This window comes from Rhodanobacter sp. Soil_C_14 (genome assembly GCF_057657335.1).
The window spans coordinates 339,443-789,922 of the sequence record NZ_JBDGIQ010000001.1 but is presented as its reverse complement, the minus strand read 5'-3'; the positions used below and the strand labels follow the sequence as shown (position 1 = coordinate 789,922).

Below are 450,480 nucleotides of genomic sequence, written 5' to 3'. Positions count from 1 at the left end.
AGCGGCGCACAGACCAGCAGAAACGGTATCGAGACCCGGTGCAGCAGCCGCAGCCCCTGCGGCTGCTTCGCCAGGCGCAGGGCGATCAGGTTGGCCAGCGAACCGATCGCCACGCCAAAGCCGCCCACGTTCACCGCGACCGCCAGCGCGATCGGGTCCGCCGTACGCTCCAGCAGCAGCACCGTCGCTGGCACGTTGCTGATCAGCTGGGCGGCGACGATGCCGCTGGCGTACAGGGTCAGCGGATGATCGAGGTCGAGCCGGTCCAGCGCCTGCTGCACCAGCGGCAGGCTGGAAAAATGGCCGAGCCCGACGAAGATCGCGGCGAAGGTGGCCAGCAGCAGCCAGTCGATCCGCGCCAGGCTCGGCCGCGCCAGCAGCGCATACGACAGCAGCAACAGCCCGGCCCCCAGCGGCGCCTGGCCGTATTCCATGGCGATCACCATGCCGACCAGGGCGGCCATCGACCATGCGCCCAGCCGCGCCGACATCACGGCGCCGTCGATCCGGTGCGGGTTCAACGCCACGCGGTCGCGCGGCAGCCACAGCCAGGCGAATCCGGCGACCAGCACCAGCATCACCATCGCCGCCGGCAGCATCGCCGCGGCGAAGTGCAGGAACGGCAGCTTCGAGTGCTGCCACAACAGCAGGTTCTGCGGGTTGCCGATCGGGCTCAGGGTGGAGCCTGCATTCACCGCCAGGGCTTCCAGCACCACCATGCGCAGCACCGGCAAATTCGAAACGCTGCCGATCGCCAGGGTCAGCGGCACGATCAGGAACAGGCTCACGTCATTGGTCAGCACCATCGACAGCAGCGCCGTCGCCACCACCAGCAACAGGCCCAGGCTGCGCAGCGAATGCGCGCGCGCCACCACGGCCACGGCGGCATGCTGCACCAGGCCGCTGTCGCGGATGCCCTGGATCGCGATCAGCAGGCCGGTGAGGCCCGCCAGCGTGGGCAGCTGCAGCCAATGCCGATAGCTGCCCGGTGGCTGCGGATCGAAGATCGCCAGCGCGATGGCCAGCACCGCGAACAGGCACAGCAGCCACTCGTCCGCGAGGCGCTGGCGCAGGGTTGCAGTCGTCGGCGGCGTCGGGCGGGAGGGCATCGGCGCAACTCTATCAGTCGCGCCGGGCGTTCCGTTCAGAGCCTGCGAGGAAAACCGCTTCCTGTGGTTTTCCTCCAGCGCACGTCCGGTCCATGTCCGGCCTGAGAGGTTGAAAGACTCACAACCGCTCACCCCTCGCGCAGCAGGCGCATCGGCGGCGTGCGGCTGACCTTGCGGGTGCCGGCCAGCCCCAGCAGCATCACCACGAAGGCCGCGAGCAGCGCCGCCAGTACCAGTGGTGCGAACGGCGGCACGAAGCCGTCGATATGGAACACGGCCTGGCCCAGCCACAGGCCGGCTCCCGCTGCGCCGAACGCGGCGGTCAGCCCGGCCACCAGGCCGAGCAGGGCGAATTCGCAGGCGGCCGCCACGCGCAATTGCCCCCGGCGGGCGCCCAGCGTGCGCAGCAGCGCGGCTTCGTGGCGTCTTTCCGCCGCGCTGGAGGCGAGCGCCGCGATCAGCACCAGCGCGCCGGCGAGCAGGCTGAAGCCGAGAATCCAGCGCACCGCATTGCCGACCCGCTCGATGATCTCGCGCACCCGATCGAGCAGCGCATCGACGTCGACCAGACTGAGGTTCGGATAGTCGCGCGACAGCTGCGCCAACTGCGTGGCATGGCCGCGGGCAAGGTGGAAGCTGGCCAGCCAGCTGTGCGGCAGGTCGCCCGCGTGGGCCGGATCGAGCAGCAGGAAGAAGTTGACCCGGAACGAGCTCCAGTCCACCTTGCGCACGCTGCTGACGGTGGCGTCGATGCGGCCTTCGCCCACGTCGAAACTCATCGTGTCGCCCGGCTTCAGGGCGAACATGTCGCGCCACATGGTGTCGACCGAGACCTCGGCCCGCGCCGGATGCGCGCCCTGCCAATGGCCGGCGACCACCTCGTTCGCGGGCGGCAGCTCGGCCGACCAGGACAGGCGCAGCTGGCGGTCGACCCATTCCTTCGCGCGCGGGTCCTCGAAGTGCAACTGGTCAATCGGCCGTCCGTTGATCGCGGTGAGCTTGCCCACGGCCAGCGGCAGCATGTTCAGCTGGTCGCCGCCCGTCGCGGCCAGCGATTGCGCGAAACCCGGGCGCTGGTCGTCCTGCAGGTTCAGCGCGAACCAGTTCGGTGCGTCCGCCGGCAGCTCCTGACGCCAGCCCTGCAGCAGCGAGGGTGCCACCACGGCCAGCAACAGCAGCGCGCACAGCCCCAGGCTGAGCGCGGTGGCCTGGATCACGCTCAACGCGGGGCGTCGCGCCAGCGCGGCCAGACCCAGGCGCAAAGCCGGATGCGCGCCAGGCGCAATGCGGCGGGCCAGCCACAGCAGCGAGCCGGAAAGCAGCGCTGCGATCAGCGCCACGCCGAGCAGGCTGGCGGCGAGGATGCCGGCCAGCTGCAGCGAGCTGCTCTGGGTCCAGATCAGGCCCAGCGCCACCAGCAGCGGAATCAGGTACAGCGCATCGAAGCGGCGCACCCGTCGCTGCAGGCTCTGGCGGAACACCGCCACCGGCGGCACCTCGGCCAGCCGCGCCAGCGGTGGCAGGGCGAAGCCGACCAGCACGGCGATCCCCATCGCCGCGGCGGCGAATGCCGGCAGCAGCGGCAGCAGGGTCGGCACGTTGCCGAACAGCTGGCTGGCCAGCAGCCAGGCCAGCTGCGACAGCCCCAGCGCCAGCACGATGCCCAGCGAGGTTGCCGGCACGGCCAGGGCGGCGAGCGTGCCCAGCAGCAGTGCCAGCACGCGCCGCCGCGGCGTGCCCAGGGCGCGCAGCAGGGCGACTTCGGCGGTCTTGCGACGAGCGTAGCGCTGCGCCGACAGCGCGATCGCGATGCCCGCCAGCAGCGCCGAGAGCAGGGCGGTCAGGCGCAGGAAGGCACCGGCACGGTCGAAGGCGCTGCGCATGCGTTCCTGGGTCTGCTCGGGCGTGATCAGTTGCGCGCCCTGCGGCAGGCCGGTCGACTGCGTCCAGTCACGCCAGCGTTGCACGGCCGCGGGCGTGCCGGCCAGCAACAGGCGATGACGGGCGCGACTGCCGACGCCGAGCAGGCCGGCCTGTTCGGCATCGGCCAGGTTCATCAGGGCGCGCGGCGCCAGCGCCAGCAGCTCGCCGCCATCGGGCTGGCGGATCAGTTCGGCGGCGATGATCAGTTCACGGCCGCCCAGCTGCAGCGGCTGGCCGACCTTCAGATTCAGTGCGACCAGCGCACGATGGTCGAGATAGACCTCGCCACTGGCCGGTCCGCCGCTGCGGCGCTCCGCGGTGCCGCCCAGTTCCAGCGTGCCTCGCAGCGGATAGGTCGCATCGACCGCCTGCACGTCGAGCAGCTGGGCCTGTTCGTGGGCGAACGCCACGCTGGGAAAACTGGCGGTGCGGGACAGCGACAGGCCGTCTGCACGCGCCTGCTCGGCGTAGGTTGCCGGCAAGGCCTGTGGCGAAGAGATGCCCAGGTCGCCGCCGATCAGTTCGGCCGCGCTGGCCAGCATGCCGCGTTCGATCCGCGTGGCAAGGGTGGCGACCACGCCGAGCGCGACCACGGCCAGCACCAGCGACGCGGCCAGCGTGCGCAGTTCCGGCAGATGCCATTCGCGGCGCAGGCTGCGCAGGGACAGGCGCCACAGGTTCACGCGTGCTCCCCATGCGCCGGCAGCACGCGCCCTTCCTCCAGCTCGATGCGCCGATCGCAGCGTGCGGCCAGGGTGGCGTCATGGGTGACCAGCACCAGGGTGGTGTGGTGGTCGCGGTTCAGGGCGAACAGCAGGTCGCAGATGTGGTGGCCGGTGCGCTGGTCGAGGTTGCCGGTGGGTTCGTCGGCGAACAGCACGCGGGGGCGGTGGACGAAGGCGCGGGCGATCGCCACGCGCTGCTGCTCGCCGCCGGAGAGCTGGGCCGGGTAGTGCCGGCGGCGCGAGCCCAGTCCCACCGCTTCCAGCGCGTCGCGGGCGCGGGCGCGGGCGTCGCTGCTGCCCTCCAGCTCCAGCGGCAGCATCACGTTTTCCTCGGCGGTCAGCGCCGGCAGCAGATGAAACGACTGGAACACGAAGCCGACCAGCCGCCGGCGCAGGTCGGCGCGGGCCTCCTCGTCCAGCGTCTGCAGCGCATGGCCGTCCAGCACGATGCCGCCGCTGTTCGGCGTATCCAGGCCGGCCAGCAGGCCGAGCAGGGTGGTCTTGCCGGAACCGGAGGCGCCCACGATGGCGAAACTTTCGCCGGGGCGGATCTGCAGGCTGACCTTGTCGAGGATGTCCAGCCTTCCCTCGGGGCCATCGACCGACTTGCTAACATCGCGGGCTTCAAGCAGCGGTCGGGAAGAATCACTCATGCGTCGAAGCCTTTGTTGGTGGTTGTGCGGCGGGTTGTTGTTCGGTTGGCTGGGCACGGCGCAGGCCGCCACGCCGAACACCGTGCTGGTCCTGGGTGATTCGCTGTCGGCCGCGCACAACATCCCGGTCGAGTCCGGCTGGGTGCATCTGCTGGATGCGCGTCTGTCCACCATGGTGCCGAAATGGACCGCGGTCAATGCCAGCATCAGCGGCGAGACGTCGTTGAGCGGACGCAACCGCCTGCCGACCCTGCTGAAGAAGTACCACCCCGCCGTGCTGGTGCTGGAGTTGGGCGCCAATGACGGCCTGCGTGGCCTGCCGTTGCCCGCGCTGCGCGCCAATCTCGACGCGATGATCGTGGCGGCACAACAGGCGAAAGTGCCCGTGCTGCTGGTCGGCATCGAGCTGCCGGTGAACTACGGCCCGCAGTATCGCGATGGCCTGCGGGCGATCTATGCCGACCTCGCCCGCAGCCGCGGCACGGCGCTGGTGCCCTTCCTGCTGCAAGGCATCGCGCTCGACCCGGCGAAGATGCAGGCCGACGGCATGCATCCGGTCGCGGCGGCCCAGCCGCAGGTACTCGACACCGTGTGGCAGCAGTTGCAACCCCTGTTGGGCCGGGGAGCCAAACCCAACGGTCTCTGAATCGTCGCTGGTCGTTTCACATTCCCCTCACCTTGGCGCCGCTTTCATCTTCACTTATGTGAAATCACGGATGGGATTGACGACATGACCGTACACGACGAGCAAGCAGGCCTGATTCTGTTGGTGGAAGACAACCGCCAGATCGCCGAGATGGTGGGCGAATTTCTCGAACGCCGTGGCTATTCCGTCGATTACGCGGCCGATGGGGTCAGCGGCCTGCACCTGGCGGTGTCCAACAGCTATGACGTGCTGGTGCTGGACCTGATGCTGCCGGGACTGGACGGACTGGAGGTCTGCCGCAAGCTGCGCAAGGAGGCCAAGAAATCCACCCCGGTGCTGATGCTGACCGCGCGCGACACGCTGGAAGACAAGCTTGCCGGGCTGGAAGCCGGTGCGGACGATTACCTGGTCAAGCCGTTCGAGGTGCGCGAGCTGGAAGCCAGGGTGCGCGCCCTGATCCGCCGCGACCGTCGCCAGGTCTCCACCGAGGTGCTCACGGTGGGCGACATGACGCTGGATACCGCCACCCTGCAACTGACCCGCGAGGGCCAGGAGCTGACCGTCTCGCCGATCGGCCTGAAACTGCTGGCGATCCTGATGCGCGAGTCGCCCCGCGTGGTCAGCCGACGCGACATCGAGCGCGAGATCTGGGGCGACACGCTGCCCGACTCCGACACCTTGCGCTCGCATCTGTACAACCTGCGTCGGGTCATCGACAAACCCTTCGCACGCCCCCTGCTACACACCATCCATTCGGCAGGTTATCGACTCGCGGATCTGGAATCCGAAGTCGCTTCCTCGCCCGAGACGGCGTGACCCGAAGTGACCGTGACAGAGATGGCCATGACCGAGATGACAAGTACAGGAAATGGATAGCCGGGTCACCATAGCCGCATCACCGACGGGTGCGTTCCGTCGACGCATTGCCATGGTTTTCGCGTTGCAGTTCGTGACGGTGGTCTTCGTCTGCGTGCTGGGCATGTATAACGTGATTCCCACGCCCCTGGTGATTGCGGTGATCGTGGTGATCACGGCGCTGGCATGGTTCATCACCCGGCGGGAATGGCGCCCGGTACGGGCGCTGGCACGCGTGGTCAACCGCTGGGACGGCCAGTCGCCGGACCCCGGACTGCTGCGGGTCGAACAGTTGTCGGCGCATACCGATGCGGACGTGGCCTCGCTCACCCGCGGATTGCACGGCTTCGCCGTGCGCCTGGCCAACTACAACCAGCGTGAGCGCAACTTCACCCGTGACGCCAGCCACGAATTGCGCAGCCCGCTCACCGTGATCAAGATGTCGGTCGACATGCTGGCCGAGGAAGACGGGCTCAGCGACTTCGGCAACCGTTCGGTGCGCCGCATCAAGCGCGCCACGCGCGAGATGGAAGTCCTGGTGGAGGCCCTGCTGGTACTGGCGCGCGAAGCGGACAGCCCGATGGACGATCGCCATTTCATCGTCAACGATGTGCTGCAGGAAGAACTGGAGGCCGCCCGCGAGATGCTGTCGGGTCGGCCCATCGAGTTGCTGCTGGAAGAGCCTGCGCGGTTTGCCCTGCAGGGCTCTCCGCAGGCATTGTCGGTGCTGTGCTGGCAGCTGATCCGCAACGCGTCCCAGCAGACCGAGCAGGGACGGGTGGTGATCAGCGTGCTGCCGGGGATGATCAGCGTACGCAATCATGCCGAGGTGCTGGAAACGGGGTCCGCCCATTCCCCGCCGGTGGGAAACGTGGACCGGCACGGTTTCGAGCTGGCGATCGCCCAACGGATCAGCGACCGTTTCGCCTGGTCGCTGGAACTGCAGACCCTGCCCGGCAGGGAGAACGTGGCAAGCATCCACTTTCCGCATCCGCTGCCCGCCGAGGTGGTGGAAGCCGGCTTGTAAAGCGGACATCGTCTGCCGGCACGTCCGCTTCAGAAGCGAGGCGGGCCGTGCCCGCCGCGCTTGAGCGTCACGGGGTCGGCAGTGCCACGTCGAACGCGCAGCCGGTCTTCGCCTTCACGTCGTCCAGGCTCACGCCTTCGTTGAGTTCGAGCAGGGTCAACCCCTTGCCTTTCTCGACCGCGAACACGCACAGGTCGGTGATGATCAGGTCGACCACCTGCTTGCCGGTCAGCGGCAGGTCGCACTGCTCCTTGATCTTCGGCGAACCGTCCTTCGCGCAATGCTCCATCAGCACCACCACGCGCTTGACGCCGCTGACCAGATCCATCGCCCCGCCCGGGCCCTTGACCATCTTGCCTGGCACCATCCAGTTGGCCAGGTCGCCGTGCGCGGAGACTTCCAGGCCGCCCAGGATCGACAGGTCGATGTGGCCGCCGCGGATCATCGCGAACGAATCGGCGCTGGAGAAGAAGCTGGAGCCGGGCAGGGTGGTGATGGTCTGCTTGCCGGCATTGATCAGGTCGGGATCGAGCTGGTCCTCGGTCGGGAACGGGCCGATGCCGAGCAGGCCGTTCTCCGATTGCAGGGTGACGCTGACGCCCTCGGGGATGTAGTTCGCCACCATGGTGGGGATGCCGATGCCCAGGTTCACGTAGAAGCCATCCCGCAGTTCCTGCGCGGCGCGCTTGGCCATCGCCACGCGGATCGGGCTTTCCTTCGCGCCGACCACGCCGGCGAGGGTGCGGAACTCGATGCGCTTCTCGTACTTCGCGCCCTGCACGATGCGGTCGACGTAGATGCCCGGCACGTGGATGTTGTTCGGGTCCAGTTCGCCCACCGGCACCAGGTGCTCGACCTCGGCCACGCAGGCCTTGCCGCAGGTGGCGATCATCGGGTTGAAGTTGCGCGCGGTCTCGCGGAACACCAGGTTGCCGTGCGCGTCGCCCTTCCACGCCTTGACGATCGACAGGTCGGCGGTGATCGATTCCTCCAGCACGTATTCCTTGCCGCCGAAGACTTTGGTCTCCTTGCCCTCGGCCAATTTGGTGCCGAAGCCGGTGCGCGTGTAGAAACCGGGGATGCCGGCGCCGCCGGCGCGCAGCTTCTCGGCCAGCGTACCCTGCGGGGTCAGGTGCAGTTCGAGTTCGCCGGCCAGCGTCTGCCGTTCGAATTCCTTGTTCTCGCCGACGTACGATGCGTAGACCCGCTTCACCTGATGCGTCTTCAGCAGCGGACCCATGCCGAAATCGTCCACGCCAGCGTTGTTGCCGACGATGGTCAGATCCTTCGTGCCGGCTTCGAGCAACGCGCCGATCAGGTTCTCGGGGATGCCACACAAGCCGAAACCGCCAGCCGCGATCGTCATGCCATCGACCAACAGACCATCAAGGGCCTTCGCGGCGCTGGGATAAACCTTGTCCATTGCTGTGCCTTCCTGCAGGGAGAGTCAGCTGACAAGGATACGACGGATTGCACCGGATCGACCTTGTACCAAGGTCCGAGGCCTGCGTGTCCACTTAGGAGTCACGTCGTTCCGACGACCCCTGCATCGGGTTCCGGCGCTGCGGCGAAACGGTTCCTGCCCACGCGAAAGAGGCTTGACGCAGTCAATTACACGTGTAAACATCATTCCACTTACACATGTAAACGGTGCCCCATGGCAATCAGTGAAGCCGAAGCCGTCGTGATGGACGTGTTGTGGCGCGAAGCGCCGCGTACCGCCGAAGAAATCCTCGCCGAGGTCGGCCCGGCGCAAAACTGGCAGGAAGGCACGGTCAAGTCCCTGCTCAACCGCCTGCTGCGCAAGAAGGCCGTGCACGCCGAGCGCGACGGCCGCCGCTACCTCTACACGCCGCTGCTGACCCGCGAGCAGTACGTGCAGCAGGAGAGCAAGGGCCTGCTCGACCGCCTGTTCGGCGGTCGCGTGGCGCCGCTGGTGGCGCACTTCTCCGAGCAGCGCAAACTGTCGAAGAAGGACATCGCCGAGCTGCGCAAGCTGCTGAAGGAGCTCGACGATGAGCAGTGAGGCCGCGATCGACTGGCTCGGGCGCGGCTGGTTGCTGGTGCTGGCCTTCACCGCTGCCGTGCTGGTGGTGGCCCTGCTGCGCCGGCCATGCCGCCGGCTGTTCGGCGCCGAGCGGGCATTCCAGCTGTGGCTGTTGCCGCCATTGGCGATGCTGGCCAGCCAGCTGCCGCATGTGGCTGAAGCGCCGGTCGTGGTGCTGTCGCCGGTGGTGATCGCGATCACCTCGGCCGCCGCTGCATTGCCGGTGCATGCGGCGGCATCAGGTGCCATCGACTGGCGCGTCCTTGCGATGCTGGCCTGGGTCGCCGGCAGCGTGTGCAGTCTGGTGCTGGCCGCGCTGGTGCAGCAGCGCTACCGGCGCTGCCTGCGCGGAGCCACCGCCATGCCCTTCTCTTCGTCGCGCTGGCCGGTGTTGCGCGCCGTCGGCACGGATGTCGGCCCGGCTTTGGTCGGCGCCTGGCGTATGCGCATCGTGCTGCCGGCGGATTTCGAGCAGCGCTACGACGCCAGCGAACGCATGCTGATCCTCGCGCACGAGACCGCGCATGCGCGCCGCCACGACGGCTGGTGGTGCCTGTTCGCCCAGCTGACGGTCGCGCTGTTCTGGTTCCACCCGCTGGCCTGGTGGGCGCTTGCCGCACTTCGCCACGACCAGGAACTGGCCTGCGACGCCGCCGTGCTGCGCGAACACGGCGAGCAGCGGCGCAGCTATGCGAACGCGATGTTGAAGACCCAGTCGGCCGCATTCGCGCTGCCGGTGGGTTGCGCCTGGTCTCCTCGTCATCCACTCACGGAGCGCATTGCCATGTTGAAGCTGCCTCGGCCAGGTCGTGTTCGTCGCAGTATCGGAATGATGACGGGGCTCTCCCTCGCGGCGGTCACGATGGGCTCGGTCTACGCCGCGAGCACGCCTCCCGACTCGCACATGACGACAAAGGCCAGTGCTGCAACGAGCGGCCGGCTGCAATTGGTTCGTCTGGTGGCCAGGAATCAGCCTGTGCGGGCCGCCGCCGTGTCGCTCGCCGCGAGGTCGGGGATGACGCTGGTCAATCCGGAGGCGCTCACCAACACCCTTATCACCTCGATGGATTTCGATGAAATCCCCGTCGAACTGGCCATGAAGATGTTTGCCGACATCAGCGACAAGGAGGCCGTGTTCGAAGGCAACCAGGTGCGCTTCGAGAAGAAGTAATCCATGACGCGAGCCGTTCGTGCATTGCGACCGATCAAGCTGTTGAAGGAACCCGACGATGAGCAATGAACTCGCAGCGATTGACTGGTTGGCACGCGGTTGGTTGCTGGTCCTCGCCTTCACCGTCGCCGTGCTGGTGGCGGCCCTGCTGCGCCGGCCATGCCGCCGGCTATTCGGCGCCGAGCGCGCATTCCAGCTGTGGCTGCTGCCGCCATTGGGGATGCTTGCCAGCCAGCTGCCGCATGTGGCTGAAGCGCCGGTCGTGGTGCTGTCGCCGGTGGTGATCGCGATCACCTCGGCTGCCGCTGCATTGCCGGTGCATGCGGCGGCATCAGGTGCCATCGACTGGCGCGTCCTTGCGATGCTGGCCTGGGTCGCCGGCAGCGTGTGCAGTCTGGTGCTGGCCGCGCTGGTGCAGCAGCGCTACCGGCGCTGCCTGCGCGGAGCCACCGCCATGCCCTTCTCTTCGTCGCGCTGGCCGGTGTTGCGCGCCGTCGGCACGGATGTCGGCCCGGCTTTGGTCGGCGCCTGGCGTATGCGCATCGTGCTGCCGGCGGATTTCGAGCAGCGCTACGACGCCAGCGAACGCATGCTGATCCTCGCGCACGAGATCGCGCATGCGCGCCGCCACGACGGCTGGTGGTGCCTGTTCGCCCAGCTGACGGTCGCGCTGTTCTGGTTCCACCCGCTGGCCTGGTGGGCGCTTGCCGCACTTCGCCACGACCAGGAACTGGCCTGCGACGCCGCCGTGCTGCGCGAACACGGCGAGCAGCGGCGTAGCTATGCGAACGCGATGTTGAAGACCCAGTCGGCCGCATTCGCGCTGCCGGTGGGTTGCGCCTGGTCTCCTCGTCATCCACTCACGGAGCGCATTGCCATGTTGAAACAGCCTTCACCGAATCGCCGACGCCAGGGTGCCGGAGCCGTCGCCGGTTTCGCTCTCGCCATCATCGTGGGCGGTTCGGTCTATGCCGCCAGCGCGCCGCAGGCGACGCACACGAGTCCCCCAGTCGCGGGAGCGCAGTACCAGCTCGACATGCAGGTTGAATTGTCGACCGATGACGGGCACAGGCGTCATGCGGAAACAGCGGCGATGGCGCTGTGCACGCTGTCGGGCAAGACGGCGACGGCAAGCGTGGGTGAAGTGATGGTGGAAGCAACCGCCGTGCCTGTCGATGGCCAGCTGCGCATCGATCTGGCGGTGGGCAGCAACGGCACCGCGTCGCTTGCGCATAGCCGGTTGCGCGGCGCGTTGGGCCAGACCTTGCACGCCAATGGCAAGGGCGTGGATGGCAAGCAGGCTTATGTCATCGACATCACGCCCCAGGCAGGCTGCCCGGCCCAGGTGCTCGCCGAGGCATCGCCGATCAAGGTGACCGAGCACATCACGAACGGCACCACGCGCGCTGCGGCGGAGTCGATCGCAAAGAAGGCGGGCTGGACTCTGGTCAATCCGGACGCGCTGGGGCAGGGTGCCGTGACGCTGTCGTTCAACGACATGCCGGCCGGCACCGCATTGCAGCGGGTGGCCGACCTTGCCGGCGTGAAGGTTGAGCTGGAGGGCAAAAAACGGGTGCACTTCGCGCCGAAGTGACGCGGAAGGATGGCTATACTCGCCCGGTCACCGTCCGGGAGAGTGTCGTGAAATCGCGTCATCTGTTTGCCGCCCTTGCAGCCATCGGAATCACCGCCATGAGCCATGCCGCCGTGTCACCCGTCCTGGTGATCCACGGCGGTGCTGGCGTGATCAAGCGCGACATGACGCCGGCCAGGGAGCAGGCGGTACGCGCGGCGATGACGCAGGCTTTGCAAAACGGCTACGCCGAGCTCAAGGCGGGCAAGTCGGCGCTGGACGCGGTCGCCGCCGCACTCGCCGTGCTGGAGGACGATCCGAATTTCAACGCCGGCAAGGGCGCGGTGTTCACCCATGACGGCAGGAACGAGCTGGATGCGGCGATCATGGACGGCTATACGCTGCGTGCCGGCGCGGTGGCCGGCGTGCAGCGGGTGAAGAATCCGATCCTGCTGGCCCGCGCGGTGATGGAGCATTCGCCCCACGTGATGCTTTCCGGTGACGGTGCCGAGGCGTTTGCGAAGGAGCAGGGCATCACCCTGGTCGATCCCGCTTATTTCCGCACCGAGGAGCGCTGGCAGCAGTTGCAAAAGGCATTGAAGGAGGACGCAGCGAAGCAGCCCCATGCGGACGTCGAGACGGCCAGACATTTCGGCACCGTGGGCGCGGTGGCACTGGATGCGCAGGGCCACCTGGCTGCCGGCACGTCCACCGGCGGCATGACCGACAAGCGCTGGGGCCGCATCGGCGATTCGCCGATCATCGGCGCCGGCACTTATGCCAACTCGGGCTGCGCGGTGTCGGGTACGGGCTGGGGCGAGTTCTACATCCGCACCGTGGCCGCGCACGAGATCTGCATGAAGGTGACCCAGATGCGCGTGCCGCTGAAGCGCGCCGCGGCCGAGGTGATCAACCAGGAAATCCCGTCGATGGGTGGCAACGGCGGCGCGATCGCGCTGGATGCGGAAGGCCACATCTCGATCCCGTTCAACACCGATGGCATGTACCGCGGCTGGATCGGCGCCGACGGCGTACCACACGTGGCGCTGTACGGTGACGAGGACGATGGCACCACCGAGATCCCCGAGCCGGCGCCGGCCGAGAGCGTCGCCCAGCCGTAAGCGCGCGGTGCCCTACAGGAGCTTGCGCAGCTGCGCGGGCGTCAGCGCGCCGCTGATGCCGAGCCGGCTGCCGTCGGCGCGGATCATCAGCACGCGCGGTGTCTCGCCGCCCCAGTGCGGGTCGAGCAGGAAGTTGATGCGTTCGGGCGACGCTTCGGCGTAGGCGCGGTTCGGATAGCCGTCCATCTTCATACCGCGCAGGCGCGCCTCGATCGTCGCGGCCTGCTCGATGCCGTCGGTGGTCACGAGCACCAGCTCGATCTCGTCGGGATGCTGGCCTTGCAGTCTGGCCAGCGCCTGCAGGTTCGGTTCGCAGTAGGCGCAATCGAGCGCCCACAGCGCGATGATGCGCTCGCCGTGCGCCGGTGGCTTGAGCAGGGCGGCCACGTCATCGGCGGCCAGCGGTTGCAGCGAACCGGCGCAGGCCAGTGCTGGCAGCAGCAGGAACAGCAGCGGCAGCAGGCGCTTCATGGCGCTGTCCCGATCAGGCGAAATCCCTGCGCCGTATTCCAGGCCACGAAGGCCTGGCCCGACTTCGTCAGCAACTGCGGTGAGCCGACCGCGCCGCCGCTGTGCGCGATGGCGCGTTCCGCGTCGAAGTGCGCGCCGTTGTCGGTCGAGCGGCGCAGCATCAGCGTGTAGCCATCCGCGCCGACCTGGTTCCACACCACCCACACGGTGTGGCCGTGCACGGCCACGTCGGCGTGGCTGGCGCCGGCGGCGGCGATCGTCGTCGCGTGCTGCGGCGGGTGACCGGGATCGAGCTGGCCGTAGTGGATCGTGGGCGCGCTCTTCGCCTCGTACCACACCGCGTGGCGGACACCGTCAGCGCCGATCGCCAGGCCGGGACCGTGGTGCGGACAGCCGGCGATATGCCATTCGCTGAAAGTGGCGCGCCGGACCGTGCTGTCCCGGCCGTCCGTGCGCAACACGGCATAGGCGTGGTCGCGGATGTTGTCGCCGTAGATGCTGCGGAAGAACGCCGCGACGTGCCCGTCGGGCGTGTGCGCCAGCGCGATGCGGCAGCATTCGCAACTCTGGTCGACCAGCTTGCGCTCGGGCACGAAGCTGGCGCCGCCGTCCTCCGACCAGCTGTAGTAGACCGCAGCGCCGAGGTAGGGCTTGTTCGCGGCGTCGGCAGCGACCAGGTCGCGCTTGTCGATCCAGGCGATCACGATGCGGCCCTTGCCGTCCACCGCCAGCGCGTCGAAGCGATGGGTGATCTCGGCATGGTCATGATGCACGGTGAGCGGTTCGCTGAAATGCTCGCCGCGATCCGTCGAACGGGCGAAGCGCACGAAACCGGTCCACGGTGCGGTGCGCGGCTGCGACCAGCTGACGTAGATCGCGTCATGCGGCCCGAACGCGAGCTTCGGCCGGTTCTCGCCTTCGGCGTAGATGCGTTCCGCCACGGCGTTCACCTCGACCGGCGCGCTCAGCGTGCGGCCGTCATCATCGGAGTGGCGCAGCCGCACGTGACCGTCCGCCGCGTCCACCACGTACAGCCGGCCGTGACTGTCGAACGCGGCGCTGGCGCCAAGCTCGGGGCCCTTGGGCATGTCCATGTGCATGCCGTCGTGGGCGAACACGGCGGGCGAGAGCAGGCAGAGCAGGATGATCAGCAGGTGGCGCATGAATGCTCCTCGGGTTTTGCTCCTCCCCCTGCTTTCCCCAAAGGGACTTCCTTCGGTCGCAGGGGGAGGTTGGGAGGGGGTGCTTTTGACTTTGGCGATCAAGAGCGACCCCACCCCAACCCTCCCCTGCGAGCAGGAGAGGGAGTATCGCGCGCGGGGTCCGGCAGCTCTTCACAACTCCCAGCGCAGCTCGCCGAACCAGGTGCGGCCAGCGTAGGGATGGTAGACCCAGTAACGTTCGTTGGTCAGGTTGTCGACGCCGAGCGCGGCGGTCCAGCCGGGCGCGAAGGACCAGCGCAGCCGGGCGTCGGCTACGGTGAAGCGGCTTACCGCGCCGTAGCTGTCGACGTGGTCGCTGTTGTCCAGCGTGCCGTACTGGCGGCCGGAATGGCGGATGCCCAGCGAGGCGTCCCATTGCGGCGCGAAGCGGTAATCGGCGAACACGCTGGCGCGGATTTTCGGGATGCGCGGGAACAGCTTGCCGTTGGCCAGCGGATACTGGCTGTCGTCCAGGGTGCGGGCGTTGTTGAAGGCCACGCTGGCCTGCACGTCGAGTCCGTCCAGCCACAGGTTGGTGAGGGTGATCTCGCCCTCGAGCCCGCGGCTGCGCATGCGGTCGATGTTCTGCACGCTGGTGACCGTGGGGGTGACGGTGATGTCGGTCTGCGAATACAGCGAATCGGCGATGCGGTCCTGGTACAGCGAAATGCGCCAGTGACCGTTTTCCAGGTGGCGGTTCAGCGTGAGGTCGGTGGATTCGTCGATCTCGGGCCGGAGGTCCGGGTTGTTGTTGACGATCGCATTGGCCGACAGGCTGCCCTGGAACAGTTCGTTCACGGTCGGGTAGCGCACTGCTTTGCCATGAGCCAGGCGCAGTTCCCAGTCTTCGGCGAAGTCCCAGCTCAGCGCGGCCTTGGGCGAGAAGTCGGTGCGTTGCCGGTCGGCGTAGCGCAACGTGGTGTTGCCGTTGCTGCGCAGGCCGTCGTAGGCCCGCCATTGTTCCAGCCGGCCGCCCAGGGTCAGCGCCCATGCGTCGGCGAAACTCCATACATCCTGCAGGTACAGCGCGCGGGTCTGGCTGCGGCCACCGAACGCGCTGACCAGCGCGCCGTCGGCATCGCCCAGCCAGTGGCTGGCGTTGCGCAGCTGGCTGTCCAGCACGTAGCGATCGGCATGGATGCCGGCGTACAGCATGTGACGATCACCGATGGGACCGGAACTGCGCAGGTCGAGAGTGTCCCAGCCCGAGCCGGCCTTGTCGGCGACTGTGCCCGGGCCGTTGACGGGCCGGCCCGGTTCGGCGTTGTTCGCGCTGCCGGCCAGCGAGCGCAGGAAGTCGTAGTGGCTGGCCACCGCGGTCCAGCGCCAGCCGTTGTCGAGATGGCCGTTCAACTCGATGCCGTACAGCATGTGCGTGTCGCTGGCCGAGGAAGGCGCCAGGCCGCTGGCCGGCAGCGTCCAGGTCTGCCCGCCTGCGCTGATGACGCCGCCATTGACCGGGTTGCCGTCGCCGTCGCGGATCAGGCTGCGGGTGAAGTCCTCGGCGCGGTTGTGCCACCAGCCCACGGTGAACAGCGCGGCGACGTGCTCGCCCAGGTCGACGCCCACTTTCAGCTTGGCCTGGTCCTGCACGGTGTGTTCGATGCTGTTGGCGCCGTAGACCAGCCGCGCGCTGCCGTTCGGGTTGCGGTCGGCGGTGGCGCCGGTCACCGGCACGGCCAGGGCGGGGTCGCCACCGGCCCGGGCCGTGGCGTACTGCATCGGCTGGCCGCGGTTGTCGAGTCGGCTGTATTCGAGCAGCCAGCTCCAGCGGCCCTGCTTGTTGCCCAGCGTGGCGGCGGCCTGGTGACCGTTGTAGTGGCCGCCGGCGCCGTACGCGTCGTGGTAGTCCTGGCTGAAGAACTGGGTGCTCACGCTGGCGGTCAGCCGCTGCGGCAGCACGGTGTGGATCAGCACGGTGCTGCCCAGCGAATTGCCCGGATACAGCGCGGAATAGGGGCCGTACAGGATGTCGACGGCGCCGATTTCCTGCGGCGCCACCATGCCCCAGCGCGGCGCGCCGTCCCAGCCGTTGGTCATCAGGTTGGACAGCAGCAGGCCGTCGGCATAGACCAGGCTGCGTGCGCTTTGCAGGGTGCCGGCGTTGCGACCGCTGATCACCGCGTTCGGATCGCCGATGTAGCGCTTGCGTACCATCATGTTCGGCGCGTACTTCAGCGCATCGGCGCTCTCGGTGACGTTCTGCTGCTGCAGTTGCGCCCGCTTTACCCGCACCTGCACGCTGGGTGTCTCCATCACCATGGTGTCGCTGGCGTGCACCGAGACCGGTGTGAGGGTGGTGGTCTGCAGGGCGGTATCGGCGGCCGGCAGCGGGTTGGAAGACACCGCGAGTGCGACAGCGCAAAGGCCGAGCGGGAGGGCGTTCAAGCGATACTCTGGATGGGGGTCTAGGGTTGCAAGGATAGTCCGCTGCCATGCGCACGACAGATGGCGTGTTGTCGCAGCGGGGGACGGCCATGGGATGCACGGGCGCGGCGAAAGGTGCCGACGGCACGTAGGGCGGGCAATGCCCGCCGGCTCTTGCGGTTCCGGGAGAAGCGGCGGGCAGTGCCCGCCCTACGCGAATCAGTCTTCGCGTTCGGGCCGTTCGCGCACCGGGTGCTTGCTCAGCTTGCGCTGCAGGGTGCGGCGGTGCATGCCGAGGCGGCGGGCGGTTTCGGAGATGTTGCCGTCGCATTCGGTCAGCACGCGCTGGATGTGTTCCCACTCCAGTCGGCGCAGGGCAAGCGGCTGTTCCGGTGTGTCGGGCAGGTCGGCGTCGTCGGTTTCGCTGTCGCCATCGAGCAGGGCGCGCACCACGGCATCGGCGTCGACCGGCTTGGCCAGGTAGTCGTGTGCACCGCGCTTGATCGCCTCCACCGCAGTGGCGATCGAGGCGTAGCCGGTCAGCAGCAGCACGCGCAGGTCGGGCACCAGGGTGTGCAGTTCGGGGATCAGACGCAGGCCGTTTTCTTCGCCCAGCTTGAGGTCGAGCACGCAGTAGCGCGGATGGTGCCGGCGCGTCAGTGCGCGGGCCTCGTCGAAATTGCTGGCGGTGATCACCTCGAAGCCGCGCGAGCCCAGCGCACGCGCCAGTACGCGCAGGAAGGTGGCATCGTCGTCGACCAGCAGCAGCGGGCGCGCCGTGGCAGCTTGGGGCAACTCGGTCATCGCGGGGGTCCTGATGGTGATCCAGCGTCCATTCTTGCCGGAAGCGGCGCGACTTGCACGCGCGCCGGGCTATTTTTCGGCGATCACCGCCAGCGGCAGGCGCAGGCAGACCCTGGCGCCGCGTCCGGTATTGCCGGCAACCAGCTCGCCATTGAGTCGCTCCGCCGTGGCTTCGGCCAACGCCAGGCCGATGCCCAGGCCGGCCTGTTTCTGCGAATGACCCAGCGCGGTGATCTCCGGGTCATCGTCGAAGCCCGGCCCGTGATCGCGCACGCACAACTGCAGCCACGGCCCGTCGCGCGAAACCTCCAGGGCGATGGCGTCGGATTGATTGGCGGCCGAGGCGTCGACCGCATTGTTGAGCAGGTTGATCAGCGCATGGCGAAGCCCCGGCGGCGTGCGCAGAACGGTGCCTGCCAGCTCCGGATCGAGCGTCACCGTCAGCTCGGCTTCCGGTCGCAGCAACTGGAAGCGCTCCAGGCAGCCGTGGATGAACTGGTCGAGCCGCAGTCGCTCCGGTTCCTGCGACAGCTGCGCCTTGCCGAACGCGACCATCTCGCGAAGTATCGTGCGGCAGCGATCGACCTGGCTTTCGAGCAGCTCCAGGTCTTCGGACAGTGTGGCTTCGCCGGCGTGTTCGCGGCGCAGCTCCGGCAGCAGGGTGCGCATCGTCGACAGCGGCGTGTTGAGTTCATGCGCCGCACCGGCGGCCTGGGTGGCGATGGCCAGGATGCCTTCGTCGCGCAATGCGCGTTCGCGTATCCGCTGCACCTCGAGTTGCTGCAGGCGCAGGACGCGGGCCAGCCGGCTGATGAAAAACCCCAGCAGCACCGCGCTGATCACGAAGTTCACGCCCATCCCCGCGACGTGCAACGAGAAGCGGTTCGGTGAATCCCCGTGCATCGACATCGGCAGAGGTACATGCTGGTAAAGCAGGAGCACGTAGGCGATGCCCGCCAGTGCTGCCACGGCCAGGACCGCCCGCGCCGACAGCGCCGCGGCGCTCAAGGCGATCGGCACCAGCAGCAGGGTGATGAACGGGTTGCTGGCGCCGCCGCTGAAATACAGCAAGTAGCCGAGTACCAGGGTATCGAAGGCGATGTGTCCCACCGCCTCCCACTCGCCGAGCGGCCACGGCTGGGTCAGCCGCCAGGCGGCGAATACCGAAAACACCGCCAGCACGCCGATGCCGATCAGCAGGGGCAGCAACGGCACGTTCAGTCGCATCCACCAGGCGCAGACCAGTACCGCAGTGCTCTGTCCGGCGATGGCGCAGATCCGCAGCCAGGCCAGCGTCCGCGTCAGTGCAAACGGACCGATACGTTGGGCGGATCGGTGAGGCATGGTGATCTTCCTGGCTTGCTGGACGGTCGAAGCCCGCCGCGACATGCACGGCGGGCTTCGATGGACCACTTACGGCGTGTTGAATTCCTCGCTGCGCACCGGCGGCAGGGGCTTGTTGTTGGTCGCCGCATCGGAGTGGCTGGCCGACAGCTTGCTCATCAGCGGCAGCATCGCAATGGCGATCACCGTGCAACCCACGCCGGCGAGGCCGAGCTTGTTGAACAGCGCGGTATAGATCGGCAGCGACACCAGGGGGTCCTTGATGTCGGTGGGGATGCTGGCGAAGTTCGCCACCACGCTGCCCAGGTATTGCGAGATGCCCGAGGCCACGTAGTAGGCGCCCATCATGAATCCGCCCATGCGCGCCGGCACGTAGCGGGCGATCATCGCCAGGCCCAGGCCGCTGACCAGCAGCTCGCCCAGCGAGTACAGGCCGTAGCCCCACACCATGATCCACGACGACACCTGGCCGTTCACCGCGAAGCGGGCGCCCACGCCGTAGATGAAGAAGCCGATCGCCACCGCGGCGAAACCCCAGGCGAACTTCGCGGCCACCGAAGGATTCTTGCCGACCTTGCCCATGCTGTTGTAGATGAAGACCAGCACCGGGCTCAGCAGCACGATCCAGATCGCGTTGAGCGACTGGAACTGCTCGGGAATCCAGTTGAACAGGTGCCAGCCGAACAGGTCGAACGAGAGGTCGACGTTGCGCTGCGCGAACAGGTTCAGCGAGGTCGACATCTGCTGGTAGAAGATGAAGAAGAAGATCGTCTGCGCGACCAGTACCAGGGCGGCGACCAGGCCGGCCCGCTCATGCTGTTCGCTGCTGCGGATCAGGTGGATGAAGATGCCCAGGATCACCACGCCGGCGGCATACACGCAGATCCGCGCCACCATTTCATTCTGCAGGATGAAGGCCGACACGAAGACCATGCCGATGGCCGCCAGCGCCAGCAGCCCCAGCTTCCTCAAGTCGACCCGCTCGTCGTCGGCCGGCGAGCCGATGTGCTGCAGCGTGCGGTACATCAGCGAGTAGTTGATCAGGCCCAGCACCAGGCCGATCGCGCAGACGCCGAAGGCGGTGTGCCAGCCCCAGGCGTCGCCGTACTTCGCGCCAACGTAATCGCGGATCCACGGCGTCAGCAGCATCGAGATGGTCGAGCCGATGTTCACCGCCATGTAGTAGATGGTGAAGGCGCTGTCGATCTTGGTGTCGTCACCCTCGTAGATCTTGCGCACGAGGTTGCCGGCGTTCGGCTTGAAGAAGCCGTTGCCGACGATGATCACGCCCAGCGCCACGTACAGGAAGTAGGCGTTGTTGGTCGGGATCCACAACATCGCGTAGCCCAGCGCAAGCACCACGGCACCGATCAGCATCGTGCGGCGCGTGCCGATCAGCTTGTCGCCCACCCAGCCACCGATGGCCGGCGTCGCATAGATCAGCGCCGCGGCGGCGCCCCAGATCAGGTTGGCCTTGCTGTCGACGAAGCCGAGCTTCTTCACCATGTAGGTGACCATCAACACCTGCATGCCGTAGAAGCCGAAGCGCTCCCACATTTCGATCAGGAAGACGGTACTGAAGGACTTCGTCTGCGAGACGGGCGGGTTCTGGGTTGCCATAGATTTTCCGTGCGGGTTTCAGACCATGGCGGCGTGCTGGCACGCGCCTTCGGCATGTGATCCTGAACGGACCACAACCGACGAAGCCTAACCCATCCGCCGGCAGGGTGTAGCTGCACTGCGACATGACAGGTATGCACCGCAGGTGCTTGGGAAGGTGGCGCGGGCCGTGTGCGGACGGCTGCTTGTGGCATCATCAGGCGCCTGCCATCACCGCTTCCCGGAGCCCGGCCCACCATGCCCCAACCCGATTCCACCCTATCACCACAGCGACCACCGGCCGGACGGCGGGTCCGCTGATGGCCGCCGAAGGTTTTCGTGGTCCGAAGCAGGTCTGGAACGCATTCCGCTGGTCGATGAAGGGCTTGCGCGCTGGCTGGAAGCACGAGGCATCCTTTCGCCTGGAAGCCTGCCTGGCCATCGTGATGGTGCCGCTGGGCCTGTGGCTGGGCCATGGCGGGCTGGAAAAGTTCGCGCTGATCCTGGCCCCGTTGTTGGTGCTGTCGGCCGAGCTGCTGAACTCGGCGATCGAGGCGGTGGTCGACAAGGTCAGCCCCGAATTCAACGAACTGGCCGGGCGCGCCAAGGACATGGGCTCGGCCGCGGTGTTCGTGCTGCTGATGCTGGTGGTGCTGAGCTGGGCGCTGATCCTGCTGCCGCGCTGGCTCTGAACCAGCGCGACAGACGCGATTACTGGATATCTTTCCGTCTGTCAGCGTGCTTCACCGGCAGCCCCGAAGGGTTGACGCCCTGCAGTGCGCCGACAGTCACCTGGCCGGTCCACTCACGATCGCGGTTCTCGAAATACTGCTTCGGATCCCAGCGCCAGGAAGCGTAGAGATTGCCGCAGCCGCTCGCGGTTGCTCCACCGATGGTCGCGGCGCCGCAATCCGGATACCCGCCGTATCCCTTGGCCTGGCCGAAGAATTGCGTGGTCGTCATGCTGGTGACCGAGTCGGCGCCGAAGCCCAGATATGAACCCGTCAGCTGGGTGCGGTTCCAGCGCAGCATCTTGGCCATCCGCGGCTTCGCGGTGGCGTCGCCATATTCCGGATACAGCTTTTCCAGCAATGCCTTGGCTTGCTCGCGCTGGGATGCATCGAGCCGAGCCCATACACCATCGCGGGTGGCGAGGAACTGGGGATACTTGCGCTCGGCGGCCATGGCGATCCAGGCGAAGGCGGCAACCGGGTCCTTTTGCACGCCCTGGCCGTTGAGATACATCAGACCGATGCTGAGCTGGGACAACTTGTCGGCGTAGCGCGCGCCAATCAGGAAATACTTCATCGCCGCCTTGAAGTCACCCGCCGCGTAACGCTGCATGCCGTTGAATTCACCGAATTCGTCGGGGTGGCCCCAAGTGGAGCTGTTGCTCATCGCTGCCAGCACGGCTTGCGACTGTGTATCGCGCAAGGGAGCGGAGGAGGGTTGACCTGCCGCAGATGCCGCCGACGCGGCCAGAGTGCAAAGAACAGCGCAGATGCAGCGCAGAGAGAGGTGCTTCATGGCGATCTCCTTGAAATTCTCGTTCCGTAAGAATGCCAAGCCCGGCGATGCCTGCCGGTTTGACAGTACGGATGCTGCTCCCGTTTGGCGTCGATATCAACGAACATGCCCGACAAACGCCCGCGCGACCATGCTTCGCCCTGCCCGGGACGGGCCCTGCGCGCGGAACAATTGCGTCACGACGGCGATGGATGCTGCAATGGGCCTTCTTTCGAGCTGGAGCGATTTCATGAAATCCCTGCGCATGCTCCTCGTGCTGCTGCTGGCCGTCATGCTGTCGGGCTGCGGTTACAACGCCATCCAGAAGCAGGATGAGGCGGTCAAGGCCGCCTGGTCCAAAGTGCTCAATCAGTACCAGCGGCGTGCCGACCTGGTGCCGAACCTGGTCAACACGGTCAAGGGCTATGCCCAGCACGAGGAGAAGGTCTTCGTCGAGGTGACCGAGGCCCGTGCCAAGGTGGGCAGCCTGCAGGTCAACGCCGACTCGCTCAACGATCCGCAGAAGCTGCAGCAGTTCCAGGCCGCCCAGGGCGAGCTGGGCAATGCGCTGTCGCGGCTGATGGTGGTCAGCGAGAACTACCCGGAGCTGAAGGCCGACGGCCTGTTCCAGAACCTGCAGGCGCAGCTGGAAGGCACTGAGAACCGGGTTGCCGTGGCACGCAACCGCTACGTGCAGTCGGTGCAGGAATACAACAGCATGATCCGCACCTTTCCCAACAACATGACCGCGAAGATCTTCGGCTACCAGGTGAAGCCGAACTTCAGCGTGCAGAACGAACAGGCCATCTCCACGGCACCGAAGGTCGACTTCGGCACCACTGCACCGGCGCCAGCGGCGACGCACTGATGACGGCCGGGCGCCGGTCGCGCCACTGGCTGCTGGCGCTGCTCCTGCTGCTGCAGACCGGGCTGTACGCGGCGGATGCCGTGCCGAAACTGGCGCGGCATGTCACCGACCTCACCGGCACGCTGACCGCCGGGCAGGTCGACCAGCTCGACGCGCAGCTGGAGGCGCTGGAGAAAGCCAAGGGCGCCCAACTGGTGGTGCTGATGGTCGGCAGCACCGGCGACCAGGACATCGAGGGCTACTCGCTGGCCGTGGCCGAGGCCAACGGGATCGGCCGCAAGGGCACCGATGACGGCGTGTTGCTGCTGATCGCCAAGAACGATCGCAGCGTGCGCATCGAAGTGGGCTACGGCCTCGAGGGCGCGATCCCGGACGCGGCCACGGCGCGGATCATCCGCGAATACATCGCGCCGAAATTCCGCGGCAACGATTATTTCGGCGGCATCAGCGACGCGGTCGGTGCGCTGACCCAGCTGATCGACGGCGAACCGCTGCCGCCGCCGGTCCGCGGTTCGCCCGCGGGCGAACATGGCGGCCTCGACCTGCAGACCGGCTTGATGATCGCCGTGTTCGCGGCACTGTTCCTGCGCGGGATCTTCGGACGCGCGCCGGCATGGCTGCGTGCGTCGCTGGGTGCGCTGGCGATCGGCGGCCTGCTATGGCTGCTGATCTCGATGGGTGCCGGCCTGATCGGCGCGCTGATCGGTGGCGTCCTGATGCTGCTACCCGCCGGCGCCGGCCGTTCGATCGGCGGTGGCGGTTGGGGCGGCCTTGGTGGCGGCGGAGGCTGGGGCGGGGGACGCTCCGGTGGCGGTTTTGGCGGCGGCGGCTTCAGCGGTGGCGGCGGCAGCTTCGGCGGCGGCGGTTCTTCGGGGAGCTGGTGATGGAGCGCATGCGACGGCTGTGGGTGAATCTGTTCGGCGACTGGTTTCGCCTGTCGCGCCGCTTTTCGCCAGCCTTGCTGGACGAGATGGCCGCGGCGATCGCGGCGGGCGAACGCACCCATCTGGGCGAGATCCGTTTTGCGGTCGAGTCGCGGCTGGCGCCGGCGGACGTGCTGGGCGGGCTCGACGCGCCGACCCGCGCGCGGCAGCTGTTCACGCAACTGCGTGTATGGGACACCGAACACAATTCCGGCGTGCTGCTCTACGTGCTGATGGCCGAGCATCGCATCGAGGTCGTCGCCGATCGCGGCATCGCGGCGAAGGTCCCGGCCGAAGCGTGGAGCGCGATCTGCGCGCGCATGCGCCAGTGCTATGCCGGTGGCGAGTGGCGTGCGGGCAGCCTGGCCGGTATCGCTGCGGCGGGCGAGCTGCTGAAACGTCATTTTCCAGGGAATGACGGGTCCCGGCCCGACGAGTTGCCCAACCGGCCGGTATTGCTCTGACGCCGGGCGGCCTGCGCCCTTTCGCGTCGACATGACGCGATGACTTCGGGACCGATTGCCAAGGTTCTCGTCACGGGGCGTCGCAGATGAGGCGGCGCCATGGGGCTGGCTATCGAAGGTCGGAAGGTGGGCCTGGGCTTGGCTGGCGCGACCTGCGAACATCCCGGGCGAATTTTTGTTGCTTTCGCCCGGGACTTCCAGTTCCGGAAAACGGTTACGGAGCGGCCGGCACGCCTGGTCCGATATTCTTCTCGAGGAATGCCTGCAGCTTGTTGTAGAACTCGATGACGTTCTGCTGATCGTAGAAGCCGTGCCCTTCACCTGGCTTGCTCAGCCATTCGTAAGGCTTGTGAGCCGCATCCAGTGCCGCCCTCATGGCCTTCGCCTGTGCGAACGGTGCGCGCTGGTCGTCTTCACCGTGAACCAGCATGACGGGCACGTTGATCTTGTCTGCCAGCTTGTCGGGAGAGTTGGCATCAAGCTCGGCATCGTTTCGGCCAATGACGGTGTTGAGATAGCTGCGGCCGGATTTGCGTTCCTTGATGTCCCCCTTCTTGTACATCATCTTCAGGTCATAGATGCCGGAATAGCCGACGGCGCACTTGAACATGCCCGGCGCCCTGATCGTGGTCATCATGGCCGAGTAGCCGCCAAAACTTCCGCCGAAAACGCAGATGCGCTTGGGGTCGGCGTAATTCTCCGACACGGTCCATTTGACGCCATCAATCAGGTCCTGCTGGATACGCGTACCCCAATTCAGATAGCCAGCTTCCTTGAATGCCGCGCCCCGGCCGGAAGAACCGCGGAAGTTGACCTGCAACACCAGATAGCCGCGACTGGCGAGGAATTGCGCCTCGCTGTCGTAGTACCAGTCGTCCTGCACGCCGATCGGTCCGCCATGTGGCAACAGCACCATCGGCAGATTGGCCTCCGCAGCACCTCTGGGCAGGGTAAGGATGGCCTCCAGTTCCATGCCGTCGCTGGCCTTGAAACGAACCGGCCGGCGTTCGGCCATCTTGGTCGGGTCGATCCACGGTGCGACGGAAAACAGCTTGAGCACCTTGTAGCCGTGCGTGTCGATCAGGTAATAGGTTCCCGGGTCGCGATCGCTGCTCACGTAGAACAGCAGCTTGCCGCCGTCGTCACTGAAATCGATGAAGCGCACCTGGCCCGGGAATTTCTGGCTGAGTGCCCGATGGAGCTTGGCCATCGGCAGGTTCGGGTCGATATAGCTGACGATGGGCATGCCGGTGGCGGGAGACGTTGCAAAGGGCCGGTACGGCAAGGCCGTCCACTGGATGCTGCCGATGCTGCTGAACGCATCGCTTGCCAGGACTTTGCGGTTGGCGCCGTTTTCATCCTGTTCGACCAGCGCCGTCGGACCACCGCCGGCGTTGTACTGGGCGTATACCCGTTTCTGATCGGGAGTGAAGAAGATCGGCGAGAAGCTTCCGCCGATCTGGGCCGCACCGAGCTTTGCCCAATTGCCGTCCTGCTGGTGGTAGACGACATAATCGTAATCGTCGTTGCGGCCGTAGGCGTAATGCGCCTTGCCGTCGGCGCCGACCATGAAGTCCATGCCGCGTACATTGATCTCGCCGATCAGATGACGCGCGTTCTTGCCGGCATCCACATCGTAGAGGGTGCTGCGGTTGTTGTCGTCCCAGCCCTGTTCGCGCAGGTAGAAGTGGCCATTGGTCGGCGTTGGCAACCCGTCGACGAAGCCCCAGCCACGGTCGATGCCACGAGTCGATGCGCGCTTGCCGAATTTCCCCCGTGAACCGTACAAGTAGTCCTGGTGCGTTCCGTCGAGGTCGGTGGCGATGACTTCGCCAGTCAGTTGGGGCGCGTCGAGGGAGCCGTATTGCTGGCCCTTGTCGATCACCAGGCGGGTGTTGCTGACCCAAGTGATATCAGCAGCCATTTCGTATTTCGGCAGGCGCAGCATGCTTATGGGCTGCTTCATGTCGTCCACCTTGTAGACGGCCAGCGCATGCGATACCCCGTCAGGATCATTGACGTTCACGGCAAGGTGTTGCCCGTCCGGGGAGAGCCGCGGCATGGTCAACTCCGAACTCCGGGCGAACTCCGATACGGGAATCCTGTCGGCCGCCATGACGGCAATCGGAAACAACAGCACAGCTGCGGACAGCACGTTCCGCGCAACACGGTAAGACATCGATTTTCCCCCTGACTAGCTCCTGCCTGGAAACGCCGATCGCCTGGAGCATGACGGACCGGACGGATGCAAACGCAATCCCATGTTCGCGTGACGCCTCCCCGGGAACACGCCTTCGGATACTAACTCTACTGGTGGCGTTCACAAAGAGCATGCCGGTTGTCTCGTGCCGGCATCCCGCAAGTTACACTCTGTCTTTGCCCGCTGCGCGTCCCCCATGTCCCAGCCCTACATCGTCGATATCAATCCCGTCGCGTTCCATCTCGGCCCGGTGCAGGTGCACTGGTACGGCCTGATGTATCTGCTGGGCTTCTTTTTCGTGGCTGTGCTGGGCGAATATCGGCGCCGGCGCGGGCGCCTGCCGGTCACCCGCGATGCGCTGGGGGACCTGCTGTTCTACGGCATGCTCGGCGTGATCGCGGGCGGGCGCATCTGGTACATGCTGTTCTATGCCGACATCGACTGGATCTGGACCGCACCGCTGACCCTGTTCAAGGTGTGGGACGGCGGGATGAGCTTCCACGGAGGCCTGCTCGGCGTGCTGGCGGCGGGCTGGTGGTGGTCGCGGCGGCAGAAGCTGCATTTCTTCGACACCATCGATTTCGTGGCGCCGCTGGTGCCGATCGGGCTGGGGCTGGGTCGGCTGGGCAACTTCATCAATGGCGAGCTGTGGGGCAAGCCGAGCGACGTGTCGTGGGCGATGATCTTCCCCCAGGCGCCCGACCGGCTGCCGCGGCATCCCTCGCAGTTGTACGAGATGCTGCTGGAGGGCCTGGTGATGTTCGTGGTGTTGTGGCTGGTCTCGCTGAAGCCGCGGCCGCGCTACCTGGTGTCGGGCCTGTTCGCGCTGCTGTACGGCTGCTTCCGTTTCGCGGTGGAATTCGTGCGCGTGCCCGACGCGCAACTGGGCTACCTGTTCGGCACCTCGTGGGTGACGATGGGGCAGATGCAATCGCTCCCGCTGATCGCCGTCGGGTTGGTGCTGATCGCGATGTCGCGCCGGGCGCCGACGCTGCCGCTGGCTTCCGTCCAGTAGAACGGGCATCGCCGCCGCTTCGGCCGGATCGGACTCCGGGCTGAAAGCGGCGGGTGGCACCCGCCCTGTCCAGCGGGGCTGGCATCAGCCGCCCAGGTATTTGCCCAGGAAGTCCTGCATGTGCTGGTACAGGTCCAGGCGATCCTTCTCGCTGTAGAAGCCGTGGCCTTCCTTCGGCTTGCTGAGCCAGACGTAGGGCTTGTCCGCCTTGTCCAGTGCCGAGCGCAGGGCGGTGGCGTTGCGGAAGGGTACGCGCGGGTCGGCCTCGCCATGGGCGATCAGCACGGGGACGTCGAACTTGTCCAGCTGATACAGCGGCGAGATTGCGCGGGCGGCGTCCTTGTCGCCGATCGCCTCGGCGAAATACGTCTGGCCGGCCGCGAAGTGGCTGGTGTCGCTGTGGTCCATGCCGATGGTCCAGTCCGACACGCCGGCGTAGTCGATTGCGCATTTGAACAAGCCGGGTGCGAGGATCGGCGTCATCAGCGACGAGTAGCCACCGAAGCTGCCGCCATAGACGCAGATGCGCGCCTTGTCCGCATAACCCTGGTCGATCGCCCAGTGCACGCCATCGATCAGGTCGTGCTGGATGCGATCGCCGAAGTGCTTGTAGCCGTCATGCTGGAACGTCATGCCGCGACCGGCCGAACCCCGGTAATTGACCTGCAGCACCAGGTAGCCGCGGCTGGCCAGAAACTGTGCGTCAGGATCGTAGGTCCATCCGTCGGCGACGCCGATCGGACCGCCATGGGGCAGCAGCACCAGCGGGTGGGTCTTCGCGCCATCCGTGGGCAGCGTGAGATAGCCGTCCAGTTCCATCCCGTCACTGGCCTTGAAGCGGATCGGCTTGCGTTCGGCCATCTGCGCCGGCTTGATCCACGGCTCGACCTGGAACAGCGGCCGCAGGTTCATGCTGTGGCGATCGAACAGCGCGTAGGTGCCCGGGTCACGATCGCTGTAGGCGTGGATCAGCAGGATCATGCCGTCATCGCTGCGCCCGGCGATGTCGATGACTTCATCGGGAAACTTGTCGCTGAGCGCCTTGTGCACCTGCGCCAGCGGGCTTTCATCCAGATAACTGAAGTGGGGCCGACCCGTGCCCAGCGCCACCGCATATGGCGCGCCGTCATGCGGAGCCCACAGAACGTCGCCCACCGCGGAAAAACTGTCGCTGGCGAGCACCTCGCGATCGCTGCCGTCGAGCTTGCTGGCGACCAGTGCTTCGGGGCCGCCGCTGGCGCTGTAGACCGACCACAGCAGTTTGCCATCAGAGCTGATGCGCTGAGGGATCAGCGCCTTGCCGGTGATGCTGGCAGGCATTTGCCGCCACGGCTGGTCCTTGTCGTCACGCGTATACGTGACGATGGTGCTACCCGCGTCAGGTGAGCCATAGGCAAAACGGGCGATGCCATCGTGCATGACGAAATTCATGTCGCCCTTGTCGATCTTGCCCATCAACTCGGCCCGGCCACTGCTCGAATCGACGTCATAGACCAGGCTGCTGTGGGTGTCGTACATGGTGAAGCTGCCGGTGGGCATCGGCCGCAAGTTGACGTAGAGGTGTCCGTTGCGTGGTTCCGGCATGCCGGCAATCGAAGCCGAACCGCGGGGCATGTCCTGCGAATGGATGGATTTGCCGCGAGCGCCGAGGCTGTAAAGCGTGGTCTTGTGGCTGCCGTCGTAGTCGAGCGCCACCAGCTCGCCGGTCATCTGCGGCACGTCCAGCCAGGCGGATTCGTACGCCAGCGCCACCACCAGGCGGGTGTTGCTGACCCACACCACCTTGCCCGGCACGTTGCGCCTGGCCATGTCGAGGCGGCTCAGCGGCTTGAGGTCAGGCAAGTGCAGCACCGCCAGTTGATACCGGTTGTTGCCATCGTCGTCGGTGCTGCGCACGGCGACTGCCAGCAACTGGCCGTCTGGCGAAAGACTGGGGTTGCTCAGCTCGCCACGGCGAACGAAGTCCTGGATCGGCAGCAGCGTCGCCGGAGCGGCAAGCGCAGCGAATGAAACGAACGCGAAAGCGAGCGCCAGCAAACGGCGCACAACGATGGACATGATGAACTCCCCTTGGTCCCGGCGATGCGGTCCGGCCGGACGTTCCGGCGAACCCCGATGGGTCTGTCCGGGGACAGCCCGTCAGTTCGTACGCCAGCCAGCCCCCCGGCAGCGTCGAACTATACAAGTGTAACCCCGCGACAACGGTGACCGGTACTTGCGGCATCCCCGGCTGACGCAGCGTGCCCACCGGGAATCGCCGCCGCGTGCTCGGGCGGCGCGGCCTGCGTCGCTGCGCCGGGCGCTCGCAGCGCTGCCGGTTTTGCAGGCCGCCCTTCACGACTTCGCCAAATCAGGAGCCGTAGCTGGCGCCCGCCTTGCGGTTCGCGGTATTCAGAAATTCCGGTCGCCACCCAGGATGTCGCCCAACCCGCCGAGGATCGATCCCTCGCCGCGACGCTGGTCACCGCCCTGCGGCGCCGCGGCCAGCATGCGGCCGGCCATGCGCGAGAACGGCAGCGACTGCAGCCACACCGTGCCCGGTCCGGTGAGCGTGGCGAGGAACACGCCTTCGCCGCCGAACAGCATGCTCTTGATGCCGCCGACCGGCTTGACGTCCATGTTCACCGTGTCGTGGAAGGCGACCACGCAACCGGTATCCACGTCGAGCCGTTCGCCGGCCTTCAGCTCGCGCTGCACCACGGTGCCGCCGGCGTGCACGAACACCCAGCCGTCGCCTTCGAGCTTCTGCATGATGAAGCCCTCGCCGCCGAACAGGCCGGTCAGGATCTTGCGCTGGAAGAAGATGCCCAGCTGCACGCCGCGGGCGCCGGCCAGGAACGCATCCTTCTGGCAGATCAGCCGGCCGCCATGGTCGGACAGCTTCATCGCCATCACCGTGCCGGGGTAGGGCGCGGCGAACGCGACCTTCGCCTTGCCTTGGCCGTTGTGCGTGAACACGGTGGTGAACAGGCTTTCGCCGGTGATCACCCGCTTGCCGGCGGACATCAGCTTGTCCATCAGCCCGCCGCCGCTCTGGCCGCCGCTGGAGCCGTCGCCGAACACGGTGTCCATCTGCACGGCGGCTTCCTTGTACATCAGCGCACCGGCCTCGGCGATCGCGCTTTCGCCCGGGTCCAGCTCGATCTCGACGAACTGCATGTCGGTGCCGACGATGCGGTAGTCGATCTCGTCGGCGCGGCCGCCGCCCATCGACGCCGGCATCGGCGGTGGCGCCAGCGGCGTGCCGCCCAGCTCGGCCACGCTGCGGATCGGCTTCCATTCGGTGAAGCCTTCGCTCCAGCAATAGCCGTCGGGTTGTCGCCGGGCCTGTTCCCGCGCCGCGGCGTCATCGAGCGGGCCGATCCGGTCGGTGTTCTTGCCGTAGCTGAAAAACCACTGGGCCATGTTCGGTCTCCTTGCTGGAAAAGCCCGAGTCTATGTCGTGCCAGCGCGCGGCGGCAGTGACCGTTGTCATGCCCCTCGGGCTAGAATCGGCGGATGCGCGCTTACCTCGACCTGCTTCGCCACGTCCTCGACCACGGCACCGAAAAGACTGACCGCACCGGCACCGGCACGCGCAGCGTGTTCGGCTGGCAGATGCGCTTCGATCTCAACCGGGGCTTCCCGCTGGTCACCACCAAGAAGCTGCACCTGAAGTCGATCGTGCACGAGCTGATCTGGTTCCTGCGCGGCGACACCAACATCGGTTACCTGAAAGAACATGGCGTGCGGATCTGGGACGAGTGGGCCGACGAAAACGGCGACCTCGGTCCGGTTTACGGCGAGCAGTGGCGCGCCTGGCGTACCGCCGACGGTGGCGTGGTCGACCAGATCGCCTGGGTGATCGACGAGATCGGGCGCAACCCCGATTCGCGGCGACTCATCGTTAATGCCTGGAACGTGGGGGAGCTGCCGAAGATGGCGTTGCTGCCGTGTCACACGATGTTCCAGTTCTACGTGGCGGACGGAAAGCTCAGCTGCCAGCTGTACCAGCGCTCGGGCGACATCTTCCTGGGCGTGCCGTTCAACATCGCCAGTTATGCGCTGTTGACCCACATGGTGGCCCAGGTCTGCGGGCTGGGCGTGGGTGATTTCGTGCACACGCTGGGTGACGCCCATCTGTACAACAACCATCTGGAACAGGCGCGGCTGCAGCTGAGCCGCGACGAGCTGCCGTTGCCGCAGCTGAAGCTCGATCCGGCGGTGCGCTCGATCTTCGATTTCCGCTACGAGGACGTCACCATCGAAGGCTACCGGTCGCACCCGGCGATCAAGGCCGCGGTCGCGGTCTAGGCCTGCGGCTGGAGCCTGCCGAGGCCGGTCGGGAAGGGTGGAATGTCGTCGCAGCCTTGGCGCGGCCTGTTAATATCCAGAGCGATTCGGCGGCATCTTCCCCGGGTGCCGGTCGCCCCCATGAACCAGCCTTACAAGGATTCGCCATGGCCATCTCGCTGATTGCTGCACTCGACGAAAACTTCGCGATCGGCCGCAAGGGACAGCTGCCCTGGCACCTGCCCGATGACCTGCGCTGGTTCAAGCAGCTGACCACCGGCAAGAACGTGTTGATGGGTTACAACACGGCGTTGTCGATCGGCCGCGCGTTGCCGGACCGGGTCAACCTGGTGCTCAGCCGCCGCCACGAGGCGCCGTATCCGGGACAGATCACCGTGCGCTCCATCGAAGAGGCGCAGGCGCGCTGCGACAACACCGGGCTGATGGTGATCGGCGGCGGCATGGTGTTCCGCGAGGCATTGCAGCGCGCGCGCCGCATGTATCTCACCTGGGTCAGCGCCGCCGTCGATGGCGCCGACACATTCTTTCCGGGCGTGCATTTCAGCGAATGGACCGAGGTGTCGCGCGTACACCACAAGGCCGATGCGGACCATGCCTACGATTTCGACATGGTCGAGTACCTGCGCAACAGCTGACGACCATGCCGGTCGAGCCCAAACCGGTCATGCACGTGATGGCCGCGGTCATGCTCGACGCGCTGGGCCGCGTGTTGCTGGCGCAGCGACCGCCGGGCAAGCACCTGGCGGGCCTGTGGGAGTTTCCCGGCGGCAAGCTGGAGGCGGGCGAAACGCCCTTCGAGGCGCTGGCGCGCGAGTTGCGCGAGGAGATCGGCGTCATCCTGCTGCGGGCCGAGCCGCTGATCCGCGTGCCTTGCCACTATCCCGACCGCGAGCTGTTGCTCGATACCTGGCAGACCGCGCAATGGGAAGGCGAACCGCAATCGCTGGAGGGCCAGGCCCTGCAATGGCTGCCGCCGGAGCAGGTTGACCCCTCCATGCTGACCCGGGCCGACCGCGCGATCCTGCAGGCCTTGCGCCTGCCCTCCCGCTACGCCATCACCCCGGCCGACGTGCCGCCGGAGCAGGCTGGTGCGTGGTTCGAGCGGATCGGCCAGGCGATCGAACGCAGTCCGCAACTGGTGCAGTTACACTTGCCGCTGTGGCCGCGCGAGATGGTGCGCGAACTGGCCACCGGCCTGCTGCCACTGGCCCGGCGCCATGGTTCGCAACTGCTGCTGCACGGTGACATCGAAGGTGCGCGGCTGCTGGGTATCGGCGTGCAGTTGCGCAGTCGCGAGCTGGAGGCGCTTGGCGAACGCCCCCTGCTGCCGTCGCAGCTGATCGGCGCCAGTTGCCATGACGCGGCCGACCTTGCCCGGGCCGAGCAACTGGGTGTGGATTTCGCCACCCTGGCGCCGGTCGCCGCCACGCCCACCTATCTGCAGACTCCGCCCTTGGGCTGGACCTGCTTCCAGACGCTGGCAGAAGCCGCTGCATTGCCCGTCTACGCCCTGGGCGGCTTGGCGCCAGCGCACATCGCCCAGGCCCGGACCCATAGCGGTCAGGGCGTCGCGGGAACCCGCGAGTTCTGGCCGTGACGTAGCGATCGCGGGCACCGCCCGCCGGTTTTGCGCCGCATCACGAAGCGCGGCGTGCCAGCTCCAGATAGCGCTGGTGCAGATGGGCAACTGCCTGGTCGAGGGCGGCTTCGTCGCCGCTGTTGTCGATGACGTCGTGGGCGATGGCCAGGCGTTCTTCGCGCCGGGCCTGATTGGCCAGCATGCGGCGGGCCAGCGCCTCGTCGATGCCGTCTCGCGCTGTCAGGCGGGCAAGTTGCGTTGCTTCGGGCGCATCGACCAGCAGCACGCGATCGATCCAGCGGTAGTGTTCGATGTTTTCGACCAGCAGCGGAATGGCCAGCAGGCAATAGGAGCCCGCTTCGGCCATCGCGCGGTCGTGCAGCCACTGCCGCACGCGCGGATGGATGATGGCCTCCAGCGTGCGGCGCGCGCCCGGGTCGGCGAAGACGCGCTGGCGCATGGCGGCGCGATCTAGGCGACCGGCATCGTCCAGCACCTCGGCCCCGAATGCCGCGACCACTTCGGCCAAGCCCGACGTGCCGGGTTCGATCACGTCGCGGGCTGCCACGTCGGCGTCGTGCACGTGCACGCCCAGCGCCTCGAAGCGTCGCGTCACTGCGGTCTTGCCGGCGGCGACGCCACCGGTGAGCCCGATCACCAGCGTCGGTCGATGTCCGGTCATCGCATGCCGGTCAGATGCAGGTAGCCGTCCAGCAGATCCGGGCCGGCCACGAACCAGACCCAGCCGGCGGCGGCGATGAACGGACCGAACGGCATCGGGATCTCACGCTCATGCTTGCGCAGGGCGATCAGGCTGCCACCCACCAGCGCGCCGATCAGCGAGGACAGCAGCACGATCGGCAGCAGCGCGACCGGGCCCATCCACGTGCCCAGGGCCGCCAGCAACTTGAAGTCGCCGTAGCCCATGCCTTCCTTGCCGGTCAGCAGCTTGAACCCCCAGTACACGCTCCAAAGGCTGAGGTAGCCGATCGCCGCGGCAAGAATCGCGCTGGGGGCGCTGACGAACATCGGCAGCAGCGACAGCAACAGGCCCAGCCACAGCAGCGGCAAGGTCAGCTGGTCGGGCAGCAGTTGGGTGCGGAAATCTATGCCGGCCAGGGCAACCAGGGTCCAGGTAAAGATCAGCCCGGCCAGCCCCATCCAGGTCGGCCCGAACTTCCACACGATCATCGCGCTCAGGATGCCGCTGAGCAGTTCCACCAGCGGATACTGGATCGAGATCTTCGTCTGGCAATAGCGGCAGCGTCCGCGCAGCAGCAGCCAGCCGAACAGCGGAATGTTGTCCAGCGCCGACAGCGGATGCTTGCATTGCGGGCAGTGCGACGGCTCGCGCACGATGCCCGGCGGCATGGGCTCGGCGTCGCCCTCGATTTCCAGCACGTCACGGGCCTCGTGGCGCCAGGCCGCGGCCATGCGCTCGGGCAGGCGCAGGATCACCACGTTGAGAAAGCTGCCCACCAGCAAGCCGAGCACGGCAGCCAGGGCAATCCAGAGGACGAAGGGAAGATCGGGCATGCGTCAGCCTTGCTTTTAAGGCCCCTCTCCCTGCGGGAGAGGGGGTGGGGAGAGGGTACGGCCCCGAGCGAAGTTCAAAATCGCCTCAAGCACCGCCTCGGTTTCCTGCAAAACCTGATTGTCCCAGAATCTCAGCACCACGAGGCCTTGTCGCTCTAGCGCACGCGTACGGATGCTGTCCGTTTCCTCGTCGTGTTGCGAACCATCGATCTCGACGACCAGCCTGAGTTCTTCGCAGAAGAAGTCGGCGATATACGGCGGGATGGGGTGCTGACGGCGGAACTTGAGCCCGGCGAGCCGTTTGGCGCGCAGGTGATACCAGAGTTTGAGTTCGGCGTCGGTGCTGGCGGTGCGCAGCAACTTTGCGGTAGTCAACGTTCTGGTGGGCAGAGGCGGTTTGTGGCGCATCGCTTGAACCGTACCCTCTCCCCAACCCCACTCACCCGCAAGGGGACTCCCTCAGGGTCGCCGAAGGGAGAGGGGCTCTTCGGTCAGACCGTACCGGCGAGCTTGAAGATCGGCAAGTACAGCGCCACCACCATGCCGCCCACGATACCGCCCAGCACCACCATGATGATCGGCTCGAGCAGGGTGGACAGGGTGTCGACCGCGTTTTCCACTTCTTCCTCGTAGAACTCGGCCACCTTGAACAGCATGTTGTCCAGTGCGCCGGATTCTTCGCCGATGGCGGTCATCTGCACCACCATGTTCGGGAACAGGCCGGTCTGCTTCATCGCCAGCTGCAGCTGATGACCGACCGAGATGTCGTCGCGCATCTGCCTGACCGCGTCGCCATAGACGATGCTGCCAGTGGCGCCGGAGACGGCCTCCAGTGCCTCGACCAGCGGCACGCCGGCGCGGAAGGTCACGCCCAGCGTGCGCGAGAAGCGGGCGATCGCCGAGTTGCGCACGATATTGCCCATCACTGGCAACTTCAGCGACAGCCGGTCCAGGAAGTGGGCGAATTTCAGCGAGCGCTTCTTGGCGAAGACGATCGCCACGATGCTGCCAATGATGCTGCCGATCACCAGCCACCAGTAGCTCTGCATGAACTCCGACATGTTCACCAGCACCTGGGTCGGCGCGGGCAGGTCGGCACCGGCATCCTGGAAGGTCTTGGAGAACACCGGCACCACGAACAGCAGCATGATCAGCATGACCAGGAACACCACGGCCAGCACCATCATGGGGTAGAACAGTGCCTTCTTGATCTTCTTCTTGATCGCCTCGGTGCGTTCCTTGTAGGTCGCCACGGTGTCCAGCACGGTGTCCAGCACGCCCGAGGCTTCGCCGGCGTGGACCAGGTTGCAGTAGAGCTCGTCGAACTGTACGGGGTAGCGGCCCAGCGCTTCATGCAGGGACGCGCCGCCCTCGATGTTCTGCTTCACGTCCAGCAGGATGTTCTTGAAGCGGACGTTCTTCTGGCCATCGGCGATGATGTCGAAGGCCTGCACCATCGGCACGCCAGACGCCATCATGGTGGCGATCTGGCGACTGAAGACGGCCACGTCGCCCGGCTTCACCGTGCTGCCGGAGGAGCCGAACAGGGGCTTGGAGCGCTCGCGCACGGTCTGCGGGTTCATGCCCTGGCGGCGCAGTTCGGCCTTCACCAGCGAGGCGTTCTTCGCCGGCATGTCTCCCTTCATGCGCTTGCCGCGCTTGTCCAGCGCCACCCATTCGTAGGTGGTCAGCTTGCTGACTTCGGCACGTTGGGCGCCGAGCGCGCGCGCCTTGTCGATATTCGTTGCGGTAGCCGTGGCCATGCGCATCTTCCCCCAGTGGTCCAGTCCCGGCGCCGTCCCCGCGGGCGGCAAACAAGATATTCGTGAAGCTTATGTCATTTCTGCCCCGCCAAACCGTGGCGCCGGACGCAACTTCGGTGCGGCGGCGGTCGCGGTTCGCCGCTTATTCCTTGGTCACGCGGTCGATCTCGATCAGGCTGGTCAGGCCCTGCTTCACCTTCAGCAGGGCCGAAGCGCGCAGGTCGTTCACCCCGGCGGCCTTGGCCGCCGCCGCGATCTCCATGGTGTTGCCGCCCTGCAGGATGATCTTCTGGATCTCCTCCAGCATCGGCATCACCTGGTAAATGCCCACACGGCCCTTGTAGCCGTCATTGCAGCCGTCGCAACCGCCGGCCTCGTAGATCGTCATCCCCTCGTCGATATCGGCCTGGCTGAAGCCGGCCGCCAGCAGCACCTGTGGCGGCAGATCCATCGGCTTCTTGCAATCATGCAGGCGCCGCGCCAGGCGCTGGGCGATGATCAGGGTGACCGACGAGGTGATGTTGTACGGGGCGATGCCCATGTTCATCAGGCGCGAAACCGTCTGCGCCGCGTCGTTGGTGTGCAGGGTGGACAGCACCATGTGGCCGGTCTGCGCGGCCTTGATCGCGATCTCGGCGGTTTCCAGGTCGCGGATTTCGCCGACCATAATCACGTCCGGGTCCTGGCGCAGGAACGAGCGCAGGGCGCTGGCGAAGGTCATGCCGCGCTTGACGTTCTGCTGCACCTGATTGATGCCTTCCACGCGGATTTCCACCGGGTCTTCCACGGTGGAAATGTTGCGTTCGGGCGTGTTGAGCATGTTCAGACCGGTGTACAGCGACACCGTCTTGCCCGAGCCGGTGGGGCCGGTGACCAGCACCAGGCCGTACGGCTTGTGGATCGCGTCGATGTAGAGCTTCTGCTGATTCGGCTCGTAGCCCAGCTTCTCGATGCCGATCCTGGCGGAGGAGCCATCCAGGATACGCATCACGATCTTCTCGCCGAACAGCGTGGGCAGCACGCTGACGCGGAAGTCGACCGCGCGGGTCTTGGACAGGTTGAGCTTGATGCGGCCGTCCTGCGGTACGCGCTTTTCGGCGATGTCCAGCTGAGACATCACCTTGATGCGCGACGAGATGCGGTTGGCCATCTTCATCGGCGGGTTGGCCACCGTGCTGAGGATGCCGTCCATGCGCACGCGCACCCGGTACTGCGTCTCGAACGGCTCGAAATGGATGTCCGAGGCGCCACGACGGATCGCATCGACCAGCACCTTGTTGACGAACTTCACCACCGGCGCATCATCGTTGCCGGTGGCATCGACGCCGCTGCTCGATTCGTTCTCGCCGTCACCAGCCTCGATATCGAGCTCGTCGAGGTCGCCGCCGCCGATGTCAGGCATGGTGTTGCGCAGGTTGTTCAGCAGGCTTTCGATCACCTTCTGCAGCGAGTTGCGCTCCACCAGGATCGGCTCGACCATGCAGTTGGAGTGGAACTTGATCTCGTCCAGCGCATGCGACTGCATCGGGTCGGCGATGCCCACGTAAAGCCGCTTGCCGCGACGGAACAGCGGCAGCGCCTGGTGCTTGGTGATCAAGGCCTCGCTGATCAGGTCCAGCGGCATCGTGGTCGGATTCAACGAGGCCACGTCCATCATCGGCATGCCGAACTCGACCGACGCCACCCGCGTCAGCTCCGCACTGTCGACCAGACCGTGATCCAGCAACCAGGTACCCAGCGCAGCCTTTTGCTGCCCGCTGTCCGCCATGGCCTTGCGAACCACGTCCTCCGCCATCACGCCTTCGGACACCAGCCGGCGCGCCATGCCGGACAGACCCGTAAGCGACGGTTGCAATTGAGATGACATAAACGGCTCGACCTTGCCCCTGTATGTTGTTGAATCTACCGCAGTCCGCCCCGCAGGTCACCCACTGAATGCAATTCCCCCGGGCTCGCCACCGGATAGCTCGACGCAGCGCACAAACGCACAGCGCGACCACCTCTACAAGGTTGCCGGGAAGCCGCAGGGTAGATTCCTCCCCCTGCTCGCAGGGGGAGGGCAGGAGGGGGTCAAGCTCTTGATCCAATCCCCAAGATCCCCGCACTGCCAACTCCCTGCCTGACCCCATCTCCCCTTCACGCTATGATCCCCCGGCCACCCCGGGGGAACCACCTGTTGAATCGCCTCAGCATCATCCTGCCCGCCAAGAATGAAGCGCCCGCGCTGGCGGCCCTGCTGCCCCGCCTGCGTAACGCCCACCCCGATGCGGAAATCATCGTGGTCGACGACGGCTCCACCGACGACACCCGCAGCATCTGCAAGGGCAACGAGATCACCTGCCTCAGCGCGCCGTACTCCATGGGCAACGGCGCGGCGATCAAGCGCGGCGCCCGCGCCGCCAGCGGCGACATCCTGGTGTTCATGGACGGTGACGGCCAGCACGACCCCGCCGACATCAAGCGCCTGCTCGACCAGCTGAACCGCGGCTACGACATGGTCGTCGGCGCCCGTGACTGGGACAGCCAGGCCGGGGTCGGCCGCGGCCTGGCCAACACCTTGTACAACTGGCTGGCCACCCGCATGACCGGCCACCCGGTGCTCGACCTCACTTCGGGCTTCCGCGCCGTGCGCGCGAACAAGTTCCGCGAATTCCTGCACCTGCTGCCCAACGGCTTCAGCTACCCCACCACCAGCACCATGGCCTTCTTCCGCAGCGCCTACGCCGTGGCCTACATCCCGATCAAGGCCGCCCAGCGTGTGGGCAAAAGCCACATCAAGCCCCTGCGCGACGGCCTGCGCTTCCTGCTGATCATCTTCAAGATCGCCACGCTGTACTCGCCGCTGAAGCTGTTCGTGCCGGCTAGCGTGGTGTTCTTCCTGCTGGGCTGTGCGAATTATGCGTGGACCTTCATGCATGAGGGGCGCCTCACCAACATGAGCACGCTGCTGTGGAGTGCGGCGGTGATCGTATTTCTGATCGGGTTGGTTTCCGAGCAGATCACAGGCTTGATGTATCGACGCGATGCCTGAGTCTTCCTCATCGCGTCCAATGGCGTTGTTGGTAACCCGCAATTTCCCGCCATTGCTCGGCGGCATGGAAAAGGTCAATCAATACCTGCTTCAGGCGCTGCAGCCAACCTGGCAGATTGCCCTATGCGGGCCGGCCGGGTGCTCTGAGTACGCGCCGCTACATACTGAGGTCAGGCAAGCCAGAACAAAGCCTCTGCCACTGTTTCTTGCGGTCACGCTTTGGAGTGCGGTGTGCTTGGCCAGGAAACGCAAACCTGCGTGGGTCATCGCTGGTAGCGGACTTGCCGCGCCGATCGCCTGGTTTGCAGCCAAGTGCGCAGGAGGAAAGACAGCGGTCTATCTGCATGGCCTCGACATCGTGGCGCCCAGTCGCCTGTATCAATGGCTATGGCTTCCTTTCATCAGGCGCTGCGATATCGCGCTGGTGAACAGCGCAAACACCGGTCGTCTGGCTGAACAACGAGGTGTACCGCAGGATCGACTGCGCGTGCTGCATCCTGGTGTCGACCTACCTGCGCTGAACTTCGCCGCAACTCTGGATTTCCGCAAACAACACGGCTTCGGTTCAAGGCCGTTGCTGCTCTCGGTGGGAAGGCTGACCCAGCGAAAGGGTTTGGCGGAATTTGCGACGAAGGCTTTGCCTGGCATCGTTGCCCATGATCCCGAGATCCTTCTGCTCGTCATCGGGGACGAAGCCAGCGATGCCCTGCACACCCGGGGAGGCTCCGAGCGTGAGCGCATTCTTGCTGCTGCGAGACACGCCAGCGTGGATCGAAACTTGCAATTTTTCGGGCGTTGTGACGAGTCGACGCTCAGCGCCGCCTATGAAGCGGCAGACCTGCACATCTTCCCGGTGCTCGAATTACCCGGGGATGTCGAGGGCTTCGGCATGGTGGCACTCGAGGCCGCGGCGCATGGACTGCCGACCATTGCTTTCGACGTGGGCGGCGTGGCGGATGCCGTCCAGGACGGAAAGACTGGAGCGTTGGTCGGATCTGGTGACTATGACGGTCTTCGCACAGCAGTGCTCGATCAACTAGGGCAGTCGAGAGACAAGGCAATGGCTGTGTCATGCCGCGAGTTTGCTGCCGGCAAGACATGGCAAGTATTCGGAGCGCGCCTGCGCAGTTTGCTCGGGGAAGCTGATGATTGATTCAGAGCCCACAATGTCGAGGGAGCCTCGATGACGCGCCAGCCGCATGCGGTGCTCGACCTTCCATCGCGTCGATTGAAGGGGCTCAAGATCGAGCGGTTGCTGGATCTTGCGAGCCATCCCCAGCCAATTCGTCTGCTTGAAGTTGGCACGGGATCGGGCGGCATTGCACACTATTTTGGCACCCATCAGGATTTGCGGTGTGATGTGGATGCCGTGGACATTCACGACAATCGCCTGGTCACTGAAGGCTATCGATACCATCGGGTGCATGACACGAAGCTGCCGTTTGCTGACGCGACTTTCGATGTCGTGCTGTCCAACCACGTCATCGAACATGTGGGTGATGAACAGGCGCAACGTAACCATCTGACGGAACTGCGCCGCGTGTTGCGTCCGGAAGGCGTGGGTTACCTGGCCGTGCCCAATCGCTGGATGCTGGTCGAGCCGCACTACAAGCTCGCGTTCCTGAGCTGGCTACAGCATGCCTGGCGCACACCTTACCCGCGCCTGATGGGCAAGGGCGCGGTACATGACTGCGAGCCATTGCAGATGAGTCAGCTTGAGCGCCTTTTTCGCAGATACGGGCCTGGATTGCCGCAACTTGTGCATCGACGCGCTACGCGCCACGTTCGAGATTGAGCGGGCGATGTCTGCGTCTGCCGGCGCGCTGCGACGCATCCCGGACAAGGCGCTGCTTCCGCTGCGCGGAATCATTCCGACGCTGATCTATCGCTTTCGACGTACTACTTCCGAAAACAGTTGATCGAGCATGAGCGCCTGGTCTTGCCAGGTGGGACGTGGGCCGTATTCAGCGCGCGGTGCATCCAGAAGGTCCAGCATGCGTTCTGCGAAGCTTGTCGCATCCCCGTGTTGAACAAGGTGGTTGGTACTTTCGGCCAGCATCCAACGCACCGGTTCGGTGTCTGTGGCCACAACCGGTACGTGACATGCCATGGCTTCACACAGCTTGGCGGGATAGCTGTATCGACCGAAACTGGTGTCGGCGGTAATCACGCAGGCCACGTCCAATGCATTTATCAAATCGGGTAGCTGCGCATCAGGGACGTAACCGGTGCCCACTACGCCCGGTTCAGCCAAGGCCTCCGGCGGCGGTCTGCCGCTGAGCACAAGTTGAAGGTCGGACCGAAGGGCGCGTGCCTGCCGAAACGCATCGATCAACATGGTCGTGCCCCGGTTTCGTGCCCAACTTCCCACGTAACCAATCAAGTGCCCCTCGGCCGGCAACCCAAGCGCGCGACGGCAGGCCTGCTTGTCCAGTGGCCGGAACTCCGGGTCTGCGGCCATGGGAATGACCTCCGCCGGATGTCCGTCTCTGCGATGTGACTGCAGTCGCTGCGCCAACTGCGGGCCCGCCGCCGTCACCAGATCGGCAGCGCGGATCGATAGTCTCCAAAGCGCATGCAACGGGAGATTCCACGGCATGTAGGCTTCGTAGTTGTCGTAGGCGTCAATGGCAACACGAGCCCCTGTGGTGCGCCCAAGTCCATTCGCAATCCAACCGTAGTAGGTGTCGGACATGCCGATGATCCAATCGGGTCGGAACTCGGTGGCGTGTCGGCTCAGTTTGCGAAAGAAATCTCCGACGCCGAGCGTTCGTACGTCCTCGCTGAGCCAGTCCACGCCGGCAATGCAGGTGCGCGCAGATGGCAAACGGCGATGACTGCACAGAAGCACTTGGACTTCATGTCCAAGCGCGGAAAGCTCCACCGGAAGATGATGGAAACGACCGTAGGGACGCTCAATGAGGTCGCGCTGTTGTGGGTGGCGCTTGCCGACAAAAAGGAGTCTCACGGGTGTTCCATGCAGCAACGCAGAAAATCTGCCAGAGGGGCGACAGCACTTCTGAAGTCGTAGTGCATGGCGGCTTGGCCAGCCCCCATGCTGTAGTGCGTATAGTCGTCCAGGATGGTACGGCACGCCCCGATCAGGGCTTCGACTTCGTGTGAATCCACCTGGATGCCGGCTTGGTGTAGCGATACCGGGTTGAGCCCGGCCAAGTTTGAAGCGACTACGGGGAGGCCCGCAGAGAAGTAATTGAACATCTTTCCTGCTGGCGAGCTCTGGTAGTTGAAATCACGGCGCCGCCGGCCAAGTTCGTACAAGCATAGGCCAATGTCGAAGTCGGCAAGAAAGGTCGGCAACGCAGCCTCCGGCACGTAGTCCTCATATACAACCACCCGGCCCGCCTCAATGAGATCCCCGTTGCGCGCTCTGACGAGCTCCATGCCGGCGGCATTGCGCAGCCCGAGCAAGGTCAAGGTAGCCTGCGGCCATGCACGAGCCAAGTTCAGCATGGCTGCCAAGCCATGCATGGGCATCAGGTGGCCCATGTAAACCAGTCGTGGGTGCTCGCGGCAGGCAACGCGGGGGGGGGGATGGTGCTGCACTTCCGGCGCATTCTGCACATAGAAGACCGGAAGCTTGGAATCGATGGCGTCGCTAAACTGGTAGTGCAGTCGTTCCGGACTCTGGATGATGATCGAGCGGGCGTGCCTGCCCGCGATCAGGCGAAGCAGCGGATGCCTCCCCACCTCCAGCGAAAGGAAATGGAATGATCGCCTCAGCAGTCGCGCTGCCATGGTGCCGTCGGCATCCACGGCGATGACCTGTGTATGGGCGCCGATATCGTGACGGGCGGAATATGCCAGGGCCATGGCACGGAACGGCCGGTACGCGCCGGTTTTCCTGAGCAGTTTTGCAATGCTTCTGGAGAGGCAGACGCGTCGGAAGCGCATCGGATCCAGCATTGTGTTGTCGGCCCGGCCAGTATCCAGCACATGGGCGCGCACGGCGAAGGATTCCGACAGAATGTCTACCAGACGTAGCAGCGTGGGAGAGTAGATCGCCCAGTCGTCCGGGAAAAGTATCAGGACGTCGGGCTTCGTCCCCCGAGGGCCCGGGGCATTACGGCCGATCATCGCCCCGGATCCGCTTGGCCAAGTAGCAGGCGCTCCAGGTCCGCTCGTCAAGCGGAGCCCCGCTGAGCCAGGCTTCCTCCCACATCACCTCGAAGCCGGCATCGTGGCAGGCGGCGGCAACGTCCTCGCGGAACAGATAGCGCAGGTGGTGGGTTTCCTCGATTAGTTGCCAAGTCTCCGCGGGAGGCGGTTGGACGAAGAACCGATAGCGCACGTCCACGGTCTGCTGTACCGGGTCGTGGTGAGGCTCGGCGATGCGCACCACCGGTGCGCCGTCCACCACGAGGTCGCGTACCCGCGTTTCGGGGCCCTGCGCGCGCACGGCTGGGCCGTGCCAACTGTCGAACAGGAACAGCCCACCCGGTTCGAGATGTACCGCCGCAGTGGCGAAGGCGGCCGCCAGTGCTTGCGGCGAGGCCATGTAATTGAGCACGTGGAAGCAGGCGATGACTGCATCGAAACGCTGTTCCGCACGGAAACGGGTGGCGTCGGCGGCAAGGAAGGAGATGCCTTCCACGCCGAGTTGGCGCTGACGGCCGTTGGCGAGTTTCACCATGTCGTTGCTGGCATCGATGCCGAGCACGCGCAGGCCGCCGCGCGCCAGCTCCACCGCCAGGCGGCCGGTGCCCGCACCCAGCTCCAGCACGCTGCGCGGGTTGTGCCCGTGTGTATCGAGCAGTCGCGCGACGTAAGCCGCCTCGGCGGCGTAGTTCTTGTCCGCATAGACGGCGTCGTAGAAGCGGGCGAGATCGGCGAAGACGCTCATGCCAGGACTTCCGCGACGGCTTCGCAAACCCTATCCTGTTCCGCATCAGCCAGACCCAAGCCACTCGGGATGTAGAAGCCGCGCGTATAGAGGCGTTCGGCTACGGGATAGGACTCGCCCTCGAACAGTCCTTTGCGCTGCAGTACCGGTTGCCAGTGCATCGGGCAGAAGAACGGGCGCGTGCCGATTCCGCGAGCGGCCAGTTGGCGCATGACTTCCTCGGCATCCATGTTGCGCTCCTCGCCCAGCACGAGGCCGTACACCCAGTAGGCATTGCGTGCATAGCCTGTTTCGGCCAAGGGAAGTTGGAGGGCCCGCAGCGCCGAGAAGGCCGCGTCGTAGCGCGCCCCCATGCGACGCTTGCGGGCGAGGAATTCGTCCAGGCGCTCCAATTGTGCAAGGCCTAGCGCGGCTTGCAGATTGGTCATGCGCAAGTTCCAACCCAGCCGCTCGTGCACGAAGCGCTTGTGCGGCTGAAAGCACAGGTTGCGCAGGCTGCGGCAATCCTCCGCCAGCTTGTCGTCGTTGGCGAGCACCATGCCGCCTTCGCCCGTGGTGACGTGCTTGTTCGGGTAGAAGCTGAAGGTGCTGAGGTTGCCGAAGCTGCCGCAGGGGCGGCCCTTGTAGGTCTGGCCGTGCATCTGGGCTGCGTCCTCGATCACCGACAGGTCATGTCGGGCAGCGATTTCCAGCAGTGGGTCCATGTCCACCGGCAGGCCGTAGATGTGCACCGCCATGATGGCGCGCGTGCGCGGCGTGATCTTCGCCTCCACCTGACGCACATCCATGTTCCAGGTCACCGGGTCACTGTCCACCAGCACCGGCGTGGCGCCAGCGCGAACAATCTGGCCAATGCAGGAAATGATGGTGAACGCAGGCAGGATCACCTCGTCGCCGGGCCCGATGCCGAGCGCCTCGACAGCCGCATCAAGCGCCGCCGTGCCGTTACATACGGCGATGCCGTGGCGACGACCAACGCGTTCAGCGAAGGATTCCTCGAAGCGCCGAACAAACGGCCCTTCGGAGGAAATCCAGCCTGACTCGATGCATTCGAGCAGATACATTTTCTCATTGCCGTCGAGCAGGGGCGTGTTGACGGGAATGCCGGTCGTGCTCATGTGCTGCTGTCCTTCATCACGATGCGATCGCCCGGAACCGGGTCGAACCGCGTCTTGTCCTGGTCGCCGCAGTAGGGCCCCTGCTTGACCTCGATGATCTCGGTGGGTTCGAGCATTTCAAAGCCGTGTCCCCCGAAGGCCAGCAGAACCACGTCGCCGGCAACGAGCACAGTGCTTCGCAGGTACTCCTGTGCTTCGGAATAGAAATCGACGCGTACCCGACCGCTGCGGATCAACAGGACTTCCTTGGTGTACTGGACTTCGCGCACCACCGGGTTGTGGACATGCGGCGGGATAACGTAGCCAAGTGGGCGGTTCATGTAGCCAAGCTGCTGTGAGTAGGTGCCCGGCGTGAAAAACTCGATACCATCGCAATGAAAATCGCGGCGGACGATTAGCGCGAGTTCCTGTTCGTCATGGACTATATGTTCGATCATGAGTGTTGAGAGGCGCTGCTGGTCAAGTCTGTGTGACGTACGGTGGAAACGTGGGTATTGTGCAATGCCGTGCAGTTACGATCAGAAGTAGTTTTCTCTCAGTACCCAGGCACGTAAAGCAGGGTCAATTGCCACTTCTTTTTGGTGGTAGGCATAGCCCGCCAAGTAACCTGCCAAGCAGCGGCGACGAACAGTGTGTAGTGTTCGTCCAGTTGTGTCACCTCCGGTAGTGCAGATGGCACGTGCGGCAGACATGCTGGCTCGCAGTCTGCGAGCAAAGGCGGAAACGAGCGATCGGTTGCCCCCCTTGCGACGCAAGTCGGTATAGGAATCAGATATTCCCTGCGCATAGCTGCGCCGCTCGAAATAGTCTGTACTCATGCGCGCTGTGGAGACGCGATGGGCAACGCTGGCTCCCGCGTGGAAGCGGGTGCGCAGCCCAGCCTTGCGGATAGCGTCACTCACCGCGGTTTCTCCGTCGCCACGTAGACGAAGCTGGTTGGTGGGCATGGCGTCTGGGTGGAACCCTCCCGCTGAAAGGAGGACGGAACGTCGTATCGAAAAATTACATCCCCAGACCCAGCCCGGGTCGATGTCAAATTGACCTTCGCCCATATCGAGGATGCTCAGGTAACTGATCGCACGCCCGTTGGCGGTGGGCGATCTCCACCAGCGATCGAGCCATGGAGGTGGTGGGCTGTCGAATAAGGGGCGGTTGTTGCCACCAACAAGAGCAATGTCCACGTGGTGGAACGCTTCGTCAATCGAATTTAACCATGTTGGCTCGGCGATGATATCGTCGTCGCCGAATACAAGAATGTCACTGGATGCCAGTCGCATGCCCGCATGGCGTCCCGCGTGTAGGCCGGGCTCCGGAACGTAGTCATAACGCAAGCGCAGAGCCGAATGGTGTCGCTGGACGACCTGAGGCGTGGCATCGGTCGAACCATTGTCGATCACAATCACTTCGAAAGCGTCCGCGGGCAGTGTTTGGCATCGAAGCGAGCCGAGGCAGGCATCGAGCATGGTTGCCCGATCACGGGTGGGGATGATGACCGACGCTTTCAGCATTCAAATTCCGCCCACCACAAGTTTGGAAGCCGGTGCTCGTTCCGTACACGTGGTCGGATTTTCTCCGCAACCACCCGTTGTACGCCCATGGCCCAGCCGATGTCATGCATTGCCACGATGGAGCCGGAGGCAAGAAATGGCGAGTAGAGATTCCAGTCGCGCAAGACACCTTCGTGGGAATGGTCGCCGTCGATGAACAAGAGATCGATGCGGTCGACCTTGGTGCGGACTTCCTCCAGCACCGAAGTGTCGTGGCTCCACCCCTTCAGTGTAACGATACGCTCGCGGTAGCTGGCGGTGTTGTCGAGGAATTTAGCATAGGTGTCGCACTGTCCTTCGCTCATGGCGTCGTTCGCCCATGTATCGATGCAATAAACGCTGCCGCTGGTTCCAATGCCGGCGGCAATGAACGACGCGGATGCGCCAAGATAAGACCCAATTTCCAGCACATTGCAGCGTGTGTGCGATGTTGTCTGAGCGGCCCGACGTCCAAGCTTGAAGAGCGTCACGCGTTCGCGGTCAGTCAAATGCGTCGGTATGGAAAACAACGAACGCAACGCCGGATGCCGGATGTATGCCATTAGGCGGTGGATGTCAGGCTTTTTCATAGGTCGCAATCATGATGCCGCTTCGCCGCAGGCGGGCTTCCCAATGCGTGGCAAAGCAGATGGCGTCGAGGCCGCTGCCGAGTTTCATTGCCGCGCGAGTCACCATGTGCAGACTGTTGTGCATGTATTTGTCCCAGGTAAACCCGGCGAGCCTGCCGGACAACATGCGGAAGGTACCCTTGCCGCGGCCGTCGAAGATGCTGTCGTCAAACTGTATGTTTTTCAATTGAAGGTCATGTTTCTTACCATAAGCTAGAAGTGTTGATTCCGAATAATGGTAGGTATGCCTTGGTACGTCCTCCGTGTTTGCCACGAGCCCATAAAGGCTGTCTGCATTCGTGACAAGTATGATGAGCTTTCCGCCGGGTTCCAATATCCTTGCCGCTTCGCGAAAATAGGTGTTCGGGTGGTGAAGGTGTTCGAATACGGCCCATGCCATGATCAGGCTAAAATATCCTTGTTCATACTTGGCGTCTTCGAGTGTTCCACACGTGAACTTGATGCGGCCATCGCTTACGGAGGTGGAGTAAGCATCGACACCGAATGCTTCGAAGGATTCTTGGTCGAGCAGCAGGCTCAGGAAATCGCCACGAGCGCAGCCAATGTCCAAGACGCGCTTGCCGGCCAGTGGCGGCAGGAATGCACGTTGCGCCCGATAGCGCTTTATGAAGGCATCTTTGTCGCGCCCGTGATGATAACCTCGCGGATAGAATGACCCCATTGCGGCCATCGTCGGTCTGGGGTTGACATACACCAAGCCACAGTCGCTGCATTCGACCACGGGAAACTGGAAGAGCTCCAGTTTGAGCCAGCTGTCGGGCTTGCGATATCGAATGGTGTAATCGTTACTGCCGCAGAGATCGCAGGCGACGAACTCAAGTTCCATGTAACCGGTCCATGATTGAAAAAACGTGTCTTCTGTCAAAAATGATTACCAAGAGAGTATAGGCGAGCGGGAATATGATCGTCGCAATCAGCCGTGACGTGGGTATTCCCATGGCCATGTCCGATGCCAATGCAGTCGTTCCCGCGATCATGGTTAGTAGGAAAGGTTTGGTTAGTGCAGAAAGCCAAGACCGGATACTCGTCCCGAACTGACGTTTGGCTATCAGCGTATGCAGGGCGACGCCGACTAGGGACAAAGCTGCCCTGGTAGCGGCAAAAGCGATGATTCCATTTTCAATCGAAACTGAATAGCCAATCAGGTATGCAATCAGGGATAGTGCCATAGTTATGAATTCGAGATCTGGCCTGCCCGCTGCACGGTACGCTTCCCCATTCGCACCGACCAGCCATGCCACGCCTTGCCCGATGGTAAGCAGGGTGAGGACGGGGGCCAGCCCCACCCAGTCTTCGCCCAAGATCCTTGATTCGATGAGCGGTGCAGCCAATGCTAGCCATCCGGCCAGTGGTAGCGACAAAAGGGTGATTCCTCGCGCGGTTACGAGCATGGCATTGCCTGCCTGAAAGATCGTGCCTCCCTTTCGCGAGTACAGGCTGTAAAGAACCGGCAACAAGGGGGTCAGCACAAGCCCGAATAACATGTTCGCGATCGTCGTGCTTACGCGATATATCCCCATATCACGTGTGCCTAGCCAATGAGCCACGAATAGCGAATCCATCCAGCCATAACACCACGTAAGCGCACTGCTGGCTGCGGACCAGCGCCCGAATCGCACCAACTGGATGGTTGCAAAAATATCGAAATTCCAGTTTGGGCGCCAGTGACAGCGATACCAGAGTGTCGCGCATTGAATGAACTGGCCGATCACTGTCGCTGCGACCAACGACCAGTAACCATATCCGAACAAGGCCATTGGTATGGAGGCCAAAGCAGGTAATCCCGCGGTAAGCAGTCGTACCCAAAATAATTCGCGGAAAGCCAAGTCACGTTGAAGGAGCGCGGTTGGAACCGCCGCCAGGCCAGCCAATGGAACCTGTATCGCAAGCAGGCGCGTAACGTGAGCGATGCGAGTGTCGTTGAAGAATGCAGAAACTGCCGGAGCGGAGACGAATATAACTATCGAGAGTGTGAGCGAAATACCAAACGACAGCCAAAACGCGGCGTTAGAACTCGCGTCGAGTGATTCGCGACTTTGTACCAGCGCCTTGCCCATGCCGGCATCCGCAAGGGTTTGGCAAAGGCTGATTACCACAGTGGCGGCCGCCACTACGCCGAAATCTTCTGGTGTGAGCAGCCGCGCAAGTATCAGCAACACGGCAGGCGCGATCAGGCGTGAGCTGGCCTCGCCGAGGATCGACCACTTAATCGCGTGCAGCATACTCTGCTGGCGATGCGGTTCGTGTGAGGGGGGGGCGTGGTTTTGTTGCATGGTCCGACTGCTACTCGCACGATCGATGCATCATGCTGAAGGTGTCGTAGGTATCTGCGATGCCTTCATGGATTGGAATCGTTGGCTGCCAACCCAGTGCTTGCAGTCGGGATGTATCCAGCAACTTGCGGGGTGTCCCGTCTTGATGTGTCGGGTCTGTCGATAGCCTGCCATGGAAATCCGCGCAGCCTGATATTAGCTCGGCCAATTCCAGAATGGACATCTCGTCGCCACTGCCGATGTTGATGATTTCCGAGTCGGAATACCGTTGCATTAGAAATACACAGGCATCCGCCAAGTCATCGACGTGCAGGAACTCGCGTAGCGGGGTCCCTGACCCCCATATAGCGACTTCTTCGATGTGAAGGATATTGGCTTCGTGTAGGCGCCGAATCAGTGCCGGCACCACATGCGAATTTTCCGGGTGATAGTTGTCGCCCGGTCCGTAGAGATTGGTCGGCATCGCGCAGATGGCGTCGAAGCCGTACTGTCTGCGATAGGCCTGACACATCTTCAGGCCAGCGATCTTGGCGATGGCGTACCACTCGTTGGTCGGTTCCAATGGGCCGGTGAGCAGGTACTCCTCCTTGATCGGCTGTGGACAGTCGCGTGGGTAGATGCAGGAGGAGCCTAGGAAAAGCAGCTTTTTCGCACCGTGTTTCCAGGCGCTGTGGATCACGTTGGTCTGGATGGCGAGGTTGTCGCGCAGGAATTCGGCCGGGTAGGTGTCGTTGGCGTGGATACCACCGACCTTGGCGGCGGCCAGGAAAACGTATTCGGGGCGCTCGCTGGCGAAGAAGGTTTCCACGGCGTGCTGGTCGGTCAGGTCCAGCGCTTGTCGTGTGCGCAGCACGAGGTTCTCAAAGCCTTCGGCCTGCAAGCGCCGGACGATGGCCGAGCCGACCATGCCGCGATGGCCGGCGACATAGATTTTGGAGGACGTCTGCATCGGGTTCATTCGTGGTGCTGCGCGATGCGGAAGCCGGAGCGTTCGACCAAGGCGTCGCGGTGTGCATGGGAAAGGTCGGCTGCCATCATTTCGCGCACAAGCTCGTCGAAGCTGGTGCGGGCCGTCCAACCGAGCTTTTCGCGGGCCTTGGCCGGGTTGCCCAGCAGGGTATCCACTTCAGCCGGGCGGTGGTAGCGCGGGTCGATGGCGACGATGCGCTGGCCGATCTTGACCGCGGAATCGGCGGGTGCTTGGGCCAGGATGGCGTGCTCGTCGATGCCGCTGCCAACCCATTCCAGCGCCATCCCCAGCTCACGCGCGGCGCAGTCGACGAACTCGCGTACGGAGTGCTGCTCGCCGGTGGCGATCACGAAATCCTCGGCCTGGGGCTGTTGCAGCATCAGCCATTGCGCTTCGACGTAGTCGCGGGCGTGGCCCCAGTCCCGGCGTGCGTCGAGGTTGCCCAGGTAGAGGCAATCCTGCAGGCCGAGGTGGGTGCGCGCCAGGGCGCGGGTGATCTTGCGGGTGACGAAGGTTTCGCCACGAATGGGCGATTCGTGATTGAACAGGATGCCGTTGCAGGCATACATGCCATAGGCCTCGCGGTAGTTCACCGCAATCCAGTAGGCATAGAGCTTGGCCACGCCGTAGGGCGAGCGCGGGTGGAACGGCGTGCGCTCGGTCTGTGGCGTTTCCTCCACCAGCCCGTAAAGCTCCGAGGTCGATGCCTGGTAGAAGCGGGTGCTGCTTTCCAGGCCGAGAATCCGGATGGCTTCCAGCAGGCGCAGCGTGCCCAGGGCGTCGGCGTTGGCCGTGTACTCGGGCGTCTCGAAGGAAACCTGTACGTGGCTTTGCGCGCCGAGGTTGTAGATCTCGTCGGGGCGCACCTGCTGGACAATGCGGATCAGGTTGGTCGAGTCGGTCAGGTCGCCATAGTGCAGCACCAGCTTCCGGTTCGGCGTGTGTGGGTCCTGGTACAGGTGATCGATGCGGTCGGTATTGAAGGACGAAGCGCGTCGCTTGATGCCATGGACCTCATAGCCTTTGGCCAACAGGAATTCCGTAAGGTAGGCGCCGTCCTGGCCGGTAATTCCCGAGATGAGCGCGCGCTTCATGTGTGATCCGATGGCAGGTAGTGACTGCAAGGTAACAGTCTAAATGCTGGCCGTCCGTGTGCGTAGCGGCAGTTCGAGCTGGGGCTGGTTTGCGATTGCTCATGTCACCGCCATCCGCACCGAGCGGTACTAGCCTGTGCCTTGCCCAGCTTGCGGGAAGGTCACGGGTGTTGCCAGCGTAAACATGGATATATCGACGTCAAACCCGCATCTGAGTTGTTGGACGTCAAGATATTGATGCTCAAGCCTTCCGGGCATCTAGGGATAACAGAGTTGCCACCCGACTCAGGCGCGTGCCGAAGGATGCATCTGACGGTTGCTAAGGCAGATCCACCAAGGCGTGTAGTTCATCCAGGTTCCGATCCAAGCGTCCGCCGATGTTCAACGCTTCCAGTCCTTGCAGTGCCGTGCGGGCTTCCTGCTTGCGGCCTTGGGCGACCAGCATGCGGATCAGGGTGATCCGGTAGGCGGGTTCGTCGGGTGTGGTCTGGACGGCCCGCTCGGTCAGGCGTTCGCCGAGGTCGTGTTTATCCAGCACGTTCCATGCGTAGTCACCATAGGTGGCCAGCAGGCGCGAACCGGGGTTTGGATGCGCCAGAGCCACGTCGAACGCCGCCACCATGCGCTGCGCCGGTAGGTTGCAGCGGCGGTCGCGCGCGCATTGGGTCAAGGCGCTGAGTGAGCTTTCATCCTGCACCCCGGGCGTGCGGGCTTTCAGTTTGGCATTCATGCTGTCCCACCACGCGTCCTTCAGCGGCAGGCCCATGCGCGCGTTCATGAAGATCAACGCCTGCTCGGGCAGGATCGACGAGTTAGGCAATGCGGCGGAAGCTTCCAGTGGTGCGTAGGCCAGGTGGGTGAAAGGCGAGGCCGGGTCGTAGTGCGAATAGATGATGTAGGTGCGGCCCAGTTCGTATTGCGCGCGTGGCGACTGCGGAGCGCGCGAGGCGAGATCCTCGGCGAGTCGCAGCGGATCACCCCAGGCGTGGGCCGTGTACGCGGTCAGTGCGGTCCAGCAAAGCATGAGTCCGGCCAGCAGCATATGACGAAGCAGCGCCATGGGGAGCCCGCTTTCTTTGAAATCATTTGCCGATGGATCGGTGCCCACGGCCGTTGTAGGAGCGCACCCTGTGCGTGATGCTCTTGGCATGATCCGCACCAGAGCATCACGCACAGGGTGCGCTCCTACGGGGACGAGCGGGCGTGGGGGCACAGCCAATAACGGGACGATGGCCAGCAGCAACCCGAAGCTGGCGAAGTAGTTGCGGTGTTCGTAGATCAGTTCCAGCGGAAGGATGGTACCGGTAAGCAATTGACAACCGAGGAACAGCGCGATGCCGAGCGCCGCCGGTGGGTGCCGCTTCCTTAGCCATACTGTCAGCGCCACCAACGCACCCAGGAACAAGATGCTGGCAAGCGTGGTCGGTGGCGTCAGCAGGTCGCTCGATACCTGGAAGTCGTCGTGATAGAACGACAGCGTATTCGGTGTCGGCAGCAGCGTCCATACAAGATAGTCGACGATGATGCGCGCTTCGCTGAGCAGGCGTGTGCCGAGATCAAAATCGCGAGTAACCCAGGCTTCCGGTTTCAGTATCTGTGGCAGCAGCCATGCAACGCCGAGCACCATCGGCAGTACCAGCACCAGCAAGAACAGCAGGGCAATGCGCCAGTCACGGCGCCTTGGCATCGATGCAAAGTTCGGTGCTGAAAAGCCGAACATTGCCCATTCGATCAGCGCGGCGTAAAGCGGCAGCATCACTGCCGTTTCCTTGGCCAGCAGGCCGAGTGCCGTGGGTAGGGTGATGCTGGCCACGCATAGTGCAAAGCCGCGCCACATCCATGGCCTTCGATCCGGGTCGCCGACGTATTGCGCCGGAACAGCTAGCATGCAGCGCCTGCCCGCGACATAACCGAGCAGGCCCAGCAACACGAAAAAATTGGCCATGCTCTCCATGCGCTGCACCACGTACAGCACTGCGGTGAGGTTGATCGGCAGCAGCATCCAAGCAGCGGCGACCAGTGCCGCGACAATACCCGCCCGCCTTGCCGTAGGAGCGCACCCTGTGCACGATGCTCTTCGTCCACCTGCTAAAGGTCGATCATGCACGAGCGAAGGAAGTCCCTTGTGGACAGGGGACGCTCCTGTGGAAGCCGCCAGCAGCAGCGCACGCGCCAGCAGGAAAACCAGTATTCCGTTCATCAGATGGATGACCAAATTGGTCAACTTCCAGCTGTACGGGTCGAGTCCGCTGACCAGATAGTTCGCGGCGAAACTCAATGAAGCAAGCGGGCGCTTGAATTCGCTGGCCGGAGAGGACAGAGCCGCACGCACCAAGCTTGCAATACTGGCATCGACGGGATGTACACCTGGGTTGTCGACGATGTTGGGATAGTCATCGAACAACCAGCTGCCGGTAAGCCCTTGGCTGTAGACGAGCGTCACCAAGAGCAGCGCGAGCGCCAAGAGCCAGAGATCGATGCGTTGAATGCGTGGCGTGCGTGTCACGGACAGTTTCCCTTGGCCCTACCGATCTGACTGACCTGGCGCTGGCTTGATGTTGACATGATGGCGCGCGAGGGAAACTTTGACCACGCCACGTTTGCATGGTCCGCGTGTTGAGTGGGTTTCTCCGGCAGAGTGGATTTGGAGATGGTGTTGCCAGCGTGTGACGAAAATGCGCAGCAGGCTACCGCGGCACAGCAACGACGAAGGTCAGTATTCACGCGACCGGCTGGGCGCTAGAACCCCTTGATTTTGCGTAGCCCGGTGGCCTGCAGTGCAGCCATGCATGCAGGAGCAGGGAGTGGACGCAATTTCGAGAAGCCTCGATTCTTGGTCATGATGTGCATGTATCCGCCGCTGAGCGCTAAGCCGCTATTTCTTGATGTCCTGCGACATGGCGTCAAGCTGTTTGTGCAAGCGGAGCCAGTCGGATTGGCTGGCCAGGTTTGGATATTTCTGATCTGCAAAACGGGACAGGGCGATCGCTTCGAGCAACCGGTTGTTTGCGAGGAGATAGCCGACCAGTCGCGTGGTGTAAGCAGGATTGCCTTTGTTGATGTCGATCGCGCGTTGCAGTTGGTTGATTGCCAGCTGCTCGTCATGCATGACGGCGCTAGCGACATCTGCATACTGCACACGCAGAGTGGCGAAGTTTGGCTGCCTGTCGAGGATGGCCTGATAGGCCTCGCTGAGGCGTTTCGGATCAAGCACCGCTTCGCCACTGACGGCGCGGGAACCAAGCCCTTGCAGTGCCCGATACTCCTGTGGCCCCAGTGGGCGGGTGCGCAGCTTGTGCACCAAGCTGTCCCACCAGGCTGGCTGGGCGGGAATACCCTCCGCCGAAGCGGTAAGTAGCAACGCCTGTTCCGGCAAGGGTGACGCGCCGGGCAGGGCGGCGCCGCGCTCGAGTTCCTGCATCGCCCGTGCGAACAGCGGCGATTGTGGATTTTCGTGTGACAGATCCATATACAGACGGGCCAGGTCATAACTGGCGCGGGGCGAAGTGGGGTTGTCGTGCACTAGGGTCAGGGCCAGTTGCAGCGGGTTGCCCCAAGTGGCGGCGCGCAAGACCGTGAAGAAACCGAGGCTCGCGATGAATACCGTCGCCAGAATAGCGGGCAGGCGTGGGTGTGCGCGACGGGTTGCAAGCCAGACCAGATCCGTCATGGCCAGCAGGATGCCGAACAGTGCTGGGTAGTTGCGGTGCTCGAAAACCAGCTCCAGCGGGAGTGGTGCGCTGGTGATCGCCTGAGCCATGAAAAACCAGGCGATGCCCAGTGCAAACAGCGGACGACGGCGACGGAGGGCGAGCGCCAGCCCGAGCAAAGCCAGAAGAAACAGGCCGCTGGCGAGCGTGGTTGCGGGACTCAACCAGCCGGTGGAGGCGGTGTAGTTGTCATAATAGAAATGCATCTGGCTGGGGATGGGCAGTACGCTCCAGCCAATGTACATCGACAGTGCTCGCAACTGGGTTAGCTCGCGTTCCCAAGCAGTATAAGGACGTCCCGCGAACGCTCCGGAGCCGAGCGCGTAATGCGGTAACACATAGAACACGAATACCGCGATTGCCGCTGCGCAACCAACACCATACAGCCACTGCCATTTATGTTTTACGTGTGGGCGAGCTGCCTCAAAGCGTAACAAGGTCAGCTCCAGTAGCAGCGCATAACCTGGTACAAGCACCACGGTTTCCTTGGCTAAGTAGCCTACGGCAGTCAACAGGACACTCAATAGTAGCCATGGCCAGCCGCGGTTATCACGCAACTGTAGTTGCCGGGCGTGCCAGTAGCTCAGCAACGCCATCAGCGTAAACGTGAGGCCGAGCAACTCCATACGCTGCACGACATACATCACGGTGGATACCTGAAGCGGGTGGAGCGCCCATGCGGTTGCCAACACCCATACCCAGATCGTTGTTCGCTGTTGGTGCGCGATGGCATAGTCTGAATCGCGGGGGGACCAGCCACAGCGGAGCAGGCGCCCGCACAGAGCTGCAAGCAGGGCGGTGTTGAGAAGATGGATGATCAGATTGACGGTCTTAAAGCCCCAGATGCTCCCACCAGTGGCGTAATTGACGGCGTAGCTAAGCATGGCAAGGGGGCGATGGATGTTGGCCTGCGACCAACTCCATACGTCGTGAAAGGCCTGCCAGTTCCACTTGCTGACGTGGATTGCAGTGTTTTCCACAAAGATGGGGTAATCGTCAAAGATGAAGCTACCGGATAGGGCGGGCCACAAGACTAGTGCGACCAAAGCAAGTGAACAAAGCTTGTAGAGCACGACTTGATGCCGACCGAATTTCGCAAATACGCTCATCTGACTAGATTCTGGTTTTTGGATACTAAAAAAAGAGGGGCTTGAAGCCCCTCTTTCTTGAAACCCCAGATTCCTAAAAATCTCGAGTAATGTCAGGCAAGCATATTACGGAGCGGCACAGCCTTTTGGACGGAACTTCTCGTCCAAGTCGCTTGTGCAGTTCCACGAACCACTGGAGGTGCGATTCCACTGGACATAGTCCCCCTTGACCTTCGGGTTGCCGGCAATCACGCACTTAAGTGCGGCAGTGGCGGCGCCAGTGGTGCCATCGGGTGCGACAGCGGTGATGGCGCAACGTTCGGTTGTGGCCTGCAGACCCAAGTTGTCCACAGTGGTGTACGACGCAGCGGTGACAACACCGTTGTTTACGTTCTCTTCATAAGCAGTCTTTCCGGGCGTGATGTCGGCCAGACCGGCGGTTGCTTGCGAACGTGCTACGTAGTTCTGGTATTGCGGCAGCGCGATGGCGGCCAAGATCGCGATGATCGCAACCACGATCATCAATTCGATCAGGGTAAAACCTTTCTGTATGGTCTTCATGGTGTTTCCTCTGTTTTGGTTAGCTAACCGTTGATGCCCCCTGAGCCCCGGTCCCGGATTCCCCCTAGGCGGGAACGGTACCCCTTACTCGCGGTCAGGAACGACCAGGAAGCTCACGACAGTTCAAGCAGGTTGTATGCCATCACTGCCGCCGTGATATTTCCGCATGGTTGAGGGTTCACTGATTGTGCACACAGTCACGAATCTCCACAAGCGATGCCGGATATCCGATTTCAAGCGGAGCAGATCCCCGAAGCTGCAGGCGATAGACTTGTCCTGCCAGGTCAGCAGTTGACGCTGTGCGTCAGTTTTGGCGCGAAGAAGTGGTGGATGCGACCGTGGGAAGGCATGTCGGTAACAAGACGGCGTGGCGACAGTAGTGGTCACACCGTGTCTGTTTTGATCTGCCACGGCAACGAACTAGGGATAGCACCCTTTCGGGGTTTGGCGTGTCGCAAGAGTGGTCTGGCATTTCCAGTTGCCCGAGCTATCGCGAGCCAAGGTGATTTCCTTGTCCTTGACCTCGGGATTGCCCTTGATCTTGCAAGTGATCTCGCCCACGCCGTCGACCGGCGCGGTCGCTGTGACGTGGCACCGTTCTGTTTCCTGCTGCATGCCCAGGTTGTCGACGGTGGTGTAAAGCGTGGCGTCACTGTCCCCGTTGTTGGTGCGTTCCTCGTATGCGGTGCGGCCCGAGGTGATCTCATCCAGCGCTGCCACTGCCTGCGAGCGCGCTACATAGTCGCTGTAAAGCGGCAATGCGATGGCCGCCAGGATGGCGATGATGGCCACGACGATCATCAACTCGATCAATGTAAAACCGGCGGAACGGCGCTGGCGCGACATGGTGGACTCCCCTGTGAGTCCCACCTGACAGGCACGTTTTGTACCAAATGTGAAGGCCGATCGTGCGCGCCGTCACAGTGCCCCGCGGTCTGTTGGATGTGGGTTCGTGCTCCGGGGGGGCGGGCTCACAGGCGGGGGTTGCTTGCGCGTCAGCTACCCCCGTTTTAACGTCGTGGCCTTTACGAAGCCAAGGAACCCCCCATGAAACCTCTGATAGCCGCGCTGCTTCTGGCGCTGGTCGCCGCCCCCGCGATGGCGAGTGACGCCGTGGATACCACCTTCGTCAAGGCGCAGGGGGAGCACGCGTTCAATGTGCGCGACCTGGTGATGATGGATCGGGTGGGTGATCCGCAGTTGTCGCCGGATGGTCGGTATGCGGCGTTTGGCGTGCGCAGCACGGATTACGCGGCGAACAAGGGGGTGGGCGCGATTTATGTGCTGGATCTGTCGGTGGCGGGTGCGCAGCCGGTGAAGGTGGTCGACAAGGGCGGTTCGGCGCGCTGGTCGGCGGATGGGCGCAGCCTGTATTTCGTGGCGCCGGCGAAGGATGTGGCGCAGTTGTGGCGGCTGGATCTGGGCGGCAAGACCGGCCTGAACCCGGGCAGGCATGCGGCGCCTGTCCAAGTCAGCCATGGTGCGCTGGATCTGGGCGGCTACAAGCTGTCGCCGGACGGCAAGCAGGTGTTGCTGTCGTATGAGGTGTTCACCGATTGCGCCACGCTGGCGTGCACGCAGCAGCGCGTCGACGCACGCGACAAGGACAAGGCCAGCGGCACGATCTACAAGAAGCTGTTCGTGCGGCATTGGGATACCTGGGCCAATGGTCGGCGCAATCAATTGTTCGTGGGGCAGTTCGATGGCAAGGGCCAGTTGGCGGCCGAGCCGAAGCTGCTCAGCCGTGGCATCGACGGCGACGTTCCGAGCAAGCCGTTCGGTGACGAGGGCGAGTTCAGCTTCTCGCCCGATGGCAAGACCGTGTATTTCGACGTGCGCATCGCCGGAACCAGCGAGCCGTGGTCGACCAATTTCGACGTGTACAGCGTGCCGGCGGATGGCTCGGCGGCACCCAGGAACCTGACCGCCGAAAACAAGGCGTGGGATGCATCCCCGGTGGCGTCGCCGGACGGCAAGACGCTGTATTACCTGGCGATGAAGAAGCCGGGCTTCGAGGCGGACCGCTTCGCGATCATGGCGCTGGACCTGGCCACGGGAGCGCGTCACGAGGTCGATCCGCAGTGGGATCGCTCGCCCGGCGGGCTGACGATTTCGGCCGACGGCAAGACCTTGTACGCCACCGCCGACGACAACGGCCAGCACCCTCTGTTCGCGATCGATGCGGCCAGCGGCAAGGTCAGCCAGCTGGTGGGCGAGGGCACGGTGGGCGGCTTCTCGCTGGCCGCCGGCAAGCTGCTGCTGACCCGCGACGACCTGAAGCGGCCGGCGGATGTATACGTGGCCCACACCGATGGCAGTGACCTGAAGCAGGTCACCCATTTCAACGCGGCGGACCTGAAGAACGCGAAGATGGGTGATGCGGAGTTCTTCACCTTCAAGGGCTGGAACAACGAAACCGTGCAGGGCTACGTGGTCAAGCCGGTCGACTACCAAGCCGGGCAGACCTATCCGGTGGCCTTCATCATCCACGGCGGCCCGCAAGGCGCGATGAGCAACGGCTGGAGCTATCGCTGGAACCCGCAGACCTATGCCGGTCAGGGCTTCGCGGTGGTGACGGTGAACTTCCACGGCTCCACCGGCTATGGCCAGGCGTTCACCGATTCGATTTCCGGCGACTGGGGCGGCAAGCCGCTGGAGGACCTGAAGCTGGGCTGGAAGGCTGCGCTGGACAAGTACAGCTTCCTCGACGGCGACCGCGCCTGCGCGCTGGGCGCCAGTTATGGCGGCTACATGGTGTACTGGATGGCCGGCGTGTGGAACCAGCCGTGGAAGTGCCTGGTCGACCACGACGGCGTGTTCGACGCGCGCGCGATGTACTACGACACCGAGGAGCTGTGGTTCGAGGAGTACGAGAACGGCGGCACGCCGTTCGACCACCCCGAGAACTACGAGAAGTTCAATCCGATCAACCACGTCAAGGACTGGCGCGTGCCGATGATGGTGGTGCACTCGGCGAAGGACTTCCGCATCCCCGACACCCAGGGCCTGGGCGCGTTCACCGCGCTGCAGCGCCGTGGGATTCCCAGCGAGCTGCTGCACTTCCCGGACGAGAACCACTGGGTGCTGAAGCCGCACAACAGCGTGCAATGGCACGACGCGGTGAACGCGTGGCTGAAACAGTGGACGGCGAAGGATGCAGCGAAAGCCGGTTCGCACTGAGCTGGTTGGTGGTGATGAAAACGGCGGCCTTCGGGTCGCCGTTTTTCTTTCCATGCAGCTAGTCCCTCCCTCTGCGGGCAGGGGGGCAGGAGGGGGCGCGGGTCGCGGGAAAGATCAAGAGCGAACCCCACCCCGGCCCTCCCCTGCGAGCAGGGGAGGGCGCGGAGCCGTGCGTGGCAGGCTTGAGCTCCTCCCCCTGCATGGCAGGGGGAGGTTGGGAGGGGGTAAGGCTTTTGACTTTGGCTTTCAGCGCAGCAATGCGCGCAGGCGGCTGCGGGTGAAGGCGCCCATGCGGAGCTGTTCGCACAGGGCTTCGAGTTGTTCGGCCGGGCGGCTCTGGCGTTGCAGGGCCTCGATGCTGCTGGCGCCGGGGGCGTCCAGGGCGATGCGGGTGAGGCGACGGTAGATGCGCGCCTGTTCGGCGTGTTCGCGCAGTTTGGTGGCGCAGGCGGCGGCACCGCGCAGGCGCAGGAAGGCGACTTCGTCGATGCGCTCGAGCAGGATGTCGAGGCTGCCGAAGTGGCTGAGCAGGGCGGCGGCGGTCTTGGCGCCGACACCGGGGACGCCCGGGATGTTGTCCACGCTGTCGCCGCACAGGGCCAGGTAGTCGGCGACCTGGTGCGGGTGCACGCCGAGCTTTTCGTGCACGCCGGCCGGTCCCCAGCGCAGGCCGCGGCCGTAGTCCCACTGCTCGTCGTGCTCGCCCAGCAACTGGCCGAAGTCCTTGTCGGCGGAGACGATCACGCTGCGCCAGCCCTGGGCGCGCAGGTTCCACACGGTGCTGCCGATGAGGTCGTCGGCTTCGTAGCTGTGGTCGATCATCAGGCACAGGCCGAGCGCCTCGGTGATCGCGCGGCACTGCACGAACTGCCGCTCGAGATCGGGCGGCGGCAGCTCGCGGTTGGCCTTGTATGGCGGATAGATCGCGTTGCGGAACGAGCTGGTCAGCGAGGCGTCGAAGGCCACCGCGATGTGTTCGGGCTGCACGCGTTCGAGCAGCTCGCACAGGAAACGGGTATAGCCATGCACGGCATTGACCGGGTGGCCGTCGACGTCGTGGAACTCGTCCGGCATCGAGTGCCAGGCACGGAACACGTACAGGCTTCCATCAACCAGATGGACGGCTGGACGGCCATTTTCGGCGGCGTTCACGGGGTCCAGCTGCTGAGCAGGTCGCCCAGCGCCGGGCGATCGCGATCGGGCACGTCGGTTTGTGGCTTGCCCAGGTGGACGAAGCCGATCACCTGCTCGTTGTCGGCCAGGCCAAGCAGCGCCGCCACTTCGCGGTCGTAGGCGGCCCAGCCGGTGAGCCACTGGGCGCCGTAGCCCAGCGCGAAGGCGCCCAGCAGGATGTTGTGGGCCACCGTGCCGGCGGACAGTTGCTGCTCGATTTCCGGCACCTTGCTGAGGGTGTCCAGGCGGGCGATCACCGCGATCACCAGGGGCGCGAAGGTGTAGCGCAGGCGATCCTTCTCCAGCTTGGCGTCGGACATGTCGGGGTGGTTCTTCTGCGCGATCTCCGCCACGCGCCGGCCGAAGACCAGCTTGGCCTCGCCCTGCAGGCGGATCAGCCGGAACGGCACCAGCTTGCCGTGGTCGGGCACCCGGATGGCGGCCTCCAGCAGCTCGTGCAGGGTGGCCTCGTCCGGCGCGGGTTCGCCGAGCTGGCGCGAGGGAACGGAATGGCGTTGCTGCAACAGGGAAAGATCGAAGGGCATGGAAGGATTTCGATGAGGGGAATCAGGCCGGCATCGGCAACTGGAACGAGCCCGGCAGCAGCGCGGCCACGCTGGTCTGTTCGGTGTCGCCATGCAGGTTGCCCAGCAGCACGGGCATGGCGTCGTGGCACAGCTCGGACATCACCTGGCGGCAGGCGCCGCAGGGACTGACCGGGTTCGGCGTGTCGGCGATCACCGCCAGCGCCAGGAAGTCGCCGCGCCGGCAACCGGCCGCGATCGCGCTGAACAGGGCGGTTCTTTCGGCGCAGTTGCACAGGCCGTAAGCGGCGTTCTCCACGTTGCAACCGCTGAAGCGCCGGCCATCGCGGGTCAGCACGGCCGCGCCCACCAGGAAACGGGAATACGGCGCGTAGGCCAGTTCGCGCGCGCTGCGTGCCAGCGACATCAGGTCATGGAGCGAGGAGGGATCAAAAGCGGCGGATGTTGCGGGCATCGGGATCTCCGGTGATGACCCCGGGACGGACGAACCGCGTTGGCCGGCGGGTCAGCTTACTCTTTCGGGCCCGGCCGGATCAAAGCCTCTCCATGCCTTAAGATGACCCGACCATTGCCGAGGGGGTTGCACCATGGGGATCACCGTAGCCGCATTGCGCGAGACCGCCGCCGGCGAGCGTCGGGTGGCGATCACGCCGGAGATGGCGAAGAAGCTGCGTGGCAAGGGCCTGCGCGTATTGCTCGAACGCGACGCCGGGCGCGCGGCCGGTTTTCCCGACGCCAGCTATGCGGATGTGGAATTTGCCGATGCCACTACGGTGCTCGGCCAGGCTGACCTGCTGGCCTGCGTGCTGCCGCCGGACGATGCGGTGTTTGCCGGGATGCACGAGGGCAGCGTGGTGGTCGGCCAGTTGCGTCCCTACGGTGCGGCCGGGCGGATCGCGGCGTTGAATGCACGCAAGCTCACCGCGTTCTCGCTGGAGTTGCTGCCACGCACGACCCGGGCCCAGGCGATGGACGTGCTGAGTTCGCAGGCGGCGGTGGCCGGCTACCGCGCGATGCTGATCGCCGCCGAGGCTTCGCCGAAATTCTTCCCGATGCTGACCACGGCCGCCGGCACCATCCGGCCGTCCAGGGTGCTGGTGATCGGTGCCGGCGTGGCCGGCCTGCAGGCGATCGCCACCGCGCGGCGGCTGGGCGCGCAGATCGAAGGCTATGACGTGCGCCCGGAAACGCGCGAGCAGGTCGAATCGCTGGGTGCGAAGTTCCTCGACCTGGGCGTCAGTGCGGCCGGCAGCGGTGGTTACGCGCGGGAGCTGTCCGCCGAGGAACGCGCGGCGCAGCAGCAGGCGCTGGCCGATCACCTGAAGGTGTTCGATGTGGTGGTCAGCACGGCGGCGGTGCCGGGACGGCCGGCGCCGAAGATCCTCACCACGGCGATGGTCGAGGGCATGAAGCCGGGGGCGCTGATCGTGGATCTTGCCGCCGAGGGTGGCGGCAATTGCGAGCTGACCCGGCCGGGCGAGCGGGTCGAGCATGGCGGCGTGGTGATCCTGGGGCCGCTGAACCTGCCGGCGGGTGCGCCGCTGCATGCCTCGGAAATGTACGCCCGCAACGTGTTCAACTTCGTCGAGCTGCTGGTGCACGAAGCCGCGCTGAAACCGGACTTCGACGACGAACTGGTGGCGAAAAGCTGCCTGAGCCACGCCGGCGAGACGCGCTTCGCCGGCTGAGCGCGACTCAGCTCTGGCCGTTCTGGCCGGGTGGCGGCGGGGGCGGCTGGTTGCCGGATGGCGGCGGAGGTGGACGGTCGTGTCCGCCATGCGGGCCGTGCCAGCGGCGCTGGTCCGGTGGCAGCTGCCGCCAGCGTCGAAGCAATTCCTCGCGCTGCGCCGGCGGCAGTTTCTGGAAGCGTTCGAAGGTGGTGTGCAGCTGCTCGCGCTGCTGCTCCGGCATCTGGTGGAACTTGCGCATGTTCTCGCGCGCCTGCTTGCGCTCGGCGGGGGTCATCTGTTGCCAGCGGGCGATGTGTTGGCGGACTTCCTCGCGCTTTTCCGGCGGCAGGGTGACCCAGCGTTCGGACCGATGAAGCATCCGCGCCTGCTTGCGCGGCGACATGCCGTCCCAGTCATTTTTCAGCGGCGCCAGCACTTCGCGCTGGGCCGGGTCGAGGCTGCTCCACGGACGCACCGGTGGCGCCGCCTCGTCCCGCGACGGCGGTGGCGCGTCCTGTGCGTGCAGTGGCGCCACCGCCACGCCGCCGAGCAGGCTGGCGAGCAACAGGGGCAGGATCGGGCGAAGGATTCGATTCATGGCTCAGCGTTTCGTGGACGGGCTGTCGGTGCTGGCCAGCCAGTCGTAGAACTCCAGGTTCTGGTAGAGGTTGGGGTCGGTCTTGTCGGCATCCGGCGGCAGATCCGCGTCGGCATCGTCGAGGGTGTTCGCCGGATGGATGGCCGCCTGGGTGTGTTGCCGCGGCAGTGGCTGCCACACCATCAGCGCCGCCAGCGCGATCACGGCGAACGCGCCCGAGGGGATCAGCCAGCGGACCGTGCGCTGCGCCGATGCGGCCGGTGCCTGCAGCGCCTCGCGCCGGGCCGCACGCAGCCGCCCGGCGGTCACCGAGTCGATGCGCTGCGCGGCCTCGTGCCAGAGCCCGCGTGCACGCTGCTCCAGGTTTTCGCCGGGCCGGTTTTCGCCGGGCCGGTTGTCGTCCAGCCTGTCTTTGTCCAGCGACGTCATCGCCAGTCCTCCAGTTGGTCGCGCAAATGATGCATGGCGCGCGACAGATGGGTTTTCACGCTGCCTTCGGAGCAGCCCATGGCACGGGCGGTTTCGGCCACGTCGAGTCCTTCCAGCATGCGCAACATGAAAGCTTCGCGCTGGCGTTGCGGCAGTTGCCGCACCGCGGCGGCCAGGTCGGCGTACGACTGCACGTCGTGCAGCCGGCCCAGCGGGTCCTGGCCGGGATCGGCCGGCTCCCACACGGGCAGCTCGTCGCCGTCGCCATCGTGGCCGCCGCCCAGCCAGCCGACCACGATCGAGCGCACCTTGCGGCGCCGCTGCAGGTCCACCACGCGCCGGCGCAGGATGCCCCAGAACAGCGGCGCCCATTCCGTTGCGGGCTTGTCGCGGTAGTGCCTGACCAGCCGCAGCATGGCGTCCTGCACCGCGTCCATCGCGTCCTCGCGATGGCGCAGCTGCAGCTCGGCCATGCGGAACGCACGCCGTTCGACCTGGGCCAGGAAGGCATCCAGGGTGGCGGGTGTTTCGCGGACCTCGCTCAGCAGATCCGCGTCGAGGGTGCCGATCGCGCTGTTCACGGCGACCGCGTCCCCGTCTTCGATTGGATCATCTGCGGGCTCCGGCGGTGTGCTCCCGGAGTTCAACGCGGCAGGCTCGCACGGGTTGACCGGCACCCGTATGATGCAGGCTCAACGGTGTTCCGACGGGGTGGGGTCATGATCGACGGGTTCCTGGCGCTGTACATCTTCATGCTGGCCGCGTTTACCGGTTATGAAATCATCGCGCGGGTGCCGGTGATCCTGCATACGCCGCTGATGTCCGGTTCGAACTTCGTGCACGGCATTGTGCTGGTTGGCGCCATGATCGCGCTAGGCCGGGCCGACACGCCGTTCGAGATCACCATCGGCTTCATCGGCGTGCTGCTGGGCGCCGGCAACGCCGCCGGCGGCTACGTGGTGACGGAGCGGATGCTGGAGATGTTCAAGTCCAGCAAGCCGGGCACCGGCAAGGAGGCCAAGTGATGAACTGGCTGCCCACCGTCATCAAGGCCTGCTATTTCATCGCCGCGCTGCTGTTCATCCTGGGCCTGAAACGCATGAGCTCGCCGCGCACCGCGCGCGGCGGCATCGTGTGGGCCGGCTACGGCATGTTGCTGGCGGTGCTGGCCACCTTCTTCCTGCCCGACATGCACAACCGCGGGCTGATCGTCGCCGCGGTGCTGATCGGCGTGAGCGCCGCCTGGTGGACCGGTCGCCGCGTGGCGATGACCGCGATGCCGCAGATGGTGGCGCTGTACAACGGCATGGGCGGCGGCGCGGCAGCGGCGATCGGCGCGGTCGAGCTGATCGGCTACGCGCGCGGCCTGGGCATGCTCCATGCGGTGCCGGACACCTCGCCGCTGCGTCCGGAGGCGTGGGCGGTGAATGCGTTGCCGCCGGCACTCTCGCCGGTCGAACTGACCCTGGGCGTGCTCGGCGCGCTGATCGGCGCGGTGAGTTTTTCCGGCTCGCTGGTGGCGTTCGCCAAGTTGCAGGGCTGGATGGACAGGCGCTTCGTGTTCGCCGGCCAGCGCGCGGTGAACATGCTGCTGCTGGCCGCCGCCGTGGTGACCGGTTTCATGCTGGTGCTGGGTCAGGCCAGCCTGCCGCTGATCCTGGTGTTCTTCGCGCTGGCGCTGCTGTTCGGCCTGATGATGACGCTGCCGATCGGCGGCGCCGACATGCCGGTGGTGATCTCGCTGTACAACGCGTTCACCGGCCTGGCGGTGTCGTTCGAGGGTTTCGTGCTGGGCAACGAGGCGATGATCATCGCCGGCATGGTGGTCGGCGCCGCCGGAACCTTGCTGACCCAGCTGATGGCCAAGGCGATGAACCGCTCGATCGGCAACGTGCTGTTCGGCAGCTTCGGCGCCGCCGGCGGCGAGGCGCAGGCGATCAGCGGCGCGCAGAAACCCATCGACGGCGCCGACGCGGCGGTGATGATGGCCTACGCCGAACGCGTGGTGATCGTGCCCGGCTACGGCCTGGCGGTGGCGCAGGCGCAGCACAAGGTGTGGGAATTCGCCCAGCTGCTGATCAAGCGCGGGGTGAAGGTGAAGTTCGCGATCCATCCGGTGGCCGGGCGCATGCCGGGCCACATGAACGTGCTGCTGGCCGAGGCCGGCGTGCCGTACGACCTGATCGCCGACATGGACGACATCAATCCCGAGTTCGCCACCACCGACGTGGCGCTGGTGATCGGCGCCAACGACGTGGTCAATCCGCTGGCCAAGACCGACCCGGCCTCGCCGATCTACGGCATGCCGATTCTCGACGTGAGCAATGCGAAGCAGGTGATCGTGATCAAGCGGGGCAGGGGCACCGGCTTCGCCGGCATCGAGAACGCCCTGTTCTACGCCGACAACACCCGCATGCTGTATGGCGACGGCCAGGCGGCGGTGGGCGAACTGGTGACGGCGCTGAAGGACGTGGACGGCTGAAGAGCAGTCCGGGGCGCTGCTGCGCTCAGCCCCGGCGACGTCGCCACCAGGCCAGCCATGCTGCCACCAGCATGCCCAGGCCGGTCCAGGCGAAGTCGGCGGGTGACAAGGCCATGCGAGCCAGTTGCCACAGCATGCCGACACCGGCGGTGCGCATCGCCTCGATCAGGCCCAGCCCCATGTTGCCCGCGATCAGCACGCCGGCGATCAGCACGTTCACGTAGAACGTGGCCAGCAGGGTGGCAGCGGCGGCCATCAGCGCCGCGCCGGTGCCGGCCGGGCGCACGCAGGTGCGGATGGTCAACGCCAGCAGGGCGCCGATGGGCAGGGCCAGCCATGGCGCGGAGTGGCGCAGATACATCGAGACGACCATCCATACCGCGCCGCCGGCCAGGCCCAGCATGGCGGCGCTGAACAGCGAAAAGGCATACAGCAAGACGGCGCGCGTGCTCATCGGTGGTGCCGGTTCAGTAGGGCGGGAAGCATGCGTCGTCCATCGGGCAAAGCGGCCATCATAGCGTGCCGCCGGGCCGCGGGCCCTTGAGTTCGGCCGCCGAGGCCTGATCTGGGACAAGCGGCCGCACGCGGCGGCCGGCATAATAGGCAACCCGGGTTCGACGCACGTGCGCGCCCATCGAGACAGGATTGGCGTTGGCATGAGTGGTTTCAGTCTGAGCAGCGAACCGTTCACCCTGGTGCGCGACTGCAATGCCGTGATGGTGCCGCAGGGCGAGCAGGTGACGCTTCCCGCGGGCCAGATCGGCTACATCACCCAGGCGCTGGGTGGCAGCTTCACCGTCTACGTGGAAGGCAATCTGTTCCGCATTGCCGGCGACGACGCCGACGCGTTGGGCAAGCCGCGACCCGAACCCATCCAGGTGCCGGCGAACGCCACCAACGAGGATGTGGAGAAGCTCGCCTGGGAGCAGTTGCGTACCGTGTTCGATCCGGAAATCCCGGTGAACGTGGTCGAGCTGGGGCTGGTCTACGACCTCAGCCTGGAACAGATCGCATCCGGCGAGCGCAAGGTCTACGTGAAACTCACGCTGACGGCTCCCGGTTGCGGCATGGGCGACATCCTGGTCGACGATGCGCGCACCAAGCTGGAGATGATTCCCACGATCAGCGAGGCCGAGGTGGACCTGGTGTTCGATCCGCCGTGGTCGCACTCGATGATGTCCGACGCGGCGAAACTCGAAACCGGCATGCTCTGAGTTTCATCCGTGCGGTTCGGCGAAGAACTGCGCACGGGTTCATCGCGCGATCGTCTCTGCCATCGCTCCGATCATCGACGTTCACCGCACCGTGAAATGCAGGCGAGCCTGCTGATGCGTGGTCTCGTGCACGCGTTATTCACGATGAATTCGCGCTTTTTGCCTGCGTCCGCGATGACGGCCGACTCTGTGATATCGGTCACTCCAAGTAGGAAAAAGTCGGGTTGTTCCGGCTTGATTCGAAGCCTATGGTAAAGCGATCCGTCTTCGGGGAGGTTGACGGATGGTCCTTTGGCGGCGTGATCGCCGTCTTGCAGTTACGCATCCCCGCACTGCCTGCACAATGGAATGTCAGGGGGAGGGCAGGCGATACGGATGTAGTTTGGGATCGCTAGACAGAAATTGAAGAAGGGGTCGTGCCTCGCACGGCAAATCTTGCATGGGGCCGCGTGGCCGCATCGGGCTCGCCTGTCCCCGTCATTGTCTAGGAGTTCATTCAATGCCCAATCATTACCGCCTGAAATTGCTGGTCGCCGCGATCGGCATGGCTACCGCCTCGGTCGCCACCGCTGCCACCACCAAGACCCTGCATGCGCAGAATCTGGGAGCAGTGCCCACCAGCACGCTGGCAACCAAGCTCAACCTCGGTCAGGACATGTCGCTGGCACCGCGCAGCGCCGTCAGCATCGCCAACGGTCACAAGGTCGTGCGCCAGCAGCAGATGTATCGCGGCGTTCCGGTCTACGGCCGCAGCATCGCCGTGGTGCAGGATGCGCAGGGCAACGCGCTTCGTGCGAGCGGCGAACTGATGCAGAGTGCCTCGCTGGGGCTGACCTCGGTGCTGCCCAAGCTCAGCGCTGCCCGCGCGATCTCCGCGCTCAAGGCACATGCACACACCAGCCTGGTCGGTGGCGCCACGATCAGCAATCAGAAGACCGACCTGTTCGTGTATCCGCAGGACAACGGCCCCGCTCGCCTGGTCTACCGCGTGTCGTACTTTGTGGGCGGCGCGCACCCGTCGCGTCCGACCGCGATCATCGACGCCAACACCGGTGAAGTGGTCAAGAGCTGGAACGGCCTGACCGATGCTTCGGCCACGGGTCCCGGCGGCAACCAGAAGACCGGCAAATACCTCTACGGCACCGACTACGCGGCACTCGACGTGACCCAGTCCGGCAGCACCTGCACGCTGCAGAACACCAACGTGAAGACCTACAACCTCAACCACGGCAGCAGTGGCGGTTCGGTAGTCAGCTTCACCTGTCCCAACAGCGACACCGATGCGATCAACGGCGCCTATTCGCCGGTCAACGACGCGCATCACTTCGGTGGCGTGGTGCATGACATGTACAACTCGTATACCGGTGCGCCGCCGCTGAACATGCAACTGGTGATGAAGGTGCACTACCTCAGCAACTACGAGAACGCGTTCTGGGACGGCAGCGCGATGTACTTCGGCGATGGCGCCAGCACGTTCTACCCGCTGGTGTCGCTGGACGTGACCAGCCACGAAATCAGCCACGGCTACACCGAGCAGAACTCCGGCCTGGAATACAGCGGCCAGTCCGGCGGCATGAACGAGGCATACTCGGACATCGCCGGCGAAGCGGCGGAGTTCTACGACCGCGGTGCGGCCGACTTCCTGGTCGGCGCGGACATCGTCAAGACCAGTGCCGGCATCGGTGACGCGCTGCGCTACATGTGCAACCCGCCGCAGGATGGCGGCTCGATCGACAACGCGGCCGACTACACCTCCGGCCTCGACGTGCATTACTCCAGCGGCGTGTACAACAAGGCGTTCTGCCTGCTGGCCAAGACCTCGGGCTGGGACGTGAAGAAGGCCTTCCAAGCCTTCGCGCTGGCCAACAAGTCGTACTGGACGGCCACCTCCACCTTCAACTCCGGCGCCTGCGGCGTGGAGTCGGCGGCGACCGACCTGGGCTACGTCGCGAATGACGTGATCACCGCGTTCAACGGCGTGGGCGTGACCTGTCCGGGTGGCGGCGGCGGTGGCGGCGGTGGCACGACCGAGCTGCAGAACAACGTGGCGGTGACCGGCGTGTCGGCCTCGACGGGTGGCGACAACGACTACTTCATCACGGTGCCGGCGGGTGCCACCAACCTGGTGATGTCGATCTCCGGCGGTACCGGCGATGCGGATCTGTACACCAAGGCCGGCAGCGCGCCGACCACCAGCAGCTACGACTGCCGTCCGTACAAGACGGGCAACTCGGAAAGCTGCACCGTGGCGTCGCCCGTCGCTGGCAAGTACTACATCAAGGTGCACGCTTACGCGTCCTACTCCGGTGTCACGGTGAAGGCGTCGTACAGCACCGGCGGTGGTGGTGGTGGCGGCAGCAGCGACTCGGTGGATCTGCCGACCGTGAGTACCGGCAACTGGTCGTCCACCTATACCGAGACGGTACAGGCCGGCCATACCGTGACCTTCGCGATCTCCGGTGGTACCGGTGACGCGGATCTGTACGTGCGGGCCGGCAGCGCGCCGACCACCAGTTCGTACAACTGCCGTCCGTACAAGACCGGCAACAACGAAAGCTGCACCTTCACGCCGAGCAGCAACACCACCTACTACATCAAGGTGCGTGCGTACCAGACGTTCTCCGGCGTGACGCTGACGGAAACGCTGAACTGAAGTTGGTCGAAGCTGCGCCGGAATGACCGGCGCAGCTTCGCGACAAGTTCGCTCGGAACCCCGGCTTCGGCCGGGGTTTTTTTGTTCGTGCAACGACGTGCAGCAAGGCGTTTTTGCAAGTCGCTTCATGAGCACGACAGCGCGTCGACTGGCGAAGATCACTTCACGGCCAGCGAAATTTCCCTGCGCGCAACTGAACCTGTTCCGTATCGCCACACACCCGCCCCGTCGCTGTGATGTCCGTCACCCGGGGTAGGAAAAAATCAGATAGCTAGCTTGCCTGTCGAGGAATAACGTGTCGCATCCGCTTTCCGGGGAGGTCGGCGGATGATCCTGTGGCGACGCCATCGTCGTCTTGCAATTACGCATCCACGCGCTGCCTGTACATGGAATGTCAGGGGGAGGGCAGGCGATACGGATGTAGTTTGGGATCGCTAGACAGCACACGAAGAAGGGGCCGTGCCTCGCACGGCAAATCTGCATGGGGTCCTTGTGGCCGCATCGGGTCCGATTGTCCCTAAAATTTTGTCTAGGAGTTTGTAAATGCCCAATCATTACCGTCTGAAATTGCTGGTTGCCGCGATCGGCATGGCCACCGCTTCGGTGGCCACTGCCGCCACCACCAAGACCTTGCATGCACAGAACCTCGGTGCGGTGCCGGCCAGCTCGCTGGCCGCGCAGCTCAACCTCGGTCAGGACATGTCGCTGGCACCGCGCAGCGCCGTCAGCATCGCCAATGGTCACAAGGTCGTGCGCCAGCAGCAGATGTATCGCGGCGTGCCGGTCTACGGCCGCAGCATCGCCGTGGTTCAGGACGCCCAGGGCAATGCCCTGCGCGCCTCGGGTGAACTGATGCAGGACGCCCAGCTCGGCCTGAGCTCGGTGGCCCCGAAGTTGAATGCCGCCCGTGCGCTCACCGCACTCAGGGCGCATGCGCACACCACCCTGGTCGGTGGCACCACCATCAGCAACCAGAAGACCGACCTGTTCGTGTATCCGCAGGACAATGGCACTGCACGCCTGGTCTACCGCGTGTCGTACTTCGTCAACGGCGCGAATCCGTCGCGTCCGACCGCGATCATCGACGCCAATACCGGTGCCGTGATCAAGAGCTGGAATGGCCTGACCGATGCTTCGGCCACCGGCCCGGGCGGCAACCAGAAGACCGGCAAGTACCTCTACGGCACCGACTACGCCGCGCTCGACGTGACCCAGTCCGGCAGCACCTGCACGCTGGTCAATACCAACGTGAAGACCTACAACCTCAACCACGGCACCAGTGGCGGTTCGGTGGTCAGCTTCACCTGCTCCAACAGCGACACCGACGCGATCAACGGCGCCTACTCGCCGGTCAACGATGCCCACCATTTCGGTGGCGTGGTGCATGACATGTACAACGCCTACACCGGCGCACCGCCGCTGAACATGCAGCTGCGCATGAACGTGCATTACAAGAGCAACTACGAGAACGCGTTCTGGGATGGCTCGGCGATGAACTTCGGCGACGGTGCCAGCACGTTCTACCCGCTGGTGTCGCTGGACGTGACCAGCCACGAAATCAGCCACGGTTACACCGAGCAGAATTCGAACCTGGAATACGACGGCCAGTCCGGCGGCATGAACGAGGCGTACTCGGACATCGCCGGCGAAGCGGCCGAGTTCTACGACCGCGGCGCGGCCGACTTCCTGGTCGGCGCGGACATCGTCAAGACCAGTGCCGGCATCGGCGATGCGCTGCGCTACATGTGCAACCCGCCGCAGGATGGCGGCTCGATCGACAACGCGGCCGATTACACCTCCAGCCTCGACGTGCATTACTCCAGCGGCGTGTACAACAAGGCGTTCTGCCTGCTGGCCAAGACCTCGGGTTGGGACGTGAAGAAGGCGTTCCAGGCCTTCGCGCTGGCCAACAAGTCGTACTGGACGGCCACCTCCACCTTCAACTCCGGCGCCTGCGGCGTGGAGTCGGCGGCGACCGACCTGGGCTACAACGCGAATGACGTGATCACCGCGTTCAACGGCGTGGGCGTGGCCTGCCCGGGCACCGGTGGCGGCGGTGGCGGCGGCGGTGGCACGACCACCGAGTTGCAGAACAACGTGGCGGTGACCGGCGTGTCGGCCTCGACGGGTGCCGACAACGACTACTTCATCACGGTGCCGACAGGCGCCACCAACCTGGTGATGTCGATCTCCGGCGGTACCGGCGATGCGGACCTGTACACCAAGGCCGGCAGCGCGCCGACCACCAGCAGCTACGACTGCCGTCCGTACAAGACGGGCAACTCGGAAAGCTGCACCGTGGCGTCGCCCGTCGCGGGCAAGTACTACGTCAAGGTCCACGCTTACGCGTCCTACTCCGGCGTCACGGTGAAGGCCTCGTACAGCACCGGCAGCGGTGGTGGCGGCGGTGGCGGCGGCAGCACCTCGGTCAACTTGCCGACCGTGAGCACCGGCAACTTCTCCACGACCTACACCCAGGCGGTCACCGCGGGTCATACGGCGACCATCTCGATCGCCGGTGGTACCGGTGACGCGGATCTGTACGTGAAGGCCGGCAGTGCACCGACCACCAGCAGCTACAACTGCCGTCCGTACAAGACCGGCAACAACGAGACCTGCACGTTCACCCCGACCAGCAACACCACCTATTACATCAAGGTGCGTGCGTACCAGACGTTCTCGGGTGTCACCCTGACCACCAGCAGCAACTGATCCTCACGCTCATCGCGTGACGGTGCAAACGGGAACCCCGGCTTCGGCCGGGGTTCTTCATTTGGGGAGCAGGGCTGGATTTGGGCGTGGCTGGCGAAAGCGCCGGACTTCAGCCCACCGGCTCGAAGCGGTTGGCGTCGCGGTTCTTGCGCACGCTGGCCGGGTCCCACACGCGACCGTTCATGGCGATATAGACGCCGTCGGGCAGGGTCTGCACCGCGGCCACCGCGCAGCCGATGTTGAACACCGCGTCCGAGCCCTGGAAGCGGGCGGGATTCAGCGCGCCGGTCAGCACGATCACCTTGCCCTTGATATTCGCCAGTTCGCGCGCGGTTTCGACCATGGTGTCGGTGCCGTGGGTGACCAGCACGTGGCGATGCGGCTGCGCCTCGATCGTCGAACGCACCAGCGCGCGATCCTCGGCGCCCATGTGCAGGCTGTCCTTGCGCAGGATCGGGATCACGTCGAACTGGAACGCCACGCCGAGCTGGCCGAGGATCTCGCCGATCTGCGGCGCGCCGATCTTGTAGTCCGACTTGTCGTCGAAATAGATCTTGTCGATCGTGCCGCCGGTGGTGACGATGGTCAGATGCTGCATGTCGGTGGGCCATGGAGAGAATCCCGGCATTTTAGCCCGTGCCAGCCCCGCCCACAGCATTGCCGACCCAGCGGCCCCGCCGGCCGCACCACGAAGCCGATGCTCCGCTCCCTCCCCTGCTCGTCCCGCAAGGGGACTTCCTTCGGTCGCAGAAAGGGCTGGGGTGGGGTCGCTCTTGATCTTCGCCGCGCGTCGCAGCCTGCAGTCGCTAGCCCAGCAACAACGCGGTGTTGTCCCCGTCCGGCACGATCAGCCGATCGAGCCCGAGGCGGACGAAACGGCGCAGTGCCGCGGCAGGCCGCGGGTCGGCATGAGCGCTCGACCAGCTCGCCTGTCTCGCCAGCAGGGCCGCCGCCGCACAACGAGCCAACGTGAACGCGAGGCCGCGTGCGCCCGATTCCAGGGTTTCGCGTGCGGCCGCATGCTGGTCGAGCCAGCGCGCGGCCGCGTCCAGCGTCTGCCGGATCGCGCTGGCCGCGTGCATGTCGTCGTTGCCATCCAGCCAGTGCGTGCTGGCCGTGCGCAGCGCGCCCAGGCTGTCGCCGGCCAGCGCGCGCAGGCTGTCCAGCGACAACACGTTCGTGGTGCCTTCCCAGATCGCGTACACCTGCGCGTCGCGCAACAACTGCGGCAGGCCGGTGTCCTCGATGTAGCCGGCGCCGCCGAAACATTCGATCGCCTCCGAGCAGACCTGCACCGCCAGCTTGCCGGTCCACAGCTTGGCCAGCGGCGTCAGCAGGCGCAGCAGCGCGGCCTCGTGCGGGGCGGCCGTGCCGTGCTCGACGCGGCCGAGCAGGTGGGCCACCTCGAACGCCAGCGCCAACGCGCCCTCGAACTCCGCCTGCATGTCGGCCAGCGTCTGCGCGTGCAGCGGCTGCTCGATCAATGGCCGTCCAAACGCCTGCCGCCGCGTGGCGAAGTCGCGCGCCAGGCTGATCGCGCGTGCCATGCTGGCCACGGCGCAGATCCCGTTCCAGGTGCGGGTCACGTTGAGCATCGGCGCCACCTGGCGCACGCCGTGGGCCAGTTCGCCCAGCGGCCAGGCGGGCAGGCCGTCCAGATGGATTTCCGCGGTGGGCAATTCCTGCGTGCCCAGCTTGTCCTTCAGCCGGTCGATGACCAGCTCGCTCTTGCGCCGCTCGCCGTCCATCGTCTCGACGTAGAACAGCGCCAGCGCCGCCGTGCCGCTGCCCGCGCCTTCGGGCCGCGCCAGCGCCAGCGCCGCTTCGCCGACCACCGCCGAGCTGAACCACTTGCGCCCGTACAGCCGCCACTGGCCGCCTGCATCCTGTCGCGCGACGGTTTCGGTGTTGCCCACGTCGGAGCCGCCGGCGTTCTCGGTCATCCACTGGCCGCTGAGCCAGAACGTCGATGCATCGCGGCTGAGGAAACGCGGCAACACGCGCTCGATCAGCTCGCGGTTGCCCGACGCCTTGATCGCGGTGGCGGCGCCGTCGGTCATCGCCAGCGGGCAGGTATAGAACTCGCTGGCCAGGTGGTACAGGTAAACCCGGGCAAATTCCTCCAGTCGCGCATGCTCGCTGTCCGCATGGCCGGCGGCGAGCACCGCATGGCGGGTGGTGATGCCGGGGCCTTCCTGCCAGGCCGTGGTCAGCTCTATGCGATCGACCCGCCGACCCCACGCATCCCACTGCGTCAGCACCGGCTTGCGCCGCGTCGTGCTGCACGCGCGACGCCATGCCATCTGCGCGTAATCGCCCAGCGCATCCAGGTCGGCATCCAGCGCCGCGCGCCGCCCGGCCGGCAGCGCGCGATCGAGCAGGGCCAGCAGCGAGCGGTCGCTGCGATAGGGATGAAGAAGTTGCGGCGGATCCTGCAGGAAGGCCATGGCGCACTCCGTCCAGAGTCGAGGTGTCGAGTATAGGCACGCAGGCATTCGGCGCGTTGCGCTGGCATCATCGAAAGCCCTTCCCCGGCGCAGGCGCAACCCATGCGATTTTCCGAAGCGATGCAGAGCGTCACCCGCCATGGCGACGGCTGGCAGGCCACGGTAAGCGAAGACTGGCTGCAGGGTCGCAGCGCCTTCGGCGGCCTGCAGGCGGCGCTGGCCCTGCGCGCCATGCGCGAACTGGTGCCCGTCGACATGCCGCTGCGCACCTTGCAGGTGACTTTCATCGCGCCGGTGCCGGCCGGCACGGTGAGCATCCGCGCACAACGCCTGCGCGCAGGCCGCAGCGCGATCCAGGTCGAGGCCAGCCTGCATGATGGCGAACAGATCCTGTGCCAGCTGCTCGGCGTGTTCGGCAACGCGCGGCCGTCGGTCCTGGATTTCCAGCCCGTGCAACAGCCCGTGGAAAACGCCGCAGCGCCAGAGCTGCGCTACGCCGAAGGCCGCATGCCGGCCTTCACCCAGCACTTCCGCGCCCGCTGGCTGCGCGGCGACCTGCCGTTCAGCGGCGGCCACCAGCGCGAAAACGTGCTGCAGCTTTCACTGCGCGACCAAGGCCCCGTCGACGAAACCCACGTGCTCGCCTTCGCCGACTTCATCCCGCCGATCGCCCTGTCGATGTTCGCCACGCCGACCCCCGGCAGCTCGCTCACCTGGATGCTCGAACTGTTGCGCGACCGCTATGACGATCTGGGCATGGACGACTGGCGCGTGGACGCTGAACTCATTGCTGCCCGCGACGGCTACACGAACCAGAGCGCGATGCTGTGGGGGCCGGGTGGGGAGGCGGTAGCGTTGAGTCGGCAAAGTATGGTTGTGTTTGGGTGAGGGCGTGTGCGCTACCGGAAGGTTGTCGGCACTGACACCCACCGCCTCTGTGGATCCACCTATGGCGATAGAGCCGGACGAACATTAGCGGGACTGGCCGCCATCCGGCATCCGTGACAACAACGGACAACTTATTCACAGACTTGTTGTCTCGAGGGGCGAGACATAGGCGCGTACCATTCACTGCATGGCCATTAAACACATTAGTGAGACGCTCGCGCGGCTAGAAGTCATCCGTTACGCGTATGAGAGCCCACCGGAGGAATCGCTAGGCGAGCGGATTTCGGCTTCATTGGCCCCTGGTGTGACATTCCGCACTCAAGCGTGGGTGGATACCGCGGCCGGGCCGTTCCGTCTCGACATGCTGCTCGTCCATCCCTCGGGCCGATCCATCGCCATCGAGGTCGATGGCCGCGATTTCCATGATGTCAATCGCGATCGCTGGCGCACGGTCTTTATCCTGTGCGCCGGCAAAGCTCACGTCGTGTATCGCATTGCGGCCTCGTTGATCTGCACGAACTTGGTCGGCGTCCTTGCGGGACTGGCGAACGCGGAGCCGCGATTCTTCGATACCACTCACGCAGCACGATGGAAGGGCATTTCAGGGGACCGCTGGGAGTTCGCTAGTGCAGAGGATGACGCGAACGACATGGACGGCGAGGCCTCAGACGATGGTTGGTCGGGCCAAGACGGCTGGTGGTCTTCCTCGCGCGCCTTCGCGGTGAGTTTCCATGGCGACATGGACGATTGCTCATACGCGAGGGTGATGCCGTATGTGTTGTTCGCCAAGCAGACAGGACTGAGGGACATCGACCAGCTGACCGAGGCGTGGACGGGTCGAAGTCGCGAGCGGGAGGCTGCCCGAACGCCATCTGCGGAAGGGGCGATGGGCGAGATCTTCGCCCGAGCCTTTGCAGGAGATTCCGCCGAAGAGCCCTGATGACGTAAATAAAGGGGATGTGGCCAACTAAGCCTCGCTCACACTACGGAGCCTTAGGCATGGGACGAGCACCAAACGAGGTTATCAGCGGTCGGACGTGATGCCGTCACTCAATCGCGCGTAATCGGCGCAGCAGGCCGCCGCTTCACCCCAGCCCCCAGCGTCCCAATCAACAACACCGTCAGCACGATCTCCGCCACCGCCAGCCAGCGTTCTGCACTCGCCGCGCTCCATGCCTCGGACACCCCGTGGCAGAAGTAGAACAGGCTGAGGATGCCGACCCAGAGCAGGGCGCGGCGTACGTCGCGGATGGCGAACAGGGGCAGCAGCAGGGGGACGACGGTGATCGCCAGCAGCAGGGTGATCGGCATGCTTTGCGGCGGGAACAGCCAGGCGTGCCAGGCGAGTTGCAGCACGACGAGCAGGGCCCAGGCGATCAGGCCGAGGCGGTAGACGGGCAGGATCGGGGCGCGCGGCGTCGTGCTCATGGATTGGTCGCCAGTCGACGGGCCACGTCGGCGAGACGGCGGCCCAGGGCGCGGGCCAGTTCGCGTTCGTGGTCGCTGATCGGGTTGTCGCCCTTGGCGCCGGCCACGTGGCTGAGACCGTACGGTGTGCCGCCGCTCTGGGTGCTGGTGAGTGCCGGTTCGGTGTAGGGCAGGCCGACGATCAGCATGCCGTGATGGAGCAGCGGCAAGGCCATCGTCAGCAAGGTGGTTTCCTGGCCACCGTGCATGGTGCTGGTGGAGGTGAACAGCGCGGCCGGCTTGCCGACCAGGGCGCCGCTGGCCCACTCGGCGCCGGTGGTGTCGAGGAAATGTTTCAGCGGCGCGGCCATGTTGCCGAAGCGGGTGGGGCTGCCCATCGCCAGGCCCACGCAGTCGAGCAGGTCCTGCTTCTGCACGTAGGGTGCGCCGTCTTCGGGTTCGGGCGGCTGGGCCACTTCGGTCAGCGGCGCCACCGGCGGCACCTGGCGCAGGCGCGCGCGCATGCCGGGCACTTCCTCGATGCCCCGGGCGATCAGCCGCGCGAGCTGCGCGGTGTGGCCGCTGCGGCTGTAGTAGAGGACCAGGATTTCATGATTCATGCAGCGTCGACTCGCGCGTTTGAGGCTTTCACGGCCAATACGCTAGTGTACCGGCCGATACCCACCATGTTGGTGGTCATCGTCGGCGCCCGTATGGGCTCAGCGACGAGAGGACCGTGATGATCCGGCGTTTCAATCGCGACCGCACCAGGACGTTCAGCCGCTTCATCTGGCAGCGCTTCATCGACGACAAGTGCTTCGAGACGGCCGGCGCGCTTTCGTACACCACGCTGGTGTCGCTGGTGCCGCTGACGGTGGCGGTGCTGGCGATGTTCTCGGCGTTCCCGGTGTTCCAGCCGGCGCGCGACACGCTGATCAACTTCGTGTTCAACAATTTCGTGCCATCCACCGGCGAGGCGGTGCAGGCGACCATGCTGGGGTTTGCCGCGAACGCCAGCAAGCTCACCGGCATCAGCATCCTGGTGATGCTGTTCAGCGCGCTGTCGATGATGATCAGCATCGAGGACCGGCTGAACCGGATCTGGCGCGTGCACCAGGCGCGCAGCTGGGGTTCGCGCCTGCTGCTGTACTGGGCGGCGCTGACGCTGGGGCCGATCCTGGTGGTCGGCGGCATCGCGGCGACGTCCTACGTGACGGCCGCGCCGCTGCTGCACAACGCGGTGGACCAGTTCGGTGCGCTGACCCAGGGCCTGCTCAGCGTGCTGCCGTTCCTGGTGACGTTCTTCACCCTGTGGCTGATGTATGCGGTGATCCCCAACTGCAAGGTGTCGCGCCGCGACGCGGCGATCGGCGCGCTGCTGGGCGCGGTGCTGTTCGAGATCGCGCGCTGGGGCTTCGGCCAGTTCGTGCAGCACGCGCAGACCTACCAGCAGATCTACGGCGTGCTGGCGGCGATCCCGATCTTCCTGCTGTGGATCTACCTGTCGTGGGTGATCGTGATCCTGGCCGCGTCGATCGCCGCGTCCGCTTCGGCGTTCGAGTATCACGCGCCCAAGGAAACCCTGCCCGAGGGCGCGGAGTTCCTCGGCCTGCTGGTGGTGCTGCGGCATTTCGTGGAGGCGCAGCGGCGCGGCGATTGCGTGGACCCGGCCGACCTGCGGGTACGCGAGCCGTATTTGCGCAGCGCGCTGATCTCGGCCTATTTCGACGACCTCGACCAGGCCGAACTGATCCAGCGTGGCGAGGCCGGCGGCTGGCTGCTGTGCCGCAGCCTGGACAGCACCGACCTGTTGCGCGTTTATCGCCACACCGACTACCGCTTGCCGCTGCAGCCGGTGGAAGAGGCGGCTACGCTGGGCATCGAACTGCCACCCGAACTGCTCGCCATGCTGGCCGACCTGGCGGCCGAGCTGAAGGCGAAACTGGGCGCCCGGCTCGACGAAATCTATCCCCCGGTCGCCACGGTGGCGGCCGACACCGAGGAACTCCCCGCATGACCCTGCTGCATTCCACGTCGTTCCGCTCCGCCGTGCTCGGCCTGGCGCTCGCCTTCGGCCTTGCCGCGCAGGCGGCCATGCCGGAGCGCCCCACGCTGCACGTCACCACGCTGGACGGCAAGACCTTCGACCTGTCCGCGCAGCGCGGCAAGTGGGTGATCGTGAATTACTGGGCGACCTGGTGCGTGCCGTGCATCAAGGAGATGCCGGACATCTCGCGTTTCGTGGCCAGCCACAAGAACGTCGCCGCGATCGGCCTGGCCTACGACGACAGCGAACTGGCGGACATCAAGGCCTTCATCGCCAAGCATCCCGTGGTGTACCCGATCGCCCAGGTCACGCTGGACAAGCCGCTGAAGGACTTCGACGAACCGCGCGGCCTGCCGACGACGTACCTGATCAGTCCGGACGGCAAGGTGGCCAAACACATCGTGGGGCCGGTGACCGAGGCGTCGCTGGCCGCGCTGATCGGCCAGCCGTGATGGATGCATCGTGATGCCGACGGCGCGCTTCATCGTCAGCGGACGGGTACAGGGCGTGTTCTTCCGCGCCAGCACCCGCGAGCAGGCGGTGGCGCTCGGCGTCGCCGGCCATGCAACGAATCGCAGCGATGGCCGCGTCGAGGTGCTCGCCAGCGGCCCGGCCGGTGCGCTGGACGCGCTGGAGCGCTGGCTGTGGCAGGGGCCGCCGGCGGCGCGGGTCGATGCGGTCGTCCGCGAAGAGCTGCCGGAGCAGGAGCTGCAAGGCTTTCGCACGGGCGGGTGAATCGGCCGCACACCGTGGCAACTCCCGTTCGTCCCGAGCGCAGCGCAGTGAAGTCGAAGGACCCTGGGCGATCGCTTTCGGGGCAGCTCTAGTCCGTCGGTTCCTGGAACGTGTCCGGCACCCACAGCGCCTTGTCGGTGACATGTTCGCCTCGCGGCTTGCCCTTCAGCTTGGGCAACTTCACCTTGGGCACCGCTTCCTCATGCAGCGGCACCTGCTGCAGCAGGTGGCGGATGAGGTTGATGCGGCCGCGCTTCTGGTTGTTGAAATCGACCACGAACCACGGTGCGTGGTCGGCGTGCGTGCGTTCGATCATCACGTCGCGCAGCTTGCCCATCTCGGCGTATTTCTGGCGTGCGGCCAGATCCACCGGCGACAGCTTCCAGCGCTTCAGCGGATCGTCGGCGCGTTCGGCGAAACGTTGCTCCTGTTCGGCCTGGTCCACCGCCAGCCAGTATTTGACGAGGATCATGCCGTCGTCGGCGAGCAGCTTCTCGAAGGCCGGCACGGCATCGAGGAAGGCCTCGTACTGGGCGACCGTGCAGAAACCCATCGCCGGCTCCACCACGGCGCGGTTGTACCAGCTGCGATCGAACAGCACGAACTCGCCGGCGCTGGGCAGGTGGGCGACGTAGCGCTGGAAATACCACTGGGTGGCTTCTTCCTCGCTGGGCTTGCCCAGTGCGGCGATGCGATAGCCGCGGGTGTCCAGGCTTTCGGTGATCGCCTTGATGGTGCCGCCCTTGCCGGCCGCATCGCGCCCTTCGAAGATCACCAGCAGGCGCTTGCCGCTGCTACGCAAGCCATGCTGCAGCCGCACCAGTTCCAGCTGCAGTTCCCCGATCGCCTTGCGGTAGCGCTTGCCCATGATCGCCTCGCCGAATGCCATGTCGCGTGCAGGGTAACCCGCCGCGGCGTGAGGGTGAGGTTCAGGAGCGACCCCACCCCAACCCTCCCCTGCAAGCAGGGGAGGGAGCAGAGCGGCTTTCGTTGCCCACTGGTTCGCAGGTGGCTTCTGCTCCTCCCCCTGCCAGCAGGGGGAGGTCGTGAGGGGGTGAGCTTTTGACCTTGGCTCGGCGAAGAGCGACCCCACCCCAACCCTCCCCTGCAAGCAGGGGAGGGGGCGACTGAGTCCGACGAATGCCCGAATAAGCTTCGCAGCCTTTCGCGGTGATCATTGTGCGAGCGGCTTTCGGAGAACTCTCCTCGCCGACTATTCGGCGGGCGTCACCGTGCGGATCTTCCAGCAGTTGCCGAGCTTGACCAGGCTGATCTTCAGTTCATGCTCAGTGGGCTTGGTTGTGCCCAGTACCACGCGAACCGTTGCAGTCTTGCCGTCAACTTTTTCATCGGTGACTGCGACGTGGTTGGGCCAGTCCTCCAGAATATCCTGAGCCTCGATGAAATAGTCCTGCTCCAGTCCGTCGGGACTGTTTGCCTGCCTGCGTATTTCGCTAACAAGGGCTTTCGATACATAGCGATCCATCGTCCTGCTTTCGTCCAGCGGATGCTGGTCCCTGGAAAGTTCGCCCAGATACCATTGGTAGAACGCTCGCACGCGAACAGCCGGAGCATCCACAGCCTGTGGTGTCGCCGCTCGTTCCGCAGCGGCGACGGGGCTGACCAAAAACAGCCATGAACAGGCCATCGCCATGGCGGCGATGCGCAGAATCGTGCATGGCTGCCGGCGTAACTCGATGGAGAAAAGCTTGATCATGAATTTCCCTCGGGCTCGGATCACATGCCGCCAAGCGCCTGCAGTTGGTCGGCCTGGTGTTCGCGGATCAGCGTGTCGATCAGTTCGGCCAGGTCGCCCTGCATGATCTCGGCGAGGCTGTACAGGTTCAGGCCGATGCGGTGGTCGGTGACCAGGTTGTCCTTGTAGCGGTAGGTGCGGATGCGCTGGCTGCGGTCGCCGGTGCCGACTTGCAGGCGGCGCGACTCGGCCTGTTCGGCGGTCTGCTTGCTGCGTTCGGCGTCGAGCAGGCGCGCCTTCAGCAGGCTCATCGCGCGGGCGCGGTTCTTGTGCTGGCTGCGCTCTTCCTGGCATTCGACCACAGTGCCGGTGGGCAGGTGGGTGATGCGGATCGCCGAGTCGGTCTTGTTGACGTGCTGGCCGCCGGCGCCGGAGGCCCGGAAGGTGTCGGTCTTGAGGTCGGCGGGATTGATCGTGATGTCGTCGATCTCGTCCAGTTCGGGCAGCACGGCTACGGTGGCGGTCGAGGTGTGCACGCGGCCCTGCGACTCGGTGACCGGCACGCGCTTGACGCAGTGGGTGCCGGATTCGAACTTCAGCCGAGAATACGCGCCACTGCCTTCGACGCGGGCCACGACTTCGCGGTAGCCGCCGTGTTCGCCGGCGTGCTCGCTGAGGATTTCGACGTGCCAGCGACGGCTTTCGGCGTAGCGCAGGTACATGCGCAACAGGTCGCCGGCGAAGATCGCCGCTTCGTCGCCGCCGCTGCCGGCGCGTATCTCCAGATAGAGATTCGCCTCGTCGCGTGGGTCCTTCGGCAGCAGCAGCAACTGCAATTGGCCGTCCAGATCCTGCAGATGCTGTTCCAGCCGACGCACGTCGTCGACCGCCATCTCGCGCAGCTCGGGGTCGTCCAGCATGGCGCGCGTTTCGTCCAGTTCGCGCTCGGCCTGGTCGTGCTCGCGCAGCGACGCGGCCACCGGTTCGAGCTGGGCGTATTCCTGGGAAAGTTCGCGGAAACGGCTGTTGTCGGCGTGGACGTCCGGCTGCGACAGCAGCAGGCCGACTTCGTGATGGCGCTCTGACAGCGCCTCGAGCTTGCGGCGGATCGATGGGGTCATGGCAGGCCGGTAACGAGTGTGGCGGGAGAGGGCGGGGAAACTTCGGTGCGCGGCAGCCAGCCGCCCTGGCTATTCGCCCCGGGTCGCCTGCTCGTCTTCGTCCAGCCCGTACAGCCGCCCCGCCGCGTGCAGCAGGTCGAGGTCGCCGTTCAGCGCGGCCTCGCGCAGGCGGGCGCTGGGGTGGTGCAGCAGCTTGTTGGTCAGCGTGTTGGCGAGAAACGCCAGCGCCTCGTCCGGTGATTTGCCGTGTGCCAGCATGCCGCGGGCCTTCGTCAGCACCTCGTCGCGATACACCTCGGCGTGCTGGCGCATGTCCAGTGCGGGATTGCGCACGGTGAGCGCGCGGCGCCAGGCCATGTAGCGGTCGACCTGCAGGTCGATGATCGCTTCGGCGTCGTGGGCGGCGGCGGCGCGCGAGCGGATGTTCTCGTCGATCACCTGGCGCAGGTCGTCGATGCCGTAGAGGTAGACGTCGGGCAGTTCGCCCACGTCGGCCTCGATGTCGCGCGGCACCGCGATGTCGACCATGAACATCGGCCGGCGTTTGCGCGCCAGCATGGCCTGCTCGACCATCGCGCGGGTCACGATCGGCTGCCGCGCGGCGGTGGAGGAAATCACGATGTCCGCCTCGGCCAGGTGCTGCGGCAGGTCGGCCAGTGCGATCGCGTAGCCGCCGTAACGTCCGGCCAGTTCCTGCGCGGTTTCCGGCGTGCGATTGGCCACGATGATCCGCCGCGCCTGCTTTTCGGCCAGGTGCCGCGCGGCCAGCTCGATGGTGTCGCCGGCGCCGATCAGCAGCACGCAGGCCTGCTTCAGGTCGGTGAAGACCTGCTCGGCCAGGCGCACCGCGGTGAACGCCACCGATACCGTGTGTGCGCCGATGCGGGTGTCGGTGCGCACGCGCTTGGCCACCGCGAAGGTGTGCTGCAGCAGCCGGTCCATCGGTGCCTTCAGCGATTGCGCGCCGCGCGCCAGCTGGTAGGCGTCCTTCACCTGGCCCAAAATCTGCGGCTCGCCCAGCACCATCGAGTCCAGCCCGGTGGCGACGCGGAACATGTGCCGCACGGCGTCGTCCTCGTCATGCCGGTACAGGAACTCATCCAGCTTGCCGGGGGTCAGATGGTGATGACGATTCAGCCACGCCCGCGGGATGTCCTCGGCACCTGCCGCGATGCCGACGTACAGCTCGGTGCGGTTGCAGGTGGACAGGATCATCGCCTCTTCCACGCCCGGCTCGCCGAGCAGCGCGCGCAGCGCAGGGCCGGCGGCGTCCGCGTCGAACGCCACCTGCTCGCGCAGGCTGACCGGCGCGGTGAGGTGATTGAGCCCGAGGGCGATCAGCGGCATGGTGGTCGGAACATCTCGGCGGCGGCGATCCGGCGGCGTAGGCTAAGCTTGGCGCAACGCCGCGAAGTGGTGACCGGCACGGTCAAGGCAGGCATGTGGATGGAGAGTAGTGTGCGCAGCGGGCCCGGCAAGTTCAAGCAAGTGCGGCATTTTACGGCAGTGGCGACCATGGCGCTTGGGCTGGCGGCCTGTGCTGCCGCGCCGGTGCGCACCACGCCGAAGATGAACGACCCGGTGCAACCGCTGGCGCACCTGGTGGTGGCCACGCCGGATGCTGACCATGACGTGCTGGCCCAATTGCTGGCCGGCGAGATGGCGCTGACCCGCACCGACCTCAAGGCTGCCGCCGGTCATTACGACAAGGCGATGGCCTTGAGCAATGATCCGAAGGTGGCGGAGCGTGCGGCGGGCCTGGCCATCGCGGTGCACGACGACGATGCGGCCCGGCGCGCATTGGCGCGCTGGCAGGCGCTGGGCGCCAAGCCCGCCGCGATCGCTCAGGCGCGGGCGCAGCTGGCGCTGGATGTCGGCGACACCGCCGAGGCGCGGCGCCAGCTGGAAATCCTGGTCGGCAGCGGTGACAAGGATGCCTGGCGCCAGTTCGGCCGGGTGCTGGTGGGTGCGCGCGACCAGGCCCAGGCGGCCCGGCTGCTGGAAGCCCTGGCCACGCCGCAGCGGCTGCCGGCCGATGCCCAGGCCTGGCTGGCGATGAGCGAGCTGGGTGACCGCCTGGGTCGTCACGCCTACGCCGCGCAGATCGCCACGGCGGCGATGCAGCGTTTCCGGACGGCCGAGACCTATACCTGGGCGGCCCAGATGAAGTTCAAGGACGGCGACCGCGACGGCGCCGCCGCCCTGCTGCAGAAGGCCCTGGCGAAGGAACCGAAGAACACCCGGCTGCGGCTTGCCTACGCGGGCCTGCTGGGCCAGGCGGGTGACTACGCCGCTGCCAACAAGCTGCTGGCGCAGGGTCCGCAGAACGCGGACACCTACGCGATGCGCGCGGGACTGGCCGCGCATCTGCACGACGACAAGGCGCTGGCGGCGCTCTATCGGCAATTGCAGAACGCGCCGACCGACGTGCGCGAACACAGCGCCTACCTGCTGGGCCAGCTGGCCGAAATGCAGAACAAGCCAGCCGAGGCGCTGGCCTGGTACGACCAGGTGGGCGACGACGACGCTCACGCGTTCGACGCCGACCTGCGCAGCGCGATCATCCTGCACGGGCAGGGCAAGCGCAGCGATGCGCACGCGCTGCTGGAGCAGTTGCAGCTGGCCTATCTCGACCAGCCCGACCAACTGCGCCAGGCCTGGCAAGCCGACGCCGAGCTGTATCTGACCGAGCAGAACTATGCGAAGGCGGAGGCGGCGTTCAGTCGCGCATTGCAGGTGGTGCCGGATGATCCGGGCCTGTTGTACGGCCGCGGCCTGGCCTACGCCGAGGGCGGGCAGGTGGATCAGGCGGTGCAGGATTTCGAGCGCCTGCTGAAACTCAAGCCCGGCGACGTCGATGCCAGCAACGCGCTGGGCTACACCCTGGCCGATGCCAATCGCGACCTGCCCGAAGCCACCCGGCTGATCAGCGCCGCCCGCGCGGCCAAGCCCGATGATCCGGCGATCGCCGATTCCTGGGGCTGGCTGCAGTACCGCCTCGGTCATCTCGACCAGGCGGCGCAGACGCTGCGTGGCGCCTGGCTGGCCCGCAAGGACGCCGACGTCGGCGTGCACCTGGGCGAGGTGCTGTGGCAGCAAGGCCACAGGCAGGATGCGCAGCGGGTCTTCGACGAGGTGCGCAAGCTCGATCCGCACAACGACAACCTGCAGCAGGCGCTGAAGCGGCTGCATCCATGAGGCGCTGGCAGGCGCTTTTCGCCATCGTGGCCCTGCTGTCGCTGGCCGCCTGCGTACCGCAGGCCGTGCGGGTGAAGGGTGATGCAAGCCTGTTGAATGCGCAGCTCGCGCGCGAACAGGCGCTGGCGCATGCCGACCACTGGTCGCTGCAGGGAAGGCTGGGCATTTCCAACGGCAAGGACGGCGGCAGCGGCAGCTTCAGCTGGCGCCAGGATGGCGAGCGCTACGAATTCACCTTGCGCGGACCGGCGATCAGCGGGATGAATTTCCGCCTCAGCGGTGGTCCCGACGGCGCCGTGCTGGAAGGACTGGAGCACGGTCCGCTGCAGGGGCCGGACGCCGAGGCGCTGATGCGCAAGGCGCTGGGCTGGGAGGTGCCGCTGCGCGACCTGCGCGCCTGGGTGCTGGGCGCGCGTGCGGACAGTGGCCCGGCCGAGCTGAGCTTCGGCGAGAACCGCCTGCCTTCGCTGCTGCAGCAGGATGGATGGACGGTCGACTATCGCGCCTGGGACGAGACCCGCCAGCCGCCGTTGCCGACCCGGGTGTTCGCTGCCCGGCCGCCGTACAAGGTGAAGCTGTCGATCGAGTCCTGGCAGTTTCAGTAACTTCGCCCGGCTGGGTTAGTCTTTGCGCCCCTGATCGCCTGCCGATCGTTCGGCGAATTCCGGAACGCAAGCATGCCCTTTTCCATCGCACGCGCTGAACCCGGCCAGGTCGAGGCCTTGTGCGCGATCGAGCGCAAGGCCGTGCACCTGTTCCGCGGGCATCCGGCATGGACGAGCTATGCGGCGCTGTCGATGCCGCCGGAGCAGCTGTTGCAGGCGATCAGCCGTGGCCTGGTCTGGGTCGCGCTGGGCGAGGCCGGCGATCCGGTGGGCTTCGTCTGGCTGGACGCGGAGCTGGCACCCGGTGCGATCGGCATCGCCGAGATCGACGTGCTACCGCTCTACGGCCGGCGCGGGATCGGTGCCGCGTTGCTGGAACATGCTTGCGCGTGGGCCCGTTCGGCCGGTTACCGGCGGGTGGACCTGGGCACCCTGGCCGACGTGCCGTGGAATGCGCCGTTCTACGCGAAGCACGGTTTTGTCGTGGTCGACAAGCACGATCCCGCCTTTGCGTTTGCGCGCCAGCGCGATCGCGAGAACGGCTTTCCCGACACCTTGCGCGTATTCATGAGCCGCCCGCTGACACCCCCCGCGCCCGCTGAATGGACGGTGTGGCCGGCGCCGGCCAAGCTGAACCTGTTCCTGCGCATCGTCGGGCGACGGGCCGATGGCTACCACGAGCTGCAGACGGTGTTCCGCCTGCTCGACTGGGGTGACGAAGTGCGCCTGCGCGTGCGCGATGACGGCGAGATCCGGCGCGTACGGGGCATTCCCGGCGTGGCCGAGGCCGACGATCTGGTGGTGCGCGCCGCGCGCCTGTTGCAGCGGCACGCCGCGACGAGCCTGGGTGCCGACATCGAGGTGGACAAGCGCATCCCGATGGGCGGTGGCCTGGGCGGCGGCAGCTCGGATGCGGCGACCGTGCTGGTGGCGCTGAACCAGCTGTGGCGGCTGGGCCTGGACGAGGATGTGCTGGCCGAACTGGGACGCCAGCTGGGCGCGGACGTGCCGGTCTTCGTGCGCGGACGCTCGGCCTGGGCCGAGGGGGTGGGTGAGCAGCTGACGCCGCTGGCGCTGCCGCCGCGCCACTACGTGGTGCTCGACCCCCATGAGGCAGTGCCGACGGCGGCGCTGTTTCAAGCGTCTGAATTGACACGAAATGCCCCGCGGGCGACAATTTCATCCTTTGCTTCAGGCGAAACGACGGAAAACGCCTTCGCGCCGGTCGCGTGCGCGCGGCACCCGCGGGTGGCTGCGGCGCTGGACTGGCTGGACGGTTTCGGCCAGGCGCGACTATCCGGCAGCGGCGGTTGCGTGTTTCTGGAGCTGCGTTCGATGGAGCGGGCGCAGGCGGTGGCAAGGCAGTGTCCGGTGGCGTTCACGGCGCATGTCGCCGGTGGCGTCGACGTGTCGCCCCTGCTGTCGTCGTTGAAGCGACATGCCGGCGCGGTGCCTGCGGATTGATGGAAGCGGACGAAGTTCTGGGATAGACGTATCAAACAAATACTGGGGCGTCGCCAAGCTGGTTAAGGCACGGGATTTTGATTCCCGCATACGCAGGTTCGAATCCTGCCGCCCCAGCCATTTCATGATGGCCAAGTTTTCGAGGTAACACCTGTGGACACGTCCACCCCGATGATGCTGTTTACCGGTAACGCACATCGTGCCCTGGCCGAGGATGTCGCCCATCGCCTGGGCGTGCCGCTGGGCAAGGCGCTGGTCGGCACGTTCAGCGACGGCGAAGTGCAGATCGAGATCGAGGAGAACGTACGCCGGCAGGAAGTGTTCGTGATCCAGCCGACGGGCGCGCCCAGCGCGGTCAACCTGTTCGAGCTGCTGGCGCTGACCGACGCGCTGAAGCGCGCCTCCGCGGCCAGCGTCACCGCGGTGATGCCGTACTTCGGCTATGCCCGGCAGGATCGCCGGCCGCGTTCGGCGCGGGTGCCGATCACCGCCAAGCTGGCTGCCCGCATGATCGGCGCCGCGGGCGTGGACCGGGTGCTGACGGTGGATCTGCACGCCGACCAGATCCAGGGCTTCTTCGACATGCCGGTCGACAACGTCTACGCCTCGCCGGTGCTGCTGGCCGACATCTGGCGCAGCCACAGCATGGACGACCTGATCGTGGTCAGCCCGGACGTGGGCGGCGTGGTGCGCGCCCGCGCGATCGCCAAGCGGCTCGACGACGCGGACCTGGCGATCATCGACAAGCGCCGGCCGCGTGCCAACGTGTCGACCGTGATGAACATCATCGGCGACGTGGAAGGCAAGACCTGCGTGATGGTCGACGACATCGTCGACACCGCCGGCACGCTGTGCGCGGCTGCTGCTGCCCTCAAGGAGCGCGGCGCCCGCAAGGTGGTCGCCTACTGCGTGCACCCGGTGCTGTCGGGCGCGGCGATCAGCAACATCGAAGGCTCCCAGCTCGACCAGCTGGTGGTCACCAACACCTTGCCGCTGCGCCCTGAAGCCAAGGCCTGCGCCAAGATCCGCCAGCTCTCGGTCGCCGAGCTGCTGGCCGAAACCATTCGCCGCATCGCCTTCGGCGAGTCGGTGAGTTCGCTGTACGTGGATTGAGATTTGAAAGTCCGTCCAGGATGGACGGTCTTGATCTTGCTTTTCGCGGTATGGACGCCGCGTGGAAGAAATTGAAAGTCCGCCCCGGATGGGCGGTCTTGATGTTCAGCTTTTCGCGGCATGGATGCCGCGTGAAATAACGTCTTCCCTGGTCGCGGGGAAGTCACTCAGCCGCTGCGAGGCGGCAAACACAAACCAGGTAGTAATGAAATGACCAAGACTCATGAAATCAAGGCGCAGAGCCGCAAGGACGAGGGGAAAGGTGCGAGCCGCCGCCTGCGTCATGCCGCTTTCGTGCCTGCCGTTGTCTACGGCGCCGGCCAGCCGCCGGAAAGCATCCAGATCGAACACAACACCATCCTGCTCGCCGCCAAGAACGAGTGGTTCTTCTCCTCGGTGCTCGACCTGAACGTCGACGGCAAGGTGCAGAAGGTGCTGGTGCGCGACTGGCAGAAGCATCCGTTCAAGCAGCTGATGATGCACATGGACTTCCTGCGCATCGACGAGAACGCCAAGCTGCGCGCCAACGTGCCGCTGCACTTCCTGAACCAGGAAAAGTCGCCCGCGGGCAAGACCTCCGGCGTGGTGATCTCGCACAACCTGACCGAAGTGGAAGTCAGCTGCCTGCCGAAGGACCTGCCTGCCTACATCGAGCTGGACCTGGGCGCGCTGGTGGCTGGCGACATCATCCACCTGTCGCAGCTGAAGCTGCCGGCAAACGTGGAGTTGCCCGCGCTGCAGCTGGGCGAGGCGCATGACGCTGCCGTGGTCACGGTGAACGTGGTCAAGGAAAGCGCGGCGGACGCCGCCGAAGACGCTGCCGCCGAGGCCGAGGCCGAAGCGAACAAGGCCGCCGCGGCCAAGTCTGCCAAGGCTCCCGCCAAGCCGGCTGGCGACAAGAAGTAAGTCGTGTGATCCCGCGTCCGTGAGGGCGCGGGATCATGTGGCTGGTCGCTCATGGCTGGTTTGCGACTCATCGTCGGACTGGGCAACCCCGGTGCCGAATACCTCAGAACCCGGCACAACGCCGGGTTCTGGCTAGTTGACGCCCTCGCCAGCGGTCAGGGCGAGCGCTTCGCCTTCGACGGCAAGCTGCACGGCGAAAGCTGCCGCGTGCGCCTCGGCGGCGAACCGGTCTGGCTGCTGAAGCCGGCCACCTTCATGAACAAGAGCGGCATCGCCGTGGTTTCGGCGCTGCGCTATTACAAGATCGAACCCGAACAATGTCTGGTCGCGCATGACGACCTGGACCTTCCTGCGGGCACCGTGCGGATGAAATTCGACGGCGGCCACGGCGGCCAGAACGGTCTGCGCGACATCATGGCCCACCTCGGCCACGGCAAGTTCCATCGCCTGCGTGTCGGCATCGGCCATCCCGGCCACCGCGACCAGGTCACGCCCTGGGTGCTGGGCCGGCCCTCGGCCACGGACGAGGACGCGATCCTCGACGGCATCGCCCGCTCCCTGGACGTGCTGCCGCTGGCGGTGGAAGGCCAGTTCGAGAAGGCAATGAAGCAGTTGCATACAACAGCGGGAACGGGGAACGGGGAACGGGGAACATGAGCGCTTGGCAAGGGCCGCGCTGTTCCGTCGTTTCCTGATCCACACGTTCCCCGTTCCCCGTTCCCTGAATTCCCCGGAGTCCCACCATGGGCATCAAATGCGGCATCGTCGGTCTGCCCAATGTCGGCAAGTCCACCCTGTTCAACGCGCTGACCAAGGCGGGTATCGCGGCGGCGAATTTTCCGTTCTGCACGATCGAGCCGAACGTCGGCGTGGTGCCGGTGCCGGATCCGCGGCTGAATGCGCTGTCCGGGATCGTCAACCCGCAGAAGGTTATCCCGACGGCGGTGGAGTTCGTCGACATCGCCGGGCTGGTCGCTGGCGCGTCGAAGGGCGAGGGCCTGGGCAACAAGTTCCTGGCGCACATCCGCGAGGTCGACGCGATCGCCCACGTGGTGCGCTGCTTCGAGGGTGACGTGATCCACGTGGCCGGCAAGGTTGATCCGATCTCCGACATCGAGACCATCGACACCGAGCTGGCGCTGGCCGACCTGGAGTCGGTGGACAAGGCACTGAACCGCGCCGAGCGCGCGGCCAAGGCGAACGACAAGGAGGCGGTGGCCAAGAAGCCGGTGCTGCAGAAACTGTCCGCCGGCCTCAACGAAGGCAAGTCCGCGCGCAGCCTCGGCCTGGACGAGGAAGAGAAGGCGCTGGTGCGCGACCTGTTCCTGCTCACCTTGAAGCCGCTGATGTACATCGCCAACGTCGCCGACGACGGCTTCGAAAACAACCCGCTGCTGGACGCGGTGCGTGCGCGTGCCGCCACCGAAGGTGCCGAAGTGGTGCCGGTGTGCGCCGCGATCGAGGAAGAGATGGCGCAGCTCGACGACGCCGACCGCGACGAGTTCCTGAAAGACATGGGCCTGGACGAGCCGGGCCTGAACCGGGTGATCCGCGCGGGTTACAAATTGCTCGACCTGCAGACCTATTTCACCGCCGGCGTGAAGGAAGTGCGCGCGTGGCAGTTGCGACGCGGCTCCAGCGCACCGCAGGCGGCGGGCGTGATCCACAGCGATTTCGAGAAGGGCTTCATCCGCGCCGAGACGATCAGCTACGACGACTTCATCCAGTACAAGGGCGAAGCCGGCGCCGCCGCGGCCGGCCGACTGCGCAAGGAAGGCAAGGAATACGTCGTCAAGGACGGCGACGTGCTGCACTTCCTGTTCAACGTCTGACGCGGTTCCATCCATCGCGAAAAACAGCGCACTCCGGTGCGCTGTTTTTTGTGCGGTTCAGAGCGCGCTGCCGCCGAGCTTCCAGGTGAACTGCAGGTAGTAGCTGCGTCCGGCGGCGTCGAACCAGGACACGTCGTAATACGGATACGCTGTGTAGCTGGGATCGCGTGGCGGCAGCTTGTCGAACAGGTTGTCCACCGCCAGCGACAGCTGCGCGTGATCGCTGAACTTGTATTGCAGCGTGGCGTTGTAGCGATAGGTGGCATGCACCCAAGCCGCCTCGCCGGCGTCGGTGTCGACGATCTGGTCGTAGGAGTCGGAGTTCGGCAGTCGGCCCAGGCGTGAGCCGAACAGCGTCGCCGACCAGGCCTTGCGTTCCCACGACACGCTGGCGCTGGTCTTCTCGCGGGGAATGTCGAAGCCGCTGTTGACGGCCAGCTCGTCCAGGGTCGGGTCGCCCGGGTATTGCTGGAACAGGTGGTTGCGCGTCCAGGTGTAGTTGCCGCTGAAGCGGAGCGTGCCGATCGCGGTTTCCAGCTTGTAATGGCTGCTGACGTCGACGCCGCTGGTGCGTTCGTTGGCGACGTTGATCGGGTTGACGAAGATGCCGTACAGGCCGCCCGGGTCGACCGCGCTGTCCGCCGGGTAGCGGTTCACCCGCGCTATCGCGTCGATGCAGCTGGGCGAATTCGCATCCACCGCGTTGCCGTTCACGTCGCTGCCGATGCGGCAGCTGGCTTCCAGTTGCAGGATGCGGTCGGTGCTGAGGTCCTGCACCTGGTTCTGCATGCGGATGTTGAAGTAGTCGACCGAGAAATCCAGGTTCGGCGTGGGCGACCAGACGAAGCCGCCGGTCCACGAGGTGCTGGTCTCGGAGTCCAGGTCGCGATTGCCCTGGCGTGTGCGGATCAGGCCCTGGTCGGAATACGAGCAGTCGGTGATGTCCTCGTCCGGCTCTTCGGTGCGGCACAGGTAGTAGTCGTTGCCCGAAGTCTCGTCGTTGCCGATGCCGGAGTAGACGTAGTGCAGGTCCGGCGCGCGAAATGCGGTGCCGTAGGAGCCACGCACCAGCAGGGTATCCAGCGGGCGCCATTCCAGGCCGGTGCTCCAGGTCAGCTTGCCGGTCTTGTGGCCGGAGAAGCGGTACTGGTCATAGCGACCGGCCACGCTCCAGTTGAGCGAATCCAGCAGCGGCATGCGCAGTTCGCCGGCGGCGGCCCAGCGATTGCGGCTGCCGTGGCCGTCGGAGTCCTTCCAGCTGTAGTAGTAGTACTGGGTGGCCAGCGGGTCGGGCTTGAGGTCGTAGGACTGGTTGCCGTATTCGACCACGCCGGCAAAACCGGCTGGCCCGGCCGGCAGGCTGAACAGCTCGGTGTTGGTCAGGGTGAACGCCAGCGTGTCGCTGCGCGACTCGGGGTGGTAGTTGGTGCGTGCGGTGATCGAGTCGTATTCGGCGCGGGTCAGCGGGGTGTACAAGCGGGCCGGGTCGGCGTCGAAGATCGGCAGGCCGCTGTCGGCGTCCACGCCGAGCTGCGGGCCGAGGTAGAGGTCATTCGCCTTCGACGCGACGGTTTGCGGCCAGCTGATCAGCGCCTTGTACTGCGAGTGGCTCAGCGAGGCCTCGTAATCCCAGGCCTGGCGGAACGTGCCCTTGAAGCCGGTGGTGAGGCTGAAGGTCTTCTGGGTGTTCTCGATCATGCCGCGGCCGAGGCCGCCCATTTCCTCGGGCGTGAACTGGCGATACCAGTTCTCGATGCCGCCGCTGTGCGCGTTGTAGAAGTAACCGTCCTCGTTGCCGTCGGGCGCCTGGTAGTTCCACTGCTCGACGTCGCGAAACAATTTCACCTTGCTCCAGCCCAGCTGCATGTCGCCGAACCAGCTCAGGTTGTCGTTGATCTTCAGGTTGGCCGAGGTGTAGGTGTTGATGCCGCGGCGCTGGCTGAGGATGGTGCCGTAGCCGATCGACTCCGCGCTGCCGCAGAAATTGCCGTAGCGCGGCCGGTTCGCATACACCGTGGTGCCGCCGTTGAGATAGCCCAGCGCGTCACAGGTGGCCTGGCCCGGGTCGATGTAGTCGTCGTTCCAGTCGCCGTTGAGGAAGGTGCGCCGCGGCACCTGCGAGCGTTCGGTGGGCGCGTCGGCGGTGGAATCCTGGATCTTCCGGTCATAGGCCCACAGCGGCTTCTGGTCGATCAGCTCGGCGCCGAATACCAGGTTGAAATCGTCGTGCGAGAAGCCGGTGGAAAAGTTGAGCTTGGTCGAGGCGCCGCCGCCGCGGGTGGTGTCGCCGTAGCGCAGGTCGATGGTGGTGCCGTCGGCGTGGTCCTTCAGGATGAAGTTCACCACGCCGGAGATCGCGTCCGAACCGTACACCGCCGAGGCGCTGCCGGTGAGCACCTCGATGCGGTCGATCATGCCGATCGGGATGTTGGAGACATCGGTGAAGTTGCTGCGGCCCTTGAACGGCATCGGAAAGTCGGCGATGCGGCGGCCGTTGACCAGCACCAAGGTGTGGTTGGGGCCGAGTCCGCGCAGGTCGACTTCCTCCGCGCCGGGCGAGAAATCGGCACCGCTGGAGGACTGCTGGCTCTGCGTCTCGCCGCTGTTCTGGGTGATCGCGCGCATCACGTCGGGCACGCTGGCGAAACCGCTGGCCTTGATGTCGTTGGCGGTGATCACGGTGACCGGCGCCGGCCCTTCGACCTGGGCGCGGGGGATGCGCGAGCCGGTGACCTGGACTTCGTCCAGCCGGGTGGCTTCCTGCGGGTCCGCGCTCGCGCCGCTGCGACTGCTGGCCGGCGTGGCCGACGAAGCCGGCCGAACCGATTGACTGGCGCCCTTCACGATGACGACGGCGCCGGAGTCGTCGCGGTGGACGGTGAAGCCGGTGCCGGCGAGCAGGCGACCCAGCGCCTGGTCGGCCGACAGCGCGCCGTGCACGCCGCCGGTGCGCAGGCCCTTCAGCTGATCCGCCTGATAGATGAACTGGGCGCCGGACTGGCGCGCCAGGCTGTCCAGGGCGGTGACCAGCTCACCGGCGGGAATGTCGATCTGCCGGACCGCATTGCCCTGGGCCGAGGCGAAGGCCGACACAGAACAGGCCATCACGAACAGCATGCCGCGTAGCGAACGAACCATGGTCACCTCTCCCCAGGTGGGCGCGCGCGATGCGCGCCATGTGAAAGCCGGGACGAACGGCTGCGGCAAATCCCCCCTCGCGCGAACCTCAGCGGCGGCGCAGCACGATGTTGTCGCCCTGCTGCTGCGCCCTGATCGGGAAGCCCTGCGCCAGCAGGCGCACGAAGGCGTCGGTGTTGGACCAGCGGAAGTTGCCGCCCACCCGCATGTTGCCCACGCTGGCGTCGCCGATCACGATCTTGCGCGTGTTGTAGCGGTTGAACTCGGCGGCGGCGATGGCCAGTGGCGTGTCGTGAAAGCTGACGAAGCCGCTGCGCCAGCTGAGGTATTCCTCGGCCTGCTGGACCGGGCCGGAGCGCACCACCACGCCGGCATCGCTGGCCGTGGCGATGCTGCCGGCGGGCAGCAAGGTGGTGGGCTGGCGTTCGCCGTCGGGCCGGTTGTCCGACTCCAGCCGCACCAGGCCCTGGGTCACCACCACGCGCAGGTCGGCGGCGTCGCGGCGCACGGCGAAGCGGGTGCCCACGGCGATCACCCGGCGGCTGCCGGTGCTGACCACGAAAGGCCGGGCGCGATCCTTGGCCACGGCAAAGAACGCCTCGCCACGCTGCAGGTCGATGTGGCGTTCGCCGTGGGACAGGGTGACCAGCATGCGGCTGTCGCTGCTCAGCGTGACGGTCGAGCCGTCGGCCAGCGGCACCTCCTGCAAGCCGCCGATCGCGGTCTGGTAGGAAGCCTGGTCGACCGCGGTGTAATGGCGCCAGCCCAGCGCCAGCGACACGACCAGGGCGAGCATCGCCGCCGCGGCGAACAGGCGCAGCCAGCGGCGCGACCCCGCACGGCTGCCTCGTTCCGGCTCGGCACGATCCCGCGTCGTGGTGGGCACCTCGTCTTCGCCATGCGACGCGTGCGCCCAACTGCCGCGTGCGGGCACCACGCCCGGCGCCATGCCGGCGCCGAGCGCCTGCAGCCGGCCGCTCTGTCGCCACGCGGCATCCAGCCGGAGAAAGGCGACCTGGTGCGCGACCGCCTCATCCAGCCAGGCGTCGAGCTGCTGCTGGTCGCGCGCGCTCCAGCCGCCGGCGTCGCGTCGCGCCAGCCAGGCAGCGGCGACCTGCTCAATCTCCCTGCTGCTGGCCATGTCCGTTCCCGTCATTGGCTTCCATGATCCGGTCGCGGCGCGCGCGATGCGTCGGCGTGCCGCCATAGAAGTATTCGGCGATCAGGCGCGAGCCCTTGGCGACCTGCTTTTCCACGGTCTTCTCGCTGATGCCCATGCGTGCTGCGACCTGCTTTTGCGACAGTTCCTCGACCCGGCGCAGCCAGACCACTTCCCGGCAACGGTCGGGCAGGCGGTCGAAGGCGCTGGCCAAGTGCCGCAGTTCCTGCCGCGCGCTCATCCGGTGTTCCGGCGACAACTCGTCTATCAGGACGTTCAGCGCGTCCAGATCACCCACGGCATCGATCGAGACGACCCGACTGCGGCGCAGGCGATCGGTCATCAGGTGGCGCGCGGTGGTGAACATGAAGGACTTCGGTTGCGCTGGGCGCGCCTTCGCCGCGGCCTCGTAGACGCGTACGTAGATCTCCTGGCGCAGGTCGTGGATCTCGTCGCGATGGAACCAGCTGCGTAAGAGGTAACGCATCAGCGCGCCTTCGTGCACGAGGATTTCGCGGGCAAACCAGTTGTTGAGGGAGTCGTCCACGCTGGCGACGATAGCGCCAATGCCGGCGGGAAACACCTTGTCCGAAGGCATGGGGGATCGGCCGTCCAGCTTCGTCCCGGATCAGGTGTGTGCCCGCTGTCTGCGCGGGTGGAACTGCCCGGAGAGACCCCGATGACGACCTTGCTCCAGCGGTTCGCCGCGCCGTCGCGCCACCTGCTTTGCCTGCTCGTCCTGTTGCTTGCGCCGTGGCTGGCGGTGGCGCAGGCGGGCGTGCCGGATGCCGCTGCGCGCCATGGCTACGAGTATTACCGGATCGGCCATCCGGAGGCGGTTCGCCCCGCCGCGACCGAGCCGGCACTGATGTTGATGGGCGGCGGGGAGTGGCCGCACAAGGCGTTCGCCTGGTTCGCCGCGAAGGGTGGCCACGGGCATTTCGTGATATTGCGCGCCTCCGGCGACGACGGCATGCAGAAGGAACTGTTCAACGAAGTCGGCGGCGTGGCCTCGGTGCAGACGCTGGTGTTCCACGATCGCGCCGCCGCCAGCGATCCACGGGTGCTGGACATCGTGCGGCACGCGGACGGAATCTTCATCGCCGGCGGCGACCAGGCCAACTACGTGCGGTTCTGGAAGGGCACGCCGCTGGGCGCGCTGTTGAACGAGCACGTGGCGCAGGGCAAGCCGATCGGCGGCACCAGCGCGGGGCTCGCCATTCTCGGCGCTCATGCCTATGGCGCGATGGATGGCGGCAGCATCACCTCGAAGGAGGCGATGCGCGACCCGCTGGGCAAGGCGATGACCCTGGTCGGCGATTTCATGCACCTGCCCAACATGCAGCAGGTGATCACCGACACCCACTTCCACGCCCGCGACCGGCTCGGCCGGCTGATTGCGTTCGTGGCCAAGCTGCGCCACGCGGGCCATGCCGACATCGTCGGCCTGGGCGTGGATCAGGATACGGCGCTGTGCGTGGACGGCGACGGCATCGGGCGGCTGTTCACCATCGACAACGGCTTCGCCTGGCTGGTGCAGCCGAAGGGACCGCCCGAACGGATCGCTGCCGGCAAACCGCTCGACTACCCGGGTACGCGCGTCACCGGCGTGGGCACGCAAAGCCGGATCGACCTGAAGCGTCTCGCGGTCAGCCGGCCGGTGTTCGAAGCCGTCGCCGACGTGCGCGATGGCGAGCTGACCCTGCGCGGCGAGCACGCACCGCTGCTGGTGATCCACGGCGGCGCGGGCGTGGAGCGGGCAGGCATGACGCCGCAGATCGAAGCCGGCGCCCGTGCGGCGATGGAGCTGGCATTGCGCAAGGGCTATGCGGAGCTCAAGGCCGGCAAGGCCGCGACCGACGCGGTGACGGCGGCGATCGCCGTGCTGGAGGACGACCCGCTGTTCAACGCCGGCAGGGGCGCGGTATTCACCCATGACGGCCGGAACGAGCTGGATGCCTCGATCATGGACGGCTCGACGCTGGCGGCCGGTGCGGTGGCGGAAGTCCATCGCGTGAAGCATCCGATCCTGCTGGCGCGCGCGGTGATGGAGCATTCGCCGCACGTGATGATGGTCGGCGACGGCGCGGAAAAATTCGCCACGGAGCAGGGATTCGAGCTGGTCGATCCGGCGTACTTCCGCACCGAGCGGCGCTGGCTGGAACTGCAGAAGGCGCTGAAGGAAGACGCCGCAGGCGTGCCGCTGCCCGAACGGCTGCGCGCGCTGAAACATTTCGGCACCGTCGGCGCCGTGGCGCGCGACAGCGAAGGCCGCCTGGCCGCTGGCACCTCGACCGGCGGCATGACCGACAAGCGCTACGGCCGGGTCGGCGATTCGCCGATCGTGGGCGCGGGCACCTATGCGAACGTGGCCTGCGCGGTTTCAGGCACGGGCTGGGGCGAGTACTACATCCGCGTTTCGGCAGCGCGCGAGATCTGCCTGCGCATGACCGAATTGCACGAGTCGGCGGAGCAGGCCGGCAAGGCGGTGATCAACGACGAGATCCCGCAGATGGGCGGCGACGGCGGCGCGATCATCCTGGGCGCCGATGGCAGCACGGCGATGCCGTTCAACACCGAGGGCATGTACCGGGGCTGGATCGGCGCCGACGGCGTGCCGCACGTGGCGATCTACGACAACGATCCACTGGCGCTGCCGCCACCCACGCCTTGAACGGCATGGGTCAGGCGTCGTCGCCTTCGGTGATCTGCCGCTGCATGCGGTCCAGATAGGCGTCGAGCTCCTGCGTGCTGGTGAACACCTCGTTCACCGGCACCGCCTTGACGATGTCGAACACCTTGCGCACCTGCGCCTGCGGGTTCAGCAACAGGGTGTGGCCGCCGCGGGCGCGCATGCTCTTGCGCACCTTGGCGAAGCTGCGCAGGCCGGCACTGCTGATGTAGGTCAGTCCGGCCAGGTCGATCACCACGGTGCCGCCATCGGGCAGCTGCGGCAGCAGGGCGAGCATGGCCTCATCGAGTTCGCCGAAGGTCATCGCATCGAGGCGCCCACCGACTTGCACGACGGCGCGATCGGGGGCGGAGAATTCACTGTGCAGGCTGAGCGTCATGGTGAAGATTCATCCTGGGTCGGGTAGGCGAAGCGAAGCAGCAGGTGGTTGCCTTGCGCATCCCGTGTATAGCGCATTTCGTCGGTCATGGTACGCGCGAGATGGATGCCGAGACCGCCGACCCGTTCGCGATCGGCCAGGTCGCCGGTGAGGACGGGATCGGCGCATTGCAGCGGGTCGAAGGCGACGCCGTCGTCGATCAGCTCGACCGTGACGGCATCCGCCAGGGGCTGCAACCGAAGGCCGATCTGGCCGGGCTGGCCATCGGGATAGCCGTATTCGACCGTGTTGACCATCAGCTCCTCCAGCACCAGGCGCATGTCACCGCACAACGACGCCGGGGTGCCGGCGTCCTGCAGCAACTGCTCGCAGCGGTCGAGCGCGGTGAAAACCTCCGGCAGCCGGTTGTCGATGGTCATCTCGGTGGCCTTGAGCGCCGAGCCGTGCCAGCTCAGTGCCAGCAGGGTGATGTCGTCGGCCTGCGGCGCATCGGCCACGAAGCGGTCCACGTCGCCCAGCAGGCGCTCGATGTAGGTGGCCGTGGCTGCCGTCGGCGGAACCTGCGCGAGACTTTCCACGGTGCGTTCGATGCCGTACATCTGCTCGTCGTGGTCGCTGGCTTCGGTGATGCCGTCGGTGTACATCAGCAGCGTTTCGCCCCGGCCCAGGCGCAGGACGTGTTCCGGATAATCCGAATCCTCGTACAGGCCGAGCACCGCCCCGGTGGGAAATTCCAGCACCTGTGGCGCGCCACGGCCACACAGGATCGGCGGCTCGTGGCCGGCGCTGGCCAGCACCAGGCTGCCGCTGCCGGTGTCTAGCAGGCCGCAAAGCAGGGTGACGAACATGCAACTGTCGTTGCCGCGGCACAGTTCGAGGTTGAGCAGCCGCAGCAGGTTCTGCGGTGTCTGCGCGCGCGGCGCCAGCGCCTTGGCCAGGGTGATCGTCTGCGCCATGAACAGGGCCGCCGGGATGCCCTTGTCCGAGACGTCGCCGACCATCACGAAGAAGCGCTGCGGGTCGAGCATGAAATAGCTGTAGAGATCGCCACCGACCGCTCGCGCGGGACGCAGCGCGGCGTGCAGTTCGAACTGCGCGCAGACGGCGTCCAAGTAATGCGCATTCGGCAGCAGGCCGAGCTGGATCTGGTGGGCGATCTCCAGTTCGCTGGCCAGTCGCTGTTTTTCCCGTGCGACCCGGGCCAGGTCCTCCAGGTGCAGGGCCAGTTCGCGACGCATCTGGTCGAAGGATTCGGTGAGACGGCCCACTTCATCGGGGCGGCGGGCCACCGGCAGTTCGAAATCCAGTTCGCCACGGGCGACGTGCTCTGCACGGTCGGCCAGCACGCCGAGCGGCGCCATCGTGCGGCGGATCGTCAGCAGCGTGATCAGCGCCACGCCGAGCATGGCCAGCAGGCCCAGGGCGAGGCTCAATTGGAAGATGTGTCGCACGCTGGCGTAGATCTGGTATTCCGGCACCACCAGGCCGAGCCGCCAGCGGGTGCCTTGGATCGGGGCGGAGTAGACCCATACCGGTCCCCGGGCCCGCCTGTTCTGCGCCACCGGCAGGCGCATGGAGCCCGCATGATCGCTGGCCAGTGCGTCGAGCAGGGCGGTGGCGCCCCGCTGGCCGACCAGTTCCGGATTGTCGTGCGCCAGGTAATTGCCGTCGCTGTCCAGCACGAAGGCGTAGGCGCCCGGCGGCTTGTCCAGGCTGCCGAGAATCCGGTGCAGCCAGTTGAGCGTGACATCGGCGTTGATGATGCCGATCGGGTGCCCGTCGCGTTCGATCGTGGTGGAGTAATTGACCAGCTGGCGATGCCGCGACTGCGAAAAGAACGGTCGCTGCCAGCAGCCGCCGGCACAGCCAAGGCCGCCGAGGAACCAGTTGCTGTTCCAGTAGGGATTGGCGTCATGTGACAGGTCGCGGCTGCTCAGCGAACCATCGTCCAGGCGGTTCACGAAAGGTGAATAGGGTGGAGCGCTTGCGGGATTCGGCGAGGGCCTGAACACCGCAGCCAGGCCGTCCATGTCCAGGTTGGCGGCCAGGGTATCCCGCAACAGCGGTTCGGCGTTGCCCTGGCGGGTGGCAACTATCGCGGCAAGCATCTGCGCCGAAACGACAATGCGATCGATGCGGGCCTGGATCTGGCTGCCTGCGTTGGCGGCCAGGGCGGCTGCCTCATGGTGTGTGTGCTGCAGGATCTGCGCGCGGGTCAGGGCAAGCAGCAGGCCGCCGATGGCGCCGAGCACGAGGGTGGAGCCGACGAGAACCCACCATGCCGTCCGCGATGCGATGCTGCGCAAGACCATTGGAATTCCCTGGCGTCCTTGCCAAGCATCTAGCCATGAAGCGAAGCCGGCCGCAAGCCGATGGCCATGCGCGGTGACAGAGGAGCGACACGGCAAGACTGGACAGGCAGGGCATAATTGCGGTCTACCACTTCGCCGACGAGATGCCAGCCCATGCCCGGACAACAGCACGAAGTGACCTTCCGCTTCCTCGCCCAGCCCACCGATGTCAATTTCGGTGGCAAGGTGCATGGCGGCATGGCGATGAAGTGGATCGATCAGGCCGGCTACGCCTGTGCGGTGGCGTGGAGCGGGGCCTATTGCGTCACCGTCTCGGTCAGCGGCATCCAGTTCGTGGCGCCGATCCTGATCGGCGACCTGGTCACCGTGCGAGCGCGCCTGATCCACACCGGCACGTCGAGCATGCATCTCGCCGTGGACGTGCTGGCCAACGACCTGCGCAAGGACGAGCGGCGCCTGGCCACCAGCTGCGTGATGGTCTTCGTGGCGCTGGACAGTCCGGATGGCAAGCCCACGCCGGTGCCGCACTGGGAGCCGCGCGACGCCGCCGAGCGGCGACTGCAGGCACAGGCCAGGCGGCTGCTCGAGGCGTCGAAGGACATGGAGCAGCTGGTTCGCCTCAACGCTACTTCGACGGACTGAACGCAGCGACAAAAAAACGTCGCTGCAGGTGAAATTCACGTCGGCAGGTGTTGACAGTTCGAGGCCTGATCCACACAATACGCGTTCTTTGTTGGAGGGATACCCAAGCGGCCAACGGGGGCAGACTGTAAATCTGCTGGCTTACGCCTTCGGTGGTTCGAATCCACCTCCCTCCACCAGCTTGAATACCCCGGTAATCAAGTTTGTAGAGATCTGACAAGCAGGGCCATGGAGGTGGATGAGATCCGCCGTCGTGGTTCGACAAAATCGCCTGGAGCGATTTTGAACGCGACGCGAAAGCGGCGCGGCCCCGGAGGGGCGGAGGGCAGGATGCCCGGAGTGATCCACCTCCCTCCACCAGCAAGAGTTCCGCGCCAGGCGGGAGTAGTTCAATGGTAGAACATCAGTTTTCCAAACTGATTACGCGGGTTCGATTCCCGCCTTCCGCTCCATTGCTCTGCAAGTGTCAGGCGCTGTTGATCGAGGCAGTAAGTGCGTAGATCGACGCTTTTTTGAATGGTCCGGCAGGATGCCGGTCTGAAGTCACCATCAGGGACGATGGATGAAATACACCACGCTCATGTAGCTCAGTCGGTAGAGCACTTCCTTGGTAAGGAAGAGGTCACAGGTTCGATTCCTGTTATGAGCACCAATTCAGGCCAGTCCGGCCAGCCCCGAAGGGGCAGTTTCTTCAATTCATCGACTCCATCGGGGTGTAGCGCGCATGGCAAAGGGTAAATTCGAACGCACCAAGCCGCACGTCAACGTCGGCACGATTGGTCACGTGGACCACGGCAAGACGACGCTGACGGCCGCACTGACGAAGGTCGGGGCGGAACGTTTCGGTGGCGAGTTCAAGGACTACAGCGCGATCGACGCGGCGCCGGAAGAGAAGGCGCGCGGCATCACGATCTCGACCGCCCACGTGGAATACGAGTCGCCGCTGCGCCACTACGCGCACGTGGATTGCCCGGGCCATGCCGACTACGTGAAGAACATGATCACCGGTGCGGCGCAGATGGACGGCGCGATCCTGGTGTGCTCGGCCGCTGACGGCCCGATGCCGCAGACCCGCGAACACATCCTGCTGTCGCGCCAGGTCGGCGTGCCGTACATCGTGGTCTACCTGAACAAGGCGGACATGGTGGACGACGCCGAGCTGCTGGAACTGGTCGAGATGGAAGTGCGCGAGCTGCTGTCGAAGTACGAGTTCCCGGGCGACGACACCCCGATGATCCATGGTTCGGCCAAGCTGGCGCTGGAAGGCGACCAGAGCGACATCGGCGTGCCGTCGATCATCAAGCTGGTGGATGCGCTGGACAGCTACATTCCGGAACCGGTGCGCACGATCGACAAGCCGTTCCTGATGCCGGTGGAAGACGTGTTCTCGATCTCGGGCCGCGGCACCGTGGTGACCGGTCGTATCGAGCGCGGCATCATCAAGGTGGGCGACGAAATCGAAGTGGTCGGCATCCGTGACACGCAGAAGACGACCGTCACGGGCGTGGAAATGTTCCGCAAGCTGCTGGACCAGGGTCAGGCGGGCGACAACGCCGGTCTGCTGCTGCGCGGCCTGAAGCGTGACGACGTGGAGCGTGGCCAGGTGCTGGCCAAGCCGGGCACGATCACCCCGCACACCGACTTCGAGGCCGAGGTCTATGTGCTGTCGAAGGACGAGGGTGGCCGTCATACGCCGTTCTTCAAGGGCTACCGGCCGCAGTTCTACTTCCGCACCACCGACGTGACCGGCGCCTGCCAGTTGCCGGAAGGCGTGGAGATGGTGATGCCGGGTGACAACGTGAAGATGGTGGTGAGCCTGATCCACCCGATCGCGATGGACGAAGGCCTGCGTTTCGCCATCCGCGAAGGCGGCCGCACCGTCGGCGCCGGCGTGGTGGCCAAGGTCATCAAGTAAAATACATCGGGAGTAGGGAATCGGGAATCGGGAATCGCTGGAGCGAAGCACGACACGCTCCAGATCGGTTACCATTCCCGATTCTCTATTCCCTGTTCCCGTTTTTACGCCAGTAGCTCAATTGGCAGAGCAGCGGTCTCCAAAACCGCAGGTTGGGGGTTCAAGTCCCTCCTGGCGTGCCACTTCACCGAGGATCGAGACGGATGGTGGTGGCAGGGTCGGCCGCAAGGCACGGCATGCTGCTGACACCCGGTCACTAGTGCATGAATACCAAGGTAGAACAGCCCAAGGGCACGAACGCCGCCGACATCGGCAAGCTGGTACTGGCGGTGCTGGTGCTGGCTGCCGGTATCTTTGCCTATTCCTGGTTCGGTCGGGACGGCAGCATTTCCTCATCGGTGCGTCTGCTTGGCGTGCTCGCGGCGCTGGTCGTGGCGATGGCAATTGCGGCCTTTACCGCACTGGGGCGGCGGGTTCGGAACTTCATTGCCGAATCGCAGTTCGAGATGCGCAAGGTCGTTTGGCCGACCCGCGACGAGACGATCAAGACGACGGGCATCATCATCGTGGTGGTGATCGTCCTGTCGCTGCTGCTCGGTCTGATCGACCTGATCCTGAAGTCGGTCATTCTGGACTGGCTGCTGAAGCTGTAAGCCTGAGGTGAGCATGAGCAAGCGCTGGTATGTGGTACACGCCTATTCGGGCTTCGAAAATCAGGTGAAACGGTCGCTCGAGGAGCGCATCAAGCGCGCCGAGATGGAAGAGCGGTTCGGTGAGGTTCTGGTGCCGACCGAAGAAGTGATCGAGATGCGCGGCGGCCAGAAACGGCGCAGCGATCGCAAGTTCTTTCCCGGTTACGTGCTGGTCCAGATCGAGACGAACACCGAAGGCAAGTCGCCGCGCATCGACGACGAGTGCTGGCACCTGATCAAGGAAACCCCCAAGGTGATGGGCTTCATCGGCGGTACCGCCGATCGTCCGCTGCCGATCCGGGACAGCGAGGCCGATGCCATCCTCAGCCGCGTGCGCGAAGGCGTCGAGAAGCCCAGGCCCAAGGTGCTGTTCGAGCCGGGCGAGATGGTGCGCGTCACCGAAGGCCCGTTCAACGATTTCAACGGCGTGGTCGAGGAAGTCAACTACGAGAAGAGTCGCCTGCGCGTCGCGGTGCTGATCTTCGGTCGCTCGACCCCCGTCGAACTGGAATTCGGTCAGGTCGAGAAAGCCTGAGTCAGGGCGCAGTCCGACGGGGCGACTCCCGCTCGGCACCTTCGCCCTCTCCCCCGCCTGCGGGAGAGAGTTGGAGAGGGGGAAACCCCCGCCTGACCAGCTTCACCCGCTCTTGATTCACGCCCTGATGCCCCGCTGGCACGGGGCTTGCTGATGATTCGCTAAATCTCTATACTGCGCGGTTCACGCGGGGTCTTTTTGGCCCGGCGTGTCCGCGTTTTCGGATCCGCAAGAGGCGGATCTTCCTTCCATCCACGGATCGGTGAACAGCGAGGAGCCGCAAGGCGCCTGGACTCGCGAGGAAAATCCCATGGCAAAGAAAGTTGTCGGTTACATCAAGCTGCAGGTCAAGGCCGGTCAGGCCAACCCCTCGCCGCCGGTCGGTCCCGCCCTCGGTCAGCGCGGCCTGAACATCATGGAGTTCTGCAAGGCCTTCAATGCCGCCACGCAGAAGCTGGAGCCGGGTCTGCCGATCCCGTGCATCATCACGGCGTATTCCGACCGCAGTTTCACCTTCATCACCAAGACCCCGCCGGCCACGATTCTTCTGAAGAAGATCACCAGCACCGCGAAGGGTTCGTCCAAGCCGAACACCGACAAGGTGGGCAAGGTCACCCGCAAGCAGCTGGAAGACGTGGCAAAGCAGAAGGAGCCGGATCTGACGGCTGCCGATCTCGACGCCGCGGTGCGCACCATTGCCGGTAGCGCCCGCAGCATGGGCCTTGTGGTGGAGGGTTAAGACATGGCAAAGCTCACGAAGCGTATGAAGGCGGCTCAGGCCGCGGTGCAGCCGGGCAAGTTCTATGGCCTGGAAGAGGCGCTGAAGATCATCAAGGACAACGCCAAGGCGAAGTTCGCCGAGTCGGTGGACGTGGCGGTGCGTCTGGGCATCGACGCCAAGAAGTCGGACCAGGGCGTGCGTGGTTCCTCGCTGCTGCCGCATGGCACCGGCAAGACCGTCAAGGTTGCCGTGTTCTGCCCGCCGGGCGAAAAGGCCGAGGCTGCCAAGGCCGCCGGTGCCGACGCCGTCGGCATGGACGACCTGGCCGAGCGCATGCAGGCCGGTGATCTCGACTTCGGTCGCGTGATCGCCACGCCGGACGCGATGCGCGTGGTCGGCAAGCTCGGCCAGCTGCTCGGCCCGCGCGGCCTGATGCCGAACCCGAAGGACGGCTCGGTCACCGCCGACGTCGCCACCGCGGTGACCAATGCTAAGGCCGGCCAGGTGAAGTTCCGCAACGACAAGGCGGGCATCATCCACGCCACCATCGGCAAGGCCAGCTTCGATCCGGCACAGCTGGCGGACAATCTGAACACGCTGATCGGCGATGTGGTCAAGGCCAAGCCGTCCACCGCCAAGGGCGTGTTCCTGCAGAAAGTGGCCTTGTCCAGCACGATGGGCGTCGGCGTTGCCGTCGATACCTCGTCGCTGACCCTGTCCGCCAAGTAAGACTCAAGTCCCGCGGCGCCTGATTCGGGCGGCGCGGGCAGTTTTTGAGGGCAGTTCCGGCCTGCTGCATGGGGCGGGACCGCTGTCAAAGACCGCAGGCGCAACCAGCGCGCGACGACGACGGGCAGGGAGCTCGGTGACGGCAGGGAATCGCCGGCGTCGCCAACGGGGTTGCTTAATCGGGTTCTTGCAATCCGGCCTGCGCAGATGGTGCTGCCCCTTCTGGAATCGTTCGACTTCTGGAAAGGCCAACACCCGGGACACCGCAATGTCCCCGACGTCACGGATGGCGTCGCCCAGGACCGCAAGCGGCAGGAGCCGTGAGCGGAGTTCATTTGGAGGAGTGCAATGGCTCTCAATCTGTCACAGAAGAAAGAAGTAGTCGCCGAACTGGCAGACGTTGCTTCGAAGGCTCACTCCCTGGTTGCTGCCGAGTATGCGGGCACCACGGTCGCTCAGATGACCGCGATGCGCAAGAAGGCCCGCGAATCCGGTGTGTACTTGCGAGTTGTCAAGAACACGCTGGCGTCGCGCGCCGTGGCCGGTACCGAATTCGAGGTCGTCAAGGACGTCTTGGTCGGTCCGCTGCTGTACGCATTCTCGACCGAAGAACCCGGCGCTGCCGGGCGTCTGATCCAGGAATTTGCCAAGGGCAACGACAAGCTGAAGGCGAAGCTCGTCTCGGTGGAAGGCAAGCTGCTGCCGGCGTCGCACGTCGACGTGCTGGCCGCGTTGCCGACCCGCGAACAGGCGCTGGCCATGCTGGCCCGCGTGCTGGCCGAACCGGCCACCATGTTTGCGCGCGTCGTCAAGGCCGTCGCCGATCAGCAGGGTGGTGGCGAAGTCGCCGCTGAAGCCCCGGCTGAAGCCGAACCCGCCTAAGTTCATCGTCTATCAATCCGAATCTATTTCCAGAGGTAAATGCAATGTCCCTGACCAACGAACAGATCGTTGAAGCCGTCGCCGCCAAGTCGCTGATGGAAGTGATGGACCTGGTGAAGGCCATCGAAGAGAAGTTTGGCGTGACCGCCGCTGCCCCCGTTGCCGTGGCCGGCCCGGCCGCTGCTGCTCCGGTTGCCGAAGCGCAGACCGAGTTCGACGTGATCCTGAAGAACGCCGGCGCCAAGAAGGTCGACGTGATCAAGGCTGTCCGCGCGATTACCGGCCTGGGCCTGAAGGAAGCCAAGGACCTCACCGAGGCCGGCGGCGTCCTGAAGGAAGCCGTGTCCAAGGAAGACGCCGAGAAGTTCAAGAAGGACCTCGAAGCTGCCGGCGCTACCGTCGAATTGAAGTAATCGGCGTTTGTACGCCGCTGCTTCGACTTGATGTCAAAGCAAGCCTGGGAGCGAAAGCTCCCGGGCTTTGCCCGTTTGAACGGGAATGGGGAATGGAGAATCGGGAATTGTTGAAGAAAGCGCGCGCTCCGCTTTGACGATTCCCGATTCTCGATTCCCAAATCCCCGCCCCGGATGGCCTTGGCCATCCGGCAAAGACAAGATTTTTTCATTCAGCCGGTGTGTGCACCACCGGCGTCACTGCGAACCGAGGCGCTACCGATCATGGCCTACTCGTTTACCGAGAAGAAACGCATCCGCAAGGACTTTGGCAAGCGTCCGCCCGTACTGGGCGTGCCAAACCTGCTGACCATCCAGACTGATTCCTATCGGGAGTTCCTGCAGGAGCATGTTGCGCCGAAACAGCGTGGCGAGAAGGGTCTGCATGCCGCGTTGAAGTCGGTGTTCCCGATTTCCAGCTATTCGGGCAATGCCGCACTCGAGTATGTCGACTACCGCCTCGGCGAGCCGGCGTTCGACGAGCGCGAGTGCCGCAACCGCGGCATGACCTACGGTGCGCCGCTGCGCACCACCGTGCGCCTGGTCATCTATGACAAGGACAGCCCGGCCTCGAAGAAGGTGGTCAAGTACATCAAGGAGCAGGAGGTCTACATGGGCGAGATTCCGCTCATGACCGACACCGGCACCTTCATCATCAACGGCACCGAGCGCGTGATCGTCTCGCAGCTGCATCGTTCGCCGGGCGTGTTCTTCGACCACGACCGCGGCAAGACGCACAGCTCGGGCAAGCTGCTGTTCTCCGCCCGCGTGATCCCCTACCGTGGTTCGTGGCTGGACTTCGAGTTCGATCCGAAGGATGCGCTGTTCACCCGCATCGACCGTCGCCGCAAGTTGCCGGTGACGGTGCTGCTGCGTGCGCTCGGCTACAACAACGAAGAAATGCTCGCCACGTTCTTCGAGCACAACGTGTTCCACCTGGGCAAGAAGGGCGGCACCACGCTGGAGCTCGTCGCCGAGCGCCTGCGCGGCGAGACGCTGTCCTTCGACCTGGCGATCGGCGGCAAGGTGCTGGTGGAAGCCGGCAAGCGCATCACCGCGCGCCACGTGCGTCAGCTGGCCGCGGAGAACATCACCGCGCTGGAAGTGCCGGATGACTACCCGGTCGGCCGCATCGTGGCCACCGACATCGTCGACGCCAAGACCGGCGAGCTGCTGGCCTCGGCCAACGACGAGATCACCGCCGAGCAGATGGAAGCGTTCCGCAAGGCCGGCATCGAGACCGTGCCGACGCTGTACGTCAACGACCTGGATCGCGGCGCCTACATCTCGCACACCCTGCGCATCGACAACACCAAGACGCCGCTGGAGGCGCTGGTGGAAATCTATCGCATGATGCGTCCGGGCGAGCCGCCGACCAAGGATGCCGCGCAGAACCTGTTCTTCAACCTGTTCTTCACCTTCGATCGCTACGACCTGTCGGCCGTGGGCCGGATGAAGTTCAACCGTCGCGTGGGCCGCAAGGAAATCCTCGGCCCGGGCGTGCTGTACGACCACAAGTACTTCAGCGAGCGCAAGGAAGACGAGTCGCAGCGCCTGGTCGCCGAGCAGGGCGAGAGCTCCGACATCCTCGACGTGCTGAAGGTGCTTATCGACATCAAGAACGGTCATGGCACCGTCGACGACATCGACCACCTGGGCAACCGCCGCGTGCGTTCGGTCGGCGAAATGGCCGAGAACACCTTCCGCATCGGCCTGGTCCGTGTGGAGCGTGCGGTGCGCGAGCGCCTGTCGCTGGCCGAGGCCGATGGCCTGACCCCGCAGGACCTGATCAACGCCAAGCCGGTGGCGGCCGCGGTGAAGGAGTTCTTCGGCTCCTCGCAGCTGTCCCAGTTCATGGACCAGAACAACCCGCTGTCGGAAGTCACCCACAAGCGCCGCGTGTCGGCACTTGGGCCGGGCGGCCTGACCCGCGAACGCGCCGGCTTCGAAGTGCGCGACGTGCATCCGACCCATTACGGCCGCGTCTGCACCATCGAAACGCCGGAAGGCCCGAACATCGGCCTGATCAACTCGCTGGCCGTGTATGCCCGCACCAATTCGTATGGCTTCCTCGAGACGCCGTACCGCAAGGTCGCGGGTGGCAAGGTGACCGACAAGGTCGACTACCTGTCGGCGATCGAGGAAGGCGATCACGTGATCGCCCAGGCGAACTCGCCGCTGGACAAGCACGGCGCCTTCATCGAGGACTTCGTGTCCTGCCGTTTCCGTGGCGAATCCGAGCTGCGTCCGGCCGCTGAAGTCGACTACATGGACGTCTCGCCGATGCAGACCGTGTCGGTCGCCGCGGCGCTGGTGCCGTTCCTGGAGCACGACGACGCGAACCGCGCGCTGATGGGCGCGAACATGCAGCGTCAGGCCGTGCCGACCCTGCGTTCGCAGACCCCGCTGGTGGGCACCGGCATCGAGCGCGCCGTGGCGCGCGACTCGGGCGTCATCGTCTCCGCCAAGCGCGGCGGCGTGATCGACCAGGTCGACGCGGCCCGTATCGTGGTGCGCGTGAACGAGGAAGAGGTCGGCGACAACGACGCCGGCGTCGACATCTACACGCTGACCAAGTACACCCGCTCCAACCAGAACACCAACCTGAACCAGCGTCCGCTGGTGAACGTGGGTGACGTGGTGGCGAAGGGCGACACGCTGGCCGACGGTTCGTCGACCGACCTGGGCGAGCTCGCGCTCGGCCAGAACATGCTGATCGCGTTCATGCCGTGGAACGGCTACAACTTCGAAGACTCGATCCTGCTGTCCGAGCGCGTCGTGCAGGAAGACCGCTACACCTCGATCCACATCGAGGAGCTGTCCTGCATCGCGCGCGACACCAAGCTGGGTGCCGAGGAAATCACCGCCGACATCCCGAACGTGGGCGAGCAAGCTCTTGCTCGACTCGACGAGAGCGGCATCGTTTACATCGGTGCCGAGGTCAAGGCCGGTGACATCATGGTCGGCAAGGTCACGCCGAAGGGCGAAAGCCAGCTGACCCCGGAAGAGAAGCTGCTGCGCGCGATCTTCGGCGAGAAGGCGTCCGACGTGAAGGACTCGTCCTTGCGCGTGCCGCCGGGCATGGACGGCACCGTCATCGACGTGCAGGTGTTCACCCGTGACGGCATCGAGAAGGATAAGCGCGCCAAGCAGATCGAGGAAACCGAGGTCAAGCGGATCCGCAAGGATCTGGACGACCAGTTCCGCATCCTCGAAGGCGCGATCTACAGCCGCATGCGCACCCAGTTGCTCGGCAAGTCCGCGATGAGCGGCCCGGGTGGCCTGAAGCGTGGCACCGAGATCACCGACGCCTACCTGGACGGCCTTAAGAAGGACGACTGGTTCAAGATCAACGTCAAGGACGAGGACGTCACCGAATTCCTCGAGCGTGCCGCTGACCAGATCAAGCGCCACCGGGAAGAGTTCGACAAGCGCTTCAAGGAGAAGCAGGGCAAGATCACCCAGGGCGACGACCTCGCGCCGGGCGTGCTGAAGATGGTCAAGGTGTTCCTGGCCGTGAAGCGCCGCATCCAGCCGGGCGACAAGATGGCCGGTCGCCACGGCAACAAGGGCGTGGTGTCGAACGTGGTGCCGGTGGAAGACATGCCGTACATGGCCAACGGCGAGGCGGTGGACATCTGCCTGAACCCGCTGGGCGTGCCGTCGCGCATGAATATCGGCCAGATTCTGGAAGTCCATCTGGGCTGGGCCGCCAAGGGCCTGGGCAAGAAGATCCAGAAGATGCTCGAAGCGCAGGAGAAGGTCGCCAAGATCCGCGAGTTCCTCGACCAGATCTACAACACCCACGTGGCCGGTGCCGTGCAGCACGTCGACCTGAAGTCGCTCACCGACAAGGAGATCTTCGCGCTCGCCACCAACCTGCAGGAAGGCGTGCCGATGGCGACGCCGGTGTTCGACGGTGCCGAAGAGACCGAGATCAAGGCGATGCTGAAGCTGGCGGATCTGCCCGAATCGGGCCAGACCACGCTGTACGACGGCCGCACCGGCGAGGCGTTCGATCGCCCGGTCACCGTGGGCTACATGCATTACCTGAAGCTCAACCACCTGGTTGACGACAAGATGCATGCGCGCTCCACCGGTCCGTATTCGCTGGTCACCCAGCAGCCGCTGGGCGGCAAGGCGCAGTTCGGTGGCCAGCGCTTCGGCGAAATGGAAGTCTGGGCGCTGGAAGCCTACGGCGCGGCTTACACCCTGCAGGAAATGCTGACGGTGAAATCCGACGACGTGCAGGGCCGCAACCAGATGTACAAGAACATCGTCGACGGCAACCACGAGATGTCCGCGGGCATGCCGGAGTCCTTCAACGTGCTGGTGAAGGAAATCCGCTCGCTCGCCATCAACATCGACCTGGAAGAGGCCAAGTGATTGGCGGGATTCGGGAGACGGGATTCGGGACTTGCGAAGGCAGGCCCGGCTCCCGCTCCCGGATCCGGCGAACCTGATCCTGTTCGAATCGCGGACCTCGACCCAAGACAAGCTCCGACCGGAGATTCAAATGAAAGACTTGCTCAACCTCTTCAACCAGCAGCGCGCGACGCCTGACTTCGACGCGATCAAGATCGCGCTCGCGTCGCCGGAGCTGATCCGCTCGTGGTCGTACGGCGAAGTGAAGAAGCCGGAAACCATCAACTACCGCACGTTCAAGCCGGAGCGTGACGGCCTGTTCTGCGCCGCGATCTTCGGGCCGGTGAAGGACTACGAGTGCCTGTGCGGTAAGTACAAGCGCATGAAGCATCGTGGCGTGGTCTGCGAGAAGTGCGGCACCGAAGTGACGCTGGCCAAGGTGCGCCGCGAGCGCATGGGCCACATCGAACTGGCCAGCCCGACCGCGCACATCTGGTTCCTGAAGTCGCTGCCCTCGCGCATCGGCCTGATGCTGGACATGACCCTGCGCGACATCGAGCGCATCCTGTACTTCGAGGCCTTCGTGGTGATCGATGCAGGCATGACCGCGCTCGAGCGCGGCCAGTTGCTCAGCGAAGACCAGTACCTCGAAGCGACCGAAGAGCACGGCGACGAATTCGATGCCCGCATGGGTGCCGAGGCCGTCTTCCACCTGCTGAAGTCGCTGGACCTGCCGGGCGAAGTCATCCGCCTGAAGGAAGAGATCACCTCCACCAACTCCGAGACCAAGCTGAAGCGCCTCACCAAGCGCGTGAAGCTGATCGAGGCGTTCCTGGAATCCGGCAACAAGCCGGAGTGGATGGTGCTGACCGTGCTGCCCGTGCTGCCGCCGGACCTGCGTCCGCTGGTGCCGCTGGACGGTGGCCGTTTCGCCACCTCCGACCTGAACGACCTGTATCGCCGCGTGATCAACCGCAACAACCGTCTGAAGCGGCTGCTCGAGCTCAACGCGCCTGACATCATCGTGCGCAACGAGAAGCGCATGCTGCAGGAATCGGTCGATGCGCTGCTCGACAACGGCCGCCGCGGCCGTGCCATCACCGGCACCAACAAGCGCGCGCTGAAGTCGCTGGCCGACATGATCAAGGGCAAGCAGGGCCGCTTCCGCCAGAACCTGCTGGGCAAGCGCGTGGACTACTCCGGTCGCTCGGTGATCGTGGTCGGTCCGACCCTGCGCCTGCACCAGTGCGGTCTGCCCAAGAAGATGGCGCTTGAGCTGTTCAAGCCGTTCATCTTCGCCAAGCTGCAGGCGCGTGGCGAAGCCACCACCATCAAGGCGGCCAAGAAGCTGGTCGAGCGCGAGGAAGCCCAGGTCTGGGACATCCTCGAAGAGGTGATCCGCGAACATCCGGTCATGCTGAACCGCGCGCCGACCCTGCATCGCCTCGGCATCCAGGCGTTCGAGCCGAAGCTGATCGAAGGCAAGGCGATCCAGCTGCATCCGCTGGTGTGTACCGCGTTCAACGCCGACTTCGACGGCGACCAGATGGCCGTCCATGTGCCGCTGTCGATCGAGGCGCAGCTGGAAGCGCGCACCTTGATGATGTCGACCAACAACATCCTGTCGCCGGCCAACGGCGAGCCGATCATCGTGCCGACGCAGGACGTGGTGCTGGGTCTGTATTACCTGACCCGTGAGCTGATCAACGCCAAGGGCACCGGCATGGTGTTCTCCGGCATCGGCGAGGCGCGTCGTGCGTACGACAACCGCGCGGTGGAGTTGCACGCCAAGGTCAAGGTGCGCATGAAGCTGGTGCACATCGCCGAAGACGGCACCCGCACGCAGCAGACCCGGATCGTCGACACGACGGTGGGTCGTGCCCTGCTGGCCGAAATCATGCCCGAAGGCCTGCCGTTCGAGCTGGCCAACACCGAGTTGACCAAGAAGAACATCTCGCGCCTGATCAACTCCAGCTACCGTCTGCTGGGCCTGAAGGACACGGTCGTGTTCGCCGATCAGCTGATGTACGCCGGCTATCGCTACGCGACCCGTTCGGGCATCTCGATCGGCATCGACGACATGCTGATCCCGGACGAGAAGAAGCCGATCCTGGAAGAAGCCGAGAAGGAAGTCGTCGAGATCCAGCAGCAGTACCAGTCGGGTCTGGTCACCGCCGGCGAGCGCTACAACAAGGTGGTCGACATCTGGTCGCGCACCAGCGAACTGGTCGCCAAGGCGATGATCGACGGCATCGGCACCGAGAAGGTGAAGGATGCCGACGGCAAGATGGTCAACCAGAAGTCGATGAACTCGCTGTACATCATGGCCGACTCCGGCGCCCGTGGTTCGGTGGCGCAGATTCGCCAGCTGGCCGGCATGCGCGGCCTGATGGCCCGTCCGGATGGCTCGATCATCGAGACCCCGATCAAGGCCAACTTCCGCGAAGGCCTGAACGTGCTGCAGTACTTCAACTCGACCCACGGCGCTCGAAAGGGCCTGGCGGATACCGCGTTGAAGACGGCGAACTCCGGTTACCTGACCCGTCGCCTGGTCGACGTGGCGCAGGACGTGGTCATCACCATGGATGACTGCGGCACCGAGGACGGCATCATCATGCAGCCGATCGTCGAAGGTGGCGATGTGGTCGAGCCGTTGCGCGAGCGCGTGCTGGGTCGCGTGGTGGTCGAGGACGTCTACGCCCCCGGCGACGACGACCAGCCGATCGTCACCCGCGACACCCTGCTCAACGAGGCCCTGGTCGAGAAGCTCGACAAGGCCGGCGTGCAGCTGATCAAGGTGCGTTCGCCGATCACCTGCGAAGCCGAGCATGGCGTGTGCAAGCTGTGCTACGGCCGCGACCTGGCCCGTGGCCATCTGGTCAACATGGGTGAAGCCGTGGGCGTGGTGGCCGCGCAGTCGATCGGCGAGCCCGGCACCCAGCTGACCATGCGTACGTTCCACATCGGCGGCGCGGCTTCGCGTGCGGCGGCGGTGGACAACGTGACGGTGAAGACCACCGGCTCGCTGAAGTACAACAACCTGAAGTCGGTGCAGCACAAGGCCGGCCACCTGGTCGCGGTGTCGCGTTCGGGCGAACTGAGCGTGATCGACGCCAGCGGCCGCGAGCGCGAGCGCTACAAGGTGCCGTACGGCGCCACCATCGCGGTCAAGGACGGTGCGGCGGTCAAGCCCGGCCAGACCGTGGCCAACTGGGACCCGCATACCCATCCGATCGTCACCGAGGTGGCCGGCGTGGTGCGCTTCATCGACTTCCTCGATGGCGTCACCGTGCAGAGCCAGACCGACGAGCTGACCGGCCTGGAGTCGGCGGTGGTGACCGATCCGAAGCGCCGCGGCGCGCAGGCGAAGGACCTGCGTCCGATCGTGCGCCTGGAAGATGCCAAGGGTCGCGAGCTGAAGCTGCCGGGTACCGATATCGCCGCGCAGTACTTCCTGCCGGCCGGTGCGATCGTGTCGATCCAGAACGGTGCCGAAGTGGGCGTGGGCGACGTCGTCGCCCGTATCCCGCAGGAATCGTCGAAGACCCGCGACATCACCGGTGGTCTGCCCCGCGTGGCCGACCTGTTCGAGGCACGCAAGCCGAAGGAGCCGGCGATCCTGGCCGAGCGCTCGGGCATCATCAGCTTCGGCAAGGACACCAAGGGCAAGCAGCGCCTGGTGATCAAGGACGTCGACGGCAATGAGCACGAAGAGCTGATTCCGAAGTGGCGCCAGGTCATCGTGTTCGAAGGCGAGCATGTGGAGAAGGGCGAAACCGTCGTCGACGGCGAGCCGAGCCCGCATGACATCCTGCGCCTGCTGGGCGTGGAGCCGCTGGCCTCGTACCTGGTCAAGGAAATCCAGGACGTGTACCGCCTGCAGGGCGTGAAGATCAACGACAAGCACATCGAAGCGATCATTCGCCAGATGCTGCGCAAGGTCGAGATCGTCGAGCCGGGTGACAGTCATTACCTGCGCGGCGAGCAGATCGAGCGCGTGCGGATCAATGGCGAAAACGATCGTGCCGAAAGCAAGGGCGAGCGTCCGGCGCAGTATCAGTCGATCCTGCTGGGCATCACCAAGGCCTCGCTGGCGACCGAGTCGTTCATCTCGGCGGCCTCGTTCCAGGAAACCACCCGCGTCCTTACCGAGGCGGCGGTTCGTGGCACACGCGATACCTTGCGTGGCCTGAAGGAAAATGTTATTGTCGGCCGTCTAATTCCGGCAGGTACAGGCTTGGCGTACCACGCATCGCGTCGTCGCCAGGGCGGTTTGTCCGCCTCGGATCTGGAAACTCTCTCCAGCGCCACGCCTGCAGCTTCGTTCGCCGAGGCTCCGGTCGGTAGTGAAAACGGTGTCGAGTAAGCCCGTTAGGGGTATTGCTCGCTGACATACGAAATGAGGTGCATGGACGCACCTCGTGTTCGGGTCCAGGACGACTGAGCGTTGGCTTGCCTATGGCAGGCTGCTCATGTTAAATTCCCGCTTCTTGGCAGACCGAGCTTGATCGGGCTGCCTTTATGTTTTCAGGAACAGCTACGCATGACGACAGTCAATCAGTTGGTGCGCAAATCGCGCAGCCCCAAGACCTACAAGAGCGGGTCGCCGGCCCTGCAGAGCAGCCCGCAGCGTCGTGGTGTCTGCACCCGCGTCTACACGACCACCCCGAAAAAGCCGAACTCGGCGTTGCGCAAGGTTGCCAAGGTGCGCCTGACCAACGGTTTCGAGGTCATCAGCTACATCGGTGGCGAAGGTCACAACCTGCAGGAGCACTCGGTGGTGCTGATCCGCGGCGGTCGCGTCAAGGACCTGCCCGGTGTGCGTTACCACACGGTGCGCGGCAGCTTGGACTGCGCCGGTGTCACCAAGCGTCGTCAGTCGCGCTCGAAGTACGGCGCCAAGCGCCCGAAGAAGTAATGTCGCGCGGCCCTCGCTGGCCGCTTTACAGGCGGGCAGGAATGTCCGCGAAAATAACGGACAACAAACATGTCGCGTAAAGGTTCACATCCCGCCCGTCTGGTTCTGCCGGATCCCAAGCATGGCAGCCAGCTGATCGCCCGTTTCATCAACATGGTGATGAAGAGCGGCAAGAAGTCGGTCGCCGAGAGCATCGTCTACGGTGCCCTGCAGCACATTGGCGAAAAGAACGCCGAGCCGGTAGCTCTGGTCGAGAAGGCGCTGAACAACATCGCTCCGGCGGTCGAGGTGAAGTCCCGCCGTGTCGGTGGCGCCACCTACCAGGTGCCGGTCGAAGTGCGTCCGGGTCGCCGCATGGCGCTGGCGATGCGCTGGGTCATCGACGCGGCGCGCAAGCGCGGCGAGACCTCGATGCCGCGCAAGCTGGCTGCCGAGCTGCTGGAAGCCTCCGAGAGCCGCGGCGGCGCTGCCAAGAAGCGTGAAGAAACGCACCGCATGGCCGAGGCCAACAAGGCCTTCTCGCACTACCGCTGGTAAGTGCGGTTTCCGTGCCGCCCTCATCGGCGGCACGAGTCGGCTGATGGCTCTTCGCCTCGCCGATGGCGGAAAAAGGATCCGGCGCCCATGCCGGACTTTTCATAAAAGCTGCAGCCGGATGGCTGCGTGAATCCTGGGCAGGATCGCCCGATACAGGTAGATATCCATGGCACGTACCACTCCCCTCGCGCGCTATCGCAACTTCGGCATCATGGCGCACATCGATGCCGGCAAGACCACCACGACCGAGCGCATCCTGTTCTACACCGGTGTCAGTCACAAGATTGGCGAGGTGCACGACGGTGCGGCCACGATGGACTGGATGGAGCAGGAGCAGGAGCGTGGCATCACCATTACGTCGGCGGCAACGACGGCGTTCTGGAAGGGCATGGACGGCTCCATGGAGCAGCACCGCTTCAACATCATCGACACCCCGGGACACGTCGACTTCACCATCGAGGTGGAGCGTTCGCTGCGCGTGCTCGACGGCGCGGTGTTCGTGCTGTGTGCGGTCGGTGGCGTGCAGCCGCAGTCCGAAACGGTATGGCGCCAGGCCAACAAGTACCGGGTGCCGCGTCTTGCGTTCGTCAACAAGATGGACCGCACCGGCGCCAACTTCGACAAGGTCGTCAGCCAGCTGAAGGCTCGCCTGGGCGCGCATCCGGTGCCGATGCAGGTGCCGATCGGTGCCGAAGACGGTTTCGAGGGCGTGGTCGACCTGCTGAAGATGAAGGCGATCATCTGGGACATGGAATCCCAGGGCATGAAGTTCGAGTACCGCGACATCCCGGCGGACCTGGTCGACGTTGCCACCGAGGCGCATGCGTTCATGGTCGAGTCGGCGGCGGAAGCCACCGAAGAGCTGATGAACAAGTACCTGGAAGGCGGCGACCTGTCCGAGGCCGAAGTCATCGCCGGTCTGCGCCAGCGCACGCTGGCCAACGAGATCATCCCGGTGTTCTGCGGTACCGCGTTCAAGAACAAGGGCGTCCAGGCGATGCTCGACGCGGTGGTGCAGCTGCTGCCGTCGCCCGCCGACCGCCCGCCGGTGGCCGGCATCGACGAGGACGACAACGAGGCCAGCCGTCCCGCGGACGACAAGGCGCCGTTCTCCGCGCTGGCATTCAAGATCATGACCGACCCGTTTGTGGGTTCGCTGACCTTCTTCCGTGTCTACTCGGGCACGTTGAACTCCGGCGATGCCGTGTACAACCCGGTCAAGAGCAAGAAGGAGCGCGTGGGCCGCATCCTGCAGATGCACGCCAACGAGCGTCACGAACTGAAGGAAGTGTGTGCTGGCGACATCGCCGCCGCGGTTGGCCTGAAGGACGTGACGACCGGTGACACGCTGTGCTCGCAGGAACACATCATCACCCTGGAGCGGATGTCGTTCCCGGAGCCGGTGATCTCGATGGCGGTCGAGCCGAAGACCAAGTCGGACCAGGAAAAGATGGGCATCGCCCTCGGCCGTCTGGCCGCGGAAGATCCGTCGTTCCGCGTGCGTACCGACGAGGAATCGGGCCAGACCATCATCTCCGGCATGGGCGAGCTGCACCTGGACATCCTGGTCGACCGCATGCGCCGCGAGTTCAACGTCGAGGCGAACGTCGGCAAGCCGCAGGTGGCCTACCGCGAAACGATCCGCCTGGCGGACGTGAAGTCGGACTACAAGCACGCCAAGCAGTCGGGCGGCAAGGGCCAGTACGGTCACGTCGTGATCGAGATGTCGCCGATCAGCGAAGCGGATCGCGCGGACGAGAAGATCGCCGCGCTGATCAAGGACGACTTCCTGTTCATCAACGACATCACCGGTGGCGTGATTCCGAAGGAATTCATCCCGTCGGTCGAAAAGGGTCTGCGCGAGACGATCACCAGCGGTCCGCTGGCCGGCTTCCCGGTGGTGAACGTGAAGGCCAAGCTGGTCTTCGGTTCCTACCATGACGTCGACTCCTCGGAAATGGCGTTCAAGCTCGCTGCGTCGATGGCGTTCAAGCAGGGCTTCAACAAGGCCAGCCCGGTGCTGCTCGAGCCGATCATGAAGGTCGAGATCGTCACCCCCGAGGACTACATGGGCGACGTGATGGGCGACATCAGCAAGCGTCGCGGCATGCTCACCGGCCAGGAAGATACGCCGTCGGGCAAGACCATCAACGCCGAAGTGCCGCTGGGTGAAATGTTCGGTTACGCGACCACGATTCGTTCGCTGACGCAGGGCCGGGCCACCTTCACCATGGAATTCGATCACTACGCCGAGGCGCCGACCAACGTCGCCGAACAGGTGATGAAGAAGGCGTAAGCCGTGCGATCTTCTTGATCGCGTTAGCAGGGATCAAGGCGCGGCACTCGTGTCGTCGCCTCCAACGGCGCCCCTTCGTGGACGCATTATCAAATTCAAGTTATCTCAGAGGTTTGAGTCATGGCAAAGGGTAAATTCGAACGCACCAAGCCGCACGTCAACGTCGGCACGATTGGTCACGTGGACCACGGCAAGACGACGCTGACGGCCGCACTGACGAAGGTCGGGGCGGAACGTTTCGGTGGCGAGTTCAAGGACTACAGCGCGATCGACGCGGCGCCGGAAGAGAAGGCGCGCGGCATCACGATCTCGACCGCCCACGTGGAATACGAGTCGCCGCTGCGCCACTACGCGCACGTGGATTGCCCGGGCCATGCCGACTACGTGAAGAACATGATCACCGGTGCGGCGCAGATGGACGGCGCGATCCTGGTGTGCTCGGCCGCTGATGGCCCGATGCCGCAGACCCGCGAACACATCCTGCTGTCGCGCCAGGTCGGCGTGCCGTACATCGTGGTCTACCTGAACAAGGCGGACATGGTGGACGACGCCGAGCTGCTGGAACTGGTCGAGATGGAAGTGCGCGAACTGCTGTCGAAGTACGAGTTCCCGGGCGACGACACCCCGATGATCCACGGTTCGGCCAAGCTGGCGCTGGAAGGCGACCAGAGCGACATCGGCGTGCCGTCGATCATCAAGCTGGTGGACGCGCTGGACAGCTACATCCCGGAGCCGGTGCGCACGATCGACAAGCCGTTCCTGATGCCGGTGGAAGACGTGTTCTCGATCTCGGGCCGCGGCACCGTGGTGACCGGTCGTATCGAGCGCGGCATCATCAAGGTCGGCGACGAAATCGAAGTGGTCGGTATCCGCGACACGCAGAAGACGACCGTCACGGGCGTGGAAATGTTCCGCAAGCTGCTGGACCAGGGTCAGGCGGGCGACAACGCCGGTCTGCTGCTGCGCGGCCTGAAGCGTGACGACGTGGAGCGTGGCCAGGTGCTGGCCAAGCCGGGCACGATCACCCCGCACACCGACTTCGAGGCCGAGGTCTACGTGCTGTCGAAGGACGAGGGTGGCCGTCATACGCCGTTCTTCAAGGGTTACCGTCCGCAGTTCTACTTCCGCACCACCGACGTGACCGGCGCCTGCCAGTTGCCGGAAGGCGTGGAGATGGTGATGCCGGGTGACAACGTGAAGATGGTGGTGAGTCTGATCCACCCGATCGCGATGGACGAAGGCCTGCGTTTCGCCATCCGCGAAGGCGGCCGCACCGTCGGCGCCGGCGTGGTGGCCAAGGTCATCAAGTAAGAAAAAGCGGGGAACGGGGAACGGAGCGAGCCAAAGCCGCGTTCCCCGTTCCCCGGCACCTGTAAGCCAGTAACCCGATCGGCAAGGTGGTGATCTCCGGATCGCGCTACACCCCCTTCACTTGTTGAAGTTTTGTCGGTATACTTGGCAGCTCACTCGTCAGCCAGACATGTTTTGGCTGACCTACCGCGAAATGAGACACAGGATGTGTTTCGAGTTCGCTGGCCGTGGATCGGCCCTCGCAAGTCGACGTGATGACAGGGCAGATCCTGTCGACACGTCATTTTGCGCGAGATTCGGATTGTGCCAGGCGAGCGTTCCGTTGCTCGCCTGGCGTTTTTCAGAGGGGTCATGCAGTTCACCGCGCGACGCCGATGCAGTGGCAAAAGGTAGTGCGGGGCGGTGAGAAGCCGCTTCGTTTCACATTACGTTCTTTAGACAACAGGACACGGTTATGGCGAACCAGAAGATTCGGATTCGGCTGAAAGCGTACGATCATCGACTGATCGACCGCTCCGCCAGCGAGATCGTCGAGACGGCAAAGCGCACGGGTGCCACGGTACTCGGCCCGATTCCGCTTCCGACCAAGATCGAGCGTTACACCATTCTGACGTCGCCGCACGTCGACAAGGATGCACGCGACCAGTACGAGACCCGTACCCACAAGCGTGTGCTCGATATCGTCGACCCGAACGACAAGACCGTGGACGCGCTCATGAAGCTTGATCTCGCCGCTGGCGTCGATGTTCAGATCAAGCTCGGTTGAGCGACAGACAGGATACGAATATGAGTATCGGATTGGTTGGCCGCAAATGCGGCATGAGCCGGCTCTTCACTGAAGATGGCCGCTCGATTCCGGTGACGCTGATCGAAGCGACGCCGAACCGGGTGACCCAGCTGAAGACGGACGATAACGATGGCTACAGCGCCGTCCAGGTTTCCGCGGGCAGCAAGCGCGCAAACCTCCTGACGCAGCCGCTGAAGGGTCACTACGCGAAGGCGAAGGTCGAGCCGGGTCGTGGCTTGTGGGAATTCCGCGTGTCTGCCGATGACCTCGGCAAGTACGAAGTGGGCGCCGAGATCAAGGCTGACGACGTGTTCACCGTTGGCCAGATCGTCGATGTCGCCGGCGTGTCGAAGGGCAAGGGCTTCCAGGGCACGATCAAGCGCTGGAACTTCAAGATGGGTGATGCCACCCACGGTAACTCGCTGTCGCATCGCGCGCCGGGCTCCATCGGCCAGCGCCAGACCCCGGGCCGCGTGTTCCCGGGCAAGAAGATGTCCGGCCACATGGGTGCGGTCAACCGCACGCAGCAGGGTCTGGAAGTGGTCAAGGTCGACGCCGAGCGTCATCTGATTGCGGTGAAGGGCGCGGTGCCGGGTGCAACCGGTGGCGACGTCATCATCCGCCCGACGACGAAGAGCTGAGGAGAGACGCCATGGAACTCAATGTTATTGGCGCCAAGCCGCTCAGCGTGTCGGACGAAGTGTTCGGCGGCGAGTACAAGAAGGCACTGGTCCACCAGGTCGTGATCGCCTACCAGGCGGCCGGTCGTGCAGGTACCCAGTCGCAGCTGTCGCGCGGCCAGATGTCCGGCACCACCAAGAAGTTCAAGAAGCAGAAGGGCGGTGGCGCCCGTCACGGCGACTATCGCGCTCCGATCTTTGTCGGCGGCGGTCGTGCGTTCGCGGCAAAGCCCCGCAGCTACGAGCAGAAGGTTAACCGCAAGGCCTACCGCGTCGCGATTCGCTCGATCTTCTCCGAGCTGGCCCGTCAGGGTCGCCTGAAGGTCGTCGAGAGCTTCGGCGTCGAGTCCCCGAAGACCTCGTTGATGGTTGCCAAGCTGGCCGAGCTGGAAGTTTCCGGTCGCGTGCTGCTGGTGTCCGAAGACGCCTCCGAGGCAGTGTTCCTGGCTGCCCGCAACATCCCCTACATCCATGTGCTGGATGTGATGGGTCTGAACCCGGTCAGCCTGGTCGGTTCCGACCATGTGGTGATGACGGTTGACGCCGTGAAGAAGGTCGAGGAGTGGCTGGCATGAACAACGAACGCATTCTCGACACGCTGCGCGCGCCGCACATCTCCGAGAAATCGGCGCGTCTCGCCGAGCACAACCAGTACGTATTCGTGGTCGCCCCCACGGCAACCAAGGCCGATGTCCGTTCTGCCGTGGAGAAGCTGTTCGACGTCAAGGTCGAACAGGTGAACCTCGTCAACACCAAGGGCAAGGTCAAAGCCTTTCGTCAACGCGCTGGCAGCCGCCAGGGCAAGCGCAAGGCCTACGTGCGTCTTGCCGATGGCCAGACCATCGACGTCGCCGCCAAGGCCTGAGCCAGGAGTTCTGTGAGATGGCACTAATCAACCACAAGCCGACCTCGCCGGGTCGTCGCGACGCAGTCAGCGTCAAGACGGAAGGCCTGTACAAGGGCGCGCCGTACGCGGCGTTGACCGAGTCACAGTCCCGCACCGGCGGCCGCAACCACCACGGTCGCATCACCGTGCGTCATCGTGGCGGCGGTCACAAGCAGCATTACCGCATCATCGATTTCAAGCGCGACAAGGAAGGCATCGCCGCCCGCGTCGAGCGCATCGAATACGATCCGAACCGCACCGCGCACATCGCGTTGCTGTGCTACGCCGACGGCGAGCGTCGTTACATCATCGCGCCGAAGGGCGTGCAGGTGGACGATCGCCTGGTGTCCGGTCGTGACGCGCCGATCAAGGCTGGCAACTGCCTGCAGCTGCGCAACATCCCGATGGGCAGCACCATTCACTGCATCGAACTGCGTCCGGGCAAGGGCGCGCAGATCGCCCGCAGCGCCGGCGCCTCCGTGCAGCTGGTGGCCCGCGAGTCCGGCTACGCCACGTTGCGTCTTCGCTCCGGCGAGATGCGTCGCGTCTCGGTCGATTGCCGCGCCACCATCGGTGAAGTCGGCAACGGCGAGCACAGCCTGAAGAAGCTCGGCAAGGCCGGCGCCAAGCGCTGGCTGGGTATTCGCCCGACCGTTCGCGGTGTGGTGATGAACCCGGTCGACCATCCGCACGGTGGTGGTGAAGGCAAGACCTCCGGCGGTCGTCATCCGGTCAGCCCGTGGGGCACGCCGGCCAAGGGTTACAAGACCCGTAACAACAAGCGCACGCAGCAGTTCATCGTGCGTCGTCGTACCAAGTAACAGGAAGCCGACATGCCTCGCTCTTTGAAGAAAGGTCCGTTCGTCGACCTTCACCTCGTAAAGAAGGTGGAAGCTGCGGTTTCCGCCAACAACAAGCGCCCGATCAAGACCTGGTCGCGTCGCTCGATGATCCTGCCGGAAATGGTCGGCTTGACCATCGCCATCCACAACGGCCGTCAGCACGTGCCCGTCCTGATCAACGAGAACATGGTCGGGCACAAGCTCGGCGAGTTCGCGGTGACCCGCACGTTCAAAGGCCATGTCGGCGACAAGAAGGGCAAGTGATGAGCACTGAAGCCAAAGCGATCCTGCGCGGCGCCCGCATTTCGGCGCAAAAGGCACGCCTGGTGGCTGATCTCGTCCGCGGGCTTCCCGTGGGCCGGGCCAGCGACGTGCTCACCTATACCAACAAGAAGGCCGCACACCTTGTCCGCAAGGTGCTGCTGTCGGCCGTCGCCAACGCCGAGAACAATCTCGGCGCCGACGTCGACGAGCTGAAAGTGGCCAGCATCTTCGTCGACGAAGGTCCGGCGATGAAGCGCATGTATGCCCGCGCCAAAGGCCGCGGTTCGCGCATTCTCAAGCGCACCAGCCACATCACTGTGGTTGTTGGTAACTGACCGGGGACATAGACGATGGGTCATAAAGTTCATCCCACCGGTATCCGCCTCGGCATTGCCAAGGACTGGAACTCGAAGTGGTACGCCAACAAGGGCGATTACGCGAAGTATCTCGTGGCCGACATCAAGGTCCGCGACATGCTGAAGAAGAAGCTGGCTGCCGCCGGCATCTCGAAGATCCAGATCGAGCGTCCGGCCAAGACCGCACGCGTGACGATCCACACCGCCCGTCCGGGCGTGGTGATCGGCAAGAAGGGCGAGGATATCGAGAAGCTGCGCAAGGAAGTCAGCGACATGATGGGCGTTCCGACGCACATCAACGTCAATGAAGTGCGCAAGCCCGAGCTGGACGCGCAGCTGGTTGCCGAGTCGATCGCGCAGCAGCTGGAGCGTCGCATCATGTTCCGCCGCGCGATGAAGCGCTCGGTCGGCAACGCGATGCGCCTGGGCGCCCTGGGCATCAAGATCAACGTTTCCGGTCGTCTGAACGGTGCCGAGATCGCCCGTTCCGAGTGGGCTCGCGAAGGTCGGGTGCCGCTGCACACGCTGCGCGCCGACATCGACTACGGCACGGCCGAGGCGAAAACCACCTACGGCATCATCGGCATCAAGGTCTGGGTCTACAAGGGCGAGATCTTCGATCTGGCCGCTGCCAGCCAGGAGTCGAAGGACGAGCCGTCGCAGCCGCGCCGCGAAGGTGGCGAAGGTCGTCGTAACGATTCGCGTCGCGAGGCCGGTGACGGCCGCCGCGAGCGGTCTGCGAAGTAAGGAGAGTTGCCATGTTGCAACCTAAGCGAACCAAATACCGCAAGCAGTTCAAGGGCCGCAACGACGGTCTGGCTCAGTGCTCCAACCTCGTCAGCTTTGGCGAGTACGGCCTGAAGGCGACGACCCACGGTGCGCTCACCGCGCGCCAGATCGAAGCCGCCCGTCGTTGCATCACCCGCTTCGTCAAGCGTGGCGGCAAGTTGTGGATCCGTGTGTTCCCCGACAAGCCGATCACCAAGAAGCCCATCGAAGTCCGCATGGGCGCCGGCAAGGGCAGCGTCGAGTTCTGGGTCGCTCCGATCCAGCCTGGTCGCATGCTTTACGAGATCGAGGGCGTCGACGAGACGACGGCACGCGAGGCGTTCCGCCTGGCCGCCGCCAAGCTCTCGGTGCAGACCCAGTTTGTGACCCGGGCGGTGATGTGATGGCCAGCAAAGATATCAACAACCAGTCGGCCGACGAGCTGAAGCAGCATCTGTTGGACCTGCGCAAGGAGCAGTTCAATCTGCGCATGCAGAAGGGTTCCGGCCAGCTTACCCAGCCGCACCAGCTGCGCCGCGTTCGGCGCGACATCGCCCGCACGAAGTTCGTGCTCGGCAGCAAGAAGTAAGGGACGGCCGACATGAGCGACAACCAGATTCAATCTGACAAGAAGCAGACGCGTACCCTCGAAGGTCGCGTCACCAGCAACAAGATGGACAAGACGGTTACCGTCCTGGTCGAGCGTCAGGAGCAGCATTGGCTGCTCGGCAAGATCATCCGCCGGTCGACCAAGCTGCATGCGCAGGACGACCTGGGTGCGAACGAGGGTGACCTCGTGCGTATCGCCGAGTGCCGTCCATTGTCCAAGACCAAACATCACCGCGTGGTCGAGATCATCACGCGCGCCAACGTCTAAGGGAGGGTGCAGACATGATCCAGATGCAAAGCACGCTTTCCGCAGCGGACAACAGCGGCGCGAAGGAATTGATGTGCATCAAGGTGCTCGGCGGCTCCAAGCGTCGTTACGCCGCGATCGGTGACGTCATCAAGGTCACCGTGAAGGATGCGATTCCCCGCGGCAAGGTCAAGAAGGGCGAGGTGTACAATGCCGTGGTGGTTCGCACCGCCAAGGGTGTCCGCCGTCCCGATGGTTCGCTGATCCGTTTCGACGGCAATGCAGCGGTCCTCCTCAACAACAAGCTCGAGCCGATCGGCACCCGTATTTTCGGGCCGGTCACCCGCGAGCTGCGCAGCGAGAAGTTCATGAAGATCGTCTCGCTTGCGCCCGAAGTGCTCTGAGCGGAGTCAAGATATGAACCGTATCCGCAAGGGTGATCAGGTCCTCGTGATCACCGGCAAGAACAAGGGTCAGCGCGGCGACGTGCTGCGTGTTGCAGGCGAGCGTGTATTCGTCTCCAACGTGAACCTGGTCAAGCGCCACACCAAGCCGAATCCGCAGGCCAATCAGGCCGGTGGCATCGTCGAGCGTGAGGCCTCGATCCATCTCTCCAATGTGCAGCTGTTCAACCCCGCCACGAACAAGGGTGAACGCGTCGGCACCAAAACGCTCGAAGATGGGCGCAAGGTCCGCGTGTTCCGTTCGAATGGCGAGGTCGTGGACGCGTAAGGAATCACGATCATGACCCGCCTCGAAAATTTCTACAAAGAGAAGGTAGTCGCCAAGCTCACCGAGCAGTTCGGCTACCAGAACGTGATGCAGGTTCCCCGCATCACCAAGATCACGCTGAACATGGGCGTGGGTGAAGCTGCCGGCAACAAGAAGATCCTGGAGAACGCCGTGGCCGACATGGCCAAGCTCTCGGGTCAGAAGCCGATCACGACCAAGGCCCGCGTTTCGGTGGCCTCGTTCAAGATCCGCGACGGCTGGCCGATCGGCTGCAAGGTCACCTTGCGTCGCGCCCAGATGTGGGAGTTCATGGATCGCCTGATCAACATCTCGCTGCCGCGCGTGCGCGACTTCCGTGGTGTCTCGGCGAAGGCCTTCGACGGCCGTGGCAACTACAACTTCGGCATCAAGGAACAGATCATCTTCCCTGAGATCGACTTCGACCAGGTTGACGCGCTGCGCGGCATGGATATCTCCATCGCCACCACCGCCAAGACCGACGAAGAGGCGAAAGCCCTGCTGGCAGCGTTCAGCTTCCCGTTCCGCAACTGATAGGCGTTATCCATGGCCAAGACATCAATGGTGAACCGCGATATCAAGCGGACCAAACTCGTCGAGAAGTTCGCCGCCAAGCGCGCCGAGCTGAAGGCGATCGTGCTGAGCCCCAAGGCCTCCTACGAGGAGAAGATGGAAGCTCAGACCAAGCTGCAGAAGCTGCCGCGCGATGCGAGTCCGGTGCGCCAGCGGACCCGTTGCGCGCTGACCGGTCGTCCGCGTGCGGTCTATGCGAAGTTCGGCCTGGGCCGCAACAAGCTGCGTGAAGCGACCATGCGCGGCGACGTGCCGGGTCTGCGCAAGGCCAGCTGGTAACCCAACAACGTTCCGCACTGGCGGGCGGGCAGATTGCCCGCCTCGTCGTGGTCGGCCGCAACGGTTGTTGCGGCTGCCGGATGCGACTACCGCATCGCTATTCGCCAAAACCTGAAATTGCTGTTATAGTCGGCGGTCTGCGCAACGCAGGCTGGCGTCTTGCCAGCTCACAATCTGATTGATTTCCGGTTTTATCGGATATCGGTGCACTCTGAAGGATGTTTTCATGAGCATGACTGATCCCATCGCCGATCTGTTCACGCGCGTCCGCAATGCCCAGGCCATGGGCAAGCCGACCGTGCGTATGCCGTCGTCGAAACTGAAGGTGGCGATCGCCGACCTTCTCAAGAACGAGGGCTACATCCTCGACGCCAAGACTTCCGCCGAGGAAGGCAAGCCGGTGCTCGAGATCAAGCTCAAGTATTTCGAGGGCCAGCCGGCCATCGAGCGCATTTCCCGTGTCAGCCGTTCCGGCCTGCGTGTATACCGCGGCAAGGACGAGCTGCCGAAGGTCCTCGGTGGCCTGGGTATCTCGATCATCTCGACTTCCGCTGGTCTGTTGACCGATGCGCAGGCCCGTGCCAAGGGTCTGGGCGGCGAAGTCATCGGCCAAGTGGCATAAGGAGTCCTTCGATGTCACGTGTTGCCAAACAACCCATTTCCCTGCCGAAGGGCGTCGAGCTGACCGTCGGCAACGACCAGATCTCGGTGAAAGGCCCGAAGGGCACCCTGTCCGTGCATCACCTGCCGGGCGTCACCGTTGCAGTCGAAAACGGTGTGGCGAACATCAGCCTGGACGAGGGCGCCGACGACAAGTTCGGCGGTACCGCTCGTGCGCTGCTGGCCAACATGGTCACCGGTGTGTCCACCGGCTACGAGCGCAAGCTCGAGCTGGTCGGCGTCGGCTATCGCGTTTCCATGGCCGGCAAGTCGCTGAACCTGAGCCTGGGCTTCTCGCACCCGGTGGTCTTCGAGGCGCCGGAAGGCATCAGCATCGAAACCCCGACGCAGACCGAAGTCCTTATCAAGGGCGCGGACAAGCAGGTGGTGGGCCAAGTTGCTGCCAAGATTCGCGGTTTCCGTCCGCCGGAACCCTACAAGGGCAAGGGCGTGCGCTACTCCGGCGAGAAGATCACCCTGAAGGAAGCCAAGAAGGCATAAAGGCGCTGTCCCTGCGCGAAGACCGGCCATCCATGGCTGGACTCTTCACCAAGAGCAGTTACCAGCCATTTGCCGATCCGCTTTCGAGGAACTGAGAAATGAACAAGAACGAAAATCGCCTGCGCCGCGCCAAGTCCACGCGTTCGCACATCCGCAAGCTGGCCGTCGCCCGCCTGTCGGTGCATCGCACGGGCCAGCACATTTACGCCCAGGTGTTCGACGCCTCCGGCACGAACGTGGTGGCTGCCGCTTCCACCGTGCAGAAGTCGGTCTCCGAGGGGCTCAAGGGCACCAAGAATCTCACCGCCGCCGCGGCAGTGGGCAAGGCCGTCGCTGAGCGCGCCATGGCAGCGGGCATCGAGTCGGTCGCCTTCGACCGTTCGGGCTTCCGCTACCACGGTCGCATCAAGGCGCTGGCCGAAGCCGCCCGTGAGGCCGGTCTGAAGTTCTGAGTAGCACCGGGTCGGGTCATCCCGATTTCCACTGCGTCACCTACAACTCCAAGCGGCTCAGCCGCAAGCAAAGTCCCGGTATTCCGGGCACATGGAAAAGAACATGTCTTCTACCGATCGCGAAAATTCCGACGGCCTGCTGGAAAAGTTGATTGCCGTCAACCGTGTGGCCAAGACCGTCAAGGGCGGCCGCCAGATGAGCTTCACCGCACTGACTGTCGTCGGTGACGGCGAGGGCAAGGTGGGTTTTGGTTATGGCAAGGCGCGTGAAGTGCCGGTGGCCATTTCCAAGGCCATGGAGCGCGCCCGTCGCCAGATGGTCGACATCGAGCTGAACAACGGTACGTTGTGGTATGCCGTCAAGGCGAATCACGGCGCGGCCCGCGTCTACATGCAGCCGGCCTCCGAAGGTACCGGCGTGATCGCCGGCGGCGCCATGCGTGCCGTGCTGGAAGTGGTCGGCGTGAAGAACGTGCTGGCCAAGGCCGTGGGTTCGCGCAACCCGATCAACCTGGTGCGCGCGACCATCAAGGGCCTGCAGGCGGTCGCCTCGCCCAAGAAGATCGCCGCCAAGCGTGGCAAGACCCTGGATGAGGTGTTGGGTAATGGCTAAGAAGAACGAAACCGCCGCCGCCACGGTGCGCGTGCGCCTGGTCAAGGGCCTGCGCGGCGTGCAGGCTCGTCATCGCCTCAGCGTCAAGGCGCTGGGCCTGGGCAAGCTCAATGACGTCCGCGAGTTGAAGGACAGTCCGCAGGTTCGTGGCCTGATCAACACGGTCTACTACCTGGTCCGGGTCGAGGAGTAATCATCATGCGTTTGAATGACATCAAGCCGGCCGCCGGTTCCCGCAAGTCGCGTCTGCGCGTCGCTCGCGGTATCGGTTCGGGCATGGGCAAGACCGCCGGTCGCGGTCACAAGGGTCAGCATGCCCGCGCGGGCGGCACCCACAAGTTCGGTTTCGAAGGCGGCCAGATGCCGCTGAACCGCCGGATGCCGAAGATCGGTTTCCGTTCCAAGAAGCTGGTCGCGAGCCAGGAAGTGTTCCTGTACCAGCTGGCCAACCTCAAGGCTGACGTGATCGACGTCGTCGTGCTGCATCAGGCTGGCCTGATCAACAGCCGCGCGAAGCGGGTCAAGGTCGTCCTCAAGGGTGAAATCGGTCGCGCGGTGAAGTTGTCTGGTCTGCTGGCTACCGCCGGCGCCAAGGCAGCCATCGAGGCGGCCGGCGGCAGCGTGGAGTAAGGCCGGTGGCAGCAGCCAAGGGCAACGCACTCGGCAAGCTCGGCAAACTCACGGAGCTTCGCCAGCGCATCTTCTTCGTGATTGGTGCGCTGGTGGTGTTCCGGCTCGGTTCGTTCATTCCGGTTCCCGGCGTCAACCCCGAGGCGATGACCAGCCTGGTCAGCGGCAACGGCCTGATGGACATGTTCAACATGTTCTCGGGTGGTGCGCTGGCGCGGTTCTCGGTGTTTGCGCTGGGCGTGATCCCGTACATCTCGGCATCCATCGTGTTCCAGATGATGGGAGCGGTCGTGCCAAGCCTGCAGGCCTTGCGCAAGGAAGGCGAGTCCGGCAAGCGCAAGATGACCATGTACACGCGCTATGCGACGGTGGCGCTGGCGGCTTTCCAGTCGTTCGGCATCGCGGTGGCATTGCAGGGTCAGGTCGCGGCGGGCGGTGCTCCGGTCGTCTATACGCCTGGCTTCGGTTTCGTCCTGTCGTCGGTGGTGGGTCTGACCGCCGGCACGATGTTCCTGATGTGGCTGGGCGAGCAGATGACCGAGCGCGGTGTCGGCAACGGCATTTCGCTGCTGATCTTCGCCGGCATCGTGGCCGGTCTGCCAGGGGCGGTGGTGCATACCCTGGGCATGGCCAGCAACGGCGAGCTGTCGCTGATCAAGCTGTTGATGGTGTTCGGCCTGGCGCTGGCGGTGACTGCCTTCGTGGTGTTCATGGAGCGGGCGCAGCGGCGGATCACGGTGAACTACGCACGGCGGTCCGGTGGGCAGAAGGCCTACATGAACCAGAGCTCGAACCTGCCGCTGAAGATCAACATGTCGGGCGTGATCCCGCCGATCTTCGCCTCGAGCCTGCTGATGTTCCCGGCGACCGCGGTGAGCTGGTTCAGCACCGGTCAGCAGTCGCGCTGGGTGCAGGATCTGGTGCAGGCGCTGAGCCCTGGCAATCCGCTGTACGAAATCGTGTTTTCGGTACTGGTGATTGGTTTTGCGTTCTTCTACACCGCGATCGTTTTCAACGCGGACGAGACCGCCGACAACCTCAAGCGGTCGGGTGCCCTGATTCCGGGTATCCGCCCGGGCAAGGGAACGGCCAACTACATTGATGCGGTGATGACTCGTCTGACCGGTGTCGGTGCGTTGTATCTGGTACTGGTGTGTCTGGTGCCGTCGTTCATGCAGAGCGCCTGGCATGTTCCGTTCTATTTCGGTGGCACGTCGCTGCTGATCGTGGTGGTGGTGGTGATGGACTTTACCTCTCAGGTGCAGGCGCACCTGGTCAGTCACCAGTACGAAAGTCTGCTCAAGAAGGCCAATCTTCGTCGCAACTAGTGGCTGCTGGTGTGGACGCGGTTTTGGTCAAAGGTAGGAAGCTGGCGGCGCCTCGGTGCCGCAGGGCTTTCCAGTCAGGGTAATTCAGGTTAAAATTGCGCGTTTACCGCGCACGAAACGCATCGGAGAAAGTACATCATGGCGCGCATCGCGGGTGTCAATTTGCCGGTCCAGAAGCATGTCTGGGTTGGTCTGCAGAGCATTTACGGTATCGGCCGCAGCCGAGCCAGGAAGGTCTGCGTGGATGCTGGCGTGGTTCCGACCACCCAGATCAAGTCCCTCAGTGAAGGCGAGGTGGAGAAGATCCGCCACGAGATCGCCAAGTACACCGTCGAGGGCGATCTTCGCCGCGAGGTGGGCATGGCCATCAAGCGTCTGATGGACCTGGGTTGCTACCGTGGCCTGCGCCACCGTCGTGGCCTGCCGGTGCGCGGTCAGCGCACGCGTACCAACGCACGTACCCGCAAGGGTCCGCGTCGCGCGATCAAGAAGTAATTGAACAGTGCGATCATTCCTGATCGCGACGATCAAAAAGCGGCCTTGCATGGTCGCACTGATTACTAAGAGCCTCAAAAATTATGGCTAAGCCGGTTAAAACCAAGAAGAAGATCAAGCGCGTTGTCACGGATGCCGTGGCCCACGTGCAGGCCTCCTTCAACAACACCATCGTCACCATCACCGATCGCCAGGGCAATGCCTTGTCGTGGGCTACCGCCGGCGGCGCCGGTTTCCGTGGCTCGCGCAAGTCGACCCCGTTCGCAGCGCAGGTTGCCGCCGAGAAGGCTGGCCGCGCTGCCGGCGACTACGGCGTGAAGACGGTGGAAGTGCGCATCAAGGGCCCCGGCCCGGGCCGCGAGTCGGCGGTGCGTTCGCTGAACGCGTTGGGCTACAAGGTGCTCAACATCATCGACGTCACGCCGATTCCGCACAACGGCTGCCGTCCCCCCAAGAAGCGTCGAGTCTAAGGAGTAACCCATGGCCCGTTATCGTGGAGCTACCTGCAAACTCGCCCGTCGCGAGGGAGCGGATCTCAGTCTGAAGAGCCCGGCGCGCGCGCTGGATTCCAAGTGCAAGCTGGAAAACAAGCCCGGCCAGCATGGCGCGAACAAGCGCATGCGCATGTCCGACTATGCCGTGCAGCTGCGTGAGAAGCAGAAGGTCAAACGCATCTACGGCGTGCTTGAGCGCCAGTTCAGCAACTACTACACCAAGGCGTCGACGACCAAGGGCAACACTGGTGAAAACCTGTTGCGCCTGCTCGAGAGCCGCCTGGACAACGTCGTCTACCGCATGGGCTTCGCGGTCACCCGCGCCCAGGCCCGCCAGCTGGTTGCCCACAAGGCGATCCTGGTCAACGGCAAGAAGGTGAACATTCCTTCCTACCAGGTTCGTCCCGGCGACGCGATCGCGCTGACCGAGAAGGGTCGCACGCAGCTGCGTGTACAGGAAGCCGCGACCGTGTTCGACACCATGGATCTGCGTCCGATCTGGGTCGAAGTCGACGCCAAGAAGTTCGAAGGCACGTTCAAGTCGGTGCCGGATCGCGGTGATCTGCCGTCCGACATCAATGAAGCATTGATCGTCGAGCTTTACTCGAAGTAATTACCGGAGTTCTGCATGGCAGTTTCGTCAACTAGCGTGCTGCGGCCTCGTGGCCTCAGCGTCGAACAGCTCGGAGCCAACCGCGCCAAGGTGGTGGTCGAGCCGCTCGAGCGTGGCTTTGGCCATACCCTGGGCAACGCGCTGCGTCGCGTGCTGCTCTCCTCGATCCCTGGCAGCGCCATCGTCGAGGTTGAAATCGATGGCGTGCTGCACGAATACACCACCCTGGAAGGCCTGCAGGAGGACGTTATCGAAGTCCTGCTCAACCTGAAGGACGTGGCGATTCGCCAGCACACGGGTGATGAAGTCACCCTGACCCTGTCCAAGAAGGGCAAGGGCGTGGTCACGGCCGGCGACATCGTCGTCGACCACTCGGTGGAAATCATCAACCCCGAGCACGTGATCTGCCACCTGACCAAGGACATCGCGCTCAACATGCGCCTGAAGGTGCGTCGCGGCGTCGGCTACCAGCCGGCCAGCACGCGCCAGCATCCGGATGACGAGGCGCGCCCGATCGGTCGCCTGCAGCTGGATGCGTCGTTCGCGCCGGTGCTCCGCGTGGCTTACGAAGTGGACGCCGCTCGTGTCGAGCAGCGCACCAACCTCGACAAGCTGGTGCTGGACATCGAGACCAACGGCACCATCGGTGCGGAAGACGCGGTGCGCAAGGCCGCCGAGATCATCAACGACCAGCTGTCCGTGTTCGGTGACTTCTCGCGTCGCGAGAGCGCCACCGACAAGGCCGAGAAGAGCGGTTTCGATCCGCTGCTGCTGCGTCCGATCGACGATCTGGAGCTGACCGTGCGTTCGGCGAACTGCCTGAAGGCCGAGAGCATCTACTACATCGGCGACCTGGTGCAGAAGACCGAGGTCGAGTTGCTGAAGACGCCGAACCTGGGCAAGAAGTCGCTGACGGAAATCAAGGACGTGCTGGGCGGGCGTGGTCTCGCGCTGGGCATGAAGCTCGAGAACTGGCCGCCGCCGGGTCTGTCGCACGGCATGCAGTTGGGTTGATCGTCGAGTCGCGATCATTCGTGATCGCGAACGATGCCGGTGCACTGGCGAGGTCGAGTTTCGGCTCTCTCGCCAGACACCACCAGCGGCCTTCATGGTCGCGTTGTTTTTTTGGCGATCCCGTTTGATCGCCGGTCGTTGCGCTTGGCGAGCACGGTTCTGCCTGCTCCGCCGGTCGCCAGAGACGGTCGCCCATGACGACCGTGCTTTCGAACAAGAGCCCGGTTCAAAAAGGCTCCTCATAGCGGGTAACCGCGGGAATCCGGACATGCGTGCCGGCTTTTCATAACAACAGACCTTCAAGAGAATCCAGTCATGCGCCATCAAAAATCCGGACGCAAACTCAATCGCACCAGTTCGCATCGCGAAGCGATGTTCAAGAACATGGCGTCGTCGCTGATCAAGCACGAGCTGATCCGCACCACCCTGCCCAAGGCGAAGGAACTTCGTCGCGTGGCCGAGCCGCTGATCACGCTGGGCAAGGTCGATGGCGTCGCCAATCGTCGTCTCGCTTTCTCGCGCCTGCGCGACAAGGAAGCGGTCGGCAAGCTGTTTGTCGAGCTGGGACCGCGCTACAAGGAGCGTCCCGGTGGTTACCTGCGCATCCTCAAGTGCGGCTTCCGCGCCGGCGACAACGCGCCGATGGCGTATGTCGAGCTGGTCGGCCGTCCGCAGGTCGAGGCCGTCGACGCCGAGTAAGTCGCCTCGGCTGAGCAGCCGTGGCATACAAAGTGAAAACCCGGCCGGGCAACCCGCCGGGTTTTTTTGTGCGATACGGCCGGGCGCAGGATCGCGCTTTTCCGCCAAATGCCGGGATGGGCTGACAGCGCCCCGGCGAACCGGTAATGTCACGGGTTCCGCAACGCAACAATCCGTCATGAATCCATTCCGCTGGTCGTATCGCGTCACTTTCTTCGTCGGCTTCCTGGTCTGCGCGGCGCTGCTGGCGTTCGCCCTGTACGCCGAGTACGGGCTGGGCATGACGCCGTGCCCGCTGTGCATCTTCCAGCGCATCGCCTTCCTGGTGATGGCCTTGTTCTTCCTGCTCGGCGCCATCCACGCGCCGAAGGGCAGGGGGCGCTGGGTATATACGGGACTGGTGCTGGCGGGCGCCGTGGGCGGCATCGTCACCGCCGGCCGCCATCTGTGGCTGCAGAGCCTGCCGGCCGACCAAGTGCCTTCCTGCGGCCCCGGCCTGGGTTACATGCTGGACGCGTTCCCGTTCGCGAAGATGCTGAAGCTGGTGTTCACCGGTTCCGGCGAGTGCGCCAAGGTGGAGCCGATCCTGGGCTTGCCGATGCCGGCCTGGACCCTGGTGTGGTTCGCGTTGCTGGCCGTGCTGGCGGTCGTCGCCACCCGTCGGGTGACGTCGTCCAGGTGAATGCTCTTGTCGCCGCCGAAGGCCATGCCATGAATCCCGTCGTGTCTGATGTCCACATCCCGGATCACTGGGCTCCCGATTCCTGGCAGCGGCGCGTGGCCCTGCAGCAACCGCAGTACGACGACGCGGCCGAGCTGGCCGCTGCCGGCGCCCACCTCGCGCAGTTGCCGCCGCTGGTCACCTCATGGGAGGTGCTGGCGCTGAAGCAGTCGCTGGCCGAGGCGCAGGAAGGCCAGCGCTTCCTGCTGCAGGGCGGTGATTGCGCGGAGAGCTTCGCCGACTGCACCAGTCCGGTGATCTCGAACCGGCTGAAGGTGCTGCTGCAGATGAGCCTGGTGCTGGTGCACGGCTTGAAGAAGCCGGTGTTGCGCGTGGGTCGCTTTGCCGGCCAGTACGCCAAGCCGCGTTCGACCGATATGGAAACCCGCGACGGCGTGAGCCTGCCGAGTTTCCGCGGCGACGTGGTCAACGGTCCGGAATTCACCGTCGCGGCGCGTCGGCCTGATCCGCAGCGACTGATCACGGCGCATGCGCATTCGGCGCTGACCATGAACTTCGTGCGCGCCCTGATCGACGGCGGCTTCGCCGATCTGCATCACCCGGAATACTGGGATCTGGCCTGGGTCGAGCATTCGCCGCTGGCAGCCGAGTATCGGCAGATGGTCGCCGGCATCGGCGATTCGCTGCGCTTCATGGAGACCCTGGCCGGTCCGATCGCTGGCTTCTCCAAGGTGGATTTCTTCACCTCGCACGAGGCGCTGCTGCTGCATTACGAGCAGGCGCTGACCCGCCAGGTGCCGCGCCATCCCGGGTTCTTCAACCTGTCCACCCACTACCCGTGGATCGGCATGCGCACCGCCGCGCTGGATGGCGCCCACGTCGAGTATTTCCGCGGCATCCGCAATCCGGTCGCGGTCAAGGTCGGCCCCTCGGTGACCCCGGAGCAGTTGCTGCCGCTGATCGACGCGCTGAACCCGCACGACGAGCCGGGCCGGCTGACCCTGATCCATCGCATGGGCAACGCGAAGATCGCCGCCGCGCTGCCGCCGCTGCTGGAGGCGGTGAAGCGCGAAGGGCGTCGCGTGCTGTGGGTGGCCGATCCGATGCACGGCAACACCGAGAGCACCTCGAACGGCCACAAGACCCGGCGCTTCGACAACATCCGCGGCGAGCTGGAGCAGGCCTTCGACCTCCACGCGGCGGCCGGCACCCGGCTGGGCGGCGTGCACCTGGAGCTGACCGGCGAAGACGTCACCGAATGCATGGGCGGCGCCCGCGACCTGTCCGAGAGCGACCTCGATCGCGCCTACAAGTCGATGGTCGATCCGCGTCTGAACTACGAGCAGTCGCTGGAACTGGCGATGCTGATCGTGCGCAAGTCGGCCGGCTCCTCGGCGCACGCCGGCGCTTGAGCGCCTGACAGTTGTCATGGCGCGGAGCTGGCAGTCCGCACTGATCTGCGCCTGCCGAACGCGCGAATAATGCCTCCAACGAACAGCGGAGGCGCGAGCGATGAGCGAATCCACGGGCACCGCACCGCGGGTCGATCCCTGGACGCTGGCCGGCCTGGCGCTGTTGCTGTTGCCGCTGCTGACCATGGCGCACGAGCTGGGCGGCCACGCGCTCACCTGCGTCGCCAGCGGGCAGCTGCCCAGCCAGCTCGGGGCGTACTACATCGAATGTCCCGGCACCGGTCCGTGGGCCCATCGCCTGGTGGCGATGGCGGGCACCGGCATGGACGTGGTGCTGGCCGTGTTGGCGCTGCTCGGCTGGCATCGCGCGCAGCGACCGCTGCCGCGGCTGGTGCTGTGGATCGTGTTCACGGTGAAGGGCATGGTGGCCGCCGGTTACTGGATGTTTTCCGGCGTTTCCAACCTGGGTGACTGGGGCCCCGCTGCCGGCGGCGGCATCGGTCCGCTGCCGTGGCCCTGGCTGTGGCGCGCAGTGATGTTCGCGATCGGTCTGGCCGTCTATATCGGCGTCGTGAGGCAGTCGATCCGGATGCTGCGGACGATGCTCGGTGGCGGCGAGGTCGCCGGCCGCACCCAGTGGCACATCGCCATGGCGATCTACCTGATCGGCGGCGTGTCGGCGGTGCTGGTCAGCCTGTTCAACCCGCTGGGCATCGTGATCACCCTGATGTCGGCGGTCGCCGCGTCGTTCGGTGGCACCGCAGGCCTGTTCAACGTCGCCTACGCGAAGCCCTGCAACGAGCCGCCGCGGGGATTCGTGATCGACCGGAGCTACGCCATCTTCGTGGCGGGCGTGCTGATGACGCTGGCGTTCGCGGCGGTGCTGGGGCCGACGGTCTACCTGCGCTGAGGGGGAGATCAGCCTACCGTTTCCAGCGCCTGCTCCCGCTCGCCGACGTGGCCCTCGTTCGGCGGCGGGAAGTGGTACCACTGCGTGTGTGGCGAGGCCCGCCGGCACGACAGGCACTGGGTCATTTCCCAGTAGTGGCCGCAGCCGGGGCAGCAGCCCGCCGTCCAGAACGTGTTCCACAAGGTGCCGCAGCCCGAGCCGGGTTCGCGCGAGGTGCAGCACCATCGGCTGTCCGCCCGCGGCTCCCAGGCGCAATGCGGACAGTGGATGTGCGGTTGGCGTTCCATCGGTCGCGACTCCGCGCCGGCGCCTCAGCGGCCCGGCTGCACCGGCTTGCCGTCCACGGTGTCGAGGAACCGCGGCGGTTGCCAGGCTTGCGCATGCTGCTCGAAGCCATAGGCGATCGCGATCAGCGTCGGCTCGCTCCATTTCGCACCGAACAGCACGATGCCGACGGGCAGGCCGTGGGCGAAGCCTGCCGGCACGGTGATCGACGGATAGCCCGAGACGGCCGCCGGCTGCGAGGCACCGCCCACGGTCGGGTCGCCGCTGACGATGTGGTCGCCCAGCACCGGATCGGTCATGAAGGCCGGCCCCCAGGACGGCGCCAGCAACGCGTCCAGATGTTGCGCTTGCAGCGCCGCGTCGATGCCTTGCGGGCCGGACAGCCGTTTCGCCCTGGCCAGCGCATCCACGTATGCCTTGTCGCTGAGCGGGCCCTTCTTTTCCGCCTGCTCGAACAGTTCCTGGCCGAACCACGGCATTTCCTCATTGGCGTGCGTGCGGTTGAACGCAATCAGGTCGGCCAGCGTCTTCACGCCGAGGCCTTGCCGGGTGGCGAGGTAGGCATTGATGTCGTGCTTGAAGTCGTACAGCAGCACGGTGATTTCCGGGTCGCCGAGCTCGGCCAGGTGCGGCAGCTTCACCGGGTCGACGATGATCGCGCCCTGCGCCTTCATCAACGCGATCGACTCTTCGAGCACGCGATCGGCATTCGGCTCGGCCCCGGCCAGCTGGCGCACCACGCCGATGCGCTTGCCCTTCAGTCCGTTCGGATCGAGGAACTTCGTGTAGTCGGTGGCGTGTCTGTCCGCGTCGCGGGTGGCCGGATCGCGCGGGTCGCTGCCGGCGATCACCGAGAGCAGGGCCGCGGCGTCGGCCACGCTGCGCGCCATCGGGCCGGCGGTGTCCTGGCTGTGGCTGATCGGCACGATGCCGCTGCGGCTGACCAGGCCCAGGGTCGGCTTGATGCCCACGATGCCGTTCATCGCCGCGGGGCAGATGATCGAACCGTCGGTCTCGCTGCCGATCGCCACCGTGGTCAGTCCCGCCGCCACCGCCGCCGCGGAGCCAGCACTGGAACCGCAGGGATTGCGGTCGAGCACGTAGGGATTCTTGGTCTGCCCGCCGCGGGCGCTCCAGCCGCTGCTGGCGTGGTTGGAGCGGAAGTTCGCCCACTCGCTGAGGTTGGTCTTGCCCAGGATCAGCGCGCCGCCCTTGCGCAGCCGCTCGACCAAGCCGGCGTCGCGCGGCGCGGGCGCGCCGGCCAGCGCCAGCGAGCCGGCTGTGGTCAGCATGCGGTCGCCGGTGTCGATGTTGTCCTTGAGCAGTACCGGGATGCCGTACAGCGGGCCGCGCTTGTCATGAGCACCGCGGGCCGCGTCCAGCGTGCCGGCCAGTTGCAGCGCATCGGGATTGGTCTCGATCACTGCGTGCAGGCTCGGGCCGGCGTGGTCGATCCGTTCGATCCGCTGCAGCAGTTCGCCGGTCAGCTGGCGGCTGTCCAGCGTGCCGGCGTCCATGCGCTGCTGCAACTGGTCGATCGAGGCGTAGGCGGTGTTGGCGGGCGGCGCCGCCGGAACTTCCGCGGCCAGCGCCGGGCCGGCGAGCAGGGCGGTGACGAGCGCGGCGAGATGGACGGCTGAACGATTCACGGTAACCCCCGGTCTGGTGGAAGCGGCTGCTGTCGCAAGGCTGCAGCTTAGCGCCGCTGCGGCTTGGACGTCGCGGCGGCGCGCGTACAATGGGCGGATGACCAAGACCCGTCGCCCGCTCCGTCCCCGCTGGTATGCCGTTGCCTCCCTGTTTGCATTCGCGCTGATCGGCGCCAGCGCCAGTCGCGCCGCCGACGCGCCGGTGATTCCCGACACCTTGCAGCAGCGCATCGCCGCCTGCACCAGTTGCCACGGCGTGCACGGCGAAGGCACCCCCGGCAGCGGCTACTTCCCGCGACTGGCGGGCAAGCCGGCCGCGTACCTGGCGCGGCAGCTGCAGGACTTCCAGAACGGTCTGCGCAAGTACGCGCCGATGGAATACACGGTGCGCCAGTTGCCGCCGGCGTACATCCGCGAGATCGCCGAATACTTCGCGGCGCAGCAGGTGCCGTACAGCCGCTCGCCGCTGCCGCCGGTGTCGGCGGCGGCGCTGCAGCGTGGCGAGGAACTGATCGGCAAGGGCGACCCGGCCCGCAGGATTCCCGCCTGCAGCAGTTGCCACGGCAGCCAGCTGACCGGCGTGGAGCCGTCCACGCCCGGACTGGTCGGCTTGCCGTATGACTACCTCAGCGCGCAACTGGGCTCGTGGCGCACGCATACCCGCTCCACCGTGGCGCCGGACTGCATGGCCACGGTGGCGAGCCGGCTCAGCGCCGCGGACATCACCGCGGTGGCCGCCGCGCTGGCCAGTCGCGAGCTGCCGGCCGACACCCATGCGCAGCCGGCCGGTTCGGTGACCCCGCCGCTGGCGTGCGGGGTGCTCGGCGCTACCGGGGACGACTCATGAAAGCGCTGCGTTGGCTGCTGCTGGCGGTCGTGCTGCTGATCGTGGCGCTGCTGGCCTGGTGGTGGTTCGGTGGCGGCCATGCGCCCACGCCGCGCTCGGCCAGCAAGGTTTCCGCGGCCACGCTGGCGGACCCGCAGTTGCTCGCGCAAGGCCGGTACCTGGCCATCGTCGGTGATTGCGCCGGCTGCCACACCGCCCAGGGCGGGGCGCCGCTGGCCGGCGGTCGGGTGATCGTCACGCCCTTTGGCGACATCCCGGCGCCGAACATCACGCCCGATCGCGAGACCGGCCTGGGCGAGTGGAGCTTCGAGGACTTCTGGCAGGCGCTGCACGCCGGCAAGGGTCGTCATGGCGAGCTGCTGTATCCGGCCTTCCCCTACACCTCGTATACCCGTGTGAGTCGCGACGACGCGCTGGCGATGTTTGCCTGGTTGCAGTCGCTACCGCCGGTGCACCAGGCCGACGGCAAGCCGTCGCTGGCCTTCCCGTACAGCGTGCGCAACAGCCTGAAGGCCTGGCGAGCGCTGTACTTCCGCGAAGGCGGCTTCACGCCCGACCCGGCGCGATCGGCCGAGTGGAATCGTGGCGCCTACCTGGTGCAGGGACTGGGCCATTGCAACGAATGCCATGCGGCCCGCGACTCGCTGGGCGGCACGCCGGCGGACGTGCACCTCACCGGCGGCCAGATCCCGGTGCAGAACTGGTACGCGCCGGATCTGAGCACCCGCCGCCACGGTGGCCTGGAAGGCTGGAGCGCACAGGACATCGTCGACCTGCTGAAGACCGGGCAGTCGGCGAAAGGCGCAGCCTTCGGGCCGATGGCCGCGGTGGTTTCCGGCAGCACCCAGCACATGAGCGATGCCGACCTGCACGCGATCGCCAGCTACCTGCAATCGCTGCCACCCCGCGCCGCGGCCGCGGAACAACCCGTGCTGTTCGATGCCAAGGCGCTGACCGAGCAGGGCGAGAAGGTCTACACGCAGCATTGCGCGGAATGCCACGGCAAGCGCGGCGAAGGTGTGGCCGGCATCTATCCGCCGCTGGACGGCAACTCCTCGGTGACCGAGCCCAGCGGCATCAACGCCACGCGGATGGTCCTGCTCGGCGGCTTTGCCCCGGCCACCACGGCGAATCCGCGGCCGTACTCGATGCCGCCGTTCGCGCAGCAATTGAGTGACCAGGAAGTGGCCGCCGTGGTGACCTACCTGCGCCGCAGCTGGAGCAACCAGGCCTCGATCGTGCGCGCCGAGCAGGTGCGTGCTTCGCGGCACACGCCCGTCGATTGACCGGCCGGCTCAACCGCCGGCGCGAGCCGCGCGGTAGTGCGCGGCCAAGGCCCGCCACGGCACGATGTCCCAGTGCCCGCGCGCCTGGCCGGACGGGGAAGGCAGCACGAACAGCCGGGTCTGGTCCAGGGTTTCCTCCTGCAGGCCGTAGCTGACCGCGTGGCCGAGCGCGGCGCGTGCCGCGTTCTTGCTGGTGAAGGCGAGCAGGCGCGGGGCATGGCGTTCGATCCTGGCGCGCAGCGCCGGCACGTCGAAGGCATCGCGTGGCAGGTCGGCGTCGTTGCCGCTGTGGCGCTTGGCCAGGTCGGTGAGGCCGATGCCGTAGCCCGTCAGCAGCGGGAATTCGGCCGGTGCCAGCAGGCGGGGCGTCAGCCCGGCCTCGAACAGGGCGCGCCAGAACAGGTTGCCGGGGTGGGCGTAGTAGGCCCGTTCGGCGGCCGAGCGCCGGCCCGCCGCGGTGCCGCAGAACACCAGCGCCAGGCCCGCTTGCAGCAGATCGGGCAGGATGGGATCAGTCCGTCGCGGCATGGTCGTCGAGCAGGAAGTCGGTGAACTGGAAGCGTTCGTCGCGCAGCACCGACTCGCCGCGGCGCAGCTTCAGCGGCTGGCGGAACAGCGGGCCGGCGTAACTGAGCGTGTGGAATTCGCCGCGCTCGCCGCAGGGATCGACCCCGGCCGGCAGCGCGTCGAGCAGAGCCGCGTCGTAGTCGCGGCCGCAGAAGGCGGCGTCCAGCTGCCGGGTGTCCACGCAGCACAGCACGGCGCGATGGCCCTCGCTGACGAAGCGCCGTGACAGGGCAGCGGTGTCCTCGCCCCACAGCGGGAACACGGCGCGCCAGTTCTCGCGGCCCAGCTGGCGCACGCGGTAGTCGCGCACGTCCTCCAGGAACAGGTCGCCGAAGGCGCAGTGGCGGATGCCCGGCCAGCGCATGCGCGCCTCGACCAGCGCCTGCGCATGGGCCTGCTCGTAGGCCTCGTTGCTGCCGGGCCAGTCCAGCATCACCTCGAGCACCGGCAGCCCCAGCGCATCGGCCTGTGCCAGCAGCACCTCGCGCGGGGTGCCGTGCATGGCCACCCGCTGGTAGTTGCGGTTGAGCGTGGTCAGCAGCCCGACCAGCTGCCATTGCGGGTCCGCCCGCAACCGCCGCAGCGCCAGCAGGCAGTCCTTGCCGCCGCTCCAGGCCAGCAGAATGGGTGTCGTCATGCGTTCAGCTCCGGGGAACGGGCGGGTGTCCATTTTGCGTCATCCGCGCCGGCAGGGCGGATTCCATGGCGTGGTTCATCGACAGCCCGCGGCCGCACCGCTATAAAGATGCTCTGTCCGGGGAGTATGCAGTGAGCGAAGAAATCCTGATCAACGTGACCCCGCGCGAGACGCGGGTCGGGGTGGTCGAGAACGGCATGTTGCAGGAAGTGCACGTCGAACGGGCATCGAAGCGGGGCTATGTCGGCAACATCTACAAGGGCCGCGTGCAGCGGGTGATGCCGGGCATGCAGGCGGTGTTCGTTGAGATCGGACTGGAGCGCGCGGCGTTCCTGCACGCCTCGGACATCGTGCGGCCCGCCGCGGCCGACGGCAGCGAAGGCAATGGCCACGGCCATGTTCCCTCGATCAGCGAACTGGTGCACGAAGGCCAGGAGATCGTGGTGCAGGTGGTCAAGGACCCGATCAGCAGCAAGGGCGCCCGGCTGTCGACCCACCTGTCGATCCCCTCGCGCTACCTGGTGCTGCTGCCGTATGCGCGCACCCTGGGCATCTCCGCCCGGATCGAGGACGAGGCCGAACGCCAGCGCCTGCGCGACGTGCTCAACCCGCTGATCGGCGAAAATCCGCTGGGCTACATCGTGCGCACCAATGCCGAAGGGCAGAGCGCCGAATCGCTGGCCTTCGACGTGACCTACCTGGGCAAGGTCTGGCGCGTGGTGCAGGAGAACATCGCCAAGGCGAAGTTGTGCGAACGCGTCTACGAGGAACTGTCGCTGCCGCTGCGCAGCCTGCGCGACATGCTCAACGACGACATCGAGAAGGTGCGGGTGGATTCGCGCCTCACCTTCGACAACGTGGTGAAGTTCGTGCACAAGTTCATGCCCAGCCTGGACGACCGCATCGAGCACTACGACGGCGAGCGGCCGATCTTCGACCTGTACGGCGTCGAGGACGAGATGCAGCGCGCGCTGAAGAAGGAAGTGCCGCTGAAATCCGGTGGCCACCTGATCGTCGACCAGACCGAGGCGATGACCACGATCGACGTCAACACCGGCGCCTATCTCGGCTCCCGCAATCTCGAGGAAACCGTCTACCGCACCAACCTGGAAGCGGCGCAGGCCGCCTCGCGGCAACTGCGCCTGCGCAACCTGGGCGGCATCATCATCATCGACTTCATCGACATGGTCGACGAGGAGCACAAGCGCCAGGTGCTGCGCATGCTGGGCAAGGGGCTGGCGCGCGACCACGCCAAGACCACGGTGTATCCGATGTCGGCGCTGGGCCTGGTCGAGATGACCCGCAAGCGCACCACCGAAAGCCTGGCGCGCCAGCTGTGCGAACCCTGCCCGGCCTGCAACGGCCGCGGCCTGCTGAAAACCGCCGAGACGGTGACCTACGAGATTTTCCGCGAGATCACCCGCGCGGTGCGCCAGTTCAACGCGCAGCAACTGCTGGTGATGGCCAGCCCCGCGGTGGTCAACCGGATCCTCGAGGAGGAGTCCAGCGCGGTGGCCGAACTGGAAGAGTTCATCTCCAAAAGCATACGCTTCCAGGCCGAAGAGCATTACTCGCAGGAACAGTTTGATGTCGTCTTGCTGTAAATCCGGCGGCTGCACCTCCGGCCTGGATCGCCGCGCGTGAACGTGTCGTGGCAGCGGCGGCTGCATCGCTGCGCCCGCGCGTCGGGCTGGGTGGCCGGGATCGCGCTGATCCTGCTTGCCGTGGTGGCGGCGCTGGCGCAGCTGTTGCTGCCGCTGCTGGCGCGGCATCCGGAATGGGTGGCGGCGCAGCTCGGTACCCGACTGCAGCGACCCGTGAGTTTCGATTCGATGGAAGGTCGCTGGACGCCGTCGGGCCCCGAGTTCGTGATGCACGGGGTGAAGATCGGCGCGGCGGCGGGCCAGGCCGGCGCCGTGCTGCAGTTGCCCGAGTCCGAGCTGAAATTCGATTTCGGCGGCTGGCTGTTGCCGTCGCGGCACCTGATCAACCTGCACGTGCGCGGCCTGCAGCTGGACCTGCTGCGCCAGGCCGATGGCTGGCATGTCAACGGCATCGGCGTGGCCGGCGGCGACCAGCGCCAGCCGCTGTCGCTGGGCCGGATGTCGGCCGACCTGTGGCTGGAGGACCTGCGCGTGTCGGTCACCGACGCGGTGCTGGACAAGCACTACACGCTGCTGTCCAGGCAGCTGCGGCTGAGTCACCAGGGCCACCAGCTGCGTTTTGGCGGCGTGCTGCGACGTGAGGGCGTCAACGCCGCCGTGCGCAGCGCCGGCCGCTTCCGCGAGGATGGCAGCGCCGGCCAGGTCTGGGTCAGCGTCGACGGCGCCGAACTGAAGCCCCTGCTGGACGGCATCGACATGGGCGGCTACGCGGTGCAGCAGGGCCACGGCAAGCTGAGCGCCTGGATGGACTGGCGGCAGGGCCAACTGACCCGCAGCCTGGTCCGCTTCGACCTGGACACGCTGGCCGTCAGCGCGCCCGGCGACGGCCAGGCCAGCGTCAGCGCCCTGCACGGGCTGGCCGGCGTGAATCAGACCGCTGATGGCTACGAACTGCGCTGGGCCGGCGACGACGGCAGCGCGCTGGCGATGAGCCTGCACCAGCCGGGCAGCGCCGGGCTTGCGGTGAACGCGGTCGCGCGCAAGTTGCAACTGGCGCCGCTGCTGCCCTGGCTGGCGCTGAAGCCCGGGCTGGCGCCGGCGCTGTCGCAGTGGCTGGGCAAGGGTCGGCCGCATGGCGTGGTGGACCGGCTGCACCTGCAGTGGAGTCGCCGCGCCGGCCTGCGCGCGCTCGATCTCGCCTTTGCCGAGGTGGGCATCGAGGCGGTCGGCAAGCTTCCGGGAATCAGCCGTCTGGACGGCCAATTGCGGGGCGACGCCGAAGCGCTGTCGCTGACCCTGCCGAGCCAGCCCACCACGCTGAATTTGCCGCAAGCCTTCCACCAGCCGTTTGCGCTGTCCTCGCTGGGCGGCACGCTGGCGTTCTGGTCGCAGGATGGCCAGTCGCACATCGGCGTCGACGCGCTGGACTTCGCCGGTGCCGGTTACGCCGGGCAGGCCCGGGGCGAGCTGGTGTTGCCGGCCGGGGGCGGTGCACCGTTCCTGGATCTCTACGCCAGCCTGGACCACGCCGACGTGACCGCCGCCCGCCAGTTCTGGCCGCTGTCGATGTCGCCCGGCACCGTCGAGTGGCTCGATCGCGGCCTGCTGTCGGGCCGGCTGGACGAGGCGCAGGTGCTGGTGCGCGGCGACCTGCACGACTGGCCGTTCCGCCACAACGAAGGGCGCTTCGAGGCGCGCGCGATGATCAGCGACCTGACCCTCGACTACGGCAAGGACTGGCCGCATGCCGAAGGCATCGACGCGGTGGCCAGCTTCATCAACGGCGGCATGCTGGTCGAGGCCAGTGGCGGCCATGCGCTGGGCGTCAAGACCGAGCGCGCGGTGGCGCTGATCCCGGATTTCGGCGACCCGCTGCTCGACCTCAACGTGCAGGGCAGTGGCAGCGGCGCCAGCCTGATGGAGTTCGTGCGCAAGAGCCCGATCGGCAGCCGCGAAGCCGACACGCTGGCCAAGCTGAAGCTGGGCGGCAGCGGCAGCTTCGGCTTCCACCTGGTGCTGCCACTGAAAAAGGACGAGGGCGCCACGCCGCAACTGGACGGGCTGGCCCGGCTGAAGGACGCCGACCTCAGCGCGCCGGAGTGGAACCTCCAGCTGGACAAGCTCAACGGCCCGCTGAAGTTCGACCTGCACGGCATGCAGGCCGGTCCGCTGGACGCCGGCTTCCGCGGCCAGCCATCGAAACTGCAGCTGGCCATTGCCGGCGCCAACAGCGATCCGGCCACCGTGCTGTCGGCGCAGTTGCAGGGCAACTACCGCATCGACGAGCTGGTGGCGGACTACCCGACGCTGGACTGGCTCGGCAAGTTGTCCGACGGCCGCAGCGCCTTTGACATCGGCTTCAGCATCGCCCATGTCGCCGGCAGCGACGCGCTGAGCCAGACCCTCAGCGTCGATTCGCCGCTGCAGGGCATCGCGCTGAACCTGCCCGCGCCGCTGCACAAGCCCGCCGCGGACGACCTGCCGCTGCACCTGACGCTGACCCTGCCGATCGCTGGCAGCGCGCTGCGCTTCAGCCTGGGCGACACCTTGCGCGGTTACCTGCGACTGGCCGACGGCGACCAGCGTCCGCTGGCCGGCACCCTGGCGCTGGGCACGCAGATGCCGACCACGCTGCCCGATCGCGACCTGCGCATTCGCGGCCACGCCAGCCAGCTCGACGTCACCGGCTGGGTGCAGCACGTGGCGGCGGGCAGCGGCGGTGGCGGCCCGGGGCTGGAAAGCCTCGACATCAGCACCGACCAGGCCGAGTGGTTCGACAGCCGGCTGGGCCCGCTGAAGCTGCAGGCGAAACCGCAGCCCGACCTGCTCAGCGTGGACGTGGACGGTCCGGCGATGGTCGGCAACTACAGCGTGCCCACGCGCGAACTGGACAAGCGCGGCGTCACCGCGCGACTGGCCCGCATGTACTGGCCCAAGAGCGCCGCGCCGGAGACCACCGCCGGCAAGCACAAAGCCGCCGGCAAGACGGTGGCGGCCACTCCGGCCGCGGCGCCCGCCACACCCGTCGTGCCGCCGCCCGACCCGGCCAATACCGGGGTCAATCCCGCCGCGCTGCCGCCGTTCCATGTCTGGGTGGGCGACCTGCGCCTGGGCGACGCGAAGCTCGGCGAGGCGCGGCTGGAATCCTGGCCCACCGCCGACGGCATGCACATCGAGCAGCTGCGTGCGCTGTCCAGCCGGGTGCAGATCAACGGCAGCGGTGACTGGAACGGCAACGCCAGCTCCAGCCACACCCACATGCGGATCAACTTCGCCGCCGAGGACCTGGGCGACATGCTGGGCGCGCTGGGTTTCGACGGACTGGTCAATGGCGGCAAGACCCGCGACCAGCTCGATGCGAGCTGGCCGGGTTCGCCCAGCGGGCTGTCGCTGGCCACCATGGACGGCACGCTCAGCATCCAGGTCAACGACGGCCGCATTCCCGAAGCCGCCTCGCCCGGCGTGGGTCGGTTGCTGGGACTGGTTTCGCTGGCCGAACTGCCGCGCCGGCTCACCCTGGATTTTGGCGACGTGTTCGGCAAGGGGCTGGCATTCGACTCGATCAGCGGCGACTTCAGGCTCGCCGACGGCAACGCGACCACCGACAACCTGCGCATCGAGGGGCCGGCCGCGAACATCAGCGTGACCGGTCGCACCGGCCTGCGCAGCAAGGATTACGACCAGCAGATGCTGGTGGTGCCGCATGTCGGCAACAGCCTGCCGCTGGTCGGTGCGGTGGTGGGCGGCCCGATCGGCGCGGCCGCGGGCTTCGCCGTGCAGGGCCTGCTGGGCAAGGGCCTGAACCAGGCCGCCAGCGCCCGCTACAAGATCACCGGCAGCTGGGACGAGCCGGTGATCACCCTGGTCGAGAAGCACGGCGCCGCGGCGCCACCGCCCGCGCCCCTGCTCAACGCGCCGGCCGGCCAGCCGGCGGCAGCGGGCAGCGCGATCGCGCCGCCGACGACACCGCAGATCCTGCTGCCGCCCGCGGCCGCTGCCAGCGTTGCGGCGCCGGCGGTCTCTTCATCCGTGCAGCACTGAAGCGGCGGGCGGGTTTCAGGCCGCCGGATTGTCGTCGGCTTGCTTGCCCCGGAACGGAAACAGCTGCTGCTTCACGAAGCCGTCCGGCATGTAGTCGCCGACCACGCCGTAGCGCTCGGGAAACTTGTTCTTCGACTTCACCGCGGTGCCGAACAGGTAGTCCAGGAACGCGTAGTGCGCGGCGTAGTTCTTGTCGATCGCCTCGTCATCCGAGGCGTGGTGCCAGTGGTGGAAATCCGGCGTCACCAGCAGGTACTTCAGCGGGCCCCACGGCAGGTGCACGTTGGCGTGGTTGAACACCGCCTGGAAACCCACGATCAGGATGTAGCCGTTCATCGCCGCCTCGGAAAAACCGAGGATGTACAGCGGCGCCAGCACGCAGACGCGGGTGAAGATCAGCTCCAGCATGTGCTGGCGCGAGCCGGCCAGCCAGTCCATCGTCTTCACGCTGTGGTGCACCGCGTGGAAGCGCCACAGGAACGGCACCTCGTGATACGCACGATGCGTCCAGTACTGCGCCAGGTCGGCCACCAGCACGCACAACAGCAACTGCGGCAGGAACGGGATGTCGCGCACGGTCTGCTGGAAGTGGCTGCTGACCAGCCAGCCGAACAGGTGGTGCAGCAGGAAGTTCACCGTCAGCAGCGCCAGCCCCACGATGAAATGGTTCACCGCGAAATGCTTCAGGTCGGTCTGCCATTCCTTGCGGAAAATCGCCTGGCCCTTGTACAGCGGGAACAGCTTCTCGATCACCACGAAGATCAGCGTCGAGCCCAGCAAATCCAGGATGAACCAGTCCAGCCCGATGTACGGCGTGTGGTCGGGGAACTCGCCCACCGACACCCGCGAACCGCCCAGCGCCACCGCCGCGATCACCAGCACGAAGGCCATGATGTTGAGGTTGCGCTGGCGGCCCAGGATCACGTTGCCCAGCGACATCCCGCCGGCCACCAGCAGCCCCACCAGCAGCACCTGGCGCAGCACGTCCACCGAATACTTGTGGCGCAGGTCCGGCGTGGTCAGGTACTGCGGAAAATGGAACGCCACCACCGCCAGCAGGCACAGGAAGCCCAGCGACAAGGCGATCACGCCGCTGATCTTGCCCAGCCCCGGTTTCAGCTCGCCGTCGCGATGCAGCAGTTCGCGGGTCTCGGCCACCGGTTGCACGGCCCGCTCGATGGCCTCGCGGGCCGCCTCACGCTTGGAATGTTCGCTCACGGGTGATCCTTCACTGATGGGCCGACTGGCGTTGCCGCATGGTAGTGGAAGACGGCGGCGCAGGCTTTAAAGCGCGGCGCCACAGCCCCATGTGGGATAGTTCCGGAATTACCGCAGACCGATCGCATCCCATGGATTCATTGATCACCCTCGCCGAAAGCAAGTTGTTGTCCCCCGGCGGCATCGCCACCGGCGACCTCGACCGCGTATTCGCCCAGCTGATGGGCCCGTCCATCGACGCCGCCGACCTGTACTTCCAGCATTCGCGCAGCGAGTCATGGACGCTGGAAGAGGGCATCGTCAAGGACGGTAGCCACTCGATCGAGCAGGGCGTGGGCGTGCGCGCGATGTCCGGCGAAAAGACCGGCTTCGCCTATTCCGACGAGATCGTGCTGCCGCAGTTGCTGGAAGCGTCGAAAGCCGCCCGCGCGATCGCCCACGACGGCAACGGCGCCGGCAAGCCGCTGGCCTTGCACAACGCGCGCGCGCTGTACCCGGCGATCGACCCGGTCGAGAGCCTGCCCAATCCCGACAAGATCGCCCTGCTGCGCGAAGTCGACGCGTATGCGCGCTCGCGCGATCCGCGCATCAAGCAGGTCATCGTCAGCCTCGCCGCGACCATGGACACCATCCTGATCGCCGCCTCCGACGGCACCCTGGCGGCCGACGTGCGCCCGCTGGTGCGCATCAACGTGCAGGTCATCGCCGAAGCGAACGGCCGGCGCGAGCAGGGCTATTCCGGCGGCGGCGGCCGCTACGGTTACCGCGAACTGATCGAGAACGGCCGCGCGCTCGCCTTCGCCGACGAAGCGGTGCGCCAGGCGCTGGTCAACCTCGATTCCGTCGACGCCCCCGCCGGCCAGATGACCGTGGTGCTCGGCCCCGGCTGGCCCGGCGTGCTGCTGCACGAGGCGATCGGCCACGGCCTCGAAGGCGACTTCAACCGCAAGGGCAGCTCCGCGTTCTCCGGCCGCATCGGCCAGCGCGTGGCGGCGAAAGGCGTCACCATCGTCGACGACGGCACCCTGGCCGGCCGCCGCGGCTCGTTGAGCATCGACGACGAAGGCACGCCCACCGAATGCACCACCCTGATCGAGGACGGCATCCTCAAGGGTTACATGCAGGACAAGCTCAACGCCCGCCTGATGGGCATGGCGCCCACCGGCAACGGCCGCCGCGAATCCTTCACCGCGCTGCCGATGCCGCGCATGACCAACACCTACATGCTGGCCGGCCAGCACGACCCGCAGGAAATCATCCGCTCGGTGAAGAAGGGCCTGTACGCGCCGAACTTCGGCGGCGGCCAGGTCGACATCACCAACGGCAAGTTCACCTTCTCCGCCTCCGAGGCGTACCTGATCGAGGACGGTCGGATCACTCGTCCGGTGAAGGGGGCGACGTTGATCGGTTCCGGGCCGGACGTGCTCAATCGGGTGTCGATGATCGGCAATGATCTGGCATTGGACGAAGGCGTGGGCGTGTGCGGCAAGGACGGGCAGAGCGTGCCCGTGGGCGTGGGGCAGCCGACGCTGAAGATCGATTCGATGACGGTGGGTGGCACCGCTTCGTAACTGGTGCGGCGCCGTAGGAGCGCACCCTGTGCGCGATGGCTTGCTTTGCCTGCGGCGCTAAGGGCAAAAGCTTTCGTCTGCCTGCGGCAGCCGAGCCACCTTTCTCTGAGTGGCCAGAGAAACGTGGCCCAAAGAGAGGCCACCCCGCTTCCGCGCCTCGCAGGCATCCTGCCTGCGAGGTTCGCGAGTCGGGGCCGGGCTTTTCGAGCGGGCTCCTGCCCGCGCGAAAAGGCGTTGCCATCCTTGGCAACGCCCGCTACGCGGCCTGTCGTCCCCGCCTCGTCGCTGCAGAGGGGCCCCGGGTAGAGCAGCGGGCCATCCTGGCCCGCACTCGGTGCGCAACCGCGTTGCGGTTGCCAGAGCCGAAGAGCGAAGAGCCAAAGCAAAAGCCCGTTCCTAGCGAGACTTTCGGCGGCCGTGAGCATGCAACCGCATACGTCAATTGTCTGATGCACGAGGCGCAGCGCTTGGCTTTTCTCCCGCCCCTGCTCGCAGGGGAGGGCCGGGGTGGGGTTCGCTCTTGATCTTTCTCTTTGATTCCCCGCGCCTTGCGGACATCAAGGGCGAAAAGCTTTCGTCTGCCTACAGCAACTAAGCGGACAAATTCCATACTCGGAGGTGCGCGGAACCTACTCAGGCTGTTCGCCTGTGTGAGAATCTCTGCATAGCAACCTGGGGCACCACTATCCATGAGCCTTGTAAAGTCAAAGCAACGTGTCGCCGATCATGGAGAGGTGTTCACCCCCGCATGGATGGTCGAGGCCATGCTCGACCTGGTGAAAGGCGAGACCGAGCGCATCGATTCGCGCTTCTTAGAACCTGCCTGTGGCAGCGGGAACTTTCTCGTCTCGGTTTTGAAGCGCAAGCTCGCCGCCGTCGAAATGAAGTACGGCAGATCCGAGTTCGACAAAGGTCATTACGCATTGTTCGGTTTGATGTGTAGCTATGGCATTGAACTTCTACCGGACAACATCATCGAGTGCCGCGACAATCTGTTGGTTATTTTTGCGGACTACCTGCGCCTAGACGCGGCGGATGACCTGTGCCGCGCGGCATCCTACGTGCTGTCCCAGAACATCGTGCATGGCGACGCTCTAACGATGCTCGACAGCCGCAAGCGGTCGATCACGTTTGCCGAATGGGGATACCTGGGCAAGGGAAAGTTCCAGCGCCGAGATTTTCGGTTCGACTTGCTGACCCATTCGTCCGCGTTCAGCGCGGAAGATTCCCTTTGGGCGAATGTTGGAAAAGATGAAATCTTCACCCCGGTGAAGACGTGGCCACCAATGAGCATCAAAGAACTCGCTGAACTGGCCGATGGGTCCCAGGAGGCTGCGTGAGCGACAAATTGGCGAGTTTCACCTTGCGCGGCCGCAACCCCGATGTGCTGACGTGCATCGCCAACCTTTCCAATGATGAGGTGTTCACGCCTCCGGAGTTTGCCAACCGGATGCTCGACACCTTGTCTGAGGCATGGGCCGCTGATCACTCGGGTGCCAATCTTTGGTCGAACAAGAACGTCAGATTCCTCGATCCGTGTGCGAAGTCCGGCGTATTTCTGCGTGAAATCACCAGGCGTCTCACCATCGGTCTGGCCAGGAAGATTCCCGATCTCGATGCGCGCGTCGACCACATCTTAACCAGACAGGTCTTCGGCATCGGTATCACGCAGCTGACCAGCCTCCTGGCTCGGCGAAGCGTGTACTGCAGCAAACACGCAGATGGAGCGCATTCGATTGCCCGGAGCTTCAACAGTAACGCGGGCAACATCTGGTTCAAAAGGCAGGAACATACGTGGGTTGACGGAAAGTGCCGCTATTGCGGAGCGAGCCAGAGCGCGCTTGATCGTGGCGATGATTTCGAATCCCACGCCTATGCGTTCATCCACACCAACGACATCAAGGCTCGGGTTGCCGAGTTGTTTGGAGGCAACATGCAGTTCGACGTAATCATTGGCAATCCGCCGTACCAGATGAACGACGGTGGCCACGGTGCAAGCGCAGCGCCGATCTACCATTTATTCGTTGAGAAAGCATTGGATTTGGAGCCGCGCTACGCGGTGTTTGTTACACCTTCGCGCTGGATGACCGGGGGCAAGGGCCTCGATAAGTTTCGAGAGCGCATGCTTTCCGACAAACGAATGCGCAGCATTGTGGACTACCCTAAGCTGTACGAAGGGTTTCCCGGGGTGAAGATACGCGGTGGAATCTCGTACTTTTTGTGGAGTCGCGACTACAACGGTCTGTGCGATGTGCAAACCATATGGGACGGACGGCCTACCGGCCCGACCGTATCTCGTCCCCTTGATGCCTATGGCGTTCTCGTGCGGCGCAACGAGGCCATCCCCATCCTGGAAAAGGTTAAGCTCAAAAAGGAACCAACCCTGGATAAACGCGTGTCCAGCGGCAAGCCTTTTGGATTGCGCACGTTCTTCCACGGCAAGCCAGATCCCAAGGGCATCAAGAGTGCTGTGAAACTCTATGGCTCACAAAGAATCAGCTGGATTTCGTGCAAGGACATCACGGTAAACCCAGAGTGGATTGATGACTGGAAGGTCCTGATGACTGCCGTCCAGGGAACGAGCGCAGCGATCGAAACAAAATTTCTAAGCAAGCCGATCATTGCGGAGCCTGGCACCGCATGTACCGAAACATATCTCGTCGCAGGTCATTTCCACGACGAGGCGGCGGCTGCGAATTATGCAAAGTATCTGCGCACCAGGTTTGTTCGCTTCCTTGTCTCGCTTCGCAAGACCACGCAGCATGCTACCCGCGATGTGTATTCCTTTGTCCCCGATCTTTCCCTCGATACGGAGTGGACAGACGCGAAACTTTACAAACGGTATGGCCTGACAAAAGATGAGATCGATTTCATAGAATCTCAGGTCGCCGAGCAAGATGATGCTAATGGGACGGATGATATCGACGATGAGTAAAAGCATCGATGAGATCCTCGCCCCCAAGCCTCTCGCCCGTCCCCGCATCTACGCCTATTCGATCGCTGACGCGGCGCACAAAGGGCAGCTGAAGGTCGGGCAGACCACGCGCAACGTTAAGAAGCGCATCGCTGAACAGCTTAAAACGGCGGCGATAAAGAATTACAAGATTGAGCTAGATGAATCGGCCGAGCGCGAGGATGGGAGCATCTTCAGCGACCACGACGTGCGGGCAGCCTTGGTAAAAAAAGGCTTCAAAAAAGCCCAGCTGGAGTGGATGTGTTGTGCCGCCAAAGACGTGCTCACCGTGCTTACCGAACTACACAGGGGTCAAAAGGTCAGCGGTACCCACCACCTGACCTTCCCGATGCGCAAGGAACAGGCCGAAGCGGTGAAGGTGACCTGTGACTATTACCTCTCGCGGTGGGCGGAGGACAGGAAAGCTGTGCCCCGGTTTCTCTGGAACGCGAAGATGCGTTTCGGTAAGACCTTTACCAGCTACCAGTTGGCGAAAAAGCTCGGAGCCAAACGCGTGCTGGTGCTGACCTTCAAGCCGGCCGTCGAGGATGCATGGCAAAACGACCTGGAGAACCATGCGGACTTCGATGGCTGGCAGTACCTGTCGAAATCAACGGGTGGCGATCCGACCCAGATCAACAAAAACAAGCCGGTGGTGTATTTCGGATCGTTCCAGGATCTGCTCGGCCGGGACGCGACAGGAAACATCAAACCTCGGAACGAATGGCTGCACGCGGTGAACTGGGATCTGGTTGTTTTCGACGAATATCACTTTGGTGCCTGGCGCGAAACTGCTAAGGAGTTGTTCGAGGGCGAGGACCACGCGGTCGCGAAGAAAGAAACCAAACTGGAATACGCGGCCGACCTCGAACAGGTGAACGAAGACATCGGGGTGCTCTCGGTGAACGAAACCGATTTCCTCCCCATCACCACCAAGGCCTACCTCTATCTTTCGGGCACGCCGTTCAAAGCGCTGGCCACTGGCGAGTTCATCGAAGAACAGATCTTCAACTGGACCTACACCGACGAGCAGCGCGCCAAAGAGCAGTTCGCGATCAAACACCCGACCAAATGGAACCCCTACGGTGCCCTGCCGCAGATGCGGCTACTGACATACCAGATGCCTGACGAGCTGGTGGCCATCGCCAACGCCGGGGAGTTCGATGAGTTCGATCTCAACGAGTTCTTTGATGCCGCCGGCACCGGGAAGGCCGCCAAGTTTCAGCACAAGAGCGACGTGCAGAAATGGCTGGACATCATCCGGGGTGCTTATGCACCCAAGGTCGCAGAGTTCCTGAAGGCCGGCACCCGGCCGCCGTTTCCCTACTCCGATGTGCGCCTTCTACCGTATCTCCAGCACTCGTTCTGGTTCTTGCCGAACGTAGCCTCTTGCCACGCCATGGCGAACTTGCTGGCCGAGAAGCACAACGTGTTCTGGCACGACTACACCGTGATCGCGGCGGCCGGAGCCTCCGCGGGTATCGGCCTGGAGGCCTTGCCCCCGGTACGCGACGCCATCGGTAGCGGCTTCGAGACCAAGAGCATCACCTTGTCCTGTGGCAAGCTCACCACCGGCGTGACTGTGGCGCAGTGGTCCTCCATCCTGATGCTGCGCAATTTAAAATCACCCGAGACCTATTTCCAGGCCGCGTTTCGCGTGCAGTCGCCGTGGTCGATCAAGAATCCGAATGGGGACAACCCCAACGAGGAAGAAATCCTCAAGCCCGTGTGCTTCGTTTTCGACTTCGCCCCCACCCGCGCGTTGCGCCAGCTGTCCGAATACGGCGTCGGCCTCTCGCCCAACGAGTCGAACCCCGAAAACGCGGTGAAGGATCTGGTGTCGTTCCTGCCTGTGCTGGCCTACGACGGCGCCAACATGACGCAGATCGACGCCGGCGGCGTTCTCGACATCGCGATGGCTGGTACATCCGCCACGCTGCTGGCGCGTAAGTGGGAAAGCGCGCTTCTGGTGAATGTAGACAATGACACCCTGCGCCGTATTCTCGACAACTCCGAAGCGATGGCCGCGGTGGAACGGATCGAGGGTTGGCGCGCGCTGGGCGACAACATCATCGAGACCATCATTAACAAGAGCGACAAGGTCAAGGCGCTCAAGAACAAGGCCAAAGAGAAAGGCCTGTCGGCCAAGGAACAGAAACAGCTCACGGACGAGGAGAAGGAATACAAGTCCAAGCGCAAGCTCATCCAGGAAAAACTGATCAAATTCGCCACGCGCATTCCGGCGTTCATGTATTTGACCGATTTCCGGGAAAACACCCTCAAGGATGTCATCACCAAGATCGAGCCGGAGCTTTTCCGGGTGGTGACCGGTCTGACCGTGAAGGACTTCCATTTGCTGGTGCAACTCAAGGTGTTCAACACCGAACAGATGAACCAGGCGGTATTTGCCTTCCGCCGCTATGAGGACGCGTCATTAAGTTACACAGGAATCGAGAGCCACGAGGGCCTGACCCACTACGGGCTCTACGACACCGTGGTAGCTAAGGAGTAAACCCCTGGATATGCAGAATCTCTCCTTTTGATTGGCAGCCCATGCTTCTGCCGCCCGGTAGGTCAACGAGAGCGGCAGCGTCATCTTGGTTTCCGTCTCATCCATCCCTTACACGACATCGCGCCCCAAGCCCGCGGCACCTGATTGCTACGCTCCCCGCGCCGCCAGACCGGCGGCTTGCGATCTACAAGGAGTGTTTGCATGTCCAACGACAATCGTATTTCGGCGGTGCTTTCGGATGAGGATGTGGCGGCGGTGCAGGGCGCGCTGGCGACGATCCGCGGGGCGTTGCCGTTTCTGGCCACGCTGTCGGCGCAGGAGCGGAAGGAGTTGCCGCGGTTGGGAGCGAAGTCGGTGGGTTTCGACGAGAAGTGCGTGACCTACATGGCGAACCGGGCGCAGTTCGTGCCGGGCTTTGTCGACCTGGCCGAAGTGCAGAAGGATCGCAGTCTGCGCTCGCAGTTGTTGCGTTTCGCAGCGGAGCTGCAGACGCTGGCGGCCAGCGTTGACGACACGGTGCAGCTGGTGTCCAGCGAGGTGTGGATGGCCGACCTGGCGTATTACCAGAGCGTGCGCGAGGCGGCCCATCGCGGCCGCGATGGTGCGCAAGATGTGTATGACGACCTGCGTCAGCGCTTCCCCGGCCCCCGCGGCACCCGCACCGCGCCGGAGCCCGCCGCAGCCTGATCCTTGACCCCCGGCGACGTGGTCGCCGACCGCGCCGCCGGGGCTTTGCCGGTCCATCGGGACGTGCGGAACGTCGACGCCGAGGTTCCGCACGTCCCCGTCGAGGTTTCGAACCTCCCCGCCGAGGTTCTACACGTCCTCGCCGACCTTCCAAACCTCTCCGTCGAGCTTCCAGACCTCCTCGTCGAGACTCCGGACATCCCCGTTGAGGTTCAGGACGTCCCCGCCGAGCTTGGCCACGTCCCCGTTGAGGTTCCAAACCTCGCCGGCCACCCGGGAAACGTCCCCGCCGACCCACGAAACCTCGCCGTCGAGGTTCGCCACGCCCTCAAACAGGACAGCGCCCCCTGTGCACGGCGCCTGCCGTACGCAGATGCCGAGCTTCGCTCGGCTCGGCTCGGCTCCGCTCCGCTCTGGCTTTGCTCCGCTTCGGCTTTGCTTCGGCTCTTCTGAAGAGTGCGGGCCACGATGGCCCGCTGCTCTACCCGGGGCCCCTCTGCAGCGGCGAGTCGGGGACGACAGGCCGCGTAGCGGGCATCGGCATGGATGCCGATGCCTTTTCGCCAGCACAGGGATGTGCTGTCGAAAAGCCCGGCCTCGACTCGCGAACTTTCCGGGCAGGAGGCCCGGAAAGCGCGGAAGCGGGGTGGCCTCTCTTTGGGCCACGTTTCTCTGGCCAGACAGAGAAAGGTGGCTCGGCTGCCGTAGGCAGACGAAAGCTTTTGCTCTGATGCACAGGGACAGGCAAAGCGTCAGGCGCAACAGCAAGTGCGATGACCGGCTTCGCTGTTTTAAATCTCTTCCGGCCTTCGCCCGAGCATGGGTTGGGTGGCCTTCGCCGTGGGCCACGTTCTCAGGCTACACAGGGCCCTGACTCAATATGCCGCGGTCACGACTGCGCGGTCGCGCGCGCATCGGCTAACGCTGCGGCTTGGCCGGACGCCGCGTGACTTCGAACTGGATGAAGTCTTCTTTCTGGAAGTCGGGTTGCTGCAGATAGCTGAAGACGATCTTCGTGTCGGGTGCGGCTTCGGGGCTGTTGATGACCATGGTGCCGGACCAGCGCTCGATGTCGCTTCCACTGGTGGAACCGACGATCTTCTGTTGCTGCAGGCAACTGCTGGCGTCGTTGATGTTGATCGCCATGAATTCCCGGGAGGTATTGGCGATCAACCAGCCACAGAACACGTGGTCCGCCTCGTCGTCGGTGTCATGGTGGCAATCCATCTGGAAGTCGAGCGGGAACGCTCCCTTCGTGCTCAGTCTTATCGTATGCGTCGAACCAATAGGTAACGATGCGGCGTACGTGTAGAGGTGCTTGCAGATGTCCTGCTCAGCGGCAGGCGGTACGGTTGCGCACGCTGCGCAGAGCAGGCAGAGCCCCACTGCGCAGAGTATTTTCACGCAGCGGTGTCGTCGGATGTATCTGTCTGCGCCAGATCCTTCAACAACTGAAAGATCTCCCGGTACGCCTTCGGCGGCTTGTTCGGCGTGTCCTTCTCGACGCGCGCCTGGCGCACCAGCGACCGCAGATGCTGGCGATCCACCTGCGGATGCTCGGCGATCAGTTCGGACAGGGCGGTTTCGTCCTCGGCGATCAGTCGATCGCGCATGGACTCCAGCCGATGCATCGCCGCGGTTTCCTGGCGCTGCTTCTCGCGGTTCTCGCCGAGTTCGGCGCGCACTGCGGCGAAGTCGTCTTCGTCGAAGCGGCGCATCACCTTGGCCAGGAAGGCGAGCTGGCGCTTCTTCGCGCCGTGCGAGCTGATGCGGCGGGTGACGTCGATTTCGTGGCGCACGTCGTCGGGCAGGGGTAGCTTGGCCAGGCGGCTGGGCGGCAGGTCGACCAGTTGCTGGGCCAGCGCCAGCACCGCCAGCGCATCGCGGCGCTGCTGGGTGCGGCTGGGGCCGTAGTCCGCTTCTTCTTCGAGTTCGTACTGGTTGCGGCTGCGGCTCGGGCTCACGGTGTCATTCCAGGATGGGGTGGATCAGCGCTGCGGGTCTTCGCGGTCCGCCATGCTTGCGGTGTGGTCGTCCGCCGGCGTGGTCTCGGCCTGCTCCAGCGCGAAGCGGGGCAGTGGCTCGCCATCCAGTTCGACGGTTTCGCAGAACATCGTTGCCGGGCGCACCCACAGGCCGAAGTCGCCGTAGAGCGCCTGGTAGACCACCAGCGGCTCCATCGTTTCGCTGTGCTGCGCGGTGCCCAGCACGCGGTAGCGCTGACCCTTGTAGTGACGATAAATGCCGGCGGCAGGTTGCATGGACGTGCTCCGCAGCTCTTTCAATCCGCGCTCGCGCCCCCAATTCGGGAGCCGGCGGTCGCGAACCGCTTATTCTACCCGCCTAATCCCCAGGAATGCCCAACGTGAGCGAAGTTGCCCTCAGCCAGACGCCGGATCGCAGTGAACAGGACATGGAGCGACTGGCCGACCTTGCCGCTGACGTGATCCGCCGCGCGCGCGCCGCGGGCGCCAGCCAGGCCGAGGTGGCGGCCAGCATCAGCAGCGGGCTCAACGTGAACGTGCGGCTGGGCGAGGTGGAGACGGTCGAGCACACCCGCGACCGCGGCTTCGGGCTGACCGTGTATTTCGGCCAGCGCAAGGGTTCGGCCAGCACCGCCGACCTCAATCCCGATTCGATCCAGGCCACGCTCGACCAGGCCTGCGCGATCGCCCGCTACACCGAGGAAGATCCCGCCGCGGGGCTGGCCGATGCGGCGCGCATGGCCACCTCATTCCCGGACCTGGACCTGTGGCATCCGTGGAGCATCGATACCGCGCAGGCGATCGAGCTGGGCATCGCGATCGAGGATGCCGGCCGCGCCCACCCGGGCATCAGCAATTCCGACGGCGCCAGCGTGCAGGCCGGCGAGGGCTTGTCGGTGTATGCGAATTCGCACGGCTTCGTGGGGCGCGAGCGCGGCACCCGGCATTCGCTGTCGCTGGCGCTGATCGCCGGTGACGACGACGGCATGCAGCGCGATTACTGGTACGACAGTGTGCGCGCCGCCGGCGATTTCATGAGTGCGCAGGCGCTGGGCGACCAGGCGGCCGAACGCACCCTGGCGCGGCTGGGTGCGCGCAGCCTGTCGACGCGGCAATGCCCGGTGCTGTTCGTGCCGGAGCTGGCGCGCGGACTGATCGGCCACCTGCTGAGTGCGGTCAGCGGCGGCGCGCTGTATCGGCAGGCCAGTTTCCTGCTCGACCACGTCGGCAAGCCGGTGATGCCGGCGTGGCTCGACATCAACGAGCGACCGCATCTTGCGCGCGGCCAGGGTTCGGCGAACTTCGACGCCGAGGGCGTGGCCACCGTCGACAGCGCGCTGGTGGAAAAGGGCGTGCTGGCGCGCTACATGCTGAGCAGCTATTCGGCGCGCAAGCTGGGCCTGTCCTCGACCGGCAACGCCGGCGGCATCCACAACCTGGTGGTGGATGCGGGCGCGGCCGACGGCGAGCGATCCGATTTCGACGGCATGCTGGCGCGACTGGGCACCGGCCTGCTGCTGACCGAGGTGATGGGGCAGGGCGTGTCCACCGTCACCGGTGACTATTCTCGGGGCGCCTCGGGCTTCTGGGTCGAGAACGGCGTGATCGCCTACCCGGTGGAAGGCATCACGATTGCCGCCAACCTGCGCGACATGTTCAACGGCATCGTGGCCGTGGGCAGCGACGTCGACATCCGCTCGCACCTGCTCACCGGCTCGATCCTGCTCGACCGCATGACCGTCGCCGGCGAGTAGGCATTGACTCCCTCCCCTGCGTGCAGGGGAGGGTTGGGGTGGGGTCGCACTTGATCGTTGCTTTTTCGCCACCTCGGGCAACCCCCTCCCGACCTCCCCCTGCGCGCAGGGGGAGGAGCAGAGCGCGGCTCGCCTTCCTCTCCTGCACGCAGTGGGGAGGAGCAGAGCTGCTCGTCTTCCTCTCCTGCACGTAGTGGGGGAAGGAGCAAAGCGCCGCTTGTCCCCCTCCCCTGCGTGCAGGGGAGGGCTGGGGTGGGGTCGCTCATGCCTGTCTTTCGCAGATTCCTGCGGCAAAGCAGCTCCAGCCTTGCTAGCATCGGCGCAACCGGCAAGCGGCCGGCGAACTTTTGACGTAGAAGGAGATGCGCATGAGCGTTCCACCCGAGTCCGTGATTCCGCCCCCGCCGAGCGAACCGCCGATGGCCGGCGCCCCTTCCGCCGACGAGCGCCAGTGGGCGATGTTCGCGCACCTGTCCGCGCTGATCGGCCTGATCATTCCGTTCGGCAGCATCATCGGGCCGCTGGTGATCTGGCTGATCAAGAAGGACACCATGCCGTTCGTCAACGATCAGGGCAAGGAAGCGCTGAACTTCAACATCACCGTGGCGATCGCCGCCATCGTGGGCTGGATCCTGTGCTTCATCCTGATCGGCTTCCTGGTGCTGGCCGTGGTGTTCGTGGCCTGGCTGGTGCTGGCGATCATCGGCACGATCAAGGCCAACGAAGGCACGGCGTACCGTTATCCGTTCACGTTGCGACTGGTGAATTGAGCCTGCTTCAGGCATGAAAAAAGGGCGGCGCAAGCCGCCCTTTTTTTGTGGCCGGTCATTTCCACCAGTTGATGAAGCCGGTGATGATGATGGCGTTGGTGAAGTCGATCAGGAACGCGCCCACGATCGGCGCCACCAGGAAGGCGCGCGTCGCCGGGCCGTAGCGCTCGGTCAGCGAACTCATCACCGCCATCGCGTTGGCGGTGGTGCCCAGCATGAAGCCGATGAAGCCGCTGGCCATCACCGCGGCGTCGTAGTCGCGGCCCATCAGCTTGAGCAGGGGCCAGCAGCAGAACGCCACCACGATGGCCGATTGCACGCCAAGGTTGACCAGCAGCGGCATGGCCAGCCCGCTGAGCTCCCACAGGTGCAGATCCATCAAGGCCACCACCAGGAACAGCGACAGGCAGATGTTGCCGATGATGTCGATGCCGCGCATCGACAGGCCGAACCAGCCGAAGCGGTCGTCGACGTTGCGGATCACGGCGCCCACCAGCATCGCACCGATGTAGCTGGGCAGGGTCAGGCCGAGCGTGCCCAGGCCGCTGCTGATCCACGCACCGAGGCCCATCGCCAGCAGGATCCACACGAAACTCTTGAGCCCCGCATAGGCCTGCTCGTCGAAGTTGCTGGCTTTGGCGGCGGGCTCGCCGGCGACCTGCAGCGAGATCGCCGGCGCGCCGTCGGCGAACGCGTGCGATTGCGGCGAGCGCAGCTTGAGCCGCTCGATCAGCATCGTCGCCACCGGCGCGCCGATCACCGAACCCAGCACGATGCCGGCCATCGCGTTGGCCAGCGCCACGCTGGCCGCGCCGTGCACGCCGGCCTCGGTGAACAGCGGCGCGAAGGCCATGCCGGTCGCCGGTCCGCCGGTCAGCGTCGCCGAGCCGGTGATCACGCCGAACAGCGGCGGCAACCCGAACGCTTTCGACAGCACGACACCGACCAGGTTCTGCACTACGGCGAGCCCGCTGGCCAGGCCCAGGAACAGCACGATCTGGCGCCCGCCGACCTTGAGCAGGGAGGTGCTGGCGTTGAAGCCGACGCCGGTGAAGAAGGCGATCATCAGCGGCTGTTTGAGCGTGGTGTCGAAGCGTATCGGGGTGTAGTTCCACTGGCGGCAAAGCAGCAGCGCCAGCGCCACCAGCAGGCCGCCGATCACCGGCGCGGGAATGCTGAAGCGCGACAGCAGCGGCAGCTGCCGGCGGATCGCGTAGCCGGCGAGCAGGAACAGCCCGCCGCAGGCCACGGTCTGGATCGAGTCGAGGGTCAGCATGCCGCAGGCCATTGCACGGATGGCATCGTCAACCGCCCCAGAACGCGGGCGACGGCGGCCGCAGCAAGCCATCGTGCAGGCTCACGCCATCGGCGTAGTCGTCCTGCAGCCAGAGCGGGCCATCCAGGTCGATGAACTCCGCCTCGCGGGCGATTTCCAGTGCCGGGGTGATGCCCAGCGACGAACACACCATGCAACCCACCATGATCTTGAATCCGTCGGCACGCGCGGCGCGCAGCAGTCGCCAAGCCTCGGTGAGTCCGCCGGTCTTGTCCAGCTTGATGTTGACCGCCTGGTAGCGGCCGCGCAGTCGCGGCAGGTCGGCGGTGACGTGGCAGGCTTCGTCGGCGCAGATCGGGATGCGGCTGTGGAAACCGAGCAGGGCCTCGTCGGCGTCGGCGGGCAGCGGCTGTTCCAGCAGCTCCACGCCGGTGCGTTCCAGCAGCGGCTGCAGGTCGCGCAGGATGTCGATGGTCCAGCTTTCGTTGGGATCGACGATGAGGTGCGCGCGGGGCGCGGCCTGCCGCACGGCCTCGATCCGCGCGGCCGGGTCGTCGGCGTCCACCTTGATCTTGATCAGCCCGGCATGGTCGATGCGCGCGGCCGCCTCGCCCATGCGCGCGGGCGTGTCGATGCTGAGGGTGATCGCGCTGCGCAGGGTGGCGCGTGGCGGTCGTCCCAGCTGCACCCACACCGGCACCGAGCTCAGTTGCGAATCGAGGTCCCACATCGCCGCGTCCAGCGCGTTGCGCGCCGCGCCGGGCGGCAACCGCAGTTGCAGTTCGTCGCGGCCCATGCCGGCGGCCAGCGCGGCCCGCAGCGATTCGATCTCGTCGAGCACCGAGGCCATCGATTCGCCGTAGCGCGCATACGGCACCGATTCGCCGCGTCCGGTCCGTCCCGCCTGATGCAGCTCCACCGTGACCACGTCGGCGGCGTATTTCACGCCGCGCGCGATGCGGAAGGGCGCCACCAGCGGGAAGCTGCGCTCGCTGATGGTCAGTTCGCGAAGCATGCGAGCAGCTGGTCCACGATCGCTTCGACACCCATGGTCACCGGGTCCTGGCAAGGCAGCTGGAGCAGGTCACTGATGCGCTTGCAGGCGTCGGCGGCTTCGCCCGCCGCCATGCCGGACGTATTCAGTGCGACTCCCACCGGCTTCACCGCCGGATTGGTGAGGCGCGCGGCGACCAGGTTCGCCTCCAGGCACGGCTTCAGCTCGGGCAGCGGGTAGTCGGGCAGGCCGCGCATGTGGCGCCGGGTGGGTTCGTGGCACAGCACCAGGGCGTCGGGCTGCGAGCCGTGCAGCAGGCCCAGCGACACGCCCGCGTAGGAGGGATGGAACAGCGAGCCCTGGCCTTCGATGAGGTCCCAGCCGCCATCGTGGCGCGCCGGCGAGATCCACTCCGCGCCACCGGAGATGAAGTCCGCGACCACCGCATCGATCGGCACGCCGGCGCCGGCGACGAAGATCCCGGTCTGGCCGGTGGCGCGGAAGTCCGCCGCCAGGCCGCGCTGGCGCATCGCGCGCTCCAGCGCCAGCGTGGTGTACATCTTGCCCACCGAGCAGTCCGTGCCCACGGTGAGCAGGCGTCGGCCCGCCCGCGGCCGGCCGTTGCCGACCGGGATGCCCGGCGCGGGATCGCGGGCGTCGAACAGCACTCGCCCGTTACGCTGCGCCGCGGCCACGATGTCGGGGTTCTCGCGCAGCTTGTGGTGCAGGCCGGCGACCACGTTGAGGCCGGTGTCGAGCGCCTTGATGGCGGCGGCCACGATCTCCGGCGCCATCGTGCCGCCCGCGTTCGCGGTGCCGATCAGCATGGTGTTCGCGCCGAGGTCCTTCGCCTCGGCCATGCTCATGTCGGGCAGGCCCAGCGTGGGCTTGCAGTCGGGATGGCGCAGCTGGCCCACGCACCATTCCGGGCGCCAGTAGGCCACGCCTCTGGCCGTCTTGATGGCCAGATCATCGGCCGCGTTGCCCAGGTACAGCAGGTACGGCGGACGCCATTGGGCGGAAGGCTTCGCATCGCCTTGGGTGGACATGAAAGAGGACTCCAGGTGGCGGCGGCGCCGTCGATCAGGGGGAAGTGGAAGATGCGGAAGATCGGGCACGTGAACCCTGGCTGGGCAACCGCCAGCAGCTCGCGGCGTTGCAACCGGCCTTGCGGCCGGCTGCCTCAATGGGCGGTTTCGACCTTGCCCAGGCCGTTGGGATTGCGCGGGTCGCTGGCGGCGGTCTTGGTGTTGCTGGTCTTGTCCCACACCACCACGTTCATGTTGCCCCAGGTTTCGGTGTCGTTGATCTCGTAGCCCATCGCCTTCAGCTTGGCCAACACGTCGGCGGGGATGTCGCTGCCCTTTTCGATGTCGATGCGGTCGGGCAGGAACTGGTGGTGGATGCGTTTCTGCGCGGTGATCTGGCCCGCGTCCTTGCCGTCGACGAAGGCGAGGATCGCCTCGAACACCTGGGTGATGATGGTGGAGCCGCCGGGCGAGCCGATCACCGCGAGGCGATCCTTGCCGACCACGATGCTGGGCGACATCGACGACAGCATGCGCTTGCCACCGACCGGTGCATTGGCGCTGCCGCCGATCAGGCCGAACGCGTTGGGCTGGCCCGAGACCAGGGCGAAGTCGTCCATCTCGTTGTTGAGCAGGATGCCGGTCTTGCCCGCCACGAAGCTGGAGCCGAGGGTGGTGTTCACCGTGGCGGTCATCGAGACCATGTTGCCGTCCTTGTCGATGATCGAGTAGTGCGTGGTGTGCATGCCGGGGCTCTTCGCCTGCACCGACGGCAGCCAGGCGGACTTGGTCGCCTGTTCGGGCAGGATGCTCTGGCGCAGGCCGTCGGCGTAGTAGGGCGACAGCAGCATGTCCAGCGGCATCTTCACGAAGTCGGGATCGCCGAGGTATTCGTTGTGGTCGCGGAACGCGCGGCGCATCGCCTCGACCAGGTAATGGATGCGGTGGGCTTCATCCATGCTCTTCAGGTCGAGCGGGGCGAGGATGTTGAGCATCTCGGCGATCGCCACGCCGCCGGAGGAGGGCGGTGGCGCGGTGACCACCTTGTAGCCGGCGTACTGCAGCTCGATCGGCTGGCGTTCCTTCGCGCGATAGTTCGCCAGATCGGTGAGCGTCCAGGTGCCGCCGGCGGCGCGCACCGACTTCACCAGTTCCTTCGCCACCGCGCCCTTGTAGAAACCGTCCGCGCCGTTGGCGGCCAGCGCCTTCAGCGTGCGTGCCTGGTTTGGATCGCGGAACAGATCCGCTTCGCCGGGCGCCTTGCCGCCCGGCATGAACTTGCCCGACGAGGCCGGGTAGCGGCGCAGCACGTCGGCCTTGTGGCCGATCGAACGGACCAGCGCGCCGCTGGGATGGAAGCCCTGCTCGGCGATCCGGATCGCCGGACTCAGCGACACCGACAGCGGCAGCTTGCCGTACTTGCCCGACATGTAGGCAACGCCGGCGGGGAAACCGGGGATGCCGGCGGCCAGAGGGCCATTCAGCGAGGTGTCGCGGTTCGGCGTGCCATCCGCCTTCAGATAATCCTTCTCGCTGACCGCCTGCGGCGCCATCTCGCGCGCGTCGATGAAGGTGTCCTTGCCGGTGGCCGCGTCGTGGATCACGGCGAGGAAGCCGCCGCCCATGCCGGACGCTTCGGGCTGCACCACCGACAGCGTGGTGCCCACCGCGATCGCCGCGTCCACCGCGTTGCCGCCGCGCGCCAGCACTTCGAAGCCGGCCTCGGTGGCCAGCGCATTGGCGCTGGCGATGGCGGCGGTCTTCGACGCCGTGGTCGTCGATGTTGCGGCGTCCTGCGCGTGGGCCAGGGCGCCAAGCGCGGGGAGCAGCGCCAGCGCCAGCAGGGTGTGGCGCCAGCGCGCCCGACTGCGCGCCGTGGTGCGGCCGGCGATGCCCGCATCGCTGCGCAGCGTGTGTTGTTCGGTCATTCGTTCACTCTCCACGATGAGGTTCGAGCATAGTCACAGGCGGTTGCACGCCACCAATGAAAAGACGCTTGCCTTGCATAACTGACGGTTGTGGCATGCCGGCGACGGCGGCTTGCATGGAGCGTCGGCGAAGGTCCCGGCGTGCACCGGAACCTTCGCCGCACGGTCTGCGCTTACCAGTGGTACTGCACCTTGCCGTACACGTACGCACCCTGGAAACCGAATGGCGAGCTGGACGAATACGGGAAGGCGCCGTTCTGGTCGTCGTCTTGCGGTGCCTTCTTCGGATAGGTGTCGAGCACGTTGTCGCCGCCCACGGTGAACGTCCAGCGGTCGTGGTTGTAGCTGACCGCCAGGTCGAGCAGCCACTTGTGCGGATAGACGGTGTCGTCGAGGTAGCTGGTCGAGCCGTACGAGGTGATCCGGCCGTAGCGGGTCAGCGTGCCGTTGAACGCCCAGTTGCCGAGGCTGTAGGTCTCGTTGAGGATCAGCTTGCTGCGTGGCGCGGTGTCGGCCAGCAGGCCCTTGATCGCGCTGCGGTTGAGGCGCTTGAAGATCACGCCCAGCGAGTCGAGCACGGGCGGGTTCGGCTTGACGTCGGTGACCTTGTTCTTGTGGTAGCCGTAGCTGAGCGTCGACATCAGGTTGCCGTTGTCGCCGAAGTCGCTGCGGTAGCTGGTCACCACGTCGGCGCCCTGGGTACGCACGGTGCCCGCGTTGGTGAAGTAGGACAGGCCGCTGTACTGCAGGTTGGTGATGCCGTTGGCAGCCAGGTAGTTGATGACCGCCGGCGTCGATAGCGAGATCGAACTCGACAGGGCGATGCGGTTGGTGACCGTGATCTGGTAGGCATCGAACGACATGTTCAGTGCGTTGGTGGGATTCCACACCACGCCCGCGGTGAAGTTGCGCGACTTCTCCGCCTTCAGCGGCTCGCTGCCCAGCAGCTTTGCCAGCGGGTTGTCCACCGGCACCAGGCCGCGCAGGTAGATGCCCGCCGGCAGGCCCAGCGAGTTGCCGGCGCCGTAGGCGGCCGAGGTGGTTTCCGAATAGTGCTGCTGGCCCAGTCCCGGTGCGCGGAAGCCGGTGGACGCACTGCCACGCAAGGCGAACGAGTCGGTGAAGTCGAAGCGGCCGGACAACGCCGCCGAGGTGGTGGTGCCGAAGTCCGAATAATCCTCGTGGCGCAGGGCGGCGGAGAAACCGAAGCGGTCGGTGAGGTTGCCTTCCAGCTGCAGGTATTCGGCAACGTCGTGGCGATCCACCGAGATGGCGTCCTGCGGGCCCCAGCCGGCAAAGCCCTGGGCGCCGCCGCGCACGCCCGACGTGCCCACGTAGTACGAGCCGAAGTCGCCGGCCTCCACGTCATAGCTCTGCCGCAGGTATTGCGTGCCGAAGGACAGGGTCAGCGGATTGGGCAGCCAGCCGAACGCGATCTCCTTCGAGATATCGATGTCGAAGGTCTGCTGCTTGGCGGTCAGGATGCCGTCGTGGAAGCTGGTCGGACTGCTGCCGAAATCATTGAGCATCGCGTAGTTGGTGGAATTGCGCGTGCTGTAGGAGACGCGGTTGCCGCCGTAGTTGCCGCTGACGTCCCAACGCCAGCCGTTCCAGGTGCCGCGCAATCCGGCCACCAGCGAGGTGTCGGCCGAGTCGCCGTGCTCGCGCGGCAGGAAGCCGTCGGGGTAGACCAGGCCGATCAGGGGGTTGTTCGGATAAGCCGTGTTGCTGCCGTAACGGTAGAAGCCGCGCGGCTCGCCCACCCGGCGGCCGTAGTGGCCGAACGCGTAGAACTGCACGCCGGGCGTGATGTCGTACTGCGTGTTGAGGAACAGGTTCTTGTTCTTGAACGACACGGTGCCGTAGTGGAACTTCACGCCGAGCTGGGCCAGGCCTGGACGACGGTCGACGCCGGCGCGGTTGCTGGGGCTCTGGTTGCTGTTTTCGGCGGTGATGCGCAGCCAGCCGCTGTCGCCGCCCAGCGGAATGCCGAAGTTCGCCGCACCCTGCCACTGGCGACCGTCGCCAGCGGAGAACTGGCCGCCGCTGAGTTGCACGTCGCCGCCCTTGGCGCCCTTTTTCAGGATGATGTTGACCACGCCGGACAGCGCGTCGGAACCGTATTGGGCGGAGGCACCGTCACGCAGCACCTCGATGTGATCGATGGCCGACAGCGGGATCGTGTTGAGGTCGATGCCCTGCGAGCCTTGGCCGATCTGGCCCAGACTCAGCACCAGCGCGCCGGGATGCCAGCGCTTGCCGTCCACCAGCACCAGCACCTGGTCCGGCGACAGGCCGCGCAGCTCGAACGGACGCTGGAACGCGAAGGTGTCCGAGGCGGGCGCGAACGGGAAATTCAGCGAGGGGATGGCGCGCTCGAGCGCCTGGGTCAGGTCGATCGTGCCGGTCTGTTTCAGCACGTCGGCAGAGATCACGTCGATCGGCGTCAGTGACGAGCTTTCCGTGCGGTTGCCGGCTCGCGTGCCGGTGACCACCACCGGCCCCAGGTTCTTCGCCTTGGCCGGCGTGGTGGCGGGCGCCCCGGTTTGCGGATTGGCCTCCTGTGCCGTGGCGGTGTTGGCGAGTACCAGCAGGATCGCGGCAGACAGCAAGGTCGGAACGAACCGACCGGAACGCTTGTTCATGAACATTCTCCCCGGATGTTTTGCAACAGGATGCTGTCGGCCGAGGCGGTGACACCGCCCGGTCGGCTGGCGACGACTTCGAAGCGAATCGTTGACGTACTGCATCGGGAATCGAGGCGGCCCCTTCCGCCCCGCGTGTCCTGCCGCCGGCTCGGGTACGGGCCGCGTCGGCGTGTCGCCACCGCGCGGACTGACCCTGCATCTGATCGAGGCGTGCTCCGGTCGGACATCCACTCTCCCCCTCACGACACGGATCGAGGATAGTCACAGCCCCGCGCCAGCCTCCAATGAAAAGACCGGCACCAGGCATAACCAAAGGTTGTGGATGTGGCTGGCGCCGGAGCGCCCCGCCGAGGCTCTCAGGCTGGTTCCAGCATCCGCTGGGCCAGCTGGCGGACGAGGCCGAGAAAGCGCTTCTGCAGCGGGTTCAGCGGACTGTCCAGCCGATAGAGCGCGTAGAGCACTACGTCCAGCTGCAGTTTCAGCGGACGCGTCTGCACGGTTTTCCCGCCACCCCACGACGCGGTGAACGGATCGACCAGGGCCAGGCCCTCGCCTTGCGCGACGAGGGAATACGCCAGCTGGTAGGTCTGCACCCAGACCGCGGTGCGCGGTGCCGGCACCACCTGGCTCAGGTGGCCTTGCAGCATGCGGCCCAATGCATCGTGCACCGCGATGCCGACCATCGGCTGGTCGGCCAGTGCGGTGACCGGCAGCGGCTGCGCCAGTTCCTCCGGCGACCACCAGCCGGGCGGGGCGATGACCATGATGTGCCCGCGGCACAGCGGCTCCTGGTGCAGGCCCTGGTGGCCGGCGTTCTGCAGGGTGAGTCCGATGTCCGCTTCGTGGAGCATCAGCGATTCGCACATCTCCGCCGAGTGCTGGGTAAACAGTTCGGCGGTGGTGTTGGGAAAAGACTTGCGCAGCAGGGTGGTCGCGTCGGGTACCAGCGCATGCGCCAGGGTCGGCGTGCAGGTCACCCGCAGCGGCGAGCTCTCAGGGTCGCCGATGTTCGCCGTGAGACGTTGCAGGTCGTGCAGATCCTGGATGATCTTGTCGACGCGATGGCGCAGCAGCAGCGCTTCCTGGGTCGGCTGCAGGCGTCCGCGCACCCGGCTGAACAGGGCGAAGCCCAGTTGCTGCTCGGCATGCTGCAGCGCCTTGCTGGCGGCAGGCTGCGAGATGTTCAGCAGATCCGCCGCCCCGGTCAGGCTGCCGGTGGTCAGCACCGCATGGAACACTTCGATGTGGCGCAGACGCATCGGTTGACGACCCCTTGCCGCGATGGCGACAGTGTCCGAGTGCAGCACAGGAAGCGTTGTGCAGCAAGCCGCCGCGAACGGCTCAGCGAACCCGCAGCGCCGAATACAGGGCCAGCTCGCGCAACAACTCGCCGCGCGTGCCCAGCGGCACGATCGCGGCCAGCGCCTGCTCGGTCAGTTCGGACAGCCGGGCGCGCGAGGCTTCCAGGCCGATGATCGAGGGGAAGGTGGGCTTGTCGGCGGCGGCATCCTTGCCGGCGGTCTTGCCGATCACCGCCGATTCGCCTTCCACGTCGAGGATGTCGTCGCGCACCTGGAATGCCAGGCCGACCGCGTGGGCGTAGCGGTCCAGCGACTGCAAAACACTGTCGTCGGCGCCGGCGGCCAGCGCGCCCAGTTGCACCGAGGCGCGGATCAGCGCGCCGGTCTTGCAGGCGTGCATGTGTTCCAGTTCGTCCAGGCTCAGCCGCCGGCCGACCGCGGCGAGGTCGAGCGCCTGGCCACCGGCCATGCCTTCGGCGCCGCAGGCGCGGCCCAGTGCACGCAGCATGGCGATGCCGGTGGCGGCATCGACCTGGCGCGCGGCGTCGTCGGCGAGGATCTCGAACGCCAGCGCCTGCAGCGCGTCGCCGGCGAGGATCGCCATCGCCTCGCCGAACACGATGTGGCAGGTCGGGCGACCGCGGCGCAGGGCGTCGTCGTCCATCGCAGGCAGGTCGTCGTGCACCAGCGAATAGGCGTGGATCAGTTCCACCGCGCAGGCCGGCGCATCCAGCGCGGCACTGTCATGGCCGAGCGCCTGCGCGGCGGCGTAGACCAGCAACGGACGCAGCCGCTTGCCGCCACTCAGCACGGCATAACGCATCGCGCTGTGCAGTTCGGCGGGGGAGTGTCCGGCCGGCGGCAGATGACGATCGAGCGCCTGTTCGGCGCGCTGGATCAGGGACTGCAGGGCGGGGCCGAGCTCGGCGTGATCAGAGTTCGGGTTCAAACGGCTGGGCGCTGTCGGGGGCATCGGGATCAAGCAGCAGGCGCACGCGCAATTCGGCTTGTTCCAGCGACTGCTGGCAATGGCGGAACAGACCGATGCCGCGCTCGAACGAGGCCAGCGAATCGTCCAGGCTCATGTCGCCACTCTCCATCTTCGCAACCAGTTGCTCCAGCTCGTCGAGCGAGTGTTCGAAGTCGGCGACGGGCGGGGTCTTGCTGGTTGCGGGAACGGTCTTGGCCATGGCCCGCAACGCTAACGCAGCAGGCCCCTAGAATCAATGCAGAAAGACAACCCGATCCACCACGCTACGTCGACGCACGAAGCCCGACTCCCGCTCGGCACCCGCTTCAATACATCCACGCCACCAATGAAGCTCGAACCCCACGCTACAACGATGCACGAAGCCCGACTCCCGCTCGGCACCATCGCTTCCTCTCCCGCTCGCGGGAGAGGATTGAGGTGAGGGAACCCCAATCTACCCAATCCACCACCGAAACTCGACCCACCGAGCCAAGCCGAAACACGAAGCCCCACCTCACCGCCCCGCCCGCCAACGCGGCCACGCCCCCACCGCCCGAAACAACTCCGCCCCAAGCCCGCTAACCCAACAATCCGCCACCGCCACCAGCTCATCGCCCGCATGGATCAACGGACAACATGCTCTCCGCCATGGCGGCATCCGCGCCTGCTGGAACAGGTCGCGCAATTCCCGGGTATGCGCGTCGCCTTCAGGCTTGATGCGCTCTCCGCCACGCCGCAGCCGCACGCGCAAGGGCTGCGCGAAACGAGCGGCAGGATCATCCAGGGTCAGTTCGCCGCCGTCGGGAAGCAGCAGCGGTTCGCCATGCCAGTCGGCCTGCCACTCGTCATCGATGTCGATGGTGGTCGGCAGCGCCCACAGCCGGCCCTTCCAGATATGCAGCTCGGTGTCGTCCCAGCGAATGCAGGGCAGCCTACCGGCACGTGCCGCGCATTGACGCTCGATCTGCTGGCGTTGCGCCGCGGTGGGTGCGCTGCGACCACGCGCATGCAGCCAGTGATCGAGCAAGGGTTCGCGCAGCGCCGGCGCCAGCGCCAGCCAGCCAGGGGCGTCCAAACTGCCGCTGGATGCGTCGTGCAGTTCGTCGAACGCGGTCAGCCATTGCGTGCGCAGCGTGTCCGCCGCCGCGCGACTCAATGCCGCGCTGTGCAGGATCGAATCCGGCGCCTGCGGCCAGAAGCGCAGCAGGCGCGGCAGGATCTCGTGGCGCAGGCGATTGCGGGCCAAGTGGATGTCGGCATTCGATGGATCGTCGATGCAGGCCAGCCCCTGCGCCGCCACGTAGTCGTGCAGCTGCTGGCGGGGAAGTTCGAGCAGCGGGCGCCACAACTGGCCACGACCGAACCGGCGCAAGGCACGCATGCCGCCCAGTCCCTCGGGCCCGGCGCCGCGCAGCAGTTTCAGCAAGACCGTTTCGACCTGATCGTCGCGGTGATGGGCGAACAGCAGCAGCTCGCCCTCGCGCAACCGGGCGGCCAGCGCGGCGTGGCGCGCTTCGCGTGCGGCCGCTTCCAGGCCGCTGCCGCTGCCGCGCTGCACGTGCACCGGCAACACCTCGCAGGGGATGTCGAGCGCGGCGCAGAACGCCCGACAATGTTCCGCCCAGAGGCGGCTGTCCCCGTGCAGGCCGTGATCGACATGCAATGCCCGCAGCCCGCGAAGGCGCGCCGGCGCAAGCTGCGCCAGCGCATGCAGCAAGGCGCTGGAATCGGGCCCGCCACTGAAGGCCACGCACAGCGGCGCGGGCGGCAAGGCCTCGAGCGCGCGGTGCAGGTGCCGGTGCAGCGTGTCGCTCACTTCGGGCCGCTCATTTTTTCGCGGCGCGCTGGCGCACGTAGATGTGCTTGCCGTTGCCAATGTGGCGTTCCTCGGTATCGAACAGGCCGATGCCCTTGATCAGTCCACTGAGCTTGGCATAGCCGTAGTTGCGCGAATCGAAGTCGGGCGACTGCTTGTTGATGATGCTGCCGATCGGGCCCAGGCCGGCCCAGCCGGTGTCGTCCGAGGCCGCCTCGATCGCGCCGCGCAGCAGGTTCATCAGGTGGGTGTCGCCACGCAGTTCCTTGGCCGAGCGCTGCTTCGGCGCTGCCTCGGCTTCGGCGGTCGCCGTGGTGCCGGCCAGCACTTCGGTGTAGATGAACTTGTCGCAGGCGGTGCGGAACGGTTCGGGTGTCTTGCGCTCGCCGAAGCCGTACACGGTCAGCCCCGATTCGCGGATGCGCGAGGCCAGCCGGGTGAAATCGCTGTCGCTGGAGACGATGCAGAAGCCGTCGAAACGCCCGGCGTAGAGCAGGTCCATCGCATCGATGATCATCGCCGAGTCGGTGGCGTTCTTGCCGACGGTGTAGCGGAACTGCTGGATCGGCTGGATCGAGTGGCGCAGCAGCACTTCCTTCCAGCCGTTCAAGTCCGGCTTGGTCCAGTCGCCGTAGATGCGCTTGACGTGGGCGGTGCCGTATTTCGCGATTTCCGCCAGCAACCCTTCGACGATCGCCGGGCGGGCGTTGTCGGCGTCGATCAGTACGGCGAGCTTGTCGTGGGCCATGGCGGGAATCCGTCGAAAGAGATGGACCGATGGTAGCGCCACGAACGCCGGCTACGGGTGCGTGGGCTTATCCCTGGTACGCGCCGTAGCTGCGCAGGCGCTGGTAGCGCTGTTCGAGCAGGTCGGGCACGGGCATCGCCTGGAGTTCGTCGAGCTGCTTCAGCAGCACGGCCTTCAGGCGCACCGCCATCGAGCGCGGATTGCGGTGGGCGCCGCCCAGCGGCTCGCGCACGACCTTGTCGACCAGGCCCAGTTCGAACAGGCGCGGGGCGGTCATGCCCAGGGCTTCGGCGGCGTCCTTCACCTTGTCGGCGCTCTTCCACAGGATCGAGGCGCAGCCTTCGGGCGAGATCACCGAATAGGTCGAGTACTGCAGCATGTTGGTGCGGTCGCCCACGCCGATCGCCAGCGCGCCGCCGGAGCCGCCTTCGCCGATCACGGTGCAGATGATCGGCACCTTGAGTTCGGCCATTTCCAGCAGGTTGCGGGCGATCGCCTCGCTCTGGCCGCGCTCCTCGGCGCCGACGCCGGGATAGGCTCCGGGGGTGTCGATCAGGGTCAGCAGCGGCAGGCCGAAACGCTCGGCCATCTTCATCAGGCGCAACGCCTTGCGATAGCCTTCCGGACGTGGCATGCCGAAATTGCGGCGCACCTTGTCCTTGGTGTTGCGGCCCTTCTGGTGGCCGATGATCACCATCGGCCGACCGTTGACGCGGCCCAGACCGCCGACGATGGCGGCGTCCTCGGCGTACATGCGGTCGCCGGCCAGTTCGTGGAATTCCTCGCAGATCACGCCGATGTAGTCGAGCGTGTACGGACGCGCCGGGTGGCGCGACAGCTGGGTGGTCTGCCACGAGTTGAGGTTGCGGAAGATCTCGGCGGTCTTGATCTTCAGCTTCTCGCGCAGGCGGCCGACCTCGTCCTCGATATTGAACGCCTGGCCGTCGCTGGCGTGGCGAAGCTCTTCGATCTTCGCGTCCAGTTCGGCAATGGGTTGTTCGAAATCGAGGAAGTTTGGGTTCATTCGCTGCAATTCACGGTACTGAAGCGCTGCAGTATAGCGTCCCGCAACAAAACGCGAGAACGCCGCCGTATGGCTGTGACGGGGTCGACACCCGGTCTGCCACGGGCGGCGCGATTGCGCTATCGTCCGCCCCATCACGCCTGTCCCCTCACGTCCGCAGTTGGATCATCTGCATGTCAAGCAAGCCCATCGACAACGCGAAACTCGACCGCATCGTGGCCGAGGCCCGGCGCGCCGCCGAGCAGCGCGAGCTGGGTTATCGCGAGCGTGCCCTGAAGATGTACCCGTGGGTGTGCGGCCGCTGCGCCCGCGAGTTCACCCGCACGAACCTGTCCGAACTGACCGTGCACCACCGCAACCACGATCACGACTTCAACCCGCCCGACGGCAGCAATTGGGAGCTGCTGTGCGTGTATTGCCACGACAACGAGCACTCGCGGCACATCGACCACGTGCGCGGCGGGGTGATGGCGGTGGAGGAGGCGCCGCCGGCGACGGGCAATCCGTTTGCCGACCTCAAGGCGATGATGGAGCGGGGCAGGAAGTAACACTGCGGTTCCTCCCCCTGCGCAGCAGGGGGAAGGTCGGGAGGGGACAAGGCTCTTTATCTTGAACTCTTGATCTTGAACTCTGGATCAAGAGCGACCCCACCCCAGCCCTCCCCTGCGGAGCAGGGGAGGGAGCAGGGGAGGGAGCAAGGCGGAGGGTCAATCCTGCTGCTTGACGATGCGCAGGCGGACGGCTTGCACGCCGGGCAGGGCGCGGACGGCGCGCAGCAGGTCGGGGATGGCGTCGACCCGCCAGGCCTCGCCCAGTTCCAGGTCGGCCTGGGCGTTGCGGTTGCGGTAGCCATGCAGGGTGACGCTGGCGCGACCGCCGCGGTAGCCGGCCAGGGTGCGCTGCAACTGGGCGGCAAAGTCGGGGCCGATGCCGTTCAATTTCAGCTGCAGCACGCGTGCGTGCTTGCGACAGGCGTCTTCCAGTGACAACGCGCTGCGTGCACGCAACTGGAAACCGCCGCCGGAGAAGTCGTCGATGCGCAGGCCGCCATCGACCACCAGCATCTGGTCGCGGGTGAGCAGCGGCGCCATCTGCTGGTACAGCTCGCCGAAGAAGCTCACCTCGATGATGCCGGTGCCGTCTTCCAGCCGCACGAAGGCATCGCTGTCGCCGCGCTTGCGCACGGCGGTGACCATGCCGGCGACGGTCCATGGCGTGTCGGGGCCACGGCGGAAACGGTTGTTGTCGCCGTCGTCGTTCTTGCGCGGCTTGGGCGGCTGGTAGCGATCGACGATCTCGCCAAGCGGGCAGGTCGACAGCTGCGCCAGTTCGTCCTTCCACGGGTCGGTGGGATGGCCGGAAAGGTAATGGCCCAGCGTGTCGCGCTCGCCCTGCAGCTTCTGTTCCAGCGGCCATTCGGGCACGGTCGGCAGGTCAATTTTCACTACCGGCGTGGTGTTGCCCATCGCCGCGCTGAACATGTCGTTCTGGCCCGACTGCTTGTCGCGCAGGTGCTGTTCGGCGGCCTTGATCGCGTCGGGCAGTTGCAGCATCAGGCTGGCGCGATTGGCCGCCAGCGCATCCAGCGCGCCGGCCATGATCAGGGCTTCGAGCACGCGCCGGTTGAGTTTGTTGGGATCGACGCGACGACAGAAATCGGCGAGGTCCGTATAAGCGCCGTGGGCGCGTTCGGCCACGATCGCTTCGCACGCCCCCTGGCCGACGCCCTTGATCGCGCCGAGGCCGTACTGGATCACCTTCGGTTCGATCGCCACGAACATGTACTCGGACGCGTTGACGTCCGGTGGCTGCACGGTGATGCCGATCGCGCGCGCTTCGTTGAGGAAGGTTACCGCCTTGTCGGTGTTGTCCATGTCCGCGGAGATCGTGGCGGCCATGAACTCGGCGGGGTAGTGCGCCTTCAGCCACGCGGTCTGGTAAGAAACCAGCGCGTAGGCGGCGGCATGCGACTTGTTGAAGCCGTAGCCGGCGAATTTCTCCATCAGGTCGAAGATGGAATCGGCCTTCTCGCCGGTGAGGCCGTCCTTCGCCGCGCCCTCGCGGAACTTGGCGCGCTCCTTGGCCATCTCCTCCAGTTTCTTCTTGCCCATCGCGCGGCGCAGCAGGTCGGCGCCGCCGAGCGAATAACCGCCCACGATCTGCGCCATCTGCATCACCTGCTCCTGGTAGACCATGATGCCGTAGGTCTCTTTCAGGATCGGCTCGACGCGCGGGTCGGGATACTCCACGTCCTCGCGGCCATGCTTGCGCGCCACGAAGCTGGGGATCAGGTCCATCGGGCCGGGGCGGTACAACGCCACCAGCGCGATGATGTCCTCGAAGCGGTCGGGCTTCGCGTCCTTCAGCATGCGCTTCATGCCGGAGGATTCGAGCTGGAACACCGCGACCGTCTGCGCCTTCTTCAGCAGCTCGTACGGCGCCGGGTCGTCCAGCGGCAGCGCCGAGATGTCCAGCGGCGCTTCATCGGCTTTCGCGCGGCGGGCGTTGATCGCCTTCACCGCCCAGTCGATGATGGTCAGCGTGCGCAGGCCGAGGAAGTCGAACTTCACCAGGCCGACCGCTTCGACGTCGTCCTTGTCGTACTGGGTCACCACGCCGCCGCCGCCGGCTTCGCAGTACAGCGGCGCGAAGTCGGTCAGCGGGGTCGGCGCGATCACCACGCCGCCAGCGTGCTTGCCGGCGTTGCGGGTGAGGTTTTCCAGGCTCAGCGCCAGGTCGATCAGTGCACGGGCGTCCTCGTCCTGCTCATAGGTTTCGCAGAACTCCTTGACGACGCGGTCGGTCTCCTTCTTCGATTTCTCGGAGCGGCCGAGCGCGTCGGAAAGTGTCAGGTCGAGCGGTCGCGGCGGCACCATCTTGGCCAGCCGGTCGACCTGGCCGTACGGCATGCTGAGCACGCGGCCGGAATCGCGCAGCACGGCCTTGGCCGCCATCGAGCCGTAGGTGATGATCTGGCTGACGCGGTCGCGACCGTACTTGCGCGCCACGTAGTCGATCACCTCGTCGCGGCGATCCATGCAGAAGTCGATGTCGAAGTCGGGCATCGACACGCGTTCGGGATTGAGGAAGCGCTCGAACAGCAGGTTGAACTGCAGCGGGTCGAGATCGGTGATCTTCAGCGCCCAGGCCACCAGCGAGCCGGCGCCCGAACCGCGGCCGGGGCCGACCGGAATGCCGTTCTGTTTGCCCCAGTTGATGAAGTCCGCCACGATCAGGAAGTAGCCGGGGAAGCCCATCTTGACGATGACGTCCAGCTCGCGTTCCAGCCGGGCGTTGTAGTCGTCCAGCGTGTGGTCGGCTGCCAGCGGCGCGTTTTCCAGGCGCTCGCGCAGGCCTTGCCGCGACAGCTCGCGGATATGGCTGTCGAGGTCGTGGCCTTCGGGCACCGGGAAGTCGGGCAGGTAGTACGTGCCGAACTTCAGTTCCAGCGTGCAGCGCTTGGCCAGTTCGACGGTGTTTTCCAGCGCCTCGGGAATATCCGCGAACAGCGCGGCCATCTCGGCGGGCGTCTTCAGGTATTGCTGGTCGCTGTATTCGCGGGGGCGTTTGGGGTCGGCCAGCACGCGGCCCTGGTTGATGCATACGCGTGCTTCGTGCGCGGCGAAGTCATCCTGCTTGAGGAAGCGCACGTCGTTGCTGGCCAGCACCGGCAGCGCCAGTTCGCCGGCCAGTGCCAAGGCGGCGGTGTTCCAGTTTTCCTCGCCGTCGCGGCCGCAGCGGGTCAGCTCCAGGTACAGCCGGTCGGGAAACAGCCGGGCCAGCGGACGCAACCTGGCCTGCGCCGCGTCGATGCCCTGGCCGATGGCGAGGCGGGCGGTTTCGCTGTCGCGTCCGAGCAGGGCGATCAGGCCCTCGGTGGCGCCCGCAGTGAGCCACGACACGTCGACCAGGGCGCGCCCGCCGTGCTGACCTTCCTGCCATGCGCGCGAGACCAGTCGCGACAGGTTGAGATAACCGTCGCGGTTCTGGCACAGCAGGGTGAGTCGCCACGGACGCGGGTCGTCGCTGGAGGAAATCCACAGGTCGCAACCACCGATCGGCTTGATGCCGGTGGCGCTGCAGGCCTTGTAGAACTTCACCAGCGCGAACATGTTGCTGTCGTCGGTCAGTGCCACCGCCGGGATGCCGTCGCGCACGCAGGCGGCGACCAGCGCCTTGATGCGGATGGTCGAGTCGACCAGCGAATATTCGCTGTGCAGGTGCAGGTGGGTGTAGCTGACGGTCATGCCGGTTTACGCACTGAATTCATGCAGGCTACCCGGCGGCCGGGGCAGCGGCAAGATTGACTTCCGCGCGGTTTGCGCGAAGCGCGCTGGCGCCCCGATCGGCTCAAGGCCCGATCAACTCAAGGCCTGGTGACGGCCGCCGTCGCGGCAGGCTGTTCGAGCAGCAGGGCGTTGATCTCGCCGACCAGCGTGTCCAGCATGTCGGCACCGTAGCCGACATGGACGTGGGCGATGCTGCCGTCGCGACGCAGCATCACCATCACCGGAATGCCGCTGACGCCGTAGGGCTTGCCGATCGCGCCGTCACGGTCCCAGGTGACCAGCAGTTCGGGCAGGCTCCTGCGCAGTACGCGCGAGGTTCGCACGAAGGTGTCGCGGTCTTCCCGATGATTGATCGCCACCACCTGCAGCGGCAGGCCGCGCCGGGTCGCCAGCAACTGCAGCTTCGCCAGCACGGGAATCTCTTCCATGCAGTAGCCGCACCAGGTGGCCCAGAAACTGATCACCACGACCTTGCCGTGCAGCGAGGAGACGGTCACCTCCTGGCCCCGCTGCGTGGTGCCCAGCGCATCCGGCGGCGTGTCGCCCGGCTGGAGTCCCGGCCTGTCGCCGGCAACGGCATGGCAGCAAAGCAGCAGGCCAAGCAACAGGCCAGGCAGCACGATCGCGATTCTGCGCATCTCTTCCATTCCCCCCGGGGCACGCGCCAGCGTAGCAACATGCCGCGGAGCGAGGAAGTCGGGCCACGTGGCCTGATCGGAACGGCCTGCCGGCTCAGCGGACGAAGAAGCGCTCGTCCTCGCCGGCGGTGCTCATGTAATGATCGAGCGCCTGTACCCGCAGCGGTTGCAGGTTGTAGTCGGCGTGCGACAGCGGGGTTTCGTCGGTGCGATCGGTCGTGTCGAGAACCGGTTCCCATGCGGACGCCGCGGTCGATGGCGACGGGGTGGTCGGGTGGCTTTGCGGATGCATCATGGCGTGACTCCTGCGTTCCCTGGGAACGCGTGCGAGTTCGCTGGCGAGCGGGCCGGCAGGTCAGTACGGGCCGGTGCAACGGGCGCATCCGTGCTGTGCGGGTTTCCTTGAAGGTAATGATGCGCGCGCGCGGGGGAAAGTTGCATAGACCGATGGCCTATGCGGATCAATCTCATCGGGATGCGCGATCGTGGCTGGAACGGGAACAAGCGCCCTGTGCGGTCAGAACAGCCTTGCCTGATCCAGCAGCACTCGCACCGGGGCGAAGCTGCGGCGGTGCTGGGCACAGGGGCCGAGCATCTGCAGCGCAGCCAGGTGCGCCGGGGTGGGATAACCCTTGTGCGCGGCGAAGCCGTAGCCGGGATGGAGGTTTTCCATGGCCACCATCAGGCGGTCACGGCTGACCTTGGCCAGGATCGAGGCGGCGCTGATGGCCGGTTCCAGCGCATCGCCACCGACGATCGCCCGGCCGGGGCAGGGCAGGTCCTTCGGCAACTGGTTGCCGTCGACCAGGGCTTCGTGCGCACCCGGTGCGAGGCCGGCAACCGCGCGGCTCATGCCGGTCATGGTGGCCTGGAAGATGTTCAGGCGGTCGATCTCGTCCGGTTCGACCAGCACCACGCACCAGGCCAGCGCGCGCTCGATGATCAGGGGATAAAGCGCCTCGCGTTTCGCCTCGCTGAGCTTCTTCGAATCGTCCAGACCGGCGATCGGGCGGGACGGGTCGAGGATCACCGCGGCGACGGCCAGCGGGCCGGCCAGCGGGCCACGTCCCGCTTCGTCCACGCCGGCCACGAACAGGCTCGCTCCAATCGATTCCCGCGCTTCCTGCGCTTGCCTCTTCCCCCCCGAGGGGAAGGATTGAGGTAGGGAGCAGGTACTCGCGGAACGCTCAGCCATGGCCGGGATTCCGTGCATCGATCAGCTCGGCGATGGCCGCCGCGGCGCGATCGCCGGCCTGATCGTCCAGCCCGCCGCGCAGCGCCTGGTGCAATTGCTCGAAGGCGGCGACCACCGCGCCACGCCGCTCGCTGTCCTTGAACAGCGCCAGGGTGGCGGCAGCGAGGTTCTCCGCGGTGCAGTCGTCCTGCATCAGTTCCGGCACCAGCAGGCCGCCACCGATATCGATGCCGCTGGCGCGTGCCAGGATGTTCGGCAGCGAATAGATGTCGGTCTTCAGCATCTTCAGCGCGCGGGCGATGCGATAGCTCATCGGTGCCACGCGATAGCCCACCACCATCGGCCGCTTGGCCAGCATCGCCTCCAGCGTGGCGGTGCCCGACGCCAGCAGCACCACGTCGGCCGCCAGCATCGCCTCGTGCGCATGGCCGTCGAGCAGCAGCGGGCGGGATTCGCCCTGGGGAACGTGGGCGAGCAGCGCGTCGAGCTTCGCGCGGACCCGGGCATTGGCCGCGGGAATGACCACGCGCAGGCCCGGGACGGCCGCGGCGACGCGACTGGCGGCCTCGATGAACGGCTGGCCCAGCCGGCTCAATTCGGAAAGCCGGCTGCCGGGCAGCACGGCGAGCACCGGCGCCTGTTGCGGCAACTGCAGCACGTCGCGCGCGCCCACGCGGTCAGACACCAGGGCGAAACGGTCGGCCAGCGGATGCCCGACGAAGCGCGCATCGATGCCGTGCTTCGCATAGATCGCCGGTTCCATCGGGAACAGGCAGAGCACCCGATGGGCGCTGCGGCCGATCTTCTCGGCGCGCTTCTCGCGCCACGCCCATACCGACGGGCTGACGTAGTGCACGGTCAGCAGGCCGGCCTGTTTCAGGCGCTGCTCCACACCGAGGTTGAAATCCGGCGCGTCGATGCCGACCACGACGTCGGGTTTCAGCTCGAGCAGGCGCGCGACCAGCGTCTTGCGCAGGCGCAGCAGCCGGGGCAGGTGGAGGATGACTTCACTGAAACCGAACAGCGACAACTCGTGGATGTCGTACCAGGACTCGAAGCCTTCGCGCTGCATGCGCGCGCCACCGATGCCCACGAAACGCGCCTGCGGGTAGCGTCCGCGCAAGGCGGCGATCAGGTCGGCGCCGAGCTGGTCACCGGAGTCTTCGCCGGCAATGATGGCGATCAGGGGCGTTTGCGTGGAGACGTCGCTGTTTTGCATTTCGTCTCCTTCGTGAGGCGAGAGCCAGAGCGCGTGCTTGATTTCCCGATAAGCGCGATGCGCTTATCGGGCGAGCGCGCGCTCGCTGTGGTCGAGGAACTCCAGCATGGCGCGCACGTCGTCGCTTTCGCGCGCCTGTTCGGCCAGCTTTTCGCGGGCTTCGGGCAGCGACAGGCCGGCCATGTACAGGGTGCGGTAGGCGCGCTTGATCGCGGCGATCCGCGGCGCGTCGAAACCACGGCGCTTCAGGCCTTCGCTGTTGATGCCCCGCGGGCGGCCGTGCTGCTCGTTGGCCATCATCACGAACGGCGGCACGTCGTGGCCGACCAGGCAGCCCATGCCGATGAACGCATGCGCGCCGACCTTGCAGAACTGGTGCACGCCGGAGTAGCCGGACAGGATCGTCCAGTCGCCGATGCTGACGTGCCCGGCCAGCGCCGAGTAGTTGGAGAACACCACGTTGTTGCCGATCTGGCAGTCGTGCGCGATATGCACGTACGCCAGCACCCAGTTGTCGTTGCCGAGCCGGGTGATCGCGCCACCGTCACCGGTGCCGCGGTTGATCGTGGTGAATTCGCGGATCAGGTTGCGGTCGCCGATCACCAGTTCGGTGCGTTCGCCCTGCCACTTCTTGTCCTGCGGATCGCCACCCAGCGAGGCGAACTGGTTGATCCGGTTGTCGCGGCCAATCCGGGTCGGACCCTCGATCACCACATGCGGCCCGATCACGGTGCCTTCGCCGATCTCCACCTCGGCACCGATCACGCTGTACGCGCCGATGCTGACGTTGGCGCCGATGATGGCGGAGGGGTCGATCAGTGCGGTGGGATGGATCATTTGCCCGACCTCGCGGCGCACATCAATTCGCAACTGGCCACTTCCTTGCCATCGACCAGGGAGCGCGCCTCGAAGATGCCCATGCCGCGCATCAGCCGTTTCAGGCTGACTTCCATGCGCAACTGGTCGCCGGGAACCACCGGGGCGCTGAAGCGCGCGTTGTCGACCTTGACCAGGTAGAACAGCGGGCTGACCTTGTCGCCCTTCATGTGGCGGCTGACCTGGGTCAGCAGGCCGGCGGCCTGCGCCATCGCCTCGATGATCAGTACGCCGGGCATTACCGGGTGTCCGGGGAAATGGCCCTGGAAGAACGGCTCGTTGATGGTCACGTTCTTGATCGCGACCACGCTGACCTCGGGCACGATCTCGATCACGCGGTCCACCAGCAGGAACGGGTAGCGGTGGGGGAGCAATTCCCGGATCTGCTCCACATCGATCGGCAGGGTCATGAAGTCGCTGTTTTCACTCATTGTCGCTGTCCTTCTCCAGCGTCGACAGTCGACGCGCGTACTCGTCCAGATGTTTGAAGCGCGCCGCATTCTTTCGCCACTGGCGGTTGTCCTGCAGGGGCACGCCCGATGAATATTCGCCAGGTTCGCGGATCGAATGCGTGACCAGGCTCTTGGCGGTAATGGTAACCCGGTCGGCCAGTTCCAGATGGCCAAGCACGCCGGCGTTGCCGCCGATCATGCAGTAACGGCCGATCCTCGCGCTGCCGGCTACTGCGGCGCAGCCGGCCATCGCGGTGTGCGCGCCGACGTGCACGTTGTGGGCGATCTGGATCTGGTTGTCCAGCCGCACGTCCTCTTCCAGCACGGTGTCGTCCAGTGCGCCGCGGTCGATCGTGGTGTTGGCGCCGATCTCGCAATCGTCGCCGATGCGCACGCCGCCGAGCTGGGGCAGCTTGATCCAGTGGTCCCGGTCGAAGGCCAGGCCGAAGCCGTCCGAGCCGATCACCGCACCGGGGTGCACCAGCACGCGCTGGCCCAGCGTGACCCGGGTCACCAGGGTGACCCGGGCGATCAGTCGTGAATGCGCGCCGACCGTGCAGTCCTCGCCGACGATGCAGTGTGGGCCGAGTACCACTCCCTCCGCGATCACTGCACGCTCACCGATCACGCAGCCCGGTCCGACGCTGGCGCCGGGATCGACTTGCGCGCTGTCGGCCACGACGGCGCTGGGGTGGATGCCCGCTGCGGCGGCAGGCATCCGTTCGAACAGGGCGGCAAGTTTCGCGTAGGCCACATAGGGATCGGAGGCGATCAGCGCCGCTGTCGGGCACGCGGCCAGGTCCGCTTCGCGCAACACCACCACGCCGGCGCGCGTGGTCGCCAGCTGGCCGCTGTACTTGCTGTTGGACAGGAAGCTGAGCTGGCTGGGACCGGCGCCCGCCAGAGTGCCGACGCCGTCGATCACCCGCGTGCCATCGCCGCTTGCGACCAGGCCGAACCGCTCGGCCAGCCCGGCGACCGTGTAATGGATTGTGCTCATGCTTGCTCCGGAACCTGCCGGCCATTGTAGAGGGTGGCGGCGCGGCGTGCAGTCGACCCTTCCGGCAAAAGAAAGCGCGGCCGGGCCGCGCTTTCCGATCCACTTCCGGATGGAATCAGAACTGGCTGCCGAAGGTGAACTGGATGCGTTCCTCGTAATGGCGATCGGCGTCCTTGGAGCGGAACGGCACGGCCAGGCTGATGATCAGCGGGCCGATCGGCGCCTGCCACTGCAGCGAGATGCCGGTCGATGCGCGCAGTTCGGAGGCATCGAAGCTCTTGTAGTCCTTGTACACGTTGCCGACGTCCATGAACCAGGACACGCGGGCGGTGTTGACGTCCTTCAGGAACGGCAGCGGCAGGAAGACCTGGGCCGTGCCCAGGACCTTGAACGCGCCGCCGATCGGCTGGGAGTAGTAGGCGCCGTTGTTGCACATGCCCTTGGCATCAGGCGTGCTGCCATCGATGCACACGCGCGGACCCAGGGTGTTGTCCTGGAAGCCGCGCACGTCGCGCACGCCGCCGGCGTAGTAGTTCTGCCAGAACGGCAGGTCCTGGCGCATGTCGGTGATGATGTGGCCCTGGTTGACATTGTCGGCCTTGCTGGCCGCGGCCAATGCATCGTAGGCATCGTCGCTGAGGCCGTTCTTGCCATAGGTCTTGCCGTAGCCGACCTGGCCATCCAGATACAGCACGAAGCCCTTGCCGATCGGCCAGTAGTGGTTCGCCTCGGTGGAGAGCTTCCAGTACTGCACGGTCGAGCCGGGCAGGGCGACGTCGGTCGAGGCCGAGAGCAGGCCGCCGCGGGTCGGTGCCCAGTAGCCGTTGCGGGTGTCGTGGTTCCAGCCCAGCGTGCCGGTCCAGGTGTGGATCGTCTTGTTGCCGATCTCGTTCTGGTAGTCGATCAGTACCAGCGGGCTGTAGCCCGGGTACAGGTTGACCTTGTTGCTGCTGATGCCCAGGCCCACGCGCAAGCCGTCGGTCTCGCTGATCGGAATGCCGAGGTAGGAAGAGAAGCTCTTCGCACTGGTGGCGTAGTTGGCGAAGTCGGTATTGCCGTAGTCGGTCTTCGAGTACGAGGCGCTGTAGCCGATGCCGATGCCGCTGTCGGTCAGGTAGGGGTTGTAGTAGTTCATCCCCAGGCGCGTGTAGTACGTGCTGCGCTCGCCGCTGATCGAGAAGCTGTCACCGGTGCCGAACAGGTTGTTCTGCGACACCGAGGCATTCAGGATGATGCCGGAGTACTGCGAGTAGCCAATGCCGAACTGCATGCTGCCGGCCGATTGCTCTTCCACCTTGACGGTGACGTCCACCTTGTCCTGGGTGCCCGGGACGCGCGCCTTGTCGATGTCGACCGTCTTGAAGTAGCCCAGCCGCTGGAGGCGGACCTTGGAACGATCGATGGCGGCCTGCGAATACCAGGAACCCTCCAGCTGGCGCAGCTCGCGGCGCAGCACGCCGTCCTCGGTGCGCGTATTGCCCTGGAAGATCACCCGGCGCACGTAGACGCGCTGGCCGGGCTCGATGTACATGGTCAGGTCGACCGTGCGCTTTTCCTTGTCCAGCTTGGGAATCGGCGTGACCTTGGCATAGGCATAGCCGATGTTGGCCAGCACGGCCTTGATCGCCTTGCTGCTGGCCTCGATCGCGCCGCGGTTGAAGGTGTCGCCATCCTTGACGAAAACCAGCTGGCGCATAGTCTTTTCAGGCAGGATCAGGTCGCCCAGCAGCTTCACGTCGGCAACCTTGTAGATCTCGCCTTCCTTGATGCTGGCGTCGATGTACATCGAACGCTTGTCCGGCGCGATCGCCACCTGGGTGGAGTCGACGCCGAAGTCGGCGTAGCCGCGGTCCATGTAGTAGGACTGCAGCTTCTCGAGATCCCCGGACAGCTTTTCGCGCGAATACTGGTCGTCCTTCGAATACCAGGACATCCAGTTGCTGGTGTCCGATTCGAAACCGTCGCGGATGTCCTTGTCGCTGAATGCGTGGTTGCCGAGGATGTTCAGTTCCTTGATCCTGGCGGCCTTGCCTTCGCGGATCTCGATCTCGACGGCGACGCGGTTGCGATCCAGCCGGGTCACGTGGGGCTCGACCGAAACGTTGTACTTGCCGCGGTTGTAGTACTGCCGGATCAGTTCCTGCTGCACGTTGTCCAGCGCCAGCCGGTCGAAGGTCTCGCCCTCGGTGAGGCCGATCTCCTTCAGGCCCTTCTTGAGGTCGTCGGTCTTGATGTCCTTGTTGCCGCGCAGGGTCAGCTTGGCAATCGAGGGGCGCTCGACCACCTTGATCACCAGGATGCTGCCTTCGCGATCCATCTCGACATCGCTGAAGAACTTGGTCTGGTACAGCGCGCGGATGGCGCGCTGCGCCCCGTCGTTGGTCAGCTGGTCGCCCTTGTTGATCGGCAGATAGTTGTAGACGGTACCGGCGGAAATCCGGCTGAGGCCGTCAATGCGGATGTCCGACACCACGAAGGGATCGAACGCGAACGCATTGGCGGAGAGGGAGGCAAGCAGGATCAGCGCGGCGATACGCTTCATCGTCGATTCCGTTGGGTTATTTCGATGAAGCGGCCAGCGCGGCCGCCCCGATCAAGAGCATGGGGCAGGGACGAACCCCTTCCCGAAAAAGAAACGCGCCCTGCCGAGACAGGGAGCGACCTGAAACACCGCTGCAGCTTGCCGCGGCTGGCGCAGTCAGGCCTGTCATCGTGATCCCGTTGTCGCCGTGCATCGGCATCACGACGGCAGCATGCGATGGATGTCGTTGTAGAAAGCCAGCCCCATCAGGGTGAACAGCAAGGCGATGCCGATGTACTGGCCGACCACCATCGTCTGTTCGCTGACCGGACTGCCCTTGACCAACTCCACAAGATAATACAGCAGGTGCCCGCCATCCAGGACCGGGATCGGCAGCAGGTTGAGGATTGCCAGGCTCAGCGAGATGAGTGCCAGGAAATTCAGGAACCACGGCAGCCCCATGCTGGCGGACTGGTTGGCCACCGAGGCGATGCCGATCACGCCGGACAGGTTGTTGGTCGAAGCCTGGCCGCTGATCATCTTGCCGATCAGGTTGAAGGTCTGCGCGGTATTGCGCCAGGTGGCGTCGAGCGAGGCGGAAAACGCCCTGATCGGCCCGTAACGCAAGGTCACCTGTTCGGGACCGGGGCCATTGACGCCGATGATCCAGCTGACCGGCTGGCCTTCGATGGATTCGTGCCGCGCGTCGACCGCCAGCAGCAGTGGCTTGCCGCCCCGCTCGATCGCCAGTTTCAGGTGCGGCGATTTTGCGGCCTCGAGTGGCACCAGTTTCTGGAACGCGGCGTAGTCGGTCACCGGCTGGCCGTTGATCGAGACGATCCGGTCGCCGCCCTGCATGCCGCCAAGTGCCGCCGGCATGCCGGGTAGCACGCTGGCGGCGATCGCCGGGGACGAGGCCAGCTTCAGCCCCAGTTGATCCAGATAGCTGGCCACGCCTTCGCCGGCGGGCAGCTCGTCCAGCGGCAATATCAGTTCGCGCTGGCGACCATCGGTGCCCCGAACGGTCAGCGGCAGCGGCGAACGCCCGAGCAGGGCGTTGACCACGCCGTCCATTGCATCGGTATAGGTGCCTACTTCTTCGCCATCGACGCGGAGAATACGGTCACCCGGCTGGATGCCGGCCCTGGCGGCGATGCTCTGCGGCGTGGCGGTGACCAGCGGGGCGGCATCGGGCCGGCCCAGCATGAACATCAGCCAGAACGCGGCGACGGTGAAAATCAGGTTGAAGCCCGGACCGGCGGCGACGATGGCGATGCGCTTCCATACCGACTTGCCGGTGAATTCCTGTGACTGCAGGGCAGGGTCGACCTCACCCTCGCGGGCATCCAGCATCTTGACGTAACCGCCCAATGGAATCGCGGCGATCTGGTATTCGGTGCCGTCGCGGCCGATGCGTTTCCAGATCGCGTTGCCGAAGCCGACCGAGAAGCGCAGCACCTTGACCCCACAGCGGCGCGCGACCCAGTAATGGCCAAACTCATGGAAGGTCACCAGCACACCGAGCGTGACCAGCAACCAGAACACCGAGCCGAAGAAGGAAGTCATCAAATACCGGGGCAGAAAGTCATCGGAGCAAGAATATCAGCAAGCATTGCGCAGGACGCGCCGGGCGGCCTCCCGCGCCATGCGGTCGCGTTCACAAAGCGTTCCAACATCGACCACGGCTTGCGCCGGCAGTTCCGCAAGTACCGACTCGACCACGTCGGCGATCGACAGGAAGGGCAGTGCGCCGCCGAGGAAGGCTTCCACGGCGATCTCGTTGGCCGCGTTCAGTACGGCGGGGGCATCGCCGCCGGCACGCAAGGCCTGGAAAGCCAGCGCCAGGCAGCGGAAGGTGACCAGGTCCGGCGGTTCGAACTGCAGCGGGGCGCACCGGGCCAGGTCCAGCGAAGGCACGCCGGATTCGATCCGTTCCGGCCAGGCCAGGGCATGGGCGATCGCGGTGCGCATATCCGGATTTCCCAGCTGGGCCAGCACCGAGCCGTCGACGTACTCGACCATCGAGTGGATCAGGCTCTGCGGGTGCACCACCACGTCGATGACCTCGGCCGGCGCGGCGAACAGGTGGTGGGCCTCGATGACTTCCAGGCCCTTGTTCATCAGGGTGGCCGAGTCGACCGAGATCTTGCGGCCCATCACCCAGTTCGGGTGCTTGCAGGCCTGGTCCGGCGTGATGCCGGCCAGTTCGGCCCGCGTGCGGCCGCGGAACGGGCCACCCGAGGCAGTCAGGACCAGCCGGCGCACGCCGCTTCGAGCCAGCTCGGGCCGGCCGCCGGGCAGGCACTGGAAGATCGCGTTGTGTTCGGAATCGACGGGAATCAGCGCGCCCTTGCCGGTGGCGACGGCCTCCAGCAGCAGCGGGCCGGCCATCACGATGGATTCCTTGTTGGCCAGCAGCAGGCGCTTGCCCGTGCGCGCGGCGGCCAGCGTGGACTCCAGCCCCGCGGCGCCCACGATGGCGGCCACCACGGTGTCGCACAGCTGGCCGGAAGCGGCGGTGGTCAGCGCTGCATGGCCGCTGGCCACCTCGCAACGCACCCCCGCGGCGCTCAGGCGACGGGCCAGTTCGCCTTCCAGCGCAGGATCGGCGATCACCGCCAGTTCGGGCCGGTGTTTCACGCACAAGCCGACCAGGGCCTCGACCTGGCGGTGCGCCGTCAGCACCGTGGCACGAAAGCGCCCGGGGTGACGCGCGATCACGTCGAGCGTGCTGCCGCCGATCGAGCCGGTGGCGCCGAGTACGGCAATGTCCTGCATGTCAGATGTCCAGCAACAGCAGGCCGGCGGCGAACACCGGCAGCGCGGCGAATACGCTGTCCAGTCGATCCATCAGGCCGCCGTGGCCGGGAAAGATGCTGCCCGAATCCTTTACCTGGGCGTGCCGCTTCATCAGGCTTTCCAGCAGGTCGCCCACGATCGATATCGCCACCGTGGCAGCGGCCAGCACCGCCAGCGCAAGCAGCGAGCTCCCGCGCACGCCGAGCAGCCACCCGCCCACATCGGCGACCAGCACGCCGGCGACCATCGCGCCGTACGCACCGGCCCAGGTCTTGCCGGGACTGATCTGCGGCGCCAGCTTGCGCTTGCCGAAGGTGCGGCCGCTGAAATACGCGCCGATGTCCGAGGCCCACACGATCACCAGGGCCAGCAGGGTCCACCAGTGACCGTGCGGCAGGCGGACGTGGATGCTGGTGAGTGCGACCCAGGTGGGAAAGATCACGAAGACGCCGGCGATCAGCTTCAAGGTCAGGTTCTCGCGCGTGGGCGCGGCGCCGAACGCGAAATGGCGCAGCCACAGGCAGGCCACCACCCACCAGGCCACGCCGACGGCGAGCAGCCACGGTGTCCATGCGCTGCCCCGGGCAAGCCAGAGCAGGATGAAGACGCCGGCAGCCGCGAGCAGCAGCACGATGCGCGCCGAACGGTTCTTCAGTCCGCTCAGCTGGGCCCATTCCCACCAGGCGGCGAGGAAGGCCAGCGCGACGATCGCACCGAAGATGCCGGTGGACGGCAGCAGGATGATCAGGATCGCCAGCGGCGCGAGCACCAAGGCGGTGAGAATGCGCTGAAGCAGCATGGGAATCCTCTAGGAAACTGGGGTGACCTGCTCGCCGGTACGGCCAAAACGGCGCTCCCGGCGGGCATAGTCTTCGATGGCCCGGCGCAGGCAAGCCTGGTCGAAATCGGGCCACAAGGTATCGGTAAAGTACAGCTCGGCGTACGCGACCTGCCACAACAGGAAATTGCTGATGCGGCATTCGCCGCCGGTGCGGATGAACAGGTCCAGCGGCGGCAGTTCGGCCAGGCTCATCCACTGGCCAAGTCGGGCCTCATCGATGTCGTCCGCGCGCAATTCGCCGCGAGCCACCGCGGCTGCGGCCTGGCGGCTGGCCTGCACGATGTCCCAGCGGCCGCCGTAGCTCACCGCGATGTTCACCTGCAGCCGGTCGTTGCCGGCGGTGCGCGCCATCGCCGCCTGCATCCGCTCGCGCAGGTTCGCCTCGAAGGCGTCGAGATTGCCGATGAAGCGCAGCCGCACGCCGTGGCCGTGCAGTTCGTCCACTTCCTTGTCCAGCGCCCGCACGAACAGCCCCATCAGCGCGCCCACTTCTTCCTGTGGGCGTTGCCAGTTTTCGCTGGAGAACGCGAACAGGGTCAACGCCTGCACGCCTTCGCGCAGGCAGGCCTCGATCACTTCGCGCACGGCCTTGCGGCCGGCGTTGTGGCCGAAGCTGCGGGGGCGATGCCGTGCTTTCGCCCAGCGCCCGTTGCCATCCATCACGATGGCGATGTGGCGCGGCACCGTGGGATGCCCTGATCTATTCGGCACAGGCGTCACCGGTTCTGTCTGTTCGCAGATTCGTGGTGCGGGGACGAAGGCAGGCGTCGGCCTGCCGAGGAGACGCGCCGCGGAGCTGTGGACAGACAGAGCCGGCCCCAACGATTTGAAAATGATGATGGGGTGATATCCAGAAGGCCCGCAGGCGGCAGCGCACGACTTGCCAAGGCAGCCAGCCTTGCCTGCGCCGCGCACTGCCGTCTGCGAACCTTCTGGATATCATGCCGCCTGCGCCGAATGGATCAGGGCATCCCTTGACATCGGCGCCGGGCATGATGGGGGCGATGACGCTCAGAGCGCCATCAGCTCCTCTTCCTTGGCCTTGACCACGACATCGACGTCCTTCACCGCGCGATCGGTGAGCTTCTGGATCTCGTCGTCGACACGGCGGTCTTCGTCCTCGGTGATCAGCTTTTCCTTGAGCAGGTCCTTGACCTGCTGCAGGGCGTCGCGGCGGACGTTGCGGATCGCGATCTTGGCGTTCTCGCCTTCGTGGCCGACCAGCTTGGCCAGCTCGCGGCGGCGCTCCTCGGTCAGTGCGGGCATGTTGAGGCGGATCACGGTGCCGGCGGTGGTCGGCGTGATGCCCAGGTCCGAAGCCATCAGGGCCTTCTCGATCGGCGCCACCATGTTCTTTTCCCATGGCGTGATCAGGATGGTGCGCGCATCGGACAGCGACACCGAGGCGACCTGCGCCAGCGGCATGTCCGAGCCGTAATAGGACACCTTGATGCCGTCCACCAGCGAGGTGCTGGCACGGCCGGTGCGGATGCGGGTGAGGTCGTGCCTGAGCGAGTCGATGCTCTTGCCCATGCGGGTCTGCGCATCGTTCTTGATGTCATTGAGCATGTCGTGCTTCCCGGTGAATCGTGCAACGGGTGATTATAGCAGTGGCCGCCGTGGCGGCTTGTTGCGGCGCGGTCAGCCGCCGTCGACCAGGGTGCCGATCGACTCGCCGCGCATGATCCGCATCAGGTTGCCGGCCACGGTCATGTCGTAGATGCGCAGCGGCATCTGCTGGTCGCGGCACAGGGCGATCGCGGCGGTGTCCATCACCGCCAGCTTGCGCTCGATCACGTCGTCGTAGCCGAGCCGGTCATAACGGGTCGCGTCGGCATGCTTGGCCGGGTCGGCGGTGTACACGCCATCGACCTTGGTCGCCTTCAGCAGCAGGTCCGCGCCGATCTCCACCGCGCGCAAGGCTGCCGCGGAATCGGTGGTGAAGAACGGATTGCCGGTGCCGGCGGCGAACAGCACGATGCGGCCTTTCTCGATGTGGCGAATGGCGCGGCGGCGGATGTAATCCTCGGCCACGTCGTGGATCTGGATCGCGCTGGTGACTCGTGCGTAGCCACCGCGCTTCTCGATCGCGTCCTGCATCGCCAGCGCGTTCATCACGGTGGCCAGCATGCCCATGTGGTCGCCGGTGACCCGGTCCATGCCGGCGGCGGCGAGGCCGGCGCCGCGGAAGATGTTGCCGCCGCCGATCACGATGCCGATCTGCACGCCGGTCTTCTGCACCTCGATGATTTCATCGGCCAGCCGACCGATCACCTTGGGATCGATGCCGTAGTCGGCATCGCCCATCAGGGCTTCACCGGAGAGCTTGAGCAGGATGCGGCGGTACTTGGGCTGGTCGCTCATGGGGGCTCCGGATTGTGTGGGGTAAACCGGCTTATTGTAGCGGCAGCCGCCCGTGGTCGGGGCGTTCGCCGTGGCCATCCGCGAAATTTTCCGCGAATCGGGAAGCGGGGCCCTGGTTTCAGGCGCCAGGGAATGAAAAAGGCCGCGATTGCTCGCGGCCTTTTCGTCGTGCAACGACTTGCCGGGGGTTCAGCCCTGCATCGCCTTGGCCACTTCGGCCAGGTAGTCTTCCTGCACCTTCTCGATGCCTTCGCCAACCGCCAGGCGAGCCACCGAGATGACGTCGGCGCCTTCCTTCTTCAGCGCGTCGGCCACGGTGACGTTGGTGTCCAGCACATAAGGCTGGCCCAGCAGGGTCACTTCGGAGACGATCTTCTGCACCTTGCCGGAGATGATCTTCTCGAGGATGTCGGCCGGCTTGGCCTTTTCCTTGTCGGACATCAGGCTCAGCGCGATCTCCTTTTCCTTGGCCAGGAATTCGGCCGGGACGTCCTCGGCGCGGATGTGCGCCGGGTTCATCGCCGCCACGTGCATGGCGATGCCCTTGGCCAGCTCTTCGGAGCCACCCTTGAGCGCCACCAGCACGCCGATGCGGCCGCCGTGGGTGTAGCTGCCGATCACGCCGTCATTCTTGACGACCGCCATGCGGCGCACGTCGATCTTTTCGCCGATGGTGGCGATCAGGCTCTTGGCGGCTTCCTCGACATTGCTGGCGCCCGGGTAGGCGGCTGCCTTCAGTGCGTCGATGTCGGCGGCACCGGAGTTCAGCGCGACGTCGGCGACGGTGTCGCTGAACTTCAGGAAGCTCGCGTCCTTGCCCACGAAATCGGTTTCGCAGTTGATCTCGACCAGCACGGCCTTGCCGGCGCTCTGGGCAGCCACGATGCGACCTTCGGCAGCGATGCGGCTGGCCTTCTTGTCAGCCTTGGCCAGGCCGGACTTGCGCAGCCATTCCATCGCGGTTTCGATGTCGGCGTTGTTCTCGACCAGGGCCTTCTTGCATTCCATCATGCCGGCGCCGGACCGCTCGCGCAGCTCCTTGACCAGTTGTGCGGAAATATTGCTCATCGTCAATCCTCTAATGCTTGGATGGCGCGGTGGCGAACGGACGCCACCGCGCGGTGATCTCGGGCAGGGCCTGACGGCGGCCGTTGACCGCCGTCGGCGCGCTTACCTGGCGTCGTTGCGCGAACCACGACCGCCGTCACGGCCACCATCACGGCCGCCTTCGCGGCGCGGGGCGGACTTGCGCGGGGCAGCCTCGCGGCGCGGACGATCGACCTTGGCGACCGGGTTGCCTTCCTCGTCCAGCTCGACGAAGTCGTTGCCGTCGCCCTGGGCGGCGGCCGGCGCGGCGGCCTTGCCTTCCAGGATCGAGTCGGCAGCGGCGCGGGCGTACAGCTGGATCGCGCGGATCGCGTCGTCGTTGCCCGGGATGGCGTAGTCGACCAGTTCCGGGTTGTAGTTGGTGTCGACCACGGCGATCACCGGGATGCCCAGCTTCTTGGCTTCCTGCACGGCGATGTCTTCGTGGCCGATGTCGATCACGAACAGCGCGTCGGGCAGGCGGTTCATGTCCTTGATGCCGCCCAGCGAGGCCTGCAGCTTGTCGCGCTCACGGCGACGGGCCAGCACTTCGTGCTTGACCAGCTTGTCGAACGAACCGTCGGTCTCGGCCGCTTCCAGTTCCTTCAGGCGCGAAACGGACTGCTTCACGGTGCGGAAGTTGGTCAGCATGCCGCCGAGCCAGCGCGAGGTGACGAACGGCATGCCGGCGCGCGCGGCCTCTTCGGCGAGCGGTTCACGGGCCGAACGCTTGGTGCCGACGAACAGGATGGTGCCGCGCTTCTGCGCCAGGCCCGACAGGAAATTCATCGCGTCGGTGAACAGCGGCAGGGTCTTTTCGAGATTGATGATGTGGATCTTGCCGCGGGCGCCGAAGATGTACGGGGCCATCTTGGGGTTCCAGTAACGGGTCTGGTGACCGAAATGGACGCCGGCTTCCAGCATCTGACGCATGGTGACTTGTGCCATGGGGTGTCGCTCCGATTGTCGGCTCCCTCGAGAAGGAACCTGGGGGTTGGGACCTCCACGCATCCCCGGCTTCGACCGCGACTTGCCCGATTTTGTGGGTGGGCAAGGCGCAGCACCCCGAAGGCGGTGCCGATGCGTGTGTGGCGTTGGTTTGGGAGTTGTCCCGCGGAGGGTTACAATTCCCGTTCGCTTTGCGCTGGCTGCTCCAGATATCGAGCCGCAGGGCCTGCAAAACTCCGAAATTGTAGCCGGTACGCCGGCGGTGCGGCAAGTCGCTGGATTTATTTGGCTTTTGCCGCCACATGAGTGAAACCGATGGCCATTACCCTGAAATCCCCCGAAGACCTCGAAGGCATGCGCGTTGCCGGCCGGCTGGCTGCCGAAGTGCTGGCCATGCTCAAGGACCACGTCAAGCCCGGCGTCACCACCGAGGAGCTCGACCGGCTCGCCTACGAGCACATCGTCAACGTGCAGAAGGCGATCCCCGCCAACGTCGGCTACCACGGATTTCCCAAGACCCTGTGCACCTCGGTCAACCACGTGATCTGCCATGGCATCCCGAACGAGGGCAAGGTGCTCAAGGACGGCGACATCGTCAACCTCGACGTCACCGTGATCAAGGATGGCTGGCACGGCGACACCAGCCGCATGTATGTCGCCGGCACGCCGTCGGTGCTGGCCAAGCGGTTGATGGACACCACCTTCGAGGCGATGATGCGCGGCATCCAGGCCGTGCGCCCCGGCGCGACGCTGGGCGACGTCGGCCATGCGATCCAGCAGCACGCCGAGGCGGCCGGCTTCTCGGTGGTGCGCGAGTATTGCGGTCACGGCATCGGCAAGGTCTATCACGACGAGCCGCAGGTTTTGCACTACGGCAAGCCCGGCACCGGGATCGAGCTGAAGAAGGGCATGACGTTCACCGTCGAGCCGATGGTCAACGCCGGCAAGCCGCAGACGCGGCAATTGCCGGACGGCTGGACCGTGGTGACCCGCGATCACTCGCTGTCGGCGCAGTGGGAACACACCATCGCGGTGACCGACGACGGCTTCGAGATCCTCACCGCCTGGCCGGATGCCTGAGAAGCCGGGACGCGGGATACGGAGCGGGCTGTCGCGGCATGGCAGACTGCCCCTCTCACTTCTTGCCATTTGCTTCCGGCTCCAATGAATCCAACGCTTCCCCCCTTGCCGCGCCTGCCCGTGGCCGTGCCGCGCTCCGGCGTTTCGGCCGAGGCGCGGCGGGCGTTGCGGCAACTGCTGGGCGACGTCGACCGGGCGCTGGCCACGGCGTTTCGCGACGGCGCCGATGCCAGTGCGCTGGCGCGCCGTCGCGGCGAATCGGTGGCGCGGGTCGTGGCGCACGTGTGGATGGCCTGCCTGGGTGAGGTCGGCGGCACCGCGTTGTTCGCGGTCGGCGGCTTCGGCCGCGGCCTGTTGTTTCCCTGCTCCGACGTGGATCTGCTGGCCCTGACCGGGGCGTCGGAGCCGGCGCGCCTGCGTGCCCTCGAACAGTGCTTCGCCACCTTGTGGGACATCGGCCTCAAGGTCGGCCATGCGGTGCGTGATCCGGCCCAGTGCCGCGCACTCGCCGCCCGGGACGCCAGCGTGTTCACCAGCCTGCTGGATGCGCGTCGGCTGGCGGGCGATCCGGAAATGGAAGGTGTGCTGCGCGCGATCGTCGACGATCCGGCGCTGTGGCCGCCACGCGAGTACCTGGCCGCGCGGCTGGCCGAACGCAATGCGCGCCACGCCCGTTATGACGACACCGCCTACAACCTCGAGCCGAATCTGAAGGACGGCCCGGGCGGCCTGCGCACGCTCGATTCGCTGCGCTGGATGGGCTTGCGGCTGGCGCACGCCAACGATCTTGCCGACATGGTCACCGAAGGCCTGCTCGACCCGGCGGAACAGTCGGTGCTGGAGGAGTCCGAGGCGACCCTGCGCCGCTATCGCTATGCGCTGCATCTGGAGGCCGGACGCGCCGAGGAGCGGCTGCTGTTCGACTACCAGCGGGCACTGGCCGAGCGCCTGGGCTTCGAGGACGAGCACGCCAAGAACCTGGGCGTCGAGCAATTCATGCAGGGCTACTACCGCGCCGCCAGCCAGGTGGAGCGGCTGGGCGTGCAGGTGGCCGAACGGTTCGAGGAAATGCTGGAATCGCCCGGCGAGGCCTTGCCGGTGGGGGAGGCGTTCGTGCGCTACGGATCGCGCCTGGCAGCGATCGACCCACAGCTGTTCATGCGCCGTCCGGCCGCGCTGGTGGAGATCTTCATCGCCCGGCTGGACCAGCCGGGCGTGGTCGGCTTCACCGCCGACTCCATGCGCCGCATCCACCAGGCCACCGCCGTGCATGGCGATGCACTGGCCGATGATCGCGAGGTGCTGGCCGCCTTCCTGCGACTGCTGCGTCGCGGTGCACCGGCGGTGGAGGCGTTGTGGCGGATGAACCGGCACGGCCTGTTGGCGGCGATCCTGCCCGCGTTCGGCAAGGTCTTCGGGCGCATGCAGTACGACCTGTTCCATGTCTACACGGTCGACGAACACACCTTGCGCGTGCTGCGCAACCTGGCGCGGTTCGCCGACCCCGCGGCGCAACGCGAGTTCGCGCTGGGCTGCGAGATATGGGCCAGCCTGCCCACGCCCGAGGTGCTGCTGCTGGCCGGCCTGTTCCACGACATCGCGAAGGGGCGCGGCGGCGATCACTCGCTGCTGGGCGAGGAGGATGCGCGGACCTTCTGCAGCCGCCTCGGGCTGCCGCCCGCCGATGTGGAGCGCGTCGCCTGGCTGGTGCGCCACCATCTGCTGATGAGCACCACGGCGCAGCGTCAGGACATCACCGACCCGGACGTGGTGCACCGTTTCGCCGAGGTGGTCGACAACCGCGAGCAACTGGGGCAGCTCTACCTGCTCACCGTGGCGGACATCATCGGCACCAGCCCGCGCCTGTGGAACGGCTGGAAGGATCGTTTGCTGGCCGATCTCTACACCGGCACCCGCTATGCGCTGCGCAGCGACGTCGAGCTGCCGCGCGACATCGGCCAGCGCGTGCGCGACTGTTCCGAATACGCACTGGCGCTGCTGCTGGACCAGGGGTTTGCCGAGGCCGACGTGATCCGCGTATGGGCCGACTTCCCCCAACTCAGTTTCCTGCGCCATCGGCCCGAGCAGATCGCGTGGCAGACCGCGGCCATCCTGCAGGCCGATGGAGCGGTGCCGCTGGTGGCGGTGCATCCGCTGTCGGTGCGCGGCAGCACCGAACTGTTCGTCTGCACGCCCGACCGGGATGGCCTTTTCGCCACGGTGACCGCCGTGCTGGATCGCCTGCGTTTCTCGGTGATGGAGGCGCGCATCCTCAGCTCGTCGACCGGCATGGCGCTGGACACCTTCCTGCTGCTCGATGCGGACAGCCAGCAGCCGGTCAGCGCAGCACGTGCCCAGGAATTGCAGCAGCGGCTGCAACGCGCACTGGCGCAGTCGGCGGGCGTGCAACCGAGCAAGCGCGGCATGTCGCGCCATCAGAAACATTTCCAGATGACCCCGCGTATCAGCTTCCACGCCGCTGGCGACCGGACCCAACTGGCGCTGGTCGGCACCGATCGGCCAGGCCTGCTGGCCGCGGTGGCCCAGGTGATGTCGAGCACCGGGGTGCGCGTGCACGATGCCCGCATCGCCACGTTCGGCGAACGCGTCGAGGACTTCTTCCAGCTCACCGACCGACATGACGCACCGCTCGATGCAGGCATCCAGCAGCGGCTGCTGCAGGCCCTGCTGGAGCGCATGGGTCCCGCATCGGCCTGAGCGGCGGCGCCGCGTTATCATCACCTTCGCTGCATGCCGCAGCGGCCATCCGTTTCCGTCATGACCTATCTGTTGATCAAGTCGCTGCACCTGTTGTTCGTGATGGCCTGGATGGCCACGGTGTTCTATCTGCCGCGGATCCTGGTGAACCTGGCCGAAAGCGCTGGCGAACCCGTGGTGCAGGCGCGATTGCAGCTGATGGGGCGGCGCCTGTACAAATTCGGCCACAACATGTTCGGCCTCGCCTTCGTGTTCGGCCTGACCCTGTGGCAGGGCTGGCGGGTGTTTCCGCAGAGCTTGCCGAACGTCGCCTCGGGCATGCACTGGATCGACGCCAAGCTGACCCTGGTGGCGCTGCTGCTGGCGTATTTCATCTGGGCTGGCCGCATGCTCAAGAACAACGCGAAGGGCGCGGCGCTGCCGTCATCGAAGGCCCTGCGCTGGCTCAATGAACTGCCGGTGCTGCTGCTGCTGGGCGTGATCTGGCTGGTGCTCGCCAAGCCGTTCTGAGCAGGAGTGAGTGGAGAGGAGTGAGAAGTGAGAGTTGCTTCGATCCGGTTCTTCTCTCACTCATCACTCCTCTTCACTCGCTCCTCGCGCCCTGGTATTCCCGATACCACTCGACGAACTTCGCCACGCCATCCTCGATCGAGGTGCTCGGCGCATAGCCCACGTCGCGGCGCAGCGCCGACACGTCGGCCCAGGTGTCGGGTACGTCGCCGGGCTGCATCGGCAGCAGGCGTTTTTCCACGCTGCGCCCCAGGTTCTGTTCCAGCAGTTCGATGAAGCGCAGCAGCTGCACCGGCTGGTCGTTGCCGATATTGTAGACGCGATAGGGTGCGTTCGACGTGCCCGGATTCGGCAGCTCGGCGTCGTAGGCGGGGTCGGGCGTGGCCGGCTGATCCAGCGTGCGGATCACGCCTTCGACGATGTCGTCGACATAGGTGAAGTCGCGGCTGTGGTGGCCATGGTTGAACACGTCGATCGGCTCGCCGCGACTGATCCGGTCGGCGAACAGGATCGGCGACATGTCCGGCCGGCCCCACGGACCATACACGGTGAAGAAGCGCAGGCCGGTGGTCGGGATGCCGTATAGATGGCTATACGTGTGCGCCATCAGCTCGTTCGCCTTCTTGCTGGCGGCATACAGGCTGACCGGGTGGTCGACTGCATCCTCCACCGCGAACGGCAGTTTGCGGTTGGCGCCGTAGACGGAACTGGAGGAGGCGTAGACCAGGTGCTCGACGCCGCCGTGGCGGCAGCCTTCGAGAATGTTGACGAAGCCGGCCAGGTTGCTTTGCACGTACGCGCGCGGGTTGCGGATCGAGTAGCGCACGCCGGCCTGGGCGGCCAGGTTCACCACGCGCTGCGGCTTGAAGTCGGCAAACGCCTGATCCACCGCCTCGGCATCGGCCAGGTCGGCACGCTGGTGGCTGTAGTTGGGGTGGTCGATGAAACGGGCCAGACGCGCTTCCTTCAGCGCCGGGTCGTAGTAACTGTTGTGGTTGTCGAAGCCGCGGACCACGTCGCCGCGTGCCAGCAGGCGCTGAGCCAGGGCGGCGCCAATGAAGCCGGCGGTGCCGGTAACCAGGATGCGCATGGAAAGTCCTCGCAGGATCGGGCTGCATTCTATCGCGCACCTCGTGCATATCGCTCTGAAAGCGGAGGATTGACAGCCGATTTGGGCTAAACTAGCGTTTCTGCAATCCACAAGATCAAGGTGGCCCGCGTCACGCCGGCCGAGTGTGCGACATGGCAACTACCCGCTGCTCCTGCTGACCCCACCACGCCTTGTGCTTTTTGAAGAAGGGCGGATGCCCTTTTTTGCTTTTCAGAGAACGCTTCCCATGATCGAGATCACGCTACCCGACGGCAGCAAGCGGCCGTTCGACCATCCCGTCACCGTGCAGGACGTGGCCGCCTCGATTGGCGCCGGCCTGGCCAAGGCGACCCTGGCCGGCAAGGTCGACGGCAAGCTGGTCGATGCCAGCTTCCCGATCGAACACGACGCCAGCCTGCAGATCGTCACCGAGAAAAGTCCGGAGGCGCTGGAGATCCTGCGCCATTCCACCGCGCACCTGATGGGTCAGGCGGTACAGCGGCTGTTCCCGGGCGCGCAGGTCACCATCGGCCCGGTGATCGACAACGGCTTCTATTACGACTTCGCCTACGAGCGGCCGTTCACCCCGGACGACCTGCCGAAGATCGAGGCGGAGATGCACAAGATCGTCGACGAGCAGCTGCCGGTGACGCGCAGCGTGAAGTCGCGCGACGAGGCGGTGGCGTTCTTCCGCGGCCTGGGCGAGAACTACAAGGCCGAGATCATCGAAGGCATTCCGGCCGACCAGGACCTGTCGCTGTATTCGCAGGGCGAGTTCACCGACCTGTGCCGCGGTCCGCACGTGCCGAACACCGGCAAGCTGCACTCGTTCAAGCTGATGAAGGTGGCCGGCGCGTACTGGCGTGGCGATTCCAACAACGCGATGCTCAGCCGCATCTACGGCACCGCGTGGCTCAACGACAAGGACCTGAAGGCGTACCTGTTCCAGCTGGAAGAAGCCGAGAAGCGCGACCACCGCAAGATCGGCAAGCAGCTGGACCTGTTCCACCAGCAGGAAGAAAGCCCCGGCATGGTGTTCTGGCACCCGAACGGCTGGGCGATCTGGCAGCAGGTCGAGCAGTACATGCGCGGCGTGTACAAGAAGAGCGGCTACCAGGAAGTGCGTTGCCCGATGGTGCTGGACGTGTCGCTGTGGAAGCGCTCGGGCCACTGGGACAACTACGCCGAGAACATGTTCTTCACCGAGTCGGAGAAGCACACCTTCGCGCTGAAGCCGATGAACTGCCCCGGCCACGTGCAGGTGTTCAACACCGGCCTGCACAGCTACCGCGAGCTGCCGATCCGTTACGGCGAATTCGGCGGCTGCCATCGCAACGAGCCGTCCGGCGCGCTGCACGGCATCATGCGCGTGCGCGCGTTCACCCAGGACGACGGCCACATTTTCTGCACGCCCGAGCAGGTCGAGGCGGAGGTCACCGCGTTCCATCTGCAGGCGATGAAGGTGTATGCCGACTTCGGCTTCACCGACCTGGCGATCAAGCTGGCGCTGCGCCCCGAAAAGCGCATCGGCTCGGACGAATTCTGGGATCGCACCGAGGAAATGCTGCGCAATGCGCTGCGTGCCGCCGGCGTGGCGTGGGAGGAACTGCCGGGCGAGGGTGCGTTCTACGCGCCCAAGATCGAGTACCACCTGAAGGACTCGATCGGTCGCGCCTGGCAGGTCGGCACCATGCAGGTCGACTTCATGATGCCCGAGCGGCTGGACGCCGAATACGTCGACGAACACTCGCAGAAGCAGCATCCGGTGATGCTGCACCGGGCCATCGTGGGCTCGATGGAGCGTTTCATCGGCATCCTGATCGAGCACCATGCCGGCCTGCTGCCGGCCTGGCTGGCCCCGGTGCAGGCGGTGGCGTTCAATATCACCGACGCCCAGGCCGATTATGTCCGCGAAGTGACGCAAACCCTTGTCGACAAAGGTTTCCGGGTACAATCGGATTTGCGCAACGAGAAAGTCGGCTATAAAATCCGCGAACATACGATGCAGAAAGTGCCGTACCTGCTCGTGGTCGGTGACCGCGAGAAAGAGACGGGGACGGTTTCTGTGCGTACCCGTTCCGGTGAAGACCTGGGCAGCATGAAGCTGGCCGATTTCATCGAGCGACTGGAGACCGAAACCCGGCGCTGAGCGAAAACGCTCAGCCTGGCGGTCAGTGACATTACTTCTTCTGGAGGATCGTGGTATCGCAACCACCGACAACAAGGGCAATCGTCGTAACCTGGAAATCCGTGTGCCGCGGGTGCGTGTCATTGGTGCCGATGCGGAACAGCTTGGCATCCTGACCCGTGACGAGGCGCTGGCACTGGCGCAGGAAGCCGGCATGGATCTGGTCGAGATCCAGCCCAACGGCGACCCGCCGGTCTGCCGCATCATGGATTACGGCAAGTTCAAGTTCGAAGCCCAGAAGAAGGCGCAAGCCGCCAAGAAGAAGCAGAAGCAGGTTGAGATCAAGGAAGTGAAGTTCCGTCCGGTCACGGACGTGGGCGACTACCAGATCAAGCTGCGCAACATGCTCCGCTTCCTCGAAGAGGGCGACAAGGTCAAGGTCACCATCCGCTTCCGCGGTCGCGAGATGTCGCACCAGGATCTGGGCCAGAACCTGGCCAAGAAGATCCAGGAAGACATCGGCGAGAACGGCCAGGTGGAGTCCTTCCCGCGTCTGGAAGGCCGCCAGATGGTCATGATGATCGGGCCCAAGAAGAAATAGGCTGATTGCCTTTGTGGGAGTTCGCTGGCGGGCGATGATCTCCCGGAGCAGGCGCTTTGGGGGCGGGGGCAAGCCCCCGTGCCCTCACCTCAACCCTCTCCCGAAGGGAGAGGATGCAAAGGCGGAAAGCGCTTTTATTGGATTGGAGCGGGGCAAGCCCCGAACCCTCACCTCAATCCTCTCCCGGAGGGAGAGGAGGCGAGGGCGAGAAGCGTTCTTAATTGGATTGGAGCGAGGAGAGGAGGCCATGGTCAGCACTTCGTGCTGGTGTTTGGCTTCATGAACCCGTATGATCACGGGTTCGACCCGCCTGGATGGGTCGTGCACCGATCATGGCAGGACGGAAAGCGTGGCTCTCGGGGTCACCGCCAGATCAGTCAGAAACCGGGACGTCCACATCGGAGTCGTCCCACTCAAGGAGCATTCCATGCCCAAGATCAAGACCAACCGGGCGGCTGCGAAGCGTTTTCGCAAGACCGCATCGGGCAAGATCAAGTGCGGTCACGCGTTCAAGTCGCACATCCTGACCAAGAAGTCGACCAAGCAGAAGCGTGGTCTCCGTGCACCGAACCACCTGAAGGCGTGTGATGCGCCCGGCGTGGCTCGCATGCTGCCCTACTTGTAAGGAGATAGACCATGGCTCGTGTAAAGCGTGGCGTCACCGCCCGTCGTCGTCACAAGAAAATCATCGGCCGCGCGAAGGGTTACTACAATGCCCGTCGCAAGGTCTTCCGTGTAGCCAACCAGGCCGTCATCAAGGCTGGTCAGTACGCGTACATCGGCCGCAAGCAGCGCAAGCGCCAGTTCCGTGCCCTGTGGATCGTGCGTATCAACGCCGCCGCTCGCATGTTCGGCCTGTCCTACAGCCGCCTCATCAATGGCCTCTCCAAGGCCGGCATCACGGTGGACCGCAAGGTTCTCGCCGATATCGCCGTGCACGACATCAAGGCTTTTGGTGTGATCGCCGAGAAAGCAAAGGCCAGTCTGGCTGCTTGATCGTCGGGCGCTCCTGCGTCAGCACGATATGATGTAAAGCAAGCGGGGAGGAGGCCACAGCCTTCTCCCCGCTTTCGTTTGGATAAAGGCTTTTTGCGACTGCCTCCTCTCTATTCTGGCGACCAACGGGAGTCCCCTTGCGGGTGAGAGGATTGAGGTGAGGGTACGGGACTTGCCCGGACTTCAACCGGAGCGTGCTTCGGTCAGGCAACAACGCAAGAGTGGCCCCTCAACCCACCCTCTCCCCGAAAGGGGGAGGGAAGTAGCGAGAAGTGCATCACTATGGACGATCTGGACACCCGCGCCGCACAGGCACTGGCCGATATCGACAAGGCCGACACGCTGGATGCGCTCGAGGCGCTGCGCGTGGGCCTGCTGGGCAAGAGCGGCATCGTCACCGCTGCGCTGAAGACGCTCGGTGCACTGGCACCGGACGAGCGCAAGGCGCGCGGCGCCGAGGTGAACCGGGTCAAGGAGCAGCTGGCCGATGCGCTGGCCGCGCGCAAGCAGGTGCTGGAACAGGCCGAGCTGGAACGTCGCCTCGCCTCCGAGAAGCTCGACATCAGCCTGCCCGGGCGCGACGGCGAACGCGGCGGCATCCATCCGATTACCCGCGCGCTGGAACGCATCAGCGCGATCTTCGCGCGACTCGGCTACCAGCGTGCCGACGGTCCGGAGATCGAGGACGACTGGCACAACTTCGAGGCGCTGAACTTCCCGCCACACCATCCGGCGCGCGCCATGCACGACACCTTCTATTTCGGCGACGGCCGCCTGCTGCGCACGCACACTTCGCCGGTGCAGATCCGTTCGATGGCCGGTCGCCAGCCGCCGATCCGGATCATCGCGCCGGGCAAGGTCTATCGCAGCGATTCGGACCAGACCCATTCGCCGATGTTCCACCAGATCGAGGGGCTGCTGATCGACGAAACCTCCAGTTTCGCCGACCTGAAGGGCACGCTGGCCGAATTCATCCGTGCATTCTTCGAACGCGATTTCGAGATGCGCTTCCGTCCCAGCTACTTCCCGTTCACCGAGCCGTCGGCCGAGGTGGACATCCGCTGGGACGCCGAGGATGGCTCGACGCGCTGGCTGGAAGTGCTGGGCTGCGGCATGGTCCACCCGAACGTGCTGAAGAACTGCGGCATCGATCCGGAGCGCTATACCGGCTTCGCCTTCGGCCTCGGCGTGGAGCGTTTCGCGATGCTGCGCTACGGCGTTTCCGACCTGCGCGCATTCTTCGAGAACGATCTGCGGTTCCTCAGGCAGTTTGCCTGAGAAGTGAATCGGGAATAGGGAATAGGGAATAGTAAAGGCAGCGGCCTGCGATCTTCCGATTCCCCATTCCCTACTCCCCATTCCCGGACTTCAAACATGAAATTCTCCGAAAACTGGCTGCGCGAACTGGTGGATGTGCAGGCTGACCGTGCCGAACTGGCCCATGCACTGACCATGGCCGGTCTGGAAGTGGAAGAGCTCACCCCGCTGGGCGACGACCTCGCGGGCGTGGTGGTGGCCGAAATCATCGCGGCGGAAAAGCATCCCGAAGCGGATCGGCTGCAGGTCTGCAAGGTGGACGCGGGGCAGGGCGAACCGCTGCAGATCGTCTGCGGTGCGCCGAATGCGCGGGTGGGCATCAAGGTGCCGCTGGCGATGGTCGGTGCGAAGCTGCCCGGCGACATTTCCATCAAGGCGGCCAAACTGCGCGGCGTCGAATCGTCCGGCATGCTGTGTTCGGCGAAGGAGCTGGGCATCGACGCCGATGCGTCGGGCTTGCTGGAACTGCCGCTGGACGCACCGGTCGGCCAGCCATTGGCGGGTTACCTGGGATTGCCTGACGCCAGCTTCGAGCTGAAGCTCACCCCGAACCGTCCGGACTGCCTCGGCCTGGTTGGTCTGGCCCATGACGTGGCCGCTCTTTTCGGGAGCGCCGTGAAGGTGCCGGCTCAGCTCAGCGTGCCGGTCACCAGCGCCGCGCGCCGCGGCATCCGCCTGGAAGCCGGCAAGGATGCGCCGCGTTACCTCGGTCGCATCATCGAAGGCATCGACCCGGCCGCGCGCACGCCGCTGTGGCTGGCCGAGCGCCTGCGCCGTGCCGGCCTGCGTCCGATCAGCGCGGTGGTCGACGTCACCAACTACGTGATGCTGGAGCTGGGCCAGCCGATGCACGCGTTCGACAACGACACGCTCGAAGGCGACATCGTGGTGCGTCATGCCCGCGCAGGCGAGACGCTGAAAATCCTCGACGGCAGCGAGGCGAAACTCGATCCGGGTTTCGTGCTGATCGCCGACGAGGCGAAGGGTCTGGCGGTGGCTGGCGTGATGGGCGGCCACGACTCGCGTGTCACCGACGCGACCGGTAACATCTTCCTGGAATCCGCGCACTTCGCGCCGGCCGCCATCATGGGCCGCGCGCGCAAGCTGGGCCTGCACACGGATGCCTCGCATCGCTTCGAGCGCGGCGTCGACCCGGAGTTGCCGCGGCGAGCGCTGGAACGCGCCAGCGAACTGCTGCTGGCGATCGCCGGCGGCAAGGCCGGGCCGGTGCTGGTGGCGGAGAACCTGGCCGACCTGCCGACGCCGGCGGCAGTGACCTTGCGACGCGCGCGCCTGCAACGCGTGCTCGGTGTCGGGGTGGCCGATGCCGAGGTTGCGCGCATCTTCACCGCCCTGGGCATGCAGGTAGTGGCGGTTGCCGAAGGCTGGCAGGTCACCGCACCGAGCAGCCGCTTCGACATCGAGCGCGAGGAGGATCTGATCGAGGAGGTCGCCCGCATCTTCGGCTACGACAACATCCCCACGGCCACGCCGGCCGGCGCGCTGACCCTGGCGGTCGAGCCGGAGGCGCGGATCAACGAGCTGGCCTTGCGCGAGCAACTGGCCGCGCGTGGCTATCACGAAGCGGTCAACCTGTCCTTCGTGGCGGCCGAGCTGCTGGCAAGCTGGGGTTTCCGCGAGAACCTGGTGCCGCTGGCCAACCCGCTGTCCGCCGACCTGGCGGTGATGCGGCCCTCGCTGCTGCCCGGACTGATCGAGGCCTTGCGCCACAACCGCGCACGCCAGCAGGAGCGGGTGCGACTGTTCGAGGTGGCGCGGGTGTTTGAGTCGTGCGAGTCCCTTCGCAAAGAACCGGCCATCCCTGGCCGGACTCCTGAACAAGGCGATCCCCCGCGGGAAACGCCAAGCCTCGCGATCGTGGCCTGCGGCAGCGCCCGTGCCGAGCAGTGGGGCGAGCCGTCGCGCGTACTGGATTTCCACGACCTCAAGGGCGACCTGGACGCCCTGATCGCCTGGGGCGGCGAGCCGCAGCGCTGGTCGGTGCATGCCGACGGCCTGCCGGGCTGGCTGCATCCCGGGCGGGGCGCCCGGGTGGCCCGCGATGGCGAGACGGTGGGATATCTCGGCGCGTTGCACCCGCAACTGGCCAAGATGCTGGATCTGGGCGCCGACGTGCACGTGCTGGAACTGGCGCTGGAGCCCGTGCTGCAACGCCGCGTGCCGCAGGCGCGTGCGGTGCCACGCTTCCCGCTGGTGCGTCGCGACATCGCGATCGACGTGCCGGAAACGGCGGCCTGGTCACAGATCGGGCAGGTGGTTCGCAGCACGCTGGGCGAGCGGCTGAAGGAACTGCGGCTGTTTGACCGCTACAGCGGCAAAGGGGTCGAAGCAGGCCGAAAAAGTCTCGCTATGGGCTTGATTTTGCAGGACGCTTCACGCACCCTTACTGACGACGACGCGGACCGTTGCGTACGAGAAGCGATAGCTGCGTTGGAGCAAACATGCAAGGCGAAGTTGCGAGGATGAGATGGCGCTGACCAAGGCGGAAATGGCCGAGCGGCTATTCCTCGATGTGGGCCTCAACAAGCGTGAGGCGAAGGAATTCGTGGACGCCTACTTCGAGGTCGTTCGCGGAGCGCTGGAAAACGGCGAGCAGGTGAAGTTGTCCGGTTTCGGCAATTTCGACCTGCGCCTGAAGAACCAGCGGCCAGGGCGCAATCCCAAGACCGGCGAGGAGATTCCGATCTCTGCCCGCCGCGTGGTGACGTTCCGACCGGGACAGAAACTCAAGGTAAGAGTCGAGGGCTATGCTGGATCAAGGGAATAACACCGAACTGCCTGCCATCCCGGCCAAGCGCTACTTCACCATCGGTGAAGTCGGCGAGTTGTGCGGTGTGAAGCCCCACGTCCTGCGCTACTGGGAGCAGGAGTTTCCGGCCCTCAACCCGGTCAAGCGCCGCGGCAATCGTCGCTACTACCAGCGTCACGACGTGCTGATGATCCGCCAGATCCGCTCGCTGCTGTACGACGAGGGTTTCACCATCACCGGCGCGCGCGCGCGACTGGAAGGCCCGCAGGCCCGGATGGAGGCGAGCATGTCGCACCAGATCGTGCGTCAGGTGCGGATGGAACTGGAAGAAGTTCTGACCCTGCTGCGTCGCTGAAGGCTTCCGGACATGCCGTGCAAGCTGCTAGACTTGCCAGCTTGCCGTTTCGTCGGGGCGTAGCGCAGCCTGGTAGCGCATCTGCCTGGGGGGCAGAGGGTCGTCGGTTCGAATCCGGCCGCCCCGACCAATTGGCAAGAAATTAAAAAAGCGCCCTTGGGCGCTTTTTTGTTGGGAACGGGGAACGGGGAACGGCAGAGCATCGCCGCTTCGCATCTGTTCCCCATTCCCTGTTCCCCGTTCCCCGCCTCACTCAATACAGCACCCGGCTGCGCAACGTGCCCGGAATCGCGGCCAATTGCGACTTCAGCTCGTTGGCTTGCGCCTCGTCGGCGCTGACGTCGATCACCACGTAGCCCACTTCGCTGTCGGTCTGCAGGAACTGGGCGTCGATGTTGATGTTGCCGGCCGAGAACAGTTCGTTGATCCGCGACAGCGTGCCCGGCACGTTGCGGTGGATGTGCAGCAGGCGGCGGCTGTGCGGGTGCTCGGGCAGGGTGACTTCGGGGAAGTTCACCGCTGACAGGGTCGAGCCGTTGTCGCTGTAGCGGACCAGCTTGCTGGCCACCTCGATGCCGATGTTGTCCTGTGCTTCCAGCGTGCTGCCGCCGATGTGCGGGGTCAGGATCACGTTGTCCATGCCCAGCAGCGGCGACACGAACGGGTCGTCGTTGCCCTTCGGCTCGGCCGGGAACACGTCCACCGCGGCGCCGGCCAGGTGGCCATCGCGCAGCGCCGCGGCCAGCGCGTCGATATCCACCACGCTGCCACGCGAGGCGTTGATCAGCATTGCGCCCGCGCGCATCTTCGCCAGTTGTTCCTGGCGGATCATCAGCTGCGTGGCCGGGGTTTCCGGCACGTGCAGGGTGACCACGTCGGAACGCTCGAGCAGTTCGTCCAGGCTGGATACCGCGCGGGCGTTGCCCAGCGACAGCTTGGTCTCGATGTCGTGGAAGATCACCCGCATGCCCAGGCTTTCGGCCAGCACGCCGATCTGGGTGCCGATGTGGCCGTAACCGACGATGCCGAGCACCTTGTCGCGCGTCTCGTAGCTGCCGCTGGCCGACTTGGCCCAGCCGCCGCGATGACACTGCGCGTTCTTCTGCGGAATGCCGCGCAGCAACATGATGGCTTCGGCGATCACCAGTTCGGCCACGCTGCGGGTATTGGAGTAGGGCGCATTGAACACCGGCACGCCGGCCCTGCGCGCGGCGGCCAGGTCCACCTGGTTGGTGCCGATGCAGAAGCAGCCCACGGCGATCAGTCGCTTGGCGTGGCCCAGCATCTCGTCGGTCAGCTGGGTGCGCGAGCGGATGCCGACGATATGCGCGTCGCTGATGCATCGCCTCAGCTCGTCTTCCGGCAGCGACTTCGCATGCAGCTCGACCTGGCTGTAGCCGGCCCGATGAAACACGTCGACCGCACTGGCGCTGACCCCTTCCAGCAGCAATACCTTGATGTCCTGGCGGGGGTAGGAAGTCTGCATGGGTCGTTCCCTGTGAGTGAGAGGCGGGTCAGGCCAGAGTAGGCGAGGATTTGCGGCGCTGCAACACTGGACTCGCCATCGTGCGGCTGGCAGTCTGTGCGGACACTTGGAGCCGAAGCATGTCCGATCCCCGTCTTGCCGACCTGTCATGTCGTCTGCCCGAGCTGCGCCTGCTCACGGCCGCGGGCGACCTCGAACACTACGGACGCGACTGGACCCGGCGCTGGACTCCCGCCCCCCTGGCGATCGCCCTGCCGGCCACGGTGGACGAGGTGCAGGCGATCGTGCGCTGGGCGAACGAGCATGCCGTGGCGGTGGTGCCTTCGGGCGGGCGCACCGGTCTTTCCGGTGGCGCGGTGGCGGCGAACGGGGAGCTGGTGCTGAGCCTGGAACGGATGAACCGGGTGCTGGAGTTCAACGCGGTCGATCGCACGCTGACCGTGCAGGGGGGCATGATCCTGCAGCAGGTGCAGGAGGCGGCGCGGGGGCACGGCCTGTTGTATCCGGTCGATTTCGCCGCCCGCGGGTCGTGTTCGATCGGCGGCAACATCGCCACCAACGCCGGTGGCATCCGGGTGATCCGGCATGGCAACACCCGCGAGTGGATCGCCGGGTTGAAGGTGGTGACCGGCGGCGGCGACCTGCTCGAACTCAACCGCGGCCTGGTCAAGAATTCCAGCGGCTACGATTTTCGCCAGCTGTTGATCGGTTCGGAAGGCACCCTGGGCATCGTGGTGGAGGCGACGCTGAAGCTGACCGATCCGCCGCCGCCGTCACAGGTGATGCTGCTGGCGCTGCCGGACATGGATGCACTGATGGAAGTGTTCGCGCTGTTCCGCGCGCAGCTGTCCCTGCAGGCGTTCGAGTTCTTCACCGACCAGGCGCTGCAGCACGTGCTGGCGCATGGCGCGCAGCGGGCGATCGATGGCGACCACCCGTATTACGTGGTCACCGAGTTTGATGCCGCCGACGAACAGCAGCGCGAAGCGGCGCTGGCCGTGTTCGGGCAGGCGCTGGAGCAGGGCTGGGTCAGCGATGGCGTGATCGCCCAGAGCGAGGCCCAGGCGGCGGCGCTGTGGCGCCTGCGCGAGGGGATTACCGAAAGCCTGGCGCCGCGACGGCCGTACAAGAACGACGTGTCGGTGCGGATCAGCGCGGTACCGGGTTTCCTGTGCGAGATGCAGGCCTTGCTGGCGAACGAATACCCGGGCATCGAGGTGATCTGGTTCGGCCACATCGGCGACGGCAACCTGCACATCAACGTGCTGCGGCCACACGACCTGGACGAGCCGGCCTTTCTTGCCCGCTGCGAGAAAGTCACCCGGCTGCTGGCGAACACCCTGCATTGCCACGGCGGCAGCATCTCGGCCGAACACGGCATCGGCCTGGTCAAGCGGGCCTACCTGGAAAGCACCCGGAGTGCGGCGGAAATCGCCCTGATGCGTGGCGTGCGCAAGGTGTTCGACCCGCGGGGCATCCTCAATCCCGGCAAGCTGTTCACCGAGAGTGGGTGAGTTTTCAAGCTCTCACGGGCACCGGTTCAAAGGCCAAAACCGCGCCCATGCTAATCTCGACGGCTGTTCGTTGATCACGAGGAGCCCTCATGCCGTCGCCGCTGTTGCGTTCGCTGTATCCCGAAATCGAGCCGTTCGACAGCGGCATGCTGCGGGTGTCGCCGCTGCACACCTTGTACTACGAGCAGAGCGGCAACCCGAACGGCAAGCCGGTGGTGTTCCTGCACGGCGGCCCGGGCGGCGGCACGAATCCGAAATGCAGGCGCTTCTTCGATCCGGCGATCTACCGCATCGTGCTGTTCGACCAGCGCGGCTGCGGCAAGTCCACGCCGCATGCCGAGCTCACCGACAACACTACCTGGGACCTGGTCGCCGACATCGAGCGCGTGCGCGAGCACCTGGGCATCGATCGCTGGCAGGTGTTCGGCGGATCGTGGGGTTCGACCCTGGCGCTGGCCTACGCGCAGACGCATCCGGACAAGGTCACCGAGCTGGTGCTGCGCGGCATCTTCATGCTGCGCCGTGCCGAGCTGGAATGGTTCTACCAGAAGGGCTGTGACGCGCTGTACCCGGACGCGTGGGAAACCTATCTCGCCGCGATACCTGAAGTCGAACGCGGCGACCTGATGAGCGCCTACCATCGCCGCCTGACCAGCGAGGACGCGAAAATCCGTACGGATGCGGCACGTGCGTGGTCGGTATGGGAGGGCGCCACCAGCTTCCTGTGGCAGGACAAGTCGCACATCGAATCCAGCGCCGAGGACGAGTTCGCACTGGCGTTCGCCCGCATCGAATGCCACTACTTCGTCAATGGCGGCTTCTTCGAGCACGACGACCAGCTGCTGCGCAACGTCGATCGCATCCACAACATCCCGGCGGTGATCGTGCAGGGGCGCTACGACGTGGTCTGTCCGCTGCGCAGCGCCTGGGACCTGCATCGTGCCTGGCCGGAGGCCGAGCTGCACATCGTGCAGGACGCCGGCCATTCCGCCTTCGAGCCGGGCATCCTGCACGAACTGGTGGAGGCGACCGACCGCTTCGGCAGTCGGGCGGCATAGGCGCTCATCATTCCCTCTCTCCGCCGGGGAGAGGGCAGGGTGAGGGGTTGGGCTGGCGAAAAGTTGATCGAAGTTCTCTTGGCGACCAAAAGTCGGCGGGCGGTGCCCGCCCCACCGGGCGGTCGGATCAATCGTTCGCCGGCAACTGCTTGGTGCCGAAGATCTTGTCCCCGGCGTCGCCGAGGCCGGGCAGGATGTAGCCGTTCTCATTGAGGCGCTGGTCGATCGAGGCGGTGTAGATCTCGATGTCGGGATGGGCCGCGGTGATGCGGTCCAGGCCTTCCGGCGCGGCGACCAGGAACAGCCCCTTGATGCGCTTGCAGCCGGCGGCTTTCAGCATGTCGACGGTGGCGACCAGGGTGCCGGCGGTGGCCAGCATCGGGTCGACGATCAGTGCGATGCGCTCGTCCATGCGGCCGGTGAGCTTCTCGTAATAGGTGACCGGTTTCAGTGTCTGTTCGTCGCGTTGCAGGCCGACCACGCTGACCTTGGCCGCGGGGATCAGGTCGAGCACGCCCGGCAACATGCCCAGGCCGGCGCGCAGGATCGGCACGATGGTGATCTTCCTGCCCTTGATCCGGTGAACCTTGATCGGCCCGGCCCAGCCCTCGATCTCTTCCTCGACGGTTTCCAGGTCCTTGGTGGCCTCATAGGTCAGCAAGGCGGCAACCTCGGAAGCCAGCTCGCGGAATTCCTTGGTGCTGATGCCGGCGCGGCGCATCAGGCCCAGCTTGTGCTGGATCAGCGGGTGGCGGACTTCGACAATCTTCATGGGCAAAGGCTTCAATGGCAGGCGCGTGGCGCAACAACCAGTGAGCTTAACGAAGCGCCGCTGCCCACGCACGCATGCTGCGTGGACAGCGGCGGGGCAGACTTCAATGCGTAGAAGGGGCGGCGTCGCTCTTCAGGCAGCTGCTCATGAACGTCTTGCGCTCGGCACCCTTGAGCGCCTTGGTCTTGGCGTCGGCGTTGCAGGTCTTCATCTTTTCCTGCTGGGCGGCCCTGGCCGACGGTGTCGCCGCTGCGCTGTGACCTTTCAGGCAGGAGCTCATGAACGCCTTGCGGTCGTCGCCCTTCTTGCCGGTGGCCTGCTTGTTGCAGTCCGCCATGCGCTGCTGTTGCGCGGTGCGTGGCTTGGTCGGCGCGGCGGTGCCCGCTTGCGGCGTGGCGGCGAAGGTCGCGCCGGCGAAGGCGAAGGCAGCACTGATTGCGAGCAGACGTAGTGACATCGACATCGTTGAGTCCTCCCTGGGTAACCGGCGGCTGCCGGCTCGGGCAGTCTAGGCAGGGAATCTCCTTCGCGTCTGCAGGCAAGATCTTGCGTGCATGAAGTATTCAGCTGAAGCGCCTTGTCGTGCCTGGCCGGCACCGGCGTGGGCGGATGGCTGCACCCGTCCGCAAAAAGACGAGGCCGCGCCGGACAAGCCGGCGCGGCCTCGAAGTCCACGGAAAGTACGCTCAGGCGGCTTCGGCCTTGGCCTTGCGCGGTCCTTCCAGCAGTGCCTTGCGCACGTGGGACACGATCAGGTCGATCTCCGCGCTGGTCACCTTGAAGTGCGGGGTGAAACGCAGCGAGTTGGTGCCGCCGTGGATCACGCCGACGCCGTGCTCGCGCATGTATTCCTCGGTCGAGTCGGCGCCGTAGCACTTGTACTCGGGCGCCAGCTCGCAGGAGAACAGCAGGCCGGTGCCCTGCACCTTGGTGATCAGGCCGCCCAGCTCGTTCTTCAGCGCGTTGAGCTTGTCGACGAATTCCTTGCCGCGCTCGCGGATGTTGCTGCGCACCTCGTCGCTGAGCTCGCCCAGGGTAGCCAGCGCCACGTCCAGCGCGCGCGGGTTGGCGGTCATGGTGTTGCCGTAGATGCCCTTGCGGTACAGCGCGGCGGTGTGTTCGGTGACGGCCAGCACCGACAGCGGATACTGCCCGGCGTTGAGCGCCTTGGAGAAGGTTTCCATGTCCGGCGGCGGCAGGCCCTCGAAGCCGGGGTAGTCGACGAAGGACAGCACGCCATGGGCGCGCAGGCCGGCCTGGATCGAGTCGATCAGCAGCAGGCTGCCGTGGGCGGTGGTCAGCTCGCGCGCCGCCTTGTAGAACTCGGCGGTCACCGCGCGGCCGGGGTCGCCTTCGCCCATCACCGGCTCCAGGAACATCGCCTCGATGAACCAGCCGTGCTTGTCCGCGTCGGCGAAGGCAGCTTCAAGCTGGGCCACGTCGTACGGCGCCACCGTGATCACGCTGTCCTCGTGGCGGTAGCTGGCCAGGTTCTGCTGGTAGGCCTTGCGGCTGGAATCGGAGTACAGCGCCGGCTTTTCGGTGCGGCCGTGGAAGGCGCCCTTCACCGCCAGGCGCTTGATCGTGCGACCGGCATAAGAACCGCCCTCGTCGGTCATCGCCTTGGCGTTGACGTCGGCGATGCGGCAGGCCAGGGTGACCGACTCGGAACCGGAGTTGAGGCACATGTAGCTCGTGTACGGGCTGCCGCCGCGGCTGCGGCCGAGTTCCTTGTCCAGCGCCCTGGTGAACTGCAACTGCGCCACGCTGGGCGACATCACGTTGGCCATCACCTGCGGGCGGCCCAGCGCGGCGAGGATCGCCGCGTCGTTGTGGCCGAAACCGAGCATGCCGTAGCCGCCGTTGTCGTGCACCACGGCACCCTTCAGGGTGACGATCCACGGGCCACGCGCCGCGGCCGGCAGGTACGGGTTGATCGCGTCATCGGGATAGAAGTTGACGAAGCCCGCCTGCGCCTGGGCCAGCTGTTCGGCTTCGTCGAGCTTGAGGAAATCCGCCAGCTCGGCACGCAGTTCATGATGGCGGGCGACCGCTTCGGCGATCGCCTGGACCAGCAGGGGATCGTGCGCCGCCATGCGTTCGATGCTGGCGTCGTCCAGGCCGGTGGTACGCGGCTTGCCGCCGAAATCGCGCAGTTCGCGCAACTGGTTGATCACACCCATGATGAATCCTCCGTAGCTCTGCCAGGCGGCACGCATGGCCGGATGGCAGATTGGTGAATGCGTGGCGAAAAACGCGAGCGTCTGCGTTTTTCCAATGACTTCAGTCGTTTGAGATCGCCGCACGGGGGCTTTCAGGGCGGCCTTATCCCTCACAGGATACCTTGGCCGGTCAGCCGCCGTAACCCCCGGGGCCGGGTGACGGCTGTCATCCCGGATGGCTGACGAGGGCGACTGCCGCCAGCCGGCGGCGGCGCGCAGCATGCACGACACTGGAGGATTTCCCATGCCGCATGCCGAAAAACCGATCGCCCGCCTCGCCGGCGCCGTCAAACGTTATGGCTCGCTCACCGCGCTGGACGGCGCCGAGCTGCAGGTCCACCCGGGCGAGCTGCTGGCTCTGCTTGGCCCCAATGGCGCCGGCAAGACCACCGCCATCGCCTTGCTGCTGGGCCTGATCCGCGCCGACGCCGGCAGCGTGCAACTGTTCGGCGGGGACCCGCAGGCGATCGAGCCGCGCCGCCGCATCGGCGTGATGCTGCAGCACGCCGAGCTGCCGCCGACGCTGCGCGTGGGCGAGCTGCTGCGACTTACCGCCAGCTACTACCCGAACCCCCGTTCGCTGCAGGAATCGGCTGCGCTGGCAGGCATCGGCGACCTGCTCAAGCGCCCCTACGCGAAACTCTCCGGCGGCCAGCAGCGGCGCGTGCAGTTCGCGCTGGCGCTGTGCGGCCGGCCCGAGCTGCTGTTCCTGGACGAGCCCACCGTGGGCATGGACATCGATGCGCGGCAGAAGCTGTGGGCGGCGATCCGCCAGCTGATCGATGAAGGCTGCGCGGTGCTGCTGACCACGCATTACCTGGAGGAAGCCGAGGCGCTGGCCGACCGGGTCTGCGTGATGTCACACGGCAAGGTCATCCACGAGGGCACGGTGGAAACGCTGCGCGCCCGGGTGGCGCAGAAGCGCATCCGTTGCCGCACCACGCTGCCGGCCGAGCTGATCCGCGACTGGCCCGGGATCGGCGAGGTCCGCCAGGAAAATGGACGCACCTACATCGTCACCGCCGAAGCGGAGCCGCTGGTGCGGCGCCTGCTGGAAGCCGATCCGCAGCTGGACGAGCTGGAAGTGCAGCGCGCCGGCCTGGCCGAGGCGTTCACCGAACTGACCCGCGATGCCGACGAGGCATCGACCAATCCGCAGCGCGAGGCCGCCTGAGATGGACATCGTGATGACTGACGCACCTGTTTCGTTTCCCCCGACCATGTCGCGACGCCGCGTGTTCGGCGCCTATCTGGAGGAGGCCCGCAGCGAATGCCTGCGCTACATGCGCAACCCGAGCTTCATGCTGCCGATCATGCTGTTCCCGGCGATGTTCTACCTGCTGTTCGGCGTGCTGATGGCGAGGTCCAATGGTGCCGATGCGGCTCGCTATCTGCTGGCCAGCTATGGCGTGTTCGGCGTGATGAGCCCGGGCCTGTTCGGCTTCGGCGTGTCGCTGGCACTGGAACGCGACAGCGGCCTGCTGACCTTCAAGCGTGCATTGCCGATGCCGCCCGGTGCCTACCTGATCGGCAAGATGATCATGGCGATGGCCGCCGCCGCCGGGGTGATCGTGTTGTTGCTGATGATGGCCCTCACCCTGGGGCACGTGACGCTGGCCGCGTCGCAGGCCGCCGCCTTGCTGCTGGTCGGCGTGCTTGGCGTGCTGCCGTTCTGCGCGCTGGGCATGTTCGTGGGCACGTTGTTCAAGGGGCAGGGCGCGCCCGGCGTGCTGCAGCTGATCTACCTGCCGATGTCGTTCATGTCCGGCCTGTGGTTCCCGCTGCCGATGCTGCCGAAGTTCCTGCAGCAGATCGCGCCGATCTGGCCGAGCTATCACCTGGACAGGCTGGCGCTGGCGGCGGTGGGCATGAATACGCAGCCACTGCTGGGTCACGCGCTGGTGCTGCTGGCTTTCGCCGCCGGATTCCTGCTGCTGGCCGCGCGGCGCCTGCGCCGGCACGGTTGAAGTAGCATGCGATGCAGTCCGCAACCTCAGCGAAACGACACGCCATGACCCCCGCCTTCATCGCCCGATGGTTCGTCCCGGCCCCGGATTCCGCCGTGGCCGACGACCTGCGCCGCGGCAAGTCGCCTTGGGCCGACAGCGTGCATCTGTTGTGGTCGCTGTGGATCTTCATCACGCCGCTGTTCGACCATGGTCTGCGTGGTTACACGATGACCTGGCTGCTGTTCACGCTGGCCTCGTATCCGCTGTTCCTGCTGCTGTTTGCCAGGGTGCAGCTGGCTTCGCGGCGAACCGCTCATTTCTATGCATGGGGCATGGCGTTGCTGTGTTTTGGCCTGATGCGCTGGTACCCCAGCGGTCTGAGCTATTTCGTGTACGCCTGCGTGATGCTCAGCCATTGCGAAAGGCGAACGTTCCGCAGCTACGTCCTTCAGGTATTGGCGCTCAATGCCCTTTATCTGGCGATGGCATGGTGGATCGGCTACCCGACCACCTTGCTGGTGATCATGCCAGTCACCGTATTCGTGATCTGCACCATCGTCACCGTCGAGCAGCTCCACAAGGAAAAGGATGCCGCGCTCAGTCTTTCCCATGACGAGGTGCGCCGGCTTGCGGCCACCGCGGAGCGCGAGCGGATCGGTCGCGACCTGCACGACCTGCTGGGTCACACGCTGTCGTTGATCACGCTGAAGCTGGAGTTGTCGCGCAAGCTGTTCGACCGCGACGTCGAGGCAGCGAAGCGTGAAGTGGAAGAGGCCGAAAAAGTTGCTCGGCATGCATTGGCCGAAGTGCGCAGCGCCGTCACCGGCATCCGCGCCACCGACCTGGCGGCGGAACTCGCCTCGGCGCGACTGCTGCTGGAATCGTCGCGCGTGCACCTGGAATACAACGCCCCGTCGATCGACATGCCGGCCGAGATCGAGCGCGGCCTTTCGCTGGTGCTGCGCGAGGCGGTGACCAATATTGCCCGGCATGCGGCAGCCAGCTGCGTGCAGATCGAGCTGCGCCGCGAACACGCGGCCGTCTGCCTGCAGGTCAGCGACAACGGTCGCGGTGGCATCGCCGCCGATGGCAACGGCATCAGCGGCATGCGCGAGCGCGTGCGCGCCCTGGGTGGAACCCTGGAGGTGCAATCGCCGCTCGGCGGCGGCACGCAGTTGCGGGTGGTTGTGCCGGTGCCCGTGCTGCGTCTGGTCGAGCCGCCGCGCGCGCCACCGGCAGCCACGCCGGCGCAGACCAGCTCAGGTTATCCTGCGGCCTGATCGGCCACCGCGCCGGTTTTCCCTTTCGTACAGACAGGCAAACCCATGATTCGTGTGTTGCTGGCCGAAGACCAGGCGATGGTGCGCGGCGCGCTTTCGGCCCTGCTCAAGCTGGAGTCGGATATCGACGTGCTCGGTTCGGCGGCGGACGGCGAGGCGGCGTGGCGCGACATCCAGAAGCACAAGCCCGACGTGCTGGTCACCGACATCGAGATGCCCGGGCTGACCGGGCTGGAGCTGGCCCAGCGCATCCAGCGGCAGGAGCTGCCGATCAAGGTGGTGATCGTCACCACCTTCGCCCGTCCCGGTTTCCTGCGCCGCGCGCTGGACGCTGGCGTGTCCGGTTATCTGCTGAAGGATGCGCCGGCCGAGAACCTGGCCGAGGCACTGCGCACCGTGCATCGCGGCGGTCGCGCGATCGACCCGCAACTGGCATTGGAAGCGTGGTCGGAAGCCGATCCGTTGAACGATCGCGAGCGCCAGGTATTGCGCCTGGCCGGTGAAGGGCAATCGGCCGGCGACATCGCCGCGCAATTGAATCTGTCGCATGGCACCGTGCGCAATTATCTTTCCGAGGCGATCGGCAAACTCGGCGTGGCCAATCGCATCGAGGCTTATCGACTGGCACGGCAGAAAGGCTGGTTATAGGAATTATTCGGGTATTCGACAAAATCGCTTGCGCTTCAAAAATAATCCGCGTATTGTTCGCGTCCTTCGCCATCCGGCGATAATCCGATGAAGAAACTTTCCATGTCATTCCGCCTCGTTCCCACAAACAAGCCATGCATGTCGCGCGACTATCGCGACGCGGGTTTGTTTGCGCGCGATGAAAGGCACGACCTGGCAACCGCTTTCCGATAATCGACTGATCCCTGCGCGGAGATCGGTCACCCCGATCTCCCGAGGCAACGCGAACGCCCTCGGGTCGCCATACCCGGGGGCGTTTTGTTTTGGCGTTCGCCTGGGATGCGCATGCATCGAACCACCTTGCAGGAATCCGCTACGCCCTGAAGCATCCGGTTGCGTGCAGCCGAGGCAGGGGCACGGCTGCAGACCGGCGCATGTGCGCTGCGTCCCGATGCTTCGGCGCGGGCTGTGTGCGGATCGGATTCCACACGAACAGGGTCTTCATCGACCCGTACGAATGCCCGGTTGGCGACAGCCGGGCATACGGAACATCAGCCACAAGGGCTTTCAGCGGCGCGGGTTCCCAAGGCCCGCCCGGTGCGCGCGGCTCTGCCGGCAGCGTATGCCGGGGCCTGCGGGGAGATGTTCCGCGATGACGTTGGCTCAGTGGTAGAGCGGCAGCGAAAGCTGCAGGTCGCCGGTTCGAATCCGGCACGTCAGCCACTGGATAGCTCAGATGGGTAGAGCATCGGTCTCATAAACCGAGTGTCGCGGGTTCGACTCCCGCTCCAAAACCATGACCTGTCACGTCATGACACCAGGAACGAAAGTTCCGACCAGGAAACGCCTCGTGTGGAACGCGGCACGCCCGTCAGGGATGAGGGCGGATCGAATGACGCAGCGAGGATCGAGCCGGGCCGGCCCCCTGAAGGCGGACGGTCGGTCGTCGAACGACATCGCGGCAAGGCATCGCCGTGACCAGCCGATGACCGACTCTCTTCCGAAGCGTGCGGGCTTCGCTGGATCAATCGTCAGGAGGCGTTTCCGCCTTTTTCAATAGAGCTTGCGGTTATTCAAGATAATCGCGTGTTTATCCCGGAAGGGAGGGGTGATTGCACCCCGAAGTAAATCACGGCCCGTATCGATCCGGCGGCCGGTGATTCATTCAATACGGATCGAAACAAGGAATATCGACAAGGAGTATCGCCATGTTCTGGCTCAAGCAAATCGTGATCGGCGACGGCGAGCGCGGTCTGCTGTATCGCAACCGTCGTTTTGAGCGCGTGCTGTCGCCCGGCGTCCATCGCCGGTTCGACCCGCGCAAGCGCATCGCCGTGACGGTGCACAACCTCACCCGCCCGGAATACGCTGGCAGCGATGCCGAGGTGTTGATGGCGCAGATGGACGGCCCGCTGGCCGAGTGCTTCCTGGTGGCCGACATCGGCACCGACCAGGTCGGTCTGGTGCTGAAGAACGGCAAGCTGGAAGACGTGCTGGCGCCGGGTACGCGCAAGCTGTACTGGAAGGGCATCGTGCCGGTCGAGGTGCAGGCGGTCTCGCTGGCGGAAACGCTGGAGATCGATGCGCGCGTGGCCAGTCGTCTGCGTCAGCTGGGCGTGCTCGGCAAGGTGGCGGTGACGGTGGACGTGCCGGTGGAATCGACGGGCCTGCTGTTCGTCGACAACAAGCTGGTGCGCACGCTGGCGCCGGGTGCCTGGGCGTTCTGGAATTTCCGGAAGAACGTGGCGGCCGAGGTGATCGAGCTGCGCGTGCAGTCGCTGGAAGTGTCGGGCCAGGAACTGCTGACCCGCGACAAGGTGAGCCTGCGGGTGAACCTGGCCGCCAGCCTGCGCGTGACCGATCCGGTCGCCGCGCGCACGAAGGTGGCCAAGTACGGCGACTACCTCTATCGCGAACTGCAGTACGGCTTGCGCAAGGCGGTCTCCGGCAAGACGCTGGACGAGCTGCTGGGCGACAAGGCCTCGCTGGATGCGGACATCTTCGCCTACGTGCGCGGCCGTGTCGTCGAGTTGGGCATCGAGGTGCTCGGCGTGGGCGTCAAGGACGTGATCCTGCCGGGCGAGATGAAGGACATCCTCAACAGCGTGGTGCAGGCGGAGAAGGCGGCCCAGGCCAACGTGATCCGCCGGCGCGAGGAGGCGAACGCCACCCGTTCGCTGCTCAACACCGCGCGGCTGATCGAGGAAAGTCCGGTGCTGATGCGTCTGAAGGAGCTGGAGGCCTTGGAAAAGGTCACCGAGAAGATCGACAAGCTGACCGTGTTCGGCGGCCTGGACGGCGTGCTGAACCAGCTGGTCAGCCTCAGGCAGTAACCTCGTGGCGCGCGCACGGATGCGCTCGCCACGATCCATTCAAGGAAAGATGTGATGAGCAACCAACAGTACGAACTGCTGCAAGCCGAAGGCAGCGCCACGCCGATCAAGGGCTGGGTGCACGGCGTGCCGCTGGAAGATTCGGCGAAGCAGCAACTGCGCAACATCGCCACGCTGCCGTTCGTCGGCCCGTGGGTCGCGGTGATGCCGGACGTGCATCTGGGCAAGGGCGCCACGGTGGGTTCGGTGGTGCCGACCCGGGGCGCGATCATCCCGGCCGCAGTCGGCGTGGACATCGGCTGCGGCATGGCCGCGGTGCGGACCACGCTGCGCGCCAGCGACCTGCCGGACAACCTGGCCCAGCTGCGCTCCAGCATCGAGCGCGGCGTGCCGGTCGGCAACGGCCGTGGCGGCGAGCATGGCAAGCCCTCGGACAGCATCCACACGATGCTGGTCGAATCCCGGCTGGCCGAGCGGCTGGAGGCGATCAAGGCGAAGCACCGCAAGATCCGCACCGACAAGGTCGACCGGCAACTAGGCACGCTTGGCGGCGGCAACCACTTCATCGAGGTCTGCCTGGACGAATCGGGCGCGGTGTGGGTGATGCTGCACTCCGGTTCGCGCGGCACCGGCAACCTGATCGGCAGCTACTTCATCCAGCGGGCGCGCGAGGAGCTGGCGCAGCGCGTGCTGGGCTTCGACCTGCCGGACAAGGATCTCGCGTTCTTCATGGAAGGCGAGCCGCTGTTCGACGACTACGTCGAAGCAGTGTCCTGGGCGCAGGATTACGCCCGGGCCAACCGCGAGGCGATGATGGCGCGGGTGCTGGCCGAGATGCGCCACCGGCTGCCGAAGTTCCAGCTGGAACAGATGGCGGTGAACTGCCACCACAACTACGTGCAGAAGGAGACGCACGGTGGCGAGGAACTGCTGGTGACCCGCAAGGGCGCGGTGAGCGCCCGCGCCGGCGAGCTCGGCATCATCCCGGGCAGCATGGGCACGTGCAGCTACATCGTGCGCGGCAAGGGCGACCCGGACAGCTTCCACAGCTGCAGCCACGGCGCGGGCCGGGTGATGAGCCGTACCGCGGCGCGCCAGCAGATCACCCTGGCCCAGCATCGGGAAGCCACCGCCCACGTCGAATGCCGCAAGGACGCGGCAGTGATCGACGAGTCGCCGGCGGCGTACAAGTCGATCGACGCGGTGATGGCCGCGCAGACCGACCTGGTCGAGGTGGTGCACACGCTGCGCCAGGTGCTGTGCGTGAAGGGATGAGCGCTGCCCCGCGAGGGGCGGCGTTTTTTTGCGCGCGTGCCCCGGTGCGCCTGCTGCGGGATAATGTCCCGTTTCCCGATGCCGGCCACACCTGCCTTGAAGAAGTCCGATTTCGATTTTGAACTGCCACCTGAGCTGATCGCCCAAGCCCCGCTGCCCGAACGCTCGGCCAGCCGGATGCTGCTGCTCGACGTGGCGGCGCAGTCGCGGGAAGACCGCATGTTCCGCGAACTGCCGGACTTCCTGCGGCCGGGCGACCTGCTGGTGTTCAACGACACCCGCGTGATTCCGGCGCGGCTCTACGGGCGCAAGGACACCGGCGGCGCGGTGGAGATCATGCTGGAACGCGTCACCGGCGCGCACGAGGCCATCGCCCAGCTCGGCGTCAGCAAGAAGCCGAAGGAGGGCGGCCGGATCGAGCTGGCCGACGGCAGCCACGCGGTGGTGCTGGGTCGCGAGGAGGGCTTCTTCCGGCTGCGTTTCGAGGCACCGGAACCGCTGGAAAAATTGCTGCTGAAACTGGGCGAGATGCCGCTGCCGCCGTACATCGAGCGCCACGCGGACGCCAGCGACATGGACCGCTACCAGACCGTGTTCGCCCGCGAGCCCGGCGCGGTGGCGGCGCCGACCGCGGGCCTGCATTTCGACGAGGCGACCCTGGCCCGGCTGCGCGAGCGCGGCGTCGAGTTCGGTTACGTCACCCTGCACGTGGGCGCGGGCACGTTCCAGCCGGTGCGTGCGGATGACCTGAAAGACCATCACATGCATACCGAGTGGCTCAACGTCGGGGCGCACCTGATTGGCCAGATCCGCCGCACCCGCGCGAACGGCGGGCGGGTGATCGCGGTGGGCACCACCGTGGTGCGCGCGCTGGAAAGCGCCAGCAAGGACGGCGAACTGCATCCGTTCGCCGGCGAGACGCAGATCTTCATCTTCCCCGGCTACCGCTTCAGCAGCATCGACGGCCTGCTCACCAACTTCCACCTGCCGCAGTCGACCCTGCTGATGCTGGTGTCGGCACTGGCCGGGCGCGAGTACATGCTCGACGCGTATCGCCACGCGGTGGAGCAGCGGTATCGGTTCTTCTCGTATGGCGATTCGATGCTGATCCTGCCGCGCGGCGTCTAGGCGGGGTCGGAGTCATTTTTTCGCTCGCGAAAAAATGACTCCGACCCCTTCAAGGCCGATAATGGCTGGATGACCTCCCTTCAGTTCAACGTTCACGCCACTGACGGCGCCGCCCGCCGCGGCCGCCTGATGTTCGCCCGTGGCACCATCGAGACCCCGGCGTTCATGCCGGTGGGCACCTACGGTTCGGTCAAGGCGATGACCCCGCGCGACGTCACCGAGACCGGCGCCGAGATCATCCTGGGCAACACGTTTCACCTGTTCCTGCGGCCGGGGCTGGAGATCGTCGAGAAGTTCGGCGGGCTGCACCGCTTCATCGGCTGGGACAAGCCGATCCTCACCGACTCCGGCGGCTTCCAGGTGTTCTCGCTGGCGCACAAGCGCAAGATCACCGAGGAGGGCGTGACGTTCGCCTCGCCGGTCGACGGTTCGAAGGTGTTCCTGTCGCCGGAAGTGTCGATGCAGATCCAGAAGACCCTGGATTCGGACATCGCGATGATCTTCGACGAGTGCACGCCGTATCCGGCCACCGAGAAGGTGGCGTCCGACTCGATGGAACTCTCGCTGCGCTGGGCCGCGCGTTCGCGCCGCGCCTTCGACGACCTGAAGAACCCCAACTCGCTGTTCGGCATCGTGCAGGGCAGCGTCTACGAGAACCTGCGCCAGCGTTCGGCCGCGGGCCTGATCGACATCGGCTTCGATGGCTACGCGGTCGGCGGCCTGGCGGTGGGCGAGCCTGAGGCCGAACGCAACCAGGCGCTGGACTTCACCGTGCCGCTGCTGCCGGTGGACAAGCCGCGCTACCTGATGGGCGTGGGCCGGCCCGAGGACATCGTCGAGGCTGTGCGCCGCGGCATCGACATGTTCGATTGCGTGATGCCCACCCGCAACGCCCGCAACGGCTTCCTGTTCACCGCCGAGGGCACGCTGCGCATCCGCAACGCCAAGTACGCCACCGACACGGCGGTGATCGAGGAAGGCTGCGACTGCTACAGCTGCAGCAATGGCTTCAGCCGCGCCTACCTGCGACATCTTGACCGCTGCAACGAGATCCTCGGCAGCCAGCTGGCCACCATGCACAACCTGCGCTATTACCAGCGGCTGATGGCCGGGCTGCGCGAGGCGATCGCCGGCCAGGCCATGGAAGCGTTCGTGGCGGAGTTCTACGCCCGTCGCCGGGTAGCCGGGACGGGGTCAGGGTCGCTTTTCGCAGGCGAAAAGTGACTCTGACCCCTTGAAGGACCCCTCGCGGCCGCTGCCGTGCACGCTCCGGGGGTGCATGGCATAATCGGGAATCTTTTCCCAGGCGTTCTGTCGAAAACCTCGACAACGCCCAGACTTGCGAGACAAATCCATGAGTTTTCCGATCTCCCCCGTGCTGGCCCAGGCCGCGGCTCCGCAGCCCGCCGGCGGCGGCATGTCCATGATCATCATGATGGTGGTGCTGTTCGGCCTGATGTATTTCATGATGATCCGTCCGCAGGCGAAGCGGCAGAAGGAGCATCGTGCACTGATCGCGGGCCTGGCCAAGGGCGACGAAGTGGTCACCAACGGCGGCATCGCCGGACGGGTGGACGAAGTGGGCGAGACCTTCATCACCGTCGAGATCGCCAGCAACGTCAAGGTGAAGGTGCAGAAGGGCGCGGTGCAGCAGGTGTTGCCCAAGGGCTCGCTGAAATCCGTCTGAAGAAGTACCGGACGCCGCCAGGGGGCCTGGGCGGCGACTTGCAACGTGGCCATTCCCGATTGTTGCTACCGCCGCGGCCTGGTGCCGCGGCTTTGATGGATGCAAGGCATGAGTGATTTTCCTCGCTGGAAGTACGCGCTGGTCGCGCTGGTGATGTTGTGCGGCGTGATCTACGCGCTGCCGAACGCCTTCCCGCCGGTGCCGGCGGTACAGGTCACCGCGAACCGCGATGCGCCGCCGATCAACACCGCCTTCCAGCAGAAGGTGGAAGCCGGGCTGAGGGCGAAGAAGATCGCCGTGAACGAGGTCTTCGTGGAAGGCGACCACCTGCTGGTGACGTTCGCCAACTCCGACGTGCAGAAGACCGGCTCCGACGAGATCAAGGCGCTGGTGGGCGACGGCTACACGGTCGCGTTCAAGCTGCAGTCCAACGTGCCGCACTGGCTGGGCGTGATCGGCGCCCGCTCGATGCCGCTGGGCCTGGACTTGCAGGGTGGCGTGCACTTCCTGATGCAGGTCGACCAGAAGGATGTCATCGAGAAGCAGGAAAACAGCTACGCCGATGACGTGCGCAGCCTGTTGCGCCAGAAGAACATCCGCTACGAGTCGGTCACCCGCAGCGCGGTCAATGGCCAGGGCATCTCGGTGATCCTGCGCTCGGCCGACGACCGCAAGACCGCGTCCGACGCGATCGCCAACGAATACACCGACCTCAACGTGTCCGACGGCGCCAGCACCGGCGACCGCTTCATGCTGAAGGTGACGGTCAAGCCGGAAAAGCTGCGCGAACTGGCCCGCGGTGCGATCACCCAGAACCTGGGCACGCTGCGCAACCGCATCAACGCGCTGGGCGTGTCCGAGCCGCTGATCCAGCAGCAGGGCGAAAGCCGCATCGTGGTCGAACTGGCCGGCGTGCAGGACCCGACCGAAGCGAAGAAACTGATCGGCGCGGTGGCCACCCTGCAGTACCGCCCCGGCATCGGCCAGCCCGGCGATGCGCGTGCGGTGGAAGCAGCGCGCACCGGCAACATCCCGCCGGATGCCAACCTGTATTACATGCGCGGCGACAACCGGCCGGTGCTGGTCAGCAAGCAGATCATCGTGACCGGCAACCAGCTGATCGACGCCTCTTCCGGCATCGACCAGAACAGCGGCACGCCGAAGGTCGACGTGACCCTGAACGCCGCCGGCGCCCGCAAGATGGGCGACTTCACCAACGCCAACGTCGGCAAGCCGATGGCGGTGGTGTACGTGGAGCAGGTCTACGAGACCAAGGTCGTCGACGGCAAGGAAGTGCGCGTGCCCAAGATCACCGAGACGGTGATCAACGATGCGACCATCCAGGGCGCCTTCAGCAAGCAGTTCCAGACCAGCGGCCTGGGCAGCCCGAAAGAGGCATCCGACCTGGCCCTGCTGCTCAAGGGCGGCGCGCTGGCCGCACCGATGGACATCGTCGAGGAGGGCGTCATCGGCGCCAGCCTCGGCCAGGACAACATCGACAAGGGCTTCAAGGCGGTGCTGCTGGGCCTGGCGCTGGTGCTGCTGGCCGCGGCGATCTACTACAAGCTGTTCGGCCTGGTCGCAGACATCGCGTTGTTCTTCAACCTGGTGATCCTGGTGGCTGTGATGTCGCTGATCGGCGTCACCCTGACCATGCCCGGCGTGGCCGGCATCGTGCTGACCCTGGGCATGGCGATCGATGCGAACGTGCTGATCTGCGAACGCGTGCGTGAGGAGCTGCGCAACGGCTCCAGCCCGCACGCCTCGATCCGCGCCGGTTACGAGAAGGCCTGGTCGACCATTCTGGATGCGAACGTCACCCACCTGATCGCGGCGCTGGCACTGACCACGATGGGTACCGGTGCGATCAAGGGCTTCGGCGTGACCCTGCTGATCGGCATCCTGACTTCGCTGTTCACCTCGGTGACGTTGACGCACGCGTTCACCGCGGCGATCCACGGCCATCGCAAGCTCAAGACGCTGTCGGTCTAAGGAATCCCCATGGAAATTTTCAATCACGACAGCAATATCCACTTCCTGGGGATGCGCAAGTACACCGTGGCCATCGCCATCTTCCTGATGGTGGCCTCGATTGGCCTGATCGCGTTCAAGGGTCTCAACTACGGCCTGGACTTCACCGGCGGCGTGTCGATGGTCGTCGACTACGAAAAGTCGGTGGAAATCGCCGACGTGCGTGGCGCGCTGGAGAAGGGCGGCATCCACAATGCGATGGTGCAGAGCCTGGGCGGTACCCGTGAGGTGTCGATCCGCCTGCAGCCCAAGGACGATCCGGGCGCCGTCGATGCCGCCGGCAAGTTCAACCTCGACAAGATCGCCGCCGACGTGGTCAAGGTGCTGCACGTGGCCCGCCCGGACGCGAAGCTGAAGAGCCGCGACTACGTCAGCGCCCAGGTCGGCCAGGAATTGCGCAGCGACGGCACGGTGGCCGCCGTGTTCGTGATCCTCGGCATCATGGCCTACCTGTGGATCCGCTTCGAGCGTCGCTTCGCGATTGCGGCGGTGGCCACCGAAGTCCATGACACCCTGGTCACCCTGGGCATCCTGGCGCTGGTCCAACGCGAGTTCGACATGACCGTGCTGGCCTCGGTGCTGGCGGTGATCGGCTACTCGATCAACGACAAGGTGGTGGTGTTCGACCGCATCCGCGAACTGTTCCGCCTGGCGCGCAAGGCCGAGCCGGAGGAAATCCTCAACCGCTCGATCAACAACACGCTGTCGCGCACCATCATCACCTCGCTGTTCACCGGCATCACCATGGGTGCGTTGTACTTCTTCGGTGGCACCGCGGTGCATGGCTTCGCCGTCACCATGCTGATTGGCATCGTGGTCGGCACGCTATCCTCGATCTTCGTCGCCAGTCCGATCCTGCTGTGGCTGGGCGTGTCGAAGAAGGACCTGATGCCGGTGACCAAGGAAAACCCCGAGCTGGCGCGGCGCCCCTGAAACAACCATCGCTCGCTCCGCGAGCGATTCCAAATGGTCTTCCCCTGCATGCAGGGGAAGATGCCCGCAGGGCAGATGGGGTAGCTCCCAGTCGAAGCGAGATCCGCTTTCTTCACGTGCCCGCAGGGCAGCCGAACGAAAACGGCCCGGTGCAATCCGGGCCGTTTTTTTGCATGAGACGCGCCTCACCTTACCCCCGTAACCCGTCCTCCAGCTCCGCCAGCCGCTCCGGCGTGCCCACATCGGTCCAAGCGCCCCGATGGTGCGTACCGGCGATCTGCCCCCGCGCCATCGCCGCCTCCAGCAACGGCCGCAGCTTGAACCGTGGCGGCTTCGCGTCGGCACCCGCTGCGGCACCGGCCGCCCCGGCCCAGTCGTCCAGCAACTCGCGGCGGAACACGCCGATGCCGCTGTAGGTCAGCCGGGGTTCGCCGTCGCCGTGGACCTGTCCCGTCGCATCCAGCCGGAAGTCGCCGCCGGGATGATGGGCGGGGTTGTCGGTCAACAGCAGGTGCACAAGGCCGCGAGGTTCGGCGGGCAGCCGGCCGAAGTCGGCGTCGCACCACACATCGCCGCTCACCACCAGGAACGGCTCGTTGCCCAGCAGCGGCAGCGCGTTCAGCATGCCGCCACCGGTTTCCAGCGGTATCGGCCCTTCGTAGGCGTAACGGATGCGCAGGCCCCAGCGCGAGCCGTCGCCCAATGCTTCGGGAAACTGTTCGGCGAGATGCGAGGTGTTGATCACCACGTAGTTCACGCCGGCGGCGGCGAGCTTCTCCAGATGCCACGCGATCAGCGGCTTGCCGCCGACGCGGAGCAGGGGCTTGGGCGTGTGATCGGTCAACGGGCGCATGCGCTCGCCGAGGCCGGCGGCAAAGATCAGCGCGTGCCTCATGCCGCTGCCGCCTGGCACAGGTCGCGTGCGCCGACCTGGCGTTGCAGGAAGGCCACGAAGTCGGCCAGCTCGGGGTAACGCGCCGCCACCTCGATCACGTAGTCGTACACGCGGGGCAGGTCGTCGAGATAGCCGGACTTGCCGTCGCGGTAGTACAGCCGGCAGAAGATGCCCAGCACCTTGATGTGCCGCTGCAGGCCGATCAGGTCGAACCAGCGCAGGAAGCGTTCGCGACTGACCGCCGGTTCGATCAGGCCGGCGCCGAGCAGGCGCAGGCGATGGCCTTCGGTCCAGGCCTCGACCCGCGCGCGATCCCACACGATGTAGCAGTCGCGCAGCAGCGAGGCGAGGTCGTAGGTGATCGGCCCGTGCAGCGCACCCTGGAAGTCGATGATGCCCGGGTTGTCGTGCGCGGTGATCAGCAGGTTGCGGCTGTGGTAGTCGCGATGCACGAAGCAGCGCGGCTGTTCCAGTGCGCTTTTCAGCAGCACGGTGAAGGCTGATTCCAGCACGTCCCATTCCTCGCATTCGGGCGTGCAGCCGAGGTGCCGGCGCAGGAACCACTCCGGCATGATCTCCAGCTCGCGTTGCAGGAAGGCGTGGTCGTACGGGGGCAGCCCGCTCGTGTCCGCCTCGCGCTGCATGCGCAGCAAAGCTTCCAGCGCGTCGCCGTAGAGCGCGTCCACTGTGTCGTTGTTCAATGCGGGCAGATAGAGCCGCGAGCCGAGATCCTCGATCAGCAGCAGGCCCTGCTCGAGATCGTGCGCCCGCACCTGTGGCACGTGCAGCCCGGCGGCGGACAGGCGCGCGCCGATTTCCAGCCACGGGCGCGGGTCCTCCTGCGCCGGCGGCGAGTCCATCACGATCCAGCTCTGGCCGGCATGTCGGGTGCGCCAGTAGCTGCGGAAGCTGGCGTCGGCCGAGGCGGATTCGAGGGTCAGCGAGGCATCGTCGAGGATGCTTCGGGTCCAGGCAAGGCGGATGGTGGCGCGGTCGGCAATCGGGGTCATGGCAACGCTGGGCTACAAGAGAATTCCAGCTTAGCGATCCGCTGCCGTCGTGACGAGGCGGCGGGGCTTTATTGACCGCGAGGGCTCTAATCAGTACCATTTCAGTCCTGATTCAAACCCGTTCCGAGCGCCCCATGCTCCGCGTCAGCCGACTGACCGATTACGCCACCGTGGTGATGACCTGCATCGCTGCGCACCCGACCGAGGTGCTGAGCGCGGTGCAGATCGCCGACGAGACGCGGCTGGAGCTGCCTACCGTGAGCAAGTTGCTGAAGGCGCTGGGGCACGCCGCCCTGGTCGAGTCGTTCCGCGGCGTCAATGGCGGCTACCGGCTGGCACGCGCGGCCGCCGACATTTCGCTGGTCGAGATCGTCGAGGCCATCGAGGGTCCGATCGGCATGACCGAATGCAGCATGGCCGAAGGCCAGTGCGATCGCGAGGCACAGTGTGGCGTGCGCGGCAGCTGGCAACTGGTCAACAACGTGCTGGACAACGCGCTGCGCGCAGTCAGCCTGGCCGACATGCTGAAGCCGCAACCGCCGCGGCCGTCGCGACGGATCGCCGCCGTGGCCATCAGCGACATCGCGATGCCGGCCAAGTCCCGCCGGGTCACCACCGAATGAACGAAATCATGAACGAGCAGAGCAGCACCGCCACCGCGTTGCGTGACAACGCCGCCGTTGCCGAGGCACTGGGCCGCACCTACAGCGCCGGCTTCGTCACCAAGATCGAGATGACCGGCCTGCCGCCCGGCCTGGACGAGGACACCGTGCGCGCGATCTCGGCGGTCAAGGGCGAGCCGGAGTGGATGACCAACTGGCGGCTGGACGCCTTTCGCCATTGGCTGACCATGCCCAAGCCCGACTGGGCCAAGCTCAACATCGATCCGATCGACTACCAGGCGATCAGCTACTACGCCGCGCCCAAGAAGCAGCCCAAGTCGCTGGACGAAGTCGATCCGGCCCTGCTGGAAACTTACGAGAAGCTGGGCATTCCGCTACACGAGCGCGCCGCGCTGGCCGGCGTGGCGGTGGATGCGGTGTTCGACTCGGTCTCCGTCGGCACCACCTTCCGCAAGCAGCTGGCCGACGCCGGCGTGCTGTTCTGCTCGATGAGCGAGGCGATCCGCGAGTATCCCGGGATCGTGCAGAAGTACCTGGGCAGCGTGGTGCCCACCGGCGACAACTTCTTCGCGGCGCTGAACTCGGCGGTGTTCTCCGACGGCAGCTTCGTGTTCATTCCGAAAGGCGTGCGCTGCCCGATGGAATTGAGCACGTATTTCCGCATCAACGCGCAGAACACCGGCCAGTTCGAGCGCACCCTGATCGTGGCCGAGGAAGGCGCCCACGTGTCCTACCTCGAAGGCTGCACCGCACCGAAGCGCGACGAGAACCAGCTGCACGCGGCGGTGGTCGAGCTGGTGGCGCTGGAGAAGGCGCAGATCAAGTATTCCACCGTGCAGAACTGGTACCCCGGCGACGAGAACGGCGTGGGCGGCATCTACAACTTCGTGACCAAGCGCGGCGACTGCCGCGGCGACGATTCGAAGATCAGCTGGACCCAGGTCGAAACCGGTTCGGCGATCACCTGGAAATACCCGTCCGTGGTGCTGCGCGGCGATCGTTCGGTGGGCGAGTTCTACTCCGTCGCGCTGACCCATCACTTCCAGCAGGCCGACACCGGCACCAAGATGATCCACCTGGGCAAGCACACCAAGTCCAAGATCGTCTCCAAGGGCATCAGCGCCGGCAGGAGTTCCAACAGCTACCGCGGCCTGGTGAAGATGGAGAAGGGCGCCGAGGGCGCGCGCAACTACACCCAGTGCGACAGCCTGTTGATCGGCAAGCAGTGCGGCGCCCACACCTTCCCGTACATGGAAGTGAAGAATCCCAGCGCCATCGTCGAGCACGAGGCGACCACCTCGAAGATCTCCGACGAGCAGATGTTCTACTGCCGCAGTCGCGGCATCGCCGAGGAAGACGCCGTGTCGATGATCGTCGACGGCTTCTGCAAGCAGGTCTTCCGCGAGCTGCCGATGGAGTTCGCGGTGGAGGCGAAGAAGCTGCTTGAGGTGTCGCTGGAAGGTGCGGTGGGTTAGAGCAGGGAATCGGGAGTAGGGAATAGTAAAAGCCCCGTTCCCGCTCCCTTCCAGACTGCCGCGTCGCCTGCTTTTTTCTATTCCCCATTCCCCATTCCCCATTCCCGGCTCAAAACCATGTTGAAAATCGAAAACCTGCACGCCCGCGTCGAGGGCAAGGAAATCCTCAAGGGGCTCAGCCTCACCGTGAACGCGGGCGAGGTGCACGCGATCATGGGGCCGAACGGCGCGGGCAAGTCCACCCTGGGCAATGTGCTGTCCGGCCGCGACGGCTACGAGGTGACGGCGGGCACGGTGAGCTACAACGGCATCGACATGCTGGCGCTGGAACCGGAAGCGCGGGCGGCGGCCGGCGTGTTCCTGGCGTTCCAGTACCCGGTGGAGATTCCCGGCGTCAACAACACCTATTTCCTGCGCGCGGCACTCAATGCGCAGCGCAAGCAGCGCGGCGAGAAGGAACTCGATTCGATGGCCTTCCTCAAGCTGGTGCGCGAGAAGCTGAAGGTGATGCAGATCTCCGACGAGCTGCTGCACCGTGCCGTCAACGAAGGTTTTTCCGGCGGCGAGAAGAAGCGCAACGAGATCTTCCAGATGGCCGTGCTGGAGCCGCAGCTGGCGATTCTCGACGAGACCGACTCGGGCCTGGACATCGACGCGCTGAAGCAGGTGGCGCAGGGCGTCAACACGCTGCGCTCGCCCGAGCGCGCGTTCCTGATGATCACCCACTACCAGCGCCTGCTCGACTACGTGGTGCCGGATTTCGTGCACGTGCTGGCCGACGGCCGCATCGTCGAGAGCGGTGACAAGTCGCTGGCCCTGCGGCTGGAAGAACAGGGCTATGCCGGCGTGAGGCACGGAGCGGTGGCATGACCCAGCCGGCCACCTTGCCCCTGGTCGAGTCGCTGCTCGACGCGCCGCTGCCGGCCAGCGGCATTGCCTGGCTGGATGCCGCGCGGCAGGAAAGTCGCGACGCGTTCGCCAGCACCGGCCTGCCCGATACCCGGGTCGAGGCGTGGAAGTACACCGCCTTGCGCGGCCTGGCCCAGCGCCGCTTCGCCCACGGCGACGCGGTCGCATCCGATCGCGCCGTCGATCCTTCGCTGCTGACCCTGCCCGGCGTCGAGGGCGCGCGACTGGTCTTCGTCAACGGCGTGTTCCGCGCCGACCTGTCGATGCTGGACGCGCTTCCCGACGGGCTCACCCTGCAGCCGCTGTCGCGCGTGTTGAAGGACGACGCCGAGCCGTTGCGCTTCGGCTGGTCGCGATCCGCCACCCGTGCCGAGACGCGCGGTGCCGCCGATGCCTTCGCGCGGATCAACGCCGCCAGCGCCACCGACGGCATGGTGCTGCGCGTGGCCGCCCACGCCACGATCGCGGCGCCGGTGCAGCTGGTCTTCGTCGGTGCGGACGGCGAGGGGGAACTGGCCTGGCATGCGCGCAACCTGATCGAGCTGGGCGAGGGCGCGTCGCTCACCCTGATCGAGCAACACCTTGGCGACGGCGGTCAGGCGCAACTGGCCACCTTCGTCAGCGACATCCACGTGGGAGCGGGCGCGAAGCTGCATCACGTCACGCTGCAGAACGCGGCGTCGACGGCGAACCTGATCCGGCACAGCCACCTGCGCCTGCAGGCGCGCAGCGAAGCGACCCTGCACGTGGTCGAGCTGGGCGGCGCCCTGGTGCGCCACGACCTGCAGGTCGAACTGCTGGGCGACGAGGCGAAGCTGCACACGCGCGGCGTGTTCATGCCGCACGGGCGCCAGCACATCGACACCCAGCTGGCGATCCGCCACCAGGCGCTGAACACCGCCTCCAGCTCGAACTGGCGCGGCGTGGCCAACGATCGTGCCCGTGGCGTGTTCCGCGGCGCCATCGTGGTGGCGCCCGGTGCCGACGGCAGCGACGCCAGCCTCAGCAACAAGAACCTGCTGCTGTCGGCCGGTGCCGAGATCGACACCAAGCCCGAACTGGAAATCTACGCCGACGAAGTGCAGGCCGCCCACGGCGCCACGGTCGGCCAGCTCGACGAGCGTTCGCTGTTCTACCTGCGCTCGCGCGGCATCCCGCTGGCCGAGGCGCGCGCGCTGCTGACCGCCGCGTTCTGCCGTGCCATGCTGGATGACCTGCCGAACCCCGGGTTGCGCGAACACCTGGCCAGCCTGCTGATCGCACAATTGCCGGAATGATGTTTATCTCCTCCCCCTGCCTGCAGGGGGAGGCTGGGAGGGGGTAGTGCTCTCGCGGCAAAGAGCGTCCCCACCCCAACCCTCCCCTGCAGGCAGGGGAGGGAGCCAACCGGATTCCTTGAATGAACACCACAGCCAGCCCCGCCACCGTCTTCGACATCCAGCGCATCCGCGCGGACTTCCCGCTGCTGTCGCGCACGGTGCATGGCAAGCCGCTGGTGTATTTCGACAACGCGAACACCAGCCAGAAACCGTTGCCGGTGATCGAGGCGATGAACGAGCACTACCGCGAGCACAACGCCAACGTGTCGCGCGCGGTGCACCAGTTGGGCGAGGAAGCCACCGCGGCGTACGAAGGCGCGCGCGACAAGCTGGCGCGCTTCATCAACGCGCCGTCGCGCAACGAGCTGGTTCTTACCTCCGGCACCACCCAGGCCACCAACCTGGTGGCCTACAGTTATGCCCTGCCGCGGCTGCAGCCGGGCGACGCGATTCTCACCACGGTGATGGAGCACCACGCCAATATCGTGCCGTGGCAGCTGGTCGCCCAGCGCAGCGGCGCCACGGTGAAGGCTGCGCCGATCGACCAGCGCGGCGAGCTGATCGTCGAGCAGTACATCGCGATGCTGACGCCGGAAGTGAAGCTGGCCTGCGTCACCCAGGTTTCCAACGTGCTGGGCACGGTCAACCCGGTGCGCGAGATCGCTCGCGAGTGCAGGAAGCGCGGCATCGCGCTGCTGGTGGACGGTTCGCAGGCGGTACCGCACCGGCCGGTCGACGTGCAGGCGCTGGGTTGCGACTTCTATGCGTTGACCGGGCACAAGATGCTCGGCCCCACCGGCACCGGCGCGCTGTGGGCCAGGCGCGAGCATCTCGATGCGATGCCGCCGTTCTTCGGTGGCGGCGAGATGATCCGCGAGGTGCGTTTCGACGGCACCAGCTTCGCCGAGGCGCCGCACAAGTTCGAGGCGGGCACGCCGAACATCGCCGGCTTCGTGGGCCTGTCCGCCGCTATCGACTACTACCAGTCGGTGGGCTTCGAGGCGACCCATGCGTGGGAACAGCAGTTGCTGGCCTACGCCACCGAACGCCTGCGCGAGATTCCCGGCCTGCGCATCATCGGCGAGGCGGCCGAGAAGGAGCCGGTGATCTCGTTCCTGATCGACGGCACCCAGGCGACCGACCTGGCCACCTTGCTGGACCTGCAGGGCGTGGCGGTGCGTTCCGGCCACCACTGCGCGCATCCGCTGATGCAGTTCTTCGGCGTGCTTTCCACCTTGCGTGCCTCGCTGGCGTTCTACAACACGCGCGAGGAAGTCGATGCCTTCATCGTGGCCTTGCTCAAGGTGCGCAAGCTGCTGATGTGAAGCGGCCGGCTTTTCATGGCCGCAAGCATGGCTCTTCCGGCCCGCGCAAGGCATCATGGTCGGCAGCTTTCCCTGTGTAGTCCATCCATGCTTGCCTTCCTGCCTTCCGTGCTGCGCATCCCGCTGGCGATGCTGCTGCTCCTGCTGAATATCCTGTTGCACGTGCTGCCGCTGTTCGCCCTTGCGCTGCTCAAGGTGGTCATTCCGCTTGGCTTCGTGCGCCGTCCGCTTTCGCGCGCGCTGGTGCTGATCGCGGAAAGCTGGATCGGCGTCAACAACGTCCTGTTCGGCGTGTTCACCCGCATCCGCTGGCAGGTCGAGGGGCTGGAAGGGCTGCACCACGACCGGAGCTACCTGGTGCTGAGCAACCACCAGAGCTGGGTCGACATCCCGGTGTTGCAGAAGGTGTTCAACCGGCGCATTCCGTTCATGCGCTTCTTCCTGAAGCAGGAACTGATCTGGGTGCCGCTGTTGGGCCAGGCGTGGTGGGCGCTGGATTTCCCTTTCATGAAACGCTACTCGCGGCAGACCCTGCTGCGTCATCCCGAATTGCAGGGCAAGGATCGCGAGGCGACCCGCAAGGCCTGCGAGAAATTCCGGCACATGCCGGTGTCGGTGATGAATTTTGCCGAGGGCACGCGCTTCACGCCGGCCAAGCACGACGCGCAGTCGTCGCCGTATCGATACCTGCTGCGGCCCAAGGCCGGCGGCGTGGCCTTCGTGCTCGACGCGATGGGCGAGGCCCTGCAAGCGATCGTCGACGTCACCATCGTCTATCCGGAAGGCCCGTGCACGATGATGGACCTGATCGGCGGGCGCGTGCACGACATTCGCGTGCATGTGAGCGAGCGTGCGATTGATGCCGGCCTGCTCGGCAGCTACGACGAGGACGCGGCCTTCCGTGGCCGGGTCAAGGCGTGGATGAATGGCCTGTGGAGCGACAAGGACGCCCAGGCCGCACGCATGCAATCGGCCGCCGCCGGCACGACCAAGGGAGACTGACATGCGCATCCTGATCGTGGGTGCCGGCGCCACCGGCGGCTACTTCGGCGGACGCCTGCTGCAGCACGGACGCGACGTGACCTTCCTGGTGCGCGAAGCCCGCGCGCGGCAGCTGGCGCAGCACGGCCTGGTGATCCGCAGCGCCACCGGCGACGCCGAGCTGCCGGCGCCGCCCACGCTGACGACCGGCGAGCTGCGCGATCCGTTCGACCTGATCGTGCTCGGCTGCAAGGCGTACGGGCTGGAACAGGCGATGACCGACATCGCCCCGGCGGTCGGGCCGCGGACGGCGATCCTGCCGCTGCTCAACGGCATGCGCCAACTGGACCTGCTGGACGCGAAATTCGGCGCCGAACACGTGCTGGGCGGCCAGTGCGTGATCTCCGCCACGCTCGATGCGCACGGCGCGGTGCAGCACCTCAACACGCTGCACGGGCTCACCTTCGGCGAGCGCGACGGCAGCGCCTCGCCGCGAATGCAGGCCATCACTGCGGCCTTCGCCGACGCGGGCTTCGACTCGCGCCCCAGCAGCAACGTGGTGCAGGAGATGTGGGACAAGTGGATCTTTCTCGCCACGCTGGCCGGCATCACCTGCCTGCTGCGCGGCGCGGTCGGCGAGATCGTCGCCGCTCCCGGCGGTCGCGCGGCGACGCTGGCCCTGCTGGAGGAATGCCGCGCGGTGGCGGAGCGGGCAGGGTACGCGCCCGGCGAGCGCGTGCTGGAACGGGCTCGCGGCATCCTCACCGATCCGGCATCGACGTTGGCCGCCTCGATGCTGCGCGACCTGCAGCACGGCCATCCGATCGAGGCCGACCACGTGATCGGCGACATGCTGGCACGTGCCGAGCGCGCCGGCGGCGAGGCTTCGTTGCTGGCCGTCGTCTACGCGCATCTGAAGGTCTACGAAGCGGGGCGCAAGCCGGACGCGTCTGCCTGAGCGGCCGGCTGTTGCAGATCATGGTGGAAGCGCCGGGCCGCACACTATGATTCGCGCATGACCGAACAGACGCTTCCCGTTTTCCGCCAGGCATCGAGTGCCGATGTCGATACCATCGTGGCCCTGGTCGAATCAGCCTATCGCGGCGAGTCCGGCCTGCGCGGCTGGACCACCGAATCGCACCTGCTCGACGGCCGGCGCACCGATGCGGCCGACGTCGGCGCGCTGATCGGACGCCCCGACAGTCGCATCCTGCTCGCCGAATGCGATGGCCGGATCAAGGCCAGCTGCCACATCGAGCGCCAGGGCGACGCCGGCTATTTCGGCATGTTCGCGGTCGACCCGAGCGGGCAGGGCAGCGGTCTGGGCAAGCAGGTGCTGGCGGAGGCCGAGCGGATCGCGCGCGAGGAGTGGCACTGCCGTGCGATGCGCATGACGGTGATCGTGCAGCGCGAGGAACTGATCGCCTGGTACGGCCGTCGCGGTTACCGCCGCACCGGCGAATACCAGCCGTTCCCCTATGGCGACGAGCGTTTCGGCATTCCCCGTCGCGACGACTTGCGTTTCGAGGTGCTGCGCAAGGATTTCGACGAGGTGGCGGCATGAACGGCTGGGTGAAAGTCGGCACCCGCAGCGACTTCCTGCCTGGCGAATACAAGGTGGTATGGGACGGCGACACGCCGATCGCGGTGTACAACATCGACGGCGCGCTGTACGCGGTCGAGGACACCTGCACCCACGACGGCGGCGACCTGGCCGGCGGCGAAGTGTACGGCTTCGAGGTGGAATGCCCGCGCCACGGCGCCCGCTTCGATCTGCGCACCGGCGCCGTGACCAAGCCACCGGCGTACGAGCCGATCGCCAGCTTCCCGGTGCGCGAGGAAGACGGCGCCATCTGGACCCGCGACGACCGCTGACGGGCTGGGCCAGGCGGGAAAAGCACGTCAGTTGTTGAGATTGATTCTTGTTTACTGTCTAATGGCGGCATCCGCGCGGCCGGCTCGCCGCCGCCGCGCATCGCATGAATGGCCCTTGCCTGTCGCCGCACTCGCGCGGCGTGGCAGGGGTGCGAGCCACGGACACCAATGGGACAGTCGCCAGCACAACTCGAATCCGCCACACCGCAACGCCGCGCGTTCTGGATGCGGCAACTGCACCAGTGGCACTGGATCAGTTCGGCGCTGTGCCTGATCGGCTTGCTGCTGTTCGCACTGACCGGGATCACGCTGAACCATGCGCGGCAGATCGAGGCCACGCCGCAGGTGACCCATCGCAACCTCGTGTTGCCCACGGAGCTGCGTGTTGCGGTCGACGGCGATGACGCGCGCAAGGCCGCGCTGCCGACGGCGGTGGGTGCGTGGCTCGACGATCAGTTGCAGGCACACGTGGCAGGCCGCGTGGCTGAGTGGTCGGCGGACGAGGTCTACCTGTCGCTGCCGCGCCCCGGCGGCGACGGCTGGCTCAGCATCGACCGCGCCAGCGGCGCCGTCGAATACGAGCTGACCCGGCGCGGCGCGATCGCCTATCTCAACGACCTGCACAAGGGTCGCAACGCGGGCGCGGCGTGGAGCTGGTTCCTCGACGTGTTCGCGCTGGCCTGCCTGGTGTTCGCGATCACCGGCTTGTTCCTGCTGAAACTCCACGCCGCGCGGCGCACCTCCACCTGGCCGCTGGTGAGCCTGGGCCTGGTGCTGCCGGTGGTGCTGGCGCTGCTCTTCATCCATTGAACGGAATTCCTGCGATGCGTCTGCTGCTTTCCTGTTTCGCCCTGGCTCTGGCCACGCCGCTGGCCGCGGCCGAGCTGAACCTCACCGTGCAGATTCCCGAGCAGAAGGTGGCCGAATACCACCGGCCATACACCGCGATCTGGATCGAGCGTGCCGACCGCAGCGTGGCTGCCCAGCTGGCCGTTTGGTACGCACAGAAGGACAGCAAGGAGGGTGCCGGCAACAAGTGGCTGCCCGACCTGCGCCAGTGGTGGCGCCGCGGAGGCCGCGAGCTGGCGTTGCCGGTGGACGGCGTCTCCGGCGCCACCCGGCCCGCCGGGCAGCACCAGTTGAACTTCGTCGACGGCCAGGCGCCGCTGGGCACCCTGGCTGCGGGTGATTACGTGCTGATCGTGGAGGCGGCCCGCGAAGTCGGCGGGCGCGAAGTGGTGCGTGTGCCGTTCACCTGGCCGGCTGCCACCACGCAGCACCTGACCGCGCGGGGCAGCAGCGAACTCGGCGCGGTCAGCCTCGACATCAACCCGTGAATCCCGTTACCGAACTGCCCGGAGTGAACATGCACAAGCGCACCCTGAAATGGATCGTCCTGGCCGCGGCGATCGCCGCGCCGCTGGCCGCGCAGGCGCACAAGATGTGGCTGCTGCCGTCGGCCACCAATGTCGCCGGCGCCGATCCGTGGGTCACCGTGGATGCGGCGATCTCGAACGACCTGTTCCATCCCGACCATCACGCGGCGTCGCTGGAGCAGCTGGTGATCACCGCGCCGGACGGCCAGACGGCCAAACCGGCGAATGAGGCCGTCGGCAAATATCGCAGCGTGTTCGACCTGCAACTGAACCAGCAGGGCACGTACAAGCTGGCGCTGGTCAGCAGCGGCCTGTCTGCCAGCTACGAGCTGGACGGCCAGAAAAAGCGCTGGCGGGGCAAGGCCGACGAACTGCGCTCGGCCATCCCCAGCGCGGCGAAGAACGTGCAGGTGACGGCGTCCAGCAACCGGGTGGAAACCTTCATCAGCAACGGCAAGCCGAACGAAACCGCGCTGAAACCCACCGGGCAGGGCCTGGAACTGGTGCCGGTCACCCGCGTCACCGACCTGGTCGCCGGCGAACCGGCCACATTCCAGCTGCTGCTGGACGGCAAGCCGGCCGGCGACCTCCGGGTCAGCGCGATCGCCGGCGCCACCCGCTACCGCAACGCACAGGACGAGATCACCGCGCAGACCGGCAGGGACGGCAAGTTCCAGCTGACCTGGCCGCATGCGGGGATGTACTGGATCAACGCCGCGACGCAGGACGGCAACAGCGGCAGCAAGCTCGCCAGCAAGCGCCGCCTGTCGTATACGGCGACGCTCGAAGTGCTGCCCGAGTAAGCAGGATGGCGTTGCTGCGTCTGGCCGTCTGTCTGATCTTCCTGGCTGTTTCCGCGCCGGTGGCGGCGCAGCTGCAGCGTCTGGACGGCCAGACCATGGGCACCACCTGGTCGGTGCAACTGGTGCTGCCGTCCGCGCAATCGGCGGAACAGGTGCGGCGGGGCATCCAGGCCGAACTGGATCGCGTGGACGGCCAGATGAGCACGTACCGGCCGCAGTCAGCGCTGTCGCGCTTCAATCGCGCGCCGGCCGGCAGCTGGCAGGCCTTGCCGCCGGAGTTCTTCGAGGTCTTGCAGCATGCGTTGCAGCTGGCCAAGGACAGCGACGGCGCGTACGACCCGACCGTGGGACCGCTGGTGAATCTGTGGGGCTTCGGCCCCGACCAGCGGCCGCGGCAACCGCCGACGGTTGCGGCGATCGAGCAGGCGAAGGCGCGGGTCGGCTGGTGGAAGCTGAAGCTCGATCCGGTCGCTCATCGTGCATGGCAGCCGGGCGGGGTCTGCGTGGATCTGTCCGCGGTGGCCAAGGGTTACGGCGTCGACCAGGTCGGCCGCTACCTGCAGCGGATCGGTGCGGCGGCGTGGCTGGTCGAGGTCGGTGGCGAACTGAAGGCGCACGGGCGCAAGCCGGATGGCATGCCGTGGCGGGTCGGCATCGAGCGGCCCGATGCGGCAGCCGGCGCGGTGAACGCCGCCGACGAACTGGTACGCACGATCGAACTGGACGAGCGCGCGATCGCCACCTCGGGCGACTATCGCCACGTGTTCGAGGACAACGGACGGTTCTATTCGCACCACATCGATCCGCGCAACGGCTGGCCGGTGCCCCATGAAGTGGCCTCGGTCAGCGTGCTGGCCGACGACGCCATGCAGGCTGACCCGCTGGGTACCACGCTCAGCGTGCTCGGCGCCGAGCGCGGCATGGCCTACGCGAGCCGACACGGTCTGGCCGTGCTGATGATCGTGCGCACCGCGCAGGGTTTCGAGCAGCGCATGTCGCCGGCGTTCGCGGCGGAGCTGCGCCGATGAAACCGGTCGACGCGCTCACGGCACGGCGCACGCTGCTCGGCAACGCGATCCTGCTGAGCGGTTTCGGCCTGCTCTCGGCCCTGTTGCTGTTGCTGCATGTGGAGGGACTGCACTGGCGCGACCCGGGCGGCGAGCGCTGGCTCGATGCCGCGCTGGTGCTGCTGGCATGGCTGGGCCTGCTCGGCTGGCTGCGTCATCGGCAAGCGGTGGCGCCGCGCAAGCCCACGAAGATGCTGGACATGGCGGCCGGCCGACCAACGGCGGTGGCGGATCGCGTCGCTGTCACCCCGCAGGCGGCGGCGGACACCACGGTGCGCGTGATCTACGCCAGCCAGACCGGCTTCGCCGAACAACTGGCGCGGCAGACCCTGCAAAGCCTGCAGGCGGCCGGCATGGCGGCGCGCCTGGACGGCATCGACGGCGTCACCGTCGACGACCTGCGCCGCGCCGGCCGCGTGCTGTTCGTGGTCAGCACCACCGGCGATGGCGAACCGCCCGACATGGCGCTGGCGTTCAATCGGCAGGCCATGTCGCAAGCGGAGACGCTGGCGGGCCTGCGCTACGGTCTGCTGGCGCTGGGTGACAGTGACTACGAGGAATTCTGCGGCTTCGGTCGCCAGCTGCAGCGCTGGTTGCAGGCCAGCGGCGCACAGGCTTTGTTCGATCCGGTCGAAGTGGACAGCGAGGACGAGGGCAGCCTTCGCCACTGGCAGCACCACTTGGCGACGCTGTCCGGCGTCAACGATCTGCCCGACTGGCAGGCGCCGAAGTACCAGCGCTGGCGACTGGTCGAGCGCCGCCTGCTGAATCCCGGCAGCGTGGGCGATCCCTGTTTCCACCTGGCATTGCAGCCGCTGCAGGGCAGTGCCAGCTGGCAGGCTGGTGACCTGGTCGAGATCGGCCCCTGCCATCCGGCCGAACGGGTGGCGGCATGGTTGTCGGCGCAGTCGCTGGATGGCCGCGTGCCGGTGTCGTACCGCAAGCAGCGGCAGCCGCTGGCCGAACTGCTGGCGCGTTGCCGCCTGCCCGAAGCGGACGAAGTCGACGGGCTGGATGAAGAGGCGGTGGCGGCATTGCTGCAGTGGCTACCGCATCGCGAGTATTCGATCGCCTCGCTGCCGGACGATGGCGCGATCCACCTGCTGGTGCGCCAGATGCGCGGCCGCGGCGGTTACCTCGGGCTCGGTTCGGGCTGGCTGACCGGGCACGCGCCGATCGGTGCCGAGATCGCCTTGCGTGTGCGCGGCAACAGCAACTTCCATGCGCCGCGGGATGGGCGGCCGATGATCCTGATCGGCAACGGCACCGGGCTGGCGGCACTGCGCGCCTTGCTGAAGGCGCGCATCGGCGGCGGGCACCGGCGCAACTGGCTGCTGTTCGGCGAACGGCAGCAGGCGCACGATTTTCTCCATCGCGACGACATCGAATGCTGGCTCGCGGCGGGCTGGATCGAGCGCGCCGATTTCGCCTGGTCGCGCGACCAGGCCGAGCGCATCCACGTGCAGCAGCGACTGCGCGAGGCGGCCGATGACTTGCTGGCATGGGTCGAGGCGGGTGCGGCGATCTACGTCTGCGGCAGCCTCGACGGTCTCGCGCCCGGGGTCGACGCGGTGTTGAACGAGGTGCTGGGAGCGACGCGGGTCGAGCAGTTGCGCCAGCACGGCCGTTACCGGCGCGACGTCTACTGACGCGCCGGCATCCCACCACCGGCAGGAACTTTCGCTCGCCACGCATGACCTATGGCCTATGCCCCGTTTCCCTGACGGGCGCAATCTGTGGGGATTGTCCAGGGGAGTGACAAACATGCGGCGAATTGCACGCAAGTGGGGGTATTTGTGTGCCGTGACCTTGTCGGTCGCGGCATGTCCGGTCATGGCGCAGACGCCTGCGTCCGCCAGCACGACGGCCAGCGCGCCGGCCGGCCAGGTGATGGCTCCGGCCAGTGCCGGTGCGGTCGCCGCCGACATTCCGTTCGTCTCGGCGGATGCGGCGAATTTCCAGGTGCCCAGCGCACCCGACGCGTGGGGTGGCCCGCGCGGCGATCATCCGGCAACGCTGTCCGACCAGGTGGTGAGCTACACCATCCAGGCCACTCTGGACCCGGCCACGCACACGGTCGATGCGAAGCAGACGATGACCTGGCGCAACCGCAGCAACCAGCCGGTCAGCAAGATCTACCTGCACCTGTACCTCAACGCGTTCGAAGGCCCGGGCAGCACGTTCTTCACCGAGCGGCGCCTGTTCTCCGGCAGCGGCCACTCGCGCGGCAACGCCGACCTGAAGAAGGGCGAGTGGGGCTACATCGAGTTGAACAAGGTGCAGCAGGGTGGCCAGAACGTGAGCTGGCGTTTCGTGCAGCCCGACGGCGGCCCGAAGACCGACAAGACCGTGGTCGAACTCGACCTGCCGCAGGCGGTGCCGGCGCAGGGCACGCTGAGCCTGGACATCGACTTCCACGACCAGCTGCCGCGCGTGGTCGAGCGCACCGGCTGGTTCGGTGACTTCCATCTGGTCGGCCAGTGGTTCCCGAAGATCGCGGTGCTGGAATTGCCCGGCGAGCGCGGTGCCACGGCGCCACGCTGGAACGCGCACGAGTTCCACTTCCACAGCGAGTTCTATGCCGACTACGGCAACTACGACGTCAAGCTGACCGTGCCGAAGGGTTACACCGTGGGCTCGGTAGGCGAGGAGCAGGGCGCGCCGGTCGAGAGCGGCGACAAGGTCACCCACCACTTCGTGCAGACCGATGTGGAGGACTTCGCCTGGGTCGCCGCGCCGGGCTACAAGGTGCAGCGCATCAGCTGGACCGGGCCGGGCAGCCCCAAGGTCGACGTGCAGGTGATCTACCCGCCCGAGTACGAGGCGAGCGCGCAGCCGGTGCTGAAGGCCACCACCGATTCGCTGACCTATTTCTCCGACACGCTGGGCCCGTATCCGTACAGGACGATCACCGCCGTGGTGCCGCCGTACAACGCGGGCGAGGCTGGCGGCATGGAATACCCGACCTTCTTCACCGCCGAAGGTTATGACAAGGTCACGTCCGACACTCTGAGCCAGTACGCGATCGACTTCGTCACCATCCACGAGTTCGGCCATGGCTATTTCATGGGCCTGCTCGGTTCGAACGAATTCGAGGAGCCGATGCTCGACGAGGGCATGAACCAGTATTGGGACGATCGCATGTTGGTCGATCGCAAGCAGGACATCTGGGCCACCACGTCGTTCTTGAGCAAGCTGGGTTTTGCACCGCGGCTGACCCCGTTCGAAGCCGAGCGGCTGTCCGGCGTCGTCGGCATCGGCGTGCCGGCCGATTCGCTCGACTCCAACTCGTGGGACCGCATGTCCAGCAGCAGCTACGGGTCGGTGTATTCGCGTACCGCGGCGACCATGCGCACGCTGGAGAACCTGCTCGGTCACGAGGTGATGGGCAAGGCGATGAAGCTGTACTACGAGCGCTGGAAGTTCCGCCATCCCGACGCCGCCGACCTGCGCGATGCGCTGGCCGAGGGTTCGGGCCAGCCGGAGCTGGTGCATGCGATTTTCGCCTCTCAGGTCTACGGCACCGACAAGGTCGACGCCAGCGTGATCTCGATCGACAACGAGGAACAGGTGCCGCGTACCGGTACCGTGATTCGCGACGGCAAGCGCGTCACCCTGACCGCGAAGGACGTCGACAAGCAGATCGACGACGCCCGCGCGGCCTGGGACAAGGCGCACAAGGACGCCAGGCATGGCGGTCCGTATCCGTGGCTGTCGACGATCACGGTGCGCCGCACCGGTGCGGCGGTGCCGCGCACGGTGCTGGTGAAGTTCGCCGACGACAGCAGCGAGACGGTGAAGTGGGACGACGCCAGTCGCTGGAAGCGGATCAGCTTCACCAAGCCGGTCAAGGCGGTGTCGGCCACGGTGGACCCCGACCGGAAGATCGTGCTGGACGCCAATTCGCTCAATGACAGTCGGACGATCAAGGCCGATGGCGCAGCCTCGCGCCGCTGGAGTGCGGATGTCGCCTCCTTCTTTCAGACTTTCTACGCCTTGATGGGGACGCTGTGATGAAGACCGGACGCATTTCACGCCGCGTGGATTCGGCCGCCCTGATGCGCGCGCCGTTCGCCGCCATGCAGTGGCGGTTGCTGCTGCTGTGGGTATTGCTGCTGCTGTTGCCGACGGCGGTGGTCAGCTTGCCGATCTGGCGCGCGCTGAGCAGCGTGCTGGATCATTCGATCCATGCGCAGGAGTGGGCGACACGCTTCAACGGCAGCATGTTCAGTGACGTCATGACGGCACTGAACATGTCCAACTGGTTCGGCGGCATCGCCTTGCTGGGCCTGTTGCTGACCGCCCTGCTGTCGCCATTCCTCACCGGCATGGTGGTGGGCACCGGCCGCGCGGGTCGCACGCTGGGCTTCAGTCATTTGCTCCAGTGCGGCATCGTCGAATACGGTCGCATGTTCCGCCTGATGCTGTGGTCGATCCTGCCCTACGTGGTGATGGGCGCCCTGATCGGCGTGGCGATGCACATGGCCGACGACGTGGGTGACAAGGCCGTCCTGCAGTCGCAGGCCGACCGGGCCTCGCACCTGGCGCTGTTCGTCGCCGGCGTGCTGTTCGTGCTGGCCCAGTCGATTGTCGAGTCCAGCCGCGCCGCGTTCATCGCGGATAGCGGGCTGCGTTCGGCCACCCGCGCCCTGGGCCGCGGCTTCATGCAGTTGCTGCGTCGTCCGCTCAGCACCTTGCTCAGCTATCTGCTGATCAGCGTGGTCGGCTACGCGATCGCCATGGCGATCGGCATCGGGCGGGTGAACACGCCTGCGGTGGGCGTGGCCGGACTGGTCATGGCCGTGCTGTTGGCCCAGTTGGTGGTGCTGGTGATCGGCTGGATGCGGGTGGCGCGCCTGTTCGCGCTGGCCGAGGTGGCCCGCTCGCTGGTCTCGTCGCGCTCCGCCAGCGGGTTGCCGCCAGCGCTTTGATGACGGGGCGGAGGGCGGTCACGCCCTCCGCCATTTGTTGGCGCTGGTTTTCCGGCGCGCCAGCGGAGAGCCGGGTCGTGGAGCTCAGCCGTAGGCGCGGTGCGGCTCGCGATGCGGCGGGTAGTAGGCAAACACGTGGCTGTGACTGCCGTAGAAGTCCATGTCTTCGATGTGCTCGCCGCCCAGCCTTTCGGCGACCCGGTCCGAAGCTTCGTTGCCGATGCGCACCAGGCTGATCACCCGCTGCGCGTGCAGCTGGTTCCAGGCGAATTCCAGCACCGCCATGCCCGCCTCGGTGGCGTAGCCGTGGTGGCGGTGTTCGGGCTTGAGCATCCAGCCCATTTCCAGGTCGGGCCAGCCATCGGGATACATCAGGCCGGCGCGACCGATGAACTCGCCGGTGGCTTTCAGTTCCAGCGCCCACATGCCGCAGCCGCGCAGTTGCCAGTGGCCCAGCAGCATGGCCAGCGAGCGCCAGGCATTGGTGCGGTCCAGTGGCTGGCCGTCGCCGATCCAGCGGGTGCTGGCAGGGTCGGCCAGCATCGAGGCGTAGTCGTCGAAATGACGTTCGGTCAGCGCAGTCAGGCGCAAACGCGCCGTTTCAATGGTTGGGATATCAAACATCACGATCAGCGGTGGGCGGCAACCAGCAGTTCGGCCAGTGCATGAGTGCTGCTGGCGAGGCTTTCTTGCCAGGACAATCCGGTGATTGTCTCACCTGTGACCGAATCGACAAAATCCTCGGCCTGGCCCGGCGGCAGCAGGTGCCGGTAATCCACCGTGATCTCGGTCCCCGGCGGGAGCTCGGCCAGGGCAAACACGAAGCCCAGGTGCCACAGCCCGTTGGGTGCGAAGCTGTGGTTGATGTAGCACTCGTCGGGCCAGTCCGGCGACAGCGTGTAGCGATCCTCGAACCAGCGGGCGCTGGCGTGGAACTGTGCGCGCAGCTCCGCCGAGGCCATGATGTCGGCGTAGCGGAAGGTCTGCGTGATGGCGTCCGGTGCGGTGATGATGCTGCCCGCAGCCACCGTTTCGTCGAGGAACAGCCCGTTGCCGGCGCCGTGGATGGCCGAAGCGGCAATGTGATAGCGCGGCAGGATCATGACCGGGATGGCAGTGAGCTGGGCGCGCGAGTGTAACGCAAGCGGCGCGGCCCGCCATGGACCGCGCCGCCACTGCCGGCCTGCCGGGGCCGCTTATTTCTCGCTCGCGGCCTTCCTGCTCTTGTGGGCGGGTTTGGCGGGCGCGTCGGCCTGGGCGACCGCCTCGGGCGTGTCCCCCGCCTCCAGCTGGATCGCGCTGCGATTGCGCTCGATCGTGGCCTTGCCGATGCCCTTGACGTGCTTGAGGTCGTCGGCCTTCTTGAACGGGCCGTGCGCCTCGCGCCAGGCCACGATGGCCTCGGCCTTGGCCTGGCCGATGCCGTCCAGCGACTTGGCGATGGTGGCCGCATCCGCCTGGTTGATGTTGACCGGGGTGGCCGCCAGCAGCAGGCCGGGCAGGGCGAGCGTCAGCGCGAGCGCAACAGCGACGAGTTTGTTGAACATGGGCTTTCTCCTTGGGCGGTGGTCACGGCATCCGTGTGCCGTCGGCGAACTATCCCGCCGCCGCCCGGCCCCGCACAGTCGGAAGCGCGGCAGGCCGTGCGTGCGTGATCGTCGTGCGCCCGTGTGGGGCGCGGCCCGTCGGTTGTCGGTGCGACGGAAGCGCGCTGGTACAATGGCGCACTTGTCTGCCTGCTGGAGTGATACCGATGGATACTGCCCGCCTCTCGCGTTTTGTCAGTGGCCTCTGGGACGACGAGATCGTGCCGCAGCTGGTGGAATACATCCGCATTCCCAACAAGTCGCCGATGTTCGACAAGGACTGGGTGGCGCACGGCTACATGGATGCGGCGGTGAAGCTGATGGAAACTTGGGCGCGCTCCAAGCTGGGCCAGCTGCCGGGTGCCACGCTGGAAGTGGTGCGGCTGGAAGGGCGCACGCCGCTGATCTACATCGAAGTGCCGGGCCAGGGCGACGACACCGTGATGTTGTACGGCCACCTGGACAAGCAGCCGGAAATGACCGGCTGGGCCGAGGGCCTCGGCCCGTGGACGCCGGTGATCAAGGGCGACAAGCTGTATGGCCGCGGTGGCGCCGACGACGGCTACGCGATCTTCGGTTCGCTGGCCGCCTTGCTGGCGCTGCACGAGCAGGGCATCCCCCACGCGCGCTGCGTGGTGATGATCGAGGCCTGCGAGGAATCGGGCAGCTACGACCTGCCGTTCTACGTCGACCACCTGGCCGAGCGCATCGGCAGCCCGTCGCTGGTGGTCTGCCTGGATTCGGGCTGCGGCAACTACGACCAGCTGTGGCTGACCACCTCGCTGCGCGGCATGACCGGCGGCAACCTCAGTGTGCAGGTGCTGGAAGAAGGCGTGCACTCGGGCGACGCCTCCGGCGTGGTGCCGTCCAGCTTCCGCATCCTGCGCGAGTTGCTGTCGCGGCTGGAGGACCCGGCCACCGGCACGATCAAGCCGAAGGAGCTGTACGTCGACATCCCGCAGCAGCGCATCGACCAGGCCAAGCTTTCGGCCGAGGTGCTGGGCGACGACATCTACGACAAGTTCCCCTGGGTCGACGGCATGCAGCCGGTCACCAAGGACCTGGCCGAGCTGGTGCTCAACCGCACCTGGCGTCCGCAGCTGGCGGTCACCGGCATCGGCGGCATCCCGCCGCTGGAAAGCGCCGGCAACGTGCTGCGTCCGTTCACCTCGGTGAAACTGAGCCTGCGGGTTCCGCCCACGCTGAGCGGCGCCAAGGCCGGCGAGTTCGTCAAGCAGTTGCTGGAGAAGGACCCGCCGTACGGCGCCAAGGTCACGTTCACCCTGGAAAAGGACGGCTCGGGCTGGAACGCGCCGGCGCTGTCGCCGTGGCTGGAACAGGCGGTCAGCGACGCCTCGCAGAACCACTTCGGCGCACCGGCCACCTACATGGGCGAGGGTGGCAGCATCCCGTTCATGGGCATGCTGGGCGAGAAATTCCCCCAGGCGCAGTTCCTGATCACCGGCGTGCTGGGGCCGCATTCCAACGCCCACGGTCCGAACGAGTTCCTGCACATCCCCACCGGCAAGAAGGTCAGCATGGTGGTGGCCGAGGTGGTGGCGAAGCACTTCGCGCAAGGCGCCAGGGGCTGAGCGCCGTTCTCCTTCTCCCCTCCAAAGGGGAGGAGGAGACGACCGCCACGGGCTTGCCCATGGACCACCCCCACTTCGCCGCCAACTGGTCCGACATCCGCCGCCGGGTGGATGAGGCCTGCCATGCCGCCGGGCGCGACCCGGCCGAGGTCGACGTCCTCCCGGTCAGCAAGACCTTTGGCCCGGAGCTGATCCGGGCCGGCGTGGCGCTGGGCATGCACCGCTTCGGCGAGAACAAGGTGCAGGAGATCCGCGACAAGTCGCCGCTGCTGGCCGACTGCGGCATCGACTGGGTGATGATCGGCCACCTGCAGACCAACAAGGCGAAAGAGGTGGCGCGGCTGGCCAGCGAAGTGCAGTCGCTGGACCGGCTGGAACTGGCCGAGGCACTGGATCGGCGGCTGCAGCACGAGGGGCGCGGCATCGACGTGCTGGTGCAGGTGAAGACCTCCGTCGAACCCAGCAAATACGGTCTCCCGCCTGAACAGCTGGCCGACTTCCTGAACGCCTTGCGCGGCTATCACAGCATGCGCGTCCGTGGCCTGATGACCCTGGCCATCCATTCCGTCGACGCTGACGAGGTACGGGCCTGCTTCCGGCTGCTGCGCGAGCTGCGCGACCGCTCCATGCTGCAAGGCCATGATATTCCACGGTTATCCATGGGGATGAGCGGTGATTTCGGGCTGGCCATCGCCGAAGGGGCGACTGAGGTGCGGATCGGCACGGCGATCTTCGGCCAGCGCTCCTACCCGGACTCGCACTACTGGCCCGAAGCCGGCGCCTGAACCATTATTTCAATAGAAATCATTGGCTTGTATAAAGTGTGCGCGCTATCCCGATTTTTCGGAACGGCAGAGTTCAGTTAACCTCAATCCAACATCTGCACGCCATCTTCTTGTTAAGTTCACTCCATCGTCACGTCGTCGGCACCTGCTGCGCGGCCAATCCTGTGAACAACAAGGGATTTTTCCCAGCATGTCCTTCAAGCACCTGACTGCCGCCACCGCGCTCCTTTCCGTGCTGCTGGTTTCCGCTCCGCTTCAAGCGAAGTCCCTTGCTCCCCTCGCCGTCGTTGCCGGCCAGACCGCCACGGCGGCTCCCGCCGTGCTCGATGATGCCGCGATCGCGCGCGTCAGCGCACCGCTGCTGGGGCAGTTGCCGATCTTCAATCCGACGGCCGGGCTGGCCCAGGCCGTGGTTCCCGACGCCGGTGCCATGATCGCCGTGAAGGCCGCCGTTGCCGCCGACACCAGCGAGCAGAGCGCCGCCGCTGCCAAGGTCAGCGCCAACATCACCGACCTGCGCAAGTCGTTGCTGGTCGTGGCGATGGGCTTGCGCGACACCCGTTACGTCCGCGGCGGTCGCGACCCGTCCACCGGCTTCGACTGCAGCGGTTTCGTGCGTTACGTGTTCGCCCATGCGGTGGGCATGCAGCTGCCGCGCAACTCGGCCTCGCAGTTCCTGGCTGGCCTCAAGGTCAAGCGGGCCGACATGCAGCCGGGCGACCTGGTGTTTTTCCGTACGCATGGCAAGCGCGCCATTTCGCACGTGGGCATCTACATCTCGAACGGTCGCTTCATCCATTCGCCGGCCACCGGCAAGTCGGTGGAGATCTCCAGCCTGAAGGAAGGCTACTGGGCCAAGCGCTTCGCAGGCGCCAAGCGTCCGGAAGCGATGGCGCAGGTGGCCGACAAGGGCTGAGCGCGGCCGCACACGTTTTCCGTGGAGCCGCCGCGAGGCGGCTTTTTTCTGCCCGCCGTGGCTGAACGAAAGCGGCGCGGCGCGGTCATCAAGCGAAGCCACCCACGCCTTGCCAAGGCACTCTCCGGAACCTGTTGATGCCTTTTGACCTGCCGCCCGTGACCCGCAACCTGCTGATCGCCAACGTCGCGGTGTTCCTGCTGCAGAAGGTGATGGGGCAGGCGTTGCTGATGAACTTCGCGCTGTGGCCGCTGGGTTCGGGCCTGTTCGGGGTGTGGCAGATCGTCACCAGCGCGTTCATGCATGGCAGCCTCGCCCATATCGCGTTCAACATGATCGCGCTGTACATGTTCGGCGGCACCATCGAGCGCACCTTCGGCGCACGCAATTTCACCATCTACTACTTCGTCTGCGCCATCTCCGCCTCGCTGCTGCAGCTGGCCGTGTTGTGGTTCTTTCCGGGCCAGGTCGGCCCCACGCTGGGCGCGTCGGGCGCGATCTTCGGCTTGCTGCTGGCGTTCGGCATGCTGTATCCGCAGGAGAAGGTGATGCTGATCTTCCTGCCGATCCCGATGCCGGCGTGGCTGTTCGTGAGCCTGTACGCGGCCGCGGAGCTGACCATGGGCGTGACCGGCATCGAGCCGGGCGTCGCCCACTTCGCCCATCTCGGCGGCATGCTGGGCGGCATCGTGCTGATCCAGTACTGGCGCGGGCGACTGCCGTGGAAGCCGCGGCGACGCCTGCTGCGCTGAGCAGTGAAGCAGCCCTGCGAGGGGCCGGCGTCAGCGCAGGGCGAGGAAGTCCGCGCTGACCACGAAGCGTACGGCGTCCAGGCGCAGCCGCGACTGCGGCAGGGCGCCCAGCAGTTCGGAGCGTTCGGCGACGACCGCGGCGATTTCCGCCTCGCTGACCGACGGATTGACCGCACGCAGCGCCAGCAGCCGCGACAGCTCGGCATCCAGCGTCGTGGTGGCCAGGTCGGTGGCTTCCTCGATCCGCGTCTTCGCCTGCACGCCGGCCAGCGTCTCGGCGCGCTCCAGCATCGGCGGCACCAGCTTGCCCAGGAACTTGCGGTAGCGCACCACCTCGATGTTGCGGTCGCCCGCCTTGCGCAGCGCGATGTCGCTGGGCTCGAAATCGGCGCGTTCGGCGAGCCGGGTGTCCACCGTGATCACGATCGGCAGGATCGGCAGGAAGCGCTCGGCGTCGAGCCGGCGATCGGCGACGCACTCGAGCAGGAACACCGCCTGCAGCAGCGCGCTGCGCGGCGGCAGCGCGTCGTCGACCATGAACGCGGCGTTGCCCTGCTCGCCGGACAGCGCCAGGTCCATCGCGCCGGCCACCAGCGGGTGGTCGAGCCGCAACAGCGGCAGTTCCTCGCGGGCCAGCGCCACGTCGCGCACGAAGGTGACCGATTGCGGGCCGTCGGCGAAACCGGGCAGGGCATCGGTGGACAGGTATTGCGGATCGAGCAGCAGGACCTGGCCGCCCAGCTCCTCCGGATGGATGCCGAACGCTTCCAGCAGGCGCTGCACGAAGGCATCGCGGGCGGGGTCGTGGTCTTCGCGGGCGAACGCCTGCTGCAGTTCGTCGGCGTGCAGGTCGCGGGTGGCGGCCAGTTCCAGCAGGTGGTCGCGGCCACCGCGGATCAGCTCGGCCATCTGTTCATGGCTGGCATGGGTTTCGGCCAGCAGAGCGTCCAGTTCCTGGTCGCGGTTGTCGTCGCCGCGGGCGTGCTCGTCGGCCAGCCGGGTCAGCAGCTCGCCGTAGCGGCGCAGCAGTTCGCGGCCGTCGGCCGGGCTCATGCGGAACGCGTCGACGCCTTCGTCGTACCAGCGCGCCAGCACGTGCTGGGCGCTGTCGGCCACGGCCAGGATGTGGATGTTGATGTCGTGTTTCTGGCCGATGCGGTCGAGCCGGCCGATGCGTTGTTCGAGCAGGTCGGGGTCCAGCGGCAGGTCCCACAGGATCAGTCGATGCGCGAACTGGAAGTTGCGCCCCTCCGAGCCGATCTCCGAACACAGCAGCAATCGCGCGCCGTCAGGCTGGGCGAAGTAGGCGGCGTTGCGGTCGCGCTGGATGATGCCGAGGCCTTCGTGGAAGCGCGCCACGCCGACGCCGCTGCGGGTGCGCAGCACTTCTTCCAGCGCCAGCACCTTGGCCTGGCTGCGGCAGATCAGCAGGAACTTGTCCTGCGGGTGCTGCTCCAGCAGGCCGATCAGCGCATCCACCCGCGGATCGGCGCTGTAGTCGATCTCGATCAGCGCCGGCGGCTGTAGGATGTCGGCATGGAACTCGGCCAGCAGCGACTGGCGCGTGCTTTCGTCCACCGTGTCCGCGTCCAGCAGGTGCCATTCGGGCAAGCGCTTCGGGAAGCCGCCCACGCCGGCGCGGTTGTTGCGGAACATCGCGCGGCCGGTGCCGTGGCGATCGATCAGCGCGGCCAGCAGTTCGCGGGCATTGGCCGGACTGGTCGAGTCGGCCAGTCGCTCGGTGAGCGCCGCGTCGCCGTGGAAGGCGTCGGCGAGGGTGGCGCGCTGCAGGTCGTCCAGCGGCTCGCCGTCGAGCAGCCGGTCGGCGATCTTCGACAGCGCCTGGTAGGTATCGGCCTCGGCCAGATAGCCGTCCAGATCGTGGTAACGCTGGGGGTCGAGCAGGCGCAGGCGGGCGAAGTGGCCGCTGCGGCCGAGCTGTTCGGGGGTGGCGGTGAGCAGGATCACGCCGGGAATCGCTGCGGCCAGTTGCTCCACCATCGTATAGCGCGGGCTGGCCGCTTCCGGCGACCACGCCAGGTGATGGGCTTCGTCCACCACCAGCAGGTCCCACGGCGCTTCCAGCAATTGCTTCGCGTATTTCGGCGAGCTTTCCAGGAAGCCGAAGTCGGCGATCACCAGTTGCTCGTCCTCGAACGGATTGCCGGCGTCGCCGGCCTGTTCGAGTGCCTCGCAGCGCTCCTCGTCGTAGATCGCGAAGCTGAGGTTGAAGCGGCGCAGCATCTCGACGAACCACTGGTAGACCAGGGTGTCGGGCAACAGCAGCAGCACCCGCGAGGCGCGGCCGGTGGCAAGCTGGCGCGCGATGATCATGCCCGCCTCGATGGTCTTGCCCAGGCCGACCTCGTCGGCCAGCAGGACGCGGGGCGGCCGACGGGCGGAGGCAATCCCGGCCACGCGCAGCTGGTGCGGCACCAGTCCGATCCGCGCCGCGCCCAGGCCCCACATCGGCGAACGGCGCGCCTCGGCGCGCCGCTTCAGGCCTTCCAGGCGCAGCTCGAAGTGCGCCACGGTGTCGGTGCGGCCGCCGATCAGGCGGTCGTCGGCCTGGCTCACGCTCTGCTCGTCGTCGAGCTGGCCTTCCTCCAGTTCGCGCCCTTCGCCCCGATAGATCAGCAGTTCATCGCGGATCTCCACCCGCTCGACCAGGAACGCGATGCCCTTGCCGGCCACGCGCTGGCCGGCGCGGAACTCGGCGCGCAGCAGCGGCGCCGAATCCATCGCGTAGGGGCGCAGCACCCCGGCCTTGGCGAACAGCACCTGCACGCCGCGTCCCTCGACGCGCAGTACGGTGCCGAGGCCGAGCTCGGGTTCGGCGGAGGAGATCCAGCGTTGACCAGGAACAAACATGTTTCAGCCGCGTTTTGCAGGGGGTCGACAATTATCCGCTCCGCGGCGCGCGGTGGGAACCGTTGTCTGCAGTCGGCCCGGCTCAGCGCCTGTGAAGAACACCACTTCCTGTGGTTTTCTTCCATCGCATGTCCGGTACATGCCCGGACGTGCTCACGCGAATCAGTCACTTGCGTGACTGCTCCGCGACCGGCCGTCCTGGCCGGCCTGAGAGGTTGAAAAACTCACAACCTCTCAGGTCTCCGACCACTGCCGCAGCAGGTTGTGGTAGACGCCGGTCAGTTGCAGCACCGCCGCCGGGTCGGCAGCCGTCTGCGTCAGGCGCTGGATCGAGCTATCCAGTTCGAACAGCAGGCGACGGCGGCTGTCGTCGCGGACCAGGCTTTGCACCCAGAAGAACGAGGCCACCCGCGCGCCGCGGGTCACCGGGGTGACCCGGTGCAGGCTGCTGGACGGGTAGACGATCAGGTCGCCGGCCGGCAGCTTCACCTCGTGCTCGCCGTAGGTGTCGTTGACGATCAGCTCGCCGCCGTCGTACTCGTCCGGTTCGCTGAGGAACAGCGTGCAGGACACGTCGCTGCGCAACTGCGCGTCGGCGGACAACGCCATCACCGCGCCATCGACGTGGAAACCGTATTCGCCGCCGCCTTCGTAGCGGTTGAAGCGGGGCGGCAACGCGCGCAATGGCAAGGTCGCCGCGTGATACAGCGGGTTGCCGGCCAGAGCGCGCAGGATCAGCTGGCCCAGTTGCAGGCGCAGCGGCGACGCATCCGGCAGTTGCCGGTTGCGCTTGACCTTCGCCCCCTGCGCGCCGACGGTCTCGCGGCCGTCGGTCCAGTCCGCTGCATCCAGTTCCGCGCGGATCCGGGCCACCTGTTCGCCAGTGAGTACGTCGGGGATATGCAGCAGCATGGCGGTTTCCTGAAACCCTACTCCGGCTGGAGCAGGGGCGTGCGACGCGGGATCAGAACATGCAGATCAGAAGCGGATGTTGGCAGTGAGCATCGCCGCGCGCGGCGTGCCCGGGGTGTAACGGTAGCCGCTCTTGTTGATCGCCGCGACATAGTCCTTGTCGAACAGGTTGTACAGGTTCAACTGCAGGTCGAAATGCTTGTTGACCGGATAGCTGGCCATCGCGTCGAACACCCAGTACGCCTCGGTGAACGCCGGCGTGCCGATCGCGCCGTCGGTGCCGCGCTTCATTTCGCCGGCATAGCGGGCACCGCCGCCGATGGTGAGGTTGAACGGCAGGTGGTAGGTGGTCCAGGCGGTGAACGCGCTCTTCGGCGTATAGGCCAGGTCGCTGGATCCGTCGTTGGCCACGGCCTTGCCGTTGATCACCTTGGCATTCATCACGGTATAGCCGGCGCTGACCGCCCAGTTGTCAGTGAGCTTGCCGACGGCGCTGATCTCGATGCCCTGCACGCGCTTCTTGCCGACCTGGTAGTACTGCAGGTCGACCGGGTCCTGCACCAGGTCGTTGCTGACCGTGGTGCGGTACAACGCGCCGGTCAGCAGCAGCTTCTCGCCGAGCAGGTCCCACTTGCTGCCCAGCTCGACGGTGCGGGCCTTCTGCGGATCGAAGTTGGGGTTGTCGGCGCTGTTGGCCGAGTCGCTGAGCGTGAGCGTGTTGCCGCCCGGCGGCTCCTGCGATACGGCGAAGTTCGCATAGATGCTGCCATTGGCGGCCGGCTTGTACAGCACGCCGAACTTGTAGCTGGGCAGGTTGCCGGACTTGTCGGCGTCCACGCCCGGCAGCACGCTGCCGGCGGGCAGTGCGCCGCAATCCGGGCCGCGGCGACCGCCGCAGACGACCATGCTGCTGAAGTCGGTCTTGTAATGATCCATGCGCAGTCCGGCGTTGACCTGCCACTGCTCGTTGAACTTCAGCGTGTCGAACAGGTAGGCCGCTTCGGTATCGGTCTGGCCGTGGCTATCGGCGCCGTTGCCGGCGTAAAGCAGGCCGCTGACGTCGGCGTTCGGGTGATACAGGTTCGCTGCAGGCCAGGCGGTGCTGGCCAGGGCGGCCATGCCGGTGGTGTCGGCCTTTTCCCGGGTCAGCTCGATGCCGGCGCTGAGATTGTGCGTGACGCTGCCGGTGTCGAAATTGGCGGTGAGGTTGGTCTGGTTGGTGAGGATGCGGTTGGTCTGGTTCTTGAACGTCGGATTGCTGCGCGCGATCGTCCAGGTCGTGGGGTCATTGATGTCCGGCGTCAGCAGGTTCGCCGTGCTGCCCATGAACGAGGTCAGCAGGTAGTCCTGGTGGGTGCGGCCCCAGCGCGTGGTGTTGTGCAGCGCCACGTCCGGCGAGAAATCGTGCTCGACGATCACGGTGAACATGTCCGCCTTGACGTCGTCATGGTCGGAGGTGGTGCCGTAGAAGTTCGACGGATCGACCATCGGCGCGTCGGCGAGGAACGGCCGGGTGGCATCCGGGCTGCTGTAACCGGGCAGGCCCAGGGTCGGCACGCCGCCGTCGGGCAGGTTGTTCTGCTGCACGTGCAAGAAGTCGATGTAGACGCGAGTCGGCGTCTTCAGGCCGAACGCCAGCGACGGCGCGACGCCCCAGCGGTTCGCTTCGACCTTGTCGCGCCCCGGCGAGCCGCTGTCCTGGCCCATCAGGTTGAGGCGGAACGCGGAGGTGGCGCCCAGGGTCTGGTTCCAGTCGGCGGTGGCGCGGCGGTGCTGGCCGCTGCCGTAGCCGATCGATCCGGAGATGCCGTCGCCCAGTTGCGGCTGCTTGCTGGCCAGGTTCACCGAGCCGGTGGGCGCGGTGCGGCCGTAGTCGGTGCCGGCCGGACCCTTGGCCACTTCCACCTGTTCGATGTTGAACACGTCGCGCGAGATCGAGCCGAGGTCGCGCACGCCGTCCACGAAGATGCTGCCCGAGGTGTCGAAGCCGCGCATGTAGATGCTGTCGCCGGTGTTGGTGCTGCCGTTCTCGCCGACGTAGAAGGTGCCCACGCCCGGGCTGTTGCGCAGCGCTTCGGTCAGCGTGGTGGCGCCCTGCTGCTGGATCAGTTCCTTGGTGATCACGCTGATGGTCTGCGTGGTGTCCAGCAGCGGCTGGGTGTATTTCGGCGAAGACAGCTTGTCGACGCGGTAGTCGTTGCCGGTGACCGCTTCCACCTGCACGCCGGGCAGGCTCTTGGCCTGCGCCACTTGCGCGCCGGTGAAATCGGCGGGCGTGGTATCCGTGGCGGCCGCGGGGAAAGCCAGTGCCAGGCCGGTGAACAGGGTTGCCGCCTTCAGCGCGCTCGTCGTCGGGACCTGCCGCTGCGAGGCGACGGGATGCTTGCGCGATTTGATCGGTGTCATGAGAGCTCCATGGGTGAACGGGATTTGCATGCGGACAGGGCCTGGCGGGTCTGGCGCATGCAAAGGTCTTGCATTGGCTGGATGCAGGTTTCGGGGCCAGCCGAACGCGCACCGAAGCAAATCAGCGTGCGTCGTGTCGTCCGACGGGAAACAACCTGGAAATGGCGAACATTCCGGCTTGCTGGGCGAATGCGCTGGCGGCCGGAGAAGGTGCCTAAGATACTTTAATGAGAATGATTTGCAATACCCAGCAAGCCCGCTTCTGCCATCCCGCGCTGCAGCGGCAGGGCGCACACCATGAAAAAGGCCCCGCATTCGCATGCGGGGCCTTCGTTTCACGCCGCGATGGATTGCGGCCGGTGTCGATATGGAATTACCAGATCTTCACCTGCTTGTCGGCCGGGGCCACCATCGCGTCGCCGCTCTTGCACTGGAACGCGCTGGCGAAGGTCGGCATGTTGGACGGCGCGCCCATCGCGCGGAACTTCATCGGCGAGTGCGGATCGGCATTCAGATAGACCATCTGCGCCTTTTCGCGGATGTCGCCACGCCACACGCGGGCCCAGTTCAGGAAGAAGCGCTGGTCCTGGGTGTAGCCCTCGATCTTCGAGGCCGCTTCGGTCGGGTTCTTCTTCAGCGCGGTCTGCAGCGCGTCATAGGCGATGTTGAGGCCGCCCAGGTCGGCGATGTTCTCGCCCAGGGTCAGCTTGCCGTTGACGTGCAGCTCCGGGTGGTCGGCCAGCGGCGCATAGCCGTTGAACTGGTCGACCAGCTTGCCGGTGCGGGCTTCGAACTGCTTCTTGTCCGCGTCGCTCCACCAGTTGAGGTTGTTGCCGTCGCCGTCGAACTGGCTGCCCTGGTCGTCGAAGCCGTGGCTGGCCTCGTGGCCGATCACCGCGCCGATGCCGCCGTAGTTGATCGCGTCATCCGCCTTGGCGTCGAAGAACGGCGGCTGCAGGATCGCGGCCGGGAAGTTGATCGTGTTGTCGGTGGGGTTGTAGTACGCGTTGACCGTCTGCGGGGTCATGCCCCAGTCCTGGCGGTCGGTCGGCTTGCCGATCTTGGCGATGTCGTACTCGTAGTTGAACTTGCTGGCCGCCTGCATGTTGGCGTAGTAGTTGTCCTTGGTGATGGTCAGGCCATCCCAGCTGCGCCAGGTTTCCGGGTAGCCGATCTTCGGCAGGAACTTCGACCACTTGTCCAGCGCCTTGGTCTTGGTCTCGGCGCTCATCCAGTCGAGGTTCTCGATGCGCGTCTTCAGCGCGTCACGCACGTTGGTGACCAGCTCCTCGGCGCGGGTCTTCGCCTCGGGGGTGAAGTACTTGGCCACGTACAGCTGGCCCAGGGCCTGGCCCATCGCGCCGTTGACCGAACCCAGCGAACGCTTCCACTGCGGCTGCTGCTGCGGCTGGCCGCGCAGGGTCTTGCCGTAGAAATCGAACTGCGCATCGACGAACGGTTCGGACAGGGCAGCGGCCGAGTTGGAGATCGTGTGGGCCTTCAGGTAGGCCTTCCACTCGTCCATCGGCGCGCTGGCGAGCAGCTTGTCGAACTCGGCGAAGAACTTCGGCTGCGACAGCGAGAAGCCCTTGTCGATGGTGACGCCCTGCGCCTTGAAGAACGCGTTCCAGTCGAAGTGCGGGGTGACCTTGTTCGCTTCGGCCACGGTCGCGAAGTGGTACTGGTTCTCCGGCTTGCGCATTTCCACCCGCGGGATGGAGTGTTGCGCCAGGTCGGTTTCGAACTTCATCGCCAGCGCGGCCTGCTTGCCGGCGTCGGCGGCGCTGCTGCCGGTCATCTCGAACAGCTTGGCGAGGTACTTGACGTAGGCGTCGCGTACTTCCTTGTTCTTCGCATCGGTGTAGTAGTCCGGCGTGGGCAGGCCCAGGCCGCTCTGCTCGGTGTAGGCGATCTGGATCTTGGCGTCCTTGAAGTCGGCGCCCGAACCGAAGTTGAACACCGCGCCGTCGCCCTTGGCGAAGGACTGGTTCAGCCAGGTCGAGAGCTCCTTGTTGGACTTCAGCGCGTCGATGCCGGCCAGGTCGGCCTTGATCGGCTCGAAGCCGGCCTTGTTGCGCGCGTCCATGTCCATGCTGGAGTGGTACAGCCAGCCGATCTTCTGCTCGATCGAACCGGCCTTGGCGCTGTCGGCGTTCTTTTCCGCGTCGTCCACCAGTTGGTGCTGGTCGGCCAGGCTCTTCTCGTGCAGCACGCTGAAGGCGCCCCACACGGTCTGGTCGGCCGGGATCGGGTTGGCCTTGACCCACTTCGCGTTGACGAAGCCGTTGAAGTCCTGGCAGGCCAGCGCGCTGTCGCCCAGTTCGCTGACGTCGAAGATGCTCTTGCCGAGGTCGGCTGCGGCGGTGGTGCCGGCCGCTGCCGGCGCGGTGCTGGCCGGCGCCGGCGCGTTGTCGGCGGCGTCGTGCTTGCCGCAGGCGGCCAGCGCCAGGCTGACGGCGAGCGCCAGTGCCACGGGCTTCAGATACTGCTTGGTCATGGATGTCCCTTGTAGGTGGTGGTGAGTGTGCTTGTTCGGCCGCGTCACAAGTCCCCCCGGACGCGGACGCATGCCCATCCACGCTAGGCCAAACGTCATGGGCCAGACAGTGTCAAAGGTCAGGGGCGCCGGCCGGGGAAAAAAAGGCCCCGCATCTGCATGCGGGGCCCTGGGGTCGCATCAGGTCGCGATGCATCGCGACCGGGATGACCGCCGGATTACCAGATCTTCACCTGCTTGTCGTCGCCGCGCACCATCGCGTCGCCGGGCTTGCACTGGAACGCGGTGGCGAACGCCGGCATGTTCGACGGCGCGCCGATCGCGCGCAGCGAGGCCGGTGCATGCGGATCGGTGTTCAGGCGCAGCAACGCCTGCTTCTCGCGGATGTTGCCGCGCCACACGCGGGCCCAGTTGAGGAAGAAGCGCTGGTCCTCGGTGTAGCCGTCGATCTTCTTGCCCGCTTCCTCCGGGTGCTGCTTCAGGGCCACCTGCAGCGCGTCGTAAGCCACGTTCAGGCCGCCCAGGTCGGCGATGTTCTCGCCCAGGGTCAGCTTGCCGTTGACGTGCGCGTCCGGCTGGTCCTTGATCGGCGTGTAGTCGTTGAACTGCTGCACCAGCTTGGCGGTGCGGGCGTCGAACTTGGCACGGTCGGCCTCGCTCCACCAGTTGACGTTGTTGCCGGCGCCGTCGAACTGGCTGCCTTCGTCGTCGAAGCCGTGGCTGGCCTCGTGGCCGATCACCGCGCCGATGCCGCCGTAGTTGATCGCGTCGTCGGCCTTGGCATCGAAGAACGGCGGCTGCAGGATCGCGGCGGGGAAGTTGATCGTGTTGTCGGTCGGGTTGTAGTACGCGTTGACCGTCTGCGGGGTCATGCCCCATTCCTTGCGGTCGGTCGGCTTGCCGATCTTGGCGACGTCGTACTCGTAGTTGAACTTGCCGGCCGCCTCGAGGTTGGCGTAGTAGTTGTCCGGCACGATCGTGAGGCCGGTCCAGTCGCGCCACTTGTCCGGGTAGCCGATCTTGGGCAGGAAGGTGTCCCACTTGGCGATCGCCTTGGCCTTGGTCTCGTCGCTCATCCAGTCGAGGTTCTGGATGCGTGCCTTCAGCGCGTTGCGCACGTTGGTCACCAGCTCCTCGGCGCGGCTCTTCGCTTCGGGGGTGAACTCGGTCTTGACGTACAGCTCGCCCAGCGCCATGCCCATCGAGCCGTTGACCGCGCCCAGCACCTGCTTCCAGCGCGGCTTCTGCTCCGGCTGGCCGGACAGCGTCTTGCCGTAGAAGGCGAACTTGTTGTCGCGGAAATTCTTGCTCAGCGCGTCGGAGGCGTCATCGATGGTGTGGAAGCGCAGGTAGGCCTGCCACTGGCTGACCGGTGCGCTGGCCAGCAGCTTGTCGAACTCGGCGAAGAACTTCGGCTGCGACAGCGAGAAGCCCTTGTCGATGGTCACGCCCTGGGCCTTGAAGAAGTTCTCCCAGTTGAAGTGCGGGGTGACCTTGTTCGCTTCGGCGACACTGACGAAGTGGTACTGGTTTTCCGGTGTGCGCAGTTCCACGGGTGCCAGCGACGCGGCAGCCAGCTTCGTCTCGAACGCCATCACTTCATCGGCCTGCTTCTTCGCGTCGGCGGCGGACACGCCGGTCAGCTGCAGCGTCTTGGCGATGTAGTCGAGGTAGGCCTTGCGCAGGTCAGCCTGCTTCGGGTCGGTGTAGTAATCCTTGGTCGGCAGGCCCAGGCCCGCCTGGAAGGTGTAGCCGATCTGGGTTTCGGCGTGCTTGAAGTCGGCGCCGGAGCCGAACTGGAACACCTGCATGTCGCCTTCGGCGAAGCTCTTGTCGAGGTACCCGGCTACGTCCTTGCCGTTCTTCAGCTGGTCGATCGCGGCCAGCTTCGGCTTGATCGGATCGAAGCCGGCCTTGTCGATGGCGGCCTCGTCCATGCCGGACTTGTACAGGTTGCCGATCTTCTGCTCGATCGAGCCGGCGGCGGCCTGGTCGGCGCCCTTGGCGGCGTCCTCGACGATCTTGTGCTGGGTGTTCAGGCTGTCCTCGGCCAGCTTGTCGAACGCGCCCCAGCGGGTGCGGTCGGCCGGGATCGGGTTGGCGGCCACCCACTGGCTGTTGACGAAGCCGTTGAAGTCGGCGCAGGCGTTGATCTTCGGATCCAGTTCGCTGACGTCGAAGATGCTCTTGCCGAGGTCGGCTGCCGCGGTGGTGGCGGCTGCGGCGGGCGCGCTGGTGCTGGCGGCCGGCGCCGACTCCTGCTTGCCGCAGGCGGTCAGGGCAAGCGCCACGCTGATCGCCAGCGCGATGGGCTTCAGATACTGCTTGGTCATGGATATCCCTCTGTATGGATGGATGCCGGCGGTGGCCGGGGAGCTTTCATGATCGTGCCCCCGCGTTCCCCCCGGCGGCCGTCAAGACCGCCGACGCTAGGCCAAACGTCATGGGCGATACAGTGTCATAGGTCAGGGGTGGGCAGGGGAAGCCTGGCCCGGCAGTGCCCTGAGCTGCGCCGGGTCCAGCCGCAGCACCGGGTAGGCGCCCACGTGCTGGTCGGCGTACCAGGGCGAGCGCTGGAAAAACCAGTGCAGCCTGGCGTAACCGTTGGCGGCGAAGGCGGGGTCGTCGTGCAGCTTCTGTTCGAACGAGGCCGTCAGTGCAGGGTCCTTCGCCATCATCTCGCGCGCCAGTTTTTCCAGCACGCGCGGTTCGCCGTATTCCTTGGCCTCGAAGACCGCATCGAGGTCACCCCACTGCAGCAGCGAATCCGGCGCCTGCGGTTCGAGCAGGTTGATCGCCACGTTGGCCGCCCGCTGGTTCATCGGCACGATCACCGAACCGGCCGGCAGGGTGGCTTCGCGCGGCACCGAATGCAGCTTGAAGTCGCGCAGCATCACGTGTCCTTCGAACGACTTGTTCGCCCATTGCGGGTCATCCAGCTGATAGCCCGTCGCGTGGATCGTCATCGGCGCGCGGGTGCGCCGGTACACGATGCCGTGCGCGTCGAGCTTGTCGATGATCTGCGTCCACTGCACGGGCACCACGTAGGCCGCCGGCGGCGTCACGGAAATGGCCGGCAGCAGGCCATTCCAGTTCGGGATGGTGTACGTCTTCGGCTGGCTCGGGTCGTAGCGGATCCACGGGTTGTTGGAGATGTCGCTCGGGGTCAGCGTGAACGCAAAACCCTTCAGCGTGTACGGCATGGATTGCGGATCGGGCCTGAACGTGAGCGGAACCGTGGCGTCCGCGTCGGCGGCGCGAGCGACGGTATCGGCATCGGCCTTCGCGGTGGCGGCGAGCAGGGCGGCGGGATGGCGGTTGATCTGCTCCAGCATCAGCTCGACCAGGTCGTACACGGCGTGCACGCGGTTCGCATAGGGCTTCAACATGTGCGTTTCGATCAGCAGCGCCGGCCGGTTCTGCAGCGCCGCGTAGCCGGTGGAAAAGCGCGGTCCCGAACCGAAGTTCACGATGCCCTGGCGTGGATCGGTGCCGTCCTTGAACTCCAGGTAGATCGAGGCGAGGTGGCCGCGCTTCTCGTACGCAGGCAGCGCGTGCCTGACGATCGTGTCCTGCTGCCACCCGCTCACCGCCGGATCGAGCTTGTGCGGGTCCTCGGTGTACCAGGTGAGGTCGTACTGGTAGTCCGCGCCGTCGGTGGTGTGCACGTCGATCAGGAAATCCGGCAGCCACTGCTGCCACAGCTTCAGCCACGCGCGCATTTCCGGCGCATCGGCCTTGACGTAGTCGCGGTTGAGGTTGAGGTACTGCGACTGGCCGCGAAAGCCCATGCTGGCCGGGCCGTTCTGGTTGATGCGGTGGTACGGGCTGGAATTCTCGTGGCCATCCACGCTGAACACCGGGATGTAGACCAGCACCAGGTGATCGAGCACGTGCGGATACTTCTTCGTGATCGCGATATCGCGCAGCAGCATCAGCCCGGCATCCTTGCCCTCGATCTCGCCCGGATGGATGCCCGCCTGCACCAGCACCACCGGCTTGTGCGCGGCGCGTGCGGCAGCCGGGTCGAACGTGCCGTCGGCGCTGGCGATCACCACCGTCATCGGGCGGCCTTCAGGCGTGCTGCCGAAGGTTTCCAGATGGATCATCCCCGGCGCCGCCTGCTGCAGCCGCTGCAGGTAGGCCAGCGTGTCGGCGTAGCTCGGCGTGGTGCGGAACTGCGCGGCTTCCGCCGGCGTGGTCCAGTCAGTGTCGGCGGCATGAGCGCCGCACGCCGCTGCGCCGAGCAGGGCGAAACACAGGAAGTGGCGGAGATTCATGCGTGCGGCTCCGGGGTGTCCTGGCGCAACTGGGGTGGCGAGGCCGGCAAGGTGTCGGGCGCCACCGCGCCGCCGGAAATGATGAAGGCCATCGCCTGGTCCATGGTCCAGTCGGTCGGCGTCAGCTCGTCCACCGGCACCAGTTCCAGATAGCCGCCGGTGGGGTTGGGCGTGGTCGGAATATAGACAGCCGCCATCTCCCGACCGCTGCCTTCCTCGATCATCACCCGGGTGACGAAACCCACCACCTTCATGCCGCGACGGGGAAAGTCGATCAGCACCACCCGCTGCATGCCGCTGGGCTTGTTCTGCAGTACCGCCATCAGCTTCTTGGTGCCGCCGTAGATCGTCTGCACCAGCGGGATGCGTGCCAGCAACCCGTCGAACGCCGTGAGGAAGCGCTGGCCGATCACCCGGTTCGCAATGAAGCCGAGCAGGTACAGCGCCACCAGGGTGATCACCAGCGCAAGAATGAAATTCAGCCACTCCATGTTCAGCGACTCGGCGGTGCGCGGCGCCACCAGCGCCAGCGTGCCGAGCAACCCCGCCACCAGCGGCGCGCCGATGCCGGCCAGCATCCCGAGGATGAACTTGAACACCAGCCAGGTCACCCACAGCGGGATGAAGGTGAGCAGGCCGGTGAGCAGGTAGCGCTTGACGCGAAACGGTCGCATGGGGTGAGGGTCCGGGATGCGGGGGATGCCCGCATTGTAGGTGGGGGCGAGTCGCCGCGTCGCCGGTCGGTAACGGGCGCGCCCTGTGCGCGATGCCTTTGCTTTGCTTGCCTGCGGCGCTAAGAGCAAAAGCTTTCGTCTGCCTACGGCAGCCGAGCCACCTTTCTCTGAGTGGCCAGAGAAACGTGGCCCAAAGAGAGGCCACCCCGCTTCCGCGCCTTGCGGACATCCTGTCCGCAAGGTTCGCGAGTCGGGGCCGGGCTTTTCGACAGCACATCCATGTGCTGGCGAAAAGGCATCGGCATCCATGCCGATGCCCGCTACGCGGCCTGTCGACCCCGCCTCGCCGCTACAGAGGGGCCCCGGGTAGAGCGACGCGCATCCTGCGCGTACTTTTCAGAAGAGCCGGATCAAGAGCAGAGCTGCGGCAACCCGGAGCTTTTGCTTTTGCTTTTCAGCTTCATCACCGAGTGCGCGCTGGGAGCGCGCTGCTCTACCCGGAGCCCGTCCGCGCACCTGGAGGGCAGGATGCCCGGAAGGCGCGCCATCGGGGTGGCCTTCTCTTTGGGTTACTTTTCTCTTGGCCACACAAGAGAAAAGTGACTCGGTCGCCGCAGGCGATCGACCGCTCTGCACTTGAGCTCTTGTTTTAAGGTGGTCTACGCAAGCGAAAGAGACACGCCCTCCGTAGAAGAACGAAAGCTCCTGCTTCACCGCTTTTGACCCCGGAAAATCCCACAAGACAAAAAAATGGCCGCTGCGCGCAGCGCGCAGCGCCAGACGCCAACGCGAAATCGCGAGTTCCGCGCATCAACGCCCACCAGCACGAACATGCGACCAGCGCGCGCGATCCACTAGGCTATGCGCCAGCATCACCCAGCCACACTCACACCGCCAAGGAATGCCCATGTCAAACGCCACCCCTCGGGATCAATCTGTCTTGGCCATCGTCGCCGTCGCCCTGTTCTTTGCTGCGCTGGCCTGCGGTCAACCGCTGGCCGGCATCGCTGGTGTAACGATTACCCTGGCGGGCATGGCATGGCGGCGGCAGCCGGCGCATCGGAAGGCCGGCACGGCGCTCGTCTTCGGCGGCTTCGTGCTCGTACTGGTGGCGATGATGTTCAACGTGGGCTACCAGTTGGGCAAGGACATGGCCCATCGCGACCACATGCGCGAAACGGCCGCGCACATCCGCCTGCCGTGAGCTCGGTCGCCCGGCGAGGGTGTCACCGCAACGGATGCCGTCGCCCCTCAACGCGAAAACCGCGATACCCGCGAGCGAAGGCGCCGCCGGCCACGAGTACCCACACCAGCAGGCTGACGTAGACGCCGATGGCCGGTATCACGCGCAGGAAATCGAGCTGCAGCGCCCGCGCCAGTTCGTAGGTGCCCACCGTGTACATACCCAGCGGAAACACGATGTCCCAGTCATCCACCTCGTAGCGCAGCGGCACATGGCGCCACGCGTGGCGCCAGAGCTCCAGCATCACCAGCAGCGGAATCCACCACGTCGCGGTGGCCCAGAAGAACACGGTGAAACCTTTCACGAACGGCATCAACTCATGCAGCGGGCTGGCGGCCGGCGTATGCAGCACGAGCAGACTGCCGGCGAGGGTGGTGATCGCCAGGGCGCCCATGTCGATCCAGTACGGCGGGGTGAATTCGCGGGCGCGCAGCGGAAAGAACACCATGCGGTAGACGACCAGGGTGATGATCAGCAGGTACAGCGCGCCGCCGAGCAGGTACAGGCACAGCGCGCCGAACAGCCAGCCGGAGCCGGCGTCGGGATCGTTCGCGATCAGCAGGGTCATCAGCACGGCCAGCGCCTGGGTCGATACCACCGCGACCAGCCAGCCGCCGTTGATGCTGCGGGTGAAGCCGGGCTTGATCCGTGCGGTGATGGTGGCGGCGAAGAACAGATAGATCAGCGCCGCCCAGAACAGCGCGCCGAGCAGGGCCAGCGCACGCGCCAGCGCTGGAAGGTGCACCACCATCAGGCACTGGCTGCCCAGCACACAGGTGGCGGCGGCCAGGGTGAGGAAGCCGGCGCCGCGGCCCGGGTGCACGAAATCGGCGACCAGTTCGCGGCGGAAGCGGACCAGCCGCACGGTGGTGAGTGCCAGCAGGAGCAGCCAGGCCAGCAGGTTCGCGCCGAACAGCACCAGCGCCAGTGCGCGCAGGCCGTGCTGGTCGAGGTCGATCGAGACGATGCCGGTGGCCATGACCAGGGCGAAGCTGCCGGGGCTCAGGTGGCGTGCTCGGGACAACACGAAATCGACAGCCGTCATCGCAGCCTCCGTGGCGAACGGGCGGATGCGATGCATAGTGCGCCTGCCGGGCGGCAACCGCCGTGATTTTTTTCGCGGCCCTGCGAATCATGGGATGAACTAGGGGGAAGATCAGCATACATGACGGCCAGACCACACCAGCAACGCTTCGAATCGCTGCTGCACGAACATCGCCGGATCGTGTTCAAGGTTGCCGGCCTGTACAGCCGCAGCGCCGCCGACCGCGACGACCTGGTGCAGGAGATCAGCGCGCAGCTGTGGCGTTCGTTCGGCGGGTATGACGAGGCGCGCGCGAAGTTTTCCACCTGGATGTACCGCATCGCGTTGAACGTGGCGATCTCGCAGGCGCGGCGTGAGCGCTGGTCGGAATCCGACCGTTTCGAGCCGCTGGAAACGCATCACCTGGAGACGGTCGGCGGGGGCGAGGGCATCGCCGAACCGGACGAACGGCTGACCGCGCTGTACGCCTTCATCGGCCAGCTCGATCCGCTCAATCGCGCGCTGATCCTGCTGTACCTGGAAGACCGCAACTACACCGAGATGGCCGAGATCCTCGGCATCAGCGAAACCAACGTGGCGACCAAGATCAGCCGCATCAAGCAGAAACTGCGCGGCCAGATGACCGCTGCACAAACCACCGGAACATGACGATGGAACTGGATGACATGAAGCTGGCCTGGCAGGTGCTGGATCGCCGGTTGGCGCAACAGCATTCGCTGAACCTGCAGCTGTTTCGAGATGGCAAGCTGGAGCACGTGCGCCGGCGTCTGCAGCCGCTGGCATGGACCTTTGCCCTGCAGATCCCCTTGGGTATCGCGATGATGCTGTGGGGCATCAGCTTCTGGTCGACCCACCTGGGCGATGCCGGCTCGATGGCGTGCGGGATCGTCATGCAGGTCTTCGGCACCCTGTCGGTGTTCTTCCCGGCGCGGGCGCTCGCGCTGGTGCAGGCGATCGACTATGCCTCGCCGGTGCTGGAAATCCAGCGGCGTATCGCCGTTCTCCGCGCATGGCGGGTCAAGGTGGAGGCGCCGGTTTTTGCGGTCATCGGCTGCGTGATCTGGATTCCTGCCTTGCTGATGCTTGCGCAATACGAAGGCGACCGCGTCGGGGTGAATCTGTGGGACCACCTCCGTCCGGGGACGGTGAGCTGGCTGGTGCTGTCCGCGGTCGTCTCGTTGGCCGCGGTAGGCCTGGCCTACCTCGTGCTGTGCCGGATGGGCCGACTGCCATGGCTTGCGAACCGCCTGGCCGGCGCAGCCGTGCAGCGAGCCGAGGCCGAACTCGAAGCGGTGATGCGCTTCGAGCGGGAGAGCGGCTGAGCTACGCGCTCAGCGTACTCGTGGCTTGAGCCGCACGTAGATCTGCTTGCGCACCACGGCGATGACCTTGCCTGACGCAGTGGTCACCTCGGTCTCGAACCAGCGCAACACCTTCTCGCCGCTGGCGGCGGCCGCGCGCAGTTCGTCGACCACGCCGGGTTCGAGCTTGAAGTGGGCGTAGACGTCCTCGTAGCCCGGCGCCACGAAGTCGATCGTGCCGGCCTTGTCCCACACGTAGTAGTCGCTGCCCAGCTGGTGCATCGCCAGCAGCATCCAGAACGGATCGACCATGGCGAACAGGTTGCCGCCGAACTGGCTCTTCACGTAATTGCGGTTCCACGGGCGCAGCCGCAGCACCACCTTCGCCTCGGTGTAGTCGCCGCTGAGCGACTGCAGGCGGATCGCGTTGAACAGGAACGGCGGCCACAGGTTGAGCAGGCGGCGGAAGGTGGAGGCGCGCATGGGGATTCGTCGGATGCGGGGGGAATGACGGATCTTACATGAGCATACGGTGGCGTACGGACTGAAATGCCTCGCCTCGCGCCCGCCTTGCTCCTCCCCCTGCTTGCCCGGAGGGCGAGCAGGGGGAGGTTGGGAGGGGGTGCTTCAGTGCTCCGGGATTTGAAAACCAGGAGCGAGAGCGACCCCACCCCGACCCTCCCCTGCAGGCAGGGGAGGGAGCAGGTGGCCTTGTGGCGGTGGAATGCTTTGGCGTTCCCCGTGGCCAACAATCAGAACAACAGCGACGCCATCTTCCGCCGGTAGCGGCTGACCAGTTCGGCATCGTCGAGGGTGGCGAAGGCCGCCAGCAGGCGCTTCTTGCCCTGGCCGTCGTTCCAGTCGCGGGCCTTCTGCAGGATCAGCAGGAACTGGTCGAGCCCGCCGGCGGCGTCGCCTTCGAGCAGCAGGCGCACGCCGAGTTGATCGTGGGCTTCCCAGTCTTCGGCGTTGGCTTGCAGGCGCTGCAGCAGCGCCGCCCGTTCCGGCGCGTCCTTCAGCGAATGGGCCAGCTCCAGCTCGCTGCGTAGGCGCACGGCGCGCGCGTCGGTGGCGAGGTTGGCGGGCAGGGCGGCGAGTTCAGCTTCGGCCGCGTCGATCTGCTCGTTGCGCATCAGGGCCACGGCCAGGTCCAGTTTCAGCTCGGGCTTGTTCGGCTCGGCGGCGATCGCCTGCTGCAGGCGGTTCACGGCCTGGGCGGGTTCCTCGGCGGTGGCGGCCATTTCATCGCCCGCGGCTGCTTCCAGCGGCTGCACGTGGCGCAGCAGGAATTCGCGCAGCTGGCCTTCGGGCAGGGCGCCGGCGAAGCCGTCGAGCACCTGGCCATCCTTCACCAGCATCAAGGTGGGGATGCTCTTGATGCCGAACATGCCGGCCAGGTCCTGCTGGGTGTCCACGTCGACCTTGCCCAGCCGGAATGCGCCGTTGAATTCGGCGGCGAGCTTTTCCAGCATCGGGCCCAGCGTCTTGCACGGTTCGCACCAGGTGGCCCAGAAGTCGACCAGGATCGGCGTGCTCAGCGAGGCCTGCAGCACGTCGGCTTCGAAGGTCTGCTGGTCCACGTCGAAGACGTGGGAAACGGTGGCAGCATCGGTCACGGGAAACTCCAGCTTGGTGAATGTCGGTTCAGATCAGGGTTCCCACGCAGCATATCAAGCAGCGCGTTCACGCCAGATTTGCGAGAATCCACGGACTGTCACGCCGAAGCAAGGCACCGGGTGCATGGGCAAGGCCTATCCAGAAAAGCTGCTGATCTGCGAGCACTGCGACACGGTCTACCGCCGGCGCGTGCTGGAGCGTGGGGAAGTGGCGCGCTGTGCACTGTGTGCCGCGGAGCTGGAGCGGCACCATCTGCTGAGCGTGAACGCGATGCTGGCGCTGATCCTGACCGCGGCGATCGTGTTCGTGCAGGCCAACCTGTGGCCGATCGTGACCCTGGGCCTGAGCGGCCAGCACAGCAGCACCACCTTGTGGGGTGTGATCCTGGCGATGTGGCGCGAGCATTCGCAGATCGTCTCGGTGCTGGTGGCCGCCACGCTGTTCTTCTTCCCCCTGCTGAAGATGTCCCTGCTGGGCTGGCTGCTGTGGTTTGCCCGCGCCGGCCGCCGCGCGCCGGGTTTCGTGCCGCTGATGGTGATCCTGCACCGGCTGGGTCCGTGGACGATGAGCGAGGTATTCGTGCTGGGTGCGCTGGTGGCGATCGTCAAGGCGCACACCTATTTCGAAGTCACCGCCGATCCGGGCATTTACGCCTACGCGGCCCTGACCCTGCTGATCACCATCTTCGCGGGCGTGGATCTGCGCCAGTTGTGGAACGAGGATCTGGAGTCGGCCGCATGAGCGCCTTGCCGCGCGCCGCCGAGCTGGGCCTGATCGCCTGCACGGTCTGCGGGCTGGTGTGCCGCAACGTGCCGGGCGACGCGCAGCTGGACGGCGACGGCGTGGACGATGCGATGGCCTGCCCGCGCTGCGCCAGCACGCTGCGCCGGCGCAAGCCGGACAGCTTCGCGCGTACCTGGGCGCTGCTGATCGCCGCGTTCCTGATGTACATCCCGGCCAACGTGCTGCCGATCATGCGCACCGCCAGCCTCAACGACATCGACGACAACACCATCATCAGCGGGGTGGTGGAGTTGTGGCGGGCCGGCTCGCCGAACCTGGCGGTGATCGTGTTCACCGCCAGCATCGTGGTGCCGGTGCTGAAGTTCCTCGCCCTCAGCGTGCTGCTGGTGAGCAGCCAGCAGGGCAGCGGCTGGGCCCGGCTGCAGCGTGCGAAGCTGTACCGGCTGGTCGAGCTGATCGGCTACTGGTCGATGCTGGACGTATTCGTGGTGGCGCTGCTGACGGCGCTGGTGCGCTTCAGCGTGTTGAGCCTGGTGGAACCGCTGCCGGGCGTGATCTTTTTCGGGCTGACCGTGGTGCTGACCATGTTTGCCTCGATGAGTTTTGACCCCCGCCTGATCTGGGACGGCAAGGATTCGGATGACTGACGACATGCAAACCCAACCGGTACCGCCAGACGACGGCGACTTGCCGCGGCCGGTGGTGAAGCGGCGCCGCTTCAATGCCTCGCTGATCTGGCTGATTCCGGCGCTGGCGGCCCTGGTCGGCCTGTCGCTGGTGGTCAGCAACTGGCTGCAGGCCGGCCCGCACGTGGTGATCAGCTTCCAGAGCGCCGAAGGGCTGGAAGCGGGCAAGACGCCGGTGAAGTACAAGAACGTGGTGATCGGACGGGTCAACAAGATCCACCTCAGCAGCGACCGCAGCCACGTGCTGGTCAACGTGGCGCTGGAGAAGAGCGCCGAGGGTTTCGCCACCGCCGACACGCGATTCTGGGTCGTGCGTCCGCGCATCGGGCTGGGCGGCGTGTCCGGCATCGACACCTTGCTGTCCGGCGCGTTCATCGGTGCCGACGTGGGTGACTCCACCGAGTACAAGGACGACTTCAAGGGCCTGGAGATTCCGCCGCCGGTGACCCACGGCGCGCCCGGCCGGAGTTTCGTCCTGCACAGCGACGACCTGGGCTCGCTCGACATCGGCTCGCCGATCTATTACCGGCGCATCCAGGTGGGTCGGGTGGTGTCCTACCAGCTGGACAAGGACGGCAAGGGCGTCTCGCTGCAGATCTTCATCGATGGCCCGAACGACCGCTTCGTCACCCGCTCCTCGCGCTTCTGGAATGCCAGCGGCGTGGATGTGTCGCTGGGCGCGAACGGACTGACCCTCAACACCCAGTCGCTGGCCACCGTGCTGGCCGGCGGCGTGGCCTTCCAGGACCCGCCCGGCCCGCACGACGGCACGCCTGCGCCGGAAGACAACGCCTTCAAGCTGTTCGGCGACCAGGCCACCGCGATGGCGCCGCCGGATGGCACGCCGCACTACATCCGCATGCGCTTCGAGCAGTCGGTGCGGGGCCTGGCGGTCGATGCGCCGGTGGAGTTCCTCGGCATCAACATCGGCAAGGTGGTGTCGGTGCGGCTGGATTACGACGAGCAGAAGCAGCGCTTCCCGGTGGTGGTGGGCGCGGTGATCTATCCGCAGCGACTCGGCGCCGCCTACGACAAGCTGGAGGCGCTGGCCCGGGAGCGCGGGGAGAATCCCGACCTTTCGCAGATGATCGGCCGACTGGTCGATCACGGCCTGCGCGCCCAGGCGCGCACCGGCAACCTGCTCACCGGGCAGTTGTATGTGGCGCTGGACTTCGTGCCGAAGACACCGAAGGTGGCGTTCGACCCGAGCGCGAAACCGCTGACCCTGCCGACCGTACCGGGCAGCTTCGACAAGCTGCAGGAGCAGCTGGCCGAGATCGTCGACAAGCTCGACAAGATCCCGTTCGACAGCATCGGCCAGAACCTGGACCAGACCCTGGCTGGCCTCAACGCCACGCTGAAGCAGGTCAATGGCGAGACGCTGCCGGCGGTGAAGGACACCCTGCACGGCGTGCAGCAGACCATGGGCACGGCCAACGATGCGCTGGCCAGTGATTCGCCGCTGCAGCAGAACCTGGGCGCCACGCTGGAACAGGTGCAGCGCATGGCGCGTTCGCTGCGCGTGCTGACCGATTACCTGGGCGGCCATCCGGAGTCGCTGATCCGCGGCCGTCGTCCGGACCCGGCGCCGTCGACCCCGAAAACCACCGCACCGAAAACCGCCGCGCCGGCGCCGCAGCCGGCCTCAGGGAGCAAGCCATGATCCGTCGCGTCACGCAGGTTTCAGCCACGCTGGCGGCGGCCCTGCTACTGGCCGCCTGCGCTTCCGCACCGCTGCATTACTACACCCTGGTGGCGCCGGCCGATGCGGGCGCGCCGACCCCGGCCGCCGGGTCGCTGCCGTTCGAGCTGTTGCCGGTGGGCATCCCGGCCCAGGTCGACCAGCCGCAGCTGGTGGTGCGCGAGGGCGCCGAAGGCATGGCCGTGCTTGGCAGCGAACGCTGGATCGCGCCACTGGGCGACGAAGTGCGCAGTGCTCTGGCCGCCGACCTGGCGCGCGAGCTGCACAGCCAGGACGTCAGCGGCCTGCCGGCCGGCAGCCAGCCGCTGCTGCGGATCAAGCTGGACCTGCGCCGGTTCGATTCGCAACCCGGCGGCCAGGCGCTGATCGAGGGTGCATGGAGCGTGCGCCTGTTGCACGGCGCGCAAGCGGCCACGCTGTCGTGCACCAGCCTGGTCAGCGAGCCGGTGGGGCCGGGCTATCCGGCCCTGGTTCAAGGTCACCAGCGGGCGATCGCCCGCATCGCGGCGCAGATCGCCGCGGCCGGGCGTGCGCTGGGCGCGGGGCAGGCCGCGGCGTGCCCGCAGGAATAGCGTTCCGGCTTGGCGGCCGGCCCGCGCTGGGCTAGTCTGACCAGTTCCCTCGGGCCGGCTTTCGCCGGTCCGCATCAATCGCATATGGCAGCATGATCATGCAGGACACCCAAGCCCCGACCACCCCCGAGCAGGACGAAGCCGGCTATCGCCCGCGGGCCGTGGAGGCCGCCGCCCAGCACTACTGGACCGCGCAGCGCGCGTACGAGGTGGTCGAGGACGACACGCGGCCGAAGTTCTACTGCCTGTCGATGCTGCCGTACCCGTCCGGCGCGCTGCACATGGGCCACGTGCGCAACTACACCATTGGCGACGTGATCAGCCGTTACCAGCGCATGCAGGGCAAGAACGTGCTGCAGCCGATGGGCTGGGACGCGTTCGGCCTGCCCGCCGAGAACGCCGCGATCAAGAACAGGACCGCGCCGGCCAAGTGGACCTACGCCAACATCGACCACATGCGCAGCCAGCTGAAGTCGCTAGGCTACGCGATCGACTGGACCCGCGAGTTCGCCACCTGCCGGCCGGACTATTACCGCTGGGAACAGCTGATGTTCACCCGCCTGCTGAAGAAGGGCATGGCGTACCGCAAGAACGCGGTGGTGAACTGGGACCCGATCGACCAGACCGTGCTGGCCAACGAGCAGGTGGTCGACGGCCGCGGCTGGCGCTCAGGCGCCATCGTTGAAAAGCGCGAGATCCCGCAGTGGTTCCTGAAGATCACCGACTACGCGCCCGAATTGCTCGATGGCCTGGACACGCTGCCGGGCTGGCCCGATGCGGTGAAGACCATGCAGCGCAACTGGCTGGGTCGCAGCGAGGGCCTGGAAATCCGCTTCGACGTCAATGACGACAAGGCGCCGGTCGAGCCGATCACGGTGTTCACCACCCGGCCGGACACGCTGATGGGCGTGACCTTCCTGTCGATCGCGGCCGAGCATCCGCTGGCCCAGTACGCGGCGCTGGCGCGTCCGGCGCTGGCCGAGTTCATCGCCGGCCTGCGCCAGGGCGGCGTCTCCGAAGCCGAGCTGGAGACGCAGGAAAAGCGCGGCATGGACACCGGTCTGCGCGCGGTGCATCCGATCACCGGCGACGCCTTGCCGGTGTACGTGGCGAACTTCGTGCTGATGAACTACGGCACCGGCGCGGTGATGGCGGTGCCCGGCCATGACCAGCGCGACTGGGAATTCGCCCAGCGCTACAGCCTGCCGATCAAAATGGTGGTGGTCGACCGCAGCGTGCTCGACGCGGTGCGCGAAATCGGCCACGACCTGGCCCTTGGCGTCGGCGCCGATCCGATGCGCGCGGCGCTCGGCGGCGGCGATACCGATGCCTACGATACGAAGTCCGCGGTGCAGGTCATCGAGGATTTCGAGCAGCGGGTGATGGAGCAGTGCGCCTTCACCGAGCGCGGCATCCTGGTCAACTCCGGCGAATACGACGGGCTCGATTTCCAGCAGGCGCTGGACGCGCTGGCCAAGCGCTTCGAGGCCGAGGGCCGCGGCCAGCGCCGGGTCAATTTCCGCCTGCGCGACTGGGGCGTCAGCCGCCAGCGCTACTGGGGCTGCCCGATCCCGGTGATCTACTGCCCGAAGTGCGAGGCGGTGCCGGTGCCGGAAGACCAACTGCCGGTGGTGCTGCCCGAGGACGTCGCGTTCTCCGGCGTGCAGTCGCCGATCAAGGCCGATCCCGAGTGGCGCAAGACCACCTGCCCGCAGTGCGGCGGCCCGGCCGAACGCGAGACCGACACCTTCGACACCTTCATGGAGTCGAGCTGGTACTACGCGCGCTACACCAGCCCCGGCGCGAATGCGCAGATCGACGAACGCGCCAACTACTGGCTGCCGGTAGACCAGTACGTCGGCGGCATCGAACACGCGATCATGCACCTGCTGTACTTCCGCTTCTATCACAAGCTGCTGCGCGACGCGGGCATGGTGCATTCGGACGAACCGGCGCAGAACCTGCTGTGCCAGGGCATGGTGATCGCCGAGACGTTCTACCGCGACAACGCCGATGGCTCGAAGGACTGGATCAACCCGGCCGATGTCGAGATCCAGCGCGACGACAAGGCGCGCGTGACCGGCGCCGTACTCAAGGCTGATGGCGAGCCGGTGAAGATCGGTGGCACTGAGAAGATGTCGAAGTCGAAGAACAACGGCATCGACCCGCAGACCATGGTGGACAAGTACGGCGCCGACACCGTGCGGCTGTTCTCGATGTTCGCCGCGCCGCCGGAACAGTCGCTGGAATGGAGCGAGGCCGGGGTCGAGGGCATGGCGCGCTTCCTCAAGCGGTTGTGGCGTGAAGTGACCACGCACGCCGGGAACCCGGATCATCCTGAAACGAACCCGGCCACGCTGGACGCCGGCCAGAAAGCCCTGCGCCGCCAGCTGCACGAAACCATCCAGAAGGTCAGTGACGATTTCGGTCGCCGCCACGCGTTCAACACCGCGATCGCGGCGCTGATGGAACTGCTCAATGCGCTGGGCAAGTTCGCCGACCAGAGTGACCAGGGCCGCGCCGTGCGCCACGAGGCGCTGGAGGCGATGGTGCTGCTGCTGAACCCGGTGGTGCCGCACGTCAGTCACGCGCTGTGGCAGGTGCTGGGCCACCCCGAAAGCGTGCTGGAGGACCAGCCGTGGCCGCGGGTCGATCCGGCCGCGCTGGTGCGCGACACGCTGACGCTGGCGGTGCAGGTCAACGGCAAATTGCGCGCTACCATCGAGGTCGCCGCCAGCGCCTCGAAGGAAGACGCCGAGGCCATGGCGCTGGCGCAACCGCAGGTGGCCCATTTCCTGGAAGGCCTGACCGTGCGCAAGGTGATCGTGGTGCCCGGCAAGATCGTCAACATCGTCGCAGGATGAACTTCATGAAAACCGCTCGCCTGTTGCAGCTCGCGTCGCTGCTGGTCACCACGCTGGCGCTGTCCGCCTGCGGCTTCCACCTGCGCGAAAACGCGAACCTGCCCGCGCAGATGCAGCGCATGCACGTCACCGTCAATGGCGGTGGCGAGCTCGAGCGCCGGCTGACCCGTGCGCTGGAAACCTCGGACGTCACGATCGAGGACGCCGCCGGCCCGGGCGTCGCCGAACTGCGCGTGCCGACGGCCCGGTTCAGCACCGAGACGCTGAGCGCCGGCGGTTACGTGCGGATCACCGAGTACGCGGTGCGCTACCACGTCGAATTCGACGTGACCGATGCGGACGGCCATCCGCTGCTGCCGGTCCAGCGCATCGACATGTCGCGCGAATACAGCTACGACGCCAGCAATACCGTCGGCAACGAATCGCAGGTGCAGGAGCTGCAGCGCAGCCTCAATGACGACATGGTGCAGGCGATCCTGTTCCGCCTGCAGGCGGCCAGCAAGCACCAGCTGGCCGAGCCGGCCAGCGCCGCCAGCACGCGCTGATGCCGCTCAACCCCGGTCAATGGCAGAAGGCGCTGGCGGGCGACAGCCTGCAGCCGGTCTACCTGCTGGCCGGCGAGCAACTGCTGGTGCTCGAAGCTGCCGACGCCCTGCGCGCGCAGGCGCGCCGGCTCGGCTACAGCGAGCGCGAGGTGCTCGAGGTTGGCCAGCATTTCGACTGGAACGACCTGGCCCGTTCCGGCGCGGCGATGTCGCTGTTCGCCAGTCGGCGGCTGATCGATCTGCGCCTGCCCACCGGCCGCCCCGGCATCGAGGGCGCCAAGGCGATCACCGCGTTCTGCGCCGATCCGCCGCCGGACGTCACCTTGCTGATCACCGCGATGGAGTGGAGCAACAAGCACGACGGCGCCTGGAGCAGGAAGCTCGACGCCAGCGGCACGATGGTGGTGTTCAACGCGCCGCGACCGAACGAATGGGCCAGCTGGATCACCGCACGGCTGGCCTCGCGCAAGCTGTCCGCCACGCCTGACGCGGTGGCCCTGCTGGCGGAGCGCGTCGAGGGCAATCTGCTGGCCGCCGCGCAGGAAATCGACAAGCTCGCGGTGCTGCACGGCGAAGGCCGCATCGATGCCGCCGAGATGGAGAACCTGGTCGCCGACAGCGCCCGCTACGACGTGTTCAAGCTCACCGATGCGGCCTTCCTGGGTGACGGTGCCCGCGCGCTGCGCATCCTGGCCGGGCTGCGCTCGGAAGGCGACGAGCTGCTGGCGCTGATGGGCTGGCTGGTCAATCAGCTGCAGCTCGCCCTGCGCCTGGCCAATGCATCGGACCTGGCTGCCCAGTTCCGCGCCGAACACCTGTGGCAGGCGCGCGAGAACCTGTTCCGCCAGGCGCTGCGCCGCGCGCCTCGCGAACACTGGCTGCAATGCCTGGCGCGCGCCTCGCGCATCGACCGCATGGTCAAGGGGCGCGAGCAGGGCAATCCGTGGCAGGAAGCCGAACGGCTGATCGCCGCACTGGCGGAGCCGCGGGCAGCCAGGGCGCTGGCGTGACCCTCGCGATCTTCGGCGGCACCTTCGATCCGGTGCATCTGGGGCATCTCAGCGTGGCGTGGGAAGCGGCCGAACTGCTCGACGCCGAGGTGCGCCTGATGCCGGCCAGCGTGCCGCCGCACCGCGACGCGCCGATGGCTTCGGCAGCGCAGCGGGTGGCGATCCTGCGCGCGGCGCTGCAGGGCCAGGCACGGCTCACCATGGACACGCGCGAGCTGGATCGCTCCGGCCCTTCGTACACCATCGACACCTTGCACGAGTTGCGCGCGGAGCAGGGCGAGCGGCCGCTGGTGCTGCTGGTCGGCGCCGATGCCTTCGCCAACCTGGCCAGCTGGCATCGCTGGCGCGAACTGTTCGTGGTGGCCCATGTCGGCGTACTGAGCCGACCTGGCGTATCGGCCACCTTGCCGGATGAACTGGAAGACGAGGTGGCGGGCAGGCGCGTCGTCGACACCGCGGATTTGCGCGGCGCGTCGGCCGGCAAGGTCATCGAACTGGCGGTGACGCCGCTGGAGATCTCCGCCACCCGCATCCGCGAGTTGCTGGCCGCCGGCCGCGATCCGCGTTACCTGCTGCCTGCCGGGCTGTTCGACGAACCCGCCTTGTTGGCTCCTTACCGGGCCTGATCTGCCCACACGCTGTTGCCGTCACCGTGGCGGCTGCGCCGTGATGCCGCACGTGCCAGCGAGGCGAAGCCCGCCGCCAGCGCCAGCGCGCCCAGGTCGATCGCCAGCAACGCGCCGTGACCGGCCGCGGCGCTGCGCCAGAACCACCAGCCGGTGACGAAGCCATGGGCCAGCGGAACCAGCGCGGTGACGATCGCGGCGAGCCACAACAGTTCCCGGGCAGCACGCAGGGGCGCGCGCCATGCTGCCCAGGCCACGCACAGCGCCCAGCTACCGAAACATACCCAGCGTTCGCCGGCATCGACGCGCCAGCCCAGCGCGGGCAGCAGTTGCGCCGCCACGAAGGCCGCGGAGATCGCCACGCAGACGCCGAGGCACACGCCGACCGTGGCGCGCGCCATGACGATCGAGGAGCGCCCCTGTTCGGCCTGTCGCCGCTTGCGCCGCGACTCGATCCACAACAGGTTGCCGGAATAGAACAAAAAGGCGCCGCCCAGGCCCAGCAGGAAGTACAGCCATCGCACCGCGACATTGCCGTAGTCGCCGAAGTGCAGCGCGTAGACCGCCGTGAGCACCGCGTGGTTGGCGTCGCGCGAACCGGGCAGCTGGGTGGCCAGCACGGTGCCGCTGGTGGCATCCAGCGCCACCGCGCCGGCACCGAGTCCGCGCGGCGAAGTGCCGGTGATCTCGACCACGGCATGGGCATCGCCGGCATGGGCGAGCTTCAGGTAGCCGGGCACGAAATCGGCGACGCCATGTTCCGCCGCCACCGCGATCGCGCGTGCGTGCCAGCTTGCCAGTGGCGACAGCGGCCGGGAAACGTCCGCCTTCTGCACGATCGGCGCGGTGTCCATCGCCGCGGCCGACGCGGCCATCAGCTCGCCGTCGTGGACCAGCGGATTCAGCGCCAGCATCAGCACGAACAGCAGGCACAGCAGCGCGCCGGTGACCGCGAACACGATGTGGAACGGCAGGCTCAGCACGCCGATCACGTTGTGTGCGTCCTGCCAGAAGCGCTTGAGGTTGCGCCCCGGGCGCAGCGCGAACAGATCCTTGAACAGCCGCGGCAGATGGATCACGAAACCCGACACCAGCGCGACGCCGTAGAGCAGGCTGACCAGCCCCATCAGCCAGGTGCCGACCAGCGGCAGGCCCAGCGTGTAATGCAGTTCGTTGACCAGCTCGGGCAGGCTGGCGCCCGGTGGGGTCGGGCTGCCGGCCAGTTGCTGCGGGGTGGCGAATTGCCAGACGCCTTGCGCGTCCTGCCAGTACGCGGTGGGCTCGGCCAGCTCGTAGCCGGGGAAGGTCATGCCCAGGTGTTCGCGTGCTTCCGGGTGGCGCGCCAGCACCTGGTCGAGCAGCTGTTGCGCATCGTCCAGCGAGGCGGTGGCGGCAAGCTGCGGGCTGGCCCATTGCTGCAGCGAATGATGGAACACGGTGATCGCGCCGGCATAGAACGCCACGAACAGCGCGAAGCCCGCCAGCATGCCCACCCACGAATGCAGGGTGGTGAAGGTGCGCAAGGTGGCCGGTTTCAATTTCATCGTGACATGCTCAGCCGACCCAACCCGATGCCTGCAGCAATCGCAGCAGGCTTAAGCCCGCCACGGCCGCGATGCCCAGGCAGAGCCACGCGCGCCGTCCGCTGGAGAACCGCAGCGCGGCGCAGACGATGCCGATCCACAGCGGGAAGAACGCCAGCAGGCCGACCATGATGGTCGATTCCCACCTGCCGGGCAGCAGCCAGCTGACCAGCCCGAGCAGCGCGGCGGCGAGGAAGAAACCCGGCACGATGCCGGCGCTGAGCCGCGCCCACATCAGCTCGCTTTCCTGCGGCGGCGGATCATGCTTTGTCATCCGCCGTGGTGTCGGCATCCGGGCTGCCGATGAAAAGGGCCAGGTACGGTTGCGCGACCAGCACCAGCATCAGGCTGGCGAGCGTGGCGCCGAGCCCGGCGGCGACGCCGAACAGCTGCGTCCAGGCGAGCAGGGACGCCAGCGCGAGCAGCGTGCCGATCAGCCGTGCGCTGCGCGGCCGGCCGCGCAGCACGCGCCACATGCAGTGCGGCGAGCCGGCGTACAACGCGACGGCGGACAATGCCGCCATCGCGAAGGCCACCACGCCGAGCCAGGCCGTCATCTGCTTACCAGCGGTAGCGCGCGCTGGCGGTGACCGTGCGCTCGTAGCCGTAGTAGCACCATACGGCGCTGTTGCAGGTCGAGACGTAGGTCTTGTCGGTGAGGTTGCTGACGTTCAACTGCAGTCGCCAGCCACCGGTGTCGTAGTGCACGGCCGCGTCGAGCAAGGTGTACGACGGCGTCTTCCAGTCGTTGTAGATGTCGCCGTAGTGCTCGCCCACGTAACGCACGCCACCGCCGAAACCGAGCCCGGCCAGCGATCCGGCCACGATGGTGTAATCGGCGCCCAGCGAGGCCTGCTGTTTCGGCAGCAGGGCGATCTGCCTGCCCAGCGAGGGCAGGTCGTTGGTCCGGGTGACCTTCGAATCGCTGTACGTGTAATCGCCATACACGCTGAGGTTGCGGCCGATGTTCCAGCGGCCTTCCAGCTCCACGCCGCGCAGGCGCGTTTCACCCTGCTGCACCTGGTACAGCGTGTGATTCGGGTCGATCGTCAGCGAGTTCTGCTGGGTGATCTGGTAGACGGATGCGCTGAGCAGACCGTTGCCGCCGGCCGGCTGGTATTTCAGGCCCGCTTCGTACTGGTCGCCGGTGGTCGGGCTGAACGCCTTGCCCGCGAAGTCGGTGCCCACGGTGGGCTGGAACGAATGCGACCACGAGACGTATGGCGCCAGGCCGCTGTCGAACAGGTAGTTGACGCCGACGCGGCCGGAGAATGCGTCGTCGGTCTGGCCCGTGGTGGTGCCTCCGATCAGGTTGTCGGTGTCGGTTTTCACGTGATCCTGGCGACCGCCGAGGGTGATGCCCCAACGGCCCAGCTTGATCTGGTCCTGCAGATAGACGCCCAATTGCGTTTGCGTCTGCAGCGTGTGGCTGGTGTACGCGGGCACCGTCACCGGGCTGCCGTAGACCGGGTCGAACACGTCCAGTCCACCCACGTTGAAGTCGAACGCCGAGGCGTAGTCGTCCTTTGCGCGGCGGTAGTCCACGCCGGCCAGCACGATGTGCTGCACGCTGCCTGCGTCGAAGGTGTACTGCAGGTTGTTGTCGACGCCGAAGGTCTTCGTGTGGTTCTCGTTCGGGAACAGGTAGCGCAACAGGGTGCGACCGTCGCCGAGCAGGCCGAACGCGCCCACGTTGCCGCCGTTGTTGTCCACGTCTGCCTTGCCGTAGCGCAGGTTCTGGTTGAAGGCCAGGCCGCTGGCGAAGTCGTGGTGGAACTCGTAGCCGATCGAGGCCAGCGTCTTGTCGTAATCGTTCTGGCCCGGCTCGCCGGTGAAGCGATTGCGCGGAATCTTGCCGTTCGGGCTGGGCAGCAAGGTGCCTTCGGCGGGCAGGAAGCCACCGCCGGACGCGGTCGCGGATTTCTGGAAGTGCGACAGCACGGTCAGCGAGGTGGCGTTGCTCGGCTTCCAGGTCAGCGCCGGCGCCAGGTAATAACGATCGTCCTTGATGTGGTCGACCATGGTGTCGCTGTTGCGGGCCAGACCGGTGAGCCGATACAGCAGAGTGCCGGAATCGTTCAGCGGGCCGCCGAAGTCGAACGTGCCCTGGCGCAGGTCGAAGCTGCCGACTTCCACGCCCACTTCATGCAGCGGCTGTTCGGTCGGCCGCTTGCTGACCATGTTGATCATGCCGCCCGGCGGCATCGCGCCGTAGACGACCGACGAGGGGCCCTTCAACACTTCCAGTCGCTCCAGCCCGTACGGTTCGATGCGGGTGATGCCGGTGCCCGAGCCTTCGGCCAGCGCCAAGCCATCCATGTAGCGCGCCGGGGTGAAGCCGCGCACCAGCAGCCAGTCGCTGCGCGAGTCGGGGCCGTAGCCGCCGCCCTGGGCGCCCGCGGTGTACCACACCGCTTCCTCGATGCCCTGGATGCCACGCAGGCTCATCTGCTCATCGGTGATCACCGACACCGACTGCGGGATCTCGATGATCGGCGTATCGGTCTTGGTCACCGAGTTGCTGTCCTTCACGATCGGCGCGGTGACCTGCACGCCTTCCAGCGTGGTCGCGGCGTTCTGTTGCGCGTCGCCGCCGGTGTTCGTGGCGGCCGGTGTGTCGGCGGCATGGGCTGAGACGCCGAAGCTGACCAGCGTCGCCAGCCATGCCATGCGGATCGCGCGCGGCAGCGCGGAGCGGTGGCGCGGAGCGGTGCTCGCCACGGACGAAGAGGGGATCGATGACATCGGAAGCCTTGTGAACAGGTTGGCGGGAAGCGGCTGCACGCGTCGAGGCGGACCGGGATGTCGACCCGGTCGCCACCGCGCGATGGCTGTGTTCCTGCACCGGATGGCGACACGCGCGCGTCGACCGCCACGCCATGCCAGGGAATCATCAGGTGAGAATGATTCTTATTGTAGGAGTGGCCGGCTTGCCCGGCAACCGATGCCGCGCCGTTGCCCCGCGGCGCAATGCCGCGGGGGTATGCCGAAGGTGGCCGAAAGGCGAGATTTTTTATCCAGCATTGATCGACGAGGTACCCGGTGCCTCCCTCTGTAACGCCATGGCAAGCTAGTCCGGACGCAGCGCAACGAGCCGCTTCTTCCAAGGCCTGCACAGCCGAAAAGCTATCGTCGCAACACCTGTGTCGGCCTCGCTCACCTGACGGCTTGCTGCGGATCAGCATCGCCAGCCATCAGATCGCTGCCAAAGCCGTGAACCCTGTTCTCGATAGCATCAAAGCGGCGCTCATTTCAGGCATTCTTTCACTTTGATCCGGGGTTGATCCATGGCGGTTTTTGAACTGCGTAATGCCTGCGTGAGCGACCATGCCATGGTGGTTCCTGTCGACGATCATGAGTTGCTCGAAGGACGATTCTGGATCGACGGAAAGCCAAAAAACTGGATGGATCGTCCCGTGGTGGAATTTGCCGATAGCAAACGGCGCAAAAACAAGCGTCCTCCCGCGGACGTGAGTGCCATGCTCCCCGGTGCACTGGTATTGAATGAACGCGCCAGGGACGCGCTGGGTTCCTTTCTGTCCCAGTTTGGTCAAATGCTTGAGCTTGATTGCGGAGGCACTGGAGAGATTCGTTATCTCTACAATGTGACCAACGTCGTGCCATGTGTAGACATCGGTCGTTCTGAAAAGAACGACCGGGGACACGTACGGCTGGAAAGATTCAATGATTTGTTGACTCCGAGAAAAGCTGCGATTTTCAAGGATCCGTCAACTGTAAAGACTCGGATTTACATTAATGGCGCGGGACGGGCAATTCTCGATCCCCTGATTGCTTCTGCGAAATTGACCGGCGTTGAGTGTGGAGCGCTGGAGCCCATGTGATTCGGCTCGAGTTCCATTTCATGCGACGGAGTTCAGTTGTCCCCGCACGTCATTGATCGAATCGCGGATGCGCTTGCTGAAGACCGAGTCGTCGTGGTGGATCAGCAGCAGGTGTTCGGTGGCGCGGGTCATCGCCACGTAGAGCAGGCGGGCTTCGTCGGCTTCGCTCTGGCCTTCCTTGGGCAGGCCGCCGATGCCGGGGATGATCACGAACGGGAACTCCAGGCCCTTGCTGGAGTGCATGGTGACCAGCTTCACGCTGTCCTCGACCACGAACAGCGTCTGCTTGCCGGCGTTGTCGGCCAGCCGGCTGGGGATGTCCAGGCGCTTGAGCACTTCGTGCAATTTCTCGCCTTCCCACTGGTTGCGATAGATCACCGCCATCTCCGAATACGGACGGCCGTGCGCGTGCTCGTCGCGCAGCCGCGCGATCAGCACGTCCATCTGCGCGCGGGCGGTGTCGGTGCGCACCAGCTCGGGCACGGCGCCGCGGCGGCCGGCGCTTTCGGGCGCGATCAGCGGTACGCCGTCGCCGTCGGCATCGTCGAGGCGCGCGGCCAGCAGGTCCTGGGCGAAGGCGCGCGCCACCGAGAGGATTTCCAGCGTGTTGCGGTAGTTGAGCTTGAGGATGGTGGTGCGGCCCTGGGCCTGCACGCCGAGGCTTTTCCAGCTGATCTTGCGGCGATTCGGGTTGCCGTAGATGTTCTGCGCGTCGTCGTACAGCACCAGCAGCGAATTGGTGGCCGGGTCGATCATCTGCACGATCAGCTTGTACCAGTCCGGCTCGAAGTCGTGGCCTTCGTCGACCAGCACCGCGCCGTACTGGGCGCGCGGAATCTGGCCGCGGTCGACGCCGGCGATCACCGCCGGCGGCAGCGCCTCGATGAAGGCCTTGCCGCTGCCTGCCGGCAGCGGCTCGTTGTACGCCACCAGCATCTTGCGGCACCACTTGTGGAAGTTGTAGACCTGCACCTTCTCGCCCAGGCCGCGTTCGCCGATCAGCTGTTCCAGCCGCGCGGCGAGCGTCCTGTTGTAGCAGAGCACCAGGATGGGTTTGGTCAGTTCTCGCGCCAGCTGCATCGCGCGGAAGCCCAGGATCATCGTCTTGCCCGAACCGGCCACGCCGTGGATCACGCGGTGCTCGCCGCCCAGCGAACGCGCCAGCTGTTCCTGCTGTCCGTCCATCACCTTGATCAGGTCGGGGATTTCCAGCGGACGCACCGCGGCGTCGGTAGGACCGAACAGGCCGAACTGGCCGCTGCCGGCTTCCACGCGCAGTTCGGGGAACAGGTGCCAGCGCACGCGATCGATCTGGGGCAGGGTCATGGTCACCGGAAACACCTGCGGGAACATCGCCCACAGCCGCTCCTGGAACGCTTCGGCGTCGACCGTCTCGTACAACTCGTCGCGGCAGATCACCAGGTGTCCGGGCAGCACCTCGCCCAGCGCACCTTCGTCGAACTGCTTGCGGGTGATGTTGGTCAGCACCACGCCCCAGCCCCACGGCATGATCAGTTTGCCGGCGTAGCGCGAGCCTTCCGGATAACGCAGCGCCGGATCGCGTTCCAGCACCACGCCGATCTCCAGTGCATAGGCACGCGCCTGCAGCAGCGGATTGTTCTCCTTGATCAGGCCGCGCTCGGTGACCAGGGTGAACTGGGTGCTGTCGGCGTGGCGGATGGTGTCGGCCTTCCAGTCCTTCACCTCCAGCACCAGCAGGCCTCGGCGCGGATGGAACACCACAAAATCCGGATGGCGCTGCTTCAGCCCCACCGGTACGTCGTACCACAGCAGGTAGTCGTCCTCGAGTTTCTGTTCGAGCCGCTCGGAGACGCGCTTCTCGCCGCCGGTCATCCGCGGCAGGCAGCTGTTGCGGCTGGGAATGAGTGTCGCCACGAGAACCCCTGGAAGTGCGTGCCCGCCGACGTTAGCCGATGGGGCGGGACTGTCAATCCTGGAAGGTCAGTCCGGACCCGCCAGTCCGGACCCGCCAGTGCGGGCCCGTCAATCTCGGCCGGACGGCGCGTTCCACTGGTGCAACTGCTCGGGCGGCATATCCATGCGCCGGCAGGCGCGGCTGGCGATGCCGTCGCGCAGGGCGGCGCGGAAGGCCGGCGCCATCAACCACAGCGCGCGGGCGGCTACGCGGGCCTGGCGCTGCTGGCGTGGCGTGCGCTCCAGCAGCGTGATGGCCCAGTCCGGCAGCAGGGCGCTGCCGGCCAGCAGGAACAGGTCGCGCGACAGTCCGGCGGCCGGCACCGGCAGGCGCACCTGGCCGAGCAGGCCGAGCACCACGCGGGAACGTTCGGTATAGGCCAGCTCGGGCTGGATGCGCCGGAAATACGCGGTGACGTCCCGTTCGCTGGCGGGAACATCGCGCGCGCCCAGCGCCTCGGCGATCTGCCGCACTTCGTCGTAGTAGCGATCGGCCGCGCCCGGCGGCATCGCGATGTGGCTGTAGCTGCGGTAACCCTGCAGGAAGCAGTAGGCCTCGCTGACATGCACCCAGGTCAGCAGGTCCGGATCGTTGGCACTGTATGGACGTCCATCCTCGCCGTGGCCGGTGATGTGGCCGTGGATCATCCGCACGTGTTCGATCAGTGCCTCGGTCTGCGCGCGGGGCGCGTAGGTGGTGCCGCCGACGAAGGCGGTGGTGCGGCGCAGCCGGCCGACCAGGTCGTCGCGGAAGTTGGAATGATCCCAGACCCCGGCCAGGGCCAGCGGATGCAGGGTCTGCAAGGTCAGCGCCGCGAGGCCGCCGGCCAGCATGCCGGGGAAGTCCGAATGCACGCGCCAGGTGGCGCTGTCCGGCCCGAACAGGCCCGGATCACCGTGCGGATGGTCGTAGTCGAGGCTGCCGGTGTCGGCGCGCGGAAAGGCGCGCAACACCCAGTGGCGGATCGGTTGGCGGAGCACGTCGATGGGCGATGGCATGCGCCCAGTCTATCGTCTGGATGACGGGAAGTTTGATTTGGACGTCCATTGTGTTATCAATGACGCCATGCATTCCGCCACCGCCCGCCTGTTCTTCTGGTTTTACGGCTATCCGAAGCCAACGGCGGCGGCGCGGGCGCGATCGTTTTGAACTGATCGACACAACCTCACCGAACCGCCAGCCTCCCTGGCGGTTTTTTTTGGCCGCCTCCGGGGAACCCACCAGGAGAACCGCTGCCATGCACACCACCGACGACCTGCGCATCCGCGCACTCACCCGCCTCAGCACGCCGGCCGAGGTCATGCGCGACTGCGCCGCCACGGCGCCGGCGATCGCCACGGTGGAAGCGGCGCGACAGGCGCTGCACGGCATCATCGGCGGCAGTGACGACCGCCTGGCCGTGGTGATCGGGCCATGTTCGATCCATGACCCGAAAGCGGCGCTGGAGTACGCCGGGCGACTCGCGCCGCTGCGCCGTGAACTCGGCGACGCGCTGGAAATCGTGATGCGGGTGTACTTCGAGAAGCCACGCACCACGGTGGGCTGGAAGGGCCTGATCAACGACCCCGACCTGGACGGCAGCTTCCGCATCGACAAGGGCCTGCGCATCGCTCGCGTCCTGCTGCGCGACATCAACGCGCTGGGCGTGCCGGCCGGTTGCGAGTTCCTGGACATGATCACGCCGCAGTACATCGCCGACCTGGTGGCCTGGGGCGCGGTCGGCGCGCGCACCACGGAAAGCCAGGTGCATCGCGAACTGGCGTCGGGACTGTCCTGCCCGGTGGGTTTCAAGAACGGCACCGACGGCAATGTGCGGATCGCGGTGGATGCGGTGCAGGCGGCGGCCCAGCCCCACCACTTCATGGCCGTCACCAAGGACGGCCAGGCCGCGATCGCCAGCACCAGCGGCAACACCGACTGCCACGTCATCCTGCGCGGCGGCAGGCAGCCGAACTACGACGAGGCGAGCGTGGAGGCGGCCTGCGCTTCCATCGGCAAGGCCGGCTTGCCCGCCCGCGTGATGATCGACGTCAGCCATGCCAACAGTGGCAAGCTGCCGGAGAACCAGCCGAAGGTGATCGACGACCTCGCCCAGCGCATGGCCGCCGGCGAACGGCGCATCCTCGGCGTGATGGTGGAAAGCCACCTGGTCGGTGGCCGCCAGGAATTGCTTGTTGGGCAGCCGCTGCGTTACGGCCAGAGCATCACCGACGGCTGCATCGACTGGGACACCTCGGTCGGCGTGCTGACGAGGCTGGCACAGGCGGTGCGCCAGCGTCGCCAGCACGAGGCGTCCGCTGCCACGGCGGAGGCCATGGCGGCGGCCTGAGCTGCGCGTCAGAGCAGGCGCGCCTCCAGCGTGATCTTCGCATTGAGCACTTTGGATACCGGGCAACCCTGTTTGGTCTCCTCGGTGATGCGCTTGAACGCGTCCGCTTCCGCGCCGGGCACGCGAGCCTCGCAGTCGAGGTGGACGGCGGTGATCGAAAAACCGTCGCCATCCTTGTCAAGCGTCACCACGGCCCGGGTGTCGATGCTGTCGGCGGTCAGTCCGGCGTTGCCCAGGCCCAGCGACAGCGCCATCGAATAGCAGGCGGCATGCGCCGCAGCGATCAGTTCCTCCGGATTGGTGCCGGGGCCGCTCTCGAAGCGGGACTTGAATCCGTACGGCGCTTCGCGCAAGGCGGCGGTCTCGGTCGAGATCGTGCCCTGGCCATCCTTGATGCCACCGGACCAATGGGCGGATGCGGATTTCTTCATGGAATGCTCCTGCGCGGCTGTGGGGTGAAGGCCGACTGTGCGCCCCCGGCCATGTAACTGGCGCGAACGAAGTCGGTGCAGTGCTTCACGCGCGATTGCCGTTGGCGCCGTACCATCGCCGTTTGCGCCCCAGCAGGAACCGCCATGTCCTACGTCATCCGCCACGACCGTGCCGCCCACCGTTTCCAGACCGAGGTGGAGGGTGTGCCGTGCGTGCTCGATTACCTGCTCGCCGCGGGCGTGATGACCATCACCCATACCGGCGTGCCGGCCGAAGTGGGTGGCCGCGGGATTGCCGCGGCGCTGGTCCAGTCCGCGATGGACACGGCGCGCAGCGAGGGCTGGAAAGTCGTCCCGGCCTGCTCGTATGCTGCCGCATGGATGCAACGCCACCCCGACTACGCCGACCTGCTGGCCTGAACCTGCACTGGTGCAGCGCGTGGTGAGCGAGGGCTCCACGCCGGATCGACCGGCCCGGCCGGGCCCGCGGGCATCGCGCGGCTGGCGCCCGTGGACATTCGCCAGGGGGCGCCCACGAACGATCGGTTCGATGCTGGTGTTCGTCGTCGCGGTTGCCGGATTGCTGGTCAGCGGCATGCGGCTGGCCAACGCGGTACTGCTGGCCTTCGATCTCGCCGCGATGATCTTTCTGGGCGTGATGCTCCATCTGTTCAACCGGTCCACGCCGGACACGATGCGCAGCCAGGCGCAGGCGATCGACACCGGTCGCTGGGGCGTACTGCTGGGTGGCGTACTGCTATCGGGCGTGGTGCTGGGCGCACTGGGCATGGAACTGCACGCGGCACGCAGTAGTGGCGTCCTGGCACTGGGCGTGGGCGTGCTCAGCGTGATCCTCAGCTGGCTGTTCCTCAACGTGATGTTCGCGATCCATTACGCGCATGGCTACTACGGCGATTTCGGCAAGCAGCACGCCGGCCTGGAGTTTCCGCATACGCCCGACCCGGACTACTGGGATTTCGCCTATTTCTCGATCGTGATCGGCATGACCTTCCAGGTCTCCGACGTGCAGATCACCAGCAACTACCTGCGCCGCGTGGTGCTGATGCACAGCGTGATCGCATTCTTCTTCAACGTGTTCATCATCGCGATCACGGTGAACATCGTGGCCGGGCAGGGCGGCTGACCCGGCGGGTAACCCGGGCGTGGGCCATGGCGAATGGAGAGGTGGAGCGGCCCGACCGCTCCATCCCTTTTCGAGGAATGACCGATGATGAATGCACGCCTTGCCCTTGCTCTTGCCGCCGCCATGACCTGCGGCCTCGCCACCAGCACCGCGTTCGCCCAGGACGCGATGGCAGCCAGCTCCAGCACCGCGATGTCGCACGACGCCATGTCGAAGGATGCGATGAAGCAGGATTCGATGAAGATGGACGCCATGAAGCACGATGCGATGAAGGCCGATTCGATGAAGCATGGTTCGATGAAGAAAGATGCGATGAAGAAAGATGCGATGAAGAAAGATGCGATGAAGAAGGACGCGATGAGCTCCGGCGGCTGACCGGGCGCCGCCGACGGGGCATCGCGCGGCGACGCGCCGTCGGCGGCTTCAGTTGCCGCGGGTGGCGGTGGATACTTGGCCATCTTTCCCGCAGGCCATCAGCCATGAGCGCGTCGTTCGCCAGCCGGCTCGGCATCGAGCATCCGTTGATCCAGGCACCCATGGCCGGATCGACGTCACCCGCGCTGGTTGCGGCGGTGTCGAACGCCGGCGCGCTGGGTTCGCTGGGCGCCGGTTATCTGGAACCGCAGGCGATCCTCGATCAGGCCGCGGAGATCCGTACGCTGGGCGACCGCCCATATGCGATCGGCCTGTTCGTGTTGCCGGATGAATTCGAGGCCGACATGGCGGCGGTGACGCAAGCGCGCGAACAGCTCGACGCGCTGATGATCCGCGAAGGGCTCGATGTCCGCACCGCCGTGCCCGCGCGCTGGGCGCCGCGATTCTCCGACCAGTTCGCCGCCCTGTGCGAGGCGCGTCCAGCGGTGGCCAGTTTCGCCTTCGGCGTGATCGGCCCCGCGCAGATGCGCGAGCTGCGGCAGCGCGACATCTACGTGATCGGCACCGCCACCACGGTGGCCGAGGCGCGCGCTTGGGTCGAGGCGGGCGCGAACGCGGTTTCGATGCAGGGGGCCGAGGCGGGCGGCCATCGCGGCAGCTTCCTGCATGAAGCGGAGGACGCGATGATCGGCCTGTTCGCATTGTTGCCGCTCACCGTGCGCGCGCTGGCGGCCAGCGGCCGGGAGGTGCCGGTGATCGCCGCCGGCGGCATCATGGACGGTCGCGGCATGCTGGCGGCCGAAGCGCTGGGCGCGGCGGCCAGCCAGCTGGGCACGGCCTTCCTGACCTGCCCGGAATGCCCGGCGGCTACGGCGTGGAAGCAGGATCTGCCCCGGGTCGAAGAACACCGGGTCACCACCATCCGCGGCTTCTCCGGTCGCGCCGCCCGCGGCCTGCGCAACCGTTTCGTCGAGGCGATGCCGGCGGCGGCGCAGGGCCTGCCGTACCCGATCCTCAACGCGCTCACCGCGCCGCTGCGCCGTGCCGCGGCCGCAGCAGGCCGTGGCGACCTGTTGTCCGAATGGTGCGGCCAGGCCGCCGCCCTGGTCCGTCCGCAACCCGCCGCCGAACTGGTCGCGCGACTGATGCACGAGTACCGGCTGGCCCGCCGTTCCCTGGCGCATTGATCCACTCGCGACATGACGGCGGGGCGCGTGCCCGCCGTCGTCCCCATGCCGCCGTGGTGGCAAGCTGGCCGTCCGGTCCGGGTTTGGCTAGCCTAGTCCTCACTTTGTCATGATGGTGACTGGGGCATTGACCATTCCTCGAAGCGAGGTGCGGCGCGGCAGTTTGCGCGCACCGTGGGTTCACGTGGCGCTGCTGTTTGTCGCGTACATCGTGATCCTGACCGTCTACTTCGCCCGCCTGCCCGCGCTTCCCGGGGCGACGCTGATATCGAGCGTGCTGCTCGCCGGCATGCTGGAAGCCCTGGCGTTCGGCTGCCTGTGCACGCTGCTGCTTGGCATGGGGCCGTTGCGCGGAAGCCTGCCGCGCACCGTGCTGTACGCCGTCATCGTCATCGTGTTCACCATGACCTCCGTGGTGCAGGGCTATGCCCTGTTGATCTCCAACAGTTTTGTCAGCGTGCTGGCGCTGGAAAACACGGAGGAGGCTTTCCTCACCGCCAGCCTTGCAAGAAATGCGTTGTTGGTGGCAACGGGGGTGGCCTGCGTCGTGATGCTGCTGTACTCGTGGCGCAGCGCCGGAAGGCAGCTGCCGCGACGACGGCAGCTCGGCTTGCTGCTTGCCGCGTTGCTCTGTTGCGCAGGCGTAGCCGCGCTCAATGGCGGCACCTCATCGGCTGGCAGCGAAGCCCATCTTGCATCCGGCCAGTCGCCGCTCGCCGCCATGATTCGCGCCGGCCTCGACTTGCACACCCCGGCTGAGGTGTCGGATGGATCGCCTGGGCCGTCCGCGGGGGAATCCGTTTGCGGCGTGATCCTGGGTTCCGGTCGTTATCCGTTCCTCAGGGACGGACTGGGCGCTGCGCAGGCGCTGCCGTTTCCCGCGACGCGGGCGGTGCAGCAACCGAACGTGATCGTGCTGTTTGTCGAAGGGGAATCCGCCCGCCTGTTTGAAACCTATGGGGGACGCTATCCCGGTCTCACGCCGAACGTGTCGCGGATGGCCAGCCAGGCGATGGTGGTCGACAATTACTTCAACCATACCGCCGCCACGTTTCGCGGCCTGCAAGGGGTGCTGACCTCCGGCTACCCGTTCCACGGCGGAGCGGACGGCGGGGCCGGCTGGCGCGAGGGGAATGCATCGTCCTATGCAAGACGCTCGTACGCCTCGCTGCCGAAGCTGCTGCATCGGCGCGGCTATGAAACGGTGTTCTTTTCCCCGCACCCGCGGTCGGATGCGTTGACCTCGCTGGTGGGCATGCTGGGATTCGACGATATCTACACGGCGACCCGAAGCCGCAGCGAGCTGCTGCATGTGGCCGAACCCCTGTTCCGCCAGTCGCTGACCGATCGGGAGGCGTATGGCTCGTTGACTCGGTTCCTGCAGCAACGAAAGGACGCGACGCCGTTTTTCGCCAGCCTGTACTCGGTCGGCACGCACGCCTTCCTGGACATTCCCGCCGACGGCATTCCCTATCGCGGTGGCGACGAGCCGAGCCTGAATACGCTGCACACGACCGATGCTGAATTTGGCGCGTTCTACGACTATTTCATGTCGTCGCCGTATGCCGCCAACACGATCCTGGTGCTGACGGTCGATCACGCGCACTATGCCGAGCCGCCGTACGTGCGCGTGGCGGGCGACCATTACAAGCCGTATTTCGTCGATCAGGTGCCGCTGCTGATCCACGCTCCCTGGCTGAAATTGCCGGCACGGCTGGACGCGCATGGGCGCACCTCGGTGGACCTCGCTCCGACCCTCCTGCAATTGCTCGGCATCGACAAGGTCCGCAACAGCTTTCTGGGGTACTCGCTTTTCGACCGTCGCCACGACCGGGGTTTTTCCGTCGCGGCGATCGGCCGGGCGGTCTATGCGATCTACCAGGGGCAGGTCTACGCTCCCGGCGAGATACCGGATCAGATCGCGGCCGCCTATGCGCAGTGCCGGGCGCTGGTGAAGGCCTATTACATGCACGAGGTCGCCAATACGATTTTTCCGGCGGGCGCCGGCCATGGCGAAACGGTGGCGCCTGCGCCTGCGACGGCCGATGCCGGGCTGGATGGTTATGCCATTCGCCTGCCGGCTTCCGCGCTGGCTGCGGCCAGGCCTGCCGGCCACTGCGCGCTCGATCGCGTGGACGGCAACACCCTGAAGCGGGGAGTGGCCACCACGATCCGCTCGGGACAACCGTTCACTACTGGCGGCTGGGTGGTAGATGGCGGCGGTACGGCGCCGGCACAGTTCAGGCTGCTGCTGCGGGGCGACAGCGAGGCGTATGGCTTCCAGGCCCGTACCGGGGTGCCGCGCCCCGATGTGGCCCGGGTGCTGCAGGCCAGCGAGGCAGTGCGTTCCGGGTTCAACATCACCGTTTACCCGGACGACGTGCCGGCGGGAACCTACCGGATGATGAGCCTGGTGGATCGCGGGGCGGCCGGCACGGAAATCTGCGACATGCAGCGGCAGTTGCTCGTCGGCCCCGGGCATGCGCCCTGATCTGCGGCCGCGCCGGCAGGGCGGTTATACTGCGCCCGCGCCATCCTGCGCTGCGACTCCGCACCGAGGCCCATCCTCTTGAGCACTGCCCGTACCAACAAGTCCGTCACCACGGCCACCCTGCGCAAGTCGGTCATCGACGCGCTGGAAGAACTGAAAGCCAAGGACGTGCGCGAGATCGACGTCCGCGGCAAGACCTCCATCGCCGACCTGCTGGTCATCGCGTCGGGCACCTCCGCCCGCCACGTCAAGTCAATTGCCGACGAAGTGGCCAAGTTCGCCAAGAAGGCCGGCGTGATGCCGCTGGGCGTGGAAGGCGAAACCGAGGGCGAGTGGGTGCTGGTCGACCTGGGCGACGTGATCGTCCACGTCATGCTGCCGCGCATCCGCGAGTTCTATGGCCTGGAGCGGCTGTGGACGGTGGGCGACCACGGTCACGAAAGCGAGACTGGCGGCGAAGCCGCACAGGCAGGCTGAGCCGCCGCGTCGATGCGCGCGCGCCTGATCGCCGTCGGTGAACGCATGCCCGGCTGGGTGGCCGAGGGCTTTGCCGAGTACCGCAAGCGGCTTTCGCACGACCTGCCGCTGGATCTGGTTGAGCTGAAACCCGGCACCCGCGGCAAGGGCCGCGATGATGCACGGGCGATCCAGGACGAAGGCGCGGCGATCCTCGCCGCCCTGCCGCACGACATCCATGTGGTCGCGCTGGACGGCCGCGGCAAGACCTGGTCCAGCGAAGAGCTGGCTGCGCAACTGGAGAAGTGGCGCATGGCCGGGCGCGACCTGGCCTTCCTGATCGGCGGTCCCGATGGCCACGCGCCCGAGGTATTGCAACGCGCCGACCAGCGCTGGTCGCTCGGGCCGCTCACCCTGCCGCACATGCTGGTGCGGTTGGTGCTGGCCGAGCAGCTGTATCGTGCGACCACGATCATGAGCGGCCACCCCTATCATCGGGCTTGATGCTTCCTAAGGAGCGCGCGCGTATGTCCTTCTCCGTCCGTCCCGCAACCCGTTCCGATCTCGACGCGCTGGTGCCACTGTTTGATGGCTACCGGCAGTTCTACGGCCAGCCGTCCGATCCGGCGCGCGCGCAAGAGTTCCTGGCGGCGCGGCTTGCCCGGGATGAATCGCTGATCCTGCTGGCCTGCGACGAACACGGCGAAGGGCTTGGTTTCACCCAGCTGTATCCGCTGTTTTCCTCCGTGCGCACGGTGCGCACCTGGCTGCTCAACGACCTGTTCGTGAACGCGTCGGCGCGCCGACGTGGCGTGGCGGCGGCATTGCTGCGCGCGGCGGCGGACCAGGCGCGCGCGCTGGGGGCAGCCAGTCTGTCGCTGTCCACGGCACTGGACAATGCGCCGGCGCAGGCGCTGTACGAATCGCTGGGCTGGCAACGTGACTCGCAGTTCTGCGAGTACGGGCTGACACTCTGACTTTCCCCGCATCCGACGGACTTCGCATGCTGTATCTCGCCTCGCAATCGCCACGCCGCCGTCAGTTGCTGGAGCAGCTGGGCGTGACCTTTGCGGTGATCGATGTCGAGGTGCCCGAGCAGCGCGAACCGGGTGAATCGCCGCAGGATTACGTGAGCCGCGTGGCTCGCGACAAGGCCCGTGCCGGCCTGGCTGCGCTGCCCGATGCGTCGGCGTCCCGGGTGCTGGGCGCGGACACCGAAGTGGTGCTGGACGACGAGGTGTTCGGCAAGCCGCGCGATGCCGCGGATGCGGCCGCGATGCTGCAGCGGCTCTCCGGTCGCACGCATACGGTGATTTCGACGCTGTGGCTGGTCGGCGGGCAGGGCGAGTACCGGGAGGAATGCCTTTCCCTGGTGCGGTTCGGCGCGCTGGATGACGGGGCGATCCAGGCTTACGTAGCCAGCGGCGAGCCGTTCGGCAAGGCCGGCGCGTATGCCATCCAGGGACGCGCGGGGGCCATGATCGAGCATCTGGCCGGCAGCTATTCCGGGGTGATGGGGCTGCCGCTGTTCGAAACGGCGCGACTGCTGCGTCGTGGCGGAGTCACCCCGTCGCCTTGACGGCGATGAACCAGCCGGCGACGGCCAGCAGATTGTTCGTGCCATGCGCCAGCACGGCGGGCCAGATCGACTTCGAACCCAGGCGCAGGACCGCCAGCAGCACCGCCAGCAACAGCAGGCTCGGCACCGCATACCACTGGTAATCCAGCCCCGGCAGATGGATCAGCGCAAACGCCAGTGAACTGAACGCCACCGCCAAGCCGGCACGGCAATGCCTCATCAGGGCCGACAGCAGCACGCCGCGAAACAGCAGTTCCTCCACGACCGGGCCTACGCCGACCACCACCAGCACCAGCAGGAGGCGCGATGCCAGCGGAGTCCGCGCGCCGATCTGCTGGATGTCCTGGGTCACCGGATGGCCCTGCGCCAGCCATTGCGTCAGCAGCGAACCGGTCCACGGCAGCAACAGGCCGGTGGCGATGGCCAGTGCGAAGAACCAGGCACGGCTGGGCGCGACGAAACCCAGCCCCGGCGGCTGACCCGTCGACCACCACGCGCCCCACTGCCGATGCGCCAGCCACAGGGTCAGGGGTGCGGCCGCGCCCAGCGAGACGATCGCCAACCAGGCCTGCATGCCTGGCTGGGCGAGGCTGGTGCCGACGGCAACTTCCAGGCCGGTCGCCGGGTGATCGAACATCGCGGCGAACATGGCTACCAGCGCAAACGCGAATCCGGCCAGCAATTGCAGCGCAAAGTAGCCCGCGATGATGCCTGCCGCGCCGCCCAAGCCCGGTGGCAGTCGATATTTCGTGCTGGAGGGCAGGGCGGGTGGCCGGGGTGTCTGGGTACCACTGACTTCCATGCGTTGATCATGCCTGCGGGATGCGGGTGAAGGCGCGGCGCGCGCTTCGAGGTGTCACCCGCCGGACCGGTCTTCACCCGTGCCGGGAGCGTGCGTGGGCCACGGCTTGCAGCGCGGGGTCATGCCGCTACTATGCCAAACAGCAGAAGCTTGCGTCACCAGTGGCTACAGGGGGTGTGATGGCTATCGACTTCGGCAGGACGGCCGCTGACTACGCGCGCCATCGGGCAGGGTTCCCCGAGATCTTCTTCGAGCGCCTGCTTGGCGACGGCAGCGTCCATCCCGGTGACGCGGCGCTGGATCTGGGCACCGGCACCGGTACGGTCGCCCGCGGGCTGGCCTTGCGCGGCTGCGACGTCACCGGGCTGGATCACTCCGCCCCGTTGCTCGCGCAAGCCGCGGAGCTGGATCGCGCCGCAGGCGTGCAGGTGAAGCAGGTCAGGGCCCGGGTCGAGAACGCCGATTTCGCATCGGCTTCGTTCGACGTGGTGACAGCCGGGCAATGCTGGCACTGGTTCGAGCGGGCCCGCAGCGCCGCGCTGGTGCGCAAGTGGCTGCGGCCCGGTGGCCGCTTCGTGATCGCGCATTTCGACTGGGTGCCGCTCAACGGCAACATGGTGCAGGACACCGAGCGCCTGATTCTTGCCTACAACGCGGGCTGGACCATGCACAGCGGCAGTGGCTTGTATCCGGCATGGCTCAAGGACCTGGCCGAAGCCGGCTTCAACGACCTGCGCACCTGGTCGCTGGATGTCGAGGTTCCCTACAGCCACGCCGACTGGCGGGGGCGCATCCGCGCCAGTGCCGGCATCGGTGCCAGCCTGGACGAGGCGAAGGTGCAACGCTTCGATGCGGAGCTGGCCGAGATGCTGGCCAAGCGCCACGCCGGCGAGCCGATGGCGGTGCCGCATCGCCTGTGGGTGTTGAGCGGCACCGCTCCGGGTTTGCTCGACTGACTTCAGCCGACCATCATCGCGCGCGCCACGCCGATGCAGGCCATCACGAGCGCCGCGGCCCAGCCGAGCATGCTCACCAGATAACCCGGCCCGCGCTTGCTGGCGTCGCGCAGATAGGCCAGGGCATACCACACGCGGCCGACCAGCCAGACCAGGCCCGCGATGCCGGCCCATCCGGTGAAGCCGTAGTGAGCCGCCAGCCACAGCGTCGGCAGGAACATCACCGTGGCCTCCAGCGTGTTCATCTGCACCCGGTAGGCCCGCTCGAAGGCCGGGTCGCCGGTGGTCGCCGGCGCCTTGACGCCGTACTTGCCGCGGGCATGGCCAACCGCCCACATGGTGCCGAACAGCAGCAGTACGGTGAGCAGGGTAACCAGGGCGGGCAGGTGGGTCATGCTGAAATCCTCACGAAGGGTGGCCTACTTTAGCCGTGATGTCCGACGTGGCGCGATGCGCGGCAGCGCGCTATCGTCGCCAGACAGCGCCGAGGCGCACGTACCAGCACTGCGGGGGATCTATGGATTGGCGAAAGGGTGGCAGCAGCAACAACGTCGAGATCGACAGCGGTGGCGGTGGTGGCGGCCGGCGCTTCGGCGGCGGTCGTGGCATGGGCCTGGGCACCATCGTGGTGCTGGCGCTGATCGGCTGGATCTTCTTCAAGAACCCGATGGCGTTGCTGGACCAGGGCAGCATCCAGCCCGGCGCCGGCAGCCAGGCCGGCGTGCCGGCCCAGGTCGATCCCGAGCAGAAGGATTTCGTCAGCGCCGTGCTGCATTCCACCGAGCAGAGCTGGGGCGAGATCTTTCGCGAACACGGCGCCACCTATGTCGAGCCCAAGCTGCACCTGTTCAGCGGTGGCGTAAGCACGGCCTGCGGCAGCGCCAGCACGGCGGTGGGCCCGTTCTATTGCCCGGGCGACCAGAAGGTCTACCTGGACGTGGCGTTCTTCCAGCAACTGCAGGACGAACTGCATTCCTCCGGCGACTTCGCCCGCGCCTACGTGATTGCGCACGAGGTCGGCCATCACGTGCAGAAGCTGACCGGCGTGTTCGACAAGGTCGACCAGGCGCGGCGCCAGGGCGCCCCGATGGATGGCGCCGACGGCTTGTCGGTGCGACAGGAACTGCAGGCGGACTGCTACGCCGGCGTGTGGGCCAACCACAGCCAGAAGGAATTGAACTGGCTGCAGCCGGGTGACATCGAATCGGCGCTCAACGCCGCCAGCCACATCGGCGACGACACCTTGCAGCAGCAGGCGCAAGGCCGCGTGCGTCCGGACACCTTCACCCACGGCACCTCGGCCCAGCGCGTGAAGTGGTTCAAGACTGGCTTCGCCAGCGGCGACATGGCCCAGTGCAACACCTTCGCCGGAGAGCCCTAAAGCAAGCAAGCGCTCGACCTTGAGGTCGAGCGCTCTCCATCTACCTCCCCTGCAAGCAGGGGAGGGCAAGGGTGGGGTCGCTCTTGCAAGCAAGCGCTCAACTTCCGGTCGAGCGCTTTCCGTCTACCTCCCCTGCAAGCAGGGGAGGGCAAGGGTGGGGTTGCTCTTGCAAGCAAGCGCTCAACTTCCGGTCGAGCGCTTTCCGTCTACCTCCCCTGCTAGAGGGGGTCAAAGCGACGTCGCTCCCCCACTCCCCAACCGCCTTCCCGCGCACTAGAATCCGCTCCCTGCGCGCCTCGGGGCGCGCCTGGTCGGTTCGATGGATCATCCCTGTCTGCGTTGCGGTGCCTGCTGCGCGTTCTTTCGCGTGGCCTTCCATTGGTCGGAAGCGGAAGCGTTCCTCGGCGGCTGCGTACCGCCCGAGCTGACCGAAAAACTCGATCCGCACCGGCTGGCCATGCGCGGCACCAACGCCGCGCAGATACGCTGCGTGGCGCTGCAGGGCGTGGTGGGCGAGGCCGCCCATTGCGGCATCTATCCGCAACGACCGTCGGTATGCCGCGAAGTGCAGCCGTCATGGGAGTTTGGCGCGATCAGCCCGCAATGCGACAAGGCGCGGCTGGCCCATGGCCTGGCCGTGCTGACGCCCGGAGACTGGCTCGATCCGTCCGATGCCGGCCTGCCACCCTTGCCGCAAAGTGCCTGAAGCGCTGCCGGTCGGTTTTGCCTGATCGGTGCAGTCAGCCGGTCTTGGGCAGGCCGAGGCCGAAGCGCAGCGGATCGAGCAGGGCGCCGTAATGCCCGGCGCGTGCCGTGTCGTGACGCAACGGCTGGCGTACCTGCGCCGCGCTGGCCGTGCGCACGTTGCGCGAGGCGCGATGGTAGTCGAGGCAGGCCGGGTCGAACGGCAGGTCGCAGAACGCCAGCAGCGCGCGGATCTCGTCTTCCGGTGTGGCCAGCAAGGCCTCGTAGCGCTGGATGCGGATGCGCTGCGGCTCCGTTGCCTGCCAGGCGCCCATGATCCGTTCGTAGTCGCGGACATAGGCGGCGATGTCGGTCAGCGTGCAGGCGAAGTGCGGCAACTTGTAGAACTGCTGCTTGTAGCAGGACCAGCCCGCTTCCAGCGCATCGCGGCGGGCATCGATGATCGGTGCGCCCGGGAGCATCGCGCCCAGCACGCCGGCCAGCAGCCAGTTCGACGGCAGCTTGTCGGTATGCCGGGGCTTGTGTCGGCGCCAGCGGGCGGTGAGCTCCAGATAGCGGCGGCCAAGTCGTTGCCAGTCGTCCGCGCCGGCCTCGCCGATCCATTGCAGCAGGGGTTTCCGCCGCCGCGCGGATTCCTCGCCGAGCACCTGTTCCAGTTCGGTGAGCTCGCTGGCGCCTTCCACCTCGGGATGGGCGGCAAGGATCTGCTCGAACAGGGTCGAGCCCGAGCGTGGCAAGCCCACGATGAAGATCGCTTCGCGCCCGAGGCCCGCATCGATGGGCGGCGGCAGCCGCCGGGATGCCGCAAGCAGGGCTTCGGCGTGGCCGTGGAAGGCCGAGGCCTGCCACGGCCTGATCTCGCGCAGTGCGGCGTTGGCGCGATTCAGCGCGTGGAAGGCCTCTTCGTAGCGTCCCTGATCCTCGCAGACCTTGCCCAGCGCGAAGCCCATCGCGATGCGATCGGCCGGGGCGATGCCGGGCTGTCGCAATGCGGTGCCCAGCTGTTCGCGATCCGCGTCCGACAGCGGCCGCGTCTTCATGTTTGCCAGTCCGCGCCAGGCATCGCCGCAGGCCGGATGCAGGGCCAGTGCGGCACGGTAGCGTGCGTCGGCTTCGTCGAAGCGGCCGGCGTGGACCAGGGCATCGCCGAGCAGGATCAGCGCCGGCAGGAAATCCGCCGCCAGCGCATGCGCCTGCTGCAGCGCCTCGATCGCGTCGTCGGTGTCGCCATGCAGCTGCAGGTTTCGGCCCAGGTTGAACCACGACATCGGCGCAGCCGGCGCCAGCGCGCAGGCTTGCCTCCAGCTGGCGAACGCCGCCTCCATGTCTCCGCGTGCCTGCTGCACACCGCCCAGGTCCGACCAGGCCAGCGCATAGTCGGGCCATTGCGCCAGCACCTGCTGCAGGCAGGCCTGCGCCTCGTCCTGGCGTTGCGCGCGGGTGTGCAGGATGGCGTACAGGCGCAAGGCCTCGGGATGTTCCGGGGCGAGTTCGAGGGTCGCGTCCAGCGCCATGCGCGCCGGCGCTTCGGCGCCATCGCGAATGGCGCGTGCGGCCGCCTGCAACTGTTGCAAGGCCGCCGGCGGCAGGCCATCGATGCGCGGCTCGGAGCCGCTGGGCGGTTGCTGTTCGGCGTTGCGGCTGGGCATGCGACGGGTTCGCGGTGGCGATGATCCGTCGATGTTACGTGGTCGCGCCGCCGCTTATCGAGCGGCGCGACCCGAAGCGCCTACTTGCGCTTTGGCGGCTTGCCGCCGGCGGGGCGCGGCTTGAAGCCGCCGGGCTTCCTGGTGGAACCACCCGGCTTGTGCGACGGCGGCACGCCGGTGCCGGTGTCGGTGCCATCCCACTCGTGGATGCGCAACTGCTGCTGCACCACCCAGACCTTCTTCAGGTGCTCGAACACTTCCTTGGGCATGCCGTCGGGCAGGTCGATCAGGCTGTAGTGGTCGCGGATGCTGAGGCGGCCGATGTACTGGCTTTCCAGGCCGGCCTCGTTGGCGATCGCGCCCACGATGTTGCCCGGCTTCACGCCATGCTCGTGACCCACCTCGATGCGGTAGGTGCGCTTGCCTTCCTCGGTGGCGTGCGCGCGCACCGGGCGCTGGCCGAACTCGCGCGGCGGGGCGCGGTCGTGGGCGCCATGTTCGCGCGGGCGCTGTTCGCCGGGCCTGGATTCGTGCGCCGACGGGTGGCTGGCAGCGCCGGCTTCGCGTGCGTGGGGCGGACGGCGCTCGCTGCCGCGCTCGCGCGGCGCCGCGCGTTCGACCCGCTCGCGCGTGGCCGGTTCGTACTTCTCGCGCTTGGGCGGCGGCGAGAGCAGCAGCGGCTGGTCGCCCTGGGCGATGCGCGCCAGCGCGGCGGCGATCTCGATCGCCGGCACGTTGTGTTCCTGCTCGTACTGCTCGATCAGTTTCTGGAATTCGCCGAGATCGCCCTGCGCCAGCATGTCGGTGATGCGCTGCTTGAACTTGCCGATGCGCACGTCGTTGACCACCTCGACCGACGGCAACTGCATCTGCTCGATCGGCTGGCGGGTGGCGCGCTCGATCGCGCCCAGCATGCCGCGCTCGCGCGGGCTGACGAACAAAATCGCCTCGCCGCTGCGGCCGGCGCGGCCGGTGCGGCCGATGCGGTGCACGTAGCTTTCGGTGTCGTACGGGATGTCGTAATTGAACACATGGCTGATCCGCTCCACGTCGAGGCCGCGCGCGGCCACGTCGGTGGCGACCAGGATGTCGAGCTTGCCGTCCTTGAGCTGCTGGATCACCCGCTCGCGCTGCGGCTGGGCGATGTCGCCGTTGATCGCGGCGGCGGCCAGGCCGCGCGCCTGCAGCTTGCCGGCCAGTTCCTCGGTGGCCTGCTTGGTGCGCGCGAAGATGATCATCGCGTCGAACGGCTCGGCCTCGAGGATGCGGGTCAGCGCATCGAGCTTGTGCATGCCGCTGACGAACCAGTAGCGCTGGTGGATGTTCGCCGCGGTGGTGGTGGAGGACTTGATGGTGACCTCGACCGGCTCCTTCAGATGCCGCTGGGCGATCTTGCGGATCACCGTGGGCATGGTCGCGGAGAACAGCGCGACCTGGCGCTGCGGCGGCGTCGCCTGCAGCACCTTCTCGACGTCGTCGATGAAGCCCATGCGCAGCATCTCGTCGGCTTCGTCGAGCACCAGGTATTTCAGCTCGGACAGGTCCAGCGTGCCCTTGTCCAGGTGATCGATGACGCGGCCGGGCGTGCCGACCACGACGTGCACGCCGCGCTTGAGCGAGTGCAGCTGCGGGCCGTAGCTCTGGCCGCCGTAGATCGGCAGTACCTGCAGCCCGCGCATGTGGGTGGCGTATTTCTGAAACGCTTCGGCCACCTGGATGGCCAATTCGCGCGTGGGCGCCAGCACCAGCGCCTGCGGCTTGCCGGGCTTCAGGTCGATGCGCGAGAGGATCGGCAGCGCGAACGCGGCAGTCTTGCCGGTGCCGGTCTGCGCCTGGCCGAGCACGTCGCGCCCTTCCATCAGTGGGGGAATGGTCGCGGCCTGGATCGGCGAGGGCGACTCGTAGCCGACATCGGTCAGTGCGCGCAGGACGTCGGGATGCAGCTCAAGCGCGCCAAAGCCGGACGGGACCGGGGCGTTGTCGGAAACGGGGGATGACATGGGGGATACCTCTAAAACAGAAAGTGGTCGGGAAGGCGACGCACAAGGCGTGCATTCTACCAGTGCGGAGCGTTGTTGAAGCTGGTGCCGACCGAACCGCGGGCCCGGAAGGTGCGGCTATGCTTGGTCGACGCCTGAAGGACGATGAACATGTTTGAGACGATTTCCGAACAGCGACTGCACGGCGGTGTACAGGGTTTCTATCGCCACCACTCCGAAGCCTGCGGCGGACCGATGCGCTTCGCGGTCTACCAGCCGCCACAGGCGGCTAGCGGGCCGTGTCCGGTGCTGTACTTCCTCGCCGGGCTGACCTGCACGGAGGAAACCGCCACGATCAAGGCCGGCGCACAACGCCTGGCTGCCGAACTGGGCCTGGTGCTGGTGATGCCCGATACCAGTCCGCGCAACACCGGTTTCGAAGGCGCCACCGGCGACTGGGAGTTCGGCGAAGGCGCGGGTTTCTACCTCGATGCCACGCAGGCGCCATGGTCGTCGCGCTTCCGCATGTACAGCTACGTGGTCCGCGAACTGCCCGAGCTGATTGCCACGCGGTTCCCGGTCGATGCCTCGCGCAGCGGCATTTGCGGGCATTCCATGGGTGGGCTCGGTGCGTTGACGATCGCCTTGCGGCACCCGTCGCAGTACCGCTCGGTGTCGGCCTTCGCCCCGATCGTGGCACCGAGCCAGGTGCCCTGGGGGCACAAGGCGCTGCCGCGTTACCTGGGCGAGGACCGTACCGCCTGGGCGGAATACGACCCCTGCGAACTGGTGCGGCGACAGACTTTTCCCGGCACGATCCTGATTGACCAGGGTGAAGCCGATGGCTTCCTCGAAACCCAGCTGAAACCCGAGCTGTTCGACCAGGCCTGTGCCGAAGCCGACCAGCCGCTGCTGTTGCGCCGGCATGCCGGCTACGACCACAGCTACTGGTTCATCACCAGCTTCATCGACGACCACCTGCGCCACCACGCGGCGGCGCTGGGGTTGTCGTAGGGGCTCGCGAGCGGGCCCCTACGGGTTCAGGCCTTGGCGGCCGGGCGCGAGTTCGAGCGGCGACGCTGGTTGCCGGCGGCATGGTCACCGCGGCTACCCTGCGGCGCGTAGCCATTCGGTCGCGCCGCACCGGCGGGCTTGCCCTGACGCGGCGCGCGCTGCTGCTGACGCTGACCACCGCCACCTTGCTTGGGACGCGGCGCGCCGGCATCCAGGCGCAGCGGTGCGGAGGGCTCGTAACCGGTCACTGCGGTGATCGCGATGTCCTGCTTGAGCAGCTTGCGGATGTCGAACAGCAGGCCGGACTCGTCATGGCTGACCAGCGACAGCGCCAGGCCTTCCATGCCGGCGCGCCCGGTGCGGCCGATGCGATGCACGTAATCCTCGGCCACCGACGGCAGGTCGAAGTTGATCACGATCGGCAACTGCTCGATGTCGATGCCGCGGGCGGCGATGTCGGTGGCGACCATCACGGTGACGCGGCCGCTCTTGAAGTCGCTGAGCGCACGGGTGCGGGCGTTCTGGCTCTTGTTGCCGTGGATCGCCGCGCTGCGCAGGCCGGAGGCGTTGAGGAAGGTCACCAGTTTGTCGGCGCCATGCTTGGTGCGGCTGAACACCAGGGTCTGTCGGCGGCTGTCCTGCGACAGCACGTGCAACAGCAGGTCGCGCTTGCGCGACGCGTCGACCGGATGCACCTGGTGGCTGACCAGGGTGGTGACGGTGTTCGGCGCGGAGACCGAGATCTCCTTCGGGTTGTGCATGAACTCCATCGCCAGCGTCTTGATCGCCGGCGCGAAGGTGGCCGAGAACAACAGGGTCTGGCGGCGCTTCGGCACCGACTGCAGGATGCGCTTCAAGGCCGGCAGGAAGCCCATGTCCAGCATGCGGTCGGCTTCGTCGAGGATCAGCGTTTCCACCGCGGACAGATCCAGCGTGCGCTGCTGCATGTGGTCGATCAGGCGGCCGGGGGTGGCGATGACGATGTCGACGCCGCGACGAAGCGCGTTGATCTGCGGGCCCATGCCGACGCCGCCGAAGATGGTGGTGGCGCTGATCTGGATGAACTTGCTGTAGTCACGGATGTTCTCGTGGATCTGCGCGGCCAGCTCGCGGGTCGGGGTGAGGATCAGCGCACGCGGGCGCCGGGTCATGGTCTGGCCGCTGGTGGACAGCTTCTGCAGCAGGGGCAGCGCGAACGCCGCGGTCTTGCCGGTGCCGGTCTGGGCGGCAGCAAGCAGGTCGTGACCTTCCAGCACGGACGGGATCGCCGCGGCCTGGATCGGGGTGGGCTGGGTGTAGCCGTAATCGGCAAGCGCACGCAACAACGCGGGCGCAAGGCCCAGCGAATCGAAAGACATGTAACACTCCTGAGCAACCCGGAGTGTTCATACCGTGTTGCAGACTAAGGGGAAGGGGCGACGGTGTGTCGCAACGTTCGTGGGGGCGAACGCAGAGCGGAGTATAGCCGATCCGGCAAGACCGTGCGCGCGGACCGTTCGTGAAACTGAACGGCCAGCCGATCAGGCCTGAGGTCGGTGCGCCACGATCAGGTAGCTGTTGAACGGCGTGCGCCCGCGCAAGGGCTCGATGCGCACGTCCAGCCCGAGGTCCTCCAGCGGCGCCCGCAGCTCGCTGGCGCTGGGATAGTGCTGCGGGCCGCCGGGAATCCAGCCCGATGCATGCAGGAAGAACTCCTCGATGCGGGTGGCGTGAAACCGCCAGTTCCGTTCGCGCAGCACGTTGCGGATGATCAGTCGACCGGCCGGGGCAAGATGGCGCGCGGCGGAACGCAGCAGGTCGGGCTGGCGGGAGGCGGGCAGGTAGTGCAGCACGTCCAGCACGGTGACGTCACCCTGCACCGACGGCAGCTCGGCCGCGTCGGCGTGTTGCAGTTCCATCAGGTCTTCCAGTCCGCCGCGCTGGGCGGCGAGCCGGCCGGAGGCGATCTTGCGTGGATCGTGGTCCAGCCCGAAGTAGCGCCGCTTCCGGCCCTGGGTGTTCAGATACTGTCCGAGCAGGCCGATGCCGCAACCGATGTCCAGCAAGGGCAGCGAACTTTCGTCCAGCAGCGCCGCGGTGGCGGCGTAGACCGGGTCGCCGGCCAGCTTGCCGCGGACATAGCCGCGCTGGATGACGTTGTCATAACGGCTTGCGATGCGCTGGCGGCTGCGATGATCCATCCGGGTCCCGCGTCTGGAGAGGTCCCTGCAGCCTAAGACATCTGCGGCATGCAGGCCATGCGGGCCTGTTCCACCCGTTGGCACGTCGCCAGGCATACGATGGCGACCAGTCCACGATCCGCTCCTGCCCCGGCGAGGCCACGATGTCACTGCTTGCACCCCTGCGTGAACTCGATTCCACCCAGCGCCATACCGTGCTGGCAAGTTTCCTCGGCTGGACGCTGGATGCCTTCGACTACTTCCTGCTGACCTTCGTGATCGTCACGGTGGCGAAGGAGTTCGAGGTGGCCACGACGCAGGTGATCTATGCGCTGTTCCTGACCCTGGCCGCGCGCCCGCTGGGCGCCTTGCTGTTCGGACGACTGGCCGATCGCTTCGGGCGACGCCCGATCCTGATGCTGGACGTGGTGCTGTTCTCGGTGTTCGAACTGGCCACCGCGTTCGCGACCTCGCTCACCATGTTGCTGGTGCTGCGCTTCCTGTTCGGGGTCGCGATGGGCGGCGAATGGGGCATCGGTGCGTCGCTGGCGATGGAGTCGATCCCGGCGAAGGCGCGCGGGGCCGTGTCCGGCCTGCTGCAGAGCGGTTACCCGTGCGGGTTCTTCCTGGCGGCCCTGGCGAACTGGCTGCTGGTGGATCACATCGGCTGGCGCGGGCTGTTCGTGGTCGGCGCGATTCCGGCCTTGCTGGTGCTGTACATCCGGCGCAAGGTGCCGGAATCGACGGTATGGCAGGCGGGCCAGAGCACCGGTCGTCGCCCCGGCCTGCTCGAATCCATGGAGGGGCACTGGAAGCTGGCGATCTACCTGATGCTGCTGATGATGGCGTTCAACATGTTCAGCCACGGCTCGCAGGATCTTTATCACACCTTCGAGGAATCCAGCCTGCATCTGCCGACCGGTTCGACCGCGGCCTTCGTGCTGGTGGCCCTGCTCAACTTCGGCGCCCTGGTCGGCGGACTCTACTTCGGTGCGCTTTCGGAGCGGATCGGTCGGCGCAGGGCGATGATGATTGCGGCCCTGCTGGCGATCCCGGTGATCCCGCTGTGGATGCATGGCGGTTCGCTGATCCTGCTCGGCCTGGGTGCCTTCCTGATCCAGGTGATGGTGCAGGGTGCCTGGGGCGTGGTGCCTAGCCACCTCAATGAGCTGTCGCCGGCGTTGGTGCGGGGTACCTTGCCCGGTTTCGCCTACCAGATGGGCAACCTGCTGGCGGCAGTCACGGCAACCGCCCAGAACTGGCTGGCGCAGCGGCATGGCGGGGATTTCGCGTTCGCCATGTCGTGGTGGATGGTCGGGGTTGCCCTGCTGCTGGCGCTGCTGCTGTGGCTGGGGCCGGAGGCGCGCGGGGTAGGGCTTGCCGCCGAGCCCTGAGGCCGGTTGCCATCCGTCCGCCGGCGGGCTGCTAGAATCCCCCGTTTGATCCCATCGACGAGACGCGCAATGAAGGCTGGCAAGGACAAGGTCATCGCAATCCACTACACGCTGACCGTGGATGGTGAAAAGGTGGAAAGCTCGCATGACCGTGACGAACAGTTGTGGATACTGCTGGGCCACGGCCAGCTGATCCCGGGCCTGGAAACCGCGCTTGAAGGCCACGAAGCCGGCGACACGCTGTCGGTGGACGTGGCTCCCGCCGATGCCTACGGCGAGCGTCAGGAAGGCCAGATCCAGCGCATGTCGAAGAAATACTTCCCGCAGGCAAACCGCCTCAAGCCGGGCATGACCACCGTGCTGAGCCTCAAGGAAGGCGGCCAGCGCGCGGTGACCGTGCACAAGGTCGGCATGAGCGCGATCGATGTGGACCTGAATCACCCGATGGCCGGCAAGACCCTGCATTTCGACGTCACGGTTGGCGAAGTGCGCGACGCCACCGAAGAAGAAATCCAGCACGGCCACGCCCACGCGCCGGGCGCCGAAGCGCACTGAAAGTGCGCTTCATCAAGTAGAAGTAAAACGGCGCCCTCGGGCGCCGTTTTTCGTTCGCCCTCTCCCCTCCCAGGGGAGAGTTGGAGTGGGGTCGTCCCGGTCTACCCGAAACCCCTTCCCCCACACTCAATCCAGCACCCGCCTCCCATAAGCAAAGTGATCGCCCCAGTACGGCCCGTCGATGTCGTCCAGCCGCACCGTGCCGCCGCTGTTCGGTGCATGCACGAAGCGCCCCTTGCCCACGTACACGCCGACATGGCTGATCGCGCCGCCGATGTCGAAGAACACCAGGTCGCCGCTGGCCAGTTGGGTCATCTGGCGCACTTTCTTGCCGTCCGCCGCCATCTCGTGGGAGGTGCGCGGCAGCTTGATGCCGGTGGCAGTGCGGTAGATGTAGTCGACCAGGCCGCTGCAGTCGAAACCGCCCGCCGGGGTGTTGCCACCCCAGCGATACGGCGTGCCGACCAGTCCGATCGCGCGGAACAGGATGTCGTTCGCCTCGCCGGCGCTGGCCGCCGAGGGCGCGCGCGGCGGCAGGTCGGCCAATGCGGAGTGCGAGGTCTTGTAGGCGGGTTGCGGCCGGCGTGGATTGCCGGAGCAGGCGGCCAGCGCGGCTATCGCCAACATCGGCAAGGCAAGATGCGCAGCTCGTGAGAGCGTGCGTGAGGCGACATGGCTGGCGGCGGGCTGCGTACTCACAAGACAACCTCGGCAGGGATGTGCCGAGGTTATCAATTCAATAATTCACATGCAAATCAAAAGGATTTTCAGCTTTTTGAATTTTGTTTCTCAGCTTCACCCCTGCCCGGGCCGTCGGTGAGAGGGTCCAGCATGAATTTCACGGGTACGCGCGCGTAGCCTTCGATCGGCTTGCCATCCTTCATCTGCGGGTTGAAACGCCATTGCCTGGCCGCGTTGGTCGCCGCCGCGATGAGGTCGCCGGACACCGTGCTGCTGTACTGCGGATCGTAGGTGATGCTGCCCACCGTGCCGTCGGCATGAACCAGGACCTTGAGCACGACCGTGCCTTGTTCGTGGTTCTTGATCGATGCGGCCGGATACCGCGGTTGCATGTTCACGTTGTGGGCGATGTCCGAGGACGCACTCTGGTCGGATGCCGGAGTGGACTGGGCCTGCGCGACCAGCGTGCTGCCTGCCATCAGCGCCGCCAATCCGAAGTAGCCGATGCAACGGCGCAGTGCACCGGGACGATGACGCTGGATCATGATGAGTCGCTCCTTCAGTTGTGGCTCGGCGAGCCAGGGGATCAAGGCCGGCACGGGCGAGCTGGCGGCACTGTGCATGAGGACATTGGCGTAGCCGGATTCGTCCTGCGGCGCCAGGCGCAGCACGCGTGCATCGCATGCCAGTTCTTGGTCGAGCCGGAACCGCGGCAAGGCAAGCCAGGCCAGCGGGTGGAACCACAGCAGGGCCGAGGCGATTTCGGCGAGCAGGTTCCACAGCACATCGCCGCGACGCAGGTGGGCCAGTTCATGGCGCAGGATCAGTTGCCGTTCGGCGGCGCTGAAGCGCTGCATGAAATCCGCCGGCAGCAGCAGCAACGTGCGCCGTGCCGATGGCAGCAGGGCCGGGCCGGCCGGGTGCAGTCGCAGGCGAGAAGCATCGAGCGTATTCATGTCCTGCCGCAACGCCGTGAGCATGGATTCGGGCAGGCGACGGCTTTGTCGATGCAGGCGAATGACCTGCACGAGAAGCCGCAGCAGGCACACCGCGGTGCCGGCCAGCCATGCCGGGTACAGCCATGGGGCGATGGATCGTGGCTGGAACGGCGCAGCCAGACCGGTATCCGGGCCGGGAAGCACCTGCAAGGTCGGCAGCGTGATCCAGGGGATCGGTGCCGCGGGCAGCCAGGGAAGACTGGCCAGCAATGGCGGCAGCAGCCATAACAGGAACGCAGGGTCGGCACCGAATGCCCGGCGCAATGGGCGGCGCGCCAGCAATACGAAAATCATGCCGACGGTCGTCAGGAGCAGGGAGCGCAGTACGGTCGCATCCATGTCAGTGCTCCTTCTTCTCGATCGCATCGAGCAGCTTGCGCAACTCGGCGATGTCTTTCGCGCCCAGTTTTTCGTGCGCGCTGAAATGCACGAGCAGCGGTGAAAGCCGGCCACCAAACACCCGGTCGAGCAGGCTGCGGCTTTCCTGCGATTGCCATTGCTCACGCGTCAACGCGGGCGAATACAGATAGCGCCGGCCGTCCTTTTGCGCGCTTGCCGCACCCTTGCCCAGCAAGCGGTTGAGCAGGGTGCGGATGGTCTTCTCGTGCCAGTCGCTGTCCTGCTGCAGTGCGGCCACGATGTCTTCGGAGCTTTGCGGCGCCTTGCGCCACAACACTTCCATCACCCGGCTTTCGGCTTCGCTGATCGGCGGGAGGGGTCGGGTCATGGCGCATCCTTTGGATTACATTTGTAGTTCACAAAAGACTACATGTGTAATCCTGGCAGCGCAAGTGGTTCCCATGGGCCTCTTCGGACCGAAAACCCGCGACCACTCAGTGCCTTTCCACGGTGATGGTCTGTGTGGTCAAGGTCTGTCCGTTGAGGCCCCAGGCGCGTAGCCGGTAGCGACCCGGGCGCAGGTACAGCTTCGACACGACATCGCCTTGCATGAAGGCGTAGCGATCGGCGGCGACCGCCGTGTCCGGTTCGTCGAAGACGTGGGCGTCGATCACGCAGGGGAACGTCACCTTGCACAGCGACGAGCGGATGGGTGAGGCGCCCGATCGCTTTCCTGGGCCAGCCAGTCGGGGCGCAGTCTGACGATCGGGTCCGGCAGCATGAGGTGGTCGCGATCGGAACTGTGCACGTTCGAGGTCGGCCGATGGAGGCCTCTTTCGCCAAAGCGGTGGGTGCCAGGGGGCAACAGCACGTTCATATCGTATGCGTCCGGGTTGTCACTCCAGGGTTTGCCGGTTGTGCGGCTGATCAGCACGATGGGCCCTGAAGAGGGAAAGGCCCTGACCAGTTGCCGATATGCATCATCCTCGGAAGGGATCTGCTCGCGGAACCGGGTCTGATCGATGGACAATGGCTCGATGCCACTCAATTGCTGCAGACGGGCCGCCATCGGTTGGGTATTGCCAAGACGGCCCCTTGCCTTGTCGATATGCGCATAGCCTGCATGAACCAGGACTTTTGCATGCGGGTCCCGGGCGAACGTCCTTCGGTACAGATTGTCGGCCTGCCTGGACTCCCGATCGGTCTGCGAGCTGGCATCCACGTCATAGGGGACCAGGATGTAGCCCAGGCGAATCGCCGTCCGGACGATTTCGCCGTAAGTCGGCTCATGCAGGTATTGCGTTCCGCTGTCCTCAATGGCGTAGCCGCGCTGCATCAGCTGCGTATCCTCGTCCGGCAGGGCCTCGATGGCCAGGTAGTCGAAGCCGAGCGCGTGCAGGCGCGGCAGCAGGGCCAGAGTCAGCAACCGGGTGTGGGCGTCGTGATGTGCCTCGTTCACCATCACCAGGCGGCGATCCCCGGCCATGCTGGTGATGGCATCCACGGCGTCTGTGGAAGTCCAGTCGGTCGGCGTCGGCAAGCTGGCATCCGCCGGAATGTGGCTCTTCAACGGAAAGTCGAACAGGCCTCGTTGTAAAGACCCAGCTCGTTCTCGACCGACGCAAACATCTGCAGTCCCAGCTGTTGGTCCGCCTTCGGGAGTTTTGGCGTTTCTTTCAGCAGGTACATGTAGCGCGCCAGGTCGTTGGTCTGTTGCTTGGTCTCGCGGAACATCGTGCTGGCAGCCGGGCTGAAATTCTGCGCGGAGGAAGGCGCGGCCAGTGACATGGCAGCGCAAAACGTCACCGACGCGATACGGGAAGACATCCGGTTCGGCATGGCGGAACCCTCGGGGATGACCCGTTGCCAGCGTGCTCCCGAAGCCGTCGCCAGACAAGTACCCGACAGGCCCGAACGGCATCATGCCTCGATAGGGTGCAGGGTCTTTTTCCGTCCCTGGATGAAGCCCTTCCGGAAGGCTTGGGTACAATGTCCGGATGACGACCTTCAATCTGCAGCGCGGCCGCGTGCCGCTGTTGATCAGCCTGCCGCACGACGGCGCCTTCATTCCCGCCGGACTCGCGGCGCGCATGCATCCTGCCGCGCGGCGATCGCCGGATACGGACTGGCATGTGGGACGACTGTACGAACCGCTGGCGCAGGCGCTGGGCGCCAGCGTGCTGAAACCGCAGGCATCCCGTTACGTGGTTGACCTGAATCGTCCCGCCGATGGCCATGCCCTGTACCCGGGGCAGCGCGAGACCGGGCTGGTGTCGACCATCGGCTTCGATGGCGAGGCTCTCTATCGCGACGGGCTGGAACCGGACCAGGATGAAGTCCGGCGCAGGATCGACGAATACTGGCTCCCCTATCACGACGCCCTGGCACAGGAACTGGCCCGGTTGCGTACCGAGCATGGTCGGGTGGTGCTGTGGGAAGGGCATTCCATCCGCAGCCAGGTGCCCATGCTGTTCGAGGGGCGCTTGCCGGATTTCAACCTCGGCACGGCGAGCGGGGCCAGTTGCACGCCGGCCCTCCAGGAACGCCTGCAGTCCTGCCTGGCGTCGCAGTCGCGCTTCAGCTTTGCGGTCAACGGACGCTTCAAGGGTGGCTACATCACCCGCCATTACGGCGCGCCGGAGACGGGCGTGCAGGCGGTGCAACTGGAACTGGCCCAGCTCAACTACATGGACGAAGAGAGCTTTGCCTACGACGAGGCCAGGGCATCGTCGGTGCAGGAACTGATCAGGCTGTTGCTGCAGGCCTGCCTGGCCTGAGGGAGCGCTTGCGCCCGGCGAGCACGCTGCTGCGAATCAGCGCGGCTCGGCGGGAAGGGCGGCCACGCACTTCAGCTCGATCGCGATCGGCGTCGGCAGGGCCACGATGCCCACCGTGGTGCGACAGGCATCCACGCCGGCGAAGCACTCCGCATACAGCCGGTTGTAGGTCGCGAAATCGCGCTGCATGTCGGTGAGGAAGACCGTCACGTCGACCAGGTCGGTCCAGGCCGCGTCGCTGGCTTCCAGCACGGCTCGCACATTGGCGAATACCTGGCGGCATTGAGCCTCGATGTCGTAGTCGACCAGCCGGCCGTCGGCGTCGAGCACGTTGCCGGGAATCGCGTTGCTGCCGGGCTGGCGAGGGCCCACGCCGGACAGGAACAGCAAGTTGCCGACCCGCCGCGCGTGCGGATACGCGCCCACCGGCGCCGGCGCTGCGTCGGTGCGGATGCCCGCGCCGCTCATGCCGCGCCTTCCCAGCGGCGGGTCAGTTGGGTGACCGCCTCGTGATAGGCGTCGGGCAGTTGCTCGCGGCCACGCACGTCGAGACCGAGATCGTGGATATGGCCGTTGTCCAGGCCGTAGATCCACGCATGCACGGCCAGCTGCTGGCCGCGCTCCCATGCTTCGCGGACCACCGTGGTATGGCATACGTTGAGTGCCTGCTCCAGCGCGTTCAGCTCGCACAGGTGGGCATGGCGCATCGCGAATGACTGGGCCGGGTCGAGCTTGTCGGCGTGCTTCATGGCGATGTCGGTGATGTGCCGCAACCAGTTGTCGATCAGGCCCAGCCGGCTTTCCTTCAGCACCGCGCCCACGCCGCCGCAACCGTAGTGGCCCACCACCAGGATGTGTTTCACCTGCAGGACATCGACCGCGAACTGGATGGTGCTGAGCGCGTTGAGGTCGGTGTGCACCACCACGTTGGCGACATTGCGGTGCACGAAGATCTCGCCTGGCGGCAAGTCGACGATCTGGGTTGCCGGCACGCGCGAATCCGAGCAGCCGATCCACAGGTAGCGCGGCGCCTGCTGCTGCGACAACTGTTCGAAAAAGGTCGGGTCCTGCGCGGTGACCTGATCGGCCCAGCGTCGGTTGTTGGCAAGCAGATCTTTCAATGAATTCATCGGGACTCCATGGGTTGGGCCGAAGCGTCCTGGCGAGATACCGGAGGCGCGCCATAGGCGATGCAGATGTTTTTCGGCTCGGTGAAGAAGTGCAGCGCCTCGCTGCCACCCTCGCGACCGACCCCGGATTGCTTGACGCCGCCGAACGGCGTGCGCAGGTCGCGCAACAGCCAGCAGTTGATCCAGACGATGCCGAATTCGAGCTGGCCGGCCATGCGATGCGCGCGCGACAGGTCCTGCGTCCACAGCGAGGCGGCCAGGCCGTAGCGGCTGTCGTTGGCGATCGCCAGCGCCTCGGCTTCATCCTCGAAGGGAATCAGGCACACCACCGGGCCGAAGATTTCCTGCTGGTTGGTCTGCGCCGCCGAAGGCAGGCCTTCGATCACCGTCGGGGCGATGAACCAGCCATCGGCGCAGCGCCCGTGCAGGGTGAGCGCGCTACCGCCGCAAAGGACCTGGCCGCCTTCGTGGCGGGCCTGTTCGATGCAGCCCAGCACCTTGTCGTAATGCGCTTGCGAAACCATTGCGCCGAGGTCGCTGTCGGCCGCGTCCGGATCGCCCACGCGCAACGCCTGCACCCTGGCCAGGTAGCGCTGGCGGAAAACGTCGTAGATCGATTTCTGCACCAGCAGGCGTGAGCCGCACAGGCAGATCTCGCCCTGGTTGGCGAAACCCGAACGCACGATGGTGTCGAGGTTCGCGTCGGAAAGGTCGGCGTCGGCGAACACGATCGCCGGGTTCTTGCCGCCCATTTCCAGCGACAGCTTCTTGAATTGGGCAGCGGCGACGCCGGCGATCCGTGCGCCGGTGACCGTGCTGCCGGTAAAGGAAACGGCCTTGACCGCGGGATGTTCGACGATCGTCTGGCCCACGCCCGGGCCGCTGCCATGCACGATGTTCAGCACGCCTGCCGGAAAGCCGGCTTCGATGCTCAGTTCACCCAGCAGGGCGGCGGTGCACGGCGTGACTTCCGACGGCTTGGCCACCACCGTGTTGCCCGCGGCCAGCGCCGGTGCGATCTTCCAGGTGAACAGGTACAGCGGCAGGTTCCACGGGCTGATGCAACCGGCTACGCCCAGCGGCTGGCGCAAGGTGTAGTTGATCGCGCCGCTGCCGGGCACGCCGGTTTCCATCGCGTGCGATTCGCTGCCCCAGCCGATGATCGCCGCGGCAAAGTAGCGGAGGTTGCTGACCGCCCGGGGAATGTCGAGTCGGCGCGCCAGACTCAGCGGCTTGCCGCTGTCGCGTGATTCCAGCGCGGCGAATTCTTCCAGGCGCGCCTCGATCAGGTCGGCCAGCCGCTGCAGGTGATGCGCGCGCTGATCGATCGGCGTGTTCGCCCATGCGGGCGCCGCGCGGCTGGCCGCTTCCACCGCGGCGGCGACGTCGCTGGCGTCCGAATCGGGACATTGCATGAAGACCGCGCCGGTGGCGGGTTCGTGCACGTCGAGCCAGGTATCGCGGAGTGGCGCCCGCAGGCGACCGTCGATCAGATTGGCTAGGCGCGGTATGGACATCCGCGCAAGTCTAGAACCAGCCGGCGGTGATTGCACCGGACGCTGGCGTATGCACGGCGTCCCCGGGCGACCTGGCGGATCAGCTCAATGCGCGGGTGCGACCGCCGTCCACGGCAATGCTGACGCCGTTGACGTAGGCGGCAGCCGGGGTGCACAGGAAGGCGATCACCGCCGCCACCTCGCTGGCCTCGCCGAAGCGCCTGGCCGGAATGGTGGCGATCAGGCCTTGGGCAATTTCGTCTTCGCTCTGGCCACTGGCCGCGGCTTTGGCGCCCAGCAGGCTGTCCAGGCGATCGGTGCGGGTGTAGCCAGGCAGCACGTTGTTGACGGTGATGCCATCGGCCGCCAGTTCGCCGGACAGGGTCTTGGCCCAGCCCGCCACCGCGGCACGCACGGTATTGGATACGCCCAGTCCCGCGATCGGTTCCTTCACCGAGGTGGAGATCACGTTGACGATGCGGCCGTAGCCGCTGCTGCGCATGCCGGGCAGCACCGCCTGCAGCAAGGTCTGGCCGGCCAGCAGGTGCTGGCGGAACGCGGTCTCGAAAGCCGCGGTGGTTGCGCTGCTGGCCGGACCGCCCGGTGGTCCGCCGCTGTTGTTGATCAGGATGTGCACGGCTGACGCGGTGGCAACTTCCGCGGCGGTGGCCTGCAACGCGGCGGTATCCAGCATGTCCACGCTGCGCCATTGATGCCGCTGCCCGGCGTGGTTGCACGGCAGTTGTCGGGCGAGCTGTTCCAGCCTGTCCGCCGAGCGCGCCAGCAAGGTGACGCTGGCGCCCAGTCCAGCCAGCTCGATGGCGCTGGCGCGGCCGATGCCTTGCGAAGCGCCGCAGACCAGTGCGTGGCGTCCACCCAGATCCAGTTGCATGGTCATTCTCCGCGAATCAGTGCAGCCACAGACGCATCGCCAGCGCGCCGAGCCAGCAGGCCCAACCCAGCCACTGGCTGTAGCGCCAGATCGCCTGCCAGCGGTTGATCGCCACATCGCCAAGCGCCGGCAGCGCCGGCGAGCGCAGTACCTGCTGCATGCTGGCCCAGGTACGAAAGCCCGAGAGGCGGCCGCCGGCGGCATCGGTGATGACCTGCCAATGCTGCGGGTAGCGCTGGCGCAGGAGCGCGGCGACGCGGAACGGGGCCACGTACGACAGCACGAACAGGCCGACGCCGCAGGCCAGCAGGCCAAGATAGAGGATGATCATGGTGGGCTGCTGTGGCGGCTGGTGTTGTTGCTGCTGGCCCAGGGCAGGGGCAGTGCGGTACGCAAGGTGTTCAACACGCCATCGCCCTTCGCGGCCTTCTTGCAGACCGCATTGTCGAGCGCCTTCTCGTAGGTCTTGTTCATCAGGCCGACCCACAAGGTGCCATCCGGGCCGTGCGGAATGCTGAAGCTGCCGGTGGAGTTCATCTGCAGCGAGGCGGCGGTCGAGGTGGAGATCGAGGCGGGCGACTGCTCCCAGTAGGTCTTGCCGGATTGCTGCTCGGCCGAGCTGTAGACCAGCAGGTAGCGGGCCTTCGCGTTGTCGATCTTCAGGCTGCCGAACGCGCCGGTGGTTTCGTCGCTCCAGCCCATGTGTTCGCACAGGCCGATGTCTTCCGAACGCAGTGGCTGGAACGCTTCGTCCAGCAGCACCGCGGTGGGCGCGAACAGGTAGCTGGCGTGCAGCCAGCGGCCGTTCAACTCAGACTTCAGCGCGACCTGGTAGGGCAGCTTCACGCCGATCGGCAGCCGGAAGGCGAGGAAGTAGCTCTGCGTGCCGTTGAGGTTGGCGACCATGCTGCCGCTGCCCAGCACGAATTTCTGAGGTTCCCACGGCAGCGTGCTGCGGTAGGAGAAATCGGCGAAGCTGCTGCAGCAGGGGCTGGCCTGCATCAGCTTCGCCTGCGCCAGCTTCAGCGCGTCGCCGGTGTTCTCCGACGGCGGGCGCAGGTTGGGCGGCAGCAGGGACTTGGCCGTGTGGCAGCCGCCCAGCAGGACGCTGAAAAACAGTGTGGCGATGAGGGCGGGGAGTCGAAGCTGCATGGCGACGGGTTTGCTCAGAATTCCGCCGTGCCGGCGGCGCGGGGGTAGGGGATGGCATCGCGGATGTTGGACAGGCCGCAGATGTAGACCAGCAGGCGCTCGAAGCCGAGGCCGAAGCCGGCATGCGGTACCGTGCCATAACGGCGCAGGTCGCGATACCAGCCGTAGCTGGCCGGGTCGAGGCCGAACTGCACCATGCGCCGATCGAGGTAGTCGAGTCGTTCCTCGCGCTGGCTGCCGCCGATGATCTCGCCGATGCCCGGCGCCAGCACGTCCATCGCCGCCACGGTTTTCTCGTCGTCGTTCAGGCGCATGTAGAAAGCCTTGATCGCCTCGGGGTAGTTCATTACGACCACGGGGCGGCCAATATGTTTCTCGGCCAGATAGCGCTCGTGCTCGGTCTGCAGGTCGATGCCCCAGGCGACCGGGTATTCGAATTTCTCGCCGGACTTCTTCAGGATCTCGATCGCGTCGGTGTAGTCGATGCGCTCGAAGGGCTTGGCGATGAACGCCTCCATCCGGCTGATCGCGTCCGGTTGCACGCGTTCGGCGAAGAACGCCATGTCGTCGGCGCGCTCGTCCAGCACAGCCTTGAAGATCGCCTTGAGGAAGGCCTCGGCGCAGTCCGCGTCGGCGGTGAGGTCGGCGAACGCGATCTCCGGCTCGACCATCCAGAACTCGGCCAGGTGGCGGGCGGTATTGGAGTTTTCGGCGCGGAAGGTGGGGCCGAAGGTGTAGACCTTGCTCATCGCCAGGCAGTACGCCTCGACGTTGAGCTGGCCGGACACGGTGAGGAAGGCCTCGCGGCCGAAGAAATCCTTGCGGAAGTCGATCTTGCCCTCGGGCGTGCGCGGCAGGTTGGCCAGGTCCAGGGTGGACAGCCGGAACATGTCGCCGGCGCCCTCGGCGTCGGAGGTGGTGATGATCGGCGTGTTGATCCAAAAGAAGCCCTGCTCGGTGAGATGGCGGTGGATCGCCGTCATCATCGTGTGGCGCACCCGGGTCACCGCGCCGAACAGGTTGGTGCGCGGGCGCAGGTGGGCGACCTCGCGCAGGAATTCCATACTGTGCTGCTTGGGCTGGATCGGGTAGGTTTCCGGATCGTCGACCAGGCCGGTGACGATCACCTCGTCCGCCTGCAGTTCGAAGCTCTGGCCCTTGCCCTGGGACGGCACCAGGGTGCCGCTGACGATCACGCCGGCGCCGGCGGTGAGGTGTTTCACCTCGCTCTCGTAGTTGCCCAGGGTGGCCGGCACCACGGCCTGGATCGGATCGAAGCAGGAGCCGTCGGTGACGTTGACGAAGGACAGGCCGGCCTTGGAATCGCGGCGCGTGCGCACCCAGCCACGTACCGTCACCGCGCTGCCGGCGTCGAGCTTGCCGGAAAGAGCCTGCTTCACACTGACCACGGCCATCGGTTGAAACTCCTGCTGCCACGCCGCATCTGGACGTGTAATGGATGAGCGTTCCCTGCGCGCCAGCGCATGGGAGCAAACCGTCATGATAATGTAGCTGCCGCCCGTGCTGCGACTTTCCGGGTCAACTCCGAGGTTCGATCTGCCGTCATGAGCATCACCATCACTTCCGCCGCCAACGAGCGCATGCGCCACTTCCTGGCGGCCACCCCGGCCGCTGCCGGCGTGCGTTTCGGCGTCAAGCGTACCGGCTGCTCCGGCTTCGCCTATGTGGTGGACCTGGCCGAGTCGATGGGCGAGGGGGATCGGGTGGTCGAAGTAGACGGCCTGCCACTGATCGTCGACGACAAGAGTCTGGCGCTGGTCGATGGCACCGTGATCGACTTCCAGCGGCAGGGCCTGAATGCCAGCTTCGTATTCCACAATCCGAACGCCACCGGCGCCTGCGGCTGTGGCGAGAGCTTCACGGTCAGCTGAGCCAGGCCAGGGGCTGCGTCTGACTGACGGGTTCCCGATGTGCACCCGGCGCCAGCCCTGTTTCATCAATGACTTGCGCCAGGCTCCGCCGGCACCGTACAATTCCGCTTCTGTCCGCATCCCAACAGGTGCCGGCAGGACACTTGCCTCACCGCAACGGCGGGAGGCTGCGAGGCCGCAAGGCCGCATCCACAAGGAGTCAACCCACAATGACCCTGCGTCATTACGAAGTTGTGTTCATGGTCCATCCGGACCAGAGCGAGCAGGTCCCCGCGATGCTCGAGCGCTACAAGGCGCTGATCGAGACCGACGGCGGCAAGATCCACCGTCTGGAAGACTGGGGCCGTCGTCAGCTGGCCTATCCGATCGTGAACCTGGCCAAGGCACATTACGTGCTGCTCAACATCGAAGTCAGCCAGAACGCGCTGAACGAGCTGGAGTCGGGTTTCCGCTTCAACGACGCCGTGCTGCGCCATCTGGTGGTCCGTCGTGACGAGGCCGACATCGAGCCGTCCTTCATCCTGAAGTCGAAGGAAAAGGATGACGCCAAGTCCACCCGTCGTCGTGACGACGAGGGTGATGGCGAAGGCCGCGGCGGTCGTGACGACCGCGACAACGATCGCGACAGCGACGACTGATCAGGAGCACAGCCATGTCCAAGTTTTTCCGCCGCCGCAAGTTCTGCCGCTTCACTGCCGAAGACGTGAAGGAGATCGACTACAAGGATCTCAACACCCTGCGTCAGTACGTCACCGAGAACGGCAAGATCGTGCCGAGCCGCATCACCGGCACCAAGGCGCGCTACCAGCGCCAGCTGGCCACCGCGATCAAGCGCGCCCGCTTCCTGTCGCTGCTGCCGTACACCGACAACCACGACGTCTAAGACACGTCAGGGGCGGGGAGCAGGAAACGGGGAACGTTGGTATCGCGCCAGCCTTTCCGTTTCCCGATCCCCGATCCCAGCTCTTCGGACACCCGTCCTCTGGCTGCGCCGGGCCACACCGGCGCTAACGAAAAGAGAAGCATCATGGAACTCATTCTTCTGCAGAAAGTCCGCAACCTCGGCACGCTCGGTGACAAGGTCACCGTGAAGCCGGGCTACGGTCGCAACTTCCTCCTGCCGCAGGGCAAGGCCGTTCGCGTCAACGCCGCCAACCTGGCTGCGTTCGAACAGCGTCGCGCCGAATACGAAGCCAAGGCCAACACCGCCCTGGCCGAGGCCGAGGCACGCAAGGCCAAGCTGGCCGACGCGTCGGTGACGATCACCGCGCACGCCAGTGCCGAAGGCAAGTTGTTCGGTTCGGTCGGCCCGCGTGACATCGCCGAGGCCCTGACCACCGCGGGTCACGAAGTTCACAAGAACGAAGTGATCCTGGGCGAAGGTCCGCTGCGCAACACCGGCGAATTCGACGTCGTGATCAGCCTGCATGCCGACGTCCAGACCACTGCCAAGGTGATCGTGGTCGGCGACAAGTAAATTCCGGATCATCGGAAAGCAGCCGGGCGCCGCGAGGCGCCCGTTTGTTTTTGAGGGGCAGGGAGCCGGGAGTGGGGAATGGCGGTAGCCAGGCCGCCGTGGCTTCTTGCCCTTTCCGAATCCCCATCCCCGCGCTCAAGCCTTATCCCCATCCATCCCCAGCTTATCCACAGACTTGTTGTCTCGACGGGCGAGACGCCGCCGCGCATGATGGTGTCGGTATGAGCAGCCACGAAGCGTCGGTGCATTGCATGCCGCCCGTGGGGCAATTCTCCTGAGGTCAGTCCATGTCTTTCGTGCCCGAACGCAAACCTTCCTCTCCGGCCATCGAGGCGTTGCGGGTGCCGCCGCATTCCATCGATGCCGAGCAGGCGGTGCTGGGTGGCCTGATGCTGGCGCCGGACGCGCTGGACAAGGTGGCCGACCGGCTGGCCGAGGATGATTTCTATCGCAAGGATCACCGGCTGATCTGGCGTGCGATCAACGAGCTGGCCAACAAGGGTATGCCGTGCGACGCGGTGACCCTGGGGGACTGGTTCGAGAGCAACGGCCTGGCCGAGATGGTCGGCGGCGCGGGCTATCTGATCGAGCTGGCCAACAGCACGCCGAGCGCGGCCAACATCGCTGCCTACGCCGAGATCGTGCGTGAGAAGTCGGTGATGCGCCAGCTGATCGACGCCGGCACCTCGATCACCGAGGACGGCTACCGGCCCGAAGGCAAGAGCGTGCAGGAGGTGCTGGAAAGCGCCGAGCAGCGCGTGTTCCACATCGCCGAATCCGGCGCACGGGGCAAGAAGGATTCCGTCTCGATGCGCGAGGCGGTGAAGGACGCCTTCCGCCTGCTCACCGAGCGCTACGAGAACCGCGGCCAGCTCACCGGCGTCAGCACCGGCTTCACCGACCTGGATGCGCTTACCTCGGGCCTGCAGCCGTCGGACCTGATCATCGTGGCGGCGCGTCCGTCGATGGGCAAGACCGCATTCGCATTGAACATCGCCGAAGCCGCCGCGCTGGGCGGCAAGAAGGCGGTGGTGGTGTTCTCGATGGAAATGTCCTCCTCGCAGCTGGCGTTCCGCCTGATTTCGTCGGTGGGCCGCATCCACCAGCAGCACCTGCGCAACGGCACCCTGGAAGAAGAGGACTGGCCGCGCGTCTCCAACGCCATCGCACTGCTGTCCGAGGCCAAGATCTTCATCGACGACACGCCCAGCCTGTCGCCGGTGGAAATGCGTTCGCGCGCGCGCCGGCTGCATCGCGAGCATGGCGGCCTGGGCCTGATCGTGATCGATTACCTGCAGCTGATGCAGGTGCCCGGCAACAAGGAGAATCGCGCCACCGAAATTTCAGAAATTTCGCGTTCACTGAAGGGGCTTGCCAAGGAGTTGAACGTGCCGGTGATCGCCCTGTCGCAGTTGAACCGCTCGCTGGAACAGCGCGCGGACAAGCGTCCGATGATGTCCGACCTGCGCGAATCGGGCGCGATCGAACAGGACGCCGACGTGATCATGTTCATTTACCGTGACGAGTACTACAACAAGGAATCTCCGGACAAGGGCATCGCCGAGATCATCATCGGCAAGCAGCGCAACGGCCCCACTGATACCTGCAAGCTGACCTTCCTCGGCCACTACACCCAGTTCGTGAACTACGCGCCGGATTCGTTCGTCGGTTCATTCGATTGATGCTGCGCTCCCGTCCACGATGAGCCGCGCCACCGTCGCCACCATCCATCTCGGCGCCTTGCGTCTCAACCTGGCGCGGCTGAAGGCGCTGGCGGCGCCGGCGCAGGTGATGGCCGTGGTCAAGGCCGATGCTTACGGGCATGGACTGGAACGGGTCGCACGTGCGCTGGACAGCGAGGCCGATGCCTTCGCCGTGGCGGCGCTCGGTGATGGCCTGCGCCTGCGCGCTGCCGGGCACCGCCAGCGCATCGTGGTGCTGTCCGGTCCGGACAGCGCCAGTGACATCGCCGAGATGCAGCGGCTCCAGCTGGATGCCGCGATCCATCATGACGCCCAGTTGCAGTGGCTGGCCGGGGCCGACGCCGCGCGCGGACGCCTGCGCGTCTGGTTGAAGGTCGACAGTGGCATGCACCGGCTCGGCTTCGCGCCCGCAAGGGTGGCTGAGGTGCATGCGCAACTGGCCTCGATGACGGGTGTCGATCCGGAAATCGGCCTGCTGACCCACTTCTCCGACTCCGAAGTGTTCGGCGGCGGGCAGACAGCAGCACAAGTCGCCTGTTTCAACCAGGCCACGCAGATGTTCGCCGGCCCGCGCTCGCTGTCCAATTCCGCCGCCGTGCTCGGCTGGCCCGAGGCCCGGGGTGACTGGGTGCGCACGGGCGGCCTGCTTTATGGCTTGTCCGTCGTGGAAGGCAGCAGCGGCGAAGACTTCGGCTTCCGTTCCGCGATGACGCTGTCGACGCGATTGATCGCGATCAACGCGGTCGGCAAGGGCGAGCGCATCGGCTACAACGGCACCTGGACCTGTCCCGAAGACATGCCGATCGGCGTCGCCGCCGTCGGCTACGGCGATGGCTATCCGCGCAGTGCCGCCGCGGGCACGCCGGTACTGGTCGGTGATCGACGGGTGCCGCTGATCGGCCGCGTCTCGATGGACCTGATCACCCTGGACCTGCGCACCGCGCCGGAGGCGAAGATCGGTGATCGCGTGGTGCTGTGGGGGCCGGAGCTCCCGGTGGAAATCATCGCCGCGCAATCGGCCACGATTTCCTATGACCTCACCTGCGGCATGACGCGCCGGGTGCTGTTCGTCGAAGACGAGCGTTGATCGATCGGTCCGCATTCGAAGACGAAAACTGACGGCGTCGTGCGCTTTGACGTCTCGCGGTTTGCGATGGTCGCAGGCTAAGCTTCCCGCATCGTATCCCGCTGGAAAACTTTCATGGCCAAGGCCAAGACCGCCTACGTCTGCACCGAATGCGGCGCCGAGCACAGCAAGTGGCAGGGCCAATGCATCGAATGCGGGGTGTGGAACACGCTCAGTGCGATCGTGCTGGAGCCGGCCACGGCGGGCAAGTCGTCGGTGGGCGCGCAGCGTTCCAGCTATGCCGGCGCCGCCGCGGGTTCGCCCAAGATCACGCCATTGACTGAAGTGATGTCGACCACCGAGGCGCGCACGCTGACCGGCATCGGCGAACTCGACCGCGTATTGGGCGGCGGACTGGTGCAGGGTTCGGTGGTGCTGATCGGCGGCGATCCCGGCATCGGCAAATCGACCCTGCTGCTGCAGGTGCTGGGCACCCTGGGCCTGCAGTTGCCCAGCGTCTACGTCACCGGCGAAGAATCGCTGGCGCAGGTCGCCTCGCGCGCGCAACGTCTGGGCCTTTCGCTGGACCCCTTGCGGGCGCTGGCCGAGACCTGCATCGAACGCATCCTCGAACAGGCGATGACGACCCGGCCGAAGGTGCTGGTGATCGATTCGATCCAGACCATCTGGACCGAACTGCTCACCGCGGCGCCCGGCTCGGTGTCGCAGGTGCGCGAGTCCGCGGCCAAGCTCACGCGCTTCGCCAAGGAGACCGGTACCTCGGTGTTCCTGGTCGGTCACGTCACCAAGGAGGGCGGCATCGCCGGCCCTCGCGTGCTCGAGCACATGGTCGATGCGGTGCTGTACTTCGAGGGCGAATCGGGCAGCCGCTTCCGCGTGCTGCGCGCGTTCAAGAACCGCTTCGGTGCCGTCAACGAACTGGGCGTGTTCGCGATGTCGGACAAGGGCCTGCGCGAGGTGCCGAATCCGTCGGCGATCTTCCTGTCCTCGCATGCGGGACCGACCTCGGGCAGCGCGGTGATGGTCACCCGCGAAGGCACTCGGCCGCTGCTGGTCGAAGTGCAGGCGTTGGTCGACCAGTCCTCGCTGGGCAATCCGCGCCGGGTCACCCTGGGGCTGGAGCAGAACCGCCTGGCGATGCTGCTGGCGGTGCTGCATCGGCACGGTGGCGTGGCTGCGTACGACCAGGACGTGTTCGTCAACGTGGTGGGCGGCATCCGCGTGCAGGAAACCGCAGCCGATCTGCCGGTGTTGCTGGCGGTGCTGTCCAGCTTGCGCGATCGGCCGTTGCCCGAGCACATGATCACCTTCGGCGAGGTGGGATTGTCTGGCGAGATCCGTCCGGTGCCGAACGGCGATGAGCGCCTGAAGGAAGCGGCGCATCACGGCTTCAAGCGTGCCATCGTGCCGAAGGCCAACACACCGAAGAACGGCAGGGTCGGCGAGATGGAGGTGGTCGGCGTGGAGCGGCTGAGCGAGGCGATCGACGCCTGCCGTTGAGCGCGGCCTATACCGGGCGGTGCAACACCAGCTCCAGCACCGCCTTGCTGCCGAAGAACGCCAATACCAGCACGGCCATGCCGATCAGGGTCAGGTTCACCGCGCGCGAGCCGCGCCAGCCATGCCGCCAGCGTCCGTAAAGCAGCACGCCGAAGACCAGCCACGCGACGATGGACAGCACGGTCTTGTGCACCAGGTGCTGGCCGAACAGGTTGTCGACGAACAGCACGCCGGTCAGCAGGGTCAGCGAAAGCAGCACGAAGCCGGCGCTGATCAGGCGGAACAGCAGGGTTTCGGTCAGCGTCAGCGGCGGCAATGCGCGCAACCAGCGGCCGAACTGGCGATGCCGCAATGCCCGTTCCTGGATCGCCAGCAGGATCGCCAGCACGGCGGCGATCGACAGCACGCCGAAAGCGAGCAGCGCCACCGTGACATGCAGCTTGATCTGCCAGTCCATCGACTGCGGCAGGGTGGGCGGGGCCAGGAAGCTGTCCACCGCCACCAGCGCTGCGGTCAGCGGAAACACGATGACGCCCAGCGCGGCCACCGGGCGCGAGGCATTCACCAGCAAGGTCAGTGCCGACACGACGAAGGCGACCAGGGACAGTGCGGCGAAGAAATGCAGGTCCAGCGCGCCCCGGTGAATGCCGAGCAGGATGCTGGCATGCAGCAGCACGGCCACCCCGGCCAGGCCAAGTGCCAACCGGTTCAGCGGCTGGCCGCTGCCCAGCAGCGGGCGGGCGAGCACCGCCGCCGCGGCGAGGTAGAGCACGATGGCGATCAGCGCAAGCAGGTGTGTGGTCATAGCCCGGCAGTGTCGCACAGCCCCTTGCCGGCTTGCATGCCAAGGCGGTCGCCGCGTCCGTTATAATCGCCCCTTTCCCGTTTGCCGGTTCCGCCATGTTCGAGTCGCTCAGCCAACGCCTTTCCACCACCGTCAACCGCCTGCGTGGTCGCGGCCGGCTGACCGAGGAAAACATCCGTGAGGCGCTGCGCGAGGTGCGCATCGCGCTGCTGGAGGCGGATGTGGCGTTGCCGGTGGTGCAGGCGCTGATCCAGCGGATCAAGGTGCGCGCGGTCGGCCAGGACGTGGTCAAGAGCCTGTCGCCGGGCCAGGCACTGATCAAGGTGGTCAGCGACGAGCTGACCGTGGTGATGGGTGCGGCCAACAGTGAGCTGAACCTGGCCCAGCAGCCTCCGGCGGTGGTCTTGATGGCCGGCCTGCAGGGTGCGGGCAAGACCACCACGGTGGCGAAGCTGGCGCGGCTGCTGACCGAGCGCAAGAAGAAAAAGGTGATGGTGGTCAGCTGCGACGTCTACCGTCCGGCCGCGATCGAGCAGTTGCGCACGCTGGCCGAGCAGGTCGGGGTGAAGTTCTTCCCGTCCGAGGCGGGTCAGGACCCGGTGGCCATCGCCAGGGCCGCGGTTGCCGCGGCGCGCCGCGAAGTGGTCGACGTGCTGATCGTCGATACCGCCGGTCGCCTGCACGTGGACGAGGCGATGATGGCCGAGATCAAGGCGCTGCACGCCGCGATCACGCCGATCGAAACCCTGTTCGTGGTCGACTCGATGACCGGCCAGGACGCCGCCAACACGGCCAAGGCGTTCAACGAGGCGCTGCCGCTGACCGGCGTGGTGCTGACCAAGACCGATGGTGATGCCCGCGGTGGCGCGGCGCTGTCGGTGCGCTATGTCACCGGAAAGCCGATCAAGTTCCTGGGCGCGGGCGAAAAGAGCGACGCGCTGGAGCCGTTCCATCCCGATCGCCTGGCCCAGCGCATCCTCGGCATGGGCGACGTGCTGTCGCTGGTCGAGGAGGTCGAGCGCAAGGTCGACCAGGACAAGGCGCAGAAGCTCGCCCAGAAGGTGATGAAGGGCAAGCGCTTCGACCTGAACGACATGAAGGACCAGCTGGAGCAGATGGGCAACATGGGCGGACTGGCCGGCCTGATGGACAAGCTGCCCGGCGTGTCCGGCCTGCCGGACAGCGTCAAGTCCAAGGTCAACGACGGCGAGATGAACAAGATGATCGCGATCATCAATTCGATGACCAAGAAAGAACGCCGTCACCCCGATCTGCTGAACGGCTCGCGCCGCGCCCGCGTGGCGCGCGGCTCCGGCACCCAGCCGGCCGACGTCAATCGGGTGCTGAAGCAGTACATGCAGATGGAAAAAATGATGTCCAAGCTGTCCAAGGGCGGCACCAAGGGCCTGATGCGGCAGATGCGTGGCGCCATGAAGGGCATGGGCGGCATGGGCGGCGGTTTGCCGCCGATGCGCTGAGGGTCGCCGGACGCTCTACCGAAACCGCCTCGCGGGAATGGCGGCGTAGTGATGGGGTACTCGCGAAGCCCTTCCCTTTTCCCGAAAAACCGCTAAAATGCCCCGTTTACCGCGCACGGCTCTCGTGTGCCTGCCGCCGGTTCGGCAATTCTGGAGTTTTACCATGGTCAAGATTCGTCTTTCGCGCGGTGGCGCCAAGGGCCGTCCGTTCTACCACGTTGTCGTGACCGATCAGCGCAGCAAGCGCGACGGCCGCAACATCGAGAGCGTCGGTTATTACAACCCGGTTGCGTCGGGCAAGGACAAGCGCCTTGAGCTGAACGTCGAGCGCGTGAAGGAATGGGTTGGCAAGGGCGCCCAGCTGACCGACAAGGTCGCTGCCCTGGTCAAGGAAGCCGGCAAGCAGCAGGCTGCCTGAACGTGACGACGGCCGGTCGGCGCGTCCTGATCGGGCGCATCGTCGGGCTGTATGGCGTGCAGGGCTGGCTCAAGATCGAATCCTGGGCCGAGCCGCGCATGCGGATCTTCGACTACCAGCCGTGGCTGCTCGGTGCAGCGCCCGGTGCGGAGCTGGAGATCACCGGAGCGAAGGGTCGCCTCCAGGGCAAGGGCATGGTTGCCCAGTTGCCCGGGATCGACGATCGGGAAAAGGCGGCGGCGTTGATCGGTACCGACATCCATGTCGCCCGTGAGCAGCTGCCTCCTCCGGCGAAAGACGAGTATTACTGGGTCGATCTCGAGGGACTCGAGGTCGTCACCACGCAGGATGTGCAGCTGGGGCGGGTGAGTCATCTGTTCGCCACGGGTGCCAATGATGTCGTGGTGGTCCGGGACGGTGCGCGCGAGCGCCTGATCCCCTTCATCCAGGGTTCGTATGTGCGTTCGGTGGACTTGTCTGCAGGGCGCATGGTGGTGGACTGGGATCCCGAATTCTGACGTCGCCGTTTTTTGCGGACTAAAGGGTCAAGGATCATGCGCATCGACGTCGTCAGCCTGTTTCCCGACTTCGTGCGCCAGTGTGCCGAGGTCGGTGTGGTGGGACGCGCGCAGCAGCGCAAGCTGCTTCAGGTGGAAACCTGGAACCCGCGCGACCATGCCACCGACAGGCATCGCAGCGTGGACAGCAGCTCGTATGGCGGCGGTCCGGGCATGGTGATGATGATCGAGCCCTTGCGCACGACCTTGAAGGTCATGCGTGAGGCGGCACCGGAGCCGGTGCATCTGGTTTATCTCAGTCCGCAGGGAGCGCGGCTGACGCAGGGCAGGGTGGAGGCGCTGGCGAAACTGCCGCGCATCGGCCTGCTCTGTGGGCGTTATGAAGGTGTGGACGAGCGTCTGCTGGCGCACGAGGTCGACGAGGAGCTCTCCATCGGCGATTATGTGCTGTCAGGCGGCGAGCTTGCCGCGGCGGTGATCATCGACGCGGTGGGGCGTTTGCAGGATGGCGCGTTGAATGACGCGGCATCGGCCGAGCAGGATTCATTCTCGAATGGATTGCTCGATTGCCCGCACTATGCAAAACCGGTGCAGGATGCACTGGGTTCGGTACCGGAGGTGTTGCTGTCCGGTGACCATGCGGCGATTGCCCGCTGGCGCCTCAAGCAATCGCTGGGACGGACCTGGTTGCGCCGCCCGGACTTGTTGTCACGGCATGGACTGGATGCAGCTTCCCGGGCCTTGCTGGATGAATTCCGTCGTGAACATCCCCTGCGGGGACAATCACGGCAAGACGATGCGGTCGAGTGACCGCAACATTGCTTTCGATTTAAGTGAACCGACAGGTGCGCCATGAACAAGATCATTGAACAGTTTGAGTCCGAGCAGATCACCCGCCAGCTGCCGGAATTCGGCCCCGGCGACACCGTTGTCGTGAACGTCAAGGTGAAGGAAGGCAATCGCGAGCGCGTGCAGGCTTTCGAAGGCATCGTCATCGCCCGCCGCAGCCGCGGCCTGCATTCGGCTTTCACCGTGCGCAAGATCTCGCACGGCACTGGCGTGGAGCGCGTGTTCCAGGCGCATAGCCCGGCCATCGACTCGGTGTCGGTCAAGCGCAAGGGCAAGGTCCGCGGCGCGAAGCTGTATTACCTGCGTGGTCTGGAAGGCAAGGCTGCGCGCATCAAGGAAGACGTGGCCGCCGCCGCTGCCGCCAAGGCGAGCGCCAAGGCTGCTGCCGCTGCTGCCGCTGCCGCCGAGTAATTCCGGCACTGCGCGGTTGCGCATGAAAAACCCGCGGATCGCTCCGCGGGTTTTTTGTTGCCTGCCGCCTGCCTAAGGCCCGCCGGGATGCCCCGGCGAGCGGCCGCTTCAGTCCAGCCGCTGCGGGATCTGCAGGAAGTTGCCCTGCACGAAGTCCACGCCACAGGCGAACAGCAGCGAGGTGCTGGTCGCGTCCTCGACCCATTCGGCGATCGTCTGGCGCTTCAGTTCGTGGGCCTGCTGGCAGATCTCGGTGATCTTCTTCTGGCTTTCCGGATGCTGCGGCAGGTCGGCCATGTAGCTGCGGTCGATCTTCAGATAGTCCGCATCGATGTGGTTGAGCAACTGGAACGAGTTGAGGCCTGAACCGAACTGCTCCAGTGCAAAGCGTCCGCCGATCTTCTTCCAGCCCTTGAGGAATTCCTGCGCCGGACGCAGCAAGGTCATGATCTTGCTTTCCGTCATCTCCAGCACCAGCTGGCCGCGCTTCAGCCCCGCCTGGCCCAGCCGCTGGCCCAGCCACGGCAGCAGGCTTTCATCCTGCAGCGCGGCCGCCGTGAGCTTGACGAAGAAGGTGGTTTGCTGGCCCTGCTTTTCGCGTTGCTGCAGGGCCGTGATGGCCTGGTCGAGCACCCAGCGGTCGATGGCCGCGGTGAGGTTGTGCTTTTCGGCGATCGGCATGAAGAAGCCCGGCAGCACCTCGCCCTGGGGGCCGTTCATGCGCAGCAGGATTTCCGAATACTCGCCCTCGACGTCTTGCAGGCTGATCGTCTGCTGGTGATACAGCACCAGCCCCTCTCCGGTCAGCGCCTTCTGCAGCAGTTCCAGCCAGTGACGGTCCTTTTCCGCATCCGCCTTTTCGCGCGCCGCCGGGTCGTGCAGTTCCACCTGGCTGCCGCCCAGGCTCTGCGCCGTGCGCAACGCATGGCTGGCCTGGTTGAGCAGCGATTCCGCGTTGGCGTTCTTCTCGCCGAGCAGGCTGCCACCGACGCTGGCGGTGACCGTGATCGAACGGCTGCCGGCGTCGAAGATCTCGCTGCTGATGCTGTGTTGCAGCTTGGCGATCCATTCGCGGACGTCTTCGTCGGTGCGTGAATCGAGCAGCACACCCAGGGTGTGCTCGGCCAGCATGCCGGCCACGTCGTCCGCTCCCAGCAGCATGCGGATGCGGTCGGCGAAGCCGGACAGCAGCTCGTCGGCCTTGCCCAGGCCGATGCCGCTGACCAGCGAGGCCCAGTTGTCCGGTTCGATCAGCAGCAGCGACTGCCCCTTCTTGCCCTTGGCCGCGGCGGTGACCGCATCGTCCACCTGCGCCAGCATGTGCGAGCGGTTGTACAACCCGGTGACCGGGTCGCGCTGGAGCTGCTCCATCACGGCGGGGTCGACCATCTGGCGGCGGAACACGATCTGCAGGCAGCGCTCGCCCTCGAACGTGGCCGGGGTGAATTCCACCGTGGCGTCGAAGCGGGTCTCGTCGGCGCGACGCGCGCGCAAGGTGAGCTGCGCGGGGAACTTGCCCTGGTGCGCCTGCCCCTTGAGCAGCGCCTTCATCTCGTCGGCGTTGGCCGCGTCGACCATGTCCAGCAGCGGCAGGCCGAGCAGGTCGTCGAAGCTGTCGTAGCCGAAGGTGTCCAGATAGGACTGGTTGGCACGCACATGCATGCCTTCGTGGACATAGGCGATTGCATCGGTGGAGGAGTCGAGCAGGGCGTCGCAGCGGCGCTCGGTCTCGCGCAGCGCGGTGTGCAGCCAACGCACCTGGCGGCGCGTCTGCAGCGCGTCGAACTCGCGCTTGAGCACGGCGATCAGCTGCTTCGGATGGTTCCGCGAGGCGACGCCGCGGGCGCCGTGCACGAACAGCTCGGCGACCAGTTCGCTTTCCATCTCGTTGACCAGGGCCAGCAGCGCGAAGTCACGCCCGTAAGCGTCCAGCACCTTCATCGCCTCGTCCAGGCTGATCGTGGTGACGGCCGGGTCGAACATCACCAGGTCCGGCTCCAGCTCGTTCACCGCCGCCTGCATCTGCTCGACATTGGTGGCGCGCGCGGGTCGCACGGCGATGCCGCTGTTGCGCAGCAGGCTGATGATCTGTTCGGCCTCTTCGAGCGAGCTTTCGACGAAGAGGATCTTGATGACGTATTCTTTTTTCATGGGGCGTGCGGCAGTCCGGTGATCATCGCGGGCGGTTCGGGGGTCGGACATGGCCTTCTTCGGCCATTCGTGTTTGTAACGGATTCCGCCTGCAGCCGCCAGCAGGAAGCAGCGTAAAGGTGACGGCGGCGGGTTTCACAGGGGGCGTTTGGACGTATCGCCGCCCACTTCGCGGACCAGCCGCGGCACCAGGTAGCCGGGAAGTCGCGCGCGCAGGGCCTCCATCAACGCGAGGGCGCGGGAATCGTTGACCTCGAAATGGGCGGCCCCCTGCACGCGGTCGAGCTGGTGCAGGTAGTAGGGCAGCACGCCGGCGGCAAACATCCGCTCGGACAGGGCGGCCAGTGCGTCCGCGTCGTCATTGACCCCGCGCAGCAACACCGACTGGTTGAGCAGCGTGGCGCCGGCTGCCTTCAGCCGGTCACAGGCCGCATCGACGCCGGCATCGAATTCGTTGGCGTGGTTGGCATGCAGCACCATCACCTTCTGCAGCGGCAGGGCGCCGAGCCAGCTCACGAATTCCTCGTCGATCCGTTCGGGCAGCACCACCGGCAGGCGGGTATGGATGCGCAGGCGGATCACCTGGGGCAAGGCAGCCAGGCCGCGACCCAGTTCGTCCAGCTTGTGGGTGGCCAGCGCCAGCGGGTCCCCGCCGGACAGGATCAGTTCGCGAATCGACGGGTCGGCCCGGAGCCGGGCCAGCGCGTCGCGCCACTGCGAGGCGGCGGCGATCTCCTCGCCATAGGGAAAATGGCGGCGGAAGCAGTAACGACAATTCACCGCACAGCTGCCACTGGCGATCAGCAGGGCGCGGCCGTCGTACTTGTGCAGGAAGCCCTGTCCGGCCCTGGACGCCATGTCGCCCACCGCGTCGGCCGTGAAACCCTCGACCTGGTCGTGTTCGGCCCGTTGTGGCAGCACCTGCAGCAGCAGGGGGTCGGTCGGGTCGTTGCGGCGCATCCGCGCCACGAAGCCACGCGGAACCCGCAGGGCGAAACCGGCGTCATCCGGCGGCAGCAGATCGGTGCGGTGCCCCAGGCGGACCGCCTGCAACAGCTCGCCGGGGTCGGTGATGGCGTCCCGCCACAGTTCGCGCCAGCCGGTTGCGGCGGACGATAGGCGGGAATGGGGGCTTGCGGTTATCATGTCGGGCCTTGGATCGGGCGGTGACGCCCGTGACAGACACCCATTTTAGCCGCCCCTCGGGCGAAAACGACTCCGGAGCAGATAGCGCATGGCGACCCTTGGCCTCAACGACGTCAAAACGGGCAAGAAGATCCTTCACAACGGCGATCCCTGGATCATCACCGAAGCGGACTTCATCAAGCCCGGCAAGGGTCAGGCGTTCACCCGCATCCGCATCCGCAACCTGAAGGACGGCCGCACCACCGAGCAGACGCTGAAGTCCAGCGACTCGTTCGAGGAAGCGGACGCCACCGACACCGACATGCAGCTGTCCTTCATCGACGGCATCGGCAAGGACAAGGTGTGGCACTTCATGAACATGGAGACCTTCGAGATGGTGCCGGCCTCGCTGGCTGCCATGGGCGATGCGTGGAAGTGGCTTAAGGGCGAGGAGGAGTGCGTGGTCACCCTGTTCAACGGCGGCATCGTCGCGGTGCAGGCGCCGAAGTTCGTCGAGCTGAAGATCGTCGAGACCGATCCGGGCGTGCGCGGCGACACTTCGGGCGGCGGCGGCAAGCCGGCCACGCTGGAGACGGGAGCCGTGGTGCGCGTGCCGCTGTTCGTCAACCAGGATGAAGTCATCAAGGTCGATACCCGCACCGGCGAATACGACAGCCGCGTCAAGTGAGTGATGGGAGCCTCGTGCTCCCGTCGCTGGTCAAGGCGGACATGCCCACCGGCATGACCGACAAAGCGAATGGGGCGGGCGCCGCAAGGTGTGCCGCCCCATGTCGTATTCAACAGCAGCCGCTGCATGGAGCAGAACTATGAGCCAGTCCCATCCGCAACCCGTCGACCTGATCATCGAGGCACGCTGGGTGGTGCCGGTCGAGCCGCATGCGGTGGTGCTGGAGGATCACGCGGTGGCGGTCGACGGCGACCGCATCGTGGCCTTGCTGCCGATCGCCGACGCTCGCGCCGCCTATGCGCCGCGCGAGCGGGTCGAGCTGGGTGAACACGCACTGATCCCCGGCCTGGTCAACAGCCACACCCACAATCCGATGACCCTGCTGCGTGGCTTGGCCGACGACCTGCCGCTGATGGTGTGGCTGCAGCAGCACATCTGGCCGGCCGAGGCCAAGGTGATCGGTCCGGAGTTCGTGCGTGACGGCGTCGAGCTGGCGGTGGCCGAGATGCTGCGCGGCGGCACCACCTGCGCCAACGAAAATTATTTCTTCCCCGACGTGATCGGCGCCACCTACCGCAAGCTGGGTTTTCGCGCGGTGGTCGGCCTGCCGGTGATCGAGTTTCCCACCGCCTGGGCGAAAACCCAGGACGAGTACTTCGAGCGCGCCGGCGAAGTGCACGACAGCTTCCTCGGCGACAGCCTGCTGACCACCGCGTTCGTGCCGCATGCGCCTTACACGGTGTCGGACGAAAGCTTCGAGCGCATCCGCGTGCTGGCCGACCAGCTCGACATCCCGGTCCACCTGCACACCCACGAAACCGCGCAGGAAGTGGAGGATGAAAAGGCCAAGAGCGGGCTGCGACCGTTCCAGCGCCTGCAGAAGCTGGGCCTGGTCAACGACCGGCTGGTCGCGGTGCACATGACCCAGCTGACCGAGGGCGAGATCGCCGCGTGTGCGGCCGCCGGCGTGTCGGTGGTGCACTGCCCGGAGTCGAACCTCAAGCTGGCTTCCGGCTTCTGCCCCGCCGAGAAGCTGCGCGCCGCCGGCGTCAACGTGGCGATCGGCACCGATGGCTGCGCTTCCAACAACGACCTGGACATGTTCGGCGAAATGCGTACCGCGGCCCTGCTGGCCAAGGCGGTCGCCGGCGATGCCGCCGCGTTCGATGCGGCCTTCGCGTTGCGCGCAGCCACGCTCAACGGCGCCAGGGCGATCGGACTGGAAGCGAAAATCGGCTCGATCGAGGTGGGCAAGCAGGCGGACTTCGCCGCCGTGCGGCTGAGTGACCTGGAGACCCAGCCGATGTTCCACGTGATCTCGCAGCTGGTCTATGCGACGGGCCGGCACCAGGTCAGCGACGTGTGGATTGCCGGCGTGCGCAAGCTCGCCGCGCGCGAGCTGGTGGACATGGACACCGGCGCGATCCTGGCTCGCACGCGCGCCTGGCGCGAGCGCATTGCCTCGGCTTGAGGGAGACCTTCCATGAACCGCTACCTGATCCTGTTGATGCGCCGTCCCCATCTCGACCCTGCCGTGCTGCCGCTGCATCGGGCGTATCTGGAGGGCCTGCGCGAACAGGGGCTGGTCGAGCTTTACGGCGGCTTCGGCGACAAGTCCGGCGGCGCCTACGTGTTGCGTGCCAGCGACATGGCGCAGGCGACGGCCATCGCGCACAACGACCCGGCGCACATCAGCGGCGGATGGGACATCACCGTGCATGAATGGCTGACCTGAGTCCTTGCACTCGTCCGTGAGCACAGGAATCCGGGCCGGCCACGCCGGGTCACACTCTTCAACAAACTCATTGCCATCGTGGATTCGAACATGACCACCACCAACGTGAGCCCCGAGGAAATCGCCCGTTTCGACAGCCTGGCGGCGCGCTGGTGGGACCCTGACGGCGAGTCGCGTCCGCTGCATGACCTCAACCCGGTACGCGCGGCGTACATTGCCGCGCGCGCCGACCTGCGCGATGCGAAGGTGGCCGACGTCGGCTGCGGCGGCGGCCTGCTCAGCGAAGCGCTGGCGCGCGCCGGTGCCCGGGTCACCGGCATCGACCTGGGCAGCAAGGTCATCGACGTGGCGCGGCTGCACCTGTACGAATCGAAGCTGAGCGTGGATTACCGCGTGCAGTCCTCGGCCGAACTGGCGGCAGTCGAAGCAGGGAGTTTCGACGCGGTGTGCTGCATGGAGCTGATCGAGCACGTGCCGGACCCCGAAGCCCTGGTGAACGACCTCGCCGCGATGCTGAAACCGGGCGCGCGCCTGTTCATGTCCACCATCAACCGCACCCCGGCCGCGTTCGGCGCGGCCATCATCGGGGCGGAGTACGTGATGCGCATGCTGCCGCGGGGCACCCACCATTACGCCCAGTTCCTGAAGCCGTCCGAACTGGGCCGGCTGCTGCGCCATGCCGGGCTGGAGCTGGAGGATGTTTCCGGGCTGGGCTACAACCCGCTCACGCGCAAGGCGTGGCTGGGCAGGATCACGGCGGTCAACTACGTGCTGTGCGCACGCAAGCCGGCATGAGCCGCCCGCTCCCGGAAAACATTCAAGGCGTGCTGTTCGATCTGGACGGCACCCTGCTCGACAGTGCGCCGGACCTGTACGCGGCCCTGCTCGCCCAATGCGCGGAGGAGGGCGCGGCCTCACCGCCTTACGCACCGGTGCGCGAGGTGGTGTCGCGCGGCGCGCGCGCCGTGCTGCGCTGCGCGTTCGCCGGGCGCGGCGAGGACGGCGTGCTGGCCCTGGTGCCCCGTTACCTGGAGCTCTACCGGCAGGTCATGGCCCGGCAGACCCGCGCCTTCGAGGGCGTGGACGACTTGCTGGCGCGGATCGAGGCGCGAGGCTTGCGCTGGGGCATCGTCACCAACAAGGCGGCCTTCCTCACCGATGAACTGGTGCGACGCATCGGCTGGAGCGAGCGGGCCAGCGCCGTGGTTTCCGGCGATACCCTGCCGGTGAAGAAACCCGATCCGGCGCCGGTGCTGCTGGCCTGCGAACGTGCGGGGCTGACGCCTGAGCGTTGCCTGTTCGTCGGCGACGATCGGCGCGACATCGAGGCCGGCGCCGCAGCCGGCCTGTACACGGTGGCGGTGAGCTGGGGATACCTCGACGGCGGCGACCCGCATGGCTGGGGCGCCGACGTGGTGCTGGACCATCCGGCCGAACTGGCAGCATTGCTGCAACTGGAATCGAGCGTCGCATGATCGAGCTGGTCGAACAGAGTGCGGTACTGCAGGGCTTCATCGACAAATGGCTGGCGGTGCAGCCGCAGCAGCGGATCGCCCTGGCGTTTGTCGACGGCCGCCGTTACCCGGGCCATGTCGCGCTGGCCGCGCTCGAACAGGAGCTGCTGGGCGCCGCCTACGGCATCCGCGAACCGCAGGTGGCCGCGGCCAAGCTCAACTGGTGGGCCGAGGAGCTGGCTGGCGCCGCGGCCAGCGGCGGCCGTCACCCGCTGAGCCAGGTGCTGTTCGACGACGAGCGGGCGCACGCCATCGCCAGCGAACTGTGGCTGGCGCCGGTCATCGCGGCCATGGCACAGCTGGAGCAGGGCACGGCGGCGGATTTCACGGCGCAGATCGCCGCGGCGATGCCCCTGCATGGCGCGCTGGCTGCGCTGGAGACGGCCTGGTGGTATGGCGCGGCGGCGTCGGCCGAGCGGGCCGCGCAGGTCGCCGTGCTGAATCACCTGCTGTACGCGCTGCTGCGGCTGGATACCGATGCCGAGCGCGACCGCCTGCCGCTGCCGATGGCGCGGCTGGCGCGACATGGCCTGGATCGCACGCAATTGCGCAGCGCCAGCGCGGCGCGGCAGCAGGCGATCCAGGCGCAACTGGAAGACCTGCTGGGCAGCTGGCGCGCGTCGACGGCCGTAAGTGGTCCGCTCAGCGTGTTTCGCTCACTGGAGTCCCGCCACGTCAGCAAACTGGCACGGCGCGCCGCGCGTTCCGGCGATGCGCTGGCCACGCTGCAGGCCGGTCAGCCGCGTACCGGACTGTCGACCACCTTGCAGGCGTGGCAGGCTGCACGCGCGTGGCAGCGTCAGCGGCCGTAATTCGTTCAAGACGCAGCGTTTCCCCCGCGCCACTATTGCGCCGTGGGCTGCGTGCCCCAAGATTGCTTGCTTCACCGGCGAGTTGCTTCGCCGAGATCAGGACCCGCCATGCCGAACCAGGAAAATACCGCTCGTCTGCTGCCCGACGTTGCCGTCCATGCGCAGCCCCATCTTGCCGGCGCGCTGGACTGGGTCGGCATGGCCGACATCCAGGTGCCGGTGCTGTTCGATGCCGGCGATGGCCAGCCGCAACGTGCCAGTGCGCGGGTGGGCGCCTTCGTCAACCTGAAGCGGCCCGACAAGCGCGGCATCCACATGTCGCGGCTGTACCTGCAGGTCGAGCAGGCACTGAGCACGCAGACGTTGGGTGCCGACATGCTGCACGCGCTGCTGCGCGGCTTCCTCGATTCGCATGGCGACCTGTCCGACCGCGCCTGCCTCAGCATCCGTTTCGAACACCTGGTGCGCCGCCCTGCGCTGAAGAGCGCCAACAGCGGCTGGCGCGCCTATCCGGTGTGCATCGAAGCCAGCCTCACCGGCGACGAGTTCCTGCTCGAATTCGGCACCGAGGTGATCTACTCCTCGACCTGTCCGGCATCCGCCGCCTTGTCGCGCCAGTTGATCCAGGACCAGTTCGCCAGCGACTTCGGCGCGGATCAGCCGCTCGACCATGCCGCCGTGCTGGCCTGGCTGGGCAGCGAGAAGGGCATCGTGGCCACGCCACACGCCCAGCGCAGCGTGGCGCGTCTGCGCGTGCGTCCCGTGCCGGGTGCCGGCTTCCACCTGGTCGGCCTGATCGATGGCGTCGAGCACGCGCTGGGCACGCCGGTGCAGACGGCCGTGAAGCGCGAGGACGAGCAGGCTTTCGCGCTGGCCAACGGCGGCAACCTGATGTTTTGCGAAGACGCCGCCCGGCGCATCCAGAAGTCCCTCGACGCGGACGCCACCCTCAGCGACTTCCATATCCGCGTGGAGCACCAGGAAAGCCTGCACCCGCATGATGCGGTGGCCTACGCCAGCAAGGGCGTGGAAGGCGGCTACGGCTCCGCGCCGTAGCCAACGGCTGCGGCAGGCGTCGCGCACCGTCGCCTGCTCACTGCGTGTCGACGGAATCCCCCTGATGCCGGCAGCGGGAGAAATGAAAGTGCTCGGGCACCGGATCATCGCCGCCGTCGCACAGCGGCTGGCAGCGCAGCAGCCGCCAGCCGGTCAGCAGGCTGCCGCGCCAGGGGCCGAAGCGCGTGACGGCAATCCGTGCATAATCGGAGCAACTGGGCTGGAAGCGGCAGCGCGGGCCGAGCAGGGGACTGAGCCAGCGCTTGTACAAATGCAGCAACCACAGTATGAATCGGGTCGGGATATTCACGGTGCCGGAACAGCCTGCATCGGGTAATGGTACAAGTATTCCAGAAGCAGGCTTGCTGGTGCAGGATACATGGGCTATAACACCCGGCCGCCACGGCCACTAACGGTGAAGGGATATGGCGAAAACGACGCGTAGTTCGACCGCCGCCAAGGCGCAGAAAGCCAAGGCTTCGTCTGGAAGCAAGGCCGGCAAGTCGACAGTTGCAGGCAAGGGAGCGACCGTGAAGAACGCGAGCAGGACACCGGCCAAGGTGGCGTCGAAGGCCGTTGCCAAGACCAGGCCGAAGGCCGCAGCCAAACCCGCAAGCAAGCCGGCGGCAAAGAAGGCCGCGTCGAAAAAGCCGGTCAGCAAGCCCGCCGCCAAGTCACCAGCCAGCAAGTCACCAGCAAAGAAATCACCGGCGAAGAAGTCCGCCCCGGTCAAGGCTCCCGCGTCGAAGACAGTCGCCACGAAGGGCGCCGTGAAGAAGGCTGCCGTGAAGAAGGCGCCACCCGCCAGGGTCGTCGCGAAGAAGCCTGTCGCCGGCAAGGCTGTCGCGAAGAGCGGCAAACCCGCCGCGGGCAAGGCCCGCAGCGCCGCCAAGCCAGCCAAGGTCGTCGCCAAGCCGGCCGTCGTGGCAAAGCCCGCGGCCAAGCCGGCGCCGAAGCCGGTGGCCAAGCCGGCCCCGAAAGCGATCAAGCCCGCCGAAAAGACGGTAGCGAAACCGGCACCGGTGGCTGCCGCAAAACACGTATCCCCGGCACCCGCCAGCACCCTGTTCAAGGGCAAGGTGGCGAGTGCAACCGCCATGGTGACACCGCGCGCAGAAACCGCCGCACACCATGCCTCTTCCTCCAAGAAACAGAAAACGTCGTCTTCAATGAATAAACTTGCTGCAAAAAAACTCGATAACGGCATTACCCAGGAAGACGGGCGATACGCACTGTCCTCCACCACCAACATCAGCTTGCCCAAGGGTTACCGTCCCTCGCCCGACGAGGAGTACATGAACCCGATGCATCTGGCGTACTTCCGCAACAAGCTGCGCGACTGGCGCGACCAGCTCGTCGAGGAGTCGCGTCAGACCATGGACAACCTGCGCGAGGAAGTTCGCGATGTGGGTGACGAGGCCGAGCGCGCCACCCGCGAAACCGAGAACTCGCTGGAACTGCGCACGCGCGATCGTTACCGCAAGCTGATCTCCAAGATCGACAAGGCGCTGCGCCGGATCGAGGAAGGCAGCTACGGTTTCTGCGAAGAGACCGACGAGGAGATCGGCGTCGATCGTCTCGATGCGCGACCGATCGCCACCTTGTCGCTGGATGCGCAGGAACGCCGTGAGCACCTGCAGAAGCAGATGGGCGACTGAGAGCTGTGCTTTTGCGCTCATCCATGAGCGCAAAGATCAAACCGGCATCCATGCCGGACTCTTCAAAAAAACGCCCCGCTTCGAGCGGGGCGTTTTGCGAGAAGTGAGTGGAGAGGAGTGAGAGAAGGCAACGGCGTCTCGCGCTCCGGCTTTTCTCTCACTCCTCTTTACTCACTCCTGGCTCGCCATCACCTTGGCGTACTCCTTCAGTTTCGTCAGCGTGGCGGCCAGGCCGTTCGAGCGCGTGGGCGACAGGTGCTTGGCCAGGCCGATGGTGCCGATGAAGTTGGGTTCGGTGGCGAGGATCTCGGCCGCCGGGCGGTCGGAATAGACGCGCAGCAGCAGGGCGAGCAGGCCGGACACGATCGCCGAATCACTGAAGGCCTCGAAGTGCATGTTCGAGGCATCGCCGGAGGGCACCAGCCACACCATCGACTGGCAGCCGTGCACGCGGTAGACGTCGTTCTTGTGCGCCTCGGGAAAGTCCGGCAACTGCTTGCCGAGGTCGATCAGATACTGGTAGCGCTCGGTCCAGTCACCGAAGAAGGCGAACTCCTCGGCAATCTGCTGCTGCGCCTGTTCGGCGCCGGTGCTGGCAATGGCATTCATCCGGGCATTATCGCGCGGACCGGTGCGGGAAATGAAATCCGCCGCGCCGGCCGGTTCGATGCATCAGGCCTTGACGATGCTCCAGCGGGTACCCTGGGCGCCGTCCTCGATGGCGATGCCGAGCGCGGCCAGTTCGTCGCGAATCGCGTCGGCCCGGGCGAAATCGCGCGAGGCGCGGGCGGTGCGACGCTGTTCGAGCAGGTCCTCGATGCGCGCCTCGTCGATCGCCTCGTCACCGCGACGGAACCAGGCCTCGGGTGCCTGCTGCAGCAGGCCGAGCAACTGGCCGCCGCCAAGCAATGCGGCCTTGGCTTCGGCACTGCCGGACTGACGCGCGGCATCGGCCAGCACGGACAGCTCGGCCAGCGCCTGGGGCGTGTTGAGGTCGTCGCACAGCGCCGCTTCGATCCGCGGCGGCACCGGCAGCTCACCTGTCGGCAGGGCCACGTCGGTCAGGTCGCGCAGTACGCGATACCAGCCATCGAGCGTACTGGTGGCTTGCTGGATGGCCGCTTCTGACCAGTCCAGCGGCTGCCGGTAATGGCCGCTGAGCAAGCGCAGGCGCAAGGCTTCAGCCGGATGCAGCTTGAGCAGTTCGTGCACCAGCAGCACGTTGCCCAGCGACTTGGACATCTTGCGGCCATCGAACGTCAGCATGCCGTTGTGCATCCACCAGCGTGCGAACACCTTGCCGCCGTGGGCGCAGGTGGACTGCGCCACCTCGTTCTCGTGGTGGGGGAACAGCAGGTCGACGCCACCGGCGTGGATGTCGATGGTTTCGCCCAGGTGCGCAGCGCTCATCGCCGAGCATTCGATATGCCAGCCGGGGCGACCGCGACCCCACGGGCTGTCCCAGCCCGGCAGTTCGGGGGTGGAAGGCTTCCACAGCACGAAGTCGCCGGCGTTGCGCTTGTACGGCGCCACTTCCACCCGCGCGCCGGCGATCAGTTCATCGGGATCGCGGCCGGACAGTTTGCCGTAATTGGCGAACGAACCGACGTCGAACAGCACGTGACCCTCGGCGGCATAGGCATGGCCACCGTCGATCAGCGCTTCGATCATCGTGACGATCTGCGCGATATGGGTGGTGGCATGCGGCTCGATGTCGGGCGGCGCCACGCCGAGCCCGGCCATGTCGTCGCGGTAGGCCTGGGCGAAGCGGTTCGTGATCGCGTCGATCTGCACGCCTTGCTGCTGCGCGGCGGCGTTGATCTTGTCATCCACGTCGGTGATGTTGCGGGCATACACGACGTGGGGGTAATGCCGCCGCAGCAGGCGCACCAGCACGTCGAACACCACCGGTCCACGCGCATTGCCGATGTGCACGTAGTTGTAGACGGTGGGGCCGCACAGGTACATCGTCACGCGCTCCGGGTCGAGCGGGGCAAACGGTTCGGTGCGACGGGTCAGGCTGTTGTAGAGCGATATCGGCATGGTGGAATCCGCGGCATGGGCCGTCCGGACAGGGGGTTCGGCCAGCCCGGCATCTTAACAAGGTGTAAGTGGCCGAGTCGCGCCGGCTTCCCGTTGACTGATTCTAAGGGTGTATTCAGCGTGAATTTGCTGCAATGGCTACCAGTACGCGCGTCTGCGCGAGTGGTGTTTCAGTAATTGGGAGGTCGTGATGACCAAGCTGTGGATTTCCGCGCTCGCACTTGCCCTGGTGGCGGGCGGCGTTTGTGCACAGGATGTGCGTTACGCCAACCCCAACAATGGCAACAATGACGACAACGCCCATTACGGCTGGGCCGACGTGTTGCGCGCCGACCCGGTGCAGGGCGTGACCCGCACCGAGGTGCCGCGCCAGGAATGCTATGACCAGCCGGTGGTGCGCCACGAAGGCGGCAACAGCACCGCGGGAACCGTGCTCGGCGCCGTGATCGGCGGCGTGCTGGGCAACACCGTGGGCAAGGGCGACGGACGCAAGGCCGCCACCGTGGCCGGCGCCGTGGCCGGCGGCGCGATCGGCAACCGGACCAACCGTGGTCGCGACTACGAAACCACCCAGACCCAGTGCCGCGAGGTCAGCTCGGTCAGCGAACAGCGCCGGATCATCGGCTACGACGTGGAATACCGCTATCGCGGCGAGGTCTACACCTCGCGCCTGAGCTACGACCCCGGCGAGCGCCTGCGCGTCCGGGTACGGGTCGACCCGGCCGACTGACCCCACCAGCAACGCCGCCAGCCTTGGCGGCGTTGCTTTTCGGGACACCCGAATTTTTTGTTGCACGGCAGCGAAATTGTCGGCATGATGCCCGACAGTCACCCGGAATCCCCATGTCCACAGCCGTCTATACCGCCACCGTACTGACCAGCGCCCGCGCGGCCGCTGGCATGACGTCGCGTGCGCGCCGACCGTTGTATGGATACTCGGCCGGGTAGGCAGTCGCACGCGTTTGACGGTGCATCGACGACGAAACCCGGCCTCTGCGCCGGGTTTTTTGTGTTTTGGATTGGAGTAAATCATGGCTCTACGGCATTTCATCACTACCCAGGATTACAGCCGCACCGAGATCGACGCGCTGCTGGAACAGGCGGCATCGTTCAAGCGTTCCCCGCGTGGCCAGCAACTGGCCGGCAAGTCGATCGCCTTGCTGTTCTTCAATCCGTCGATGCGTACCCGCACCAGCTTCGAGCTGGGTGCATTCCAGCTGGGTGGGCACGCCATCGTGCTGGCGCCGGGCAAGGATGCGTGGCCGATCGAGTTCGAGGTGGGCAGCGTGATGGATGGCGACACCGAGGAGCACATCGCCGAGGTGGCGCGCGTGCTGAGCGGCTACGTCGACCTGATCGCGGTGCGCGCCTTCCCGAAATTCCAGGACTGGGCGGTGGACCGGCAGGACAAGGTGATCAAGGCGTTCGCCCAGTACGCCACCGTGCCGGTGATCAATATGGAGACCATCACCCATCCCTGCCAGGAGCTGGCCCACGCGCTGGCGATGAAGGAGCACCTGGGCGACCTCACCAGGAAGAAGTACGTGCTCACCTGGACCTACCACCCGAAGCCGCTGAACACCGCGGTGGCGAACTCGGCGCTGTTGATCGCCACCAAGATGGGCATGGACGTGACCCTGCTGTGCCCCACGCCGGACTACGTGCTGGACGAGCGCTACATGGCGTTTGGCCGTCTGAACGCCGAGCAGAACGGCGGCTCGCTGAGGGTCAGCCACGATATCGAGGAAGCCTATGCCGGCGCTGACGTGGTCTACGCCAAGAGCTGGGGGGCCTTGCCGTTCTTCGGCCAGTGGGACAAGGAGAAGCCGATCCGCGAGGCGAACAGGCACTTCATCGTGGACGAGGCAAAGATGGCGCTGACCAACCACGGCCTGTTCAGCCACTGCCTGCCGTTGCGCCGGAACATCAAGGCCACCGACGCGGTGATGGATGCGCCGTACTGCATCGCCATCGACGAGGCCGAGAACCGCCTGCACGTGCAGAAGGCGGTGATGGCGTCGCTGATCGGGCAGGGCTGAGCCGGCATGTACACGCCGAAGCATTTCCAGGAGACGCGGAGCGAGGCCTTGCACGGGCTGATGCGGGCGTATCCGTTCGCCACCGTGGTGACCCACGGGGCCGGCGGGCTGGCGGCCAATCACTTGCCATTCGAACTGGTCGATGGCGTGCTGCATGGCCATGTCGCGCGCGGCAACGAGCTGGCGCAGCAGGACGGCGCCGAGGTGCTGCTGGTGTTCCAGGGTCCGGACGGCTACATCAGTCCGAACTGGTATCCGAGCAAGCACGAGACCGGGCGCGAGGTGCCGACGTGGAACTACGCGGTGGTACACGTGCATGGTCGCTTGAAAGTGATCGATGACGCGGCGTGGCTGCGTCGGCTGCTGGAGACGCTGACCGATCATCATGAAGCGGGCCAGCCGCAGCCATGGAAGATCACGGATGCGCCGGAAGACCACATCGAGAAGTCGCTGCGCGCCATCGTCGGTCTCGAAATCAGCATCGACCGCATCGAAGGCAAGTTCAAGCTGAGCCAGAACCATCCCGTCCGCAATCGTGCCGGCGTGATCGCCGGGCTGCGCGAGCGCGACGGCGATGGCGACGTGGAACTGGCCGCACTGATGACCCAACAGGAGCCAACGCCGTGACTCATCAACATCACTATCGCGTCGACGTGGAGTGGACCGGAAACCTCGGCACAGGCACCGACGGCTACCGCAACTACAGCCGCGACCACACGATCCGCATCGCGGGGAAACCCGAGCTGGCCGGCTCGTCCGATCCGACCTTCCGCGGCGACGCCACCCGGCACAACCCCGAAGACATGCTGGTCACCGCGCTGTCCACCTGCCACATGCTGTCCTACCTGCACATGGCCACCGTGGCCGGCGTGGTGGTGACGGCTTACGCCGACGCTGCCGAGGGCACGATGGCCACCGAAGGTGACGGCGGGCGTTTTGTGGAAGTGATCCTGCGTCCCGTGGTGACGATCAGCGCCGGCAGCGACCCGGCCAGGGCCGAGGCGGCGCACGAAGCCGCGCACCACGCCTGCTTCATCGCCAACTCCGTGAATTTCCCGGTGCGCTGCGAGCCGCGCATCGTCGTGGAGCAGGGAATGGGGAATCGGGAATAGGGAATCGTCAAAAACAGTCCTTCGCACTCTGCTCGTTGCGCTTCACCCATACCTTCAGGATTACCACCATGTCGAATGCTCCCACCATTCCCGATTCCCCATTCCCCATTCCCTCCAACGGAGAAGGCAAAGACATCGTCCTCGCCTTCTCCGGCGGCCTCGACACCAGCTTCTGCGTGCCCTACCTGCAGGCGCAGGGCTGGGCCGTGCACACCGTGTTCGCCGATACCGGCGGCGTGGATGCCGAGGAGCGCGCCTTCATCGAGGCCCGCGCGCAGGAACTGGGCGTGGCCAGCCACGTCACCGTCGATGGCGGTCCGGCGATCTGGTCCGGCTTCGTCAAGCCGTTCGTGTGGGCGGGCGAGGGCTACCAGGGCCAGTATCCTCTGCTGGTCTCCGACCGCTACCTGATCGTCGAGGCCGCGCTGAAGCGAGCCGCCGAGCTGGGCACCAAGGCGATCGCGCATGGCTGCACCGGCATGGGCAACGACCAGGTGCGTTTCGACCTGGCGGTGAAGGCGCTGGGTGACTACCAGATCGTGGCGCCGATCCGCGAGATCCAGAAGGAACACACGCAGACGCGCGCTTACGAACAGAAGTACCTGGAGGAACGCGGCTTCGGCGTGCGCGCCAAGCAGCAGGCCTACACCATCAACGAGAACCTGCTGGGCCTGACCATGTCCGGTGGCGAGATCGACCAGTGGCAGGCGCCCGGCGCTGGCGCGGTGGGTTGGTGCAAGCCGCGTGCCGAATGGCCGTCCAAACCACTGCAGGTGAAGATCGGTTTCGTGGGCGGTGAAGCGGTGACGCTGGACGGCGAGAAGATCGCCGGGCATGCCATGCTGGCGAAATTGAACCATCTGTTCGCCCAGTACGGCGTGGGCCGCGGCCTTTACACCGGCGACACCACGATCGGCCTGAAGGGCCGCATCATCTTCGAGGCGCCGGGCCTGACCGCGCTGCTCACCGCGCACCGCGCCCTGGAAGAAGCGGTGCTCAGCAAGCAGCAGAACCGCTTCAAGCCCGAGGTAGCGCGCAAGTGGGTGGAACTGGTCTACGAGGGCTTCTTCCACGACCCGCTGAAGACCGACCTGGAGGCGTTCCTGGCCTCCAGCCAGTCCACCGTCAACGGCACGGTGACGCTGGAGACGAACGGCGGCAGCGTCGGTGCGGTGGCGGTCGAGTCGAAGCACATCCTCAACGCCAAGGGTGCCACCTACGCCCAGTCGGCCGACTGGGGTGTGGAAGAGGCCGAGGGCTTCATCAAGCTGTTCGGCATGAGCAGCACGCTGTGGGCCGAGGTCAATCGCGGATGAGCGCGCTGCTGGACGCCACCCTGGAGCACCTGCGGGCGCTGGTCGGGTTCGACACGCGCAACCCGCCGCGCGCGATCGGCACCGGCGGCATCTTCGACTACCTGCGTGCGCAGCTGCCCGGCTTCGTGGTCACGGTGACCGACTTCGGCGCCGGTGCGGTGGCGCTGCATGCGGTGCGCGGCGAGCCGAAATACCTGTTCAACGTGCATCTGGACACGGTGCCGGATTCGCCGGCGTGGACGGCCGATCCGCATGCGTTGCGGGTGACCGCGGATCGCGCGATCGGCCTCGGTGCCTGCGACATCAAGGGTGCGGCCGCCGCGTTGCTGGCGGTGGCGAATGCCAGCGATGGCGCACTGGCATTGCTGTTTTCCACCGACGAGGAAGCGAACGACCCGCGCTGCATCGCCGGCTTCCTGCGCGATGCGCATGCCTATGAGGCGGTGATCGTGGCCGAACCGACCAGGGGCGAGGCGGTGCTGGCGCATCGTGGCATCCAGTCGGTGTTGATGCGCTTCGCGGGCCACGCCGGCCATGCTTCGGGCGAGCAGCAGCCCAGCGACAGCGCGCTGCACCAGGCGATGCGCTGGGGCAACGCGGCACTGGATTTCGTGGCGGCGCAGTCGCACGAGCGCTTCGGCGGACTCACCGGCCTGCGCTTCAACATCGGCCGGGTCGAGGGCGGCATCAAGGCGAACATGATCGCGCCCTCGGCGGAAGTGCGCTTCGGTTTTCGTGCGCTGCCGACGATGGACCCGGACCAGTTGCTCGAGCGCTTCCGCACGCTGGTCGAGCCGCAGCCGGTGGAGTTCACCGAAACCTTCCGCGGCGCCTCGCTGCCCGCCGGCGACACGGCGAACGCCGAGGCGAACCGGCTGGTCGCCCGCGATCTCGCCGACGAGCTGGGCATTCCGGTGGGCAACGCGGTGGACTTCTGGACCGAGGCGGCGCTGTTCTCCGCCGCCGGCTACACCGCCTTCGTCTACGGCCCCGGCGACATCGCCCAGGCGCACACCGCCGACGAGTGGGTCGCGCTGGATCAGTTGCAGCATTACGCAGAGGTCATTCACCGGATCGTGGACAGCAAAATCGCATGAGCACAGGCAACCACACCCGCAAGACCATCGTGCGCCTGCTTTCGAGCATGGGCAGCGCGAAGGAAATCCAGCAATACCTCAAGCGCTTCTCCGAGGTCGACGCCAAGCGTTTCGCCGTGGTCAAGGTGGGCGGCGCGGTGTTGCGCGACGAGCTGGCCGATCTCGCCTCGTCGCTGACCTTCCTGCAACAGGTGGGGCTGACCCCGATCGTGCTGCATGGTGCCGGCCCGCAACTGGATGAGGAGCTGGCCGCTGCCGGCATCGAGAAGCAGACGATCAACGGCCTGCGCGTGACCTCGCCGAAGGCGCTGGGCATCGTGCGCCGCGTGTTCATGCAGCAGAACCTGAAGCTGGTGGAAGCGCTGCAGTCGATGGACACCCGCGCCACCGCGGTGCCGTCGGGCGTGTTCCTGGCCAGCTACCTGGATCGCGACACCTACGGCATGGTCGGCAAGGTCGACAGCATCAACCTGGCGCCGATCGAGGCCAGCCTGCGCGCGAATTCGATCCCGGTGATCGCCAGCCTCGGCGAAACCGACGAGGGGCAGATCCTCAACGTCAACGCCGACGTCGCCGCGAACGAACTGGTGCGCATGCTGCAGCCGTACAAGATCGTGTTCCTCACCGGCACCGGCGGCCTGCTCGACGAGCACGGCAAGCTGATCGACTCGATCAACCTGTCGACCGAGTTCGACCACCTGATGGCGCAGCCGTGGATCAACGGCGGCATGCGCCTGAAGATCGAGCAGATCGCCGACCTGCTGGCCGATTTGCCGTTGACGTCATCGGTGTCGATCACCCGTCCGGCGGAACTGGCCAAGGAGCTGTTCACCCACAAGGGTTCCGGCACCCTGGTCCGGCGCGGCGAGAAGGTGCTGACGTTCGACTCGTGGGACGGCATCGACCTGGCGCGCATGCGCACGCTGATCGAATCGAGTTTCGGCCGCGCCCTGGTGCCGGATTACTTCGAACGCACCAAGCCGCTTCGCATCTACGTCAGCGAGAACTACCGCGCCGCGATGATCCTCACCGAAGAGGACGGCTTGCCGTACCTGGACAAGTTCGCCGTGCTCGACGACGCCCAGGGCGAAGGCCTGGGCCGGGCGGTGTGGCAGGTGATGCGCGAAGAGCATCCGCGCTTGTTCTGGCGTTCGCGCCACGGCAACCAGGTCAACATCTTCTACTACGCCGAATCGGACGGCTGCATCAAGCAGCCGCGCTGGAAGGTGTTCTGGTATGGCATCGAGGACCTCGACACGATTTTCCGCTGCGTGGCGCATTGCGCGCAGCGCCAGCCGACACTGGTGGATTGAGCAAGACCAACTCCCTCCCCTGCATGCAGGGGAGGGCTGGGGTGGGGTCGCTCTTGATCTTGATGTGAAGATCAAAAGCCTCACCCCCTCCCGACCTCCCCCTGCTGTGCAGGGGGAGGAGAAAGCAGCATCGCAGGAGTGGATCGGTGACACACGACAAGAAAACCATCGGCATCGTCGGCGCACGGGGCCACACCGGCACCGAGCTGATCCGCCTGATCGCGGGGCATCCGGCGCTGGAACTGAGCTTTGTGTCCTCGCGCGAGCTGGACGGCCAGCGCGTCGACGCCCACGTGCCCGAGTATCGCGGCGAGCTGCGTTACAGCGCGCCGGCGCACGAGGACCTGCCGAAACTCGGCGCCGACATGGTGATCCTGGCCTTGCCCAACGGCAAGGCGGCGGCCTGCGTGGAGGCATTCGACCAGGCCGGGGTCGATCCGATCATCCTCGACCTCTCCGCCGACTACCGCTTCGACAAGCGCTGGTATTACGGCCTGCCCGAACTCGCCCGCGACAAGTGGCGGGGCGAGCGGCGCATCAGCAACCCCGGTTGCTACGCCACCGCGATGCAGCTTTCCATCGCGCCACTGAAGGACCTGCTGGCGGCGCCACCGGTGTGCTTCGGCGTGTCCGGCTACTCGGGCGCGGGCACCACGCCGTCGGACAAGAACGATCCGGAAAAGCTGCGCGACAACCTGATGCCGTACGCGCTCACCGGCCACATGCACGAGAAGGAAGCCTCCTTCCAGCTCGGCGTGCCGGTGGAATTCATGCCGCACGTGGCGCCGCATTTTCGCGGTCTCACGGTCACCAGCAACCTGTACCTCAGCCGTCAGCTGAAGCGCGAGGAGGTGCTGCAGCGCTTCCATGCCGCTTACGCCGGCGAGAAGCTGGTGTCGGTGCTGGACGATGCGCCGTGGGTCAGCCGCGTTGCCCACCAGCACCACGCCGAGATCGGCGGCTTCGCAATGTCGACGGACGGCAAGCGGGTGGTCGTGGTGGCCACGCTGGACAACCTGCTGAAAGGCGCCGCCACGCAAGCCATGCAGAACATCAACCGCGCGATCGGCGTGGACGAATACACCGCCATTCCCATCTGACCGCCGTCATTCCCGCGTAAGCGGGGCTTTCAACAGACGAATGTCTGATCATCCAGCGACTTCACCGTGCAACGACACTGGACTCCAGCTTTCGCTGGAGTGACGAATCAAATGAGCGAGACCCGGCCATGACCCAACCCCTCTGGCAAAAATCCGGCGTCCGGATCGACGCGAAGATCATGAAGTTCCTCGCCGGCGACGATGTGTTGCTCGATCGCGAGTTCTTCCTGCACGACATCACCGCCAGCAAGGCGCACGTGGAAGGCCTGGCCAACATCGGCGTGGTCAGCGCCGACGAGGCCGCTGCGCTGAAGCGCGAGCTGGATGCGCTGGCTGCGGATTTCAGCGGCGGCGCCTTTGTGCTGGACGAGCGTTACGAAGACGGCCATTCGGCGATCGAGGCACGCCTCACCGAGCGCCTGGGCGACGCCGGTCGCCGCGTGCACACCGGCCGCAGCCGCAACGACCAGATCCTGGTCGCCACGCGGCTGTGGCTGAAGGACAAGCTGGCCGCGCTGGAAACGCATTGCCGCGCCATCGCCGAAGTCTGCCTCGATCGCGCCGCACGCGAGTCGCTGCCACTGCCGGGTTACACCCACCTGCAGCGCGCGGTGGTGTCGTCCACCGCGATGTGGTTTGCCGGCTTCGCCGAAGGCTTCATCGACAATGCCCTGCGCGCGCGGCAGACACTGGCGCTGATCGATGCCAACCCGTTGGGTACCGCCGCGGGTTACGGCGTGAACCTGAAGCTCGATCGTGAACACACCACGCAGGCGCTGGGCTTCGCCCGCATGCAGGTCAGCCCGATCTACGCCCAGCTGTCGCGCGGCAAGTTCGAGATGGCGGTGCTGGAGGCGATCGGCGGTGCGCTGCTCGACCTGCGCCGGCTGGCCTGGGACCTGTCGCTGTTCACCACCGCCGAATTCAACTTCGTGCAGCTGCCGTCCGAGTACACCACCGGCAGCTCGATCATGCCGAACAAGCGCAACCCCGACGTGATCGAGCTGCTGCGCGCGAGTTACGCCAGCGTGGCCGCCGCGCGCACCGAGATCGAGCAATTGCTGTCGCTGCCGTCCGGCTACCAGCGCGACCTGCAGTTCTCCAAGGGCTCGATCTTCCACGGCGTGCGCCACGGCCTGATGGCGCTGGAACTGGTGCCTGACTTGCTGGCGCGATTTGCCTGGAACGAAACGGCCATGCGCGCGGCGATCGAGCCGGCGATGTACGCCACCGACGTGGCGATCGAGCAGGCCGCCGCCGGCGTGCCGTTCCGCGATGCGTATCGCGCCGCGGCGGAAGCGGCTGCTTCAGCCGGCGAAGGACGCACGCCGGAAAGCAGCCTGGCGCTGCGCACGTCGGCGGGAGCGGCAGCCGATCTTCGTCTCGACGAGCTGGCCGCGCGGCTGGCAGCGATTGCGCAGGCAGCGGACTGAGGCGACACTCGACCCATGTCACGCCAGCACCCATCCAACAACTTCGACGCGGTGCGGCTGGTGGCTGCATCCATGGTGCTCTGCGCGCATCAGGCCGCATTGAGCGGACGTCTGGAACCTCAGCCGTTTGGACTGCTGACGCTGGGTACCATGGGCGTCCTCGTGTTTTTCGCGGTCAGTGGCTACCTGGTCGCGCAGAGCTGGGACCGGGACCCGCATGTCCTGCGTTTCGCGGCCAAGCGCTTCCTGAGGGTCTGGCCAGGGCTGGCCATGGTCACGGTCGTGGCGGCGCTGGTGCTGGGGCCCCTGGTCACGCAGATCCCCCTGGGTGATTACTTTCGTTCCCCGGTCACCTGGGACTACTTTTCCCAGCTGTACTTTGGCGTTCGTCTGTTTTTGCCCGGGGTGTTCGAGCACGCATCGTTTCCGGGGGTGAATGGTTCGTTGTGGACCATTCCGATCGAAGTGCGCTGGTACGGCGTGCTGATGCTGGCTGGACTGTGCGGTCTGCTGCGCGCCCGTTTTCGCTACCTGCTGCTGTTGCTGATTATCGGATATGCGGCCTACATCTTTTTGATCTTCGACGTCCAGCACAATCCCCAGGCGCGGTTCCTTCGGCCGGACTTTGGCTGCGAATACGGCAGTTACTTCTGCTACGGCGTACTGCTCTTCCACTTTCGCGACATATGGCGCAAACGCGGCCTCTGGATGACCGGCGCGCTGGTTCTGGCTGCCGCCGGAGCGGTGGTGCTCGACCACGGCTATACCGCGCTGTTCCTGCTTTTGCCCTGGCTGGTCATCCGGTTTGGCACGTTGTCCACGCCGGTGATACGACGTTTCGGCCGTTTCGGGGACTTCTCCTACGGCATCTACATCTACGCTTACATGCTGCAGCAGCTGACCTTGTCGCTGATGGGCATCCATCACCCGTACTGGCTGGGCCTGATGGTGTCGGCCGTCTGTATCCTGGTTTGCGCGGTGCTTTCGTGGCACTTCGTCGAACGGCCGGCGCTGGACCTCAAGCGTTACCTGCCCGGCGCGCTGCGTCCGGCAGGTGAAGCGACCATGCCGGATGCAACGCTATCGTTGCAGGGCGTCGGGGGTGCAGGTGCTTCGGTTATTGCATTGCCTGCCTCCGGCGACGGCGCGCCATGAAGGCTGCACGGGAACTCGCCAGCCAGACTCTGCCGCCGTGGCGCCGCGCCGTGCTGAAGGTGGGCAGCAACCTGCTCGCCGCCGATGGTGGCGGCCTCACGCCGCGCTACGCCGAAGCGATGGCGGGTTTCATCGCGGCCAGTCATGCAGCCGGTCGTGAAGTGGTGCTGGTGTCTTCCGGCGCGGTGGCGGCGGGGCGGGCGCTGCTGCGCCAGCACGCGAGTGACGGTGGCGGGCTGGCTGCGCGGCAGGCGCTGGCCGCGCTGGGGCAGGCGCCGATGATCGCGCTGTGGCAGTCGCTGTCCGCCCGGCCGGTGGCGCAGGTGCTGCTGACCCACGACGACCTGCGCAATCGGCGCCGCTACCTCAACGCACGCGCCACCCTGCGCGAGTTGCTGCAGCTCGGCGTGCTGCCGGTGGTCAACGAGAACGACACCGTCTCGGTGGACGAATTGAAACTCGGCGACAACGACAACCTCGCCGCGATCGTGGCGGCGCTGGTCGATGCCGACCTGTTGCTGATCGCCTCCGACGTCGACGCGCTGTACAGCGCCGACCCGCGCCGCGACCCGGCCGCCACGCCGATCGCGCACGTGGCCGCGCTGACGCCGCAGATCCTGGCGATGGCCGGCGACAGCGGCAGCGTGGCTGGCACCGGCGGCATGCGCACGAAACTGGAAGCCGCGACCAAGGCCGCGGCCGCGGGCATTCCCACCGTGCTGTTCAGCGGTCGCGAGGCGGCCACCGTGCAGGCGCTGCGCGACGGTGAGTTGCGCGGCACCCTGATCGCCGCGTCGTCGAGCCGGATGCAGGCACGCAAATACTGGTTGCGCCATGCGCCGGCGGCCAGCGGACGGGTCCGCGTCGACGCCGGCGCGGCGCGCGCACTGGCCGGCGGTCGCGTCTCGCTGTTGCCCGGCGGCGTGCTGGATGCGCAGGGCGAGTTCCATCGCGGCGACCTGGTCGAGATCGTCGATGCCGACGGCCGCGCCATCGCACGCGGCATCAGCCAGTACGGCGCCGCCGAAGTGCGCCGACTGGCTGGCCGGCACAGCCGTGAGATCGACGGCGTGCTGGGCTACAGCTATGGCAACGAAGTGGTGCATCGCGACGACCTCATCACCATGGACAGCCCGGTTGCCCCGGGCCAGGAGATCAGCGCATGAGCACGATCATGGAGCAGGCGCTGGCCTGTCGCGATGCCGCCCAGGTCGTCGCCGCGCTGGGCAGCGATGCGAAGCGGGCCCTGCTGCGCGACATGGCCGACGCACTGGAAGCGCGCTCCGCCGACGTGCTGCGGGCCAATGCGCGCGACATGCAGGCTGCCGCCGACAAGGGCGTGCAGGGCGCGCTGCTCGATCGCCTTCGGCTGGACGAGGCGCGCATCGCCGGCATCGCCAACGCGCTGCGCGAGGTGGCCGAGCTGCCCGATCCGGTCGGCGTGACGACACGTCGCGAGACGCGGCCGAACGGCCTGTCGATCGAGCGCGTACGCATTCCGCTCGGCGTGATCGCGATGATCTACGAGGCGCGCCCCAACGTCACCGCCGACGCCGCTGCGCTGTGCCTGATGGCGGGCAACGCGGTGATCCTGCGCGGTGGTTCCGAGGCGATCCATTCCAACACCGCGATCGCCGCCGCGTTGAAGTCTGCCCTGGAAGCGCACGGCGTGCCCGCTGCCGCCCTGACCCTGGTCGAGGATCTGCGCCGCGAGACGATGGTGGAATTGCTGCAGCTGGTTGACATCGTCGACCTCGCCATCCCGCGCGGCGGCGAAGGCCTGATCCGTTTCGTGGCCGAGCACGCGCGCGTACCGGTGATCAAGCACTACAAGGGCGTCTGCCATCTGTACGTGGATCGTGCCGCCGAGCCCGACCTGGCGCTGGATCTGCTGATTGACGGCAAGACCTCGCGCCCCGGTGTATGCAACGCGCTGGAAACCTTGCTGGTTCATCGCGATGTCGCCGAAGCGTTCCTGCCGCAGGCGGCAAAGGCACTGCGCGAGCACGGCGTCGAGCTGCGCGGCGACGAACACAGCCGCGCCTTGGTGCCCGACATGCGCGCGGCGACTGACGACGACTACGCCGCCGAATTTCTGGACCTGATCCTGGCCGTGCGCGTGGTCGACGATCTCGATGCAGCCATCGCCCACATCCGCCGTTACGGTTCCGACCACACCGAAGTCATCGCCACCGCCGACGAAGCGGCCGCGCTACGTTTCGTGCAAGCGATCCGTTCCGCCGTGGTGATGGTCAACGCCTCCTCGCGCTTCAGTGACGGCGGCGAGCTGGGCCTCGGCGCCGAGATCGGCATTTCCACCACCCGCCTGCACGCCTATGGCCCGATGGGCGCCGAGGCGCTCACGGTGGAGCGCTTCGTGGTGCGCGGGGAAGGGCAGACTAGGCATCCGCAGAACCGGATCTGAGCGAGGGTGCTCAGCCTTCCAGATGTCCCTGCTTGCCCAGATCGCGGGGTTCGTCGTCGAGCATGCCGCGGGCGAAGTCGAAAGCCCGTGCGATGAAATTGCCTTTCGCTTCCCAGTAATTCGCATCGCGTACCCGCACGCGCAGGACCATCAGGTTCGGATCGTCCCTGCCTTCGGGGAAAAAGATCTTCTGGGCGGGCGACCACAGTTCGTCGATGGTGTCCTCGTCGCGATCCATGCGTGCACGTCCGCGCACGGAGACGTAGCGCTGATCACCCGGATACGCATACGCGAGGTTCACCTCCGCGTCGTCGGTAAGTTCTTCCACCTTGTGACTCCTGGCGGCGGTGAAGAAGATGATCTCGCCGTTGGCATCGATCTTCAGCGTCTGCAGCGGACGACTGACCAGCGAGCCGTCCGCCGCATGCGTGGTCATCATCGCCACCTCGATGTCGTCGATCATCTCGCCCAGCTTGCGCAGGTCGCTGTCGCGCGGTGCTTCGTTCTTCATGAGTTTCCCGCCGGTTGAAAACCGCATCATCAACGGGCAGGGCTCAATATCCGATGAAATCGACGTGTAGCCGGTGGCAACTGCGTGATGCGCCGCCAGTCAGAGTTTGCCGTTTCGATGCCACTGGCCGACCGCCTCCGCAAACGCCAGACAATCCGCAAACCGGTTGTACAGCGGAGCAGGGGAGATGCGGATGACGTCGGGTTCGCGCCAGTCGCCGATGATGCCGTTGGCCATCAGGTGTTCGAACAGGGCGCGGCCGCGTTCGCGGCCGCCGATCACGCGGATCGACAGTTGCGCGCCGCGGCGGGCGGGAGCGGCGGGCGTCACCACCTGCAGCACGTTGCCGAGCTGGGTCTGCACCAGCCATTCGAGATAGCCGGTGAGTTGCAGGGATTTCTCGCGCAGCATGGCCATGCCGGCGCGGCGGAAGATCTGCAGCGATACGCGCAGCGGGGCCAGGGCCAGGATCGGCGGGTTGGAGAGCTGCCAGCCGTCGGCGCCGGCGGTGGGCTGGAACTCGGGGCCCATCTGGAAGCGGGTGGTCTTGTCGTGGCCCCACCAGCCGGCGAAGCGCGGCAGCACGGCGGTGGCGTGGCGTTCGTGCACGAAGGCGCCGCCGACGGCGCCGGGGCCGCTGTTGAGATATTTGTAGCTGCACCAGATCGCGAAGTCGGCGCCGCTGTCGTGCAATTGCAGTGGCAGGTTGCCGACGGCGTGGGCGAGATCGAAGCCGACCACGCAACCATGCTTGTGCCCCAGTGCGGTGATCACCTCGATGTCGAACGCCTGGCCGGTGCGGTATTGCACGCCGGGCAGCATCACCAGGGCGATGCGCGAGCCGTGTTCGGCCAGCGCGCGTTCGATCGCGGCGAGCGAGGTGGTGCCGTTTGGTTCGTCGGGCTGCAGCTCGATCAGCGCGGTGGCCGGGTCGAAGCCGTGGAAGCGGATCTGCGATTCCACCGCGTAACGGTCGGTGGGAAACGCGCCGCCCTCGATCAGGATCGCCGGGCGCTCGGCGGTGGGGCGGTAGAAGCTGACCATCATCAGGTGCAGGTTCACGCCCAGGGTGTTCATCGCCACCACTTCGACGGGTAGCGCGCCGACCACGGCGGCGAGGTCGTCGCGCACGAACTCGTGGTAGTCCATCCACGGCAGGCGGCCCTTGAAGTGGCCTTCCACGCCCAGCTCGCCCCAGTAGTCCAGTTCCGCGTTGACTGCTTCGCGTACCGCGCGTGGCTGCAGGCCCAGCGAGTTGCCGCAGAAATAGGTGCTGTCGCGACCTTCGTGCGGCGGGATCAGGAACGCGTCGCGGAATGCGCGCAGCGGATCGGCGGCGTCGCGGGCGTTGGCCCAGTCGTGGGTGGCTTCGAACGTGACGGACATCGGGATTCTCTTGGAGTCGGAGCCTCCGGCTGCTTTCAGGGGAGGTCGGGTGAGGCGAGGAGCCAGAGCGACCCCACCCCAACCCTCCCCTGCGTTGCAGGGGAGGGAGCGGTACGAGTTACTTCAATTGCGCGGCGAGGGCGGCGCAGCCCTTGTCGAAATCGGCTTTCCAGGCGGCGCCGGCCTGGGTTTCGCTGGGGCGCATGCAGCGCAGCTGGATGGCGTGGCCGTTCTTGAACCAGTAGTGCTCGGTGTAGCTGAAGGCGGTGCCGTTTTCCTGCGCGGTGTAGATGTTGCTGTTGGGACCGGGCGGCGTGTCGGCGACCTTGTAACCGGGCAGCGCCATCGCCTTGGCGGTGGCTTCGCTGCGGTACTGGTTGAAGCTGTTGACGTCGGCGACCTGCTTCACCGTGACGGTGACGCGGGCGAGGCTGTTCTTGCCGGTGGGCGAGGGGTCGGGCACCTGGAATACGTGGGCTTCGGGGTCGCCCTGGGTTTCCATGATGCCCAGCCAGCTGTCGGGCGTACTGAAGGTGACGGTGCCGTCGGCCATGCTGACGTCGGTGGCGTGCACGCCCGTGGCAAGCAGGGTGGCGGCGAACGCGATGGCGAGGGTGGTGCTGCGCAGGAGGTTCATGCGGATGCCTTCGAAAGGGAATCGGGAGCGAAGCGATGGAGAGGCAGGCCCAGCCATTCCAGCGCGGTGCCGTGGAACAGCCGCGCGCGGTCGGTGTCGTCCAGGCCCAGCGCCTCGATGCCGCTGCCGGGTTCCTGCTCCCCCAGCGGGAAAGGATAGTCGGTGCCCAGCATCACCTGGTGTGCACCGGTCACATCCAGCAGGTAGCGCAGCGCCTGATCGTCGTGCACGCAGGAGTCGAAATAGAAGCGCTTGAGGTATTCGCGGGGGTTGCGCGGGTTGTCGGTGGCGACCAGGTCCGGGCGCATCTTGAAGCCGTGCTCGATGCGGCCGATGGTCGAGGGGAAGCTGCCGCCGCCGTGGGCCAGCATCACGCGCAGTTTCGGTAGGCGTTCCAGCACGCCGCCGAAGGCCAGGCAGCAGGCGGCGCGCGATTGCTCGGCCGGCATGCCGACCAGCCACGGCATCCAGTATTTGGGCATGCTGGCCATGCCCATCATGTCCCACGGGTGCACCAGGATCGCCGCGCCGAGGTCGGCGGCGGCCTCGAAGAAGGGAAACAGCTCGGGCGCGTCCAGGTTCCAGTCGCCACAGTGCGAGCCGATCTGCACGCCTTGCAGGCCCAGCTCGTCGATGCAGCGTTCCAGTTCGCGGATGGCAAGGTCCGGGGCCTGCAGCGGCACCGTGCCGATGCCGGCGTAATGGCGCGGGTAGTCGCGGCACAGCCCGGCCATGTGGTTGTTCAGATGGCGATGCAGTTCCAGTGCCTGATGGCCCGGTGCCCAGTACGAAAACAGCACCGGCACGGTGGAGATCACCTGCACGTCGACGCCGAAGCGGGCGTAGTCGTCGATGCGGGTCTGCGGGTCGAACGCCGAGTCCCAGACTTCGCGGAAGAAGCGGCTGTCCTTGTAGATGCGGTGTCGCCCGTCGGTATGGGTCATCACCGGAAAGCGGTCGTCGCCGTACTTGGCGGCCAGGTTCGGCCAGTCGCGGGGCAGGATGTGTGCGTGGGTATCGATCTTGAGCATCCGCGCAGTGTAAAACCTCTGCGCCGCGGCGTCGCGCCGCAGTGCGGAGGCGTGCGGCGGGATGGCTTACGGGGCCGGCGCGCCGTCGGAGCGGCTGCGGTTCATCACGTGGGCCAGGGTGTTGATGTTGTCCACCAGGCGGTCGCTGATCCGCGCCAGCAGGTCGGCGGCGACGCGGTCGTCGCTTTCCCGCACCGAAGCGACCAGGGCGCGTTGCATGGCGCGCAGGTCGGGCAGGGCATCGGCCGCACGCTGTTCGCGCAGTGCGTTGGCGAGGTCCCGCAGGTTGCCGGCAGCCTGCTCGACGAAGCGGCCCAGGGCCGGCTGGTCGGGCAGGGTGGAGAGATCGTCGAGGGTGGCCTCCAGCGTCATCGCGGTGCGCGCCAGCCGGTTGCCGTTGGCGAACAGCGCGCGAGCCAGTGCCAGCAGTTCGGGCGGCGTGGCCGGTTCGGTGCGCATGCGGTCGATCGAGGCCTGCGCGTTGGTGCGGGCGGTGCGCGCCGCGGTGCGTGTGTCGCGATGGGTGGCAGCCTGCGCGGGTTGCGCCAACGCGTGCAGGTAGCTGGCGTAGGCATCCAGCATCACCGCCAGCGCAGCACGGGCGCGACCGCGCTCCCAGGTCGGCCACGCCACGTAGGCGAGCAAGGCCATGCCGCAACCCAGGGCAGTGTTGATCACCCGGTCCGACACCGCCAGGCCGGGATTGACGCCCTCGAACGACAGCAGGATCACCACGGTGCCGGTCAGCGTCGCCACCGCGATGCCGTAGTGGGCGCCGGCGAGATAGCGGAAGGCCATGCACAGCACCGCCATCAGGGCCAAGTGTGCCCACGGTTCGTCGGGCGTGATGTGCAGCAGCACCGTGGTCAGCACCAGGCCCAGCACGGTGCCGAGCACGCGCAGCAGGCCGAAATTGAAGGTGGCGGCGAAGTCGGGCCGCAGCACGATCGCCGCGGTCATCGGCAGCCAGTAGCCGTGCGGCAGCTGCAGCAGGCGCGAGACCCACAAGGCGACGCTGAGGCAGGCCGCCATGCGCACGGCATGCCGGAACGCCACCGAGCGCGGGGTGAGGCTGGCGCGCAAGGTGGCCAGGGCGGAGCTGCTGCGCAGGGCCTTCGGCAGGCGGGTTTCCGCCGCGCTGGCACGCAGCTCGCCGCGACTGCCGGCCCAGTCGGCGTTGCGCACGGCGGCGGCCAGCTGGCCGGCCAGCGCATGGATGTGCGCGGCCAGTCCGTCGAGCGTGCCGTCGCCGTCGAGCAGCGCCTGCTCGCTGGCGCGCAAGGTCTGCAGTGCACGAGCGGCCTGTTCGGGCGACTCGCCCTGTTCCAGCGCGCTGGCAATGGCCGCCAGCACCCGTGCGGCGTCGTCGCGGAACAGGCCGTGGATCGCCGGGTTGGCATGCAACTCGATCATCGCGGTGAGTTCCAGCCGGATCCGCTCGGCCAGTTCCAGCAGCACGCCGAAGGCCTCCATCGCCCGGCCATGCGCGCGGTGGCGACCCAGCAGGGTCTGCTGCAGCGTGGTCATCGCCTCGGTCAGCGCCGGCACCTCGGCATCGTCGTGGTTCTGTTGCCGGGCCAGCGCGGCAAGTCCGCTGTAGACATTGGCCAGTGCCAGACGCTCTGGCCAGTAGCGCTGCAGCGGCCATGCGGCCAGCGAAAACGAGGTCAGCAGCAAGCCACCGGCGAAGATCAGGGCGGCGCCGCCAAGGGCGTGCTCCAGCGAGGTCGGCGTGGAGGCGGTGATCACCAGCAGGATCATGCTGGTCATGCCGACCCGTGCGGTATCGGTGCCGAACACCACCAGCAACCCGCCAAAAAAGCCGCAGGCGGCCGTGGCGACCAGGATGGGCAGCAGCTGGCCGCCGATCAGGAAGCCGACCAGCGCGGCGAGCCCGGCCGCCAGCGACGCCAGCAAGAGCTGGCGCATGCGCTGGCGATACGGCCCCGGCTGGTCGGAGAACATCGTGTCCAGCGCACCGGCGGCCACGCCCAGGCCGATCTGCGGATAGCCGGTGGCCATGCCCACGGCCAGCGGCAGCACCACCGCCGCGGTATTGCGCACCACCACCCGCCACGGCACGTCCGGCCGCTTGATGACGGTGAGGCTTTCGATCGCATGGGCGCGTAGCGAATAACCGCTGGAGGGCATGGATATCGGGTCGCGGTGACGTCGGAAGGTTGATTCTGCACTACGCGGACGCAGGTCGTGGCGGGCAGCCGCTCAGCCGTCCGTGCCGGCGTCCGCTGGCATGCCGTCTTCGTCGAAGGCGCCCAACCGCTCGCTGATGCGCGGATCGCTGCTGTAGCGCTTGCGCAGTGTCTTGAGCTCGTGCGGCAATGCGTTGCAGCGCAGCTCGTCCATCCGGCGGTTGACCTCGACGTCGCGCGCGGAGCCATCACCGCCGAACTCGCCCGCGAAATGCAGGCAGCTTTCGCTGCGTTCGATGAACTTCGTCACCGGCCGGGGCCAGTCCGCGTCGCCCGCACTGGCGGGCAATGCGGAAGCCGCCTGGATGAGCAGCGCGGCGAACAGCAGGGCAAGCCTGCTGCCTGGCCCGCCCCGGTTCGTCGGCATCAGGGGACTCAGGCGCGCCCGGCGAACTCGCCGGTGAGCGTATTCACCCACACCTTCTCGTCGTTGCTGATGTACTCGGGCACCTGCACTTCGATGCCGGTGTTGAGCTTCGCCGGCTTGTTGCGCTTGGTGGCGCTGGAGCCCTTCATTTCCGGGGCCGTGTCGACCACGGTCAGCACGATGCTGGTGGGCACCTGCAGGCCGACCGGCGCGTCGTCGATCACCTGCACGTAGTAGCCTTCGGTGTCCTCGACGATGTAGCCGGCGTTGTCGCCGACCAGTTCGGGCGAGAGGAGGTACTGGGTGTAATCCTCCGCGTCCATGAAGACGAACGCGTCGCCATCCATGTACGAGAAGTTCGCCGCGCGGCGAACCAGGTCCATCTCGCGCAACTCGTCATCGGCACGCAGGCTGAGATCGAACTTGCGTGCGCCGGGGATTGAATACAGGGTGAAGCGGAAGGTGACGTTGCCGCCACGCGCGCTGGGCGAGCTGCGCTCGATGTCACGCACCTGGTAGACGGTGCCGTCGTGCTCGACCACGTTGCCTTTCTTGACGTCGGAAGCTTTCATAAGTCAGGAGTGAGTTCAGAGGAGTGAGAAGTGAGAGAAGAGCAAAGGCGTGTGGTGAAGCGGCATGAGGCGAGTTCTCTCTCACTCCTCTCCACTCACTCCTCGCTTATTTGGGTTGCAGCCGCACCGCGCCATCCAGCCGGATCGTCTCGCCATTGATATAGCGATTGCCCAGGATGAAGGCGACGGTGCTGGCGTATTCGTTGGGCTGGCCCAGGCGCGAGGGAAACGGGATCGAGGCGGACAGCGACTGCTGCACGGACTCGGGCATGCCGTCGACCATCGGGGTCCAGAAGATGCCCGGGGCGATGGTCGCCACGCGGATGCCGAAGCGGGCCAGTTCGCGCGCCATCGGCAGGGTCATGCCGACCACGCCGCCTTTAGATGCCGAGTAGGCGGCCTGGCCGATCTGGCCTTCGTAGGCGGCGACGGAAGCGGTGTTGATGATCACGCCGCGTTCGCCGTCCTCGCCCGCCTCGTTGTTCTGCATCAGCGCGGCGCCGGCCTTGGCCACGTTGAAGCTGCCGACCAGGTTCACCATCACCGTGCCGGAGAAGGTGGCCAGCGGCATCGCGCCTTCCTTGCCCAGCACGCGGCCCGCGCCCAGGATGCCGGCGCAGTTGATCACCACGTTGAGCCCGCCCATGGCGTGGTGCGCGGCGGCGACGTTGGTGGCCACGCCGTCCTCGGAAGTGACGTCGGTGCGGAAGAAGCGCGCGGCGTCACCCAGTTCCTTCGCGGCCGCCTGGCCCTTGTCCTCGTTGACGTCGAACAGCGCGACCTGGCCGCCGTGGGCGACGAAATGCTGCGCTACCGCATGGCCGAGGCCGGAAGCCCCGCCGGTGATGATTGCCTTGACCTGATCGAGCTGCATGGGAAATCCTTGCTACCAGTGCCGAAAAACCGCCATGGTAGCCGACCGGCGCCTGCGACTGCAGGCTGAACATCAAAGCCTGTCGCGACAGGGGATTCACGCGGCGTTGGGGTGACTCCGGCCATGTTGGCGTCGAACCGCCAGGCAGGTCTTTCCGTAGTCGTCACGACGGTTCTTTCCAACCAACGCAAGGGCGCAACCATGAACATGAAAAAGCTGCTGAGTCTTTCTGTGGCATGTGGCGTGGGGCTGATGCTGGCCAGCGGCTCCGTGCTGGCACAGGATCACGGCCGGGGTCACGGCCATGGCCACGATCGCGACCGACATGGCTACAACGACCATCGCGGCCATGATCACGGTCATTACTCGAACTGGCGCGACCGCGGCCGCCACGAAGGCTGGTACCGACGCGGTGGCTACCTGCCGGTGGAATACCGCACCCGCTACGTGGTGACCGACTGGCGTCACGACCGTCTGCGTCCGCCGCCCCGCGGCTACCACTGGGTGCGCAGCGACAACGGTGACTTCCTGCTGGTGGCGATCGCCACCGGAGCGATCGTTGATTTGCTGCTCAACCAGTAAGCCGGTTCGTTCGTGATGCATGAAGGCGTGCCCGCTATCGCGGGCACGCCTTTTTTGTGGCGGTACCGCTCCTAAGCGCTTCGGCCCTGGTCTTCCAGCAGCGAATGCAATGGCGCCGACGGAAGCCGGGGAAACGGCGTGACGGCGATGGGCGGATTCGCCGCAGGCTGCAGCTCCTTCTGCCACACGCCCACGTCCCACCATTGCCCCAGCTTGTAACCGCACTGGCGCCACACGCCGGCGGCCGTGAAACCCATCGACTCGTGCATCGCCACGCTGGCCGTGCCGGGCAAGGTGATCACGCCGACGGCCTGGGTGATGCCCTGCAGGCGCATCACGTCCAGCAGCACGCCGTAGAGCTTGCGGGCGATGCCACGGCGGTGTGCGTCGGCGCGCACGTAGATCGAGGTCTCGGCGATCCAGTCGTAGGCGGCGCGTTCGCGGAAGCGGCCGGCGTAGGCGTAGGCCAGCACCTCGCCGGCTTCTTCCCAGACCAGCCAGGGGTAATGCTTGAGGCGTGTACGAAGGCGTTCGCGCATGGCGTCCACGCCGGGCAGTTCGGTTTCGAAGGTGGCCACGCCGTCGCTGATCGACGGTGCGTAGATCGCGTGGATGGCGGCGGCGTCTTCGTCGCGGGCGGTGCGGATCATGAGATTGGCGCCTTCAGCAGTTCTCGTATTTCCAGTGGCGTTTCTTGCCTTCGGCCAGCCACTCCAGCGTGGTGGCGAGGCGTTTCTGGCGCGTCGCATCGGTTTTTGCCTCGACGATCCAGTCAACGTACTCGCGCTGTGCGCCGGGGCCGAAGCCTTCGTACGTCTTGCGGGCCGCCGCGTGCTTCTTTTGCGCGAGCAGGGTGGCCAGTTCGTCCGGCAGGGTTGGCGCGGGTTTCGCAGCGGCCTTCGGGCGTGACTTCTTCACGCCGGCCTCGTTCAGAGCCATCGCCTTTTCAAATACGTGGCGAGCTGTTTGTCCCGAGGCAGATCCTTCAGCGAAGCGAGCTTGCCGAACTGCCCCATGCCGTCCTCCTCGCTGCCCCAGTCACTTCCTTCGACAACCAGAAACCGAAGCTGCAATGCTGCTTGAACGCGGCCATCATGCACATCGGTGCCGCCTTGTAGCTGAAGAACGGCATGCCCCACTTGATGCCTTCCTCCACCTCGGGGCAGGCGCTATGCACGCGTTCGCGCAGGTGCTCCAGGATCGGCCGGGCGAACTCGGCGGATTTCGCGATATAGGCATCGATGCGCGGATCGCGGTTCGACATGGCTCACCTCACAGGTCGCGGATGAAGAAGCGGTCGCAACTGAAATGCCCGGTGCCGCCCATCGGCGCGCACAACGCGGTGAAGCCGCTGCGTTTGTACAGCGCCTGCGCTGCGTCCATGCCGGTCAGCGTTTCCAGGTAGCAGCGGCGGAAGCCGTGCGCGCGGGCCGCGTCGAGGCAGCGCTGCATCATCGCCGTGCCGGCGCCGATGCCGCGCGCGGCGGGCAGGAAGTACATCTTGCGCAGTTCGCACACGTCGGCTTCCGCGTTCTGCAAGGGCGCCACGCCGCCGCCGCCGATCACCGTGCCGTCGCGCTCGACCACGAAATAGCTGCTGCGCGGTTGTGCGTAGGACTGGTACATCGTGTCCACCTCGGCGTCGTGGATTGCGAAGCCGGGGCCGTCGGCGCCGAACTCGGGCATCACGGCGCGGATGATCGCGGCCATCGCCGCGTTGTCGCTGGATTCGATGGGGCGGATCAGGAACGTGTCGGTCATGGCGTCGCTGCGGGAGTCAGATAGGGGAGACCGGCCTTCATCACGAAAACCGGGTGCTGCAGGGCGCTGATCTGCGTGCTCGGATCGCCGTCGAAGGCGACGAGGTCGGCCGCCAGGCCCGGCGCGATGCGACCGAAGCGCTGCGACTGGCGCAGGATCTTCGCTGCCACGTCGGTGGCCGCATGCAGTGCCTGGACCGGAGTCATGCCGTCGGCCACCATCGCCGCCGGTTCGCGCCAATTGTCGCCGTGGCGGAACACGCCGACGTCGCTGCCGTTGCCGATCGTCACGCCCAGTTTCAGGGCGGTGCGGAACGCGTGCTCCGCTTCGCGCATGCGCTCGGTCGGTTCACTCTTGCCGGGCACGTAATGCTGGAAATATTCGGCAGTGGACTCGACCGCGGTGAGCGTGGGCTCGTAGGCGGTGCCGTGCTGCTTCATCAGCTTGAAGGTGGCCTCGCTGGCGCCGTAGCCGTGTTCCACGCTGTCCACGCCGGCTTCCACGGCCATGCGCACGCCGGCGTCGCTGGCCGCGTGCACGGCCACCGGGCGGCCGGTCTGGTGCGCAGTGTCGATCAGCGCCTTCAGTTCGGCGGGATTGAAGGTGGGGGCGGTGGCGCCGTCGGGACCGACGCGGTAGTCGCCGTAGATCTTGATCCAGTCGGCCCCGCGCGCCGCCTGTTCGCGCACCGCCGCCATCGCCTGATCGACGCCGCTGACTTCCTGCGCGCCGCCGGGCAGGGTGATGTCCGGACGGAAGCCACGCGGGCCGGGACCGTAGCTGGCGGTGGCGACGATCGCGCGGGTGGCCACGAACAGGCGTGGGCCGGGGATCAGGCCTTCCTCGATCGCGCGCTTCACCGAAACATCGGCAAAGCCGGCGCCTTCGGTGCCCAGGTCGCGCAGCGTGGTGAAGCCGGCGAGCAAGGTGTCGCGCGCGTGTTTTGCCGCCAGCAGCGTGCGGTAGTCCTGTGGCTCGGTCAGCACCTGGTCATTCCACAGCGTCTCGTTGTAAGGATGCAGGAACAGGTGCGAGTGCAGGTCGATCAGGCCCGGCGTGAGCGTGGCGCCGGGCAGTTCGACGCGGCGGGCGTCGGCAGGCGCGTGGATCGAGCCGGCCGGGCCGACTGCGGCGATGATGCCGTCATGCACCAGCACGGCCCAGCCTGCATGCACGGCATCGCCGTCGGCGGTCCAGACACGTTCGGGCAGCAGCAACCAGTCGCCCTTCGGCGTGGCGGCACCGGCGGACAGGCTGCAGGACAGGATCAGCAGTGACGCCGCCGTCCGCCACCAGGTCATCAGGCTCGTGCGCATCGCTTCATCTCGTCGACCGAAAGCCGATGATAGTGATCGCGATCGGGATTTCGCGAGTGGCTCAGGTCACGGCCGTCCGCGCGCGGGTGACCCGGCTGGCGGTTTCCTTGTGCAACTGCGCGGCGAGCCAGGCGCCGGTGGCGACCAGCAGGTCGAGGTCGACGCCGGTTGCCATGCCCATGCCGTGCAGCATGTAGACCACGTCCTCGCTGGCCACGTTGCCGGTGGCGCCCTTCGCGTACGGACAGCCGCCGGTGCCGGAAACGGCGCTGTCGACCACGCGCACGCCTTCTTCCAGACAGGCCAGGATGTTCGCCAGCGCCTGACCGTAGGTGTTGTGGAAATGGACGGCCAGCGCCGCCATCGGCACCTCCTGCGCCACCGCGTGCAGCATCGCGCGTGCCTTGGCCGGCGTGCCGACGCCGATGGTGTCGCCCAGCGAGATTTCATGGCAGCCCAGCTCGTGCAGGCGCCGCGCCACGCGTACCACGTCGCTGACCGGCACCTCGCCCTGGTACGGGCAGCCGAGCACGGTGGAGACGTAGCCGCGCACTTGTACGCCGTCGGCCTTCGCCTGTTCCATCACAGGGATGAAACGTTCGATGGATTCGTCGATCGAGGCGTTGATGTTCTTGCGGTTGAACGCTTCGGAGGCAGCGGTGAACACGGCGATCTCGGTGGCGCCGACTTCGCGGGCACGCGCGTAGCCTTGCAGGTTCGGCACCAGCACGGGGTAGCTCACGCCCGGCAGCTTGCGGATGCGGGTGAACACCTCGGCGGCGTCGGCCAGCTGCGGCACCCATTTCGGACTGACGAAGCTGGTGGCCTCGATGGTCTTGAGGCCGGTGGCGGAGAGCCGGTCGATCAGCGCGATCTTCACCTCGGCCGGCAGCAGGGTCTTCTCGTTCTGCAGGCCGTCACGGGCGCCGACTTCGACGATGCGGACGTGGTTGGAGGTGTTCATGGAAAAGCTCCGGAGGACATCATTTCCCTTCTCCCCTCGGCGACTATAAGCAGTCCCCTTGTGGGTGAGAAGGTGCCCGAAGGGCGGATGAGGGTGCGGGGTCGAAGTGAACTCCCTGACCTGCCCGAACCCTCACCCCAACCCCTCTCCCATTGGGAGAGGGGCTTAAAAGCTCACTCGGCGAAGCGCACCAGCACCGCGTCCGCCTCGACAAACTCGCCCTGCGTGGCGTTGATGCTTTCGATGGTGCCGGCGCGCGGTGCCTTCAAGGCCAGTTCCATCTTCATCGCTTCCATCACCAGCAGTTCCTGGCCCTGTTCGACCACGTCGCCCGCCCTGGCTTTCACCAGCACGATGCGGCCCGGCATAGGCGCGATGATCTGGTTGCCGCCGGCGGCGTCGGTCGCTTCCCACGCGAAGGCGGCGGCGCGGCTGAAGCTGTAGCGCTGGCCGTCGGCGTTGTGCAGCAGCACGTGGGCGGCATCGACGCGCAGCGGCACGCGTTGCGATTCGTCGTCGAAGCGGGCGCTGAGGCAGTCGTCCAGCAGGCGTGCGCCGCGCACTTCGCAGGCGGTTTCGCCGCGGCGCAGCCGGTAGTCGCCAGCGTGGCCGTGAGCTTCGATGTCGTAGCGTTGTTCGCGCGCGGTCAGCGCCACGATGCGTTTGCCGGCGTGGCCGATGCGCCAGGCGTCGGCGCAGGCCCATGGCGAATGCGGATCGGCCGCGTTGCCCTTGATGTTGGCTTCGTCGTGGAGCAGGGCCGCGGTGGTGGCGGCGAACAGCACGGTGTCGCCCGGCACCACGTCGCCAACCAGGAACTCCTCCAGATGGCGATCGAGATAACCGGTGTCGATGCGGCCTTCCACCACGGCGGGATGGCGCACCAGCCGTTCGAGGAAGCCGATGTTGGATTTCGGGCCGATGATCTCGCTGGCGGCTAGTGCCTCGCGCATGCGCTGCAGCGCCTTCGGGCGATCGACGTCCCACACGATCAGCTTGGCGATCATCGGGTCGTAGAAGATCGTCACCGTGTCGCCCTCGATCACGCCGCCATCGAGGCGCACGTGCTGCGAAGGACTCGGCAGGCGCAGCGTCTGCAGCTTGCCGGAGCCCGGCAGGAAGTTCTGGTCCGGGTCTTCCGCGTAGAGGCGGACTTCGATCGCATGGCCGTGCGAAACCACCTCGTTTTGGGCTAGCGGCAGCGGTTCGCCATCGGCGATGCGCAGCTGCCACTCCACCAGGTCCACGCCGTGGGTCAGCTCGGTGACGGGGTGCTCGACCTGCAGCCGCGTGTTCATTTCCATGAAGTGGAAATCGCCTGCGGGGCCGACGATGAACTCGACCGTGCCGGCGCCCACGTAGTTCACCGCGCGGGCGGCGGCCACGGCGGCGGCGCCCATGTCGGCGCGTTTTTCCGGGGTGAGGAAGGGCGAGGGCGTTTCCTCCAGCACCTTCTGGTAGCGGCGCTGTGCGGAGCACTCTCGCTCGCCGAGGTGGATGATGTTGCCGTGGCGGTCGCCGAAGATCTGGAACTCGATGTGGCGCGGATGCTCCACGTAGCGCTCCAGCAGCATCGAGGCATCGCCGAAGGCGGCCTGCGCCACGCGCTGGGCGGTGGCCAGCGCCTCGGGGAATTCGGCGTCCGAGCGCACGATCTGCATGCCCTTGCCACCGCCGCCGGCCGAGGGCTTGATGATCAGCGGGTAACCGACCTGGTGCGCCTGTTCGGCGAGGAAGGCATTGTCCTGCTGGTCGCCGCTGTAGCCCGGCACCAGCGGCACGTCGTGCCGGGCCATCAGCTGCTTGGCGGCGGCTTTCGAGCCCATCGCGTCGATGCTTTCGGGGTCGGGGCCGATGAACACGATGCCGGCGTCCTTGCAGGCGCGCGAGAAGGCGGTGTTCTCCGACAGGAAGCCGTAGCCGGGGTGGATCGCCTGCGCGCCGCTCCTTTTCGCGGCGTCGAGGATGGCGTCGATGCGCAGGTAGGAGTCGGCCGGCAGCGGACCGCCGATCGGCCACGCCTCGTCGGCCAGCCGCACGTGCTGCGCGTCCTTGTCCGCCTCCGAATACACCGCGATGGTGTGGATGCCCAGCCGCCGGCAGGTGCGGATCACCCGGCAGGCGATCTCGCCGCGGTTGGCTATCAGTACACGTTCGAACATGCGAGTCCCTGGAAACGTTCGTATCGATGCAAAGCGTCTAAAACTAACAGATCGCGGCGCGCCTACGGTTGCGCCACCCATGCCGGCGCGCGCTTGTCGAGGAAGGCGCCGAGTCCGTGCTGGCCTTCGGGCGAGACGCGCAGGCGGGCGATCAGCGCGGCGTTTTCGGTGTCGATGCGTTCGGCTTCGGCCGGATCGGCGCCACCGATGCGCAGGGCCAGCTGTTTGGCCTCGCGCTGGGCCAGCGGACCGGCCTTGGCCAGGAAATGCAGCTGGCGCTCGATCGCCTCGTCCAGTTCGCTGCCGGTCGACACGGCATGCAGCAGGCCGATCCGGTGCGCCTCGGCGGCGTCGAAAACCTCGCCGCTGACGAACAGCCGGCGCGCCTCGCGCAGGCCGATCGCGGCGATCACGTAGGGCGAGATCACCGCCGGCACCAGGCCCAGCTTCACTTCGGACAGCGCGAACTTGGCGGTGTCCACGCCGATCGCGATGTCGCAGCAGGCGACCAGGCCCACGCCGCCGCCATACGCGGCGCCGTTGACCCGCGCGATGGTCGGCTTGGACAGGAACTGCAGGTTGCGCATCAGCCGCGCCAGGCGCAGCGAATCCTCGCGGTTTTCCTGTTCGCTGGCGCCGGCCATGCCGCGCATCCAGTTCAGGTCGGCGCCGGCGGAGAAACAGCTGCCGCTGCCGGTGAGCACCACCGCCCGCACGGCCGGATCGGCATCGGCGGCGGCTAGCGCCTCGGTCAGCGCGGCGATCAGGGCGTCGTCGAACGCGTTGTGGATCTGCGGGCGGTTCAGCGTGAGCCAAGCGACCGCGCCGCGGCGTTCGCTGAGGATGGAATCGGTCATCAGGTCGTCCCCGCAAATAACGCGATGATAAACGTTGTCGCAGGGGTGGCCCGGGGTGCTGCAGGCGTATCGACAAAAGGACTACAATGCGAATTGTTCTTATTTGAGATTTTCGCCCGTGCGTCTGTCCGAATTGCCCAAGGGTGCCCCCGCCGTGGTCGACCGCGTGCACGATGCGCATGCGGCCGATCCGATCGCGCAGCGCTTGCGCGACCTGGGCTTTGTCGATGGCGAGCCGGTGCGGGTGGTGGCGGTGGGGCCGATGGGTGGCGATCCGGTGCTGATCCAGATCGGCTTCACCCGCTTCGCGCTGCGCAAGGCCGAAGCCAGCCGGGTCAGCGTGCGCAGCGAGGCGGCGGCATGAGCGCGTCGACCCTGCGCATTGCCCTGGTTGGCAATCCCAACTGCGGCAAGACGGCCTTGTTCAACCTGCTCACCGGCGGCCGGCAGAAGGTGGCGAACTATGCCGGCGTCACCGTGGAGCGCAAGGAAGGCCGCTTCACCGCGCCGTCCGGCCGGGTGCTGCAGATCCTGGATCTGCCGGGCACCTACAGCCTGGACGCGAACAGTCCGGACGAGATGATCACCCGCGACGTCTGCGCGGGCAATTATCCGGGCGAGGCGGTGCCGGACCTGATCGTCTGCGTGGCCGACGCCACCAACCTGCGCCTGCACCTGCGCTTCGTGCTGGAGGTGAAGCGCCTCGGCCGGCCGGTGGTGCTGGCGCTGAACATGATGGACACCGCCCGCCAGCGCGGCATCGTGATCGACGTACCCGAATTGCAGCGCCGGCTGGGCTTGCCGGTGGTCGAAACGGTCGCGGTGAAGCGCGGCGGCGCGCAGGCGCTGATCGAGCGTGTCGATGGCGAGGTTCCCGCGGCCGCACCGGTGCAGTCCGATGACGCGGCCAGCCGCGCCGACCTGCACGCGCAGGTGCGTGAACTGCTGGCGGCGACGGTGACCATGCCGCGCGCCACCGCCGCGATCGACGACACGCTGGACCGCTGGGCGCTGCATCCGGTGTTCGGTCTGGCGATCCTCGCGGTGGTGATGTTCCTGGTGTTCCAGGCGGTGTACTCGATCGGCAAGCCGATGACCGACGCGATCGCCGACGGCTTCGACTGGATGGGCGGACACGCCGCCACCCTGATGCCGGCGGGGCCGCTGCAAAGCCTGGTCACCGACGGCCTGTTCGGTGGCCTGGGCACGGTGCTGGGTTTCCTGCCGGAAATCCTGGTGCTGTTCCTGTTCATCATCGTGCTGGAGGAGTCGGGCTACCTGCCGCGCGCCGCGTTCCTGCTGGATCGGCTGATGCTGTCGGTAGGGTTGACCGGACGCTCGTTCATCCCGCTGCTGTCCAGCTTCGCCTGCGCGATCCCGGGCATCATGGGCACGCGCAGCATCACCGATCCGCGCGACCGGCTCACCACGATACTGATCGCGCCGCTGATGACGTGCTCGGCGCGGCTGCCGGTGTATGCGCTGCTGATCGGCGCGTTCATCCCGATCCGCTACGTGTTCGGCGTGTTCAACCTGCAGGGCGTGGTGCTGTTCGCGTTGTACCTGGCGGGCATCCTGGGCGCGATGCTGGTGGGCTGGGTGATGAAGCACATCCGCCGCGACAAGAGCGAGCACGCGCTGATGATGGAGCTGCCCTCGTACCGCGTGCCCAAGCTGCGCGACGTGGCGATCGGCCTGTACGAGCGCGGCATGATCTTCCTGAAGCGGTTGACCGGCGTGATCCTGGGCCTGACCGTGCTGATGTGGTTCCTGTCGACCTTCCCCGGCGCGCCGGAAGGCGCCACCCGGCCGGCGATCGAATACAGCTTCGCCGGTTACATCGGGCGCGGCCTGCAGTACATTTTCGCGCCGATCGGCTTCAACTGGCAGATCAGCCTGGCGCTGATCCCGGCCTTCGCCGCCCGCGAGACCGCGGTGGCCGCGCTGGCCACGGTCTACCTGGTGGGCGGCGAGGCGGCCGGCGGGCTGGGCCATGCGCTGGCCGGGCAGATCTCGCTGGCCAGTGCGCTGTCGCTGCTGGTGTGGTTCGCGTACGCGCCGCAATGCATGTCCACGCTGGCGATCATCAAGCGCGAGACCGATTCCTGGCGCAACGTGGCGATCTCGTTCGGCTACATGTTCGTGATGGCCTATACCGCGTCGTTCATCGTCTACCAGGTGGCGAGGGCGCTCGCATGAGGACGCGTCCATGAGTGCCGGCCTGCTGCTGCAGTACGTGGTGATCGGCCTGGCCGTGCTGGCCAGTGTGTGGATCGTGCTGCGCAAGCTGGCCCGGAAGACCACCAACCGCTGGATGGCCGCCGCGTCGATCCACTTCAGCCAGCCCGGCCGCAGCGCCCTGGCACGGGCGTTCGGTCGCCGCCTGCAGCCAACCGAAGCCACCGGCGATTGCAGCGATGGTTGCAGCACCTGCGGCGCCTGCGGGCCGAAGCCGCCGGCGGCGGCGCGTCCCGGCGAGCCGATGCCGCTGGAGTTTCGTCCGCGGCAGTGACGCGTTTGGCGCCTTGCTCCCTCCCCTGCGAGCAGGGGAGGGTTGGGGTGGGGTCGCTCTTCGCCGAAGTCAAAAGCGAACCCCCTCCCAACCTACCCCTGCGCGCAGGGGGAGGAGCCAACACTCGGGACCGGGCACGAAAAAGCCGGCTTGCGCCGGCTTCTCGTGCAACTCGAATCGCGCCCCGGCTTACGCCAGTTCGCGGATCTTCGCGTTGAGGCGGCTCTTGTGGCGGGCGGCCTTGTTCTTGTGGATCAGGCCGCGGGCGGCGTAGCGATCCATCACCGGCTGGGCGGCGGTGAAGGCGGCAACGGCGGCTGCCTTGTCCTTGGCCTCGATGGCCTTGACGACCTTCTTCAGGGCGGTGCGGACCATGGAACGTGCGCTGATGTTGCGCAGGCGGCGCTGTTCGGACTGGCGCGCGCGCTTCTTCGCGGACTTGATGTTGGCCAAGGTAGAACTCCGGAATGCAGGGTTGAGGTTGGAAAAAGACGCCAATTATGCGGGCGATTCGCCGATGCGTCAATCATTTACGCCGCCGGAATGGGTCGGCGGGGGCGTGTCGCCATCGGGGTGTCGCCATTCTGCCATATCCGGGCTGTCATCCGGCCCGCACGGGCTGTCAGACTGTGCGCCCTGCGCGATCGGCGCCCAAGGCAGAAACCAGGCACTCATGAAGTCACCCAGCATGCTCCGCGGATTGCTCTCGTTCAGCAGCATGACGATGATTTCGCGGGTACTGGGCCTGGTGCGCGACATCTCGATGAGCCACGTGTTCGGCGCCACGGTGGCCACCGACGCCTTCGTGGTGGCGTTCCGCATCCCCAACTTCATGCGCCGGCTGTTCGCCGAAGGGTCGTTTTCCACCGCCTTCGTGCCGGTCTTCACCGAAGTGAAGGAAACCGGCAGTCACGATGACCTGAAGCGACTGATGGCGACCGTGGCCGGCACCCTGGGCGGCGTGCTGCTGGTGGTGACGGCGCTGGGGCTGATCTTCGCGCCGCAGCTGGCCACCGCCTTCATCCCCGGCGCGCTGGACCAGCCGCACAAGTTCGACCTGACCACCGAGCTGGTGCGCTGGATGTTCCCGTTCCTGCTGTTCGTGTCGCTGACCGCGCTGGCCGGTGGTGCGCTGAACAGCTTCCATCGCTTCGCGATGCCGGCGCTGGTGCCGGTCATCCTCAATGTCTGCATGATCGTGGCGGCGCTGTGGATCGCGCCGCACCTGCATACGCCGATCCTGGCAATGGGCTGGGCGGTGCTGCTGGCCGGCGTGCTGCAGTTGCTGTTCCTGCTGCCGGCCCTGCGCAAGCTGGACTTGCTGGTGCTGCCGCGCTGGGGCTGGCGCCATCCGCAGGTCAGGAAAATCATGCGGCTGATGGTGCCCACGCTGTTCGGCTCGTCGGTGGCCCAGATCAACCTGCTGCTGGACACCATCGTGGTGTCGTTGCTGGTGACCGGGTCGCAGACCTGGCTGTGGCAGTCGACGCGCTTCCTCGAACTGCCGCTGGGCGTGTTCGGTGTCGCGCTGGGCACGGTGATCCTGCCGTCGCTGTCGCGTCACCACGTGGGCACCGATCAGGCCGGATTTTCGAAGGCGCTGGACTGGGGGCTGCGCATCACGCTGCTGATCGCGGTGCCGGCGGCGATCGCGCTGGCGCTGCTGGCCGAGCCGCTGGTGGCCACGCTGTTCCAGAACGGCCAGTACACCGCCTTCGACACCCGCATGACCGCGGCCGCCGTGCTGGCGCTCAGCTGCGGCTTGCCGGCCTACGCGCTGGTCAAGGTGGTGCTGCCGGCGTTCTACTCGCGCCAGGACACCCGCACGCCGGTGAAGGCGGGCGTGGCGTCGCTGGTGGTCAACATGATCTTCAACGGCTTGCTGATCGCGTTGTTCTTCGAGCTGTGGGCGCCGGCGTCGGTGAAGCAGGGCAGCTGGCTGGAGGGCATCGCCCAGGTGCCCGGCCTGCACGTGGGCCTGGCGCTGGCCAGTGCGCTGGCCAGCTACGTGAACTTCATGCTTCTGTGGCGCTGGCTCAAGCGCGCCGGCGTGTACCAGCGGCAGCCCGGCTGGGCGCGGCACTGGCTGCGGCTGGGCTCGTCCTGCCTGGCGATGGCTGCCGTGCTGCTGCTGGGGCGCTGGCTGTGGCCGGAATGGGTGCACGGCGTTTCGGTGGCCACCCGGCTGTGGCGCCTGGCCGTGCTGGTGGTCGCGGGGGCGGGCACTTATGTCGCGGTGCTGTTTGCCGGCGGCTTCCGCTTGCGCGATCTGCGCGGGGCGTGAGCTGCGCCTGCGCGATTATCGGCGGGCGTCCGGCCGTTATACTCAGGCGATGATGAAACTTTCCAGGGATGTCGCGGGCCCTTGCCTGACGCCGCGCGGCAGCGTGATGGCGGTCGGCGCATTCGATGGCCTGCATCGTGGTCACCAGGCCTTGCTGGCGCAGGTGCGCGAACGTGCGCAGGCGCTTGGCTGCAGCCCGGTGGTGGTCAGCTTCGAGCCGCTGCCCCGGGCGTTCTTCTCGCCCGAACCGGTGCCGCGGCTGTCCAGCGTGCGCGAAAAACTGCGCGGCTTTGCCGCCGCCGGCATGGAACAGACCCTGCTGCTGCGCTTCAACCGGGCGCTGACCGCGATGTCGGCCGAGGATTTCGTGCGGCGGGTGCTGGTCGATCGCCTGGCTGCACGCGAGGTTTGGGTGGGTGGCGACTTCCGCTTCGGCCACAAGCGCGGCGGCGACGTGGCCCTGCTGGAGCGCATGGGTGCCGAACTGGGCTTCAGCGCCTGCACCATGCCGGTAATCCAGCTGGAGGGCGAACGCGTTTCCGCCAGCCGCGTGCGCACCCTGCTGGCCGCGGGCGATTTCACCGGCGCCGAGCCACTGCTGGGCCGCCCGTTCGTGATCGACGGCAAAGTCGAATACGGCAACCAGCTCGGCCGCACGCTGGGCTATCCCACCGCCAACATTCACCTGCCGCAGCGGGTCAGTCCGATCCAGGGCATCTTCGCGGTGCGCGTGGGCCTGGGCGAAGGCGAATGCAGCTGGCCCGGCGTGGCCAGTCTCGGCGTGCGCCCCACGGTGAACCAGGTCAGCCAGCCACTGCTGGAAGTGCACCTGTTCGACTTCGACGGCGACCTGTACGGCCAGCGCATGGCGGTGGAGTTCGTGGCCAAACTGCGCGACGAGCAGAAGTTCGACGGGCTGGAACCGCTGAAGGCGCAGATGGCGCTGGACTCGCGCCGGGCGCGCGAGCTGCTGGGCATGAACCCGCGGCTGGTCGATGCGTGAGACGGCTTCCGGCAGGCGCAGGTATCGTTTAACTTTGAACTCTTTGTCCGCGCTGGCGGACGGCAACGCTTCCATTACGGCACCCAGGCAATGACCCACGATTACAAGAGCACGATCAACCTGCCGCAGACGGACTTTCCGATGCGCGGCGATTTGCCGAAGCGCGAGCCGGGCTGGCTCGCGGAGTGGGAGCGGGTGGGGCGCTACGCGCAAATCCAGCAGAAGACCGCGCACCGCGACAGCGTGTTCGTGCTGCATGACGGCCCGCCGTATGCGAACGGCCCGATCCACATCGGCCATGCGGTGAACAAGATCCTCAAGGACATCGTGGTCAAGTCCAAGCTGCTGGCCGGCCAGCGCGCGCCCTACGTGCCGGGCTGGGACTGCCACGGCCTGCCGATCGAGATCGCGGTGGAGAAGAAGTTCGGCAAGCCGGGCGACAAGCTCGACGCGGCAGCGTTCCGGCAGAAGTGCCGCGAATACGCCGCCGAGCAGGTCGACACCCAGCGCAACGACTTCAAGCGCCTGGGCGTGCTGGGCGACTGGGACCACCCGTACCGCTCGATGGATTTTCGCTTCGAGGCCGACATGCTGCGCGCGCTGGCCCGCATCGTTTCCAACGGCCACGTGCTGCGCGGCGCCAAGCCGGTGTACTGGTGCTTCGACTGCGCCTCGGCGCTGGCCGAGGCGGAGATCGAATACGCCGACAAGGTCTCGCCCGCCGTCGACGTCGCCTATGACGCGCTGGATGCGAAGGCGCTGGCGAAGAAGTTCGGCGTGGATGCCGGCGACGCCATCGTGGCCATCCCGATCTGGACCACCACGCCGTGGACGCTGCCGGAAAGCCAGGCGGTGTCGCTGGGCGCCGGGCTGGAATACGCGCTGATCGAAGGCCCGCAACGCGATGGCCGGCGCATGCTGCTGGTGGTCGCCAGCGCGCTGGCCGAAAAGGCCGCCCAGCGCTACGGCCTGGAGCAGGCCAGCGTGCTCGGTCATGCCGAAGGCAAGGCGCTGGAAGGCAGCAAGCTGCAGCACCCGTTCTACCCGCGCGAAGTGCCGGTGATCCTCGGTGAACACGTGTCGGCCGACGACGGCACCGGCGCGGTGCACACCTCGCCCGATCACGGCGTGGAGGATTTCGTGGTGGCCCGCGAGTACGGCATCGGCCTGCTCAACTACATCGAACCGCGCGGCACCTATCGCATCGACACGCCGCAAGCGGACAGCCTCGCGCTGGGCGGCATGCACATCTGGAAGGCCAACGAGGCGCTGGTCGACCTGCTGCGCCAGCGCGGCGTGCTGCTGGCGTTCGCCAAGATCGAGCACAGTTACCCGCACTGCTGGCGGCACAAGACGCCGGTGATCTATCGCACCACGCCGCAGTGGTTCATCTCGATGGAGCAGCAGGACCTGCGCGAGACGGCGCTCACCTCGATCAAGAACGTGCGCTGGGTGCCGGGGTGGGGCGAGGAGCGCATCGCCGGCATGGTCGCCGGGCGACCGGACTGGTGCATCTCGCGCCAGCGCACCTGGGGCGTGCCGATTGCGCTGTTCGTGCACAAGGCCACGCAGGAACCGCATCCGCATTCGGTCGAATTGCTGGAGCAGGTCGCGCAGAAGGTGGAGCAGGGCGGCATCGATGCCTGGTTCACGCTGGATGCGGCCGAGCTGCTTGGCGACGACGCGAAGGATTACGAGAAAGTCACCGACGTGCTCGATGTCTGGTTCGACTCCGGCGTCACGCACTACACCGTGATCGACCAGCGTCCCGAGCTGCAGCAGGGCGCGGCCACGCATTACAAGGTGATGTACCTGGAAGGCTCCGACCAGCATCGCGGCTGGTTCCAGTCGTCCTTGCTGACCTCGGCGGCGATCCACGGCCGCGCGCCGTACAACGAGGTGCTCACCCACGGCTTCGCGGTCGACGCGAACGGCCGCAAGATGTCCAAGTCGCTGGGCAACGTGGTGGCGCCGCAGAAGGTGATGGACACGCTGGGCGCCGACGTGCTGCGCCTGTGGGTGGCCTCGGCCGACTACCGCAACGAGATGACCGTCTCCGATGAGATCCTGAAGCGCGTCTCCGACAGCTACCGGCGCATCCGCAACACCGCGCGTTTCCTGCTCGGCAACCTCGACGGTTTCGATCCGGCCACGCACCTGCTGCCGGTGGCGGACAGCCTGCTGCTCGACCAGTGGGCCGTGCAGCAGGCGCATGACGTGCAGCAGGCGGTGACCGCCGCGTACGAGCGCAACGACTATCCGGACGTCATCGCGCGCATCCAGAACTTCTGCACCAACGAACTGGGCGCGCTGTACCTGGACATCACCAAGGACCGGCTCTACACCATGCCCACCGACAGCCGCGGTCGGCGCAGCGCGCAAAGCGCGATGTACCGCATCGCCGAGGCGCTGGTGCGCTGGCTGGCGCCGGTGCTGAGCTTCACCGCCGAGGAAATCTGGCAGCAGTTGCCGGGCGAGCGCGGTGACAGCGTGCTGTTCGAAACCTGGTACGACGGCCTGAGCGCGGCCCAGGCTTCGCCGGAACAGCGGCGCTGGTGGACCGACCTGCTGGCGATCCGCGATGCGTCCTCGCGCGTGCTCGAAGGCATGCGCAAGGCCGAGCGGATCGGCGCGGCGCTGGAGGCGAAGCTGGTGGTCCACGCCGACGCGACGCTTTCGAGCCGCTACGCCGAGGCCGCCGACGAGTTGCGCTTCTTCTTCATCACCTCCGACTTCACCCTGGCCCCGCTCGCCCCGCGTGCGGACGACGCGGTGAAGGTGGAGCTGGATGGCGCCGAAGCCTGGGTTTCCGCCAGCGTCAGCGCCGCAGCGAAATGCGTGCGCTGCTGGCACCGCCGCGACGACGTGGGCAGCCACGCCGCGCATCCCGAGCTGTGCGACCGCTGCATCAGCAACATCGAAGGGCCGGGTGAGGATCGCCGCTGGTTCTGATTTGCGCTGTGCCCCCTCCCCTGCGCAGCAGGGGAGGGCCGGGGTGGGGTCGCTCTTGATCTGAGTCTCGCAAGATCAAAAGCACCCCCTCACCTGAAGGACTTCCTTCGGTCGCCAACCTCCCCCTGCGTTGCAGGGGGAGGAGCCATTCCCAATCGAGTTTCCGTTCATGATCAGCCAACGCAACGCACTTCCCTGGCTCTGGCTCTCCGCGCTCGTCATCGCGCTCGACCAGCTCAGCAAATGGTGGGCGCTGCACGCGCTGCAGCCGATGGGCGTGCCGCACCCGGTGATTCCCGGTTTCCTCAACTGGACGCTGGCCTTCAACAAGGGCGCCGCCTTCAGCTTCCTGGCCAGCGGCGCGGGCTGGCAGCGCTGGTTCTTCGTGGTGCTGGCGCTGGTGATCAGCGCGGTGCTGGTGACCTGGCTGGCGCGCACGCCGCGCCGCGACTGGCGCACCAGCCTGCCGCTGGCGCTGATCGTGGGCGGTGCGATCGGCAACCTGATCGACCGGCTGCATGCCGCGCAGGTCACCGACTTCATCCACGTGTACTTCCGCCAGTGGGATTACCCGGTGTTCAACCTGGCCGATTGCGGCATCACGGTGGGCGCGGTGATGCTGGTCGTGTTCGGCCTGTTCGCCGGCAAGCCGGCGGACGGCGTGCGATAATTCGCCGCTGCAGCCTTTCGCATCTGCGAAGCGCACTCCTCCATCTCCCCATGCTGCGCAGGGGGAGGGACAAGGTCACGAGTTCCCATGGATATCCTGCTTGCCAATCCCCGCGGTTTCTGCGCCGGCGTCGATCGCGCCATAGCCATCGTCGAGCGCGCGCTGGAATCGTACGGCGCGCCGATCTATGTCCGGCATGAAGTGGTGCACAACCGCTACGTGGTCGACAAGCTGCATGCCGACGGCGCGGTGTTCGTCGAGGAGCTGCACGAAGTGCCCGATGGCGCCACGGTGATCTTCAGCGCACACGGCGTGTCGCAGGCGGTGCGCGAGGAGGCCGATCAGCGGCACCTGAAAGTGTTCGACGCCACCTGTCCGCTGGTCACCAAGGTGCACATGGAAGTGGCGCGGCTGGGTCGCATCGGTCGCAGCGTGGTGCTGATCGGCCACGCCGGGCATCCGGAAGTGGAGGGAACGATGGGGCAGTGGAACCCCGCCAACAGCGGCGAGATCCTGCTGGTCGAGTCGCTGGAAGACGTCGCCACGCTGGCGCCGGCGTTCCCGCAGCTATTGTCCTACGTCACCCAGACCACGCTGTCGGTGGATGACACCAAGGCGATCATCGAAGCCCTGCGGCTGAAGTTTCCCGACATCGAAGGGCCGCGCAAGGACGACATCTGCTACGCCACGCAGAACCGCCAGGACGCCGTGCGTCGGCTGGCCGACGCGGTCGACCTGATGCTGGTGGTCGGCTCGGTCAACAGCTCCAACTCCAACCGCTTGCGCGAGCTGGCCGAGAAGCAGGGCGTTCGTTCCTTCCTGATCGACGGCGCCGAACACATCGAGCGCAGCTGGCTGGATGGCGTGAACCGCATCGGCCTCACCGCCGGCGCTTCCGCACCGGAGAAGCTGGTGCGCGACGTGATTGCCCGCCTGCAGTCGTGGGGTGCCGGTGCGGTGCGTGAGCTGGACGGCGAACCGGAAAACATCACCTTCGCCCTGCCCAAGGAACTGCGCGTGGTCGGCGACAACAGCTCCAGCCTCTGACCGGCGGTGCGTGCGGCCCGTAGGGCGCTCACCACCCACCGCTTGCGCCACCCTGCCGCGACAACGTAAAATCCGCGGCTCTTTGCCGGAATAGCTCAGTTGGTAGAGCGGCGCATTCGTAATGCGTAGGTCGTAGGTTCGATTCCTATTTCCGGCACCAGAACCCCAAAGGCCCGCGCAAGCGGGCCTTTGCTTTTTCCGGAGCGGCCCCCGCCCGTGATCCCCGTCACCCTTTCCAGCGTGCCAGCGGCCGTTTGTCGGCCAATCCCTACCGCTGGTCGGCTGGGGGCTGGCTGGCGGTGACGGCGTGGGTACAGTGCGCTCAGGGGTATCAGGGAGAATTCCATGCAAGTCTTGTCGTGTCAGCGAGCTGTCTCGCTGGTCGCATCGCCCGGGTCGGCGCGCCGCGCGCAGCGCGGTTTCACGCTGGTCGAGCTGATGGTCACCATGACCATTGCGCTGGTGCTGATCATGATCGCGGTGCCGAGTTTCAAGAACATCATTCTCCAGAACAAACTCACCACCGCCGCCAACGAGGTCGTCGGGGCCATCAATGTCGCGCGGATGGAAGCCATCAAGCGCAATGCCAGCACCCAATTGTGCGGCAGTGCCTCCAATGGCACGGATACGCTCGGCAGTGCATGCAAACAGGCTGGCGAGGTGTATGCGCTGAGCAATGGCGTGGTCACGCAAGTACGTGCTGGCACCAGCGGCATCAGGGCCCCGATCGCGTTGACCGGCAACATGATTCCGGTGCGTTTTGGTGGACAGGGGCTGGGGCACTCTCCCACCAGTACGGCGCCGTATTCCGGCCCGATCGCGGACATTTCCACTTCCTCGATCAGCACCCGCAATCATCGGTGCATCAGGATAACGGCAGGCTCGATCCTCGCCACGACCACTTCATCGGCAGCGTGCCCGACATCATGAACACTTCCTGCTCGGCCCCATCCTCGATTTTCGCGAAAGAAGCAGGTTGCTTGCCCGCGCGCTTGCTCCGCAAGCGCGGGCTCCCTCCCGCTGCGGCGACCCAGTCCGGCGTTGGTCTGATCGAGGTGCTGGTGGCGGTGCTGATCTTGTCGATCGGCTTTCTCGGCATCGCGGCGCTGCAGACCATGTCGCTGTCCACCAACAACAGCGCGATGGCGCGCAGCATGGCCACCGTCAGCAGTTACTCGATTCTGGATGCGATGCGGGCGGACAGCGTCAATGCCAAGAGTTCCGGCCTTCCTTACAACGGCACCGTCACCGCGGGCAGCTGTCCCACCACCACGACCACATTGGCCCAGGCCCAGCTCAAGCAATGGTGTTTACAACTCGGCAAGACTCTCGGTGAGGCAGCGACCACCACGGGCAAGATCGCGTGCGTGACCAGCGGCGAGTGCACCGTGACCATTACCTTCGACGACAGTCGGTCGGGCAAGGGCGGCAGCAGCACCCAGCAAATCATCACCAAGGCCATCCTATGAACAAGCGCCCCCACATTAGTCCGCCATGCACCGGCAATGCGGTACGGTCGGCGAAGTTTTCAGCGGGCTTCACCCTGATCGAGCTGATGATCGCCATGGTGCTGGGCTTGATCGTCATTGCCGGCGTCACCAGCGTGTTTATTGCCACGCAGCGCTCCTATCGCACCAACCAGGCGCTGGGTGACGTGCAGGACAGTTCACGCGTGGCGTTCGAGCTGATGGCGCGCGACATCCGCGATGCTGGCCTCACCGGTTGCGGCAATTCCGGGCGGGTTGCCAATGTGCTGAACCCCAGTGCGACCAATTGGTGGGCGGACTGGGGCAACGCGGTGCATGGCTATGGTGCAGGTACGGTGGTAGACCCAGCCTTGACGGTCGGTACGGCCGCGGGCAATCAGCTGACAGGCACCGACTCGCTGCAATTGCTGGGTGCTGCCGACACCGGCCTGAGCGTGGCAGCCACCCCCAGTTCGACGGCAGCCAATTTCAAGCTCAACGACACGACTTCGGATCTGAAGACCGGCGAAGTGATCATCGTCTGCGACCCCGACCATGCCACCATCGTGCAGATCAGCGATTACAACGACAGCAATGTCACGGTGGTGCACAACGTAGGCAACAAGGTTTCGCCCGGCAATTGTTCCAAAGGCATGGGCTACCCCACCGTGTGCAGCACCAACGGCACCGGCTACATGTTCGGGGCCAACTCGCAGATCTTCAAACTGGCCGCGGTGGACTGGTACATCGGTACCAACCCGGTGGGTGGCAAATCGCTGTACCGCATGACCGTGGACACCACGGGGGCCGCGCCAGCAACGAGCTCCCAGGAAATGGTGCGTGACGTCACGGCGATGAACCTTCGCTATCACGTGGCCGGTGGCGCCAGTTTCGTGGATGCAGCCACCGTGGCGGCCAACTGGCCCACCGTCGACTCCGTGCAGGTCAAGCTCACGCTGGAAAGCGTCGATAAGCGCGCAGGTACCGATACCAAGGCGATCTCGCGCGACTTCACGGCCACCACCACCATTCGCAACCGGGTGCCATGAGATGAACCACAAGACTCTCGATCCCTCGGGTTCCATCAGCCGCTCGCGGCGTCAGCGCAGCGCGAGGCTCCATCCCCATGCCGCTCAAGGTGGCGTGGCCTTGGTGGTGGCGATGATCCTGCTGCTGGTGATTACCCTGGTCGGCCTGGCCGCCGTGCGCGGCACCATCATGCAGCAGAAGATGGCTGGCAACATGTACGACCGACAGCTGGCCTTCCAGAACGCCGAGGCAGCCATGCGTGCGGCGGCGGCAAGCATCCCCGACAATCCGGGCGACATTGCGCGCAATTGCCAGACCCCGGCCGTGATCTGTCTGACCAACCCGTTCGAAGACAAGAACCTGCCCGCAAACAGCATCAAGACGCTCAGCAAAACCCTGTACACGGCAGGTGCGCTGGCCGTCGGCCAGCCGCAGTACGTGATCGAGAACATGGGCAACTTCCAGGATCCGAGCGCCAGCACCGGGTTCAACCAGAGCGCCAACTCGCACAACTATGGCGTCAACGGCGGCACCATCACCAACATCTATTACCGCGTCACTGTCCGCAGTGCCGATCCTGCGGTCGTGGGTGACCGTGCCGTGGTCGTGCTGCAGGCCATGATCAAGCAGGGTTGAGCTTCCGGCCACAGGCCGACTTCACCAAGGGCGCATGGGCCTTCCCATGCCGCACCATCGCCAAGAGCGGAACCGACATGAACATCACCTCCCGTCTCCACAGCAAGCCCGGTAACCTCATCGGCAGGCTGCTGACCACCGGCGTATCCGTCTGGCTGCTGGGCGTTGCCTTTACGCCGGCGCTGGCCGCCACGCAGAACCCGGTGGTCGAACAGGCACCGCTGATCATCCAGAAGCCGCTGCCGCCGAACATCGTGCTGATGCTGGATGATTCGGGGTCGATGGACTCGGATTACATGCCGGACTGGGATTATATCAACAATAATTCAAATAACGATGCGCTAATCAACTCGAGTAACAATGGCGTCTATTACAACCCGCAAGTCGTTTATACGCCGCCCGTCAAGGCGGATGGCACGCACTATCCCGACGCATCCGGTCTGACGAGTGCCTGGATAAATGGATTTAAACAAGCCTCGGGCAGCAAAGATCTAACTGCCTATAGCTCGGGTAATGGTGATGCCAATATTGATTACTCGACCGGCTCGGCACAGTATTACGGAACGAATATATGGAGTGAATACAGCTGCAGTAATAAATATGACAGCATGAATAGTTATGGTGGTTATACGTACAGCTCGCGAAGCGACGTATGTTACTTTTTGTATAACACATCGAACGCAAAGTATTTCAAGTACTCGACTGGCGCGGCTGCAGGGCCTTATACCGTGCATTATGTGGCTGCAACCAGCTGCGGCACACAAACGAACTGCGTACTGGCATCGGACACGTCGGGCGTGGCTGCGCCAAACAAGGACGCTGACGGCAAGACGCTTTTGGCCCAGGACGGTACAGCCCTGACTGCCGGAAAGAACATTGCCAATTGGTTCTCCTACTACCACACACGCCTGCTGATGGCCAAAAGTGGCGTGATGAATGCGTTTTCCGCCATCGACCCCGCGTTCCGTATCGGCTTTGGCTCGATCAATGGAAACAACGACAGTGGGTTGCCGGTGTTCAAGGACAAGTACGGCAGCAACGACAATTACCTTGCAAAGGTCGTTCCTTTTGGTGACGGTTCCGTTGGTACCCAGAAAGCTGATTTCTGGGCGTGGATAAACAATGGAAAGGCTAATAACAGCACGCCCTTGCGCAGATCGCTGGATGCCGTTGGCCGGTACTACAAGACAGATCAGCCGTGGCAGACATCAACCACTGATACCAAAGAGCTTGCCTGTCGTCAGTCCTACACCATCCTGACCACGGATGGCTTCTGGAACGGTGGCGATCCTTCCAACATCGGCGATGTGGACAATACCAAGGCGGGCCCCATTCCAAGGCCCAACAATCTGCCCACCGTTACCTACAATCCGGCATCGCCCTATTCGGACAGCAACAGCAACACGCTGGCCGACGTCGCCATGAAGTATTGGGTTACCGATTTGCGCACGGCCTCCAACGAGGTGCCGACCAGCAAGGAAGATCCCGCGTACTGGCAGCACATGGTCACGTTTACCTTGGGCATGGGCTTCGACCCCGTCTATTCGAAGGGCGGAGCGACCATTCCGGTGGATCAGGTCCTTGCCTGGGCCAACGGCGACAGCAGCAAGGCAATCACCGGGTTCAGTTGGCCGACGCCAGCGAGCAACGATATTGCAAATATCGCCGACATGGCCCATGCCGCGGTCAACGGCCACGGCGGGTTTGCCTCGGCCAAGACGCCGGGTGAGTTCACCAATGCATTGAAGAAAGCCTTGCAACGCGCCTCCGATCGCGTGGGTACGGGCGCCAGCCTGGCCGCCAACTCCACCCAGTTGAAGACTGGTGCGTTCGCCTACCAGGCCAATTACTACACGGGTGACTGGAAGGGTGACCTCAAGGCGATCAAGGTGGATCCCAACAACGGCACGCTGGCCACGACGGCATCGTGGAACGTCTCCAGCGAAATGCCCGCGGCCAGCGACCGGAAGATCTATACCTGCGTGACCTGCACGACCTCGTCGGCGGCCGCCGTGGCGTTCAAGACCGTCACCGATCTGTCGACCGCTCAGCAAACCGCGCTGGGCAGCGACGCGACGGCGCAACAGAACATGGTCAACTATCTGCGCGGTGACGGCTCGAAGGAAATCGGCAAGACGAACGGTGTCTACCGCGCCCGCACCACGCCGCTGGGCGATATCGTCGATTCTCAGCCGGTCTACGTGGGTCAGCCTGACGCGAACCAGTTTGTCGGTCAGTCGTTCACGGGGTCCGATACCTACCTTTCCCATGCCTCGACCGTGCGGAACGGCCTGATTTTCGTGGCGGCCAACGACGGCATGCTGCATGCGTTCTACACCGATGACATCGCCGCGACCGATACCACGGCCGCCATCGCCGGAGGCACCGAGGCTTATGCCTACCTGCCGTCGGCCGTGATCACCACCAATACCAGCACGGCCACGCCGGCCCGCGCCACCAGTGACCTGACCACCCTGTCGGATCCCGGCTACGGCACCACGACGGCAGTGCCGCATCAGTATTTCAACGACGGCGAGCTGACGGTGGCCGATGTATATTTTGGCTCGGCCTGGCATACCGTGGTCGTGGGCACCACCGGCCGTGGCCTGGCCAAGGCGGTCTATGCGCTGGACGTGACAACTTCGACGCCCAAACTGCTGTGGGAGCGCTCGGCGGGTGATGGCAAGACCAACGCCGACTACATCGGCCAGATGACCGGCAAGCCGGTGATTGCCCAGACCAACGATGGCAGCTGGTCGGTGCTGATCGGCAATGGTTACAACAGCAAGAATGCATCGGCGGCGCTGCTGCAGTTCGCCATCAGCGACGGCACCCTCAACGTGCACAAGACCGACGACACCGTCACCGGTAATGGCCTGGCGGCGCCGGCCGTGTGGATCGGCGATCTGTCCGTGGGTATCAGCACGGTGGCTTATGCCGGCGATGCCAAGGGGAACGTGTGGTCATTTGGCCTCAACACGGCCACGGTAACCAAGGGGAAGGGGCAAGACCCGGACGTCACCTCCTATACCGAGACGGCCACCTCCACCGGAACCAAACTGTTCACCGCCACCGATGGCACGAACGCACAGCCGATCACGGCCGGCATGCTGGTCGGCAAGAACCCGACGACGCAGGACCTGTGGGTATTCTTCGGCACCGGCCAGTACCTGGGCAACGGCGACCTTGCCACGAAGACCACCCAGTCCTGGTACGGGTTGATCGTGAAGGCTGGCCCCAGCAGCAGCAGCAAGGTCGTCACGGCCAGCACGACGCGCACGTCGACCACCACCCAGTTGAAGAAGCGCTCGATCATCGCGGAAACGCCGGGAAGCGACGCGGTTCTGGATGACGATGGCACCACCATCAAGACGGCGGCGATCGCACCGGCGCGGGCAGTGACGGCGTTGCCGGTTCCTTCCGACATGAGCGGCATGTCGGGTTGGTACATGGACCTGCTGTCGCCGAGCACTGTACCGGACCCCAGTGATTCGACGAAAACCATCACCACCTACAATGCCATTGCCGAAGGCGAGCGAATGGTTACGCCCAACCAGTTCCAGGGCAACCAGTTGCTGGCCACCACGCGCATCCCCGAGGCGGCCGACCTGTGCAACCCTTCCGGACGCGGCTGGATCATGGCTGTCGACCCGTTCACCGGTACCAATCCGAAGTCGAGCTTCTTCGATCTCAATGGCGACGGTCAGATCAACCAGCCGGCCGATTACATCATGGTGAACGGAGTCGCGGTGGCCACCAGCGGCATCGGTTTCAGCTCGCTGCCGAACAACCCGATCTTCATGGGCGGCACCATGCTGGTGAGCTTCGACAACGGCAGTGCCAGCAGCATCAAGACCTCCGGCACATCCAACACCCTGCAGCGCGTTTCATGGCGCGAAATGATCGCCCAGTAAAGGACTGAATGATGAAATCGCTCTCGAATGAAGGCAGTTGTTTCTCGAATCTCGGGTCGCCGGCGACCCGAGGCGAGGGTGGGTCGTGCCGCATCGGCGGCTTCACCTTGATGGAGCTGATGATCACGGTGCTGATCATCGCCATCCTCGCGGCCATCGCCTGGCCGATCTACAGCAAGTACGTGACCAAGACCCGCCGCGTGGCAGCCGAGGGTTGCCTGTCGGAGTACGCGAACTACATGGAGCGGTATTACACGACCAACCTTCGTTATGATCAGGATGCTGCAGGTACCGGTAACAAACTTGCACTGGCCAATCTGGATTGTGCCGCCGCTGCGCAGACCGGGCGCTTTTACAGTTATGCGTTTCCCACTGGTGCGGCGAGTACGTCCAAGTACACGATCCAGGCCACGCCGATAGAACCTCAGAAGACCAAAGACGCAAAGTGCGGCAATCTGAAGTTGACCAACACCGGCGCGCGCACTGCCGACGGCACCGACCCGGGCTCATGCTGGTGACGAGGAACGCGACGCGCGCATGACGGCGCGTTGCACGGTTCGATAGCGCTTCAACCACCGGCCTTCCGCTGCAACAGCGGAGGGCCGGTTTCTTTTTGGGCTGTCGCCAGCCGTTTTCTCCGGGCTGCCAAGCCGGACACGAACCGTCGTTCGCGTCGCGATGCGGGGGCGGCGGACGGTGGTCCGCCCTGCGGGGTGTCGTGGGTTTGCGTGAATCCGGCATTGTTCGCCATGCGAGCGCGGCGGGATGTGTTGCGCTGGCGCCGTGGCAATGCTTTGATCGACGGTCATGAGCCAGACTGATACCCATCGCGCCATCGATACCGTGTGGCGAAGCGAATCCGCGCGGTTGATCGCGGGGCTGACCCGCATGCTGCGTGACGTGGGGTTGGCCGAGGAGCTGGCGCAGGATGCCCTGGTGACGGCGCTGGAGCAGTGGCCGCGCAGCGGTGTGCCGGAGAACCCCGGTGCGTGGCTGATGACCACGGCCAAACACCGCGCAATCGACCGCCTGCGCCGCAGCAAGCTGCTGGAGCGCAAGCATGCACAGCTGGTGCATGAGCTGGAGCACGAGCAGGAGCACGCCCACGCGGCGGCGGAGGCGGCGCTGGATGATCCGTTCGGCGACGACCTGCTGCGGCTGATCTTCGTCGCCTGCCATCCGCTGCTGTCGATGGAGGCCCGCGTGGCGCTGACCCTGCGCCTGCTCGGCGGCCTCAGCACGGAGGAAATCGCGCGCGCCTTCCTGATTCCCGAGCCCACCATCGCGCAGCGCATCGTGCGGGCCAAGCGCAGCCTGGCCAAGGCCGAGGTGGCCTACGAGGTGCCAAGGGGCGACGAACTGCACGAACGCCTTTCCGCCGTGCTCGGGGTGATCTACCTGATCTTCAACGAAGGCTATTCGGCCACCACCGGCGATGACTGGATGCGACCTGCGTTGTGCGATGACGCGCTGCGGCTGGGGCGCGTGCTGACCGGTCTGATGCCGCGCGAAGCCGAGGTGCACGGGTTGCTCGCGCTGATGGAAATCCAGGCCTCACGTTCCGCCGCGCGGGTGGATGCGCAGGGCGAACCGATTTTGCTGCTCGAACAGGATCGCCGCCTGTGGGATCACCTGCAGATCCGCCGCGGACTGGCTGCGCTGGAGCAGGCCGGCAGGCTGGGCGGGGCCGATGGCCCGTACGCACTGCAGGCGGCGATTGCCGCCTGTCATGCGCGCGCCCCGACCAGCGAGGAGACGGACTGGAATGGCATCGCCGGCCTGTACGCGACGCTGGCCGAAGTGGCGCCGTCGCCCGTCGTCGAGCTCAACCGGGCGGTGGCGGTGGGTATGGCGGCGGGCGCCGCCGCCGGGTTGGCGCTGGCGGATGGGCTGGTCGACGAGCCGAGCCTGCGGAAGTACCACCTTTTGCAGGCCGTGCGGGGCGATCTGCTCGAACGACTCGGCCGTCGCGAGGCGGCGCGGGAAGCGTTCGAGCAGGCGGCTGCGCTGACCATGAACCGGCGCGAACGCGAGCTGATGCTTGGCCGCGCCCGCCGGTGTGCGGACGAACTGCCACCGGCGTGAGTCAACGGCATCGTCCTGCTTGCCGCCCAACCCCACGTCGTGATGGATTCCTGCCGACGGCCGTGCTGAAGTAGGCGGGAAGGGGAAACATCGTCCACGCGTACGGGACACTGGCGGGCGAATGAACAACCAGGAACAGGCCCGCGCCGAACTCAGGGAACGCTTCTACCGGAGCGTGGCGGAAACCCTCGCGCTGTTGCATGCCAAGCCCGATCGCGATCGCGAAGGCGTCATGCAGACCATCGCCGGCATCCTGGCGTCGACCATGGATCTGCCGCTGGTCTGGATTGGCCGGCGCGAGTCGGCCAGCGATGCGGTCCAGGTGCTGACCGCCGCCGGCCCGGCGGCGGCTTACGCGACGGCGCTCAAGCTCAGCGCGGATGCCTCCCAGCCTGGTGGCCGAGGCCCGGTGGGCATCGTGTTGCGGCAGGAGCAGGCTCGCGCCACCTCGGTCGATGCGCTGGAGTTCCGGCCGTGGCGCGAGGCGGCGCAACCCTGGGGTTTCGGCTCCTGCATCGCGGCTGCGGCGAGGACGCGCGATCATGGCCAGCTGGTGCTGGTGGCCTATTCCGGTGACGGTGGCCCGAGCCTGAGCGCGGAACTGCTCGACTGGGAGCAACGGCTGGTCGATGAACTGGCCCGCTTCTGGGATCACCACATGCTGCTCCAGCGCAGCCTGCGGATGAGCCGCTACCGCGATGCGCAGCGCACGATCCAGCGCGCGCTGCTGGAGCAGCCCGATCCCGAGGCGGTCTACCGCACGCTGGCGCAGGCACTGGCCGGGATCGCCGGCGCGGCCGCGGTCGACGTGTTCGCCGCCGATGGCGAGAACGGCCTGTTGCGCCGGGTGGCCCTGGTCGGCCCGCTCGCCGAAGTCATGCTGGCCTTGCCGCTGCCGCCGCTGCGCATGGACGCCGGCGCGGTGCCGGCACCCACGCTGGCCTTCATGCAGGGCGCGCCGGTGATCCGGCGGCATGACATTTCGCCAGCCGATGGCGACGTCTGCGCATTGCCCACGCTCGCCGGGGCGCTGGGTTGCTGGCCGCTGTTTTCCGCGCCGAGCGACACTGCCGCAACACAGGTGCCGGCCGGCGTGTTCGCCGTGACCACCGTCGAGCCGGATGCGTTCGACGACGAGATGTGCCGCCTGCTGGACGAGATCGCCGACGCCGCCGGGCTGGCCTTGAAGCAGCATGCCCAGCGCGACGCCTTGCTGCAGGAACAGCAGCGGCAGACCTACCTGGCCCTGCACGACGACCTCACCGGCTTGCCCAACCGGCGCGCGCTGGATCAATACCTCGACAAGGTGCTGGCGCAGGCGCGCCGGCACTCCCGCCAGGTCGCCGTGGGCCTGCTCGACCTGGACGACCTGAAACCGATCAACGATCTTCGCGGCCACGCGGTGGGCGATCGCATCCTGGTCGAGGTCGCGAGCCGATTCCAGCAGGTGCTGCGCGCCAACGATTACGTGGCGCGCCTGGGCGGCGACGAGTTCGTGCTGGTGTTCGGCGATCTGGAGGACGAGTCCGACCTGGACGAGCTGCTCGGGCGCGTCGACGCTGCACTGCGCCGGTCGATACGTATCGACGATGCGGTGTTTTCGGTCGCTGCCAGCCTGGGCATCGCGATGTATTCCAGCCAGACGATCGCCACCGGCGAACAATTGCTGCGGCGCGCCGACCAGGCGATGTACCAGGTCAAGGCGCGCAAGCGCAGCCGTTCGCGCTGGTGGGGCATGGCCTTGCCCGAAGGCCAGCGGGATCACACGGTCGAGCTGGACGTGGTCGCCGCCCCTTATGGCGATCATGCCGGCGACCTGCTGCAGGCTTGCCGGGAAGCCTGGGAGCGCCAGCTGCCGGCGGTGGTGGAGCAGTTCCACGCCGGGTTGCGCCTGCACGAAGGCATTGCCCGGCTGCTCGACGTGCTGCCGGCGGCCGACCTGGAAACCTTGAAACTCCGCGTCCTGCAGCACCTGCAGTTCCTGTTGCGGCCGGACCTGGATGTGGACACCCATCGCAAGCGGGCCAGCCGGACCGGCCTGTTCCACGCCGGTTGCGGACTGGAGGAGGTGTGGTTGCTGGAGGCGATCGAGCAGTTGCGCGACATCCTGGCGATGCAACTGGGCGGCAGCGGTCCGAACGATCGCCGCGCACTGGCGATCCTGTTGCAGCGTCTTGGCATGGAGCGCCAATGGCAGCTGGAGAGCATGCGCGAGCTGCAGCGTCGCCGGGTCGCCCTGCTGGCCCGGGTGAATGCGCTGGCGTGGTCGGCCGAAGGCTATCTCGAACTGATCCAGGGCGTGGTCGATGCGCTGGTGTCGCATCGGGAAATCGCCGCCTGCGCGGTGGGCCGCCCCGACGCGTCGGGCGAGCTGACTTACGAGGCGGTGGCCGGTGTCGCCTTCGCCGAATACCTGCATGCACTGGGCACCGGCAAGGCCATGCCGATTCGGGTGCAGGCCGGCAGCCAGGACGGCGAGGGGCCGAGCGGGCGGGCCTGGCGCAGCGCGACCATCCAGCGCTGCACGCACTACGGCAGCGATCCGTCGATGCTCGGCTGGCGCGACATCGCGCTGAGCCTGGGCGTGGTTTCCAACGTGGCGATTCCGCTGTCGCCGGTGCCGGCGACGCCGGCCGTGCTGCTTACCCTGTACAGCCCGTATGCCGGCGGTTTCCAGGGCGAGGATCAACAAGCTTTCGTTGGCCAGATCAAGAGCGTGCTCGATCTTGCGCTGGCCCGCCTGGCGCCGCCGCGGCAGGGCACCGAGCTGCTGCCGTTCTTCGTGCGCGAACGCTGGCGTGCGCTGGTCGCGACCGACGCACTGCAGATGCACTACCAGCCGCTGATCCGCCTGGCCGACGGCTCGGTCGGCGAGTTCGAGGCGCTGGCGCGCCTGCGCGACGACGACGGCGAGCTGCTGTCGCCGGCGCGCTTTCTTCCCGCGCTGGGCGCCGACGATCTGCTGGCGCTGTTCGGCCAGGGCGTGCGGCAGGCGCTGGCCTGCCGCGAGGCGCTGCTGCAGGCCGGCCACCCGCTGGACATGTCGGTGAATGTGCCCGCGGCGGCGCTGGAGGACGTGCGCTATGCCGGGGTGCTGTCCGGCCTGCTGGCCGGCAGTGGCTGCCCGCCGCCGTCACTGCTGCTGGAAATACTCGAGTCGCCGATCGGCACCGAACATGACGTGGTGTTGCATGGCCCCGGCATGCAGTCGCTGCGGGCGCTGGGCATACGCCTGGTCGAGGACGACCTGGGCGCCGGCTACAGTTCGCTGATCCGTCTGCGCCAGTGGCCGTTCGACCGCATCAAGATCGACCAGGCCATCGTGCTGCAGGCGCGGCAGGACCCGCTGGGCACCTTGCGCTTCATCCGTCAGCTGATCCGCATCGGGCACGACCTGCAACTGGAGGTGGTGGTGGAGGGGCTGGAGTCCGCCGACCTGTTCGAGGCCGCCGCGATCCTGGGCGCGGATTTCGGCCAGGGTTATGCGCTGGCCCGCCCGATGCCGGCCGATGCTCTGGCGAACTGGCTGGTCGGCCATCGGCATCCGCCGCGCCGGGGCGGGCCGCGAACCGGGCTCGGCGCACTGGCCGGCGAGTTGCGCTGGGAAGAACAGTTCGTGGCGCTGCCGCCGGAGCCGGCGTTCTGGGCAAGGCATGCCGAGGGGGACTGCGATCCGGGCGAGTACCTGCACGGTGCGAACCTGGGCACGGCGCTGAATGCGAGTCATCAGGCGATGCACGAGGCAGCCCTGGCCGGTCCGCTGGACCCGGTCTATCGTCGCCGGCGCGAGACCTTCCTCGCGTTGCTGGTCGAACACGTGCTGGAGCGGGAAGGCGGTTGAGCGGGCTTGCGCCGGCGCGCGTCAGTCCGCGCGCTTGCCGCGGACGCGTTTCCTGCTGCCGCTGGCGCGCGCGCTCTGCGGTGCTCCGAACGCACCGGCTTCCTTCATCTGCTCCATCCACGACAAGGCGTCGAGGTAGGCCAGGAAATGGTGGAGATAACCGGGCGAGAGTTCGCGCATGAGGGTGAGCGAACGGTGCACCAGACTGCCGGAATTGAGCGGGCCGGCGTTGGCCGGCACCTGCTCGAGCGATTGCCGCAACTGGCTGCGGGCGCGCACGTGCGTCCACAGGCTCCTGAATTCGCCCAGTAATTCGAGCACGGGCAGGGCGGCCGGCGCGGGCGCTTTTCCGGTGACGGCGGAGTCGGCACGAACCGCGGCGATTTCCTCGACCAGCCGGCCCAGTGCACCAGCCCCGGAGGGCCGGGCTGGTGTCGCGGTGTCATCGAGTGCGCCGGTCGAACGCTCGACCTCGTTCGCATAGGCCTCGACCAGCCTGGCCAGCCGTTCGTCCAGCATGCGGCGCGCCGTGCCCTGCCGATGTGCCGCGTGCCGCTCCAGCGCGTCGATGAGCTGGAAGCGGACGGGGTCCAGCCGATCGGCCTGCCGCTCGCGCCACGCGTCGAGCATCGCCCGGGTTCGCGAGCGGGTGTCAGTCACGGGGCGTGGCCGATTGCTTCGGGATCGGCGACATCTCCACGCGCCGATTGCGCGCGCGTCCGTCCTCGTCGACATTCGGACTCACCGGCTGCTGCGCGCCGAACGCGGCGGCAAACACCTCGGAAGCCGGCAGGCCATCGGCGATCAGGGCGCGCGTCACGGTCAGGGCACGCTGGGCGGACAGCTCCCAGTTGTCGGCGAACTGGCGATTGCCGCCGCTGATCGGCCGGTCGTCGGTGAAGCCGCTGACCATCAGGATTTCATGGCGCGAAGCGAGATACGCGGTGAGCGGCGCGGCCAGGCTTTTCAGCAGTTCGCGGCCCGCGGGTTGCAGCTGGTCGGAGTTCAGCGCGAACAGCACGCTGCCGCGGATGCCGATGCGTCCGTTGACCAGGGTGACCCGACCGGCGGCCAGCGGCACGGCCAGCGCCTGCTCCAGCGTGATGCGGCGCTGCGCCTCGATCTGGCGCTGGCGCACTTCCTCCTGCAACTTGCTGGACAGCTGCAGCTGCATGCCGATCACGCCCACCAGGATCAGCACGAACACGCCGAGCAACACCGACATCAGGTCGCCGAAGGCGGCCCAGATCGGCGCGCCCGTTTCCTCGATGCCGTCGGTCTCCCCGCTCATGCGGTTTCGGCTCCGGCGCTGGCGGCAAGCTGCTGCATCTCGCCGATGATCTGCTTCTGCGACAGCATGCTGAGGTCGATGACTTCCCTGGCCTGCGCCACGTAATAGGCCAGCTGTTCGTCACTGCGTTCCAGCGACTTGTCCAGCGCCGCCTGGATGCCGAGCAGGCGATCCATCAGCATGTCGTTGGCGGTGCCGAAGCTGTGCACCGCACCGGCGAACATTTCGCCCAGGCTGGCCACCTCGGTTGCACTGCTGCTGACCTGGGCGGCCACCGCGCCGAGCTTGCCGGTCTCGTTTTCCACGTGCTCGGTGAAACGGCTGCTGACCCGTTCCAGCAGGTCCGCCGAGGTGGCCACCAGTGCATCGACGGCTGTCCGCTGTTCGGTGGAAGCGTGGTTCACGGCGTCGAGCAAGGTGTCCAGCGTGGCCAGCAGGCGGCTGCGTTCCTCCAGCATGGCGTTGTCGCGGACCATGCTGTCGGACAGCTTCTGGCGCAGCTCGGCAACCACTTCGGCCGCGGCGCGAGGCGCCTCGGAGGCCGCCTGCACCAGCCGGGAAATCTCGGCGATGGTGTCGCTGGCGTGGGCGCGGGTCTGCGCCGAGATGTCCTGCGCGGTGCTGGCCAGGGTGTCGCAGATCTGCTGCTGGCGGCTGGCGGTCTGCTCGCCTGCAAGCTCCCATTGCCGGCCCAGGGCGGCGGTCATCGCCGCGAGCTGCTCGGCCCACTGCGCCAGGCGTGCGCTGTCCCGCTGTTCCAGGGTCGTCTGCAGGTCGGCGTGCGACTGCTGCACGACGCGCACCAGCGACGTCGCGTGTTCCTCGAAGCTCGCAGCCGCCCCGCTCATGGCCTGCTGGTTGCGTGCGACCAGGTTCTCGTTGGTGGCCTGCTGCGTCGACAGCGCCGTGCTCCACGCTGCCGCCGTGCTGTCCGCGGTGGCGTCCAGCCGCGCAGAGACGCTTTCGACCAGGCTGGCCGAGCGCTGCTCGAAGGTCTCGGCGAAGCGCTCCAGCGTGCGATGCAGCTCCGCGTTCAGCGCACCGTTCGACTGGCGCTGCGCGTCCAGCGCACCGCGCCAGCGTTCCGCCAGCTCTTGGGTGCTCGCGGCGAGCCCGCTCGACACGCCGTCCAGCTGCTGCTGCACGGCCCGGCTCACGCTGTCATGCAGCGTCGCGGTTTCGCGCGCCAGACCCGCCATCGTCGCTTCCATCGCCGGCTGCAGCGCCGCGCCGACGGCCCTGGCGTTAGCTGCCACGCTGTCCTGCATGGCGGCCTCGATGGCAAGGGCCAGGCGTGTGTGGGTCGCCTCGGCGGCGGCGTTGAAGCTTTGCTGGCTGGCCAGTTGGCGCTCGCTGGCGGCAAGTCCCTGTTGCTCGATGGCCGTCATCATCGCCTGCAGGCGATCGACCAGCGCCGGCATCAGTTCGGTCTGTTGCTGCAGCAACTGGAACGAGGCTTCGCGCTGGTGGCTCTGCGAATGGACGCGCAGGGTAGTGGCGATCTTCGTGTCCAGCGTTTGCACCGCCTGCAGGCGCTCGCGCCGGCCCAGCGCGGAAAGCAGGCCCAGCATCGCCGAACTCGCCACGCCCGCGATCGAGGTGCCGAACGCGAAACCCAGGCCCTTGACCGGCGCGGCCAGCGACTCGCGGATGGCCTGCAGGTCGGTGGCGCTTTCCAGCGCCATGCCGGTGCCGCGCAGCGTCGCCATCATGCCCAGCAAGGTACCCAGCATGCCCAGCAACACCAGCAGGCCCACCAGGTACGGCGTCAGCACCGGCACCGGCAGGGCCACGCGTCCACCCTCGATGCGCAGGCGCGTGGCGTTGCGCAGGCTCGGGTGCAGCTCCGCGAGCCAGTCAGCCAGGTGGTCCGGCGTGGCGGACAGCCCGCTGACGGCGCGCGTCAGGGTCGAGCTGGCCTGCCGATAGCGATGCAATTCCAGGGCGCCGGCCAGGTAGCACGCGGCAATCAGCGCCGCGACCGCAGCGCCCGCCGGATTGGAACCGAGATAGCCGGCGCCGATCCAGCAGACCACGGCGAGGCCTGCGCAGAACACGGCGAGGTGGAGAAAATTTCTGAACATGACTTCCCGGTTAGCAGGTGCGAAGGGCTGCAAGCAGACCTTCGACGGGTTGAAAACGAACATCCAGTTCGGCGAGCAGCACGCTCTGCCGGTCCTGGCGAAAGACCTCCAGCCAGGCGCCAGGCGAGGTCGGGGTGGCCTGCGCCGAGGCAGCCTGGTGCAGGCGCTCGAAGTGCTCCCCGAGCAGGTCGGGCACGTGGGCCAGCAGCGACTGCTCGCGCGGGCTCAGCGCCGCTTCCATGGCGGCGTCCACGGCGGCCAGTCGCGACATCGCGGCCGACTTCCCGGTCAGCGTGTCGCGCAGGCGGCCGCGCAGCTCACCGGTGGCAGCTTGCATCGACCGCTGCAGGGACAGATGGCGCTGACGGAACATCGGGTAGTCGACGGCTTCCGATACATCGGCTTCCCCCGCCTCGCCGCCGGCGCGCCGCGGCGGGCTGGCCGGCACGCGGTCGCCGACGATGGTGCCGGCCAGCGAACGGCGTATCCGGGTGCATTCGTGCTCTTCGCTGCCGGAGTCGTGTGTGCCGGAGTCGGTCGCGGCAGGCTTGCCGTCGAGCGCGGTGGACAGGGCAATCGCGTGGCTCCAGTCCAGCCACCGGCCCAGGTGGTCGGCGAGCGATGGCGGGGAGGGCGGAACGTCGGCGCCCACCAGGTTCGCCAGCAGGCGAATGAACGTCGGGCCATGGACCGGGGGCCGTTGAGGAGCTTGCACCATGCGTTTCGCTTGAGAAAACCGCCAGTTTACATGCTGCCGGGGCCGCGGCTGTCGCCGCGATCCGTGCCGCGGCGATGGGCCCGGTGGATGTCTCGCGCGCAAGCGAAAGAAGCCATCGCTGCGGATGGCTTCAGACGAATCAGGAGGTGGCGGGCGAGGCAGGGACCCTTGTGCGACACCTGCCGTGTGAAGTGCCCGTTGCTGCACGCACGTTGCGCTTTTCGTGGCACCCACTTTCGAGGTGCCCAAACGACGAAACCGGCCATGAAAGGCCGGTTTCCTGTAACGATGGTGGGCGATGCAAGGATCGAACTTGCGACACCTGCCGTGTGAAGGCAGTGCTCTACCGCTGAGCTAATCGCCCGCCGAGAACGCGCAATTTTAGGGATAGTCGCGGGGCGGGTCAATGCCTTTTGCAGCGACGACCGTCGCGACGGTCACGGGGCCTTGGGGTGGCCTTGCTAGACTTGCGCCCCTGTCTTCCGCCCAGGCGCGCCGCCGTGCTTCTTTCCAGCCCTCATTTCGATCACATCCTCCATGCGCTGCAGCAGTTCGAGCTGACGCCGTGGAAGATGGTCGGCTTCGCCGGCACCTTGCTGTTCACCAGCCGCTGGTTCGTGCAGCTCTACTACACGCGCAAATACAAGCGCGTGGTGATGCCGCTGGCGTTCTGGTGGCTTTCGGTATGCGGCAGCGTGCTGCTGCTGACGTACTTCACCCTGGGCAAGAACGACTCGGTGGGCATCATCTCGAATTTCTTCCCGGTCTTCGTGTCGGTCTACAACCTCATCGTGCACCTGCGCCACCGCAAGCACAGCATGACCGGCGACGCGACCGCGTAGATCACTCCGGGTCGTAGTCGAGGTTGGAGGCGAGCCAGCGCTCGGCCTCGGCCAGTGTCCAGCCCTTGCGCTTCGCGTAATCCTCAACCTGCTCCTTGCCCAGCCGGCCGACCACGAAATACTGGCTGTCCGGGTGCGAGTAGTACCAGCCGGAGACCGCGGCGGCCGGATACATCGAGAAGCCTTCGGTGAGTTCGATGCCGGTGTTTTTCGTGACGTCGAGCAGCTTGAACAGGGTGGTTTTCTCGGTGTGGTCGGGGCAGGCGGGATAGCCGGGTGCGGGTCGGATGCCCCGGTATTTCTCGGCGATCAGGGCGTCGTTGTCGAGTGCTTCGTCCGCCACGAAGCCCCAGAACTCCTTGCGCACGCGCTCGTGCATGTGCTCGGCGAACGCCTCGGCGAGGCGGTCGGCCAGGGCCTTGAGGATGATCGAGGAATAGTCGTCATAGTCGGCCAGGAAACGGTTGAGGTGTTCCTCGATGCCGATCCCCGCGGTGACCGCGAAGCCGCCGATCCAGTCGGGTTTGCCGAATTCCTTCGGCGCGATGAAGTCGGCGAGGCAGAGGTTGGGACGCTCGGGGGGTTTGTCGGCTTGCTGACGGAGGCTGTGGAGGGTGGCCAGGGGCGTGCCCCCATCCGCCCTTCGGGCACCTTCCCCCGCTTGCGGGGGAAGGGAAGTCGAGGTGTGTCCCGTTTGCGGGGGAAGGGAAGGCGGGGCGTATACTTCGACGTCGTCGCCGACGTTGGCGGCGGGCCACAGGCCGATCACGGCGCGGGCGGTCAGCCACTGCTCGGCGATGATCTTGTCCATCATCGCCTGGGCGTCACGGAACAGTTCGCTGGCCTGGGGGCCGACGATGTCGTCGGTGAGGATGGCCGGGTAGTGGCCGGCCAGTTCCCAGGCCTGGAAGAACGGGGTCCAGTCGATGTAGTCGCGCAGCGTGGCCAGGTCGTAGTCGTCGAAGACGGTGATGCCGGGTTTGGCCGGCTGCGGCGGATCGTAGTTGGCCCAGTCGCAACGGAAGCGCTGTGCGCGGGCTTTTTCCAGCGACACCAGTTTCTTGCCGGGGCCGCGGTTGCGATGGCGTTCGCGCACGTCGGCGTAGTCGGCGCGCACCTTGGCCAGGAAGTCGTCGACCAGTTCCTTGCTGACCAGCGACTGCGCCACGCCGACCGCGCGCGAGGCGTCCTTCACCCAGACGGTACCGGCCTTGTAGTGCGGTTCGATTTTCAGCGCGGTGTGCGCGCGCGAGGTGGTGGCGCCGCCGATCAGCAGCGGGATGTGGAAGTCCCGCCGCTGCATCTCGCGGGCGACCTGGCTCATTTCCTCCAGCGATGGCGTGATCAGGCCGGACAGGCCGATCATGTCGGCGTGCTCGGCGATCGCGGTTTCGAGGATCTTCTGCGCGGGCACCATCACGCCCAGGTCGATCACCTCGAAGTTGTTGCAGCGGAGCACCACGCCGACGATGTTCTTGCCGATGTCGTGCACGTCTCCCTTGACCGTGGCCATCACGATCTTGCCGTTGTTCTTGCCGGTGTCGCCGGTGCGTTCCTTTTCGGCCTCGATGTAGGGCAGCAGGTAGGCCACCGCCTTCTTCATCACGCGGGCGGATTTCACCACCTGGGGCAGGAACATCTTGCCGGCGCCGAACAGGTCGCCGACCACGTTCATGCCGTCCATCAGCGGGCCTTCGATCACGTCGAGCGGGCGCGTGGACAGCTGGCGGGCCTCCTCGGTGTCCTCGACCACGTACTGGTCGATGCCGTGCACCAGTGCGTGGCTGAGCCGGGTGCGCACGTCGTTCTCGCGCCAGGCCAGCGTCTCGACCTCGGCGGCGCCGCGCTTGCCCTTGTAGTTGTCGGCGATCTCCAGCAGGCGCTCGGTGGCGTCCTCGCGGCGGTTCAGCACCACGTCCTCGACGCGCTCGCGCAGCGGCGGGTCGATGTCGTCCATGATGGTCAGCGCGCCAGCGTTGACGATGCCCATGTCCATGCCGGCGCGGATCGCGTGGTAGAGGAACACCGAATGGATCGCCTCGCGCACGATGTTGTTGCCGCGGAACGAGAACGACACGTTGGAGACGCCACCGGACACGTGGCAGTCGGGGAAGCGTTTCTTCAGCTCGCGGGTGGCCTCGATGAAATCCACCGCGTAGTTGTTGTGTTCCTCGATGCCGGTGGCGATGGCGAAGATGTTGGGGTCGAAGATGATGTCTTCGGGCGGGAAGTCGAGTTCCCTGGTGAGCAGTTCATGGGCGCGCGAACAGATCTCCACCTTGCGCTCGATGGTGTCGGCCTGGCCCTGTTCGTCGAACGCCATCACCACCGCGGCGGCGCCGTACTGGCGTACCTTGCGCGCCTGTTCGAAGAACGCCGCCTCGCCTTCCTTCATCGAGATCGAGTTGACGATGCCCTTGCCCTGCAGGCAGCGCAGGCCGGCCTCGATCACCGTCCACTTCGACGAGTCGATCATGAATGGCACGCGGGCGATGTCCGGTTCGGACGAGATCAGGTTGACGAAGCGGGTCATCGCCGCCTCGGAATCGATCAGGCCTTCGTCCATGTTGATGTCGATCACCTGCGCGCCGTTGGCGACCTGCTGACGGGCGACTTCGACGGCCTCGTCGTAGCGGTCTTCCTTGATCAGTTTCTTGAACTGCGCCGAACCGGTGACGTTGGTGCGCTCGCCCACGTTGATGAACAGCAGGTCGGGGGTGACGACCAGTGGTTCGAGGCCGGAGAGGCGGGTGTGGCGAATACTCATGTGCGACGACACCATGCTGTTGCAGCTGTTGCTCCCTTCCCTGCTCGCAGGGGAGGGTTGGGGAGGGGTAAGGCTTTTGATCTGGTTTTTGAGATGGAAGTCAAAAGCGTGACCCCCACCCAACCTCCCCCTGCAAGCAGGGGGAGGAGCGACGGTGCGTTCATGCGGCCTCCGCGTCACGCGCAGGCAACGTCCTTGGCGCGCAATCGCGCACCGCTTCGGCGATCGCCTTAATGTGCGCCGGCGTCGTGCCGCAACAGCCGCCGACCAGGTTCAGCAAACCATCGCGGGCGAAGCCGCCGATCACGCTGGCCATGTGTTCAGGTGTTTCGTCGTACTCGCCGAAGGCGTTCGGCAGGCCGGCGTTGGGATGGGTGCTGACGTAGCTTTCGGCGAGGTTGGCCAGGGTCTGCACGTGCGGGCGCAAGTCCTCGGCGCCCAGCGCGCAGTTGAAGCCCACCGACAGCGGGCGCGCATGGCGCACCGAGTAGTAGAACGCTTCCGCGGTCTGGCCCGAGAGCGTGCGGCCGGAGCGGTCGGTGATGGTGCCGGAGATCATCACCGGCAGGCGCGCCGCGCGCTGGTGGAACAGTTCGGCGAGGGCGAACAGCGCGGCTTTCGCATTCAGCGTGTCGAAGATCGTCTCGACCATGATCACGTCGGCACCGCCGTCGATCAGGCCATTGGCGGACTCGGTGTAGTTCGCCGCCAGTTCCTCGAAGGTGACGTTGCGGAAGCCGGGATCGTTGACGTCGGGCGACAGCGAAGCGGTGCGGCTGGTGGGGCCGAGCACGCCGATCACGAAGCGCGGCTTGTCCGGGGTCTTCGCGGTCATCGCATCGCAGGCGGCGCGGGCCAGCTTGGCGCCTTCGAGATTCAGCTCGTGCGCCAGGTGTTGCAGCTTGTAGTCAGCCTGGCTGATCCGCGTCGAATTGAAGGTGTTGGTTTCGATCAGGTCGGCGCCGGCTTCGAGATAAGCGTCGTGCACGCCGCGGATGATGTCCGGCCGGGTCAGCGTGAGCAGGTCGTTGTTGCCCTTGAGGTCGCAACTGCCGGCGTGGTCGTGCGCGTGGCCATCGTGCCCGTGTTCGAAACGTTCGCCGCGGAAGCCGCTTTCGTCCAGCTCGTGTGCCTGCAGCATGGTGCCCATGCCGCCGTCGAGGATCAGGATGCGCTGGCGCAGTGCGTGCTCCAGCAAGGCGACGCGTTCGGGGTGGAGCCAGGGGAGGGTGCTCATCGAACTTCCTTGCAGGTTCAGGCAGGCTTGCGCGCCAGCAGGCTGATCACTTCGAAATGCGGCGCCTTGCGCTCGCGGCTGAGCCGGTTGCAGCTCAGCACGTCGAGCCTGGCGGCCCGGGCGTAGCCGTCCAGCTGATCGCTGCTGAAGCCGAGGTTGCGATGGTCGAACGGTTCGACCGCCTTGCCGTGGTCGTGCTTGCCCAGGGTGACGGCGAGCAGGCGGCCGCCCGGACGCAGCAGGCGCGCGGCCTCGGCCACCGCCTTGGCGGGGTGTTCGGCGTAGGTCAACGCGTGCAGCATCAGCACCAGGTCGAAGCGCTGGTCGCCCAGCTCCAGCGCGTGCATGTCGCCCTGGATCACGCGCACGTTGGTGAAGGCCTGCAAGCGCTTCGCGGCGGCCTCGACCACGCGCTCGCTGGAATCCACGCAGACGATGGAGTGCGCATGGGGCGCCAGCAATTCCGCGGTGATGCCGTCGCCGGAGGCGATGTCCAGCACGTCGCCGGTGCCCAGCAATTGCAGCAGCGAGCGGGCCAGGGTTTCCCAGGTGCGACCGGGCGAGTAGTGGCGCTCCATGTCGCCGGCCACGGTGTCGGCCCAGCCTTCCTCGCGGGCACGGTTGGCCAGCACGCCGGGCAGGCGGGCGGCATCCTCGCGCAGCAGGGCGTCGTCGATGCTGGCGCGCAGCGAGGCGAGCAGATCATGCTGCGCCTCGTCGCCTTCGTTGTTGGCGCGGTAATAGGCGGAGACGCCGGCGCGACGATCGCGCACCAGCCCGGCTTCCTTCAGCTTGGCCAGGTGGGTCGATACGCGCGGCTGGGCCAGGTGCAGCACGGCAGCCAGTTCGGCCACGGTGAGTTCCTCGTGTTCAAGCAGGGCCAGCAGGCGGACCCGGGTGGGGTCGGCCAGCAGGCGCAGCACGCTCGAAGCGGTTGCCAGATCCATAATCATCCCTGTATCGCGATACAAAGATGTGTAGGCTAGGCCCCGTTGAGGCAAGCGTCAAGCGCCGACGCGCCGGGTGGTTGCCGCGTCGCGCGCCCCGCCACCGGCCATCCCGGCTAAAATGTCCGGCTTTCCCCGTTGCCGGAGCTTTCCCATGGATTTCAGCTTTACCGAAGACCAGTTGTCGATCCAGTCGATCGCCCGTGATTTTGCGCAGAAGCGCATCGCACCGGTGGCCGCCGAGCTCGACGCGAAGGGCGAGTTTCCGCTGGAGAACATCCGCGAGATGGGCCAGCTCGGCCTGATGGGCATCGAGGTGCCCGAGGAGTACGGCGGCGCCGGCATGGACCCGGTGGCCTACGTGCTGGCGATGATCGAGATCGCCGCGGCCGACGCGGCCACCGCGACCATCATGTCGGTGAACAACTCGCTGTTCTGCAACGGCATCCTCAAGCACGGCAACGAGGAGCAGAAGCAGAAGTACGTGCGCGCGATCGCCACCGGCGAGGCGATCGGCGCCTACGCGCTGACCGAGCCGCAGTCCGGTTCGGACGCCTCGGCGATGCACACGCGCGCCGCGAAGAACGCCAACGGCGACTGGGTGATCAACGGCAAGAAGAGCTGGATCACCTCCGGCCCGGTGGCGCGTTACATCGTGCTGTTCGCCATCAGCACGCCCGGCATCGGCGCCAAGGGTGTGTCGGCCTTCATCGTCGACACGCAGCTGCCGGGTTTCCACGCCGGCAAGAGCGAGCCCAAGCTCGGCATCCGCGCCTCGGCCACCTGCGAGATCGAATTCACCGATTACGTGTTGCCCAAGGAGAACCTGCTCGGCGAGGAGGGCAAGGGCTTCTCGATGGCGATGGGCGTACTCGACGCCGGCCGCATCGGCATCGCCTCGCAGGCGGTGGGCATCTGCCGTGCGGCGTATGAGGCCACCTTGCAGTGGTCGCGCGACCGCAAGGCTTTCGGCGCGCCGATCGGCACGTTCCAGATGACCCAGTCCAAGATCGCCGACATGAAGTGCAAGCTCGACGCGGCCACGCTGCTGACCCTGCGCGCGGCCTGGGCCAAGGGTGAGGCGGAGAAGAACGGCGGACGCTTCGGCACCGAGGCCGCGGTGGCCAAGCTGGTCGCCTCGGAGGCGGCGATGTGGATCAGCCACCAGGCGGTGCAGATCCATGGCGGCATGGGTTACTCGAAGGAAATGCCGCTGGAGCGCTACTTCCGCGATGCGAAGATCACCGAGATCTACGAAGGTACCAGCGAAATCCAGCGGATGGTGATCGCGCGGGCGGAGACGGGCCTGCGCTGAAACGCCAACGATTCAAAAAAAGGCCCGGACAGGGAAAGCCTGTCCGGGCCTTTTTTTGTCAAATTCACTTATTCCAGCGTCGCCATGTCTTTTTGCTCTCGGCGATTTCTTCCCTGAAATCCTTTTCCAACTCCTGCTTCTTTGGAAAAGGAACTAGTGATACCAGCACGGCGAAAAGGGCGACAGACACCAGCAAGGCAAGTGTGCCTGGCAAAAACTGAAACGCCAGTCGCGCCAGAGCCATCCAAAGAAATCCCGAGAAAAGACTGAACAAGCGGGACTTCCGGAGATGGCTCCATTCCTTCTTCATATCAGTGTCCGCGACGGGGATCCGAATCGAACGACTGCATGCCGTTATGGCTCGCTGTGCCAGCCGGTGTATCGCCGTCCAGCTTGTCGCCGAGCAGGCGGCGCACCACCACGTAGAACACCGGGATCAGCAAGACGCCGAGGAAGGTGGCGAACAGCATGCCGCCGATCACGCCGGTGCCGATCGCGTGACGCGCATTGGCGCCGGCACCGCTGGAAATGAACAGCGGGAACACGCCGAGGATGAAGGCCAGCGAGGTCATCAGGATCGGCCGCAGGCGCAGGCGGGCCGCGTCGACGGTGGCCTCGCGCAGGGTGCGTCCGGCTTTCTGCTCGGCCACCGCGAACTCCACGATCAGGATCGCGTTCTTGGCCGCCAGGCCGATCACCGTGATCAGGCCGATCTTGAAATAGATGTCGTCGGGCAGTCCGCGCAGCAGCGAGAACACCACCGCGCCGAGCAGGCCCAGCGGCACCACCAGCATCACCGACACCGGGATCGACCAGCTCTCGTACAACGCCGCCAGGGCCAGGAACACGATCACGATCGACAGCAGCATCAGCAGGGTGGCAGCGTTGCCGGACAGGATTTCCTGGTAGGACTGGCCGGTCCAGTCGAAGCCGAAGCCCTTGGGAAGATCGTTGTTGACGATCCGCTCCATCTCGCTCATGGCTTCGCCCGAGGCGTGCCCGGGCGCCGGAGAGCCGACGATCTCCACCGCCGAATAGCCGTTGTAGCGGGTCAGCGAGGGCGAAGACACCTGCCACTGGCTGCGCACCACAGTGGACAGCGGGATCATCTCCGGCGCGGCGCCGGCAGCACCCAGCGTGCTGGGGGTGAAGATGTGCTGCAGTGCCTCCGGACCCATGCGATAGGGTGCGTCGGCCTGCATGATCACCCGCTTGATGCGGCCGCCGTAGGTGAAGTCGTTGACGTAGACCGGCGCCAGCATCAGGCCGATCGCGTTGTAGATGTCACCGACCTGCAGGCCCATCGATTGCGCCTGCACGCGGTCCACGTCCAGGTGCAGCTGTGGCGAGTCTTCCAGTGCATTGGGGCGCACGCCGACCAGCGACTTGTCCTGGCTGGCCTTGCCCAACAGCATGTTGCGGGCCTGGGTCAGCGCCTCGCGACCGGCGCCGCTGCGGTCCTGCAGGTACATGTCGAAACCGCCGAACTGGCCCAATCCCTGCACCGTCGGAATGTTGGCCACGAAGATCCGCGCGTCGTGGATCTGCTGCATGGAGCCATTGGCACGCTGGATGAACTGGGCCGCCGTGTCGTCGCGCTTGGCCCAGTCCTTGAGCTTGATGAAGGCCATGCCGGCGTTCTCGCCCGAACCGATGAAGCTGAAGCCGGTGACCTGCAGCACGCCTTCGACGGCCGGATCCTTGTTCAGGATCTCGCGCATCTGCGTCATCACCGCCGAGGTGCGCTGCTTGGTGGCGCCCGGTGGCAGCTGGATCACCGACAGCGCGTAGCCCTGGTCCTCCTCGGGCAGGAAGCTGCCGGGCAGGCGCGTGTACAGGAAGCCGCCCAGCACGGCCAGCAGCACGAACACCAGCATCCAGCGTGGCGCGTGGCGCACGGCGCCGCCGATGTGGCCGGTATAGGTGTGCGTGGTCCAGTCGAACAGCTCGTTGAACTTGCGGAAGACGACGTTCTTCTTCTTGTGGTGTTCCGGCTGCAGGAAGCTGGCGCACAGCGCCGGCGTGAAGGACAGCGCGAGGAAGGCCGAGAAACCCATCGACACCGCGATGGTCAGCGCGAACTGCTTGTAGATGATGCCCGACGCGCCCGGCTGCAACGACGAGGGCACGAACACGGCAGCCAGCACCACGGTGATCGCCACCACCGCGCCGGTGATCTGGCCCATCGCCTTGCGCGTCGCGTCCTTAGGCGACAGACCTTCCTCGGTCATGATGCGCTCGACGTTCTCGATCACCACGATCGCGTCGTCGACCACGATGCCGATCGCCAGCACCATGCCGAACAGGGTCAGCTGGTTGATGCTGAAGCCGAGTACCAGCATGCCCAGGAAGGTGCCCAGCAGGGCCACCGGGATCACCAGGGTCGGGATGATGGTGGCGCGGATGTTCTGCAGGAACAGCAGCATCACCAGGAACACCAGGATGATCGCCTCGATCAGCGTGTGCACCACCTCGTTGATCGAGATGGTGACGAAGGCGGTGCTGTCGTACGGGCTGAACCAGGTCACGCCCTGCGGGAAGCTCGGCGCCAGCTCGTCCATCTTGCCGCGCACCGCGGTGGCCACGTTGAGCGCGTTGGCGCCGGGCAGCAGCTGGATCGCGAACGCACCGATCGGCTTGCCCTGGTACTGCGTGTCGAAACCGTAGCCGCCGGGACCGAAGCTGATCCGCGCCACGTCGCCCAGCTTGACGGTGGTGCCGTCGGGATCGGCGCGCAGGATGATGTCGGCGAACTGTTCAGGCGTAGTGAAGCGCCCCTCGGTGGACACCGTGGCAGTGAAGCCGTGGCCGGGCAGGGCCGGGTCCGCGCCCAGCGAACCGGCCGCGAACTGCACGTTCTGCGCCTTGATCGCCGCCAGCACCTGGGTGGCCGACAGGCTGTAACCGTGCAGCTTGTCCGGGTTCAGCCAGATCCGCATGGCGTATTCGGAGCCGAACTGCTGGGTGCTGCCGACGCCGGGCACGCGCGAGATCTGGTCGAGCACCTGCGAACCGACGATGTCGTTGAGACGGTCGCGGTCGATGTTCTTGTTGTCCGAGGTCAGCGCGACGACCATCAGGAAGCCGGCGTTGGCCTTGGCCACCACCACGCCCTGCTGGGTCACTTCGGACGGCAGTCGCGGCGTGGCCAGCGCCACCTTGTTCTGCACCTGCACCTGGGCGATGTCCGGGTCGGTGCCGGACTCGAAGGTCAGCGTGATGCTGGCGCGGCCGCTGGCGCTGGACGAGGAGCTGAAGTACAGCAGGTGGTCGATGCCGGTCAGTTGCTGCTCGATCACCTGGGTGACGGTTTTCTCGGTGGTCTCGGCGCTGGCGCCGGGGTAGGTCGCGCTGACCGTCACCGAGGGCGGCGCGATCGTCGGATACGACTCCACGCCCAGGTTGAGGATGGCCAGCACGCCACCCAGGGAAATCAGGATCGCCACCACCCAGGCGAAGATCGGGCGGTCAATGAAGAAACTCGGCATCGTCCGGCTCCGTTACTTGCTGCTGTGCGCGGCTGGCGGCTGGCTCGATGACGAGCTGGCGGGCTTCCACGGACTGGCCTTGGCCGGTGCACCGGCCTTCACGTTCTGGATGCCCGACACCACCACCTGGTCGCCGGCGGCGAGGCCGTCGTTGATGACCCACTTGCCGTCGACCATGTCGGCGGTGCTGACGTCCTTGCGCACGACCTTGCCGTCGGCACCGACGGTCATCACGTAGGCGCCCACGGTGTCGCGCTGCACTGCCTGTTGCGGCACCAGGAACACCTTGTGCTGCTGGCCGAGGTTCGCTTTCAGCGTCACGTACATGCCGGGCAGCAGGCTGCGTTTCGGGTTGGCCACCTTGGCACGCAGGTTGACCGAACCGGTGGACGGGTTGACCGTGGTGTCGGAGAAATCCAGCACGCCCGGCTCGGGATAGTCGCTGCCGTCGGGCAGGGTGATCTGCACGCTGGCCTTGTTCGGATCGGCCAGGGTGACGTTGCCGCTGCTCTGCGCGCGGCGCATCTGTTCCAGCGAGTCGACGCCCATGGTGAAGTTCACGTACAGCGGGTCCATCTGGTCGACGGTGGTGAGCAGGGTGGCTTCGCCGTTGCCGACCAGGGCGCCTTCGGTGACCTGCTGCTGGCCGGCGCGACCATCGATCGGCGAGGTCACGTTGGCGTAGCCCAGGTTGATGCGGGCGGTCTCGACGTTGGCGCGGGCTGCCTGCACCGCAGCGGCGGCGCTGCGTTCGGCAGCCAGCGCGTTGTCCAGGTCGGACTTCGACACATAGCCCTTCGGCGCCAGCTCGCGCACCCGTTGCGCGGTGACCTTGTTGTTGGTCCAGGTGGCCTGTGCCTGGGCCAGCGACGCCTGGGCCGCGCTCAGCGAGGCCTTCAGCGGCGCCGGATCGATCTGGAACAGCAGCTGTCCCTGCTTGACGTTGGTGCCTTCCTCATAGGTGCGCTTGAGCAGCACGCCGGCCACGCGGGCGCGGACATCGGCACTGCGATAGGCGGACAGGCGCCCGACCAGATCGCGGGTCAGCGGCGAGGTCTGCGGCTGGACCTTGATCACGCCCACGTCGGGGGGCGGCATCTGCGGCGGACCCTGTTCCTTGCCCTTGCCGCAGGCGGTCAACGCCAGCAGGCCCAGGCACAACAATGGCGTGCGCAACAACGAGGAATTCATGGAAGCTCCAGAACTGGCTTGTACGGGGAGGGGGTGTCGACGCGCTCTGCGATGTCGTCAGAAACGGAATACCGCATCTTGCGTCACATGTCCTGTGTCAAAGGTTGCGGACGTGTCGGCCCGCGTTTCAAACCCGCCGACACGACGGGAAGCGCCATGCGAAGCGCTTTGCCAACAAGACTATACCGGTGAGTTTACATTTTATCCGGGCCGCGAATCCAGTCATTGACAGTCGTTTCAAACTGTGGACAGCGCAGTGGGGTTCACCACCGCGCTCATGTACGAACGAGAGTCGCGTGCGGCAGTGGCCGCGATGTTGACTGGTGGCATGTGCATCGTGTGTATCGACAGGCGCATTGTTCCGCTGTGCCGCGCCAGCTGTACCAGGGCTGACGACGAGCCTCGAACATGCGCCGCAGCATGGTCGGGCGGGCGCTGCGTGGGTGGATTCGCCCGGGTGCGCGGCGTATCCTTCCAAGGCTTTTTACCCGTGTTACCCACCATCGTCTCCACTGAACAGTAGATGCCATGAATGCGACCCATGCGGCGAACGATCCTTCCCTTCCGTCAGTAGTGCTTGCAGAGCTGAAAATGGGCGGTTTCTCGCCCGAACGCCTCGGTGAGGCGCAGGTTTTCTGCGAGGCTTTCTTTGCACGAGTGGGGGGCGGCGACGCGCATCTGCACACGCCCGTTCAATGGGCCGCACTGGTCGGCAGCCTGCTGGAGTTCATGCAGCAGCGGCAACGTGGCAGCGCCAGCGTGCGCGTGCTCAATCCCGTGGACGCGAATTCGGGCCGCAGCATGTTGCAGATCGTCACCGACGACATGCCGTTTCTGGTCGACACGGTCAGCATGATCGTCTCGGCGAAGTTGCAGATCCACGCCGTGATCCATCCCGTGCTGAAGGTGACCCGCGATGCCGCGGGCAAGCTGCTGTCGCTGGGCGACGCGGCCGGCGAGGGCGAGTCGCTGATGCATTTCGAGATCGACCGGGTCGCCGATGCCGCCGAACAGGAGCAGCTGACCGCCCACGTCGAGGCCGCCCTGGATGACGTGCGCGCCGCGGTCAGCGACTGGTCGGCGATGCGCGACAAGGCGCTGGCGATCGCCAACGAGCTGCCGCAGCGCAAGCTGCCGATCGATGCCGCCTCGGTGCAGGAGGCCAGCGAGTTCATGAACTGGATCGCGGCCGACAACTTCACCTTCCTGGGTTACCGCGAGTACGAGGTGGCCGACGCCGAAGGCGATCGCGTGCTGCGTGCCATCGATGCGTCCGGCCTGGGCATCCTGCGCGCCAACGAGCGCTCGATGGCGCCCCGCTCGCTGCGCACGCTGGCGGCCAGCGAGTTGCCGCAGTCCGGTTCCACCGATGCGATCATCCTGACCAAGACCAATGCCCGTTCGCACGTGCATCGCGCCGGCTACATGGATTACATCGGCGTGCTGCAGTTCGGTGCCGACGGTCGCGCCGTGGCCGAGCAGCGCTTCCTGGGCCTGTTCTCCTCCAATGCCTACATGGCCCGCCCGCAGGACGTGCCGCTGGTGCGGCACAAGGTCGAGGCGGTGCTGGCGCGTTCGGGCCTCAAGCGCGATTCGTACTCGGGCAAGTCGCTGCGCCACATCCTCGAAACGCTGCCGCGCGAGGAACTGCTGCAGGGCACCGAGGACGAGCTGTTCGCCACCGCGATGGGCATCCTGGAGCTGCGCCAGCGCGCGCATACGCGCCTGTTCATGCGTCGCGACCGCTACGGCCGCTTCTTCACCTGCATGGTGTTCGTGCCGCGTGACCGCTTCAACACCTCGGTGCGTGAACGCATCGAGGCGCTGCTGGGTTCGGCGCTGCACGCCGAGCAGATCGATTCGTCGGTGCTGATGGGCGAGGCCGCCCTGGCGCGCCTGCACATCGTGCTGCGGCCGAAGATCGGCGACCAGCCGAACTACGATCTCGCCGAACTGGAAAACGGCGTCGCCGGGATCGTGCGCAACTGGCACGACGAGGTGCGCGATGCGCTGGTGGCCCAGCGCGGCGAACACGAGGGCGTGGTGCTGGCCAACCGCTACGCGCGCTCGCTGCCCGCCGGTTACGTCGAGGACGTGAGCCCGGCCGTGGCCGCCGCGGACGTGCACCAGCTGTCCCTGCTGCAGGGCGACAACGCGTTGCGCATGTCGTTCTACCACCCGCCCGAGGAACCCGAGACGCTGCGCTTCAAGGTCTACCGCTCCGGTGGCGACATCGCGCTTTCCGAAGTGCTGCCGCAGCTGGAGAACCTCGGCCTGCGCGTGTTGACCGAGCATGTCTACGACATCACCGGTGAGGCTTCGCTGTCGATCCAGGACTTCGAAGTGCAGCCGGTCGGCAAGCTCACCTTCGGGGTGGAGCAGGTCGGTGCGCTGTTCGAGGATGCCTTCGAGCAGATCTGGCGCGGCCACGCCGAGAACGACGGCTTCAACCGGCTGGTGCTGGGCGCCAAGCTGAGCTGGCGGCAGGTGGCGATGCTGCGCGGTTACTGCAAGTACCTGTTGCAGACCGGCGCCACGTTCTCGCAGTCGTACATGGAGGAAACCCTCAATCGCTATCCGGCGATCGCCGGCCTGCTGGTCGAGCTGTTCCTGGCCAAGTTCGATCCGCGCCGCGAGGCGCTGTCCGCCGACGAATTGAAGGCCGCCGGTGCGACCCTGGCCGCCGAGATGCACGCGCTGATTCCGGCCAACGTGCAGGCTGCCCAGCCGGGCCTGATCGACGGCCTGGGCGCGGTGCTGTCGAAGCCGCGCGCCGACCAGGTGGCGATGGTCGAAAGCGCCATCCACGTGCTGCTGGAGAACGTCGCCAGCCTCGACGAAGACCGCATCCTGCGCAGCTTCGTCAACCTGATCCGTGCCACCTTGCGCACCAGCTTCTTCCAGCAATGGGAGGGCGCTTACCGCGACTACATCAGCTACAAGATTGATTCGCACAAGGTGCCCGAGCTGCCCAAGCCGGTGCCGTATCGCGAGATCTGGGTGTGCGCGCCGCGTGTCGAGGGCATCCACCTGCGCTTCGGCGCGGTGGCCCGCGGCGGCCTGCGCTGGTCGGATCGTCGCGAGGATTTCCGCACCGAGGTGCTGGGCCTGGTCAAGGCACAGATGGTGAAGAACACGGTGATCGTGCCGGTCGGCTCCAAGGGCGGCTTCTTCGTCAAGAAGGCACCGGTGGGCGGCGACCGCGACGCGCAGCTGGCCGAGGGCATTGCCTGCTACAAGCTGTTCATCAACGGCCTGCTCGACATCACCGACAACCTGATCGAAGGCAAGGTGGTCAATCCGCATGACGTGGTGCGCCACGACGCGGACGACCCCTACCTGGTGGTGGCCGCCGACAAGGGCACGGCGACCTTCTCCGACATCGCCAATGCGATCTCGATCGAGCACGACTACTGGCTGGGCGACGCGTTCGCCTCCGGCGGTTCGCACGGTTACGACCACAAGGGCATGGGCATCACCGCCAAGGGCGCGTGGGAATCGGTCAAGCGCCACTTCCGCTCGCTCGGCCGCGACAGCCAGACGCAGGACTTCACCTGCGTCGGCATCGGCGACATGTCCGGCGACGTGTTCGGCAACGGCATGCTGCTGTCCGAGCACATCCGCCTGCTGGCCGCGTTCGACCATCGCCACGTGTTCCTCGACCCGAACCCGGACGCGGCGCGCACCTTCGTCGAGCGCCAGCGCCTGTTCAAGGTGCCGCGCTCAAGCTGGGACGACTACGACAAGTCGCTGATCTCCGCCGGTGGCGGCGTGTATCCGCGCAGCGCCAAGTCGATCCCGATCTCGCTCGAAGTACGCACGGCGCTGGGCCTGAAGCCCGACGTCGAGCAGATGGCGCCCAGCGACCTGCTCAGCGCGATCCTGAAGGCGCCGGTCGACCTGCTGTGGAACGGCGGCATCGGCACCTACGTGAAGTCGTCCGCCGAGACGCATGCCGACGTGGGCGACCGCGCCAACAACGCACTGCGCGTCAACGGTGGCGACCTGCGCTGCAAGATCGTGGGCGAGGGCGGCAACCTCGGCTTCACCCAGAAGGGCCGCATCGAGGCGGCGCAGAAGGGCGTGCTGCTGAACACCGACTTCATCGACAACTCGGCCGGCGTGGACACCTCCGACCACGAGGTGAACATCAAGATCCTGCTGAACGATGCGGTGCAGCGTGGCGAACTGAGCTTCGATGCGCGCAACACCCAGCTCGCCGCGATGACCGACGAGGTGGGTGAGCTGGTGCTGTGGGACAACTACCGGCAGAACCAGGCGATCACCCTGATGGAACACCAGTCGGTGGGCCGCATCGGTTCGATGGCGCACTTCATCCGCACGCTGGAAGCCGAAGGCACGCTCGATCGCCAGGTCGAGAACCTGCCCTCCGAAGCCGAGCTGACCGAACGCAAGAGCCGCGGCATCGGCATGACCCGGCCGGAACTGGCGGTGCTGCTGTCGTACGACAAGCTGCGCCTGTTCCAGCAGCTGCTCGACTCCGACGTGCCGGAAGATCCGTACCTGTCGAAAGAACTGGTGCGCTACTTCCCGCTGCCGCTGCACGACAAGTACGCCGAGCACATGCAGCGCCACCGCCTGAAGCGCGAGATCATCGCCACCTCGGTGACCAACTCGACGATCAACCGCATGGGCGCCACCTTCATGATGCGCATGCAGGAAGACACCGGCCAGGGTCCGGCGGCCATCGCCAAGGCATACACCGCCGCGCGCGAGATTCTCGACGCGCGCGCATTGTGGGCGCAGATCGAGGCGCTCGACACCAAGGTGGCCGAAGACACCCAGATCGACGCGATCAAGCAGATCTGGTCGCTGCTGCGGCACATGACGCGCTGGCTGCTCAACCGCCCGGGTGGTTCGCTGGACATCGCGGCCAACGTGGAGCGCTACCAGTCGGTGGTGTCGAACCTGCGCAATGCCTTGCCGCAGGTGCTGACGCCGACCGGCCAGGGTGACTTCGCCTGCAACCGCGAAAAATGGGAAGGCCTGGGCCTGCCCGCCGACCTGGCGCTGCGCCTGGCCCGCATGCCGGTGCTGCGTGCCGCGCTGGACATGGTCGAGGTGGCCCAGCAGAGCGGCCAGCCGGTGGACAAGGTGGCCGGCGTGTTCTATGAGCTGGGCCAGGCGCTGGACCTGGAGTGGTTGCGCGACCAGATCGAGGCCTTGCCGGTGGAGGGTCACTGGCATGCGCAGGCACGCGGCTCGCTGCTGGACGAACTCAACCACCAGCACCGCGCGCTGGCCTTGCAGGTGTTGAACCTCAGCGGCGCCAGCAAGGACGTTTCGCCGGTGCAGGCATGGCTGCAGCGCGACGACGCCACCCTGAAGTACACCCGCAGCATGCTGGCGGAAATCCTCACCCAGAACGCGGACTACCCGATCGCCTCGGTGGCGGTGCGGCGGTTGGCGCAGCTGGCGCAGGTGCCGGTTTGATGCGGTAGTGCCGAGGGTTCGGCGCGGCGCGGACCCCACCCCTTCCCTCCCTTGCTAGCAGGGGAGGGTGTCCCGGCACGATCCAGCTTCGCCTCTGTTTGGCTTTGCCCCTCCCCCTGCTTGCCCCAAAGGGACTTCCTTCGGTCGCAGGGGGAGGTTGGGAGGGGGGCTCTTTGCGGAGAGTCACGAACTAGCCGCTCTGTCGTACTCTTGGGCTCTTTCCGCCACGTCGGGGTTTTCATGCGCCTAGCTTTCGTTGCCAGTGATGCCGGCGTCGCGCAGCAGGCGCGGCGCAAGCTGGTGGAGCGTTATGGCGACGTGCCGCCGGAGCAGGCCGAGCTGATCGTGGCGCTGGGTGGCGACGGTTTCATGCTGCGCACGCTGCATGACTGGCGCGAACTGGAAGTGCCGGTATACGGCATGAAGCTGGGTCGGGTCGGTTTCCTGATGAACAAGCACAAGCTCGATGGCCTGCCCGAGCGGATCGCCCGTGCCCACACGGCATCGCTGTTCCCACTGCAGATGCAGGTCACCGACGGCGCCGGCAACGAACATGCGGCGCTGGCTTTCAATGAAGTCTCGCTGCTGCGCCAGAGCAATCAGGCGGCACACCTGGAAGTGCAGCTCAACGACATCGTCAAGCTGCCGAACCTGATCTGCGACGGCATCATGGTGGCCACGCCGGCCGGTTCCACCGCCTACAACCTCTCGGCGCACGGCCCGATCCTGCCGCTGGATGCCAACGTGCTGGCGCTCACCCCGATCAGTCCGTTCCGCCCGCGTCGCTGGCGCGGCGCTATCCTTCCTCACCGCACCGCGGTCGTTCTGCGCGTGCTCGATCCGGGCAAGCGACCCGTCAGCGCCACCGCGGACTTCCACGAAGTGCGCGACGTGCGCACGGTGTCCATCAAGCAATCCGGAGGGCAGGGCGTGCGGCTGCTGTTCGATCCCGAGCACAACCTGGAACAACGCATCCTGGATGAGCAGTTCGCCGCTGAATAGGAGTGAGTGGAGAGGAGTGAGGAGTGAGGAGTGAGAGAAGGCAAAAGCACAGACCTCGGCTCTCTCTCACTTCTCTTCACTCACTCCTCGCTCCTCGCCGATGCAGTAGATTCGCGTCATGACCCAGCCAACCATCCATGCTCCCGATTCGCCCGTCGACAACCGGCTCGTCGTGGCCATTTCCTCGCGCGCGCTGTTCGACCTTGGCGACAGCCATGCGCTGTTCGAGCGTGATGGCCTGGACGCCTACCGCGCATTCCAGATCGATCACGAGAACGAGATCCTGCAGCCCGGCGTGGCGTTTCCGCTGGTGCAGAAGCTGCTCGGCCTCAACAAGCTTGCCGGCGACGTGCCGCCGGTCGAGGTGATCCTGCTGTCGCGCAACTCCGGCGACACCGGTTTGCGCATCTTCAACGCGATCCAGCACTACGGCCTGGAAATCAGCCGTGCCGCGTTCACCAGTGGCGCGCCCACCTCCGACTACATCGCGCCGTTCAAGGCCGATCTGTTCCTTTCCGCCAACGCCGAGGACGTCGGTCGCGCGCTCGCCGCCGGGGTGGCTGCGGCCACGATCCTGCCCAGCACCGCGCCGCCGCGGGCCAGCGAACAACTGCGCATCGCTTTCGATGGCGATGCCGTGCTGTTCGGCGACGAGGGCGAGCGGGTGTCACGCGAGGAAGGTCTGGAAGCCTTCCATCGCAGCGAGACCGAACACGCCGCCGAGCCGCTGTCGGTGGGCCCGTTCCGCGGTTTCCTCACCGCGCTGCATCGCCTGCAGGCCGCGTTTCCGGCCGAAAACTCGCCGATCCGCACCGCCCTGGTCACCGCGCGCTCCGCGCCCGCGCACAAGCGGGTGATCCTCACCTTGCGGCGCTGGGGTGTGCGCATCGACGAGGCGCTGTTCCTCGGCGGCCGCGACAAGGGGCCGTTCCTCGACGCATTCGGTGCCGACATCTTCTTCGACGACTCGCCGGCCAACGTGGAATCCGCGCGCCGGCACGTGGCGACCGGCCACGTGCCGCACGGCGTGAGCAATCGCTGATCGGGTTCGGTACGGAAAGGCTTCCGTCGGCACGAAGCGTCTCGTTTCAGTGAACGTAATTGATCGCGATGGCCGGCGTGATCGTGGTCGTCGTGCGATGGCCGGTAATCACCCGCGTGCCGAACAGCACGCCCAGGTTGGCGCTCCAGCTGTACTCGATCGCCGGCGCAAAGCCGAACGCTTCGCTGGTCCCCGAGTTTCGATGGATGCGCGCATCGCCGTAGCCGGGCAGCATCACGCCGTTCACGCTGCTGCCGTGACTGCGGCGATAGGTGACGTCCAGTGCCAACACCCAGCGTCGGCTCAGGCTGTATTCCCAGGCGGCGTTGACGAAGAACGAGTTGCCAGGCCGGGCGTTGCCGCGAAAGCCCTGCGCCGTGCCATAGACGCTTGCGTCCTCGACGTGTGCATGGCCGGAAACGGACTGCGCAACGTTGAGGCGCATGCGCAGGATGCGGCCGTTCGCAAGCCAGAAGTAAGTCTGCGTGTTGAGCTGCAAGGTCGTGGTATCGGCTCCGCTGCCGAGGCCATCGCCAGGCCGGTCGCCCAGCCGGTCATGCTTTCCGCTCGGCAGCGTCTGTTGCAATTGCAGCGAGATCGTCGGCAGGGAACTGCCTTCGTGGAATTCGGTGAGCCGGTATTGCGCCTGTACGCTCACGTCGCCCATTCGGACGCCCGAACTGTCGCCCGGGCCATCCAGCCGGGTGTAGCCCAGCACGGGAACCAGGCCCACCGTCAGCCGATCGGTGAGCCCATAGAGCATGTACGTCAGCGAGCCGAAACCATCCGAGTGGGGCGAGGACACGTCGTAGACATAGGGCTCGATCAGGTAATGGCCACGCGGCAGGGTTGCGGCCGAGTTCGCCAGCATCGGGCCGGTCCACCAGGCGTCGTCCAGCGACTGTCGCGCAGGGGGCGAGGGCTGGGCTTCGGAGGGCGCAGCCGGGTTTGCCGCGGCCTGGCCCCACGCGGCCGGCGACAGCATGATGCCGACGAGCACGCGGGACAGGGTGAAACATCGTCGTCGCGGCGATGGGGTTCTTGCCGACTTCATCTTCAAGGCGCTCCGCTTTGCTGGTCGGGCCGTACGATCCGTTGTCTGCCTCGTCACCGCCATCCGTTTCTTGCTCAGATCCGCTGCCAGCCTTCGAATCCGGTCAGCATCGCCGCGGCAATCAGCAGGCCGCCCACGCAGCGGTTCGCCAGCATGCCGGCTGCCGGCCGGCCTTGCAGCCACCGTCGTGCCCGGTCGGCCATCACGGTCACGCCGCCGTAGATGAAGAACTGGTTGATCGCGATGATCAGCCACATCAGCGTCGCCTGCAGCCAGATCAGGCCGTATTCGGGCCGCAGGAATTGCGGGAACACGGCGAGCATGAACAGGTAGGCCTTGGGGTTGAGCAGGCTGGTCAGCACGCCCTGGCGAAACGTCGCTGCGCGCGAACGCAGCGGGACGTCCGTGTGCAGGCCGAGGGAGGCCTCGCTGCGCAGCAGCGAGATGCCGATCCAGGCGATGTACAGCGCACCGGCCAGCAGCAGCGCGTTGAACGCACCCGGAACCAGCTTGATCAGCACGCTGATGCCCAGCGCCGTCATCAGCACATGGCAGACCCCGCCGGCGATGATGCCGGCCACCGCGGCGAAACCGCGGCTGCGCCCGCCGGCCAGGGTGCTGCCCATGACGAAGGCCATGTCCAGGCCCGGCAACACGATGATGCCGAAGACCAGGGCGAAGAACAGCCACAGTTGTTCGTAGTGGTTCATGGCGCGCTCTCCGCGTTCGCATCGGGCAACCAGCGCAGGCGCGAGCGCGGGGTCGGGTCCATCACCACGCGCTCCGGCGTACCGCGCAGCAGGCCGCTGGCGGCGAGCGACCGTTCGGCGGCGGCCAGCCGTGGCATCAATTGCTTGTCCAGCATGGCGTTGTCGCGGACCACGCCCAGCCACACCAGGAACGGCCCGTCACTGCGTATCGGCAGCTGCGGAAAGTTGTTCGGCACGTCCAGTGACACCAGCACGCCGGCGGGGTGCACACCTTCGACGCGGTAGGCGTCGAACGCTGCCTCGGCCTGTTTCGCGAAGGCTTCCTCGCTGCCTTTCTTCACCGCGAAGATCTGCGCGACCACGACACCCTGCGCGCCGCGTTGTTCGGTCACCGGGTCCACCGCGGGCAGCACGCTGACGCCCTGATCCGCATGCAGCGGGCGCAACAGCATCACGTTGTCGCTGTCCGGCAGGATCGCGTTGACCTTGACGCGATGTTCCTTCCACAGCGGGCCGTAGTAGAACGCGGCGTTGACGATCGGACGCGCGTTGATGTCGTGGAAGCCACGCAGCCAGGTGAAGCGGTTCGGATGCCCGCGCTCGGCGAACTGGCCGAACACCATCGCACCGAGCTGCTCGAACGCTTCCGGGAAATACGCGTCGAAGTATTTGACGAAGTGCGCCAGCTCGCCGTCGCTGGTGACGTAACGACGGAACTCGACGACCTGGTAATCCTGCAGATGCTGCACGCTTTCCATCGTGGGGACCTCGTTCGTGGCGTGTGCCGACAGGGCGGTACCGAGCGCGATGGCTGCGACGGTGCCGGACAACAGTCGTTGGACGTGGTTCATGGGGATTCCTGGCTGTGCGCCGAGTCGCGCGAGACCTACGCTAAGGCACATACAGGGCAATAATCGCCCTGATTTGCCGTTACCATGGCGGCCATGGCCAAACCCACCACCCGCGTGCTGGCGGTGCTCGACCTGCTGCAGAGCCACGGTCGCATGAGCGGGCCGGAACTGGCGCGCCGGGTCGGCGTCGACGTGCGCACGCTGCGGCGCTACATCGTGGCGCTGGAAGACCTCGGCATCCCGCTCACCACCGAGCGTGGCCGCGCCGGTGCCTACATGCTGGTCGCCGGCTTCAAGTTGCCGCCGATGATGTTCACCAACGACGAGGCGGTGGCGCTGTCGGTCGGCCTGGTGGCGGCGCGGGGGCTGGGCCTGGCCGAAGCGTCACCGGCGGTGGAAAGCGTGCAGGCCAAGCTGGCGCGGGTGATGCCCGACAAGTTGAAGCGCCACGCGAATGCGATTGCCGACACGGTGAAGGTGGACTTGTTGCCGGCCTCGGGCACGCCGGGCAGCAACGCGGCGCTGATCGCGCTGGCGGGTGCGGCGCAGGCGCAGCGGCGCGTGCGGATGCATTACGAATCGGCCGCGGGCGTGCGCACCGAGCGCGAGTTCGATCCCTACGGCCTGGCCTGGCGGGCTGGTGCCTGGTACGCGCTGGGCATGTGCCACCTGCGTCATGGCCTGCGTTCGTTCCGGCTCGATCGCGTGGGCGAGGTGAGCCTGCTCGAACCGTCGTTCCGGCGGCCGCCGGGTTTCGATGCGCTGGATCAGCTGCTGCAATCCATCGGCGCGATCGCTTACGCCCACCCGATCGAGGTGCTGCTGCACACGGACCTGCAGACGGCGCGCCGGGTGTTTTCGCTTGCCTTCGGCGTGCTTGAGCCGATCGAAGGCGGCGTGCTCCTGCGCACCAGCGCCGATGATCTCGACTGGTTCGCCCGCCAGCTGGCCGGACTGGCGTTCGACTTCGAGATCCGCACGCCCGCGAAGCTCCGTGTCGAACTGGCCCGTTGCGCGGCACGGCTGCAGCGTCTGGCCACGACCGCTGCCGGTTGAGCTGCAGCGACCCTCACACCACCCGCGTGCGCTTCCACCAGCGCGTGACCTTGTCCTCGCGCACGAAGGTGAACAGGCCGGCGCCCAGGATGATCGCGATGCCGATCGCCATCGGCCAGTCCAGCGCGTCGTGGAACAGCACGTAGCCCAGCAGCACCGCCCACAGCATCTGGCTGTATTGGGTCGGCGCGACATGGTTGGCCGGCGCGCGCTGGGTGGCCAGCATCAACAACACCGAGGCTAGCGCGGCGAGCAGGCCGTAGCCGAGCAGCAATCCCCACTGCGCCAGGTCGGGCCAGCGGAAGTCGGCCAGCATCATCGCTCCGGCGAACAGCAGTGAGCCGACCATGCCGGCGCCGTACAGGGTGACGCGTTTCTCGTGGGGGCCGGCCATGCGCAGCGCGATCATCGAGATCGCGCCCGAAAGCCCGCAGATGATCGCGGCCAGGTGGCCGATGCCGAGCACCCGGAAGCCCGGTCGCAGCACCACCAGCACGCCGATGAAGCCGGCCACCACCGCCGACCAGCGGCGCCAGCCCACGTGTTCCTTCAGCACCAGCACCGACAGGATGGTGACGAAGATCGGCAACAGGAAGATCAGCGCGAACGCCTCGGCCATCGGCAGCGCGGTGAATGCGACCACGGCGGAAATGCTGCCGATCGCGCTGGCCACCGCGCGCACCAGCCACAGACCCTGGCGCTGTGCCCGCACCACGTCGCGCCAGCGATCGCCGCGGCCCTTGATGAAGGGCAGCGCGGTCAGCCCCAGCGCGGCGCCGAAAAACACCGCCTCGTAAGGTGGCAGCGAGCCGTGCAGCAGCTTCACGAAGGCGTCGCTGAGGGCGAACGCCGCGAAGGCCATGAAGCCGAGCAAGACACCTTTGAACATGGGATTCCGGGCAGGCATGGGACAGGCAACTGTGGCAAGTGTGGTGGTGCGGGCCACGCCGGCGAGACCATACGCGCCCGCCCGGTTTGCCGCACGCCTCCGGCCTGTGCGGCAGCATGGCTCGCGCTACAATACCGGTTTTACGCGCCCTCCCTGGAGCTAGCATGGCTGTCAGTCTGAACCCGCTCGATCTGTACGATGTCCGCTCACTGCTCACCGACGAGGAGCGCATGGTGCAGGACTCCGTCGGCCGTTTCGTCGACGAGCGCGTGCTGCCGATCATCGGCGACTGCTTCGACCAGGGCCGTTTCCCGAAGGAGTTGATCCCGGAGATCGCCGCGCTCGGCCTGCTTGGCGCCACGATTCCCGAAGAATACGGCGGCGCCGGCATGAACGGCGTCAGCTACGGCCTGATCTGCCAGGAGCTGGAGCGCGGCGATTCCGGTCTGCGCAGCTTCGCCTCGGTGCAGAGTTCGCTGTGCATGTACCCGATCTTTGCCTACGGCAGCGAGGAGCAGAAGAAGCACTACCTGCCGCAGATGTCGGCCGGTGAAGTGATCGGCTGCTTCGGCCTGACCGAACCGCACGGCGGCTCCGACCCGGCCAACATGAAGACGAACGCCAGGAAGGACGGCGGCGACTGGGTCATCAACGGCGCCAAGATGTGGATCACCAACGGCAACCTGGCGCACATCGCGATCGTCTGGGCGCAGACGGACGACGGCATCCAGGGCTTCGTGGTGCCGACCGACACGGCCGGCTTCAAGGCGCAGGAAATCCACAAGAAGATGAGCTTGCGCGCCTCGGTCACCAGCGCGCTGTTCTTCGACAACGTGCGCGTGCCGGACAGTGCGCGCCTGCCGAACGTAAAGGGCCTGAAGGGCCCGCTGGGCTGCCTCACGCAGGCCCGCTACGGCATCACTTGGGGCCCGATCGGCGCGGCGCAGGCCTGCCTCAAGGAAGTGCTCGACTACACGGCCGAGCGCATCCTGTTCGGCAAGCCGCTCGCCTCCAACCAGGCGGTGCAGCTGAAGATGGCCGACATGGCCAGGCGCATCACCACCGCCCAGCTGCTGTCGCTGCAGCTCGGTCGGCTGAAGGATGCGGGCAAGATGCAGCCGACCCAGGTCTCGCTGGCGAAGTGGAACAACTGCCGCATGGCCATCGACATCGCTCGCCAGTGCCGCGACATCCTGGGCGGTGCCGGCATCACCACCGAGCACGGCGCGATCCGCCACGCGCTGAACCTGGAATCGGTGATCACCTATGAAGGCACCGAGACCGTGCACGAACTGGTGGTCGGCCGCGAACTGACCGGCATCAACGCGTTCTGAAAGGGGTTTGCCGCGCATGGATTTCGATTCGCTGCGCATCGACACCGAGCGCCTGATCCTGCGGCCGCCGCGGGCAGGGGATTTCGACGCCTATGCCGCCAACATGGCCGACGCCGAAGCGGCCCGCTTCATTGGCGGGCAGCAGGCGCGAGCGGTGGCATGGCGAGGTTTCCTGGCATCGGCCGGCGCGTGGACGATCCAGGGTTTCTCGATGTTTTCGGTGATCGAAAAAAGTAGTGGCCAGTGGATCGGCCGACTCGGCCCCTGGCATCCGGAAGGCTGGCCCGGCACCGAGGTGGGCTGGGGCCTGGCCCGCAGCGCCTGGGGCAAGGGCTATGCGCTGGAAGGCTGCATCGCCGCGATCGACTGGACCTTCGACCAGCTTGGCTGGGACGAGATGATCCATTCCATCCACCCCGACAACCACGCCTCGCAGGCGCTGGCGCAGCGACTCGGTTCGACCAACCGTGGTCCGGGCAAGCTGCCCGCGCCGTATGAGGATTCGCCCACCGACATCTGGGCGCAGACGCGCGAGCAGTGGCGCCGGCGTCGCGCATGAGCCACCTGTCGCCCGCGCTGTACACCACCCTGGCCGAGATCGTGCCGGACCTGCACGTGCGGTGCGTCGATCCGTGGTGCGTGATCGGCAGCACCGCGGCGCTGCTGCTCGGCGCGCAGACCAGCGCGGCGGATGTGGATGTGCTGACCTCGCGGGCGGACGCGGAGCGTCTGATGGCGCACTGGGCAGCGCGCCGCGAGTCCGCGTTTGCGCCGCCCGATGACGATCGCTTCCGCTCGCATTTCGCCCGTTTCCGTTTTCCCGGCGCGCCTGTCGAAGTGATGGGCGCGCTTGAACTCCATGTCGACGAATGCTGGCAGCCCGTGCTGCCGGGAAAGCTGGTGCTGGCCGGCGTGAATGGCCTCGCCGTGCCGGTGCCGTCGGTCGACGACCAGATCCGGCTGCTTGAAAGCTTCGGTCGCGAAAAAGATGCGCCCCGCGTTGCCGCCTTGCGCGCCCTGGCCGCTCCGGTCTTCAGCATGCCGGTCGTATCCCTCCATTGATGCCGCGTCGCGGCTGCCTGTCCACCCACACGAATTCGCCATGACCGCCATTCCGTTTGCCATCAGCGCTCGCCACAAGGGTTTCAACCGTGCCGAGGTCGTCGACCAGAACTTCATCGAGTTCGTGCAGTTGTGGAACGGCGAGGTGCGCGCCGCGCCGCGCGATGACGCCGCCGTGCTGCCGGGCAGTGCGCTGGATGCGCGCGGTTTCCGCGAGCTGCTGGAATCCCAATTGATCTCGCGCCACCTCGACCTGATGGCCCGCGTGCTGCGCGTGCAGAACAAGGTGTTCTACACGATCGGTTCGTCCGGCCACGAAGGTAACGCGATGGTGGCGCGGCTGACCCGGCACACCGATCCGGCCTTCCTGCACTACCGCTCCGGTGGCTTCATGGCCGAGCGCTTCCGCAAGATCCCGGGCATGGACCCGGTGATGGACTCGGCGTTGTCTTTCGCCGCCAGCAAGGACGATCCGGCCTCCGGCGGTCGCCACAAGGTATGGGGCAGCAAGCCGTTGTGGGTGCTGCCGCAGACCTCGACGATCGCCTCGCACCTGCCCAAGGCGCTGGGCACCGCGGTGGCGATCGAGCAGGCACGGCGCATCGGCCATCAACTGCCGATCCCCGACGACAGCATCACGATCTGCTCGTTCGGGGATGCCTCCAGCAACCACGCCACCGCGCAGACCGCGTTCAACACCGCGGCGTGGACGGCGTACCAGAAGCTGCCCGCACCGGTGCTGTTCGTGTGCGAGGACAACGGCATCGGCATCTCGGTGAAGACGCCGTCGGGCTGGGTCGCGAACAACTACCAGCATCGCGCCAACCTCGACTATTTCTTCGCCGACGGGCTCGACGTGGCCGAAGGCTACGCCCAGGTGCAGCGCGCGGTGGAGCATTGCCGCACGACGCGCCGGCCGACCTTCCTGCACCTGAAGACCACCCGCGTGATGGGTCACGCCGGTACCGATTTCGAAATCGAGTGGCGCAGCATCGAGGAGCTTTTTGCCGTCGAGTGCTCCGACCCGCTGCTGCGTTCGGCCGGTATCGCGCTGGAGTCCGGCCTGTACTCGAAGGACGAATTGCTGAACCTGTACGAGGCCACCCGCAAGCGCTGCTTCGCCGCCGCCGAGGATGCGGATTCGCGTCATCGGCTGACCTCGCTGGACGACGTGATGGCCCCGCTGGCGCCATACACGCCGGCCGCGGTGAAGGCCGAGGCCACCCGTGCGGATTATGCCGAGAAGCGTCTGGCGGTATTCGGCGGCGAGGCGAAGCTGCCTGAGAACCTGCCGCCGCGGCACATGGCGATCCAGATCGGCCAGGCGCTGCATGACCTGCTGGCAAAGTATCCGGAAGCGTTGCTGTTCGGCGAGGACGTGGCGCAGAAGGGCGGCGTGTACACCGTCACCAAGGGGCTGAACAAGACCTTCAAGGGCAGCCGCGTGTTCAACACGCTGCTGGACGAAACGATGATCCTGGGCCTGGCCCAGGGCTACGCGAACATGGGCATGCTGCCGCTGCCGGAGATCCAGTACCTGGCGTATTTCCACAACGCCTGCGACCAGATCCGCGGCGAGGCGGCTTCGCTGCAGTTCTTCTCCAACAACCAGTACCGCAACCCGATGGTGATGCGCGTGGCCTCGCTGGGTTACCAGAAAGGCTTCGGCGGCCACTTCCACAACGACAACTCGATCACCGCGCTGCGCGACATCCCCGGCCTGGTGGTCGGCTGCCCGAGCCGCGGCGACGACGCGGCGATGATGCTGCGCACGCTGATGGCGCTGGCGAAGGTCGACGGCCGCGTTTGCGCCTTCCTCGAACCGATCGCGCTGTACATGACCAAGGACCTGTACGAGGCCGGTGACGGCCAGTGGCAGTTCGACTATCCCGCGCCCGACCAGGCGATGACGCTGGGCGAGGGCCGTGTCTACAACGACGCGGCGGACGACCTGGTGGTGTTCACCTTCGGCAACGGCGTGCCGATGGCGTTGCGCGCCGCGCGCACGATCGAAGCGGAGTTGAAGTGGAAGGTGCGTGTGGTCGACCTGCGCTGGCTGGCGCCGCTCAACGACGGCTTCATTGCGGCGCAGGCGAAAACCGCCAAGCGCATCCTGGTGCTGGACGAAGGCCGCAAGAGCGCGGGCGTGGGCGAGGGCGTGATCACCGCGATCGTCGAAGGCGGCTGCGGCGCCACGCCGCTGCATCGCGTGGTCGGCGCCGACACGTTCACGCCACTGGCCGGTGCGGCGCTGCTGGTGTTGCCGGGCGAGGCCGACGTGGTGGCCGCGGCGAAGGAGCTGGCGGCAAGGTCCTGACGAACGGCGCGGCGGGTTGGCCTACTTGTCCGATTCGCGCCGTTCCACGATATGCAGGCGCCGGCCCGGAGACGGGTGGGCGCCGCGCACCTCGCCATCGTCCTGGCGATACATGCAGACCCGGTTGCGTCCCTTGAGCTTGGCGTCGTACATCGCCTGATCGGCGCGTTCGACCAGCGATTCCACGTCGTCGTCGTGGTGGCGGATGGTGACGCCGATGCTGATGCTGAGCAGCGCCTCGGCATTCACCGGAATTTCCAGGCGATGGACGCGGCGGCACAATCGGGTCGCCACGTGCATGGCCTGTTCCGGCCGGGTGTTGTCGAGCAGGGCGACGAATTCCTCGCCGCCGTAGCGGCCAAACAGGTCGCCGGGCCGCAGTTCGGCGGTCAGCGCGTTGGCCACCGCGACCAGGGCGCGGTCGCCGGTGTTGTGTCCCTGGCGGTCGTTCAGCAGCTTGAAATGATCGAGGTCCAGGAACAGCAGGGCCATCGGTCGCGTCGTGCTGGCCGACAACAGCGTGTTGACCCGTTCGGTCCAGCCGCGGCGGTTGAGCACGTCGGTCAGCGCGTCGCGGTCGGCCAGCACGCGCACCACGTCGCGGTCGTGGCGCAGGCGCAGCGCACGGTCGGCCAGTCCCAGCGACAGCACCACCGCCTCGAACGCGCCACCGGCCACGCTCGCGTCGTTGAGCCAGTCCAGTTGCGGCAGGGCGCCGTTGACCTGGGCGCTGCTCAGCGCGGTGAGCAGCAGCAGCGGCGTCCACCCGGCCAGGAAGAACCACGCCTGCCGCGAACCGCGGGCCGCCGCCACGATGGCGGCTATCAGCAACAGCGCCGCGCCGATCATCAGCAGGGGGTTCAGCAGGATCTGCGCCACGTGCACCAGCAGCGGGACCTGGCTGCTGCGCATCAGCACCAGTTGGATCATGCCCACCGCGAGTGCGGTGATCGGCACCCGCAGCAAGGGCGCGTAACGCTGCAGCTCGCAGAATCGCGTCATGAACAGCGAGGCAAACGCCACCGACAGCGCGACCGCGGCAGAGCCGACCATCACGGCCATGCCCGACAGCCACTCCCATTCCAGCGGATGGAACACGAAGCCGGTCTGGATGCCCTGGATCAGGCAGTAGCAGAGGATGTAGCCGGCGTACCAGGCGTAGGTGACGTCGCGCAGCATGCCGGCAAAGCACAGGGCCATCAGCACCATCGCCAGCATCACCGCGAAGCAGGCGCTGGCGAACACCAGCCAGCGCGCGTCCTGCTGCACGTAGTCGCGCATGGGCTCGACCTGGAAACGCACCGGGGCCACCAGGGTTGCCGAGGGATCGAAGCGCAGCAGGATCGGCGTGGACGCCGCCATGCCGACGGGAACCTGCCATGCCAGCCGGCCATGACCGTGGAAGGGCGCGCTGAAGTCGTCCAGCGCCAGCGTCGTCGGCACGCTCCCGGCGAATACGGTGACATTGGCCAGGGTGGGCGGATAGATCGTCAGTACGCGGCCGCTGTTGTCCCAGGGCGGTTGCGGCGCGATGACCACCCAGCTGCCGGCGCCGTCATGGGGAAAGCGCTGCAGCAGCGAGGGGTCGAAACTCTTCAGCGCACCCTGGTGGTATTCCGCCATCACCGAGGCTGGCGTGTCGCCGGCGCGCACCTGGCGCCAGGCGCCATTCAGCGGTGTGGCAGCGTGGGCGACCCCCAGGGTGAGCCAGAGCAGGGCCGACAGCAGGGCGCGCCATGCAAGTGGCCGACGCCGTGGTGTCAGAAGTGTGAGCAGCCTCTCCATCTGCCTCTCTCCGCCCTGCCGAATTCCTGCGGGATTGCACGTGCTGGATCGTGTTGCCGGAAACATGGGCGAATGGGCACCAGCGCATCCCATGCGCCGGCCGACGGGGCCCCGACCCGTCGTGCAGCATGCCCCCGGCGGGTTGACTATCCAACCTGCCGACCTTTGAGGCCAGTGTCAAGCACGCCCCGTGCCAGCGCATCGACGGCCGGCGCAAACCTCGGCCTGACGGGGCCGGGGGCGCCCCGGCCCGATGGCACCCGGCACGACACGGGCGCTGGGGCGGGTCCAGTCCGGCCCCTGGGCGTCAGCGATGTGGCGCCATCAGCCCGGTCGGCGCGCGCCCAGCAGCACCAGCACTTCCTGCGCGCTGCGGATGCGTTCGCTGGCGCCGGGCAGGTCGAGGATCACCTTCAGCTTGTCCTGGCCGTCCAGCTTGTACACGCGGGGCAGTTGCTGGATCAGCTTGATGATCGCCATCGGGTCGATCTCGGGTTTCTCGCGGAAGGTGATGCGACCGCCGTTGGCACCGAAATCCAGCTTGCGGATGCCCAGCGGAGTGGCCATCAGCTTCAGGCTGGCCACCGCGAACAATTGCTTGGTGGCATCGGGGAGCAGGCCGAAGCGGTCGATCATCTCCACCTGCAGGTCGCGCAGGTCGTCCTCGCTGCGGGCACTGGCGATGCGCTTGTACAGGGTCAGGCGGTGATGCACGTCGCCCAGGTAATCGTCGGGGATCAGCGCGGGCAGGTGCAGCTCGACTTCGGTCTCGTGCTCGGAGCTCAGGTCGAAGTCCGGCACCTTGCCGGACTTCAGCGCGCGTACCGCCCGATCGAGCAGCTCGGTGTAGAGGCCGAAGCCGATCTCCTGGATCTGGCCGGACTGCTCGTCGCCGAGCAGTTCGCCGGCGCCGCGGATTTCCAGGTCGTGGGTGGCCAGGGTGAAGCCGGCGCCGAGTTCCTCCAGCGAGGCGAGTGCTTCCAGCCGCTTCTGCGCATCGGCGGTGATCGACTTGCGGTCGGGAACCACCAGGTACGCATACGCGCGGTGATGCGAACGGCCGACGCGACCGCGCAGCTGATGCAGCTGGGCCAGGCCGAAGTGGTCGGCGCGGTTGATGATGATGGTGTTGGCGCTGGGGATGTCGATGCCGGTTTCGATGATCGTGGTGCACACCAGCACGTTGAAGCGCTGGCGGTGGAAATCCGCCATCACGCCTTCCAGTTCGCGCTCGGGCATCTGGCCGTGGGCGATGCGGATGCGCGCCTCGGGCACCAGCTCCTCCAGTTCGCGCACGATCCGCTCGATGCTCTGCACCTCGTTGTGCAGGAAGTAAACCTGGCCGCCGCGCGACAGCTCGCGCTGCAGCGCCTCGCGGATCGTCGCCGGGTCCCACGCCGAGATGAAGGTGCGCACGGCGCTGCGGTGCGCCGGCGGCGTGGCGATCAATGAAAGATCGCGCAGGCCGGCCATCGCCATGTTCAAGGTGCGCGGGATCGGCGTGGCGGTCATCGTCAGCAGGTCGACCTCGGCACGCAGCTTCTTCAGCTGCTCCTTCTGGCGCACGCCGAAACGCTGTTCCTCGTCGACGATCACCAGGCCCAGGTTCTTGAACCGGATGTCCGGCTGCAGCAGCTTGTGGGTGCCCACGATCACGTCGATCTGGCCGTCGGCAAGACGCTTCAGCGCCTCGTTCACTTCCTTGGCCGACTTGAAGCGCGACAGCACGTCGACCCGCACCGGCCAGTCGGCGAAGCGGTCGGCGAAATTGCGGTAGTGCTGCTGGGCGAGCAGGGTGGTCGGCACCAGCACGGCGACCTGCTTGCCCGCGGTGGCGGTGGCGAAGGCGGCGCGCAGCGCGACCTCGGTCTTGCCGAAACCCACGTCGCCGCAGATCACCCGGTCCATCGCGCGGGGCGCGGCCAGATCTTCCAGCACGGCCTCGATCGCGGTTTCCTGGTCGGGGGTTTCCTCGAACGGAAAGGTGCTGCCGAACTGTTCGACCATCTGCCGATCGATCGGCATCGACTCGCCACCGCGTGCCTGGCGCTGGGCGTAGATCGCCAGCAGTTCGGCGGCCACGTCGCGCACTTTTTCCGCGGCCTTCCGGCGCGCGCGTTCCCACGCATCGCCGCCCAGCGAATGCAGCGGCGCCAGTTCCGGCGCGGTGCCGGAGTAGCGGCTGACCAGGCCGAGCTGCGCTACCGGCACATAGAGCTTGTCGCCCTTGGCGTATTCGATGGTGAGGAACTCGCCGTCCATGCCGCCCACGTCCATCGAGGCCAGGCCCTGGTAGCGGCCCACGCCGTGATCCACGTGCACGATCGGCGCGCCGATGGTGAGCTCGGTGAGGTCGCGGATGATGCTTTCCGGATCGCGCGCGGTGCCACGGCGGCGCTTGCGGTCGCGCTCGCTGCGCACCCGCTCGCCGTAGAGCTCGCGCTCGGTGAGCACGGCGAGCGCGGGCTTGGTCAGCGCAAAGCCCTGTTCCAGCGGCGCGATGGTGATCGCGAACTTGACTCCCTCCCCTGCTTGCAGGGGAGGGTTGGGGAGGAGAAAAGCGCCCCAGCCCTCGATGACTTCGGGTTTCAATCCCGCTGCTGCCAGCGTCTCGATCAGCGCCTCGCGTCGCCCCGCCGAATCTGCGGCGATCAGCACGCGGCCGGGATAGCTGGACAGGAAATGCCGCAGCGACGTGCCGGGCTCCTCGCCCTTGCGATTGAGCGGCAGCTCCGGCGCCGGCTGGGTGCCGGTGTCGACGGCATGCTCGTGGCCGGCCTCGACCACTTCCACCCGCAGCCGCTTGTTGAGCTGTTCGCGCAGCTTTTCCGGCGGCAGGTAGAGCTCGGCCGGTGGCAGCACCGGGCGCTCGATGTCGTGCGCGCGCTGGTCGTAGCGTTCGGCGGTCTGCGTCCAGAACTGCTCGGCCGCTTCGCCGGCGCCTTCGCCCAGCACGAACAGCGCGTCGTCGGCGAGGTAGTCGAACAGCGTGGCGGTTTGTTTGAAGAATAAAGGCAGGTAGTACTCGATGCCGCCGGGCGTGACGCCTTCCTTCATGTCCTGGTACAGCGGGCAGCGGCGCACGTCGATCGGGAAGCGTTCGCGCAGGTTGCCCCGAAATTCCTTCGCCGCTTCGTCGGTCAGCGGAAACTCGCGTGCCGGCAGCAGCTCGACCTTGTCCACCTGCTGCTGCGAGCGCTGGGTTTCCGGATCGAAGCTGCGGATCGAATCCACTTCATCGTCGAACAGCTCGATGCGATACGGCTCGGCCGTGCCCATCGGGAATACGTCGAGCAGGGCGCCGCGCACGGCGAAGTCACCGGGCTCGGCCACCTGCGGCACGTGACGGTAACCGGAGGCCTCAAGCCGGCGCTGTTCGGCGGCGAGGTCGAACTTCTGGCCCTTGGACAGCACCAGTCCGGAACCAGTGATGTGCGCGCGCGGCGCGATCCGCTGCATCAGCGTGGCGATCGGCACCACCAGCACGCCGCGCTTCACGCTGGGCAACTGGTACAAGGTGGCGATGCGCTGCGAGACAATTTCCGGGTGCGGGCTGAACACGTCGTAGGGCAGCGTTTCCCAGTCCGGGAAATGCAGCACCGGCAGGCCGCCGGCGAAGATCTTCAGCTCCGATTCGAGCGCCTGGGCGCGCTGGGTGTCGCGGGTCACCGCCACCAGCAGGCCTTCGTGCGAACGCGCCGCTTCGGCAATCAGCAGCGCTCGGCCGGAGCCGTGGGGCGGCGTCCAGTAGCGGCGTTGCTTCGGGGTGGTCGGCAGGGGCGGGTGTTTGATCGGGCTGGTCATGGGGACGCGTGTGCAGGGCGCCGCCAGAAGTGCCGCGCCGGGGAAAGCGGGCAAGTGTAACGCGATGTGCCCGAGCGTCCGTGGAGCGGCGCTGATGTCTTGCTCCCCCCTGCAAGCAGGGGAGGGCCGGGATGGGGTATAGCCTTTCAGAGCTTCAGCGTGATCTGCGCCGTGCCCGGTTCGTCCGGCATCATCCGCTGGGTGAAGCCCAGCTCCCGGCACAGCTGCAGCATCGGCCGGTTCTCCAGCAGCACGTAACCCCACAGCTCGGCGAGGCCGCGGCGGCGGCAGTCGTCGACCAGCCGCTGCATCAGCAGGGCGCCCAAGCCGCGGCGGCTCCAGTCCTGTTCCACCAGCACCGAGAACTCGGCGCTGTCGGTGGCTTCGTCGACATAGATCCGCCCCACGCCGCGCATCTCGGCCGGCTGCTCGGATTCGTCCATCAGCACATAGGCGGTTTCGAGCGCGGGGTCGATGCGGCACAGGCGCTGGGCCATCGGTGCGGGCAGCTCGGACATCGCATGCAGGAAGCGGCGGCGAATGTCTTCCGGCGACAGCCGGGTGAAGCAACGCTGCATCGCGGCCACGTCGCCGGCCTCGATCGGGCGCAGCACCAGCTCCCGTCCATCCTGGGTATGCACCTGCTCACCCCGTAGGGACGGCGCCACGCGGGGACGGGCGAAGCGTTCGCTGCTGCGCGGCGGCAGTGCGGCGTAGCGGGTGGGGGCGGCGAAGTCGATGGCAGGGATCATGGCAGCTCCATACTTTTGCGTATTGTGTGCACCGCAGCATGAATTTGCAATGACGGGCGCTGCGGTGGGCTGTCACATGGTTCCGCGCCATGGCATCGACCGGCCTGCGGATGGTGCAGCACGGGAGATGCAGACAGAAACGCCGTGGCCCCGCACAATGCGGGTCGGAATTCCCCGGAGCGATGGCATGGCCCGCAAACCCGTCCGCGGCCTCACGGCGGCCCAGCTGCAAGCGCTCTGCGGCCAGTGGCCGGGGGTCACCCGTGATACCAAATGGGGTGTCGACATGGTGTTCAGCGTGGGTGGCAAGATGTTTGCGGTGATGCCGTCCGATGGCAGCGAGGGCGGGCGGCTGTCGTTCAAGGTGGGCGACGATCGTTTCCTCGCGCTCACCGATCAACCCGGCATCATTCCGGCGCCGTACCTGGCGCGGGCGCACTGGATATCGATCACCGAACCGCAGCGCTTCGCCACCGCCGAGCTGGCCGCGTACATCCTCGACGCGTACACCCTGGTCCGCGCGAAACTCACCAAAAAATTGCAGGCGGAGCTGGGGCCGCTGCCGACACTCAAGGCGGAAAAGGCATGAAACAGCATCTGGGCGCCCTGGCGCTGCTGGTCGCCGATTACGACGAAGCAATTGCCTGGTACACCCGCGCGCTGGGCTTCGAGCTGATCGAGGACACCGACATGGGCGGCGGCAAGCGCTGGGTATTGCTGGCGCCGCCGGGCTCGCGCGAAACGCGCCTGCTGCTGGCGAAAGCGAACGGCGACGAACAGGCCTCGCGCATCGGCAACCAGACCGGTGGCCGCGTCTTCCTGCTGCTGCACACCGACGACTTCCAGCGCGACTGGCAGCGCATGCGCGCCGCGGGCGTGCACTTCCGCGAGGAACCGCGCCACGAGGCCTACGGCACGGTGGCGGTGTTCGAGGATCTGTACGGCAACGGCTGGGACCTGCTGGAATTGAAGCGCTGATGCGCTACCAGATCAGGTCGTCCGGTACTTCGAACTGCTTGTAATACTCGTCGTCGGTGTCGTTGCCGGCCGTCGTCTCCGTGCGGCCGTGGTCGAGCACGATCATCGCCGCGTCGCGTTCGCGGACCTTGTCGGCGGCCACGCGGGGCAGCAATTCGTAGCCCTCGCCGTGGCGCACGATCACCAGCGTGCCGGCGGCCAGTTGCGCACGCAGCGGTTCGTTCACCAGCACGTCCCTGATCCGGTCGCCGTCGGTGAAGCGGTAGGCGATCTCGCCGTCGCGTTTCACCTTGTGCGCCTCGACGATCTGGCGCACCTGGGCGCGTGCCTCGTTGAGGCGCAGCTGCGCATTGCGCTCGGCGGCGATGGCCCGGTCGCGCTCGGCCTTTTCCGCCTGCAGGCGCTGCGCCTCGAGCTGTTCGGCGCTGGCGGCTGCGGGCGCCTTGCCCTTATGTTTCTTTGCCTGTTCGCGCACGACCTGCGCGGCCTTGGCCTTGTTGACCAGGCCGGCCTTGAGCAGTTGTTCCTGCAGCGGATTGCGCATGTTCGGGAGATCCCGGCTGTGCTGGGCCGGCCATTGTAGACCGCGCGGACCGCCGCGCGGCCCTGGCCGGATTCGCCTGCTGGCCGAGGACGCCACCGGAGCCTGCTCGTCGCCACGCTATCCGGCGCCTCGCCGCGCGTCCCGGATGCGCGCTGGCGGACGGCCGTTGCCGGCGGTCGGAACGGAGGCTTTACAGCGCGATATCCAGTGTGCATACTGTGTATATGAAGTATGCACAGATCGACCCCGAACTGCTCCTGTCGACCAGCGACAGCACGCCGATGTACCAGCAGATCGTCAACCAGATCACCACCAAGGTGATGGCCGGCGACTGGCCGGCGGGCCAGCCGTTGCCGTCGATCCGCGAGTTGGCCAGCGCCAGCCGGGTCAGCGTGATCACGGTCAAGCGCGCCTACGCGGAACTGGGCCAGGCCGGGGTGATCGTGACGCGGCACGGCATGGGTTCGTTCGTGGCCGAGTCGCCGAACCTGTCCCACAGCCTGTTGCAGGCCGAGTTCACCCAGCACTTCGAGGCCATGCTGGCCTGCGCGCGACGGCTGGGCCTGTCGGCCGAAGACATCCGCCAATTGCTTGACGACGAACAGGCCGACTGGCCTGCCGAACCCACCAGGGGATCAACACCATGAGCACCGCCTTCGCCCTGTCCGGGGTGACCAAACGCTACGAGAACTTCGCGCTGCGGGACATCGACCTCAGCATGCCCGAGGGGCAGGTGATGGGGCTGGTAGGCGTCAATGGCGCCGGCAAGACCACCTTGCTGCGCATCCTCGGCGGCCTTGCGCTGGCCGACGCGGGCACGGTCGAAGTGCTTGGTCACGACATGCCGACGCAGCAGGTGGCCGCGAAGGCGGACCTGGGATTCGCCACGGAAGACATGCGCCTGTTCAGGACCCGCACGCTGCGCTGGCACATGGATTTCGTGCGTTCGATCTATCCGGGCTGGGACGAGGTCTACGCGGCCGAGTTGCTGCGCCGTTTCGACCTGCGCGCGGAGCAGAAGCTGGCCGGCTTCTCGCACGGGCAGCGGGTCAAGGCGCTGCTGATGCTCAATTTCGCCCGCCGGCCAAAACTGCTGCTGCTCGACGAGCCCACCACGGGACTGGATCCGGTCGCGCGTGACGAGGTGCTGGAAGCGCTGGCCGATGTCCTGCGTGATGAAGCGCGCAGCGTGCTGTTCTCCTCGCACAACACCAAGGACATCGAGCAGATGGCCGACACCATCACCTTCGTCCACAACGGCACGCTGCTCGCCTCGCGGGACAAGGAATCCTTCCTCGACGACTGGCGCCGTGTCATCTGCCACGGGTCGTGGGTGCCGGACAAGGCCGCGTGGCCGGAGATCGCCGCGGTGCGCCAGAACGGCTCGATCGTGGAACTGAAGGTGCGCCAGTTCAGCGAGGGCCTGCTGCAGCGCATGCAGACGCAAGGCGCGGAAATCCGCAGCGCCGATCCGATGAACCTCGAAGACATCTTCGTTACCACCGTACGCGCGGGAGGTGCGGCATGAATCGTTCCCGACTCAACTGGCCAGTGATCAGGCTGCTGGTGGCCAAGGACTGGCAACTGTTCCAGAAGCAGCTGGCGGCGTGCGTGCTCGGCGGCATCGTGGCGTTGTGCCTGATCGGCATGGCCACCGGCTGGAGTTTCTACCTGGGCTCGCTGCTGCTGATCATCATGCTGGTGTGCACCTCGTGCTTCTCGATCTCGAATTCGCTGCTGGTCGAGCGCAAGGAGCACACGCTGGCGTTCGTGATGAGCCTGCCGGTGACGCCGCTGGATTACTACCTGTCGAAGCTGGTCGGCAACCTGGTCACCTTCCTCGTGCCGTTCCTGGCGATGCTGGCCGGAACCGTGCTGGTGATCCTGTACACGCCGCTGCCGGACGGGTTGGTCGTGCTGTCCTTGCTGATCTTCGGACACGTGTTGCTGGCTTATGCCGTGTCCCTGAGCGTGGCCATGGCGGTGGAGTCCGAGGGTTGGAACATCTTCGCGATGATCGGCAGCATGCTGCTGATCAATCCCCTGATCATGCTGTTGGGGCAGATCCCGGCGATCAATGATCACGTCAAGGTCGACACGATTTATTTCGCTCCCGTCGCGGTGGCGATCCTGCTGGCCCAGGCGACGCTGAGCGTGGCGGTGCTGGCGGTGACCGGCTGGGTGCACTGCCGGAAGAAATCCTTCTACTGAGCTGATCCACCGTTCCCGCTGAGCGCAGTCCGCGCAGCGGGCGGAGTCGAAGCGCCTTCGCGTCCCTGGTCGTGCTGGAATCCGACCAGGGAAAGGCGGGGTGCAAGGCAAGAACCCTCTCGTCAGTCCGACAGATCCGTTCGGAGGTTTCGCCATGCACGACACCGTGCGTTTTCACTACATGGACAACCTGCGCGCGCTGGCGATGCTGGCCGGGGTGGTCTTCCACGCCGCGCTGGCCTACAGCCCGCTGCTGCACCCGTATTTCCCCACGGCCGATCGCGCGCAGTCGCCGGCCGTCGACCTGGTCATCTGGTTGCTGCACCTGTTCCGCATGCCGCTGTTCTTCGTGGTTGCCGGCTTCTTCGCCGCGATGCTGCTGAACAAGCGCGGGATGGCTGGCCTGATTCTCAATCGGCTCAGGCGCATCGGGTTGCCGCTGGTGATCTTCTGCCCGCTGGTGATCGCCGCGATGAGCTACAGCACGCTGCATGCCGCGGCGTACGTGCAGAACCCGTCGCCGGTCCTGCTGATGATCCGGCAGTTCTCGCAGATGGCGAACCCGCCAGCGCTGCCGCCGGGCACCGGGCATCTGTGGTTCCTCTACTACCTGCTGTTTTTCTACGTGCTGACCTGGGTGGCCAGAAGCCTGGAGCTGGGCAAGCCGGGCAACTTCGTGCGCGGCCTGAATCCCGCGTGGCAACTGCTGCTGTTTCCGATGCTGCTGGTGCCGGCGCTGGCTTCGGTGAGCGCGCCGCATCCGGCACCGGAAAGCCTGTTTCCCCAGTTCTGGGCATTCGGCTTCTACGGGCCGTTCTTCGTTTTCGGCTACCTGCTGTCTGGCCATGAGGCGTTGATCGAACGGTTCCGTCGTTTCGCGCCATGGCTGCTGCTGGCCAGCGTCGCGCTTTACGGTGCGTTCCTGTATCTGCTCAAGCGCCACGTGCCCACCGCCGCGGATCCGTCCGCCAGCGTGCCCATCGCGGTGATCGAGGCGTGCATCAGCGTCTGGATGACCTGCGTGTGCCTGGTCGCCGGCCGCTCACTGCTGAACCGCAGCAACCGCCTGTTGCGCTACCTGTCCGACGCATCGTACTGGGTCTACATCGTCCATCTGCCGATCCTGTTCGTGATCCAGTACCGGCTGATGGACATGGCGTGGGGGTGGGGCGCGAAGTTCGCGATCTCCGTCGCTGCGACCTTCACGATCTGCCTGCTCAGCTACCACCTGCTGGTGCGCAAGACCGTGGTCGGCCGACTGCTCGGTGCCCGACTGCCGGTGGCGGGAACGGCCGCGGGGGCGTGACTGACGTCGACGCCGTTCGGGCGCAACCGGTCAATCCGCGTTGTCCGGCTCGAAGAAGCTCCAGCGTATGTCGGTGAATTCCGCCTTCATCGCGGCCTCGACGATGTTGATCGCGGCGATCAGTTCGGGGTTGCCGGCGGTGGGCTGCATACGCGCCTTCACCGCGACCATCACGTCGGGGCCCATCTGCAGGGTGATCAGGTTCAGCACGTCGGCGACTTCGGGGCGGTTTTTCAGAAAGCCCATCAGCTCGTCGCGGCGGCGGGGTTCCATGCCCTGGCCGATCAGCAGGGCCTTCACCTCGATCGCCACCAGCACCGCCACCACGATCAGCAGCAGGCCGATCGCGATGGTGCCGGCGGCGTCGAACATCAGGTTGCCGGTGAGCATGGTGGCGCCGACGGCGAGGGCGGCCAGGCACAGGCCGATGAGGGCGGCCAGGTCTTCGCCGAAGATCACCAGCAGTTCGCTGGAGCGGGTTTCGCGGAACCAGGTCCACAGGTTCTGCTCACCGCGCGCCTTGTTGACTTCCTGCAGACAGCCGCGCATCGAGATGCCTTCGACGACGATGCCGAACAGCAGCACGCCCAGCGCCAGCCACGGCCACTTCAGCGGCTCGGGATTCGTGAGTTTGTGCACGCCTTCGTAGATCGAAAACATGCCGCCCACGCTGAACAGCAGGATCGCGACCAGGAACGACCAGAAATACAGCGCGCGGCCCCAGCCCAGCGGGAATTCGTCCGACGGCGGCCGTTTGGCCTGGCGGATGCCGAGCAGCAGCAGGCCCTGGTTGCTGCAGTCGGCGAGCGAGTGCACGGCCTCGGCCATCATCGCGCCGGAGCCGGTGACAATGGCGGCGACGAGCTTGGCCACGAAGATGGCGAAGTTGGCACCCAGCGCGAGCAGGATGGCCTTGATCGGGTTGGCGTGGCCTGACGACATGCGGTTTCAATCCATGGAAAGTGGCCGCCAAGTTTAGCGGGCGCCCGGGATTTTGCGGGGCCAGGCGATGGGGCGATCAGTGGATGCCCACGCCCACGCCCAGGCCGAAGCGGATGTTGTTGCGGCCCTTGTTCATTTCCTCGGCGGTCCACACGTGCGAGTGCGTCACGCTGACCAGCGGGAACACGTAATCCGCTTCGCCGACCTTGCCGGCACGACTGCCGTTGAGCTTGCCGTCGACCGTCATCATCGCGCCGGCGGGATAGTCCAGCGGCTCCACGTAGCCCGGCATCACCGCGACGAAGCGGCCACTGCCGCTGTCGTTCGCCTTCGGCCGCTGCGAGGAGTCGAGCGGGTAGGCCAGCAGCTCGATCTCGCTGTGGTCGGCGAACACCTTGACCTGCACGATGCGGCCACCCCAGACCACCTCGTTGCCGCTGAACTTCTCCGGCGTCTGGGCCACTTCGAAGGGCGCGGCGGTGACGGTGCCGGCGCTGGTCTTGTAGATCGGCGCCGGTGCGCAGGCGGCCAGCAACAGCAGGGCGGCGGGCATGGCGAGGCGGGTCAGCAGGGAAGCAGGACGGATGCGCATGGACGTGCTCCTGGAGGAAGCCGGATGGATGGATGCACCGAGCTTAGCGGCGGCCCGGCGGCCGCGGTAGTCGCGAGGCGGGCAGTGGGCTGGGGACATTCAGCTGGCTGCCGGCTTCATCCAGCAGCCAGTCGAGTTTCACTTCGGCCGGACGCTCCTGTGACAGCAGGCTGGCCAGCACGCGCAGCGGTTCGCGCAAGCTGTCGTCGAGGTTCCACGGCGCGTTGAGGATGACCATGCCCGAGCCGTTGAGGCGCAGCGGCGAATCGTCCGGATGCACCAGCAATTCGGCGCGCAGGATGCGCTTGACGCCGCTGTGCTGCAGCTTGCGCAGGAACGGCTGCACCTGGCTGCGCAGCTTGATCGGATACCACACCGCATACACGCCGGTGGGCCAGCGCAGCAGGGCGGCCTTCAACGCCTGCTCGATCAGCTTGTACTCGGCTTCCTGCGCCTCGTAGGGCGGATCGATCAGCACCAGGCCGCGCTTCTCCTTCGGCGGCAGCAGCGCCTTCAGCGCCTCGTAGCCGTCGCGCTGGTGCACGTGCACCTGGGGATTGCCGCGGAACAGGTCGCGCAGCTTGGACGCTTCCTCGGTGTGCAGTTCGCACAACTGGGCGCTGTCGTCCGGGCGCAGCAGGCGGGCGACCTGTAGCGGCGAACCGGGGTACTGCTTCAGTCCCTGCTCGTTGCCTTCGCCACCCAGGATGCTGGCGCGCCAGCGCTGCAGCAGCGCCGGCACCTTCTCGGCCGGATGCAGGCGGGAGATGCCGTCCTTGTGTTCGCCGGTCTTCTTCGCCTCGAAACCGTCCAGCGGATAGTTGCCGCTGCCGGCGTGGGTGTCGATGTAGCAGAACGGCGCGGGCTTGGCCTGCATCGCCTCGATCAGGGCGAACAGCACGGCGTGTTTCAGGACATCGGCGAAATTGCCGGCGTGATAGGCGTGGCGGTAATTCATGGCGGTCACGGCGGGCGGGGTGGCCGAGTATAGAGCGCCCGGCGCGATGTTCCCCGTGATCGACCGGGCAGTCCGGGCGGAGCCTGCTCCAGAGTTGAGCTCGTCCGCAGCAGTCCGTAAGCTGCCGCGATGAGTTTTCCCCGGCGCCAGCTGTCGCATTCCCGTCCCTGCCTTGCACTGGCCTGGCTGGCCTGGCTGCTCCTGCTGGTCAGCCCGCTGCAGGCTGCACCGATGGCGATGGCTGCCGGTGTTGCGCATGGTGGCCATGCGGCGATGGCGCAGCATGGCGAGCTTGCCGCCGATGCCGGGATGGCGGACGGCTGCTGTGCGGCGCAACCGCTTCCGGCGGGTGATGTCGCGCAGCACGCCTGTCACTGCGCCGCATGGTGCGGCAGCGCCTTGCCGGCATGGGCGCTGCCGATGCCCGATCACGTCGCCATGCAGACGCCGCGGGCGAGGCCGCGAAGCCCGTTCATGCCACACGGCGTGCACATGCGATTGCTGCGGCCACCCGCCGCCTGACTTTCCTGCGTGTCCCCAACCCTGGTGACGACTCGAGCTGTCGAGGCGAGCGTGCCGGGCAACCGTGACCGGCGTCGAGCGTCGACGCCGTGATGGAGAGTTCCATGAAACCTCTTTCTTCCCGCCCCGATCTGTCGCGGCGGCGTTTCGTGCAGGGCGTCGCGCTGGGCAGCGTGGCTGCCGGCGCGGGACTGCTGCGGCCTTCCGACGCCTGGGCGCTGAACAGTCCCGGGCAACCGGCGGTGTTGAGCGGCACCGACTTCGCGCTGGACATCGTCGAGCGAACCGTCAACTTCACCGGTGCGGCGCGGCCGGCGATCACCGTCAACGGCGGCGTGCCCGGTCCGCTGCTGCGCATGCGCGAAGGCAGCACGGTGAGCCTGCGCGTGAGCAACCGCCTGCGCGTGCCCACCTCGATCCACTGGCACGGCATCGTGCTGCCGTTCCGGATGGATGGCGTGCCCGGCCTCAGCTTCGACGGCATCGCGCCGGGCGAAACTTTCCTCTACCGCTTCCAGCTCCGTCAGAGCGGCACCTACTGGTATCACTCGCACTCGGGTTTCCAGGAACAGAACGCGCTGTACGGTCCGCTGGTGATCGAGCCGGCCGGCCCCGAGCGCCATCCGACCGACCGCGACTACGTGGTGATGCTCAACGACTGGACCGACGAGGACCCCGCGCGCATCTACGCCAAACTCAAGAAGCAGAGCGACTACTACAACTTCGCCCAGCCGACTGCGGCGGATTTTTTCCGCGACGTGCGCGAGAAGGGATTGTCCCGCGCGCTGTCGATGCGCCGGATGTGGAACGAGATGCGCATGAACCCGACCGACCTGGGCGACGTCTCCGGTTACACCTACACCTACCTGATGAACGGAGCGGCCCCCGCGCAGAACTGGACCGGCCTGTTCCGGCCAGGCGAGAAGCTGCGCCTGCGCTTCATCAACGGCTCGGCGTCCACGTTCTTCGACGTGCGCATACCCGGACTGAAGATGACCGTGATCGCCGCCGACGGGCAGGACGTCGAACCCGTGCCGGTCGACGAGTTCCGCATCGCGGTGGCCGAAACCTATGACGTGATCGTCGAGCCCCGGGAGGAGCGCGCATACACGGTGTTTGCCCAGTCGATCGATCGCGGCGGTTACGCGCGCGGCACGCTGGCACCGCGTGCAGGAATGACGGCGGAACTGCCGCCGGTGGACCGGCGCGTGTGGCTGGACATGCGCGACATGATGGGCGCGATGCCGCACGCCGGGCACGGCGGTGGCCATGCCGCGATGCCCGGCATGGACTACGGCAACATGGATCATGGCAGCATGGATCACGCGGGGATGGATCACGGCAGCATGGCCACCGCACCTGCCGTGCACCACGCCCGCAGCGAATACGGCCCCGGCGTGGACATGCGCGTCGACACGCCGCGCACCAACCTCGACGATCCGGGCATCGGCCTGCGCGACAATGGCCGCCAGGTGCTGACCTACGCCGACCTGCACACCGTCGGCGGTCCGATCGACGCACGCGAGCCCGGTCGCGAGATCGAACTGCACCTGACCGGCAACATGGAGCGCTTCATGTGGTCGTTCGACGGCATCCAGTACCCCGACGCCACACCCATCCATTTCAACACCGGCGAGCGCCTGCGCATCGTGCTGGTCAACGACACCATGATGAACCACCCGATCCACCTGCACGGCATGTGGAGCGAACTGGAAAGTCCCGACGGGCAGTTCCAGGTGCGCAAGCACACCGTCAACGTGCAACCCGCGCAGCGCATCAGCTACGCGGTGACCGCCGATGCGCCGGGCCGCTGGGCCTGGCACTGCCATCTGCTGTACCACATGGAGGCGGGGATGATGCGCGAGGTGGTGGTGTCATGACCATCCATCGTCGCGAACACTGGCTCATTCCATCGCGCTCGGCATGGCTGATCGCGCTGTTGCTGGCGCTGCCGCCCGCGGTCGAGGCGCAGAGCGCACCCGCTGCGTCGAGCAGCACGGCGCCCATGGCCATGCCGGCGATGCCCGGGATGGATCACGGCGAGATGCCGGGGATGGATCACCCTGCGGTGCCCATCGTTCCGGCGGCACCCGACATGCCGGCGCTGGAGCCGCCGCCGATGCCGGGCATGCCCATGGCGCCGATGCAGGGCGGCCGCCCGCCTGCGGACGCACGCAGCGGCGATTACTCCGACGGCATCGCCGCCAGCCCGATGCACGCGATGCCCGTGCACGGACGCGCAGCGTCCGGCCTGTTGCGGATCGATCAGCTGGAGGCTTTCCACGGTGGCGAAGGCAACGGCCAGCGCTGGGAGATCCGGGGCTGGTACGGCAACGACAGCGACAAGCTGTGGCTGCGCAGCGAAGGCGTGCGCAGCGGAGGCAAGCTCGAGGACGGCGAACTGGAGCTGCTCTGGAACCACGCCACCAGCAGCTACTGGAG

The 450,480-nt window shown here is 66.2% G+C and carries 418 protein-coding genes, 10 tRNA genes, 1 other RNA gene and 1 pseudogene (2 of these 430 only partly in view); 248 read left to right on the top strand and 182 right to left on the bottom strand.

Going from position 1 to position 450,480, the window contains the following annotated elements:
• The 3 genes from AC3A56_RS03725 to AC3A56_RS03715 form a co-directional block, all read right to left on the bottom strand.
• Window positions 1-1,109: the 5' portion of an SLC13 family permease gene (locus tag AC3A56_RS03725; protein ID WP_487769378.1), read on the bottom strand. It extends 31 nt beyond the left edge of the window; the window shows 1,109 of its 1,140 coding nt (coding positions 1-1,109); the start codon lies at window positions 1,107-1,109; its stop codon lies off the left edge, out of view.
• Window positions 1,110-1,237: 128 nt separating this feature from the next.
• Window positions 1,238-3,715 (bottom strand): ABC transporter permease, encoded by a 2,478-nt coding sequence (locus AC3A56_RS03720; RefSeq protein WP_487769377.1) that lies wholly within the window; start codon window positions 3,713-3,715, stop codon window positions 1,238-1,240.
• Window positions 3,712-4,410 carry an ABC transporter ATP-binding protein gene (locus AC3A56_RS03715; protein WP_056717834.1) on the bottom strand — a complete coding sequence of 233 codons (699 nt, stop codon included), beginning with the start codon at window positions 4,408-4,410 and terminating at the stop codon, window positions 3,712-3,714. Before AC3A56_RS03715 ends, AC3A56_RS03720 begins: the two co-directional genes overlap by 4 nt.
• Between AC3A56_RS03715 and AC3A56_RS03710 the strand changes: the two genes are divergently transcribed.
• From AC3A56_RS03710 to AC3A56_RS03700, 3 genes are all read left to right on the top strand, one after another.
• A complete protein-coding gene (locus tag AC3A56_RS03710; RefSeq protein ID WP_056717835.1) occupies window positions 4,409-5,056 on the top strand; it encodes an arylesterase in 648 nt (215 codons plus the stop codon). The two genes, AC3A56_RS03715 and AC3A56_RS03710, sit on opposite strands and share 2 nt — an antisense overlap.
• Window positions 5,057-5,140: 84 nt before the next feature.
• Complete coding sequence (locus tag AC3A56_RS03705) at window positions 5,141-5,872, top strand: response regulator transcription factor (RefSeq protein WP_056717836.1); 732 nt, start codon at window positions 5,141-5,143, stop codon at window positions 5,870-5,872.
• Window positions 5,873-5,984: 112 nt separating this feature from the next.
• The gene (locus tag AC3A56_RS03700; protein WP_235577719.1) at window positions 5,985-6,938 is read left to right on the top strand and encodes a sensor histidine kinase; all 954 of its coding nucleotides are present in this window, start codon (window positions 5,985-5,987) and stop codon (window positions 6,936-6,938) included.
• Window positions 6,939-7,005: 67 nt separating this feature from the next.
• On the opposite strand, the gene AC3A56_RS03695 is transcribed toward AC3A56_RS03700, so the two are convergent.
• Window positions 7,006-8,361, bottom strand: a complete 1,356-nt coding sequence (locus AC3A56_RS03695; protein ID WP_487769376.1) for a 3-oxoacid CoA-transferase — start codon at window positions 8,359-8,361, stop codon at window positions 7,006-7,008.
• 234 nt (window positions 8,362-8,595) lie between these two features.
• Here AC3A56_RS03695 and AC3A56_RS03690 point away from each other — a divergent pair, with 234 nt between their 5' ends.
• From AC3A56_RS03690 to AC3A56_RS03675, 4 genes are all read left to right on the top strand, one after another.
• Entirely contained in the window at window positions 8,596-8,964 is a 369-nt protein-coding gene (locus AC3A56_RS03690; protein ID WP_056717839.1) for a BlaI/MecI/CopY family transcriptional regulator, read from the top strand.
• 37 nt (window positions 8,965-9,001) lie between these two features.
• Complete coding sequence (locus AC3A56_RS03685; RefSeq protein ID WP_487769630.1) at window positions 9,002-10,156, top strand: M56 family metallopeptidase; 1,155 nt, start codon at window positions 9,002-9,004, stop codon at window positions 10,154-10,156.
• Window positions 10,157-10,214: 58 nt separating this feature from the next.
• Window positions 10,215-11,750, top strand: coding sequence for a M56 family metallopeptidase (locus tag AC3A56_RS03680; protein ID WP_487769375.1), 1,536 nt, complete (start codon window positions 10,215-10,217; stop codon window positions 11,748-11,750).
• Between the two features lie 98 nt (window positions 11,751-11,848).
• Window positions 11,849-12,850, top strand: a complete 1,002-nt coding sequence (locus AC3A56_RS03675; RefSeq protein ID WP_487769374.1) for an isoaspartyl peptidase/L-asparaginase family protein — start codon at window positions 11,849-11,851, stop codon at window positions 12,848-12,850.
• Window positions 12,851-12,862: 12 nt separating this feature from the next.
• Here AC3A56_RS03675 and AC3A56_RS03670 read toward each other — a convergent pair whose 3' ends face one another.
• The 6 genes from AC3A56_RS03670 to AC3A56_RS03645 all read right to left on the bottom strand — a co-directional run bounded on the left by AC3A56_RS03670 (window position 12,863) and on the right by AC3A56_RS03645 (window position 20,658).
• Window positions 12,863-13,321, bottom strand: coding sequence for a hypothetical protein (locus AC3A56_RS03670; RefSeq protein WP_056764093.1), 459 nt, complete (start codon window positions 13,319-13,321; stop codon window positions 12,863-12,865).
• Window positions 13,318-14,484 carry a sialidase family protein gene (locus AC3A56_RS03665; RefSeq protein WP_487769373.1) on the bottom strand — a complete coding sequence of 389 codons (1,167 nt, stop codon included), beginning with the start codon at window positions 14,482-14,484 and terminating at the stop codon, window positions 13,318-13,320. Before AC3A56_RS03665 ends, AC3A56_RS03670 begins: the two co-directional genes overlap by 4 nt.
• A gap of 171 nt (window positions 14,485-14,655) precedes the next feature.
• Window positions 14,656-16,911 (bottom strand): TonB-dependent receptor, encoded by a 2,256-nt coding sequence (locus tag AC3A56_RS03660; RefSeq protein WP_487769372.1) that lies wholly within the window; start codon window positions 16,909-16,911, stop codon window positions 14,656-14,658.
• A gap of 198 nt (window positions 16,912-17,109) precedes the next feature.
• A complete protein-coding gene (locus AC3A56_RS03655; RefSeq protein ID WP_056717845.1) occupies window positions 17,110-17,694 on the bottom strand; it encodes a response regulator transcription factor in 585 nt (194 codons plus the stop codon).
• A 69-nt stretch (window positions 17,695-17,763) separates the two neighbouring features.
• Complete coding sequence (locus AC3A56_RS03650; RefSeq protein ID WP_487769371.1) at window positions 17,764-19,038, bottom strand: ATP-binding protein; 1,275 nt, start codon at window positions 19,036-19,038, stop codon at window positions 17,764-17,766.
• 69 nt (window positions 19,039-19,107) lie between these two features.
• Complete coding sequence (locus AC3A56_RS03645) at window positions 19,108-20,658, bottom strand: peptide MFS transporter (protein WP_487769370.1); 1,551 nt, start codon at window positions 20,656-20,658, stop codon at window positions 19,108-19,110.
• Window positions 20,659-20,957: 299 nt separating this feature from the next.
• Here AC3A56_RS03645 and AC3A56_RS03640 point away from each other — a divergent pair, with 299 nt between their 5' ends.
• Window positions 20,958-21,329 carry a diacylglycerol kinase gene (locus AC3A56_RS03640; RefSeq protein WP_487769369.1) on the top strand — a complete coding sequence of 124 codons (372 nt, stop codon included), beginning with the start codon at window positions 20,958-20,960 and terminating at the stop codon, window positions 21,327-21,329.
• Window positions 21,330-21,348: 19 nt separating this feature from the next.
• Here the strand turns inward: AC3A56_RS03640 and AC3A56_RS03635 are convergent, their stop codons facing one another.
• Complete coding sequence (locus tag AC3A56_RS03635) at window positions 21,349-22,164, bottom strand: sel1 repeat family protein (RefSeq protein WP_487769368.1); 816 nt, start codon at window positions 22,162-22,164, stop codon at window positions 21,349-21,351.
• A gap of 229 nt (window positions 22,165-22,393) precedes the next feature.
• On the opposite strand from AC3A56_RS03635, the gene AC3A56_RS03630 reads away from it, so the two are divergent.
• Genes AC3A56_RS03630 through AC3A56_RS03620 form a run of 3 tightly spaced genes read left to right on the top strand, consistent with a single transcriptional unit; the run spans window position 22,394 to window position 24,398 of the window.
• On the top strand, window positions 22,394-23,011 hold the full coding sequence (locus AC3A56_RS03630) for a LemA family protein (protein ID WP_487769367.1): 618 nt from the start codon (window positions 22,394-22,396) through the stop codon (window positions 23,009-23,011).
• Entirely contained in the window at window positions 23,011-23,895 is an 885-nt protein-coding gene (locus AC3A56_RS03625; RefSeq protein ID WP_487769366.1) for a TPM domain-containing protein, read from the top strand. The genes AC3A56_RS03630 and AC3A56_RS03625 overlap by 1 nt, the downstream gene beginning before the upstream one ends.
• A complete protein-coding gene (locus AC3A56_RS03620) occupies window positions 23,895-24,398 on the top strand; it encodes a TPM domain-containing protein (RefSeq protein WP_487769365.1) in 504 nt (167 codons plus the stop codon). The genes AC3A56_RS03625 and AC3A56_RS03620 overlap by 1 nt, the downstream gene beginning before the upstream one ends.
• A 214-nt stretch (window positions 24,399-24,612) precedes the next feature.
• Here the strand turns inward: AC3A56_RS03620 and AC3A56_RS03615 are convergent, their stop codons facing one another.
• Window positions 24,613-26,577: an alpha/beta hydrolase family protein gene (locus tag AC3A56_RS03615; protein ID WP_487769364.1), complete on the bottom strand. Its 1,965-nt coding sequence runs from the start codon at window positions 26,575-26,577 to the stop codon at window positions 24,613-24,615.
• 217 nt (window positions 26,578-26,794) lie between these two features.
• On the opposite strand from AC3A56_RS03615, the gene lgt reads away from it, so the two are divergent.
• Window positions 26,795-27,613 carry a prolipoprotein diacylglyceryl transferase gene (gene lgt / locus AC3A56_RS03610; protein WP_487769363.1) on the top strand — a complete coding sequence of 273 codons (819 nt, stop codon included), beginning with the start codon at window positions 26,795-26,797 and terminating at the stop codon, window positions 27,611-27,613.
• Between the two features lie 84 nt (window positions 27,614-27,697).
• Here lgt and AC3A56_RS03605 read toward each other — a convergent pair whose 3' ends face one another.
• Window positions 27,698-29,671, bottom strand: coding sequence for an alpha/beta hydrolase family protein (locus tag AC3A56_RS03605; protein ID WP_487769362.1), 1,974 nt, complete (start codon window positions 29,669-29,671; stop codon window positions 27,698-27,700).
• Window positions 29,672-30,004: 333 nt separating this feature from the next.
• Window positions 30,005-31,018 carry a TIGR00266 family protein gene (locus AC3A56_RS03600; RefSeq protein WP_487769361.1) on the bottom strand — a complete coding sequence of 338 codons (1,014 nt, stop codon included), beginning with the start codon at window positions 31,016-31,018 and terminating at the stop codon, window positions 30,005-30,007.
• Between the two features lie 93 nt (window positions 31,019-31,111).
• Here AC3A56_RS03600 and AC3A56_RS03595 point away from each other — a divergent pair, with 93 nt between their 5' ends.
• The 3 genes from AC3A56_RS03595 to AC3A56_RS03585 all read left to right on the top strand — a co-directional run bounded on the left by AC3A56_RS03595 (window position 31,112) and on the right by AC3A56_RS03585 (window position 33,503).
• A complete protein-coding gene (locus AC3A56_RS03595) occupies window positions 31,112-31,906 on the top strand; it encodes a thymidylate synthase (RefSeq protein ID WP_487769360.1) in 795 nt (264 codons plus the stop codon).
• Between the two features lie 146 nt (window positions 31,907-32,052).
• Window positions 32,053-32,541 carry a dihydrofolate reductase gene (locus AC3A56_RS03590; protein ID WP_056717857.1) on the top strand — a complete coding sequence of 163 codons (489 nt, stop codon included), beginning with the start codon at window positions 32,053-32,055 and terminating at the stop codon, window positions 32,539-32,541.
• A 5-nt stretch (window positions 32,542-32,546) separates the two neighbouring features.
• Window positions 32,547-33,503 (top strand): Nudix family hydrolase, encoded by a 957-nt coding sequence (locus AC3A56_RS03585; protein ID WP_487769359.1) that lies wholly within the window; start codon window positions 32,547-32,549, stop codon window positions 33,501-33,503.
• A 40-nt stretch (window positions 33,504-33,543) separates the two neighbouring features.
• Here the strand turns inward: AC3A56_RS03585 and coaE are convergent, their stop codons facing one another.
• The 5 genes from coaE to pilB form a co-directional block, all read right to left on the bottom strand.
• The gene (gene coaE / locus AC3A56_RS03580; protein ID WP_487769358.1) at window positions 33,544-34,167 is read right to left on the bottom strand and encodes a dephospho-CoA kinase; all 624 of its coding nucleotides are present in this window, start codon (window positions 34,165-34,167) and stop codon (window positions 33,544-33,546) included.
• Entirely contained in the window at window positions 34,164-35,021 is an 858-nt protein-coding gene (locus tag AC3A56_RS03575; RefSeq protein WP_487769357.1) for a prepilin peptidase, read from the bottom strand. Before AC3A56_RS03575 ends, coaE begins: the two co-directional genes overlap by 4 nt.
• A 15-nt stretch (window positions 35,022-35,036) precedes the next feature.
• Window positions 35,037-35,429, bottom strand: coding sequence for an endonuclease domain-containing protein (locus AC3A56_RS03570; RefSeq protein ID WP_487769356.1), 393 nt, complete (start codon window positions 35,427-35,429; stop codon window positions 35,037-35,039).
• A gap of 83 nt (window positions 35,430-35,512) precedes the next feature.
• Complete coding sequence (locus tag AC3A56_RS03565) at window positions 35,513-36,784, bottom strand: type II secretion system F family protein (RefSeq protein ID WP_487769355.1); 1,272 nt, start codon at window positions 36,782-36,784, stop codon at window positions 35,513-35,515.
• 142 nt (window positions 36,785-36,926) lie between these two features.
• Entirely contained in the window at window positions 36,927-38,651 is a 1,725-nt protein-coding gene (pilB, locus tag AC3A56_RS03560; RefSeq protein WP_487769354.1) for a type IV-A pilus assembly ATPase PilB, read from the bottom strand.
• A 309-nt stretch (window positions 38,652-38,960) separates the two neighbouring features.
• Between pilB and AC3A56_RS03555 the strand changes: the two genes are divergently transcribed.
• Genes AC3A56_RS03555 through AC3A56_RS03545 form a run of 3 tightly spaced genes read left to right on the top strand, consistent with a single transcriptional unit; the run spans window position 38,961 to window position 41,610 of the window.
• Window positions 38,961-39,815, top strand: coding sequence for a glycosyltransferase family 2 protein (locus AC3A56_RS03555; RefSeq protein WP_487769353.1), 855 nt, complete (start codon window positions 38,961-38,963; stop codon window positions 39,813-39,815).
• The gene (locus tag AC3A56_RS03550; RefSeq protein ID WP_487769352.1) at window positions 39,808-40,968 is read left to right on the top strand and encodes a glycosyltransferase family 4 protein; all 1,161 of its coding nucleotides are present in this window, start codon (window positions 39,808-39,810) and stop codon (window positions 40,966-40,968) included. Before AC3A56_RS03555 ends, AC3A56_RS03550 begins: the two co-directional genes overlap by 8 nt.
• A 30-nt stretch (window positions 40,969-40,998) precedes the next feature.
• On the top strand, window positions 40,999-41,610 hold the full coding sequence (locus AC3A56_RS03545) for a class I SAM-dependent methyltransferase (RefSeq protein WP_487769351.1): 612 nt from the start codon (window positions 40,999-41,001) through the stop codon (window positions 41,608-41,610).
• Between the two features lie 87 nt (window positions 41,611-41,697).
• Here the strand turns inward: AC3A56_RS03545 and AC3A56_RS03540 are convergent, their stop codons facing one another.
• The 15 genes from AC3A56_RS03540 to AC3A56_RS03470 form a co-directional block, all read right to left on the bottom strand.
• A complete protein-coding gene (locus AC3A56_RS03540; protein WP_487769350.1) occupies window positions 41,698-42,783 on the bottom strand; it encodes a glycosyltransferase in 1,086 nt (361 codons plus the stop codon).
• Window positions 42,780-43,910 carry a glycosyltransferase family protein gene (locus AC3A56_RS03535; RefSeq protein WP_487769349.1) on the bottom strand — a complete coding sequence of 377 codons (1,131 nt, stop codon included), beginning with the start codon at window positions 43,908-43,910 and terminating at the stop codon, window positions 42,780-42,782. Before AC3A56_RS03535 ends, AC3A56_RS03540 begins: the two co-directional genes overlap by 4 nt.
• Window positions 43,897-44,676: a class I SAM-dependent DNA methyltransferase gene (locus tag AC3A56_RS03530; RefSeq protein WP_487769348.1), complete on the bottom strand. Its 780-nt coding sequence runs from the start codon at window positions 44,674-44,676 to the stop codon at window positions 43,897-43,899. Before AC3A56_RS03530 ends, AC3A56_RS03535 begins: the two co-directional genes overlap by 14 nt.
• Window positions 44,673-45,794, bottom strand: coding sequence for a DegT/DnrJ/EryC1/StrS family aminotransferase (locus tag AC3A56_RS03525; protein WP_487769347.1), 1,122 nt, complete (start codon window positions 45,792-45,794; stop codon window positions 44,673-44,675). The genes AC3A56_RS03530 and AC3A56_RS03525 overlap by 4 nt, the downstream gene beginning before the upstream one ends.
• Window positions 45,791-46,231 carry a cupin domain-containing protein gene (locus AC3A56_RS03520; RefSeq protein ID WP_487769346.1) on the bottom strand — a complete coding sequence of 147 codons (441 nt, stop codon included), beginning with the start codon at window positions 46,229-46,231 and terminating at the stop codon, window positions 45,791-45,793. Before AC3A56_RS03520 ends, AC3A56_RS03525 begins: the two co-directional genes overlap by 4 nt.
• Before the next feature lie 81 nt (window positions 46,232-46,312).
• A complete protein-coding gene (locus AC3A56_RS03515) occupies window positions 46,313-47,302 on the bottom strand; it encodes a glycosyltransferase family 2 protein (RefSeq protein WP_487769345.1) in 990 nt (329 codons plus the stop codon).
• Window positions 47,296-47,910, bottom strand: coding sequence for a class I SAM-dependent methyltransferase (locus AC3A56_RS03510; RefSeq protein WP_487769344.1), 615 nt, complete (start codon window positions 47,908-47,910; stop codon window positions 47,296-47,298). Before AC3A56_RS03510 ends, AC3A56_RS03515 begins: the two co-directional genes overlap by 7 nt.
• Window positions 47,897-48,796, bottom strand: a complete 900-nt coding sequence (locus tag AC3A56_RS03505; RefSeq protein WP_487769343.1) for a class I SAM-dependent methyltransferase — start codon at window positions 48,794-48,796, stop codon at window positions 47,897-47,899. Before AC3A56_RS03505 ends, AC3A56_RS03510 begins: the two co-directional genes overlap by 14 nt.
• A complete protein-coding gene (locus tag AC3A56_RS03500; protein WP_487769342.1) occupies window positions 48,786-50,243 on the bottom strand; it encodes a lipopolysaccharide biosynthesis protein in 1,458 nt (485 codons plus the stop codon). Before AC3A56_RS03500 ends, AC3A56_RS03505 begins: the two co-directional genes overlap by 11 nt.
• 10 nt (window positions 50,244-50,253) lie before the next feature.
• The gene (locus tag AC3A56_RS03495; protein ID WP_487769341.1) at window positions 50,254-51,201 is read right to left on the bottom strand and encodes a GDP-L-fucose synthase family protein; all 948 of its coding nucleotides are present in this window, start codon (window positions 51,199-51,201) and stop codon (window positions 50,254-50,256) included.
• Window positions 51,198-52,307 (bottom strand): GDP-mannose 4,6-dehydratase, encoded by a 1,110-nt coding sequence (gene gmd, locus AC3A56_RS03490; protein WP_487769340.1) that lies wholly within the window; start codon window positions 52,305-52,307, stop codon window positions 51,198-51,200. The genes AC3A56_RS03495 and gmd overlap by 4 nt, the downstream gene beginning before the upstream one ends.
• A gap of 319 nt (window positions 52,308-52,626) precedes the next feature.
• Complete coding sequence (locus AC3A56_RS03485; protein WP_487769339.1) at window positions 52,627-54,813, bottom strand: hypothetical protein; 2,187 nt, start codon at window positions 54,811-54,813, stop codon at window positions 52,627-52,629.
• A 369-nt stretch (window positions 54,814-55,182) separates the two neighbouring features.
• Entirely contained in the window at window positions 55,183-57,126 is a 1,944-nt protein-coding gene (locus tag AC3A56_RS03480; protein WP_487769338.1) for a tetratricopeptide repeat protein, read from the bottom strand.
• A gap of 105 nt (window positions 57,127-57,231) precedes the next feature.
• On the bottom strand, window positions 57,232-57,666 hold the full coding sequence (locus tag AC3A56_RS03475; protein WP_487769337.1) for a pilin: 435 nt from the start codon (window positions 57,664-57,666) through the stop codon (window positions 57,232-57,234).
• Window positions 57,667-58,086: 420 nt separating this feature from the next.
• Entirely contained in the window at window positions 58,087-58,512 is a 426-nt protein-coding gene (locus AC3A56_RS03470) for a pilin (RefSeq protein WP_487769336.1), read from the bottom strand.
• A gap of 201 nt (window positions 58,513-58,713) precedes the next feature.
• Between AC3A56_RS03470 and AC3A56_RS03465 the strand changes: the two genes are divergently transcribed.
• Window positions 58,714-60,846 carry a dipeptidyl-peptidase 5 gene (locus AC3A56_RS03465; protein ID WP_487769335.1) on the top strand — a complete coding sequence of 711 codons (2,133 nt, stop codon included), beginning with the start codon at window positions 58,714-58,716 and terminating at the stop codon, window positions 60,844-60,846.
• A 246-nt stretch (window positions 60,847-61,092) separates the two neighbouring features.
• Here the strand turns inward: AC3A56_RS03465 and AC3A56_RS03460 are convergent, their stop codons facing one another.
• Genes AC3A56_RS03460 through cdd form a run of 3 tightly spaced genes read right to left on the bottom strand, consistent with a single transcriptional unit; the run spans window position 61,093 to window position 63,018 of the window.
• Entirely contained in the window at window positions 61,093-61,998 is a 906-nt protein-coding gene (locus tag AC3A56_RS03460; protein ID WP_487769334.1) for a 5'-3' exonuclease, read from the bottom strand.
• Entirely contained in the window at window positions 61,995-62,564 is a 570-nt protein-coding gene (locus tag AC3A56_RS03455; protein ID WP_487769333.1) for a nitroreductase family protein, read from the bottom strand. Before AC3A56_RS03455 ends, AC3A56_RS03460 begins: the two co-directional genes overlap by 4 nt.
• A gap of 22 nt (window positions 62,565-62,586) precedes the next feature.
• Window positions 62,587-63,018 carry a cytidine deaminase gene (gene cdd / locus AC3A56_RS03450; protein ID WP_487769332.1) on the bottom strand — a complete coding sequence of 144 codons (432 nt, stop codon included), beginning with the start codon at window positions 63,016-63,018 and terminating at the stop codon, window positions 62,587-62,589.
• A 133-nt stretch (window positions 63,019-63,151) separates the two neighbouring features.
• On the opposite strand from cdd, the gene AC3A56_RS03445 reads away from it, so the two are divergent.
• Window positions 63,152-64,252 (top strand): NAD(P) transhydrogenase subunit alpha, encoded by a 1,101-nt coding sequence (locus AC3A56_RS03445; RefSeq protein ID WP_487769331.1) that lies wholly within the window; start codon window positions 63,152-63,154, stop codon window positions 64,250-64,252.
• A gap of 7 nt (window positions 64,253-64,259) precedes the next feature.
• Here AC3A56_RS03445 and AC3A56_RS03440 read toward each other — a convergent pair whose 3' ends face one another.
• The 3 genes from AC3A56_RS03440 to AC3A56_RS03430 are packed head-to-tail and all read right to left on the bottom strand — an operon-like array spanning window position 64,260 to window position 65,842.
• Window positions 64,260-64,832, bottom strand: a complete 573-nt coding sequence (locus AC3A56_RS03440) for a DUF3106 domain-containing protein (RefSeq protein WP_487769330.1) — start codon at window positions 64,830-64,832, stop codon at window positions 64,260-64,262.
• A 3-nt stretch (window positions 64,833-64,835) separates the two neighbouring features.
• On the bottom strand, window positions 64,836-65,261 hold the full coding sequence (locus AC3A56_RS03435; protein ID WP_487769329.1) for a hypothetical protein: 426 nt from the start codon (window positions 65,259-65,261) through the stop codon (window positions 64,836-64,838).
• Window positions 65,258-65,842 (bottom strand): RNA polymerase sigma factor, encoded by a 585-nt coding sequence (locus AC3A56_RS03430; RefSeq protein WP_350016818.1) that lies wholly within the window; start codon window positions 65,840-65,842, stop codon window positions 65,258-65,260. The genes AC3A56_RS03435 and AC3A56_RS03430 overlap by 4 nt, the downstream gene beginning before the upstream one ends.
• 138 nt (window positions 65,843-65,980) lie before the next feature.
• Here AC3A56_RS03430 and AC3A56_RS03425 point away from each other — a divergent pair, with 138 nt between their 5' ends.
• Both AC3A56_RS03425 and AC3A56_RS03420 read left to right on the top strand, forming a co-directional pair.
• Window positions 65,981-66,286, top strand: a complete 306-nt coding sequence (locus tag AC3A56_RS03425; protein WP_487769328.1) for an NAD(P) transhydrogenase subunit alpha part 2 — start codon at window positions 65,981-65,983, stop codon at window positions 66,284-66,286.
• Window positions 66,286-67,743, top strand: a complete 1,458-nt coding sequence (locus AC3A56_RS03420; RefSeq protein ID WP_487769327.1) for an NAD(P)(+) transhydrogenase (Re/Si-specific) subunit beta — start codon at window positions 66,286-66,288, stop codon at window positions 67,741-67,743. The genes AC3A56_RS03425 and AC3A56_RS03420 overlap by 1 nt, the downstream gene beginning before the upstream one ends.
• A 25-nt stretch (window positions 67,744-67,768) precedes the next feature.
• Here the strand turns inward: AC3A56_RS03420 and AC3A56_RS03415 are convergent, their stop codons facing one another.
• Complete coding sequence (locus tag AC3A56_RS03415) at window positions 67,769-68,197, bottom strand: hypothetical protein (protein ID WP_056764153.1); 429 nt, start codon at window positions 68,195-68,197, stop codon at window positions 67,769-67,771.
• 202 nt (window positions 68,198-68,399) lie between these two features.
• Between AC3A56_RS03415 and sufT the strand changes: the two genes are divergently transcribed.
• From sufT to AC3A56_RS03400, 3 genes are all read left to right on the top strand, one after another.
• Window positions 68,400-68,957, top strand: coding sequence for a putative Fe-S cluster assembly protein SufT (sufT, locus tag AC3A56_RS03410; protein ID WP_056717890.1), 558 nt, complete (start codon window positions 68,400-68,402; stop codon window positions 68,955-68,957).
• A gap of 499 nt (window positions 68,958-69,456) precedes the next feature.
• Entirely contained in the window at window positions 69,457-71,610 is a 2,154-nt protein-coding gene (locus AC3A56_RS03405) for a M4 family metallopeptidase (protein WP_487769326.1), read from the top strand.
• 543 nt (window positions 71,611-72,153) lie between these two features.
• Window positions 72,154-74,322 (top strand): M4 family metallopeptidase, encoded by a 2,169-nt coding sequence (locus AC3A56_RS03400; RefSeq protein WP_487769325.1) that lies wholly within the window; start codon window positions 72,154-72,156, stop codon window positions 74,320-74,322.
• Window positions 74,323-74,431: 109 nt separating this feature from the next.
• Here AC3A56_RS03400 and AC3A56_RS03395 read toward each other — a convergent pair whose 3' ends face one another.
• Window positions 74,432-74,920, bottom strand: coding sequence for an asparaginase domain-containing protein (locus AC3A56_RS03395; protein ID WP_007806907.1), 489 nt, complete (start codon window positions 74,918-74,920; stop codon window positions 74,432-74,434).
• Between the two features lie 208 nt (window positions 74,921-75,128).
• Complete coding sequence (locus AC3A56_RS03390) at window positions 75,129-76,769, bottom strand: acyl-CoA dehydrogenase family protein (protein ID WP_487769324.1); 1,641 nt, start codon at window positions 76,767-76,769, stop codon at window positions 75,129-75,131.
• Between the two features lie 102 nt (window positions 76,770-76,871).
• Between AC3A56_RS03390 and AC3A56_RS03385 the strand changes: the two genes are divergently transcribed.
• Both AC3A56_RS03385 and AC3A56_RS03380 read left to right on the top strand, forming a co-directional pair.
• Window positions 76,872-77,657 (top strand): acyl-CoA thioesterase, encoded by a 786-nt coding sequence (locus AC3A56_RS03385; protein WP_487769323.1) that lies wholly within the window; start codon window positions 76,872-76,874, stop codon window positions 77,655-77,657.
• A gap of 187 nt (window positions 77,658-77,844) precedes the next feature.
• Window positions 77,845-78,597, top strand: a complete 753-nt coding sequence (locus AC3A56_RS03380) for a hypothetical protein (protein ID WP_487769322.1) — start codon at window positions 77,845-77,847, stop codon at window positions 78,595-78,597.
• Window positions 78,598-78,707: 110 nt separating this feature from the next.
• Here AC3A56_RS03380 and AC3A56_RS03375 read toward each other — a convergent pair whose 3' ends face one another.
• On the bottom strand, window positions 78,708-79,085 hold the full coding sequence (locus AC3A56_RS03375) for a DUF2069 domain-containing protein (protein ID WP_487769321.1): 378 nt from the start codon (window positions 79,083-79,085) through the stop codon (window positions 78,708-78,710).
• Window positions 79,082-79,684 (bottom strand): NAD(P)H:quinone oxidoreductase, encoded by a 603-nt coding sequence (gene wrbA / locus AC3A56_RS03370; RefSeq protein ID WP_487769320.1) that lies wholly within the window; start codon window positions 79,682-79,684, stop codon window positions 79,082-79,084. Before wrbA ends, AC3A56_RS03375 begins: the two co-directional genes overlap by 4 nt.
• Window positions 79,685-79,803: 119 nt before the next feature.
• On the opposite strand from wrbA, the gene AC3A56_RS03365 reads away from it, so the two are divergent.
• The 3 genes from AC3A56_RS03365 to AC3A56_RS03355 are packed head-to-tail and all read left to right on the top strand — an operon-like array spanning window position 79,804 to window position 81,846.
• Window positions 79,804-81,081, top strand: coding sequence for a YihY family inner membrane protein (locus AC3A56_RS03365; protein WP_487769629.1), 1,278 nt, complete (start codon window positions 79,804-79,806; stop codon window positions 81,079-81,081).
• Window positions 81,078-81,563 carry a TlpA family protein disulfide reductase gene (locus tag AC3A56_RS03360; protein WP_487769319.1) on the top strand — a complete coding sequence of 162 codons (486 nt, stop codon included), beginning with the start codon at window positions 81,078-81,080 and terminating at the stop codon, window positions 81,561-81,563. The genes AC3A56_RS03365 and AC3A56_RS03360 overlap by 4 nt, the downstream gene beginning before the upstream one ends.
• A gap of 13 nt (window positions 81,564-81,576) precedes the next feature.
• The gene (locus AC3A56_RS03355) at window positions 81,577-81,846 is read left to right on the top strand and encodes an acylphosphatase (protein WP_487769318.1); all 270 of its coding nucleotides are present in this window, start codon (window positions 81,577-81,579) and stop codon (window positions 81,844-81,846) included.
• An 88-nt stretch (window positions 81,847-81,934) separates the two neighbouring features.
• On the opposite strand, the gene ppk2 is transcribed toward AC3A56_RS03355, so the two are convergent.
• The 4 genes from ppk2 to hemA all read right to left on the bottom strand — a co-directional run bounded on the left by ppk2 (window position 81,935) and on the right by hemA (window position 86,010).
• The gene (gene ppk2, locus AC3A56_RS03350) at window positions 81,935-82,714 is read right to left on the bottom strand and encodes a polyphosphate kinase 2 (protein WP_487769628.1); all 780 of its coding nucleotides are present in this window, start codon (window positions 82,712-82,714) and stop codon (window positions 81,935-81,937) included.
• Window positions 82,715-83,059: 345 nt separating this feature from the next.
• A complete protein-coding gene (locus AC3A56_RS03345) occupies window positions 83,060-83,563 on the bottom strand; it encodes a DUF3828 domain-containing protein (protein ID WP_487769317.1) in 504 nt (167 codons plus the stop codon).
• Between the two features lie 20 nt (window positions 83,564-83,583).
• A complete protein-coding gene (gene prfA / locus AC3A56_RS03340) occupies window positions 83,584-84,663 on the bottom strand; it encodes a peptide chain release factor 1 (protein ID WP_487769316.1) in 1,080 nt (359 codons plus the stop codon).
• A 69-nt stretch (window positions 84,664-84,732) separates the two neighbouring features.
• Complete coding sequence (gene hemA / locus AC3A56_RS03335) at window positions 84,733-86,010, bottom strand: glutamyl-tRNA reductase (RefSeq protein ID WP_487769315.1); 1,278 nt, start codon at window positions 86,008-86,010, stop codon at window positions 84,733-84,735.
• A 168-nt stretch (window positions 86,011-86,178) separates the two neighbouring features.
• On the opposite strand from hemA, the gene AC3A56_RS03330 reads away from it, so the two are divergent.
• The 8 genes from AC3A56_RS03330 to ychF all read left to right on the top strand — a co-directional run bounded on the left by AC3A56_RS03330 (window position 86,179) and on the right by ychF (window position 93,781).
• On the top strand, window positions 86,179-87,861 hold the full coding sequence (locus AC3A56_RS03330; protein ID WP_487769627.1) for a tetratricopeptide repeat protein: 1,683 nt from the start codon (window positions 86,179-86,181) through the stop codon (window positions 87,859-87,861).
• Window positions 87,858-88,466 carry a lipoprotein insertase outer membrane protein LolB gene (lolB, locus tag AC3A56_RS03325; protein ID WP_056714290.1) on the top strand — a complete coding sequence of 203 codons (609 nt, stop codon included), beginning with the start codon at window positions 87,858-87,860 and terminating at the stop codon, window positions 88,464-88,466. Before AC3A56_RS03330 ends, lolB begins: the two co-directional genes overlap by 4 nt.
• A 72-nt stretch (window positions 88,467-88,538) precedes the next feature.
• Window positions 88,539-89,930, top strand: a complete 1,392-nt coding sequence (gene ispE, locus AC3A56_RS03320; protein ID WP_487769314.1) for a 4-(cytidine 5'-diphospho)-2-C-methyl-D-erythritol kinase — start codon at window positions 88,539-88,541, stop codon at window positions 89,928-89,930.
• A 43-nt stretch (window positions 89,931-89,973) separates the two neighbouring features.
• Window positions 89,974-90,050 (top strand) — tRNA-Gln (locus AC3A56_RS03315).
• A 51-nt stretch (window positions 90,051-90,101) separates the two neighbouring features.
• Window positions 90,102-91,043 carry a ribose-phosphate diphosphokinase gene (locus AC3A56_RS03310; RefSeq protein ID WP_200946082.1) on the top strand — a complete coding sequence of 314 codons (942 nt, stop codon included), beginning with the start codon at window positions 90,102-90,104 and terminating at the stop codon, window positions 91,041-91,043.
• 210 nt (window positions 91,044-91,253) lie between these two features.
• Window positions 91,254-91,949 carry a 50S ribosomal protein L25/general stress protein Ctc gene (locus AC3A56_RS03305; protein WP_487769313.1) on the top strand — a complete coding sequence of 232 codons (696 nt, stop codon included), beginning with the start codon at window positions 91,254-91,256 and terminating at the stop codon, window positions 91,947-91,949.
• 51 nt (window positions 91,950-92,000) lie between these two features.
• Complete coding sequence (gene pth / locus AC3A56_RS03300; RefSeq protein ID WP_487769312.1) at window positions 92,001-92,606, top strand: aminoacyl-tRNA hydrolase; 606 nt, start codon at window positions 92,001-92,003, stop codon at window positions 92,604-92,606.
• Window positions 92,607-92,692: 86 nt separating this feature from the next.
• Window positions 92,693-93,781, top strand: coding sequence for a redox-regulated ATPase YchF (gene ychF / locus AC3A56_RS03295; protein WP_487769311.1), 1,089 nt, complete (start codon window positions 92,693-92,695; stop codon window positions 93,779-93,781).
• A gap of 57 nt (window positions 93,782-93,838) precedes the next feature.
• Here the strand turns inward: ychF and AC3A56_RS03290 are convergent, their stop codons facing one another.
• From AC3A56_RS03290 to AC3A56_RS03280, 3 genes are all read right to left on the bottom strand, one after another.
• On the bottom strand, window positions 93,839-96,919 hold the full coding sequence (locus tag AC3A56_RS03290; RefSeq protein WP_487769310.1) for a TonB-dependent receptor domain-containing protein: 3,081 nt from the start codon (window positions 96,917-96,919) through the stop codon (window positions 93,839-93,841).
• Window positions 96,920-97,007: 88 nt separating this feature from the next.
• Window positions 97,008-98,060, bottom strand: coding sequence for a FecR family protein (locus AC3A56_RS03285; protein WP_487769309.1), 1,053 nt, complete (start codon window positions 98,058-98,060; stop codon window positions 97,008-97,010).
• Window positions 98,038-98,625, bottom strand: coding sequence for an RNA polymerase sigma factor (locus AC3A56_RS03280; RefSeq protein WP_343123465.1), 588 nt, complete (start codon window positions 98,623-98,625; stop codon window positions 98,038-98,040). Before AC3A56_RS03280 ends, AC3A56_RS03285 begins: the two co-directional genes overlap by 23 nt.
• A 132-nt stretch (window positions 98,626-98,757) precedes the next feature.
• On the opposite strand from AC3A56_RS03280, the pseudogene AC3A56_RS03275 reads away from it, so the two are divergent.
• Window positions 98,758-99,561 (top strand): annotated as a pseudogene (locus AC3A56_RS03275) (cyanophycinase); the annotation flags it as partial.
• A 177-nt stretch (window positions 99,562-99,738) separates the two neighbouring features.
• Entirely contained in the window at window positions 99,739-100,752 is a 1,014-nt protein-coding gene (locus tag AC3A56_RS03270) for an isoaspartyl peptidase/L-asparaginase family protein (RefSeq protein WP_487769626.1), read from the top strand.
• Window positions 100,753-100,762: 10 nt separating this feature from the next.
• Here AC3A56_RS03270 and AC3A56_RS03265 read toward each other — a convergent pair whose 3' ends face one another.
• Together AC3A56_RS03265 and AC3A56_RS03260 are read right to left on the bottom strand one after the other, a co-directional pair.
• Window positions 100,763-101,149, bottom strand: a complete 387-nt coding sequence (locus tag AC3A56_RS03265; RefSeq protein WP_056764190.1) for an STAS domain-containing protein — start codon at window positions 101,147-101,149, stop codon at window positions 100,763-100,765.
• Window positions 101,146-103,461: a SpoIIE family protein phosphatase gene (locus tag AC3A56_RS03260; RefSeq protein WP_056764192.1), complete on the bottom strand. Its 2,316-nt coding sequence runs from the start codon at window positions 103,459-103,461 to the stop codon at window positions 101,146-101,148. Before AC3A56_RS03260 ends, AC3A56_RS03265 begins: the two co-directional genes overlap by 4 nt.
• Before the next feature lie 153 nt (window positions 103,462-103,614).
• Here AC3A56_RS03260 and AC3A56_RS03255 point away from each other — a divergent pair, with 153 nt between their 5' ends.
• The 49 genes from AC3A56_RS03255 to AC3A56_RS03015 all read left to right on the top strand — a co-directional run bounded on the left by AC3A56_RS03255 (window position 103,615) and on the right by AC3A56_RS03015 (window position 141,000).
• Window positions 103,615-104,103, top strand: coding sequence for an acyl-CoA thioesterase (locus AC3A56_RS03255; RefSeq protein WP_487769308.1), 489 nt, complete (start codon window positions 103,615-103,617; stop codon window positions 104,101-104,103).
• 93 nt (window positions 104,104-104,196) lie between these two features.
• Window positions 104,197-104,282: transfer RNA gene (locus AC3A56_RS03250), tRNA-Tyr, on the top strand.
• Window positions 104,283-104,320: 38 nt separating this feature from the next.
• A non-coding RNA gene (locus tag AC3A56_RS03245) (RtT sRNA) lies at window positions 104,321-104,463 on the top strand.
• A gap of 18 nt (window positions 104,464-104,481) precedes the next feature.
• A tRNA-Gly gene (locus AC3A56_RS03240) sits at window positions 104,482-104,555 on the top strand.
• A 124-nt stretch (window positions 104,556-104,679) separates the two neighbouring features.
• Window positions 104,680-104,755: transfer RNA gene (locus AC3A56_RS03235), tRNA-Thr, on the top strand.
• A gap of 72 nt (window positions 104,756-104,827) precedes the next feature.
• The gene (gene tuf, locus AC3A56_RS03230) at window positions 104,828-106,018 is read left to right on the top strand and encodes an elongation factor Tu (RefSeq protein ID WP_056764501.1); all 1,191 of its coding nucleotides are present in this window, start codon (window positions 104,828-104,830) and stop codon (window positions 106,016-106,018) included.
• A gap of 106 nt (window positions 106,019-106,124) precedes the next feature.
• Window positions 106,125-106,200: transfer RNA gene (locus AC3A56_RS03225), tRNA-Trp, on the top strand.
• Between the two features lie 81 nt (window positions 106,201-106,281).
• Window positions 106,282-106,671 carry a preprotein translocase subunit SecE gene (gene secE / locus AC3A56_RS03220; RefSeq protein ID WP_056714022.1) on the top strand — a complete coding sequence of 130 codons (390 nt, stop codon included), beginning with the start codon at window positions 106,282-106,284 and terminating at the stop codon, window positions 106,669-106,671.
• Window positions 106,672-106,684: 13 nt separating this feature from the next.
• Window positions 106,685-107,245: a transcription termination/antitermination protein NusG gene (gene nusG, locus AC3A56_RS03215; RefSeq protein ID WP_007810205.1), complete on the top strand. Its 561-nt coding sequence runs from the start codon at window positions 106,685-106,687 to the stop codon at window positions 107,243-107,245.
• A 310-nt stretch (window positions 107,246-107,555) separates the two neighbouring features.
• Window positions 107,556-107,984 (top strand): 50S ribosomal protein L11, encoded by a 429-nt coding sequence (gene rplK / locus AC3A56_RS03210; protein ID WP_007810203.1) that lies wholly within the window; start codon window positions 107,556-107,558, stop codon window positions 107,982-107,984.
• A 3-nt stretch (window positions 107,985-107,987) separates the two neighbouring features.
• Window positions 107,988-108,695 (top strand): 50S ribosomal protein L1, encoded by a 708-nt coding sequence (gene rplA / locus AC3A56_RS03205; protein ID WP_056714025.1) that lies wholly within the window; start codon window positions 107,988-107,990, stop codon window positions 108,693-108,695.
• Window positions 108,696-109,043: 348 nt separating this feature from the next.
• Window positions 109,044-109,577 carry a 50S ribosomal protein L10 gene (rplJ, locus tag AC3A56_RS03200; RefSeq protein WP_007810200.1) on the top strand — a complete coding sequence of 178 codons (534 nt, stop codon included), beginning with the start codon at window positions 109,044-109,046 and terminating at the stop codon, window positions 109,575-109,577.
• A 44-nt stretch (window positions 109,578-109,621) separates the two neighbouring features.
• Window positions 109,622-109,990, top strand: coding sequence for a 50S ribosomal protein L7/L12 (gene rplL / locus AC3A56_RS03195; RefSeq protein WP_007810198.1), 369 nt, complete (start codon window positions 109,622-109,624; stop codon window positions 109,988-109,990).
• A 261-nt stretch (window positions 109,991-110,251) separates the two neighbouring features.
• Entirely contained in the window at window positions 110,252-114,415 is a 4,164-nt protein-coding gene (gene rpoB, locus AC3A56_RS03190) for a DNA-directed RNA polymerase subunit beta (protein WP_487769625.1), read from the top strand.
• Between the two features lie 130 nt (window positions 114,416-114,545).
• Window positions 114,546-118,760, top strand: a complete 4,215-nt coding sequence (rpoC, locus tag AC3A56_RS03185; RefSeq protein ID WP_056714031.1) for a DNA-directed RNA polymerase subunit beta' — start codon at window positions 114,546-114,548, stop codon at window positions 118,758-118,760.
• A gap of 177 nt (window positions 118,761-118,937) precedes the next feature.
• On the top strand, window positions 118,938-119,312 hold the full coding sequence (gene rpsL, locus AC3A56_RS03180) for a 30S ribosomal protein S12 (RefSeq protein WP_007810190.1): 375 nt from the start codon (window positions 118,938-118,940) through the stop codon (window positions 119,310-119,312).
• 69 nt (window positions 119,313-119,381) lie between these two features.
• Window positions 119,382-119,849, top strand: coding sequence for a 30S ribosomal protein S7 (rpsG, locus tag AC3A56_RS03175; RefSeq protein ID WP_007514548.1), 468 nt, complete (start codon window positions 119,382-119,384; stop codon window positions 119,847-119,849).
• 166 nt (window positions 119,850-120,015) lie between these two features.
• The gene (gene fusA / locus AC3A56_RS03170; protein WP_056764596.1) at window positions 120,016-122,145 is read left to right on the top strand and encodes an elongation factor G; all 2,130 of its coding nucleotides are present in this window, start codon (window positions 120,016-120,018) and stop codon (window positions 122,143-122,145) included.
• 120 nt (window positions 122,146-122,265) lie between these two features.
• Window positions 122,266-123,456 carry an elongation factor Tu gene (gene tuf / locus AC3A56_RS03165; RefSeq protein ID WP_056764501.1) on the top strand — a complete coding sequence of 397 codons (1,191 nt, stop codon included), beginning with the start codon at window positions 122,266-122,268 and terminating at the stop codon, window positions 123,454-123,456.
• A gap of 454 nt (window positions 123,457-123,910) precedes the next feature.
• On the top strand, window positions 123,911-124,222 hold the full coding sequence (gene rpsJ / locus AC3A56_RS03160; protein WP_007082173.1) for a 30S ribosomal protein S10: 312 nt from the start codon (window positions 123,911-123,913) through the stop codon (window positions 124,220-124,222).
• A 20-nt stretch (window positions 124,223-124,242) separates the two neighbouring features.
• On the top strand, window positions 124,243-124,884 hold the full coding sequence (gene rplC, locus AC3A56_RS03155) for a 50S ribosomal protein L3 (RefSeq protein WP_007808204.1): 642 nt from the start codon (window positions 124,243-124,245) through the stop codon (window positions 124,882-124,884).
• Between the two features lie 11 nt (window positions 124,885-124,895).
• Window positions 124,896-125,498 (top strand): 50S ribosomal protein L4, encoded by a 603-nt coding sequence (gene rplD / locus AC3A56_RS03150; protein ID WP_007808203.1) that lies wholly within the window; start codon window positions 124,896-124,898, stop codon window positions 125,496-125,498.
• On the top strand, window positions 125,495-125,788 hold the full coding sequence (gene rplW / locus AC3A56_RS03145; RefSeq protein ID WP_007808202.1) for a 50S ribosomal protein L23: 294 nt from the start codon (window positions 125,495-125,497) through the stop codon (window positions 125,786-125,788). The genes rplD and rplW overlap by 4 nt, the downstream gene beginning before the upstream one ends.
• A 17-nt stretch (window positions 125,789-125,805) precedes the next feature.
• Window positions 125,806-126,630 (top strand): 50S ribosomal protein L2, encoded by an 825-nt coding sequence (rplB, locus tag AC3A56_RS03140; RefSeq protein WP_007808200.1) that lies wholly within the window; start codon window positions 125,806-125,808, stop codon window positions 126,628-126,630.
• Window positions 126,631-126,642: 12 nt separating this feature from the next.
• Window positions 126,643-126,915, top strand: coding sequence for a 30S ribosomal protein S19 (gene rpsS, locus AC3A56_RS03135; RefSeq protein WP_007082178.1), 273 nt, complete (start codon window positions 126,643-126,645; stop codon window positions 126,913-126,915).
• Complete coding sequence (gene rplV / locus AC3A56_RS03130) at window positions 126,915-127,250, top strand: 50S ribosomal protein L22 (protein ID WP_007513348.1); 336 nt, start codon at window positions 126,915-126,917, stop codon at window positions 127,248-127,250. Before rpsS ends, rplV begins: the two co-directional genes overlap by 1 nt.
• Before the next feature lie 15 nt (window positions 127,251-127,265).
• A complete protein-coding gene (gene rpsC / locus AC3A56_RS03125; protein WP_007808196.1) occupies window positions 127,266-128,018 on the top strand; it encodes a 30S ribosomal protein S3 in 753 nt (250 codons plus the stop codon).
• An 11-nt stretch (window positions 128,019-128,029) separates the two neighbouring features.
• Window positions 128,030-128,443 (top strand): 50S ribosomal protein L16, encoded by a 414-nt coding sequence (rplP, locus tag AC3A56_RS03120; RefSeq protein ID WP_007808195.1) that lies wholly within the window; start codon window positions 128,030-128,032, stop codon window positions 128,441-128,443.
• A complete protein-coding gene (gene rpmC / locus AC3A56_RS03115) occupies window positions 128,443-128,628 on the top strand; it encodes a 50S ribosomal protein L29 (protein ID WP_007808194.1) in 186 nt (61 codons plus the stop codon). The genes rplP and rpmC overlap by 1 nt, the downstream gene beginning before the upstream one ends.
• Before the next feature lie 12 nt (window positions 128,629-128,640).
• Window positions 128,641-128,916, top strand: coding sequence for a 30S ribosomal protein S17 (rpsQ, locus tag AC3A56_RS03110; RefSeq protein WP_056714870.1), 276 nt, complete (start codon window positions 128,641-128,643; stop codon window positions 128,914-128,916).
• A gap of 14 nt (window positions 128,917-128,930) precedes the next feature.
• Complete coding sequence (gene rplN / locus AC3A56_RS03105; protein WP_007513359.1) at window positions 128,931-129,299, top strand: 50S ribosomal protein L14; 369 nt, start codon at window positions 128,931-128,933, stop codon at window positions 129,297-129,299.
• 13 nt (window positions 129,300-129,312) lie between these two features.
• Entirely contained in the window at window positions 129,313-129,627 is a 315-nt protein-coding gene (gene rplX / locus AC3A56_RS03100) for a 50S ribosomal protein L24 (protein WP_007082185.1), read from the top strand.
• 9 nt (window positions 129,628-129,636) lie between these two features.
• Complete coding sequence (gene rplE / locus AC3A56_RS03095) at window positions 129,637-130,179, top strand: 50S ribosomal protein L5 (protein ID WP_193385070.1); 543 nt, start codon at window positions 129,637-129,639, stop codon at window positions 130,177-130,179.
• 12 nt (window positions 130,180-130,191) lie between these two features.
• Window positions 130,192-130,497: a 30S ribosomal protein S14 gene (rpsN, locus tag AC3A56_RS03090; RefSeq protein ID WP_007808191.1), complete on the top strand. Its 306-nt coding sequence runs from the start codon at window positions 130,192-130,194 to the stop codon at window positions 130,495-130,497.
• Window positions 130,498-130,723: 226 nt separating this feature from the next.
• Window positions 130,724-131,119, top strand: coding sequence for a 30S ribosomal protein S8 (gene rpsH, locus AC3A56_RS03085; protein WP_007808190.1), 396 nt, complete (start codon window positions 130,724-130,726; stop codon window positions 131,117-131,119).
• Window positions 131,120-131,130: 11 nt separating this feature from the next.
• Window positions 131,131-131,658: a 50S ribosomal protein L6 gene (rplF, locus tag AC3A56_RS03080; RefSeq protein ID WP_056714873.1), complete on the top strand. Its 528-nt coding sequence runs from the start codon at window positions 131,131-131,133 to the stop codon at window positions 131,656-131,658.
• 98 nt (window positions 131,659-131,756) lie between these two features.
• Window positions 131,757-132,110, top strand: coding sequence for a 50S ribosomal protein L18 (gene rplR, locus AC3A56_RS03075; protein WP_487769307.1), 354 nt, complete (start codon window positions 131,757-131,759; stop codon window positions 132,108-132,110).
• 103 nt (window positions 132,111-132,213) lie between these two features.
• On the top strand, window positions 132,214-132,723 hold the full coding sequence (gene rpsE / locus AC3A56_RS03070) for a 30S ribosomal protein S5 (protein ID WP_007808187.1): 510 nt from the start codon (window positions 132,214-132,216) through the stop codon (window positions 132,721-132,723).
• On the top strand, window positions 132,716-132,916 hold the full coding sequence (rpmD, locus tag AC3A56_RS03065; protein WP_007808186.1) for a 50S ribosomal protein L30: 201 nt from the start codon (window positions 132,716-132,718) through the stop codon (window positions 132,914-132,916). The genes rpsE and rpmD overlap by 8 nt, the downstream gene beginning before the upstream one ends.
• Complete coding sequence (gene rplO / locus AC3A56_RS03060) at window positions 132,916-133,353, top strand: 50S ribosomal protein L15 (protein WP_200946084.1); 438 nt, start codon at window positions 132,916-132,918, stop codon at window positions 133,351-133,353. The genes rpmD and rplO overlap by 1 nt, the downstream gene beginning before the upstream one ends.
• Window positions 133,354-133,358: 5 nt before the next feature.
• On the top strand, window positions 133,359-134,681 hold the full coding sequence (gene secY / locus AC3A56_RS03055) for a preprotein translocase subunit SecY (RefSeq protein ID WP_056714878.1): 1,323 nt from the start codon (window positions 133,359-133,361) through the stop codon (window positions 134,679-134,681).
• 138 nt (window positions 134,682-134,819) lie between these two features.
• Window positions 134,820-135,176 (top strand): 30S ribosomal protein S13, encoded by a 357-nt coding sequence (gene rpsM / locus AC3A56_RS03050; RefSeq protein ID WP_007513382.1) that lies wholly within the window; start codon window positions 134,820-134,822, stop codon window positions 135,174-135,176.
• Window positions 135,177-135,259: 83 nt separating this feature from the next.
• On the top strand, window positions 135,260-135,646 hold the full coding sequence (gene rpsK, locus AC3A56_RS03045) for a 30S ribosomal protein S11 (protein ID WP_007513384.1): 387 nt from the start codon (window positions 135,260-135,262) through the stop codon (window positions 135,644-135,646).
• 10 nt (window positions 135,647-135,656) lie between these two features.
• Window positions 135,657-136,283, top strand: coding sequence for a 30S ribosomal protein S4 (gene rpsD, locus AC3A56_RS03040; protein ID WP_007808182.1), 627 nt, complete (start codon window positions 135,657-135,659; stop codon window positions 136,281-136,283).
• A 15-nt stretch (window positions 136,284-136,298) separates the two neighbouring features.
• Window positions 136,299-137,297, top strand: a complete 999-nt coding sequence (locus tag AC3A56_RS03035) for a DNA-directed RNA polymerase subunit alpha (RefSeq protein WP_056714883.1) — start codon at window positions 136,299-136,301, stop codon at window positions 137,295-137,297.
• Between the two features lie 315 nt (window positions 137,298-137,612).
• On the top strand, window positions 137,613-137,996 hold the full coding sequence (gene rplQ, locus AC3A56_RS03030; RefSeq protein ID WP_007808179.1) for a 50S ribosomal protein L17: 384 nt from the start codon (window positions 137,613-137,615) through the stop codon (window positions 137,994-137,996).
• 178 nt (window positions 137,997-138,174) lie between these two features.
• Window positions 138,175-138,678 carry a disulfide bond formation protein B gene (locus AC3A56_RS03025; RefSeq protein ID WP_487769306.1) on the top strand — a complete coding sequence of 168 codons (504 nt, stop codon included), beginning with the start codon at window positions 138,175-138,177 and terminating at the stop codon, window positions 138,676-138,678.
• A gap of 29 nt (window positions 138,679-138,707) precedes the next feature.
• Entirely contained in the window at window positions 138,708-140,090 is a 1,383-nt protein-coding gene (locus tag AC3A56_RS03020; RefSeq protein WP_056764200.1) for a class II 3-deoxy-7-phosphoheptulonate synthase, read from the top strand.
• A gap of 100 nt (window positions 140,091-140,190) precedes the next feature.
• The gene (locus tag AC3A56_RS03015) at window positions 140,191-141,000 is read left to right on the top strand and encodes a hypothetical protein (protein WP_487769305.1); all 810 of its coding nucleotides are present in this window, start codon (window positions 140,191-140,193) and stop codon (window positions 140,998-141,000) included.
• Window positions 141,001-141,008: 8 nt separating this feature from the next.
• On the opposite strand, the gene AC3A56_RS03010 is transcribed toward AC3A56_RS03015, so the two are convergent.
• Both AC3A56_RS03010 and AC3A56_RS03005 read right to left on the bottom strand, forming a co-directional pair.
• Complete coding sequence (locus tag AC3A56_RS03010; RefSeq protein WP_487769304.1) at window positions 141,009-141,287, bottom strand: hypothetical protein; 279 nt, start codon at window positions 141,285-141,287, stop codon at window positions 141,009-141,011.
• A 24-nt stretch (window positions 141,288-141,311) separates the two neighbouring features.
• Window positions 141,312-142,934 carry an amidase gene (locus AC3A56_RS03005; RefSeq protein WP_487769303.1) on the bottom strand — a complete coding sequence of 541 codons (1,623 nt, stop codon included), beginning with the start codon at window positions 142,932-142,934 and terminating at the stop codon, window positions 141,312-141,314.
• 97 nt (window positions 142,935-143,031) lie between these two features.
• Here AC3A56_RS03005 and AC3A56_RS03000 point away from each other — a divergent pair, with 97 nt between their 5' ends.
• Together AC3A56_RS03000 and AC3A56_RS02995 are read left to right on the top strand one after the other, a co-directional pair.
• Window positions 143,032-143,781: a c-type cytochrome gene (locus AC3A56_RS03000; protein WP_487769302.1), complete on the top strand. Its 750-nt coding sequence runs from the start codon at window positions 143,032-143,034 to the stop codon at window positions 143,779-143,781.
• A complete protein-coding gene (locus tag AC3A56_RS02995) occupies window positions 143,778-145,067 on the top strand; it encodes a c-type cytochrome (protein WP_487769301.1) in 1,290 nt (429 codons plus the stop codon). Before AC3A56_RS03000 ends, AC3A56_RS02995 begins: the two co-directional genes overlap by 4 nt.
• Before the next feature lie 9 nt (window positions 145,068-145,076).
• On the opposite strand, the gene AC3A56_RS02990 is transcribed toward AC3A56_RS02995, so the two are convergent.
• Window positions 145,077-145,595 (bottom strand): mismatch-specific DNA-glycosylase, encoded by a 519-nt coding sequence (locus AC3A56_RS02990; RefSeq protein ID WP_487769300.1) that lies wholly within the window; start codon window positions 145,593-145,595, stop codon window positions 145,077-145,079.
• A complete protein-coding gene (locus AC3A56_RS02985; RefSeq protein WP_487769299.1) occupies window positions 145,579-146,271 on the bottom strand; it encodes a Dph6-related ATP pyrophosphatase in 693 nt (230 codons plus the stop codon). The genes AC3A56_RS02990 and AC3A56_RS02985 overlap by 17 nt, the downstream gene beginning before the upstream one ends.
• Before the next feature lie 131 nt (window positions 146,272-146,402).
• On the opposite strand from AC3A56_RS02985, the gene rng reads away from it, so the two are divergent.
• Both rng and AC3A56_RS02975 read left to right on the top strand, forming a co-directional pair.
• On the top strand, window positions 146,403-147,875 hold the full coding sequence (rng, locus tag AC3A56_RS02980) for a ribonuclease G (protein ID WP_056714912.1): 1,473 nt from the start codon (window positions 146,403-146,405) through the stop codon (window positions 147,873-147,875).
• A gap of 36 nt (window positions 147,876-147,911) precedes the next feature.
• The gene (locus AC3A56_RS02975) at window positions 147,912-151,916 is read left to right on the top strand and encodes a YhdP family protein (protein ID WP_487769298.1); all 4,005 of its coding nucleotides are present in this window, start codon (window positions 147,912-147,914) and stop codon (window positions 151,914-151,916) included.
• Between the two features lie 15 nt (window positions 151,917-151,931).
• On the opposite strand, the gene AC3A56_RS02970 is transcribed toward AC3A56_RS02975, so the two are convergent.
• Window positions 151,932-153,134, bottom strand: a complete 1,203-nt coding sequence (locus AC3A56_RS02970; protein WP_157598800.1) for a sterol desaturase family protein — start codon at window positions 153,132-153,134, stop codon at window positions 151,932-151,934.
• 131 nt (window positions 153,135-153,265) lie between these two features.
• On the opposite strand from AC3A56_RS02970, the gene tldD reads away from it, so the two are divergent.
• The 6 genes from tldD (at window position 153,266) to AC3A56_RS02940 (ending at window position 161,310) form a co-directional block, all read left to right on the top strand.
• The gene (tldD, locus tag AC3A56_RS02965) at window positions 153,266-154,705 is read left to right on the top strand and encodes a metalloprotease TldD (protein ID WP_487769297.1); all 1,440 of its coding nucleotides are present in this window, start codon (window positions 153,266-153,268) and stop codon (window positions 154,703-154,705) included.
• Between the two features lie 689 nt (window positions 154,706-155,394).
• Window positions 155,395-156,045: an N-6 DNA methylase gene (locus tag AC3A56_RS02960; RefSeq protein ID WP_487769296.1), complete on the top strand. Its 651-nt coding sequence runs from the start codon at window positions 155,395-155,397 to the stop codon at window positions 156,043-156,045.
• Window positions 156,042-157,640, top strand: a complete 1,599-nt coding sequence (locus AC3A56_RS02955; RefSeq protein WP_487769295.1) for an Eco57I restriction-modification methylase domain-containing protein — start codon at window positions 156,042-156,044, stop codon at window positions 157,638-157,640. Before AC3A56_RS02960 ends, AC3A56_RS02955 begins: the two co-directional genes overlap by 4 nt.
• Entirely contained in the window at window positions 157,633-160,170 is a 2,538-nt protein-coding gene (locus tag AC3A56_RS02950) for a DEAD/DEAH box helicase family protein (protein WP_487769294.1), read from the top strand. Before AC3A56_RS02955 ends, AC3A56_RS02950 begins: the two co-directional genes overlap by 8 nt.
• 201 nt (window positions 160,171-160,371) lie before the next feature.
• Entirely contained in the window at window positions 160,372-160,857 is a 486-nt protein-coding gene (locus AC3A56_RS02945) for a hypothetical protein (protein ID WP_487769293.1), read from the top strand.
• A 3-nt stretch (window positions 160,858-160,860) separates the two neighbouring features.
• Window positions 160,861-161,310 carry a hypothetical protein gene (locus AC3A56_RS02940; RefSeq protein WP_487769292.1) on the top strand — a complete coding sequence of 150 codons (450 nt, stop codon included), beginning with the start codon at window positions 160,861-160,863 and terminating at the stop codon, window positions 161,308-161,310.
• 465 nt (window positions 161,311-161,775) lie between these two features.
• On the opposite strand, the gene AC3A56_RS02935 is transcribed toward AC3A56_RS02940, so the two are convergent.
• The 3 genes from AC3A56_RS02935 to AC3A56_RS02925 form a co-directional block, all read right to left on the bottom strand.
• Window positions 161,776-162,084, bottom strand: coding sequence for a hypothetical protein (locus AC3A56_RS02935; protein ID WP_487769291.1), 309 nt, complete (start codon window positions 162,082-162,084; stop codon window positions 161,776-161,778).
• A 173-nt stretch (window positions 162,085-162,257) separates the two neighbouring features.
• Window positions 162,258-162,821, bottom strand: a complete 564-nt coding sequence (gene yjgA, locus AC3A56_RS02930) for a ribosome biogenesis factor YjgA (protein ID WP_487769290.1) — start codon at window positions 162,819-162,821, stop codon at window positions 162,258-162,260.
• A gap of 24 nt (window positions 162,822-162,845) precedes the next feature.
• Window positions 162,846-163,118 (bottom strand): DUF1653 domain-containing protein, encoded by a 273-nt coding sequence (locus tag AC3A56_RS02925; protein WP_487769289.1) that lies wholly within the window; start codon window positions 163,116-163,118, stop codon window positions 162,846-162,848.
• 95 nt (window positions 163,119-163,213) lie between these two features.
• Here AC3A56_RS02925 and pmbA point away from each other — a divergent pair, with 95 nt between their 5' ends.
• Both pmbA and AC3A56_RS02915 read left to right on the top strand, forming a co-directional pair.
• Window positions 163,214-164,596 (top strand): metalloprotease PmbA, encoded by a 1,383-nt coding sequence (gene pmbA, locus AC3A56_RS02920; RefSeq protein WP_487769288.1) that lies wholly within the window; start codon window positions 163,214-163,216, stop codon window positions 164,594-164,596.
• Window positions 164,597-164,964: 368 nt separating this feature from the next.
• Window positions 164,965-165,366, top strand: a complete 402-nt coding sequence (locus AC3A56_RS02915; protein WP_056713999.1) for a DUF4870 domain-containing protein — start codon at window positions 164,965-164,967, stop codon at window positions 165,364-165,366.
• A gap of 55 nt (window positions 165,367-165,421) precedes the next feature.
• Here the strand turns inward: AC3A56_RS02915 and gltS are convergent, their stop codons facing one another.
• The 11 genes from gltS to AC3A56_RS02860 all read right to left on the bottom strand — a co-directional run bounded on the left by gltS (window position 165,422) and on the right by AC3A56_RS02860 (window position 179,099).
• The gene (gene gltS, locus AC3A56_RS02910; RefSeq protein WP_487769287.1) at window positions 165,422-166,642 is read right to left on the bottom strand and encodes a sodium/glutamate symporter; all 1,221 of its coding nucleotides are present in this window, start codon (window positions 166,640-166,642) and stop codon (window positions 165,422-165,424) included.
• 28 nt (window positions 166,643-166,670) lie between these two features.
• Window positions 166,671-167,657 carry an N-acetyl-D-Glu racemase DgcA gene (gene dgcA / locus AC3A56_RS02905; protein WP_487769286.1) on the bottom strand — a complete coding sequence of 329 codons (987 nt, stop codon included), beginning with the start codon at window positions 167,655-167,657 and terminating at the stop codon, window positions 166,671-166,673.
• Window positions 167,642-168,685: an N-acetyltransferase DgcN gene (dgcN, locus tag AC3A56_RS02900; RefSeq protein ID WP_487769285.1), complete on the bottom strand. Its 1,044-nt coding sequence runs from the start codon at window positions 168,683-168,685 to the stop codon at window positions 167,642-167,644. The genes dgcA and dgcN overlap by 16 nt, the downstream gene beginning before the upstream one ends.
• 134 nt (window positions 168,686-168,819) lie before the next feature.
• Window positions 168,820-170,592 (bottom strand): gamma-glutamyltransferase, encoded by a 1,773-nt coding sequence (gene ggt, locus AC3A56_RS02895; RefSeq protein ID WP_487769284.1) that lies wholly within the window; start codon window positions 170,590-170,592, stop codon window positions 168,820-168,822.
• A 173-nt stretch (window positions 170,593-170,765) separates the two neighbouring features.
• Window positions 170,766-173,237, bottom strand: a complete 2,472-nt coding sequence (locus AC3A56_RS02890) for a TonB-dependent receptor plug domain-containing protein (RefSeq protein ID WP_487769283.1) — start codon at window positions 173,235-173,237, stop codon at window positions 170,766-170,768.
• A 359-nt stretch (window positions 173,238-173,596) separates the two neighbouring features.
• Window positions 173,597-174,499 carry a LysR family transcriptional regulator gene (locus AC3A56_RS02885; RefSeq protein WP_056713990.1) on the bottom strand — a complete coding sequence of 301 codons (903 nt, stop codon included), beginning with the start codon at window positions 174,497-174,499 and terminating at the stop codon, window positions 173,597-173,599.
• 82 nt (window positions 174,500-174,581) lie between these two features.
• A complete protein-coding gene (gene ispA / locus AC3A56_RS02880; RefSeq protein ID WP_487769282.1) occupies window positions 174,582-175,490 on the bottom strand; it encodes a (2E,6E)-farnesyl diphosphate synthase in 909 nt (302 codons plus the stop codon).
• Window positions 175,474-175,731: an exodeoxyribonuclease VII small subunit gene (locus AC3A56_RS02875; RefSeq protein WP_487769281.1), complete on the bottom strand. Its 258-nt coding sequence runs from the start codon at window positions 175,729-175,731 to the stop codon at window positions 175,474-175,476. Before AC3A56_RS02875 ends, ispA begins: the two co-directional genes overlap by 17 nt.
• A 294-nt stretch (window positions 175,732-176,025) precedes the next feature.
• A complete protein-coding gene (gene tilS / locus AC3A56_RS02870; RefSeq protein ID WP_487769280.1) occupies window positions 176,026-177,327 on the bottom strand; it encodes a tRNA lysidine(34) synthetase TilS in 1,302 nt (433 codons plus the stop codon).
• Between the two features lie 10 nt (window positions 177,328-177,337).
• Window positions 177,338-178,075, bottom strand: a complete 738-nt coding sequence (locus tag AC3A56_RS02865) for an NYN domain-containing protein (protein WP_056764234.1) — start codon at window positions 178,073-178,075, stop codon at window positions 177,338-177,340.
• Window positions 178,076-178,142: 67 nt separating this feature from the next.
• The gene (locus AC3A56_RS02860) at window positions 178,143-179,099 is read right to left on the bottom strand and encodes an acetyl-CoA carboxylase carboxyltransferase subunit alpha (protein ID WP_487769279.1); all 957 of its coding nucleotides are present in this window, start codon (window positions 179,097-179,099) and stop codon (window positions 178,143-178,145) included.
• A gap of 173 nt (window positions 179,100-179,272) precedes the next feature.
• Here AC3A56_RS02860 and AC3A56_RS02855 point away from each other — a divergent pair, with 173 nt between their 5' ends.
• Window positions 179,273-179,647, top strand: coding sequence for a YajD family HNH nuclease (locus AC3A56_RS02855; RefSeq protein ID WP_056717966.1), 375 nt, complete (start codon window positions 179,273-179,275; stop codon window positions 179,645-179,647).
• A gap of 159 nt (window positions 179,648-179,806) precedes the next feature.
• Here AC3A56_RS02855 and dnaE read toward each other — a convergent pair whose 3' ends face one another.
• From dnaE to rpsB, 17 genes are all read right to left on the bottom strand, one after another.
• Complete coding sequence (gene dnaE / locus AC3A56_RS02850; RefSeq protein ID WP_487769278.1) at window positions 179,807-183,346, bottom strand: DNA polymerase III subunit alpha; 3,540 nt, start codon at window positions 183,344-183,346, stop codon at window positions 179,807-179,809.
• Between the two features lie 119 nt (window positions 183,347-183,465).
• Window positions 183,466-184,026 carry a TlpA disulfide reductase family protein gene (locus AC3A56_RS02845; protein WP_487769277.1) on the bottom strand — a complete coding sequence of 187 codons (561 nt, stop codon included), beginning with the start codon at window positions 184,024-184,026 and terminating at the stop codon, window positions 183,466-183,468.
• A gap of 94 nt (window positions 184,027-184,120) precedes the next feature.
• On the bottom strand, window positions 184,121-184,321 hold the full coding sequence (locus AC3A56_RS02840; RefSeq protein WP_056717964.1) for a hypothetical protein: 201 nt from the start codon (window positions 184,319-184,321) through the stop codon (window positions 184,121-184,123).
• 222 nt (window positions 184,322-184,543) lie between these two features.
• Window positions 184,544-185,134: a ribonuclease HII gene (gene rnhB / locus AC3A56_RS02835; protein WP_487769624.1), complete on the bottom strand. Its 591-nt coding sequence runs from the start codon at window positions 185,132-185,134 to the stop codon at window positions 184,544-184,546.
• Between the two features lie 79 nt (window positions 185,135-185,213).
• On the bottom strand, window positions 185,214-186,440 hold the full coding sequence (gene lpxB, locus AC3A56_RS02830) for a lipid-A-disaccharide synthase (protein ID WP_487769276.1): 1,227 nt from the start codon (window positions 186,438-186,440) through the stop codon (window positions 185,214-185,216).
• 63 nt (window positions 186,441-186,503) lie between these two features.
• A complete protein-coding gene (lpxA, locus tag AC3A56_RS02825; protein WP_007804451.1) occupies window positions 186,504-187,277 on the bottom strand; it encodes an acyl-ACP--UDP-N-acetylglucosamine O-acyltransferase in 774 nt (257 codons plus the stop codon).
• Window positions 187,274-187,747 (bottom strand): 3-hydroxyacyl-ACP dehydratase FabZ, encoded by a 474-nt coding sequence (gene fabZ, locus AC3A56_RS02820; RefSeq protein WP_056717961.1) that lies wholly within the window; start codon window positions 187,745-187,747, stop codon window positions 187,274-187,276. Before fabZ ends, lpxA begins: the two co-directional genes overlap by 4 nt.
• Window positions 187,740-188,768: a UDP-3-O-(3-hydroxymyristoyl)glucosamine N-acyltransferase gene (gene lpxD / locus AC3A56_RS02815; protein ID WP_487769275.1), complete on the bottom strand. Its 1,029-nt coding sequence runs from the start codon at window positions 188,766-188,768 to the stop codon at window positions 187,740-187,742. Before lpxD ends, fabZ begins: the two co-directional genes overlap by 8 nt.
• Before the next feature lie 115 nt (window positions 188,769-188,883).
• Window positions 188,884-191,310 (bottom strand): outer membrane protein assembly factor BamA, encoded by a 2,427-nt coding sequence (gene bamA, locus AC3A56_RS02810; RefSeq protein WP_487769274.1) that lies wholly within the window; start codon window positions 191,308-191,310, stop codon window positions 188,884-188,886.
• Between the two features lie 198 nt (window positions 191,311-191,508).
• Window positions 191,509-192,855, bottom strand: a complete 1,347-nt coding sequence (gene rseP / locus AC3A56_RS02805) for an RIP metalloprotease RseP (protein ID WP_487769273.1) — start codon at window positions 192,853-192,855, stop codon at window positions 191,509-191,511.
• A gap of 36 nt (window positions 192,856-192,891) precedes the next feature.
• Entirely contained in the window at window positions 192,892-194,067 is a 1,176-nt protein-coding gene (locus AC3A56_RS02800; RefSeq protein ID WP_056764246.1) for a 1-deoxy-D-xylulose-5-phosphate reductoisomerase, read from the bottom strand.
• A 1-nt stretch (window position 194,068) separates the two neighbouring features.
• Window positions 194,069-194,887, bottom strand: a complete 819-nt coding sequence (locus tag AC3A56_RS02795) for a phosphatidate cytidylyltransferase (protein WP_487769272.1) — start codon at window positions 194,885-194,887, stop codon at window positions 194,069-194,071.
• Window positions 194,888-194,896: 9 nt separating this feature from the next.
• The gene (uppS, locus tag AC3A56_RS02790) at window positions 194,897-195,613 is read right to left on the bottom strand and encodes a polyprenyl diphosphate synthase (protein ID WP_487769271.1); all 717 of its coding nucleotides are present in this window, start codon (window positions 195,611-195,613) and stop codon (window positions 194,897-194,899) included.
• 327 nt (window positions 195,614-195,940) lie between these two features.
• A complete protein-coding gene (frr, locus tag AC3A56_RS02785; RefSeq protein ID WP_007804466.1) occupies window positions 195,941-196,498 on the bottom strand; it encodes a ribosome recycling factor in 558 nt (185 codons plus the stop codon).
• A 72-nt stretch (window positions 196,499-196,570) separates the two neighbouring features.
• A complete protein-coding gene (pyrH, locus tag AC3A56_RS02780) occupies window positions 196,571-197,293 on the bottom strand; it encodes a UMP kinase (protein WP_007804467.1) in 723 nt (240 codons plus the stop codon).
• 189 nt (window positions 197,294-197,482) lie between these two features.
• Window positions 197,483-198,361: a translation elongation factor Ts gene (tsf, locus tag AC3A56_RS02775; RefSeq protein WP_056717954.1), complete on the bottom strand. Its 879-nt coding sequence runs from the start codon at window positions 198,359-198,361 to the stop codon at window positions 197,483-197,485.
• Window positions 198,362-198,463: 102 nt separating this feature from the next.
• The gene (rpsB, locus tag AC3A56_RS02770; protein WP_204110822.1) at window positions 198,464-199,327 is read right to left on the bottom strand and encodes a 30S ribosomal protein S2; all 864 of its coding nucleotides are present in this window, start codon (window positions 199,325-199,327) and stop codon (window positions 198,464-198,466) included.
• 315 nt (window positions 199,328-199,642) lie between these two features.
• Between rpsB and map the strand changes: the two genes are divergently transcribed.
• From map to AC3A56_RS02755, 3 genes are all read left to right on the top strand, one after another.
• Window positions 199,643-200,407, top strand: coding sequence for a type I methionyl aminopeptidase (gene map / locus AC3A56_RS02765; protein ID WP_056764248.1), 765 nt, complete (start codon window positions 199,643-199,645; stop codon window positions 200,405-200,407).
• 84 nt (window positions 200,408-200,491) lie between these two features.
• Entirely contained in the window at window positions 200,492-203,125 is a 2,634-nt protein-coding gene (glnD, locus tag AC3A56_RS02760) for a [protein-PII] uridylyltransferase (RefSeq protein WP_056717951.1), read from the top strand.
• A 60-nt stretch (window positions 203,126-203,185) separates the two neighbouring features.
• Window positions 203,186-203,635 carry a CopD family protein gene (locus AC3A56_RS02755; protein ID WP_204110824.1) on the top strand — a complete coding sequence of 150 codons (450 nt, stop codon included), beginning with the start codon at window positions 203,186-203,188 and terminating at the stop codon, window positions 203,633-203,635.
• A gap of 73 nt (window positions 203,636-203,708) precedes the next feature.
• On the opposite strand, the gene AC3A56_RS02750 is transcribed toward AC3A56_RS02755, so the two are convergent.
• Window positions 203,709-204,725 (bottom strand): NAD-dependent epimerase, encoded by a 1,017-nt coding sequence (locus AC3A56_RS02750; protein WP_487769270.1) that lies wholly within the window; start codon window positions 204,723-204,725, stop codon window positions 203,709-203,711.
• A 247-nt stretch (window positions 204,726-204,972) separates the two neighbouring features.
• Here AC3A56_RS02750 and thrS point away from each other — a divergent pair, with 247 nt between their 5' ends.
• From thrS to AC3A56_RS02705, 9 genes are all read left to right on the top strand, one after another.
• Window positions 204,973-206,874 (top strand): threonine--tRNA ligase, encoded by a 1,902-nt coding sequence (thrS, locus tag AC3A56_RS02745; RefSeq protein ID WP_487769269.1) that lies wholly within the window; start codon window positions 204,973-204,975, stop codon window positions 206,872-206,874.
• Window positions 206,875-206,914: 40 nt separating this feature from the next.
• On the top strand, window positions 206,915-207,454 hold the full coding sequence (infC, locus tag AC3A56_RS02740) for a translation initiation factor IF-3 (protein WP_082542670.1): 540 nt from the start codon (window positions 206,915-206,917) through the stop codon (window positions 207,452-207,454).
• A 427-nt stretch (window positions 207,455-207,881) separates the two neighbouring features.
• Window positions 207,882-208,079 carry a 50S ribosomal protein L35 gene (gene rpmI / locus AC3A56_RS02735; protein ID WP_007512063.1) on the top strand — a complete coding sequence of 66 codons (198 nt, stop codon included), beginning with the start codon at window positions 207,882-207,884 and terminating at the stop codon, window positions 208,077-208,079.
• 11 nt (window positions 208,080-208,090) lie between these two features.
• Window positions 208,091-208,450 (top strand): 50S ribosomal protein L20, encoded by a 360-nt coding sequence (rplT, locus tag AC3A56_RS02730; protein ID WP_007804486.1) that lies wholly within the window; start codon window positions 208,091-208,093, stop codon window positions 208,448-208,450.
• A 282-nt stretch (window positions 208,451-208,732) separates the two neighbouring features.
• The gene (pheS, locus tag AC3A56_RS02725) at window positions 208,733-209,728 is read left to right on the top strand and encodes a phenylalanine--tRNA ligase subunit alpha (RefSeq protein ID WP_204110826.1); all 996 of its coding nucleotides are present in this window, start codon (window positions 208,733-208,735) and stop codon (window positions 209,726-209,728) included.
• 96 nt (window positions 209,729-209,824) lie between these two features.
• The gene (pheT, locus tag AC3A56_RS02720; RefSeq protein WP_487769268.1) at window positions 209,825-212,254 is read left to right on the top strand and encodes a phenylalanine--tRNA ligase subunit beta; all 2,430 of its coding nucleotides are present in this window, start codon (window positions 209,825-209,827) and stop codon (window positions 212,252-212,254) included.
• A 1-nt stretch (window position 212,255) separates the two neighbouring features.
• Window positions 212,256-212,555, top strand: a complete 300-nt coding sequence (ihfA, locus tag AC3A56_RS02715; RefSeq protein ID WP_007804491.1) for an integration host factor subunit alpha — start codon at window positions 212,256-212,258, stop codon at window positions 212,553-212,555.
• The gene (locus AC3A56_RS02710; protein WP_007804493.1) at window positions 212,536-212,892 is read left to right on the top strand and encodes a MerR family transcriptional regulator; all 357 of its coding nucleotides are present in this window, start codon (window positions 212,536-212,538) and stop codon (window positions 212,890-212,892) included. The genes ihfA and AC3A56_RS02710 overlap by 20 nt, the downstream gene beginning before the upstream one ends.
• A gap of 53 nt (window positions 212,893-212,945) precedes the next feature.
• Window positions 212,946-213,022, top strand: a tRNA-Pro gene (locus AC3A56_RS02705).
• 123 nt (window positions 213,023-213,145) lie between these two features.
• On the opposite strand, the gene serA is transcribed toward AC3A56_RS02705, so the two are convergent.
• Window positions 213,146-214,378, bottom strand: coding sequence for a phosphoglycerate dehydrogenase (gene serA / locus AC3A56_RS02700; protein WP_487769267.1), 1,233 nt, complete (start codon window positions 214,376-214,378; stop codon window positions 213,146-213,148).
• A gap of 119 nt (window positions 214,379-214,497) precedes the next feature.
• Here serA and AC3A56_RS02695 point away from each other — a divergent pair, with 119 nt between their 5' ends.
• Window positions 214,498-215,892 (top strand): FAD-binding oxidoreductase, encoded by a 1,395-nt coding sequence (locus AC3A56_RS02695; protein WP_487769266.1) that lies wholly within the window; start codon window positions 214,498-214,500, stop codon window positions 215,890-215,892.
• A gap of 89 nt (window positions 215,893-215,981) precedes the next feature.
• Window positions 215,982-216,950 carry a prolyl aminopeptidase gene (gene pip, locus AC3A56_RS02690; RefSeq protein ID WP_487769265.1) on the top strand — a complete coding sequence of 323 codons (969 nt, stop codon included), beginning with the start codon at window positions 215,982-215,984 and terminating at the stop codon, window positions 216,948-216,950.
• A gap of 127 nt (window positions 216,951-217,077) precedes the next feature.
• Here the strand turns inward: pip and upp are convergent, their stop codons facing one another.
• From upp to AC3A56_RS02675, 3 genes are all read right to left on the bottom strand, one after another.
• A complete protein-coding gene (upp, locus tag AC3A56_RS02685; protein WP_056764263.1) occupies window positions 217,078-217,722 on the bottom strand; it encodes a uracil phosphoribosyltransferase in 645 nt (214 codons plus the stop codon).
• A gap of 103 nt (window positions 217,723-217,825) precedes the next feature.
• The gene (locus tag AC3A56_RS02680; protein WP_487769264.1) at window positions 217,826-218,185 is read right to left on the bottom strand and encodes a PsiF family protein; all 360 of its coding nucleotides are present in this window, start codon (window positions 218,183-218,185) and stop codon (window positions 217,826-217,828) included.
• Window positions 218,186-218,408: 223 nt separating this feature from the next.
• Entirely contained in the window at window positions 218,409-219,905 is a 1,497-nt protein-coding gene (locus AC3A56_RS02675) for an aminotransferase class III-fold pyridoxal phosphate-dependent enzyme (RefSeq protein WP_487769263.1), read from the bottom strand.
• 283 nt (window positions 219,906-220,188) lie between these two features.
• Here AC3A56_RS02675 and AC3A56_RS02670 point away from each other — a divergent pair, with 283 nt between their 5' ends.
• The 13 genes from AC3A56_RS02670 (at window position 220,189) to secF (ending at window position 233,187) form a co-directional block, all read left to right on the top strand.
• The gene (locus AC3A56_RS02670; protein ID WP_056764513.1) at window positions 220,189-221,118 is read left to right on the top strand and encodes an ABC transporter ATP-binding protein; all 930 of its coding nucleotides are present in this window, start codon (window positions 220,189-220,191) and stop codon (window positions 221,116-221,118) included.
• A gap of 13 nt (window positions 221,119-221,131) precedes the next feature.
• Window positions 221,132-221,911: an ABC transporter permease gene (locus AC3A56_RS02665; protein WP_487769262.1), complete on the top strand. Its 780-nt coding sequence runs from the start codon at window positions 221,132-221,134 to the stop codon at window positions 221,909-221,911.
• 44 nt (window positions 221,912-221,955) lie between these two features.
• The gene (locus AC3A56_RS02660; RefSeq protein WP_487769261.1) at window positions 221,956-223,173 is read left to right on the top strand and encodes a sensor histidine kinase; all 1,218 of its coding nucleotides are present in this window, start codon (window positions 221,956-221,958) and stop codon (window positions 223,171-223,173) included.
• Between the two features lie 45 nt (window positions 223,174-223,218).
• The gene (locus AC3A56_RS02655) at window positions 223,219-223,821 is read left to right on the top strand and encodes a response regulator transcription factor (protein WP_056764267.1); all 603 of its coding nucleotides are present in this window, start codon (window positions 223,219-223,221) and stop codon (window positions 223,819-223,821) included.
• A gap of 632 nt (window positions 223,822-224,453) precedes the next feature.
• Window positions 224,454-224,523: transfer RNA gene (locus tag AC3A56_RS02650), tRNA-OTHER, on the top strand.
• Window positions 224,524-224,593 (top strand) — tRNA-Met (locus AC3A56_RS02645). It abuts the tRNA gene before it with no gap.
• A 415-nt stretch (window positions 224,594-225,008) separates the two neighbouring features.
• Complete coding sequence (locus AC3A56_RS02640; protein ID WP_487769260.1) at window positions 225,009-226,133, top strand: slipin family protein; 1,125 nt, start codon at window positions 225,009-225,011, stop codon at window positions 226,131-226,133.
• A 54-nt stretch (window positions 226,134-226,187) separates the two neighbouring features.
• Window positions 226,188-227,408, top strand: coding sequence for an RtcB family protein (locus tag AC3A56_RS02635; protein WP_487769259.1), 1,221 nt, complete (start codon window positions 226,188-226,190; stop codon window positions 227,406-227,408).
• A gap of 63 nt (window positions 227,409-227,471) precedes the next feature.
• A complete protein-coding gene (gene queA, locus AC3A56_RS02630) occupies window positions 227,472-228,536 on the top strand; it encodes a tRNA preQ1(34) S-adenosylmethionine ribosyltransferase-isomerase QueA (protein WP_487769258.1) in 1,065 nt (354 codons plus the stop codon).
• Window positions 228,537-228,605: 69 nt separating this feature from the next.
• Window positions 228,606-229,760: a tRNA guanosine(34) transglycosylase Tgt gene (gene tgt, locus AC3A56_RS02625; protein WP_487769257.1), complete on the top strand. Its 1,155-nt coding sequence runs from the start codon at window positions 228,606-228,608 to the stop codon at window positions 229,758-229,760.
• Window positions 229,761-229,890: 130 nt separating this feature from the next.
• Window positions 229,891-230,223 carry a preprotein translocase subunit YajC gene (gene yajC / locus AC3A56_RS02620; RefSeq protein ID WP_007804525.1) on the top strand — a complete coding sequence of 111 codons (333 nt, stop codon included), beginning with the start codon at window positions 229,891-229,893 and terminating at the stop codon, window positions 230,221-230,223.
• Window positions 230,224-230,331: 108 nt separating this feature from the next.
• Window positions 230,332-232,215 carry a protein translocase subunit SecD gene (gene secD, locus AC3A56_RS02615; protein ID WP_056717926.1) on the top strand — a complete coding sequence of 628 codons (1,884 nt, stop codon included), beginning with the start codon at window positions 230,332-230,334 and terminating at the stop codon, window positions 232,213-232,215.
• 9 nt (window positions 232,216-232,224) lie between these two features.
• Window positions 232,225-233,187, top strand: coding sequence for a protein translocase subunit SecF (gene secF / locus AC3A56_RS02610; protein ID WP_056717925.1), 963 nt, complete (start codon window positions 232,225-232,227; stop codon window positions 233,185-233,187).
• A gap of 190 nt (window positions 233,188-233,377) precedes the next feature.
• Here secF and murU read toward each other — a convergent pair whose 3' ends face one another.
• Window positions 233,378-234,082, bottom strand: coding sequence for an N-acetylmuramate alpha-1-phosphate uridylyltransferase MurU (gene murU, locus AC3A56_RS02605; protein WP_487769256.1), 705 nt, complete (start codon window positions 234,080-234,082; stop codon window positions 233,378-233,380).
• Window positions 234,079-235,092, bottom strand: coding sequence for an aminoglycoside phosphotransferase family protein (locus tag AC3A56_RS02600; RefSeq protein ID WP_487769255.1), 1,014 nt, complete (start codon window positions 235,090-235,092; stop codon window positions 234,079-234,081). Before AC3A56_RS02600 ends, murU begins: the two co-directional genes overlap by 4 nt.
• 134 nt (window positions 235,093-235,226) lie before the next feature.
• Here AC3A56_RS02600 and AC3A56_RS02595 point away from each other — a divergent pair, with 134 nt between their 5' ends.
• The 16 genes from AC3A56_RS02595 (at window position 235,227) to AC3A56_RS02520 (ending at window position 251,776) form a co-directional block, all read left to right on the top strand.
• The gene (locus AC3A56_RS02595; RefSeq protein ID WP_007804535.1) at window positions 235,227-235,715 is read left to right on the top strand and encodes an SUF system Fe-S cluster assembly regulator; all 489 of its coding nucleotides are present in this window, start codon (window positions 235,227-235,229) and stop codon (window positions 235,713-235,715) included.
• A gap of 8 nt (window positions 235,716-235,723) precedes the next feature.
• On the top strand, window positions 235,724-237,190 hold the full coding sequence (gene sufB, locus AC3A56_RS02590) for a Fe-S cluster assembly protein SufB (protein WP_487769254.1): 1,467 nt from the start codon (window positions 235,724-235,726) through the stop codon (window positions 237,188-237,190).
• Between the two features lie 117 nt (window positions 237,191-237,307).
• Window positions 237,308-238,060 (top strand): Fe-S cluster assembly ATPase SufC, encoded by a 753-nt coding sequence (gene sufC, locus AC3A56_RS02585; RefSeq protein WP_487769253.1) that lies wholly within the window; start codon window positions 237,308-237,310, stop codon window positions 238,058-238,060.
• Window positions 238,057-239,376 (top strand): Fe-S cluster assembly protein SufD, encoded by a 1,320-nt coding sequence (gene sufD, locus AC3A56_RS02580; protein WP_487769252.1) that lies wholly within the window; start codon window positions 238,057-238,059, stop codon window positions 239,374-239,376. The genes sufC and sufD overlap by 4 nt, the downstream gene beginning before the upstream one ends.
• Before the next feature lie 122 nt (window positions 239,377-239,498).
• Window positions 239,499-240,743, top strand: coding sequence for an aminotransferase class V-fold PLP-dependent enzyme (locus AC3A56_RS02575; RefSeq protein ID WP_487769251.1), 1,245 nt, complete (start codon window positions 239,499-239,501; stop codon window positions 240,741-240,743).
• 87 nt (window positions 240,744-240,830) lie between these two features.
• A complete protein-coding gene (gene yihG, locus AC3A56_RS02570; RefSeq protein WP_487769250.1) occupies window positions 240,831-241,745 on the top strand; it encodes a 1-acylglycerol-3-phosphate O-acyltransferase, YihG family in 915 nt (304 codons plus the stop codon).
• 1 nt (window position 241,746) lies between these two features.
• Entirely contained in the window at window positions 241,747-242,682 is a 936-nt protein-coding gene (panE, locus tag AC3A56_RS02565) for a 2-dehydropantoate 2-reductase (RefSeq protein WP_487769249.1), read from the top strand.
• 57 nt (window positions 242,683-242,739) lie between these two features.
• Window positions 242,740-243,288 carry a GNAT family N-acetyltransferase gene (locus AC3A56_RS02560; protein ID WP_056764293.1) on the top strand — a complete coding sequence of 183 codons (549 nt, stop codon included), beginning with the start codon at window positions 242,740-242,742 and terminating at the stop codon, window positions 243,286-243,288.
• On the top strand, window positions 243,285-243,599 hold the full coding sequence (locus AC3A56_RS02555; protein WP_487769248.1) for a non-heme iron oxygenase ferredoxin subunit: 315 nt from the start codon (window positions 243,285-243,287) through the stop codon (window positions 243,597-243,599). Before AC3A56_RS02560 ends, AC3A56_RS02555 begins: the two co-directional genes overlap by 4 nt.
• Before the next feature lie 168 nt (window positions 243,600-243,767).
• Window positions 243,768-244,409 (top strand): PepSY-associated TM helix domain-containing protein, encoded by a 642-nt coding sequence (locus tag AC3A56_RS02550; protein ID WP_487769247.1) that lies wholly within the window; start codon window positions 243,768-243,770, stop codon window positions 244,407-244,409.
• 14 nt (window positions 244,410-244,423) lie between these two features.
• A complete protein-coding gene (locus tag AC3A56_RS02545; protein ID WP_487769246.1) occupies window positions 244,424-244,936 on the top strand; it encodes a DUF2271 domain-containing protein in 513 nt (170 codons plus the stop codon).
• Between the two features lie 29 nt (window positions 244,937-244,965).
• Window positions 244,966-245,778 (top strand): DUF4198 domain-containing protein, encoded by an 813-nt coding sequence (locus AC3A56_RS02540; RefSeq protein WP_056717971.1) that lies wholly within the window; start codon window positions 244,966-244,968, stop codon window positions 245,776-245,778.
• A 5-nt stretch (window positions 245,779-245,783) separates the two neighbouring features.
• Complete coding sequence (locus AC3A56_RS02535; protein WP_487769245.1) at window positions 245,784-246,806, top strand: FAD:protein FMN transferase; 1,023 nt, start codon at window positions 245,784-245,786, stop codon at window positions 246,804-246,806.
• Window positions 246,803-248,494, top strand: a complete 1,692-nt coding sequence (locus AC3A56_RS02530; protein ID WP_487769244.1) for a sulfite reductase subunit alpha — start codon at window positions 246,803-246,805, stop codon at window positions 248,492-248,494. Before AC3A56_RS02535 ends, AC3A56_RS02530 begins: the two co-directional genes overlap by 4 nt.
• A 184-nt stretch (window positions 248,495-248,678) precedes the next feature.
• Window positions 248,679-250,859 carry a M1 family metallopeptidase gene (locus tag AC3A56_RS02525; protein WP_487769243.1) on the top strand — a complete coding sequence of 727 codons (2,181 nt, stop codon included), beginning with the start codon at window positions 248,679-248,681 and terminating at the stop codon, window positions 250,857-250,859.
• The gene (locus tag AC3A56_RS02520) at window positions 250,859-251,776 is read left to right on the top strand and encodes a hypothetical protein (protein ID WP_487769242.1); all 918 of its coding nucleotides are present in this window, start codon (window positions 250,859-250,861) and stop codon (window positions 251,774-251,776) included. The genes AC3A56_RS02525 and AC3A56_RS02520 overlap by 1 nt, the downstream gene beginning before the upstream one ends.
• Before the next feature lie 84 nt (window positions 251,777-251,860).
• On the opposite strand, the gene AC3A56_RS02515 is transcribed toward AC3A56_RS02520, so the two are convergent.
• From AC3A56_RS02515 to AC3A56_RS02505, 3 genes are all read right to left on the bottom strand, one after another.
• Window positions 251,861-252,400, bottom strand: a complete 540-nt coding sequence (locus AC3A56_RS02515; protein WP_487769241.1) for a GNAT family N-acetyltransferase — start codon at window positions 252,398-252,400, stop codon at window positions 251,861-251,863.
• Between the two features lie 5 nt (window positions 252,401-252,405).
• On the bottom strand, window positions 252,406-252,879 hold the full coding sequence (locus AC3A56_RS02510) for an SET domain-containing protein-lysine N-methyltransferase (RefSeq protein ID WP_056717908.1): 474 nt from the start codon (window positions 252,877-252,879) through the stop codon (window positions 252,406-252,408).
• Window positions 252,880-252,972: 93 nt separating this feature from the next.
• Entirely contained in the window at window positions 252,973-253,323 is a 351-nt protein-coding gene (locus AC3A56_RS02505) for a ComEA family DNA-binding protein (protein WP_056764309.1), read from the bottom strand.
• A gap of 206 nt (window positions 253,324-253,529) precedes the next feature.
• Between AC3A56_RS02505 and AC3A56_RS02500 the strand changes: the two genes are divergently transcribed.
• The 4 genes from AC3A56_RS02500 (at window position 253,530) to AC3A56_RS02485 (ending at window position 257,407) form a co-directional block, all read left to right on the top strand.
• Entirely contained in the window at window positions 253,530-254,954 is a 1,425-nt protein-coding gene (locus AC3A56_RS02500; RefSeq protein WP_487769240.1) for a M20 family metallopeptidase, read from the top strand.
• A 59-nt stretch (window positions 254,955-255,013) separates the two neighbouring features.
• Window positions 255,014-255,739 (top strand): YggS family pyridoxal phosphate-dependent enzyme, encoded by a 726-nt coding sequence (locus AC3A56_RS02495; protein WP_487769239.1) that lies wholly within the window; start codon window positions 255,014-255,016, stop codon window positions 255,737-255,739.
• A gap of 190 nt (window positions 255,740-255,929) precedes the next feature.
• Window positions 255,930-256,655 (top strand): C40 family peptidase, encoded by a 726-nt coding sequence (locus AC3A56_RS02490; protein ID WP_487769238.1) that lies wholly within the window; start codon window positions 255,930-255,932, stop codon window positions 256,653-256,655.
• Between the two features lie 137 nt (window positions 256,656-256,792).
• Window positions 256,793-257,407 carry a rhomboid family intramembrane serine protease gene (locus AC3A56_RS02485; protein ID WP_204110858.1) on the top strand — a complete coding sequence of 205 codons (615 nt, stop codon included), beginning with the start codon at window positions 256,793-256,795 and terminating at the stop codon, window positions 257,405-257,407.
• 30 nt (window positions 257,408-257,437) lie between these two features.
• Here AC3A56_RS02485 and rapA read toward each other — a convergent pair whose 3' ends face one another.
• The 7 genes from rapA to AC3A56_RS02450 form a co-directional block, all read right to left on the bottom strand.
• Window positions 257,438-260,278 (bottom strand): RNA polymerase-associated protein RapA, encoded by a 2,841-nt coding sequence (rapA, locus tag AC3A56_RS02480; RefSeq protein ID WP_487769237.1) that lies wholly within the window; start codon window positions 260,276-260,278, stop codon window positions 257,438-257,440.
• A gap of 234 nt (window positions 260,279-260,512) precedes the next feature.
• The gene (locus AC3A56_RS02475; RefSeq protein ID WP_487769236.1) at window positions 260,513-261,190 is read right to left on the bottom strand and encodes a Fe2+-dependent dioxygenase; all 678 of its coding nucleotides are present in this window, start codon (window positions 261,188-261,190) and stop codon (window positions 260,513-260,515) included.
• 66 nt (window positions 261,191-261,256) lie between these two features.
• Window positions 261,257-263,596, bottom strand: coding sequence for a catecholate siderophore receptor Fiu (locus tag AC3A56_RS02470; protein ID WP_487769235.1), 2,340 nt, complete (start codon window positions 263,594-263,596; stop codon window positions 261,257-261,259).
• A gap of 373 nt (window positions 263,597-263,969) precedes the next feature.
• Complete coding sequence (locus tag AC3A56_RS02465) at window positions 263,970-266,093, bottom strand: M13 family metallopeptidase (protein WP_487769234.1); 2,124 nt, start codon at window positions 266,091-266,093, stop codon at window positions 263,970-263,972.
• Between the two features lie 218 nt (window positions 266,094-266,311).
• Window positions 266,312-268,426 carry a M13 family metallopeptidase gene (locus AC3A56_RS02460; protein ID WP_487769233.1) on the bottom strand — a complete coding sequence of 705 codons (2,115 nt, stop codon included), beginning with the start codon at window positions 268,424-268,426 and terminating at the stop codon, window positions 266,312-266,314.
• A gap of 132 nt (window positions 268,427-268,558) precedes the next feature.
• Complete coding sequence (locus tag AC3A56_RS02455; RefSeq protein ID WP_487769232.1) at window positions 268,559-270,373, bottom strand: M14 family metallopeptidase; 1,815 nt, start codon at window positions 270,371-270,373, stop codon at window positions 268,559-268,561.
• Window positions 270,370-271,047 carry a DUF502 domain-containing protein gene (locus tag AC3A56_RS02450; RefSeq protein ID WP_007804625.1) on the bottom strand — a complete coding sequence of 226 codons (678 nt, stop codon included), beginning with the start codon at window positions 271,045-271,047 and terminating at the stop codon, window positions 270,370-270,372. The genes AC3A56_RS02455 and AC3A56_RS02450 overlap by 4 nt, the downstream gene beginning before the upstream one ends.
• Before the next feature lie 907 nt (window positions 271,048-271,954).
• Here AC3A56_RS02450 and AC3A56_RS02445 point away from each other — a divergent pair.
• Window positions 271,955-272,251, top strand: coding sequence for a hypothetical protein (locus tag AC3A56_RS02445; RefSeq protein ID WP_157599132.1), 297 nt, complete (start codon window positions 271,955-271,957; stop codon window positions 272,249-272,251).
• 22 nt (window positions 272,252-272,273) lie between these two features.
• Here the strand turns inward: AC3A56_RS02445 and AC3A56_RS02440 are convergent, their stop codons facing one another.
• On the bottom strand, window positions 272,274-273,335 hold the full coding sequence (locus tag AC3A56_RS02440) for a tellurite resistance/C4-dicarboxylate transporter family protein (RefSeq protein ID WP_487769231.1): 1,062 nt from the start codon (window positions 273,333-273,335) through the stop codon (window positions 272,274-272,276).
• Between the two features lie 120 nt (window positions 273,336-273,455).
• Between AC3A56_RS02440 and AC3A56_RS02435 the strand changes: the two genes are divergently transcribed.
• The gene (locus AC3A56_RS02435; RefSeq protein ID WP_056715260.1) at window positions 273,456-273,983 is read left to right on the top strand and encodes an RNA polymerase sigma factor; all 528 of its coding nucleotides are present in this window, start codon (window positions 273,456-273,458) and stop codon (window positions 273,981-273,983) included.
• A 17-nt stretch (window positions 273,984-274,000) separates the two neighbouring features.
• Window positions 274,001-274,657 carry a hypothetical protein gene (locus tag AC3A56_RS02430; RefSeq protein WP_487769230.1) on the top strand — a complete coding sequence of 219 codons (657 nt, stop codon included), beginning with the start codon at window positions 274,001-274,003 and terminating at the stop codon, window positions 274,655-274,657.
• A 9-nt stretch (window positions 274,658-274,666) separates the two neighbouring features.
• Here the strand turns inward: AC3A56_RS02430 and AC3A56_RS02425 are convergent, their stop codons facing one another.
• Entirely contained in the window at window positions 274,667-275,119 is a 453-nt protein-coding gene (locus tag AC3A56_RS02425; protein ID WP_487769229.1) for a DUF4442 domain-containing protein, read from the bottom strand.
• 269 nt (window positions 275,120-275,388) lie between these two features.
• A complete protein-coding gene (gene trxA / locus AC3A56_RS02420; protein ID WP_487769228.1) occupies window positions 275,389-276,252 on the bottom strand; it encodes a thioredoxin in 864 nt (287 codons plus the stop codon).
• A 124-nt stretch (window positions 276,253-276,376) separates the two neighbouring features.
• Between trxA and AC3A56_RS02415 the strand changes: the two genes are divergently transcribed.
• The 8 genes from AC3A56_RS02415 (at window position 276,377) to nadD (ending at window position 285,002) form a co-directional block, all read left to right on the top strand.
• On the top strand, window positions 276,377-276,994 hold the full coding sequence (locus AC3A56_RS02415; RefSeq protein ID WP_487769227.1) for a paraquat-inducible protein A: 618 nt from the start codon (window positions 276,377-276,379) through the stop codon (window positions 276,992-276,994).
• Window positions 276,991-277,644, top strand: coding sequence for a paraquat-inducible protein A (locus AC3A56_RS02410; protein WP_056764342.1), 654 nt, complete (start codon window positions 276,991-276,993; stop codon window positions 277,642-277,644). Before AC3A56_RS02415 ends, AC3A56_RS02410 begins: the two co-directional genes overlap by 4 nt.
• Window positions 277,637-279,346, top strand: a complete 1,710-nt coding sequence (locus tag AC3A56_RS02405) for a PqiB family protein (protein ID WP_487769226.1) — start codon at window positions 277,637-277,639, stop codon at window positions 279,344-279,346. Before AC3A56_RS02410 ends, AC3A56_RS02405 begins: the two co-directional genes overlap by 8 nt.
• Window positions 279,343-279,957, top strand: a complete 615-nt coding sequence (locus AC3A56_RS02400) for a PqiC family protein (RefSeq protein ID WP_056715239.1) — start codon at window positions 279,343-279,345, stop codon at window positions 279,955-279,957. The genes AC3A56_RS02405 and AC3A56_RS02400 overlap by 4 nt, the downstream gene beginning before the upstream one ends.
• 98 nt (window positions 279,958-280,055) lie before the next feature.
• Window positions 280,056-282,821, top strand: coding sequence for a leucine--tRNA ligase (gene leuS, locus AC3A56_RS02395; RefSeq protein ID WP_487769225.1), 2,766 nt, complete (start codon window positions 280,056-280,058; stop codon window positions 282,819-282,821).
• The gene (locus AC3A56_RS02390) at window positions 282,818-283,366 is read left to right on the top strand and encodes an LPS-assembly lipoprotein LptE (RefSeq protein ID WP_487769224.1); all 549 of its coding nucleotides are present in this window, start codon (window positions 282,818-282,820) and stop codon (window positions 283,364-283,366) included. The genes leuS and AC3A56_RS02390 overlap by 4 nt, the downstream gene beginning before the upstream one ends.
• Entirely contained in the window at window positions 283,366-284,376 is a 1,011-nt protein-coding gene (gene holA, locus AC3A56_RS02385; protein ID WP_487769223.1) for a DNA polymerase III subunit delta, read from the top strand. Before AC3A56_RS02390 ends, holA begins: the two co-directional genes overlap by 1 nt.
• Window positions 284,373-285,002: a nicotinate-nucleotide adenylyltransferase gene (gene nadD, locus AC3A56_RS02380; protein ID WP_487769222.1), complete on the top strand. Its 630-nt coding sequence runs from the start codon at window positions 284,373-284,375 to the stop codon at window positions 285,000-285,002. Before holA ends, nadD begins: the two co-directional genes overlap by 4 nt.
• On the opposite strand, the gene AC3A56_RS02375 is transcribed toward nadD, so the two are convergent.
• From AC3A56_RS02375 to AC3A56_RS02360, 4 genes are read right to left on the bottom strand one after another with little or no spacing between them, the layout of a single operon-like run.
• Window positions 284,990-286,546 (bottom strand): PepSY-associated TM helix domain-containing protein, encoded by a 1,557-nt coding sequence (locus AC3A56_RS02375; protein WP_487769221.1) that lies wholly within the window; start codon window positions 286,544-286,546, stop codon window positions 284,990-284,992. The genes nadD and AC3A56_RS02375 overlap by 13 nt on opposite strands.
• Window positions 286,547-286,556: 10 nt before the next feature.
• Entirely contained in the window at window positions 286,557-286,859 is a 303-nt protein-coding gene (locus AC3A56_RS02370; RefSeq protein ID WP_487769220.1) for a hypothetical protein, read from the bottom strand.
• A complete protein-coding gene (locus tag AC3A56_RS02365) occupies window positions 286,846-287,142 on the bottom strand; it encodes a hypothetical protein (protein WP_056715220.1) in 297 nt (98 codons plus the stop codon). Before AC3A56_RS02365 ends, AC3A56_RS02370 begins: the two co-directional genes overlap by 14 nt.
• Before the next feature lie 4 nt (window positions 287,143-287,146).
• Window positions 287,147-289,330 (bottom strand): TonB-dependent siderophore receptor, encoded by a 2,184-nt coding sequence (locus AC3A56_RS02360; protein WP_487769219.1) that lies wholly within the window; start codon window positions 289,328-289,330, stop codon window positions 287,147-287,149.
• A gap of 542 nt (window positions 289,331-289,872) precedes the next feature.
• Between AC3A56_RS02360 and AC3A56_RS02355 the strand changes: the two genes are divergently transcribed.
• Window positions 289,873-290,427 (top strand): imm11 family protein, encoded by a 555-nt coding sequence (locus AC3A56_RS02355; RefSeq protein ID WP_487769218.1) that lies wholly within the window; start codon window positions 289,873-289,875, stop codon window positions 290,425-290,427.
• An 18-nt stretch (window positions 290,428-290,445) separates the two neighbouring features.
• On the opposite strand, the gene AC3A56_RS02350 is transcribed toward AC3A56_RS02355, so the two are convergent.
• Window positions 290,446-292,281 carry a 3'-5' exonuclease gene (locus tag AC3A56_RS02350; protein WP_487769623.1) on the bottom strand — a complete coding sequence of 612 codons (1,836 nt, stop codon included), beginning with the start codon at window positions 292,279-292,281 and terminating at the stop codon, window positions 290,446-290,448.
• A gap of 150 nt (window positions 292,282-292,431) precedes the next feature.
• Window positions 292,432-293,361: an oxygenase MpaB family protein gene (locus AC3A56_RS02345; RefSeq protein ID WP_487769217.1), complete on the bottom strand. Its 930-nt coding sequence runs from the start codon at window positions 293,359-293,361 to the stop codon at window positions 292,432-292,434.
• Between AC3A56_RS02345 and AC3A56_RS02340 the strand changes: the two genes are divergently transcribed.
• On the top strand, window positions 293,348-293,512 hold the full coding sequence (locus AC3A56_RS02340) for a hypothetical protein (RefSeq protein WP_157581798.1): 165 nt from the start codon (window positions 293,348-293,350) through the stop codon (window positions 293,510-293,512). The two genes, AC3A56_RS02345 and AC3A56_RS02340, sit on opposite strands and share 14 nt — an antisense overlap.
• 88 nt (window positions 293,513-293,600) lie before the next feature.
• Window positions 293,601-294,692 carry a 3-deoxy-7-phosphoheptulonate synthase gene (locus AC3A56_RS02335; RefSeq protein ID WP_056765413.1) on the top strand — a complete coding sequence of 364 codons (1,092 nt, stop codon included), beginning with the start codon at window positions 293,601-293,603 and terminating at the stop codon, window positions 294,690-294,692.
• A gap of 8 nt (window positions 294,693-294,700) precedes the next feature.
• Here the strand turns inward: AC3A56_RS02335 and AC3A56_RS02330 are convergent, their stop codons facing one another.
• Window positions 294,701-295,123 (bottom strand): OsmC family protein, encoded by a 423-nt coding sequence (locus tag AC3A56_RS02330; RefSeq protein ID WP_056765415.1) that lies wholly within the window; start codon window positions 295,121-295,123, stop codon window positions 294,701-294,703.
• A gap of 144 nt (window positions 295,124-295,267) precedes the next feature.
• Here AC3A56_RS02330 and AC3A56_RS02325 point away from each other — a divergent pair, with 144 nt between their 5' ends.
• The 9 genes from AC3A56_RS02325 (at window position 295,268) to AC3A56_RS02285 (ending at window position 302,355) form a co-directional block, all read left to right on the top strand.
• Window positions 295,268-295,543, top strand: a complete 276-nt coding sequence (locus tag AC3A56_RS02325) for a GNAT family N-acetyltransferase (RefSeq protein ID WP_056765418.1) — start codon at window positions 295,268-295,270, stop codon at window positions 295,541-295,543.
• 130 nt (window positions 295,544-295,673) lie between these two features.
• Window positions 295,674-296,267: a DUF1345 domain-containing protein gene (locus tag AC3A56_RS02320; protein WP_487769216.1), complete on the top strand. Its 594-nt coding sequence runs from the start codon at window positions 295,674-295,676 to the stop codon at window positions 296,265-296,267.
• An 87-nt stretch (window positions 296,268-296,354) separates the two neighbouring features.
• Window positions 296,355-296,642 (top strand): pentapeptide MXKDX repeat protein, encoded by a 288-nt coding sequence (locus AC3A56_RS02315; RefSeq protein ID WP_487769215.1) that lies wholly within the window; start codon window positions 296,355-296,357, stop codon window positions 296,640-296,642.
• A 104-nt stretch (window positions 296,643-296,746) separates the two neighbouring features.
• Entirely contained in the window at window positions 296,747-297,829 is a 1,083-nt protein-coding gene (locus AC3A56_RS02310; RefSeq protein WP_487769214.1) for an NAD(P)H-dependent flavin oxidoreductase, read from the top strand.
• Window positions 297,830-298,013: 184 nt separating this feature from the next.
• Complete coding sequence (locus tag AC3A56_RS02305; protein WP_487769213.1) at window positions 298,014-300,320, top strand: LTA synthase family protein; 2,307 nt, start codon at window positions 298,014-298,016, stop codon at window positions 300,318-300,320.
• Window positions 300,321-300,398: 78 nt separating this feature from the next.
• On the top strand, window positions 300,399-300,797 hold the full coding sequence (rsfS, locus tag AC3A56_RS02300) for a ribosome silencing factor (protein WP_082542717.1): 399 nt from the start codon (window positions 300,399-300,401) through the stop codon (window positions 300,795-300,797).
• A gap of 12 nt (window positions 300,798-300,809) precedes the next feature.
• Window positions 300,810-301,280, top strand: coding sequence for a 23S rRNA (pseudouridine(1915)-N(3))-methyltransferase RlmH (gene rlmH, locus AC3A56_RS02295; RefSeq protein ID WP_056715188.1), 471 nt, complete (start codon window positions 300,810-300,812; stop codon window positions 301,278-301,280).
• Between the two features lie 23 nt (window positions 301,281-301,303).
• Complete coding sequence (locus AC3A56_RS02290) at window positions 301,304-301,753, top strand: N-acetyltransferase family protein (protein WP_487769212.1); 450 nt, start codon at window positions 301,304-301,306, stop codon at window positions 301,751-301,753.
• A gap of 26 nt (window positions 301,754-301,779) precedes the next feature.
• On the top strand, window positions 301,780-302,355 hold the full coding sequence (locus AC3A56_RS02285; RefSeq protein WP_487769211.1) for a Maf family protein: 576 nt from the start codon (window positions 301,780-301,782) through the stop codon (window positions 302,353-302,355).
• On the opposite strand, the gene AC3A56_RS02280 is transcribed toward AC3A56_RS02285, so the two are convergent.
• Window positions 302,339-303,157, bottom strand: coding sequence for a CPBP family intramembrane glutamic endopeptidase (locus AC3A56_RS02280; RefSeq protein ID WP_487769210.1), 819 nt, complete (start codon window positions 303,155-303,157; stop codon window positions 302,339-302,341). The genes AC3A56_RS02285 and AC3A56_RS02280 overlap by 17 nt on opposite strands.
• 179 nt (window positions 303,158-303,336) lie before the next feature.
• On the opposite strand from AC3A56_RS02280, the gene AC3A56_RS02275 reads away from it, so the two are divergent.
• Window positions 303,337-304,113, top strand: coding sequence for a class I SAM-dependent methyltransferase (locus AC3A56_RS02275; RefSeq protein WP_056765435.1), 777 nt, complete (start codon window positions 303,337-303,339; stop codon window positions 304,111-304,113).
• Window positions 304,114-304,115: 2 nt separating this feature from the next.
• Here the strand turns inward: AC3A56_RS02275 and AC3A56_RS02270 are convergent, their stop codons facing one another.
• A complete protein-coding gene (locus AC3A56_RS02270) occupies window positions 304,116-304,508 on the bottom strand; it encodes an MAPEG family protein (RefSeq protein WP_056715173.1) in 393 nt (130 codons plus the stop codon).
• A 122-nt stretch (window positions 304,509-304,630) separates the two neighbouring features.
• Here AC3A56_RS02270 and ypfJ point away from each other — a divergent pair, with 122 nt between their 5' ends.
• Window positions 304,631-305,494 (top strand): KPN_02809 family neutral zinc metallopeptidase, encoded by an 864-nt coding sequence (gene ypfJ / locus AC3A56_RS02265; RefSeq protein ID WP_487769209.1) that lies wholly within the window; start codon window positions 304,631-304,633, stop codon window positions 305,492-305,494.
• Window positions 305,495-305,813: 319 nt separating this feature from the next.
• Complete coding sequence (locus AC3A56_RS02260) at window positions 305,814-306,200, top strand: YkgJ family cysteine cluster protein (protein ID WP_056765452.1); 387 nt, start codon at window positions 305,814-305,816, stop codon at window positions 306,198-306,200.
• A 34-nt stretch (window positions 306,201-306,234) separates the two neighbouring features.
• Here AC3A56_RS02260 and AC3A56_RS02255 read toward each other — a convergent pair whose 3' ends face one another.
• Window positions 306,235-307,848: a tetratricopeptide repeat-containing sulfotransferase family protein gene (locus AC3A56_RS02255; protein WP_487769208.1), complete on the bottom strand. Its 1,614-nt coding sequence runs from the start codon at window positions 307,846-307,848 to the stop codon at window positions 306,235-306,237.
• An 80-nt stretch (window positions 307,849-307,928) separates the two neighbouring features.
• Window positions 307,929-309,848 (bottom strand): DEAD/DEAH box helicase, encoded by a 1,920-nt coding sequence (locus AC3A56_RS02250; protein WP_487769207.1) that lies wholly within the window; start codon window positions 309,846-309,848, stop codon window positions 307,929-307,931.
• Between the two features lie 144 nt (window positions 309,849-309,992).
• Here AC3A56_RS02250 and fghA point away from each other — a divergent pair, with 144 nt between their 5' ends.
• Entirely contained in the window at window positions 309,993-310,841 is an 849-nt protein-coding gene (gene fghA, locus AC3A56_RS02245) for an S-formylglutathione hydrolase (RefSeq protein ID WP_487769206.1), read from the top strand.
• Between the two features lie 26 nt (window positions 310,842-310,867).
• On the opposite strand, the gene AC3A56_RS02240 is transcribed toward fghA, so the two are convergent.
• Complete coding sequence (locus AC3A56_RS02240) at window positions 310,868-312,199, bottom strand: DEAD/DEAH box helicase (protein WP_056717234.1); 1,332 nt, start codon at window positions 312,197-312,199, stop codon at window positions 310,868-310,870.
• A 162-nt stretch (window positions 312,200-312,361) separates the two neighbouring features.
• Window positions 312,362-313,021, bottom strand: coding sequence for a class I SAM-dependent methyltransferase (locus tag AC3A56_RS02235; RefSeq protein ID WP_056717233.1), 660 nt, complete (start codon window positions 313,019-313,021; stop codon window positions 312,362-312,364).
• Between the two features lie 143 nt (window positions 313,022-313,164).
• On the opposite strand from AC3A56_RS02235, the gene AC3A56_RS02230 reads away from it, so the two are divergent.
• Both AC3A56_RS02230 and AC3A56_RS02225 read left to right on the top strand, forming a co-directional pair.
• Entirely contained in the window at window positions 313,165-314,394 is a 1,230-nt protein-coding gene (locus AC3A56_RS02230; protein ID WP_487769205.1) for an MFS transporter, read from the top strand.
• Window positions 314,395-314,463: 69 nt separating this feature from the next.
• On the top strand, window positions 314,464-314,949 hold the full coding sequence (locus AC3A56_RS02225) for an FKBP-type peptidyl-prolyl cis-trans isomerase (RefSeq protein ID WP_056765475.1): 486 nt from the start codon (window positions 314,464-314,466) through the stop codon (window positions 314,947-314,949).
• Window positions 314,950-315,075: 126 nt separating this feature from the next.
• Here the strand turns inward: AC3A56_RS02225 and AC3A56_RS02220 are convergent, their stop codons facing one another.
• The 6 genes from AC3A56_RS02220 to AC3A56_RS02195 form a co-directional block, all read right to left on the bottom strand.
• Window positions 315,076-315,576: a C40 family peptidase gene (locus tag AC3A56_RS02220; RefSeq protein WP_487769622.1), complete on the bottom strand. Its 501-nt coding sequence runs from the start codon at window positions 315,574-315,576 to the stop codon at window positions 315,076-315,078.
• Window positions 315,577-315,716: 140 nt separating this feature from the next.
• The gene (locus tag AC3A56_RS02215) at window positions 315,717-317,081 is read right to left on the bottom strand and encodes a M56 family metallopeptidase (protein ID WP_487769204.1); all 1,365 of its coding nucleotides are present in this window, start codon (window positions 317,079-317,081) and stop codon (window positions 315,717-315,719) included.
• On the bottom strand, window positions 316,969-317,355 hold the full coding sequence (locus tag AC3A56_RS02210; RefSeq protein WP_056717228.1) for a BlaI/MecI/CopY family transcriptional regulator: 387 nt from the start codon (window positions 317,353-317,355) through the stop codon (window positions 316,969-316,971). The genes AC3A56_RS02215 and AC3A56_RS02210 overlap by 113 nt, the downstream gene beginning before the upstream one ends.
• Window positions 317,356-317,461: 106 nt before the next feature.
• Window positions 317,462-317,641: a hypothetical protein gene (locus tag AC3A56_RS02205; RefSeq protein WP_487769203.1), complete on the bottom strand. Its 180-nt coding sequence runs from the start codon at window positions 317,639-317,641 to the stop codon at window positions 317,462-317,464.
• Window positions 317,642-317,652: 11 nt separating this feature from the next.
• A complete protein-coding gene (locus tag AC3A56_RS02200; protein WP_487769202.1) occupies window positions 317,653-318,507 on the bottom strand; it encodes a hypothetical protein in 855 nt (284 codons plus the stop codon).
• A gap of 26 nt (window positions 318,508-318,533) precedes the next feature.
• Window positions 318,534-318,806, bottom strand: coding sequence for a hypothetical protein (locus AC3A56_RS02195; protein WP_487769201.1), 273 nt, complete (start codon window positions 318,804-318,806; stop codon window positions 318,534-318,536).
• Window positions 318,807-318,964: 158 nt separating this feature from the next.
• Between AC3A56_RS02195 and hutG the strand changes: the two genes are divergently transcribed.
• Complete coding sequence (gene hutG / locus AC3A56_RS02190; RefSeq protein ID WP_056765481.1) at window positions 318,965-319,744, top strand: N-formylglutamate deformylase; 780 nt, start codon at window positions 318,965-318,967, stop codon at window positions 319,742-319,744.
• Window positions 319,745-319,780: 36 nt separating this feature from the next.
• On the opposite strand, the gene AC3A56_RS02185 is transcribed toward hutG, so the two are convergent.
• The 7 genes from AC3A56_RS02185 to asnS form a co-directional block, all read right to left on the bottom strand.
• A complete protein-coding gene (locus AC3A56_RS02185) occupies window positions 319,781-320,212 on the bottom strand; it encodes a RidA family protein (protein ID WP_487769200.1) in 432 nt (143 codons plus the stop codon).
• Entirely contained in the window at window positions 320,209-320,874 is a 666-nt protein-coding gene (gene can, locus AC3A56_RS02180; RefSeq protein WP_056717225.1) for a carbonate dehydratase, read from the bottom strand. Before can ends, AC3A56_RS02185 begins: the two co-directional genes overlap by 4 nt.
• A complete protein-coding gene (locus tag AC3A56_RS02175) occupies window positions 320,871-322,391 on the bottom strand; it encodes an aldehyde dehydrogenase (protein ID WP_487769199.1) in 1,521 nt (506 codons plus the stop codon). The genes can and AC3A56_RS02175 overlap by 4 nt, the downstream gene beginning before the upstream one ends.
• Before the next feature lie 79 nt (window positions 322,392-322,470).
• Window positions 322,471-323,262, bottom strand: a complete 792-nt coding sequence (locus AC3A56_RS02170) for an SDR family NAD(P)-dependent oxidoreductase (RefSeq protein ID WP_487769198.1) — start codon at window positions 323,260-323,262, stop codon at window positions 322,471-322,473.
• Window positions 323,263-323,278: 16 nt separating this feature from the next.
• Complete coding sequence (locus AC3A56_RS02165) at window positions 323,279-323,593, bottom strand: hypothetical protein (RefSeq protein WP_056717224.1); 315 nt, start codon at window positions 323,591-323,593, stop codon at window positions 323,279-323,281.
• Window positions 323,590-324,414 (bottom strand): hypothetical protein, encoded by an 825-nt coding sequence (locus tag AC3A56_RS02160; RefSeq protein WP_487769197.1) that lies wholly within the window; start codon window positions 324,412-324,414, stop codon window positions 323,590-323,592. The genes AC3A56_RS02165 and AC3A56_RS02160 overlap by 4 nt, the downstream gene beginning before the upstream one ends.
• Before the next feature lie 14 nt (window positions 324,415-324,428).
• Window positions 324,429-325,829 carry an asparagine--tRNA ligase gene (gene asnS, locus AC3A56_RS02155; protein WP_487769196.1) on the bottom strand — a complete coding sequence of 467 codons (1,401 nt, stop codon included), beginning with the start codon at window positions 325,827-325,829 and terminating at the stop codon, window positions 324,429-324,431.
• Between the two features lie 150 nt (window positions 325,830-325,979).
• On the opposite strand from asnS, the gene AC3A56_RS02150 reads away from it, so the two are divergent.
• The 7 genes from AC3A56_RS02150 to radA all read left to right on the top strand — a co-directional run bounded on the left by AC3A56_RS02150 (window position 325,980) and on the right by radA (window position 332,073).
• Entirely contained in the window at window positions 325,980-326,306 is a 327-nt protein-coding gene (locus tag AC3A56_RS02150; RefSeq protein WP_056765495.1) for a HesB/IscA family protein, read from the top strand.
• A gap of 209 nt (window positions 326,307-326,515) precedes the next feature.
• Window positions 326,516-326,944, top strand: a complete 429-nt coding sequence (gene rpsF / locus AC3A56_RS02145) for a 30S ribosomal protein S6 (protein WP_007804738.1) — start codon at window positions 326,516-326,518, stop codon at window positions 326,942-326,944.
• 14 nt (window positions 326,945-326,958) lie between these two features.
• Entirely contained in the window at window positions 326,959-327,189 is a 231-nt protein-coding gene (gene rpsR, locus AC3A56_RS02140; protein WP_007081973.1) for a 30S ribosomal protein S18, read from the top strand.
• 144 nt (window positions 327,190-327,333) lie between these two features.
• Window positions 327,334-327,783: a 50S ribosomal protein L9 gene (gene rplI / locus AC3A56_RS02135; protein ID WP_056717220.1), complete on the top strand. Its 450-nt coding sequence runs from the start codon at window positions 327,334-327,336 to the stop codon at window positions 327,781-327,783.
• A gap of 287 nt (window positions 327,784-328,070) precedes the next feature.
• Window positions 328,071-329,465 carry a replicative DNA helicase gene (locus tag AC3A56_RS02130; protein WP_056717219.1) on the top strand — a complete coding sequence of 465 codons (1,395 nt, stop codon included), beginning with the start codon at window positions 328,071-328,073 and terminating at the stop codon, window positions 329,463-329,465.
• 19 nt (window positions 329,466-329,484) lie between these two features.
• Complete coding sequence (gene alr / locus AC3A56_RS02125) at window positions 329,485-330,573, top strand: alanine racemase (protein ID WP_487769195.1); 1,089 nt, start codon at window positions 329,485-329,487, stop codon at window positions 330,571-330,573.
• 114 nt (window positions 330,574-330,687) lie between these two features.
• Window positions 330,688-332,073: a DNA repair protein RadA gene (radA, locus tag AC3A56_RS02120; RefSeq protein ID WP_487769194.1), complete on the top strand. Its 1,386-nt coding sequence runs from the start codon at window positions 330,688-330,690 to the stop codon at window positions 332,071-332,073.
• A 7-nt stretch (window positions 332,074-332,080) separates the two neighbouring features.
• Here the strand turns inward: radA and AC3A56_RS02115 are convergent, their stop codons facing one another.
• Window positions 332,081-332,878, bottom strand: a complete 798-nt coding sequence (locus AC3A56_RS02115) for a cytochrome C assembly family protein (protein WP_487769193.1) — start codon at window positions 332,876-332,878, stop codon at window positions 332,081-332,083.
• 95 nt (window positions 332,879-332,973) lie between these two features.
• On the opposite strand from AC3A56_RS02115, the gene ffh reads away from it, so the two are divergent.
• The 5 genes from ffh (at window position 332,974) to rplS (ending at window position 336,552) form a co-directional block, all read left to right on the top strand.
• On the top strand, window positions 332,974-334,356 hold the full coding sequence (gene ffh, locus AC3A56_RS02110; RefSeq protein ID WP_056765511.1) for a signal recognition particle protein: 1,383 nt from the start codon (window positions 332,974-332,976) through the stop codon (window positions 334,354-334,356).
• 163 nt (window positions 334,357-334,519) lie between these two features.
• Window positions 334,520-334,774: a 30S ribosomal protein S16 gene (gene rpsP, locus AC3A56_RS02105; protein WP_056717214.1), complete on the top strand. Its 255-nt coding sequence runs from the start codon at window positions 334,520-334,522 to the stop codon at window positions 334,772-334,774.
• 2 nt (window positions 334,775-334,776) lie between these two features.
• Window positions 334,777-335,292: a ribosome maturation factor RimM gene (gene rimM, locus AC3A56_RS02100; protein WP_007804751.1), complete on the top strand. Its 516-nt coding sequence runs from the start codon at window positions 334,777-334,779 to the stop codon at window positions 335,290-335,292.
• 36 nt (window positions 335,293-335,328) lie between these two features.
• A complete protein-coding gene (trmD, locus tag AC3A56_RS02095) occupies window positions 335,329-336,102 on the top strand; it encodes a tRNA (guanosine(37)-N1)-methyltransferase TrmD (RefSeq protein WP_487769192.1) in 774 nt (257 codons plus the stop codon).
• Window positions 336,103-336,144: 42 nt separating this feature from the next.
• Entirely contained in the window at window positions 336,145-336,552 is a 408-nt protein-coding gene (rplS, locus tag AC3A56_RS02090) for a 50S ribosomal protein L19 (protein ID WP_056717212.1), read from the top strand.
• Window positions 336,553-336,660: 108 nt separating this feature from the next.
• Here the strand turns inward: rplS and AC3A56_RS02085 are convergent, their stop codons facing one another.
• Both AC3A56_RS02085 and epmB read right to left on the bottom strand, forming a co-directional pair.
• Window positions 336,661-338,703 carry an EAL domain-containing response regulator gene (locus AC3A56_RS02085; RefSeq protein WP_487769191.1) on the bottom strand — a complete coding sequence of 681 codons (2,043 nt, stop codon included), beginning with the start codon at window positions 338,701-338,703 and terminating at the stop codon, window positions 336,661-336,663.
• Window positions 338,704-338,838: 135 nt separating this feature from the next.
• Window positions 338,839-339,849, bottom strand: coding sequence for an EF-P beta-lysylation protein EpmB (gene epmB, locus AC3A56_RS02080; RefSeq protein ID WP_487769190.1), 1,011 nt, complete (start codon window positions 339,847-339,849; stop codon window positions 338,839-338,841).
• Between the two features lie 88 nt (window positions 339,850-339,937).
• On the opposite strand from epmB, the gene efp reads away from it, so the two are divergent.
• The 7 genes from efp to folE2 all read left to right on the top strand — a co-directional run bounded on the left by efp (window position 339,938) and on the right by folE2 (window position 345,633).
• The gene (efp, locus tag AC3A56_RS02075; protein ID WP_007804756.1) at window positions 339,938-340,516 is read left to right on the top strand and encodes an elongation factor P; all 579 of its coding nucleotides are present in this window, start codon (window positions 339,938-339,940) and stop codon (window positions 340,514-340,516) included.
• Window positions 340,517-340,655: 139 nt separating this feature from the next.
• Window positions 340,656-341,987 carry a TRZ/ATZ family hydrolase gene (locus tag AC3A56_RS02070; protein ID WP_056765520.1) on the top strand — a complete coding sequence of 444 codons (1,332 nt, stop codon included), beginning with the start codon at window positions 340,656-340,658 and terminating at the stop codon, window positions 341,985-341,987.
• Between the two features lie 12 nt (window positions 341,988-341,999).
• Complete coding sequence (locus tag AC3A56_RS02065; RefSeq protein WP_487769189.1) at window positions 342,000-342,251, top strand: YciI family protein; 252 nt, start codon at window positions 342,000-342,002, stop codon at window positions 342,249-342,251.
• 90 nt (window positions 342,252-342,341) lie between these two features.
• Complete coding sequence (gene ubiG, locus AC3A56_RS02060; protein WP_056717207.1) at window positions 342,342-343,046, top strand: bifunctional 2-polyprenyl-6-hydroxyphenol methylase/3-demethylubiquinol 3-O-methyltransferase UbiG; 705 nt, start codon at window positions 342,342-342,344, stop codon at window positions 343,044-343,046.
• A complete protein-coding gene (gene gph, locus AC3A56_RS02055; RefSeq protein WP_487769188.1) occupies window positions 343,043-343,726 on the top strand; it encodes a phosphoglycolate phosphatase in 684 nt (227 codons plus the stop codon). Before ubiG ends, gph begins: the two co-directional genes overlap by 4 nt.
• Window positions 343,723-344,577: an isoprenoid biosynthesis enzyme family protein gene (locus tag AC3A56_RS02050; protein WP_487769187.1), complete on the top strand. Its 855-nt coding sequence runs from the start codon at window positions 343,723-343,725 to the stop codon at window positions 344,575-344,577. The genes gph and AC3A56_RS02050 overlap by 4 nt, the downstream gene beginning before the upstream one ends.
• Before the next feature lie 108 nt (window positions 344,578-344,685).
• The gene (folE2, locus tag AC3A56_RS02045; RefSeq protein ID WP_204110922.1) at window positions 344,686-345,633 is read left to right on the top strand and encodes a GTP cyclohydrolase FolE2; all 948 of its coding nucleotides are present in this window, start codon (window positions 344,686-344,688) and stop codon (window positions 345,631-345,633) included.
• Between the two features lie 37 nt (window positions 345,634-345,670).
• On the opposite strand, the gene yidD is transcribed toward folE2, so the two are convergent.
• Window positions 345,671-345,943, bottom strand: coding sequence for a membrane protein insertion efficiency factor YidD (gene yidD, locus AC3A56_RS02040; protein WP_204110923.1), 273 nt, complete (start codon window positions 345,941-345,943; stop codon window positions 345,671-345,673).
• A gap of 115 nt (window positions 345,944-346,058) precedes the next feature.
• Between yidD and dksA the strand changes: the two genes are divergently transcribed.
• Window positions 346,059-347,291 (top strand): RNA polymerase-binding protein DksA, encoded by a 1,233-nt coding sequence (dksA, locus tag AC3A56_RS02035; protein WP_487769186.1) that lies wholly within the window; start codon window positions 346,059-346,061, stop codon window positions 347,289-347,291.
• 171 nt (window positions 347,292-347,462) lie between these two features.
• Here dksA and AC3A56_RS02030 read toward each other — a convergent pair whose 3' ends face one another.
• Both AC3A56_RS02030 and cysS read right to left on the bottom strand, forming a co-directional pair.
• A complete protein-coding gene (locus AC3A56_RS02030; RefSeq protein WP_487769185.1) occupies window positions 347,463-347,900 on the bottom strand; it encodes a SufE family protein in 438 nt (145 codons plus the stop codon).
• A 63-nt stretch (window positions 347,901-347,963) separates the two neighbouring features.
• Entirely contained in the window at window positions 347,964-349,334 is a 1,371-nt protein-coding gene (gene cysS / locus AC3A56_RS02025) for a cysteine--tRNA ligase (protein ID WP_487769184.1), read from the bottom strand.
• A 190-nt stretch (window positions 349,335-349,524) separates the two neighbouring features.
• Between cysS and AC3A56_RS02020 the strand changes: the two genes are divergently transcribed.
• The 12 genes from AC3A56_RS02020 (at window position 349,525) to AC3A56_RS01965 (ending at window position 362,324) form a co-directional block, all read left to right on the top strand.
• Complete coding sequence (locus AC3A56_RS02020; RefSeq protein WP_056717200.1) at window positions 349,525-350,064, top strand: glycine zipper 2TM domain-containing protein; 540 nt, start codon at window positions 349,525-349,527, stop codon at window positions 350,062-350,064.
• A gap of 301 nt (window positions 350,065-350,365) precedes the next feature.
• Window positions 350,366-351,373 carry an N-acetylornithine carbamoyltransferase gene (locus AC3A56_RS02015; RefSeq protein WP_487769183.1) on the top strand — a complete coding sequence of 336 codons (1,008 nt, stop codon included), beginning with the start codon at window positions 350,366-350,368 and terminating at the stop codon, window positions 351,371-351,373.
• A 6-nt stretch (window positions 351,374-351,379) separates the two neighbouring features.
• Window positions 351,380-352,000, top strand: coding sequence for an FMN-binding negative transcriptional regulator (locus AC3A56_RS02010; protein WP_487769182.1), 621 nt, complete (start codon window positions 351,380-351,382; stop codon window positions 351,998-352,000).
• A complete protein-coding gene (locus AC3A56_RS02005; RefSeq protein ID WP_487769181.1) occupies window positions 351,997-352,485 on the top strand; it encodes an OsmC family protein in 489 nt (162 codons plus the stop codon). The genes AC3A56_RS02010 and AC3A56_RS02005 overlap by 4 nt, the downstream gene beginning before the upstream one ends.
• A 68-nt stretch (window positions 352,486-352,553) precedes the next feature.
• On the top strand, window positions 352,554-353,801 hold the full coding sequence (locus tag AC3A56_RS02000) for an argininosuccinate synthase (RefSeq protein ID WP_487769180.1): 1,248 nt from the start codon (window positions 352,554-352,556) through the stop codon (window positions 353,799-353,801).
• Entirely contained in the window at window positions 353,798-354,898 is a 1,101-nt protein-coding gene (locus AC3A56_RS01995; protein WP_487769179.1) for an acetylornithine deacetylase, read from the top strand. Before AC3A56_RS02000 ends, AC3A56_RS01995 begins: the two co-directional genes overlap by 4 nt.
• Window positions 354,895-356,211, top strand: coding sequence for an acetylglutamate kinase (locus AC3A56_RS01990; RefSeq protein ID WP_487769178.1), 1,317 nt, complete (start codon window positions 354,895-354,897; stop codon window positions 356,209-356,211). Before AC3A56_RS01995 ends, AC3A56_RS01990 begins: the two co-directional genes overlap by 4 nt.
• A 146-nt stretch (window positions 356,212-356,357) precedes the next feature.
• Window positions 356,358-357,311: an N-acetyl-gamma-glutamyl-phosphate reductase gene (gene argC, locus AC3A56_RS01985; RefSeq protein ID WP_487769177.1), complete on the top strand. Its 954-nt coding sequence runs from the start codon at window positions 356,358-356,360 to the stop codon at window positions 357,309-357,311.
• 128 nt (window positions 357,312-357,439) lie between these two features.
• Window positions 357,440-358,744 (top strand): argininosuccinate lyase, encoded by a 1,305-nt coding sequence (gene argH / locus AC3A56_RS01980; RefSeq protein WP_487769176.1) that lies wholly within the window; start codon window positions 357,440-357,442, stop codon window positions 358,742-358,744.
• 15 nt (window positions 358,745-358,759) lie between these two features.
• Window positions 358,760-359,899, top strand: a complete 1,140-nt coding sequence (locus tag AC3A56_RS01975; protein WP_487769175.1) for an acyltransferase family protein — start codon at window positions 358,760-358,762, stop codon at window positions 359,897-359,899.
• Window positions 359,896-361,065: a glutamate 5-kinase gene (proB, locus tag AC3A56_RS01970; RefSeq protein WP_487769174.1), complete on the top strand. Its 1,170-nt coding sequence runs from the start codon at window positions 359,896-359,898 to the stop codon at window positions 361,063-361,065. The genes AC3A56_RS01975 and proB overlap by 4 nt, the downstream gene beginning before the upstream one ends.
• Window positions 361,062-362,324 carry a glutamate-5-semialdehyde dehydrogenase gene (locus AC3A56_RS01965; RefSeq protein ID WP_487769173.1) on the top strand — a complete coding sequence of 421 codons (1,263 nt, stop codon included), beginning with the start codon at window positions 361,062-361,064 and terminating at the stop codon, window positions 362,322-362,324. The genes proB and AC3A56_RS01965 overlap by 4 nt, the downstream gene beginning before the upstream one ends.
• 10 nt (window positions 362,325-362,334) lie before the next feature.
• On the opposite strand, the gene AC3A56_RS01960 is transcribed toward AC3A56_RS01965, so the two are convergent.
• The 8 genes from AC3A56_RS01960 to AC3A56_RS01925 form a co-directional block, all read right to left on the bottom strand.
• On the bottom strand, window positions 362,335-362,835 hold the full coding sequence (locus AC3A56_RS01960; RefSeq protein ID WP_487769172.1) for a pyridoxamine 5'-phosphate oxidase family protein: 501 nt from the start codon (window positions 362,833-362,835) through the stop codon (window positions 362,335-362,337).
• Window positions 362,836-362,934: 99 nt separating this feature from the next.
• Window positions 362,935-364,221, bottom strand: coding sequence for a kynureninase (kynU, locus tag AC3A56_RS01955; RefSeq protein WP_487769171.1), 1,287 nt, complete (start codon window positions 364,219-364,221; stop codon window positions 362,935-362,937).
• Between the two features lie 118 nt (window positions 364,222-364,339).
• Window positions 364,340-364,858: a hypothetical protein gene (locus AC3A56_RS01950; RefSeq protein ID WP_487769170.1), complete on the bottom strand. Its 519-nt coding sequence runs from the start codon at window positions 364,856-364,858 to the stop codon at window positions 364,340-364,342.
• On the bottom strand, window positions 364,855-365,889 hold the full coding sequence (locus AC3A56_RS01945) for an amidohydrolase family protein (protein WP_056765598.1): 1,035 nt from the start codon (window positions 365,887-365,889) through the stop codon (window positions 364,855-364,857). The genes AC3A56_RS01950 and AC3A56_RS01945 overlap by 4 nt, the downstream gene beginning before the upstream one ends.
• A 66-nt stretch (window positions 365,890-365,955) precedes the next feature.
• On the bottom strand, window positions 365,956-368,040 hold the full coding sequence (locus AC3A56_RS01940; protein ID WP_487769169.1) for an FUSC family protein: 2,085 nt from the start codon (window positions 368,038-368,040) through the stop codon (window positions 365,956-365,958).
• Between the two features lie 72 nt (window positions 368,041-368,112).
• On the bottom strand, window positions 368,113-368,466 hold the full coding sequence (locus tag AC3A56_RS01935; RefSeq protein WP_487769168.1) for a hypothetical protein: 354 nt from the start codon (window positions 368,464-368,466) through the stop codon (window positions 368,113-368,115).
• A gap of 8 nt (window positions 368,467-368,474) precedes the next feature.
• Window positions 368,475-369,038 carry an elongation factor P-like protein EfpL gene (efpL, locus tag AC3A56_RS01930; protein WP_056713934.1) on the bottom strand — a complete coding sequence of 188 codons (564 nt, stop codon included), beginning with the start codon at window positions 369,036-369,038 and terminating at the stop codon, window positions 368,475-368,477.
• A 106-nt stretch (window positions 369,039-369,144) separates the two neighbouring features.
• Window positions 369,145-369,912, bottom strand: a complete 768-nt coding sequence (locus tag AC3A56_RS01925) for an SDR family NAD(P)-dependent oxidoreductase (RefSeq protein ID WP_056713931.1) — start codon at window positions 369,910-369,912, stop codon at window positions 369,145-369,147.
• Window positions 369,913-370,119: 207 nt separating this feature from the next.
• Between AC3A56_RS01925 and AC3A56_RS01920 the strand changes: the two genes are divergently transcribed.
• The gene (locus AC3A56_RS01920; protein ID WP_040672741.1) at window positions 370,120-370,494 is read left to right on the top strand and encodes an RcnB family protein; all 375 of its coding nucleotides are present in this window, start codon (window positions 370,120-370,122) and stop codon (window positions 370,492-370,494) included.
• Window positions 370,495-370,565: 71 nt separating this feature from the next.
• Here the strand turns inward: AC3A56_RS01920 and AC3A56_RS01915 are convergent, their stop codons facing one another.
• The 8 genes from AC3A56_RS01915 to AC3A56_RS01880 form a co-directional block, all read right to left on the bottom strand.
• Window positions 370,566-371,144 (bottom strand): N-acetyltransferase family protein, encoded by a 579-nt coding sequence (locus tag AC3A56_RS01915; protein WP_487769167.1) that lies wholly within the window; start codon window positions 371,142-371,144, stop codon window positions 370,566-370,568.
• Between the two features lie 13 nt (window positions 371,145-371,157).
• Window positions 371,158-371,412 (bottom strand): YdeI/OmpD-associated family protein, encoded by a 255-nt coding sequence (locus tag AC3A56_RS01910; protein WP_487769166.1) that lies wholly within the window; start codon window positions 371,410-371,412, stop codon window positions 371,158-371,160.
• A 67-nt stretch (window positions 371,413-371,479) separates the two neighbouring features.
• Window positions 371,480-371,758 (bottom strand): iron chaperone, encoded by a 279-nt coding sequence (locus tag AC3A56_RS01905; RefSeq protein WP_487769165.1) that lies wholly within the window; start codon window positions 371,756-371,758, stop codon window positions 371,480-371,482.
• Between the two features lie 8 nt (window positions 371,759-371,766).
• Entirely contained in the window at window positions 371,767-372,255 is a 489-nt protein-coding gene (locus AC3A56_RS01900) for a GNAT family N-acetyltransferase (protein ID WP_487769164.1), read from the bottom strand.
• Window positions 372,252-373,571 (bottom strand): metal-dependent hydrolase family protein, encoded by a 1,320-nt coding sequence (locus tag AC3A56_RS01895; RefSeq protein ID WP_487769163.1) that lies wholly within the window; start codon window positions 373,569-373,571, stop codon window positions 372,252-372,254. The genes AC3A56_RS01900 and AC3A56_RS01895 overlap by 4 nt, the downstream gene beginning before the upstream one ends.
• 61 nt (window positions 373,572-373,632) lie before the next feature.
• Window positions 373,633-374,535 (bottom strand): hydroxymethylglutaryl-CoA lyase, encoded by a 903-nt coding sequence (locus tag AC3A56_RS01890; RefSeq protein WP_487769162.1) that lies wholly within the window; start codon window positions 374,533-374,535, stop codon window positions 373,633-373,635.
• Window positions 374,536-374,708: 173 nt separating this feature from the next.
• Entirely contained in the window at window positions 374,709-376,697 is a 1,989-nt protein-coding gene (locus AC3A56_RS01885) for an acetyl/propionyl/methylcrotonyl-CoA carboxylase subunit alpha (RefSeq protein WP_487769161.1), read from the bottom strand.
• A 62-nt stretch (window positions 376,698-376,759) separates the two neighbouring features.
• A complete protein-coding gene (locus tag AC3A56_RS01880) occupies window positions 376,760-377,554 on the bottom strand; it encodes an enoyl-CoA hydratase-related protein (RefSeq protein ID WP_487769160.1) in 795 nt (264 codons plus the stop codon).
• Window positions 377,555-377,672: 118 nt separating this feature from the next.
• On the opposite strand from AC3A56_RS01880, the gene AC3A56_RS01875 reads away from it, so the two are divergent.
• The 3 genes from AC3A56_RS01875 to AC3A56_RS01865 are packed head-to-tail and all read left to right on the top strand — an operon-like array spanning window position 377,673 to window position 380,066.
• Window positions 377,673-377,918: a FeoA family protein gene (locus AC3A56_RS01875; RefSeq protein ID WP_007804835.1), complete on the top strand. Its 246-nt coding sequence runs from the start codon at window positions 377,673-377,675 to the stop codon at window positions 377,916-377,918.
• Complete coding sequence (gene feoB / locus AC3A56_RS01870) at window positions 377,915-379,753, top strand: ferrous iron transporter B (RefSeq protein WP_487769159.1); 1,839 nt, start codon at window positions 377,915-377,917, stop codon at window positions 379,751-379,753. The genes AC3A56_RS01875 and feoB overlap by 4 nt, the downstream gene beginning before the upstream one ends.
• Window positions 379,754-379,763: 10 nt before the next feature.
• A complete protein-coding gene (locus AC3A56_RS01865; RefSeq protein WP_056765631.1) occupies window positions 379,764-380,066 on the top strand; it encodes a DUF6587 family protein in 303 nt (100 codons plus the stop codon).
• A 189-nt stretch (window positions 380,067-380,255) separates the two neighbouring features.
• Here the strand turns inward: AC3A56_RS01865 and rpsT are convergent, their stop codons facing one another.
• Complete coding sequence (rpsT, locus tag AC3A56_RS01860) at window positions 380,256-380,519, bottom strand: 30S ribosomal protein S20 (RefSeq protein ID WP_007804840.1); 264 nt, start codon at window positions 380,517-380,519, stop codon at window positions 380,256-380,258.
• Between the two features lie 69 nt (window positions 380,520-380,588).
• On the bottom strand, window positions 380,589-380,786 hold the full coding sequence (locus AC3A56_RS01855; RefSeq protein WP_162248784.1) for a hypothetical protein: 198 nt from the start codon (window positions 380,784-380,786) through the stop codon (window positions 380,589-380,591).
• Here AC3A56_RS01855 and murJ point away from each other — a divergent pair.
• The 14 genes from murJ (at window position 380,740) to AC3A56_RS01785 (ending at window position 400,993) form a co-directional block, all read left to right on the top strand.
• On the top strand, window positions 380,740-382,350 hold the full coding sequence (gene murJ, locus AC3A56_RS01850) for a murein biosynthesis integral membrane protein MurJ (RefSeq protein ID WP_487769158.1): 1,611 nt from the start codon (window positions 380,740-380,742) through the stop codon (window positions 382,348-382,350). The two genes, AC3A56_RS01855 and murJ, sit on opposite strands and share 47 nt — an antisense overlap.
• A gap of 49 nt (window positions 382,351-382,399) precedes the next feature.
• The gene (locus AC3A56_RS01845) at window positions 382,400-383,353 is read left to right on the top strand and encodes a bifunctional riboflavin kinase/FAD synthetase (protein ID WP_487769157.1); all 954 of its coding nucleotides are present in this window, start codon (window positions 382,400-382,402) and stop codon (window positions 383,351-383,353) included.
• Window positions 383,354-383,443: 90 nt separating this feature from the next.
• The gene (gene ileS, locus AC3A56_RS01840; protein ID WP_487769156.1) at window positions 383,444-386,305 is read left to right on the top strand and encodes an isoleucine--tRNA ligase; all 2,862 of its coding nucleotides are present in this window, start codon (window positions 383,444-383,446) and stop codon (window positions 386,303-386,305) included.
• 169 nt (window positions 386,306-386,474) lie between these two features.
• The gene (gene lspA / locus AC3A56_RS01835; protein WP_487769155.1) at window positions 386,475-386,975 is read left to right on the top strand and encodes a signal peptidase II; all 501 of its coding nucleotides are present in this window, start codon (window positions 386,475-386,477) and stop codon (window positions 386,973-386,975) included.
• A gap of 87 nt (window positions 386,976-387,062) precedes the next feature.
• Window positions 387,063-388,022 (top strand): 4-hydroxy-3-methylbut-2-enyl diphosphate reductase, encoded by a 960-nt coding sequence (gene ispH, locus AC3A56_RS01830; protein WP_056718648.1) that lies wholly within the window; start codon window positions 387,063-387,065, stop codon window positions 388,020-388,022.
• 84 nt (window positions 388,023-388,106) lie between these two features.
• Window positions 388,107-388,182 (top strand) — tRNA-Thr (locus AC3A56_RS01825).
• A 185-nt stretch (window positions 388,183-388,367) separates the two neighbouring features.
• Entirely contained in the window at window positions 388,368-388,952 is a 585-nt protein-coding gene (locus AC3A56_RS01820) for a GspH/FimT family pseudopilin (protein ID WP_056718649.1), read from the top strand.
• Window positions 388,883-389,491, top strand: coding sequence for a type IV pilus modification protein PilV (gene pilV, locus AC3A56_RS01815; RefSeq protein WP_487769154.1), 609 nt, complete (start codon window positions 388,883-388,885; stop codon window positions 389,489-389,491). Before AC3A56_RS01820 ends, pilV begins: the two co-directional genes overlap by 70 nt.
• Window positions 389,488-390,537 (top strand): prepilin-type N-terminal cleavage/methylation domain-containing protein, encoded by a 1,050-nt coding sequence (locus tag AC3A56_RS01810; protein ID WP_487769153.1) that lies wholly within the window; start codon window positions 389,488-389,490, stop codon window positions 390,535-390,537. The genes pilV and AC3A56_RS01810 overlap by 4 nt, the downstream gene beginning before the upstream one ends.
• 1 nt (window position 390,538) lies before the next feature.
• On the top strand, window positions 390,539-391,153 hold the full coding sequence (locus tag AC3A56_RS01805) for a pilus assembly PilX family protein (RefSeq protein ID WP_487769152.1): 615 nt from the start codon (window positions 390,539-390,541) through the stop codon (window positions 391,151-391,153).
• 77 nt (window positions 391,154-391,230) lie between these two features.
• A complete protein-coding gene (locus AC3A56_RS01800) occupies window positions 391,231-395,067 on the top strand; it encodes a pilus assembly protein (RefSeq protein ID WP_487769151.1) in 3,837 nt (1,278 codons plus the stop codon).
• 11 nt (window positions 395,068-395,078) lie between these two features.
• Window positions 395,079-395,585 carry a type IV pilin protein gene (locus tag AC3A56_RS01795; RefSeq protein WP_304437867.1) on the top strand — a complete coding sequence of 169 codons (507 nt, stop codon included), beginning with the start codon at window positions 395,079-395,081 and terminating at the stop codon, window positions 395,583-395,585.
• Between the two features lie 289 nt (window positions 395,586-395,874).
• Window positions 395,875-397,152 carry an RNA polymerase sigma factor gene (locus AC3A56_RS01790; protein ID WP_487769150.1) on the top strand — a complete coding sequence of 426 codons (1,278 nt, stop codon included), beginning with the start codon at window positions 395,875-395,877 and terminating at the stop codon, window positions 397,150-397,152.
• A gap of 121 nt (window positions 397,153-397,273) precedes the next feature.
• Entirely contained in the window at window positions 397,274-400,993 is a 3,720-nt protein-coding gene (locus AC3A56_RS01785; protein WP_487769149.1) for a diguanylate cyclase domain-containing protein, read from the top strand.
• A 21-nt stretch (window positions 400,994-401,014) separates the two neighbouring features.
• On the opposite strand, the gene AC3A56_RS01780 is transcribed toward AC3A56_RS01785, so the two are convergent.
• From AC3A56_RS01780 to AC3A56_RS01760, 5 genes are all read right to left on the bottom strand, one after another.
• The gene (locus AC3A56_RS01780) at window positions 401,015-401,623 is read right to left on the bottom strand and encodes a DUF2894 domain-containing protein (protein WP_487769148.1); all 609 of its coding nucleotides are present in this window, start codon (window positions 401,621-401,623) and stop codon (window positions 401,015-401,017) included.
• 22 nt (window positions 401,624-401,645) lie between these two features.
• A complete protein-coding gene (locus AC3A56_RS01775; protein WP_487769147.1) occupies window positions 401,646-402,284 on the bottom strand; it encodes an OmpA family protein in 639 nt (212 codons plus the stop codon).
• Window positions 402,281-404,368 carry a DUF802 domain-containing protein gene (locus AC3A56_RS01770; protein ID WP_487769146.1) on the bottom strand — a complete coding sequence of 696 codons (2,088 nt, stop codon included), beginning with the start codon at window positions 404,366-404,368 and terminating at the stop codon, window positions 402,281-402,283. Before AC3A56_RS01770 ends, AC3A56_RS01775 begins: the two co-directional genes overlap by 4 nt.
• Window positions 404,369-404,378: 10 nt before the next feature.
• Complete coding sequence (locus AC3A56_RS01765) at window positions 404,379-405,086, bottom strand: DUF3348 domain-containing protein (RefSeq protein WP_487769145.1); 708 nt, start codon at window positions 405,084-405,086, stop codon at window positions 404,379-404,381.
• Between the two features lie 289 nt (window positions 405,087-405,375).
• Window positions 405,376-405,450 (bottom strand) — tRNA-Val (locus tag AC3A56_RS01760).
• A 208-nt stretch (window positions 405,451-405,658) separates the two neighbouring features.
• Between AC3A56_RS01760 and AC3A56_RS01755 the strand changes: the two genes are divergently transcribed.
• Window positions 405,659-405,928 carry a lipid-A-disaccharide synthase N-terminal domain-containing protein gene (locus tag AC3A56_RS01755; RefSeq protein WP_487769621.1) on the top strand — a complete coding sequence of 90 codons (270 nt, stop codon included), beginning with the start codon at window positions 405,659-405,661 and terminating at the stop codon, window positions 405,926-405,928.
• Between the two features lies 1 nt (window position 405,929).
• Here AC3A56_RS01755 and metH read toward each other — a convergent pair whose 3' ends face one another.
• The 3 genes from metH to AC3A56_RS01740 all read right to left on the bottom strand — a co-directional run bounded on the left by metH (window position 405,930) and on the right by AC3A56_RS01740 (window position 410,879).
• Window positions 405,930-408,695 carry a methionine synthase gene (gene metH, locus AC3A56_RS01750; RefSeq protein WP_487769144.1) on the bottom strand — a complete coding sequence of 922 codons (2,766 nt, stop codon included), beginning with the start codon at window positions 408,693-408,695 and terminating at the stop codon, window positions 405,930-405,932.
• Window positions 408,696-408,855: 160 nt separating this feature from the next.
• On the bottom strand, window positions 408,856-409,932 hold the full coding sequence (locus AC3A56_RS01745; protein WP_487769143.1) for a homocysteine S-methyltransferase family protein: 1,077 nt from the start codon (window positions 409,930-409,932) through the stop codon (window positions 408,856-408,858).
• A gap of 17 nt (window positions 409,933-409,949) precedes the next feature.
• Window positions 409,950-410,879 carry an ArsR/SmtB family transcription factor gene (locus tag AC3A56_RS01740; RefSeq protein ID WP_487769142.1) on the bottom strand — a complete coding sequence of 310 codons (930 nt, stop codon included), beginning with the start codon at window positions 410,877-410,879 and terminating at the stop codon, window positions 409,950-409,952.
• Between the two features lie 154 nt (window positions 410,880-411,033).
• On the opposite strand from AC3A56_RS01740, the gene AC3A56_RS01735 reads away from it, so the two are divergent.
• Complete coding sequence (locus tag AC3A56_RS01735; RefSeq protein WP_056718663.1) at window positions 411,034-412,194, top strand: acyl-CoA dehydrogenase family protein; 1,161 nt, start codon at window positions 411,034-411,036, stop codon at window positions 412,192-412,194.
• 64 nt (window positions 412,195-412,258) lie between these two features.
• Here AC3A56_RS01735 and AC3A56_RS01730 read toward each other — a convergent pair whose 3' ends face one another.
• Genes AC3A56_RS01730 through AC3A56_RS01720 form a run of 3 tightly spaced genes read right to left on the bottom strand, consistent with a single transcriptional unit; the run spans window position 412,259 to window position 416,873 of the window.
• Window positions 412,259-412,504 (bottom strand): hypothetical protein, encoded by a 246-nt coding sequence (locus AC3A56_RS01730; protein ID WP_056718664.1) that lies wholly within the window; start codon window positions 412,502-412,504, stop codon window positions 412,259-412,261.
• Between the two features lies 1 nt (window position 412,505).
• Window positions 412,506-415,682: a multidrug efflux RND transporter permease subunit gene (locus tag AC3A56_RS01725; protein WP_487769141.1), complete on the bottom strand. Its 3,177-nt coding sequence runs from the start codon at window positions 415,680-415,682 to the stop codon at window positions 412,506-412,508.
• 12 nt (window positions 415,683-415,694) lie between these two features.
• The gene (locus AC3A56_RS01720) at window positions 415,695-416,873 is read right to left on the bottom strand and encodes an efflux RND transporter periplasmic adaptor subunit (RefSeq protein WP_487769140.1); all 1,179 of its coding nucleotides are present in this window, start codon (window positions 416,871-416,873) and stop codon (window positions 415,695-415,697) included.
• Between the two features lie 528 nt (window positions 416,874-417,401).
• Between AC3A56_RS01720 and AC3A56_RS01715 the strand changes: the two genes are divergently transcribed.
• The 3 genes from AC3A56_RS01715 (at window position 417,402) to AC3A56_RS01705 (ending at window position 424,371) form a co-directional block, all read left to right on the top strand.
• Window positions 417,402-422,327: an NAD-glutamate dehydrogenase gene (locus AC3A56_RS01715; RefSeq protein ID WP_487769139.1), complete on the top strand. Its 4,926-nt coding sequence runs from the start codon at window positions 417,402-417,404 to the stop codon at window positions 422,325-422,327.
• Window positions 422,328-422,567: 240 nt separating this feature from the next.
• Window positions 422,568-423,329: an NAD kinase gene (locus AC3A56_RS01710; protein ID WP_056718668.1), complete on the top strand. Its 762-nt coding sequence runs from the start codon at window positions 422,568-422,570 to the stop codon at window positions 423,327-423,329.
• A gap of 118 nt (window positions 423,330-423,447) precedes the next feature.
• Window positions 423,448-424,371, top strand: a complete 924-nt coding sequence (locus tag AC3A56_RS01705) for a 5'-nucleotidase (protein WP_056718669.1) — start codon at window positions 423,448-423,450, stop codon at window positions 424,369-424,371.
• Between the two features lie 46 nt (window positions 424,372-424,417).
• Here the strand turns inward: AC3A56_RS01705 and AC3A56_RS01700 are convergent, their stop codons facing one another.
• The 3 genes from AC3A56_RS01700 to AC3A56_RS01690 all read right to left on the bottom strand — a co-directional run bounded on the left by AC3A56_RS01700 (window position 424,418) and on the right by AC3A56_RS01690 (window position 426,986).
• A complete protein-coding gene (locus AC3A56_RS01700) occupies window positions 424,418-425,425 on the bottom strand; it encodes a transporter (RefSeq protein ID WP_487769138.1) in 1,008 nt (335 codons plus the stop codon).
• A 74-nt stretch (window positions 425,426-425,499) separates the two neighbouring features.
• The gene (locus AC3A56_RS01695; protein ID WP_056765675.1) at window positions 425,500-426,135 is read right to left on the bottom strand and encodes a LysE family translocator; all 636 of its coding nucleotides are present in this window, start codon (window positions 426,133-426,135) and stop codon (window positions 425,500-425,502) included.
• The gene (locus tag AC3A56_RS01690) at window positions 426,132-426,986 is read right to left on the bottom strand and encodes an NIPSNAP family protein (RefSeq protein ID WP_056765678.1); all 855 of its coding nucleotides are present in this window, start codon (window positions 426,984-426,986) and stop codon (window positions 426,132-426,134) included. The genes AC3A56_RS01695 and AC3A56_RS01690 overlap by 4 nt, the downstream gene beginning before the upstream one ends.
• A 93-nt stretch (window positions 426,987-427,079) precedes the next feature.
• On the opposite strand from AC3A56_RS01690, the gene AC3A56_RS01685 reads away from it, so the two are divergent.
• Window positions 427,080-428,042, top strand: coding sequence for a helix-turn-helix transcriptional regulator (locus AC3A56_RS01685; RefSeq protein WP_487769137.1), 963 nt, complete (start codon window positions 427,080-427,082; stop codon window positions 428,040-428,042).
• Window positions 428,043-428,055: 13 nt separating this feature from the next.
• Here AC3A56_RS01685 and AC3A56_RS01680 read toward each other — a convergent pair whose 3' ends face one another.
• Entirely contained in the window at window positions 428,056-428,931 is an 876-nt protein-coding gene (locus AC3A56_RS01680; protein ID WP_487769136.1) for a DMT family transporter, read from the bottom strand.
• 164 nt (window positions 428,932-429,095) lie between these two features.
• On the opposite strand from AC3A56_RS01680, the gene AC3A56_RS01675 reads away from it, so the two are divergent.
• Genes AC3A56_RS01675 through AC3A56_RS01660 form a run of 4 tightly spaced genes read left to right on the top strand, consistent with a single transcriptional unit; the run spans window position 429,096 to window position 433,644 of the window.
• Entirely contained in the window at window positions 429,096-430,265 is a 1,170-nt protein-coding gene (locus tag AC3A56_RS01675) for an acyl-CoA dehydrogenase family protein (protein ID WP_487769135.1), read from the top strand.
• A 16-nt stretch (window positions 430,266-430,281) separates the two neighbouring features.
• A complete protein-coding gene (locus tag AC3A56_RS01670; protein ID WP_487769134.1) occupies window positions 430,282-430,824 on the top strand; it encodes a GNAT family N-acetyltransferase in 543 nt (180 codons plus the stop codon).
• On the top strand, window positions 430,821-431,327 hold the full coding sequence (locus tag AC3A56_RS01665; RefSeq protein WP_487769133.1) for a nucleotidyltransferase family protein: 507 nt from the start codon (window positions 430,821-430,823) through the stop codon (window positions 431,325-431,327). The genes AC3A56_RS01670 and AC3A56_RS01665 overlap by 4 nt, the downstream gene beginning before the upstream one ends.
• Before the next feature lie 40 nt (window positions 431,328-431,367).
• Window positions 431,368-433,644, top strand: a complete 2,277-nt coding sequence (locus tag AC3A56_RS01660; protein ID WP_487769132.1) for a thiamine pyrophosphate-dependent enzyme — start codon at window positions 431,368-431,370, stop codon at window positions 433,642-433,644.
• Window positions 433,645-433,665: 21 nt separating this feature from the next.
• Here AC3A56_RS01660 and AC3A56_RS01655 read toward each other — a convergent pair whose 3' ends face one another.
• From AC3A56_RS01655 to AC3A56_RS01645, 3 genes are all read right to left on the bottom strand, one after another.
• Window positions 433,666-435,429 carry a GGDEF domain-containing protein gene (locus tag AC3A56_RS01655; RefSeq protein ID WP_487769131.1) on the bottom strand — a complete coding sequence of 588 codons (1,764 nt, stop codon included), beginning with the start codon at window positions 435,427-435,429 and terminating at the stop codon, window positions 433,666-433,668.
• 324 nt (window positions 435,430-435,753) lie between these two features.
• A complete protein-coding gene (mfd, locus tag AC3A56_RS01650; protein ID WP_487769130.1) occupies window positions 435,754-439,233 on the bottom strand; it encodes a transcription-repair coupling factor in 3,480 nt (1,159 codons plus the stop codon).
• Window positions 439,234-439,379: 146 nt separating this feature from the next.
• Window positions 439,380-439,985 (bottom strand): GNAT family N-acetyltransferase, encoded by a 606-nt coding sequence (locus tag AC3A56_RS01645; protein WP_056718679.1) that lies wholly within the window; start codon window positions 439,983-439,985, stop codon window positions 439,380-439,382.
• 187 nt (window positions 439,986-440,172) lie between these two features.
• Between AC3A56_RS01645 and AC3A56_RS01640 the strand changes: the two genes are divergently transcribed.
• The gene (locus AC3A56_RS01640; RefSeq protein WP_056718680.1) at window positions 440,173-440,574 is read left to right on the top strand and encodes an MmcQ/YjbR family DNA-binding protein; all 402 of its coding nucleotides are present in this window, start codon (window positions 440,173-440,175) and stop codon (window positions 440,572-440,574) included.
• Window positions 440,571-440,963 carry a VOC family protein gene (locus AC3A56_RS01635; protein WP_487769129.1) on the top strand — a complete coding sequence of 131 codons (393 nt, stop codon included), beginning with the start codon at window positions 440,571-440,573 and terminating at the stop codon, window positions 440,961-440,963. Before AC3A56_RS01640 ends, AC3A56_RS01635 begins: the two co-directional genes overlap by 4 nt.
• 4 nt (window positions 440,964-440,967) lie before the next feature.
• Here the strand turns inward: AC3A56_RS01635 and AC3A56_RS01630 are convergent, their stop codons facing one another.
• Window positions 440,968-441,507 (bottom strand): DUF2058 domain-containing protein, encoded by a 540-nt coding sequence (locus AC3A56_RS01630; RefSeq protein WP_487769128.1) that lies wholly within the window; start codon window positions 441,505-441,507, stop codon window positions 440,968-440,970.
• Window positions 441,508-441,731: 224 nt separating this feature from the next.
• Here AC3A56_RS01630 and AC3A56_RS01625 point away from each other — a divergent pair, with 224 nt between their 5' ends.
• The 4 genes from AC3A56_RS01625 to AC3A56_RS01610 all read left to right on the top strand — a co-directional run bounded on the left by AC3A56_RS01625 (window position 441,732) and on the right by AC3A56_RS01610 (window position 445,024).
• Complete coding sequence (locus tag AC3A56_RS01625; protein ID WP_487769127.1) at window positions 441,732-442,154, top strand: GntR family transcriptional regulator; 423 nt, start codon at window positions 441,732-441,734, stop codon at window positions 442,152-442,154.
• Window positions 442,151-443,035 carry an ABC transporter ATP-binding protein gene (locus tag AC3A56_RS01620; protein WP_056718685.1) on the top strand — a complete coding sequence of 295 codons (885 nt, stop codon included), beginning with the start codon at window positions 442,151-442,153 and terminating at the stop codon, window positions 443,033-443,035. The genes AC3A56_RS01625 and AC3A56_RS01620 overlap by 4 nt, the downstream gene beginning before the upstream one ends.
• A complete protein-coding gene (locus AC3A56_RS01615) occupies window positions 443,032-443,718 on the top strand; it encodes an ABC transporter permease (protein ID WP_487769126.1) in 687 nt (228 codons plus the stop codon). Before AC3A56_RS01620 ends, AC3A56_RS01615 begins: the two co-directional genes overlap by 4 nt.
• Window positions 443,719-443,872: 154 nt before the next feature.
• Window positions 443,873-445,024 carry an acyltransferase family protein gene (locus AC3A56_RS01610; protein ID WP_487769125.1) on the top strand — a complete coding sequence of 384 codons (1,152 nt, stop codon included), beginning with the start codon at window positions 443,873-443,875 and terminating at the stop codon, window positions 445,022-445,024.
• Window positions 445,025-445,054: 30 nt separating this feature from the next.
• Here the strand turns inward: AC3A56_RS01610 and AC3A56_RS01605 are convergent, their stop codons facing one another.
• The 3 genes from AC3A56_RS01605 to AC3A56_RS01595 all read right to left on the bottom strand — a co-directional run bounded on the left by AC3A56_RS01605 (window position 445,055) and on the right by AC3A56_RS01595 (window position 447,516).
• Complete coding sequence (locus AC3A56_RS01605; protein WP_056718688.1) at window positions 445,055-445,966, bottom strand: cation diffusion facilitator family transporter; 912 nt, start codon at window positions 445,964-445,966, stop codon at window positions 445,055-445,057.
• A 76-nt stretch (window positions 445,967-446,042) separates the two neighbouring features.
• On the bottom strand, window positions 446,043-446,558 hold the full coding sequence (locus AC3A56_RS01600; RefSeq protein ID WP_487769124.1) for a Slp family lipoprotein: 516 nt from the start codon (window positions 446,556-446,558) through the stop codon (window positions 446,043-446,045).
• Window positions 446,559-446,601: 43 nt separating this feature from the next.
• Window positions 446,602-447,516: a 23S rRNA (adenine(2030)-N(6))-methyltransferase RlmJ gene (locus AC3A56_RS01595; protein ID WP_487769123.1), complete on the bottom strand. Its 915-nt coding sequence runs from the start codon at window positions 447,514-447,516 to the stop codon at window positions 446,602-446,604.
• A 129-nt stretch (window positions 447,517-447,645) separates the two neighbouring features.
• Between AC3A56_RS01595 and AC3A56_RS01590 the strand changes: the two genes are divergently transcribed.
• From AC3A56_RS01590 to AC3A56_RS01580, 3 genes are all read left to right on the top strand, one after another.
• A complete protein-coding gene (locus AC3A56_RS01590) occupies window positions 447,646-448,038 on the top strand; it encodes a hypothetical protein (protein ID WP_056718690.1) in 393 nt (130 codons plus the stop codon).
• 104 nt (window positions 448,039-448,142) lie between these two features.
• Window positions 448,143-449,918, top strand: coding sequence for a copper resistance system multicopper oxidase (locus AC3A56_RS01585; protein ID WP_487769122.1), 1,776 nt, complete (start codon window positions 448,143-448,145; stop codon window positions 449,916-449,918).
• On the top strand, window positions 449,915-450,480 hold the 5' portion of the coding sequence (locus AC3A56_RS01580; RefSeq protein WP_487769121.1) for a copper resistance protein B. The gene runs 424 nt beyond the window's last position; only the first 566 of its 990 coding nucleotides appear in the window; its start codon is at window positions 449,915-449,917; its stop codon lies beyond the right edge, outside the window. The genes AC3A56_RS01585 and AC3A56_RS01580 overlap by 4 nt, the downstream gene beginning before the upstream one ends.

Excerpts from the sequence above, each read along its gene's own strand:
- AC3A56_RS03710 (WP_056717835.1), top strand. The coding sequence starts at position 4,409 with ATGCGTCGAAGCCTTTGTTGGTGGTTGTGCGGCGGGTTGTTGTTCGGT.
- AC3A56_RS03715 (WP_056717834.1), bottom strand. The coding sequence starts at position 4,410 with ATGAGTGATTCTTCCCGACCGCTGCTTGAAGCCCGCGATGTTAGCAAG.
- AC3A56_RS03705 (WP_056717836.1), top strand. The coding sequence starts at position 5,141 with ATGACCGTACACGACGAGCAAGCAGGCCTGATTCTGTTGGTGGAAGAC.
- AC3A56_RS03700 (WP_235577719.1), top strand. The coding sequence starts at position 5,985 with ATGGTTTTCGCGTTGCAGTTCGTGACGGTGGTCTTCGTCTGCGTGCTG.
- AC3A56_RS03695 (WP_487769376.1), bottom strand. The coding sequence starts at position 8,361 with ATGGACAAGGTTTATCCCAGCGCCGCGAAGGCCCTTGATGGTCTGTTG.
- AC3A56_RS03690 (WP_056717839.1), top strand. The coding sequence starts at position 8,596 with ATGGCAATCAGTGAAGCCGAAGCCGTCGTGATGGACGTGTTGTGGCGC.
- AC3A56_RS03680 (WP_487769375.1), top strand. The coding sequence starts at position 10,215 with ATGAGCAATGAACTCGCAGCGATTGACTGGTTGGCACGCGGTTGGTTG.
- AC3A56_RS03675 (WP_487769374.1), top strand. The coding sequence starts at position 11,849 with ATGAGCCATGCCGCCGTGTCACCCGTCCTGGTGATCCACGGCGGTGCT.
- AC3A56_RS03670 (WP_056764093.1), bottom strand. The coding sequence starts at position 13,321 with ATGAAGCGCCTGCTGCCGCTGCTGTTCCTGCTGCTGCCAGCACTGGCC.
- AC3A56_RS03665 (WP_487769373.1), bottom strand. The coding sequence starts at position 14,484 with ATGCGCCACCTGCTGATCATCCTGCTCTGCCTGCTCTCGCCCGCCGTG.
- AC3A56_RS03655 (WP_056717845.1), bottom strand. The coding sequence starts at position 17,694 with ATGACCGAGTTGCCCCAAGCTGCCACGGCGCGCCCGCTGCTGCTGGTC.
- AC3A56_RS03650 (WP_487769371.1), bottom strand. The coding sequence starts at position 19,038 with ATGCCTCACCGATCCGCCCAACGTATCGGTCCGTTTGCACTGACGCGG.
- AC3A56_RS03645 (WP_487769370.1), bottom strand. The coding sequence starts at position 20,658 with ATGGCAACCCAGAACCCGCCCGTCTCGCAGACGAAGTCCTTCAGTACC.
- AC3A56_RS03640 (WP_487769369.1), top strand. The coding sequence starts at position 20,958 with ATGGCCGCCGAAGGTTTTCGTGGTCCGAAGCAGGTCTGGAACGCATTC.
- AC3A56_RS03635 (WP_487769368.1), bottom strand. The coding sequence starts at position 22,164 with ATGAAGCACCTCTCTCTGCGCTGCATCTGCGCTGTTCTTTGCACTCTG.
- AC3A56_RS03630 (WP_487769367.1), top strand. The coding sequence starts at position 22,394 with ATGAAATCCCTGCGCATGCTCCTCGTGCTGCTGCTGGCCGTCATGCTG.
- AC3A56_RS03625 (WP_487769366.1), top strand. The coding sequence starts at position 23,011 with ATGACGGCCGGGCGCCGGTCGCGCCACTGGCTGCTGGCGCTGCTCCTG.
- AC3A56_RS03620 (WP_487769365.1), top strand. The coding sequence starts at position 23,895 with ATGGAGCGCATGCGACGGCTGTGGGTGAATCTGTTCGGCGACTGGTTT.
- AC3A56_RS03615 (WP_487769364.1), bottom strand. The coding sequence starts at position 26,577 with ATGTCTTACCGTGTTGCGCGGAACGTGCTGTCCGCAGCTGTGCTGTTG.
- lgt (WP_487769363.1), top strand. The coding sequence starts at position 26,795 with ATGTCCCAGCCCTACATCGTCGATATCAATCCCGTCGCGTTCCATCTC.
- AC3A56_RS03605 (WP_487769362.1), bottom strand. The coding sequence starts at position 29,671 with ATGTCCATCGTTGTGCGCCGTTTGCTGGCGCTCGCTTTCGCGTTCGTT.
- AC3A56_RS03600 (WP_487769361.1), bottom strand. The coding sequence starts at position 31,018 with ATGGCCCAGTGGTTTTTCAGCTACGGCAAGAACACCGACCGGATCGGC.
- AC3A56_RS03595 (WP_487769360.1), top strand. The coding sequence starts at position 31,112 with ATGCGCGCTTACCTCGACCTGCTTCGCCACGTCCTCGACCACGGCACC.
- AC3A56_RS03590 (WP_056717857.1), top strand. The coding sequence starts at position 32,053 with ATGGCCATCTCGCTGATTGCTGCACTCGACGAAAACTTCGCGATCGGC.
- AC3A56_RS03585 (WP_487769359.1), top strand. The coding sequence starts at position 32,547 with ATGCCGGTCGAGCCCAAACCGGTCATGCACGTGATGGCCGCGGTCATG.
- coaE (WP_487769358.1), bottom strand. The coding sequence starts at position 34,167 with ATGACCGGACATCGACCGACGCTGGTGATCGGGCTCACCGGTGGCGTC.
- AC3A56_RS03575 (WP_487769357.1), bottom strand. The coding sequence starts at position 35,021 with ATGCCCGATCTTCCCTTCGTCCTCTGGATTGCCCTGGCTGCCGTGCTC.
- AC3A56_RS03570 (WP_487769356.1), bottom strand. The coding sequence starts at position 35,429 with ATGCGCCACAAACCGCCTCTGCCCACCAGAACGTTGACTACCGCAAAG.
- AC3A56_RS03565 (WP_487769355.1), bottom strand. The coding sequence starts at position 36,784 with ATGGCCACGGCTACCGCAACGAATATCGACAAGGCGCGCGCGCTCGGC.
- pilB (WP_487769354.1), bottom strand. The coding sequence starts at position 38,651 with ATGTCATCTCAATTGCAACCGTCGCTTACGGGTCTGTCCGGCATGGCG.
- AC3A56_RS03550 (WP_487769352.1), top strand. The coding sequence starts at position 39,808 with ATGCCTGAGTCTTCCTCATCGCGTCCAATGGCGTTGTTGGTAACCCGC.
- AC3A56_RS03545 (WP_487769351.1), top strand. The coding sequence starts at position 40,999 with ATGACGCGCCAGCCGCATGCGGTGCTCGACCTTCCATCGCGTCGATTG.
- AC3A56_RS03535 (WP_487769349.1), bottom strand. The coding sequence starts at position 43,910 with ATGATCGGCCGTAATGCCCCGGGCCCTCGGGGGACGAAGCCCGACGTC.
- AC3A56_RS03530 (WP_487769348.1), bottom strand. The coding sequence starts at position 44,676 with ATGAGCGTCTTCGCCGATCTCGCCCGCTTCTACGACGCCGTCTATGCG.
- AC3A56_RS03525 (WP_487769347.1), bottom strand. The coding sequence starts at position 45,794 with ATGAGCACGACCGGCATTCCCGTCAACACGCCCCTGCTCGACGGCAAT.
- AC3A56_RS03520 (WP_487769346.1), bottom strand. The coding sequence starts at position 46,231 with ATGATCGAACATATAGTCCATGACGAACAGGAACTCGCGCTAATCGTC.
- AC3A56_RS03515 (WP_487769345.1), bottom strand. The coding sequence starts at position 47,302 with ATGCTGAAAGCGTCGGTCATCATCCCCACCCGTGATCGGGCAACCATG.
- AC3A56_RS03510 (WP_487769344.1), bottom strand. The coding sequence starts at position 47,910 with ATGAAAAAGCCTGACATCCACCGCCTAATGGCATACATCCGGCATCCG.
- AC3A56_RS03505 (WP_487769343.1), bottom strand. The coding sequence starts at position 48,796 with ATGGAACTTGAGTTCGTCGCCTGCGATCTCTGCGGCAGTAACGATTAC.
- AC3A56_RS03500 (WP_487769342.1), bottom strand. The coding sequence starts at position 50,243 with ATGCAACAAAACCACGCCCCCCCCTCACACGAACCGCATCGCCAGCAG.
- AC3A56_RS03495 (WP_487769341.1), bottom strand. The coding sequence starts at position 51,201 with ATGAACCCGATGCAGACGTCCTCCAAAATCTATGTCGCCGGCCATCGC.
- gmd (WP_487769340.1), bottom strand. The coding sequence starts at position 52,307 with ATGAAGCGCGCGCTCATCTCGGGAATTACCGGCCAGGACGGCGCCTAC.
- AC3A56_RS03480 (WP_487769338.1), bottom strand. The coding sequence starts at position 57,126 with ATGAGCGTATTTGCGAAATTCGGTCGGCATCAAGTCGTGCTCTACAAG.
- AC3A56_RS03475 (WP_487769337.1), bottom strand. The coding sequence starts at position 57,666 with ATGAAGACCATACAGAAAGGTTTTACCCTGATCGAATTGATGATCGTG.
- AC3A56_RS03470 (WP_487769336.1), bottom strand. The coding sequence starts at position 58,512 with ATGTCGCGCCAGCGCCGTTCCGCCGGTTTTACATTGATCGAGTTGATG.
- AC3A56_RS03465 (WP_487769335.1), top strand. The coding sequence starts at position 58,714 with ATGAAACCTCTGATAGCCGCGCTGCTTCTGGCGCTGGTCGCCGCCCCC.
- AC3A56_RS03455 (WP_487769333.1), bottom strand. The coding sequence starts at position 62,564 with ATGCCCTTCGATCTTTCCCTGTTGCAGCAACGCCATTCCGTTCCCTCG.
- cdd (WP_487769332.1), bottom strand. The coding sequence starts at position 63,018 with ATGCCCGCAACATCCGCCGCTTTTGATCCCTCCTCGCTCCATGACCTG.
- AC3A56_RS03445 (WP_487769331.1), top strand. The coding sequence starts at position 63,152 with ATGGGGATCACCGTAGCCGCATTGCGCGAGACCGCCGCCGGCGAGCGT.
- AC3A56_RS03440 (WP_487769330.1), bottom strand. The coding sequence starts at position 64,832 with ATGAATCGAATCCTTCGCCCGATCCTGCCCCTGTTGCTCGCCAGCCTG.
- AC3A56_RS03435 (WP_487769329.1), bottom strand. The coding sequence starts at position 65,261 with ATGACGTCGCTGGACAAAGACAGGCTGGACGACAACCGGCCCGGCGAA.
- AC3A56_RS03425 (WP_487769328.1), top strand. The coding sequence starts at position 65,981 with ATGATCGACGGGTTCCTGGCGCTGTACATCTTCATGCTGGCCGCGTTT.
- AC3A56_RS03420 (WP_487769327.1), top strand. The coding sequence starts at position 66,286 with ATGAACTGGCTGCCCACCGTCATCAAGGCCTGCTATTTCATCGCCGCG.
- AC3A56_RS03415 (WP_056764153.1), bottom strand. The coding sequence starts at position 68,197 with ATGAGCACGCGCGCCGTCTTGCTGTATGCCTTTTCGCTGTTCAGCGCC.
- sufT (WP_056717890.1), top strand. The coding sequence starts at position 68,400 with ATGAGTGGTTTCAGTCTGAGCAGCGAACCGTTCACCCTGGTGCGCGAC.
- AC3A56_RS03405 (WP_487769326.1), top strand. The coding sequence starts at position 69,457 with ATGCCCAATCATTACCGCCTGAAATTGCTGGTCGCCGCGATCGGCATG.
- AC3A56_RS03400 (WP_487769325.1), top strand. The coding sequence starts at position 72,154 with ATGCCCAATCATTACCGTCTGAAATTGCTGGTTGCCGCGATCGGCATG.
- AC3A56_RS03395 (WP_007806907.1), bottom strand. The coding sequence starts at position 74,920 with ATGCAGCATCTGACCATCGTCACCACCGGCGGCACGATCGACAAGATC.
- AC3A56_RS03390 (WP_487769324.1), bottom strand. The coding sequence starts at position 76,769 with ATGGCCTTCCTGCAGGATCCGCCGCAACTTCTTCATCCCTATCGCAGC.
- AC3A56_RS03385 (WP_487769323.1), top strand. The coding sequence starts at position 76,872 with ATGCGATTTTCCGAAGCGATGCAGAGCGTCACCCGCCATGGCGACGGC.
- AC3A56_RS03380 (WP_487769322.1), top strand. The coding sequence starts at position 77,845 with ATGGCCATTAAACACATTAGTGAGACGCTCGCGCGGCTAGAAGTCATC.
- AC3A56_RS03375 (WP_487769321.1), bottom strand. The coding sequence starts at position 79,085 with ATGAGCACGACGCCGCGCGCCCCGATCCTGCCCGTCTACCGCCTCGGC.
- wrbA (WP_487769320.1), bottom strand. The coding sequence starts at position 79,684 with ATGAATCATGAAATCCTGGTCCTCTACTACAGCCGCAGCGGCCACACC.
- AC3A56_RS03365 (WP_487769629.1), top strand. The coding sequence starts at position 79,804 with ATGATCCGGCGTTTCAATCGCGACCGCACCAGGACGTTCAGCCGCTTC.
- AC3A56_RS03360 (WP_487769319.1), top strand. The coding sequence starts at position 81,078 with ATGACCCTGCTGCATTCCACGTCGTTCCGCTCCGCCGTGCTCGGCCTG.
- AC3A56_RS03355 (WP_487769318.1), top strand. The coding sequence starts at position 81,577 with ATGCCGACGGCGCGCTTCATCGTCAGCGGACGGGTACAGGGCGTGTTC.
- ppk2 (WP_487769628.1), bottom strand. The coding sequence starts at position 82,714 with ATGGGCAAGCGCTACCGCAAGGCGATCGGGGAACTGCAGCTGGAACTG.
- AC3A56_RS03345 (WP_487769317.1), bottom strand. The coding sequence starts at position 83,563 with ATGATCAAGCTTTTCTCCATCGAGTTACGCCGGCAGCCATGCACGATT.
- prfA (WP_487769316.1), bottom strand. The coding sequence starts at position 84,663 with ATGACCCCATCGATCCGCCGCAAGCTCGAGGCGCTGTCAGAGCGCCAT.
- hemA (WP_487769315.1), bottom strand. The coding sequence starts at position 86,010 with ATGCCGCTGATCGCCCTCGGGCTCAATCACCTCACCGCGCCGGTCAGC.
- AC3A56_RS03330 (WP_487769627.1), top strand. The coding sequence starts at position 86,179 with ATGGCGCTTGGGCTGGCGGCCTGTGCTGCCGCGCCGGTGCGCACCACG.
- lolB (WP_056714290.1), top strand. The coding sequence starts at position 87,858 with ATGAGGCGCTGGCAGGCGCTTTTCGCCATCGTGGCCCTGCTGTCGCTG.
- ispE (WP_487769314.1), top strand. The coding sequence starts at position 88,539 with ATGCCCTTTTCCATCGCACGCGCTGAACCCGGCCAGGTCGAGGCCTTG.
- AC3A56_RS03310 (WP_200946082.1), top strand. The coding sequence starts at position 90,102 with ATGATGCTGTTTACCGGTAACGCACATCGTGCCCTGGCCGAGGATGTC.
- AC3A56_RS03305 (WP_487769313.1), top strand. The coding sequence starts at position 91,254 with ATGACCAAGACTCATGAAATCAAGGCGCAGAGCCGCAAGGACGAGGGG.
- pth (WP_487769312.1), top strand. The coding sequence starts at position 92,001 with ATGGCTGGTTTGCGACTCATCGTCGGACTGGGCAACCCCGGTGCCGAA.
- ychF (WP_487769311.1), top strand. The coding sequence starts at position 92,693 with ATGGGCATCAAATGCGGCATCGTCGGTCTGCCCAATGTCGGCAAGTCC.
- AC3A56_RS03290 (WP_487769310.1), bottom strand. The coding sequence starts at position 96,919 with ATGGTTCGTTCGCTACGCGGCATGCTGTTCGTGATGGCCTGTTCTGTG.
- AC3A56_RS03285 (WP_487769309.1), bottom strand. The coding sequence starts at position 98,060 with ATGGCCAGCAGCAGGGAGATTGAGCAGGTCGCCGCTGCCTGGCTGGCG.
- AC3A56_RS03265 (WP_056764190.1), bottom strand. The coding sequence starts at position 101,149 with ATGACGCTCAGCCTGCACAGTGAATTCTCCGCCCCCGATCGCGCCGTC.
- AC3A56_RS03260 (WP_056764192.1), bottom strand. The coding sequence starts at position 103,461 with ATGGTCTTGCGCAGCATCGCATCGCGGACGGCATGGTGGGTTCTCGTC.
- AC3A56_RS03255 (WP_487769308.1), top strand. The coding sequence starts at position 103,615 with ATGCCCGGACAACAGCACGAAGTGACCTTCCGCTTCCTCGCCCAGCCC.
- tuf (WP_056764501.1), top strand. The coding sequence starts at position 104,828 with ATGGCAAAGGGTAAATTCGAACGCACCAAGCCGCACGTCAACGTCGGC.
- secE (WP_056714022.1), top strand. The coding sequence starts at position 106,282 with ATGAATACCAAGGTAGAACAGCCCAAGGGCACGAACGCCGCCGACATC.
- nusG (WP_007810205.1), top strand. The coding sequence starts at position 106,685 with ATGAGCAAGCGCTGGTATGTGGTACACGCCTATTCGGGCTTCGAAAAT.
- rplK (WP_007810203.1), top strand. The coding sequence starts at position 107,556 with ATGGCAAAGAAAGTTGTCGGTTACATCAAGCTGCAGGTCAAGGCCGGT.
- rplA (WP_056714025.1), top strand. The coding sequence starts at position 107,988 with ATGGCAAAGCTCACGAAGCGTATGAAGGCGGCTCAGGCCGCGGTGCAG.
- rplJ (WP_007810200.1), top strand. The coding sequence starts at position 109,044 with ATGGCTCTCAATCTGTCACAGAAGAAAGAAGTAGTCGCCGAACTGGCA.
- rplL (WP_007810198.1), top strand. The coding sequence starts at position 109,622 with ATGTCCCTGACCAACGAACAGATCGTTGAAGCCGTCGCCGCCAAGTCG.
- rpoC (WP_056714031.1), top strand. The coding sequence starts at position 114,546 with ATGAAAGACTTGCTCAACCTCTTCAACCAGCAGCGCGCGACGCCTGAC.
- rpsL (WP_007810190.1), top strand. The coding sequence starts at position 118,938 with ATGACGACAGTCAATCAGTTGGTGCGCAAATCGCGCAGCCCCAAGACC.
- rpsG (WP_007514548.1), top strand. The coding sequence starts at position 119,382 with ATGTCGCGTAAAGGTTCACATCCCGCCCGTCTGGTTCTGCCGGATCCC.
- fusA (WP_056764596.1), top strand. The coding sequence starts at position 120,016 with ATGGCACGTACCACTCCCCTCGCGCGCTATCGCAACTTCGGCATCATG.
- tuf (WP_056764501.1), top strand. The coding sequence starts at position 122,266 with ATGGCAAAGGGTAAATTCGAACGCACCAAGCCGCACGTCAACGTCGGC.
- rpsJ (WP_007082173.1), top strand. The coding sequence starts at position 123,911 with ATGGCGAACCAGAAGATTCGGATTCGGCTGAAAGCGTACGATCATCGA.
- rplC (WP_007808204.1), top strand. The coding sequence starts at position 124,243 with ATGAGTATCGGATTGGTTGGCCGCAAATGCGGCATGAGCCGGCTCTTC.
- rplD (WP_007808203.1), top strand. The coding sequence starts at position 124,896 with ATGGAACTCAATGTTATTGGCGCCAAGCCGCTCAGCGTGTCGGACGAA.
- rplW (WP_007808202.1), top strand. The coding sequence starts at position 125,495 with ATGAACAACGAACGCATTCTCGACACGCTGCGCGCGCCGCACATCTCC.
- rplB (WP_007808200.1), top strand. The coding sequence starts at position 125,806 with ATGGCACTAATCAACCACAAGCCGACCTCGCCGGGTCGTCGCGACGCA.
- rpsS (WP_007082178.1), top strand. The coding sequence starts at position 126,643 with ATGCCTCGCTCTTTGAAGAAAGGTCCGTTCGTCGACCTTCACCTCGTA.
- rplV (WP_007513348.1), top strand. The coding sequence starts at position 126,915 with ATGAGCACTGAAGCCAAAGCGATCCTGCGCGGCGCCCGCATTTCGGCG.
- rpsC (WP_007808196.1), top strand. The coding sequence starts at position 127,266 with ATGGGTCATAAAGTTCATCCCACCGGTATCCGCCTCGGCATTGCCAAG.
- rplP (WP_007808195.1), top strand. The coding sequence starts at position 128,030 with ATGTTGCAACCTAAGCGAACCAAATACCGCAAGCAGTTCAAGGGCCGC.
- rpmC (WP_007808194.1), top strand. The coding sequence starts at position 128,443 with ATGGCCAGCAAAGATATCAACAACCAGTCGGCCGACGAGCTGAAGCAG.
- rpsQ (WP_056714870.1), top strand. The coding sequence starts at position 128,641 with ATGAGCGACAACCAGATTCAATCTGACAAGAAGCAGACGCGTACCCTC.
- rplN (WP_007513359.1), top strand. The coding sequence starts at position 128,931 with ATGATCCAGATGCAAAGCACGCTTTCCGCAGCGGACAACAGCGGCGCG.
- rplX (WP_007082185.1), top strand. The coding sequence starts at position 129,313 with ATGAACCGTATCCGCAAGGGTGATCAGGTCCTCGTGATCACCGGCAAG.
- rpsN (WP_007808191.1), top strand. The coding sequence starts at position 130,192 with ATGGCCAAGACATCAATGGTGAACCGCGATATCAAGCGGACCAAACTC.
- rpsH (WP_007808190.1), top strand. The coding sequence starts at position 130,724 with ATGAGCATGACTGATCCCATCGCCGATCTGTTCACGCGCGTCCGCAAT.
- rplF (WP_056714873.1), top strand. The coding sequence starts at position 131,131 with ATGTCACGTGTTGCCAAACAACCCATTTCCCTGCCGAAGGGCGTCGAG.
- rplR (WP_487769307.1), top strand. The coding sequence starts at position 131,757 with ATGAACAAGAACGAAAATCGCCTGCGCCGCGCCAAGTCCACGCGTTCG.
- rpsE (WP_007808187.1), top strand. The coding sequence starts at position 132,214 with ATGTCTTCTACCGATCGCGAAAATTCCGACGGCCTGCTGGAAAAGTTG.
- rpmD (WP_007808186.1), top strand. The coding sequence starts at position 132,716 with ATGGCTAAGAAGAACGAAACCGCCGCCGCCACGGTGCGCGTGCGCCTG.
- rpsM (WP_007513382.1), top strand. The coding sequence starts at position 134,820 with ATGGCGCGCATCGCGGGTGTCAATTTGCCGGTCCAGAAGCATGTCTGG.
- rpsK (WP_007513384.1), top strand. The coding sequence starts at position 135,260 with ATGGCTAAGCCGGTTAAAACCAAGAAGAAGATCAAGCGCGTTGTCACG.
- rpsD (WP_007808182.1), top strand. The coding sequence starts at position 135,657 with ATGGCCCGTTATCGTGGAGCTACCTGCAAACTCGCCCGTCGCGAGGGA.
- AC3A56_RS03035 (WP_056714883.1), top strand. The coding sequence starts at position 136,299 with ATGGCAGTTTCGTCAACTAGCGTGCTGCGGCCTCGTGGCCTCAGCGTC.
- rplQ (WP_007808179.1), top strand. The coding sequence starts at position 137,613 with ATGCGCCATCAAAAATCCGGACGCAAACTCAATCGCACCAGTTCGCAT.
- AC3A56_RS03025 (WP_487769306.1), top strand. The coding sequence starts at position 138,175 with ATGAATCCATTCCGCTGGTCGTATCGCGTCACTTTCTTCGTCGGCTTC.
- AC3A56_RS03020 (WP_056764200.1), top strand. The coding sequence starts at position 138,708 with ATGAATCCCGTCGTGTCTGATGTCCACATCCCGGATCACTGGGCTCCC.
- AC3A56_RS03015 (WP_487769305.1), top strand. The coding sequence starts at position 140,191 with ATGAGCGAATCCACGGGCACCGCACCGCGGGTCGATCCCTGGACGCTG.
- AC3A56_RS03010 (WP_487769304.1), bottom strand. The coding sequence starts at position 141,287 with ATGGAACGCCAACCGCACATCCACTGTCCGCATTGCGCCTGGGAGCCG.
- AC3A56_RS03000 (WP_487769302.1), top strand. The coding sequence starts at position 143,032 with ATGACCAAGACCCGTCGCCCGCTCCGTCCCCGCTGGTATGCCGTTGCC.
- AC3A56_RS02995 (WP_487769301.1), top strand. The coding sequence starts at position 143,778 with ATGAAAGCGCTGCGTTGGCTGCTGCTGGCGGTCGTGCTGCTGATCGTG.
- AC3A56_RS02990 (WP_487769300.1), bottom strand. The coding sequence starts at position 145,595 with ATGCCGCGACGGACTGATCCCATCCTGCCCGATCTGCTGCAAGCGGGC.
- AC3A56_RS02985 (WP_487769299.1), bottom strand. The coding sequence starts at position 146,271 with ATGACGACACCCATTCTGCTGGCCTGGAGCGGCGGCAAGGACTGCCTG.
- tldD (WP_487769297.1), top strand. The coding sequence starts at position 153,266 with ATGGATTCATTGATCACCCTCGCCGAAAGCAAGTTGTTGTCCCCCGGC.
- AC3A56_RS02960 (WP_487769296.1), top strand. The coding sequence starts at position 155,395 with ATGAGCCTTGTAAAGTCAAAGCAACGTGTCGCCGATCATGGAGAGGTG.
- AC3A56_RS02950 (WP_487769294.1), top strand. The coding sequence starts at position 157,633 with ATGAGTAAAAGCATCGATGAGATCCTCGCCCCCAAGCCTCTCGCCCGT.
- AC3A56_RS02945 (WP_487769293.1), top strand. The coding sequence starts at position 160,372 with ATGTCCAACGACAATCGTATTTCGGCGGTGCTTTCGGATGAGGATGTG.
- AC3A56_RS02935 (WP_487769291.1), bottom strand. The coding sequence starts at position 162,084 with ATGGATTGCCACCATGACACCGACGACGAGGCGGACCACGTGTTCTGT.
- AC3A56_RS02925 (WP_487769289.1), bottom strand. The coding sequence starts at position 163,118 with ATGCAACCTGCCGCCGGCATTTATCGTCACTACAAGGGTCAGCGCTAC.
- pmbA (WP_487769288.1), top strand. The coding sequence starts at position 163,214 with ATGCCCAACGTGAGCGAAGTTGCCCTCAGCCAGACGCCGGATCGCAGT.
- AC3A56_RS02915 (WP_056713999.1), top strand. The coding sequence starts at position 164,965 with ATGAGCGTTCCACCCGAGTCCGTGATTCCGCCCCCGCCGAGCGAACCG.
- gltS (WP_487769287.1), bottom strand. The coding sequence starts at position 166,642 with ATGCTGACCCTCGACTCGATCCAGACCGTGGCCTGCGGCGGGCTGTTC.
- dgcA (WP_487769286.1), bottom strand. The coding sequence starts at position 167,657 with ATGCTTCGCGAACTGACCATCAGCGAGCGCAGCTTCCCGCTGGTGGCG.
- dgcN (WP_487769285.1), bottom strand. The coding sequence starts at position 168,685 with ATGTCCACCCAAGGCGATGCGAAGCCTTCCGCCCAATGGCGTCCGCCG.
- ggt (WP_487769284.1), bottom strand. The coding sequence starts at position 170,592 with ATGACCGAACAACACACGCTGCGCAGCGATGCGGGCATCGCCGGCCGC.
- AC3A56_RS02890 (WP_487769283.1), bottom strand. The coding sequence starts at position 173,237 with ATGAACAAGCGTTCCGGTCGGTTCGTTCCGACCTTGCTGTCTGCCGCG.
- AC3A56_RS02885 (WP_056713990.1), bottom strand. The coding sequence starts at position 174,499 with ATGCGTCTGCGCCACATCGAAGTGTTCCATGCGGTGCTGACCACCGGC.
- AC3A56_RS02875 (WP_487769281.1), bottom strand. The coding sequence starts at position 175,731 with ATGGCCAAGACCGTTCCCGCAACCAGCAAGACCCCGCCCGTCGCCGAC.
- AC3A56_RS02865 (WP_056764234.1), bottom strand. The coding sequence starts at position 178,075 with ATGGCCCACGACAAGCTCGCCGTACTGATCGACGCCGACAACGCCCGC.
- AC3A56_RS02860 (WP_487769279.1), bottom strand. The coding sequence starts at position 179,099 with ATGAACCCAAACTTCCTCGATTTCGAACAACCCATTGCCGAACTGGAC.
- AC3A56_RS02855 (WP_056717966.1), top strand. The coding sequence starts at position 179,273 with ATGTCAAGCAAGCCCATCGACAACGCGAAACTCGACCGCATCGTGGCC.
- dnaE (WP_487769278.1), bottom strand. The coding sequence starts at position 183,346 with ATGACCGTCAGCTACACCCACCTGCACCTGCACAGCGAATATTCGCTG.
- AC3A56_RS02845 (WP_487769277.1), bottom strand. The coding sequence starts at position 184,026 with ATGCGCAGAATCGCGATCGTGCTGCCTGGCCTGTTGCTTGGCCTGCTG.
- AC3A56_RS02840 (WP_056717964.1), bottom strand. The coding sequence starts at position 184,321 with ATGATGCATCCGCAAAGCCACCCGACCACCCCGTCGCCATCGACCGCG.
- lpxB (WP_487769276.1), bottom strand. The coding sequence starts at position 186,440 with ATGCAAAACAGCGACGTCTCCACGCAAACGCCCCTGATCGCCATCATT.
- lpxA (WP_007804451.1), bottom strand. The coding sequence starts at position 187,277 with ATGATCCATCCCACCGCACTGATCGACCCCTCCGCCATCATCGGCGCC.
- fabZ (WP_056717961.1), bottom strand. The coding sequence starts at position 187,747 with ATGAGTGAAAACAGCGACTTCATGACCCTGCCGATCGATGTGGAGCAG.
- lpxD (WP_487769275.1), bottom strand. The coding sequence starts at position 188,768 with ATGAGCACAATCCATTACACGGTCGCCGGGCTGGCCGAGCGGTTCGGC.
- bamA (WP_487769274.1), bottom strand. The coding sequence starts at position 191,310 with ATGAAGCGTATCGCCGCGCTGATCCTGCTTGCCTCCCTCTCCGCCAAT.
- rseP (WP_487769273.1), bottom strand. The coding sequence starts at position 192,855 with ATGACTTCCTTCTTCGGCTCGGTGTTCTGGTTGCTGGTCACGCTCGGT.
- AC3A56_RS02800 (WP_056764246.1), bottom strand. The coding sequence starts at position 194,067 with ATGCAGGACATTGCCGTACTCGGCGCCACCGGCTCGATCGGCGGCAGC.
- AC3A56_RS02795 (WP_487769272.1), bottom strand. The coding sequence starts at position 194,887 with ATGCTGCTTCAGCGCATTCTCACCGCCTTGGTGCTCGCGCCGCTGGCG.
- frr (WP_007804466.1), bottom strand. The coding sequence starts at position 196,498 with ATGCTCAATGACATCAAGAACGATGCGCAGACCCGCATGGGCAAGAGC.
- pyrH (WP_007804467.1), bottom strand. The coding sequence starts at position 197,293 with ATGAGCGACCAGCCCAAGTACCGCCGCATCCTGCTCAAGCTCTCCGGT.
- tsf (WP_056717954.1), bottom strand. The coding sequence starts at position 198,361 with ATGAGCAATATTTCCGCACAACTGGTCAAGGAGCTGCGCGAGCGGTCC.
- rpsB (WP_204110822.1), bottom strand. The coding sequence starts at position 199,327 with ATGGCACAAGTCACCATGCGTCAGATGCTGGAAGCCGGCGTCCATTTC.
- map (WP_056764248.1), top strand. The coding sequence starts at position 199,643 with ATGGCCATTACCCTGAAATCCCCCGAAGACCTCGAAGGCATGCGCGTT.
- glnD (WP_056717951.1), top strand. The coding sequence starts at position 200,492 with ATGAATCCAACGCTTCCCCCCTTGCCGCGCCTGCCCGTGGCCGTGCCG.
- AC3A56_RS02755 (WP_204110824.1), top strand. The coding sequence starts at position 203,186 with ATGACCTATCTGTTGATCAAGTCGCTGCACCTGTTGTTCGTGATGGCC.
- AC3A56_RS02750 (WP_487769270.1), bottom strand. The coding sequence starts at position 204,725 with ATGCGCATCCTGGTTACCGGCACCGCCGGCTTCATTGGCGCCGCCCTG.
- thrS (WP_487769269.1), top strand. The coding sequence starts at position 204,973 with ATGATCGAGATCACGCTACCCGACGGCAGCAAGCGGCCGTTCGACCAT.
- rpmI (WP_007512063.1), top strand. The coding sequence starts at position 207,882 with ATGCCCAAGATCAAGACCAACCGGGCGGCTGCGAAGCGTTTTCGCAAG.
- rplT (WP_007804486.1), top strand. The coding sequence starts at position 208,091 with ATGGCTCGTGTAAAGCGTGGCGTCACCGCCCGTCGTCGTCACAAGAAA.
- pheS (WP_204110826.1), top strand. The coding sequence starts at position 208,733 with ATGGACGATCTGGACACCCGCGCCGCACAGGCACTGGCCGATATCGAC.
- pheT (WP_487769268.1), top strand. The coding sequence starts at position 209,825 with ATGAAATTCTCCGAAAACTGGCTGCGCGAACTGGTGGATGTGCAGGCT.
- ihfA (WP_007804491.1), top strand. The coding sequence starts at position 212,256 with ATGGCGCTGACCAAGGCGGAAATGGCCGAGCGGCTATTCCTCGATGTG.
- AC3A56_RS02710 (WP_007804493.1), top strand. The coding sequence starts at position 212,536 with ATGCTGGATCAAGGGAATAACACCGAACTGCCTGCCATCCCGGCCAAG.
- serA (WP_487769267.1), bottom strand. The coding sequence starts at position 214,378 with ATGCAGACTTCCTACCCCCGCCAGGACATCAAGGTATTGCTGCTGGAA.
- AC3A56_RS02695 (WP_487769266.1), top strand. The coding sequence starts at position 214,498 with ATGTCCGATCCCCGTCTTGCCGACCTGTCATGTCGTCTGCCCGAGCTG.
- pip (WP_487769265.1), top strand. The coding sequence starts at position 215,982 with ATGCCGTCGCCGCTGTTGCGTTCGCTGTATCCCGAAATCGAGCCGTTC.
- upp (WP_056764263.1), bottom strand. The coding sequence starts at position 217,722 with ATGAAGATTGTCGAAGTCCGCCACCCGCTGATCCAGCACAAGCTGGGC.
- AC3A56_RS02680 (WP_487769264.1), bottom strand. The coding sequence starts at position 218,185 with ATGTCGATGTCACTACGTCTGCTCGCAATCAGTGCTGCCTTCGCCTTC.
- AC3A56_RS02675 (WP_487769263.1), bottom strand. The coding sequence starts at position 219,905 with ATGGGTGTGATCAACCAGTTGCGCGAACTGCGCGATTTCGGCGGCAAG.
- AC3A56_RS02670 (WP_056764513.1), top strand. The coding sequence starts at position 220,189 with ATGCCGCATGCCGAAAAACCGATCGCCCGCCTCGCCGGCGCCGTCAAA.
- AC3A56_RS02665 (WP_487769262.1), top strand. The coding sequence starts at position 221,132 with ATGACTGACGCACCTGTTTCGTTTCCCCCGACCATGTCGCGACGCCGC.
- AC3A56_RS02660 (WP_487769261.1), top strand. The coding sequence starts at position 221,956 with ATGACCCCCGCCTTCATCGCCCGATGGTTCGTCCCGGCCCCGGATTCC.
- AC3A56_RS02655 (WP_056764267.1), top strand. The coding sequence starts at position 223,219 with ATGATTCGTGTGTTGCTGGCCGAAGACCAGGCGATGGTGCGCGGCGCG.
- AC3A56_RS02640 (WP_487769260.1), top strand. The coding sequence starts at position 225,009 with ATGTTCTGGCTCAAGCAAATCGTGATCGGCGACGGCGAGCGCGGTCTG.
- AC3A56_RS02635 (WP_487769259.1), top strand. The coding sequence starts at position 226,188 with ATGAGCAACCAACAGTACGAACTGCTGCAAGCCGAAGGCAGCGCCACG.
- queA (WP_487769258.1), top strand. The coding sequence starts at position 227,472 with ATGTCCCGTTTCCCGATGCCGGCCACACCTGCCTTGAAGAAGTCCGAT.
- tgt (WP_487769257.1), top strand. The coding sequence starts at position 228,606 with ATGACCTCCCTTCAGTTCAACGTTCACGCCACTGACGGCGCCGCCCGC.
- yajC (WP_007804525.1), top strand. The coding sequence starts at position 229,891 with ATGAGTTTTCCGATCTCCCCCGTGCTGGCCCAGGCCGCGGCTCCGCAG.
- secD (WP_056717926.1), top strand. The coding sequence starts at position 230,332 with ATGAGTGATTTTCCTCGCTGGAAGTACGCGCTGGTCGCGCTGGTGATG.
- secF (WP_056717925.1), top strand. The coding sequence starts at position 232,225 with ATGGAAATTTTCAATCACGACAGCAATATCCACTTCCTGGGGATGCGC.
- murU (WP_487769256.1), bottom strand. The coding sequence starts at position 234,082 with ATGAGGCACGCGCTGATCTTTGCCGCCGGCCTCGGCGAGCGCATGCGC.
- AC3A56_RS02600 (WP_487769255.1), bottom strand. The coding sequence starts at position 235,092 with ATGACCCCGATTGCCGACCGCGCCACCATCCGCCTTGCCTGGACCCGA.
- AC3A56_RS02595 (WP_007804535.1), top strand. The coding sequence starts at position 235,227 with ATGCTCCGCGTCAGCCGACTGACCGATTACGCCACCGTGGTGATGACC.
- sufB (WP_487769254.1), top strand. The coding sequence starts at position 235,724 with ATGAACGAGCAGAGCAGCACCGCCACCGCGTTGCGTGACAACGCCGCC.
- sufC (WP_487769253.1), top strand. The coding sequence starts at position 237,308 with ATGTTGAAAATCGAAAACCTGCACGCCCGCGTCGAGGGCAAGGAAATC.
- sufD (WP_487769252.1), top strand. The coding sequence starts at position 238,057 with ATGACCCAGCCGGCCACCTTGCCCCTGGTCGAGTCGCTGCTCGACGCG.
- AC3A56_RS02575 (WP_487769251.1), top strand. The coding sequence starts at position 239,499 with ATGAACACCACAGCCAGCCCCGCCACCGTCTTCGACATCCAGCGCATC.
- yihG (WP_487769250.1), top strand. The coding sequence starts at position 240,831 with ATGCTTGCCTTCCTGCCTTCCGTGCTGCGCATCCCGCTGGCGATGCTG.
- panE (WP_487769249.1), top strand. The coding sequence starts at position 241,747 with ATGCGCATCCTGATCGTGGGTGCCGGCGCCACCGGCGGCTACTTCGGC.
- AC3A56_RS02560 (WP_056764293.1), top strand. The coding sequence starts at position 242,740 with ATGACCGAACAGACGCTTCCCGTTTTCCGCCAGGCATCGAGTGCCGAT.
- AC3A56_RS02555 (WP_487769248.1), top strand. The coding sequence starts at position 243,285 with ATGAACGGCTGGGTGAAAGTCGGCACCCGCAGCGACTTCCTGCCTGGC.
- AC3A56_RS02550 (WP_487769247.1), top strand. The coding sequence starts at position 243,768 with ATGGGACAGTCGCCAGCACAACTCGAATCCGCCACACCGCAACGCCGC.
- AC3A56_RS02545 (WP_487769246.1), top strand. The coding sequence starts at position 244,424 with ATGCGTCTGCTGCTTTCCTGTTTCGCCCTGGCTCTGGCCACGCCGCTG.
- AC3A56_RS02540 (WP_056717971.1), top strand. The coding sequence starts at position 244,966 with ATGCACAAGCGCACCCTGAAATGGATCGTCCTGGCCGCGGCGATCGCC.
- AC3A56_RS02535 (WP_487769245.1), top strand. The coding sequence starts at position 245,784 with ATGGCGTTGCTGCGTCTGGCCGTCTGTCTGATCTTCCTGGCTGTTTCC.
- AC3A56_RS02530 (WP_487769244.1), top strand. The coding sequence starts at position 246,803 with ATGAAACCGGTCGACGCGCTCACGGCACGGCGCACGCTGCTCGGCAAC.
- AC3A56_RS02525 (WP_487769243.1), top strand. The coding sequence starts at position 248,679 with ATGGCGCAGACGCCTGCGTCCGCCAGCACGACGGCCAGCGCGCCGGCC.
- AC3A56_RS02520 (WP_487769242.1), top strand. The coding sequence starts at position 250,859 with ATGAAGACCGGACGCATTTCACGCCGCGTGGATTCGGCCGCCCTGATG.
- AC3A56_RS02515 (WP_487769241.1), bottom strand. The coding sequence starts at position 252,400 with ATGTTTGATATCCCAACCATTGAAACGGCGCGTTTGCGCCTGACTGCG.
- AC3A56_RS02510 (WP_056717908.1), bottom strand. The coding sequence starts at position 252,879 with ATGATCCTGCCGCGCTATCACATTGCCGCTTCGGCCATCCACGGCGCC.
- AC3A56_RS02505 (WP_056764309.1), bottom strand. The coding sequence starts at position 253,323 with ATGTTCAACAAACTCGTCGCTGTTGCGCTCGCGCTGACGCTCGCCCTG.
- AC3A56_RS02500 (WP_487769240.1), top strand. The coding sequence starts at position 253,530 with ATGGATACTGCCCGCCTCTCGCGTTTTGTCAGTGGCCTCTGGGACGAC.
- AC3A56_RS02495 (WP_487769239.1), top strand. The coding sequence starts at position 255,014 with ATGGACCACCCCCACTTCGCCGCCAACTGGTCCGACATCCGCCGCCGG.
- AC3A56_RS02490 (WP_487769238.1), top strand. The coding sequence starts at position 255,930 with ATGTCCTTCAAGCACCTGACTGCCGCCACCGCGCTCCTTTCCGTGCTG.
- AC3A56_RS02485 (WP_204110858.1), top strand. The coding sequence starts at position 256,793 with ATGCCTTTTGACCTGCCGCCCGTGACCCGCAACCTGCTGATCGCCAAC.
- rapA (WP_487769237.1), bottom strand. The coding sequence starts at position 260,278 with ATGTTTGTTCCTGGTCAACGCTGGATCTCCTCCGCCGAACCCGAGCTC.
- AC3A56_RS02475 (WP_487769236.1), bottom strand. The coding sequence starts at position 261,190 with ATGCTGCTGCATATCCCCGACGTACTCACTGGCGAACAGGTGGCCCGG.
- AC3A56_RS02470 (WP_487769235.1), bottom strand. The coding sequence starts at position 263,596 with ATGACACCGATCAAATCGCGCAAGCATCCCGTCGCCTCGCAGCGGCAG.
- AC3A56_RS02465 (WP_487769234.1), bottom strand. The coding sequence starts at position 266,093 with ATGACCAAGCAGTATCTGAAGCCCGTGGCACTGGCGCTCGCCGTCAGC.
- AC3A56_RS02460 (WP_487769233.1), bottom strand. The coding sequence starts at position 268,426 with ATGACCAAGCAGTATCTGAAGCCCATCGCGCTGGCGATCAGCGTGGCG.
- AC3A56_RS02455 (WP_487769232.1), bottom strand. The coding sequence starts at position 270,373 with ATGAATCTCCGCCACTTCCTGTGTTTCGCCCTGCTCGGCGCAGCGGCG.
- AC3A56_RS02450 (WP_007804625.1), bottom strand. The coding sequence starts at position 271,047 with ATGCGACCGTTTCGCGTCAAGCGCTACCTGCTCACCGGCCTGCTCACC.
- AC3A56_RS02445 (WP_157599132.1), top strand. The coding sequence starts at position 271,955 with ATGTCAAACGCCACCCCTCGGGATCAATCTGTCTTGGCCATCGTCGCC.
- AC3A56_RS02440 (WP_487769231.1), bottom strand. The coding sequence starts at position 273,335 with ATGACGGCTGTCGATTTCGTGTTGTCCCGAGCACGCCACCTGAGCCCC.
- AC3A56_RS02435 (WP_056715260.1), top strand. The coding sequence starts at position 273,456 with ATGACGGCCAGACCACACCAGCAACGCTTCGAATCGCTGCTGCACGAA.
- AC3A56_RS02430 (WP_487769230.1), top strand. The coding sequence starts at position 274,001 with ATGAAGCTGGCCTGGCAGGTGCTGGATCGCCGGTTGGCGCAACAGCAT.
- AC3A56_RS02425 (WP_487769229.1), bottom strand. The coding sequence starts at position 275,119 with ATGCGCGCCTCCACCTTCCGCCGCCTGCTCAACCTGTGGCCGCCGTTC.
- AC3A56_RS02415 (WP_487769227.1), top strand. The coding sequence starts at position 276,377 with ATGGGCAAGGCCTATCCAGAAAAGCTGCTGATCTGCGAGCACTGCGAC.
- AC3A56_RS02410 (WP_056764342.1), top strand. The coding sequence starts at position 276,991 with ATGAGCGCCTTGCCGCGCGCCGCCGAGCTGGGCCTGATCGCCTGCACG.
- AC3A56_RS02405 (WP_487769226.1), top strand. The coding sequence starts at position 277,637 with ATGACTGACGACATGCAAACCCAACCGGTACCGCCAGACGACGGCGAC.
- AC3A56_RS02400 (WP_056715239.1), top strand. The coding sequence starts at position 279,343 with ATGATCCGTCGCGTCACGCAGGTTTCAGCCACGCTGGCGGCGGCCCTG.
- leuS (WP_487769225.1), top strand. The coding sequence starts at position 280,056 with ATGCAGGACACCCAAGCCCCGACCACCCCCGAGCAGGACGAAGCCGGC.
- AC3A56_RS02390 (WP_487769224.1), top strand. The coding sequence starts at position 282,818 with ATGAACTTCATGAAAACCGCTCGCCTGTTGCAGCTCGCGTCGCTGCTG.
- holA (WP_487769223.1), top strand. The coding sequence starts at position 283,366 with ATGCCGCTCAACCCCGGTCAATGGCAGAAGGCGCTGGCGGGCGACAGC.
- AC3A56_RS02375 (WP_487769221.1), bottom strand. The coding sequence starts at position 286,546 with ATGAAATTGAAACCGGCCACCTTGCGCACCTTCACCACCCTGCATTCG.
- AC3A56_RS02370 (WP_487769220.1), bottom strand. The coding sequence starts at position 286,859 with ATGACAAAGCATGATCCGCCGCCGCAGGAAAGCGAGCTGATGTGGGCG.
- AC3A56_RS02365 (WP_056715220.1), bottom strand. The coding sequence starts at position 287,142 with ATGACGGCCTGGCTCGGCGTGGTGGCCTTCGCGATGGCGGCATTGTCC.
- AC3A56_RS02360 (WP_487769219.1), bottom strand. The coding sequence starts at position 289,330 with ATGTCATCGATCCCCTCTTCGTCCGTGGCGAGCACCGCTCCGCGCCAC.
- AC3A56_RS02355 (WP_487769218.1), top strand. The coding sequence starts at position 289,873 with ATGGCGGTTTTTGAACTGCGTAATGCCTGCGTGAGCGACCATGCCATG.
- AC3A56_RS02350 (WP_487769623.1), bottom strand. The coding sequence starts at position 292,281 with ATGACCGGCGGCGAGAAGCGCGTCTCCGAGCGGCTCGAACAGAAACTC.
- AC3A56_RS02340 (WP_157581798.1), top strand. The coding sequence starts at position 293,348 with ATGGGCGATGGCATGCGCCCAGTCTATCGTCTGGATGACGGGAAGTTT.
- AC3A56_RS02345 (WP_487769217.1), bottom strand. The coding sequence starts at position 293,361 with ATGCCATCGCCCATCGACGTGCTCCGCCAACCGATCCGCCACTGGGTG.
- AC3A56_RS02335 (WP_056765413.1), top strand. The coding sequence starts at position 293,601 with ATGCACACCACCGACGACCTGCGCATCCGCGCACTCACCCGCCTCAGC.
- AC3A56_RS02330 (WP_056765415.1), bottom strand. The coding sequence starts at position 295,123 with ATGAAGAAATCCGCATCCGCCCATTGGTCCGGTGGCATCAAGGATGGC.
- AC3A56_RS02325 (WP_056765418.1), top strand. The coding sequence starts at position 295,268 with ATGTCCTACGTCATCCGCCACGACCGTGCCGCCCACCGTTTCCAGACC.
- AC3A56_RS02320 (WP_487769216.1), top strand. The coding sequence starts at position 295,674 with ATGCTGGTGTTCGTCGTCGCGGTTGCCGGATTGCTGGTCAGCGGCATG.
- AC3A56_RS02315 (WP_487769215.1), top strand. The coding sequence starts at position 296,355 with ATGAATGCACGCCTTGCCCTTGCTCTTGCCGCCGCCATGACCTGCGGC.
- AC3A56_RS02310 (WP_487769214.1), top strand. The coding sequence starts at position 296,747 with ATGAGCGCGTCGTTCGCCAGCCGGCTCGGCATCGAGCATCCGTTGATC.
- rlmH (WP_056715188.1), top strand. The coding sequence starts at position 300,810 with ATGCGCGCGCGCCTGATCGCCGTCGGTGAACGCATGCCCGGCTGGGTG.
- AC3A56_RS02290 (WP_487769212.1), top strand. The coding sequence starts at position 301,304 with ATGTCCTTCTCCGTCCGTCCCGCAACCCGTTCCGATCTCGACGCGCTG.
- AC3A56_RS02285 (WP_487769211.1), top strand. The coding sequence starts at position 301,780 with ATGCTGTATCTCGCCTCGCAATCGCCACGCCGCCGTCAGTTGCTGGAG.
- AC3A56_RS02280 (WP_487769210.1), bottom strand. The coding sequence starts at position 303,157 with ATGGAAGTCAGTGGTACCCAGACACCCCGGCCACCCGCCCTGCCCTCC.
- AC3A56_RS02275 (WP_056765435.1), top strand. The coding sequence starts at position 303,337 with ATGGCTATCGACTTCGGCAGGACGGCCGCTGACTACGCGCGCCATCGG.
- AC3A56_RS02270 (WP_056715173.1), bottom strand. The coding sequence starts at position 304,508 with ATGACCCACCTGCCCGCCCTGGTTACCCTGCTCACCGTACTGCTGCTG.
- ypfJ (WP_487769209.1), top strand. The coding sequence starts at position 304,631 with ATGGATTGGCGAAAGGGTGGCAGCAGCAACAACGTCGAGATCGACAGC.
- AC3A56_RS02260 (WP_056765452.1), top strand. The coding sequence starts at position 305,814 with ATGGATCATCCCTGTCTGCGTTGCGGTGCCTGCTGCGCGTTCTTTCGC.
- AC3A56_RS02255 (WP_487769208.1), bottom strand. The coding sequence starts at position 307,848 with ATGCCCAGCCGCAACGCCGAACAGCAACCGCCCAGCGGCTCCGAGCCG.
- AC3A56_RS02250 (WP_487769207.1), bottom strand. The coding sequence starts at position 309,848 with ATGTCATCCCCCGTTTCCGACAACGCCCCGGTCCCGTCCGGCTTTGGC.
- fghA (WP_487769206.1), top strand. The coding sequence starts at position 309,993 with ATGAACATGTTTGAGACGATTTCCGAACAGCGACTGCACGGCGGTGTA.
- AC3A56_RS02240 (WP_056717234.1), bottom strand. The coding sequence starts at position 312,199 with ATGTCTTTCGATTCGCTGGGCCTTGCGCCCGCGTTGTTGCGTGCGCTT.
- AC3A56_RS02235 (WP_056717233.1), bottom strand. The coding sequence starts at position 313,021 with ATGGATCATCGCAGCCGCCAGCGCATCGCAAGCCGTTATGACAACGTC.
- AC3A56_RS02230 (WP_487769205.1), top strand. The coding sequence starts at position 313,165 with ATGTCACTGCTTGCACCCCTGCGTGAACTCGATTCCACCCAGCGCCAT.
- AC3A56_RS02225 (WP_056765475.1), top strand. The coding sequence starts at position 314,464 with ATGAAGGCTGGCAAGGACAAGGTCATCGCAATCCACTACACGCTGACC.
- AC3A56_RS02220 (WP_487769622.1), bottom strand. The coding sequence starts at position 315,576 with ATGTTGGCGATAGCCGCGCTGGCCGCCTGCTCCGGCAATCCACGCCGG.
- AC3A56_RS02210 (WP_056717228.1), bottom strand. The coding sequence starts at position 317,355 with ATGACCCGACCCCTCCCGCCGATCAGCGAAGCCGAAAGCCGGGTGATG.
- AC3A56_RS02195 (WP_487769201.1), bottom strand. The coding sequence starts at position 318,806 with ATGCCGAACCGGATGTCTTCCCGTATCGCGTCGGTGACGTTTTGCGCT.
- hutG (WP_056765481.1), top strand. The coding sequence starts at position 318,965 with ATGACGACCTTCAATCTGCAGCGCGGCCGCGTGCCGCTGTTGATCAGC.
- AC3A56_RS02185 (WP_487769200.1), bottom strand. The coding sequence starts at position 320,212 with ATGAGCGGCGCGGGCATCCGCACCGACGCAGCGCCGGCGCCGGTGGGC.
- can (WP_056717225.1), bottom strand. The coding sequence starts at position 320,874 with ATGAATTCATTGAAAGATCTGCTTGCCAACAACCGACGCTGGGCCGAT.
- AC3A56_RS02175 (WP_487769199.1), bottom strand. The coding sequence starts at position 322,391 with ATGTCCATACCGCGCCTAGCCAATCTGATCGACGGTCGCCTGCGGGCG.
- AC3A56_RS02170 (WP_487769198.1), bottom strand. The coding sequence starts at position 323,262 with ATGCAACTGGATCTGGGTGGACGCCACGCACTGGTCTGCGGCGCTTCG.
- AC3A56_RS02165 (WP_056717224.1), bottom strand. The coding sequence starts at position 323,593 with ATGATCATCCTCTATCTTGGCCTGCTGGCCTGCGGCGTCGGCCTGTTC.
- AC3A56_RS02160 (WP_487769197.1), bottom strand. The coding sequence starts at position 324,414 with ATGCAGCTTCGACTCCCCGCCCTCATCGCCACACTGTTTTTCAGCGTC.
- asnS (WP_487769196.1), bottom strand. The coding sequence starts at position 325,829 with ATGGCCGTGGTCAGTGTGAAGCAGGCTCTTTCCGGCAAGCTCGACGCC.
- AC3A56_RS02150 (WP_056765495.1), top strand. The coding sequence starts at position 325,980 with ATGAGCATCACCATCACTTCCGCCGCCAACGAGCGCATGCGCCACTTC.
- rpsF (WP_007804738.1), top strand. The coding sequence starts at position 326,516 with ATGACCCTGCGTCATTACGAAGTTGTGTTCATGGTCCATCCGGACCAG.
- rpsR (WP_007081973.1), top strand. The coding sequence starts at position 326,959 with ATGTCCAAGTTTTTCCGCCGCCGCAAGTTCTGCCGCTTCACTGCCGAA.
- rplI (WP_056717220.1), top strand. The coding sequence starts at position 327,334 with ATGGAACTCATTCTTCTGCAGAAAGTCCGCAACCTCGGCACGCTCGGT.
- AC3A56_RS02130 (WP_056717219.1), top strand. The coding sequence starts at position 328,071 with ATGTCTTTCGTGCCCGAACGCAAACCTTCCTCTCCGGCCATCGAGGCG.
- alr (WP_487769195.1), top strand. The coding sequence starts at position 329,485 with ATGAGCCGCGCCACCGTCGCCACCATCCATCTCGGCGCCTTGCGTCTC.
- radA (WP_487769194.1), top strand. The coding sequence starts at position 330,688 with ATGGCCAAGGCCAAGACCGCCTACGTCTGCACCGAATGCGGCGCCGAG.
- AC3A56_RS02115 (WP_487769193.1), bottom strand. The coding sequence starts at position 332,878 with ATGACCACACACCTGCTTGCGCTGATCGCCATCGTGCTCTACCTCGCC.
- ffh (WP_056765511.1), top strand. The coding sequence starts at position 332,974 with ATGTTCGAGTCGCTCAGCCAACGCCTTTCCACCACCGTCAACCGCCTG.
- rpsP (WP_056717214.1), top strand. The coding sequence starts at position 334,520 with ATGGTCAAGATTCGTCTTTCGCGCGGTGGCGCCAAGGGCCGTCCGTTC.
- trmD (WP_487769192.1), top strand. The coding sequence starts at position 335,329 with ATGCGCATCGACGTCGTCAGCCTGTTTCCCGACTTCGTGCGCCAGTGT.
- rplS (WP_056717212.1), top strand. The coding sequence starts at position 336,145 with ATGAACAAGATCATTGAACAGTTTGAGTCCGAGCAGATCACCCGCCAG.
- AC3A56_RS02085 (WP_487769191.1), bottom strand. The coding sequence starts at position 338,703 with ATGAAAAAAGAATACGTCATCAAGATCCTCTTCGTCGAAAGCTCGCTC.
- epmB (WP_487769190.1), bottom strand. The coding sequence starts at position 339,849 with ATGATAACCGCAAGCCCCCATTCCCGCCTATCGTCCGCCGCAACCGGC.
- efp (WP_007804756.1), top strand. The coding sequence starts at position 339,938 with ATGGCGACCCTTGGCCTCAACGACGTCAAAACGGGCAAGAAGATCCTT.
- AC3A56_RS02070 (WP_056765520.1), top strand. The coding sequence starts at position 340,656 with ATGAGCCAGTCCCATCCGCAACCCGTCGACCTGATCATCGAGGCACGC.
- AC3A56_RS02065 (WP_487769189.1), top strand. The coding sequence starts at position 342,000 with ATGAACCGCTACCTGATCCTGTTGATGCGCCGTCCCCATCTCGACCCT.
- ubiG (WP_056717207.1), top strand. The coding sequence starts at position 342,342 with ATGACCACCACCAACGTGAGCCCCGAGGAAATCGCCCGTTTCGACAGC.
- gph (WP_487769188.1), top strand. The coding sequence starts at position 343,043 with ATGAGCCGCCCGCTCCCGGAAAACATTCAAGGCGTGCTGTTCGATCTG.
- AC3A56_RS02050 (WP_487769187.1), top strand. The coding sequence starts at position 343,723 with ATGATCGAGCTGGTCGAACAGAGTGCGGTACTGCAGGGCTTCATCGAC.
- folE2 (WP_204110922.1), top strand. The coding sequence starts at position 344,686 with ATGCCGAACCAGGAAAATACCGCTCGTCTGCTGCCCGACGTTGCCGTC.
- dksA (WP_487769186.1), top strand. The coding sequence starts at position 346,059 with ATGGCGAAAACGACGCGTAGTTCGACCGCCGCCAAGGCGCAGAAAGCC.
- AC3A56_RS02030 (WP_487769185.1), bottom strand. The coding sequence starts at position 347,900 with ATGAATGCCATTGCCAGCACCGGCGCCGAACAGGCGCAGCAGCAGATT.
- cysS (WP_487769184.1), bottom strand. The coding sequence starts at position 349,334 with ATGCCGATATCGCTCTACAACAGCCTGACCCGTCGCACCGAACCGTTT.
- AC3A56_RS02020 (WP_056717200.1), top strand. The coding sequence starts at position 349,525 with ATGACCAAGCTGTGGATTTCCGCGCTCGCACTTGCCCTGGTGGCGGGC.
- AC3A56_RS02015 (WP_487769183.1), top strand. The coding sequence starts at position 350,366 with ATGGCTCTACGGCATTTCATCACTACCCAGGATTACAGCCGCACCGAG.
- AC3A56_RS02010 (WP_487769182.1), top strand. The coding sequence starts at position 351,380 with ATGTACACGCCGAAGCATTTCCAGGAGACGCGGAGCGAGGCCTTGCAC.
- AC3A56_RS02000 (WP_487769180.1), top strand. The coding sequence starts at position 352,554 with ATGTCGAATGCTCCCACCATTCCCGATTCCCCATTCCCCATTCCCTCC.
- AC3A56_RS01995 (WP_487769179.1), top strand. The coding sequence starts at position 353,798 with ATGAGCGCGCTGCTGGACGCCACCCTGGAGCACCTGCGGGCGCTGGTC.
- AC3A56_RS01990 (WP_487769178.1), top strand. The coding sequence starts at position 354,895 with ATGAGCACAGGCAACCACACCCGCAAGACCATCGTGCGCCTGCTTTCG.
- argH (WP_487769176.1), top strand. The coding sequence starts at position 357,440 with ATGACCCAACCCCTCTGGCAAAAATCCGGCGTCCGGATCGACGCGAAG.
- AC3A56_RS01975 (WP_487769175.1), top strand. The coding sequence starts at position 358,760 with ATGTCACGCCAGCACCCATCCAACAACTTCGACGCGGTGCGGCTGGTG.
- proB (WP_487769174.1), top strand. The coding sequence starts at position 359,896 with ATGAAGGCTGCACGGGAACTCGCCAGCCAGACTCTGCCGCCGTGGCGC.
- AC3A56_RS01965 (WP_487769173.1), top strand. The coding sequence starts at position 361,062 with ATGAGCACGATCATGGAGCAGGCGCTGGCCTGTCGCGATGCCGCCCAG.
- AC3A56_RS01960 (WP_487769172.1), bottom strand. The coding sequence starts at position 362,835 with ATGAAGAACGAAGCACCGCGCGACAGCGACCTGCGCAAGCTGGGCGAG.
- kynU (WP_487769171.1), bottom strand. The coding sequence starts at position 364,221 with ATGTCCGTCACGTTCGAAGCCACCCACGACTGGGCCAACGCCCGCGAC.
- AC3A56_RS01950 (WP_487769170.1), bottom strand. The coding sequence starts at position 364,858 with ATGAACCTCCTGCGCAGCACCACCCTCGCCATCGCGTTCGCCGCCACC.
- AC3A56_RS01945 (WP_056765598.1), bottom strand. The coding sequence starts at position 365,889 with ATGCTCAAGATCGATACCCACGCACACATCCTGCCCCGCGACTGGCCG.
- AC3A56_RS01940 (WP_487769169.1), bottom strand. The coding sequence starts at position 368,040 with ATGCCCTCCAGCGGTTATTCGCTACGCGCCCATGCGATCGAAAGCCTC.
- AC3A56_RS01935 (WP_487769168.1), bottom strand. The coding sequence starts at position 368,466 with ATGCCGACGAACCGGGGCGGGCCAGGCAGCAGGCTTGCCCTGCTGTTC.
- efpL (WP_056713934.1), bottom strand. The coding sequence starts at position 369,038 with ATGAAAGCTTCCGACGTCAAGAAAGGCAACGTGGTCGAGCACGACGGC.
- AC3A56_RS01925 (WP_056713931.1), bottom strand. The coding sequence starts at position 369,912 with ATGCAGCTCGATCAGGTCAAGGCAATCATCACCGGCGGGGCTTCCGGC.
- AC3A56_RS01920 (WP_040672741.1), top strand. The coding sequence starts at position 370,120 with ATGAAAAAGCTGCTGAGTCTTTCTGTGGCATGTGGCGTGGGGCTGATG.
- AC3A56_RS01915 (WP_487769167.1), bottom strand. The coding sequence starts at position 371,144 with ATGATCCGCACCGCCCGCGACGAAGACGCCGCCGCCATCCACGCGATC.
- AC3A56_RS01905 (WP_487769165.1), bottom strand. The coding sequence starts at position 371,758 with ATGTCGAACCGCGATCCGCGCATCGATGCCTATATCGCGAAATCCGCC.
- AC3A56_RS01900 (WP_487769164.1), bottom strand. The coding sequence starts at position 372,255 with ATGACCGACACGTTCCTGATCCGCCCCATCGAATCCAGCGACAACGCG.
- AC3A56_RS01895 (WP_487769163.1), bottom strand. The coding sequence starts at position 373,571 with ATGCGCACGAGCCTGATGACCTGGTGGCGGACGGCGGCGTCACTGCTG.
- AC3A56_RS01890 (WP_487769162.1), bottom strand. The coding sequence starts at position 374,535 with ATGAACACCTCCAACCACGTCCGCATCGTCGAAGTCGGCGCCCGTGAC.
- AC3A56_RS01885 (WP_487769161.1), bottom strand. The coding sequence starts at position 376,697 with ATGTTCGAACGTGTACTGATAGCCAACCGCGGCGAGATCGCCTGCCGG.
- AC3A56_RS01880 (WP_487769160.1), bottom strand. The coding sequence starts at position 377,554 with ATGACCGATTCCATCCTCAGCGAACGCCGCGGCGCGGTCGCTTGGCTC.
- feoB (WP_487769159.1), top strand. The coding sequence starts at position 377,915 with ATGAGCGCGTCGACCCTGCGCATTGCCCTGGTTGGCAATCCCAACTGC.
- AC3A56_RS01865 (WP_056765631.1), top strand. The coding sequence starts at position 379,764 with ATGAGTGCCGGCCTGCTGCTGCAGTACGTGGTGATCGGCCTGGCCGTG.
- murJ (WP_487769158.1), top strand. The coding sequence starts at position 380,740 with ATGAAGTCACCCAGCATGCTCCGCGGATTGCTCTCGTTCAGCAGCATG.
- AC3A56_RS01855 (WP_162248784.1), bottom strand. The coding sequence starts at position 380,786 with ATGCTGCTGAACGAGAGCAATCCGCGGAGCATGCTGGGTGACTTCATG.
- AC3A56_RS01845 (WP_487769157.1), top strand. The coding sequence starts at position 382,400 with ATGATGAAACTTTCCAGGGATGTCGCGGGCCCTTGCCTGACGCCGCGC.
- ileS (WP_487769156.1), top strand. The coding sequence starts at position 383,444 with ATGACCCACGATTACAAGAGCACGATCAACCTGCCGCAGACGGACTTT.
- lspA (WP_487769155.1), top strand. The coding sequence starts at position 386,475 with ATGATCAGCCAACGCAACGCACTTCCCTGGCTCTGGCTCTCCGCGCTC.
- ispH (WP_056718648.1), top strand. The coding sequence starts at position 387,063 with ATGGATATCCTGCTTGCCAATCCCCGCGGTTTCTGCGCCGGCGTCGAT.
- AC3A56_RS01820 (WP_056718649.1), top strand. The coding sequence starts at position 388,368 with ATGCAAGTCTTGTCGTGTCAGCGAGCTGTCTCGCTGGTCGCATCGCCC.
- AC3A56_RS01810 (WP_487769153.1), top strand. The coding sequence starts at position 389,488 with ATGAACAAGCGCCCCCACATTAGTCCGCCATGCACCGGCAATGCGGTA.
- AC3A56_RS01805 (WP_487769152.1), top strand. The coding sequence starts at position 390,539 with ATGAACCACAAGACTCTCGATCCCTCGGGTTCCATCAGCCGCTCGCGG.
- AC3A56_RS01800 (WP_487769151.1), top strand. The coding sequence starts at position 391,231 with ATGAACATCACCTCCCGTCTCCACAGCAAGCCCGGTAACCTCATCGGC.
- AC3A56_RS01795 (WP_304437867.1), top strand. The coding sequence starts at position 395,079 with ATGAAATCGCTCTCGAATGAAGGCAGTTGTTTCTCGAATCTCGGGTCG.
- AC3A56_RS01790 (WP_487769150.1), top strand. The coding sequence starts at position 395,875 with ATGAGCCAGACTGATACCCATCGCGCCATCGATACCGTGTGGCGAAGC.
- AC3A56_RS01785 (WP_487769149.1), top strand. The coding sequence starts at position 397,274 with ATGAACAACCAGGAACAGGCCCGCGCCGAACTCAGGGAACGCTTCTAC.
- AC3A56_RS01780 (WP_487769148.1), bottom strand. The coding sequence starts at position 401,623 with ATGCTCGACGCGTGGCGCGAGCGGCAGGCCGATCGGCTGGACCCCGTC.
- AC3A56_RS01775 (WP_487769147.1), bottom strand. The coding sequence starts at position 402,284 with ATGAGCGGGGAGACCGACGGCATCGAGGAAACGGGCGCGCCGATCTGG.
- AC3A56_RS01770 (WP_487769146.1), bottom strand. The coding sequence starts at position 404,368 with ATGTTCAGAAATTTTCTCCACCTCGCCGTGTTCTGCGCAGGCCTCGCC.
- AC3A56_RS01765 (WP_487769145.1), bottom strand. The coding sequence starts at position 405,086 with ATGGTGCAAGCTCCTCAACGGCCCCCGGTCCATGGCCCGACGTTCATT.
- AC3A56_RS01755 (WP_487769621.1), top strand. The coding sequence starts at position 405,659 with ATGGTCGGCTTCGCCGGCACCTTGCTGTTCACCAGCCGCTGGTTCGTG.
- metH (WP_487769144.1), bottom strand. The coding sequence starts at position 408,695 with ATGAGTATTCGCCACACCCGCCTCTCCGGCCTCGAACCACTGGTCGTC.
- AC3A56_RS01745 (WP_487769143.1), bottom strand. The coding sequence starts at position 409,932 with ATGAGCACCCTCCCCTGGCTCCACCCCGAACGCGTCGCCTTGCTGGAG.
- AC3A56_RS01740 (WP_487769142.1), bottom strand. The coding sequence starts at position 410,879 with ATGGATCTGGCAACCGCTTCGAGCGTGCTGCGCCTGCTGGCCGACCCC.
- AC3A56_RS01735 (WP_056718663.1), top strand. The coding sequence starts at position 411,034 with ATGGATTTCAGCTTTACCGAAGACCAGTTGTCGATCCAGTCGATCGCC.
- AC3A56_RS01730 (WP_056718664.1), bottom strand. The coding sequence starts at position 412,504 with ATGAAGAAGGAATGGAGCCATCTCCGGAAGTCCCGCTTGTTCAGTCTT.
- AC3A56_RS01725 (WP_487769141.1), bottom strand. The coding sequence starts at position 415,682 with ATGCCGAGTTTCTTCATTGACCGCCCGATCTTCGCCTGGGTGGTGGCG.
- AC3A56_RS01720 (WP_487769140.1), bottom strand. The coding sequence starts at position 416,873 with ATGAATTCCTCGTTGTTGCGCACGCCATTGTTGTGCCTGGGCCTGCTG.
- AC3A56_RS01715 (WP_487769139.1), top strand. The coding sequence starts at position 417,402 with ATGAATGCGACCCATGCGGCGAACGATCCTTCCCTTCCGTCAGTAGTG.
- AC3A56_RS01710 (WP_056718668.1), top strand. The coding sequence starts at position 422,568 with ATGCGCCTAGCTTTCGTTGCCAGTGATGCCGGCGTCGCGCAGCAGGCG.
- AC3A56_RS01705 (WP_056718669.1), top strand. The coding sequence starts at position 423,448 with ATGACCCAGCCAACCATCCATGCTCCCGATTCGCCCGTCGACAACCGG.
- AC3A56_RS01700 (WP_487769138.1), bottom strand. The coding sequence starts at position 425,425 with ATGAAGTCGGCAAGAACCCCATCGCCGCGACGACGATGTTTCACCCTG.
- AC3A56_RS01695 (WP_056765675.1), bottom strand. The coding sequence starts at position 426,135 with ATGAACCACTACGAACAACTGTGGCTGTTCTTCGCCCTGGTCTTCGGC.
- AC3A56_RS01690 (WP_056765678.1), bottom strand. The coding sequence starts at position 426,986 with ATGAACCACGTCCAACGACTGTTGTCCGGCACCGTCGCAGCCATCGCG.
- AC3A56_RS01685 (WP_487769137.1), top strand. The coding sequence starts at position 427,080 with ATGGCCAAACCCACCACCCGCGTGCTGGCGGTGCTCGACCTGCTGCAG.
- AC3A56_RS01680 (WP_487769136.1), bottom strand. The coding sequence starts at position 428,931 with ATGTTCAAAGGTGTCTTGCTCGGCTTCATGGCCTTCGCGGCGTTCGCC.
- AC3A56_RS01675 (WP_487769135.1), top strand. The coding sequence starts at position 429,096 with ATGGCTGTCAGTCTGAACCCGCTCGATCTGTACGATGTCCGCTCACTG.
- AC3A56_RS01670 (WP_487769134.1), top strand. The coding sequence starts at position 430,282 with ATGGATTTCGATTCGCTGCGCATCGACACCGAGCGCCTGATCCTGCGG.
- AC3A56_RS01665 (WP_487769133.1), top strand. The coding sequence starts at position 430,821 with ATGAGCCACCTGTCGCCCGCGCTGTACACCACCCTGGCCGAGATCGTG.
- AC3A56_RS01660 (WP_487769132.1), top strand. The coding sequence starts at position 431,368 with ATGACCGCCATTCCGTTTGCCATCAGCGCTCGCCACAAGGGTTTCAAC.
- AC3A56_RS01655 (WP_487769131.1), bottom strand. The coding sequence starts at position 435,429 with ATGGAGAGGCTGCTCACACTTCTGACACCACGGCGTCGGCCACTTGCA.
- mfd (WP_487769130.1), bottom strand. The coding sequence starts at position 439,233 with ATGACCAGCCCGATCAAACACCCGCCCCTGCCGACCACCCCGAAGCAA.
- AC3A56_RS01645 (WP_056718679.1), bottom strand. The coding sequence starts at position 439,985 with ATGATCCCTGCCATCGACTTCGCCGCCCCCACCCGCTACGCCGCACTG.
- AC3A56_RS01640 (WP_056718680.1), top strand. The coding sequence starts at position 440,173 with ATGGCCCGCAAACCCGTCCGCGGCCTCACGGCGGCCCAGCTGCAAGCG.
- AC3A56_RS01635 (WP_487769129.1), top strand. The coding sequence starts at position 440,571 with ATGAAACAGCATCTGGGCGCCCTGGCGCTGCTGGTCGCCGATTACGAC.
- AC3A56_RS01630 (WP_487769128.1), bottom strand. The coding sequence starts at position 441,507 with ATGCGCAATCCGCTGCAGGAACAACTGCTCAAGGCCGGCCTGGTCAAC.
- AC3A56_RS01625 (WP_487769127.1), top strand. The coding sequence starts at position 441,732 with ATGAAGTATGCACAGATCGACCCCGAACTGCTCCTGTCGACCAGCGAC.
- AC3A56_RS01620 (WP_056718685.1), top strand. The coding sequence starts at position 442,151 with ATGAGCACCGCCTTCGCCCTGTCCGGGGTGACCAAACGCTACGAGAAC.
- AC3A56_RS01615 (WP_487769126.1), top strand. The coding sequence starts at position 443,032 with ATGAATCGTTCCCGACTCAACTGGCCAGTGATCAGGCTGCTGGTGGCC.
- AC3A56_RS01610 (WP_487769125.1), top strand. The coding sequence starts at position 443,873 with ATGCACGACACCGTGCGTTTTCACTACATGGACAACCTGCGCGCGCTG.
- AC3A56_RS01605 (WP_056718688.1), bottom strand. The coding sequence starts at position 445,966 with ATGTCGTCAGGCCACGCCAACCCGATCAAGGCCATCCTGCTCGCGCTG.
- AC3A56_RS01600 (WP_487769124.1), bottom strand. The coding sequence starts at position 446,558 with ATGCGCATCCGTCCTGCTTCCCTGCTGACCCGCCTCGCCATGCCCGCC.
- AC3A56_RS01595 (WP_487769123.1), bottom strand. The coding sequence starts at position 447,516 with ATGAATTACCGCCACGCCTATCACGCCGGCAATTTCGCCGATGTCCTG.
- AC3A56_RS01590 (WP_056718690.1), top strand. The coding sequence starts at position 447,646 with ATGAGTTTTCCCCGGCGCCAGCTGTCGCATTCCCGTCCCTGCCTTGCA.
- AC3A56_RS01585 (WP_487769122.1), top strand. The coding sequence starts at position 448,143 with ATGAAACCTCTTTCTTCCCGCCCCGATCTGTCGCGGCGGCGTTTCGTG.